The organism is Streptomyces sp. NBC_01546, assembly GCF_045208355.1.
Classification (GTDB): Bacteria; Actinomycetota; Actinomycetes; order Streptomycetales; family Streptomycetaceae; genus Streptomyces.
Window position 1 is genome coordinate 448,234 of sequence record NZ_CP109379.1, and the last position, 448,794, is coordinate 897,027.

The following is a 448,794-nucleotide window of genomic DNA, read 5'->3' on the forward strand; positions in this document are numbered from 1 at the left end:
GACCGCCCGCGGTAGGGCACTATCCGCAGCTGGAGGATCCACAGGTTGTCGCGAGCACGCTGAAATCCTTCCTGGCGCCCTGAGACCCGGCCCTTCGCTGTCGTACTCGGTGCAGCCCAAGCCCTGGTCACACGTGCTGTCAGGCGACCAGCTCGTAGATGCCCCGCGCTGTCAGCCACAGGCCGACGACCAGGGAGAGCGTGACAATCAGCTGGTTCTGGTGCTGCTCGAGCCAGGTCCGCAGGGCGTTCAACCTCGCCCCTGCGGCCGCCGGCGCCCAGACCGTGTACATCTCCATGACGATGAGGCCGAGCGTGGCCAGCAGGCAGTAGCCGGTCAGGGCGAGCCAGTCGGTGAGGGAGGAGAGGTCCGCGGCAACGACCGTCGCGGCGCCGGCACCGACCAGCGCCCAGGGCTGCAGCAGCCAGGCCAGCCCGGCGGCCGTGGCCAGTGAGGCGCCGTCCACCCGGGCCGTCCAGCGCGGCGGACCGTGCGGGCGGGGCGGCCGGCGGTGCCGGAGCAGGCCGTACAGCACCAGCCCCAGACCGATGGCGAGTTTCGCACACGCCGCGGCGGTCGACGGTGCGCTGTGGCGGGCCGGGGGCTCACCACCGGTCAGCAGCACCACACACGCGATCACCACAACCAGGTTGGCGAGCCAGGACAACAGGAACGCCAGGGCCTTGCGGACGCCACGCTGCGAGGAAAGCAGCAGGATGAATGCGCTGTTGTGCAGAGGCCCCAGGGTGATGGCCGTACCGATGACGACCAGGTCGAGGACCATCAGCGCAGTCACTCCCGGGAGCCAGGGTCGTCTACCGCCGTCGGACGGGCGAACCGGTGAACAGTGTCGGGCGGCGCTGTCACGGCGCCGCATCCCCGACTCTGCGGGCGGCTTCCCGACCGGTCAAGCACGCCACGCGCACGCCCCCGAACGCCGCACGCCGGGCGGCAGGAAGCTCACCGCCCGAGCGGCACCGCGCGCCCGCCGACAAGGGACACCGCCGTATCCGCCAGTGACTGATCTCGTCAGGTGAAGGAGACGACGAATGGGCACTCCGGGCCGTGACGATCTCCCCGGGCCTCGTAGCCCGCGATGTAGGCACCCGCACGGCCGACGTGGATGATGTTGCCGTCGACGGTGCAGCGATCGCCCGAGCGGAGCAGGGCCCACAGCGGATCGGTGTCCTCGACCGGATAGAGGGACTTGGCGCCGGAGTAGGTGATGGTGACCATGCCATCGTCGTGGTGAACGGCCTCCCCCTCGAACCCGTACATCCGAAGCTCGGAGACGCATAGCAGCGGCTTGGACATGGCCTCCTCGATCGCCGCAGCATAGAGCGGGAGTTCGGAGCGGATGACCTCGTGGAGGCGGCCGGCGAACTCGATGGTGGCGGGGCACGCATAGGAGCAGGGCATGTACGGGACCAGGCCGTACAGCGTGTGCCGGAGGTGGGGGTTGCACAGCGGGGACGGCCTGTCCCGGGTGTTGCGCAACGCCGCGTAGTAGGTGTTGTCGTCGTTCCAGTTGTTGCGCTTCCGGAAGAAGTCCTGGCAGCACGCGGGGTAGCCGAGGGCCTCCCCGAACGTGTCGTGGTCGGCCCGGTGTTTGTCGACGACCCTGCCGTTGACGATCAGCGGGTACCAGCCGGAGCCGACCACGTGGTCCAGAGCGGCCTGGTCACGGGCGAGGAAGACATGAGCCTCGGCGCCTTTGCGCAGGTCGGGCACGAAGGCTGCCCGGGTGGTCGTAAGACGGCCTGGAGGCATCTGGGCAATCTGCGGCGAGAGCCTGTCGAAGCAGGCGTCCACGTGGTGGACGAGGCCGAGCGTCTCGGTGAGGCCGCGCAGGGCGGGCCAGCCGTCCCGCGGGACCCACAGGTCCATGGCCGGTTTCAGTCCGCTCGCCACGGCGATCAGCGTGGGAAGTTGGGCGCCACCGCGCGTGGCCTCGGCCAGATCCCAGTACCGGCTGGCCCGCAGCTCGCGTTCGACCGCCTCCGTCGCCGACAGGTTCACCGGGCGTACCGGGACAGGAGCCGACTCCATTGCTTCCGGCAGGCGCAGGCCCCAGGCCAGGTCCTCCGGCGTCGTACGCACGTCCTGGTCTACAGAGAGCGGGGACCGCCGCGCCATGAGGGCTTCGGTGTGCGTGAGGATGTACAGCGCTTCATCACGGCGGCCCAGATGGCGAAGCGCGAAGGCGTAGCACTGCCAGAAGTACGGACTCCGCGGATCGTGGTTGACGCAGGCCGCGTAGCGCATGCCGGCGGTGCGGTAGTCCTCGGACACGTACGCGAGATGTGCCGCCGCGAGGTCCGGGATCAGGCCCTCGCCAGGGACGGTGTCCGGCAGCACGCCGGCGGTTTTGCCTCCGCGTAGCTGATGCAGGTCGCGCACGGCCTCGAGCAGGGCGTCCGCCGGATACCAGCGGCGGATGATCGCCCCCGGCGCCCAGTCCTCCGGGAGGCCCAGGGCGCGCAGGGTGGCGTGAGTGAGGGCGCGAGTGAGGGCGTCGTTCCGAGCGAGCCGTGCCACGGGCGCCGGCGTGGGTGCCGTCGTGGGTGCCGTCGTGGGTGCCGTCGTCACGTCCGGAGCCCGATGCCGTTCGTCCCAGCGGGCGCGGTGCACGGTGCGCTCGGCGTCAATGCGACGGCGGTCCTCCAGCGGAGGTGGAGGCAGACTCCCGCCGCATGCCTCGATCCGGTCGGTGACCGCGTCGACGAACGCGGCACCCAGAGGCGTCAGTGAGGCCGCTGCCCGCAGTTCGCCCAGCCCGTCACGGACCTGGCGGACCACCTGGTAGGCCCGGTTCACGACGCTCCGCGGGTCCAGGCCCCCGGCGTCCGGGGTGTCCAGAACCGCCCGGTAGAAGTCGGCGACGCTCACGAAGCTGTAGACGGCGTGCAGCAGTCCGCTCAGTGGCCTGGGGTCCTCTCGCCAAGGCGAGTAGTAGGCGGCCTCGCCGGTGTCGTCGACGATCAGCGGGTCGAGTGGCAGGACGGCGTTGAGCTTTTGGTGACCGTATTCGTGCACCAGGGCTTCCGCAGTCGCCATCGGCTCGCCCAGCGCCAGTGCGACCAGACCGGGCGCCTCATGGAAGCTTCCGCTCACGTGGACGCGCGACGGGTCCGGGGACAGCACCGGGACGATGACGCCCAGCCCGCCGGCAATCTCCTCGGCAAGGGGCGCGCATACCGCTCCGACGAGGTCGAGGTGGCTGTTCAGTTCGTGCTGCCAGCGCTGCGCCTGGCCGGGGTCCAGTTCCGCGTACGTGAATCGGGCCCGTCCGCCGAGCCTCAGGTCCCGGTCGAGCCAGTTGAGCTCCGTGCCGTCGACGAGCCGTGGTACCCGCAGTTGCCGTCCGCTCCAGGTCAGACGGCCGTCGTCTACGGTCAGGGAGGTACGGGCCCATGGCGCCGCACCCTCCAGGGCCAGGCCGGAGCCCGGCAGGCTGATCCGTCCTGCGGCGTCCGTACGGACTTCGGCTGTCAGCTGCCCCTTGCCCTGCAGGAGCAGCGCCGAGAGTGCGAAGCGTGCGAACTCCCGTAAATGCGGGAGGAGATGCATCTCGGGAAAGCGCTCGGGGGCCCGCCGTCCCACCAGGTTCCAGGCCACGTCCACCCAGAACGCCGCGCTCGGATGGTTGAGCACCCGCTTCTGCACGTCGGCCGGAGCGGCGCCGATCGCCTCCAGGCTCGCCGGAAAGCCCGACTCCGCCAGCGTGGCGGAGGCCCTCTCGGCGAGCAGCGCCGCGAGCCTGCGGATGCCCACCAGGGTGTGGAGGTACCGGGCCGCGAAGACGGCACGCGTGGTCCCCGTCCAGCCATGGGGGGCCGCCAGCGAGGTGATGGTGGTCCGGTCGAGCCGGGGGATGGTCGCGGTCATCCTGCTTTCCCCTCTTCGCGTTCGACGCGTCTGGGCAGGCTTCGCAGGTCCCTTCCGGCCGTGTCGGTGATCACACGGATGAGTTTCTTCAGATCGGCACAGTAGACGGATTCGTTCCGGAATCCGTTCGCCCGGGAGTACCTGTGCGGGAAGTATCCACCCCCGCATATGCGGACCAGTTCGCATTCCTGGCAGGTCGCCCCCAGGGTCCGCCACTTGTCCTGACGCGCGTGCACCAGCGGCGACTTCAGCGCGGCGTCGAAACTGTCGTCGAAGATGTTCAGACCCAGCTCACAGGCCCCCGGGTAGGTGACCTTCAGGGTGTCCACCGCCTGTATCTCCCCGTTGGTCTCGACCACGGTGAAGTCGACGGGCTGCAGCCCCCACTCCTCGGAACTGTTCGCGGCCCCCAGGTAGAGGGCGATGACGTCACGGAAGCGCCTGATCCTGACGGGCTGAGGGCGTTCCCGGTACCACATGTCGAAAATGCCGAGCAGCCAGTCTGCGTACGGGGTGGTGTCGAGCCGCTCCTTTCCCGGAGGGCGCAGGTCGTGATGGCCCAGCGGCAGGAGGAAGTCGATGGACGGCGGATCGAAGGAGCGGAAATAGGAGTACGTCTCGACCGGGTCCGACTCGAGGTCGATCACGGCGAGAATCCCACCCCACAGCCCGCGGGCCCGAGGACTGCTCAGCAGCTCGATCGAACGCTCCACCTGCGCGAAGGACGACCTGCCCGCGTGGTCCAGACGGTGGCGGTCGTTGACCCCGCGCGGCCCGTCCATGCTCAGTCCGAAGGAGACGTCCCACTCCCGGCAGAAGTCCAGGACCTCCTCGGTGTAGGCGGTGCCGTTGGTCTGTCCGTTCCAGCGGATCCTGACGTCCGGTGCCGCTTGCGTCACCGCTTCGCAGAGCGCACGCAAGTAGTCCACCCCGAGCAGCAACGGCTCACCCCCGTGGAGGGTCAGCTCCACCTCATGCAGGCCGTGTTCACACGCGTGCTCGTTGATCCGGCGACCGAGCTGGGCCGCGGTATCCATCGACATTCGTGTCGGCTGCGACCGCCACGACTGATCGGCGTGCCGATAGACGTAGCAGTAGTCGCAGTCGAGGTTGCAGCGGGAAGCGACCTTGCAGATAAAGGATCTGAACGGCTTGGTCCCGGATTCCAGGACCGTGTCAGACACGACCGGACCACGTGCTGGAACTGTGTGAGCTGAAGGAACTGAAGGAGCTGTGACTGCTGTGGTGGCTGTACTCCGGCCCTAACTCGGGGTCGCGGGTACCACTGAACATCTCGTCCAGGACTTGGCCGAGTACCGTGCCGTCGAGCGCATCGATCGACATGAGATCGAGGTCCGGCAGTTCGAGTTCGATGCCGTCCCTTTCCGCATCTGCAAGATCGGACTTTTTGAGCATCAATGGCCTCCAGCCGCTCATTCCGGTACTTGCCGCCTCGACCACGATCCCCTTCCGCCCATACACCGTCAACTCCTTCTAGAAAAAAATCCAGAACCGATGTTCTACGCTGTCCGTGACGAGGAGTGAGCGGACCAGCCGCCATGAGACCGAGGACCCCTGCACGATGAGCCCAAAACAACAACGCGGCGAAGCCACGGTCGAACAAGTGATGGATGCAGCGCTCAGCATCTACGCCTCGTCGGGCGAAGCCGGCCTCACCCTCGGCGCCATCACCAAGGCCAGCGGGGTCAGCTCCGGAAGCATCTACCACCACTTCGGCAGTCTCGACGGGGTGCTCTCCGCGCTCGCACTTCGCGCGCTGGGCCAGCTCCTGAGCGCACTGGGAACGGCACTGACCCAGGCGACCCACGCCCGCTCCGGCATCCAGGCCGTTGTCCTGGCGTACCTGGATTTCGTGCAGACCCATCCGGAAGAGGCCAGCCTCTTGCACTCCGTCGCCGCAGATCGCGAAGGCATGGCGCGCGCCGGACAGATCCGTGACTCCCAGGAGGCCCGGCTGGCACCGATCGCCCTCTGGATCCACGCGCACCAGGAATCCGGCGAACTCGTGAAGCTCTCCGCCCCCATGATCGAGTCCCTTGTCCTGGGCCCGGTCGTCGCCGTCGTCCGCCGCTGGCTCACCGTAGGCGATATCGATATGGAGGAAGCCGCCCGCGCACTGCCTGATCACATCTGGCGCTCAGTCAGTCACACCTAGCCTTGATCAACCGAGCGAACGCCGACTGCGGCAGGCCGGCGTCGGGTCCCACGTCGCGGGGAGATGTCCGGGCTGGGTCGTGCCGGGCCGTCGAGGGCGACGAGGGCTGAGACCTGGTGGGGGAAGGATGCGGGCACCGAGCACGGCCGCGGCCAGGGCCGTCAGGGCGATCGAGGCGATGATCCGTACCCGGTCAGGATCCAGTCCTGCGTGAAATCGTCTCTCTTTCGGACCGTCCGACCGAGGTATAGACGCAGCTGGGAGCGCACGGTTCATCCCGTGGCGCGCACGGCTCGGTCAGTTCTAATCTCGACACCATGCACCGTCAGCCCATATCCCCGCCGTTGACCGAGGTAGAGCTGGTCATGGCCGAGCACGAGCTCGGTGTGTCCTTCCCGGCCGCGTACCGCGCGTATCTCAAAGAGGCGAAGCCCGCCAAACCGGTGTTCCGGCCCCGTCGAAAAGAGTGGGGCTGGGACTGGGGCGCGGACCGTCAGACCCCGGCGGAGCTGCTGCCCCTGCCCTTTCCGCACCCCGACTCATACGTGAACGCGAACGCCGAACTGGACGCGCGCGAACCCCGCCTGGAGGACTTCACCAACGGGCAGGCCCACGCAGTTGCCTGGCAGGCCTGGGACGGGGAATGCGAGGTCTTCGAAGACCAGAAGACCGCCGGAGCCGTGATCCTGCAGGACCACGGCTGCGGCTTCTACACACTGCTGGCGGTCACCGGTCCACTCGCCGGCACGGTGTGGTGGGATGGTCGCGCCACCTGTGAACTGATCATCCCGCTGTCCCTCGATCACATGGGCAGCGCCCGCCCGGTCACGTTCGGCGAGTGGCTTCGCCACGATTCCTGGGACTTGCTGCCGCCGAACTGGGGTAGGTCCCCTCGCTCCACCTCATAGGCCGATTTTTTGGGATCACCTCGCTGACCAGATCAAGATGGCGGCGAGGCGGGGCCGTGGGATCGAAGGTCGGCGAGAGCCGACCTTCGCGGGCGCGAGCCGAGCCTTGGAGTATGCCCGGGCCTGTTGGCCCTGTTGACAAGACAAGGCCGGCTCGCGCTCGGCAGTGTGGGCATGAAGCGTGCAGAGCCCGGTGCCGTGTTGTCGGCATGGCCAGCCTCAAGGGGAGTTGGTCGGCGGCCCATCAGAGCGAAGCGCGGTCCGCAACTCATCGGGTGTTGCAGGCCCTGGGTCACGCACAGGCTGGCCGACGTCGGATGACCAGTTGGGACGGAAGCGTTCGACGAGGGCCGTGAAGTCATTCCGCAGGTACCGAGAATCGGACGGCATCAGCCGGATCTGTTGGCGGCTGTCAGCCCACCAGACCTCGAAATCGGCAACTGTGCCTTCCGCCGGCCAGTCCTCACTCTCGTCCGGCAGCCACAGGGCGTCGACGAAGCCTCCGACGCTCAGGCCGATGTCCACGAAGATCCCGATCGCACCGGGCCGGGGAACCTGCGCCACAGTGCCCTCGAAGACCTGGCCGAAGCGCAGGCCCCTCCGAATCCGAGCCCACTCGGCATCTGTCACCACGAACGAATGATCGCACTTTCGTCCGGATCGTGAACAGCTGGCGCTCAGGGTGGACTGCACGCAGCGTCCCGTCACCATACCGATCGACCTGTCCGCCTCGGCGACACGGCTCTGCCGTCACTTCTCGGGTTCTGGCACACCTTCCGTGAGCGATCTCGCTGCCTCTTCGACATCAGGATGTGCGCACCACGTGAGCTATGCGGATTGGATGTCACGGGAGGCCGGTGGAGCCTCAGCCGAGATCTTTTTCAGCATCGGGATGCTCCTGGTGAAAGGTGCTGGTCATGCCGCAGATGCGTCCAGCACGTGCAGCACGTCCTTTTCGTCCACAGGCAGCAAGGTCGAGCACGAAGCACTCGGGGGACTCTTCCGCGATGCGCTTCCTGTGAAAGCGCAGGGCGCCCACGAGTTGGCGGGATGATCGGCCCATTGGGGCCAACTACCGGATGATCACAGGAGGTTCACAGGTCTACCACGGTGATTGTGGTTCACTACCGGGGCGCGACAGGACATAAACGATCTGTCAACTGGAAGGTATAGAACCGGTGCATATACGACGCACCTGCAAAGCTGCCACCGCCTTACTGTTCGCGGTGGCGTTGATACCTGCCACCCTCACGACCGCCTCGGCGTCCGAGGCACCCACGCCCGCCGTGCCGGGCGTGACGTTCGGCAAGCAGACCACCGATCCGCAGAAAGTCCGGGACTTCTGGACCCCCGAGAGAATCGCCCGCGCGCTGGCGAACGAGAAGACGGACCAGGCCGGCATCGCCCGCGACGCCGCAGTCGCCAAGGCAGCGGGCGAGGCGACCGAGGACGCGGCAAGGAGCACCGCCCCGCGACTGACGGCCGAGGCTCCGCAGATCCTCCCCGCGAAGAAGGCGAGCGTGTCGACGATGGGGGCGGCGGCCGACGTCCCCGAGATGCCCGTCGCACAGAAGGTTCCGTTCCCGCAGAACGCGCCCGCCACCGTCGTCGGCAAGATCGTGTTCATCGACGACGCGGGCAAGGAGCACGGTTGCAGCGGCGCCTCGATCGCGGCTGACGGCAACAACACCGTCTGGACAGCGGGTCATTGCGTGCACCCGGGCGACGGACGCGGGACCGATGGCTTCTACGACCTGGTGCTCTTCATTCCGGGCTACAAGGAAAGCCTTGACACCCCTGGTGACTACGATGCCCCGTGGGGCGAGTGGGTCGCCCAGTCGTTCGTGGCCCCGCAGGCGTGGACCCGCGACAAGGACTACGACGAGGGCGACTTGGCCGCCTTCACCGTCAAGGCCCCGACCGGCTACACGAACCTCAGCGACACCGTGGGCGCGCTCGGCTACAAGTTCGGGTACGGCTCCGACTGGTCGGACATCATCGACTCCGGGTTCCCGGGCGAGGGCTACAACCGCACCGACATGGACGGCTACACGCAGTTCTACTGCACCGGCGACGTCGTGGACGCGGTGGACTGGTACCCGTGGGACAACCGGCTCGAGATGAACTGCGACATGGGAGCGGGCGCGAGCGGCGGACCCATGGCCACCACCGAGGGGCAGATCGTCGGAGCGAACTCCCACGTGGACACCGACGATCAGGATCAGCGGATCAACGATCACCTGTACTCGTCCAACCACGGCGACCAGGCAGTAGCGGTGATCAACGCGATCAACGACGCGAACTGATCCACCCGGCGCACAGCGGGCCCCGGCCCACCAGGCCGGGGCCCGTTCCCTCACCCGTCCGCGCGGCGGCCCATGTCCGGGTCGATGTCCTCGGCGGTCGGAGCGTTGAGTATCCGCTGGTGCAGGTAGCGGCCCCGGATCTCATCCGTGGTCAGCACTTCCCACCCGTCCGGCAGCTCCTTGCCCGCATGCTCGAGCTCGGCCGTCCACGCCTTGACGAGTCCAGCCCGAGTCTCCGGTACCTTCGACTCCGCCGGCTGCGGCATGCCGACCGTCACCGGAGGCAACTCGTCCTCCTGAACAGCCGCCACCGCGAACCCCAGCGCGCCGCCCGCCACGAACGTCGCCGCGGCTATGGCCCACACCTGCCTGCGTGTCATCTTGCTCCCCTCGCGATGCGCACCCACCTGTACCGTGCCACAGCCGGGCGAGGAGGGCGACAACCGGGGATCGACCGGCTCACGCCCAACGGCACCATCTTCGAGACCGGCACGGACTCCTACCGCCTCGTCCGGCACCGGGGCCCGAGCCGTTCAGACCGCAGCGGGCACACCCCGTCTGCGTCCAGACCTGGCGTGACCTCGTCGAAGCCACTGCGGCAGCCGTTACGCTCTGGCTCCGAACATGAGCGACGGGCTAGCTAGTCGGCGACGACCCCCGTGTTTTGGCAGGCGGTCAACAGCCAGCGGCCGTCGGATTGCTTCGAGATCACGTACAGCGGGGCGCCCTCGCTCTCCTCGCCCGGGGCCAGGTAACGCTGACGGACCTTGACTGCCGCGACTTCGGGGCGAATGAAGAGCACGTGGACCACTTCGTAGGTGACCTTGCCGTCCCAGGTCGCCGCTGGGAGGACTTTGCGCGTGAACTCCGAGATCGCGTCGAGGCCGATGAGGACCTTGCCGTGGGCCGTCGTCCAGATCGCGTCCGGGTGGAAGAGGCCGAGGAACTCCTCGGGGTCCTTGTTCTGCTGGGAGCGCTCGACGGTGGCGACGAGCCGGCTGATCGCTTCGATGTCTGCCGCGTGCGATGTGGATTCCGTGGTCATGCGGATCATCGTCACACCTCAAGCGAGATTGAGGTCAAGCGTGTGATCACATGGCGATGTGAGATCCCTTCTTCCACCGGGCCGGGCACGGTGAGCGGGTCATCTCGCCCACCGACCCCAAGTGGCTCTCCACCCTGGACGCCCTCACCACGGACCTGGTCTCCGACTCCCTGGTCTACCGCTACGACCCGACCGCCAGCCCCGACGGCCTGTACGGCCCCGAGGGCACCTTCTCGATCTGCTCCTTCTGGTACGTGGAGGCACTGGCCCGCGCGGGCCGGCTGGAGGAGGCCCGGCTCGCCTTCGAGAAGGTGCTCACCTACGCCAACCACCTCGGTCTGTTCGCCGAGGAGATCGGCCCGACCGGCGAACAACTCGGCAACTTCCCCCAGGCCTTCACCCACCTCTCGCTGATCAGCGCCGCCTTCAACCTCGACCGCGCACTCGGCTGACGCGCCACGGCCGCCCGGACGCAACGCCCGACGCGCTACGGCCGTTGCCGCAGCTGTGCCGCAGCCGGCGGAGTCGCAGGGCGGGGCTGGTCGGGTCGTGCTCGTATGCGGAGACCCTCACTCGGCCGTTCCAGACACCATTCAGAGCTCGTGTCCGACGGGTCGCGGCAGGCGTGGGCGTCAACGAACGGTGCGGTGATGATGTGCGGGTGTTCCACGAAGATCTCAGCGAGTACGACTACCAGGACGAGGATGCGTTCACGGACAGGGAGTCGCGCTTCTACGCGCTCTGGTACCGCCCGGCGTACACCCGTCTGAACATCGGGTGGCTGGAAGCCGGCAAGCCGTACTCGACAGGGACGGTCCCCACGGCGTTCGTGGAGAAACTGAAGGCTGTTCAGGAGATCCAGTGGATGAACGTCTGCCTCGGGGTGCACGAGTGCGACCTGTGTCCTGAGGAAGAGGCTCCGGAAGGGAACGGAGAGGTACGGATCCCGGGCGGGCCCGGCATCGCCTATGCCGCTCCGTTCCTGATCACGCACTACGTCACCGCCCACGGCTACCGACCTCCGCAGGCCTTCATGGATGCCGTTCTCGCCGTCGATCTCGACGCGTGGGCCTCCACACGATGGCCCGACGTCCCCTTTCCCTGGGTTCCAGATGACGCGGAACGCATGCTGGAGTAGGGGCGAGCGAACCTCACGTGCTCAGCCAGAGCCGGGTCGAGGCGATGGTGACCGTCCCGCTGGGCATCGTGATGCAGCGGACTCATTCCCCACGGCCTTCGTACTGATAGAGGCAAGCTCAATGGTGGCGGCGGTGGAGCTTCAGGGTGGTGACGACCGCCACGCCGAGGGTGATGTGCATGAGGGCCAGGGCCACGACGGTGCCGCCGTCGGCGCCGGACGACAGCGGGCCGGCAACCGACAACAGCGCCAGGCCACCGCCCACGTACTGCCCGATCCGCAGGAAGACGGGCTTCCACAGGGCCATCAAAAGGGCAGCGCCCGTCCCGACGACCAGCGGGACGACCGAGGCACCGATGACGCCCCCGACCGTGATCGGGTGCTCTGCGCCGCCGTCGACGACGACCAGCGAGGCACCGGCCAGCGTCGCGACGGCAAGAACGATCAGATTGACCACGGCCGCGCCGACCGCGCCGGTGACCAGCACCATCCACCAGCCGAGGCCGGAACGGCGGACCGAGGGCACGGCGGGCACGGCGGGTACAGCGGGTACAGCGGGGCCGGAGTTTGGAACGGCATTGCTCGACATGAGACTTCCTCCAACGTGTGAAGTGCTGCGCTGCGCCGCCCTAAGGCCAGCGGCATACGAAGAAGCCTCCAACCTGAACCTCACTTGAGGTCAAGCCCTCCCCCGGCTCTCCCGGCCCTGCAAGGTCAGACCATGAAGAACAGCTTGGAACCTGTCCGCCGAACAGGAACAACCCCAGAAGCTGCTGGCCCGATCGCGTGAACCCGGGACCCGCTTCCCGTCGGGACCCCACGGCGAAAAGTACGTTGGACGCGAACCCGCTCCGGCCGGACCGGGCGATCCCAGAGGAGCGAGCATGGCGACCGACGCGAGCCAGCCAACCGTCCCGCAGGTGACCATGACGCTCTCTGCGATCGCGGCGACCGCCGCCACCCCGCGCCCCTCGGGCGAGACCCTCGCGGAACAGAGCGCCCGGATCATCCTCGGCATCAACCAGCAACTGGCCGACACCTCGCTCGCGACCCAGGGCACCTGGGTCCTCTCCTGGCTCGGGGTGAGTCCGGGCAACGCCAACATGGCTTACCTCGCCAGGAACACCGACGGTTCCAACTCGTTCGCCGTGGTGATCCGCGGCACCGTCGGCAGTGTGACCGATCTGCTGGAGGACCTCGACGTCGGCACGGTAGTCCCGTTCAACCTCGTCGGGATGCCGTCCTCGGTCTCGGTCTCCAAGGGAGCGATGAAGGCGTTCACCCAGGTCGTCACCATGAGCACGGCGGGTGTCACGCTGGCGCAGGCGCTCAACACAGCCCTGAGCCAGGCGCAGCCGAACCCGACGGTCTACGTGACCGGCCACAGCCTGGGCGGCTGTATCGCGACCATGGTCGCCCCTTACCTCCAGACGCTCACCTGGCCCAGGGGGAAGCCGAACTTCGAGCTGCACACCTTCGCTGCCCCCACCGCCGGCGGAGCGGACTTCGCCGCCTACGTCGACTCCCTGGACTGGCAGGCGAACGAGCGCCACTTCAACATCAACGACATGGTGCCGCAGGCCTGGAACAACCTCGAGGTGACCAAGCAGTGGTACCTCACACCGGGCCCGGCAGCGGACGACGACGTCAAAGCAGTCATCTCGGCGCTCGTCGCCCTCCCCGGTCCCAACGTCTACGTCCAGCCAGGCAAGGACGACCCGCTGAACGACAGCTACGACCCCGTCGACCCGAACCTGGTGAAGGCGTCGCTCCAGGACTTCATGGGCCAGGTGGCCTTCCAGCACGCCAACTCCACCTATCTGGGCCTCCTCGGCGCGCCTGACGTGCAGTCAGGTCCGGTGGTGACCGTCGTGACCCCCGTCGGCACGGCCGGCGCCCCTGTCGAGATCGTCGGCAGCGGGTTCGGCGAGGGTGTCATGGTCGATTTCGGCACGGTGCCGATCTCCAAGGAGTACGTCCTCCGCGACGACGTGATCGTCGTCTGGGCACCCGAGGGCGTCGGCGTGGTCGACATCCGGGCCACCAACAATCTGGGCACCTCCCCGGCCGTCCCGCGCGGCCAGTTCTCCTACGGCGGCCCCGCCGCCGTGGTGGCCACTGGCATCAGCCCGGACACGGGCCGGGCCGGCGACCAAGTCCAGATCAACGGCGTCAACTTCGCCTCGGACTGCCAGGTCTACTTCGGCGACAACCTCGCCGAGCTCGTCGACTACGCCCCTGAGCAGCTGCTCGTCAATGCACCCAAGCCAACCATCGGCGTCGGCAAGTCCGCGACCGTCAACGTCACCGTCCTCTCGAACGGCTACTCGTCCCCCGCGACCCCGGCGGACGAGTTCACCTACCTGGAGTGGCACCGGCCCTGATCCGGTTCCTGACCCCTACGGCGATATCCGTGGGAGAACCTCACGGCCGGCCTTCGCCGCCACGGTCCCACGACCAGCCTGCCAGCACGCGCGCGACGTGGTGGAGACCGCCCGTACGGTCCAGCAACAGAGGCGGTGCCGCCCTCCGAGCACGGGCCAGGTCTACCCTCGGCAGGCCCCCAATCGGCGCGGCTGCCCCGACCTAGTACTCCAGCCGTGGATCGTGATCATGGTGATGAGGGTCGTCAGCTGGCCACAGCCACAGCCGGGATGCCCGGGTGGGTTACCGGAGATGCGCCCTGGCCGTTCCTCGTGTGGACTCCCAGCAGAGAGCGCGGACCTGCGATCCGTGCCTAACGGAGGAACACGCTATGGCGGCGTCGCAGCTCCGGGTTGATGGACGGGCGGCGATGACGCGACCAGCGTGCGCCGACCGTCGATGTGCCGCTGCCGACCGTGCCGCAGCGTTCTCGCGCCTGAAGCCTGAGGGGTTCCGGACCGAGCCCTGCGTTGCTGGGGTGGCCAAGCAACCACTCCCTGGCCTGGAGTAGGCCGCCTCGCTGGCGCAGCTGTCACGCATGAACGGTCGGGCCAGCCGCGGCGCCAGGAGGACACCGGACCGTTGTGACTCGCGGCAGCCGGCCATTCTGGCGAGCTGCCGCGCACAGTCACAGGTAGCGGTTCGGGTGGAGGGTCAGATGACCTCGACTTCCTCGGCCTGCATGCCCTTCTGCCCCCGGGTGGCGATGAACGAGACCGCCTGCCCCTCCTTGAGGGACTTGAACCCGTCCGCCTTGATGGCCTTGAAATGCACGAAGAGATCGTCGCCGGACTGCGGCGTGATGAAGCCGAAACCCTTCTCGTCGTTGAACCACTTCACGGTTCCGGTCTGCCGATTGCTCATGTCCACCCCAAGGGAGTCGTGGCGGCCTCGTGCCACCGATCCGATCTTGGCCCGTCGTGACCGGATCCACACAGGATGCCGCTTGGAGCGAACACCGCACATCCGTGGCAAGCCGCTTTCGGAGTGAGCGAAGCCGTGCGGGCCGCCACCCGGTGTGGGTGCGGCCGCCCCTCAGCGGGATGACCGCACTCGGCCCTGCTGCGGTACGGGGTGTCGCATCGGGTCAGCGGGCTCTTCGTACGTGACCTGGAGGGTGAAGGAACGTTTCTGCGCCAGATGTCATCAAACAGAGCAACTTCCCCTACCAGACCACTACTTCAGACGAAAGGCTCCGGTGGACAACCAAACTGTTCCCTCTGCCCCTACCCCCTCCTCCACGCACCCGGAGGGAAGACGCCGAACTCGCTACAGGACCGCGATCCACTCGGTCTCTCCCGCAGCCCACCGGAACACTTTCGAAGACCACGAGGCGTGCTTCCTCGGCGTCAGCCTGGACAACAGCAGTTTCACCCCGGCCAAGTTCGACAGCATGCTCAAGTGGGTCTCCCGCCACTTCAGCCGCTGCACCGTGCTGATCGGCGACAGCATCCACCGGCTCACCTTGGCCTCGACCCGCGGCATGAACCCCGACCAGGCTCTTGAGCACGCACTCGATCTGGGCCGGCAGTTCATCCACGCCCAACAACCGGTCCTGGATTCCTACCGTGCGGTGACCGACTTCACCGTCGTCACGTGCAGCCAGGTCCAGGAGACCGAGGAGTACGCGGAGTTCCACTACGAACTGCGCACACTGTTCGCCAAAGACGACGCCTTCCGCGCTTCGGTGGAAGCCTTCGGGCGCGCCTACCATGCCAAACACTCCCCCACGGTCAGTGCCGCGGAACGCCAGCAGCGCATCGATACGTCCAGCGCCTACTTCCTCGAAGAGTTCGCCGTCTTCTGCTACCTCACACGCCGCGACCTGCCCGTCATGGTCTACCCCGGACAGTTCGTCACCCTCGCCGAAATCGCCGCCGGCCTCCACCCCCAAGCACCGGACGAACTCCGCGATCTGACCCTCGTCTCCCTACGCGTCCAAGGCCGATAGCGTCCCCTCCCTCACCCCTGGCGAGCCAGGCAAAGCGCTGCGAATCCCGGCCCAGCGGAATGCGGTGGTGAGCGTGACGGTCGTGGGCGTCCCCACGGGGACGGCGGCCTCGGTGACCGTGGCCGTCGTCCCCCCGGCCGGCCCACCGGATAACCGTCGAGGTGCAGTTCGGCTACCGTCCCGACAGCGCACGCAACATCCTGGGGTGCCGGGAACGGTGTCACCGGGCGCAAACGGCATCCCCAGGAGGCGAAACGCCGCAAGCAGCGTCGTCCCAACCCGGTGGAACGCTGCAGGTGGTGGCCCTGAAAACGTCCCACTGTCCCGGATCCGGCGCTGGTCCTCGCCCGCTGCCCTCGGCCGATGGGACGTTCACCCCGACCCACTCGAAGTTCTGTGCCAGGGAGGCCGAAAATGAATTTGACCCGTGTCCGCCGCCGGATCGTCAATACGGTGGCGGCTTCCGCACTCGCCGCCGGAGCACTGCTCGGTGCGGCACCCACCGCGAGCGCCGGCGAGGCGTGCGACGGCGGCTGCTCCCAGACCTACAACGACACGGGGCTCAGCATGCTGGTCGCCCGCAACTGGTGCTGGGGGTACTGGGACGGGTGGCAGCGCTCGGGGGACGATGCGGTCCGCCAGTGCAACAGCGACGACAAGTACTCCTTGCTGTCCCCCTGGACGCGCACGCCCGGCACCGTGGACTGGGACACGTTCCGGGTCGACGGGGGCTGGTGCTACCGGATGTACTTCTACAACGACTGGACCGGGCGGAAGTCCTACTACACGCTCGACAGGACCGGAACAGACGGTCTCTGGGTCAAGGTGGCCAACAACGAGTCCGCGCACATCTATTCCCAAACGTACGGCCACTGCTGAACCGCCCCGCACCCAGAGCTGGCACCTCATTGGCCACCCTGCGCGGTTGACCGTTGCAGCCCTCTCCTCGCGCCGTTCCTCGATGCAATCATTGCGGGTGTGAGCTCCCCCGACGCGACACCCAACGCTGGCCTGGTGCATATCCGTTGGCGTGCCCGGGAGGCGCCCCACGGAGACTTCATCATGTTCTCCGACGGATCCCTGTCGGTAATGAGACTCGAGCGGCTCTCACCCGCAGGCCAGCGCCATGACACGCGGGCCGAGAACTGGCAGTGGTGGGAGGTCCTACGGGCCACCGCGTGGACCCCCAGCGACTGGATGAACGTCGATACGATGTTTGCCTCATGCACTTACGCCGGAAGCCGTGCCCTGGCAGGTGAATCCTCGGACCATGGCAGTATCGGCTGGGTCGCCCTGACTCGGGACGATGACCACAACACCTTGGAATGGATCGCAGTCTCCTGCTCGTCCAATCCGTTCACCGAAGTCACCTTGGACGCAACCACGGTGACCGCCACCAGCACCCTGGGCCGCATCTGGGCCTTCCCCAGAAACACCCCTCAGCAGGTGGAGATCACCGAGGACCCGGCCCATCCCTGGCCCTTGCCATCTCAGACAGGCGGTCCCGCCGGCTAACCGGGGTGCGGTTCGCGGCGGGTGAGAAGACCGTGGTGGGCGCGAAGGACTTGTGGGTGAGCCTGAGGTTGGTGGAACGCCGGCGCCGGGCCTGGCGCGAGGAGGGCATGGGAGGGCCTGCACACGGTCGGACCGGCCAACGCACCGACCGTCGCCGATGCCCAGTGCGCCCTGCTCGACTGCTCGACTGCTCGACTGCTCGACCCTATGTATAGGCCCGGCAGGCTGGCTTGCTCATGGGCGGTTACCCGCGGGGATCTGAGAACATCCGGACTAGGTACTGGGCGAATTCCTTCATGCCAACTGTGGCCCGACGGACCTCGAATTCCACGAACTCCTCCGCATCGGCATAGGCTTCGTCCCTCGTCGGCAGATATGCCATGCCGAAGTACCGGACCATGGCCTGCTGTTCATCCTCGGTGAGCGTCCCCCACTCGCCGCGGGCACCGCCGCACGCCGTTGAAACCGCGGCCAGGCATGCGACAAAGGAGCGCATCTCACTTCCGTTCCACTCCTCCCTCATCCACCGGTCGAAGTTCTTGTCGAAACGAGCGCGTTCCCGCCGCGTCACCGTACGCCTCACCATTTTTGCCACGATGGCGAGCTGCTCGTCCGCGTACCTGTTGGTCATGCCGATCCCTTCTACCGCCTGTTTCCGGTCGGGTGGTTTGAACGTGGGGCCCCCTTGAAGCCGGCCGAGCGGGTCAGCGGGCCGAGCCCGCGTGACAGCCTGTCCCGCAGACCGTCCAGCGCCGTCCTCGCGCCTTGGTGTCCGCCGCGGGCGGCCGTCTCGTACCACTTCATCGCCTCGGAGGTGTCCCCCAGCCGGTCCTCGTACAGGAGACCGAGCCAAAACGCTCCGAACACGCTGCCATGGTCGGCGGCTTTCCTGTACCAGTACATTGCCGCTTCGATGTCCCCGTCGGAGTTCTCGCCGAAGAGTTCTCCTTGGAGCCTTGCCCGTGTTCTGCCTTCAACAACGAGGCCGAGGCGGGCCATCGCATCGGGCTGTCCCAGATCGGCGGCCGTACGGTACAGCGACTCGATTTCTGCGAGTCTCTTCGCACCGCCCGAACCTTCTTCCAGGGCGAGGGCGGCGACGTACATTTCGTCGGCGTCCGGGCGGAGTGCGGAACTGTCAGCCGGTGCACCGGTGGGCACGGGGGGTTCGACCGTCGGCCCGGATGGTGTCCGTCGGGCCGGTCCGGGCAGGCTGGACCGCTGTGAGGATTCGAATTGCGGGTGGGCGCGGTTCCGGGCGAAGACGAATTCGGCTGCGTGGTCGCTGAAGCGGCTGCGGGGCGGGGGTTTGCCGTCGCGGACCAGCGCGTGGGCGGCATCCTGGAAGATCGGGCCGAGGGCGAGGCCGGCCGGTCCGCCCGGGACACCGTGTTCTATGAGGTCGGCCAGGTACTTGGTGAAGTAGGTCTGGGGCTGTGGGCTCTCCGTCGTGTTCTCGAACCAAGCGGTGCTGAACTCGCCAGTGGCCATCAGAAGGCAGAATCCCGGGGAGCGGGGCATGTCGTCCGTTCCGGCGAGCCTGCCGTCCTGACTGGCGGCCAGGCCGGCGAAGCAGCAGTCCAGTATCGCGATCTTCGTGGCCGCTTTGCTGGCGCGGAAGGCCTGGCGCACGGCGTCGAAGGTCAGGCTGGTGGTTGTCCGTAAGACCGGATCCGGGCTGGAGTCGCCCAACGCGAGGCAGAGCCTGTCGTCATTGTCGTACTGGCCGTGGCCGACGTAGTAGAACAAGGCGACGTCCACTGCGTCGCGCAATCCCAGCACGAGCTCGTGTGGCAGTTCACCGAGCCTGGCCCGGTTCCCGACGAAGGACACCCGCTCCTCGGGCCAGGTGCCGCACAGCGGCCCGGTCAGCAAGGCCCGCATCCGCTGGAGGCTGCGCTCCGCTGCGGGTACTGGTCGCAGATGGCGGTAGTCCCAGGTGCCCATCAGGACAGCCCGTGACCGCGAGAAGTCACGGTCCAAGGCGTCAGGCATCCAGCGCCTTCTCCACGATGGGCATCGCCTCGTCGATGTTCTGGGCGGTGACGGTCACCGTCTTCCCGGCCGTCTTCACCGTGACCGTGACGCTGGAACGGCGTGAGCGGATGAACTCCGGGAGGGTTCTGACGGCCACAGCGAGCGCCCCGCTGCCGACGGCCGTCACCTGCAGGACGTCCCAGACACCCAGTTCCCCCTCCCCGGGGATGCCTGGAGCCTGGTCGACGTCCACGCCGGGGATCAGCCGCAGATGTTCGCGCAGCGAACGCAGCTCGCCCGGGTCCGACACGGACACCTCGGCAAGAAGTGAAACTTCCCCCACCGGCCTGCCCCCTCACTTCTTCACCAGATGACGTACCGGACCGGACCGTTACCGCCTCAACCACGATCCGGGCCAGCTGGCATACCGTCAACTCTTTCTAGAAAAGAATCTAGAAACAGTGTCCTGCGCTGTCCGCGACGCAGAGCAACAGGATCACCCGCGGGCTGCCGTTCCCCGTTTGCCGCCCTCGCCCCGGTTGTCCCGGGCCAGGACGCGGTCCTGCTGGCGGGGGTGAGGCAGGACGGACCGCGGGAGTGGGGCGGGCTGCGGTGGTGACTGAGGTTTTCGGGTTGTCGTCGGATGGTGAGTCCGCGAGCTGGCCAACTTTGTCGCCGGGCTCTCGGCCAGGGCTGGGGAAACGATCCTGGCCACCGAGTGGTTCGCCTGCCACGAGCTCGGCCCCGCAAGCGGGGAGGCGCCCCCCTAAGCCGGGCAGTCCCGGACCAATTGGTCCGGGACTGCCCGCCCCCTGCGCTTGCGCCATCTACTGCGGGCCGCCCTCGGCGTTGCCACCCCGACGGTGCCTGCCGTAACCAGCCTCGTCCGGGTGGCTGGCCAGCCGGACAGCTTCCCAGGCCGCGTCTGCGCCCAGGCCCGGCCCGGACTCCGCCATGAGGCGTCTGGCCCGCCAGGACGTACGCGGAGTGAGAACCCACCGGGCAAAGGACAATCCGAGGCCGACCGTGGTGCGATCAGCCGGCCGTTTCGCATGCCGGCCGCGGGTATTCGGGGCGCGCTCATCCGGAGGTGGTGATGTCTCTGCCACGTCGCGAGTGTCACGCAAGAGCCTTCCGGAGTCGGCCGAAGCACGGGAAGACCACCGGATTGAGTGAGCGCACCGCGGAGCTCCCTGCCGATCGGCAGATGCGGAGCGACGTACCGCCATTCCTCGTCCGTCAACTGCACGCGCGTCCTGTGGCAGTTCGCGCGTCCGCCCCCGCCCGGGGAGGAGCGGGGGCGGACGCGCAGGGCGGACGACCCAGGAGGAGCGGTCAGAACGCGAAGACGGTGTTTCCGTTGAAGGTCGCGGACATGGTGCACGCGTTGGAGAAGGTGTGCTTCCAGGAGATGCGGCTGCCCTGCCAGACGCCGTCTGCGGTGACGGTGACGGGGGCGTAGTGCATCGGGCAGGCGCGGTTCGAGTCCGGGGCGGCCAGGAGCTCGTCGAGGGTGCCGGCGGTGGCGGCGAGGGCCGCACAGGCGGCCTTGGGGTCGGGATGCGTTCCCTGGGCGGTCGGCGCGCAGCTGAGGGTCGACGCCCGCACGACGGTGTCCGCGTACTCGCCCTGGGCGACGGTCAGGACCACGGCGGAGGGGGCGTACAGGCTGGCGGGCTGCGCCTCCGCGAGGCCGGTGGCGCCGGCCAGGGTCAGGAGGGTGGCAGTGGAGACAGCAGCGATGCGGTGACGCACGACGGAACTCACTTTCAATTCGAAGGGAAGAGGCAGCAGTTGGCTGCGATATACCGACTGGACACCGCCGAGTCTGTCGGGTGTGAAGGGTGCATGCACATCGAACGCCGATTTACAGACATCTCGTTCGATTATCGGCGACCGAATGGTCGTTCAGGCAGCTCGGACCGCGTGCGCGCCCTTCGTGATCACGCACAAACGGACGGTGACAGTCGGCGGAACAGCCGTACGTGGGGCGTTGACCTGCTGTTGGCTGCGCGCGGTTCATCGAACGTCTATCCAGGCTGACCGGATAGTGCCGGTGCCTCCCGGTGCCTCCCGGGGGACGCGGGTGGTCAAGGGTGGCCTTGCTCGTGTGGCGTTGGCAGGCCGAGAAGCAGGATGCGTCGTCGCCGCCGCTGCCGCACGCTCGCGGGCGGCGCCGGTACCGATCTGCCGCTGCTGTGTTGGGGCTTCAGGTACGGCATGGCCGGTGCGGGGAAGGCGAAGGCGTGAGCGACGACCGGCAGCACCGGGGAACTGCTCGATCGTCCGCCCGTGCTTCAGGGCGCCAATGCCCCTTCGCCTTCCCTGTCAAGTCCAGCCTGTTGATCCGACGTTGGAGTCAGGTCAGGGCTTGTGGATCTGCTGGACTTGGTAGTACTTGGCGGTGCACGGCGCGACCCAGTCCTTTCCGTCGTGACGGGAGAAGTAGGGCTCGGCGAGGGATCCGATGGGCATCGCCTCGTAGGTCACGCTGCCGGCTCCTTCGGTGACCTCGTCGCGGATACGGGCGTCTTGGGCGTCCCAGCGCAGTGCCCGGGTGACTGTCTGAGAGGTGAGTTGCTGGGCGGCGAGGATCAGGGCGGCCAGGGCAGCGAGAGTGAAGGTGCCCGCCAGGAGGGCTGCTGCCCGAGGGAGACGTGGCTTGTCGGGCGTGTGTGCGCGTTGTCCGGCCCAGTGGCCGAGGAGTGCCCCGTACAGGGTGAGGGTGGCCAGGTACGGGATGAGGAAACTGGTCCAGGTGCGGGCGTAGGTCCAGCCGTTGCCGCCGTATCCCAGACGCAGGCCGTGAGCGACGGCGAGGGACGACAGGATGAGGACGGGGATCGGGAGGATCAGCAGGAGCCGTGCCGCTGGCTGCGGGAGGCCACGCCGGCGGATGACGGGTGGCTGCGGTTGACTGGAGGTGAGGGTGAGCGCGAGGCCGAGGAGTACGCCCGCGGCAGCGGCGCCGAGGTAGGCCCACTGGCTGAGGACGGTGTCCCAGATGTGGACCCAGTCGCGTGCCAGGCGCCGTGCGCTGAATTCTCGTGGTGGGCGCTGTGCGCGGCGCCACGCGGCGCCGGGCGAGGTTGGTGATCCGCCCGTTCTGTGTCGGGTAGAAGTCGGACGTCACACCCAGGACGCCCATGTCCCGGGTCTCCCACGCCATGCACCACTCATCGGAGGTGGGCCGCAGGAAGGTCCCCAGGAAGCCGGCGATGCCCAGAAGCCCGCCGGCCGCTGCCGTCAGAACCCCACCGGTTCCGCGCAACAGCCCGGCGCCGGCGCTCTTGCCCGGCGGCCCGGCAGGGCCGGGTCCGGTGCCGGCGGCGCTGGTTTGGCCGGCCGGCCCCGCGATCGGCTTCCTTGCCTGCACGGGTAGTACCGCCCGCTCAGGCAGGTCCCGTGTCCGGCTCCGTTCGGCACGGTTCCGCGCGTCAGAGGTTGTCACGGGTTGTGAACGGGTTACGGCCGACCAGGGGAACGGTCCGGTGATGTGCCGTGGTCGTTCGCATGACTCTCGCTCGATCCGTTTCCACACACCGTACGGCTCACGCGCTCCGCAGGGCGGCGACGAGGGCCCGCAAGCGCTCGAGGCCCGCAAGCGGGACCAGGCCCAGGTGGTAGAGGTGTGCCTCGCCGAGGCCCGCGGCCACGTGGCGGGCGGCCAGCGCGGCGAGGCCCTCCTCGTCCGCGGGCAGGGTCTCGGGACGGAAGTAGCCGCCGACGGCGGTGGCGGGTGGCGCCAGATCGCGGAGGGCGGCAACCGGACCTCCGCCGGACGCGGGCCCGGACCCGGGCCCGGACCCTGACCCGGCCGCCCAGCAGTTGGCGACCACCGAGTCGATGCCCTCGGCCACCCTCGGCCCGAGGGGCGCGAAGGCCCCGGTGGCCCAGGGGGACGCGGAGCCGTGCACGGTGATGCGGATGCCGGGCGCGGCGGTACGCGCGGTGGCGATCCGGCGCGTGTGCAGAGCGGATGCGGACGCGTCGGCGCACTCGCGCAGCACGGCGGCCGTCTGTGCCCCGGCGGCGTCCTCGGGGCTCTTCGGCGGCTGCGCCGGCCCGAGGGCCGTACGGACTTGAGCCGCGACCGCGGCAAGCTGCGTACCACCCTCCACCACAATCTCTTCGAGAACGTCGTCGAGAGGGCGCCGCGGGTCCGCTTCGGCAAGGTCGACGCGTACAACAACCACTTGGTGGTGCCCGGTTCGGCATACTCCTACAGCTTGGGCATCGGAATCGAGTCCCAGCTCGTCGCGGAGAAGAACGCCTTCACGCTCGCCGATGGCGTCCAGGCCGGAGAGATCCTCAAGAAGTGGAAGGACGCCCCGGTCACCACTGCGTGCAACTTCGTCAACGGCAGGCAGGTCGACCTCCTCGCGGCCCACAACGCCCAGTTCCCCGGCGAGATCCTGCGCGCCGACGCGGGGTGGACGCCGACGCTGCGCACGCGGGTCGACGTGCCGCAGGCCGTGCCCGCCCTCGTCGACCACCGCGCGGGCGCGGGCCGACTGCGCTGACCTTCCGCCCGCCGCTCTCACCCCCCTTCCGCAGCGAAGACGCTCCCCCCTGCCCTCGCACCACCCACGAGCCTCAGCAGTGCAGAAAGAAGCATTCTGCTGCACACGCCTATCGCGAGGGCGTCGATGACTGCTAGAAGAGTGACGCTTCGACAACTCCTGATCCCCACAAAGCCGCAAGGAGTTCTTTGTCATGCACATGCATAAATTGAGATGGGTCGTGCCCTCGTTACTGACCCTGGTCGCCGCGACCCTCGGGCTCACCCAGCCCGCCTCCGCCGCCACGGCAGCAGGGGAGCGCTACGTCGCTCTCGGTGACTCCTACTCCTCAGGGGTGGGCGCCGGAAGCTACCTGTCCGACAGCGGCAGCTGCCAGCGCAGCAGCAAGGCCTACCCGTCCCTGTGGGCAGCAGCCAGCGCCCCGGCATCCTTCTCCTTCACCGCCTGCTCGGGAGCGACGACCAGCACCGTCAAGAGCAGCCAGCTGACCCCGCTCAACAGCTCCACCACGCTCGTCAGCGTCACCGCCGGCGGCAACGACGTCGGATTCGCGAACGTCATGCAGACCTGCGTCCTGCAGAGCGAGTCGACCTGCGTCAACGCGGTGAACAACGCCATCGCACAGGTCAACAACACCCTCCCAGGCAGCCTTTCGTCCCTCTACGGCACCATCCGCAGCAAGGCGCCGCAGGCTCATGTCGTCGTGCTCGGCTACCCGCGCTTCTACCAGCTGAACGGCAGTTGCATCGCCGGCCTGAGCGAAACCGAGCGGGCTGCGATCAACCGGGGCAGCGACGCCCTCAACGGCATGCTCGCGAAGCAGGCCGCCAACGCGGGATTCTCGTACTCCAGCGTCGTGGACGAGTTCACCAGCCACGAGATCTGCTCGGGCGACGCCTGGCTGCACAGCGTCTCGGTGCCCGTCTCCAACAGCTACCACCCCACGGCCACGGGCCACGCCAGCGGATACCTGCCGGCCTTCCGCTCCGCCGTCTGATCCCCCCAGGCTCCCCAGACTGCATCCCCGGGGTCTTCCGCGCCCGAGGGTCGACGCGGGTAGACCCAGCGGCTCTCCGTTCAGCACCTCCGCACCCATCCGCCGAATCCGCCGAATCCGCACCAGGAGGAAAGCTCATGACGTCATCCCAGGCCGGCGACACGGCCACAAGCAGCACACGACGAAACAGACTCCGCTCCGTCCTCACCGTCCTCACCCTCGTCCTCGGCGCGCTCTTCGCCCCCGGCGTCGGCGTCCTCGGCGGCGCCGGTGAGGCCCACGCGGCCACCAAGATCAGCCACTCCACCGCGACCTCGATGTTCCGCAACTCCGCCATCACCTGGTCCTCGTCCGGCGGCTGCTCGGACCGCAACAACCCGACCTGCACGTCCTTCGAGCAGCTCAACCTCGCCACCGCGCAAGGCGCCCAGACCCTCAAGAGCGCCAGCGGCTGCGCCCTGAACATCACCGGCGGCACCGAGACCGGCCACGCCGGCGGCACCTACTCGCACTGGAACGGCTACAAGCTCGACTTCAGCAAGTACACCTGTCTCGGGAACTACATCAAGAACACGTTCAGCTACATCGGCTTGCGCGGCGACGGCGCCCCGCAGTGGAAGTCCGGGGCCGGCAACGTCTACGCCGACGAGGGCAACCACTGGGACGTGACCTTCTACAACTGCGGCGGCTGCTGAGCCGGAGCCGGCTGCATAGAGGGTGTGTGCTCTGCCCGGACCTCCGGTTCGGGCAGAGCACACAGAGCAGCAAGGACCCTTCACCCGGCGGCAATCACCGGCTTCGGTGGTGCGCAATTATTGACCGAACGTTCTAGATATCTCTATGATCTTCAACGTGGCCAGGACCAAGGAATTCGATCCGGACGCCGCGCTGCAGTCAGCCCTCGAGCTGTTCTGGCGGCGCGGCTACGAGGCGACGTCGCTCACGGATCTCGTCGAGCACCTGGGCATCGGCCGCGCCAGTATCTACGCGACCTTCGGCAGCAAGCACGAGTTGTACCTGAAGGCCTTGGACCGGTACGCCGAGACGCACAATCCGCCGCTCCTCTCGGAGCTGTCCCAGCCGGGACCCGCACTGCCCGCGGTACGGGCGATGGTGCGGCGCTTCGCCGCGGAGGCCGCTTCCCCTGGGACCCGACTGAACGGCTGCTTCGTCACCAACACGGCGGCCGAGTTGGCCCCGCACGACGATGCGGCGGCTCGCCGGGTCGAGACCAGCTGGGAGCACGTCGAAACCCTGCTGCACTCTGCGCTCACACGGGCCCGGGCCCAGGGCGAGCTGCCCGAGCACCGCGATCCACGCGCGCTGGCCCGCATGCTGCTGGTCCTGCTACAGGGCGTACGGATCGTCGGCAAGGCGTCGACCGATCCCGCCCGGGTGCGGGACGCGGCCGAGCAGGCGCTGACCCTGCTGGACTGACCGAATCGCACACACGGGAGCCGCCCGGGCTCCCTTCTTCATGCCCAAATATTGGACCGATCAGTCAAGAATGGAGGGAAATGAAATCGGGGGAAAAGACCGCCACAGACGCCGCCCCGGTCGCCACCACGCGGCACCAGTACGCCTTCGCCCTGCTCGGCGGCGTCCAGACCGTGCTGATCTTCACGCTCGCCGCGATCAACGTGCCGCTGCCGCGCATCGGGCGTGAATTCGACGTGCCACGCGCCGACTTGATCCTGCTCAGCGCCGCCTACGGACTGACCTTCGCCGGGCTGCTGCTCTTCGGTGGACGCCTCGCCGACCGCTACGGTGGGCGGCGCGCCCTCACTGCAGGCCTCGCCCTCTTCGCCGGCGCCTCGGCCGCTGCCCCGCTCGCCCCCGGCATCGGGGCTCTACTGGCGGCGCGCTTCGTACAGGGTGCGGGGGCGGCTCTGGTCGCACCGGCCGCCATGGCGGTACTGCGCGCCGCCTTACCCTCTTCAGCCGCGTACGGCAGGGCGATGGCCACCTGGGGCGGGCTGTCAGTGCTCGGCGCGACTGCGGGCAATCTCCTGTCCGGCGTCATCTCGTCCCTGCTGTCCTGGCGTTGGACCTTCGCCGTACCACTCGCGATGGCCCTCGCGGCCCTCGCACTCACGCCCCGGCTACTGCCGGACACCGCCCCAAACCGGGGCAGAACCCTCGACCTGCCGGGTGCTCTGCTCGCCACCGCCGGAATCACCCTCGCCAGTTACGGGCTCGTCGTCACCGACGCCCAACCCTGGTCCTCGGCCGGCGTGGTCGTGCCGCTGGTCGGCGGGACCGCGCTGCTGGCCGCGTTCTGGTACACCGAGCGCCGGGCCCCCGACCCGCTGCTGCCACCCGGCTTCCTGCTCGACCGCCGGCGGGCCCTCGCCCTCACTGCCATCGCGATGAGCGCCTGCGGAACCGCTATGACCTTCGTGGTTCTCTCGCTCCACCTCCAGCAGGCGCGCAACTGGTCACAGTTGCAGACTTCGGCCGCCTTCGTGCCGTTCGCCGTCACACTGATCGCCTCGGGCCGCGCGGCAGGTCCGCTCATCGGCCGGTACGGTGCCCGAGCCGTCACGGCCGCCGGGCTCGCCACGGGCGCGGCCGGGCTCGCCGTCCTCGCGTTCACCGGGCTTGATGCGCACACCGGGTACGCGTATGGACTGCTGCCGGGCCTCGTGCTGCTGCCGGCCGGCACCGCGGCCTCCTTCGCGGGAGCCGCCGTGCTCGCCACCGAAGGTGTACCGCAACAGCAGGCCGGGCTCGCGGGTGGCGTGCTGAACACCGCGATGGAGTTCGGCCCGACCGTCCTCTTCACCGTCCTGCTCACGCTCGGCAGCGACGCCTCGTCCCTGGCCGCGACCGGGGCCGCCCTCGCCGTCGTCGCCCTCCTGAACCACCGCACCAAGTAGTCCATCACTCAAGGGAGTCACCGAAATGAACCGCTTCACCGGCAAGACCGTCCTCGTCACCGGCGCGGGCTCCGGCCTCGGCCGCGCGATCGCGCTCGCCTTCGCAGCCGAAGGAGCATCCGTGGTCGCCGCGGGACGCACCGCGGCCACCCTGGACGAGACGGTCGGCCTCATCGAGACCGCCGGCGGCACGGCCGCCGCCGTCACAGCCGATGTCACCGACTCCGGCCAGCTCCAGAACCTCGTACGCGAGAGCGTCACCCGCTTCGGCGCACTCGACATCGCGGTCAACAACGCCGGGATACTCCGCGGCACCGTACCCGTCGGCGAGGTGAGCGAGGAGGACTGGGACGCGGTGCTGCGGACCAATGTCACCGGCGTCTGGCTGGCGATGAAGCACGAGATCGCCCACATGAAGGCGAACGGCGGCGGCACCATCGTCAACATCTCCTCCAACCTGGGCGCACACATGCGGATCCCGAACGCCGCCGCATACATCACCTCAAAGGCAGCGGTCTCCGCCCTGACCCGCGCCGCCGCTCTCGACCACATCCACCAGGGCATCCGCATCAACGCGGTCAGCCCGGGCGCCTCCGCCGCTCCCATGTCGCTGCGGGCCGGCGAGACCGAGGCCGACCGTGCCGAGCGCGTGAAGACGGAGAACCCGCTCGGCCGGGTAGCGGAGGCCGGGGAAGTGGCGGCCGCAGTGCTCTACCTCGCCTCGCCCGAAGCCGGCGCAGTGGTCGGCACCGACCTGGTGGTCGACAGCGGGTCATCGGCCTGACGGTTCTCAGGCGGGGCCACGTGCGCGCTCATCAGCCATCCGACGGGCGCACGCTCTCGGCGTCCCGAGGTCTCCATCCCGGCGAGTCAAGCACCTCGGTCGGCGGCCATGGTCGGGAGCGGCCACCAACTGGCGGGGACGTTGCGCATGACCAGGGCGCAGTCCAGCGTTGCGCTCCCTGGCGGGAACCGGTCCAGGTCGTCGAAGAAGGACGACGCGGCGGAGCGAACCCGGCCGGCTTCCACGTGCCAGGCGTCGGTGTGCAGTTCCATGCCGTCCAGGTGGCGGCCGGACCTGGTGGCCGAGTACCCCTTCGCCCCGCCTTGAAAGAAGCGGGAAGCCTCGGCGAGATCGGCGAAGAGCTCGCTGCCCCGCAGCTCGTCGGACGGCTCGACGGTGACGTCCACCCGGGTGTCGCCGTCCCGCGTCGCGAAGGCAACACGCACCTGGTCGGGTGTCTCGTGCACCTCGAAATCGGCGCGGCCGTGTTCGCCGGGGAAGACGCGGCCTCCGGCCCAGACGTTGAGCCGCGAGGCGGTATCGCGACGCGGGATGTAGACGCCGGTCTCGACGCCGTCCGGTCCGTCCCATTCGACGGCGATCCGATGCGCCGCGTTCTCGCTCCGCAGCCCGAACGCCCTGGGGGCCCCGACCGGCCGGACACTTCCCAGCCGCAGCAGGCAGATGCCCGCGACCGCATGGCCGTGCACCAGTTGCGGGCGCAGCGGCTCGGGAAGCAGTCGTGCTGCGGCGTCCGGGGCGACTCGGTAGTTCACCAGCAACCGTCGTTCAACGACGCTGGACAGGCGCGGTTGCCTCATGATCCCTCACTCTGCGCCCCGGGGCGCCATTTGGTGTGGCGCAGGACGATCTGCTCGGGGCAGACGGCGCTGAGAAACCGACCGATGCAGGTCGCGAGGCGATCCTCGGCCAGTGTGTAGAGGATCCGGTTGCCGTCCCGGCGCTCGGTGACCAGTCCCGCTCCCTTGAGCACGCCGAGATGCCGTGAAATGGACGGCGCGCTGATCGCGAACCTGCTCGCGATCTCACCTGCCGCCAGCTCCACACCTCTGAGGTCCTCAAGGATCTGGCGCCTCGTCGGATCAGCGAGCGCACGAAAGGCCCCTGCCTCGTCCTGGGTTTCTGTCATGTTAGATGTTTAGCACATTAGCTAAACATCTAACATGGGTTCGGGGTCGTCACCGGTCGGTGACGACCCCGCTCCGGGCACTCCTGAGCCAGCCGACGTCTAGACGCTCGTGCGTACCGCTTCTGCCGTGCGATCGGACGCCGCGGATGCCGCGGATGCCTTGGGCAGGTCGTCGGCCGTCGGCCGGCCGAGCAGCCAGCTCAGCAGCGGGCCCGCCATCGCGGTCGTGACCACGGCCATGACGACCATGAGCGAGTAGAGGCTCTGGTCGAGGAAGCCCAGTTGCAGACCCACGTTGAGGACGATGAGCTCGGTCAGGCCGCGGGTGTTCATCAGCGCGGCGAGCGCAGCCGACTGCCGCACCGGCATCCGGTTCAGCCGGGCGGCGGCGAACGCGCCCGTGAACTTGCCGCCGACGGCCACCAGGAGGATCAGCGCCAGGACGCCCAGCCCGCCCATGTCCAGACCCGAGAGGTCGACCTTGAGGCCGGCGACGAGGAAGAACACCGGGAGCAGCAGCGTGCCGTTCATCTCCCCGAGGCGGTCGTGCACCTCGGAGCGGAGCCGCTCGGTACCGGTGCGCGGGAGGACCACGCCGAAGAGGAACGCGCCGAAGATGTAGTGCAGACCCACCCACTCGGTGACGGCAGCGGACAGCAGCAGCCCCGCGACGACGCACGCGAACACGGTCGGGGTGAGCCGGAGTGCGGGCCGGCGGGCCGCGTAGCGCTTCAGCAGGGGCCGCAGGACAAAGAGCATGCCCAGCAGGTACGGGATGGCGAGCAGGATGCGCCACTGGTCCGAGCCGGCCGAGCCGGTCATGGCGACCACGCCGGCGAGCACCGTCCACGCGAGCACGTCGTCGATGGAGGCGCAGGCCAGAGCCACCACGCCCAGCGGGGTACGCGTCATCTTCCGGTCGGTGAGGATGCGGGCCAGCACCGGGAACGCCGTGATCGACATGGCGATGCCCATGAACAGCATGAACGCGGTCTGGTCGCCAGTGCCGTACTCGTCCATCAGGTAGAGCGCCAGGACCATGCCGAGGCCGAAGGGCACCAGGATGGAGCTGAACGAGACGGTGGCGGCAAGGCTGCCGCTGCCGCGTATCAGCTTGGCGTCCCATTCCAGGCCGATGATGAACATGAAGACCGCGACGCCGACCGCGGCCAGAGCGCCCAGCAGGGGCCGGATGGATACGGGGAAGAGGGAGTCGGAGATCGCCCCGTGAAACAGGGTCGGTCCCAGAGCGATGCCGGCAAGGACCTCACCGATTACCGCCGGCTGGCCGAGTCGCCGGGCCAGCGCGCCGAGTACGCGTGCCAGGATCACGATGGCGGCGAGGCCGAGGAGGAGTGACGTGGTCTGATGCGTGGTCATATGGTCCGTTTCCGTAAGTCCGGGTCTGTCCTGTGACCCCGTGTGGGCAGCGCGGGCGGGTGGTCAGGTGCCCGGTGACCGCGTCGGGCGATCATCGGGTTCCGGTCGAGGTACCTGAAGGGGGCAGCAGTTTCACGGGGCTGCGCGACGACTGTGCCCCCTCACGAAAGAGTCGTGGTGCAGTACCGCCGGAGGTTCGGGCAGGACGGCAGCGTCGACTGCTACGGCAGGTGAGCCGGCTTTCAGGATGTCGTGCTCGGGATGGGTGGTGTCATGCGGCGGGGCAGGGTGGGTTGAAGTCGACCGCCGTGAAGTGCAGTGCCCATTGGGCTCTGGTGATCCGGGGGTACGCGCTGTCGCAGATGCGGGCGGCGACCCTGTCCAGGCCGGTGTCCCACAGCCGGATCGTGAAGTCGTTGCCTCCGGTGGCCAGAGTGTTGCCGTCCGGGCTGAATGCCACGGCCGGTACGGGGTTCGAGTGGCCTGTGAGGACAGCGGGAGCGGCCGCACCGCTCACGTCCCACAGCAGGGCCTTGCTGTCCCCGGCGCCGGCCGCCAGCCGGCGGCCGTCCGCGTCGAAGATCAGCGTGTAGAGCCAGGAGCCGGACGCCGGTAGGTACGTCACCTTCCCTCGCCGGCCGATGTCGTTGACGTCAATCAGCCAGACCGTCTTGTCCGTTCGGTGGAAGGCGGCCAGTCTCCGGTTGTCGGGGCTGAACACGCCGCCGGTCAGAGGGTCGGACCGGAACGGGGACGGCAGTTCCCGGGGGCTGCGCGGATCGCTGATGTCCCAGAACCGCAGCGAACCGGACTCGCCCGTGCTCGTCACCAGCGTGCGGCCGTCCGGCCGGAACGAGGCCATCGTGACGTGCGGCCCGTCCTCGGCGATCCGGCTCAGGGGCCGGGGATGGCCGGGATCGGTCAGGTCCCACAGCCCGGCCGTACCTTGTGCCCAGACGGCCAGCAGGTGGCCGCCCGGGCCGAAGCCGGCGCCGCCGACTTCGCCGGCATCGGGGGTGAAGACCGATGCCAGCCGCGGCATGCGTGGATCGGTCACGTCCCAGACGCGGACGGTGGCGTCCTCGCTCGCGGTGACGAGGGTGCGTCCGTCCGGACTGAACGCCACGGACCGGACGAACTTGGTGTGCCCGTGCAGGACCGACAGCGGCCACAGGGCCCGGCCGCCGGTGACCTGCCACAGCCGTGCGGTGCCGTCCCAGCTGGCGCTGGCGAGCAGGTGGCCGCCGGGGCCGAACGCCAGGGACGTGACCACGTCGTCGTGGGTCGCGAGCGACAGATCCCGCAGGTCCAGGAGCCGGTCGGAGTTGGCGAGCATGCGGCCGTCCGGGCTGAACGCGGCTTGGTAGAAACCACCCTGAACCATGCTGACCCGCTTCGGCTTCGCCGGGGCGGCGACATCCCAGAACAGGGTGGACCCGCCCACCGAGACGAGCGTGCTGCCGTCCGGACTGAATGCCACCGACCAGACGATCGCAGGATGGCCCAGCAGGACGGCCGGTGGCTGCGTTCGCGGGCTGCTGGAGATGTCCCAGACCCGTGCGGTGCGGTCCCAGCTCCCGGTCGCCACGGTCCGGCCGTCAGGGCTGAAGGCGGCCGAGACAACCGTGTCCGTGTGTCCGCGCAGAACCTCGAGGAGGAGCGGATTCGCGGGGTCGATGACATCCCACAGTCTGGCCGTGGTGTCGCCGGTCGTCGCCAGCGTGCGGCCGTCCGGGCTGAACGTCACCGAGGTGACCGTGCCGGTGTGGCCCGGCAAGCTGGCCAGCAGCCGCGGGTGGCGGGGATCGTTCACGTTCCACAGCCGCGCCGCGCCGTCGGTGTGGCCGGTGGCCATGACGCCGCCGGGCCGGTACGCCACCCACGTCGGCGCGGACCGCTGATCGGGCAGCGTGCTCAGCTCGGCGGGCGCACGCCGGTTCGCCACGTCCCACAGCCGCACCGATCGTTCGCTCGCCGTGGCCAGGACGCGGCCGCCCTCCCCGAACGCCACCGACATCAGCCGCTCCGGCTGGTTCAAGACGGCCAGCTGTACAGGGTGGTGGGCATCCCCGATGTCCCACAGCCGGACCGTGCGGTCCCAGCTCGCGGTGGCCAGGACCGTGCCCTTCGGGTCGAAGGAGATCGAGACCACGTCGGAGGTGTGGCCGGTGAGCCGGCTCGAGTACGGCGTCGCGAACGCGCTCATGAGCTGGTCGCGGACGTCGCCGGTGGCTGCCAGACGGTACGCGGCCAGGTTCAGCTGCGCGGAGAGCGCGGGGTCTTGCTGCCGCACCTCGGCCGCGTCCGCGGCGGCCTTCCGCGCAATGGCCACGTTGCGCTGCTGAATGGCCGAGTCGCGCGAGTCGACGGCCAGGCCGCCGGCGGTCGCCGCGATGACCACCAGCACGGTGAGCAGCGTGACCAGCTGCCGCAGGCGGACCGTCCGTCGCCTGACCGCCGCCATCTCGCCGGCCTGCGCTTCCTGGCTCGCGCCGAGGAAGCGCCGTTCCTTGGAGGTCAGCCGGCTGCCGTCCGCGGCGGCCAGGTCCAGCGCCGCGGCCAGGCGGGCACCCCGGTACAAGGCGTGCGGGTCGCGGTCCTGCACCTCCCAGTCGGCGGTCGCTTCGGTGAGCTGCCGGTGCAAGAGCAGCCGGTCCCGGTCCTCGGTCAGCCAGCCGCGCAGCCTCGGCCAGCACCGGATGATCGCCTCGTGGGTGATCTCGACGCACCCCTCGTCCAGCGTCACCAGCCGTTGCCGGGCAAGGGATTCGAGTACGTGGGTGGTGTCGGGGTTCGGGTCCAGCTCGTTCCTGGTGATCCGGCGCCTGGTGTCCTCGGTACCGTCGCCCAGCGCGGTCAGCCGTAGGAACAGCGACCTGGCGAGGTCTTGCTGCACCGGCGACAGCGCCCGGTAGGCGGCCTCAGCGGTGTGTGCGAGCGCGTGCTGGATGCCGCCGGCCGCCAGATACCCGTCCAGTGTCAGGCGGCTGCCGCTGCGGCGGCGCCAGGTCTCGGCCATCGCGTGCGAGACCAGTGGCAACGCACCTGGCTGCCCGGTCGCGTCCGCGACCACGGCCGCCAGCAGCGGGCCGGTCACCGTGCAGTCGGCGAGCACGGCCGGCCGGGTGATGGCCTCGCGCAGCTCCTGGCTGCTCATCGGACCTACCGCGATCTGCGCGTCGCGCATCGCCTCGACCAGCCGGGGATCCTGGACGCAGTGGCCGTAGAAGTCGGCGCGCACGCCGAGTACCACCCGGGTCCGGCTGGTCGTCGCCGTGGTGGCGGCGATCAGCATGGTGATGAACGCGTCTCGTTCGTCGCGGTCCCTGCAGAGGGTGAAGACCTCCTCGAACTGGTCGGCCACGATCAGCGCGTCAACGTCCGGTGAGCGGTCGATCACGGCTTGCCGGATCCGCAGGTGCAGCGCCACCGGATCGTCCCGCAGCTCGGTCATCAGCGCGCCGGGAGTCTCTCCCGTCACCGCGGCCAGGCGGATCGCGCACTCCTCCACAGGATGCGGGCCCGGCGTGAACAGCATCACCGGCCACCCAGTTGCCCGCGCGCGGGCGACGAGCCCCGCCCGCAGCAACGAGGACTTCCCTGATCCGGACGGCCCGAACACCGCCAGGAACCGGCGGTCACTCACCTTCGCGAGCACCTCGCCGGTCAGCCGCTCGCGCCCGAAGAAGCGGTCGGCGTCTTCCGGTTGGAACGCCGACAGCCCCGCGTACGGTGTGCTCTGCCGGCTGGTTTCCCCGGGCTCATCACCTTGTGCGCTCGCGGCGATCTCGGCGGCGACCGCATGCCATCGGGCTTCCCATTCGCGGCGGTCACCCTGGCACGCCTCGACATACGCGAGCGTGACACCAAGGCTCGGAAACCTGTGCCCGCCCGCGGCGTCCGACAGTGTCGTGGACGAATAGTGGGCCCTTTTGGCCAGTGCCCGATAAGCCGGCCGTCCCGCCGCCTCGCGGAGTTTGCGAAGGTCGGCCGCGAACCGGGTCAGTGGACCGGTGTCCAGGTCGAGCGGGCGTTCGGGGCGTGGCATGACCTTCCTTTCTGCGCCGTTCCGCAGCCGTGATGGGTGGTGGATGTCCAGCTGTTGATGTCCGGAATCCACGTTCCGGCGCCGGACATCAACCGGCGGCTAGACATGGGCCAGCGCAACCGCGCAACGGCGATACGAAGGAGAGTCATGAGGTCTGTGCGACGACTGATGCTGCTGGCGGCGGTCACTGGACTGCTGGCAGGCGGTACCTTGACGGGCGCGCCCGCGTTCGCCGCGGCACCGCTGCTCAAGTCCAACCTGAACGGAAGGTGCGCCGACATCTTCATGTTCCATCAGGAGAACGGCGCCTCCACCGTGACGTGGGACTGCCACGGCGGCACCAACCAGCAGTGGTACTGGGACGGTGAGCAGATCCGCTCGAGCATGAACGGAAAGTGTCTGGAGATCTACGGCCCCCATCTGGGTGACCAGGGCTCGGTGAGCATGTGGGACTGCAACGGCGGTCTCCACCAGAAGTGGTACCGGAACGGCAACGAGATCCGTAACCGGGTCAACGGAAAGTGCCTCGACATCCTGGCCGGCCGGCCTGACATCGGCCAGCTCCTGGTGAGCTGGAGCTGCAACGGCGCGCAGAGCCAGAGCTGGAACTTCTGAACGCCGGCCCGGCCCGGCACACCGCGTGCCGGGCCGGGTCTCATTCCTGCTCACGGCGAGGCTGCTGAGGATGTCGGCTCGCTCCATGCGAGGAAGGTAGCGGTGGGCGCGAGGACAGAAATCCGGGGTCAGGGGCGCAGTGTCATCCCAACAGGACAAGCCGCGATCATGTTCAGCAGGATGGACAGCACCGTAGGTTGACCCGTTGTTCGATGTCCGGTCGATCTTCGTGGATCAGCCCGTCTTGTGCGGTGCGTCGCGAGGCCGGGAAAGACCGCGTGCTCGGTCTGCACACTGCGCTCCGGCGATGAGAGGGATGCAGAAGGCGGGACCGGATTCAGCCTGCCCGGCACACCGAAGGCAGGGCCCTCAGCAACCCGGTCTCGTGCAGGGGGCTCAACCGAAGCCGCCCGGCCACCGTCCGTTCGACCGAGACGAGCCGGACCACGCAGCGGGCTCCGTCGCGCACCGGGTCGGTCGCGGACAGCTCCGCGAGGAGCCGGTGGTTGACACTGTCGATCAACGGCCGGATCTCGGCGAGCGTCGGTCGGTGCTCGGGCGGCCGCGCGGTGCCACGGTCCCAGGCCCGGAAGAGCTCCCGCTGGACCAGCTTGCTCGCCTCGATCTGGTCCTTGAAGACCGCCGTCGCCTCCGCCGGATCCAGGCCGAGTCCGCGCGCCTCCTCGGCCATGGCGTCCAGAACCTGCTTTTCCCGGGAGGGATCGTCGATCGGCGATTCGGTCCCGTACTTGGCCGCGGCAACCTGGTCCGCGAGCAGCACGCGCTCGGCGGCCAGCCCGACCAGCGGCGCCAGCACCGGCCCAGCCGGCGCCACCAACGCGTCGCGCGGCTGGGCCTGCGCCGGGCTGGCACCGGCGCCGAACACGGCGGCAACGGTGACGGTGACGACGGAACACACGGCGATACGGATGCGATGGGTCATCCGCTCAACCTAATGTGAGCGCTCGCGCTCTTCCCCAACTGCTCCTGGTTCGCGACCGGGTCGCTCACAGGCTGGAGATCTTGAGGATGTGTGTGGCGATCACCTTGAACTGCTGCAGCTGGCTTTGGATCTCGGAGCCGTAGTCCGGTGCCTCAACGGTGACGGGCCAGTCATTGCCCTTGGCCCGGTAATGGGCGGTGATCTCCTTGTTTCCGGCGAAACGCAGGGCGACTCCCTCCGGCCATTCCTGTGTCATCAGCAGCGGACCGTACGGTTCGAACCACGCGGGAAGTACCAGGGAGGTGAACCCGCCCTCGCCTGGAGGGATCTTGTCGGACGGCACGTCGGACTCGTACGACCCCACGCCGGGTGAGAGGGTCGCCACATCGGAACCCGGCCTGTCGATGATCGCCATCGCCGTGTTCTGCGTCCGCTCCTGGAGCAGCGCCACGTACTGGGCCACTGTTCCGCCGCGGGCGTCGGAGAGCCGCTCGCGCTTCATGGCCGATACGAGCATCCGGGCCAGGCCCTCGTCGCCTTGCGCCGCCTTGTGAATTCCGGCGAGGTCCTTCTCGGGGAGTTCCACACCATCGACGTCGCCGGCCATCTCGTCCAGGATCATGTCGTCTTCCTGGGGGCGTTCCATGGCGACACTGAAACTGCCGTTGTTGGGATCCGTCAGCGATTTCGTCACGACGTCCTGGATCTGGGCGAGATCCTGCGCCGCCCTCGCGTCGAGTACGTTCACGGCCAATGCGGTGCTGTCACCACGGTCGTTCGACCCGGTGTGGGCGATGCCCTGCTGGACGAGCGTCCCGCGGCCCAGGATTCCGCTGCTGTTGATGGAATGGACCAAGTCGATCATCGCGGCTATCCGGCCGACCTCAAGAACGAGTTCCTCACCGTCCTTTGCCTCCAGGGCGGCATTGGCACGCGGGTCCTTGAGGTAGTCCAGTACGCGCCGGCCGGTGGGTACGAGGAAGTGTTCCAGGTCGCTTTCCCCGATCAAACGGGCGGGGTCGCTGACCTTCGCGCCGCCTACCGTGACCGTTCGCTGGACTGCCGCCGACGGAGAGGCCGGAACCGAGTGTCCCTTGCCTGGAGCGTGGGCTGCGGTGCCGAGAGGACGCGCCCCGGCCGTCACCCGCGTCGCAGTGGCCTCCGCTTCGCGTTCGAAGCGGTCGGAGGGGTCCGAGACACGCAGCCCATCGCCGTTGTCGGTACCTGCCACCGGTCCGCGACGCTGCTGGATGACGTGCGTCAACTCGTGGGCGAGGGTGTGCTCGTCCGCCCCACCGTCGCCGATGACAACATGGCTGCCGGAGGTATAGGCGCGGGCGCCCACGGCGGCGGCAGATGCGCGCGCGGCAAGGTTGTCGTGGACGCGCACGTCTGAGAAATCGGTACCGAAGCGGGCTTCCATGTCCGTGCGGGTGGTGTCGTCCAGGGGGCGACCGCCACTGCGGAGGACGTCGTGGACCGCAGAGCGCTGCACCGTGGGCTGCTCTTCCTGCTGCTCTTCCTGCTGGTGACCGCAATCGACGCCGTGCCGGTGCTTCTCCTGGGCGCCGGGATGACCGGACCGACGGAGTAACTGCACGACTGCGGCGTTCCCCACCGTGCCTTGCAGGGCCAGCAGGCAGTACTGAGGCAGCCCGCCTCCGGAAGGTACACGTTTCGCCCTGCGGCCTGCCCCAACCTCGACGGTTTCAATCTTCTCGCGCTCGCGCATCCGGTTGCGTCTCCCTCGCGATCGTGCAGCCGTCCCTGACTACCCGATAACTACCAGGTAGCGGAAGGAACTTCCCGATCTCGACGGCTGATCGATACCGGGCCCGGCCGAAAACTGGCGCGATCGGTCGTCAGGCGTCGTTGCGCTTGAGCGCGAAGTAGCCGCCCGCCAGGGAGGCCGCGGCCCACAGCGCCATGATGCCGAGCCCTGCCCACGGGCCGTACGGCGGCCCGTCCGCCTGCTGCACCACCTGCATGACGCTCGTGCCCGCCTGGTCGGGAAAGAAGTAGCCGACCTTCCTGGTCGCGGGCACGAAGTTGAAGATCGGCGCGATCATGAAGAAGTAGGCCATCAGGACACTGAGGGAGAGCACCGCCTTGCGCAGCATCGTGGCGACGCCGACCGCGAACAGCAGCATGAGCGTCAGGTACACCCCGGCGCCGGTGACCGCCCGCAGCACACCGGGGTCGCCGAGGGAGGCACCGTGGTCACCGAGGAGCGCCTGGCCGACAAAGAACGTCGCGACGCTGGTGGCCATGCCCACGGCCAGGCCCGGTACGGCGGCGGCCGCGGCCTTGGCGCAGTACAGCAGGCCGCGCTGTGGCACGGCCGCGAGCGTGGTGCGGATCATCCCCGTGCCGTACTCGCTGCTGACCACCAGGACGCCGAAGGTGATCATCGCGAGCTGACCGAGGCCCATGCCGATGAAGCTGGTCATCACCGGGTCGAAGGCGGCCTGCTCCGCAGCGCCGAGGGTGTCGAACTCGCCGCCCAGGATGACGCTCAGGAGCGCACCGAGGCCGATGGTCGAGAAGAACGCGGCCGTCAGCGTCCACATCGACGAGCTGATGGTCCGGATCTTCGTCCACTCCGCCCAGAGGACGGCCGTGGTTGCGCCCATGGTCATGACTCCTTTCCGGTGCGGGAGCGGATCAGAGCCGGCGCCCGTTCCGGGGACGGGGTCCCGGAGGAGGCGGGGCCGGCATCCACGGTGCCGCCGGCCTGGTACTCGAGCGAACCCGCGGTGAGCCGCATGAACGCCTCCTCCAGCGAGGCACGCTGCGAGCCGATCTCGAGCAGCGCGATCCGGTGGGCGGCGGCGAGTTCGCCGAGCGTCTCGGCGTCGCCGTCCTGGATCTCGAAGGCCCCGTCCCCGGTGAGGACCGGCGCGATCCCCTCGCCGGCGAGGACGTCGAGCAGCCGCTCCGGCTGAGTGGTGCGCAGCCGTACGACGGAACGGGAGTTGTTCTCGATGAAGTCCGCCGTGGACGTGTCGGCCAGCAGCCGACCGCGACCGATGACGATCAGACGGTCGGCCGTCAACGCCATCTCGCTCATGAGGTGGCTGGAGACGAAGACCGTACGGCCCTGGGCCGCCAGTTGCTTCATCAGATTGCGGATCCAGAGAATGCCCTCGGGGTCGAGTCCGTTGACGGGCTCGTCGAGCACGAGCGTCTCGGGGTCACCGAGCAGCGCGGCGGCGATGCCGAGCCGCTGACCCATACCGAGCGAGAAGGCACCCGCGCGCTGGTGCGCCACGTCGGCGAGGCCGACTGCCTCCAGGATCTCTCCGACCCTGCGGTCCGGGATCCTGTTGGACCGCGCCAGCCACAGCAGGTGGTGGTAGGCGGTGCGGGCGGGGTGCAGGGCCTTCGCGTCCAGCAGCGCGCCGATCTGCTTCATCGGCTCGCGCAGATCGCTGTAGCGCTTCCCGCCGATGGTGACGCTGCCACCGGTCGGCCGGTCCAGGTCCAGCATCATGCGCATGGTCGTCGTCTTGCCCGCACCGTTCGGGCCCAGGAAGCCGGTCACCGTGCCGGGGCGCACGGTGAACGTCAGGTGGTCGACTGCGGTTTTGTCCCCGTACCGCTTGGTAAGCCCACGTAACTGGATCACACGACGCAATATAGGTCGCCCGCATGCCGTGAATGATCTGTAAATGCAGGTTTGTTCAGTCATGCTCCCCGGATGACAGGAGGCAGGTTGAGGGGGTTCCCTCACGGGCGTTTTCCTCAGTAGGGGGCCCACAAGGGTTCGTGACGGTTCGTCGGCCGCGGTGCCGAGTCGGCGGGTGTGCGCTTCACGCGCCCCTCCGCGGTACGCCCATCTCCGCCTTGCTGCGTTCCAGGAACAGCTCGTACGGCTGGGGAGCGGGATGGTGTTCTCCACGACCCTGCAGGAAGGCCGAGTGGAACGCCACCGTGGTCCGCGGCGACGTGGCCACCGAGATCCCCAAGATCAAGGACCAGTACACGGGCGACATTCTGATCTACGCCAGCGGCGACCTGCAGAACTCGCTGATCGAACTCGGGCTGATCGACGAGCTCAAGCTCTGGATCCACCCCGTCGTCGTCGGCAAGGGCAAGCGCCTGTTCCCCGAGGGCATCCCCACCACCTCGTGGAACCTCGCCGGCACCACCACCTTCAGCACCGGTGCCGTGGTCCTCGACCTCCGTCCCGCCGGGGCGGGGGCTCACGAGTAGCGGAACCGACAGAAATGGCGGCCCTGCGGCGTGAGAAGCCGCGTGGCGTGTCGTTCACGTCAAGACGACGCATCCCTGTCGCTCCAGTTCGGTCAGTAGCGGCAGGGAGGGGTCGATCTCGTTCCATCGCAGATCCAGCTTCTCCAGTGATGGCATCAGGGCGAGCCAGTCCGGCAGCCGGCTGAGGCGGTTGCTCCGCAGGTCGATCTGACGTAGTCGCGGGAGGCCGGCCAGCGACTGCGGCAGCTCGGCCACGGAGTTCTCGCGCAGGTCCAGGTGTCGCAGCTCGTGCAGTGCGGCGGTCGACGGCGGCAGGTGCTCGATCGCATTCCCCCGGAGCCAGAGCTCACGCAGGTTGCGGAGTTGGCCGATGGAGTCCGGCAGCGTGGTGAGGCGGTTGTGCTGTGCCCTGAACTCTATGAGGCCGGTCATCCTGCCGATGGCCTCCGGCAGGGAGGTGAGGGAGTTCTCACCGATGTTGAGGTAGCGCAGCCGCGTCAGGTTCCCCAGAGAATCCGGAAGCCGTGACAGCTGGTTGTCGTGCAAGTAGAGGCAGTCGCTGAGCCCGGTCAGCTCGCCCAGCTCGTCCGGCACCGAGGTGAGCGCGTTGTGGCCAAGGTCCAGGGTGTTCAGCAGGTGCAGCTTCCCGATCCCCGGTGGGAGGGCCGTGAGTCCGTTGTCCGCGAGGATCAGCACGCGGAGCTCGGTCTGCTGCCAGACCGACTCGGGCACCTCTCCGAGCTCTTGACGCCACAGGTTCAGTGCGTGCTTCACGGGCTTCTCCCCCTCGTCAGCGGTTTGGTCCTAGATTCTCATCCGGGACTTCGCGGCAGGCAGAAGGCTGATGGAGCTGCCGTCAGGAGCGCGGCGCGGCGGGTGCCAACCGGTCCGGACGCACGGACTGTCGTGACCGCGTCGTATGTGACTGAGTTCCAATTGGCCCTGTGCCCCTGGCTGCTGACGGATGCTGACGGCTAGGGCAGGCCCACCAGCCCCCAACCGCGGCTCGCAGCCTCTCTGGTCACCTCGCCCCATTCACGCAAAAGCGTCGTGAAGGCCTCGAAGGTGTCCGGGCGGCCTGCCCAGCCCTCGCACTCGGCGGCGAACGGTTCGCGCAGCTCCTCGAGTCGGGACTCCACCCGCGCCCAGGCGCGGGCCTTGCCGGGTACTGCCTCCGGCGGGCACACGAGAAGGGCAGCCGGGCGCCAGCGGTCGGTGGCCGGCGGGAAGAGCCCTCCGCCGCCAGTCAGTGCAGGGTCGTCGGCTGGATCCGCATCCCAGATCAGACCGACAAGAAAGGTGTCCATCGCCTGGCGCACGAAAGCATCGACGAGGAGCCGTACGTCGGCCCATGCCTCCCCCGCGCGGGCGTGCGGGCTATAGGCGCCGGTGGTGGTGAAGAAGCTGTACTCGGCGCACCATGCAGACCCACGATCCGGGGGCCACAGCCAGCCGTCGCCCCGCCCACCCCCCTGGTACTCGTCCTCGAGCTCCGGCAACCAGGCTGCGTCGTCCAGTGCTCGGACCCGGTTCTCGACGGGGACGGCACTCAAATACCTCCAGTCCGCCATGAACAGCGTGAGACACAGACCCATGGCGGCAGCATAGGCAGGCCCCGCGCAACAAGCCCACACGGACCACCACTGCGGGTCGGGCGTCTGACGAGAGATCGTCCGGCCTGCCGACGCGCCGCAGATATCCTCCCGGGACGTGATCGACAGAGAGACGGTGAGGATGGCCGAGGACGTTCCGACAACAGCCCGAGTGCACGACGTACTGAACCGAGCCACGCGCGTGGTGATCGTCGAGGCATCGCCCGACAAGGTCGACTCCACCGACCTGACGCGGCTCGTGGTGACCGGTGACGAGATCGCCGACCTGGCCCGGCACTTGGCCATCGTGGACGGTGGGACCGGTGATCGCTGCCGGTGCAACGGCTGGCCGACAATCATGGTTCACGGACCGGACGGTGAGCTGACGGCCTGTTGGACGCTGCACCACCAGACCGGGCTGCGAGGGATCGGTAACTGTGACGCCGACTTGCGCGATGGCCCGGCCCTTACCGAATGGCTGGCACAGCGAGGCCTGACCCGATCGCAAGATGTCCAGGAGATGCTGGCCGAGGAAGAGGCCGAGGCCGAGCAGCGTCGGATGCGCTGGATCCAGGCCGCACCGGCCGGGCTGGCCGACGTAGCCGCGGATGTGTCCCGGCCACCGGGCCGTGACGACGAAGCCTGGTCACGGCAGCTGGACGACGCCCGGGACCGGCTCGCCGCTCGCATCCGGCAGCACTACCCCGATGCGATCGAGCGGATCCGCGCTCTGCTGGCATGGGCGGGAATCTGCTCCAGGGAGTCCACCGGTGGCTGGAAGTGGTACGACATGGCCGTGATGCGCCAACTCCACGATGAATCTCCCGACCTCGTCCTCGGCGCGCTCGCTGCTCACCTCCCGAGCCCGGCTCAACTCGACGGGGCGTCCGAACTGTTCTGCACTGTCGAATGGACCAAGGCACACGACCGGCATCTGCCCGAGCCGCAGAGGTCGATGCTGATCGGACATATCCAGGCAGACGGCACCGACGCCATGCGACGCCGGCTGAGTTGGGGCTACTACGGCGCGGAGCGAACTGCCTGACAGCACCGGCGTGCCTCGGTAGGGACGGGGCGATTGATCATGTGACTGGCGGGGGCGGGGGTGGATGTCGTGCCGCGATGTGCAGGGCCGGATCTGACAGAACCTCGTCATTGCGGACATGGAAGCGCAGCGAAAGGATGAGGGCATGCTTCCACCGCACAGAGTCGTCATCGCGGCCTTCCCCGGCGTCGAGCTGCTGGACGTCACGGGGCCTGCCGAGGTCTTCTCGGTCGCCACGCGCGTCGGAGGCGGTAGCCGTCCCGGTTACACGGTCCGGATCGCGACGGCCGACGGCGGGCCGGTGACCACCTCCAGTGGTGTCCGGCTGATCGCCGACCTCACACTGGACGAGGCCCTCGACCAGATGGACACCCTCCTGGTGTCGGGTGCCGTCGCAGTCAGGGACGACGGTGTGGAGCCGATACTCGACGACGAGCTGACCACCTGGCTGCGTGACGCCGGGCCCCAGACCACACGGGTCGGCTCGATCTGTGCGGGCGCTCACCTGCTGGCCGCCGCGGGCCTGTTGGACGGGCTGACCGCCACGACCCACTGGCTCACGGCCCCGCAACTGGCCGCAGCCCACCCGCGCGTCACTGTCGACCCGGACCCGATCTTCATCCGGGCCGGCCGCGTGTGGACCTGCGCCGGCATCACCGCGGGGATGGACATGGCACTCGCGATGGTCACCGAGGACCACGGCCCCGATCTCGCCCTGGCCACGGCCCGGATGATGGTCATGTACGTCAAACGCCCCGGTGGCCAGAGCCAGTTCAGCGTCCCGCTCGCAGCACCCGCCGCGGCCGGTGACCGCATCGACGACCTGCGCCTGTGGATCGGCGAACACCTGGCGGGCGACCTCTCCGCGGAAGCCCTCGCCGCACGCCTCCACTTGAGCGTGCGCCACTTCAACCGGCTGTTCCGCCGACGTACGCAGACCACCCCTGCCGCATACGTCGAGGCCGCCCGGCTCGAGGCCGCTCGCCGACTGCTCCAGGAGAGCGACCGCCCTCTGGCGGAGGTCGCCGCGGCCAGCGGCCTCGGTTCGGTGGAAAGCCTGCACCGCTCCTTCCGCCGTCGACTGGGGACCACCCCCGCCGAATACCGCCGCCGCTTCCGCTGACCCCCTGCCGATCCCGGCCTTCCACCGCCCCGGCGCAGCGCCGCCGGGGCGGAGCGTCGGCGTGCCCGTACGACGGGCATGCCACGACCACGAACCGCGAGGAGAACACCGTGTCCCAAACCAAGGTCATCCCCATCCCGGTCATGGGCCGCCACAGCATCAACGCCTACCTCCTGCTGGGCCGACGTCCCGTCATCGTCGACGCGGGAACACCCGGCAGCGGGAGGAAGATCTACGAACAGGTCGCCGCGCACGGTGTGGATCCCACCGACATCTCGCTGATCGTCATCACCCACGGCCACATCGACCACTTCGGCTCCGCCGCCGAACTGCACCGCCTGACCGGGGCACCGGTGGCCGGCCACATAGCGGACCTCGGCCCGTTCCGTACCGGCCGGGTCCGCGAACCGTACCTGCCCACCGGCCCCATGGGCCGCCTCATGGCCAGGAACAAGAACCTCCACGTCCAGGCCGAACCGCTGGAACCCGAGGTACTTGTACGAGGTGAGACCCACCTGAAGGACTTCGGGATCGCGGCGCGCATCATGCCCACCCCCGGACACACCGCAGGGTCCATTTCCGTCCTCACCGACCAGGGAGATCTCGTCGCAGGCGATCTGGTGGCCAATTCCTTCATGGGCCTCATACCCGGCAGGCCGGCCAACCCTCCGTTCCACGACGACCCCCTGGCCAACCTCGCCAGCCTGCACAAGATGCTCGCCCTCAACCCCACCCGGCTCCACGTCGGTCACGGCTCGCCGCTGGAACCCGACCGGGTCCGCAGCTGGGCCGCCCGGGAGCATCGCCGACTGTCCCGCCGCGAAGCGGCCGGACGCCTCGCCGTCCGCACCGATGGCGTCGGAGCCTGACCGACTCACGACTGCGACGGCGCAACTTGAATGGAGCCGGGGCCGCCAGGCTCGGATTGAGGGTGTGTCAGGAGGCGTCGAGCCACGGGCGGCGGCCCGGGCCCGTCGGGTGGGTGCCCGTGACCGCCATGACCACCGAGTAGAGGCTGGTCTCGGCGGTGATGAAGAGGCGGTTGCGCTTGGCCCCGCCCCAGGAGATGTTGGACACCGTCTCCGGGACGTTCAGCCGGCCGATCAGCGTGCCGTCGGGGTCGTAGCAGTGCACACCGTCGGCCATCGCCGCGACCCACAGCCGGCCGCCGTCGTCGAAGCGGAGGTTGTCGAACCGGGCTACGCCCTCCGCATCGGCCTTGGCGAAGACCTCGCCGTCGGAGAGGCTGTCGCCGTCGGGGTGGACGTCGAAGACGCGGATGGCGCCGCCCCGGGTGTCGGAGACGAACAACTGCCTCTCGTCGGGGGAGAAGACGAGCCCGTTGGGGGCGGCGAAGCAGTCGGCGACCAGGCGGACCTCGCCCGTGGCCGGGTCGATCCGGTAGACGTTGTTGGAGCCGATCTCGCTCTCCGCGCGGTAGCCCTCGTAGTCGCTGGTGATGCCGAAGTCCGGGTCGGAGAACCAGATCGAGCCGTCCGACTTCACGGTCGCGTCGTTGGGGCTGTTGAGCCGCTTGCCCTGCCAGCGGTCGGCGAGCACGGTGAGGGTGCCGTCGTGCTCGGTGCGGGTCACCCGGCGGTTGCCCTGCTCGCAGGTGATCAACCGGCCCTGGCGGTCCAGGGTGTTGCCGTTGGTGTGCCCGGCGGGCGAGCGGAAGACGCTCACGGTGTCGGTGGTCTCGTCCCACCGCAGCATGCGGTCGTTGGGGATGTCGCTCCAGATGAGCTGGCGCCAGGCCGGGAGGTAGATGGGGCCCTCGGCCCAGCGGCAGCCGGTGTACAGGACCTCCAGCGCGTCGTCGCCGTTCATGCACCGGCCGGTACGGAAGCGGTCGTCGAGGCAGGTGTACAGCTCGGGGCGCTCGGTGGCCATGTGCGTGGTCCTTCCTTGGAGGGAGCCGAAGATTGTTCGGCATGAAGTGATTATCTCAGTACGGGATACGGCTCTCTCAAGAGTTTGCCGAATTGAGTGCCCTAGATCACGAAGGATGGACGGTGGGCCGAACGGCCCGCCTCCAGGAGCCGCCGCCGAAGACGGTGTCGAGGATGCCGGGGTGAGGCAATGCGGTCGTCCGGGGCCGGCGGATCACGGGCCTGTCGCCGGATGTGATGGTCGTACGCGAGGCGTTGCCGTGGGCGGGTGGTGGCGGTGCCGCCGCACGCGCTCCAGCCGCTCCTGATTGCGCGGGGCGGCATCGATGCCGAGTTCCGCCCGCCGCTCCAGCCGGTACGCGACCACCTCACCGAGAGGGGTGTCCGCAGACTTCCGCCACCGACCAGTCCCCCGGCGGGCGAACCGCACCTCCGAGTCGCCCACCGACCCGCCGAGCGCCCTGAGCCGCTCCAACGCCAGCTGTTCGGCTGGTGGCGAGGGCTCCGGCGCCGAAGCGTCTCGCCCTGCCACCGGCGGCTGCGCGATCTGGAACGCGAGGGCGCGATCCGCGGCTACCGCGCCGTGGTCGACCCGGCTGCCGTCGGCCTGAACGTCGAGGCGCTCGTCTTCGCCACCCTGCGCGACCGCCGACCTGGCCGCGTTCCAGGAGTTGTACGACCAGCGGCTCGCCCGACTGCCCGGGGTCCAGCGTCTGACTTCCACACTCGTCATGAGAACGTCATTGACGACCGGCCCCTGCCCGAGAGTTAGTCACCACGAGGTTGCCTGCATCCCGCTCTCCACCTACGGGCTCGCCCGGGCGGGTGCGGGAGCGTCCTCCGAGGCCGGTCTCGGAGGGACGTAGGCCCTCAGACCCCGGCCGTGCAGAACACGCAGGCCTCCCAGAACGGCAGCGCGTCCAGCACCCGGTGACGTACGCACGAGGCCATCGCGGCCTCCCGCGGCCCGGGCAGGACGCCCGAGCCGGCCCTCGCGGTCGCAGGGTCGAACTCCTCCACCATCGCCCGGTACGTGCGCAGGTACCCCTCGGCCCGGGGCGGCTCGTACATCAGTTCCTCCCACCGGTGGCGGGACAGCGCCAGATCGAGGACGCGCAGCAGGAAGTCCTTGGCCGCGGCCCGCTCTTGAGGGGTGTCCCCCCAGTCGAGCTCCGCCAGGCCGAAGCCGACCACCCCACGCCCCATCACGTTCTGGTCCTGGAGCGTCAGCAGGGCGGCGAAGCGGAAGTCCCACGGCTCGCGGGCCAGCGTGGAAACGGCGAGCATCAGCACGTCCACGAACACCGCCGTGCCGCCGTTGGTCATCTCCAGGTACCGGCCGTTACCGCCGTCAAACACGTTCATGTCTCGAGAGTCAGGTACGTCCTGGGCCGTGACAAGGACCCCGGTCACAGTGGCTCTGTCGAGGACTTCGACAACGTCTGTTGCTCAGCGGTGGGATCGTCTGGTTCCACGTGAGAGTCATGGCGCTGAGTATTGGCTCTGGCCCAACTTCTGCGGCCCTGGCCCAACATGGCAATTCAGTGCGCTGGACCAAGTCCAGGTCGGTTGCGGTGCCGGCGGGATTCGAACCCGCGGACAGATGGGGGCAGGCCCGCCCCGTCTCCGTCAGTCGACGTGAGAGGGACCTCGCCCACGTCGATCGCAATGGACCGCTCTGCCACGGCACCGCAACCTGCGGGACTGCGCGCAGTCCCACTTCGACTCAGGGTAGAGACATCCTTCTCTGCGGACGAGTCCTTATCCGGGACACCGGAAACCATCGCTGGGCATCACGGGCGGGAGGCGGCGGCCCTGTTCGCCGAATCGGTGTCGTTCCGGATCCCGCACCCGCCAGGCATTCCGTGGGTGCCGGAGGTCGACTCGGCGGAGGGCATGCGGACGTTCTTTGAACTGCTGCAGACCCATGTGCAAGCCAAGGAGTTCGACCTTCGCCAGGTCATCGCCGAGGGCGACGATGTGGTGCTCATCGGGCGCATGATCTCCGGGGTCAAGAAGACGGGCCGGGACATCGACACCGCGTTCGCCCTGCACACCACGGTCCGGGACGGGCGGATCACCCGCTACCACCTCTACGAGGACTACGCCGTTGCCGAGGCATACTTCGGCGACTGATCGTCAGCCGCCCCCAGTGGCACCCGTACCCGACCGGTCAGCGGCTCATGGGGTCTGCCTGTCTTCAGTGGACGCGGTGGCCAGGCCGTGCGCCGTGTTGTCGTCGGAGTCGATCCCGTGGACCTCGGCACCTTCAAAAGTGGCGGCTTCGGCGCTGCGGGGGAACATGGCCTGCTCGTACTCGCTGAGCGCGGCCTCCATGTCGTCGGGGTGCGCGGCGAGGGCCTGGGCGAGTTCGGCGCCATCGAGCATGGCCAGGTTGGCGCCTTCGCCGTTCGGGGGCGCGAGGTGGGCGGCGTCGCCGAGCAGGGTCACCCCCGGCACCCGGTCCCAGCGGTGCCCGGTCGGCAGAGCGTATTGGGGGCGCAGGACCGGCGCGGTGTCGCCATCGGTGATCAGGGCGGTGAGTTCCGGTGCCCAGCCGTCGAATTCCTGCGCGATCCGCGCGGTGGCTGCGGCGGCATCGGTGAAGTCTATGGCGGCGAACCAGTCCTGCGGCCTGGCCAGCGCCACGTAGGTGTGCAGAGTGTCGCCGCTCTCCCGGTGAGCGAAGATCTCCCTGCCCGGTGCGGGCACCATCAGCATCCCGCCGCCGACCGCTTTCGCGGCGGCGGGGTGCCGGGTGTCGGCGTCGAACAGGTAGGTCTCGACGAACGACGTGCCGGTGTACTCGGGTGTGGCGGTGGAGAGCAGCGGCCGGACCCGTGACCACGCCCCGTCCGCGCCGACCAGCAGGTTGGTGACGACGGTGCCGCCGTCGTCGAACGTCACCTCGTGGCGGCCCCCGCCCAGGGCGCGCGTGCTGCTGACCTTGTGCCCCCACCGGACGGTGCCCGCCGGGAGTGAGTCGAGCAGGATCTGGCGCAGCTCGCCCCGCTGCACCTCGGGGCGTCCGCCCGTGCCGTCGTCGGCCTTGTCGAGCAGGACGGTCCCGTCCCGGTCGAGGACCCGCATCGCCTGGCGGCCCTCCAGGACGATGGCGTGGAACTCGTCCATCAGGCCGGCCGCCTTGAGGGCGAGCTGCCCGTTGTGGTCGTGGATGTCGAGCATCCCGCCCTGCGTGCGCGCCGCCGGGGAGGACTCCGCCTCGTAGACCGTGACCGGGATTGCGTGGACGTGCAGGACGCGGGCCAGCGTGAGTCCGCCGAGTCCTGCGCCGATGATCGTGACGGGGGTGACGGGAGTGACGGGGGTGTGCATGGTGGCTCCTTCGGGATCGGGGCCGCCCGGTGGGCTCCGGCCGGCCGTCCCTCGAAAGGTGCCAAAGCCCGCCGATGAACCGCCGACATCGGACCAACAGCCCCGACAGACGACCGACACCGCATCTCCGCCGCCCGATCCGTCAGCCAGAAGGAGCGTCAGCGCACGATCTGACGCGGAGCCCAGACGCCCACGGACCTCCACCTTTTCGCGAACGCATCAGTCGCAGTCGCTGACGGAATGTGCGCCAGACCCGTCGTCATCCGGCGCCGCCTCGCCAAATGTTGTCGAAGGCCGCGTCCTCGATGGATCGGCGTTGCCGTACGGCCGCCAGTTCCACCAATGTGTCGTTGACGGCGGCCAGCACCGTCGCGACGGTGTCGTCGGCCACGTCCGGGGAGTCTCCGGTCCGCTTGTCGCGGACCCCTACGGCTTCCGCAAGGGTGACGAGGACGGGTTCATCCGATGCCCAGCGGTCCGCGGCCTGGCGGCGGGCGGGCGAATCGACCAGCACCAGCTGACCGGACCGGAAGGAGATCCCGCGGCGAGGTTGCCGGATGAGCTGCCCTTCCGCCTCAAGCGCGGCCTGGTAGGCCGCGGAGAGGCCGCGGCCTCTGCGCCACAGGCAGTCAGCGACCGACTCGTAGGGCGCCTCTCGAACGAGCGACGCGGCTGCTTCATCCAACAGGCGATCAGCCAGTGCCGGCTGATCACCTGGCACGATGTGATCCCCGTCCAGCCTGATGACCTGGGCGCCAAGGAGGTCGATCACTTCGGCCCCGGCGAGCGCAAGCGACAGGTCGCCCTGTTCGACAGGGTGACTGGACTCCATGTCCATGGCGACGATCAACAAGTCCCGCGGTGTGGTCATCAAGGGCTCCTCTGAATCGTGCAGGAAGATCGCTGGCCAATCATCCATCGACTTGGCCAACTATCTCCTGTGCCACCGAAGGTTGAGCGCGTGCCAACGAATCCCGGGCGGTTTACGGAGGCTCCCGGACACCACCCCAGCGGAGTTCGGCCGTTTCCTTCAGCTGCCGCACCAGGGAGCGTCGCCGCGATCACTCTTGAGAACGCGAGATCACTTTGATGGCACAGCCTGAGTGGTGTCCGCGCGGAGGAACGGACGGAGGGCACCGAGAAGGGCGCCGACACAGGTGTCGCGCAGCTCCGTCCGCGTACACGTCTCCACGGTGAGCCAGTCCAGGCAGAGCACCCGGACGAACACCAGCCAGCTCCTCAGGACCGCTGCCACGGCTGCCCGGACGGACTCGTCCGCGAGCGGGAGGACCTCGAGGAGCCGGGCCCGCAGGACGTCCAGCTCGCCGTCGATGATCGTCTGGACCACTGGGTCGCCCGCGAGCACACGGTTCGCCGCGAGGACGGTGTTGCGGTGGGCGATGAAGTAGTCGAGGTGCACGTCGAGTCCGTCGGCGAGCTGGCCGAGCAGGTCACCGGGCCGGTCGAGAGGGACCTGTTCGAGCAGCCGGTCGGATGCCTGGCGGTAGACGGCCGCGAAGAGCTCCTGCTTGCCGGCGAAGTGGCGGTACAGCAGGGCGCGGGAGACTCCGGCCTGCTCGGCGACGTCCTCCATCAGCACCTCGTCGTAGGGGTACCGGGCGAAGAGCCGCGCGCCGACGGCGAGTAGCTGGGCTCGGCGTTCGTCGGGGCTGAGTCGTCGGCGAGGAGGCACGCGTCCGATCCTACTTGACACACGTCTACTAGTGGGTGCTACTAGTAGACATACGTCTACTTACCAGGGGTGGGAGGTCGGAACATGGCCAGGACTCTCAAGTGGCTCGTACTGGCGATGGGCGCCGCATGTGTGGCGATCGGGCTCGCACACGTGGCGCTCGGAAACGCGGCGATACCGGGAGCGGGCTCGGCCGGCGCCACGGTCGACAGCCTCGGCCGGTTCCTGGGCGCGACGTTCGCGGGCTACGGACTCGCCTGGATCTGGGCGGCCCGCCAGTCTCCGATTCCGGCGAGCGCGGTCCGGTGGCTGGCCGCAGTGTTCCTGCTCGGCGCGGCCGGGCGGCTGCTCTCGCTCGCAGTGCACGGGTGGCCCAACGGCTTCCAGGTGGCGCTGACTCTTGTCGAACTGGTCATGCCGCCGTTGTACTTCTGGCTCGCGGACGCCGACGAGAAGGCACACCGGGCGGCCCGGACCCCGGTCCCGGCCTAAGGGGATAACGGCTCATGGGCGACATCAGCCCTTTTGTTCTGGCTTCACGCGGTACGGCCTCCGCATGATGGGGCGGGTCCGGGTTCCTCCGGCCTCGCCCCCTCCACTGGAAGGCACCGCCTTGAGACGTACCCATCGCCGCGCCGGGATCCTGCTCGCCGCGCTGTCGCTGTGCACCCTGCCGCTGGTCCACTCCGCCTCGCGCGCAGAGGCGGCCGGGCCCCCGCGCTGCTCTCCCGGCGCGCTCCCCGTCCACCCGGGCCGACCGGGCGAGGACCCACAGGGGCAACTCGTCGCGCTCCGGCCGGACGCCGGCCCCAGGAGCGGCGGCACCCAGGTCACCCTGAACGGCAGCGGCCTGACCCCCTACACCCGGGTGCTCTTCGGCTCCCTGGGACCCGACGGCTGCTTCACGGGACGGGAGGCCGCCGACGTGGCGGTCCTCAGCGACACCGCCCTGATCGCCATCACCCCCCAGTGGCCCGCGGCCGAGACCGTCTCGGTGTTCGCGGCGACACCCTGCGGGCAGCTCACGAACCCACTTGCCTTCACCTACTTGGACTGAGCCCCGAGGGCCCGGGCGCCCGCGGCAGCGGATCGCCGGCCTGCGCAAGCGGCGGACGGCAGGCTTACGGGTGGGGATCTTCAGCAGGCGCAGTGGGATCGGCGTAGGCCGGGGCCGCCGGCCGTCGGTGGCGACCCCGCCTTCTGGTCGGCTATCGGACCAGCGTGAAGGTGCCGGCAGCGACGGCCCCGCCCACAGCAGCGCCCGCAAGAACCTGGGCAAGGGTGTGGTCCTTCAGCTCGACCCGGGACCAGCCGACGACGGCGACCATGGGGTAGGCGAGCAGCAGCCAAGGCCCATGGGTCACCGCGAGCATGGCGACGCTTCCGGACGATACGGCTGCGTGCACGCTGATTTTCCAGGCAGGGGTCACCGCGAGGAGGGCCGCCAGGGTGACCAGCATGGCGGCGATCAGCGCAATCATCGTCCGAGGGGCGCCGAGGGCCCACAGCAGAAGGATGCCGGTGGCGACCGAGACGACGATGAAGCTCATCACGGTGATGCGCTGCTGCCTGTGGCCGACGTGCCGGTCAGCCCAGCGACCGCGGCGGATGCCGTACTTGATGAAGGCCAGGGGAATGACCGCAGCGAACAGACAGCCGAGGAGGCCCCATCCGACCCCCGCGAGGCGGGCGGTGTGCCAGCCGATGAGGATCGTGTCGGCGATGATCCAGGTCTTGGGATCGAGCCCATCGGTGATCAGGCGCGCGACCCGGGACTGGGTGGGCCGGGTGATCGTGGTCGTCACGCCGTGGCCTCCTGGCTGGTCGCGGTGAGGATATTTTCAGCCGCGGCAGCGTGGTGGATCCCGGCGAACTGGATGAGCTCAGGCCTCGGTGGTGAAGTCGAGGTCGTCGATTCCGACGGTACCCGGCCCCTGTGTGCTTCCGACCGGCAGGGCACCGCGGGCCGCGGGCGACATCCGATTCCGGATCTGCTCCCGCCTCGCCGGACCACCGCCCCAGCCCGCCCGCGTGAGGTTCAGCCGTTCTCCTGGCTGGTGTCCGCCGCGGTCCGTGCCCGCCTGGTGACTACGACTCCTGCCGCGACGGCGCTGGTGGCGAAGGCGAGCGCGAGCATCCAACGCTGATCGAAGGTGTGGCCGGTGGCGTGGTCGAGGGAGTAGCGGCCCGCGCCGGCGAGGCCGATGGCGGCTGCGGTGAACCCGAGGAAGGCCGGGTACTCGTACCCGCCGCCCTGGGCGAAGAACCCGGCCGGGGCGTGGACCGCCACGGCGCCCGCCATGGCCCCCGCGGCTGCGGCACCGGCGGCCGGGGTGGCCAGGCCCAGCACGAGCAGTGCCCCTCCCCCGGTCTCCCCGAGCCCCGCGGCCAGGGCGCTGTGCCGGCCGGGCGTGAAGCCCATGTGCTCCATGGCAGCCGCGGTCTTGTCGAGCCCGGCCCCACCGAACCACCCGAACAGCTTCTGCGTGCCGTGCGCCATGAGCACCGCTCCGGTTCCGGCTCGCAGCGCGAGCAGAGCAAGGTCACGTCGGTTGATGCAGCTCATCGAAGTCTCCCCGGAGGCGGCCTGGTCATGGTGCGGCGACAACATTCGTATCGCGTCAGGGCGACGGCGACCCGGCGCCCGGCCGCAAGTCCGCCGAACGAGCGTCCGTCCGGCGGCGCAGTAGCTGGGGAGCATCAGACGGTCTCCAGGTCGGGCTGCCACCACACCGTGGCGGCTCGCGCTGCCTTCGGGTCCTCGCAAGAGTGCCCCCGGAGTCGCACGCGCCGGGGGCACCCTTGCCTGCGCCGCTACGGCGCGGTCACTGGCATGGCGTAGCCGAGCAGGCCCTCCCTCGTGTACGGCCCCTCGCAGTCGGCTCGGTTGGAGACGAAGTGGTCGAATGCGGATGGTATGTAGCACCGGTAGAGGGGCACCGAGCCCGGCACCGCCTTGGTGTACACGTATCCGACCGCGCCGAGGGGTTGTTGACCCTCACACCCCGGGTCGGGGGTGAGCAGCGAGTGGTCGGCCACCTTGCACTCGTAGAGCCGGACCGTGCCGGGCGCGGGGTCCCGCAGCACCTTCCAGACCCCCTCGTGGGTGAACCCGGCGGGCAGGGGACGTGAGGAGGCCAGGTGCCCGGCGTGGGGGCGGTAGCCGCGGACCAGGGGTGTGTAGGGGGTGGTGTGGCCGCGGGTGCGCTCCCAGGTGCGCAGGTAGCCGTCGGCGCCCTGCATGAGCTCGTCCACCACGTCCTGACCGCCGGTGACCCGGATGTCCTCGATCCAGTCCGGTACGAGGCCGTAGTGGGTGCCGCCGCCGTCGGTGTTGACGTCCCACACGCGCGAGCCGGTGACCTGCCGGTCGAGGACCGAGCCGCCGTCGGGACTGCGGAAGGGGTAGCGGACGGGGTTCCCGGCGTCGGCCCGGGGGCCGGGGAGCCAGGCGAAGCCGTTCATGTCGGTGCCGATCCCGTACCCGGCGCCGTACTTGGCGCGCAGGGCGGCGTGTCTGCGCGCCTCGGCGGTGAACGCGGGCGCCTCGTACATGTGGCCGGTGATGAAGCCGCCCAGGCCGTAGACCCGCTCGGTCCAGTTGTCGTCCATCCAGCCGTGGGTGGAGAGCACGCCGGAGTAGCGCTCGGATTCGAGCAACTGCAGCGCCCGGTCGGCCGCCTTGACGCTCATGTGGTCGATCTCGAGCATCATGTTGCGCTTCATCATGCCCAGCACCGCGTACTCGCCCAGCGCGGTCAGGCCGCGGCGGTTGCACTGCGCCTGGAGTGAGGGGCCGTACTGGGGCAGTTCGGCCCCCTCCGGCAGGGCTGCGCGGATCCTGGCCTCGGCCTCCGCCGGCGAGGTGCCGGGGTCCTCGGCCGCGTCGTGCTCGTGCGCCCCCTCGGCCGACAGTCCTGCGGCAAGTCCGAAGCCGATGGGGTTGTCGTGCTGGGGTCCGAGGCACGGCTCCGTGCTCCAGAACGTCCCGGTCGAAAGGAACTGGCCGGTGTTGATGGCCATGCCCTGGGTGCCCGAGTCGAACCGGACGCCGCACAGGGCGTTGTCGAACTTGTGGCACAGGAACATGCTGCGCACACCGAGGCGGTGCAGCTCGTCCAGGCCGCGGTCGATGTCGGCCATCGTGCACTGCGCTCGGTCGAAGACCTGCTTGCAGCCGAACGGTTCGGAGGTCTCCATCCCGAGGACGACCGCGAGCTTGCCCTCCTCGATCACCCTGCGCGCCTGGGCGGCCTCGGTGACGACCCGGAACCAGCCCTTGCCGGCGCCGCCGTACATGGCGTCGACGTAGTCCTGGAGTTCGTACGTCTTCTGGATCTGGAGCCTGATCGCGGTCATCTCGTCGCAGCCGCGGTCCTTGAAGAAGTAGAGCGAGCAGATGACTCCGTTGGTGACCATGTCGTTCACCAGGATCCGCTGGCCGCCCCTCCAGGCCCGTTCCACCCAGGCGTAGTAGGTCTGCTGGTGGGTGGCGGAGTCGTGGGCCGGCCAGTCGCGGAACGTCGGCCAGCCGTTCGGGTCGTGTCTGCCGTCACCGCCCTTGGTGATCATGTCGAAGAGGGCGAGGACGCCGTTCGGGTAGTGCTCGGGGCAGTCCTTGAGGGCGTCCGCGACCCCCGCCGCGGAGAATACCTTTCCGCAGACCAGCCGTCCCCCGAAGCCCTCGTTGGACATCAGGTGGACGTGCGCGTCGACGTATCCGCGGACCCGGCCCTGGGCGTCGGTCCCGGTGAACGGCTCCCCCGTGACGTTGACCTGCGAGTCCGGGGCCGGGCGCGCCACGGGCTCCCACCACTGCGGGTCCGCCGCCGCGCCGGTGGCCGCGGGGCCGAGCAGCAGGGTGGCCAGCGCGAGGACCAGGCCGATTAACAGGTACCTGCCTCTGAACAGGTACCGGCCTCGTCCGAAGGCTCTTCGTCGATTCATCCCCATCCCTTTCACGATGCGTTCATGACAATTCGGAGATGGTTCTCGGTCGCCTGGCCTGCGCGATGCGAGCCGGACTCAACCCGACCGGGGCACTGCTCCCGCCGCATGGGCACGGACCAGGGTCAGGTAGTCCGCCGCCAGGCGGTGGCAGTCGCCGGGCCACCGCGCGGAGACGTAGTTGCCGTCCTTGACGGTGAACCCGCGTCCGGGCCGGGCGGCGGTGTCGCGGAGGGGCAGCGGCGGGCCGGCGAGGAAGTGACTCGGATCGGCGAGCGCCGCGGTGACCTCCTGCTGCACGGTGGTGCGGTACGTGCGGTAGTAGCGCCCCAGCCAGAACCGGGTGAGGTTCCATCCGGTCAACTCCAGCAGGGAGGTCAAAGCCGTCGTCCGCCGGCCGTGGAGGACCGAACGCCCGGTGACCGGATCCTTGGCCCGGGCGGCGAGCAGCACGCCGTGGCAGACGGCCCCGACCGGCAGCCCCTGGGTGAAGGCCCGGGCGAACAGCCCCTGGGCGGTGGCGTCCTCGAGCAGCGTCCGCATGCCCGTGGCGTGGCCGCCGGGTACGAACAGGCCCGTGATGTCGGCCGGATCGACATCCGCGTACGAGGAGGGGGCGAGGAACTGGGGGTCCTCGGTGAGGCGCCGGTAGGCGGCCAGCTCGGCGCGGCGGGTCATCAGCCAGGGCGACAGCCAGGAGAAGCCGAGGTCCGTGAGCCGGGGGTCGGCGAGCGCGACCTTCCCGCCGGGGGTTGCGAACCGCACCTCGAAGCCGGCGTCCCGCAGTGCGGCCCAGGGCACCGCCGCCTCGGTGGGGTCGTAGTCGCCTGCGGGGAGCAGGAAGAGAATCACGGCGTACTCCTCTGAGCGGTGGCGATCAGGGCAGCACCGTCCCCCGGCACTCCATGGGCCCCTGATCCCCTCGGTGTCCGAAGGCCGACCTTAGGAGCGGCTCGCGGCCCCGTCATTCACTCGGGCGGCCAATCCGTTGACTTCCGGAACCGGCCTTTCCGGGCGGCCGTCCCACGGACGGTGTTGACGGGCGTGGTGCGCGCGCATTGACTGACCGACGTGTCAGCCATCGATCCGCCCTCCGTCACCGCGTGCTACGCCCTCGCCGTCCTGAGCGCCACGGCTGAGGGCACCGGCGCGTCCGGCTCCTGGGCCTTGCCCACGGACCGGCTGGAGTTCGGCGAGATGCGCGCCCTGTGGGACGCGGTGCTCGGCGCCCAGGGCGCCGGCCCGCACACCGGGCTCCTCGTGGGCGACCGTATGCGGCCCGAAGGCCTGCACATCCTGGGTCACCTCATCCTCACGTGCGCCAGCCTCGCGGACGCCGCGCTGGCGGCCGAGCGCTACCACCCCCTGGTGAGCCAGGCGGGCACGGTGAACCTGGACCGCCGCACTGGCGTCAGCCGGATCTGCTACCGGCCGACCGTCGACCCGGCGGCCATGCACCCCCAGCAGGTGGAGGCGATCGTGAGCATCATGGTGCGGGCGGCCCGCTGGATCTCCGGCGACGACTGGGCGCCCCTGGCCGTGTCGTTCGCCCACCCCCGTACGGGCTCGGCAGAGCCCTACGCCCGCGTCCTCGGCTGCCCCGTCACCTTCGAGGCCCCGGAGAACGCGATCACGGTCGCCAACGAGGACCTCGACAGGCGCCGCCCCCTCTACGATCCGGCGCTCAACGCCCTGCACCGCGCCTACGCCGACCGGCTCCTGCGCCAGCTGTCCGCGGCCGGGACCGTCGCCGGGCGCGTACGGCAGTGGCTGGAACACGCCGTGCTCGAGGACGCGGGCCCCGAGGGTCCCGCCAAGGAGCTCAACCTCAGCGTCCGGACCCTGCGCAGGGCCCTGCACGCGGAGGGCACGTCGTGGCGCGCGCTCCTCGACACCGCCCGACACGGCCGGGCCAGGCGGCTGCTGGAGACCACGGCCCTGCCGCTGGACCGGATCGCCCCGCTCGTCGGCCTGAGCGGCGCGACGGCCCTGGTCCGTGCCTTCACCCGGTGGGAGGGCATGCCTCCCGGGGCGTTCCGCAGCCGGCACCGGCCCGCGTCCCCGGATCACGGCGGGGCCGGCAACGGGTGAGGCACTTCACCGCGGGCGCGGCCCCGGCCGGCCGCCTCCGTTGCTAGATTGTCCGGCGGCCGGATCCAAGGCCCCGGACGAGATGCGCCGTACCCGGTTACGCACGACGACGCGCGAGGTGCTGCACGAGCAGCGCCTTCCGCTGTCCGCACCCGGGCAGCGTGTCGTCGAGCAAGATGGGCCGAACGCCATGACCGTGCCACTCACCCGCAGCCTGTACGCGACGACCGCACATGCGGCCGGGGGCCGTACCGGATCCGTCCGCACGGACGACGGGCGCCTGGACGTCCGCCTCGCCCCGCCGCGCAAGAAGGTTCCCGGGACCACCAACCCCGAGCAGCTGTTCGCGGCCGGTTTCGCCGCCTGCTTCACCTCCGCGCTCGCGGAGGTCGCCGCCGAGTTCGGGGCGGATGCCTCGGCCGCGCGCGTGGCCTGCGAAGTGCAGCTCGGCACCACGGACACGCCCGCGGGCTACGGCCTCGCGGTGGCCCTCACCGTCAGCCTGCCGGGGTGGCGGGCGGCGGACCTCCAGCCCCTGCTGCACCGGGCGGACGCGGTCTGCCCTTACTCGCAGGCAGTACGCGGCAACGTACCGCTGACGCTCCTGGCCGTGGACCACCCCGCCGCCGATGACCGGGCCTGAGCCCGGGCCTGCGGGCCGCTTCCCGGGCGGCCCGGGCGGCCCCGGCGTCCCGGTGCCCGAGCACGGCGCCTGGCTGCGGCGCGGCATCAGCCGCAACGGCGGACCCCTTCTCGAGGACAGCGAAGTGGTGTGGCTGCAGGCCGGGCCGTACTACGCCGACAGCCGGGGTTTCGCCGGTACGACCTCCTTCGACGGCTCCGAGGTGCGCTTCCACCACCTCACGGGCGAGCCCGGCGAAGACGCCGGCACCTTCGGGTGGGAGGGTGCGAACCTCGTCGAGCGGGGCACCAACCCGGACGGCAGCACCTTCCTGGAGATCTGGACCCCACTGCCCGGCGCCGACGGCGCCACCGGCTCCTGGTCCGGTCCGGACCACCACGTGGTGCGCGTCGGCCGGCACGTGGTGCACGTCGATTCCCGTGCGGGTACGTACTGGCGGCTGTGACCTCCCTGCGGTGGGAGACGCGGTCAAGGGCGCGGCCGAGCGACGGGTCAGGCGTGAACCGGGAACTCCGATTGGAACGCCAGGCGATGGCCGGCGTCCTCCCCGAGTCGGGCGAACAGGTCGTCGAGCGCGAGGTACTCCTCCCAAGGCTCCCGCCCCGTCGCCCCGGCCAGCGCCGTGACGAGCCTGTCCTCGAGGTCGCGGACGCGCTTGTCCTTCCACACTTTGTCGGCTGTGCTGACCAGGAGGTCCTCGATCGTCACGGCGGGGTCGTCCCAGCTGGCGTGGGTGGCGGCGAACCGGGCCAGGGCAGGCGCGAAACCGCGGCTCAGCAGCAGGTCACGGCCGGCCTCCTCGTGGGCCGAGCCGGGCCCGACGAGCTCCTCGGGGTGCAGGGTCTTCCCCACGTCATGGGTCGCCGCACCGAAGAGGACGCAGTCACGGTCGACGGCCAGATCCGGGTAGCGGTCCCGCACCCAGTCGACCAGTTCGACCGCAACGTCGTGAACCGCCCGCAGGTGCGCCGCCAACCGGGGCGGGGCACTCAGGGAACGCAGAAGTTCCGCCACCACGGGCGGCAGCGGCCGCAAAGGGGGCTCGCCCTGGGCGTCCAGGGCACGGGCCAAGAAGTCCGTAGGCGTCGCGGTCATCCCGCAGACACTACTCGTGCGACCCGGCCGGGTTCGGCCTGTACGTCCAGCGCTCGCGGTCAACACACCTAGGCTCGGGTTCATGAGCACTGCATCCATCACCCGGACCTGGGAGATCCTCCCCGCCCGGGGCTACTCCACCGCCTGGGTCGACTTCGCACCCGACTCCCTCTCCGCCCGCGGACGCGCCGTCGGTCTGCTTCCCGAGCCGTACTGGGTCTCCTACGAGCTGGAGACGACCGGCGGCTACGTGACCACCCGTCTGGGGGTCACCGTCGAGACCGCCACGTCGACCGAGTCCCTGGAGCTGCGGCACGACGGGGAGGGCCGCTGGACCGTGAACGGTGCCGAACGCCCCGATCTCGACGGAGCGCTCGACTGCGACCTGGGCCTGTGCCCGCTCACCAACACCATGCCCGTGCTCCGGCACACCCTTCACCGGAAACCGGGACCCGGCCCTGAGCTCTTCACGATGGCGTGGGTCTCGGTCCCCGACCTGACGGTCAGCTTGAACCGGCAGACGTACACCCATCTGGCCCGCGCCGAGCACGGAGCCCGGATCCGCTACCAGTCCGGGGACTTCCAGAGCGACATCGAGGTCGACGACCGGGGCATGGTCCTCGACTACCCCTCCCTGGCGACCGCGCTCACCCGCTGACCCGCCAGCCGCCGTTTTCAGGGCGCGGCCCGGTCTGCCGCTTCTCGGGTGATGCCGGCGTAGAGACGCCAGAGGACCGGGCGGGCCTCGCCCTGTTCTCGGTCGTACAGGGCTGCCCAGCAACGGGCGACGAGCTCCCGGGCCTGGGTGCCGGGCCAGGGCTGGGGCAGGAGCTGCGGGGGCAGCAGCGGGTCGGGCTCCATGGCGCGTGTGAGTTCGGCGGCCAGTTCGACCCCGATGGTGAGCAGTGCGGACGGGGAGAGCGCGGCAGGGCCGGTGAGCCGGGCGAGGCGGGGCTGGGCGATGCGCCTGAGGCGGTGGTAGCGGTCGGCGATCTCCTGCAAGGGCCACAGGAGACCGGCGAGTTCGTCAGGCTCCTGGGTGCCGCCCCTGCGCAGGTCCGCCGTGGTGAGGAGGGTGAGCGTGCCATGGGCTCCGAGGCGATGGGCCGCTTCTTCGACGTACGGCTCCCAGGAGTTGGCGCAGACGTACAGTCCGCCCTGGAGCGGAGCACCGCCGAGGTGGACGAGCGTCTCGCGCAGGGAGTCCCGTACCGTGCGCGCCGATTCGGGCACCGCGAAGGCGGCCAGGTGCCAGACACCGTCCCAGGGCGCCAGCCCGGCATCCTGCTGGAATGCGTGCCGGAGGAAGTCCGCATTGGGGGCGAGGGCACGCGTGGTGTCCTCGGTCGCGTGCAGCTCCGCCTTGCGACCTCGGCCCTGGTGGGTGAACCGGCCTTCTGCCACGAGGCGTTTGATGCACAGCCGCACCTGCTGGTCGCTCATGCCCAGGGTGTTGGCGACGATGTACAGCTCGTCGGCGCCGACGGTGCCGTCCTCGCGGATCAGCGCGTGGACGAGCATGCGGGTGGGGATCTCGATGTGGTCGCTCATCGTGTGGTCGGTCATCGTGTCGTCGGTCATGGTGTGGACAGTCCTCTCGGCCCATTCGCCTCGACAGGGCGCCGCATGGTGGTCACCGCGCCGAACCCGAGCAGCCGGCGCAGGTAGGGCGTGGGCTGTGTCCGGACGGCCGTGAAGCCGCGCCGCTCGTACAGGGCCTTGGCGCGCGGGTTGGTGTCGATCACATCCAGTCTGATCTCCCGGCAGTCCTGCTCCGCCGCGACGGCGGCCACTTCCTCGATGAGCAGGCTTCCGACGCCGCGGCCGCGCATGCCCGGGTCGACGGCGATGCCGTCCATGACGAGCTGCCCGGGGACCGGGTGCCGCTCGAACAGGGCGAGGAGCAGGAGTCGGTGCAGTCCTCGCAGGTGTCCGTACGTGCGCAACACGGCGGAAGCCGATCCCCCGGTGAGGGCCCGGCCGCCGAGCTGGTAGCCGGCGAGGCCGACGAGCTGCCCGTCGAGGAACGCGCACACCGCGCGATCGGCGTTCAGGTGGGCGGCGAGGAAGGCCACCGCCTTGTCCGGCGGGTTCAGGGCGGGGCCGAGTTTGCGGCCGAAGGCGTCCCAGTACAACTCGGCCGCCCGCCGCTCGGCTCCGGCCGGAACACCCCACCGCACGGTCACCGGTCCAGTGCCGGCGTCGGCGCCCGTCGTGTCCCGTCCCATGCCGTACCCCCTCGCTCGCTGCAACCTCGACCCAAACCTATCATTCTCATGACGATCGTGGACTGAGTGATAGTTTGCTGCGTAATCCCGAAACAGAGGCGGTCAGATCTCATGTGCCCAAAGATCCAGCCCCGACGGCGCGGGCTCCGCATCGCCGCGTGGTCACTGGTCACGGTCCTGTTGGCAGCCGCCGGCCTCGTCGGTGTGGTGCTGTGGCAGAACTCCTACGCCATGGACGAGCAGCGGGTCTCCATCCGCAACGGCGGCCACACCCTCAACGGCGTACTGGCCACCCCCAAGGACGGCCGCAAGCACCACGGCCTGGTCGTGTACGTCCACGGCGACGGCCCCGTCGGCGCCACCCACGACGATGGTTACAAGCCCATGTGGGAAGCGAACGCCAAGGCGGGGTACGCCTCCCTGTCCTGGGACAAGCCCGGCGTCGCGGGCGCACCCGGCAACTGGCTCGACCAGTCCATGGACGACCGGGCCGACGAGGCAGTCGCCGCCATCGCCTGGGCGCGCGCCCGCCCGGACATCGACGGCGACCGGATCGGGCTCTGGGGCGCCAGCCAGGCGGGCTGGGTCCTGCCGAAGATCGCCGCCAAGACGCCCGTGAGCTTCGTCATCGCCGTCTCCCCCGCGATCAACTGGCTCCAGCAGGGCCGCTACAACCTCCTCTCCGAGCTGCGCGCCGACAACGCGTCGGCAGCCCGCACGGACGCCGCGATCGCCACGAGCAACGCCAGACTCCGACTGCTGGAACGCCGCGCGACCTTCGAGGAGTACGTCAGGGCGATGGGCGACGACGCGAAGGGCATGACCGCCGATCGCTGGGGCTTCATCTCCAAGAACTTCACCGCGGACGCCACACAAGACCTCCACGCCCTGCGCGGTATACCGGTGTTGCTGACCCTCGCAGGCCATGACATCAACGTGGACACCGCCGACACGGAGCGCGTCTACCGCGAGGTGCTGGACGCGGGCGGTGCATTGACGGTCAAGCGCTATCCGGACGCGAGCCATTCCTTGCTCAAGCAGTCCATCGAGCAGTCGGAGCGCAGGACCACGCTCACCGCGCTCTTCTCTCCCCGCTCGCTCTTCGCGGACGGATTCCTGGACGACCAACGACAGTTCCTCAAGGCCCCCGGCCGAGCGGGGCCAGCCGCGCTCTCTGTGGTGGAGGGGGTGCTGTAGGCGGTGGAGTCGGGGGCGGGGTCGGATGACTGACACTGGAGTCGGCGAGCGGCTTGTCCGAGGGCGGGGCGAGGATGGCGGTGCGTTCCGGGAAGCGACCGGGGCGAGGACGTGGACGGGTTTCGAGCGGTCGGAGGCGGCATGGAGCGAAGCGGCTGTACCGGCTCGAGCCCAACGACACGGACGAGGGGATCATCGTGATGACCGACCCGGAGGGAACCGAGTTCTGCCTGGATTGAGGGCAGGGGGCTGGCTTCAAGGGTGATGCCGCGTCGGAACAGGAGGCAGCGCAGGGCCTCAGCCGCGGGACACCAACCCGGTGAACCTACGCGGTCAGAGCGCTAGCGAACGTGCGCCTTGACCTCGCCGTAGACAGTCCGGTCGGTCCGCAGGGCACTGTGGTTGAGACAGGCGGTAGTGCTGTTGACGGCACCTGAGAGGGCAACGCTGCTCTTCGGGCTGATGATGCTGTCGCATGGTGAACCCCATGTGGCGTAGCGGGAGGAGCCTGGGGTTTCGTCACCGGAGCTGAGGGCGCTCAGGAAGTCGGATCCCGGTCGCATCTCGATACAGGGAGCGCCGCCGCACCACTGTGCGGTGTCGGTGCCGTGGTTCGGTCCTGCCAGGGAGACCCATGCATCGACCTTGGCAGCGCCGCCGAGGTTCTTGAGGTAGTAGCGGGAAGAGAGGGCGCCCATCGAATGGGTGATGACGTCGACCTTGGTGGCGCCAGTGAGGTCCAGGACGCGCTCGACCTCGTCGGCAAGCCGTGCGGCGGTCGTGGCGTTGGGCTGTGTGGCGTTGTAGGTCCACTGGTCGAGGTGACTGGTCGGCCAGCCGTCAGCCTCGAAGCGTCCGGCCATGGTCTCCCAGGGAGAGGTGTCGGGGTTCCAGCCGTGAACGAAGACGATGGGGTCGGGGCGGACGGCCCCTTGCCGGCCGTCGGCGGCGGACGCCGCAGTGGGAAGGAGAGACGTGGCCGCAAGAAGGGCCGCCAGGCAGCTCCGCAACAGGTTCCTGATCATCCGAGGTTTGTAGCGTCCCTGGCGGTAGAAGCCACAGGACTTGGGGCGCTCGCTCACCCGCGCGGGGGCAGTGTTTCACCGCAGAAACGTCACAGCTCACCAGGTGCCACGTACGGGCGGTGGGTCAGCGGTCGCGCTGAACACTCCAAGATCGATTGTCAGTGGTGGATGGGAGGATCAGAGCATCAAGTCGGAAAGCGGGGGAGCCGTAATGTCCGGAAACCAGAACTACATCAACCACGTTGCTCTCGTCTTGGACGCCAGTTCGTCCATGTCGCACCTGAGCCGTAAGGTCGTCGAAGTCGCCGACCAGCAGATTGCATACCTGGCCCGCCGGTCACAGGAACTGGACCAGGAAACCCGCGTCACGGTGTACGTCTTCGCGGACAAGGTGGAGTGCGTCATCTACGACAAGGACGTGCTGCGAATGCCGTCCCTGAAGCAGCTGTACCGGGCCGGTGGAATGACGGCTCTGCTGGCGGCCACGCTGAAGTCACAGCGAGAGCTGGCGCAGACTGCTCAACTGTACGGCGACCACAGCTTCCTGACGTTCGTACTGACCGACGGGCAGGAGAACGCAAGTCACCGCTGCCCGGATGCCCTTACCCGGGACCCTCGTGAACTGGTGCAGGCCGTGGCCACGATGACCGAGACGCAGGAGGACAACTGGACGCTGGCCGTCCTTGTCCCGGACCAGATGGGCAAGCGCGAGGCCATGCAGTGCGGCTTCCCGAAGGACAACATCGCCATCTGGGATGCCACGAGCACACAGGGTCTGGAGGAAGCCGGCCAGGTTATCCTGAAGGCCACCGAGAACTTCATGGTGGGCCGCAGCAAGGGCATCCGGGGATCGCGGGCGGTGTTCTCCACGGGTGGAGAGGCAGTCAACAAAGACACCATCGAGGCAGCCGGTCTCACCCCGGTCAATCCGTCCCAGTACCAGCTGATTCCCGTGGCTCGCGAAACGGCGATCCGGGACTGGGTCACCGAATGCGGGCACACTTACCGAACCGGTTGTGCGTTCTACCAGCTGAGCAAGTCAGAAAAGATTCAGGCGCAGAAGCAGATCGCGGTGCTGGAGAAGAAGACGGACCAGGTCTACACGGGACCGGAGGCCCGAGCCCTGCTCGGCCTGCCGAACACGGAAGTCCGTATCAAGCCGGACCACAACGACGACTTCACGATCTTCGTACAGAGCACCAGCGTGAACCGGAAACTGGTGCCGAGCACGCGGCTACTGCTTATGGTCTGACGACACCTTGGAGGCCCCATCAGTCCCACTGGCGGGGCTTCCGTCATATTCGTCTACGCCACGACAACGGAGCGCGGAAGGGCCCCGAGGCCGCAGTTCTGGGATCGGTCGGGGTGTCGGTGATCCCGCCGGTCACTTGGCTTCCAGGTCGCTCTTGATCATGGACACGGCGGCTGCCAGTCGGCTGATGCCCTTCTGTACCTCGCGGATGCCCGCGGAGGCCTGGGCCTCGTCCTTCTTGCCGGCCCCGGCGACGCACTCGTTGCCTCCGTGCTCGAAGGCGGTCAGGGCTTCCGTCCAGAAACCCCGGGCGTTTTCGCTCGGGAGGGTGTCGGACTTCTTGGCCTTCGCCACCTCTGCCAGTAGCTCCTGGCAGGCGGTGTCCCAGATGTCCATCGGGCGCATGCTCACCTCGTTGACCCGGCCCGAGGTGTCGGAGAGCGCCTTGATCCTGCCCTCGCCCCCCGAGGACCACCAGTCCTCCAGCTCCTCGGCCGGGGTCGAACTGCACCCCGTGAGCTGCAACCCGGTGGCGACGGCGGTGGTGGCGAGCGTGAGTAAGCGGACGCGCGACCGCATGGCCCCCCTGGTCGGTCGTGCTGATGCTGTCAGGAACCACCGGTCCCGGTAGGGCCAACGCTGGAACTTCGGGCCGGCCCCACCGGGCTGCGCACCGGCGACGACGTTCGCCGGGCGTGTCGGCCACCGACCCGCCGATGAGGGTGAAGGCTTTCACCTGTTCGGGCCAAGCGAAGGCGGCCGACTGCCGCGAATGGCCCAGTATCGCGACACCAGACAGGCCGCGCATCAGATGAGATGCCTAACGTCATTGCCAGACACATCCGGTTCGCGAAGCTCGTGGAGGCGTGATGTCCCATCGAGGCCGCTGGCTGGCGGGCGCCTGCGCAAGTACGGTCGCTGTCGGCCTGCTCGTCACCGGGGGCGCACTCGCCACGCCGCCGCAAGAGAGTTCCGGCAGTGACCCAGGGACCGAGGTCGCAGTGGGCGCCTATCTCCACTACGGCTCGCCCGGCGTCGAGAGGATGCAGGAACTCTCGAGCTGGCTCGGGGGTACCGAGGTGCGCGCCGGGCACACCTACCTGCCTGGCGACACCTGGTCGAACATCGAGGGAGCACCCGATTCCTTGCGCAGCTGGGCACGGTGGCGCAAGGCCAGAGCCGATCGGCTGTTCGTACTGAACGTGCCCATGCTGGAGCGCAACGAGGCCGGTTTCCCCGACGACCGGGTCGCCGAGCTGATCCGCTCCGGCGCGCGGGGTGAGTACGACCACCACTTCCAGCGGCTGGCCGAGCGTCTGGTCGCCCTCGGGGTGCCGGACACGGTTCTCGTGCTCGGCTGGGAGATGAACGGCTTCAACTACACCCACCGATGCCGGCCCGACCCCGAGAACTGGAAGAAGTACTGGCGGCGCATCGTGGCTGCGATGCGCTCTGTGGACGGGCAGCGGTTCCGCTTCGACTTCGCCCCCAACCGCGGCGGTGACGCGATCGCCTGGACCAGGTGCTACCCCGGCGACGACGTGGTCGACGTCGTCGGCATGGACACCTACGACCAGCCTCCCGGCCACACCTTCGACGAGCAGGTCACGCAGCCCTACGGACTCCAGCAGCAGGTCGACTTCGCGAAGGCGCACGGCAAGCGGATCTCGTACCCCGAATGGGGGCTGTTCCGCAACGGCGACAACCCCGAGTACATGCAGCGCATGCTGGCATGGATCGCCGAGCACAAGCCGCTCTACCACAGCATTACCGACTACTGTCCGCACGGCGTGTGGCAGTGCAGCCAGAACCCGAACTCCGCGCAAGTCTTCCGGGAGTTCCTGTCCAGCAATGAGGGCCACGGTTCGGCCTTCCGCCTTCGACCGTGATGGCTACAAGGCCGTCGAGGGCGAAGGTGAGGTCAGCGTGTCTCGTCGTCGAACGTGACCTGTACCCCCGACGCACCGCGCAGCTCGGCGACGTGATCGGCCTCTTCGCGTAGTTGTTTGCGGAGCTCAGTGCTCAGCGACCGGAATGTCTGCACCGTCAGCGCCAGTTGGCGACCGCTCTTGCGTGGCCGCCAGATTCCGGCGATCGTTCCGTCGGCCAGCACCGCGCCGGGCTCACCGACGGATTTCCATACGTGGCGATGGTGCTTCTTGTCGACGATGGTTTCCCGATCACGCATCTGCGTATAGGGGTCGCGTGGCGGCAGAAGCCGCACCCCGCGCGTTTCGGACGGCGATTGCAGGGCTTCCAGATCGTCGGCGAGGATCCACGCCCGGTGGCCGTCGAATTCGACGGGGATAAGCTCGTCGTCCAGGGTGGTCCACCACGGGTCTACGTCACCGGCGTGAACACCGACCCAGGTGGCGAAATCCCTTCGGGTGGACGGGCCGTAGCAGTGCAGGTAGCGACGCAGCAGGCCGGCGGGGGCACTGTCCGGGTCGACCTGCGGCAGGGGGCGGCCAGCCATTCGTCGAACAGGACGAACGGAGCCTTGTTCTCGCTGCGCGGCGCGATGCAGACGATGCCGCGCAGCGTCAGCATCCGGATGCAGAAGTGCACGACGGCCGTCGAAACGCGATGACGTCGCTGGTTCGCACCTCGGCGGCGGTGCCGCCGGTGCTCTTGCGAGCTGTCATTGATCGCCTCCTGTTGAGTGAGCCCGAAGAGCGGAGTCACACTTGACGGACGTCACCACGTCGGCGGAGGCGTCGGGTTCACCAGTGCGAGCGGCGGCGCCCGGGGCGGGGCGGAACCGACGCCGGGCTAGCGCGGCGGCGGGCCGCGGCGAGGCCGCCGCCGGGTGAATGCTCTCCACCCGCCCACGGAAACACGCCGCCCGTATGCCGCCCTTGCCATCGGCAAACCTGTTTTCCTGCCCGGCCGGTCGTTCACCCTTCGGAGTGGCAGATCGTCCGGACCGCTTCCATCAGCGGGCACGTTCGGTAGTTTCCCCTGCACTGGTGCCGTGGTGGGGAGTGGTGGGAGATGCAGGTGGCGTCGGCGGCCGGGCTGGCCATCGCCTTGACGGTGGTCCTGTCGGGTTGCGGAAGCGAAGGGGGAAGCGGCGCGGCGGGACCCGACCGGGACGTCCCGCTGAAGGAGCGGACGAGCATCGCGCAGTTCGACGTCCCGCCGCTGCCGGTGGAGAAGGCCAAGCCGTGTGATCTGATCCGGCCGAAGGGCGAGGAGGAACTCGGGCTGGTCCCGCCCGACTCGATGCGGGCATGGGCGCCGCGCGGGGGCATGGCCCAGACGCCGACCAGCTGTTTCTGGCACAACCGCGTGAGCGAGGCGGTGGACCTCCGGGTCCACCGGAAGCCGGAGAACGACAAGGACAGCGCCATCCGCTTCGCCCTGATGGACGAGCACGTCGACCTGATCATGGGGTATCCGGCGGGCATGCTGCCCATCAGCTCATACTCGTGCACCGTCACCGTGGGCGTCTCCGACACCCGCTACCTCACCTTCCAAGTCCAGTCGAGGAACCGGGCCGGGCCCTGCGCACTGGGCGTCCGGGCGGCCCAGGAGGCCGTTCGCAACATGCCCGCCCGCTGAGCCGCCCTAGGGCTGTCCCGCACCGGGTTGGCGGTCACACGTCCCAGGTGACCGGGAGGCTCTTCACCCCGTAGATGTCCGCGGTCTCCGGGCGCAGGCCGACTTCTTCGGCCGGTACGGCCAGGCGCAGCGTGGGGAAGCGGTTGAGCAGCGCGGAGAACGCGATCCGCATCTCGACGCGGGCCAGCTGCTGGCCCAGGCACAGGTGGGTGCCGTGGCCGAAGGCCAGGTGTCCGCCGTCCTGCCGGTGGAGGTCGAGCCGGTGGGGATCGGTGAAGCGCTCGGGATCGCGGTTGGCGGTGTTGTACGACAGGACGACCGTCGTGCCGGCCTTGATCGTCTGGCCGCCCAGCTCGACGTCCACCAGAGCCGTCCTCATGAACGTCTTGGCGACGCTCAGATACCGCAGCAGCTCTTCCACGGCCCCGTCGGCGAGCGCGGGGTCGGCGCGCAGCGCGGCCAGTTGCGCCGGGTTCTGCAGCAGCGCGAAGGTGCCGAGGCCCAGCATGTTCGCGGTGGTGTCGAACCCGGCCGCCAGCAGAATCAGGCTGATCCCCTTCAGCTCCTCATCCGTCAGATCGCTGTCGGTGAGCTCGCTGAGCACGTCGTCGGTGGGGTTCGCACGCTTGGCGGCCACCAGCTCCGCGAGGTACTGCTGGGTCGCGGTGTAGGCCGCGATCAGCTCCTCCTCGCTCGGCTCCCCGTTCATGAACGAGTCGATCTGCTCCTGGAACGAGTCCCGGTCCTCGTACGGCACCCCCAGCAGCTCACAGATGATGATGGTGGGGATGGGCTTGGCGAACGCGGTCACCAGGTCCGTCGGCGGGCCGGTCTTCTCCATGGCGTCCAGGCAGTTGGTGGTGATCTGCTCGATGCGCTCGGTGAGCAGTCGCATCCGCCGTGCGGTGAACTTGCCCACCAGCGGTTTCCGGTAGCGCCCGTGCTGTGGTTCGTCCATGAGGAGGAACTCGCCGGGCGGCGCCGGCGGGATCTCGAAGTCGACCACGTTCAGGAGCTCTTTGCGCGAGCTGAACCGCGGGTCGGCCAGGACCGACCTGACCAGGTCGTATCCGGTGATCATCCAGCCGGGTTTTCCGCCGGGATGGGTGTAGCGGCTGATGGGCCCGTGCAGGCGGGCGTCGATCAGCTCTGCCGGCGGGTCGAAGGGGCAGCCGGGCGGGCGCGCCGTCGGCAGCGTCGTGACGGTGTGGAGGGATTCACCCATGTCCATGTCCATTCCTCATCTCGCGACCTTGCATGTTTGACACTTCCTGAAAGCTACGTTGCGTTCAGAATTTCGTCAATCGACTGAAGGGCATAAGTGCAGTTACATGGCGGTAAATTGATGCAATGACGCTGAGAGTAAATGCAATGCCGCATTGCAATGAATGGCAGTGAAGGCAATACTGGCGGCATGCCCGGAGGACGATTGACCCAGCAGGACCGCCAGCGCATCGCGGCCGGACTCGGCAGCGGGCTCTCCTACGCCGAGATCGCCAGACAGCTCGACCGGCCGACCTCGACGATCAGCCGTGAGGTCGCACGCAACGGCGGCCCCGGCGGCTACCGACCCCAGCAGGCGCACCAGGCGACGGTCCAGCGGGCACAGCGCGGCACACCGGCTCCCCCGCGCGCGGCCGGAGCGCCGGGCGGCCCGATGGAAGAGGAGATCATCGAGCTGGCGGTCAGGTCGGGGCTTCCGAGGATGACCGCGCGCGTGCACGTCGACCTGTTGCTGTCCGAGAACGGCAGGCGGACCGCAGCCGAGCTGACCCGCAGACTGAGGGTCAGCCCGGCCTCCGTCTCCGTGGCCGTGAACTTCCTGGTACAGCAGGGGTACGTCCGGCGCGAGCGCGATCCGCAGCGCCGTCGCGACATCTACGTGGTCGACGACGACGCCTGGTACCACTCGATCGTGATCAGCTCACGGCAGACGCTCGCGTCGGCGCAGGCCGCGATGGCGGCGGCCGAAACGCTCGGGCCGGACACGCCCGTGGGGCAGCGGCTGGCCAAGGTGGGGACGTTCCTGGAGCGAGTCATCGAGGACATGATGGAGTCGGCCGACCGCTGGCGCACCCTCCTGAGGTGATGGTGGCCGCCACCCGGCCTCTCTCCGAACTCGAGGCTCAGCCGGTGTGAAGGATCCGAAAGCGGTCGGGGTCCGCCGGATCTCGGTCAACGACTTGGACCGGCGTCCAAGCCCATTGCCACACGCTGATGCCAGGCGTGCGGGAGAAATGAATCTTCCCGCGGGTGCCTTCGACTGCAACGCGCGCCCAGGATTCGGCGATGCGCGCCCGGTCCGCGCCGTGAGAACGCAGCACATCGGCGAGGACGGTGACCGTGTCGTAGCCCTCGAACGCGACGAAGGAGGGCGCTTCGGCCAGCCGCTCGCGCAGGGCCGTCTCGACTCGTGCACCGAGTGGGCTGAGGCGCTCGGGCAGGTAGCGCAAGAACGGGACCGCGGCACTGTCGTCGCCCAGGAGGGTCGCCCATTCGGCGAACTCCGGTTGCCCGGCCGGAGCACCGATCATGATCTCGGCGAGGCGCTGGTCGCGGCGGACGGACTTGACGATCGACACCGCCGGCTCCGGGTGGCCGACCAGGAGAAGGAGGGCTGTCGCGCGATGGGTGACGAGTTCGTCGCAGACGGCCGTGGGGGTGAGCTCGCGCATGTCGAGTTCGATGACGGTGCCGCCGCGTGGAGCGAGGTAGTCCCGCAGGATGCGGGCCCCCGATGCCCAGTAGACACTCGGCGCGGCTGCTACGGCGATTCGACTGTGGCCCGAGCTGAGGAGGAAGTCTGCGTAGATCTGCCAGCCGTGGGACTGCGCCGGGGCGAGGCGCGCGACCCATTGCGTCGGCTGATCGGTGAGCGCGTCGAGCACCGCTGACGAGCAGAGGAACGGCAGGCCGAGGGCGTCGGCCCTGGCGGCAGCGGCGCGAGCGACGACGCTGTGATACTCCCCCGCCAAGGCAGCCACGCCCAGGCCGGCCAATTCGTCTACGGCCGCCGCGGCCCTCTGTGGATCAGCCGCGGTGTCTCGGACCACCAGCTCGAGTGGTATCCCGAGGATCCCGCCGGCGTCATTGACCTCGCGAACGGCCAACTCGAGTCCAGCGAGCAAGTGTTGGCCTGCCCCGACCCAGCCAGGCCGAGTCAGCGGGACGAGAGCGCCAATCCGGACGGATGATCCGTCAGTCCGCTCCGCTTCAGGTGACGATGGTGGCGTATTCATGCGTTGGCGTCTCCCGTGTGACGGTTCGGTCGCGGTCTGCCCGGATCTCGACGGCCATTGCATCCACCACCATCCCCAACAGGCAACCGGATATTCGTTCGCCGGGCTGCCCGGCTTCAAGAAACCGTTGCGGCCTCAAGGGATCAACCGGCCAGAATCCGATCAGCCTTCGGCCGCGCCCACGCCACAGGCCACAGGCCACAGGCCACAGGCCACAGGCCACAGCCTTGACGTCGCAACGGCCTACGCGGACACGCGCCAGGACCGGAGTCGATCAGCGATGTCGTACGCGTCCAGGCGCAGCGCGCGGATGTCGTTGATGAGGTCGCGCCACAACTCGTACGTGGTGTCCACTCGTTCACCGGACGCTTCCAGGTAGGCGACGGCAACCCCGTAGCCGTACGCCTCGTTGCGGGCGGGGAGCGGGCGCAGCAGTACGCACTCTTCCAGGAACACGGCGGCGCGCCAGAAGGGGTCCGGGTCGGTCTGGTCCAGGCGGGGGGTGTTCACCCGGTGCCGGGCTGCCATGCCGACGAGCACGGACAGATCGTTGACGGTGAGGTCGGTGCGCAGGATGTCTTCCTGTCGTGCCAGGAGCCATCGGTAGTCGACGAGCAGTTCCACAGGGTCAGGCCGCCCGCGGGGGCTGGTGGGCGGCGGCCGGCGGGAGCCCGCCGAAGTCTGCATCGAACCGGTCCAGGATGCCCGGCTCGCCGATGAGGCGGCGGAACGCGGCCGTCGCGGTGTCGAGGAGCTTCTCGTGCTCCTTCTCGGCGGCCACCTGGGCGAGGTAGTCCTTCATGGACATGCCCGCGCTGTCGGCCAGGGCCTTGAGGCGGTCCCGCGTGACATCGTCGATCTTGACGCTGGTGTCTGCCATGCTTCGAGTATGCCGAGTGGTATGCCACCGCCGCTACCCGTTCCCTGATCGCTGTGTGTGTGGGGGGGGCGTAGCGCCGTGCAGGGTCGTTGGTCACCGGGTTCCTGGGAGGCCGCGACGGCTCCCGCGAGGCAGGCTGTTCCCATGGGGTCACATCCTCGCTCGCCTTTTCGGCCAGGATCGTCGTCTCGAACAGGAGTGGGCGGCCACAGTCAGATCCTGTTCACACTGGCGAAATGCGCACCCTTCGCGATCGCGCTGGGTGTACTGGGTGTCGAGCTCTCCCCCGCTCACGATCTGGTCACCGGTCCCGTCCTGACCACGACGCCGGCTCTGGCCGCGCTGACGATGGGCCCGGTCGGCACGCTGTCCGCGGCAGTACTCGCCGCGTGTGTGAACGCGACCTCCGCGACCTACAACCACTCGTGGGGAACCCAGACCCAGCTGATCTTCGGCAACTTCCTGGGGATCATCGTGGTGTCCGTGGCCAGTGTCATCCTGAGCAACGCCGTGCGCATGCGCAGGCAGAGCGAGCTCGACCAGGTCCGCAAGATCGCGGTGGCCGCTCAGGAAGTCGTCCTGCGGCCTGTCCCCGAGCTCCTGGGCCCGGTACGGGCCGCCAGTCTGTGCCTCGCGGCAGGGACAGGGGCGCAGATAGGCGGCGATCTGTACGAGGCCGTGCAGACGCGCTACGGCGTCCGCCTGATCGTGGGGGACGTCCGGGGGAAAGGGCTGTCCGCCATACGCGCGGTCGCCGTGACGTTGGGCGCGTTCCGCGAGGCCGTTCACTACGAGGCCGAACTGCAGGAGGTCATGAACCATTGCGCGGCCGCCCTGCGGCGAGAGTCCGCCGTACCGGGCACCTACTCTCAGGCAGAACTTCCCGAAGTCCTCCTGGAGGGATTCACCACCGCGCTCATCGCCCAGGTGCCGGGCGAACAGGTGGTGCAACTGGTCAACCGCGGCCATCCCCCTCCGCTGGTGCTCCACCAGGGCGCGATTCAGACCCTGATGCCCAGCTCACCACTGCCGCCGCTAGGCCTCGAAGACCTCGTCGCCGGCCCTCCCCCCAAGCCCGAGAGCCACCCGTTCCTGCCGGGCGACCGCCTGCTGCTCTACACGGACGGTGTCATCGAAGCCCGCAACCGTGACAACGACTTCTTCCCTCTGCCGGAGGCCATGGAGCACATTCCCGCCGGCACCTCCCCACAGGAGTTCCTGGACGAGCTCCACCGGGCATTGATCCGCCACGCCGAGGGGCGCCTGACAGATGACGTGGCGATGATCCTCATCGACCGGCTCGCGTGAACCCGGCCGCCGCTATTGCGACGGCACGGTCTGTCCGCGGTGGGCTCGCCATTCGGGGGCGAGGACGGCCCAGACCTGCTTGTCGTGGCGGACGCCGCCGAAGGGCCAGGCCTCACGTCGCACGCCTTCCAGGGTCATGCCGAGCCGCCGGGCCACCGCAGCGCTGCGCTCGTTGTCGGCCCGGCAGTGCCACTCGGCGCGGTGCAGGCCCCGCTCGGTCAGGGCCCAGTCCAGCAGCACCATGCATGCCTCGGTGACCAGCCCGTGGCCCTCTGCGGCCGGCTCCAGCCAGCAGCCGACCTCGCAGGCTCCCCCGGCCGCGTCGAAGGCAGTGAACATGACACCGCCGACGAGGGTGTCGTCCGCGCTCCAGATACCGAAGAGGCGGGCACCGTCCGCCGCCTGACGCTCGGCGTACCGCAGGAGCGTGCCGCGCGCCCCGTCGACGCCCTCGGTGACGAAGCCGGCGCCGACCCACGGCCGGATGTGCTCGCGCGCCCGGTCCAGGTGGGTGGCGAACTGCTCGGTATGCCGGAGCTCGAGCGGGCGGAGACGGGCGCCGTCCCGCAATGGGAGGGAGAACATCGTGACCTCATTCACACAACAACTGTTATGGCTATTACCGTAGCACCATGCCACGCACCAAGGGAGATCACGAAGCCCGACGCCGCGACGTCTCGGAAGCCGTCTGGCGCGTGCTGTCGGCGCACGGCTTCGGCGGGCTGACGATGCGCGCCGTCGCCACCGAACTCGGCGCCACGACCGGTCTGCTCACCCACTACTTCGCCACCAAGCGCGACCTGGTCGCGTACGCCCTCGACCTGCTCGCCCAGCGGACCGCCGCGCGGCCGCGACAGAGCGGCGGCCAGGGCCGTGCCGCCCTGCGGACCGCCCTGCTCGGCATCCTCCCGCTCACCGCCGAGGCCACCACGAGCAACCGGATCTGGGTGTCCTCCTGGGACACCGCCCTGGCCGACCCGGCCCTGAGCGCGGATCACGCCGCCCGGTACGCGCAGGGCCGCGACCGGCTGGCCAAACTGGTCGCAGCCGGGCAGGAGCGCGGCGAACTGCCTGCCGGCGACCCGGAGCGCATCGCGGCCGGCGCCCAGTCCTTCGCGCTCGGACTGACGGTGCAGGCGCTGCTCGACCCCGCGGGGTTCCCACCCGTGCGGCAGACCGAGCTCCTCGACGACTACCTGGACTCACTGAGCAGCACGTGACGATGAAACTGCGGGCGCACCAGCGTGAGGCCGTCGCCCGACATCACGGCACGATCGCGCAGAGCGCCTTGTCACACGCCTGTGACAGTCGGCGGACACTCTCGCGAAGCCGCCCGGCCAGGCTCTTAGGCAGGAGACAAAAGGGGCATTGAGCCCGCTGCTTCCGAGGGTGCGAGCAGTGATGACCGAGCCGATCTGGCGGAGGAAGTCGCATGAGCCTCACACTCACCATGCCGCACACCCAGGCCCCCGCAGCCGCGCTGGCCCCGCGTGAGAAGGAAGCCCTGCGACACATCGCCGCAGGCCGCACCTATCTGCAGACGGCCCGCCACATGGGACTGTCCAAGCACACCGTCGACGCCTACCTCCGCCGCATCCGCGCCAAGCTGAACGCCCACAGCACCGCCGAGCTGACCCGGCTGGCCATCGCCCTGGGACTGTGACCCTCGGCCATGCGCTCGACACACCACGTCACCGCACCGGGCCTGCCGCCAGGCTGAGCGGCGCAAGCCGGGCCGGACGCGCCCGCGGCACTGTCCGGGCGGACATTCTGATGATCTGAAAGAAGTGGCCCAGGGATTGTCCTGGTGCATTGGAGCGAACTCCACTCCGAAGCCCGAGCCGTGATATCCGACCCGACATCCCTTGTGCTGATCTTTCTCCGTCACATCCGGCGCACACTGAGGGGCCTCCACCATGGGGCCCTGTCCGCCTTGAACGGTGAAAGGTGCATGTACGTGATTCGAGGAACAAACAGGCCGAACCACGGAAAGCGGCGGCTGCGCGCGCTTTCCGCGCTGGGCGCGGTGGGTATCGTCGCCGGGCTCGCTTCCAGCCTGCCGGCGTCACCGGCCGGTGCCGTCCCCGCCCCTGCGGCGGCTGTCGCGCAGCAGCAGCCCGACGGGAATCCCGTTGCGTGCGACGGGCAGGTCTACGTCTCGTTCGGCGACCCGGACCAGCTCTACACCGCCGACAGAGGGCCCGGAACGGTCCAGTTCACGCCGCTGGGCAACCCAACACCGTTCCTCTACAACGCCATCGGCGTGAACCCGCACGATCGCTTCCTCTACGGGACCACCTTCGGCAACACGAACAACGACCTGGTCCGCTTCGACGGCAATGGAGACTTCACCAACCTTGGTGCCATTGCCGGCCTGCCGCCCGCCGTCTACATCTCGGGAACGTTCGACAAGGACGGCAACTACTACGTCCTGGCCGACAATACGGGTGAGATCTACCAGATCGACGTCACCTCCCGCTCGGTCACGAACGTCATCAACGTCCCGGCGCTGGCCGACCCGGAACTCGACGTCTTCGACATCGCATTCCGTGACGGATTCCTGTGGGGCTCGACCGACTCGGGCGCCATCACGCGGATCGACATCGCCGATGAAAGCGTGGACTTCTTCCCGGGTGTCCTTCCGGGGGGTGAGGACTTCGGCGGCGTCTTCACGTACGGCAACGGCGATCTCGGATTCTTCCGCAATTCCGGACAGCTCATCCGGGTACACGTGAAGAACGCGACCGGTTCCAACCCGTCGTTCTCCGTGCTGTCGACGCAGACCACGACCCCGGCGACGAACCTCGACGCCACCTCGTGCTTCCTCGACTCGTCCGCCGACCTGGCGGTGCGCAAGCACGGCACCAAGCGCGTCGAGGTGGGCGGCGAAGTCACCTACCGCATCACCGTGAAGAACGAAGGGAAGGGCGACGGCTCCTCCGGCTGGTCGCTGACCGACGACCTCCCGGCGAAGATCCTGTCGCCCACCACGCCGACCGAGGGGTGCGAGATCACCAACGGCCTCCTCTCCTGCACGGGTGGTCCGCTGGCGAAGGGCCACAGCGCGGAGATCGAGGTGACCGGCACCGCGGCCAACGTTCTGAAGCCCACCACCGTGAAGAACACCGCCAGGGTGTTCGGTGACGACGCAGACCCGCGCAAGGGCAACAACACGGACACCGCGTTCACCCACGTCGAGCCGGGGAACAGCGACTAGCCCGCTTCACCTGCCGACCGGGGTCCCTTTCAGGGGCCCCGGTCGGCAGGTGACCGGAACGACGCTGCCTAGCGGTCACGCGCCTGCGGGGCGCAGGGGTGGGGCTTCTTTTGGGCCGGCGAAGCGGTTGGCGTCGGTGAGGTGCTGGGGGGTGGGGGTGGGGAGGCCGGCTTGGGGGATGAGCCGGTCGGCAGTTGTCGGATGCCCCGGTGAGGGAGTCCCCCGTGAGGATCGTGGCCAGCGCCAGCCTGGCTACCGCGGTCGCCGCGGCCAGCGGACGTAACGCCGGGCGCAGCACGAGGCCTTGGCCTGCTGCCACAGCTGACCGCCAGAACGCGCCGCGCGCCGGGGTGTTCGGGCCTGCTCCTTCCCATGTGAGTGCTCCATGGGCTTGTTCGGCTGTCTGGCGGGCGCGGTGCAGGAGCTCGTCGGCATCGTGCCGGGCCTGAGCGCGTACGCGTACGGCTTCGGCTTCCAGAGCGGCATCGTCCAGAGTCTGCCGCACGGTGGCGCGGAAGCGAGCGCGGGGGCGGCCCGAAACCCCGCTGCCGGCGGATCCGGATCCCTGGGTGTGGTGACGACCCGGACGAATTCGAGCAGTGCCTCGAGGGAGGCGAACCGCTTGCCGGCCAGCATCTCGTTGAGTCCGGCCTTCTTCAGCTTCGGTCTCACCGAGGCACTGACCATGGTCGCGTAGGACGGCGCGCCGTTGGCGATGTGGAGCCGGTTCAGCTCCTGCGTGAACTCGCGCAGCGCGTCTTCGAACGCGGCGAACCGGCACGAACACCGCGACGGCATCGTGCTGATCGCCCTCCTCTGCACCTGGCGCATGCGCCGCTGACTGACCGGTGGACCCGACCGGCCCGGCGGAGCCCGTCGGGATTGGCCGAAATTCGTTTACCTCGGTGGAAATTGACGGAGCCGCAAATACGTTCGACGGTCTGTCAGAAGAATCAAGGAGTTCTGGTTCCACCCGAGGAGTAACACCGTGCGCATCCTGTTCACCGGCCCCGCTTCGGCGGGCCACCTGTTCCCGATGGTGCCGACCGCGCAGGCACTCCAGACCGCCGGGCATCAGGTGCTGTTCGCCGGTTCGGCCCCGCTCGAGCAGCTTCGGCAGTCCGGCCTGCCCACCGTCGAGATCGGCGACGGCTCGACGCTGATGGAGGCCTTCCGGCGCGCCTCGGACGGCATCGATCCGCAGTTCGTCACAGACGGCAACAGCCCGGAGAACGCCGAGCGGCTGGCCGCAGCCGGTTTCGCCGAACACAGCCGGGTCACCATCGATGACCTGCTCGCGGTCGCCACCGCCTGGCGGCCCGACCTCATCGTCCACGCCGCCTTCCAGGGCGCCGCACCACTGGTCTCGGCCGCACTCGGCATACCCGCCGTAGTGCACAACTTCGGCGTGATGTCCGGCTTCAGCATGGTCGGCAGGCTCGCTGGCCTCCTGGCGGACGAATACCAGGCCCGCGAGATCGAAGGCCCGGCCACCCGCACCGTCCTCGACGTCGTACCCGCCTCCCTCGGCGGAGACGGCACCGGCTGGCGGGTCCGCTACGTCCCGTACAACGGCGGCGGCACGGTGCCCGGCGATCTCATAGCCCGTGGCTCCCGGCCCCGGATCGCCGTCACCCTCGGGACAGTGGTGACCACGTACGCGGGCGTCGGCCCGGTCGCCCGGCTGATCGCCGAGGCCGCCTCCGTCGACGCCGAGTTCCTGCTCGCCGTCGGCGACACCGACCTGAGCGCGCTCGGAACCCTTCCCGCCAATGTCCGTCCCCTGCCCTGGGTGCCGCTGGCCCAACTGCTGGACACCGCCGACGCGGTCGTGCACCACGGCGGCGCCGGCACCATGCTCACCGCCGCCGCCCGGGGCGTCCCCCAGTTGATCCTCCCGCAGGGCGCCGACCACTTCATCAACGTCGATGCCGCGACGGGCCTGGGCTTCGCCCTCCGTGCGAGTGGTGACAGCGTGGACGCAGCCCTGCTCAGCCGCCTCATCACGGACGAAGACCTCCGCAAGGCCGCCGCTGCCACCCAGGCCGACATCACCGCACTCCCCTCCCCCACCGACCTCGTCGCTTCCTTCGAGGCCCTCAGGTAGGTAGCGGTGGCCCCAGGGGCGCGGGGAACTGCGCGACCAACCGCTTACGGCGGTGCACGGTTGGCAGCACGGCTCCCCGCGCCCCTGGGATGCCCGGTACGGTCATACGGGCTCTTCGGCGGTCTCGGTCTCGGTTCCGGGCGCTGTTTCGGGTCCCGGGGCGGTCAGCGGCAGCAGCACCTGGAAACGGGTGTCGCCCGGTTCGGACTCGACCTGGAGGCTGCCGTGGTGCTTGTTGACGACGATCCGCCAGGAGATGTCCAGGCCGAGACCAGTGCCCTCGCCGACGGGCTTGGTGGTGAAGAACGGATCGAAGATGCGGCTGCGGATGTCCGCCGGGATGCCGGGCCCGGTGTCGCGGAACTCCACCAGCAGCCGGTCCCCTTCCCGTGCCGTGCGGACCGTCAGCGTGCCGTCGCGGCCGGTGCTCCCGATGGCGAAGACGGCGTTGTCGATGAGGTTGGTCCACACCTGATTCAGCTCCGCCGGGTAGGCGGGCACATCCGGCACGGAGCGGTCGTAGTCCTTGACCACCCGGACCCGCGGGCCGATCTTGCCGGACAGCATCAGCAGGGTGCTGTCGAGGAGTTCGTGGACGTCGACGACCCGGTGCGGGGCGCGGTCGAGCTGGGAGTACTGCTTGGCGGCGTCCACGAGGTGGGAGATGCGGGTGGTGGAGTCGTCGATCTCGTCCATCAGCAGCTCGGTCTCGACGGTGTAGTTGAGCCAGCCGATCGCTCCCGGGAGGATGTCCTCGGCCACGGCCGCCGCGACCTGCTCCAGCCAGTCCGTGTCCAGCCCGGCCTGCACGAAGGTCGGTGCGATCCGCCAGCCCTCGGGGATGCCGTGGTCATCGAGCCAGTCCGCGAGCTCGTCCTCCCGGTCGGACGCCTCCAGAGGACTCAACGCCGGTGCCTTCGCGACGCGTTCGGCGGTGCGCTCCTGGATCTCGATGAGGTCGGCGAGTGCCTCGCGGGAGTAGGGGCCATGCGCGATGACGGCCAACTTGTGCCGCATCTTGCCCACTCGTTCCCGCAGCGCCGCAGTGGCCCGGACGGCCGCCGCGGCCGGGTTGTTGAGCTCATGGGTGAGCCCTGCGGACAACGATCCGAGCGCCAGCAGCCGTTCGCGCTGTCCGATGGCCCGCTGGGTGTTCTTCGCGCCGAAGAAGAGCCCCTCCAGCAGGTGCGCGGCCATCGGGAACCATTCCTGCATGAAGTCCGCGAACGACTGCGCGGGCAGTACGAAGAACCGCGTCGGCTCGGTCACCCGCATCGAGTTGGTGTACGTCTGCGGCACCCGGTCGCCCAGGTAGGCCTGCATGGCCCCCGCGTACACCCCGCGCTGCGAGGTCCGGCTCACCTCCACGTCGTCGCCGCCGACCCGGCGGTACAGCACGACGGTGCCCTCTATCATCACGTAGAAGCAGGTCGCCGGGTCGCCCTCGGTGTACACCGGACCGGCCTCGAACCGCTCCACCCGCCCCTCGGCGCACAGCCGTCCGAGCTGCTCCGGGGAGAGCTTTTCGAACAGGAACAGCGAGGCGATCTCCGGCGGGCTGCAGGGCATCGCCTGCCCGCTCATGACTGCTCCAGGTACCGGTGGACGAGCATGACGGCCATGGCTCCTTCTCCGACGGCGGACGCGACGCGCTTCGCGGACTCGGCGCGCGCGTCGCCCGCCACGAACACGCCGGGAATGTTGGTCTCCAGGTGGTAGGGCGGCCGGTCCAGCTCCCACTCGGCCGGCGGCCGGCCGTCCGGCGTGAGGTCCGGCCCGGCCAGGATGAAGCCGCGCTCGTCGCGCAGCACCGTGCCGTCCAGCCAGTCGGTCAGCGGAGCCGCGCCGATGAAGACGAACAGCCACTGGGCGTCGACGAGTTCGGTCCCGCCGCTCTCCACGTCCCGCAGCGTCAGCTGCTCCAGGTGCCCGTCGCCGTGCGCCGCCTCGACGACGGTCCGGGTCCGCACCGTGATGTTCGGCGTCTCCTCGATCTGCTGGATCAGGTAGTACGACATCGACGCCCTCAGGGACTCCCCGCGCACCAGCAGCGTGACCGACTTGGCGCCCCGCGCCAAGTACACCGCCGCCTGCCCGGCGGAGTTGGCGCCGCCCACGATGTACACGTCCTGCCCCTGGCAGGAGGACGCCTCGGTGAGCGCGGAGCCGTAGTACACCCCGCAGCCGGTCAGGTCGTCGCAGCCCGGTGCCTGGAGCTGCCGGTATGACACCCCGGTCGCCAGGATAACGCTGTGGGCGGTGACCGACGAGCCGTCGGAAAAGCGGACGACGCGCGCCGCGCCGTTGGCCTCCAGCCCCGTGACCTCGCGTGCGGTGAGGATCTCGGCGCCGAACCTGCCGGCCTGGCGGCGGGCGCGGTCGGTGAGCTGCGCGCCCGACACGCCGTCGGGGAAGCCCAGGTAGTTCTCGATGCGGGAGCTCTGCCCGGCCTGTCCGCCGGTCGCCGACCGCTCGACCAGCACCGTCCGCAGCCCCTCGGAGGCCCCGTACACGGCCGCGCCGAGCCCGGCCGGGCCGCCGCCGATCACGACGAGGTCGTAGAAGTCGGCGAGCGGCGTCGTCGCGAGCCCCACGTGGGCAGCCAGGTCGGGCGCCTCCGGCTCGATCAGCACGGTGCCGTCCGGAGTGATCACCAGGGGCAGTCGCTGTCCGTCGGTCCCGGCCGCCTCCAGCAGTCGCCGTCCCTCGGGCTCGTCGGAGGAGTACCAGCGGTACGGCACTTGGTTGCGGGCCAGGAACTCCCGCACGTTCGAGGAGCGCGCCGACCAGCGGTGCCCGACAACTTTGGTGGCGGGCACGGGCCGGTAGTCGCTGGAGCGCCAGGCCGTGAGCAGGTCGTCCACGACCGGGTAGAGCTTCTCCTCCGGCGGGTCCCACGGCTTGAGCAGGTAGTGGTCGAGGTCGACGACGTTGATCGCGTCAATCGCCGCGTTGGTGTCGGCGTACGCGGTCAGCAGCACGCGCCGCGCCCCCGGGTACACGTTGAGGGCCTGTTCGAGGAACTCGATGCCGTTCATCTGCGGCATGCGGTAGTCGGCCAGGATCACGGCCACCAGGTCGCCCCGCAGCTTCAACTCGCGCAGCGCCTCGAGTGCGGACTCGCCGGACTCGGCGCGCACGATCCGGTACCCGGCTCCGTAGCGGCGCCGCAGGTCACGGGCGACGGCACGGGAGACTCCCGGATCGTCGTCCACGGTCAGGATGACGGTCCGCGCTGTGTCGGCGACCTGTGCCATGCGTCTCCCACGACCGGCTTGGACCAGCGGCGGGGCGAGCCGCCCGCGCCGGTTCCCGCCCATCGTACGTTCGTTCGTCCGGGTTCGCTCCGGGACGCCACAGATGCGAATGTTCGCGGGCACCGGCCGGCCCGGGGACCGTTCACGGGGTCAAGCCCGTCGTGGGGCTCCGGAGGGGCCGATGCGATCACCAGCCGTGCATCCGCGTCGGTGATCCCCTGGCGGTTCGCCAAGATCACCTGCAGGTTCGCCGACAACCGATGGTTACCGGCCCGGTCCCGACCGGCTCGGCCCCCGCCCGGAAAGGGCCCCCGCAGAACGTCCGGTTATCGACCCCCCAGGGGGAACACAGCGCGCCTTCCCGTCAGTTCACCGGAGGGAACCGGGGCGAGCCCGCACGTCTCGTCCTCGACCGGCAGAACAACGGCAAGGAGAACCCGTGCGCATACTCTTCACCGGACCGGCCGCGGCCGGCCACCTCTTCCCGATGATCCCGACCGCGCAGGCCCTGCGCGCCGCCGGCCACGAGGTGCTGTTCGCGGGCTCGCAGCCGCTGAACCAGCTCCGCGAGGCCGGTTTCCCGATCGTCGAGATAGGCGACGGCCGCAGCATCCGGGACGTGTTCGAGCAGTCCACGGGCGAGGAGGTGCGCTACGTCGCCCCCGACATGACCCCGGACCAGATCCTCGACAGGGCGGCCCACGGCTTCGCGCTCGTTTCCCGCTCCACCGTGGACGGCCTGCTGGAGGCCGCCGACAGCTGGCGCGCCGACCTGCTCGTGTACGACTCCTTCCAGGCCTCCGCCCCGCTGGTCGCGGCCAAGCTCAAGATCCCGTCGGTGATCCAGAATTTCGGCGTCACCTCCGGCCTTGACATGGTCGGCCGGCTCGCAGCCAACTTCACCGAGGCGTACGAGACATACGGGGTGGCCGGCCCCGCCGAGCCCACCGCGCTGAACATCGTCCCCGCCTCGCTCGGCGGCGACCCGGGCGGCCTGCGGATGCGCTACCTCCCCTACAACGGCGGCGGCACCGTCCCCGCCGAGCTGCTCCGCCGCGGCACCCGCCCGCGCGTCGCCATCACACTGGGCACCGTGCTCACCGAGCTGGACGGCGTCCGCGCCATCGTCCGTCTGATCGAAGCCGCCGCCTCGGTGGACGCCGAGTTCCTGCTCGCCGTCGGCGACGCCGACCTCACCCCGCTCGGCACCCTCCCGGACAACGTCCGCCCACTGCCCTGGATCCCGCTCGCGGAGCTGCTGACCGCCTCCGACGCGCTGATCCACCACGGCGGCTCCGGCACCCTGCTCACCGCCCTGCAGGCCGGCCTGCCCCAGCTTCTGCTCCCCCAGGGCGCCGACCACTTCACCAACGCCGACGCCCTCACCAAAACCGGCGCCGCCCTGCGCTCCGCCTCCGACGACGTCGACGCCACACTCCTCACCCGTCTCACCGTCGACCCGGCCCTGCGCGAGGCCGCCGCCCGTCTCCGGGCAGAGAACGCCGCCCTGCCGACCCCGGCCGAAACGGTCCCCGCCCTGGAGGCCCTGGCCGCCTCCTAGGGGTTCGGGCACCACGGCGGCGCTCCACGGGACCCACAGGAGCTGCCGCCGTGGTGCCGTATGCCGATCGAACGTACGGCCGAGGCCAAATCGAGCCTGATGGGGCCGACCCGACAGCGCCGGCAGCCACGGGACCGCAGTTCCGGACACCACCCGCGCCCGGCTCCCTGCCGGCAGCCGCGACAGCGCGCCCGTGGATCTTGGCCCCAAAGATCAAGGAACGGCGCCCCCGGGGGACACCCGACAGATCCGGGAACGCCGCCGCCCTCATGTGATCAAACGCCTGGTCAGCGGTATCTGTCCGATTCTCACCAGGTGGCGAGTTCAGCCCGATGATCTTCCGCCGTCGGATGCGTAGCGTCACCGGTCTGCGACGCAGGGAGGGTCTGAAGAGCATGGGAAACAGCAGTGCAAGGAACGATGTGGGAACGGCCTACATCAACGACGTATTCATGCGCCATCCGCTGACCACGCGGAATCAAGAGGAACTCGAAATCGCCGCCAGGGCCGCCGGCATCCTGCAGCGGAACCAACTGCGGAACGTACTCAAGCGGCCCCCTCAGGGAGGGGGTGAGCCGGTCGACCCGATCGGGTTCTCCCTGAACAAGGTGCGCTACGGCGGCTTCCCGCCGGAAGAGAAGACGGCGCACGAACGCGGCTGGCGCGCCTTCATGAACGTCGGCGTACCGGTCGTCGAGGAACGCAGCGACATCCAGCAGCCCCCTCCCGACATGATCTCCAAGCAGACGTACGTCAATGGCACCGACCCGATCAAAATCACCGTGACGGACACGGTCGAATTCTCGATTTCGAACACGATCAGCTGGTCGCTCCAAGGGGAGGTGAAGCTCACCTTCGGGGCGAAGTCCATCGCATCGCTCCAGCAGCAGCTCCAGAAGAGCATGGAGATGAAGCAGTACCAGAAGACCACCCTGCTCAACAGCAAGGACAACCAGGGCGTCAACACGGAGTCCCAGACCGAGGCGACGAGCAACACCACGTCCACGAGTTCCGTCACCGGCACCGGGGAGTTATGGGGAGAGCTCCTGCTCGGGATCACCGGTTCCGTCAGTGGTTCGCTGACCACCGAATGGAAGCACCAGTCGTCGGTCAGTTTCGAAATCATGAGCCGGGCTGACGTCATGGCTACGACGCGGCGCCAGATCCGCCAGTTCGACTATGAATTCCCCGTCACCTTCGGCGGCTGGGTCGCCTTGTACTATCCCGAGCCGGTCGCGGTCAAGGAGACTCCGCCGCAGGCCGCCGACCCGAAGTTCTCCCGGGTCATCGCGTGGAAACTCGGCGAGGCCTCCTTCGATTCCAGCCATTTCGACCTGGCCGACGAAGGAAAGCGGTCCATGCAGAAGGGGACGGCCGAAATCGTCGCCGTCCGTACCGGAGAACACCGGGTTTTCCAGCCTGAAGTACTCGACTACCAGAACCAGAAGCAGCCCCTCTAGAAGGGGTCAGGAGGAAAGCCCATGTCCTTCAAGAACATCTTCGACAACGGCGGGGACGAAGCAGGTTCCGCCGAAAAGTCCGCTCAGGCGCTCAACAAGGACACTCCGGGAGCAGGTGACGAATCGGAGGCCGTGCGCAAGCTGGAGAGCGAGCGCGACCCGTGGCTCGTGCGCCAGACCGCGCACGGGGCGTTCGACGTCATGGGTTTCCTGGGCCCGCTCTTCCAGAACGCCCAGGGCGTGGCCGCCGCACAGCGCCAGGCCTCCGAAAACCCCGGTTCGGTGTCCGGCATGGCCTCTGCGACCAACAAGGCCTTCGGACCGCCGAAGGTGAGCATCGGCGCCGAAGACATGCCGAAGCTCGAAGACCTCTCCAAGCTCATCGGCAACAGGCGGAGCTACACCCTCATCGCGACGGGTCTGGGGACGTCCGAAGGCCTGGCGGTCGACCCGTCGCTGAACACGGCGTACGTCGCCGACCGGGGCGGCGTGAAGCTGTCCGCGGTGAAAGTCGACACCGGCGCCCAGCACACGGCAGCGAGCGCCTTGGGCGACATCGGCGAGGTGCAGTTGGGCGGCCAGGGCACGGCCTACTCCACCGACTACGGCGGTGCGCGCCTGCTCGAGGTGAACCTGGCCGACGGCTCGTCCCGCAAGATCGCCGACGTGTCGGGCGCGTACGGCGTCGCACTCGACGCAGCGGGCAAGGCCTACGTCGCCAGCTGGCTCGACGGGCAGCTGGTCGCCGTCGACCTGCCGGGCGGACAGAAGCACACGATCGTCACGGGCCTGGGGCAGGGCATCGGCGGAGTGGCGCTGGACGGGCGGGGCAAGGCGTACATCGGCCGGAAGGACGGCGGCGGCCACCTGTACGAGGTCGACCTGGCCGCCCGTACCCACCGCGTCGTGACCAACCTTTCCGGGGCGAGCACCATCCGAGTGGCCCTCGACGGCGCCGGCCGGGCGTACACCATCGACCACGTGAACGGGCGCCTGTACGAGATCACTCTCGCGGACGGCGCGCAGCGCGTGGTGGCCAGCGGCCTGGGGACGTGCGAGGGCCTCGCGCTGGACACCGTCAACGGCTGGATCTACGTCAGCAACCGTGACGGCCAGCTGTGGCAGATCAACCAGCGTGCCACCCAGGCGCTGGGCGGCGTCGGCAAGGTCGTGCCCTAGTGCTGGAATCCTCGAGGGGTGGCCTGGGCTGTGACTCCGCCCACCCTCCCTTGACCAGGGAAAGAAGGGTTACCTAAGTTCGGTGCCATGGCACCCCACGACCCCATCCCTTCCCCGGACGAGCCCGACGCCTCCGGCGCGTCCGCGCTCGTCGACTTCGAGGTGGACCTCACGTCTCAGGAGGTGCTCCGGCGCGCCCAGGTGATGGAAGCCCTCGGCCCGGACTGGGATCCGGTCGAGGTGCTGCTCGGCGAGGAGGCCGCGTACGACCTCCTGTACTCCGGACTCGACGCGGAGCAGCAGCGCCTCTACGACAACCTGGTCGCGGCCGGTGTGCTGCCCCCGAGGGGAGACGGCCGTGCTGCCGCTTGACCCGCAGGCCGACCTCGGGCGCCGCGCCTGGGTGGCCTGCCCGAAGTGCGACGACGCCCAGGGCTGCGAGCCCTGCGAGCAGCGCCGGACCTGCTCCACCCACTGGCGCTACCTGCTCACCAACACCGGCAGCCTGCTCCACCTGCAGTGCCCCGCGTGTACCCACGTCTGGGTCCATGAGAGCGGTTTCGGTGCCACCCGCTCCGTGTGGGACCGAATCGTCGGCGCTCTGCCCCGCTTCTGAACCTGAACGCGCGCAGGCCCCCGCTCCAGCCGGTGATCCGGCGGACGGGGGCCCTGCGCGCGTCTGCTGTGTGGGTCTGCTCTGCCGCTGGTGGCTTAGTACCAGTGGTTGGCGGACCAGAAGTTCCAGGCGTCGACGGGGCTGCCGTAGCGCTCGTTCATGTAGTCCAGGCCCCACTTGATCTGGGTGGCCGGGTTGGTCTTCCAGTCCGAGCCCGCCGAGGCCATCTTCGAGGCCGGCAGGGCCTGGACCAGGCCGTACGCACCGGAAGAGGAGTTCGTGGCGGTGTAGTCCCAGCCGCTCTCGTGCGAGATGATCTTGTCGAAGGCGGCGAACTGGGCCGGGTCCTTGATCATCTGCTGGGCGATCGCCTTGGCACTCGACGGGGCGGCCTGCGCGGGAACCGCGGCCAGCATGGAACCGGCGACGCCCAGGGCGAGGACGGTACCCGCGAGGGTCTTCTTGGAAGCGGCGATGCGGCGGATGACAGCGTTGGACACGGATTGACCTTCCGAAGGGAACAAGGACGGTCGCGGCACGCCGAAGCATGCGTGAGCCACTCACGCGGAGGAGAGGGATTCGTCGGCGGCGGGTGAACAACCCCTGCCGCCCTGCGACTCATCCAGTTCTACCGACCCCCCAACCCCCTGGCAACGACCCCTCCTACTAGGAGCCCTCGCAGTCAGGGACCGACGACCCCACGGCAGACCTGGGCGGATCCGTGCAGGTGGGAGCCGGTGTCAGGCAGCGGGATCGGCCGTTGGGAAGCTACTAGCCCGGTTCGTACGTGACGTGGGTCCTATGGGGCGAGTCACCTCCAGGGCCCCCGAATCTCACCGAGTGTCATCGCTCGTACCCGACTGCAGGAACGGGGTGGCAGACGGGGCGGCTCCCCCATCCGGGCACCATCCGAACCCGTCCGGCATGGCGCCCGGGCCCGCGGCGACGCGCGGCGGATGCTGATGCCGATGCCTCCAACCCTGCAGGAGGGGCCCGTGAACGACCCCAGCCCTCGAGGAACCCGAAGGCCTGCATCCACCGGGGAGCGCGATGGCGCCGCCGGGCAGGCCGGGGTCATCGGCATTGGACTCGCCGCTGTACTGACGTTCGCACTCGCCCAGGGTTCCTGGCAGTGGTTCGCCACGTTCATCGGGGTGACGCTTTTCGCGGTGATCTTCGCCTTTCAGGTACGGCCGGCATGGACGCCCGGCTTCCGATCGGCATACATGCGCGCTCTGGTCGCGTATTCGCTGGTCGTCGGCCTGTGCGTAGCGATCGCGCTGGCCCCCATGCTGCAGCGCTGGTCTTGGCTGTTTCCGATGCCGGGCACGCGCAGCGGGTGCGATGGGCAGGGCAGGTACGAGGTCATCCGGACGAGGGCAGCGGTGGCGGATCTGGCTGGTAGCGACAGCGCTGCACTCGCGTACGCGCAAGAGGCCCAGAGGCGTAAAGCCGTCGCCGACTGTCTGGCAGCCACGACGACTCTGTGGCTGCCCTTGTACGGGGCCGGGGCAGCCGTGCTGGTGGGTGCGGGTGCGTGGTCGCGCGACCGGAGTCGGGCGAGGAAGGGTTCGCAGCCGAGCTCCGCCTCGCCGGTGCCGGTAGCCGCCGGAGGGCGACAGGACTGCACGAAGTAGCTGCCGGGAGATCACCCGTCATTTCACGAAGCGGTACTTCAGGTGGGTGGCGAGGGGGGTGCCGACCACACTGACCGGCTCGAGATCCTGCCGCCCGGCGCCCGGTCCCTCGAAGAGCCGCAGCCCCGCTCCGAGGAGCGCGGGCACCACGTGCAGCTGCAGCTCGTCGATGAGCCCCTCCCTCAGGTACTGCTGCACCGTGCTCGCCCCGCCCGCGATGTCGACGTTCCTTCCGCCGGCCGCGGCCTTCGCCTGGTCGAGGGCGCTGTGGATGCCGTCGGTGACGAAGGTGAACGTGGTGCCGCCCTCCTTGACCAGGGACGGCCGGGGGCGGTGGGTGAGCACGTAGACCGGGCACCGGAACGGCGGGTTGTCGCCCCAGAACTCCTCGCCCGTGTCGTACATCATCCGGCCCATGACCACTGCTCCGGTGGCGTCGAACCACTCGCGCATCAGCTCGGAGTCGCGGTTCTCCTCCCCGCCGGTCATGCCCTGGCGCTCCCGCCAGCTCGCCAGGTTGTGGATCCACTCGAAGAGGGGCTCGGCGCCGTCGCCTCCCGGGTTGTCGATGGCCACGTCGGTGCCGGCGATGTAGCCGTCGAGGGAAATCGCCAAATCCGCGGTAACGGTCACGATGGGGTCCTCCTGGAGTGCTGGGATGTACTGCCTTCACTCCCACGTCGATCGGGGACCGGCGTATTCGACATGCCCAGCGACATGCGGCGGTCTCCGCCCGGGGTCCGGTCCAGATGGACCGCCGGTGGCCTACGTCACGGGGATGTCGGAGGTGTCCAGCCCGGTTCGCGCCCGCTCAGCCCGACCGCCCGGTCCAGCAGCGGGGCGTCGTCCGGTACGGGCACGACAGCGCCGAAGATGCCGCCGCGGTCTTTGTCCTCGGCGGCCGCCAGGAGAAATGCATGCGAGGCGCGCAGCGCGGCCTGATCGGGTGCGTAGTCCTGGCCGGTGGCCCGGGCCAGGTCCCAGCCGTGGATCACCAGTTCGTCGACAGCCACCGCACCCGCGATTTCGCCGGGCAGGTCCACGCCGCCCGCGCGGGTCATGCCGGTCCAGGCGGCCGGGTCCCTCCAGGCCTCGGCCAGTTCGCCGAGGACCCGGGGCAGTTCCTCGCGCCAGCCGGCGGGGAGGGAGGGCACGGCTGTGTCGGGGGCCGTGTCGGTCGTGGGGCCCAGGTTCTTGCGGGCGGCGTCACGGAATGCGACGGCGAGGCCTGCGAGGTGGCCCAGCAGGTTGCCGACCGCGTACTCGGGGCAGGGTGTCGGGTCGGCGAGCCGGCCGTCCGGTACGCCCGCCGCGAGACGGGCCACGATCTGGGCTTGTGGTCCGAGGTCGAGAGTCGTCGTATCGGTCATCTGCCGCTCCTTCCAGGCGATGTGTCCGAAGGGTAGACCGGCGGCGGAGCCCGTACTCATCGCAACACGGGCAGGAGATTCACCCAGGCGGACCGGCTCTGCCAGTGCCCGGACGAGATCACCTACTACGGCCGGCCGGCTACGGGGCCGGGGACGGTCCGGGGTGGGGTTTGAGCTGGCGGAGGGTGTAGCCGTTGGTTGTCGGGTCGAGGGGCTTGGTGGTCTCTTTGAAGAGGTACTCGGCCCGCTCGTAGGACAGTCGGCGGCGGCCCGTGTCCGGGCAGAGATCGGCAGGTCCGGGTGTCCGGGCGGGTCCGGGTCGCCGGTCGGAGAGGAACACCGGCCCCCGGGTCCGGCCGGCCAGCAGCTCGGGCAGGAGCCGGGCGGTCCCGGAGCGCCAGGTCACCCACGTGTGGCCCGTGCGGGCCCGGCGGTCGTCCAGGTCCAGGTCCTCGACGTTCAGCGACAGGACGGCCTTCACCCCGGCCTCCGACTCGTGCAGGAGCCGCCACAGCGTCTGTTCGCGCAGCGGCAGGTCCGGGCGGCTCCAGAGCGCGTCGAGCTGCACGGAGCCCAGCGCCGGCGTCCGGGGGCGAGTCTCGGCCCGACGGTCCAGCCCGGCCGCGAGGTCGCTCAGGGACGCCCACGCGCAGAAGGACCGGACGGCCGAGCGGTGCCGGTTCCAGGTCGTGGCGGCTGCCTCGCCCCAGGCGGTCGCAAACACCCGCGCCACCTGGTCGGCCGTCAGCGAGGCCGGCGGCAGCTGGTCGCCGAGGGCCAGGCACAGGCGCCGGAGGGTCTGTCCGTACGAGCGGACCGTGGCCGCGTCCAGATCGTCGCGGCTCAGGAAGTCGTGGGCGGCCTGACCGAGCGTGGGACCGGGCGGGCCGGTGACCGTGATCTCGTCCGCGCGTCGGTGCAGAAAGGCGCGCTCGGCGGCGTTCCTCGTGAGGGACGCCGCCCGATGGAACTCCACCCGCGCTTCTTCGTGCCGGTCCAGGCGCGCCAGCAGGTCGCCCCTGACGCTGGGGAGGAGGTGGTAGTCGCGCAGTGCGGGATCGGTGGTCAGGGAGTCGACCAGGTCGAGGCCCTCCTGCGGCCCGTACGCAAACCCGAGCGCCACCGCCCGGTTGAGCTGGACGATCGGTGTCGGCAGCAGCCGCGCCAATGCCCCGTACAGGGCCGCGATCTGGGCCCAGTCGGTGTCCTCGGCGGTACGCGCCTGCGCATGGCACACGGCGATGGCCGCTTGCAGCAGGTACGGGCCGGGCGTGCCGCCGGCTTCCCGTGCCCGCAGCATCGCGGTGAAGCCGCGGCTGATGAGCAACTGGTCCCAGCGTCCCCGGTTCTGCTCGTGCAGCTGGACGGGCTCGCCCGACGGGCCGGTGCGCGCGGCCGAGCGGGAGGCCTGGATCTCCATCAGTGCGACCATCGCGTGCACCTCGGCTTCCTGAGGTGCCAGCTCGGCCAGGAGCCGGCCCAGCCGCAGTGCTTCGAGGCAGAGCCCGGGCCGCATCAGATCGTCGCCGGAGGTCGCCGAGTAACCCTCGTTGAAGATCAGGTAGATGACCTCCAGCACCGACGAGAGGCGCTCGGCCAGTTCCGGTCCCTCCGGCAGGTCGAACGGCACGCGCTCCTCGGCCAACGTCCGCTTGGCTCCGGCGATGCGCTGGGTGATCACCGTCCCGGTGACGAGGAAGGCCCGCGCGATCTCCTCGGCCGTCAGACCGCCGAGCAGCCGGAGCGTCAGTGCTGCTCGGGCCCCGGTCGGCAGTACGGGGTGGCAGGAGATGAGCATCAGCCGCAGGACGTCGTCCTGTTCGGGGTCCTGCTGCTGTTCCAGCTCGTGGGCGAGCTGCTCCTGCTTGTGCGTCAGCCGCTGGGAGCGCCGGATGTGGTCGACGGCCCGCCGCTTGGCGGTGGTCGTCAGCCAGGCGCCGGGGTTGTCCGGGACGCCCGTGCCGGGCCACTGCTCGAGCGCGGCGAGGAGCGCGTCCTGGGCCAGCTCCTCGGCGAGGCCGACGTCGCGCACCATCCGGGTGAGCGCTGCGATGATTTTGGCCGACTCGAGCTTCCAGGCCGCGTCTATCGTGCGATGGGTATCCAGCACAGGGGCGATCACAGCACTTGCCCCGACTCGCTCGCAAGCCGGGGCAAGTGCTCTTCGCGGTTCAGGGTTCAGGGTTTGGGGTTCAGGGTTTGGAGTTCAGGGTTCGTACTGCTGACTCACGGACCAAAAACCTGCTGAACCACGCTCTCGCCGTCACCAACGATCCTGCGGAAGCGGCGGGCCAGCTCGATCGCCTCCTCCTTGGAGCGGACCTCGATCAGTGCGAAGCCGGCCACGGCCTCCTTGGCCTCGGCGAACGGCCCGTCCGTCACCGTGATTTCGTCGCCGGCAGAGGTCACCAGGACGCCGACCGGCTCCAGGCCACCCGTGGCCAGCAGAACACCGGCCGCCGTCAGCTCCTCGATGAACTTGCCCATTTCGACGTACAACTTCTCGTCGGGCGCGGTGTCGGAAGGCCTGGTCGTCATCAGGTAGCGCATGGGGTTCCCTCTTCTCGTCGTGCGGTGCTTCTGCCTTGCCTACACGTCGAACAAGGACATGTGACAGGGAACGCAGCCGTTCCCTGTCACATTGCCGGATCGACGTGCAGGCAAGAACCGAACACGACGAACGAACCCGAGAGGCACACACCATGACCACCCGGACCCCCACCAGCGCGGCTATCGCCGCTTCCCCCGCCGCGACCGGAACCCCGGCCCGGTCCGCCACCCGCTCCCTGCTCACCTGCGTGGTCGTAGCGTCACCGCTGTGGGCGGTCGTCTCCCTGACCCAGGCCGCCGGCCGCGACGGCTTCGACATCACCCGCCACCCCCTGAGCGCGCTGAGCAACGGCTCCCTCGGCTGGCTCCAGATCGCCAACTTCCTGGTCGCCGGAGCCCTGCTCGCCATCGGGGCGACCGGTCTGCGCAGGGCCCTGCACGGCACCCCGGGGAGCACCTGGGCACCCCGACTTGTACGAATCAGCGGCATCGGCATGATGGCCGCGGGACTGTTCGTCATGGACCCGGTCGACGGCTTCCCCGCAGGCACCCCCGCCGGGGAAGCCGCCGCACTCACCTGGCGCAGCTACGCCCACTTCGCCGCCGGATCGATCACCTTCACCTCGCTGATTGCCGCCTGCTACGTCCTGGGCCGTCACTTCAGCCGCATCGGTCACCGCGGTTACGCCATCGCCTCCCGCGTGGCCGGCACCACCCTCCTGATCGGCAACGGCTGGGCGATGGGCGGCGGTAAGGCCGGCACCCTGACCCTGGCCGTCGGTGCCATCACCGCGATGCTCTCGATCTCCGTGATCGCCAACCGGTACCGTCGCATCCGCTGAGCCCACCCATCAGGCTCCGGCGGTGTGGCATGACCGAATAGGACACCGACAAGATTCTGCGGTCGCTTCTGGCGAAGATCACCATCACCGGTTGGGCCACGCTCACCGAGGATGTGAGCAGGGCCCATCCGGCGCGACCGGGGCATGGACAGCCTCGCCTGGCCAGTTGGAAACCCCGACGACATCCGCCGCTGCGTGGAACCGCTCACTCCGCGGCGACCACGATCCCCGCACCCGAAGGACCCCACGAGTGAGCCTCCGCGAGATCAAGCCCGCCAACCGCGGCTACCTCTACGTCAACAGCCATCCGACCGGCTGCAAAGCGGTGGTCGACCGCATGTGGCAGCGGACACCGGACCCTGCCGGCGACCGGCCCGGCCCGGTCGCCCTCGTCATCGGCTCCAGCGCCGGCTACGGACTGGCCGCGACCCTGGTCGGCCTTCGCGCCCACCGGATGCGCGGACTCGGCATCGCCTTCGAGGCCGCCGCGACCGAGCGCCGCACCGCCAGCGCGGGCTGGTACCGCACCGCGCGGACCGCCGAACTCGCCGCCGAGGCCGGGGCTGACTTCACCTTCCTCAACGGCGACGCCTTCTCCGACGGCGTCAAGGACGAGGCCGCCGACCAACTCGCCGCCCGCTTCGGCAAGATCGACCTGCTCATCTACAGCATCGCGGCCCCGCGTCGCACGGACCCGCTGACCGGCGAGGTCCACCACTCCGTCATCAAGCCGCTGGGGACCGACTACCGGGCCAAGACCCTCGTGTTCGAGGACGGCGTCCCGCAGATCGGCGAGTTGCACCTGCAGGCCGCGGACGAGGCCGAGCGCGACGCGACCGTGCAGGTCATGGGCGGCGCCGACTGGCAGATGTGGATCGAGGCCCTGCAGTCCAAAGACCTGCTCGCCGACGGCTTCCAGACCGTCGCCCTCTCGTACGTCGGATCCGACATCACCGCCCCCATCTACCGGGCCGGAACCATCGGCGCCGCCAAGCAGCACCTGGAAGACACCGCCCGCGCCATCAACACCCAGCTCAAGGGCACAGGCCACGCCTATACCGTCGTCGCGGGCGCAGCCGTCACCCAGGCCTCCACCGCCATCCCGAGCATCGCGCTCTACACCAGCATCCTGCACCGCATTACCGGTGACAGCTGGCAGTCCACCGTCGACCAGGCAGCGGCCCTGTGGAACCGGCTCGGCGGTGACGCCGAACCCGGCCTGGACGACCAAGACCGCATCCGGCTGGACGACTGGGAGATGAATCCCGGGGTTCAGGCTGCCGTCCGCGCCACGTGGGACCAGGTCGACGCCGACACCATTGCCACCAGCGCGGACACTGACTGGTTCCGCGACCAGGTCGGCCAGCTCTACGGCTGGGACGTTCCCGGCGTCGACTACGAGGTCGCAGCCGAGACCACCGTCCCGTGGCCCGCTTCCCCGTCGTCCGACGCCTGATCTGTGGTGCTGAGGAGCTGCGGACGTCGGCATTTGGGCGGACCCCAGCTCGGCCGGAGGAGCACTTCCAGATGCAGCTCCGGGAGGCGTTCGCCAAACTGATCGTGAAGTACGGCGACGCGGACGCGGCCCGGGCTATCCGACGAGACGAGCGCGGAGCTGGAGATGATCGAATTCCCACGTCCGTGCGCTCCAGTAGTGACAGTGAGACCGGGTTGGCGAGCGCTGCTGGTGATCGGCATGGTGCCCGATGCCTGACTCCGCGCTGGTGGAACCGACCCCACCGGCGCGCCGCGAATGGCGCCATGGCCTGCTGCCGCCAGTCGTCGCATGGTTGATCACGAACCTCATCACCTGGCTGGTCGCGAAGGCATCTGTTGCCGGCGATGGATCCAAAGTGGCTTATTGGTCCACAGATGCCCGGCATCGCTGGGATTCTGGAAACTATCTATCCATCGCCAAGACCGGCTACGAAATGTTTTGGTGCCGGGATCGCTACCCGAACTTTCGCGATGTCATGTGTGGAAATACTGCCTGGTTTCCTGGGTACCCCATGTCGGTCCGGGCGATTTCCACCACCGGACTTTCCTATGAGATTTCAGCTGTTCTCGTCACGGAAGTGTCCCTGCTAGGGATGTTCGCAGTGTTGTGGTGGCTGCTCGGCGCCCGGCTCACCTGGGCCACGGTCCTCACCCTCGCCATTGGTACGGTATTCCCAGGCGGCATCTATCTCCATGCCATGTTCCCTATCGCCACCGGAACGCTGGCACTGCTCGTCTGTATTGTCGGAGTGAAGCGCGGATCCTGGGAAATTGCTGCTCTTGGTGGTTTCGTGGCGGCCGCGTGCCATCCCGTAGGCGCTGTCGCTGTCGGCATGCTGCTATCGAGCGCGTTCTTCGCATGGCAAAGGGATGCGTGGCCGATACGGTTCGCGAAGGCAGGGTTGTCAGCGGCTCTCGCCGGCTGCGGGGTGCTCTGGGCGAAATGGCTGATGTGGCAGGCGACGGGCCGCTGGGACGCGTACGAGATCCTCCAGGAATCCAGTTACAAGCAAGGTGATCTACGTCGGCCCTTCGACGAGATGAGGAAGGCCTACGATTTTCCGTTCAGCAGCTGGTACACGCCCGAGGGAAACCTGCCATGGCTGGTGGAGCACAGCCTCGCCGCACACAGGACCCAGCTCTGGCTGAACATCGTCTTCATGTTGCTCATACTGGCGACGGCCGCAATTCAACTCGTCAGAAACCATCGGCTCGAGGTCGAGGAGTGGGCTGCCTTGATCTTGACGGTAGCAATTTTCCTGGTGCCGTTCTTCGCCGGCGCGGAAATGTCGTGGTATCGCAATCATGCGCAAATTTTCGTCGGGCTCATCCTGGTCAGACGCATGCCCAGATGGGTTCAGGCATCACTGTTGGTATTTTGCTCCGCCCAGTACGCCTTTCTGGGGGCGATGTTTTTCGCCGGGGTGTTGGTGTGACTGGCCCTTCAGGCAGGGAGGCCATAGGAGGGCATACCGAGGGGCGGGAAACGATATCTACTGCCGTTCTTCGTCTGTGTCGCGAGCGACGCAATAGGTGGGCCGAGCCTGGACGACAGTGTAGATACGGGCCACGTACTCGCCGAGCATTCCCAGGCAGAAGAGCTGAACAGCGCCGAAGAACAGGACCGTGGTGATCAAGGAAGTCCAACCGGGCAGGGTGCTTCCCGTGGCGTAGACGGTAAGGGTCCAGGTGAGAAAGGCAAGGCAGACGACGAGGCTGAGGGCGCCGATCGCAGTGGCCAGGCGCAGCGGGACTGCCGAGAAGCTCGTGATGCTATCCAATGCCAATAGGATCATTTTATGCAAGGGATATTTAGTGGTGCCGGCCACTCGCTCGCCGCGCTGGTAAGCGATCTGGCCGGCGGGGAAGCCGAGCGAAGGGATGAGCAGACGATAGATCTGCTGCTGGTCGGGGAGGGTTCTGAGGGTTTCCACGACGAGGCGGGACAGTAGGCGGCAGTCGCCGGCGTGAGCGGGGACGAAGGAGCCGGCCAAGCGGCGCATGAGCCAGTAGTAGGCGGCCGCCGTTCGGCGTTTGAATGCGGTGTCGGTGGAGCGGTCGATCCGTACGCCATAGACGATGTCCAGATCATCTGCCCGGGCCAGGGCGAGCATCTCGGGAATGATTTCCGGCGGGTCTTGGAGGTCCGCGTCGATGCTGATCACATAGGCGCCGAGGGCACGGTGCAATCCGGCGGTAAGCGCGGCTTGGTGGCCGCTGTTTCGCCGGAGGGTCACGATGCGCAGCTCGGGCCAGACCGTACGCAGATCTTCCAGCAGATGGGGAGTCTTGTCGGTCGAGCCGTCATCGACGGCGAGGACCTCGTACGGCTCGCCGCACTCGTCCAGGATCGGCCGGAGCCGCGCCGCCAGAACAGGCAGGGCCTCGTCCTCGTTGAAGATGGGAACCACGATCGACAGACCGATCGATCCCCTGCGTGTGTCATACACAGCACTCATGATGCGGGACACGCCTGGAGCTGGCACTTTTGAGACACCGGAGTGCCCCGGCGCCTGGCGCTACCTGACTGAGCCCTTCGCCCCCGGCCCCATCCAGGGCCGGCGAATCGAATGGAAGAACGATGCAGCAGGTCACCCTCAACAGCGGCGTCCAGATGCCCATCCTCGGATTCGGCGTCTACCAGATCCCGCCGGAGCAGACCGAACAGGCCGTCACCGACGCCCTCGCCGCCGGCTACCGCCTCCTCGACACGGCCGCCGCTTACGGCAACGAGCAAGCCGTCGGCCGCGCGATCAAGAACAGCGGCATCCCGCGCGAGGATCTGTTCGTCACCACCAAGCTCTGGGTACAGGACGCCCCCGCCCAGGACAACACCAAGCGCGCCTTCGAGGCCTCGCTGGCCAAGCTCGGCCTGGACTACCTCGACCTGTACCTGATCCACCAGCCGTTCGGCGACGTGTACGGCCAGTGGCGCGCCATGGAGGAGGTGTACCGCGAGGGCCGGGCCAAGGCGATCGGCGTCGCCAACTTCTACCCGGACCGGCTCGTGGACCTCATCATCAACAACGAGGTCACTCCCGCGGTCAATCAGATCGAGACCCACCCGTTCTTCCAGCGCACGGCCGACCAGGTGCTCATGCGCGGGCACGGAGTGCAGATCCAGTCCTGGGGCGGGTTCGCCGAGGGCAAGAACGGCCTGTTCACCAACCAGCTGCTGAGCCAGATCGGCGAGAAGCACGGCAAGTCCGTCGCCCAGGTCGTACTGCGCTGGCTTACCCAGCGCGGCGTCGTCGCGATCCCCAAGTCGGTCCGCGCCGAGCGCATGGCGGAGAACATCGACATCTTCGACTTCGAACTCACCGACGGGCAGATGGCTGCCATCTCCACCCTCGACACCGGGTCGTCACTCTTCTTCGACCACCGCGACCCGCAGATGGTCGACCGGCTCGCCAAGCACCGCGTGGACGCCTGACCCCTGGGGGTGCACCGTCATGACAGAGCCCGGCCGGGTGACTACGGGCCCGGCCGGGCTCTGCGTACGTGGACGAGCGGTGCCCTGGTCAGAGCCCCTCGTCGTGCAGGTCCTCTTCGCGCAGCAGGTCGTCCTCGCGGCGGCGCGAGGTCTCCTTCTGCCCCTGCTTCTCTCCCTGCTCCCGGCCCTTGCCCGGCTGGGGGCGCGCGGGGTCTCCAGGGCGGTGGTGTTCCTGCTGCTCACGACCCTTGCCCTGCTCTTGGCGCTTGTCCTGCCTACCGCCCATGACGGCGACTCCTTTGACGCGGGGTACAGATTTCCTCGCCCTCACGCTCACACGAACAGTCACAAGCTGCACCATTTCGGCTATGAACCGTGGCGCAAGAGTGAAGTCCGCTCTCGGGGTGGCTGCGTCGCATGCCCGTTCCGCGGCTCATGCGAAGGATGGGCGCCATCCACCCGACTTCCGCCGTCAGGAGCCCACTCTCATGCTGGAGCGCAAGCCGCGCAAGAACCGCACCGAGGTCACCTTCGTCCTGCCCGCCGACGCCCCGCCCGGACCGGTCAGCGTGGTGGGCGATTTCAACGACTGGCAGCCCGGCGCCCACCTCCTGGTGCCCCGCCCTGATGGCACCCGTGCGGTCACGGTCACGCTGCCCGGCAAGACCGAGCACTCCTTCCGCTACCTGGCGACCGGCGACCACTGGTTCGATGACGAACACGCCGACAGCCACGACGGCACCAATGGCCGCCTCCACACCTGACCACCCGGCGACATCCGCCCGCCCCACCCTGGCCGGCCTGTCGGCCAGGGTGGGCGGTCGGCCCCATGGGCGGGCGCGCGCCCCCGGGGGTCGGTAGATGCTAAATTTGGATCAGTTGTCCCGTTTTCTTTACGACCTCCTCGGCCCTGCCGCACCACCCCCGACCGTGCGGTACCGGACCGCCGAGCACGAGGGCTGTGACGCCGACATGTGGAATTCCCGAGCCGCCTCCCGTCGCACGCTTCTGCTGACACCGTGCGCGGCCCTGCTGGTCGCGGGGTTCGCACTGCCCCCAGGAAGCGCGCCGCCGGTCCAGCCCGGCGCACAGACCGCACCCACGGCTACCGTCAGCGCACCCGACCCCACCCCGTCGGCGCTCAAGCGCATCGATCCGGCCGCACTCCAGTCCGCCGTGGAGCGTGCGGCGAAGGATCTCATGGTCCCCGGCGCCGTGGTCCTGCTCCGCACCCCGCAGGGAACATTCCGGGCGACGGTCGGCACGACGGAGCTGGGCACCGCCGAACCGCCCACCGCGCGCGACCACTTCCGGATCGCCTCCAACACCAAGACCATGACGTCGGCCCTGATCCTCCTCCTCGCGCAGGAGGGCAAGCTCCGGCTGGACGACCCCGTGTCCGACTACGTCCCCGGGGTGCCGAACGGCGAGAACATCACCATCGCCCAGCTGCTGAAGATGCGCAGCGGGCTCTACAACTTCACCAACGCACCCGAACTCGCAGAGTCCATGGACGCCGAGCCGGGCAAGGCCCGGACACCGCAGGAGATGCTGGCCATCGCCTTCAAGCGCCCGCCGAACTTCAAGCCCGACGCGTCCTACGAGTACAACAACACCAACTACGTGCTGCTGGGCCTCGTCGCCGAGAAGGCCGGCGGCCGGCCGCTGGCCCGGCAGTTCCAGGACAGGCTGTACGGCCCGCTCGGCCTGAGCGGTTCGTCCCTGCCCGGCATCCGCGACACCTCCCTCCCCACGCCGTACTCACACGGCTACATGTACGGCGGATCGGCCTATGCGCTGGTGGACGAGCCCTACCCGGCCGACATGCAGGCGCAGATGCGGTCCGGGAAGCTCAAGCCGGTGGACTACACCCACCAGAACTCGTCCTACGCGGCCGGCGCCGGCGCCGCCATCTCCACCGCGGACGACATGGCCACCTGGATCCGCTCGCTGACGACGGGCAAGGTGCTGGACCCCGCGTTCCAGAAGCAGTGGCTGGACAGCCCGCAGGCCGAGGACCCGGACGCGCCCGAGGGACAGAAGTACGGGTACGGCATCGCCTACCAGCGCTTCGGCCCGAAGGCCGCGATGTACTACCACGGTGGCGAGTTGCCGGGCTTCAACTCCTTCATCGGCCACGACCCCGACAGCGACGTCACGCTCATCATCTGGACGAACCTGACGCTGTCGCCGGACGGCCGGACCACGGCCCAGGCCATGCTGCCCACCGTCCTCAACCAGATCTACGCCGGCCTCTCCCTCCCCGGCGCCTACTGAGCCGCAGAACAGGGCTGCTGCCCGCGTCAGGGCCGCTGCCGGCCCGCCTCCTGCCCGGCGTCACCGCGTGCCCGCATCGACAGGGGCGGGATCCTGCCGAGCACCACGAGCCGGTGGCGTACGGCCATGACGACCACCGCCGTGGCGAGGATGACCACCCCGCCCAGTCGCAGGATCGCGTCGTAGGCCTCCTCGGGCGGCCGCTGCGGCGTCATCGCCGAGATCCCCGCCGCCGTCCCGGCCAGGGCGATCGCACCCAGCGTGACCAGGAACGTCAGCAGTACGCCCGATGCCTCCCCCGCCCTGGCCGGCGGGACGACCTGCTGGGTCGCCACGCTGGAGAAGGTCCAGCCCAGCCCCAGGCCGAGGCCGCACCACGCGAACACCGGCACGTACAGCCACCAGGCCGTGACCAGCGTCAACGCGTACATCCCCGTGCCCGCGACGGCCCCGGCCAGCGCCATCACCGCGGTCGGCCGCATGTGCTGGGCGAGCCGCGCCCCGAGCGGCCCGCTGAGCGCCACCAGCAGGGCCGGGGCCAGGAAGACCGTGCCCGCCAGGAGCGGTGAGAGCCCGCGTACGCCCTGGAGGTAGAGCGTGGCGAGGAAGACGGTGACGGCGTAGCCCATGTTCGAGAGCGAGCCCATCCCGGTCACCAGGACGTACGGGACGTTGCGGAACAGCCGCAGATCGATCAGCGGGTGGCGGGCCAGCCGCTCCCGCACCAGGAACAGCCCGCCGGTCACCACGGCCACCGAGAAGAAGACGAGGGTACGAGCGCTGTCCCAGCCCCAGGCGTCTCCGCGCTCCACGGCCATGGTGAGGGTGGCCAGCGAGCAGACGATCAGGACGCAGCCGAGGAGATCGAGCTCGCGCGGCGCCGACGTATCGCGCGAGTCCGGCACGTAGACGAGAGCGATGAGCAGCGATATCAGGCTCAGCGGCGCCATCAGCCAGAAGATCCAGCGCCAGCCGGGCCCCTCGGTGAACCCTCCGCCCACGAAGGGCCCGAGCGCGGTCCCGATGTTGGCGACGCCGAATACCCCGCCCAGGGCTCTTGCCCGGGTCCGATCGGGAAAGGTGTTGGTGATCACGGACACGGATACCGGGAAGACGAACGCCGCGCCCACGCCCTGCGCGATCCGGGCCGCCACCAGCAGACCGAGACCAGGAGCCAGCGCGCAGCCCACGGAAGCCGCCGTGAACAGGGCGATCCCGGCCAGCAGGGTGCCCCGCCGCCCGAAGACGTCCCCCACCCGGCCACCGACGATGAAGAAGCAGCCGATGGCGAGCATGTACGCGGACAGGGTCCACTGCGCGGCCGAAACCGTGACGCCCAGCTCCGCCGACATGCCGGGAATGGCGAGGTTGAGGGCGAAGAAGTCGAGCTGGATGCAGAACAGGGCGACGGCGACCGCAACGAAAGCCCCCGTCCGCGCCGCCGCCGAAGACTCAGCGCGCATGAGGGCGTTCCTCTCAGCCGACGCGTTCGGGACACCGCCGAGGGCCGCACGGTAGGGCGGCTGTCACCGCCTGGCCCGGCGGCGGGCGATGAACAGGCCGAGCACCATGCCCACCAACAGCGTCACCGTGAGAACGCACCACAGGGGGATCACGACCGTGGGGATCCACAGCCTGATGGTGACGGACCCGGTATTGGCGGCGATGAACCAGATGACGACGGCGGCCACGACGACCAAGCCAAGGGTGCGCAACCGCATGTCCCGGCCCTTGACGGTCAGCGTCGAGGGGCGATGTGGCGTACCACCCTTCTGCGTCATACAGCCCATTATCAACCCGCATGCGCGATTGATCGACCGATGCCGGACAGGCAGGCGGTCAGCGCCGCGAGCTCCGCGTTGGCGCGCTCGGCGACCAGGGCGAGGACGCGGCCGACGGCGGCAAGGTCCTCGGCGGGTATCCCGCCCCGGCTTGAACCCCGACCATTCCTCCTGGTCAGCGGCGCGCATTGGTCTTTCTGCTGATCAAATTCAGCGTCCATGGTCTGGACAGCACATTGCGCGTAGGGGTGTTGGCGGATTGGGTTGCCAAGGTCACGCATTGCGACGTTGGAGAACGGAAGCGAATGGCATCCATGCTCAAGGGCTGCACACCCTGGCCCGAGGAGTTCGTCGACCGCTACTGGGCGGCCGGGCACTGGCGTGGCAATACGCTGGACAACCTGCTGCGCGACTGGGCCCTGCAGTACGGACCGCGGACCGCGCTGGTGCACGGCGGCACCCGCATCACGTACGCGCACCTGAACCGGCGCGTGGACCGCATGGCCGCCGGATTCCGGCTGCGCGGCCTCCGGGCCGGGCAGCGGGTCGTCGTCCAGCTGCCGAACGTTCCCGAGTTCGTCATCAGCGTGTTCGCGCTGATGCGCGCCGGCGTGCTCCCCGTGTTCTGCCCCATCTCGCACCGCGCGTCCGAGGTGTCCCACCTCGTGCAGGTCACCCAGGCCGTCGGCTACGTCGGCCCCTCGGCGTACCAGGGCTTCGACCACACGGCGATGACCGCGGACATCGCGGCCCGAGGGCCCTTCCTGCGGCGGGTGTTCACCCTTGAGGCGCCCGGCTCCTCGTCCCCGTACGGCGGCCTCACGACCGACCCGGCGGGCTGCCAGTACAGCCCGCTGGGCTCCATCGACGCCCCGCCCGAGCCGGCGCTTGCGCAGAGCGCGGACCAGGTGGCGTTCTTCCTGCTCTCCGGCGGTACCGCCGAGGCGCTCCAGCTCATTCCGCGCACTCACAACGACTACGCCTACCAGGCGCGGGCCGCCGCCGAGCTGGTGTCGCTCACCGAGAACGACGTGTATCTCGCCGCGCTGCCCGCCGAGTTCAACTTCACCTTCGGCTGTCCCGGCATCGTCGGCACCCTCTCCGTCGGTGGCACCGTCGTCCTGGTCGAGGACCTGCGGCCCGCCGAATGCCTTGCGGTCATCGGACGAGAGCGGGTCACCATCACGTCGGTGGTGCCTGCCGTCGCCCGGCTCTGGCTCGACGCGCTTCCCACGGTCCAGGCCGACTTGAGCAGTCTGCGTCTCGTGCAGATCGGCGGTGCGCCCTTGGACCGGGCGACCGCCGAACGGGTGGGCCCCGAACTGGGCTGTCGCCTGCAGCAGGTCTTCGGCACGGCCGAGGGGCTGCTCACCCTCACCCGGACCGCCGATCCGGACGAGACCGTGCTCACCACGCAGGGCCGCCCGCTCTCGCCCGACGATGAGATCCGCATCGTCGGCGTCGACGGCGAGGACGTGCCCGACGGGGAGCCCGGCGAACTCCTCGCCCGCGGTCCGTACACCCTGCGGGGCTACTACCGGGCCTCCGACCACAACGCGCGTTCGTTCACCGCCGACGGCTACTTCCGCACCGGCGCCCTCGCGCGGCGCACCCGGGACGGCAACCTGGTGGTGACCGGCCGCCTCAATGACCCTCGCTCTCGGTCGACTTCCACGACCTGACGCGGACGTAGACGCGGAGCCGGAAGCTGTGCCTGCGTTTTCGTGCGTCGGTCACAGGCTCGTGAGGAGGTCGTCGAGCGGGGCCGGTACCTGTCCGGGGACGAGGGCCTCCACCAGGAGCTGGCCGTAGCGGATCTTGCGCCCCTTCTTCGTGCCGAGGAAGCGCCGCAACTGCCGCTGTCGGGGCCGACCGTGGTGTGCGGGCTGGTGCAGGAAGGTCTGCCAGGCCCGCAGGTCACCCTCGGCCCGGATGATCTCCTCGACCCGCGCCGTGCCCAGCGCGCGGATGAGCTCGTCCTCCAGGTCCGCCACGCACACGAAGAAGCCCTGGTGCGGCGCCCGTGCCCGCTTCAGGCCTTGGTCGTAGAAGCGCTGCTCGCGCTCGTCGCACAGTCCCCTCAGACGAAGGCCAAGACCGGGCGGCCCGAGAAGACCGGCGTAGCGGCCGATGCTCATCGCCCCGCCCATCGGCACGACGCACACCCCTTCGGCCGCCAGGTCCCGGCCGCGCCGCGCGGCCAGCGCCTCGACGGCCGCGAGGTCGCTCGCTCCTTCCACCAGCACCGCCGTCCGCAGCCCCAGTTGCACAGCCAGATCCTTCGCCGGTTCGCCAGGACCACCGGCTGCCCAGTGGCTGACCGCGTCCCGGAATGCGCACATGTTCGCCATGGTGCGAGTCTGCACTTCCACCGACCGGCACGGCACGGAATATTCGATGGCGGCACACCATCGGACCGGCGACCTCCGTCAGCACCCACCTGACCAACAGCTACGTCCGGTTCGGTGTCTCGCCGACGGGGATCTCGGGCTCCGGGTAGAACCGAATGGTGGGATCCTGCCAGAAGGGGAACTAAAGCCGCCTGCCGGTGAGTAGCATCCGGCAGCAACACCGTGAGGTACGAGGAAAGCGAGCCGCAATGGCCAACGAGCCCGACACCACGCCCATCCATAACCTGTACGCGCAGCGGTTCGCCGCCGATCTCGAGACCAACCGCAAGGAGCAGGAAGTCGTCTCCTCGCAGATCGCGGAACTCGACGTACGCCTGAAGCAGTTGAAGGAAGACGAGAGTTGGCTGTGCGGCATCCAGGGCGCGCTGCCTGCGGCCGCCGCGGAGGCCACCACAGCCCAGTCCCCCGCCGAAGACACCGGCGCCGTGCCAGCCGCATCGGCGGAGGCCGCCGTCGCCGGGACCGTTCCCAAGCCGCGCCGGGCGAGGCAGGCGAGCGGCGGGACGGCGCGCGGCAAGAAGGCGACGCAGTCGAAGAATCCTTCCGGCTCCGCCGCCCCGGCTGATGCGAAGGCGAAGGCCAAGACCACCACGCGCAAGCCCGCGACAGCGGCGGCGCAGAAGGCCACCGAGCCGGCAGCCTCGCCCAAGGCCGCGGAACCGCCGCTGCGTGAGCTCGTTCTGGCCCTTCTGGTCAGCGTGGGCGAGCCCCGCCTGGTCAGCGAGGTCGCCACCGAACTGGCCCAGGCCCACCCCGCCCGGCCCGCCTCCACTCAGGTGGTGCGCAACACCCTCGAAGCCCTGGTCAAGAAGGGGGCCGTCGAGAAGGAGCACAAGCAGGGCTCGGTGATGTACACCGTGCCCCAGCCCGCGGCGGCCGAGCCGACGGGCGAGGCCGTCCCGGCCTCCGACGCGACGGAGGAGAAGGTGTCGGCGGACGTCTGATCCGTCACCGGCGCGCCACAGGCCGCGCGACGCTTGCCGACCGTTTCGTGGCCGAGCAGAACCGCCGCCCCCCTTCGTGGGGGCGGCGCGCGTCATGCAACGAGACCCGGTGGGTGATGGTCGGCGTACGAGCGCATCAACATGTCACCACCGCCGTTCAGGACATACGCTCACCAGCAACGACGACGACAAACTCACACGCGGCGTCGCAAAGGCGGGATTGAGCATGGTACGGATGGAGCTTCGGCCGCATCAGCGTGAGGCCGTGGACGCGGTACTCAAGGCACTGGAGATGCCGGCTTCGGGCCGGCTCCCGGGCCAGGGGCTGCGCACCCAGGTGGTCATGGCCACCGGCTCGGGCAAGTCCCTGGTGGCGGCCAGGAGCGCGGCGGAACTGCGCGCACGCCGGGTGCTGGTGCTGGTGCCGTCGCTGGATCTGCTGACCCAGACAGAGGCAGCCTGGCGGGCGGGTGGTCGTACCGGCCCGGTGCTGGGGGTGTCGTCGCTTCGCGAGTCCGAGGCCGGATTCGCGAACACCACCGCCCCGGGCGAGCTCGTACGCTGGACTGCGCACCTGGAGCAGATCACGGTCTTCTCCACCTACGCCTCACTCGGACTCGGGACGCTGGAGCGCGCACACCACGCAGGTCTGCCGGCCTGGGATCTGATCGTGGTGGACGAGGCGCACCGTACGTCCGGGCGGATCGGCAAACCCTGGGCAGTGGTGCACGACAACGCCCGGATCCCGGCCGCCCGTCGGCTGTACATGACCGCGACTCCGCGGTTGTGGCAGGACGGGGAGGCCGAGCAGGAGCAGGGCACGCCCGGTGAGCTCGTCGCGTCGATGGAGGACGACGAGAACGGCACCTTCGGTGCCCGCTGCCACACCCTGACCCTGTCGGAGGCCATCGACCGGAAGGTCGTCGCCCCCTACCAGGTCATCGCCGTCGACGTAAGCGACCCGGGCCTGCAGACCACACAGCTCCTCGGCGTCGAGCAGCGCTCCGACCAGGTCCGCGGTGCCCGGCTCGCCGCCCTGCAGACCGCCCTGGTCAAGGCCGCCGCCGGCGGGAGGTTCTGCCGTACGCTCGTCTTCCACCATCAGGTCAAGGAAGCCGAAGCCTTCGCCGCCGGCCTGCCCGATGTCGCCGCGCAGCTCCACGCCCTCGACCCCGGACTGTATCCGGCGTCTGTGTGGGCGGACTGGGTGTGCGGAGAACACCCGCCCCTCTACCGGCGCCGGGTCCTCGAGGACTTCGCCGACGGCACCGCGGCCGACGGGACGGAGGTCGACAAGACGTTCCTCAGCTCCGTTCGGGTACTCGGTGAGGGTGTCGACACCGCCACCTGCGACAGCGTGTTCTTCGCCGACCTGCGCGGTTCCATGCCCGACCTCGTCCAGGCGGTGGGCCGGGCGCTACGCATGCAGCCCGGCGAAGGGAAGACCGCCTCCCTCGTCGTCCCCGTCCTGCTGGGGCCCGGCGAGACGCCGGACGACATGCTCACCTCCCGCTCGTACGCCGACCTCGTAAAACTCCTCGAAGCACTGCGCGCCCACGACACCCGCATCGTCGAACGACTCGCGGAACCCCAGGCACCCAGCCGCTACACGCCTCTCTCCGAGGCCGAAAAGCCGGTGGAGTGGCACCCGGACGCCGAAGGCATCAGCGGCCCCGCCCATGCACTCCTGCGCTTCTCCACGCCCCGCAACCCCGCCAAACTCGCGGCTTTCATCAAGCTGCGCGTGCTCGAGCCGGAGAAGACGCACTGGCTGCGCGGGCTCGAAGCCGCGATGCTCTATCGCCAGGAACACGGCGATCTCCGCGTCCCCTTCACGTGCAAGGCCCCCACGTCCGAAGAGCAGGAGCAGGACCAGAAGCAAAGGACCGAAGCGGCCCTCGACGCACTGGAACACGCAGTCGTCGCGGACGAGCAGGAAGCGATCGACGAGACCCTGCTCGAGGCGGCGGCGGACGCCGAGGAACACCCGGTACGGTGGCCCGCCTCACTCGCCGGGTTCCCCCTCGGGCAGTGGATCGCCGACGCCCGCCGCAACCGCGCGGCCGGCCGTCTCGAACCCGGCAGGGTCAAGGCACTCGACGAGCTCGGCATGGTGTGGTCCGAACGCGACACCGCCTGGGAGGAAGGCATCACCGCGGCACGGGGGTGGGCTCAGGAACACGGGCACCTCCTCGCACCCGTCGATGCCGTCTGGCACGGGCAGCCCGTCGGAATCTGGCTCAAGAACGCGAGGGCGGCGGCACGGCGGATCATCCAGAACCAGCAGCGTGAAGCCGAGGGGCTGGAGCCCCTGCCGTTGGCGTGGTCGATGTCCCCGGAACGGCGCGAGCAACTGGACGAGATCGATCCGGCCTGGTGCGCCGCCTGGCCGGTCGCCTGGCAACGCTGCTTCACCCTCACACGCCGTCACCTGGAAGCCGGCGGACAGCTGCCTACGGCACCCGGCGAGGCCACCGTCCAGGGCGAGGACCTCGGCCAATGGGTGACGGCGCAGCGCTACGGATGGGACAACCTCGCGGTCGGGCAGCAGTGGATGCTGGAGAACATCCTCGGCGTCCAGCCCGCCACCCCGCAGGAGAAGGCGAAAGCCGTGGGGCGGATCAGCCAAGCCGACAAATGGACCGTGAACGTGACGGCGGCCGCCCAGTTCTATGAACGGGAGGGCCACCTCACGGTCCCCCGCAAGCACGTCGAACCCGTGGCAGTCGACGACCGGGGACTGCCCACGGGAGAGCCCGGACGTGGTCAGGAAGTACGCGACATCAAACTCGGCGCCTTCATCGCCAACTGCCGGGTGAGAAGGGCTTCGCTGAGCGAGGAACGCATCGGACAGCTCGACGCCATCGGGATGAGATGGGCCGCCTGAACCCTTGGGTACGCCAGGACTTCGACGACAGAGACCCGGCGGGGCCCTGCTACCCGGGGAGGCGGAAGCCGTTGAAGAGGTCGTCCATGCCGCGCAAGGCCAGGCGGGCGGGGGTGACACGGACCGCGAGGTCACGGGCCGCCACCGCGAGCGGGTTGCGGAGGGCGCCCAGGCGGCCGACCCGGCGGGCGCGGACGCGTACGGCGTCGGTGCGGTCGCGGCGGGCGGCGGTGTACGCGGCGAGGGCGGCCGGGACGGAGTCCGTGCTGTCCGTGCTGTCTCCGCCCTCTCCCCTCTCCCCGGCGGGAAGCAGGTGGGCGAGGACCGCCGCGTCCTCGATGGCCTGGCAGCCGCCCTGGCCGAGGTTGGGTGCCATGGCGTGGGCGGCGTCGCCCAGCCAGGCGATCCGGCCGTGGTGCAGGCGTGGGAGCGGGGCGGCCAGGTCGTAGAGGTCGTTTTGGAGGACGTCGGCGGGGTCGAGGCGGCCGACGCGGTCCAGCAGGGCCGGAATGGGGTCGTGCCACGAGCCGAAGCGGTGGCGGAGTTCGGCGCGGGGGTCGGCTGACCGGGTGCCTGCCGGGACGACCGCAGTGGCGTACAGGTAATACCGGCCGTCGGAGAGCGGGGTCACGCCGAACCGCTCGCCCCGCCCCCAGGTCTCGCTCATGGCCGGTATCCGGAGGTCCGGGGCGTCCACGACGGTCCGCCAGGCGGTCTCACCGACGTAGTGCAGGCCGGGGTGGGCGGGGAAGTACGCCCGGCGCAGCGGGCTGTGGATGCCGTCGGCGGCGACGACCAGATCGGCGGGAAGGGCCGGGCCGGCTGCCGTACGGACGGTCGGGCGGCCCGCTGCGTCGTCGACGGCGGTCACGGCGGTGCCGTAGCGAAGGGCCTCCGACGGCAGTGCGGCGGCCAGGGCGGCGGTGAGGGCCGGCCGCGGAACGGCGATCGGAGGCATGCCGTAGCGAGCCGCCATGTCGGCGGTGGTGCTCCGGGTGAGCCACTGGCCGTCGGAGCGGCGCACGCCCATCGTCGTGGGTACGGCGCTGCCGACGGCGCGGGCGGCGTCGACGCCGATGGTGTCGAGTGCGCGCAGGGCGTTGGGGGCGAGGCCGATCCCGGCGCCCGTGGTGGGGGGTTCGGGGGCGCGTTCGCAAACGGTGACGTGCCAGCCTCGGCGGTGCAGTGCGATGGCGGCCGTGAGGCCGCCGATTCCGGCCCCGACCACCACCGCGTGACGTTTCGGCATGGAACACCTCTCCGTTCGGTTTGGGCATCCTCTACAGCTGCAGAGTCCTCACTCTACAGCTGTAGAGCGAGGGTGCTGCGCCGACGCCGGCTCACGGAGTGGTGACGGCCTGCTCCAGCAGGCCGTGCAGCGCGCGCTGCTCCTGCGAAGTGAGGCCGGACAGCGGGGAGTCCACGGCGAGGAGTGCGAGGAGACGTGTCCGCAGCGCGGCGCCCTCGGCAGTGAGGACGAGGTGTTTGGCGCGGCGGTCCGTGGGGTGCGGGTGGCGCTCGACCAGGCTCTGCTTCTCCAGCTTGTCGACGACGAAGGTGGTGTTGGAGGGCTCGCAGCTCATGCGTTCGGCGAGCTCCCGCATGGTCATCGGCCCGCTCATCTCCCGCAGCGCGGTTGCCTGGGGCGCGGTGAGGCCCAGGGTGGCGGCCCGCTCCCGTACATGCTCGGCGATCCGCTGGGCCAGTCCGTTCACCAGACCGCACAGCTGTCGCTCGGCGATGGCCTGCTGCTCGGGGGGCGTCGTCATGCCACCACTCTAGCAAGTCCATCAAGAGAGAATATTTACAGCTTGAATGATTCAAACTTGATGCTTATGGTTGGCCTCGTCGCAGCGGTGAACACGGCGACGACCTGACGACGACTCACAGGAGAGAACCCATGGCTGACTTGACGGTGGCTCAGGACGGACGACTGCGGCGGCCGGCGGGAATCCGCTCGATACGGCTGGGCGACACGAAGGTGTCGTACGTGCCGGACGGCGATGTGCGCCTCCGGCCGCTGCACCTGCTCCAGGACACCACCGACGAGGTGTGGGCCGCACACCCGGAGTATCTGGACGCCACGGGCCACCTCGTGGGGAGCGTCGGCGGTCTGCTGGTGGAGCACGGCGACCGCGCGCTGCTGATCGACGCGGGCTTCGGCCCGCAGGCGCTCGAGGCTCCGGACGGGCCCCTCGGCGCGATCCAGGGAGGTGCGCTCCCGCACAGCCTGGCCGAACTCGGCCGCCGCCCCGAGGACATCGAAGCGGTGGCGTTCACCCACCTCCACTCCGACCACCTCGGCTGGGCCTGCCACCCCGCCCCCGGCGGCGAGCGGCCCGTGTTCGCCCACGCCGACTACCTGGTCTCCGAGCCGGAGTGGGACCGGCGCGACCTCCTGGAGGCGCAGGGCATGACCGAGCAGGTCGCGGCCCTCGCACCGCGCGTACGTACGGTCACCGACGGGCAGGAGGTCTTCCCCGGCGTGCGCGTGCGGATCACCCCCGGCCACACCGTCGGGCACGCCGAGTACGTCATCACCGGGGGCGGGCGGCGCCTGATCGCCTTCGGTGACGCCATGCACTCGCCGATCCAGGCCGACCACCCCGACTGGTCCTCGGCCTTCGACCACGACCTCGCCCGAACCGCCGTCCACCGCCGCCGGCTCGTCGCCGAGTTGGCGGAGCCCGGCACGATCGGCTTCGGCGTCCACTTCGCCGACGTGGTGTTCGGGCACGTACAGCAGGATGGAGACGGCCCGGCCTGGCGGCCCCTGGACGCCTGACGCGCCGGGGCCGTGTGCCGGATGCCGGATGCCGCGGCGGCGCCGGTACTCGCGGCACGGCGGGGTCAGTCGAGCCGCTTCTTGAGCTGGGCGTACAGCTCGGTGACCGCGGCGTCGGCGGCCGGGGAGACGGGGAAGAGGTTGAGGAAGGTGTGGATCAGCCCGTCGTAGGTGCGGGCGAAGACGTCCACGCCGGCGTTCTCCAGCTCTTCGGCGTAAGCGTTGCCCTCGGCGCGCAGTGGGGAGACCTGGAAGGAGTCCCGGACAGCGGGGTCGTCGCCTGCGTAGAGGTGCTGGAGGTCCAGTACGTCCTGGGTGCCGAGGACGTAGCCGGTGGCGTTCTCGGCGCGTGAGGGGTAGTCGGTCGCGGGGTAGACCAGGAGTTGGGCCGCGAGCGGGCGGTCTTCGTCGCGGAAGGTGAGGGCGACTGCGGCGGCCAGGTTGCCTCCGGCGCTGTCGCCGGCCACGACGAGGCGGTCACGGCGGCCGCCGTACTCGTCGATGTGGTCGGCCACGTGGCGGGCGGCGGCGAGGCAGTCGTCGTAGGCGGCGGGAAAGGGGTGCTCGGGGGCCAGGCGGTAGTCGACGGCCACGACCACGGTGTGCACGTCGCGGCACATCCGCCGGGTGACGTCGTCGTGGGTGTCGAGGTCGCCGGTGAGCCAGCCACCGCCGTGGAAGAAGACCACCGTGGGAACGGGTCCGCCGCCTTCGGGCCGGTAGACGCGCACGGGGATCTGCCCGGCAGGGCTGGGGACGGCAGTGTCCTCCACCGAGCCGACCTCGATCGGCTCCCGCGGTGCGACGCCGGCGCCCATCCGGCGGTTCACCTCGCGCAGCACCTCGGGGTCGGTGTCGATGACCCGGGGGACGGGGTGGGCGTTGACTTGGTCGAGTACGGCCGCGATGGACGGGTCGACGGGCATGGGAGGCACCTTTCCTTCGTGGGGTGCGCCGAGGGGCACGGGGAACGTGGCAGTCCGGGTCTTTGTTTCGCATCGTGCGCACACGGCGCGGATGCCGCCGTGTCAGGGGCGCAGGATCAGCCGGATCGGGTCGCCTTCCTTGGTGTGCAGGCGCTGGACGGCCTTGGCGGCTTCCTCGAGCGGCAGCACGTCGGTGATGGATCGGGAGAAGTCCAGCCGGCCGCCTTCGGCCAGGGCTATCAGCTGCGGGACGGCGTTCCCCTCGGAGCCGTAGTGGCCGAGGATCTGGTGCTGCAGATAGCTGAAGAGCGTGCCGTTGGCGACCGTGAGCGGCTTGTCGGTCAGTCCGACCAGGACGCGAGGACGCTCAGGGCCTGCTCACGGACGGCGGCGACGCCGGCGAAGTCGAAGGCGACCTCCAGCGCCCGGTCGCCGGTGGCGGCCAGGACCTGCTCGCGCAGCCGGGGGTCGGCCGGGTCCAGGGCCAGGTCGGCACCGAAGTCCAGGGCACCCCGGCGGGCGGCCGGTGCCGGGTCGACGGCGATGATCGGATAGGCCCCGACAGCGCGCAGCAGCTGGACGGCGTGGGCACCCAGTCGAGAACGACCTGGAGGAGGGGCGGCGCTCCTACTGGAACGCCCGCCTGGAGCGCGGCGAAGCCCTCGTCCGGCGCGGCATCGAACGGGGCGAACTGCCCGCCGGAACCGACCCCCACCTGCTGGTCGAGGCCATCACGGGTCCCCTCCTCGCCCGCGTACTGCTCACCGGCGAACCGCTGGACGACACCCTGGTCCCCCGCCTGGTCGACCTGATCCTCGACGGCGCACGTGCCTGACCCGTCGCCGACGATGGCGGGGGCCGGGCCGCAAGGCTGCGGTCCGGCTCAACTCCCAGCGGGTGCGTGGTCCACGCGAATGGGGGATGCTGGGTGTGGCCGCGTCGTCGGCGGCGGGCCGAGTGGTGAGGATGGTCTTTCGTGAACGTTTCAGCAACAGGCCGCCCCGCACGCGCATCCCGGTACAGGATGCGGATGACCACCCTGCTGTGCACGGCGGCGGCCCTGACGGCCGCGATGATCCCGGCCTCCGCGCACACCGGTGGAACTGCATCGGCCCGGACTCTGGGCCCAGGGGATCCGGTCGTGGTCGTCGACTGTTTCTCCCAGGCCCAGATGCGCCCCGAGGAATACCTCCTGGCCTGCGGGGACGGGAACAACCGCCTCGTCGGACTCCGCTGGGACTCCTGGGGGCCGAGGACCGCGACGGCCACCGGCACGGACATGGTGAACGACTGCCGCCCCTACTGCGCGGCCGGCCGCTTCCGCGCCTACCCGGTGACCGTGACCCTGAGCAATCCGGAAGCCTGGCCCGAGCACCCCGACGTCCAGCGCTTCACGACCATCCGGCTCATCTACACCGACACCGCACCGGCCCCGGTCCCCAAGGACGTGACCTACAAGCTGGTGTACTGACGGAACAGCCGGCGTGGCAGGCCGGGGGGCGGGGAGCGGCGCTACCCGAGATCCGAGAGCCCTGTCGCGGCGCTGTCCAGGTGGCCGGTACGGCGCAGGGTGGCGGGTGTGGTGCCGTACCAGCGCTGGACCGCCCGGCGCAGGGCGCGGGCATCGGCGTAACCGCTTCGAGCGGCTATGGCGTCGATGCTGAGGTCGGTGGTGTGGAGCAGCCGCGTGATGTGGGCTCGACGTACGGTTTCGACCTCGTCGCTCCATGTGGTGCCGTGTTCGTCGAGTCGGCGCTGGAGTGTCCGCGTACTGACGGCCGTGCGCCGCGCCACTGCGGACAGCGTCGGCGTGGTCTCGTAGTCAGCGGAGGCCAGAGCCGCGCGGAAGAGGTCCAGCCAGTTGCGCAGCGGGATCGCGGTGGCCAGGGTCTGCTCGGCGTGTCTTCGAAGCACGGTCGACAGGCCGGGCTGGGCATGTGGGTTCGGGGTCTTCAGGTCGCCGGCAAGGAACGTGATCGAGCTGTCCGGAGCTTCGAAGTCGATGCTGCGGGTGCCGTAGAGCTCGGTCAGGGCGTCGTGCCGGCGGGGTGCTTCGGCGGCCAGTGCAACGTGAACGGGGACGAGGCGCCGTTGTGCGGCTTCGCCGAGACGCCGCTGGTAGAGGCCGAGTGCGTAGGCGCGGATGGCGCAGGCCGCCTCGTAGGTCAGATCGGCCTGATTGACGTGGCTGATGGTGATGTGTTCGCCGTCCTCGGTGACTTGGAGGGTGTCCGTGCCGATGTCGGCGACGGTGGCGAAGTAGGCCGAGGCGTCCCGGATCCCTTCGAGCGGGGTGGGCGCGGAGGTGATCAGGTAGTCCCAGACCCCGAGGGTGCCGATGCTCGACTGCTGTGCCAGCAGCACGGACAGCTCGCTCCAGGGGGTGTGGACGGTGGTCAGTTCGGCGATGCGGATGCCCGTGGCCGCGGGGGTCCGGCACAGGTCGTCGTTGAGGTGCTCAGGGGCCAGGCCCAGCAGGTGCGCGTATCCGTGCGGGGGTATGCCGAGCAGGCGTGCGGCATTGACGCTCAGCCGGGTGAGGGCGGAGGAGGTCGTCCCCTGATGTGCATGCGAAACCACAGGGGTTGAGCATAGACCAGCACGAATTGCCAGATCATCGCCGGAGCTCGGGGCCGGCGTCCCCACATTGGCGTGGAGAGTCCCCCTGTGGCGCGCACGGTCCCCTTGCTGACGTGTGCTGCCCTGGGCCAAGTGATCTCCTCGGCCTTAGCGTGGCGATCGTTCTCGCACGGTGCGTGACCCCGTGAATCGGGGTCATCTCCGGGGCGGAGTACGGGAGGTCCCGGCCGGAGCCCCCCCACGGGGGTGGGGGGCCCGGGTTCCCGTGCGACGGGATCGCCTCCCGCACTCCGCGTGGGAGGTTCCGGCTCGGGCCCTGGTGGCGAGTGCGGTGTGTCATGTGCGGCTCCGGGGCAGTTCCCGCTCGTACTGGGGCGTTTGGTCGCGTCGGGGTAGCAGCAGCGGGGTCAGCATGATGAGGAGACCGGCGATCGCGATGGCGGTGCGGGGGCTGGTGATGCCGGCGAGCAGGCCCCACAGAGCGGTCAGCGCCGCGATGGTGGCCTTGCTGGTGACCGACCACGCGGACAGGGTGCGGGCGACTCGGTCTGCCGGGGTCCGCTCGAGCCGGTAGGTGGCGAACACCGGGTTGAACACTCCCATGCAGGTGATCAGCCCGAGCTCGACGGTCATGACGAGTACGAGCCCGGCAGTGCCGGGGCCGATGAAGGCCAGGCCGAGCAGCCAGCATGCCCTCAGCGCCCCTGCGGTGAGCATGACCCTGTGCTGCCCGGACCGGGCGACGAGCCGGGAGGCCAGGCGTGCGCCGATCAGGCCGCCGACGCAGGGCGCGGCGAATGCGAGGCCGTACTGCCAAGGTGCGAACCCGAGGGGGCCGAGCATGAGGACGGCGAGCAGCGGGGAGGTCGCCATGATCAGGCCGTTGACCAGGATCGTGTTGACGAACAGCGGCCGCAGCGCGGAGTCGGCCAGGATGAACCGCCAGCCGTCGAGCAGGTCGCCGGCTCGCAGCCGCGGCGGTGCTTCGGTGCTGGTGACGCGCGGCTCCCGCCCGCCGATCGCGCGGATCCCCACCGCCGAGAGCAGGTAACTCACCGCGTTGGCCACCACGGTCATCACCGGGCCGAACAGCCCGATCGCGGCCCCGCCGAGCGGGGGGCCGAGGACGGTGGCGGTCCAGGTCGTGGACTCGAACCGGCTGTTCGCGACGAGCAGGTCCTCCGGCCTCACAAGCGCCTTCAGACATGCGCCGCCGGCCGCCGTGAAGGCGATGTCGGCTGCCCCGACGACGACCGACACCAGCAGGAGCTGGGCGAAGCCGAGCCCGCCGAGCGCGAACGCCGCAGGGACGCTCATCAACGCCGCGAACCGGACCAGGTCCATCGCGACCATCACCGGCCGCTTGCGGCGGAACTCCACCCACGGGCCGATCGGCACCGCTACCGCCGCGCCGACCGCCAGCCCCGCGGCCGCCAGCACCGACACCTCGGCCGTCCCGGCGTGCAGAACGAGTATCGCGATCAAGGGGAATGCGTCGAACGCGAGCCACGTGCCGAGCGTGCTGACCGCGTACGCCGCCCAGAGCCACCTGAACTGCCGCCCCAACGACCGCCTGGCCACCATGATCAGCGCATCCCTCACTCTCTCGCCCGCCCGGACAACCAAACGTTGACCAGCGAGATCAAAGCGAGCAGCACATCGGCAGGTCAAACAACAGATCGGCCAGCAGCCACAACGGCGCGTTGTGGCTGCTGGCGAGAGTGGGTCGGCGTGAATCTCGAGAACGGTGCCAGCTTCTGCGCATCGGGATCACGTACTGACTTTGCTGCTGAGATGCCCAGATCACGTGGTGGGTGGGAGGCTGCGGAGCCACTGGATGGCGCTGCGCAGGCGGAGTCCGGCAGGGTGGTCCTGGGGTGTCTTGTTCAGTTCACTGGGCGGCATCCGACGGTTCGTACCAGAGGCTCGTCATCGGGGAGCGCATGGTCCAGCCCAGCGAGGAGTAGAGCGCCCGGCCCTCGGGCGTGCCGACCAGGAGGCCAGTCCTTGCACCGGCCTCGTAAGCGGTGCTCTGCAGCGTGCGCATCACCAGGCCGCCGAGGCCCTTGCGCCGGTGCTCCGCGGCGGTCTCGACCTGGTCGACCACGACATGGGCGCCTGCCTGGGCGATCTGTCCACCGGCGGCGAAGTGCCCGGCGCGGGTGCGGACCAGCACTCGGCTGACGCCGCCCCGGCTCCAACTGGTGAGCGTGTAACCGGCCGGCACCTCAGGGCGCTCCGGCGCAAGTTGACGGGTCATCAGGAAGCCGGGACTGTCGCACCGCCAGCCCGGCCCGACCCAGGGCAGGATCGCTTGGTCCTCGGCGAACAGCTTCAGCCAGGTCCCGGGCGCGCTCGTCGCGGCGACGATCTTGCGCACATCGGCCTCGGCGGGCTCCGGCAGCACGTGCCGAGCCACATGCTTGGGCTGCCCGACGTCGATCGTCCACCCCCACGGCTCGTCGATCGGGTCCGAGCTGCCGCGGGAGACGACCCAGCCGTTGATCCACATCCGCACGAGCTCACTGATCCCGGTGTCCGGCATCGCCGCCCGCCCCCCTTGAATGGTAATAGGTGCTAGTGCCAAATGAACCTTACGCGACAGGGGTGGGATTTGACCATAGGAGCAGGTTTCTCGGCCAAGGACGCGACTCGTGAGCAACGCCACCGCGTAGGCGACCCCCGCAGGGCCCGGCTTCGCGCGGCCGAGCGCGATCGTCGGCGACGAGGCGTACTCCTCACGCGCCGACCCGCAGGAAGAAGGCTCGCGCGGCGGCCGTCCCGTCACGTGATCTGAACTCAGAACAGGCCCTAGACTCGGGCCATGGACCGGACCGACCGCGCCAGCCGCGTGATCGCGGCACCACCGGCGGCCGTCTACGGCGCCCTCCTCGACCGGGAGTCCCTCGAGGCCTGGTTGCCGCCGGGCGGCATGTGCGGACGGGTCGAACGGTGGGATCCCCGGCCCGGTGGCGGGTTCCGGATGGTCCTCACCTACCTCGACCCCACCGACAGCCCCGGCAAGACTTCTGACGCGACGGATGTCGTCGATGTCGGGTTCGCCGAGCTGGTGCCACCGGAGCGCGTGGTGCAGCGGGCGGTGTTCGAGGCCGACGACCCGTCGTACGCGGGCACCATGACGATGACCTGGCACCTCGCGGCCGCCGGTGACGGGACCGAGGTGACCGTCATCGCCACGGACGTGCCACCCGGCATCGACCAAGCGGTACACGAGGCCGGGATCGCCTCCTCGCTGGCCAACCTGGCGTCGTACGTCGAAGGGGCCGGCTGACGCAGGTCGGCTGCGACCCGCACGGGCACGTCGTCGAGGAAGCGTCGAACACCCACACCCGTCATCACGCTGCCCGGCTCACCTCCGAAAGCCGGTCACCCAGAACACCTCACTGGCCCACCCTTCCGTCGACGCACTCGCGCAACAGGTCGGCGTGCCCGCAGTGACGGGCGTACTCCTCGATCCTGTGCACCATCAGCTCCCGCACGGCGATCTTGTCCTTCCCCACGCGCTCGCCCAGATCCTGGTGCTCGGCCAGCGCGGCGTCGGTCGCCGCCTGCTCACGCTCCAGATCGGAGTACGCGGCGTCGACCGCGGCCTGCTCGCCGACGGCTTCCTCGAAGTCCGCATCACGCCGGCCGTACAGCTTCGGCAGCGGTTCACCGTCGCTGATCCAGTTGTGCCAGTCCCGTTCCACCTCGGCGAGGTGCCGGAGCAGGCCGAGCAGCGACATCGTCGACGGCGGAACCGACCGACGGGCCAGTTGCTCCGCATCCAGGCCCTCGCACTTCATCCGCAGGGTCATGCGGTAGCCCGTCAGGAAGTCCTGCAGCGTCGCCGGCTCGCCCTCCGGACTGTGCCCGTCTTTGTGGCGGGGATCGTCGTCCGGGTCAGCCCACATGTCGGGGTAGACGCTCGCGGGGCTCCATCGTGCGGGTAGATCACTCATGCGTTCCATACTCGTCTGTGAGGGATCAAGCCAGCCAGCGGGTTTCTCAACGGCGTTCACTTCGGGATCCGTTGAGGACGAGGGCGGCGGGGCCGATGTCACCGATGCGGCCGGGGCTGGGGCTGGGCGTGACGTGTTACCGGGTGCGCCACCGTCGCCGGCCACGACGCCGGCCTGTCCGGGATGCCCTCGACGACGTCCGGTTCGGCCCGGCCGCGGATCAGCAGGATCTTCGGCGGGTGCACCCCGGTTTCGATCGTCAGGGCGACCGCCGGGGCATCGGCTGCCCGGCCTACAGCCGGATCGCCACATCCCGCGGGCCACCTTAGATTCGCCGAGGGCGCGGGATCTCGCCCGCTTTTCGACGAAAGGTCCGCCTGCATGATTCGCCGTTGGCTCACAGCCGCCCTGGGCGCGCTCCTGCTGCTCACACCCGGGTCTCTCTCCGCGGCCTCGGCCGCCGCCCAGCCCACAGACCAGCTGCGGGTCATCACCCGCAACCTCTACCTGGGTGCCGACCTCGCGCCCGTCCTCGCCGCCACAAGCCCGCAGACGCTCGTCGCCGCAGTGACCACGGTGTACGCGAACGTCCAGGCGACGAACTTCCCCGAGCGCGCCGAGGCACTGGCCGACGAGATCGCCGACGGCAACCCCCACCTCGTGGGCCTCCAGGAAGCCGTGCTGTGGCGCAGCCAGACCCCAGCCGGACCGGGCAGCGCCACCCACGTCGAGTACGACTTCCTGCAGATCCTGCTCGACAAGCTTGCCTCCCGAGGCAAGCACTACGCGGCCGTGGCCACCGTCACCGTCGGCAGCGACTTCGAGGCCCCTCGCTCCCTGCCCGGCGGCGGCGGTCTGCAGGACATCCGGCTCACAGACCGCGACGTACTCCTGGCCCGCACCGACCTGCCCGCGCACGTCTTCTCCGTGGCCAACCCTCAGGCGGCCCGGTACCAGGCCCACGTGCCTCTCTGCCGCCCGCTGTTCGGCTGCGTTCCGCCCGACAACGTCCCCATCCGCATCGAGCGCGGCTGGGTCGCTGCCGACGCCACCGTGCGCGGCCGCACCACCCGGGTGGTCACCACCCATCTGGAGCCCGCCGCTCCCACGGTCCAGGAAGCACAGGCCGACGAACTGCTCGCCGGCCCGCTGAACACCAAACTCCCCACCGTGCTTCTCGGCGACCTGAACTCGGCCGCCGGCGGAGTCGGCGCAACACCGGGAACAGCCACCCAGAGCCACAACAAACTTCTGGCCGCCGGCTTCACCGACGCCTGGACCGCCACCCGCCCCCGCAACCCCGGCTTCACCTGCTGCCAGGCCCCCGACCTGCGCAACGTCACCTCCAACCTCAGCCAGCGCATCGACTACGTGCTCTTCCGCGGCAAAATCACCGCGCTGGCGACCAAACGAGTGGGCCACACACAGGCCGACCGCACCCCGTCAGGCCTGTGGCCCTCCGACCACGCCGGCGTGAGGGGCGTGCTCCGACTGCGTTGAGCGGCCGCCGCCCAGACACGCGTACGGGCGGAGCGATCCCCGAAGTCCCAGCAGGCACCCACCGACCTCGAGATCCCGCACAGAGGGCATCTGCCGCAGCGTCAGGTCCGTGCGCCAGCAGGCGGCGACCGGGCGAGCCCGGGGCCCGATCACACGGATGGGTGACTGCGCTCGGTGCGCATCCCGGGCCAAGATCGAATACATGAAAACCTCCTTGATCCGCCACGTTTGTACCGCGGCCCTGGTGCTGACTGCGACGATGGCCCCCGCCGTGGCAGCCCAGTCGGACGACACCGCCGCACGGTCCCACATCGGGGCGCAGGCCCGGTTGCTGGGCGAGAAGATCGTTCCGCACAAACTCCCCTTCCAGAACACGACTGTTGGCGGACTGTCCGGCATCGACCGGGATCCGTGCACGGGCGAGTACGTCATGATCAGCGACGACCGCTCGTACCTGCAGCCCGCCCGCTTCTACACCGCCAGGATCGCGGTGGACGGCGCCGGGGTGCACTCCGTCGACTTCACCGGCACCCACCCGTTCCTGCAGCCGGACGGCTCCGTCTACCCACCCGCGAGCGCCGGCGACGGCAAGGCCGTGGACCCTGAAGAGCTGCGGGTGGACCCGTGGAGCTGCCGGTACTGGTGGGCACAGGAGGGCGACCGGCCGAAGGCGTCGAGCGATCCGGTGATCCAGCCGTCGATCCAGTTCGCCACTCGCTCCGGTGCCCACCGTGGTCAACTGCCCCTGCCGCCCAACTACGAGGTCAGCATGGGCGATCGGGGCCCACGGCGGAACAAGGCGGTGGAAGCGATCACGTTCGGAGCCAGGAACGGCGTGCTCACCAGCGCTGTCGAGGGTCCGCTGCTCCAGGACGGCCCGGAGCCCGACCTGGTACACGGCGCACTGATTCGCGTCACCCAGCAGAGCCGGGCGGGCGACGTGCTCGGGCAGTTCGCCTATCCCCTGGAGAAGATCTTCACCGAGTCCGACCCGTCCAGCCCGTGGCCCCCGGACACCGGTGTGCCCGCGATCCTCGCCTTCCCCGAGGACCCCAGCCGCTACCTCGTACTCGAACGCACGTGGGTGGCAGGCGCAGGCTTCAAGATCCGCATCTACGACGCCACCACCCGTGGCGCGACTGAGGTGCAGAACGTGGACTCCCTGGCCGGGCAGAGCGTCGTACCGATGCGCAAGGAACTGGTCGCGGACTTCCACGACTTGGGCCTGTCCACGGTCGACAACACCGAGGGCATGACCTGGGGCCCGACCCTGCCGGGCGGCGAACGGACCCTGCTCCTGGTCAGCGACGACAACTTCGCCCAGGACGAGGTCACCCAGATCGTCGCACTCGGCATCCGCTGAGACTGACGACCGGCGCCGATGTGCCGGTGGGGCCGAGGCGGTGTGGTTGGCGCACGCAACGGCAGTGACCTCGCCGTCCGGTTGGCCGGCGCCCCGATGGGCGCCGGCCTGTGAAGCGCCCCGAGCTCCTAACCCGAACTCCTAATTGGGGGCCACCTTGCAGGCGCTCACCGCGGTCCCATTGGTCACACCGCCCGCGGTCAGACCGGACACACACTGCGCGTTGTCTCCGTTCGGCTCGACGCTGCCGTTGACCTGGTTGATACAGGCCGTGACGTCCGCGTGGGCGGCCGGGGCCGTGAAGGCCGCGCCACCGAGTGCGAGGGTCAGGCCGGTGAGGACGCTTGCGATACGGGTAGACGTGCGCATGGGATGCATACCTGCTCTCCGGGATCGCCGCGCGGCCCGGGACCTGGGTATGCCGGAACCCGCGTGGGAACGGCGCCGAGCGCACGCGGCCCATGTACGGCCGCGTGGCCCGGGCCCCCGCACCGGACCTGCTCGGCAGGGTTTCCCCTCCCTCCTTCGACGCTAGAGCAGCCCCCTGCCGCACGCACCCGCTGGGGCCCGCTTCCGGCTCGGGAACCGCACTCGTGCACATCGCGGCGTTCGCGCCCGACAAGGGCGAATCCGTGAACACGCTCATCGCCGACCCGCCGACCCGGCGAGGTCGCCGCGCTCATCAAGAAGGCCGCAGCCGCGGCTGATTCCGGCCCGCAGCGCGCGTAATGGCAGCCGGTCAACGGCCGTTCAGTGCAACGACCGTCGGCTGACGGGCCGATTGTGAACCGGACCGACAGTCCGTATGCTTCATTTCATGCGGACTGTCGGTCCGTTTTCATTCGGGCGGTCCGTCCTGCGGGCCTGGAACGCCGTGCCTTCGAGCAGAACGGAAACCTTGATCATGACAATCCCCATGGCACCCGCGGAGCTGTACCGCCACGGTCTTCGGCTCCTGCTCGAGAAGGACATCCCCGCCTGGGTGGAACTGTGGGACGACAACGGCGTCCTCGAGTTCCCCTTCGCGCCCGAAGGCTGGCCCCTGCGCCTCGAAGGCAAGGCCGCGGTCGGCGCCTACATGCGCCACTACCCCGACCACGTCGACCTGCACGACTTCCCCCACGTGGAGATCCACCAGACCACCGTCCCCGAGAGGATCGTGGTGGAGATGCGCGGGGTCGGCCGCCTGGTGGAGACCGACAGCCCCTTCGACATGACCTACATCGCCGTGGTCACGGTGAAGGAGGGGCGCATCACCTCCTACCGGGACTACTGGAACCCCCTCGCCGTGTCGCAGCCCGGCGCCGACTTCGTAGGAGCGAACCGTTGAACTCCCCCAGCACCATCCTGGTCATCGGGGCCACTGGCACCACCGGCCGCCGTGTCGCCGCCGGCCTGATCACCGAGGGCCACCGCGTCAGGGCCGCCGGCCGGAACGCCACCCCGGTGGAGGGCGCACAGGCTGTCCGCTTCGACTGGAACGAGCCGGCGACCTGGAGCGAGGCCCTCGACGGCGTCGACCGCGTCTACCTCGTCCCGCCCATCGGCTCTTCGGACCCTGCCGCGGTCATGCTGCCCTTCCTCCGCCAGGCCCGCGCGGCAGGCGTGCATCGTGCCGTGCTGCTCAGCTCATCGGCGATCCCCGCGGGCGGACCCGCGGTGGGCCAGGTCCACGAGGCCCTGCCCGGCCTGTTCGAGCAGTGGGCGGTGCTGCGGCCGTCCTGGTTCATGCAGAACTTCGCCGCCTCCACCCCCCACGCGCGCAGCATCCGTGACGAGGGCGCCATCATGTCGGCCTCGGGAGAGGGCCGCGTCGGGTTCATCGACGCCGAGGACATCGCCGCCGTCGCCGTACGCGCCCTGACCGACGACCAGGCCCCCAACACCGACCTGATCCTGACCGGGCCGCAGACACTGAGCTACGCCGACGTCGCCGCGACCATCGCCGAGGTCACCGGCCGGCCCGTGGTGCACCGGCAGCTGACCTTCGAGCAGCTGCGCGACCGCTGGGCGGCCGAAATCCCGCTGGAGTTCGCCACCATGCTGGCCGGCATGGACCGCGCCATCGCCGAGGGCGCGGAGGACCGCACCTCGGACACCGTCCAGCACCTCACCGGCCGCCCGCCGGGCACGTTCCGCGCCTTCGTGGAACGGGAGGTCCAATGGAGCGGTTGATGTTCCATGACCGGCGCGAGAAGTGGAACAGTTCACGGCTTCGGGCACCGCGGACCCCTGCCTGGTTGGCAGGGGCCCGCGGTGCCGAGAGCTGAGGAGAGCCGGGACCCGTCCTCGACGAGCGGCGTCCCGGCCGACACCGCCTACCCTGCTGTCGGCCTGACGGCCCGGCCTCACTTCAGGTGCCGGCCAAAGAACCGGGTCCCGTCCTCCACCTCGAACCACGGGGTGCCGGTGTGCCCGCCCAGATTGGCGTGCAGCGTCTTCTCCTTGGTGCCGAAGGCGTCGAACAGGTCCAGGGCCCGCTGCCGGGGGTTCCCTTCGTCGTCCCACTGCAGCAGGAACAGCAGCGGAATGGTGACTTGCCGGGCCTCCTCGCGCTGGGCGAGGGGCACGTAACCCCCGGCGAAGAAACCGGCCGCCGCGATGCGCGGCTCGACCGCCGCCAGCCGAATGCCGACGGCGGTCCACCCCGAGTACCCGACCGGGCCGCTGATCTCGGGCAGCGAAAGGAGGGCGTCCAGGGTGGTCCGCCATTCCGGGACCGCCTTTTCGACCAGCGGGCCGATGAAGGACTCGAAGATCTCATCGACCGGCTCGCCGGCCTGCATCGCCCGGCGGAGGTCGGCGCGGACCTGCTCGTCGGCGGCGGAACGGGGCCGGTCACCGCACCCGGGGGCGTCGATGCTGGCCACCGCGTAGCCGGACGCCGCGCAGTGCCGGGCCCGGGCAACCAGCCGGGCTGCCCCCTTGGGCAGGCCGTTGTTGTGGGCCATCAGGATCAGCGGGGTCAGTGCGGCGGATTCAGGGGTCCACAGGGTTCCGGGGATCTCGCCGAGGGTGAATTCGCGTTCGAGGACGCCGTCGTCGAGGCGCTGTTCAGAAGTGAATTGCATGGTCGTGCCTTTCGGGAGGGCTCAGAGACGGCGCTCCCGGACGACCTATCGCCCGGCCGTGACCCCGGAGGGGAGCACCCATGTCGATACTGCGTTCACGGGTACCACCTCCTCGTTCTCTGGCACGGCTTCAGGGAAAGTAGCAGTGGTCGCCTGGTCCGCCAAACGGTTTCTTGCGCGGACTCCGCGGCGTTCCTGGCCGGGCGCGCGGGCCGCCACTGACGCGAACCCACCGCATACCATGAACCGTTCCGGGGGTCCGGGACAGGACTCGGACCAAGGAGGAGGAACCGTGGCCCAGCGCACCGAGCGCGCGGACGCCCTGCGCAACCGAGAAGCCGTGCTGGCCGCCGCCGACGCCCTCTTCGCCGAGAGCAGCAGCCCCCACAGCGTGTCGATGGACGACATCGCCGCAGCCGCGGGCGTGGGCAAGGGCACGCTCTTCCGCCGCTTCGGCGACCGTGCCGGCCTGATCGGCGCCGTGATCGCCTCCCGCCTCGAACCCCTGCGGCAAGCCGTGCGGGAAGCGCAGGACGCGGCCGGGTCCTCACCGCGGCAGCGGGTGCTCGACCTCCTCGACGCCTCGCTGCGCTTCAAGATCGAGAACCGGCACCTGATGTCGGCCGCGGAGGACGCCGGGCTCAGCAGCCCCTACCAGGCCGGGCACTACGGCTGGTGGCACGAAATCCTTCGTGCGGCGCTGGACCAGGTGCCTGGCGTCCACGACGCGGATTTCACCGCCCACGCCCTGCTGGCGGCCATCCGCGCCGACCTCGTGGCGCACCTGATCGACGACCAGAAGATGACACCCGACAGCCTGCGGGCCTCGCTCGCGGCCCACATCGACAACGTCCTCGGCAACAGATCCGATCCGCCCCGCACACCCGACGCGGCCTGAGGGCCCGGCGGGCGGCCTGCTCAGAGACCGAACATTCAGGGAGCCAGCAGGGGGCCGAAGGTCTGCGTCGCGATCCCGTACCCGCCCTCCAGCTGGACCCGGTGCCGGGTGCCACGGCGGAAACGGGTACGGCCCCGGACTATCGGACGCTTCCGCCCGCCACGGCCCGCCTCAGGGCCTCCACGCTCGGCGCCCCGTCGGTGCGGCCGTCCGCGTCGCGGTACAGGCGGCAGGAGACGCTCGGGGCCGCACCGGCGAGCGCGAACGGGTCGGCGCCGTCGAGCAGCACGGTGGGCGAGCCGGTCATGCCCCAGCGCGCGGCCTCCGCCTCAGTCCGCACCTCGACCAGCTCCACCTTCGCCGCCCGGCCGTCCAGAGCGGCGGCGATCCGCTCACGTGCGACCGGCGCGTTGGGGCAGTCTGGAACGGTCAGTACGGTGATCCGCATGAGTGCTGTCCTCCCACATCATGGTGTGGACATCCGACGCTAGACCTCTGCGCCATCCTGTCGCCGCACCGACGGTGCCCGACACCCTCAGCCGGCGGGTTCCGCGACCCAGGTGATGCGCGGGGGTACGACCCGCGCGCACACCGGTTCGCCGCATGCGTCGGTCAGACCCAGACGCCCGACCAGCAGGCCGCCATCCGCGGCGGCCCTGAGCACCTGACCGGGCACGGCATCGAGCATCAGCTTGGCGCGGCGGAACATCGTGAAGGCGCCCTCCTCGTCGACCGTGCCCCACGACAGGTAGACGAACCGGCCGCCCGGACGGCCCTGCACGTACGGGCCCTTCACATCGGGGCCCGCCGGGGAAGCGACGACGGTGCACTCCAGGGTCCAGGTCGCGGTCCTCGCATCACCGGGCTGCGGATCGAGGAGCTCGGCCGGGCGATCGCGTCGCTGTACGGCGACGTGGACGTTCCCGTAGAACGGCGCCCCTCCGTCAGCGGTGGCTCCGGGCGGGCAGGTGAGGCCGGGTAGCTCGACGGCTTCGATGCGGATGCGCATACCGGCCATCATCCACGCCGTCCTCCCCACCGCGGCCTCCCCCCCCAACTCGCCTGGCCGGGAGTGCCGCCGGCCAGCCGCTCACCGCTAAACGGATAGGCCATCCGGATCTGCTACGGTGGCAGCACTAAACGGATGACGTATCCGTATCGCGAGAACAGGATGTGCGATGAAGCAGACAGCCGTAGTCACGGCAGGGACGGCGGGGATAGGGCTGGAGACCGCCTTGGGGCTGGCCGCGGCAGGGCTCGCGGTCACCGCGGTCGGGCGCAGCGCCGAGCGCGGCGCTCGCGCGGTCGAGCGGATCAACGCCACGGCGCCGGAGCATCCCGCCCGGTTCCTGGCGGCCGACCTCGCCTCGCTCGATGCGGTCCGCGCACTCGCGGACCGCATCGCCTCCGAGGGCCCCTTGACCGTCCTGGTCAACAACGTCGGGGCGATGTTCGCCGAGCGGCAGGACTCGGTCGACGGCATCGAGGCGTCGTTCGCCGTCAACCACCTCTCGCCGTACCTGCTGACCGAGCTGCTGATCCCCACCCTTCAGGCCGGTGCGCCGAGTCGGATCGTGAACGTGACCTCGGGCTCGATCGGAGTCGCCAAGCGCACGTTCGATGCCGTCGAGCCGCCTGGCGGCTACTACGGCTTTCACTGGTACGGCCGCGCCAAGCTCGCCAACCTTGCCTACGCGCTGGACTTGTCCGGACGGCTCGACGGGACGGGCATCTCGGTCTTCGCCGCGGACCCCGGCGGCGCCGCGACCGACATGACCAACGGCACCATGCGCGATCCCAGAATCGTCTCCCCTGGACTGCGCCTGCTCTGGCCCCTTGTCCAGCGGAAGTTCGAGCGGTCAACCTCGGGTCCGGCCTCCGTTGCGGCCAAACCCTCGATCTTCGCCGCAACCGACGCCACGCTGGCCGGCCGGACCGGTCTCGTGATCGGACCCCAGGCGCATCCGGTCGCCCCCTTCCGCGCCGCGACCGACCCTCGCATCGCCGCGGCCGTCCGCCGCCTCAGTGAGCGCCTCACGGGATCCGTGAACCGATCAGCATGACCGCAGCGCTCAGGGAGGCGAGAGGGCAAGGCAACCTCTGGGGGTGGAGGCCCGGCGATCCGGATGAGCAATCCGGTTAGACTGCCCCCATGACGACCCCGCTACGCAAGGACGCCGCTCGCAACTGGGAACGGATCGTCGCCGTGGCCCGTGGCCTCATCGACGAGGGCACACCGCTGCAGCTCAATGACGTAGCCCGCCGCGCCGGGGTGGGCGTCGGCACCGTCTACCGTCACTTCCCCACCTCCGAGGCGCTCCTGGAGACCGTCGCCACCCCATGCCTGGAAGACCTCGCCGCCCAAGGTGAGCAGGCGCTGGCCGACGGCGACCCGTGGCAGGCACTCGTCGGCTTCCTGGCCCACACCATCGAAGCGCAGGTCACCGACGCGTCTCTGTCCCCGGTCACCGCCGCGCCCACGGACGCACTGCCGCGCACCACCGAACTGAAACGCACTCTCCGGTCGGTCGGAGAGCGGCTACTCGGCCGGGCCCAAGGCGCCGGGGTCGTGCGCGCAGACCTGACCCCCGGCGACTTGGTCCCGCTCATGTGCGGAATCGCCTACGCCGCGAACATGCACGGCAGCACCCCCGCCGCCCGTACCGCAACCGCCCACCGCTACCTGACCATGCTCCTGGAAGGCCTGCACGCCTAGGGGGTCTTGGTGCGTCAGCCCACCCGCGACGGGGTCCTCTTGATGCCGTCGACGATGGCCCGGTTCGTGATCGCGCTGGTGAAGGTGATCGTGCCGGGCTTGATCAGGGCCTGCTGTCCACGGTTCTCGTTCACCTGAACGGTGCGCTTGCCCAGGAAGACATGGGTGTTCCGCTCAAAGATCCACTCCTCGCGCTGACCGCTGTTCTCGTCCAGCCGGGCAACCGCCACCCCGGGCCGGCCCACCGCGTCCACCGCGTCCTGCACGACGACGACACCGGGGATCTTCGCGGCGGCCCTGAACAAGGCCGGGTACAGCGCCGCAGGCGGGTAGCTCTCGCCGAGCAGGTCGCCGATGGTGGTGAACGCCTGCTGTTCGGGTGAGTTGCCCATGCCTTCGGTCTCCTTGTAGATCTTGGCGAGCAGCTCGTCGGGGTCGGCGGTCAGCTTGGCCAGGTAGTCGTACGAGGGTGCGTTCAGGCCGGCCACCCGGGTGTTGCCCAACTCGTCGGGGAGGCTCAGGGTCTCTCCCTCGGGGCTGTCGTTGACGGCGGGGTCGATCAGCCAGCCCTTGGTGCCGTCGGGAGAGGCCCAGATCTGGCGGCGGTGCAGCTCGTAGCTGGCCAGGGTGGTCTTGTCGCCGACGGTCTTCAGGAAGGTGTCGGCCGTCTGGGACTCGATGTAGATGTACTGGCCGGGCTTGATGCCCTGTTGGGGCACCTCAGCCGCCGCCAGCGAGATCCGGTCGAGCAGTTCCGGCACGCCGTTGGTGGTCGCGGCGCCGACGGGCGTCGTCATGGCCGGTCCGGTGGCGAGGCCCCCGGCTTCGGTGCCGCCGGGCATCATCAACACGGCGACGACCGCCCCGGCGAGGGCGGTGGCCACGACGGGCAGTGTGATCGCCGGACGCGGCAGCCGGAATCGCCGCGCCCTGACCGGGGCTGCCGTCTCCGTACGCTGTTCCTGCTGGATCTGGGCCATCAAGAGCTCCTTGTGGAACTGGTGGCGGCCCGCCGGAAGGTCACGCGCCGTCTGGGAGAGCAGCCGTACGCCCTCGTCCCACTCGGCCGGACTCGGTCCGGACGTGTTCGCGTTCATCGGTTTCCTCCCTGCGCGGGCCGGACCACGTGTGCGTGGTCACCTCTTGTCTGTCGCGGCGAACCGCCGCCTTCCCGTTTTCCGCGCGCATTCTGCGGCGTCTTTTCGGCAGCCGGGCCGGCCGGTTCGTCCTCGGCGAGCACGCGCAGCTTCTTGCGCGCCCGGGAAAGCCGGGAGCCGACGGTACCGACCGGAATCCCGAGGGCTTGCGCCGCGGCTTCGTAGTCCAGGCCCTCCCCCAGGCACAGCGCCACCACCTCGCGCTCCGTTCTGCGCAGCGAGGCGAGGGCGGTCAAAGCCTTCGCGAGGCGGCGCCGGTCGTCGACTCGTTCGGCCACCTCTTCGGCGTGGTCGGGAACGGACAGCTCGGCCGCCGCTGCCGCGTTCGCCGCTGCCCGGTAGCGCCGGTTGCTCCGGTACTGGTTGCGGGCGGTGTTGGTGGCGACGCCCAGCAGCCACGGCCGCAGGGAGCCGCCCTCTGGATCGACCTTGTCACGCAGCCGCCACGCCTCCATGAACGTCGCGGCCATCACGTCCTCGGCCGTCGACCAGTCGGCGGTCAGTCGGAAAGCATGGTTGTAGACCGCGCGGGCATAGCTGTCGAAAAGCTCTGCGAACGCGCTTGAATCCCCGGCTCGTATCCGGGCTCGCATGTGAGTGCTCACCTCATTGAGCTGTCCGGCAGCGCACACCGGCTTCCCGTGACCTGCATCACACCTCGCGCCGATCGGAGCTCGCCGGCGCGTCATGCCTTACGGGCTCCCGTCCTCGTCGGGGTCGAGGCGTTGCAGCAGGTCGAGCAGGGTGGCGCGGTCGGCCGTGGACAAGGTGGAGAAGCATGAGGCCAGCACCGTATCGGCGATCTGGTGTCCGGCCTTCAGGACGCGCTCGCCTGCGGGGGTGAGGTGGTGTTCGATGCGGCGACCGTGCCCGGGGCGGCGTTCGACCAGACCCTGGGCGACCAGGCGTGCGGCGAGCGTGCCGAAGGCCTGCTCGCTCTGGAACGTGGCCGCGGCCAGCGCGCGGGCCGGCGTCCCGGGTGCGCCGCTGATCGCCCGCAGGGCGTCCCACTGGGCCAGTGTGGTGCCGACCGTGGCCAACTCTCGCTCCAGGGCGCGGTGCTGGCGGTACTGGGCCTGCTTGACCGCCCTGCCGAGGGTTTGCAGTTCATTGCGCATGGATCCAGCCTAATCCACAACCAAGCTAGCTTATATAAACTAGTTTAGTTACTGTGTGGAGCATGACTTCCACTCACACGGCCACCGTGTACCCGGACCTGCCCCTCACCCTGACCGAGGCCGGAACCGGCCGGCCCGTCCTGATCCTGCACGGCGGGGGCGGACCGGCCACGGTCGCGGGACTCTCCACCCACCTGGCGCGGACCACCCACACCATCACTCCGACACACCCCGGCTGGAACGGCACCGACCGCCCGGAGTGGCTGACCGGCATCGACGACCTCGCCCTTGCCTACCTCCACCACCTGCACGCCCGCGGACTGCGCGACGTCCTCGTCGTGGGCTCCTCGCTCGGCGGCTGGATCGGCGCCGAGATGGCGGTACGCGACACGGCGGGCCTCATCACCGGCCTCGTCCTGATCGACGCCGTCGGCATCCACGTCGCATCCGAGCCGATCCGGGACTTCTTCACCCTCGACGCCCGCGGCGTCGCCGAATTCGCCTGGCACGACTCAGCCCGCCACTACCGCGACCCCGCGCTCATACCGCCCGAGCAACTCACCGCCCAGCAGGCCAACATGGCCACCATGCGCGTCCTCGCGGGCGACCCGTACATGCACGACCCGAAGCTGCTGCGCCGCCTGCGGCAGGTCGAGATCCCCGCCCTGCTGCTCTGGGGCGAGAGCGACCGCATCGTCACGCCCGCCTACGGCGCGGCCTACGCCGACGGCTTCGGCAACGGCGCGTTCCAGCTCATCTCCCGGGCAGGCCACCTGCCGCAGATGGAGCAGCCGGACGACACCTTCGCCGCGATCGACTCGTACCTGCATCGCGCCGCCGGTTCCAGGGAGCGCCCCGACGGGTTCAAGACCGGCCAGGTTGCCTGATCCCCTGCCTTCAGTCCCGCAACAGCAGCACCACGACCGCCAGTACGACCCCCAGGGCCAGGGCGAGGAAACCGTACGCCAGCTTGTGGTCACGGAGCACCGGTACGAAACGGTCGAGGGCGAAGCGGCCCGGGCCGGTGAGGGCGAGGGTGACGGCCGCGGCGATGATCAGGGACTCGAGCTCGATGCCCTCCAGGCCGAGCACGGCGCCGGTCCACTTGACGGAAATGGCGTTGATCATGACGCCGACGATGGCGGCGGCCGCCAGCGGGGTGAGCAGGCCGAGGATCAGGCCCAGGCCGCCCAGCGTCTCGGTCAGGCCCGCGATCGTCGCCATGGTCTCGCCCGCCGGATAGCCGGCCTTGCTGAAGAACATGCCTGTGGTCTTGATGCCGGGGCCGTCGAACCACCGGAACAGCTTCTGGGTTCCGTGGACCGCCATGATCACGCCGAGCACGAGACGCAGCACGGGCAGACCGACGTCATAGGGGGTGGTGCTGATGGTTGCGGTGCGGGAAGCAGTGGGGAACCGGAGTGCGGTCATCATGTGCGCTTCCTGTCGGGGTGGGGAGAGGAGGGGAAAGCATCAGCCGCACCCAGAGTGACGAACAACAGGGCGAAATGCCCGCATGCGCATGTGCGAGTCGGCAACGAAGGACGCGCGTTCGAATCGAGCTGGTACAGCTCGTGGCGCCGCCGGCCGGGCCCACGGACGAGGACGAGGAGTAGTGGAGAGCTCACGAGCCTGCTCTCGCCGGGTGGGGGCGATCGCTGAGCCGCGTGCCTTCGTCCTTCTCGGCGGCAACGGCGGAGGCGGAGAGGAGTGTCGCACCGGCGAGGCTGCCCCAGAGGGCAGCCGAGCCGTGGGGTGCGAGAGCGGTGATGACGGCCGGAGAGACGGCGAGGCCGAAGCCCGTGGAGAGCTCGAAGCGGGCGAGGGTGCGTCCCAGGACATGGGCCGGGGCGAGGGCGGTCACGAGCGCGGTGGCGCTGCCGGCATAGATGATCTCGCCGAGGGTGCAGAGCACGGACACCGCGGCGACGGCCGGGGCACCCCAGCCGTGTCCCAGTGAGGTGGCCGCGAGGAAGCCGAGGTAGGACACGGCGAGTACCACGCCGGCGAGAGCCAGCACGGTGCGCCGGGAGAAGCGGGATAGCAGGACGGTGACCGGGACCTGCAGGGTGACCACCAGCACCGTGTTGGCCACGAAGATGGCTGCCGACCACACCGGGGATGCGTGCAGCTGTGTCAGCAGGACCAGAGGGAGCGCGATTTCGGGGACGTTGAGGCAGAAGACGTAGACCACGTTGGCGGCCAGCAGCGCGCGCGTCCGGGGTGCGGGCCCGTCGTCCCTGTCCTTGGCCGGGGTAGCGGCCGGCTGCGCGTACAGGTGGACCGACCACGCCAAGGCCGCCGCAGCCAGATACGCGAGCCCGGTGACGGCTGCCAGCGCCTGCAGTGCGCTGGTGCCGCCCGCCAGGCATGCTGTGGCGAGGAGCGCGCCCACGCCCAGGCCGGCGTTGCGCAGGGCGCGGCCTCCCGCGAGCGCGACGTCGCGTTCCCTGCCGTTGGCGACCGTGGCCACGAGAGCCGCGTGGGCGGCCGGCCATGCCTGGTTGCCGATGCCGAGGAAGAGCGCCGCCGTCGCGAACAGCCAGACGTGCCCCGCCGGGGCGGCCAGCAGCAGCGCCACACCGAGGACCCGCACCAGCATCGACGCTGCCACGACCGTGCTGCGTGCGCCCCGGTCCAGCCATCGGCCCACCGCCGGCATGCACACCAGACCCACGACGACGCCGACCGTCATGGCGATGCCGGTGACCGGCGCGGAGAGCCTCAGCACCGTCACCCCGTAGAGCAGCAGAAACGGCCGCAGCAGGCCGGTGCCGAGCGCGTCCACGGCCAGGGCGACGGCATAGCGGGGGCCTCCGGAGGCCCGGACGAGGGCGCGGAGCTTGATCTTGGTGGTGGTTGCCATGGCGTCAACGGTGCGTTCGGCCGCCGGGCCGGCCGCGTCGGTTGACGGACACCGTCAACCGACGACGTCGCCGGCCATCAGGTCAGCGATGATGAGGGGGTGACGTTGAGGATCGACATCAGCGGGCTGCCGTCCGAGCGACTGCGGTTCGCCGCCTCCCCACTGGCCGAGCTGACCGCGATGCTGCACGTACTGGCCGAACCCGGACATCATCCGCAGCTCGCCGGCTGGGCCGGGGACGTCTGGGCGGGGCTGCCGCCGGAGCTGGCCGAACGGTTGCGGGAGGCCGAGTTCCTCTGGCGTTCCTCACAAGCCGACTTCCTGCTCCCCGCCCGACCTCGAGCCACCCTCGCCGAGGAGTTGGACGACGTGGACCGGATCGACGACGAAAGGTATGTGACCGCCGCGCTCGTCACCACGTGCGGCAGCAACCGGGTCCACTTCGCCGCGCCGTCGCCGCTCACCGACGCGACGGCTCGCGAGCGGGCCCTGGACCTGGCCCAGGCCCGCGGCGCACGGCAAGAGGCCTTCGCGGAACGGCTGCTCGCGGACCCGGCCGCCGTGCGGGCGAGGGTGCGCCACACCCTCGAACAGTGCGCCGAGGCCTTCTTCGACGAGGCTTGGACGGGCGTCGCCGTGCAGCTCGCCACCGACCTGCGGCTGAAGAACGACCTGCTGAGGCGCCAGGGCATCGGGGCGGCACTCGCATCGGTCTCCGGCGCGGTCACCCTGGCACCGGACGGCGGCTGCATCATCGTGGACAAGCTGCAGGACAAGGCGACCGCCGCCCACGGAACCGGGGTCACCTTCATCCCCAGTGTCTTCGGCCGCCCGCACCTGGTGGCGGTCCACGCGCCCGGGTGGCAGCCGGTGGTGCAGTACCCCGTGTCCGAACCGGGTCCATCAGAGCCGGTATCGCTGGAGATGGTCACTCTACGGCTGGAGGCGCTCGCACATCCGGTACGGCTGCGGCTGCTGCGCACCCTGGCCCGCGGCCCGCACACCACCAGTGAGCTGGCCCACGCCTGGGAACTCACGCTCCCGGAGGTTTCCCGCCACCTCGCCGTCCTGCGCCGCGCGGGCCTGCTCACAGCCCGGCGGCACGGTCGTTACGTCCGTCACACCCTCAGCCTGCCCGATCTGACGGCGCTGGGCGCCGACCTGCTGGCGGCCGTACTGCGCTGAGTGCCTTCGGTGCCACGCAACGCCTGATCCCCTCAGGTTGCGGCGGCGGTCCCCACGTGCGCGGGTACGCGGCGCAGGTGGCGCCGCCCGGTGCCGACGCGACGGGTCGAAGCGACGGCTGCAGCGGCGATGGCGGCAGCAGCGATGGCGGCAGCGGCGTCCGCCAGGAACTCCGGCTGGGACACGCAGTATCCGGTGAAACCCGCGTCCGCCGTCTGGGCCGCTTCGCCCGCCACCGCCACCCGGTCCTGCGGACCGGGGCAGATCCCGCCGACCGGTCCCGGAAGGTCCGCGGCCGCCGAGGCCGCGGCGACGATCCGGTAGACCCAGGCGGCCGTGCTCTGCACCGAGAGCATGCCGTCCGTGAAGTCCGGGCAGGCGTGACGGCTGGTGAAGCCGAGTCGCACGACGGCCGGGTGCCGGGCCAGCGACGGGGCCCTGCGCAACGCCTCGGCGCTGTCTATGACCGGGATCAACGGGGTGCCCGGGCCGAGCGCGGCGACCCGGTCGAGGTCGTCCGTCCCGCCCACGCACGTGACCATCAGCCCGTCGACCGCCCCGGACAGCCTGCGCAACTCGGCTTCGCCCTCGGCACTGCGCGGCGGTGCGATCAACGCCCAGCACTGCCGCCCGGGCAGCACCGCCACATCCGGCATCCGGGCCGGGGCGCCCTCGACCTCGCGCAGGTCCAGGACGACCGCATCGGCGGCCAGTGCTGCTTCGGGAGCGGCTTCCGGAGTGCCGCTCGCGTCGGAACCGGCGGGGGACACGATGAGGAAGGTGACGGGGGTGGACGGGAGCAATCGCATGGGGATCTCCGTGGGGGCGGATGACGCCGGCGGCAGCCGGCAGGACTCCTTGCTCTCGCGGACGCTGACCCTCCGTACCGACACGGCAACGGAGGCGGGCGTCGATGCGTTCCACGGCCCTGCGGCGAAACGGGTTCACCAACCCTCGGCATCGGGAGGCGGATGGCTTGAACTCCGTCGCCCACCTCGGGTTCCTGGCCGGTATCCGGAACCCGGAACCTCTGCGAACCCCGGCCCGCCGCTTCGGTTAGGGTCGGCGGGACAGCACACCGTGAACCACGAACGACCACGAGGAGCAGCCGTGAGCCAGCCGGCGTCCACCGCCCTGCAGCAGGAGATCGCCCGGGAGCTCCTGGTGGCCGAGAGCTTCGACGCGCACCGGGAGATCGAGCGCCGGGTGGCCTTCCTCGCCGAGCGGCTCACCTCCACCGGCCTGCGCTCCCTGGTGCTCGGGATCAGCGGCGGCGTCGACTCCACCACCGCCGGCCGGCTGTGCCAGCTGGCCGTGGAGCGGGTCCGCGCGGCCGGTCACGACGCGACGTTCTACGCGATGCGGCTGCCGTACGGGGTCCAGGCCGATGAGAAGGACGCCCAGCTCGCCCTCGGCTTCATCAACGCCGACCGGGTACTGACCGTGGACGTCAAGTCCGCGAGCGACGCCGCGCTGGAGGCCGCCGTGGCCGGCGGCACCGTCTTCCGCGACGCCCACCACCAGGACTTCGTGCAGGGCAACATCAAGGCCCGCCAGCGCATGATCGCCCAGTACGCGGTGGCCGGCGCGCACGACGGCCTGGTCGTGGGCACCGACCACGCGGCCGAGGCGGTCTCCGGCTTCTTCACCAAGTTCGGCGACGGCGCGGCCGACCTGGTCCCGCTGACCGGTCTGACCAAGCGCCGGGTACGGGCCTGCGCCGACGCCCTGGGCGCCCCCGCCGAGCTGGTCTGGAAGACCCCCACTGCGGACCTTGAGACCCTGGACCCGGGCAAGGCCGACGAGGACGCGCTCGGAGTCACGTACGACGAGATCGACGACTTCCTGGAAGGCAAGCCGGTCGGCGAGCGGGCCTTCGACACGATCGTCCGCCGCTACCGCCTCACCGAGCACAAGCGACAGCTGCCGATCGCGCCGTAGCGGGTGGACTCAGATCGGCTCGGTGGCGAAGAGCTCCAAGTGGCCGCAGCGCGGGCAGCGGTAGGCGTCGATCTGCCGGCGGGGCCGGCCCAGCCTCTTCGCCCCGCCGAGCAGCCCGCGCTCCAACGGTCCGGCGATCCAGCGGGCATAGCCGCGAGCGCCCTCGCCGGTGTCCTCCACGAACCCCTGCTCAAGGCCGACGGCACCGCAGTACGTACACCTCATGTCGCTCGCCACCTCAGTGCACGGGGGTGGCGGCTACCAGCAGTGCGGCGAGCGCGACGGGGGCCGCCACCTGGTACCCGATCCACACCTCACCCCCGGCACTGCCGCCCCGCCATGCCATCAGCAGGCCGGCGAGCGCCGCCAGCACCCAGCCGATGTCGTAGGCAACCATGAGCCGCATGTACGTGGTCATCGGGCGGCTGCGCACGTACCCGATCTCGATCCCGCCACCGATCAGCAGGGCCACGCCGGACACGGCCATCAGCCAGGCGGGCACACCGAGCAGGTCACCGAGCCGGACAGCGCCGATGATGAAGGCGGCACCGAGCATCACCTTGAAGACGCCGTCGGCGACGGCCCCCGCCAGCATGCGTTTCGCTGACGAAGTCGCGGTCTGGGGCTGGTTCTTGGCCTGGGTCTGGTTCTGCGTCATGAGCGTTCCTCCCTGATGCCTGGTCAACTTCCCGTTCCGTAACATGATTACTACCATAATAAAATTATGAGAATGACGAGAGCCGAGACCAAGGAACGTAACCGCCGCGCCTTGCTGGATGCCGCGTTCCAGGTCGTCTCGCGAGACGGGTACCGCGCCAAGCTCGACGAGATCGCCGAGCGGGCGGGCCTGACCACCGGCGCCATCTACTCGCTGTTCGGCAGCAAGAGCGGCCTGGTGGTCGCCCTGGTCACCGACTACCTGCGGCCGCACTACGAAGAGATCGAACAGGCGATCCGAGCTGACATGGATCTCCTTGAAGCGGTCGACGCCTTCGCCCGGTTCTACCGGCGCAGTTGTGACGCCCCCAACGCGCTGTCCGGCCTGTCGCTGCAGATCACCCTGCTCGACATGGCCCTGCACGATCCGGAGTTGGGCTCCCGGCTCGCCGCATCCGTCCGGACGCATGAGAGCCACCTGATCGCATTGTTCACCGGCCGATCGCACAACGGGAACGTCGTGACGCCGCATCAGGCGCAGCGCCTGGCCACCGCGCTCCGGGCGCTGTTCGTCGGCCTCAGCCAGGGCGTCATGCTCGGCCTCGCCCACGGTGCCGACGAGCAGTACTTCGCCGACGCCGCCTGCGCCCTGGCATCCCGTACGGCCCTCATCGATCCGGCTCGGATCCATCCGCACGGGTCAGCGTGAAGTCCACGCCCTTGGGGTACTTGTCGGGCACGGTGAGTACCACCGTGCCCGGCTCATCGCGGCACTCCGCCGCCAGCGTGACCGCCCTGCGGCCCGTTCCTCTGAGACGGCGGCCGACACCCGTTCCCGTCCCCGCCCCCGTCGTCCCACCCGGAGGTGTCCCCATGTCCGCCCTCTCCACGATCGCCGTGGCACTCGGCGCCTGGTGCGCCGCCAGCGTCATCACCGCTGCGCTGTACACCGCCTTGCGCAGCCGCCAGATCCGACGGCAGCGGGCGGCGGCGTCCGCCTCACCGGCCGCCCGATGCGGGGCTGGGTGACGGACTTCTCCGCCCCGAGGACCCACACAGCGCCACCTGTACGCCACTTCCCCGTACCCGATCCGGACGGCGGACGGGTCTTCGTGCCGGCCTCCCTCAGCCTCTAGCCTGGGATCCGGCCTGGAACCGGAAATCGGAGGGACCTGCGGTGGACGATCGCGCGGTGGAGTCGGCGGCGGAAGTGTTCGACGGGATGGGGGCCGAATACGAGCGTGCCTTTCGCGACCTGCCCGGCCAGCTCGCCGCGCTCGACTGGCTCACGGCCCGACTGCCCGCCGGCGCCCGCGTCCTGGACGTCGGCAGCGGCACCGGGCGGCCGGTCGCCGAGACGCTCGTGCGGGCCGGGTACGAGGTCACCGGCATCGACGTGTCGGTGGCGATGGTCGAACTCGCCCGTGCCCAGGTGCCCGCCGCCCGCTTCGAGAGGCGGGACGTGCGCGACTACCGGGCTCCGGACGGCGGTTTCGACGCCGTCTGCGCCTTCTTCCCGCTGCTGGTGATGGGCCGCGACGAGGTCGGCGAGGCACTCCGCAGGATCACCGAATGCCTGGTACCGGGCGGCTACTTCGTGATGGCCACCGTGCCGGCCGACATCGCGGACGTGGAGATCGAATGGATGGGCCACCGCGTCCGGGTCTCCAGCTACTCCACCGCGGAGTACCTGCGCCGGCTCCGCGAGGACTGCGGCCTGGAGGTCCTGTACCACGCCACCTCCACCTTCCGGCCGGACAGTGATCTCGCCGAACCGGAGGACCACCTGTTCTGCTACGCCCGCCGCAGCGGCGCGCAGTCCGCCTGACGGGGCGTGTCCGTCTCGCCGCAGCTGCGGGCGGCGGTGACCAGCCAGGAGCCGCTGCGCAGCCACACCGCGCCGCCCTCCTCGTACGGGCGCAACGCGTCGGTCAGCGTCCGGCGGGCATGCTCCTGAACCTCGTGCCCGACCTGGCTCAGCAGGTGGCGGCCGGGCCCGGAGCCGAGGAGGAAGGCGGCCGCGTCCTCGGCGCTCCTCCCCCAGTTCCCGGCTGCTTCCACGCGCTGCGCCCGGGCGTCCTCGAAGCCGGCCTCGGCCAGCAGGGCGAGCGTGTGATCGGGGTCGGTGAGCGAGAACATGCCCGGGGCTCCGGGTGCGCCGAAGCCGTCGAGGGGCAGGATGCCGTCCAGTGAGGCCAGGGCCTTGAGCCATTCGTTGGTCTCGGCTTCGGCAGCGCAGATGAACGCGAGTCGGCCGCCGGGGCGCAGTGCACCACCGATGTTGGCGAAAGCGGCGACGGGGTCGACGAAGAAGGTCATGCCGTACCGGCTGACGGCCGCGTCGAAGTACCCGGGCTCGAACGGGTGGACCTGGGCGTCGCCTTGCACGAACGACGCGTTGTGCACGCCTTCGCGATCCGCGCTCGCGCGGGCCCTCTCCAGCATGGGGCCCGACAGGTCCACGCCGACGGCCCCGCCCCGATCTGCTCGCCGGGCGGCCAGGCGGGTGGTGCGGCCGGCCCCGCAGCCGATGTCGAGTACGCGGTCGAGCTCCCCGATGGCAGCGGCGGCGAGCAACGGCTCGTTGAAGCCGTCGTTGATGGCGTCCCACCGTTCCTGGCTGCCGGCCCACTGGGCGCCTTCGTAGCCGTTCCATGCCTGCGCCTGAGCGGTGTTGGCGACCTGATCCATGCGGCACATCCGTCCCCGCCGGAGACGCCGAGCGCCCCCGACCCTAGTATGGGCAAGTGCCCAAACAGTATGGGCGAACGCCCATACTCGCAATGGGCTTGGCGGAAGGGGCCGTTGTGTCACCTCGTGGAGTGGCGATTCCGGATCTGCGCGAGCGGCTGTTCGCGGCGGCGGAACGAGTGGTGACCCGCGACGGGGCGTCGGCCTTGACCAGCCGGGCGGTCACCACGGAGGCCGACTGCGGCAAAGGGGTCCTGCACACGCACTTCGCCGGCCTGGACGAATTCGTCGCGGAACTGGTCCTGGACCGGTTCGCGCGCAGCGCCCGCCAGGCCGAGGAGCTGGAGGCGCGGGTGGGGCAGGGCAGCGTCGCCGCCAACGTTCAGGAGGTTGCTCTCGCGCTGCTGGAATCCCTGCCCCCGGCGGTCGTGGGCCTGGCCATGACCCGCCCCGCGGCCACGTTGCACACCCGGGAGGGCCTTCGGTCCGGTGCGCCGGCCTTCGACGCGATCCAAGGCTCGTTCACCGGCTATCTCCAGGCCGAGCAACGCGGCGGCCGGATCGCGGAGGGCGCCGACACGGCCACGATCGCGCTCGCACTCGTCGGCACCCTCCACCACCTGCTGATGACGCGCGTTCCCGGCGAGAGCGAGGACGCGAAGCGGACCACCGAATGCCTGGTCGCCGTGCTGCTCGACGCCGCTCAGCAGCCTCCTGCTGCCTGACTCCGGGACCTGCCTGACTCCTGAAGGCTCAGGTGCACGTGGCGTTCTCGGGCGGGAGGGTCTTCGTGGTCAGGAACCGCTCGACGTGCTCGTGGACGCAAGCACTCGAGGTGAGGTACGCGCCGTGGCCTTCGCCCTCGTACGTCAGGACGCGGCTGTGGTTACCGAGGGCCGCGGCCATGTGGGCGGCGCCTTCGTAGGGCGTGGCGGGGTCGCCGCGGGTGGCCACCAAAAGGGCGGGAGGTGCGCTCGCGGCGTCCACCGGGAGGGTGCGCGTGTCGCCGGTGACGGGCCATCCCGTGCATTGGAGCATGCCGGCGGCCAGGCTCTTGCCGAAGACAGGGGAAGCCTTGACGGCCTGGGAGACGGTGTCGACGTAGTCCTGGGCGGTCGGCCGGTCATTGGTGTCGCGGCAGGTGACCGCCCGCTGCGCGTCGCTCGCCTGCACGGGATCGTCCGCCGTGACAACCGTCCGGCCGATCCCGTTGCCGCTGCCGATCCCGTTGCCGGTCCGGCCGCCTGCGAGTTCGACCAGCGCGGAGCCGTCGTGCTCGACGGCCAGGCCCGTCAATGCGGTGCGCAGGTGAGGCCAGCCACCGGCCTGGTTGTAGAGGGACTCCTCCACTCCCCGAATGAACGCGCTCTGGTCGAGAAGACCCGCATCCGTCGTCAAAGACTGTCGGTCAAGGGCGTTGAAGAGGGTCTCGACCTTCTTCTCTGCTGCGGCTCGTGTGGCGCCCAGGGGGCATTCGCGTGCGCCGCGGTGCACGCAGTCGGTGAGGAAGTTCTCCAGGGCTTTCTGGAAAGCCCTGCTGTTGGCCAGCGCGATGCCCCGGGCATCGAGGGTGGGGTCGTCGACGCCGTCCAGGACGAGCCGGCCCGCCTTGCCGGGGAACTGGTGGAGGTAGGCGGCACCGAGTTTCGTACCGTAGGAGAAGCCGAGGTAGCTGAGCGAATCGTCGCCGAGCGCGGCTCGGATGACGTCCAGGTCGCGTGCGGAATCCGCGGTTCCCACCCATGGCAGCACAGCGAGCGCGTCCTTGTTCTTACAGCGGGCGTTGTGCGCACGCTGGGCGTCGGCGACCTGTACCGCTTCAGCCCTCGTGTCGGGTGTCTGATCTACGGGCGCACCGGCGTCGAGCGGAGGCTCGCACAAGACCGGGTCGCTGCCTCGGACGCCTCGCGGGTCGTGGGCGACCAGGTCGTAGCGGGTGTTCAGCCGGGAGAACGATTCGGCGAGGCTGTTCAGCGCCGTGACGCCCGACTGCCCGGGACCCCCGAAGTTCAGCACCAGGGAGCCGAGTCGGTGTTTCGGGTCGGTGGCCTTGAGCCGCAGCATGGCGATCGTCGCGGTCCCGGCGCTGCCGTTGGGGTGTGCGTAGTCGCGGGGCACTTCCACCCGGCCGCATTCGGAGCGCGCCGCATGCCCGGGGACGAAGACGTCGCCCCGCTCCACGACCAGGAGCTGGGCCATCTCATCGGCGCAGTCCTCCCACTCGATCCGCTGCGCGTAGAACCGCGCCAGATCGGGTCGGCCCGGTGGCGCGGCTGCCTGTGCGGCGGGCATCGCCACGAGGACACCACTGAGCAGCGCCCCGACCGCGCAGAGGCGGACGACTCGCCGCTTCCAGGTGCCTGCGCGTGTGCCGGTGCCTGTGCCACGTAGAGCGCACACCCCCTCACCGTACGACCGGCGCACCCGCACCGCATGCGCGGCCGGGCCGCGACGCCACCTCAGCCGGCAGCGCCACCGAGCCCGGCCGGCAGCGGAACGTCGATGTCGCCGGCGCTTTCAGAACGCGTTGCGGCGCCGCAGTCCCAGCGGACGTCCGTCCGGGTCGACCAGGACGTGGTGCAGCGGAGTCGCGAGCACCCTCTTCGCCCTGGGCAGCTCCGGCGGAACGTACCGGCGCAGACGGCCTGGCGGCCGTGGACCGCGGCAGCCGCCCTCGTGCCAGGCGTCCAGGGCGTCGGCGGCCTCGCCGAAGGCGTCGAACGCGGTCATCGGGTCGCACAGCGCGTCCTGCGCCCCCGGCCCTGCCCCGTCCTGTGCGTCCAGGTGCTCGCGCATGAGCTCCAGGCGCAGTTCGCGGGCGAAGACGCGCGCGCCGTCGCCGAGACCTCCCGGGTCGGCCGGACGCCGCGGGTCCGGGCTCTGGTCGAGCACGACACAGCTGAGTTCCGAATCATGCGTCCACGAACGGAGGTTGATGTTGTCGGAGCCGACGGAGGCCCACACGTCGTCGATCACGCACACCTTGGCGTGCACGTAGACCGGGGTACCGGCAGGGTTCTCCAAGCCGTACACCGCCACGCGGTCGCCGCCGGCGCGGCGCAGTTCGTCCAGGGCCGTGATCCGCCCGATCAGATTCATCGGAAGCGTGAGCCGGCCGTCCTGCTCCGGGACCGAGGGGATGACGCCGATCAGTCGCAGCTGTCGATGCGTGCTCAGCGCCCGGGCGAAGCAGTCCACGACCCGGGGCGACCACAGGTACTGGTCCTCGAGGTAGATCAGCGCCCGGGCCCTCCGCAGCGCTTTGAGGTAACCCCGTGCGATGCTGCGCTCGCCGTCGGGTGCGAAGGGGTAGCCGTACAGCAGACGGTTCGGATAGGTCCGCAGCACCTGCACGGTGTGCGTACCGGCGGGCGCCGGGTCGGCTTCCTGCGGCGGCAGGCTGTCCGCGCTGGTGTCCTCCCGGTGCACCAGCTCCCGCAGGCGGGTGAGGGGGCTGCGGCTGAGCGGCGCCGGGTCCTGCCAGCGTTCGCGGAAGACGGCCTCGACGTCACCGACGGCCGGGCCGCGGACGGCGAGCTGAACGTCGTGCCACGGCGGGTGCGGCCCGTACGCGGAGGCCATGGGCAGCGACTGGCGGTCGCCACGGTGGGTCGCGTCGTCGTTGCGGTTGTGGCAGAGGTCGATGCCGCCGACGTACGCGACGTCCAGGTCCGGGCGGCCGGGGTGGCGCAGCACCACCAGCTTCTGGTGGTGTGAACCGCCGGGCCGCACCCGCAGGTCGAGCAGGCACTCGCCGCCGGCCTCCTCGATCTCCTCGCCGAGGCGGCGGTTCTCCGCTTCGCTGAACTGGAGGCTGTCCAGGTGCGAGCGCCACAGCAGCCCCTTGACGATGACACCGCGCTCCGCCGCCCGGCACAGGACGCCACCGATTTCGGTGCCGGGTCCGTCGAGCCGCTCGTCGGGGTCGCCGCGCCAGTCGGTGAACAGGAGCAGGTCGCCCGCGCGCATCGCGCGGATCCCCGCCAGAAGCTCCGCGAAGTACGTGGCGCCGTGGACCAGGGCACGTGTCCGGTTTCCCTCGGACCAAGCCGTCCCGTCCGGGTGGCGCTCGTCCAGGCGCGTCGCGGTGTTGCCCCGTTCACCTGCTGTCAGGAGCCAGTCTGCGCGCGTCACGGCATCGGTCCTCCGGCTGGCGCCTACCCACCGCATGCCTCCTCACTCGCCTCGGCGTACGGCGGCCGCCGGGGAGGAGGTCGCGCGGTTGTCAGCCGTGCCGATCCTTGTTTGAGCGGACGGGATCAGGGCAGGCGCCGTTGCGTCGAACACCGGAACAATGGAGACGGCCCTGCGGAGGATTCGATGTCCACCAGCACACTTCTTGCCGTCCTGATCCCGGTCGCCGTCGTACTGATCCTCGCCGCCCTCGCTGCGTGGATGTTCCGGCGGCGGCGCCGGCTGCAGGAGCGGTTCGGTCCGGAATACGACCGGACCGTGGAAGGCACGGGCAGCAAGCACGCCGCCGATGCCGAACTGCGGGACCGCGAGGTCCGGCACGACAACCTCGACATCAGGGAACTCCCCGCGGAGGAGCGGCACCGCTACTCCGACGCGTGGACCACCGTCCAGCAGCGCTTCGTCGACCGGCCGGAAGGCGCGGTCGCGCAGGCGGACGAGCTGGTCACCCGCCTGATGCGGGACCGCGGCTACCCCACCGAGGGGTACGAGCAGCAGCTGCGCGAACTGTCCGTCGAACACGGGCGGACCCTGGAGCACTACCGCGCGGCGCACGAGGTCAACATGCGCAGCAGCGGCGGGCAGGCAACCACGGAGGAGCTGCGCGGGGCCATGGTGCACTACCGCGCGCTCTTCGACGAACTGGTCGGGACGACGAGGTGACCCGAGATGCAGCGGGAAGAAGAACAGCGGGAAACGGAACAGAGCTTGACCACCGAGCAGCTGGCCCACCCCGGAGGCGGTGAGCCGCCGCCGCTGTACCCGGGTGAGGCCACCGCCGACGACAGCCGGGAGGAGGACCGCGACCAGATGCGGCAGGAGGCGGACACCACCGACGCGAAGGAGTCCGCCTACGAGGAGAGCCCGGCCGCCGAGGGGACGGCGGACGATTCGGCATCCGTCCCCGAAGGGTCCGCCCCCCGGGAGGAACCCGAGGCGCTGCTCCCCGAGCGGGAGTCCGAGGAATACCAGAAGACCTGGGGTGAGATCCAGGCCCGCTTCGTGGACGACCCGCGGGGTGCGGTGCGCGACGCCGACGGCCTGGTCGCCGAGGTCATGCAGACCCTCGCCGGAACCTTCGCCGACCACAAGAGGAATCTCGAGAGCCAGTGGCAGCAGGGCGAACAGGTGGCCACCGAGGACCTGCGGCTGGCCCTGCAGCGGTACCGGTCCTTCTTCGGCCGGCTGCTGCGGACCTGAGGGCGCGGGCTCTGCCCGGCCCACTGCGCCGGGCAGAGCTTCGCCACCCGGCTCGTCCCCCGTCAGTGGCTCACGGCCTGGGCTACCAGGAACCACAGCAACATCAGGCACGCCCAGCCCAGCAGCCCCAGCGAGCCCAGCGTGATCCCCGTGACGGACGCAGCACGCCCGGACGGCCCGACCACACCTCCCCGCAGCGCGCGGACGCCGGACACGACGGCGGCGACGCCGAGAGGCAGAGCGAGGAGGACGAGGTACGGCAGGATCGGCAGGCTCCCGAGCACCAGGACGGCGCCGGCGCCCAGCGCGAGTGACGTCATCCCGGTCCGGTGCCCCTCCGGCGCGATGTCGAGACGGTCGGTAGCGGTCAGCTGATCAAGGCTCATGCCGCTCACCCTAGGCCGGGCGCCGGGCGCCGGGCATGGGCTCGGCTACTCAGCCGGCCCTGAGTACCCCGCCGCGCGAGCGTCAGCCCTGGTCCGCGCCCAGGTTGCGCCGCTCGCCGATCCGGTTCCCGAAGAAGTCGCGTGTGACGCCGTCGCCGGTCACCGTGCCGGCGCCGCGGGCGTCCCGTGACCGCCGGTGACCTCGTTGTACTGGTAGAGCACCTCGTCCGAATTCCAGGCCCAGATACCGGCGTTGTAGCCGACGGAACGCATGTTGAAGCCGTCGACGCGGTTGTGCTCGACGAGGGCGCCCTTCGCGGCCTGCACGACGATGCCGTCTCCGCCCGCGTCCTGGACCGTGTTGCGCCGGACGACGAGGCCGGTCTGCGGCTGCCAGCTCGCGCCGGGGCCGTTCGGGTGTTCGGCGCGGCGGCCCCGGGTGGACGAGGTGGCGATGCCGGTGCGGTCCACGTGCCGCACCGTGGAGTCCTCGACCCGCGGGGAGTCGAAGCGGGCGGGCACGGCCGAGCCGCGGACGGCGAACAGGATGCCGCCGCTGGGGTCGGGGTCCTTGAAGTCCGCGCCGTTGACGTCGTGGACGTCGACCCCGCTGACCTCCACGCGTCGCCGCGCGCGGTGCCGGAGGCGTTGTCGTCGCCGCCCTGGCAGTCGACGAAGTACGTGGTTCCCGAGGTGGCGCCGTGGGCCGATGCCACCGAAGCCGCCCGGCCGCCGTAGCGGGGAGTAGTGAGACGGTCACGGCAATGGCGCCGGCAAGGACGGCTGAGCGGCTCGGGGAGAGGGACACGTGCGACTCCGATCGGTCCGCGCCGCCCCTGGGTGCTTCCGCACAGACGGCGTAATCTGGTCAGACCGTCGCATGTATCCCATACGGTGCGTGCCGTATGCGCCGATCCAGGGAGGCGGCGCGTGACCGATCCCTTCGGCTTCCTCAAGATCCCCCGCAAGCCCGTCCCGGCCCGTCCCGTGGAGGAGCGGCTCGGCGACTGGCGCGAGGTCCACGCGGGGCAGGCGCTGCTCCCGCTCGTCTCCGAGCAGGCCGACCGCTGCATGGACTGCGGCATCCCGTTCTGCCACACAGGCTGCCCCCTGGGGAACCTCATACCCGAGTGGAACGCGTACGCGGCCCACGGCGACTGGCGCGCCGCGTACGACCGGCTGCACGCGACCAACAACTTCCCCGAGGTCACCGGCCGGCTCTGCCCGGCCCCCTGCGAGGACGCCTGCGTCCTGACGATCAACGCAGATCCGGTGACCATCAAGAACGTCGAGCAGGCGATCGCGGACGAGGGCCTGCGACGCGGCTACATGGTGCCGCGGCCGCCGGAGCGGCACAGCGGCAGGACCGTGGCCGTCATCGGCTCCGGACCGGCCGGACTGGCCGCGGCGCAGCAGCTGACCCGGGCCGGCCACGGCGTCACCGTCCACGAACGGGCCGACCGGGTCGGCGGCCTGCTGCGCTACGGCATCCCCGAGTTCAAGATGGAGAAGGCGCACCTGGACCGCCGGATCGAGCAGATGCGGGCCGAGGGCACCACGTTCGTGACGGGAGCGGACGTGGGCGGCGCGGTGGGCGCGGCCGAGCTCCGGAGCCGGTACGACGCGGTCGTCGTCGCGGTCGGGGCCGCGGAGCGCAAGGAGCTTCCGGTGCCGGGCCGCGAACTGCGCGGCATCCACCAGGCCATGGACTACCTGACCTTCGCCAACCGGGTCCGGGAGGGCGACTACGCCGTACCCCCTGTCACCGCCGATGCCAGGCACGTGGTGATCGTCGGCGGCGGCGACACGGGCTCGGACTGCCTCGGTACCGCCCTGCGGCAGGGCGCGCTCTCCGTGGTCCAGCTCGACATCAATCCGGAACCCGGCCCCGACCGGACGGACGGCGAGCCCTGGCCCGTGTACCCGAAGGTGTACCGGATCTCCCACGCCCACGAGGAGGCCCGCGGGCGCGCGGGCACCGACCCCCGGCTGTTCGCCTGCGCCACCCTGCGCTTCGAGGGGGACGCCTCGGGCCGGGTACGGGCGCTGCACCTGACCGCCGTCGAACCCCCGGCCCGTACGCCCCTCACCGGCACCGAGCGCGTGATCCCGGCCGGACTGGTGCTGCTGGCCCTGGGCTTCTCCGGCCCCGAGCGGGCGGGCGGCCTGCGCGAGCAGCTGGGGCTGGAGCTCGACGGCCGCGGCAACTTCGCCCGCGCCGCGGACTTCACGGCGACCGGCGGGCGGGCGCCCGGAGTGTTCGTCGCGGGGGACGCCGGCCGGGGCCAGTCGCTGGTGGTGTGGGCCATCGCCGAGGGCCGGGCGGCGGCCGCCGCGGTGGACCGCTACCTGACCGGATCCACCTCCCTCCCCGCCCCCGTCGCCGCCCACGACCGGCCCATGACGGCGCTGGGACGTTTCCGCTACGGGGGCGACTAGGACGTGTCCGGGACGACTAGGACGTGTCCGGACACGTCCCAGCCGCTCGTCCTGGCCGTGGCCGTCGTCAGGAGGGTTTGGTCGGCGAGAAGGCGGTGACGGTCGCCTTGTTGTCGCATTCGGCGAAGACGCCGTCGTCCATGGCGATCTGGTGCGAGCCCGCACCGGGCACGCCGAGGACGAGCGTGGGGAAGCTGGCGGGCGTGGCGCCGGATACGCAGTAGCCGTCGGCCTCGCCTTGGACGTTCACGAAGGTGAGCTTCGTCCAGGCTCGGGCGCCCGGGGCCAGGGACACCGTGGAGGCCGAACCGCTGTGGGTGATGGCGAGCGGGACGTTCTTGTCGGGCGAGCCGTTGCCGGCTCCGGCGACCGTCGGGAATCCGCTGAGCGTGCAGGGCTGCTTCGAGGTGTTGGTGACCGAGACGATGACGGCTCCCGTTCCCGTACCCGGCGGTCGGACATCGGCCTGGTGGGCGTCGGAGGCCTTGATCTGGTCGATCACGCAGGCCTTCGTACCGCCGCCCGTGGCGCCCCCGGCGGCGGAAGAGCCGGCGGGGGGCGTGGGCTTCGGCTTGGCCGACTCCGAGCCCGCGGGCGTCGTCGGCTTCGTCGGCGTCGTCGGCGTGGCGATCGCGCCGTCGCCGCCGGCCGGCGTGCAGCCGGCCATCAGGGTGGTGACCGCCACGGCCATCACCAGTGCTGCCGCGGTACGGCCGACGCCTGCTGTGTAGTGCATGAGCGCTCCCCGAGGTTCACGACCGGTACCACACCGGCACTCGCCGCTGAACACAGCATCGCGCCCCACTCGGGTTCCCCGGGGCACGACGCTGTGGCGGTTCCGTGACGCGACCAAGACGTACGTACGCGGGCGCACCCGCCCCCGAACCGCGCACACCCCGCGTGCGTCCTGAACGGCATGCCCGTCCCGAGAAGCGCCACCGTCCACCGGGTGGGCCACGCCCTCCGCCAACTGATCCACTTCGGCCTGCGCCAGGCTGCCAGCTGCGCGTTCGCCGTGGCCCTGCTCGCCGGGGTGGGCCTGTCCGGACTGCTCCCCGAACTGCCCGTGGCACGCTACGACCTGCTGTTCGGCTACGGGGTTCTGCTCAGCGTGGTCTTCCACGTGATCGGCTGGGAGCGCGGACGGGACCTCGTGGTGATCGCCGGTTGCCACCTGCTGGGCCTGGTCTTCGAGTACGTGAAGGTGTCCCTGGGCTCCTGGTCGTATCCGGAGCAGGCGGCGCTGAAGTTCGGCGGCGTCCCCCTCTACGGGGGCTTCCTCTACGCGGCGGTCGGCAGCTACATCTGCGCCGTGTGGCGGCTGCTCAGGCTGGAGCTGAGCGGGTACCGCCCGGCCGCGACCGCGGTGGCGGCCGGCGCACTGTACGTGAACTTCATCAGCCACCACTGGCTGCCGGATCTGCGCTGGCCGCTCGCCGCCCTGCTGGTCGCGGTCACCGCGTCCGCCCGGGTGCACTACACCGTGGGGAAGCACACCTACTGGATGCCGATGCCGGTGAGCTTCGTCCTGGTCGGCTTCTTCCTGTGGCTGGCGGAGAACATCGCCACCTACGCCGGCGCCTGGCGGTACCCGTACCAGCTGGACGGCTGGGAGCCGGTGTCTCTGCAGAAGTTCGGCGCGTGGGCGCTGCTGGTCAGCGTCCTGTGCGTCCTCGGAGCCGCGGCGCTGCAACGGTCCGGGTCCCTCGTCGGCACGGCACGGCGCAGCCTCGCCTCGTGGCCCGGCCGGGGCAGCCAGTAGGGTGCGTGGGTGAACACTTCCTCCGCGCTCCCGCGTTCCTTCCGGCTGCTCGTGACGGGCGGAGGGACCGGCGGTCACACGTACCCCGCTCTGACGGCCGTCCGCACTCTGCAGGGCCGCCTCGCGGCCGCGGGTGGCACGCTCGACGTCCTGTGGATCGGGACCGCCGACGGTCTGGAGGCGCGCGTGGCGCCAGCGGAGGGCATCGCGTTCAAGACGGTCGCCACGGGGAAGATCCGCCGCTCGGCGAACCCCCTGAAGATGCTGTCCGCGGCGAACGTGAAGGACATGGCGCGCGTGCCGCTCGGTGTGGCCCAGGCCCGGACCATCGTGTCCGAGTTCCAGCCGGACGTCGTCCTCGCGACGGGCGGGTACGTGGCGGTCCCGGCCGGGCTGGCGGCGCGACTGTGCCGGCGTCCGCTGGTGCTGCACGAGCAGACCGTTCGGCTGGGTCTGGCCAACCGGAAGCTGGCGAGTTCGGCCACCCGGATCGCGGTGTCCTCGGAGTCCTCGCTGGATCTGCTGCCGGCCGAGCTGCGTGAGCGCGCGGTCGTCACCGGCAACCCGGTCCGGCCGGAGGTCCTGGCCGGCCACGGCGACAAGGCGGTGTACGCGCTGAACCTGACGGGCTTCGACCGGCGCCTGCCGACGGTCTACGTCACCGGCGGCGCGCAGGGTGCCCAGCAGATCAACGGTGTCGTCCGGGACGTGCTGCCATGGCTGCTGGGTCACGCGAACGTGATCCACCAGTGCGGTCCGGCGAACGTGGACGAGCTGCGGGCGGCCGCCGCGGGTCTCGACCCGGTGCTGGCCGGCCGGTACCACCTGACCGGGTTCGTCGGGGCGGAGCTGCCCGACGTGCTGGCGCTGGCCGATGTCGTGGTGTCCCGGAGCGGGGCCGGCACGCTGGCCGAGCTGACCGCGCTGGGCAAGCCCGCCGTTTTCGTGCCGCTCGCCACCTCGGCCGGGAACGAGCAGGCGCACAATGCCAAGCATCTGGCCGATGCCGGGGCCGCCCTCGCGCTGCTCGGCGAGGTCACCCCCGAGACCCTGTGGAACGCCGTGGGTCCGCTGCTGACCGACCCCGCCCGGCGGGCGGCGATGGCGGAGCGGGCCCGGGCATACGGCCGGCCGGACGCCGCGGACAGGCTGGTGGACGTGCTCCTGTCCGCGGCGGCCGCACAGGCGTCCTGACGAGCCGTTCCGGTCAGGAACGGGGTGCGCCGGATGCGCCCCCCTTCGATCCCGAACTGAGTGCGGCGCTGGCGGCTCAGGGGGACGCGGCGAGGGAGCCGTTCACCCCGGAGAACCTTGCGGCCCGGCAGGCTCGGGATGCCGCGGCCCGGCCCAGGCCGACGGTCCGGGAGCTCCGGGCCGACGGCCGCTTCGAGGTGGATGAGCTGCGTGTGCCGGGCGCGTCGGGCGGGCAGGACGTCACGCGCCGCTCCGGCCCGTGCCACGGATCTGTCCAGGCTGCCCCCGGCCTATATCGAGGTCGGGTCGGCCGAGACCTTCAGGGACGAGGACGTGGCCTACGCCAACGCGACGCCCGTTCCCGCTGGCTGCGGCGCAGCCTCACACAGCCCGATCCGAGCAGCGGACCTGCCCGCTGAACACGTCACGGCGAAGCCGAATTCGCGATCACGGAGCGTCACGCAGTGGCCGTCGGCCCTGGACCGCCCAGGCGCGTGCGGTGAGTGCGATCGAGCCGTCCGGCCGCGTCGGCCCTGGACCGCCCAGGCGCGTGCGGTGAGTGCGATCGAGCCGTCCGGCCGCGTCGGCACGGCCTGGCGGAGCGTGTCGCGCAATCGGTCCCGGGCGGGTGGGACAAGCGCGGCGATGTAGCCGGGGGCGGGGCCCTGGCCGGCCAGGAACGGCTCCCACAGATCCGCGAAGCTCGCGAAGCTCGCGAAGACGGTGGGCACCACCAGCGGGGCGACAGTCACGTCGACGAGCCCCGCCCGCGTCCACAGCGATCGGAGCGGATCCGGACGGCACTGCGCGAACCGGCGGCCCTCGTCCAGCGCGGCAGCCGCGGGGTCCAGCGCGGTCGCGGCGTCCCAGAAGTGGCGCAGGAGCTCCATGCCCTCGGCGTAGTCCCACACGTACGCGGCGACTCGCCCGCCCGGCCTCACCGCCCGGCTCGCCTCGGCCACCGCCGCGTCCGGCTGCGGAAGGAAGTTGAGCGCCAGTCCGCTGACGGCGATGTCGACCCCTTCGTCGCGGACCGGCAGCGACAGCGCGTCGGCCACCACGAAGCACGCCGGCGCGGGACCAGCGGCACGAGCCGAGGCAACGAATCCGGCGGACCGGTCCAGCGCCACCACCGTCCTGGGCCGGCAGCGGGTGGTCACCGTCGCGGTCAACGCGCCGGTACCACACCCCACATCCAGCCAACGCAAGCCGTCGCCGCAGCTGAGCCAGGCCACGAACCGGTCCGCGACCGGTCGGCTCCACCGGCCCATGTACCGCTCATAGGCGTCCCCGGCCGCCCACACGTCGAACCGCTGCTCGTTCATGCCACCACGATCCCCGACCGGAACCGCACCTGCCGCAGACACGCGTGTGCCCCGGCGAGGCGCTGCGAAGTGTCCGCCGTACGCGGCCCGTGCTGCCGGTTTCGGCCTATCGCGCACCGGGGGGCTTGCGGCAGGACCGGGGTCATGCCGCAAGATCATCGAGCGAGGCCGGAACCCAGGGGAATGAGAGTCGCGAAATGCGCGTGTTGTTGTCGACGTACGGGTCGCGCGGGGACGTCGAACCGGTGGTGGGACTCGCCGTTCGGTTGCGGGCACTCGGCGCGGAGGTGCGGGTGTGCGCGCCGCCGGACGAGGAGTTCGCGGAGCTGCTGGCCGGTGTCGGCATACCACTGGTGCCGGCGGACCGGCCGGTGCGCGCGGTGGTGACCGGGGCGACGCCGCCGCCGGCGGGGGGCGTGCCCCAGCGCGCGGCCGAGATGATCGCCGCATACTTCGACGCGGTCGCCGCGGCGGCCGAGGGATGTGATGCGCTGGTGGCGACCGGCCTGTTCCCGGCCGTGGCCGGCACCCGGTCGGTGGCCGAGAAGCTGGGCATCCACTACGTGTACGCGGGGCTCCAGCCGACGATCCTGCCGTCACCGCACCACCCTCCGCATCCTTACCCGGGCCGGCCCTTGCCGGCGGACGTGACCGACAACCGGGTGCTGTGGGACCTGAACATCGAGTCCATGAACGCGCTGTTCGGCGCGGCGTTCAACACCCACCGGGCGTCGATCGGCCTGCCGCCGGTGGACAACGTCCGCGACCACGTCTTCACCGACCGGCCGTGGCTGGCGACGGACCCGACCCTGGGCCCGTGGCAGGAACCGGCCGACCTCGACGTCATACAGACCGGCGCGTGGCTCCTGCCGGACGAACGCCCGCTGCCGGCCGAGTTGATGGCGTTCCTGGACGCCGGCACACCACCGGTGTACGTGGGCTTCGGCAGCATGCCCATGCGCGCATCGAAGGACGTCGCACGGGTGGCCATCGAGGCGATCCGCGCACAGGGCCGCCGCGCGCTCGTCGCCCACGGCTGGGCCGACCTGGCCCTGATCGACGACCAGGAGGACTGCTTCGCCGTCGGCGAGGTCAACCAGCAGGCCCTGTTCGGCCGGGTGGCCGCCGTCGTACACCACGGCGGCGCGGGTACGACGACGACGGCCGCCCGGGCCGGTGCCCCTCAGGTGGTGGTACCCCAGATCGTGGACCAGCCGTACTGGGCCGGCCGGGTGGCCGACCTGGGCATCGGCACGGCACACGACGGTCCGGCTCCGACCACCGAGTCCCTGTCAGCCGCGCTCGGAACGGCCCTGGCCCCCGAGACCCGCGCACGCGCGACCGCCGTGGCCGACATGATCCGCACCGACGGGACGACGGTGGCCGCGAAGCTGCTGCTCGACGCGATCAGCCGAGAGAAGCAGCTTCACGTTCCGAGGGCGGCGGCCGCACCCGGCCGTCGCACCATGTAGATGTCGATCGGGTCCTGAACTTCCGTGGTGAACCCGTGGCGCTCGTACAGCCGCCGGGCGGCGCTGCCCTGCAGGACGTTCAGGCGGACGAACACCCCGTCGGCATCGGCCCGGTCCAGGAGCGTGCGCAGTACGGCCGAACCGAGCCCCCGGCCCTGGGCTTCCGGAGCGAGATAGAAATGCTCCAGCCACTGTCCGCCCTCGGCCGGGCGCACCGTGACGCAGCCCGCGAAGGCGCCATCGGCCACGATGACCGAGGTGTGCTGCGGGGAGAAGGAGTCCCGCAGCCGCCGGCGGACCCGATGCTCGTCGAACCGGCCCAACCGCTCCAGGTCCGGGCGCATCACCGTTGCCCGCAACTCCGCGATCGCCTCGACGTCCGCCGGCTCCGCGGAACGCAGCTCCCATTCCATGGGGCGGCCCGACTCGATGCCGGGCGCCGCCCGGTCGGGTCGTATGCCGTCCGCCCTCGCAGTCGTATCCATGGCCGGAGTATCTCAATGGCCTGCCGTGACGGGTGGCGGGGGCGGGGCGGGGCCAGGGCCGAGGTCAGGCGGCCGGGTGGCCGGGCGGGCGAGTTCGCGGCGGGCGCGCAGGAAGGGCTTGGGACGGTCGACGGCCAGCACCGCCGTCGTACGGCCCTGATGCTCGTACAGGCACAGGAAGCTCCCCTCGTCCGTGGAGCCTTCGACGACACGGACGGTGTCGCCTTCGTGCCGTTGCCCCGCGAACTGGATGCGTGAGCCGTACTGGTCCGACCAGAAGTAGGGCAACGGGCGGGCGCTGTCCACCGTCCGGCCTGCCAGCAGGTTGCGCACGGCGACGGCGGGCTGCTCGGTCGCGCTGGTCCAGTGCTCGGCGCGCAGCCCGCCGACCCGGGCGACGTCCCCGACCGCGACGACCTGCGGCAGCGCGGTGACGCAGCCGTCGTCGCAGAGCACGCCGTCGCCGAGCAGGAGGGCGGAGCCGGCGAGCCAGCCCGTGTTGGGTACGGCTCCGATGCCCACGACGACCAGGTCGGCGGGGAGCACCCGTCCGTCGGTCAGCTCCACGGCGGTGACGGCCCCCCGCCCGAGCAGCCGGGAGACGCCGGTGCCGGTGATGAGCTCCGCTCCGCCGCGCCGGTGCAGGGCGGCGCACACACCGGCCATCTCCGGTCCGAGCTGCGGGACCAGCGGCAGCGGCGCCGCCTCCACGACGGTGACGTCATGGCCGAGCGAGACGCAGGAGGACGCGGTCTCGGCGCCGATGAATCCGCCGCCGATCACGACGACCCGGCGGGCACCGCCGCTCAAGGCGTCTCGCAAGGCGCATGCGTCGTCGAGCGTACGGAGCGTGTGGACCCCCGCGAGTCCGGAGGTACCCGGCAGGCGGCGGGCGGAGGCGCCGGTGGCGATGACGAGTCCGTCGGTGCCGAGGGTCCTGCCGTTGTCCAGCAGCAGGGTTCGGCCACCCGCGTCGAACCCATGGGCGCGGGTCGCGAGCAGCCAATGCGCGGCGAGGTCGGTCTCCTCCTCCGCGTCGCAGAGGGCGAGTTGGTCCTCGTCCGCCCGGCCGGAGAGGAAGTCCTTGGACAGGGGCGGGCGGTCGTAGGGGCGGTGACGTTCCTCGCCCACGATCACCAGCCGGCCGTCGAAACCCTGGGCGCGCAGCTCGCGAGCGGCGTACAGGCCGGCGAGCGAGGCGCCGACGACGGTGACGGTTCTCATGCGGCGGTGTCCTCCTGGGCGGCCGGGCGGACGTGGATGACGCCGTCGGCGACGACCACTTCGTGGGTGCGGACGGGCCGACGGGCGGGCAGGCAGGTCGGCTGCCCGGTCCGGAGATCGAATGAGGCGGCGTGGAGCGGGCATTCGACCAGACAGCCTTCGAGCCATCCCTCGGACAGCGAGGCGTCCTGATGGCTGCAGGTGTCGTCGATGGCGTACAGCTCGCCGTCGGCGTTGAACACCGCGATGGGCGGTGTGGTGTCGATACGGACGGATTCGCCCGCAGGGAGGTCTTCAAGGCGGCAGACGGAAATCACGGGCCCCCCTCGTCCAGCGCTCATCGCCGGACTCTTCGATAGCATGAGGTTGCGTATGGCACATGATGGATCGCGATGCGCAACAGAATCCGGTCGGGCTGCCCACCGCGTCAAGGGCTTCCCGAGGATGTGTCCCAACCGTGTGCCCAACGGACCGGAAGATGGTGGGAGTTGAGCTATGACCGGCGACCAGGCAGTGGCTGAACAGAGCGGTGAGACACCGGCCCGAGCGCCCAAGGGGGCGGCAGGCGCGATCCAGTCGGTGGACCGCGCCGTGAGCGTGCTGGAGATCCTCGCCCGGCACGGCGAGGCCGGTGTCACCGACATCGCCGACGAGCTGGACGTGCACAAGTCCACGGCGTTCCGGCTGCTCGGCGTACTGGAGAACCGGGGCCTGGTCTCGCAGGCCCAGGACCGCGGCAAGTACTTCCTCGGCGCGGGCATCCTGCGCCTGGCGGGGGCAGCGGCCACCCGCCTGGACATCTCCCAGGAGGGCGCCCCGGTGTGCCGGGAACTCGCCGACGAGCTGGGCGAGACGGTGAACATCGCGGTCCTGGACGACGATGCCGCCGTCAACATCATGCAGGCGCGCGGCCCCGCCTCGGTCACCGCGCAGAACTGGCTGGGCCGGCGCACGCCCCTGCACGCCACCTCCAGCGGCAAGGTGCTCCTGGCTCATCTGCCGGTGACGCTGCGCGAAGGACTCCTGGCCCGGGCGCTGCCGCGGTTCACCGAGTACACGGTGACCAGCGCCGGCATGCTGCGGGCCGAGCTGGACGCGGCGCACGCGCAGGGCTTCGCGATCGTCGCGGAGGAGCTGGAGCTGGGCCTGAACGCGGTCGCCGCGCCGGTGCGCGCCCACGACGGCCGGGTGATCGGCGCGCTCAGCGTCTCGGGCCCGGCCTACCGCCTCGAGCGGGACCGGCTGCCGGAGCTCGCCGCCCGGACGGTCGTCGCGGCCGATCAGCTGTCGCGGCGGATGGGGCATGGCTTCTGAGCCATTTCGCGGAGCTGCGCCCCACGCGACGCGGGGCCGGGGTGACCCGGCCCCGCGTCGTCGTATGCGCGGGTGTGCGGGGTGGACGCGCGTGGAGCTCGTATCGCCGGCGTTTCCGTGCGCCCTCGGCGTCCTCCCGGATTTGCCAGTCCTCAACACCGGCCTCTTGACGGCAGGTTGTCGGCGTTCCCACTATGTTCCCCATCACGCAACCCTTCGTGCACTGCGCAACAGCCGAGGAGCCCATCGTGCCCCATGAGGTCCGTGCCGTCGTTGCCGTGAAGAAGGGGGCACCCGTCGAGGTGCAGACGATCGTCGTCCCCGATCCCGGCCCCGGCGAGGTTCTCGTCTCCGTCCAGGCCTGCGGTGTCTGCCATACGGATCTGCACTACCGGGAAGGCGCCGTCAACGACGACTTCCCCTTCCTGCTCGGCCACGAGGCCGCCGGCACGATCGAGTCCGTCGGGGACGGCGTCACCGACCTGGCACCGGGCGACTACGTGGTCCTCGCCTGGCGCGCCCCCTGCGGAAACTGCCGTTCCTGTCGCCGCGGCCGCCCCTGGTACTGCTTCGCCTCCCGCAACGCCGCACAGCCGATGACGCTCCTGGACGGCACGCCCCTCTCCCCCGCCCTCGGCATCGGCGCCTTCGCCGAGAAGACCCTGGTCGCCGCGGGCCAGGCCGTGAAGGTCGACCCGGCCGCCCCGCCCGAGGCCGCTGGGCTCATCGGCTGCGGAGTGATGGCCGGTTACGGCGCTGCGGTGAACACCGGAAAGGTCGGCCGGGGCGACACCGTCGCGGTCATCGGGTGCGGCGGCGTCGGGAACGCCGCGATCGCGGGCGCCTCGCTGGCCGGGGCGCGGCGGGTCATCGCCGTCGACATCGACGACCGCAAGCTCGACGCCGCGACCCGCTTCGGCGCGACCCACACGGTCAACTCCCTCGGTACGGAAGCCATCGAGGCCGTGCGCGGACTCACCGGCGGGTTCGGTGTGGACGTCGCCATCGACGCGGTGGGCCTGCCTGAGACCTACCGCCAGGCCTTCTACATGCGCGACCATGCGGGCGTGCTCGTGCAGGTCGGGGTGCCCGACCCGGACATGCGGATCGACCTGCCGCTCATCGACCTGTTCTCGCGCGGAGGCGCACTGCGGTCCTCCTGGTACGGGGACTGCCTGCCCAGCCGCGACTTCCCCGTCCTCATCGACCAGTACCTGTCGGGCGGACTCGACCTGAACGCCTTCGTCTCCGAGAAGATCGCGCTCGGCGAGGTCGAGCAGGCGTTCGCCAAGATGCAGCGGGGCGAGGTCCTGCGCTCGGTGGTGATGCTGTGACGGACCGGCAGACCGGCCGCGTGCGCGCCGAACGGGTCGTCACCTCGGGCACGTTCAGCCTCGACGGCGAGACCTTCGACGTCGACAACAACGTCTGGCTCATCGGCGACGACGAGGAGGTCCTCGTCGTCGACGCGGCCCACGACGCCCGTTCGATCCTGGCCGCCGTCGCCGGACGCCGGGTCACCGCCGTCGTGTGCACCCACGGCCACGACGACCACATCGGCGCGGCCGCGGCCCTGGCCGAGGCCACCGGAGCTCCCGTCCTGCTGCACCCCGCCGACCGCGAACCATGGGACCACGTCCACCCGTTGCGCGCTCCGGACGGCGAACTCTGCGACGGGCAGCGGCTGCTCGTCGCCGGTACAGAGGTGCGGGTCCTGCACACCCCCGGCCACACCTGGGGCAGCTGCAGTCTCCACGCGCCGTTCCTGGACGCCGTGTTCACCGGCGACACCCTCTTCCACGGCGGTCCGGGCGCGACCGGCCGCTCGTACTCCGACCGCCCGACGATCCTGGCTTCCGTACGGAGCCGCCTGCTCACGCTCCCCGGCGCGACCGTCGTCCACACCGGGCACGGCGAGGACACCACCATCGCCGCCGAGCGCGTCACCCTGTCGACCGTCCGCTAGGTCCCGCCATCCCCACCCGATGCAAGGAGGGGCATGTCCCACGCACCCGTACCCAGTCCCCGTGTCGTGGTCATCGGCGCCGGCATCGTCGGCTGCTCGCTCGCCGACGAGCTGACCGCCCGCGGCTGGACCGATGTCACGGTCCTCGAACAGGGCCCGCTCCCCGCCCCCGGCGGATCCACCTCCCACGCCCCGGGGCTCGTCTTCCAGACCAACCCCTCCAAGACGCTCACCGCGTTCGCCGCCTACACCGTCGAGAAGTTCAGCGCACTCGAAGTCGACGGCCTGCCCTGCTTCAACCCGGTGGGCGGCCTGGAACTGGCCACCACCGAGGAGCGGCTGGCCGACCTCCACCGCAGGGCCGGCTACGCCGCCTCCTGGGGCGTCCGCGGCGAGCTGATCTCCGCCGAGCGGTGCAAGGAGCTGTGGCCGCTGCTCGACGCGAGCAAGGTCCTCGGCGGCTTCTTCACCCCGGACGACGGCCTCGCCCGCGCCGTCCTCGCCTGCCGGGCCCAGCGGGAGCGCGCCGAGGGCCGCGGCGCCCGCTTCCTGGAGCGGCACACCGTCACCGGCATCGAGCGGGAGGACGGCCGGGTGACGGGTGTCGTCACCGACCGGGGTGTCTTCCCCGCCGACCACGTCGTGTCGGCGGCCGGCTTCTGGGGTCCGGTCGTCGGCCGGATGGCGGGGATCGACGTGCCGCTGCTGCCGCTCGCCCACCAGTACGCGAAGACCCGGCCGCTGCCGGAGCTCGCGGGTGTCAACGACCCGCGCACCGAGGCGTCCCGGCCGATCCTCCGCTTCCAGGACCGCGACCTCTACTTCCGGGAGCACACCGACAGGATCGGCATCGGCAGCTACGCCCACCGGCCGCTGCCCGTCGACCCGTTCACCGTCCCGGCCTACGACGAGGCGCCGGTCATGCCGTCCTCCTTCCCCTTCACCCCGGAGGACTTCGCGCCGAGCTGGGAGGACTGCCGGGAACTGCTGCCCGCACTCGCCGCGAGCGAGGTCGAGGAGGGGTTCAACGGAGTCTTCTCCTTCACGCCGGACGGGATGCCCCTGCTCGGCGAGACCCGCACGCTGCGCGGATTCTGGCTCGCCGAGGCCGTCTGGGTCACGCACTCGGCGGGGGTGGCCCGGGCCGTCGCGGAGTGGATGGTGGAGGGCCGGCCCCGGATCGACGTCCACGAGTGCGACCTGACCCGCTTCGAGGACGCCCAGCGCTCCCCCGCGTACGTCGCCGATCGCGGCGCCCGGCAGTTCATCGAGGTCTACGACGTCCTGCACCCGCTGCAGCCCATGGAGCAGCCGCGCCCCCTGCGGGTGAGCCCCTTCCACGCCCGCCAGCAGGAGCTCGGGGCGTACTTCCTGGAGGGCGGCGGCTGGGAGCGTCCGCACGGGTACGAGGCCAACGCCCCGCTCGCCGAGGGCCTCGACCTGCCCGAGCGGGACGCCTGGTCGGCCCGTCACTGGTCGCCGATCGCCGCCGCCGAGGCACGGGCGACCCGCGAGAAGGTCGCCCTGTACGACATGACCCCGCTGCGCAGGCTGGAGGTCACCGGGCCCGGCTCCCTGGCCTTCCTCCAGCGCATGACGACCAACAACCTCGCCAAGAAGCCCGGCGCGGTGACGTACACGCTGCTGCTCGACGAGACCGGCGGCATCCGTTCGGACCTCACCGTGGCCCGCCTCGCCCCCGACCGCTTCCAGATCGGCGCGAACAGCCGCGCCGACGAGGACTGGCTGCTGCGCCACGCCCCCGACGACGTGCGGATACGTGACATCACCTCCGGCACCTGCTGCATCGGGGTCTGGGGCCCGCTCGCCCGCGCGCTGGTGCAGCCGCTGACCCGGGACGACTTCTGCCACCGGGGCTTCGGCTACTTCCGCGCCCTGGAGACGTACCTCGGCCACGTACCGGTGACGGCGATGCGGCTGAGTTACGTCGGCGAGCTCGGCTGGGAGCTGTACACCACCGCCGACCTGGGGCTCCGGCTCTGGGACACGCTCTGGGAGGCCGGGCGGGAGCACGGCGTGATCGCCGCCGGCCGCTCCGCCTTCAACAGCCTGCGCCTGGAGAAGGGCTACCGCTCGTGGGGCCTGGACATGACCGACGAGCACACCCCGTACGAGGCCGGGCTCGGTTTCGCCGTACGGATGGACAAGGGCGACTTCCTCGGACGGGCCGCTCTGGAGAAGGCGGGCGAGCCGCGGCGCAAGCTCACCGCACTGCTGCTGGACGACCCGGCGGCCGTCGTCCTGGGCAAGGAACCGGTGTACGTGGGCGGTCTGCCGGCGGGGTACGTGACCAGCGCCTCCTACGGCTACACGCTGGGCCGCTGTGTCGCGTACGCCTGGCTGCCCCCGCTCACCGCCGGCACCCCGGTGCACATCGAGTACTTCGGCGAGAAGGTACCGGCGACCGTCGCCGACGAGCCGCTGTTCGACCCCGACATGAGCCGCATCCGCCGCTAGGGCCTGGAATCGTCCGAGGAGGACCCCGCTGTGTCACCCACCTATGACGTGATCGTCGTCGGCCTGGGCGGAATGGGCAGTGCCGCCGTCCACCACCTGTCCGCGCGCGGCGCGCGCGTGCTCGGCCTGGAGAAGTTCGGTCCGGTCCACAACCGCGGTTCGAGCCACGGCGGTTCGCGCATCACGCGGCAGTCGTACTTCGAGGACCCCGCGTACGTGCCGCTGCTGCTGCGCTCCTACGAGCTGTACGAGGCCCTGGAGCGCGACACCGGCCGGGACATCGCGACCCTGTGCGGCGGCGTGATGGTCGGCCGCCCCGATTCCCGTACGGTGTCCGGTTCGCTGCTCTCGGCCCGGCAGTGGGACCTGCCGCACGAGATGCTCGACGCGAAGGAGATCCGCCGCCGCTTCCCCACCCTCACCCCTGCCGAGGACGAGGTGGCGCTGTACGAGGCGCGGGCCGGGCTCCTGCGCCCGGAGAACACGGTCGCGGCCCACCTCCAACTGGCCACGCGGTCGGGCGCGGATCTGCACTTCGAGGAGCCGATGCTGCGCTGGGAGCCGTACCGCGACGGGGTTCGGGTCCACACCGCCGAGGACTCCTACACCGCGGGCCAGTTGGTGATCTGCCCGGGTGCGTGGGCACCGCAGCTGCTCACCGACCTGGGTGTGCCGTTCACCATCGAGCGGCAGGTCATGTACTGGTTCCAGCCCGACGGCGGCACCGGTCCCTTCCTCCCCGAGACCCATCCGATCTACATCTGGGAGGACGCGAACGACGTCCAGTGCTACGGCTTCCCCGCGATCGACGGTCCCGGCCTCGGCGCGAAGGTGGCGTTCTTCCGCAAGGGCACCGTCTGCACCCCGGACACCATCGACCGGACCGTGCACGAGGACGAGGTCGCGGCGATGGCGGAGCAGGTCTCCCGGCACATCCCGTCCCTGCCCGGACGGTTCCTGAAGGCCGCCACCTGCATGTACTCCAACACCCCCGACGAGCACTTCGTGATCGCGCGCCATCCAGCGCACCCCGGCTCGGTGACCGTGGCCTGCGGGTTCTCCGGCCACGGCTTCAAGTTCGTGCCCGTCGTCGGCGAGATCGTCGCCGACCTCGCGCTGAACGGCGCCACCGAGCACCCCATCGAGCTCTTCGACCCCCGCCGGCTGTCCGCGCCGGCCGCGACCGTGCCTGCGACCGCACCCGTGCCCGCACCCGCGCCCGCGCCCGCGCCTTCCGCCTGAGGAGTCCGCCGTGACGGCAACCGACCTCCCGCCCAGCCTGATCGCCACGCTCCCCGGCCGCTTCTACACCGACCCGGAGATCTTCCGGCTGGAGCAGGAGCGGGTCTTCGAATCGATGTGGTTCTGCGCCGTGCGCGGCTCCGACCTCGACCGGCCCGGTGCGTTCCGTACCGTGCAGGTCGGCCGCGAGAGCGTGATCGTGACCCGTAACCGGGCCGGCGAGCTGCGCGCCTTCCTCAACATCTGCCGGCACCGCGGCGCCCGGCTGTGCACCGAGGAGTCCGGCGAGGTGCGGCGCACGCTCCAATGCCCGTACCACGCCTGGACGTACGACCTCGACGGCAAGCTGATCGCCGCCCCCAACCTGGTGAAGATGCCCGACGTCGACCGCACCGCCTACGGCCTGGTGACGGTCCACTTGCGCGAATGGCTGGGCTACGCGTGGGTGTGCCTGGCCGACGAGCCGCCGTCCTTCGAGGAGACCGTGATGAGCGCGGCCGTGGAGCGGCTCGGCGACGCGGCGTCCATCGAGCGGTACGGCACCGAGCGTCTGGCGCTCGGCCGGCGGATCACGTATGACGTGAAGGCGAACTGGAAGCTGATCGTCGAGAACTTCATGGAGTGCTACCACTGCGCGACGATCCATCCCGAACTCACCGAAGTGCTGCCGGAGTTCGCGCAGGGCTACGCGGCGCAGTACTACGTGGGGCACGGAGCGGAGTTCGCCGAGGAGGTCAAGGGCTTCACCGTCGACGGCAGCGAGGGTTTCGCCAGACTGCCCAAGGTGGCCGAGGAGCAGGACCGCCGCTACTACGCCATCACGGTCAAGCCGACCGTGTTCATCAACCTCGTGCCCGACCACGTGATCCTGCACCGGATGTTCCCGCTCGCCGAGGACCGCACGGTCGTCGAGTGCGACTGGCTGTACGCGCCGGAGGTCGTCGCATCGGGCGCGGACGTGTCGAAGTCCGTGGAACTGTTCCACCGGGTCAACGTCCAGGACTTCGACGCCTGCGAGCGCACCCAGCCGGCGATGGCCTCCCGCGCCTATCGCGCCGGCGGCGTACTGGTGCCGTCCGAGCACCATCTCGGGATCTTCCACAGCTGGCTGAACGAGAAACTCGGAGGCACCCGTGCCTGATCTGTTCATCGGCGGGGCGTGGCGGGCCGCCCGCGACGAGCGCACGCGGGAGATCCGATGTCCCGCCGACGGCACCCTCGTCGCGGAGGTCGACGAGGCGGGCGGCAAGGACACGTCCGACGCCATCGCCGCGGCCCGCCGGGCGTTCGACGAGGGCCCGTGGCCGCACACCTCCGCCGCCGAACGCGGCGACCTTCTGCTGCGCGTCGCCGATCTGCTCGCCCGCGACAAGGACGCGCTGGCCCGCGCCGAGTCCCTCGACACCGGCAAGCGCCTGGTGGAGAGCGCGTACGACATCGACGACATCGTGAACTGCTTCCGGTACTTCGGTCGGCTCGCCGCCACCGAGACGGGCCGGGTGATCGACACGGGCACGGCGAGCGCCGACAGCCGGGTGGTGCACGAGCCGGTCGGGGTCTGCGCACTGATCACTCCGTGGAACTATCCGCTGCTCCAGACGGCGTGGAAGGTCGCGCCGGCCCTCGCCGCGGGCAACACCTTCGTCCTGAAGCCGAGCGAGCTGACCCCGCACACCGCGATCCACCTGATGCGCCTGCTCGCCGAGGCGGGACTGCCCGGCGGGGCCGCCAACCTCGTGCTCGGCGCGGGCCCCGAGGCGGGTGCGCCGCTCGCCGACCACCCCGACGTCGACCTGCTCTCCTTCACCGGTGGCCTGCAGACCGGCCGCCGGCTGATGGTCGCGGCCGCCGGTACGGTGAAGAAGGTCGCGCTCGAACTGGGCGGCAAGAACCCCAACATCGTGTTCGCGGACGCCGATTTCGAGACGGCGGTGGACATGGCGCTGACGGCCGTGTTCCTGCATTCGGGGCAGGTCTGCTCTGCGGGGGCGCGGCTGCTCGTGGAGGACTCGCTGCACGACCGGTTCGTCGACGAGATCGTGCGCAGGGCCCGGACGATCCGCCTGGGCGGTCCCTTCGACGAGCGGGCGCAGACCGGGCCGCTGATCTCGGCCGCCCACCGCGCCAAGGTCGAGGCGTACGTCACGCGCGGGGTCACCGAGGGCGCGGTGCTGCGCTGCGGTGGCACCCGGCCCGAAGGGCCCGCGTACGACCGGGGCTTCTACTACCTGCCGACCGTCCTCGACGAGTGTGACGCGGGGATGTCGGTGGTACGGGAGGAGTCCTTCGGCCCGGTCCTGACGGTGGAACGGTTCCGCGACGGCGACGAGGACGAGGCCGTGCGGCTCGCGAACGACACGGTCTACGGCCTCGCGGGCGCGGTGTGGACGGGCGACGAGGGCAGGGCGCGGCGCATCGCGGGACGGCTGCGCCTGGGCACCGTATGGATCAACGACTACCACCCCTATCTGCCGCAGGCGGAGTGGGGCGGGTTCAAACAGTCCGGCACGGGGCGGGAGCTCGGTCCGGCCGGTCTCGCGGAGTACCGCGAGACGAAGCACATCTGGCGCAACACCGCACCGCAGCCGCAGGGCTGGTTCGCGTGACGCGTCACCCGACGCATCGCCTGAGACACAACCTCTACCGTCTGTCCAGGAGTTGACCCATGGCCACTGATCCACCCTCCCCGCCGAGTGACGACGCCGAGCTCGCCGAGTTCGGCTACCGTCCCGAACTCAAGCGGACGCTCGGCAACTTCCACACCTTCGCGGCCGGCATCTCGTACATCTCGATCCTCACGGGCACCTTCCAGCTCTTCTACTTCGGATTCGCCAGCGGCGGTCCCGCCTACTGGTGGTCCTGGCCGATGGTCTTCGCCGGCCAGTTCATGGTCGCGCTCTGCTTCGCCGAGCTGGCCGCCCGCTATCCGGTGGCGGGCTCCATCTACAACTGGGCGAAGAAGGTGGGGAACGGACACGTCGGCTGGCTCGCCGGCTGGATGATGCTCATCGCCTCGATCGTCTCCATCGCCGCCGTGGCCCTCGCCTATCAGTTGACGCTCCCTCAGATCTCGTCCGTCTTCCAGTTCGTCGGAGACGGGACGGGAACGTACGACGTGGCGACCAACGCGGTGCTCCTCGCCGCCGCCCTGATCCTCTTCACCACGGTCGTGGGCGCCTTCGGCGTGAAGCTGATGGCGCGGATCAACACCGCGGGCGTCTTCCTCGAACTCATCGCCACCGTCGTACTGATCGTGCTGCTCGCGGTGAACGTCGTACGCGGCCCGCAGGTCGTCACCGAGACGGCCGGCACCGGCTCGGGCCAGCCCTTCGGCTATCTCGGGGCGTTCCTGATCGCCTCGCTCGCCTCGGCCTATGTGATGTACGGCTTCGACACCGCGGCGTCGCTCGGCGAGGAGTCCCTCGACCCCTCGCGCAACGCACCGCGCGCCATCATCCGTGCGATCGTCGCCTCGTTCGTCTTGGGCGGCCTCGTCCTGATCCTCGCGCTGATGAGCGTGTCGAGTTTGCGTGGCGAAAAGCTGTCCACCGACGGGCTGCAGTACGTGGTCCTCGACGTCCTCGGCCCGACGGCCGGCAAGGCGATGCTGTGGTGCGTGCTGATCGCGGTCACCGTCTGCGCGCTCGCGGTGCACACGGCGGCCGTCCGGCTCGCCTTCGCCATGGCCAGGGACAACAACCTGCCCGCGTCCTCGCGGCTCGCGAAGGTCAGCCCGCGGTTCGGCACCCCGATCCTGCCGACCGTGATCATCGGGGTGCTCGCCCTCGCGATCCTGCTGGTCAACATCCGCCAGCCGCAGATCTTCACCGTGGTCACCAGCATCGGCATCGTGATGGTCTACGTCGCCTATCTGCTGGTCACCGGGCCGATGCTGGTGGCGCGGCTGCGCGGCCGCTGGCAGCCCGCGGAAGGCAAGTTCTCGCTCGGCCGCTGGGGGCTGCCCGTCAACATCATTGCCGTGCTGTGGGGGGCGGCGATGACGCTCAACCTGATCTGGCCGCGGTCGGCCGTCTACAACGCGGCCGCCCCGTACCACTGGTACCTGCGCTGGGGCGCGGTGCTGTTCGTCGGCGCGATCGCGCTGGGCGGCTTCGCCTACTACTGGTTCGTCCAACGGCACCGTACGGGCGTCCTCGCCGAACACGCCGCCGCGGGACGCCCCGAGCCCGTCGCGCTGAAGGAGGTCACCTCCACATGAGCGAACACACCGGAGAGTCCGCGGAGTTCGACTACGTCGTGGTCGGGGGCGGCACCGCGGGCAATGTCGTCGCGGCGCGGCTCAGCGAGGACCCGTCGGTCACCGTGTGCGTCCTGGAGGCGGGCCCGAGCGACGTCGGGGACGACGACGTCCTGAAGCTGGAACGGTGGATGGGCCTGCTGGAGTCCGGCTACGACTGGGACTACCCGGTCGAGCCGCAGGCCAGCGGCAACAGCTTCATGCGGCACGCGCGCGCCAAGGTGCTCGGCGGCTGTTCCTCGCACAACTCCTGCATCGCCTTCTGGGCGCCCGCCGAGGACCTGGACGGCTGGGCGGCGGCCGGCTGTCCGGGCTGGAGCTCGGCGGACCTGTTCCCCCTGTACAGGAGGCTGGAGAACAACGACGCCCCCGGCGCCCACCACGGCCGGTCGGGACCGGTGAGGCTGCGCACCCTCAAGGGCGAGGACCCGTGTGGCGCCGCCCTCCTGGAGGCGTGTGCGCAGGCGGGCATCCCGACGACGCCGTTCAACACCGGCTCGACGGTGCTGCGCGGTGCCAACTGGTTTCAGATCAACGCGGACGAGAACAACATCCGGCAGTCCTCCTCGGTGGCCTACCTCCACCCGGTGCTGGGCAAGCGCCCCAACCTGGAGGTACGCACCGGAGTTCGGGCGAAGAAGCTGGTGTTCGACGGGCTGCGCTGTGTCGGCGCCGCGTACCTGGACCCGGATCTCGTGCACACCCGTACGGTCCGTGCCCGCCGCGAGGTCGTCGTGTCCTGCGGCTCGATCGACACGCCGAAGCTGCTGATGCTGTCGGGGATCGGCCCGGCGGAGCATCTGCGGGAGGTGGGCGTGGAGGTGCTCGTGGACTCCGCGGGGGTCGGCGAGAACCTCCAGGACCACCCGGAGGGCGTGATCATGTGGGAGGCGCGGCAGCCGATGACCACCACGTCGAGCCAGTGGTGGGAGGCGGGCATCTTCTACGACACCGAGCCGGGTCTGGACCGGCCGGACCTGATGTTCCACTACGGCTCGGTGCCCTTCGACATGAACACCGCCCGGCACGGCTATCCGACGTCCGAGAACGCCTTCTGTCTGACGCCGAACGTGACGCGTGCGAAGTCGCGCGGCACGGTGCGGCTGCGGACGCGCGACTACCGCGACAAGCCGAGGGTCGACCCCCGGTACTTCACGCACGAGCACGACATGCGGGTGATGAGGTACGGCATCGAGCTGGCCCGCCGGATCGCCGCGCAGCCGGCGCTCGCCGGGTGGGCGGGGGCCGAGCTCGCCCCGGGCCCCGATGTGCGCACCGCCGACGAGGTGCGCGACTACGTCCACACGACGCACAACACCGTCTACCACCCGGCCTGCACGGTGAAGATGGGGGCCGACGGCGACCCCATGGCGCCGCTCGACGCCCGTCTGCGGGTCAAGGGGGTCGTCGGACTGCGGGTCGCGGACGGGTCGGTGATGCCTGACCTCATCACGGTCAATCCGTGCATCACGACGATGGTGATCGGCGAGAAGTGCGCCGATCTCCTGCGCGCGGACGCCTGACGGGGGAGGGCGGAGGCGGTGTGCCGGGTCGGCGGTGACGGCGTGGTGGCGATGTGAAGATCGAGCGGACGCGAAGCACCTCTTAGCGGAAATACCGGTCCAGACGGAATCGTCCGCTGCCGGTCGTGACTTCGGGTTACTTCTGAGTCACCGACAGGGTCATGTAGCGTCCGGATCCGCTTGATCCGCTTCATCGCTCCCGCCCCACCGTGAGGACTCATGCCCGCCACCTTCGACGCCCCCGTCACCGCTCTCCTGAGACGACGGAGCGACGCCGCCCCGCGGTCCGCCGGCGGGAAGCCATCCCGAATAGCGGATGGAGGAGCGCTGGCCCCTTGAGGTTCCGGATCGATCGTTCAGGCCACAACACCTCCGCGCACCCGTCTCCGCAGGGCCCGGCGCCCGCTCCGGACGTCCACGCCGTTGAGCCAGAGGCCGTCGAGGCACCCCTGTCGGCCCACGAGATCGACCTCATACGCGCCTCCGTCTCGGTGGTCGAGCCGCTCGCCGCGGAAATGACGGTGTACTTCTACGCGATCCTGTTCGCCCGGTATCCCGAGGTCCGGCCGATGTTCCCGCCGGGGATGGACGCCCAGCGCGGCCGCCTGCTGCGCGCGCTGCTGCGCATCGTGGACCTCGTCGACGACCCGGAGAGCCTGGTCCGCTTCTGCGGACACCTCGGACGCGACCACCGCAAGTTCGGCACCCTCGGCGCGCACTTCCCGGCCGTGGGCGAGTGCCTCCTCGCTTCCCTCGCCCGCTACGCCGGCCCCGCGTGGACCGCGGACCTCGCCGCCGCCTGGACCAAGGCGTACGGCGTGGTCGCCCAAGTGATGATCAGCGCGGCCGAAGAGGACGAGGCGGTACGGCCCGCCGTGTGGCCCGCCACGGTCGTGCACCGCGTCTCGCGCGGAAACGGGATCGCCGAAATCACCGTACGTCCCCACCTGCCCTACGCCTACGCCGCGGGACAGTACGTGAGCATCGAGACTCCGTGGTGGCCGAAGCACTGGCGCTACTACTCCCCCGCCAACGCGCCCCGCGAGGACGGCACCCTCACCTTCCACGTGCGCGCGGTGGCCGGCGGCACGGTCAGCAAGGCCCTTGTGAACCGAGCGGTGGTGGGCAACGAGCTCCAGCTGGGGCCCCCGATGGGCGACATGGTCCTGGACGCCGCCGTCCACAGCGATCTGCTGTTCGTGGCCGGCGGCACCGGCCTCGCCCCGATCCGCGCGCTCGTCGAGGAGGTGGCCCGTCGCGGCGGGCGCCACCAGGTCGACCTGTTCCTCGGCGCCCGTACCGGCGCCGAGCTGTACGGGGTCGACGACATGCTCCGGCTGGCCCAGCGCCACCACTGGCTGACCATCAGGGGCGCGGTCTCCCACGAGCACATCCCCGGAATCCGGGGCTCCCTGCCGCAGGTGCTGGCCGAGTACGGGCCGTGGTACCAGCACGACGTCTATCTCAGCGGCCCGGCCCAGATGGTCGTCTCCGCCAACGAGACGCTCACCCAGGGCGGCACCTTGCCCGAACGCATCCACCACGACCCGTTCGAAACGCCCGTTCTGACCATGTCCTGAGCCACCCGCTTGCCCGTCCTGCCAGGAGAACGCCCCGTGACCGTGCCCCCGCCGCCCTTCGGATCAGCAGGTGAACACCTGCTGCAGCAGCAGCTGGGCACCGCCGAGCGCGCCGCCCGGTTCTACGACCAGCAGGTGCGCCCCTGCCTCACATCCGAGATGCGGGAGTTCATCGGCCGCCAGGCCATGGTCTTCCTGGCCACCGCCGACTCCCACGGAGAATGTGACTCCAGTTTCCGGGCGGGGCCGCCGGGGTTCGTCCACGTGATCGACGACCACACGCTCGCCTACCCCGAATTCCGCGGGAACGGTGTGCTCGCCAGCGCCGGCAACATGGCGGAGAACCCCCACCTCGGCATGCTGTTCGTGGACTTCACCCACCACCACGTGGGCCTGCACGTCAACGGTGTGGCCCGGCTCTACACGGACTCCGGCCTGCGTTCTCTGCATCCCGGGCTGCCCGTCGACGTGGCACCTGGCCGCAGTCCCGAGATGTGGGTCCAGCTGAGCATCGAGGAGGCCTACATCCACTGCTCCAAGTACATACCCCACTTGGAGCCGGCCCCCCGTCCCACCAGCCATGACGCCGCGCGCCCCAAGGACGCGAACTATTTCACCGGACGGCACGCCGCCCGGGGCACGCCGGCCTAGCCGCCGATGCGGGCGACCAGGAGCGCGATGTCGTCGTCAGCCGCTGCCGGGACGAGGTGGGTGATCAGCGAGTCGCACACGTGATCCAGCTGCCGCTGGGGATCCGCGAGGAGCTGCGTCAGTTCGGCCAGCCGCTCGTCGAGGTCGCTGCCGCGGGCTTCGATCAGTCCGTCGGTGTAGAGCACGAGGAGGCTGCCGGGAGGCACGTCGATCTCGGTGGGGGTGAAGGCGACTCCCCCGACACCCAGGGGGACGCCGGGCGGGGTGTTCAGGAGCCGTACCGTGCCGTCGGGGAGCGCGAGTGCGGGCGGCGGGTGTCCGGCCCGGGTGACGGTGCAGTGTCCGGTGGCCGGGTCGCAGACTATGTAGAGGAACGTGGCCAGCATCGGCTCGGCCAGATCGGCGAGGGCGGCCTCCAGCTGGTGCAGCAGCCCGACGGGCGAGAGGTCCAGGCGCGAGAGGGCCCGTACGGAGGCGGACAGCCGGCCCATGACCGCGGCCGCGGCGATTCCGTGTCCCATGACGTCGCCGATGATCAGGCCCGCCTTCCCGCCGGCCAGGGTCAGGACGTCGTACCAGTCCCCGCCGACCTCGTTGACGTCGCTCGCGGGAAGGTAGCGGTGGGCCACGGCGATGCCCGGGGGCGGGGTGATGTGCTGGGGGAGCATGCTGCGCTGGAGGATGACCGCGGTCTCGTGCTCGCGGTGGTAGAGCCGGGCATTGTCGATGCTGAGGGCGGCGCGGGCCGTGAGCTCACCGGCGAGGGTGACGTCCTCGGATCCGAAGGGTCCTATCGGGCGGGTGCGGTAGAAGGTGGCGACGCCGAGCACCGACTCCCGTGCCACGAGCGGCGCCATGACGAACGAGTGCACTCCCACCGCGACCAGTTCCGCGGGCTTGACCGAGTGCCGACCGGCTGGCGCGATGGCCTGCTCGTCGAAGCGGGCGATCAGGAAGGGCTGCCGGGCCGCGAGGGACTGGGTGTAGGGGGCGGACGCGGGGAAGGCGAGCGTCCTGCCGAGGGGGGCGAGGATCTCCGTCACCCTGGATCCGGACAGGGGAGCCTTGCCCAGCCGCCGCAGGGCGACCCCGCCGGTCAGCCCCATGCCGGGGTCCTCCCCGCGCGCCAGCACGTCCAGGACGTCCACGGTGACGGCATCGGCCAGGCGCGGCACGGCGAGATCGGCGAGTTCCTGCGCGGTGCGCTCCAGGTCCAGGCTGGAGCCGACGCGCATGCTGGCCTCACTGAGCATGGCCAGCCTGCGGCGTCCCGCTTCGGCTTCCACGTGGTCGCGCTGCTGCTCGGTGATGTCGACGAGGGAAGCGATGACACCGATCGGCAGCCGGGCGGGATCCTCGACCCGGACGTAGGAACACGACCACACCCGGTCGTGGTCCGGCTCGGCCGGCGTCCGTCCGACACGGCGGCGATCCAGGACGGGACGCCCGGTCTCCAGGACCTGCCGCATGGCCTCCTCCATCTCCAGGGCGTTCACCTCCGGGAGGATCTCGGCCAGGCGGCGACCCACGTGCGCCGACTCCGGCAGGCCGTTCATGACTTCGAGCGCGGCGTTGACCTGCAGGAACCTCAGCTGTGTATCAAGAATGGCGATGCCGACCGGGGAGCGGGCGAACAGGCCGTCCCACACCGCCGACGACCCCCGGATGCGCCGTGCCGCGTGGGCATCCGCCGCGAAGACCAGCACCGTGGCCGCACCGTGCTGGCGATCGGACACCGGAGCGGCCCAGATCTCCACCTCCAGCGGGTGCCCGTCGCGGTGCCAGGCGGTCACGGTGCCCATCACACCCCGCCCCGAGGCCGCGGCTTCCCAGAGGGAGCGCCCCAGACTTCGATCGGCTCCCGGATGGAGCAGGTCCGCGATGTTGCGGCCCAGCATCTGTGGCGGGGCGTAGCCCAGCAGCTCCTGCGCGACCTGGTTCCAGCGCACGATGGTCCCGTCGGCGCTGGTGGCCACCAGCGCCACCGGCAGCGCGCCCAGCCATCCGCCGGCGGCCTGCGCGGCGCCGCTGATCAGCTCGTCGACCGGGATCTGCTCGTTCATCTGGCACCTGCCACGGATCCATCGTCTGCCGGTCGGCGTGCCGCCGCCTCCCCGGTCGCCCTCCCTGACGCACTGCCCACACCCGGTCACCGACGGTCACCATGTCTGCGGGTGCTGGTCCGAACCGGGGATCCAGGGCCTTTCCCGGTGTCGCGCCGAGGGCATCAGGGGATCCGTGAAGGGCTGTTTCAGCCCAGGGAACGAGGGATGGCTGTGCCGAAGGCTTATCTGGTGGGCAGCGGGATCGCGTCGCTCGCGGCGGCGGCGTTCCTGATCCGCGACGGCGGATTCGCCGGACGCGACATCGTGATCATGGAAGAGCAGGACCGCGAGGGCGGGAGTCTGGACGCGGCGGGTTCGCCCGAGACCGGCTACACCATGCGCGGCGGACGGATGTTCGAGATCCACTTCGACTGCACCTACGACCTCCTGTCTTCCATCCCCTCGCTGGACGACCCGGCCACGTCGGTCACCGAGGACACGTTCGCGTTCCACGAGGACTTCGCCTGGGAGGACCAGGCCCGCCTGGTGGACGGACACGGGAACGTCATCGACGCGCACTCGATGACGTTCACCGAGCGCGACCGTCTCGAGCTCCTGAAGTGCGTGGCCACCCCCGAGGCACTGCTGGACGGCAAGCGCATCTCGGACCTGTTCGACGAGGAGTTCTTCACCACCAACTTCTGGGCGATGTGGTGCACCACCTTCGCGTTCGAGCCCTGGCACAGCGCGATCGAGTTCCGCCGCTACCTCAACCGCTTCGTCCACCTGTTCAAGACCTTCGACACCATGTCGGGGATCTACCGCACCACGTTCAACCAGTTCGACTCGATCGTGCGCCCCCTCCTGGCCTGGCTCACCGCCCAGGGCGTCACCGTCCAGCTGGGCACCCGCGTCACCGACCTGCGCCTGGCCGACGGCGATGAGCTGACGGTGGAGGCCCTCACCTGGGAGCGGGGCGGCAAGACCGGGGAGACCGGGGAGACGGTCATCGGCCCGGAGGACCTGGTGCTGGTGACCAACGGCTCGATGACCGCGAACTCCACCCTGGGCTCCACCGACACCGTCCCGGCCCTGGACACCGCCTCCCCCAGCGGCGCCTGGCAGCTGTGGGAGACCTTGGCCGCCAAGCGTCCCGGAGCCGGACTGGGCGACCCGAAGGTGTTCAACTCCTCGACGAAGGACTCCACCTGGGAGTCGTTCACGGTCACGACCAAGGACCCGCTCTTCTTCAAACTGATGGCGGAGTTCAGCGGCAGCGAGGCGGGCAAGGGCGGCCTGATCACCTTCAAGGAATCCAGCTGGCTGCTGACCATCGTGCTGAACCATCAGCCGCACTTCCGCGAGCAGCCCGAGGACACGTTCGTGTGGTGGGGCTACGCCCTCTTCCCGGACAAGCAGGGCGACTTCGTTGACAAGCCCATGTCCGCGTGCACGGGCCGCGAGATCCTCGACGAGGTGCTCCAGCACCTGCCCTTCGAGGAGCGCCGGCGGATCCTGGACAGCTCCATCGTGATCCCCGCCATGATGCCGTACATCACCAGCCAGTTCCTGGTCCGCAAGGCCGGCGACCGCCCCCAGGTCGTCCCCGCGCGCTCCACCAACCTGGCGTTCATCGGCCAGTACGCCGAGGTACCCGACGACGTGGTCTTCACCGTCGAGTACTCCGTGCGCACCGCCTGGACCGCGGTCGCCCAGTTGCTGGGCCTCGGCAAGAAGCCCCCGGCCGTCTACAAGGGCGGGCACGACCCGAGGATCCTCGTCGAGGCCCTCGAGACCCTGCACCGGCGCTGATACCCGGGGTCGTCCGCATCAGGCAGACCCGCTGTCGAGGCCGTGGCGTCCGGCTCCGGAAGCGAATCGGGCGGCGCCGGTCACGGCTTCGGCGGCGAGCGAGACGGTACCGTGCCCGAACTCGACGGCAAGGGCGGTGTTCTCGTCGAGGCCTTCCTGTTCGAGTACCGACATGCGGTCGTTGCGCATGCAGGTCTGCGGGAACTGCGCCAGGTGCGCCGCGAGTTCCTGGGCCTTCGCCAGTGCCTCTCCGACGGGGACCACGCGGTTGGCGAGGCCGATGTGGTGGGCCTCGGCGGCATCGACCGCTCTGCCGGTGAGGATCATGTCCATCGCCCTGCTCGTGCCGATCAGGCGGGGCAGCCGTACCGTTCCGCCGTCGATCAGCGGTACACCCCAGCGGCGGCAGAACACTCCGAACACCGCGCTCTCGTCGGCCACGCGAAGGTCCGCCCAGAGCGCCAGTTCCAGACCGCCGGCTACCGCGTGTCCGCTGATGGCGGCAATGACCGGCTTGGAGAGCCGCATCCGTGAGATGCCCATGGGGCCGTCGCCGTCCGCGGCGACCCGGTTGCCCTTGCCGTCGCCGATGGCCTTCAGGTCGGCGCCCGCGCAGAAGGTTCCGCCCTCACCGTAGAGCACGGCAACGGCCCCTTGCGGGTCGGCGTCGAAGGCACGGAACGCATCGGCCAGCGCCTGCGCGGTGGCCAGGTCCACCGCGTTGCGGACGTGCGGTCGGTTCAAGCTGATCGTCGTCACCGCGTCCTTACGGTGGACCAGTACGGGCTCAGAGGAGGTCATGTCGTGCTCGGATGCCATGTGGTGCGTGTCTCCTGACTGGCAGGTCCGCCCGTGGACGCAGCGGAGTGGCGGACTGCCAGGGCCAGGGCGGGCCTGGGCCAGGACCGGCGCCCGATCGGAAGGTACTCAGATGACAGATCAGACGCGCGAACATGTCAATGCGCGGCCGGCCCCGTGCCGGCCGGAACGAGCCACCCGGTCGCCACCGGCCATCTGGAGCAACGCCACCCCGGGCGACCTGCTGCGCACCGCCTCCCTGACGCAGATCCACCGGCAGACCACGGCCGCCGGCCCCGCCCGCCGCATGGCACGTCTGCCCAGCCTCTGACGCCGGGGCTCCATCGCCGGCACGGCCTCGTCATCGACGCCTACTTGGGACGGGTGGTGCCGGGACGGCAGATCACCCTCGGGTTGTACGTCTCGAACACGCCCATGGGGTTCTGCTTCCACAGCCACAGGTGCAGCGCGTAGTGGACCGGCTGGCCGGGGAAGTTACCGCGCTGCGGGCCCTTGAAGGGGGTGTCGAACAAGGTGGGCCGGTCGTCGTCGGTCGCCAGGTCCTGGTCACGGTCGTAGACCATCCACTGGACCCCGACCAGGCGCTTGCCGCCATGCCCGTCGTCCTCGTAGAACAGCGCGGTGGGCTTCGCCGGGTCGAGGGAATTGTCGAGCGAGTGGTTGAAGTGCGGGTAGCCGAGCGCCCCCGGTCCCGCCCGGTTGACGACGCAGTACTTGTCCGGCACATAGCCCGCCTTCACCGCGTTGGCGTGCTGGTGGAACCTCGCGGTCGCCTGGTACGTGATCGCGCGGGCGGCCGCGGCTCTGCCGGTGTCAGCTCCGGCGGCGGGAGCGGCGACGAGCGTCAGGACCAGCGAGGCGGCGGTCGTGAGGACCGGGGTGAGGGTTCGGGTCATGCTCGGACTCCTAGGGGCGGGCTGACATCACGAGCAGCCTGTCCCGCGATCCCCCGGCCCGCCACACGGCGCGACAGGTCGGCTGACCGCCGGTCGGGTGACGGCTCGTCGGGCCGCACGGAGCGTGTCCGTGCGGCCGGCCGCCGGGGCGCTCACCCCATCGAGCCAACGGTGGTTTCACGCTCCGCTCCCACAGGGAACCCGTGTGTCCGCAGAACTCGAGTGTCACGGGGTGTGGAATGGGTGCGGAAAGGGTGCGGAAGATGACGCAGGAGAACGCGACACCGAACGACCACGGTGCCCTGCACGACCTCGTGTCGGCCGTGTCCAGGGGTGCGCCGGAATACCGGGCGTGCCCCCATCCCGTCTACGCCGCACTGCGCGAGCAGGCACCGGTGTGCCGGCTGACGCCTCCGCACGGGGTCGACACCTATCTCATCACCCGCTACGAAGACGCCCGGGACGCCCTGTCGGATCCGCGCTTCAGCAAGGACATGCGCGGGGCGATCGACACCTACCACGCCGTGTACGGCAGCTTCTTCGACGCTCTCGACGACAACGTCCTGAACTCGGACCCGCCCCGGCACACGCGGCTGCGCCGAGTTCTCCGGAGCGGCTTCACCCCCCGGCGGGTGGAGGAAATGAGGCCGAAGGTCACCGCCATCGCCGAGAGTCTGCTCGGCGCGTGCGGGAAGAGCGACGCGGTCGACCTGATGTCGTCGTTCGCGTTCCCGCTTCCCATCGCGGTCCTGTGCGACCTGATGGGCATCCCCGAAGGGGACCGTCCCGAGATCCTGGCCCACTTCGGGGTGGTGTCGCGCGCCAGGTTCGATCCCCGGATGGGGGCGGAGCTGCAGGCGGCCGAGGAGTGGCTGCGCGACCGGTTGGCGCAGCTCATCGCGTACACGCGCGCCCATCCGTCGGATTCGTTCCTCACCGACCTCATCCGGGCGGAGGAGGGGCTGGATGACGCGGAACTGATCTCGTCGTTGTGGGTCCTCTTCTTCGCCGGCCACAAGACGACCGCATTCCAGATCGGCAACTCCGTGCTGAACCTGCTGCTCCATCCGGATCAGCTGGAGAAGCTCCGGAAGGACCCGCTGCTGATTCCGCGGGCGGTCGAGGAAATCGTCCGGTTCGAGGGATCCGTGGAGATGTCGACCTTCCGGTACGCGACGCAGGACGCGGAGGTCGGAGGAACGGTGATTCCCAAGGGCTCCCTCGTCCAGATCTCCATCACCTCGGCGAACCGCGACCCCGGGAAGTTCGACTCCCCCGACGTCCTGGACGTGACCCGCGAGGGACTCCAGGGCACGCACCTGGGCTTCGGCCACGGCACGCACTACTGCCTGGGCGCACCCCTGGCGCGGCTCGAACTCGAGATCGCCCTCGCCTGCCTCCTGCGGGAGTTCCCCGAGATGGAACTGGCGGACGCGGAGGCGAGCAAGGGGGCGTGGCTCAAGGGGCCGATGGCGGCGTTCCGTGGGCTCCAGGAACTCCGGCTCGTCCTGGAGCCGGCCCGGCCGGCCCTTCACCCCGCCCCGGTGTCCGTGGCCTCCGTGGCGTCCGGAAACTGACCAACTGACCCAGCCCCGACGGACGGTGGTTTTGGCATGACAGATTCCGCGAGCACCTCCAGGCTAGGCCTCCTCGGAACGTCGGCGGACGAGCCGCTGACTTCCGCTGCGGGCACCGAAGAGATCGTCGGTCTTGCGCGGGATTCCTCCGCCCCTGGCCTGACGGACGTACACGCGACACAGTCGAAGATCGACATGCATCATCACTTCTGTGCGCCGGAGTGGCGCGAATGGGCCGCGCGGCACGGGCTCGTCAAACCCGAGAAGCTGCCTCCGTGGTCACGGCTCGACACCGAGGCCGCGGTCGGCTTCATGGACCGGGCAGGCATCTCGACGGCCGTCCTCAAGCCCATGCTCCCGGCGCGCTACCGCTCATCGGCCCAGCTGCGTGAAGCCATCAACATCACGCTCCAGTCGATGCTCGAGGTGGCGAGTTCACATCCGGGCCGGTTCTCGTTCTACGTACCGCTCTTCCTCGATGACCCCGACGCGTCGTCCTGGGCCGTACGCCGCGGGCTCGGGCAGCTCGGCGCCGTCGGCGTGAACGTGACGGCCAACTACGGTGGCGTCTACCTGGGCGATCCCACCTATGACCGGGTGTTCCACGAGTTGAACGACCTTTCCGCCGTGGTCGACACCCATCCGCACAATCTCCCGGACGGCACGCCCGGAGCGGTGACGGTTCCCGGCATTCCGAACTTCATGTGCGACTTCCTGCTGGACACGACGCGGGCCGCCGTGAACATGATCGTCCATCGGACGCTCGACCGTTTCCCGAACATCTCCGTCATCCTGCCGCACGCCGGCGGCTTCGTGCCGTACATCGCCGGGCGCCTGGAGGCACTCGGACGGTTCTGCGACCCGCCCCTGGAACCCGCCGCGGTCCGCGACCACCTGCGGCGCTTCTACTACGACACGGCCGGCCCCATGGCCGGCGCGGCGACGCTCCTCGACCATGTGCCCGCCGACCACATCCTCTTCGGCACCGACTGGCCCGCCGCCCCCGCGGACACCGTGACGAAGCTGGCGCTCCCTGCTCTGGATGAGGACCCCGCCTTCAGCTCGGAGCAACTGAGGGGGATCTACCACGACAACGCACTGCGCCTGATCCCGCAGTTGGCAAGCGTCTGACGGCCGGCGGTCGTGGAACCGGCTTGATCTTCCCTGGCGTCTCCGTGGTCACATGGCCGTACAGGGCCGTACAGCGAGAGGAGAGGCCGACGTGAAGACCGTGGGCGCCTTACCGTCCCGTCGGGCAGTACTGACTCTGAGCGTGGGGACGGCACTGGCTGCCGCGCTGCCGGGGAGCGAGGCCCATGCGGCGTCCTCGCCCGGCGGGGAGGGCCTCGTCAGACAACTGCGCGAGCTGGAGCGGGAGCACGGAGCGCGCCTCGGGGTGTTCGCGCGCGACACCGGCTCCGGCCGGACCGTTCTGTACCGCGCCGACGAGACCTTCCCCATGTGCTCGCTGTTCAAGACGCTCACGGCCGCGGCCGTGATGCGGGACCTCGACCACGACGGCGAGTACCTGGCCCGGCGCATCCACTACACGCAGAAGGACGTGACGGACGCCGGCGGCGGCTCCGTCACGCAAAAGCCCGAGAACGTGGCCGGCGGTATGACGGTGGCCGAACTGTGTTCCGCAGCCATCTCGCAGAGTGACAACGCGGCCGCCAACCTCCTGCTCCGCGAGCTCGGCGGCCCCACCTCGACAACCCGCTTCTGCCGATCGCTGGGGGACCGTACGACCCGGCTCGACCGGTGGGAGCCCGAGCTGAACTCGGCCGAGCCCTGGCGCGTGACCGACACCAGCAGCCCCCGCGCCATCGGGCGGACGTACGCGCGGCTCACTCTCGGCGACGCGCTGACCCCGCGGCACCGGAAGCTCCTCACGGGATGGCTGCTGGCCACGACCACGAGCGGCGACCGGTTCCGGGCCGGCCTTCCTTCGGACTGGGCCATCGCGGACAAGACCGGCACCGGGTCGTACGGGACCACCAACGACGCGGGCATCGCCTGGCCGCCCGGACGGCCGCCCGTCGTGCTGGCCGTCCTCAGCACCAAGCCCGACGCGGCCGCGCCGCGTGACGACGCCCTGGTTGCGAGGACCGCCGCCCTGCTCGCGGCCGCGCTCGACTGAACCATGCGCGGCACTGTACGAAGTCCTATGTGAACGAACAGATTCAGGCCGAGACCGTTCGGATATTCGTCGCTCTCGCTCCGCCCGACGATGCGAAGGAGGAGCTGGCGCGGGAGCTGGGCTCCGCCTACGACGCGTACCCGCGCATGCGGTGGAACCGCATCGAGGACTGGCACATCACCTTGGCGTTCCTCGGAGAGCTCCCCGTCGCGACCGTTCCGCTCCTGCGGCCGCCGCTCTCGGCCCTCGCGGCGGCGCGTCGGCCCGTACAACTGGCGCTGCGCGGCGGCGGCCACTTCGACGAGCGGGTGCTGTGGAGCGGGATCGACGGGGACCTCGAAGGGTTGCACCGGCTCGCCACCGAGGTGCGCGCCGTGGTCAAGGAGTGCGGTATCGCTTTTGAGGAACGGCCGTTGCGCCCCCATCTGACGCTGGCCCGATCCCGCCGGGGCGACCCCTCCAGCGTGATCGAGGCCGCCGCCGGACTCACCGCGTTCAACGGCCGCCGGTGGCAGGCCGAACGCCTGCACCTGGTCGGCAGCAACTTCAGCCGTGGCCCGGGACCGATCCGCTACCGCGACATCGAGGCCTGGAGCTTCGGCGGCGGGTGCTGAAAGCCCCCGCGCGGGAACGGGACGGGAACGGGACGGGAAAGGCCTCGCCGGTGTCACACCGACGAGGCCTCGATCCCGCTGAACGCGTCGACTGGGGCCGGGCCTCAGTCGACGCGGTGTGTCAGACGGAGCTCTTCGCCGCGGTGGAGACGACGCATTCCTTGTACTCGCTGCCGTCGCCCTTGCCGGTGTACGGCGTCGTGGCCTCGGTCTGCCGGGAGGCACCCGCCTTGACGGTGAGTCCGGTCACCTTGGCCTGGGCGAGGTTCGCGCTGGAGGTGGTGTCCCCCTGGAACTTCATGGTGATGTTGTAGGTGTAGTCCAGCGAACCGCTGTTGGTGACGGTGATCCTGGCGACCAGGTTCTTGCGGGCGTCGTCCAGCTTGCAGCTGTCGATCTTGATGTCGCGCTCGGCCTTGTTGTTGCTGCTGGAACCGCCGGGCACCGACCCACCGCTCGAACTGCCGCTGGTGCTGCTGCTCGAGCTGTCGCTGTCGTGGTTACCGCCGGTGGTACCCCCGCTGGAGCTGCTGGAGCTCGAGCCGGAATGGCTGCTGCCGCCGCAGCTGGCGCCGTGGGAGCCACGGGCTCCGGTGAGTGCGACGACCGCGATACCGAAGATGGCAACCGCGCGGACATGGCGAAGCTTCACGTTCAACCCCGTTGAAATATCAGTAACTGTGACCACCCGCCTTGACGGGCACACGTCACCCTAACAGCGTGCGCAGACAGTCGGTGATCGGCTGGATCCCGGCTCAGCTCGTGCCGTCGGTCCGTGCCGACAGCCCTCGGCGCAGGCATGCGGTGAGGCGCGCCCCGATGGTCCCGCCGGGGTCGAGGCGGGGGTTGAAAATCGTGACGTCGAGGCCGACGGCCCGTCGGTCGGCCAGTGCCGTGCACAGCACGCTCTCCAGCTCCGACCAGGTCAGCCCTCCGGGAAGGCGGTAGTCGACGGCGGGCATGACCGCGTCGTCCAGGACGTCGACGTCGAGATGGACCCAGTGGCCGGCGCTTTCGCCCTGCGTGAGCCGGCCGATCGCCCCACCCGCGGCGGTGGCGGCGCCGACCGCGCGCACAGCGTCCAAGTCGATCGCGTGGAGGCGTGGCGGCAGCGGTTGCATCCCGGCCTCGTGGGACTCGGCGGAGTCGCGGAAGCCGAAGGCGACGACGTCCTCGTCGCGGAGCAGGGGCCCGCGGCCTTCGAGGTCGGTGAGCAGCCGGGGTCCGCGGCCCGTGGCCAGGGCGAGTTCCATCGAGGCCGCCTCGCCGGCCGGCTCTGCCGAGGGCTGGTAGAAGTCGGTGTGGCCGTCGAGGAACAGCAGGCCGTAGCGGCCGCGGCGGCGCAGGGCGAGGAGGTTGCCGAGCAGGATGGTGCAGTCTCCGCCGAGGACCACGGGAAAGCGGCCGTCGTCGAGAACGGCGCCGACCGCGTCGGCCAGCCGGACGGAGTACCGCGCGATGCCGGCGGGGTTGAGGATCCCGGTGTCAGGGTCCCGCCGGGGGTCGTACGCCGGTGCCTCGACCTTGCCCGCGTGCAGCGCCCCGGGATGGTCCAGCAGACCGGCGTCGAGCAGAGCCGCCGGCAGGTCCTGGACGCCGGACGGGCGCAGTCCGAGTACGGACGGTGCTTCGATGATCGCCATCTCGTGCACGTCTCAGCCCCTTCGCCGCCCGGTCGAGGACCGCACCCACAGACTCATGATCCCGCACCACCGACACCTCTGCCGAGCCGGAGGCCGCGGGTCGGGGCGGTCGCGGGCGGGGGGTCAGCCGGTGCCGAGCACCAGGTCGGCGCGGTGGCGGCCCGGGGCGATGAGGCGGGCGTTCGGCTCGTCCGAGCGGGCCACCCACTCGCGTGCGTACGCCGGGTCCTTTCCGTGGCGTACGTGCCGGTCGACCAGGCGCCGGACCCGCAGGTCCTCGTCCGGGGCGAGGTACCAGACCTCGTCCAGCAACGGCCGTACCGACGCCCACTCCCCCGCGTCGTGCAGCAGGTAGTTCCCCTCGGTGATCACCAGCGGTATGCACGGGGTGACGGGGATGCTGCCCGCGATCGGCTCCTCGAGCGAGCGGTCGAAGGCGGGCGCGTACACCGTGGCCCCGTCGGCTCCGCGCAGGCGGCGCAGCAGGGAGACGTACCCGGCCACGTCGAAGGTGTCCGGGGCTCCCTTGCGGTCGGCCAGCCCCGTCCGGGCCAGCTCGGCCTGGGCGAGGTGGAACCCGTCCATCGGGACCACCACGGCCGTCTCCGGCCCGAGCGCTTCGGCGAGCCGGGCGGCCAGCGTCGACTTCCCGGCCCCGGGCGGTCCGGCGATGCCGAGGATCCGCCGGCTGCCCCGGGTGGCCAGCGTGGCCGCCCGCCCTGCCAATTCCGTCGTCTGCACCTGCGTATCCTGCCCGAGCAACACGCCCCGCGTCTTCCCACTCCGACGCCCCGGCCCACACCCCACGAACGACGCCGATTCACCCTCGACGCACGTGGCTTGACCCTTACGTCAGCCCATTACACGTTCGAGTTAGTTCGTGCCGGTTTGGCCCACAGGTCTGGGACGCTGCCATGCGAGCGGACCACCGCGCGCAATCCGGACCAGATGGACGTCTTCGCCATCGACTCCGACGGCCGGGCCCAGAGCGCCTGGTGGCACGGGGAATGGCACGACTGGTTCCCCATCGGCACCCGCACCTTCCCGCCGGGTGCGCCGATCGCCGTGCAGAGCCGTAACGACGACCAGATGGACCTGTTCATCGTCGGTGGGGACGGCAAGGTCTACAGCAGCTGGTGGAACGGCGAATGGCACGAGTGGTTCCAGGTCGGCAGCCGCGTCATCGGGTAGCCGGGCGGTGACCGGGCGAGGGCGCCGCGCGGGGCGGCGCCCTCGTCAGGTGTGGGGCAGGGCGGTCTTCAGCTTCGCGTGCAGGGCATTGGCCAGTTCCCCGTCCGATGGTGGTTTGTCGGCGTAGAGGCGGCGCAGTTCGGTGGTGAAGGTCTGGGTGAAGGCGCCGTACAGGGGGGTGCGCGGGCGCTGGACGGCGTTCTGCAGTGTGGGCAGCAGGGTGTCGCGCGCGTACTTCGGGCGGCCGTGTTCGTCCCGCGGCATGCGGTCGGTGCTCTCGGCGGAGGGGGTGGACGGGGTGGCCGGGCCGGGGGGCTTCGCCGCGCGGCACGTCAGGCCGTTGTCGTTGTACGCGGACAGCCTGGTCGCCGCGAACCCCGCGTCGAGCAGGCAGCGTTCGCTCTCGTGGTTGGTGAGGAACCTGATCAGTTCCTGGGCCGCCGGGCCGCGCTTCGATGCCGTGGTCACGGCCAGGTTCTGGCCTCCCAGGACCGCTCTGCCGGGCAGCGGGGCCACCCCCAGCTGCTGGTCGGTCAGGGACTGGTGCAGGGTGCGGTAGGCGTACGGCCAGTGGCGCAGGAAGGCGGTTCGGCCGTCGGCGAAGTCGCCGAGGGATTCGGCCTCGTCGGAGCGGCCGGCATCACCCAGGGTGTACGGGGCCTGGGTGCGGTCGCGCAGCTCCTTCAGCCCCGCTTCCAGGTCCTGCACGGAGCCGGTGTACCGGCCGGCGTCGTCGGTGAGGCGGAGTCCGTCGACGGCGGAGGCGAGTGCCTCGATGCCGTTGACCGTGAGGCCCTCGTACGGCGCGAGCTGGGTGGTCCACCCCTTCTCGTAGCCGTCCACCGCGCTGCGGCCGGTGTCCCCCACGGTGCCGATGAGCTTCTGGACCGTGGACCACTCGGTGCCGTTGCCGAGTTCGGTGTCCGTGACGCCCGCCTTCTTCAGGTAGTCGCGGCGGTAGAAGAGCAGCCCGACATCGCTGTTGAAGGGGACGGCGTACAGCTTCCCGTCCCAGCCGGCCGTGGCGGCGACGGAGGGGATGACGTCGGCGTCCACCAGATCGTCGGGGAGCCGCCGGACCAGGCCCGCGTCCGCGAACTCGGGCACCCACGTCACGTCGAGGTTGACCACGTCGTACTCCGCGCTGCCGGACTGGAGCGCGCCCAGCAGCTGGCTGCGCTGCTGGTCCGCCGAGCCGGGCAGCTCGACCAGGCGGGCCCGGGAGCTGGAGCCCTTGTCCTCCTGCTGCCGGTTCCACTGCTCGATCAGCTTCTGCCGGATGCCGCCCTTGCCCGTGACGTCACGTCCGCTGGCCACCACGATGTCGCCCTCCACGGCACCGGCACCGGCACCGGCACCGGCCTGCTGGCCGGTGGCCTCGGACCCGCTGTCGCCGCTCCCGCTGCACGCTCCCAGTGTGAGGACCGCGACGAGGGCCGCGATGAGGGCTCGTGGGCGCCGGCCGGACGCAGGGCGCCGTCTGCTGCCGGGCCTCATCCTTCGCCTCCTGTTCCCGCTCGGGCGACCTCGTTGCGCAGGCCGGCCACCAGATCGGTCCTGGTGTCCAGGCAGCGCCCGCCGCTCGCCTCGGAGATGACGGCGTCCGGCTTGCCCTTGTCGCATCCGCCGCTGTCCAGGGATGCCATGACCACCGGAACCTTCCTGTCCCGCGCGAACGCGTGCAAGGCTTCCAGCCGTCCGCCCTCGGTCAGCCGGTTGTTGTCCTCGTCGTCGGTGATGTAGACGATCAACTGCGGACGGTCGTCGTCGGCGCCGCGCCGGCTCATGTCGTCCAGGGCCGCGACCAGGGCCCGGTACGGATCCGCCTCCACGTCTTTGACCTGGGCCCGCTGGTCGATGGCGCGCTCGGCTTCCTCGCGCCGGTACCGGCCGAAGGGCAGCAGCTCCTGGTGCGCGAGCGGGGCGCCGGGCGCGGCCGCGACGGCCCAGACGCCGTACTCGTCCTGCTCCCCCAGGCCGCCGAGCGACTGCTTGAGGATGCCGGGCGCACCGCCGGGCCCCTCCCACAGGTCGCCCATCGAGCCGGAACTGTCGAGCAGGAACAGCACCCGTCCGGGCCCGTTGGCCTCCCGGTACTCCTTCAGCGCCGCGGCCATCGCGGCCTGGCGGGCGGGGCCGGCGAGGGTACCGAGGCTGCCGAGGGCGCCGAACTCGCTGAAGGTGAGGTCGGGGGCGAGGGGCCGGTGTTCCCCTGCGGCGCTGCGGAAGCCGTCCTTGCCGAACTCGACGAGCCCGCCCCGGATCTCCTCCCCCGCCTTCCCCTTGCCGCCCGCCGCCGTGCCCTGACCCTTACCGGTCAGCCAGGCGCGGAACCGCTCGACCGCGTCCTGCCGCGCGGCCTTGTCGCGGCCGGCCTCCTGCCAGCGCACCTGTACGAACGTCGGGTCCAGGCCCGGCGCGTCGTCGGGGTAGGCGGCCATCCGCCGGTCCCTCGTCGTGCTGTCGCAGTCCACGCCGGACTTCATCAGGAACTCCGGCACCAGGGCGGCGGTGCGGTCGTCCACGGAGTCGTCGTCGGGCAGGACGCACAGCAGGTTCCCGGCGGTCGGCGAGGGCGGTCCGGGCTGCGCGACGCGGCCCTCGGCGGTGGCCGCGTTCACTCCTCCGGCACCTCCGGCACCGTACAAGCCGATGGTTGCGACCAGGCCCGAGTCCGTGTGCTCCGGGTCCGGCCGCCGTACTTCCGCCTTCGGGTTGCGCGTGCGCAGTGCGTCGATCAGCGTCGCGAGCCCGCCGGTCCGGTCGGCGACCCCCTCGGCCGCGTGCTGCTGAGGCACGGCGAGTACGAGGGGCGAGTAGGCGAACGGAGCCGGGTCGACGATCAGTTCCGCGTAGCTGCGCTGCTCCTGGGGCGGGCGGGCCCGGGCGGCGCTCGCCGAGGTCGCGGGAATCCAGATGTCCGGCTGCGGGCCGATGTCCCGCTGCGGGTTGACCGCCTCGGCCGTGGGCCGCTGCCAGGGGTCGGACTGGTCGTGGAACGCGGCGACGACATCCGCGGCGCCGGCGCTGTACACGGTGATGCCACTGCGCCGACAGCCGTCACCGGTCCGGTTCGCGTCCGACACCAGGTACACCTCCGTCGCCTTGCGTACGGTGGACTCGATGTCGGGGTCGGTGAGCAGCCGGAGTTCGAGCGGAGGTTTGCAGGGGAGCCCGTCGCCGAGGAGGTCCCCGGCGAGGAGGAACCCTGCGGGGACGAGACCCGCGAGCACGGTGAGCACCCCGGCGGTGACCGCGACCGCGCGGGCCCTGCCGGTCAGGCGTCGACGGCCGGTCCGGCGCGGACGGCGCCTGCCGGGAAACGGCCACAGCGACCGGCGGTTCCGCGAGGGCATGTCTGTCACGGCGGTCACGGGTGTCACGGGGTCCTCGCCGTGGAGCTCGTGGCCGCCGGTCCGGGGATCCGCCGCGCTCGCGCCGTCGGCGGGGCCCGCCGCGAGCAGCACGTCCGTGCCCGAGGCGGCGGGGCGGCTCTGCGGCTCCCACGGCTCGGGGGGCTCGCGCAGCGTCTCGTGATGCACGGACATGTACGCCTGTAACCGCTCCGCCAGCTCCCTGAAGCCCACGGGAGCCGCGGGAGCCACGGCAGTGCCGTGCCCGTCGGCCCGCAGGAGGCGTATCAGCTCCCCGGTGAACGGTGTCGGGGTGGCGTCGTCCCCTGCGTCGATCCGATTGTTGGCCTGCACGCTCATCAAGAGCGAGATGCGATGGCGCTGGGAGGTGTCGAGCGCGTCCCAGGCCGCCGAAGCGTTGCCCGCGTAGCAGCAGTCGAGCACGACCACCACGTGCTCCGCCCTGGTGCGGGTCAGCACGGTCAGGACGCTCTTCCAGGGAACGGCACCCCGGAACACCGACTCCGTACCCGCCACGATCGTTGCCGCGCGCATCAGCAGCCACAGTTCGTCACCGGTGCTGGGGACGGCGCCGTGCCCGGAGAAGTAGAGCAGGAGCAGGCCCTCGGCCTCGTCGACGGCGTCGTCCAGGCGACGGTCGAACGCGTCCACGTTGCGCGGCCGGAAGACCCCGATCTCGTCCTCGCCGAACACCCCGCCCGCGCGCAGCGCAGCCTCGAGGCCGACGAGGTTGTGCTCGACCGCCGCAAGGTCGCCGGGCACGCCGAAGGGATGGCCGGGCTGCGTGAACTCGTACGCGGGCACGCCGACGAGCAGCGCCCGGTTCACCCTCCCGCGCGGGTCGAATCGCGCCACCGGGCTACCTCGCGTCGCCGTCCGGTACGACCTCGACCTCCGGGGGTTCGCCCCGCTCCACGGAGCGGCGGTTCTCCCGCCACGCCCGTACCCCGCTCTTCGCCTGCTCGTACACCTCGTCGAAGATCTTGGGACCCGCGATGCCGACCAGGACCAGCAAGATCTCCAGCCCGGCCCCCATCGGACTTTCGGCGTGCTCTTCGGCCCCGGCACGTTCCCTGATCTCCAGGTCGCCGCTGCTCCTGAGCGCCTCCAGCTTGTGCTCTCGTTCGAGCCACGCCTTCAGGGCTCCGACATCGCTCGCGCTCGCACCCTGTCCCAGGCGTATGCGGACAGCCCTGTTCGCCAAACCCTCCCCCTCGTTCATAACTCAGCATCATGGCATGTGACTTGGGGGCGTGGGGAGACATCGGTCCGGCCCAGGTCCACGCCCGCGCGCGCCTGGGCCCCGACGACTCCCGTTCAGTCGATGACGGCGACGGCTTCGATCTCGACCATGTGGTCGGGTACGTCCAGTGCCGCGATGCCCAGCAGCGAGGCAGGCGGTGTCGCGGTGACCCCCAGCTTGGCGGCGGCCCGGCCGAGCCCCTCCATGAGCACGGGCATCCGGTCGGGGGTCCAGTCGACGACGTAGACGGTCAGTTTCGCGACGTCGTCGAAGGAAGCGCCGGCCTCGGCCAGGGCGGTGCCGACGTTGACGTAGCACTGCTCGACCTGAGCGGCGAGGTCGCCTTCGCCGACCGTGACACCGTCGGCGTCCCAGGACACCTGCCCGGCGATGAAGACCAGCTTCGACCCGGTCGCGATCGACACGTGCCGGTAGGCGTCGACTTCCGGCAATCCGGTGGGGTTCACGAGGGTGATGGCCATGCTGCGTGCCTCCGTTGCCATGAGATAGCCGCTCTCTTGCGGTTACTCAGGAACCGTAGGAGAGTGGCCGCTGACATGGAAGAACGCACTTTTCGGTGACTGGGGAACCTGATGGGAACCAAGCAGCTCAGCGGCTCGCCCGAGGACGCGGACCTGAGGCGTGCGGACTCTCTGGCGCGGGAGATCTTCTCGGACGTCGCCAACAAATGGGCGCTCCTGATCATCGAGGCTCTCGGGGAGCGCACCCTGCGCTTCAGCGAGCTGCGGAACGAGATCGAGGGCATCAGCCACAAGATGCTCACCCAGAACCTGCGCATGCTGGAGCGCAACGGCCTGGTCGAACGGAAGGTCCACCCGGTCGTACCGCCACGGGTCGAATACACCCTCACCGAGCCGGGCCAGGCCCTGCGGGCGACGATCGACGGACTGTGCGACTGGACCCACCTGTACCTCGGTCACATCGAGGCCTCCCGCCACCGCTTCGACGCCTGACGCCCGGGGTCAGCTCACCGGCTGGGGCGCCCCCGTGAGCCGCGGGTCGGAGAAGAACTCGCCGGGTGTGGTGAGGCCCGCGTGCGCTCACACGTGTGCTTCACCGCCGCCGGGGTGTCGAATACCGCCCGCACCGCGTCACCCGGCTCCGCCAGGGGAATGCGCGCAGGTATGCCGGAAATGATCAGCGGCCTCGCCGCCCGAATCGCTCACCGCCGCCGCGAGCCGGTCGCCGTCCAAGCCCTGCGGTCCACCGCGGCGGCCGTCATCAGTTATGTCGTCGCGCTCCGCCTCAGCAGTGAGCCGAGCCCGCTGACCGCACCGCTGACCGCCCTGCTCGTCGTCCAGGTCACCCTCTACTCCACGCTGACCACCGCCATCCGGAGGGTGAACTCCGTCGTCGTAGGCGTCCTGATCGCGATCGGCTTCAGCGTGCTGGTGGGCCTGACCTGGTGGAGCCTCGGGCTGCTCATCCTGGCCTCCCTGGTGGTGGGCCACCTGGTCCGGGTCGACGAGTTCGTCCCCGAGGTCGCGATCAGCGCAATGCTCGTCCTCGGTGTCACCCAGGTCGCGGACACCGCCTGGGACCGGGTGCTGGAGACGCTGATCGGCGCGGCGGTCGGGATGCTGGTCAACCTGCTCGTCGCGCCGCCCCTCTGGGTCGGCCCGGCAGGTGCCGCGATCACCGACCTCGCCGCGCGCATGAGCCGGCTGCTGAACCACCTCGGCGAGGAATCCCTCGGGACCGTCAAGGTGGAGCAGGCCGCGGCCCGGCTGCACGAGGCACGCCGGCTCGACAACGACGTCGCGCAGGTCGACGCGGCCCTCCGGCAGGCCGAGGACAGCCTCCGCCTCAATCCGCGGGTCAAGGAGGGCCTGCTCTTCCGGCTGGTGCTCCGGACGGGCCTGGACACCCTGGAGATCTGTGCGGTGGTGCTCCGCGTGGCCTGCCGGACGCTGACCGACCTGGCCAAGGCCCGCCCCGACCGTCCGCTCCTCACGACCGAGACCACGATCGCGCTGCGGCAGGTCCTCAGGCACACGGCCGTCGCCGTGGAGAGCTTCGCCCAGCTGATCACCGCGCAGGTCAGCGCCAACGCGGAAGAGGCCGAGGCCCGCCTGACGGGAGAGCTGGCCGTGGCCCGGGCGAACCGCGACCGGCTCGCCGACCTGCTGCTCGCCGACATCGGCGAGGACCCGGCCCAGTGGCAGTTGCACGGCGCACTGCTCGCGGAGATCGACCGGGTCCTCGACGAACTGGGCGTGGACAAACGCTCCCAGCGCCTGCTGGAGGAGCTCGACCACCACACCCGGAGCCGGCGCAGCGGCGGCCTGCGTGGGCGCCTGCGCCGACGCCGCGACCGGGGTGTGCCGTCGGAGTGAGACGGGGTCAGGGGGCCCGGCGGCTACCCGCACAAATCCGTTCAGCCGCCGGTCGCCGAGAAGTGCTGGTAGTCGGGGTTGGACCAGTCGCCGCCCCAGTGCCAGCCCACCTCGTCGAAGGCCCGGGTGATGACGTCTCCGGGGCGGATCATGCCCCGGACGGGGCGGTCACGACGCAGGTGCGGGCGGCCGTCGGCCGGACGGGGGGTGCCGCGCCGGTCCACGTACGGGTTCTCCACCGGGTTGACGTCCACGGCGTCCCCGTGGGCGTGCCGTGAGAGGCGGCCGGGATCGCCGGTGACCTGCCGGCAGTTGAAGGCGGACGTGTTGTCGTCTGCCATCGACCGGACGTCGTCACCGCCGTAGGCCGCGGTCGACCGCATGCGCCGGATGGGGAACCCCGCGTCGAACGCCTTGCCGAAGACGCGCAGGAGGGGGTTGACCGCCCGCTCGTGGACGACCAGTTCACCGCGGTGGACCGTGCCGTCGAAGCCCCAGTGGTTCATCCGGATCAGCCGCAGCCGGTCGGGGCCGACCGGGCAGCCCGGCCGGTACGTGACGCCCAGCGCCGCGGCCGACACCCTCACCACCTCGGCGGCGAGCTCGGGGTGGTTCCGGACACGGGCCTTTGGCGGGGTCGAGGGGGCGGCCGTGCAGGCGAGGGTGGCGGTGCACAGCACGAGGACCGCCGCGGCGGCAGTGGAGGCAAGGCGCACCACATCACGGTATGGCCCGCCGCGCCACGCCGCACCACGCGCGGACCGGGCTCAGCCCGCGTCCCGGGGACCGGGCCGTACCTCGAAGCCGCGCAGCTCCTCCGGCGCGGCCGTCTCCTCGCGGACCTCGACGGCGCGCACCTCGGCCGCCGGCGGCCCCGTACGCGCCCACCGCACCATCGCCGCGACGGCGCCCTCGCCCCCTTCGAACAGCGCCTCGACATCACCGTCGGGCAGGTTCCGCACCCAGCCCGAAACCCCCTGTGCGAGCGCCTCACGGCGGCAGGTGTCCCGGAAGAACACGCCTTGCACGGTCCCCGACACGATCACGCGCTTGCGTACCATGCTCCGACGATAAGGCCGTGTCGGCTCCGGCGGGACGCCGCGTACGCCAAGGTGGTGTCATGGTGCACGTATTGGGCAGCAGGATGCTGCTGAGTCCCACTGACCCCGAGCGCTCACGCGTCTTCTACGGCGACACCCTGGGGCTCGCCGTCTACCGCGAGTTCGGCACCGGCCCCGAGCGCGGGACGGTCTACTTCCTCGGCGGCGGGTTCCTCGAGGTGTCGGGCCGCGCCGAGGCGCCGCCCGCACCCGGGCTCCGGCTGTGGCTCCAGGTCGCGGACGTGCAGGCGGCGTACGAGGATCTGCGCAGCAGGGGCGCCGAGGTGCTGCGGCCTCCCCGGCGCGAGCCCTGGGGCCTGATCGAGATGTGGATCACCGACCCCGACGGCGTGCACATCGCGATCGTGGAGGTCCCGGCGGACCACCCCCTGCGCTCTCGCCCCTGAACGGACCCGGTCCGCCGCCCGGGCGTCGGGGACCGGCCTGTCCGCAGCTGGGCAACCGGGATCAGGATCCGCAGAACGACATGGAGCGCACGTATCCGCCGAAGTTCTCGTCGTCGGTGCCCAGGAGGGCCTCGGCGGACCCGGGCAGGCACTCCACGGCCTCGGCCTTGTACTGCGGGAACGTCCCGAGCACGGTCGCAGGCGCCGCGAGGGTGACCCGTACCCGGCCCGCCTCCGACACGGTCACCCGGCCCGCATCGCTCACCGCGGAGTCGAACGGGCCGTCGTCACCCGCGTCCGCCGCCGAACTCACGATGATCCGGCCGGAGCCGGTCACCGAGATGTCGGAGATGTGCCGCGTGCCGCCGTCGGTCGGGTACACCGCCCGGAAGGCCCGGCGCGTCACGGCGCCGAACAGCGGCTGCCCCCACGAGGCGAAGGTCAGGGGCGCCGCGTACAAGGTCGCGGGACGATCCGCGCCGGCTCCGCGGTCCGCCCACAGGGCGGCGAGTTTCCCGTTCTGGGCGACGAGCGCGAGGCTCTCGAAGTCGTCGCCCTCGCCGATCGCCGGCAGTGGCGCGTACTCGACGACCGTCGCCGTGGAGCCGGTGACCTTCAGGCGGTAGACGATGCCGCGCCCGACGAGCGCCAGGTACTCCCCCGGCATCCCGGGAATGGCTTCGATGGCCTCCAGATCGACGGGTTCCGCCCCGTCCCAGGTGAGCGGCGAGAGGCCGTCGGAGCCCTCCCGGTGGGTGATCCGGGACAGGCGCGGCTGCCCGGACCGCTTGTTGTCGTGCACGGCCAGCACGTGCACTCCCGTTCCGTCTTCGGTACGGCCCTCGTACGCCAGGCCGCTGACACCGCTGCGGGCGTCGCCGCCGACCTTCTGCCAGTCCCCGTCCGCGCCTGCCGGGGCGGCTGCGAGCATCGTCAGCAGCGCGGTCGCCGCGGTGAACCAGGCCGTGCGCTGCAACATCGGGAGTTTCACCGGGCGCTCGCCTTCTCCGTCCGACAGGCGCGAGGTCACGCGCCGGGCGTCAGGTTATTGATCATGGTGAGCGCGGGCCCAGCGGCCGTTACGCCATGCGCCGGAGCGCGAAGTCGGACTCGGCGGGCACGCGCCGCACAACCGCGCGCCCCCGGAGTGGCCTATCCCCGTTCCCAGAAAGTGCAGTTGCGGCGGGTGTCCGGGGCGCCCGGGCCGAGGCTCGGGCACGGGACCGGGTCCGCCGCGGGTGCGGCAGGGCGCTCCCATCGCTGCGGCTGCGCCGGAGCGCTTCCCGGGTCCTCCAGGTACAGGGTGGCCGCAGCGCCCGCCAGGACGAGCACCGCCCAACCAGCCACCGACCACCGCCGGATCGACCTCGACACCGTCCGCCCCCCCCCTGCCACGCTCGCCGCCCCCGGGACTCCCCCGGCGCCCGGCCCCGGACCCATTCTTCCGCAGCCCGTCAGTCCTCGATCGTGATCTCGCGCTTGAGGATCTTGCCCGTGGGGCCCTTCGGCAGGCCCTGCACCAGCTGGACGACCCTGGGGTACTTGTACGGGGCCACCCGTGCCTTCACGAACGCGCGGAGTTCGTCCGCGGTGACCTCGGCGCCCGGCTTCAGCGTGACGACGGCGGCGACCTCCTCCCCGTGCACCTCGTGCGGGACCCCCACGACGGCGGCCTCGGCGACGGCCGGGTGCTCGTAGAAGACCTCCTCGATCTCGCGCGGGTAGACGTTGTATCCGCCGCGGATGACGAGGTCCTTCTTGCGGTCGACGATGAAGTAGAAGCCGTCCTCGTCGCGCCGCGCCAGGTCGCCGGTGCGGAACCAGCCGTCGGCGAACGCGGCCTCGTCGGCCTCCGGGCGGTTCCAGTAGCCGGGCATCACGTTCGGGCCCTGCACAGCGATCTCGCCGACCTCGCCCTCGGCGGCGTCCTTGCCCTCGTCGTCGATCAGGCGTACGCGCACGCCGTCGATCGGGGTGCCGATCGAGCCGGGCTTGCGGGGGCCGTCGAGGGAGCCGAACGTGACCACCGGGGCCGTCTCGGACAGGCCGTACCCCTCGACGACCGGGCATCCGAACGCCGACTCGAAGCGGTGCAGCACTTCCACGGGCATCGCCGAGCCGCCCGTCACGCTCAGCCGCAGGCCGCCGTCACCCGTCAGGCCGGTGGAGCCGGCCGCTTCGGCGGCGGCGAGCAGGCCCAGGAACATGGTGGGCACGCCCTCCATCACCGTGACCTGGTCACGGGAGAGGATCTCGAGCGCCTTCGCCGCGTCGAAGCGCGGCAGCAGGGTGACGCGGGCGCCGGTGAGGACCGCCGCGTTCAGACCACAGGTCTGGCCGAAGACGTGGAAGAAGGGCAGGCCTCCGAAGACCGTGTCCGCCGCCGACATGTCCAGCACGCGTGCCACGGCGGCCGTGTTGCTGCCCAGGTTGCCGTGGGTGAGCCGGGCGCCCTTGGGCCGCCCGGTGGTGCCGGAGGTGTAGAGCAGCACGGCGAGGTCATCGGTGTCCCGGTCGACGACCTCGGTACGCGGCTCGGTGGCGGCCAGGGCCGCGCCGAACTCTTCGGCGGTCACGTCGACGCAGTCGATGCCCAGTTCCGCCGCCGCGCCACCGGCCTCGGCCAGCGCCGGCCCCCAGGCCAGGATCAGCCGGGCGCCGCAGTCGCCCGCGCTGTAGCGGATCTCGGCGGACTTCAGCAGCGGGTTCATCGGGACGGCGACCGCGCCGGCCCGCAGGACGCCGTAGTAGAGGACCGCGAAGTGCGGGATGTTCGGCAGCAGGATCGCCACCCGGTCGCCGGGCCCGACGCCCAGCGCGGCCAGCCGGCCGGCGACGCGGGCGCTGCGCTCGTCCAGCGACCGGTAGTCGAGCGCCAGGCCGTCCAACTGGATCGCGGTGCGGTCGGGGTTGGCCGCCGCGGTGCGGACCAGGTTGAGGGCGAGGTTGGTCATCGTTGACCTCTTTCTGACGGTTCGGTCTTCAGGTGGGCGCCGGTCGCCACCGTGCCGGTCCGCTGCCAGCGGGCCGACACGGTGAAGTGGTACATGTCCGGCGGGAACTCGGCCACTTCGGCCCGCCCTGCTCAGCGGCCAGGTTATCGGTCAGGTGTCGGATGCCGATCGCGACGAGGGCCAGGGGCTTGCGTGCCGGTGGCCTGTGTGACCATGGCTCGTCGATACATCCGCGCTTCCTGGGGGGACCATGCGCACCCGCACCACCACCGCCACGACCGGCCTCGTTGCCGCGCTCGCAGCGCTGCTCGTCCTGGCCGGCTGCACCGCACCGGGCGGGCGCCCGGGCGGGGCGGTGACGTCCGGAGCCTCCGCGCCCGCGCCGAGCGGGGGGTCCGGGTACGAGGGGCCCCGGCCGCAGGATCAGAACCTGCTGGCGTGGACCGGCGACCCCAATGACGCGGGGCACGTCACCGCCCAGACGGCCGCGGGGGTCGGGGGGCGGGTCACCCTGGTGCGGATCGTCCTGCGCGAGGAGATCACCTGGTCGAACATCTGGCTGGGCCTGGCTGGCATCGACCCGAACGCCCAGCTCGCCAACTGCCAACTCGGCGTGTACGACGCCCGCGGCACCCTGCTCGCGGCCACTGCGGACATCTCGCCCCAGCTGATGACCGAAGCGATCGCCAAGCCACTGCCCCTCGCCAAGCCGTTCACCGCCGCGCCCGGAACCTACTTCATCGCTCTCCTGCTCAACGGCAATTGGGCCACCAATGCCCTCACCCTGAAGTCGACCGGGGCCGGCATCTCCGTCAACGCCGGTCTGGCGCCGCCACTGCTCCGGTACAGCACCATCCTGACGGGTCAGACCTCGCTGCCGGCCACCGTCAACCTCGCCGAGCAGTCCACCAGCACCATCAACACCGGCTGGGCCAGCCAGTGGTACGCAATCTCCTGAGGCCACCGGTGTAACTTGCGGGTGTACCAGGCGAGTTGAGGGAGGATACAAGCCCGTGGCAGACCACGAACTGACCGGCTTCAGACAGAGCACGTTCACCCACGACGGCGCCTCCCGCCAGGTGCTGCGCCGGGGGACGGGCCCTGCGGTGATCATCATGGCGGAGATCCCGGGCATCACCCCCAAGGTCATCGAGTTCGCCGAGCACGTGGCGGCGTCCGGCTGTACGGCCGTGCTGCCGGTGCTCTTCGGCACACCGGGCCGTGACGCGAACCCCGCCGCCCGCGGCTGGCCGAGCACCGGACGCTACATGGCCTCGTCGCTCTGGCGGGTGTGCGTGAGCCGGGAGTTCACCCTGCTGGCCACGGGGCGGAGTTCGCGGGTCGTGCAGTGGCTGCGCGCGCTGGCCGCCGAGGAACACGAGCGCTGCGGCGGCCCCGGAGTCGGCGCCGTCGGCATGTGCCTGACCGGCGGATTCGCCCTGGCCATGGCGACGGACAAACGTCTCCTCGCCCCGGTGCTGTCCCAGCCTTCGCTACCGCTGCCCTGCACCGCGAGCCGTGCCGGCGCCGTGGACATCAGCCCCGGGGACCTCGCGGTCGTCCGCGCGCGCTGCGAGCGCGAGGGACTCCAGGTCCTGGGGCTGCGGTTCCGGGGCGACCGGCTGGTACCCGGGGAACGGTTCGCGCACCTGCGGCGCGAGCTCGGCGACGCGTTCGTCGCGATCGAGCTGGATGACAGCACGGCGAACCCCGAGGGCGTTTTCGCACCGCATTCCGTGCTGACCGAGCATCTCGTCGACGAGCCCGGGCATCCCACACGGCAGGCGCTGGACACGGTCCTCGACCTGTTCCGCACACGGCTGCTCGGCGAACAGCCCGGCGCCACCGACTGACACGTCCGGTTCCCCGTGCGCCGCACCGTCTGGCACGGCGCACGGGGACGGGGTGGAGGCCGGGGCTACTTCGGGGTGACCCAGACCTGGCGCTTGTTCGTGTTCGCCGTGTAGAGCTGGACCACGGTGCCGTTGGCGGTCGCGCCGCCGGTCACGTCGAGGACCTTGCCCGACGCCACGTGGACGATCTGACCCTTGGCGTTGACGGACCAGCGCTGCGCGGCGGAGCCGTTGCAGTCGTAGAGGCTGATCTTGTTGCCGTTGGTGCTCGCGTTGCGCGCGTTGTCCAGGCACTTGCCGAACGCGCGGAACGTGCCGTCCTTGCCCAGGATCCACGACTGCGCCGCGGAACCGTTGCACGTGTAGAGCTGGATCTGCGTGCCGTTGACCGCCTTTCCGCCCTTGACGTCAAGGCACTTGGCGCCGATTCCGGTCACCTTGCCCTGCGGGGACGGCACGGCGCCGGCGCCGGCCGCGAGGAGACGCAGGCCCTGCACGTCGAACTGCTGGACGTACGTGCCCGCCCGCTTGTCCTGGTAGGCGTACGTGGGTGAGCACATGACCGGGAACTGGCCGGAGTCGGTCCCCTTGACGCAGTCGCTCTTGTTCAGGCTGCGGTTGGCGTGCGCCAGGCCCAGGGTGTGTCCGAGCTCGTGGCTGACGTGGTTGCGCATGTACGTCTCGCCCATGGCGGCGGTCGGCTTGCCGGCCGTGGTGAAGAACTCGTCGTCGATGTAGGCGTGTCCGCTGGTGACGGTCGCGGCCACGGAGGAACTGGTGAAGCCGCAGCTGAGGTTCGCGCTGCCCGAACCGTCGTGGACCACCTTCCAGCCCGTGTTGCCCATGCTGCCGCCTTCGGCGGGCGGGACGCACGGGCGGTGCAGGACCCCGATGACCACTTCACCCTTGGGCCTGGCGTAGTTCCAGCCGACCGGCTTCGTGTCGACGGTGACCGGCAGGTTCGTGATGCGCCGCAGGTCCGCGGCGGATGCCTGCACGTACGGAGCCAGCCAGTCCGCGGACTTCTGGTCGTAGAACTTGATCGTGTAGCCGGTCTGCAGCCACTTGGTGGCACCGCTCAGCTTCCACCCGTCGCCCTGGGGCGCCGCGAGTGCGGCGGCCGCGGCCGACCTCGTCGCGGGTTGTGACGCCTGTGCGCCGAGCGACATGACGCCGTCCTTGAAGACCGTGCTGTCGCTGCTGTAGGCGGCGGAGTCCTCCGCGTGGGAGTCGGGTGCCTCATCGGCCGACGGTGTCGGCTGCGAACTCGCGGCCTCCGGCGGGTTGTCGCCTGTGTCCTCGGTGCCGAAAGCGCTCGAGGGGAGTTGCAGACCTCCCACGATCGCCGCCACCGCTGCCGCGGCAACGATGGATTTCCGGTGCTTGCCTGTCAATCGCAAGTGTTCGTTGCCCTCTCATCAAGAATCGTTTCCCGCCGGCCCTGTGGCGACAGGGCCGGCGGAAATCGAACTGATGATAGGACAGCGCAGCAAAGAGCCAGGCAGGCACCGGAATTGGCAGATCCGACTACCCGAACTGGCCGGGCTGGTAGTCGCCGGCGGGCTGCTGGACGATGACGTTCACCCGGTTGAAGGCGTTGATGAGGGCGATCAGCGACACCAGTGCGGTGAGCTGCTCCTCGTCGTAGTGCTTGGCCGCCTTCTCCCAGACCTCGTCCGGGACCCCACCGGCCGCGTCCGCTATGCGGGTGCCCTGCTCGGTCAGCTCGAGCGCGGCGCGCTCGGCCTCGGTGAAGACCGTGGCCTCCCGCCACACCGCGACCAGGTGAAGACGCGCCGACGTCTCACCGGCGACGACGGCCTCCTTGACATGCATGTCCGTGCAGAACCCGCAGCCGTTGATCTGACTCGCGCGGATCTTCACCAGCTCCTGCGTCGCGGCGGGCAGCGGCGAAGCCGCGACCACTTGGCCCGCCGCGATGATGTGCTTCAGGAACTTGCCGGCCGTCTGGCTGCCGAGGACGTTCAAACGAGCACCCATGGTGGCTGCCTCCTCTGTCGTTGTCGGTGGTGACACACCTCTGACAGGACAGCCCGCCACTATGTGACAGCCGCAGATGTGACCTGCGTCTCCCCCGGACACGGAGCTGCGACTAGCACTCGGGCACGCGCTCGGGGGAGACCTCTCCGCCGTCGCTCATGATCGATGTGCTGTCGTCGATGTATCCCGACCCGCCGTCGTAGGAGACCTTGTAGCTCCCGCCGTAGCCCATTCCCTGGGCATCCACCTTGCCGGGCTCGTGGCACTCGACCGTCACCGGTGTCAGGATGGTGAGGCTGGCGATCGGCTGCCGTCCCTTCGGGTCCGCGTTCTCCCAGACCGGCACGCGGTCGTAGTTGCCGATCTTGCCTTCGATGCCGCCGCATCCCGTCAGACCCACTGTCGCGAGTGCGACAGCGGCCAGCGCCAGCGGCGTACGCCCCTTGTTCTTCATGAAGTTTTCCTTCCGGTTGTCCCTGCGGAGCACCAGGACCAGGAAGCCCCGGGCGTGGTGTGGTTCAGCGCTGGCAGGACGCCGCGAGGATCAGCAGAACGACCAGGATTCCCAGCATCGGCAGACATCCGAGGCCGCCGCTCGGGTCGCTCTTGTTGACCTCCACGCTGCCGCCCGGGGGAACTCCGGGGTGCTGCTTGGCGTAGTGCTGGATCTGCTGTTCCTCGCTCTGTGACTCGCTGAGCCACGCCGTCTTGTAACTGCACTCGCCGCACCAGTGGCGGTACGCCATGTCGACTCCTCATGCGGATCGGGTTCGCGGCGTGCGTCGCCGCGGCCACCGCCCGGGTGATGACCGGGCACCACCGATGCTGCGGTTCCTGCTGCTCAGACGAACAGGCCAGGACACCGGCCACATATGACCGGTCGTCACGATAGGCTCGCCGTCGGCCCTACCCGCAGGCAGAGAGGGCGCCGAAGTGGCGGATCAGCTCGGCACGCTGTTACGCACGCTCCGCAAGCAGGCGGGGCTGACACAGGAACAGGTGGCGGAGCGGTCGAAGTTGGGCGTGCGCACCATCCGCAGGCTGGAGACCGGCACGTCCACCGATCACCGGCTGGGAACGGTGAACCAGATCGCCGACGCTCTGGGGGCAGGGCCGGAGGAGCGCCTGCGGCTGGCGGCCGCACTCGCGAAAACCTCGCCCGAGCCGGTTTCCGAACCCGAGCCCGAACCCGTCTCCGCATCGGCTTCCGGGGCTGCCTCCCCATCCCGGCGGATTCCGGGCGCCCTCGCCCGCGCGGCGGAGGAGTTGGCGAACGAGATCACTCGTCGCTGGCAGATCGAAGAGGAACAGCGCCGGGTCCACGATCCGTTTCCCTTGCCGGTGCGGTGGCAGGATGCACCCGAAGTACTGACGGATCGTCCGGAGAACGTTCGGCGGCTTCCACCGGGGGCCACTGCGGGCCCCATCGACCTGAACGGTGATCTGCACAGCGTGGCCGACGTCTACCGGCGGATCCCGTCCGGCCGGCTGGTGGTCCTCGGGCGGGCCGGCTCGGGCAAGTCGATCCTGACCATCCGGTTCGTCCTGGACCTCCTGGCCACCCCGGCTCCGGCCGCTGCCGAGGCGGGGCACCCGATTCCGGTGATCTTCAGCCTCGGATCCTGGGACCCGACGACGACCGCCTTGCACGACTGGTTGATCGGCCTGCTGCTCCGCGACCACCCCCATCTCGTCGAGCGGGTCCCCGGCGGCTCGACGCTGGCCGCCGCGCTGGTCGACGCGAACCTGGTGCTGCCGGTGCTGGACGGTTTCGACGAGATCGCGGAAGGCCTGCGGCCCGACGCGCTCGAGGCGCTCAACAGCACCTCGATACCGCTCGTACTGACCAGCCGCCGGGAGGAGTTCGACAAGGTGGTCCGCAAGGCGGGCACCCCGCTGGTCTGGGCCGCCGGTGTCGAACTCGTCGACCTCACCCCCGGAGACCTCACGGACTACCTGCCCCGTACCTCCAGGCCCGTCAACTCCCGGGGAAGCAGCCGGAGAAGCGGCCGGGAGGAGCGGTACGCCAATGTGTGGGATGTCGTCCTGGAGGCGCTGCGCACCCAGGACACTCCGGCGGGCAGGAACCTCGCGAGGGTCCTCAGTACCCCCCTGATGGTCATCCTGGCCCGGACGATCTACAGCGAAGCCTCGGACATCGATCCGGCGGACCTGCTGGACACCACCCGCTTCCCCACCGAACACTCCCTCGAAGAGCACCTGCTGGCCAGCTTCGTGCCGACGGTCTACCGGCGCCGCGCCCCCGTGCGGTCCACCGGCGGCCACCCCCGCCGGCAGCCCGACCGCGATCCCGAACAGGTCCACCGCTGGCTCGGCTACCTCGCCCACCACCTGGCCCGGCTCAACGACCTCGATCGGCAGGATCTCGCCTGGTGGCGGATCGGCGACTCGCTGCGTCCCTCGACGCGCGTCATCGCCGTCGCGCTGACCTGCACGCTGTCCATCACCGTGGCCGAGTGGTGCGTCGGCCTGTTCGTCCACTACCTCGGGGGCGGCATCGCCGCGGCATTCGGCAAGGTCCTCGTCGACGGAGCCCTGATGGGGCCCATCGCGGGCCTGGCCTTCGGGTGTGTGTACGGACTCATGCAGAGGTTCGGCACAACGGCCTTCAAACCGGCCCGTGTGCAGCTGCGACTGCGCCTGCGACTGCCCGCAACCGATATCCGCACCCACGTCGGCCGCGGGCCGATGCGCACCTTCACCTCCCGGTTCGTGGCCGGGCTGCTGGGCGGATTCGTGATGGGCGCCGGATGCGCGTGCGCCACCACTCTGGAACGCGTGCTGTACAACCAGATCCCGCTGACCAGCGGCACGCTGATCGAGGGCACGCTCATCAACGTGCTGGGCTACGGGCTGATCTTCGGCTCTGCTGCCGGACTGGCCTACGGGCTCCTGGCCGTGCTCGAGGCGCCCCTGGACATCGCCTCCGCGGCCACCCCGGCCGGCCTGCTGTCCGCCAACCGTGCGACGGTGAGCCGGCAGGTCCTCGTGCTCGTGCCGGCTGTCACCCTCGCGATCGCGCTCGGCGGCCTCCTCTTCGTCGCCCTGATGCAAAACATCGTCGGACCCCTGAGCTGGAAGCTGCTGGACGGGTTCTTCATCGGAGCGGTGGGCGGCCTGGGCGGCGCGTTCTCCTACGCCCTGGCCTTCACCGCGTGGGGCCAGTGGGTGATCCTCACCCGCGTCTGGCTGCCCTTGACCGGCAAGCTGCCCTGGGACACGGTCGCCTTCCTCGACGACGCCTACCGACGGGGAGTACTGCGCCGGACCGGTGCGGTCTACCAGTTCCGCCACAGCCGGCTCCAGCACCATCTCGGCGACTCCTTCCGCCGATTGCACACCGACCACGAGCCCGCCACGTTCCGTTCCAGAGCACGGACGGGAGCACGGACCGGTTCCTCGTGAGCACCCGGGTGGAGCGCCGCCCGGGGTCAGAGGGAGAGGATCGCCGACGCGGTCGTCCGCCACCCGTCGTCCGTCCTGGCGGCGAGGTACAGCACGCGTACCCTCTGGAACTCGCGCCCGCTGCCGTCGCTGCGCGCCCAGGTCACCTCGATGAGCGCGGACCGCTCGTTCAGGGCACGGACTTCGAGGTCGAGTGCCTCGCTGCCTCCGTAGTCGGCCTCCCGCAGCGTTTGCAGCTCGTGGGTGAGTCCGGCGACGAGCGCGGCGCCGGAGGTGAGCACCGTGTGGGCGCCATCGGTGGTCATGGTGATGGGTACGGCGAAGTAGTCGAGCAGCGGCGCCGGGTCGGTGCGGCCGGCGGCCGCGAGGCCGATGAAGGTGGTCACGTACCCGTCGAACCAGGCTCGGGCGTCCGCTTCGACAACGGAAAGATCCGTGTGCGGGATGTGCGGCATGGGATTCCTTCTCTCTCGTGCAGGGCCGGGCGGGCCGCCGCGTGCCGGGCGGCCGGTGCCGGGGGATGCTGGTTGCATGGCTGGCGTTCCCAGGGTGCGGCTGCCCGCCGCCTACCGGGCGGCGGCGCGTCGGTCGGTCCGGGTCACGCTGGCCGGCAGTGCCGGCTTCTACCTGTTCCTGTACGGCTTCGGGTCGGCCGTCGCGGCGACCTACGCGGTGTTCGCCGCCGTGGCCATGGCGGGCCTGTCGCGCATCCCCGGTACCGGCCGACAGCGCGCCGCGATGCTGCTGCGGCTGGTGCCCGCCTGCTGGGTACTGATCACGATCGGCACCTATCTGGCCGTACGGACCTGGAGCGCGGCCCTCGGGATGCTGGTGGTCGGCTTCGCGCTGGCCTTCACCGCCGTGGGCGGGCCGCGCCCGGCGGGAGCCGCTCCGGGGCTGCAGCTGATGTACATCCTGCCGTCCTTCCCGCCGTACGATCCCGGTTCGCTCGGCGAGCGGCTGGCGGGCGCGACGACGGGCCTCGCGCTCCTCGTCGTCGCGGAGGCACTCCTGCTGCCCGATCCGCCGACCGTGCCTTACCGGGAGCTGGCCGCGCGCGCCGCCGACAGCGCGCAGCGGTGCGCCGACGAGCTGACCAGTGCGTCCTGCACGCTGTCCGACGGAACCTTGCGGGAGGCGCGGGAGGCGAGTACAGGGCTGCGGTCCTCGCTGGTTCCGGAGGCCGAACGGCCGGCCGGGGCGAGCGTACGGGACCGGGCACTGACCCACACCGGCCTGTCCCTCCGCACCCTGCTGAGCAGGCTGCCACTGCTGCCGCCGGTCCCCGCGGGCCCCGATCCGAGCCGGGCGGGGCTGGACGCGCTGCGCGCGGTACGGGACGCGGCGGAGGAGACGGCAGTCCTGCTGCGCGGCCGGGCCCCCGCCGGGGACGCGCACGCGGAGCTGCTGCGGGCCCGCTCGGCCCTGGCGGCAGGCCCGGCCGCCGACGCCTCCCCGGCGGTGCTGCGCCGACACGTGGCGGTGCTGGAGGCGGCCGACGCCGCGCTGGCGATGTCGACGGCCGCATGGATCGCGGTACGGGGCCGGGCGGGCGCGCCGCGGGCGGCGCCGGGGCGGTTCTGGTACGCGAGCACGCCCGCACCACAGCTGTGGTGGCGGCGGCTGGAGGGGCACGCCGGCGGTCGTTCGGTGTTCTTCCAGAACGCGGTGCGGATCAGTCTGGCGCTGGCGGCGGCCCGGGTGATCGCGGGGGCGGACTCGCTGCCGCACGGGTTCTGGGTGCTGCTGGCGACCCTGACCCTGACCCGGACGACCGTACGGGAGACCCGGTCGACCGTGCGGGTGGCGCTGACTGGGACCCTGATCGGCGCCCTGATCGTGGCCGGGCTGCTGGCGCTGGTGGGGACCGACACCACGGTGTACGCGGCGGCGCTGCCGCCGCTGATGCTGGTCGCCTTCACGCTGGGTCCGGTCAAAGGGGTGGGCTGGGCCCAGGCGATGTTCACACTGGTGGTCGCCCTGGTGTTCGCTCAGCTGGCGCCCGCGACCTGGCAGCTGGCCGAGGTCCGGTTGCTGGACGTGCTGACCGGCAGTGCGATCGGCGCCGTGTTCGGGCTTCTCGCCTGGCCCCGCGGCGCGCAGGACGAGCTGCGGCGCTCGGTGGCGGTGATGCTGCGCAGCGCGGCGGAGGCCGTGGTGGCCACGACCGCCCAGCTCGCGGCGGGCGGGGTGCGCAACCCCGTGCTCGCCGCGCCGGGACACCGCTCGCTGCAGCACGCCGTGATCCTGGCGGAGTCGGCGTACGCGCAGTTCCAGTCCGAGCCGAAGGAACCGGCCGTGACCTCCGCCGGGCAGGACTGGCAGGCGACACTGATGGCCGGCCACCACACGCTGTGGGGGGCGGTCCGGCTGCTGGCACCGCCCGAGCGGGTCGACGTACCGCCCCTGGGACGGGAGCCTGCGGCAACGGTGACCCGGCTCGGGGACCGGGTGGCCGGACGGATGCTGCTGGTGTCGGCGCGCCTGGACCCGAGCGGCGACACCCCGGAGGGGCCGGTGCCGCTGCGGGATCCGGAATCCGACGGATTCGCGGCGGAGCCGCCGGGCGCGACGACCCTGTACTACGGGGCCGCGGCGTGGCTGGACTCGCTCATGACGGACCTGGAGCGCATCACCGGGCAGTCCGGGGACGGGCGGGCAGGGCCGGGCTGACCGGTGGGGCCCCGCCCTGGACGCCCTCGGCCAGACCCGCTGCGACGCGGGTCAGCGGTTGTCGTCGAGTTCCTGGTGCATCTGGGGCTGGTCGTCCGCGTCGTGGGTCAGTGCGTACCGCTCGACCTCGTTGAACGCCTTCGACCCGATCCCGAGGATCTCCTTGTACGGGTTCACGCCGACGGCCTCCTTCGCGGCGCCGCCCAGGAGTCCGCCGGCGGTGCCGCTGACCAGGCCGTGGCCGCCTGCCAGGACCTTTCCGGCCGCGTCCAGCACGCTCTTCTTCAGGCCGGCCATGTCGGCGTACTTGTCGGTGAGCGCGGTGCGGACCATCGCGACGTACGCGTCATGAGCGCCGGGCGGCAGGAACTTGCGGTAGAAGTCGATGGCTTGTTCGGTCATGAAGACGCCGTCGTCGGTCTTCTTCCACTCCTTGTCGCGCTCCTGGTTCCACAGCGCCTCCACGTCGTCGGCGTTCTTGGGGAGCAGCCACTTCTCGGGGGTGCCGAGGTAGTGGCTGACGTAGTGCCACGCACACATGAAGCCGTGCGCGTCGTTCTTCGACACGTCGAGGCCGAGGTTCTTCATCCCCTGGAGGATCTGCGTGCTGAACACGCAGGCGGCGCCGGTGGTGTACTTCTGGGAGACCGGCTCGCCCCACTTCGCGTAGTCCCACACTCCGCTCTTCTTGTGGAGCTGGCGCACCGACGCGTGCACCATGCGGACCTTGGTGACGGTCGAGGCGAGGGATCCGTCGCGCATCGCGTTCTTGTTGCCCATGTCGATGAAGAGCCGGGAGGACTGCGACAGGCGCCGGCCCGGCCCCTCGACCCCGCCGAGGCGCCCGGTGGAACGGAGCGTGAACGCGCCCGTCGGCGACAGGTAGGTGCCGATCAGGCCCACGGTGCCCTGGAGCATCGAGACCTCGCCGTGGTGGTGGGCGAAGAAGCTCTCGGCGGCCTTGACGTCCGCCTCGCTCCAGTCCGTCGGCGGAGCCACCGCCTTCTTCAGGAACTCGGCTAGACGGGGCGGAAGTTGGGACAGGTCCTGGTTCGGTCCCAGCGTGCCGATCGTGCGGAACAGGGCGTTGACCCCGTCGATTTCGCCGTTGTCGATGAGACCGGACACCAACTCGTCGGCTTCGGGGTCGCCGACCTTGTTGGCCGCTTCCAGTTCGGCGGCGAACGTTGCGGTCGTCATTGCCACAGGGACTCCATTTTTCGTGGACGGTGGGTGATCCGGCGGCAGGGCCGGACAGGGGGATGCTGTCGACATGCGCGGCACGCTGGGAACAACCCCGGCGAAAGGGATCGTTTCGCCCTCACCTGGATGGCCGAGGGCCCCCCTCGCCGCCGTTCATCGGATGAAACGTGGTTCCGGTCGATGGCCGGAGAGTTCAGGCCGCCTGACGGTGGGAGCGCTTGGGGCGGTTCTCGTCAGGGCAGGGCTGTTCGCCGTGAAGTGGTCAGTGGTCGTCGTGGCCGGCAGCGCGTCCGCGAAGGGATGTCAGTGAACGCAGGCGAGAACCCGAGGCGGGATGCGGGGCGCGAGGGCTGCGAGGTCGAGGGGTTCCTCAGGCTCTCCAGCCAGTTGACCGGGTTCGGCTCTGACGAGTTGCGCGAGGGCGGTCTGGCTCCCGCCTTCCTGGCCGTCGTACTGGACCAGCTCGGTGCCGACACCTACCGGCGGCTGGCCGCGGCGCCCGACGCGCGCGAGGAGGAACTCGAGGCGGCGGCGGAGGCTCTGATCCGCCTCTGGTACACGGGCAGCTGGACGGGGCCGACCGGCACCGGCGGGCCGTTCGTCGTATCGCCCGAGGCCTACGCCGGCGCCCTGGTGTGGCGGGCCATCGGCGGCCGCGCACCGGGTACTTCCGCGCCGGGCTTCGGAAGCTGGGCCGAGCTGGCGGGCGTTCGCACCCAAGGAGCGGGGTGGCGTCGATGACCGGGCCGGGCCGGTACGACGTGATCGTCGTCGGTGGTGGCATCGCCGGCTCCCTCGTCGCCCGCCAACTGGGCGAGCGCGGCCGCCGTGTTCTCGTACTGGAGGCAGGTGCCCGCGCGGACGACCCGGAGCAGGGGCATCGCGAGGCCATGGAACGGTTCCTGACGGCGTCGGCGAAGGTGCCCGGGTCGCCCTACCCCATGCCGGACGCGACCCCGTGGCCCGAGGTCACCGACCTGACCGGCCTGGACGCTGGCGGATACCGCTCCGACGGCTACCTCGTCCAGCGCGGCGAGCTCCCGTACGCCAGCGGGTACGTACGGGTCAACGGCGGCACCGGCAACATCTGGACCGGACTCACCCCGCGCATGCTGCCCGAGGACTTCGACACCGAGGCCTTCGGCTACGGCCGCAGCTGGCCCCTGACCTACGCGGACCTCGAGCCGTACTACCGCGCGGCGGAGTTCGCGATCGGGGTATCGGCCGACGTGGACGAGCAGCGCGCGAAGGTGGGCCTGCCGTTCCCCGAGGGCTACGTCTTTCCCATGCGGGCCCTGCCTCCCAGCCGTGTCGACGCCGTCCTCGCCGGACGTCTTGACGGCCGGCGGGTCGCGGAGCCCGGCGTCGGGGAGCCGGTGGAACTGCGCGTGGTGGGCACGCCTCAGGGGCGCAACGGCATCGCGAATCCCCGGTACGCGGGCGGGGCGGGTTACGAACCCGTCGGTGCGCACGGGCGCCCCGATCCGGACAGCCGGTGCGTCGGCAGCGCGACGTGCATCCCCCACTGCCCCTCGCACGCCAAGTACACCCCCCTCAAGACGCAGGCGGGCTGGGGCCCTTCGGTCACGCTCGTGGACCGGGCCGTGGTCAGCCGGATCCTCGTCGATCCGGGGGGCCGGGCCACCGGAGTCACATACCTGGCTCCGCCGCGGACCGGCGAACGCGCGCAGGATGGTGCGCCGCCGGGTCCGCAGCCGGGTCCGCAGGCCGTGACCGGGCACACCGTGCACGCGGATGTGGTGGTGCTGGCCGCGCACGCGATCGAGAACGCCAAGCTGCTGCTCTTGTCCGGCCTGGGCAACCGCAGCGGACAGGTGGGCCGCAACCTGATGGACCATCCGGTGCTGCTGACCTGGGGGCTGCTGCCCGAGCGGGTGGGCCCGTACCGCGGGCCGGGTTCCACCTCGGGTTTTGAAGGGTTCCGGGCGGGGCCTGCCCGCCGCCGGCGCGCGCCGTTCCGGATCGAGATCGGCAACTGGGGCTGGGTGTGGGCCAAGGGGCCCGTCGACACGGACATCGCCGAGCTGACCCGTGCGCAGGGACCGGACCGGCGGCGCGGGCTGCGGGGAAGCGAGCTGCGCCGGGCGGTGGCCGACCGCATCGGACGGCAGTTCACGCTGCAGTTCGAGATGGAGCAGAGCGCCGACCCCGCCAACCGCGTCACCCTCGATCCCCGGCACCGAGACCGGCTCGGTCTGCCGCGCCCGGTGGTCACCTACGGCCTGTCCACGCATGTGAAGGACGGCATCGCGGCGGCCAAAGCGCTGTCCGACCAGCTCTTCGCACTGCTGGGCGCCGAGGACCACACCGCCTTCGAGCCCACCGCCTGGCCCGGCCGCTTCGAACACCGGGGCCGGACCTACGGCTACCGGGGCGCCGGCCACGCCGCCGGCACCCACATCATGGGCGGCAGCCCCCACACGTCGGTGGTCGACCAGTGGCAGCGCTGCTGGGACCACCCCGGCCTGTACGCGGTGGGCTGCGGCAGCATGCCGTCCGTGGCGACGTCCAACCCGACCCTGACCATGGCCGCCCTCGCACTGCGCAGCGCGGAGCGGATCGAAGCCGAGCTGGCCGACCGCGAGCGGCCCGTCACCCTGACCGCCACCCGAGCCTTCGGAGCCACCTCGTGACCCCACTGCCCCTGCCGCCCGTCGCCGCTCCCTACCAACTGCCCTTCCACTACGGGGCGCTCCACAACATCGGCCTGGACTACCTCGTCGACCCCGAACCGGTGCGGGAGGTGCTGGCGAAGCACCATCCGGCCCTGACCGCAGCGGAGTTCGACGGACAGTGTCTGGTCTCGCTGAACTACCAGCTGTACTTCGCCCAGTACCAGTTCGGCGGGGGCATCACCCAGGAGATCGAGGTCAACATCGTCGCCTACCCCACGGCGGCCGCTGATCGGCTCCCGCAGGTGGGCTATCAGCAGTACGCCCAGGGGTACGACCAGACCAAACTGCTCGGCATCGCCCGTATCCACGTGCTGTGCGACAACGCGCTGGCCATCGACGCCGGGCGCAAGCTGTACGCGGAACCCAAGTATCCCGGCTGGTTCGAGGTGGAGATGCCCTCGCTCAACGGCCCGGACGGCGACACCTGGGACGTCCACTGCCACGCGGCGGAGGCCACCCCGGACGGCGGGATCGCCCGCCGTGACGGCGAGTTGTTCTCCTTCAGCGCCCACCTGGGCCGGCTCACGTCCGTCCCCGCGAACAACACCCCGATCACCGGGTACGGCACCGATTCCGAGGGTGTGGCACTCGCCGGTCCGATGAACGTCTACCAGCCCTACCGCTGGTACGACCTCAGCGGCCCGGCGTCCGGATGCTCGCAGCTCACGGTGCACGATCCGGCCGGTGACGTCGGCCAGGACCTCCTCCGGCTCGTCCGCGACACGCCCGCGGCCGGGGCCTGGACCTACCAGTCCGCCCCGGTCGCCGCCCACAACCGTCCGTACTACCTCGCCTGACGGGTCATAGGGACAGCACGCGCCCTCGCCGGCCAGGTCGGGGGTGTGCCGGTCCGCCGCCGTGCGACGCGGCGGACCGGCCCCGGGCGCATCAGGTCACCAGCGCACGGGCAGTTCCCGTACGCCCCTGATCAGCATTCCCGGCACCCAGGACAGCTTCGACTCGTCGGCGTCACCCGCGAGTTCCGGGAAGCGCTCCAGCAGCGAGCGGAGCGCGATGCGGCCCTCCATCCGGGCCAGGGGCGCACCGAGGCAGTAGTGCAGACCGTGCCCGAAGGCGATGTGGCCGCGGGCGTCCCGGCGGATGTCGAAGCGGTTCGGATCCTCGAAGCGCGCCGGGTCGCGGTCCGCGTCGGCCATGGCGATCAGGACGGCCGAGCCCGCCGGTATCACCACCCCGCCCATCTCCACGTCCTCCAGGGCGAGTCGCTCGGTACAGGTCTCGACCGGACCGTCGTAGCGGAGCATCTCCTCGATCGCGCCGTCGAGAAGACCGAGGTCGCCGCGCAGGTCGGCGAGCTGGTCGGGGTGGGCGAACAGGGCCCGCATCCCGTTGCCGATCATGTTGACCGTGGTCTCGTGTCCGGCGATGAGCAACAGGACGCTCATGCCGATCAGTTCGCTCGGCGAGAGCCGGTCGCCGCCGTCGTCGACGGCGTGGATCAGCGCGCTGAGCAGGTCGTCGCCCGGGTTGGCGCGCTTGGCCTCGATGAGCCCGGTCAGGTACTGCGGCATCTGTGCGTACGCGGCGGCCTCGGCTTCCGGGCTGGTGCGAGCCACCATTTCGCTGGACCACTTGCGGAACGCCTCGCGGTCCAGCTCGGGCACGCCGAGCAGCTCACATATGACGGTCATCGGAAGCGGGAAGGCGAAGGCGTTCACCAGGTCTGTCCGGCGCGCTTCGTTCGCTTCCATGGCGTCCAGCAGTTCATCGGTCACCTGCTGGATGCGCGGTGCCAGTGCGTCGATGCGGCGCGGGGTGAACTCCCGGGCCACCAGGCGGCGCAGCCGGGTGTGGTCCGGCGGGTCGGACATCAGCATGTGCGCGAGCGCCGGGTGGTCCTGGTCGGCGTTGATGATCTGACCCATGTCGCCGGATCCGCGCCAGTCCCTGCTCAGGCGCGGATCGGTGAAGGCCGTACGGCAGGCGTCGTGACCGACGACCAGCCATATCTCCTCGCCGTCCGCGGTGCGCACATGGTGCACGGGGCCCTTCTCCCGGAGGGCCGAGTAGACCGGATACGGGTCGCGCGTGAAGTCCGGGCTGAGCTCCAGCAGATCGACAATGGCGGGTCGAGGCACCATTCCATTCCCCCTGAATCGAATGCGTTGCGAAAATCGTACGCCGATGCGTGTAACCACCACAGTAGTCGTGAGGTAGCTGGGCGCCTACCTCGTCAGGCTTGCCCAGCGGCGCAGGGCGGCGGTGGCCTCCTGGGCCTCGTCCGCAGGCAAGCCGCCTATGGAGACATGGTGATTGGCGCCGGGCACGGTGAACAGGAAAGAGTCGTGCGTACCGTTGCCCAGTCGGAAGGGCTCCGCGGTCGCCACGTCGTTCTCACCGTTGACGAACATCAGCGAGCTCCCGCGCTGGCGGACCCAGCGGTCGACGTCCTTCATCGCCGCGGGCCAGAACCGCAGGTCTATGTCTCGAGGCACATACGAGCGGATCTCCTGGATCCCTGGATAGCGCAGCAGACCGTCCAGGTGCGGGGTGGCAAACTGCGCGTACCCGAGTTGGGTGCCCAGTTGGTAGAAGTACGGAGTGAAGGCAGCGAGGGTCTGGTCGGTGTAGACGGGAAGCTGGGTCACCTTGGCGATCCATGCGTAGAGGGTGTCGTCCGTGACCTCGGTCGTGGGTACGGACACGCAACTGCCTGGGGGCTGGTGCATCCAGAACATCATCGGCAGGCGCAGGACGGCCAGTTCGAACGCGCGGTCCACGCCCCCGATGGTCTGGAAGGTCTTTCCGTCGGCCTCGGCCCACCGGCCGTACCGCTCCGTCATCGCCTGGCGCCGGATCAGTCCCTCACGCTGGACGGACTTGATCGCCGCTCGGCACTCGGCGGTTCCTATCTGCTCGAGGCGCGCATCGTGGGCACGGTCGTCCCGGTCGTCCGTGTTGTTGGGGGCGGCGTACGCGACCGTGCCGGCCACGTCGTGCGGGTAGAAGCGGCGGTGATAGACGGCGGCCATGCCGCCCTTGCTTCCCCCGGTGGAGATCCATGGGCCGCCGTAGACCGCCTTGAGGGCCGTGATGAGCCGATGGTGGTCACTTGCCGCCTGCCATATGGTCAGCGTGGACCAGTCCGCGCCTTCGGGCCGGGACTCCCCGAAGAAGCGGTGCTCGGTGGTGATCTGGTTGGCGTCCAGCAGGGTGGTCGGCTCGGACAGGCGCTGCGGCGACCCTCCGAGGTCGTAGCCGTTGGAGTAGAGCACCACGGGACGCCGTGTCGACTTGTGCACCAGCGTCACTCGCTGGTCGAAGAAGCCCTTGCCGGGATGATGGTGGTCGGTCGGCTGGCGGTAGGCGAGGTCGAGGATGGTCTGCCCGGGATCGGCTGGCCGTTCGCCGACCACGCGCATTCCGGGGATGGCCGCAATCCTGGCGCGCAGGTCGCCGTCCGGCGCCTGAGCCGCGGCCGGGGTGGCCAGTCCCGTGACCGTCAGCAATGTCATCAGCAGGGCCGACAGGGGCAGTCGGAGTCTCGTCGTATGTGTCATACGTCCAGACAACCGGCTGCTCAGGGCCCGCGTATCCCCCATGCGGGGATGGCTTCTCCCCCTGACGGGGGAGAACGGGTCCGTACGTCGCCGCCGCCTCCACGGGAAACGGTCCCCGATCTGGCTAACTGCCGACGGCGCGCCGTTCGGGTACCGGGCGGGACCGTGCGGGGCTGCCAGGGTTGGCGGGCGACGCAGTACCCGTCTCGCACGCACCCCTGGAGTCCTCATGGTCTCGGTCGACAGCACGCCGGAACGGGCGGTACGCGATCCGGGTACCGAGCGCCGTGTGTCAACGGGGAACACCGTGCTGAGGCTGCTGTCGACCACCGATCACAAGGTGATCGGCAACATGTACCTGGTCACCGCGTTCGCGTTCTTCCTGTTCGCCGGAGTGCTGGCCCTGGTCATGCGGGCCGAGCTCGCCCGGCCCGGTCTGCAGATCGTCTCGGCCGAGCAGTACAACCAGCTGTTCACCGTCCACGGCACGATCATGATGCTGCTCTTCGCGACACCGACCTTCACCGGCTTCGCCAACGCGGTGATGCCGTTGCAGATCGGCGCACCGGACGTGGCCTTCCCCCGGCTCAACGCCCTCACCTACTGGGTGTACCTGTTCGGCGGGCTGATCGTGGTCAGCGGGTTCCTGACGGCGAACGGCTCGGCCTCGTTCGGCTGGTTCGCCTACGCCCCGCTCAACAGCGCCGTCTACTCCCCCGGAGTGGGGGCGGACCTGTGGGTGATGGGCCTGGCCGTCTCGGGGCTGAGCACCATCCTGGGTTCGGTCAACTTCATCACCACCATCGTCTGCCTCCGCGCGCCCGGCATGACCCTCTTCAGGATGCCGATCTTCACCTGGAACGTGCTGTTCACCTCGATCCTGGCGCTGCTGGCCTTCCCCGTCCTCACCGCGGCGCTGCTCGCGCTGGAGGCCGACCGGAAGTTCGGGGCCCATGTCTTCGACGCGGCCAACGGCGGGGCGCTGCTGTGGCAGCACCTGTTCTGGTTCTTCGGCCATCCCGAGGTGTACATCGTGGCGCTTCCGTTCTTCGGGATCGTCAGCGAGATCGTGCCGGTGTTCAGCCGGAAACCCATCTTCGGATACGCCGCCCTGGTCGGCGCGACGATCGCCATCACCGGGCTGTCCGCCACCGTCTGGGCCCACCACATGTTCGCCACCGGCGCGGTCCTGCTGCCCTTCTTCTCCCTGCTGTCCTTCCTCATCGCCGTCCCGACCGGAGTGAAGTTCTTCAACTGGATCGGCACGATGTGGAACGGCTCGCTGTCCTTCGAGACACCGATGCTGTGGTGTATCGGGTTCCTCGTCACCTTCCTCCTCGGCGGTCTCACGGGCGTGATGATCGCCTCTCCTCCGCTGGACTTCCACCTGACCGACAGCTACTTCATCGTGGCGCACCTGCACTACGTGCTCTTCGGCACGATCGTCTTCGCCACCTTCGCCGGTTTCTACTTCTGGTGGCCCAAGCTCACCGGAAAACTGCTCGACGAACGCCTGGGGAAGATCCACTTCTGGCTGCTGTTCGTGGGCTTCCAGCTCACCTTCCTGGTGCAGCACTGGCTCGGTGAGCAGGGCATGCCGCGCCGGTACGCCGACTACCTGGCGGCGGACGGATTCACCCTCCTCAACTCGCTGTCCACGATCGGCTCCTTCCTGCTCGGCCTGTCCACACTGCCCTTCCTGTACAACGTGGCCCGGACGGCCCGGCACGGACGGCGGGTGGACGTCGACGATCCGTGGGGCTGGGGCCGTTCGCTCGAGTGGGCCACGAGCTGCCCGCCGCCCCGGCACAACTTCGATGCCCTGCCGCGCATCCGGTCGGACTCGCCGGCCTTCGACCTGCACCACCCGGAGGTGAAGCCGCTATGAAGGCGGAGGCATGGCTCTTCAGCGGGGTCGCGGTCTTCTTCGCGGTGACCGGTGGCGTCTACGTGTGGTTCTCGGACGATCCGGCCGGGGCCGCCGCCCTCGCCGTGTCGTTCCTGATGTCCGCGCTCATCGCCGCCTTCCTGTGGTGGCAGTTCCGCCGCGACGGCTACCGGCCCGAGGACCGTGCGGACGCTGTCGTACGGGAGGCCGCGGACCGGCGGTTCTCCTTTCCCGCGCGGAGCTACGCGCCGGCGGTCTCGGCCGTGGGGACGGCGCTGGTGGGCCTGGGCGTCGTACAGGGGCTGTGGCTGGTCCTCATCGGATTCGGCGTCCTCGTCCCGGGCGTCTTCGGGTTCGTGTTCCGGCCGGGTGAGGGTCGCGAGGGATGAGGGCCGCGAGGGGGTGAGCTCCCGCACGGTCAGTCCCCGGCGGTGGTCTGCCGCGCGTCGGGGCCCGCGAGGATCGTGTCGACCGTGCGCCGGTCCTCGGCCGACAGGGGCGGCGTCAGCACGTCCTTGTAGTACCAACGGCTCATGGCCGTGCGCAGCCGCTGCGTGAGCCCGCGGATCCGGCCGCCCCGGACCGGGGCGGCCGGGCGGACGGGGCCGAAGACGGGGTACACCAGCAGCGGATACCGCCGTGCGGCGCTCAGGGGCCGGTGCGACGGGTGGTATCCGCCCTCGACGGCTTGGCGCACCTCGTCGGTCTCCTCTCCGTGCTTCAGGGCGTCGATGTCCTCGCGCTGCAGGGCCAGGCAGATCCGCCGGGTGAGCCAGAAGGCCACCGGCGGGACGAGGAACAGCGCGCCGCGCAGGGCCCACGTCAGCCCCGGCAGGGGGAGGTCGAAGACGAAGGCGATCAGGTCCTGCGCACCGGCGAGCAGCAGCACCGTGTAGGCGGAGAGCACCGACACCGCCAGGGCGGTCCGGGCCGGCCGGTGGCGGGGGCGGTCGCACAGGTGCTGTTCGCCCTGGTCGGGGCTGATCCAGCGCTCGAAGTAGGGATACGCGTACAGGCCCGTGAACAGGACGCCGGGGAGCACGATGCCGGCCACGAGCGGGTTCCACATCAGGGTGTGGCCCCACAGCCTGGTCTCGACTCCGGGCATCAGCCTCAGCGCGCCCTCCAGGAAGCCCACGTACCAGTCGGGCTGGGCGCCGGTGGAGACCTGGTCCGGCAGGTACGGCCCGTAGGCCCAGACCGGATTGATCTGTGCCACCGCCGAGAGCGCCGCGAGGACGCCCGCGACCAGGAAGAAGAAGCCCGCCGACTTCGCCGCGTACTGGGGGAAGAAGGCCTTGCCGACGGCGTTGCGGCCGGTCTTTCCGGGCCCGGGCCACTGGGTGTGCTTCAGGTGCACGACCAGGAGGAGGTGGAGCGTCACCAGTGCGAGGAGGAGCCCCGGGACCAGCAGGATGTGCACGGGGTAGAGCCTGGACACGATGTCCTCGCCCGGGTATTCGCCGCCGAAGACGAGGAAGCTCATGTACGTGCCGACGACGGGCAGGGACAGCATGATGCCCTGGGCCGTGCGCAGGCCGGTTCCGGAGAGCAGGTCGTCGGGGAGCGAATAGCCGGCGAAGCCTTCGACGAGGGCGAGCACGAACATCGTGACCCCGACCATCCAGTTGAGTTCCCGCGGTCTGCGGAAGGCTCCGGTGAAGAAGACGCGCAGCAGGTGTACGGCGATGGCGGCGACGAACACGAGCGCCGCCCAGTGGTGCATCTGGCGGATCAACAGGCCGCCGCGCACGTCGAAACTGATGCGCAGGGTTGATGCGTAGGCCTCCGAGACCTGCAGGCCGCGCAGCGGGCCGTAGGAGCCGGTGTAGACGACCTCGTCCATCGACGGCTGGAAGAAGAACGCCAGGTACGTGCCGGTCAGCAGCAGTACGACGAGGCTGTAGAGCGCGATCTCTCCGAGGAGGAAGGACCAGTGGTCCGGAAAGGCCTTCCTCAGCGTCCCCTTGACCACTTCGGCCAGGGGCAGCCGGGCGTCGAGCGCGACGGCGGCCCGCGTGGCCGAGCGCCCGGCCCGGCCGGCCCAACGCGCCCTCCTCTTTTCCGCCAGCACCGAACCACGCCTTCCCGCCGGAGGTCGCCGAAGTACCGGCTCGTGCCGTCGAGCATGGCGCTCCGGCGGCCCGCCGGCAGGAAGGCACGCAGCCCGGGGGCGGAATGCGCCTCCCATGGCGGACCCGCTGCCGCTGGCAGGAGAGCCGCCGCTCCGGCGTGGGCCTGTTGCCGTCGGGTGTGACCCCCGCCGTGGCAGACTCGGGTCCGTTCCGTCCGGATCTGCCCCTATACCGGGCCTGGATCCCGACCCCCGTCCCCGCGGGAGGCCCCGTGTTCCGCTGGCTCGCTCTCGTACGAGGCGCAGTCGCCGCCCTCGTCGCCGCCGGCCTGATCCTCGGCCTCACCGCCGGCACCACGCGGGCGGCTCCCGGGGCTCCCGGGCCCCGGGCCACCGCGGTCGCCGCGGCTCCGGGCAGTGCGACGGTCCTGTCCGGCTACGCGATCCAGTCGACGGCGAAGGTCGCGGACCCGGCGGCCACTGTGTCCAGCCCCGGCTATCCGGCGGCGGGCTGGTACCCGGCCGGGCCTCGCTCCACCGTCCTCGCGGCGCTGCTCGCCGCCGGTGTGTACCCGGATCCCTTCTACTCCACCCAGCAGAAGCAGATCCCGGCCGCGGACTTCACCGTGCCCTGGTGGTACCGGTCCGACTTCACCGTCGCCGACCCGAGCGCCCGTACGTACCTGGACTTCAGCGGGGTGATCTCCGCCGCCGACGTCTTCGTCAACGGCCGCCAGATCGCCACCGCGAGCACCGTCGCCGGTACGTACACCCGGCACGAGCTCGACGTCACCGACCTGATCAGGGCGGGCGCCAATACGGTCGCCTTCCGGATCCAGCCCAACAACCCGCGCAAGCGGCTCACCATGGGCTGGCTCGACTGGCTGCAGCCGCCGCCCGACGAGAACATGGGCATCGTCCGCGATGTCACGGTGCACCGCGGCGGGCCGGTCGCCCTGCGCGACGCGCACGTGGTGAGCGCCCTGGCCATGCCGTCGATGTCCTCGGCCGACCTGACCGTCAAGGCCCGGGTGCGCAACGACACGTCGGACACCGTCACCACGACGGTGTCCGGCACGGCGGGTCCGGCCGCCGTCAGCCGCACGCTCACACTGGCGCCCCACGAGACCAGTACCGTCGTCTTCTCCCCCGCCGACCATCCCGCGCTGAGACTGAGCGCGCCCCGTGTGTGGTGGCCCGCCTCGATGGGCGAGCAGCCGATGTACGGTCTCGAGCTGACCGCGACGGTGAACGGCACGACCTCGGACACCGCTCAGGCGTCTTTCGCCCTCCGTGATGTGCAGGCACCCCTGAACGCCGACGGCGCCCGGCAGTACCGGATCAACGGCCGCCCGCTGCTGATCAAGGGCGCCGGCTGGTCCCCCGACGAGTTCCTGCGCTGGGACCGCACCTACGTCGAGGACCGGCTGCGGTACGCCCTTGACCTGGGCCTGAACGCCCTGCGCCTGGAAGGGCACATCGAGCCCGACGAGTTCTTCGACCTCGCCGACCGGTACGGGATCCTCACGCTTCCCGGCTGGGAGTGCTGCGACAAGTGGGAAGGGGAGGTCAACGGCACCGAGGCCGGGGAGAGATGGGACACGCCCGACTATCCCGTCGCCAAGGCCTCGATGGCCGCCGAAGCGGCCCGGCTCCGCCACCACCCCAGCGTGATCTCCTTCCTCATCGGCAGCGACTTCGCACCGAACGAGGAGATCGAGGAGATGTACGTCGACGCGCTGAAGGCCGCCGACTGGACGACCCCGGTGGTCCCCGCGGCCTCCGACGCCTCCGCGCCGATCACCGGAAGCTCCGGCATGAAGATGACGGGTCCCTACGACTGGGTGCCGCCCGGCTACTGGTACGCCAAGCGCGAGGGCGGTGCGACCGGCTTCAACTCCGAGACCAGCGCGGGCCCCGACATCCCCACCCTCGACACGCTGCGCCGCATGATGTCCCCGGCCGAGCTGGAGACCCTCTGGAAGAACCCGTCCGCCGCCCAGTACCACCGCTCCCCCTCCCCCACCTACGCGACGCTCAAGCTGTACAACGCCGCACTGGCCGGCCGGTACGGCCCCCCGGCCGGCCTCGAGGACTACGTGCGCAAGGCGCAGCTCGCCCAGTACGAGAACGTGCGCGCGCAGTTCGAGGCGTACGCCCGCAACGCCAAGGACGCCTCCCGGCCGTCGACCGGCGTCATTTACTGGATGTTCAACAGCGGCTGGACCTCGCTGCAGTGGCAGCTGGTGGACCGGTACCTCGACCAGGGCGGCGCCTACTTCGGCGCGAAGAAGGCGAACGAGCCCCTGCACATCCAGTACGGGTACGACAACCGGGCGGTGACCGTGGTCAACAACCGGACCTCGGCGGCCTCGGGGCTGACCGCGCGGGTGACGCTCTTCGGCACCGACGGCACGCAGAGGTACGACCGGACCGTGACCGGTGTCGGCGTCGCGGGCGGCGGCGCGAGCGGAACCGTGCTGACCGTCCCCGCATCGGTGCCCGGCCTGACCGGCACCCATCTGGCCCGGCTGCTCCTCACCGACGCCGACGGGCGGGAGGTGAGCCGCAACGTCTACTGGCTCTCCACCACGGCGGACGTGCTCGACTACACGAACAGCAGCTGGTACCACACGCCCACCACTGCCTACGCCGACCTCACCGGGCTGAACTCGATGCGGCAGGCGACCGTCACCGCGACGGCCGCGACGACGGCGGACGGTTCGGGGACGTCCACGACGACGGTGACCGTGCGCAACACGGGCACCGGAAACACCCCCGCCCTGCTCACCGATGTCCACCTCGTGTCGGCGCAGGGCGCGCCCGTGCTGCCCGTGCGGTGGAGCGACAACCAGATCAGCCTCTGGCCGGGCGAGTCGGCCACGCTGACCGCGGCCTACCGGACCGGCGATCTGCACGGCTCCGCGCCGCACCTGCGGATCTCCGGCTGGAACACGCCGGCCGTCACGATCCCCGCCGCCTCATGACGGGGCCGGCAGCCGGGCCGCCACCAGCGCCAGGCCTCGCCGCAGCCTGCGGAAGTAGGTAGCGCGGCTCAAGTGGAGCCGCCTCGCGACCTGGTGGTGCGTCCGGTCACGCCCGAGGTAGTACGCCTGGAGGATCGCGCCCGCCTCGGCATCGGCGGGGTTCTCCGCGTCCGCCAGCTCCAGTACGGCGCTCCGCAGCCAGCGGCGCAGCGCGTCCGGTGACTCGAACTGCGGGCACGACAGCAGCGGGCTCGCGGACAGCGCCGCCGGATCTCCGAGTCTGCCGAGCGCCCACGCGACGAGGGCCGCCACGTCCTGGCCGCCGTACGCCGAGCCCGGCGCCGTCGGTGCGAGCGCGCGCATCCACCCCGGCAGCCCCGCCGGATCGAAGTCGTGGCTGTAGACCTCGGGGCGGCGTCCGCACCGGTACACGTCGTCGCGGATGCCGCCGTGCGGCCGGAAGGTCAGCGTGCGCAACAACGCCTGATAGTCCGGGCTGGCGGTGGAGACCACCAGGTGACCGGCGTGCACGGCGTTGACCAGGATGTACCGCAGGATCTGCGCGTGCGTCACGGGATCCGCGCCGTACGCCGCCCCGAGGAACAGCCCCGGCCGGTCGCCACCCCTCAGGGCCGCCGTGTACTGCTGGAGCAGGGGCTCGATCCCGCCCTCCGTGCCCGCGCCGATCGGGACCAGCGCGGCCAGTCCCACTGGCCGGCCGTCCGGATCCCGCGCCAGCTTGAACGACGCCGGCTCGTCAGCCAGCCAGCGTTCGGTGATCCGCTGGGAACGCCGTACGTCGAACCCGCCGCGCACGGCCCAACGGTGCATCAGCCGGACGATGTCCTCGGCCTCCTCCCGCCGGGCCGGGCCGATCCGCGAACCGTCCTCGGCGGGCGGGAACAGGGTGCTGCGCAGCAGCGGGTCACCGCTCAGGAAGAGCCCCTGCTCCACGAGTCCGGCCCGTTCCTCGGGCCCGAGCGTGCGCTCACGGAGCAGTGCCCCGCGATAGTCGGCGGCCCGGGTGCGCACCTGCGCGTGTGCCTTCGGCCGGCGCCACTGGTACGCCAGCTCGAACAGGCTGCGATACGGCTCCCGCACCGCCAGGCCCAGCCGGTCGTGCCGTACGACGCTCAGACCGGCCAGCGTCGAGAACAGCCCGGGCCCGCCCGCGACCAGGTGCTCGTCCCCGGACCGTACGGTCGCCAGCAGGCGCAGCGCGTGGCGCCAGCGCCGGCCGGGCCGCTCCCGGCCCAGCCACTCCAGTACCTCGCCCGCCATCCGGTCGGCGGCCGCGCCGATCCCCGCGTGCAGGGCCCGGCAGGCCAGCTCGGCCAGCAGCGGCACCCCGCCGGCCAGCCGCACGACCATCGCCAGGCCCTGCGGATCCGTGATGCCCGAGGCCCGTGCCTGCGCCTCGACCGCCTCGGGCGGCCGGGGTCCGACGGTGACCGTGACCGGACCGAGCTCCGACCATCCGCCGGCCGCGCGCAGCGGACGCCTGCTGACCACCAGCACCGGGCGCGCCGGCCGAGGCGCGCACACGGCGTGCAGGGACGCGGCCAGCGCCTCGGCCTGCCCGGGGCCGTCCACGCCGTCGATCAGCAGCGGGCCGCCGGGCTCGACGACGAGCCCTCGCAGCACGGCGGGATCGCAGGCCTCCTCGGGTCCGACCACGGCCGCGGCCGGCAGGCACCCGGCCAGCCTGCTCTTCCCCGTCCCCAGTGCGCCCGTCAGGTTGACCAGGCCGTGCTGCGTCAGGGCGGCCCTCAGGCGGGCGAGATCATCGGTGGTCTCCACGGTCCCGGGGACGATACCCAGCATGATCACTCCAGTCCACGGCCGGAACAGGCCTTTCGATGACCGGAGTTGATACTCCGGTGAGACTTCACGACGGCATGGCGCGGCTAACGTCGTCACCACCGCGGGCCCGGCGGTTCCGATCCTCCCGACCTCTCGTGAAAGGACCCCTCGTGAAGTTGGCTCGATGGCTGCCGACCGCGGTCGCGGGCTTCCTCGCCGGCGCGACGCTCTTCGCCGGCCCGGCGGCTGCCGCACCCGCCACGACAACGACCCCTGCCGCTACGGCCATTACCGCCGCGGCGAACGCCCCCACGGCGCCGAAGTACTTCCTCGGCACCGGATACGGCCCGCTCAACATCGCCACCGAGGCAGCCTGGGGCAGCGCGTACGCCCAGGCGGAAGCGGAGGGCTACCCGGCCGCCAACTGCGCCCGCTCGGCGGGTCCCGCCGCCAATCCGGTCGGCAGCGGCGGCTACTACCAGGTGCTGCTGGAGCTCTACTGCGTACCGCCGCCGCCCCCGGGCTCCGGCCAGATCGTCGGCGTCCACTCCGGCAAGTGCCTGGACGTGAAGGGCGCCAAGACCGCTGACGGCACGCCCATCCAGATCTACAGCTGCAACGGCACCAGCGCGCAGGCCTGGAAGCTGGAGGCCGACGGCACCCTCCGCGCCCTGGGCAAGTGCATGGACGTCCAGTACGCCAAGACCGAGAACGGCTCGCTCATCGGTCTCAACTCCTGTCACCAGGGCTTGAACCAGAAGTGGGAGCAGCTCCCGAACGGCCTGCTGCGCAGCGTCCACTCGGGCAAGTGCCTCGACGCGCTCGGCTGGGCCACCGGGAACGGCGCCCGCGTCGGCATCTGGGACTGCACCCCGCAGCACACCAACCAGCAGTGGCACGGCTCCGCCCTGGGCACCTGACGGTTCCACGGACCGGCGGCGCGGCTCGCGCCGGACCTGCGGTCAGGCCCTGTGAACAGCAGGGCGGGCCCGCCGCGCGTGAGGTGCGGCGGGCCCGTCCGGGGCGCGGGCGGTCCGGTTCAGGCGATCGGGGACAGGAGGCTGCTGCCCAGCCCTGCGGGGCCGGTCCCTCCCTCCTGTGCCGCGTTCTGACGCGCGGCGGGCTGCGTGCTCCCGGCGACGATCAGGGCGATGAGGACGGCCGCGGCTTCGCTCTGCAGGATCCGGGCGGCCTGTTGCAGGCGGCGCGGGTCGGTGGCCGGGATGGACAGGGCCACGCACTCCGCGTTCGGACCCGCCGTGATCGGCACCGCCGCGCAGACCGTGCCCAGGGCGTACTCCTGGCGGTCGAGGAGGGGGGCGCTGGGCCGACGGCTGTCGAGTTGGTGGAAGAGGGCTTCTGGAGTGCTGAGGGTGTAGGCGGTGAAGCGGGTGAGCCGGTGACGGGAGAGGTGGTCCTTTCGCTGGTCGTCGTCGAGCTGGGTGAGCAGGGCCTTGCCGACGGCGGAGGCATGGGCGGCGGCCCGGAAGTCCACCCATTCCTCGACGAGCGGGGTGGCCGGCCCGTCGGCGTACTGGGTGATGGAGACCTCGCCGTCGGTGTAGCGGGCGACGTAGACGGCGGCTCCCACCGCGTCCCTCACCCAGGCGAGGGTCTCCTGCAGGTGTGCGCGACCGTCCTCGCCATCGGTGAGCCGCAGGGCGCTGCCGGCGATGTACGCGTCGGGGCCGATCGGCGTGGCCAGGGCCGCGCGGATCAGTTGCTCCATGGCCCGGGCGAGGGCCAGTTGGGGCAGCCCCGTTTCGCGGGCGATCTGGGTCAGGCTCACTCCGCCCGAGTAGCGGTTGATGACCTCCAGGACCCGCAGGGCGCAGTGGACGGATTCCATCGCGGCCGACGCGGGCCGTCGTTCGGGTGAACTGCGGGCGGCCCGGATCGGGTGGGGCTCCTTGAGCACTTCGAGGGCCCACGCGTGGGCCGCTTCGGTCAGGTGCAGGGGGTTGAGGCGTGCGTGCTGTGCGACGGCGGCGGCGACCTGTGGCCCGGGGAGGGGAACGTCCCCCAGGTCCGGGTCCTCGGACCAGACACGTGCCGTGACGGCCCGCCGCAGCCGGGGGGGCAGCCGGTACAGGGGGCGTCCGAAGCAGCCTCCGGCGGTGAGGGCGGTGAGGTTCTGGGTGGTGATGGGCGGGGAGGTCCAGATGATCGAGGCCCGCAGGGCTTCCTCGAGGCTCTCCGGGATCTCCGGCAGGGACGGAAGGTGCTCGTCCGGCGGCAGTGCCTGGGCCTGGCGCTTCCAGTGGCGGGCCGTCTTGACCTCGGCGCGGGCCAGGTGGTGGAGGTAGAGGCACCGGGCGGCGGTCTGCGAACCCGCGCCGGCCGCGTACTGGAACCAGAACTGCGCGCCCTCCTCGTCGTTCAGGTAGAGGAGGCAGCCGAACAGCAGTGCGGAGTCCGCTCCGTGCGGCCACGAGTCGGCGCCCAGGGCGAGCTCCGCGAAGGGCCGGCTCTCGGCCAGGACCCAGGCGATCTCGTCCAGGGCCCTGGCGGCCCGCACGTGACAGGTGGCGTCCAGGACGAGGTCGTCGGCCGACCGCGGCGCGGGCGGGACACCCGCCTCCGTGCCGATCGCCGCCCGGGCACGGTCGGCCACGATCCGGCGGGCGATCCGGCGCCGCGCCGCGCCCTCGTCGTAACCGGCGTACTCCTCTACCAGAACCTCCGCTTCCTGCAGTGCCGCGTCCAACCCATCCCACGTCACAGGGTCGCGGTCGCGAGTCACATCGCTCACTGGTCCTTCTCCTCTCCAGGGACCCAGTCCACTCCGAGTTTCCGGGACAGGTTTCGGCGCGCGCCCCGGATGTGCGAACGCACGGTCGCGGAGGAAATGCCCATCATCCGGGCGACGGAGTCGTTGTCGTTGCCCAGCAGGAAGGCCAGCAGCACCACGTCGTACTGCCGCTCGGACAGGTCCGCGATCGCCGCGTACAGGCCGAGTTTCGACTCCAGCAGCTCCATCCGCTCCCGGGAGGCGCGGCGCAGCGCGGCGAACCACGCGGTCTCCACCATCGCCACCGACCGGGCCGAGACGGCGAGTCTGCGCTCGACGTGCTCGCGGAGCACCGCCCACGCGAACCCGTGCAGGCTCGCCTCCTTCAGGGCGTGCGGCCACACCTTCAGCAGGAAGGTGAACACGTCGTCGACCACATACTCCGCGTCCTGCCTGGAGCCCAGCTGCAGATGGGCATAGCGCAGGTAGGCGCGATGCTGCTGGGAGTGGAAGGCGGTGTAGTCCACGGGCAGGACACCAGCCAGCTCGCTGGAGACCGCCTGGTCTCCGGATGGGTCGAACTCGCCCTCACTCATGCACTCTCCCACGGCTGCTCGTCGCCGCCCACGGGGGCGGCAACACCCTGACCACGTCAAAAGCGAAAACACGGACCGCGGTAGCGGCTATCAGCACGAGGGCAACGACCTCGACGTTCACGTCTGCGCGAAACCTTCCCAATGGCGTGCGTAGCGGGTCTGCCTACCCCCCGGATCCGGCAGCCTCAGAGCACCAAGCGCTCCTCATCACCACCCCATCGGAAAACACGTCCGATCGTGCAAGCCGGTCCCCGGGAATCTTCCGGAAGTAGCGCATCCACTCCCTCGCGCGCCCCGAGGCGCCCGCGCACGCCCCCGGTTTTCTTAGCGGGACGTTAGATCTGGGTGGCGGAGCTTGTCCGGGGGTGACGGCAGCCGCATGCTCTGGACACTTCCCCACCACTGGGGCATCTCCCCCGTCCCCATCAGGGACTTCCGCCTGGAGCCGCCATGTCCTCGTCCACCGTCATGCCCACGTCGCCGTCACCCGGGGACGAGCGCAAGAAGCGCCGTCTCGCCCTGGTCGGCGGGTCGCTCGGCAATCTCGTCGAGTGGTACGACTGGTTCGTCTACGCCAGCTTCGCGATCTACTTCGCCGACTCCTTCTTCCCCGGCGACAATCCGACCACCCAACTGATGAACACCGCGGGCATCTTCGCGGTCGGCTTCCTGATGCGGCCCGTCGGCGGGTGGATCCTCGGCCGTGCCGCCGACCGGCGCGGGCGCAAGAGCGCGCTCACCCTGACCGTGACCATGATGTCGGTGGCCGCCCTGCTGATCGCCGTCGCCCCGACCTACGGCCAGGCCGGATACTTTGGCGCTCTGGTGCTGCTGCTCGCGCGGCTGCTCCAGGGGATGAGCATCGGCGGCGAGTACGCGGCCAGCGCCACCTACCTCACCGAGGCGTCGGCCCGCAATCGGCGCGGCCTGGGCTCGTCCTTCCAGTACGTGTCGATGACGTGCGGGCAGCTCCTCGGCCTGGGCATCCTGATCACGTTGCAGCACACGCTCACCACGGCCCAGTTGGAGAGCTGGGGCTGGCGGATCCCGTTCCTCGTCGGGGCGTTGTTCGCGGTGGTCGTCTTCTGGCTGCGGCGGCGGCTCCAGGAGACCGACGCGTTCAAGGAGGAGACGGCGGGTGAGGACGCCCACGACGACAGCACGCGCGGCACGCTGAAGACCCTGTGGCTCTACCGTCGGCAGGCCGGCCTGGTCATGGCGCTCACCCTGGGCGGCACCGTGGCGTACTACACGTACACCACGTACCTCACCAAGTACCTGGTCGGCAGCGCGGGCATGGAGAAGACGACCGCCACGCTGGTCAGTTTCACCGCCCTGACCCTGTTCGCCGTGCTGCAGCCCTTCGCCGGGATGCTGTCCGACCGCATCGGCCGCCGTCCCCTGCTGATCACCTTCGCCGTGGGCTGCACCGTGGGTACGTACCCGATCATGACCGCCCTCGGGTCGGCCTCCTCGTACTGGTCCGCGCTGGGGCTCTCGCTGCTGGCCCTGGTGATCATCACCGGCTACACCTCGATCAACGCGGCCGTCAAGGCGGAGTTGTTCCCGACCCGGGTGCGCGCCCTGGGCGTGGCACTGCCGTACGCGATCGCCAACGCGCTGTTCGGCGGCACGGCGGAGTACGTGGCGCTGTGGTTCAAGAGCAGTGGCCACGAGACCATGTTCTTCTGGTACGTCTCCGGGTGCGCGCTGATCTCCCTCGTGACGTACGTGCTCATGCCGGACACCCGCGATGCCGCGCTCAGCCGCGCCGAAGCGCAGGCCGACGCGGATGCCGATGCCGACCCGGACCGGCCGGCGGTGGCTCCCGTAAAGTACTGACCCCGGTCACAGGTCGCGAGGGAACTGTCTATGCACGCGCTTCTCGTCGAGGACGACGACCGCATGGCCCAGGCCCTCGGCACCGCCCTCGCCCAGCGCGGGCACACGGTCCGCAGGGTGGGCCGCGCGATGGACGCCCTGCGGCACGTCCGCGAGGCCGATTTCGTCCTGCTCGATCTGGGCCTGCCCGATCTGGACGGGCTCGAGCTGCTGCGGCGGCTGCGTACCGTCTGCGACGCGCCGCTGATCGTGGTGACCGCGCGCTGCGAGGAGCGCGACATCGTGCAGGGGCTGCGGGCGGGCGCCGACGACTATGTCGTCAAGCCGTTCCGGATGGCCGAGTTGATGGCCCGCATCGACACCGTACGCCGCCGGACGGGCCCGCCGTCCGGCCGCTCGGAGGCCGCAGGCGGACCGGTGCGCGCCGGTGACGTCGAGGTCGACCCGGCGGGCCGTACGGTGACGGTGGCGGGCGCCGAAGTGCGGCTGACCCGACGCGAGTTCGATGTGCTGGCCTTCCTGGCCGCCCGCCCGGACGAGGTGCATTCCCGGGAGGAGATCCTGGACCGGATCTGGGGTGACGCCTTCCTCGCCGCGTCCCGCTCCCTGGACGTCCACGTGGCGGGCATCCGCGCCAAGACCGGCCGCTCCGGCCTGGTGCGCACCGTCCGGGGGTTCGGCTACCAGCTCGGCTCCCCGGCCGCGTCGCGGGAAGAGCAGAGCGAACAGAACGAGCGGGACCGGCGGTGAGACGCAGGCTCCTCGCCGTGCTGATGGTGCTCATGGGGGCGGCGGCGCTGCTGCTCTGTGTTCCGCTGGCCGACGCCTACGCCCGGGGCCGGACCGAGCACCTGCTCCTGCAACGGCGCTCGGAAGCGGTGCGGTTCGCCGATCTCGCCGACCGGATGCGCACGGGCCCCGACCGGGTGGAGCTGTCCGCCGAGATCGGCCGGTACGCCCAGCTGTACGGAGCCGGGGTGGTCGTGGTCGACACGGCGGGAGGCACGGTGGCGCGGGCCGGAGCGGGGCCCTCCTGGGAGGCCGCCCACGATGCGGCGGACGCCCGGCGCCGCGCCCTCACCGGCCGTTCCACTGACCGGCTGCCCACCGTTCGCCCCTGGGGCCCGAAGACCGTGGTGCTCGCCGAGCCGGTGGGCCGGGACGAGCGGGTGAGCGGGGCGGTTCTGATGGCCGTACCCACCGACGCGGCCCGCCTGGACGTGACCGTCCGCTGGTCGCTCATCGCCTCCGGGGCGGTCGCCGCCTTCGCGGCGGCGGCCCTGGTGGCGGCCGGCATCGCGCGCTGGCTGATGCGCCCGGTCCGCGATCTGGACCGGGCGGTCGAGGGTCTGACCGCCGGCAGCCTCCAGGCACGCGCCGTCTCCGACACCGGACCGCCGGAACTGCGCCATCTGCGGCAGCACTTCAACATCATGGCGGAGGCCATGGCCGACTCCATCGGCCGCCAGCGCGACTTCGTCGCCGACGCCTCCCACCAGCTGCGCAATCCCCTGGCCACCCTGGTGCTGCAACTGGAGAACATCGAACCGCACATCGTCCCCGGGCCCGGGCAGGCCGAGCACACCCGCGCCCTGGACGAGGCGGAGCGCCTGGAAGAACTGCTCGACGGACTGCTGGCCATGGCGCGGGTGGAGTCCGGCAGCGCGGACCTGGCCGACCAGGACGTGTCGCGGGCCGTACGGGAACGGGTGCGGGCCTGGACTCCGGTATTCCGAGACGCCGAGCTGGAGTTGACGGTCACCACCCTGCCGGAGGACCTGCGGGCGCGCACCCTGCCCGACGCGGCGGGCCGGATCCTGGACGCGCTGCTCGACAACGCCGTCAAGTTCGTCCCACGCGGCGGCCGCATCGAGGTGAGCGTCACGCACGGCGCGGACGGGGCGGCCGTCGTACGGGTATCCGACGACGGCCCGGGCGTACCGGAGGACCAACTGGCCTTGCTGCTACGGCGTTTCGCGCGCTCCCCCGAGCACCAGAACGTACGCGGCAGCGGACTGGGACTGGCCATCGCCGACGAGATCGCCCGCATCAGCGGCGGCCGGCTCGGCGTCAGCGGCAACGCGCCCCACGGACTGGTCGTCGAGTTCCGGCTCCCCTCCTCCCTCGGGACGGCTCAGCCGTACACCGACCGGTAGTACGCGACGGCGCCCGGGTGGAGCGGCACCGCCCCGGTCGAGATCGCGAACCGGGGCTCCAGACGCGCGCCCGCCGTGACCTCCCGCAGCAGGTCGCTCCACCGTTCGAACACCACCTGGAGCAGTTCGCGCGCGGCGCTCTCCGGTACGTCTTCACGCGCCAGGAGGTAGTTGCCGACCCCGATGGTGCCCACCGGCTCCGTGAGCCCGTACACCCCGGCGGGCAGCGTGACCGCGGTGTAGACGGGGCCGTGGCCCTGTCGCAGCGCGCCCACGTAGCCGTCCAGCGGGAGGAACCGCAACGGCAGTTCGCGCGCCAGCCCGGACAGGGCGGGCGTGGGCACGCCTCCGGACCAGAACAAGGCGTCGACCGCGCCCTCCCGCAGCGCCGCCGCCGACGCGGCGAGCCCCAGTTGCCGCTCGGCGGCCGGCGAGGAGCCGGCGCTCAGCCCAGCCGCCCGCAGCACCCGCCCGGCGACCACCTGCACCCCTGACCCCGTCGCACCTGTGGCGACAGGACGCCCGGCGAGATCCTGCACCGATCGCACCGGCCCGTCCGCCGGGACGAGCAGGTGCGTGTAGTTCACGTAGACCCGGGCCAGCGCCGTCACCGAGGCCGGGAGGGAGAACGACTCGCGCCCCAGCACGGCGTCCTCGGCAGCGTCCGCCATGGCCAGCGCCAGCTCGACGGAGCCGTCGTCCAGCTTCCGCAGGTTGTTCACGCTCGCCGAGGTGCTCACCGGGACGATCTCCAGCCGGCGTCCGCTCGCGGCGACGGCCTGCGCCAGCGCCTCGCCGAACGCGTTGTACGGACCGCCCTCCGGCCCCGTCGCAAGGCGAAGCCGCCGCACCGGACCGGAGTCCCCCGAGCATCCGGCCAGCGCCGCCGCGACCGCGCCGAGCCCGGCACCCATCACCCGTCGGCGGCTCACCTCTGCACTGGTCACGCCCGAAGCGTAGCCAGGGATCACACGGCCAGGGGCTCCAGGTCGCGGTGGATCCGCCGCTCGTCGCGGGCGTAGCGGGCCAGGCCGTGGTCCTCGCCGAGCAGTCGGCCCAGCTCGGCCACCACCTCCGCCCGCAGTCGGGCCGCCTCCTCCTTGCGGCCCATGGAGTCCAGGCTGATCGCCATGTTGGAGCTGCTCGCCAGGGTCTCGGGATGGAGCGCCCCGAGCACCTCGCGCAGCCGCGTCACGGCCGGCCGCTCCAGCTCCAGGGCGCCTTCCGGATCGCCCTGGTCGGCCCGTGCGTTGGCCAGGTTGATGTGGGCGAAGACGGTGTGCGGATGGTGATCTCCCAGCACCTCGCGCATGGAGCGGATGGTCTGGCCGAGCAAGGCCTCCGCCGTCTCCGCCGCACCCGCACCCCAGTGGAAGACCGCGAGGTTGTTGACCGCGGCCAGGGTGTACGGGTGCCGCTCGCCCGGCACCCTCATGTACGCCTCCACCACCTCCTGCGCCAGGTCCAGCGCCCCGCCCGGGTCCCCGGTCGCGAACAGGTCAGCGGCCAGGTTCAGTTCGCAGGAGAGCAGGTCCGGGTTGGCGGAGGTGTACTCCCGGTAGCGGGCCCGGGTGGCCGTGGTCAGCCGGAAGGCGTCCTCCAGCCGGCCCGCCCGGCGCAGCGACACCGCCAGGTTCTTCGCGGCCGACAGGGTTCCGGGGAAGGCCTGCCCCAGCGTCCGCTTGTAGGTCTCGTACGTCCGGCTGAGCAGCTGCACCGAGTCCTCGTACCGGCCCACCTCGCGCAGGTCGCGGGCCAGGTTCTGCGCGGAGGACAGGGTGTACGGGTGCTCCGGCCCGAGCACCTCCGCGCGCAGGTCGTACACCGCCCAGTCGATCTCGCGGGCTCTGGCGTACTGGCCGACCAGCCGCAGGTTCAGCGCCAGGTTGTTCGCGGCGGCCAGCGTGCTCGGGTGCGCCTCGTGGAAGATCTGGCTGAACCCCTCGTGCGCGTCGGTCGCCAGCTCCATCGCCTGGGCGTACTGGCCCAGCGCGCCCAGGGTGTTGGCGAGACCGCTCGTGGTCATGTACGCGTGCGGGTGCGAGGGACCGAGCACGGCCCGCTGGCGCTCCAGCGTGACCTCGTCCAGCTCCCTGGCCTCCACGAACCGCCCCTGGGAGCGCAGGATGTTCGACAGGTGGAAGCGCAGGTACAGGTACTGCGGGTCATCGTTGCCCAGCAGCTCCTTCCAGGCGTCCCGCAGCTCCTCGCCCAGCTCGTACGCGGCCTTGAAGTCGCCGCGCTTCCACAGGTAGCGGACGCGGTCGATCAGCAGCCGGCGCGTCTCCGGCTCCTTGCAGTACCGGGCCTCGGACGGGGTCAGGTGCGGCCAGATGGTGTTGAACTGCGGCCAGGTCTCCGGGTTGTCGATCGGCTCGTCGTCGTACGGCCGGGCGCCCGCCAGGATCCGGTGGACCGCGTGCCGGGCCTCCCGCTGCTCCTCCTGGCTCAGCTGGGCCCGGATCATGGCCTGGACCAGGCGGTGTACCTGGATGCTGTTGCCGGCCTGGTCGACCTTGGCCAGCGCGAACCGGCCGATCTCCCGGATCACCCGGCCCAGCACCACCTTCTCCTGGAGCGAGGAGTCATACGGCTTCAGCGCGTCGATCATCTCCTTGCTGTAGAGGAGGTTCGCCGAGATCGGTTCGGGTCCGAAGAAGGCACACAGCTCCAGCAGTCGTGCGGCGGCGGGCGAGCTGGAGCGGAGCCGTTCCATGGACACGTTCCAGGTGGCGGGCAGCGGTTCCGGGTATCCGGCCTGCCGGGCCAGCTGCTCCAGGTACGCGGACACCGGCGTCGCGGTCTCCGCGATCCAGGCGCCCGCCTGCTCCACCGCGAACGGCAGATCGTCCAGCGCCGCGGCCACCTGATCGGCGTCCTCCGCGCTGAGCCCGGGGACCCGGCGCTGGAGGTGCTGGATGGACTCCTCCCGGAGGAACACGTCCACCGGCAGCGAGTCGCAGTACTGGGACCAGGACTGGTTGCGGGAGGTCACGAGTACGTGCCCCGGTCCGCCCGGCGGGATGAACCGCTTGAGGGCCTCCGGATCGTCGGCGTTGTCGAAGACCAGCAGCCACCGCGAGGACGGAACCCCCCGCCGCAGCAGGTCGATCGCCTCCTGTGCGCCGGCCGTCATGTCCTCCCCGGTCTGCGCGCCCAGCCGTAGGGCAAGCTCCGCGAGCGCGGCAACCATGTGTTCGGTCTGCTCCGCGGGGATCCACCACACCAGGTCGTAGTCGGCCATGAACCGGTGGACGTACTCCAGCGCCACCTGGGTCTTGCCCACGCCGCCGAGTCCGTACAGGGTCTGCGGCTGCGGCAGCACCACGGTCATCCCGCCGCCGAGCTGGTCGCGCATCCGCTCCAGCACGGTGTGGCGCCCGGTGAAACGGGGGTTTCGGGGTGGCGCGTTCCAGACCTCCGGGACGGTTCCGGGGAGGCGGGGCAGGTCGGTGGGCGGGACCGGGGGGCGGCGGGTGAAGGCGTCCCGGATCCGCAGGCGCGTCTGCTCCTCCATGGCGGGCATGGACGTGACCTCGCCCTCGGTGATCACGGCGGTGAGCCGTTCGAACGCGGAGAGCAGGGAGTCGGTGAGCCCGGCCTCGTCGCCGAAGGTGGCCAGGGTCTCCTCGTAGGCGTAGGAGGAGCGGTACGGGATCTCCACCGCGCGCCAGTAGGAGGTGAGTTCGTCCCCGGCGAGGCCGTGGGGGAAGCGGTCGAACGTGATCCGGGCCAGTGCGCGGCCCGCTTCGGCCCTGTCCGGATCGCTCTCGTCGACGCGCATCGGGACGGGGTAGATCGTGATGCCCCGATCGTTGAAGCGCTCGTCGATCTGCCTGGCGACGGCGGCGGCGCCGTCGATGGACTGGCCGGAGAGGGTGAAGCAGTCCACCAGGACGTCCGGGAGGTGGACGGTGCAGATGTCCGCGGTGTCGGACAGGCCGGTGCGGCTGTCGATCAGGACGTAGTCGTAGTCCCGCTTCATGTCGGCGCGTAAGGCGTCGAAGAAGAGGCCGCCGCCGAGTCGGTCGTAGAAGTTGTCCCAGTCGAAGGTGGAGACGGTCGCGGAGTACTCGCGGTTCTGCCGGCCTGCCGAGACGAAGTCCAGGGTGCCCCCGTCCGGGAACTCCCAGCCCAGGGCCTCGGGAGCGAGCGAGACGGCGTGCGGTTGTATCCGCGCGTAGTCCTCGTGCCATTCGCCGGCGCGCTGCACCGGGCTGACCGCGGCCCATGCGTACTCGCTGACCAGGTCGATGACCCCGGTGGTGGCTCCGAGCGTGCCGGGATCCAGGAAGGGGTGGAAGAAGCGGTGCAGGCCGGGCGCCTCCAGGTCCCAGTCCACGGCTAGGACCCGTTTGCCGTTGGCCGCCAGGATCCATGCGGTGTTGGCCAGCGCCATGGTGCGGCCGGTGCCGCCCTTGTACGAGTAGAAGGTGACGATGCGTCCGTCACGGCTGTCACTGTCACGACTCACTGTCATCCGCGTCCCCCGGCCGGTGTGCACATCCTCCATTGAACGGGCCGGGGCCTGCTGATGCCAGGGGGTCTCCGGTTGTGCCCCGGCCTGATGGAGTCAGCGTTCGCTGCCGTCGTCCGGCGGGGGCGGGTGTGCGGTGCGGTCGGCATCGTCGAGCTCTCGCATGCGGCGCTCGACTGCTTCCTTCAGGCTCTCGCCTTCCCGGGGTTCTCCGGGTGCGGAGTCCGGCTCCGGCGAGCCGAGCCTGGCCCGGGCGATCTGTCGGCGGATCTCCTCCGCCCGGGCCTTGCGCTGCTCAGCGTCGTCACTCATCACTTCTTCCAGGCGGACGCCGCGGGGTTCGCGGTCCTCAGCTGGTCGATCTCGGCGCGCAACGACTCGGCCCGTGCGCTGGTGGACTCCTTGGCCTGGGCCGTGAGGGCCTTGGCGGCGCTGAAGAGCCTGGAGTCCGGGCCGCTGGCGGCCAGGCGGCTGACCGTCTTGGTCTTGGCGTCGATCGCCTCGCGGATGCTCCGGCTGCCGGTCAGGTGCCCGAGGTTGACGAACTTCGGCGCGTTGCCCTTGAACCAGGTCTGCTGCCACCACTCGCCCGTGACCGGCTCGCGCCAGCTGATGTAGCCGCCGCGCAGCACCTGCCTGGGTGCCTTGATGTGGCCGCCGAAGCTGTACCGGACTCCCTCGACGGCGACCGGATCATAGAATCTCTGGGTGAAGAAGTCCGACACGAGCATGCCGTTGACGGTGTAGCCGAACTCCGCGGACTCCGAGGGATCGGCGACCTCCACGAGGAACTCGACCCTGCCCTGGTCCGGGTGAGGCGACGGGCCGGCCACCAGACGGCTCCCGTACGGGTCGCTGATCATCTCCAGCATCTCGTGGCTCGCCGTAAGTGACCAGCTGTTGCCGAACTCGATCAGGGAGTACGGCTGTCCGTTCCGGTCCGTGTGATATCCCCCCGCCGGGCCGGGAACGTCGTCGACCACGATCAGCGGCCAGTACCCGAGGGGAACGTCGTCCAGGCTGTCGAAGGCGTCCACGGTCGCCTCGACCTGCCAGAGCGGGCCGAAGTCCCGGGTTGCCTGCTTTTGCAGCGCGGCGGCCACCCGGGTGAGCTGTGAGGCACTGATCTGGGTGTTCTGGGTCTCGGACACGAGGGCGAGCTGAGTGAGCAGCATGCGCGTGGCTGACCTTTCGCTTCGGAACGAGCGGTTGCCGAACCCCTCGAGGTTCACCCCGGGACAGCCTGCTCATGCGCCTGTGCATCCAGATGCGTGTAGATACCAGCCGAACGGTCGATGCGCCCCGCTGCCCAAAGAGGCGTAGCCGGCGCCGGTCGCGCCGCGTAGCCAGCCGACGCTCCCCTCGACGAGGCGGGCGACGGGGGCCTTCGCGGGCGGATCGGCGAGGAGTTCCAGGACGGCGATGTCGCCGGAGCCGTCCGGCCGCACTGGCGTCCAGGCGCCGACCCGCGCGGGCACCCTGGTGCCGCGCTCGGCGAGCGGGAAGTCGATCCATAATCGGCCGCCGGGTGATTCCCGGGTGTCCGGTGGCAGACCGAGCGCCGTGGCGACCACGTGGGCGCAGGTGATGACCTCGCGCTGCCCGGCGCGGAACCCGGCGCCTTCGGGTCTTCCGTCGGCGCCCAGGATCCGAGCCACCGATACATCGCTCGGCGCTGCACTTCCCGGTTCCATGGTGTCCACCCCCGGGCACCAGATCAGGGCGCAGGCCTATCCGCCCCCCGTCTCCACGCCGTCCTCGTCCCGCGGCGGCCATCCGGACGTCGCCTTCCCCGGCGCCAGCCGCTCCACCACCTCGGCCAGGTCCTGGCACGCCTGCTCGATCCTCGCGCGGATGATGTTCTGCTCGGTGACGATCGCCGACAGCAGCAGCGAGGTCAACGCCGCGGAGCCGTTGAGCGCCTGGAGGTTGACCATGGCTTCGACGAGTGTGTGGTGGTCGAAGGGGCCTTCCTGGGCGATCGCCGCCGAGTTCGCCATGGCGGACACGAGCAGCATGCACGGCGCGCTGCCCTCCAGCTGGAAGCGCAGGGCCGCCCAGATGAGGAGCGGGAAGACGAGGAACAGGAGCGCCATGTCGCTCCTGGTCGCCAGCAGGGTGACGGCGAAGGCCGTGACCAGCAGGGCCGCCGCCTCCGCCCACCGGTAGGCGCCCGAGGGAAGGCGGGCCATGCGCAGGACCAGGAGCAGCGGCGCGATCACGAGCACGCCCATCGCGTCGCCCGCCCACCACGTCCACCACACGATCCAGAATCCGCTGTCGGGCAGGCTGTCGGTGACCACCAGCAGCCAGGCGCCGATGGTGGCACTGATCAGCATCGGAAGCAGGCCGCCCAGGAAGACCAGCGCCACACCGTCCCGGAGCCGGTCCAGTGTCACGCGGAAGCCGACCCGTCGCAGCATCAGGTAGGCACACACGGGAGCGAGGGTGTTGCCCGCGACGATCCCGAAGCCGACGGGGTCGATCGAGCCGCTGATCGACTGGATGACGAGACAGGCACCGAGTGCGATACCCGGCCAGACGCGGAGCCCCATCCAGAGCAGGCAGACGAGGGCGATGCCCGTGGGCGGCCACAGGGGTGTGACGACCGCGCCCTGGATCACCACCTGCTGGAGCAGGCCGATGCGTCCGCCGGCGAAGTAGGCGGCGGCGACGATCAGGTTCAGGAGCACCGTCATGCACAGACGCCGGAAGCCCTCGGTGCGCATCACTTCATCAGACAACAGCCCGCGCCCGCCGACGGAGCATGACACGCGCTACGGTGCCCTGCGCATCATCCGGTTCCACCCCGGACGGCCTCATGGCGCAGCACGAGCACGGCGGCGTCGTCCTCGTGACCGGTGGAGTCGGCGACCCTCATCACCTCGGCGGCCAGCTCACCGGGGTCCGCGCCCGCCTTCGCCCGGACCACCTCGGCGACGCGCGCCAGACCCCGGTCGATGGGGAAGGACGGGCCTTCGACGACCCCGTCGGTGACCAGGACGAACGAGCCCCCGGTGGCCAGCCGGCGGCGGGTCACGGGGTACTGCGAGCCCGGCAGCATGCCCAGGGGCAGACCGCCTTCGTCCTCCACGATGCCGTGCTCGCCGTCCGTCGTGGCCCAGACCCCGGGAACGTGGCCGGCGCGAGCGGTCTGAATCTCCCACGTGATGGGGTCGAAGCGGAGAAAGGTGCAGGTCGCGAAGAGATCACAGTCCACCGAGAGCAGCAGATCGTTGGCCCGGCTGAGCACCTCGCCCGGGTCGGCGGCGGACGCGGCGACGGCACGCACGGCGATGCGGACCTGCCCCATGAACGCGGCCGCCTCGACGTCGTGGCCCTCCACGTCCCCGATGGAGAAGCCCAGAGCGCCCTCGGGGAGCAGGAAGCCGTCGTACCAGTCCCCGCCTATGCTCAGGCCGTGACGGGCGGGTGCGTACCGGGCCGCGGTGCGCAGGCCCGGCACGCCGGGAAGGGACGCCGGCAGGATTTCCCGCTGCAGTGCCTCGGCCAGCTCGACCCGGGCCTGCTGGAGCTCCGCCCCTTCCCGGGCCTGGGCCGTGAGCCGCCCGAGCCTGGTCAGCAGGTCGTCCGCGGTCGCCGCCCGCGTGGACCGATGGTGGCTCATGGACCGCTCCGACATACGTCCGCTTCAGTTTCCGACACAGATGGCCAGAATCATCATATTTCGGATATTCGCTGATCACATCACGGGCGCAGGCTCCTCAGGGGTAGCTCACCAGGTTGGCCACGTTGGTGGACGCGTTCGAAGGGCCTCCCCTGTCGTTGATGACGTGCCGGATGGTGCCGGTGCCGCCGAGCGAGACGGTCACCATGCTCTGGAAGCGCACGTTCGGGTTGCTGGGGGCCTCGAAGGCACGTTCGGCGGTCACGCTGCTGTTGACGTTGAAGAAGCAGTAGCTGCCGAGCCCGAAGGCCTGGTGGCTGGTCACGTGGTCGGCCACCTTGTACGCCGCGTAGCCCTGGGTGGAGCCGTTCATCCAGGCGGCCTGGTTCGGCGGGTCGTACGGCATCTCGTTCTGGTAGAAGTACGTCCGCCCTCCGTTGCCGTTCCACACGGTCTGGTGCTTCTGGTAGTGCTCGACGAACAGTCCGTACATGGTCACGCCGTCGCCGTTGACCACGAGTCCCGTGTCCGCCGTGTTGCTGTTCCAGCCGATGCCGCTGCCGTGGTCACCGCGCCAGATCCACATGTGGTCGCCGATGACGTGGTCACTGTTGACGACGAGGCTGGTCGTCGCCTTGCCCACGGCGGCTCCGCCGACCCGGAAGAAGACGTCGTGCAGGGAGGTGGGGTTCGCCGAGTGGTTGGCTGCGGCGCCGGCCGGGCCGACCTCCATCAGGGTCCGCGAGGTGGTGGTGCCCGCGTCGAAGAGCACGCCCGCGATCTTCACACCGTCGACGTCGGCGACCGTCATGGCCGTGACCCCGTTGTCGGGGATGAACGTGGCGAGGCCGAGTCCGAGGACGACGGTGTCGGGCCGGGTCACCCGCAGGGTCCGGTCGAGGTGGTAGACACCGGGCGTGACCAGCAGGTTCTTGCCTTCGGCCAGGGCCGCGTCCATCTGTGCGGCACTGGCTCCGGGCTTGACGACATAGAACTGGTCCATGCCGAGCGAACTGCCCGCAGCGTTCCCGTTCGCCCAGCTGGTGGCCGAGGAATCGGTCCGCAGGGACGGCACGAACACCTTGTAGGCGCCCGTCCCGTCCACGTACAGGAAGGGCTTCTCGCGGATGGTCGGCGTCTGGTTCACCGTGGTGTACGGCGGGTTCGGGAAGCTGGTGGCGGGGACGCCCTGGCTGCCGACGAAGACCATGTTCCAGTTGGACCCGGTCCAGCCGCCGAGCTGCGAGTTGCGGGTCAGCCACTGCTGCTGCGTCCCCGACCGCACCTGGCCGTCGATCTTGCTGTCCGCCATGAATCCGCCGCTGGCCCAGCCGCCGTCGTCCAGGGCGAGGTTGCCGCGCACGTGCATGCGGCGGTACGGCGCGGCCTGGGACACCGCCCAGCGGTCGGTGCCGCCCGTCGGGTTCACCGACAGGTTCTCGGCGCCGCGCCAGAAGTTCTGGGTGGCGTTGTGCGGCGGGAACCAGTCCGCCTCCACGTGCACGGCGCCGTTGATCGTGACCGAGTCCGGTGACTGGCCGAGACCGAGGACCTGGGTGTAGAAGCCGACGTTGACGTCGTTGGCGTACGTACCCGGCTTGAACATCACCGCGTAGCGCTGGGCGCCGAACTGGTTGGTCTCCTGCTGCCGGAAGATCGAGTCGAGCCGGCTCTGGATCGTGGACGAGGGCATGGAGGAGTCGAAGACGACCACGTTCGGGCCGAGGTCGACGTCCCCGGGGGCGGTGTTCACGGGAGCCACCTGGAAGCGTTGGGCCGCCGTGCCGTTGCAGGTGTACTGCACCAGCTGGACGCTGTCGGCGGTCGAGGCGGACGGCACGTCGAGGCACTTGCCGCTGTGGCGGCTGACGAAGTGGTAGGCGCCACCGCCCTCGTCGACGGCCCTCCACTGCTGGTTGGCTCCGCCGCCGTACGTCCACAGGTGCACGGCCGCGTTGTCCGCCGAGGACGTGTCGCTGACGTCCACGACCTGAGCGGCGTCGTTGCGGTTGCCGATCCGGACGAAGCCGTCCGTGGTCGGGGTGAAACTCCACTGCTGCGCCGAGGAGTTGTTGCAGGTGTACTGCTGCACCGCGGTGCCGTTCGCGGTCGCGGCGGACCGCGCGTCCAGGCATTTGCCGCTGCCGGCGTTGACCACCGTGGACCAGCCCGTGGGCAGGGCGGCGGCCGCCTGCGCCGAGGCCTGCGGGGTGGCTGCCTGAGTGGGCTGGACGACGGTGAGCACCGAGACGGCCGAGGCCGCGGCCACGAAGGCCGTGAGCCGGCGCCCGGTGGTGCGGGTCATCGGGTCACCGTCCACTTCTGGTTGGCGGCTCCCGTGCAGGTCCAGATCTGCAGCCGGGTGCCGTTGGCCGAGCTGTTGCCCGCGACGTCGAGGCACTTGTTCGCCTGCGGGTTGACGACATCTCGGGCCGCGGGGACGGCCCACTGCTGTGCGGGGGTCCCGTTGCAGTCGTAGAGCTGGACCGGCGTACCGTCCGCGGTGCCTCCCGAGGCCACGTCCAGGCACTTGCCGAGCGCGCGGATCGTGCCGTCGGATCCGACGGTCCACTGCTGCGCGGCGGTGCCGTTGCAGTCGTAGAGCTGTACGGGTGTGCCGTTCGCGCTGTTGGCGCCGGCCACGTCGACGCACTTGCCGCCGAGGCCGGTGATCGGACCTCCGCCGCCCGGCTGGCCGCCGCCGGAGGTGACCCGGACGTAGTCGACCAGGAGCTGCCCGGGGAAGACCGTGCTGCCGTCGGGGTCTCCCGGCCAGTAGCCGCCGACCGCGAGGTTGAGGATCAGGAAGAAGGGCTTGTCGAAGACCCACTGGCGGCCGCCGAGGTCTGCGGGGGTGCGCCGCTGGTAGACGGCGCCGTCTACTGACCAGGTGATCGCGTTCGGGCTCCAGTCGACGGTGAAGGTGTGGAAGGCGTCGGCGAACGCCTGGCCGCCGGGCAGGGTGTACCCGGCGCCGATGCCGCCGGAGCCGGAGTAGCCGGGGCCGTGGAGGGTGCCGTGGACCGTGGACGGCTCGAAGCCCACGTTCTCCATGACGTCGATCTCACCAGAGGCGGGCCAGCCGACCTGGCCGATGTCGTTGCCCAGCATCCAGAAGGCCGGCCACATGCCCTGCCCGCGCGGAACCTTCATCCGGGCCTCGACGCGACCGTACGTGGTGGTGAACCTGCCGGCCGTGTTGAGCCGGGCGGAGGTGTACTCGCACCTTCCGTACCAGCACTGGTAGTTGGCCGGGTTCTCCCGGCGGGCGGTGATGACCAGGTTGCCCTGGCCGTCGAGGGCCGCGTTGCGGTTGCCCGAAGTGTAGAACTGCCGCTCGTGGTTGTTGACGTTGTCGCCCGTCTCGATCTGCCACTTCGCGCCGTCGACGGCCGAGCCCGCGGGCCCGTTGAACTCGTCGGAGAACGTGACGGCCTCGGCCGACGCGGCGCCTTCGGCGGCAACGGCGGCCGGTGCGGGGGCGTGCAGCGGGGGCACGCCCTGTGCCAGGCCGGTGGACAGCGACGCGAGGGCGAGGAGCGAGACGGCGGACAGCAGCAAACGCCGCGATAGGTGCGGGAAGTTCATGGCTCTCCCTTCCGGGAGTGTGGGGGAAGGCCGGACAGGATCGTCATGACCATGCCATGCCCTTAGTTCACTACGTGATTTAAGAAGTGAACAAATCCCGTGTCAAGAGCTTGGCCTGGACCATATAACTGCCTTGTCCAGCATGTGAGTTACCGCATGCAAGACATGGAACGGACCGTCACGCTCAGGTACCTTCCATCACGTCGTCGCCACACCCGGGGCACAGGGCCCCACGGGACTCGCGGCGACCAAAGGAACCGACGTCTGTTGACGACAGCCACAGAAGTCTTCACGGTCCAGCCTTTCACCCCGCACTGCCAGGTGATCCACACCGAAGGCGACCATGCGGTGATAGGCATCTCACCGGGCAACAGTTATTTCTCCGCGCAGCGCGTCACCGACCTCGCGCACTGGGGTCTGCGCAACTTCCGGCAGGTCGACCTCATCTACACGGACATGCACGTGGCCGAGATGTACGAGGCCCTCGGCTATCCCGCGGACGAGGCGCGGCGCAAGGCGGTCAAGAACCTGCGCGGGGTCCGCGCGAAGGTCAACAACGCCGCCGCCGAGGCCGATCCCACGGGCACCCGCCTACGCGCCCGCCCCATGTCGTCCCTCACCGACATCCCGGCCTACCGCAGGCTCCACACCCACCTGAACACCCTCCTCGGCACCGACCCGGAGTTCCGCGAGACCTGCAACGCCCTGGTCGACGCGTTCCTCTCCTCCAAGGTCCTCGGCGGGAAGACCGCCACGGTCCGGCAGCGCGAGGTCTGTCTCGAGTACGTCTGCGCCGAGGCCCCGCTCTTCCTCGACACCCCGGCCATTCTCGACGTGCCCTCGTCCCTCAACTGCTACCACCAACTCCTGCCGATGGCAGAGCTGTTGTATTCGCGCGGTTCGGGCCTGCGTGCCTCGCGCAACCAGGGACACGCCGTCATCACCCCCGCCGAAGGAGAATCCGATGCCCACTGACACACTTCTCGACTTTCCGTTCTCCGCGCGCGGCGACCAGCTCCCCCACGAGGTCGAGCAGCTCCGGACCGAACCGGTCAAGCGGGTCCGTACGATCGCCGGGGACGAAGCCTGGCTCGTCTCCTCCTACGACCTGTGCAAGCAGGTCCTCGAGGATCCCAGGTTCAGCCTCAAGGACACCTCGGCTCCCGGCGTACCACGCCAGTACGCCCTGACGATCCCGCCCGAGGTCGTCAACAACATGGGCAACATCACCGGCGCCGGACTCCGCAAGGCCGTCCTCAAGGCCATCAACCCCAAGACCGACGGCCTGACCGACTGGATGCGCGCGCAGGCCACCACCCTCGTGGACAGCCTGCTCACCGAGGGCGCGCCGGTCGACCTGCGCACCCAGTTCACCAGTCCGTACGCCGAGCAGCTCCACTGCCGCATCCTGGGCATACCCGGGGAAGACGCCCCGCGCCTGGCGGCGAGCCTCGACATCGCCTTCATGAACTCGGCGTGCCCCATCACCGGAGCCAAGCTCAACTGGGACCGGGACATGGCCTACATGGTCGAGCGCCTCGACGACCCCACCGTCACCGGCCTCATGGCCGAGCTGGCGGCCCTGCGCAAGGACCCCGACTACGCCCACCTGACGGACGAGATGCTCGCCACCGTCGGAGTCACCCTCTTCGGCGCCGGCGTCATCTCCACCATGGGCTTCCTCACCATGGCCCTGGTCTCGCTCATCCAGCACCCCGAGGTGTGGCAGCAGATCCGCCAGGACCCCTCCAAGATCCCCGCGGCGGTCGACGAGCTCCTGCGCATCAACCTCTCCATCGGAGACGGCCTGCCGCGCCTCGCCCTCGAGGACGTCACCCTCGGAGACGTCGAGGTGAAGAAGGGCGAACTCCTCCTCGTTCTGGTCGAAGCCGCCAACACCGACCCGGACGTGTACCCCGACCCGCACACCGTGGACATCGACCGGCCCAACGCGGGCACCCACCTCTCCTTCGGCGGCGGCCAGCATTACTGCCCCGCCACCGCCCTCGGCAAGAGGCACACGGAGATCGCCCTCGAGGTGCTCGTCGAGAAGATGCCCGGTCTCCAGCTGGCCGTGCCGGTCGAGCAACTCGTCTGGCGCACGCGCTTCATGAAGCGCCTGCCGGAGCGGCTGCCCGTCCTCTGGTAGCAGTCCGACGGCCGGCGGCGCGGGCATCCGAGGTCACCTTCGACCTCGGATGCCCGCGCCGCCTGTGGCGCGTCACCCAGGCCGTCCCGGCCGCCGCAGCAGGTAGACGGCGGCGGTCGAGACGAGGACGGCCATACAGGCGATGAACACCAGGCCCGCGCCCTCCAGGCCCATCGGGCCGGCCAGGAGACCCACGCCGATCACCGGGACCGAGATGCCCGCGTACGCGACCACGAACAGGCTCGAGATCACGGCCGCGCGCTGGTGCACGGGAGACGCCTCGGTCACCGCCGACATCGCCCCGCGGAACGCCAGCCCCTGTCCGGCTCCGCCGACGAGCGCGCTCAGGACCACCAGCGACAGCAGGTCCCAGTACAGCGCCCCCGCCAGCAGCACCAGCCCGGCGAGGAGCCCGGCGCAGCCCAGGGGCAGCGAGCGCGTCACCCCGACCCGGCCGACCAGCAGCTGCCCGGCGGTCGAGGCGAAGAAGGCCAGCGCGACGACCAGCCCGCTCACGGCGTGGTTCTGCACGTCCAGGGACTCGGCGAGGAACGCCGGGCTGACCGAGGTGAACACCCCGAACAGGGCGAACCCCACGAACGAGGCGATCGCCGCGGGCACGAACACCGCCCGGACTTCCGCGGGCAGGCCGGGCCGCTGTGGCCGTACGGCGCTCAGGGGCCGCCGCTCCCGTACCGTCTCCGCGAGCCGCAGCAGGACGGCGACCGAGACGGCCACCAGGGCGAGGTCCACGGCGAACGGCAGGTACAGCGGCGCGACGGCGTACTGCGCGAGCACTCCGGCGAGAAGCGGACCGCAGCCCAGCCCGCCCATGTTGGCGGCCGTCGCCACCAGCGTCGCCTTGGCGGCCCGGCCGGACGGGGCCAGCTCCATCACGTAGGCGGTGGCGGCGCCGGTGAACAGGCCGGCGGACAGTCCCGAGAACAGCCGCCCCGCGTAGAGCCAGCCCATCCCGGTGGCGCACAGGAAGCAAACGGCGCTCGCCGCCGCGCATCCCAGGCCCGCGAGCAGCACCGGCCGCCGGCCCACGGCGTCCGAGGCGTTGCCCACCAGCAGCAGCACGCCGATGACCCCGAAGGCGTACACGGCGTACACGACGGTCACCATCAGCTCGGAGAACCCGAACTTCTCCTGGTAAAGGCCGTAGAGCGGGGTCGGCAGCGTGGTGCCCGCCATGCACACGGCGAACACCGCCGCGCCGAGCAAGCACTGGCGCCACCCTTGGCGATCACCGTCCATGCCGCCGACGGTAACCCCGCACCCCGTCCCCGCCCGGCGCGGCGTGCCCGGCGCGCCGCCGGGGTACGGGACCGCGGGTCAGGCCGACAGCAAGATCGGGTTGGTCAGCGCCGCCGGAGCACCGGGGAGCGGCGGGGCCGAGGCGGGATGGCGGACCTCGGCGCGGACGTAGGAGGTACGGGACGGGGTGGTGCGCCATTCGAGGCTCGTGGCCGCGGGGGCGGTGAACGCCACGCCCTGGTCGGTGACCAGCCGCAGGTCGTAGCTGCCGCTGCCGGTCACGGTCAGCCGGATCAGGACCTCCTCGGTGTCCGCCGTGGCCCGGATCCGGTCGCCGATGCCGGCGTGGGCGCCCCGGGCGGTCACCGCGTCGAAGGTCACCGACACGGCCGAGGACTCGGCCGCGTAGCTGTGGCCGGCGCGCAGACCGGCGAGTATCGCCTCGCGGGACAGGTCCTCGGCCAGCACCACCGTCTGCGGGCTGCCGACCCGGTCGGGGTCGCGGTGGTAGTCGCTGCTCGCGAGGACCGGGAGCCACTGCCCGCGACCGGCGGTGAGGGTGGCGTCCCAGGATGCGAGGGCCACTTCGTCATCGGGGGTCCAGGGGCCGTTCCACACCTCCACCGCGTCCGCCTCGCCGAAGCCGAACTTCCAGGCGCAGCCTATGCAGGTGGCGTGCGGGTGGGCGGGGACGACCAGTCCGCCGGCCTTGCGTATGTGGTGTGCGAAACGGTCGAAGCGCTGGTCGCGGGCCCGGTAGCGCCAGTCCGTGAAGGTGCCGGGTGCGGTGCCGACGGCGACGACGTGGCCGGTACGGGTGGTGATCTCCTCCCCGGTGAGGACGAGCAGGCCGGGATCCGCGGCGGCGACCGGGCCCCAGGCCGCGTGCGCCGCGTGGGTGTTGTGCTCGGAGGAGTTGATGAAGTCCAGACCCGCCGCGCGGGCCAGCGCGGCGAGTTCGGCCGGGGTGCGGCGGCCGTCGGAGTGCACCGAGTGCAGGTGGCAGTCGCCCCGGTACCAGGCCCGGCCCCGGCCACGGGCCCGCTGCGGCGGGTAGCCGGGGACGGCGGGCGTGCCCGGGTCGCCGTAGGTGAAGGTGGCGGTGATCACGTAGGTGAGGCCCTCGGGTGCCACCGTGTACGGCCCGAGCGCCACGTGCCAGCGGCCGGGCTCGAGGGGTCCGGGCAGATAGCCGGGGGTGGCGGCGTCGGCCCGCAGGAAGAACTCGCTGCGGGCGCCGCCCGACCAGCCGCGGAAGCCGTGGCCGCCGAGCCCCGTGCCTCGCTGGTCGAAGATGCCGATGTCGAGCGCGTTGCCCGGGGTGCCGGGTGGCACCGGGGGTTTCGCGTAGGTGTAGGAGACGCGCAGCTCCGCGGTCCCCGGCGGGACGTCCAGGGGGAGGTACACCCAGTCCGGGGCGCCGGGCGCGATCGTGCCGCGCAGGGTACGCGTGGCCGTGTCCCGGCCGGTGGGGGTGAGCGGCCCGACGGCCGCCGTCACCCCGGATGCCAGTAGTTCTCGTCTACTGAGAGCCATACGGCAACGGTGGCAGCCCCGGGTGAACCCGGAGTGCACGGCGCACGACGCGGAGGGACAGCGCTTCCGCGGCGAGCCCGTCGGGTGCGGGTCAGGAGTCGCCCCGGAGGCGGTCGCGCTGGATCCGGTGGGCGAGGGCCCGGCGCACCGATGCGGTGCCGGTGGCGGCGGTGGCGGCGGCCTTGGCGGGGACGTCGAGAGCGCGGCCGATCTGGTCGTAGGCGGCCTGGTGGCGTGCGGGCAGCTGCCCCCGGTGCAGGCGCAGGTCCTCTTCGAGGAGACGTCGCAGTTCGTCGACGTCCCGGGGCGTGAACCGCTTCCGGCCCCGGGCGAGGGCGTCGACGGTGCGGGTACAGCGCGCGGCGCCGTCCAGCGTCTCGGAGATTTCCTCGGCGAGGCCCCAGAGACGTCCCTCGAGCCACGGGGCATCGTACTGGTCGAGGGAGAGCTCCAACGCGGGCAGCGGATCGCCCGTCTTGTACTTCGTGACCTGCTTGGACACGGCGGGCTGGCTCATGTCGGTGAGCCGGGCGATCTTGTCCTGGGTCCAGCCGAAGCCGACGAACACCTTGATCATTTCGGTGCGCAGCTTCCGCATCTCCTCGCCCGCGCGGATGACCTCGTTCATCCCGGCGAGCATCCGCTCGGCCTGTTCCTCGGTCAACGTCTCCGGGTTTCGGGGTACACCCTTTTCGCCTGCCACAACTCGGTTATACACCCGAGAGCCGGATCGTCATAACCTAGTTGTACAACCTGGTTATGAATGGCAGGATCCGCGGCATGCACACCTTCTCCGCAGCTGACGGAACCCGCCTCGCCTACCGCACCCACGGAGACGGCGACCCCGTGGTCTGCCTCCCCGGCGGACCCGCGGACTCCGCCTACCTCGGCGACCTCGGCGGCCTGTCCGCGCACCGCCGGCTGATCGTCCCGGACCTGCGCGGCACCGGCCGGTCCGCGGTTCCCGAGGACACCTCCTCGTACCGCTGCGACCGCCTCGTCGACGACGTCGAGGCGTTGCGCGCGCACCTGGGACTCCCCGCGATGGACCTGCTCGCCCACTCCGCCGGGGCGAACCTCGCGGCGCAGTACGCGGCCCGGTTCCCGCACCGCGTGAGCAGACTCGCGCTGATCACCCCCGGTGCCCGGGCCGTCGGCATCGAGATCACCGGGGAGACCCGGCGCGAGCTCGCCCAACTCCGGGGGAACGAGCCGTGGTTCCCGGCGGCCTTCGCCGCGCTGGAGGCGATCACCGAGGGCACGGGCAGCGACTGGGATGCCACCGCCCCCTTCTTCTGCGGCCGTTGGGACGATCGCGCGCGGCAGCACCAGGCGGCCGGCCGGCCCCGGAACATGGAGGCCGTCACCGTCTTCGCGGCCGAGGGAGCCTTCGACCCGGAGACCACGCGCGCCGCACTCGCCGCCTTCGCGGCCCCCGTCCTGCTGCTCGCCGGGGAGTTCGACCTGAACAGCCCGCCTCGGTCGACGGCCGAGTTCGCCGGGCTCTTCCCCGACGCCTCATTCGTCGTACAGCCGGGGGCCGGCCACTACCCCTGGGTGGACGACGCCGACCGCTTCGTGGCGACCACGGCCGCGTTCCTGGGGTAGTTCCCCCGCCCGAGGCCGGAGCGGGGCGATCGCGGGAAATCTGCCAGACTCCCCGCATGCCGCCTTTCACGACCGTCGCCGCCTACACCCCGCCCGGTGTCGGCATGCTCGCCGTCGGTGTCGTCACCGAGGTGTTCGGCGCGCGTGCGGGGCTGCCCCGCTTCGACTTCGCGCTGTGCGCCGACCGGCCCGGGCCCGTTCCCACCGACCTCGGCGTACCGCTCGCCGTCGAGTACGGGCTGGAGCGGATGGCCGTCGCCGATCTGGTGGTCGCCCTGCCCTGGGCCGGCTTCCGGACACCGCTCGCACCGGCCGTGCTGGAGGCCCTGTCCGCCGCCCACGAACGCGGCGCCCTGGTCGCGGCCCACTGCGTCGGTACGTACGCCCTCGCCGCCGCCGGGCTGCTCGACGGGCGGCGGGCCACGACGCACTGGCGGTTCGCGGAGCTGCTGGCCCGCCGCCATCCGGAGGTCACGGTCGATCCTCATGCCCTCTACGTCGACGAAGGCCGCGTCGTCACGGGGGCGGGAGCGGCGGCGGGTTTCGATCTCTGCCTGCACCTGGTCAGGCGGGAGCACGGTGCCGCGGCCGCCAACGCCATCGCGCGCGACCTCGTGCTGCCCTCCCACCGCGAGGGCGGACAGGCCCAGTACCTCGCCGCCCCCGTCCCCGAGGACGCTCAGGACACCCGCCTCGCCGAAGTCCTCGCCTGGGCGCGCGAGCACCTCCACGAGCAGCTTCCCGTCGCGGAACTGGCCCGGCGTGCCGTGATGAGCAAGCGCTCCTTCGCCCGCCGCTTCACCGCGGCGACGGGGACCACCCCGCACGCCTGGCTGGTCAGCCTCCGGCTGAGCCGCGCCGAGGAGCTGCTGGAGACCACCGACCTGTCCGTCGAGGAGATCGCCCGCGCGGTGGGGTTCGCGAGCGCGGCCGTGCTCCGCGAGCAGTTCGTACGCCGGCGCGGTGTGCCGCCCCGCTCCTACCGGCGCTCCTTCACCCGCACCCCGTAGCGCCCGTTCATGGAAATCCGGGAACGGAGCACCACGTACGGGCAGGTCACCCGGGCGGTCGCATCGGAGCCGAGCCTCGCGAGCGGGGACGCCCGACGGCGCTAGGGTGAGCCGAACCCGGCCGTAGTGATCGCGAGCAAGGTGGGCAGCTGTGTCGACGTCGAGTCAAGAGATGTTCGGCGCGCCGTGCTGGGTCAGCCTGATGACCGGGGACCTCGACTCGGCGCAGCAGTTCTACGGGGCCGTCCTGGGCTGGCACTTCCGCCGCACCAGGCTCGGTGACGGCTTCTCCATCGCCTTCCGCGACGGCGCTCCCGTGGCCGGGGTCGGCGCTCTGGCCCAGCGGCTGGCCCTTCCGGCCGCGTGGACCCCGTACTTCGCCGTCGACGACGCCGATGTCACGGCGGCGCGGATCGTCGAGCGCGGCGCGACCATGGCGGTGGGCCCCCTCGCCTTCGGCACCGGACGCGCCGCGCTGGCCTCCGACCCCGACGGAGCGGTCTTCGGGTTCTGGCAGGGCCAGGTCATCCCCGACTGGACGGTCGGCCAGGGCAGCGCGCCCGCCTGGCTGGAACTGCGCACCCGTGACGCCTTCGCCGCGGCCGTGTTCTACGGTGAGGTCCTCGAGTGGGCCGGCGAACGGCCCGGCGGCTGCACGGTCTCCTACGAACACGACCACGTCGTGCTGCGCCACGGGAACGACACCCTGGCGCGCATCGTGGGCGGGGCCCTCGAGGAAGCCCCCGATCCGCAGGTCCGACCGCGCTGGCACGTCCATTTCCGCGTCCCCGACCTCGAGGCGACGGTGGAAATGGCCACCGGTCTCGGCGGTCGCGTCGTCTCGCCCGTGGACACCACGAGCACCAGCCGCTCGGTCGCCCTGGCCGATCCCGACGGCGCGTTGTTCACCGTGGTGGCCCCGCAGAACCAGTGACGGGACTTCGGCCACGGCAGCTCTGGAGGGCTGACATGAGGAAGATCATCGCAGGGCTGTTCATTTCGCTCGACGGCGTCGTCGAGGCACCCGACCAGTGGCATTTCCCCTACTTCAACGACGAGATGGGGGCGGCCGTCGACGCCACCCTCGGCTCGGTCGACACCATGCTGTTCGGCCGCAAGACGTACGACAGCTTCGCGGGGGCCTGGCCCGAGCGGGAGGCCGCGGGCGGGGAAGACGCCGCCTTCGCCAAGATCCTCGGCGACGCCCGCAAGATCGTCGCGTCGAACCGGCCCCTCGACTTCTCCTGGCGGAACTCCGAGCGGCTCGAGGGCGATCTCGTCGAGGCGGTGACCGCGCTCAAGGCCGAACCGGGCCCGGGGCCCATCGGAATGAGCGGCTCGGTCTCCGTCGTGCGTCAGCTGCTGGCGGCGGGACTGCTGGACGAGCTGCACCTGCTGCTGCACCCGATCGCCGTCCGCAAGGGCATGCGGCTGTTCGACGAGGGCGAGGCTCCGGTCCCGCTGACGCTGATCTCCTCGGAGACCTTCCGGACGGGCGTGCTGAACCTCCACTACGCCCCCGCGGAGCGGGTCGGCCAGGGAACGTACGAGGACGCCAAGACCCACCTGCGGCAGCAGCCCGAGGGCTGAGCGGTGTCGGGTTGAGGCTTCGTGGCACCGGCGTAGCGTGGAATGTGCTCGAGAGTCGGCGGCACGACGCACGCGAGGAGCAATCGCCATGGGCAAGCCCTCGATCGATCAGTTGCGGGAACGGGCACGCGGGGCGGTCGTCACCCCGCAGGACGACGGTTACGACGAGGCGCGCGCGGTCAACAACGCCATGATCGACAGGAGGCCGGCCGCCGTCGTGCGCTGCGCCAACGCGGGCGATGTGATGGCCACGGTCGACTTCGCCCGCGAGAACGGGCTCGACCTGGCGGTCCGCGGCGGCGGCCACAGCGTGCCGGGCTTCGGTACCTGCGACGACGGCGTCGTGGCCGATCTCTCCGCGATGCGTTCCGTCCGTGTCGATCCCGTCCGCCGGACGGCCCGTGCGGAGGGCGGAGCGACCTGGGGCGACTTCAACGCGGCGACGCACGCCTTCGGTCTGGCCGCGACCGGCGGGATCATCTCCACCACCGGTGTCGGCGGTCTCACCCTCGGCGGCGGCATCGGCTACCTCGCCCGCGGACTCGGCCTGAGCTGCGACAATCTGCTGTCGGCCGATGTGGTGACCGCGGACGGGCAGCTGCTCGTCGCGAGCGAGGAGGAGAACCCGGACCTGTTCTGGGCCCTTCGCGGCGGGGGCGGCAACTTCGGCGCGGTGACCTCCTTCGAGTTCCGGCTCAGCCCCGTGAAGGACATCTACGGCGGGCCGATCCTGTACGAACTGGAGGACGCGCGCACCGTCCTGCGCGCCTTCCGCGAACTGATCGCCGACGCGCCGGAGCAGCTCGGCGGCTTCCCGGCCTTCCAGATCGCACCGCCGCTCCCCTTCATCCCCGAGGACCGGCACGGCGAGCCCTTCGTCCTGATCGTGTCGTGCTGGGCCGGACCGCTCGACGAGGGAGAGCGCGCCCTCCAGCCCTTCCACGACATCGCACCGGTGGTCGCCGAACACGTCGGCCCGATGCCGTACCCCGCGCTCAACAGCGCCTTCGACGCGCTCGTACCGCCCGGCCTCCAGCACTACTGGAAGGCCAACTTCGTGACCGAGCTCAGCGACGACGCGATCGAAGCGCATCTGGTGCACGCGCCGCGGCTGCCCGCCGTGAACTCGACCGTGCACATCTATCCCATCAACGGCGCCTGCCACCGCGTCGCACAGGACGCGACGGCCTTCGCCTACCGCGATGCCACGTTCGCCACCGTCATCGCCGGGATGTGGCCCGACCCCGCCGACAACGAAGCCAACATCGCGTGGGTCCGGAACTACTACGAGGCGACCGCCCCGCACTCCGAGGAGGGCGGCTACATCAACTTCATGGCCGACGACGACCAGGGCCGGATCAGGTCCAACTACAAGGGCAACTACGACCGGTTGGCGGCAGTCAAGCGGGCGTACGACCCGGGCAACCTGTTCCACCTCAACCAGAACATCAAGCCCTGATCCGCCTCAGCGCTCCGACAGTTCCGACGGGGCCTCCTGGACCACCCAGCCGTTGCCGTCCGGGTCCTCGAACGTCATGAACGAGTTCCAGGTCCCGCCCTTGCCGTCCTCCCAGCCCGTGGCGCCGACATGGCGGATCGGGGAGACGTCCACACCCCGGTCCACCAGCTCCCCGCGGGCTGCCTCGATGTCCGTGACGCAGATCTGGAGCCCCTGGAGCGTCCCGGGTGCCGTCACCTTCGTACCGGGCGCCGCGGGCATCCCCTGAAGCATCGCGATCGAACACCGGGAGCCGGGCGGGGTCATCTGGATGATGCGCACACCGGGGGCCACCTCGTCGTCCAGGTCGACGTTGAAGCCGACCTTGTCGGCGTAGAACTCCTTCGACCGGTCCATGTCGGTGACAGGGACCGGGACGACTTCGAGTGTCCAGTTCACGGAGCGTCTCCTCACGAACGCCGGCGCGGCGGGGCGCGCCGGACCGAACGGATCAGGTCGGGTCCACCCTCGCCCACGAAGGAGCGGCCGCGCACCCCGAAACGCCGAACCGGCCCGGCGCCCCGAACCGTGAAGGTGTCTCAGTACCGGTTGGTCGCCCGGGCGCCGAGTGCCATGCCGACGGTCAGTGCGGCCAGGGCTCCGCAGAAGACCAGGGGCGACCACACCAGGACGGCCGGGCCGATCATGAGGATGAGGACGCTCAGCATGAACCAGGCGACGCCCAGGGGCAGTAGGGCGATCGGCCGGGCGCTCGCGAGTGCCCAGGCCGCCACCGCGAGACCGGACCAGGCCAGGGCCATCCAGGGCCACATGTCCGTCTGCGAGGCCGGCGGGTAGGTGCGGATGTGGGTGCCCACCTCCAGGCGGACCACACTGCCCTCCCAGAGCCGCAGCCGGACGCGGTCACCCGGCCGGGCCTCCGCGTACGCCTCGTGTCCGACCTCGAGCCACTCCGACCTGTCGGACCAGGAGACCCGCAGGCTGTAGGTCGTGGTGCAGCTGCTGCCGCCGCCGGTGGTGGCGGTACCGCCCGCCGCCGCCGTACCGCCGCTCGTGCCCGTCGACGTACAGCGTTCGCCGCTCTGCCGGTCGCGCACCTCGGCCGTCTCGGGCCGTACGCACCCTTCGCGGTCGCAGACGGGCGCCTGCCGGTACACGACGGTCGCCCGGTAGCCGTCCACGATCGCCTGCGCGGAGAGGAGTACGCCGAGTCCCGCGGCGAGGACGAGGAGTCCCCGCACCCAGGCGGGGAGCCTCCTGTCGTACCAACGCCCCCGGAAACCGGTCGAGTTCACACGCTGCTGGTGCCCCGCGCCCGGCTCGCGCACACCCGCCTTGCGTACGTGGGTCTAGATGCCGATCGCACCGTCGATGCGCTCGCGCAGCAGGTCCGCGTGTCCGTTGTGCCGGGCGTACTCCTCGACCATGTGGATGAGGACCCAGCGCAGCGACACCGTCCCGCGCCACACGTCGTGGCCTTCGACGTCGAGGTCGGGGGCCTCGGCGACGAACCGGTCCGCGAACTCCACTTCGGCACGCCAGGCCGCCCAGCCCTCCCGGACGGCCTCGGGGCCGGAATCCGCACCGTCGAAGTCCCCGTCGGGATCGGTCGGCGAGGAGAACCGGAGGGCGACGTCCTGCTGTGCCAGCACCTGACGGAACCAGCGGCGCTCGACGTCGGCGAGGTGCCGGACCAGGCCCAGCAGCGACAGCGTCGACGGCTCCACGGACCTCCGGGACAGGTCCGCTTCCAGGCCCGTGCACTTCAGCTCCAGGGTCGCGCGCTGGTCCGCGAGGAAGCCGGCCAGCATGCCCCGCTCCTCACCGGTCGCGGGGCCGCGGAACCTGCCGTCCTCCTCGGGCCCTACGAATATCTCGGCTCTGCTGCGCGGTGTCGTCGTCATGATCGCGATTATGCACCGCCGCCGATTTGCGGTGCAGCCGGATGTGGGGTTGTTTCGAAGTAGGTGCGTACGTGGTTTCCGTCTCCCCTGGGTTTGGGGGTGAACCACCGTGTTCTTCGCCCACCGCGAGGACGCCGGACGGCGCCTCGCCGCGGTCCTCGGGCACCTGAAGCAGGAGGATCCCGTCGTCCTCGGCCTGCCGCGCGGCGGGGTCCCCGTCGCCTTCGAGGTGGCGCGGGCACTCGGCGCCCCCCTCGACGTGATCGTGGTCCGCAAGCTCGGGGTTCCCTACCACCGCGAGCTGGGTTTCGGTGCCATCGGCGAGGGCGGGGTACGGGTGATCAGCGAGGAGATCGTACGCAGCAGCGGGGTCGCGGCGAAGGATCTCGCGGCGGTCGAGCACGCCGAGGAGGCGGAGCTCGTGCGGCAGGCGGATAAGTTCCGTGCCGGCCGCCCACGGCTGCGGCTCGACGGCCGGACGGTGATCGTGGTCGACGACGGGATCGCGACCGGAGCCACGGCAGCCGCCGCCTGCCAGGTGGTACGGGCGATGGGGGCGGCGCACGTGGTGCTGGCGGCGCCGGTGGCGCCACCGGACGCGGTCGGCTGGCTGCGCACCGCAGCCGACGAGGTGGTCTGTCTGTCCACGCCCCGTGGTTTCTCGGCCGTCGGCCAGTGGTACCAGGACTTCTCCCAGACCCCCGACGAGGAGGTCGTCTCGCTGCTGGAACAGGCCGCCCGGGCCGAGAGGACGGCGCAGGCCCAGGCGGAAGTGCAGGCGGAAGTGCAGGCGGAAGTTGAGGTGGACGCGGGCGGCGTCACGCTGGCCGGTGACCTCGCCCTGCCCTCGGGCGCCGGGGCGGTGGTGGTGTTCGCGCACGGCTCCGGCAGCAGCCGCCACAGCCCGCGCAACCGGTCGGTGGCCGCCGCCCTCCGGCAGGCGGGTCTGGGCACCCTCCTCTTCGACCTGCTCACACCGGCCGAGGAGGCCCACCGGGCGAACGTATTCGACATCGAGACGCTCGCCCGACGGCTGACGGACGCCACGCACTGGCTGCGGCGCCGGGAGTCCCTTCCCGTCGGCTATTTCGGAGCGAGCACCGGAGCGGCGGCGGCGCTGTGGGCCGCCGCGTCCGCCGACACCGGCGTGGGCGCCGTGGTCTCCCGCGGCGGCCGCCCCGACCTCGCCGGGGCTCGGCTCGCCGGCGTACGGGCGCCGACCCTGCTCATCGTGGGCGGCCGCGACACGACGGTCCTCGGCCTCAACCGGGAGGCCCAGGCACAGCTGCGCTGCGAGAACCGCCTCGACGTCGTCCCCGGCGCCACGCACCTCTTCGAGGAGCCGGGAGCCCTGGAGGAGGTCGCCGGCCTCGCCCGCGACTGGTTCACGCGCTACCTGACGGAACCAGACCGGTAGGCAGGTGCTCCACGGCGAGGGGCCCGAAGGTGATCCGGGTCAGTGATCCGTCCTCCGCCCACCGGACCTCGATGCCGTCGGCGTCCGCGCGCACGTCGGTGACCGCCGCCGCCAGAGGGGCCGGATCCGGCTCCGCCGTGAGGGTGGCCAGGGCCGCGTACAGGCCCGTTCCCGCCGCCTCGGCCGTCAGCCGCGGTACGAGGGCCCACGGGGTGAAGGCCGTACCCGCGGGCGCCCGGACCTCGTCCCGGGCGTCCCATCCGTGCAGCGGGTGGAGCGCGGACCGGACCGCGTCCGCGGGGCCAGCGGCCCAGCCGGTCTGCTCCGCGCGAGAACCCTCCGGAGCCCCCTGGACCCGGTGGACCCGCAGTTCGTACCGGCCCCTGACCACGGTGACGCTGTCCACGCGCAGGCCCGGCACCATGGGCATGCCGCCCGTGAAGACCGGCCGGTGCCAGGAGGCCGCCCAGCCCCAGCCGTCCCCCTGCCCGGCCCCGAGCGGGTGGATGCGGCGCCGGGCGCTGCGCACCCCGGCCACGACCACCGCGAGATGGTTGTCCGGGGTGTTGCCGTACGCCGTGGGACCGGTGCGGGTGGAATAGGCCTGGCGGGCGTAGAGCGGGTCCTCACGCGCCGCCGACTCGGCCTCGTCCGGGCCGACATGATCGCTTCCGTGGTTGTGCAGGCGTACGAGGCCGTCGGCGCGGGTGGACTGGACGAGCAGGCCCGGCGCCGGCAGGGCGAGCACCCGGTCCTCTCGCTCGCAGGGCGCGGCCTCCTCCGTCGCGGTCCACAGCGGATGTGCCGCGGGGGCCAGCAGGCAGACGAAGGCCTTGGACGCCCAGTACGGCGAGGCCGGTCCGGAGTAGGGCTGCAGGGTCGCCGCGTGCGCGCCGTGCCAGCCGAGGCCGAGCAGCCCGGCGTCGTCGACCGCGCCCCGGTCCAGGAAGTAGCGCAGCGATCCGCTCAGCAGGCGGCGCGAGGTGCCCGGGGTGAGCGGGGTGTGCCCGGTCACGGCGCCGAGGCCGACGGCGGCCGCGGCGGCGAAGCGGTAGGTCAGGGAGCGGCCGAAGTAGAGCGGCGCACCGTCGGCTCCGAAGAGCAGGGAGTGGCTGTCCAGGTGCGCGCGCAGCCGGGCCCCGTGCGGCTGCGCGCGCACGGCCGGGGTGTCGGCCGCGCCCGCGAGGTGGGCGTCGAGCACGGGATACAGGTGCAGGGCCCAGCCGTTGTAGTGGTCGAAGGCGCGGCCGTCCCCGTCGGCGTACCAGCCCTGGCCGCGGTACCACTGCTCCAGGAGGCCGAGGCCGCGGCGCCGGGCCCGGGCCGTCTCGGCGTCCCCCCGCCCCACCGACTCCAGGAATCCGGCCACGGTGAAGGGGAAGAGGTACCAGTTGTTCGGGGAGGGCACATGGCGCAGGGCGCCGCGCAGCCAGTCCTCGGCGCGGTCCTGTACGGCGCTGTCCAGCCGGTCCCACAGCCAGGGCCGGGTCAGCCGCAACCCGAGGGCCACGGAGGCGGATTCGACCATCGGCTGGCCCTGGACGTGCAGATCGCGGATGACCGGCCAGGATTCCGCGTCGTCACGGCCGGGGGTGCGGGTGCCGGCGGCGAGCCCTTCCGCGTAGCGGTCGAGCCAGCCGTACGGGTCCTTCCCGCCGTCGCCCGCGACGCGGAAGGCGGCGGCGAGGAAGGTACGGGCGTAGCCTTCGAGCCCGTCGGAGCGGACCCCGGAGGCGGAGGGCGGTCCCGGCAGGTCGAGCAGGGCCCCGCCGGGAGTGGCCCACCGCCAGGCGGCGCGCAGCAGTCCGTCCGCGGCCGCCTCCCAGTGGTCCCGCGTGTAGCCGGTGTAGGGGCTGAACTCACGGTTTTCGGCGGGGAGTCCGGAGATGACCATGCGGACATGCTGTTCGCATCGCCATCTCCGGGTCAACCGTCCGGTCTGTTGCCGAGGTTCAGGCGCAGGAGGTGAAGGTCGGGCTGGTGTTCGCGATGTAGAGGGTGGCGCCGCCGCTCGGGTCGTCCTTGACCGGGACGGTGATGGTGTCGTCGGCCTTCCAGGGGAACCCCTGTGCGTCGAAGGTCCAGTTGCCCGTCACCTTCCGCGCGAGCACGGAGAGGGTCACCCATCCGTAGTGTGCGGCGGGAACGGACACCTGGATGGCGTCACCGACGCTCGTCGAGCCGCTCCACACGTTCTGGAACGACAGGGCGACGCCGACCTCCGTCTGCAGGGCTCCGGCGGTACCGCCGCTGAGGCTCGAGGACAGCTCCGTCCCGATGCTGCTCTGCCAGCCTGTGGTCTTGTTCACGGAGAAGGACTGGCTGACCGGGGAAGCGGAGTTGTTGTACCAGACGGCAGACGCGCAGACCTTTGGCAGGGGAGCCGCGGGGGCCTCGCTCTTCACGGCCCAGGAGCAGCTGGCGGGGTCCCGCTGGCAGACCTTGGCGCCGTGGTCCACGGCCAGGTTCCAGGCGGCCGTCGAGTTCGTGGTCCAGCGCTGGTTCGCACCGGCGTGGCAGCGGGACTGACCCGTCCACGCGTCGTCGTACTGGGCGCTGGCGATGAGGTCGAGGCAGGAGTTGTCGCTCGCGTTGCGGATCATGAACGCGGTGGTGGAGCCCGCCACCGGCTGGAAGTACCACTTCTGGCTCTTCTGCCCGCGGCAGGTCTGCTGCCGCAGCGCGGGCCAGCTGAGGTCGATGCACTTGCCGGTGGTGCCGTTGACGATGGCGAAGCTGAAGTCGGCCGGGTCGACGGCCAGGTTCCAGGACTGGTGGAAGCCGGGCGCGGAGTTGGTGACGACGTACGCGTTGTCGTCACGCGAGCCGTTCTGCACGTCGAGGCGGCGGCCGTTGCTTACGGAGGTGAAGTTCACGCCCTCGAGGGCGGAGCCGCTGCTCTGGTCCGCCGTCGCCTGGGCAGCCGCGTTCGCCGGGGCAGCCGCGAGCGGCGAGGCCATGATGCCGAGGGCGACGCAGCAGGTCGCCAGGGCGGCGGCGAGTAAGCGCAGGCAGGACGTGGTGCGTTCCGGCACGGTGGCCGGGGATGAGCTCATGGGTCGGGCCTTTCTTGCGTTGGGTCGGGTGGGAGGGGTGGCGCCGGTGCGGCGGAGGTCAGGCCGCGGGGGCGGCGGCGAACGCCGCCTCCAGACGCGGGACCCAGTCCACGAGGTCCTGGCTCCAGCAGCCGCTGTTGTGGCCGCCGTTGCAGTTCGCGCCCCAGCCGGCGCCGTTGCCGTAGTTCACGTAGTGGTGCGGGAATCCGAGGGCGTCCAGCCGCTCCTTGGTGTGCTGCGCCGCCGACTGGACCCAGAACTCGCCGTCGGAGGGGTTGCCGTTCCCGTTTCCGGTGTAGACGGCGATGCCCATGCCCTTCAGCGCGGCCATGTGCGCGATGGGATCCGCGGCGTTCCAGCGCCAGTCGGCGTCGAAGAACGGATAGGGCGTGCCGAAGAGCGCGTCGCTGGAGACCGAGGGCCCGAAGTCGAGGGCGCAGGAGGGGCCGGAGCTGGAACCGCACAGCGGGGCACCGATGTTGGTCAGGGTGGCGACGACGGCCGCGCGGGTGACCGCGTGGTTCCTGGACAGTTCGTTGGCACCGGAGAAGGTGGCGACCTGGCTGAACAGGCCGGGGTGGCGCTGGGCGTAGTGCAGTGCGCCGAATCCGCCCATGGAGATGCCCGCGACGGCCCGTCCCTGCTTGCCGGTGAGGGTGCGCAGGTTGGCCTCGATGAAGGGGATCACCTGGTTGATGTGGAAGTTCTCCCAGTTCTGCGCCCCCGCGGCGGTCTTCTGGTCGAGCCAGTTGGCGTACCAGCCCCGGCGGCCCCCGTCCGGGATGACCGTGATCATCGACTGGGAGGCGGTGAGCGCGGGGTAGGCGAGGGCGGGGTTCGCGGGGTCGTCGGACGCGCCGTGCAGGAAGTAGAGGACCGGGTAGCGCTTGGCCGGGTTGGCGGCGTAGTCGCCGGGCAGCAGGATCCGGATGCGGTGCTCGCCGGCGACCTGGGGCGTGGTGACGGTGAGTACGAAGTTGGTGCCGGTGCCGGTCACGGAGGCGGTCTGGGTGAGTCCGAACCCGTCGGTCATGGCGGGCGGCGCCGGGTCGTCCGCGTGAGCGGGCGGTGTGCCCAGCAGGAGCATGGTGGCGGCCAGGGCGCCGACCACCGCCTTCGCGCGCAGGAGGCGGGCGGACAGGGACGTTCTCGTCGAGCGGGTGCGAACGAGGTTGTTGGCCATGGGCCGAGTGTGGACCAGCCACCCCGTCAATTTGGAGTCTAGTTCTAGAAATTTCTCGGCTTCTCTGGCCGGAACCGGGTCGGTCGCGCGGCCGGGAGCCACGAGCCACCGCTCGCGCCCCCGGCCTCCGGCGCGTTCGCGCCCGTAACTACTTGTTCTTGGCCAGGTCTTCCTGGAAGAGCTTCTCGCACGTGGGGCCGGTGTCCGTGGCGATGAAGGTGACCATCTGCAGCGCACCCGCCTTGCCGTGGTGGCTCGCCTTCAGGGTCCAGCCGCTCTTGTCCAGCGTCTTGATGACCGACAGCTGCTGATCGAGGGTCCGGCCCTCCTTCCATCCCCCCTTGACCAGGGCGGCGACGGTGGTCTCGTAGGACTTCTTCGAGTCGGTGGCCTTCTTCTCGTCCGCCTGCCAGCTGACCATGCAGGACTTGAGGGCCGCAGGGACCTCGTCCCCGGGCTTCTCGGCGAACCCGGCCGTCGTGGCCGCGCCCTCGATCTCCTTCTTCACCGCGGCGGCGTCAAGGGTGCCGCCCGAACCCGCCTTCGCCGGGGCGGAGGAACCGGAAGCCGGCGTTTCACCGCCCTTGCCCTTGTCCGAACCGCCTTCACTGCCGCAACCCGCGACCAACAGCACCGCACCGGCGGCCGCGGCCGCCCACCTCGCCTTGCGCACTACAACCCATTCCCGTGTGCACGCGGACCCGTGCCCGCGTGATCAAGGCAGAAGTCTGCCACGGGGGTTCACGTCCGGCGGCGAGGCCGCTCGGCCCCACCGGGACGGCCGGGCTCGGCACCCTGCGCGCACGGCCGGAAGGCGCCCGTTCACGACAGAAGCCGCCCGAGGGGGCTCCGGATGCATTCCTTCGCCGGGACGGGGCAGAAGCGGGCTACGAGATTGGAGGGAAAGTCATGATCGTCCTTGGAGTCATCCTGCTGGTCATCGGCTACTTCGCCGGCATCTCCATCCTGTGGACGCTCGGGATCATCCTCGTCGTCATCGGCCTGATCCTGTGGATCCTGGGCGCCGTCGGACACGCGGTCGGCGGACGCAAGCACTACTACTGAGTGCGACCCGCCGAGCACTACGCGGGGTGGCCGGGCTTCAGCCCGCGCACGTCGCCGTACCTGAGCAGGGCGGGCGGCGGGCCCTCGGCGGGCGGGCTTTCCCGGGCGGGCGCCAGCAGGAAGCCCACGTGGTCTCCGCCCTCGATCTGCCCCTCGACACGGCCGGTGAACCAGGTGTCCACCTCCGTGAGGACGGGGCTGCCCTCCTCGCCCGGCCGCCAGCCCGCCCGCGCGAACTTGTCCACGCGGTCGCCGGTCCGGCCCCCGAAGAGCTCGGCCAGCGGCAGCTGGTCCCGGCGCAGCGCGTGGACCGTGAGGTACGAAGCCTCGCGCGCGACCCGGTACGTGTGGTTGGCCGTGGACAGCCAGACGACGAAGCGCGGCGGGTGGATGGAGCATTGCGAGGCGAAGCCCACCAGGCAGCCCGCCCGCTGTCCCCCGGCCGCGGCAGTGACCACGTACATCGGGCCGTCCAGTACGTGGGTGAAGGCGTCCAGCTCCGGCACGGCGGCTCTCCTCGTGGTGCGGTCGAGTGTCTGGCGGGTGCCCCGGGATCGCCCCGGTCATGCGCGGCCGCGGCCGGTCAGGGGTGTGGGGCGGCCGCCCCGGTACGGCCGAGGAGCTCGGCGAGCCCGCGGCGGGTGGCGGCCAGGACGACGCGGTCCTCGGGCTTGAGCACGTAGCCCGGGTGCGGCTGCCAGACCAGTCCCGGGCCGGGGGCCGTTCCCTCGCGCGGTGCGGAGGCCAGGTCGGGGCGGCGGTCCGCGGGCGAGGCGGTGTCGAGGGCGACGACCCGCCAGGCACCGGGGCGGAAGGACTCTGTGACGGTCCGGCCCTCGAGCCGCGGGTGGCCCGCCACGTCGACGACGGCGAAGAGCAGCACCCGGCGTTCCACCGCTATGGCCCCGAGGATCTGCCGGCCCATCATCGCCCCGGCGAAGGCGGGGGCGGCGAGGTGGGTGACGCTCCGGCTGCGGGTGAGCGCGCCCGGGTGGGCGGCGCGCAGGGTGCGGTAGACGGCGGTCGCGAAGTCGTCCTCGTACAGCCGCATCACGACCCGGAGGTCGGGCTTCACCCCGCGCGCGTACAGGGCGGCTTCCAGGTTGGTGGTGTCGGAGCTGGTCAGGGCCAGCAGGGCGTGTGCCCGGTGGACGCGGGCGGCTTCCAGTACGCCCTCGTCGGTGACGTCCCCGACGACCACCGGCACCCGAAGGCGGCGGGCCAGGGCCAGTCCGCGGGCCCGGGGGTCGGACTCCACGCAGACCACCGGGATCTCCAGCTCCCGCAGCCGCGCCAGCACGCGGGTACCGATCTTGCCGAGGCCCAGCAGCACCACGTGCCCGGAGAGCCCGCGGGGCGGGCGGCGCAGCACCGTGGCCGTACGGAAGGCCCCCAGCGCCTCGAGCGCCGCCGCCACCAGGACCGGCAGCAGGAGAAGGCCGACGAACCCGGCCAGGATCTGCAGCACCTGACGCTGTGTCGGGGCTCCGACCGCCGGGTCGTTGATCGCGAAGATGTCGAGCAGCGTGACGTACGCGGCGTGCAGCGGATGATCGCCCGTGGTCAGCCAGGAGGCCACGGCGAGTGCGGTGACGGCGGCCACGATGCCGGCCAGCGACCAGCGCAGTCTTCGGGAGAAGAGCGAGGCCACCGGCAGTGAGGCGGCGCTGAGCCGCGGGGTCGCCACCTGCGCGGGACCGGCGTGGGTCACCGTTTCGAGGGCCACGATGCCCCGTCCCGTCGCGGCCGCCACCGCTCGGTCGTCGGGCAGGAGTTGGAGCCCGCGTTCGCCGCCGAGTACGGAACTGTCGCTGCCGGCCGGGTCGGTGGACGTCGCGGACAGCAGCGCGAGGGTGCACAGCCCGGGATCGGCCGTCTCGCCCCGTCCCCGAGGCGTACGTTCCACCGCGCGCAGCAGCAGACCGTCCGCCTGGACCACCTTGCTCGTGCCGGCGACCGCGCTCGCGGCCAGCGCGGGCGCGGCCGTGTCGGCGTCGGACAGCACGGTCGTGGCGGAGTCCCGCTCCCGCGGGTCGATTCCCGGTTCGGCGACGATCGCCGCCTGGTCCAGGAGGTCCTCCAGATGCTGGCCGAGCTTGCGGTTGTAGAGCCGGATCACCAGCCGCAGCCTGGGGTTGAGCCGCCGGGCCACCAGGGCGGCCCGTACGTTGCGGTCGTCGTCCTCGTACACGAGCGCGAGCGCGGCGGCTCCGGCCACCACGGAGGCCAGTACCTCCTCGTCCGGCTCCGCCGCGTCCACGATCCGCGGCTCGTCCGCCGGCCGCTCCCCCGCCGGGACGCGGGGCGCTCTGGCCGACGGGATGCGCCCCCAGCGCCCCCGCCGAGGCGGGGAGCCCACCGCGAGCGGTGGCTCGCTCGTCGGCGGCACGACCAGCGTGACGCGTTCCCCGTACACCTCCCCGAGTTCGGCGGCCAGCCTGCGGGCCAGCCCGTCGTCACCGCACACCACCATCCGGCCCGCGCCGCCCGGGACTTGAAGAACCTGCTGCGGAATCTGCACGGGCTCAGCATGCCTTGCGCCCCCGGCACCGGGCCCGGCAGGCCCGGCCCGGCCCGCACCGTCTCGCGGAGCCCCGGCACCGGGTCCAAGCTGGAGGAGAAAGTGCGCGTTCAGGAGATCACCCGAAAGAGAAGGGCCCCATGACAGCAACCACACGCGAGGACACTCCTGTCGCCATCGAGGGCGGGGGCGTGGAGCTCCGGACCCGGGAGATCGGCGGCGACATGTCGGTCGCCTTCGTCCGCTTCCCCCGGGGCACGGACATGGGTCCGGCCCTCAAGGGCCGGGCGGACGACGGCCTCTGCCCGTGTCCGCACTGGGGCTACCTCGTCAAGGGCCGACTCAAGATGGTCACGCGGGACGGTGAGGAGGTCTACGAGGCGGGACAGGCCTCCTACTGGGCCCCGGGCCACTCGCCGGTCGCCCTCGAGGACTGCGAGTACGTCGACTTCTCCCCGACCCGGGCCTTCACCGAGGTCCTCGACCACGTCAAGAACCAGGGCTGACCGCGGAGCGGCCGTCACGTCAAGGCGGTGCGCAGCTCGTCGCGGTGGGCGGCGAGCCAGGTCCCGAAGTCCTGGAGGGCGGGATTGAGGTCGCGGATGGCGGCGAGGTCCCGGGCGGCGGTGAAACGGTCCGCGCAGTCGGCGTAGTACTGGAACATGTTCCCGGTCTCGTCGGCGCCCGGGAAGCCCAGACCGCGGAAGGCGTCCGCGGTCACGGGGCGGTAGCGCACGGGTTCGCCGACGGTCTCGGTGAGGGCCGCGGCCATGTCGGCGACCGTGAGGTGCTCGCCGGCGATGCTGACGGTCGCCGCGATGAGGTCGGTGTCGCGCTTGAAGACGCCCAGGGCGGTCTTGCCGATGTCCGCCACGGCGATGCCCGAGAGCCTCCTGTCGCCCATCGGGAGGACCAGCTCGAGGACGCCGTCCTCGCCGCGCCGCGGGGCGGCGATGGTGAGCAGGTTCTCCCAGTAGAACGTGGTCCGCAGGAAGGTGGTGGGCACGCCCTCCTCGGTGAAGTAGTGGTCGGCCTCCGCCTTGCCGTCGAAGTGCGGGACCTTGTAGTGCTCCTGGAGCGTGGGCATCCGCGTGTCCTCGAGCGGGACGCAGTCGCGCGTGTCCTCCAGCGTGGACCAGATCGCGTGCTGGATTCCGGCGTGGGAGGCGGCGCGGGCGAGGGCCAGTGCCTGGGCCTTCTCGCGCTCGGCGGACATGTGCTCCCAGAAGTTGGTGACCAGGTAGGCCCCGTACGCGTGCTCGAAGGCGGCCGCCAGGCTCGCCTCGTCGTCCATGTCGGCCTGGACCACCTCCGCCCCGAGCCGGGTCAGCTCCCGGGCCTGCGGGGAGTCGGAGTGGCGGGTCACGGCGCGGACCGCGAAGCCGCTCTCCGGGTCCGCGAGGATCGCCCGCACCAGGCCGCCGCCCTGCGAGCCGGTGGCACCGAACACTGTGATGGTCTGCTTCTCGCCCATGACCCCCTTCTTCGCACACTCTCCGCGTCCGGGACGTCACGCCACGCCATGAGGAAGGTGCTTCAGTGGCCCGGGCGCAGCGGTACGTCCGGCATGAGGTACCTCGTGCCGGACTCCATCAGGGCGCACATCGGGCTGTCGTCGGCGCTGTCCGGGTAGGCGAGGTCGATGGCGAAGGGCTGCGGCGGATCGCCCGGCAGCTCGGCCGTCAGCACCGTACGGGCGGCCCTGGGGGCCCGGCCCACGGCGACGGTCTTGCCGTCGACGAGCACCTCCACGGGCCGGCGCGGGCCCTCGTACAGGACGCTGATCGAGTGACCGTTCTGATCCAGATGGAATCGGTGCCGGATGGTCATCGCGCACTCCCGGAACGACGCGTGCCCCTCCCTCGATTGCATCGTACGGCGCAACATCATGCGGTGCGTGCGTAACCCATTGCGCGGCGGATCGTTTCTCCAGACGTCGCACATACACACTCGCGTCCCCCGCGGTGTACGCGGCCCAGGGTCCGGGGAGAACCATCACTCCCCGGGCCCTCGGTCATACCGCCCTCACGGTGCCGTTGCGCCCTACGTTTTCACCCTCCGGCGCACCCGCCGGGGCGGGCGCCGGGGAACCGGCGCGCTCCATCGCCTCCCGTACGGTCGCGGCCACGCGATCGCAGTGCGGTCCGCTGACGACGATCCGGGCGAAGCGCGACGGGGGCCGCAGGTCGGCGTGCACGACACCGTGGTGCCGGTGCCGGATCGCGACGAAGTCCACGCCCGTGGCGTGCTCCCACAGCCCCAGGCACAGCGCGCCGGGAATCAGCGTGCCCCGCGCCCGTACGCCGCGCAGCGGTCGCCACCAGTCCGCCGTGGCGCCCACGTCGGCCACGGACGCCAGGGGAACGCGCACATCGCCGTGCCGGGCCAGCGGCCGCTCCCACCACGCCGTTCGGACCACCAGATCGTCTCCGTCGACATACAACCGTGCCATGTCACACCTCATGCGGCCTGAGGATCGGCGAGCCGTCCGCCCGCCCTTGTGTTCCCTGCACCCCTCCGATGCCTCTCTCCAATATGCGCGCATGCGCCCCGTCCGCGAGGCCGCGGAAAATACGGTGCCCCGGCGCGGCCCCGTTCCCTACACTCGCCACACGCGCTGCCGACAGAGCGGCGCGTGTCTCATGCCGAGTGAAGAGAAGGGGAGCCGGGCCATGTGCGTTCACCGCACCGCAGACGCCTTCGCTGCCCCGTCCCGGTACGACGTGATCCCGGTGTCTCACGCCTGACGGTGCCGGCTGCGCGGCCGCCACTGTTCACCCGTGACGCATCCTCAGTTCCCGCTCCCTCCCCTCCCCTGCCCTTGCCGCGCCCGTACGGGCCTTGTTCCGGGCGGGGCGGGCGAGGCGGGCACGGCACCGCCGTCCGGGAATCGCGCCGCCCTTCTCCTCATCACTCGAAAGGCCTCGGGCCATGCGCACCAACCGGCGATCTCACGCCACCGTTTCCCCCGCCACCACCGTCCGGAACCTGGGCATCCTCGCCCACGTCGACGCCGGCAAGACCACGATCACCGAGCGCATCCTGTTCGCGACCGGTGCCATCCACAAGCGGGGCGAGGTCCACGACGGGACGACCGTCACCGACTTCGACGCCCAGGAACGCGACCGCGGCATCACCATCTTCGCCGCGGCCGTCAGCTGCACCTGGGACGGACATCGCGTCAATCTGATCGACACCCCCGGCCATGTCGACTTCTCCGACGAGGTCGAACGCTCCCTGCGGGTGCTGGACGGGGCCGTCGCGGTGTTCGACGCCGTGGCCGGAGTCGAACCGCAGAGCGAGTCGGTGTGGCGGCAAGCCGACCGGCACGGTGTGCCGCGGATCGCGTTCGTCAACAAGCTGGACCGGGCGGGCGCCGATCTCGACACGGCGGTCACCTCGATCCGCGAGCGGCTGGGCGCCGTACCGCTGGTGGTCCAACTGCCCATCGGAACGGAGGACGCGTTCACCGGCGTCGTCGACCTGCTCGGGATGCGCTCGCTGATCTGGCGCGCCGGCTCCGACACGTACGAGACGGGGCCGGTCCCCGAGTCGCTGCGCGAGGAAGCCGGCCGGCGCCGCCGCCTGCTCGAGGAGACGGTGGCCGAACTCCACGCGGACGCATTGGAGGAGTTCTGCACGACCTCGGCGCTGACCGGACAGACCCTCGCCCACGCCCTGCGGGAGCTGACCCTGCGCGGGGACGGGGTCGTGGTGCTGTGCGGCTCGGCGTACAAGAACCGGGGTGTCGAGCCGCTGCTCGACGCGGTCCTCGCGTACCTGCCGTCGCCCGCCGACATGCCGCCGGTGCGCGGGACGGCGGACGGCGCGGAGGTGGAACGCGCACCCGACCCGGCCGAGCCGTTCGCGGCCCTCGCCTTCAAGGTGACGGCGACACCGACCGGGCGGCTCACCCACCTGCGGGTCTACGCGGGCACGCTCCGCAAGGGCGAGTCCGTACTGGACGCAGGTACGGGCCGTACGGAACGGGTGGGCAGGATCCTGCGGGTGCAGGCCGACCGGCACGAGGAACGGGAGGAGGCGGTGGCCGGTGACATCGTCGCCGTGATCGGGGTGAAGGCCGCCCGGGCCGGTACGACGCTGTGCGCGCCGGGGGCGCCGCTGCTCCTCGAACCGCCGTCGGTGGCCGAACCGGTGGTGTCGGTGGCCGTCGAGGCCCGTCGCAGCAGCGACACGGGACGGCTCTCGTCGGCCCTGGCCCGGCTCGCCGAGGAGGACCCTTCCCTGGTGGTGCGGTCCGACGCGGAGACCGGCCAGACCGTGCTGTCGGGGCTGGGCGAACTCCATCTGGAGGTCGCCGTGGAGAAGATCCGCAGCGGCCACGGGGTGGAGGTCGTCGTCGGGCGTCCGCAGGTCTCCTACCGGGAGACCGTCGTACGCGGGGTGACCGGCCTGGTCTACCGGCACGTCAAACAGGACGGCGGTGCGGGGCAGTTCGCGCACGTCGTCATCGATGTCGAGCCGTTGGCACAGGAGGCGACGGGCTTCGAGTTCCGGTCGGCGGTCGTCGGCGGCCGCGTGCCGCAGGAGTACGCGCGGGCCGTGGAGGCCGGCTGCCGGGACGCCCTCGCCGAGGGTCCCCTCGGCGGGTTCCCGGTGACGGGGCTGCGGGTCACGCTCACCGACGGGGCGACCCACTCCAAGGACTCCTCGGAGCTGGCGTTCCGGGCGGCGGGCCGGTTCGCGCTGCGCGAGGCGCTGCGCCTGAGCACGGTGGAGCTCCTGGAGCCGGTCGTGGAGGTCACGGTGACCGTCCCGGAGGACGGTGTGGGCGCGGTCCTGGGCGATCTCGCGGCCCGCCGCGGCCGGGTCTCGGGATCCACGTCCCAGTCCGGGACCGCGGTGATCACGGCGGCCGTTCCGCTGGGCGAGCTCTTCGGCTACGCGTCCCGGCTGCGCGGCCGTACGCAGGGCCGGGGTACGTTCACGACCCGCCAGGCCGGCCTCGCGCCGGTCCCGCCCTCGGTCGCGGGGACCCTCCTGACCCGGTGAACCGCCGGACCGGGAACCCCGGATCCGGACCGCCCCGCCCCCCGCAACGGGGGCGGGGCTCTCACCGGAACGGTGCGGACACCCCCTAGGCTTCGTGTCCCGGGGTATCCGTCGACAGGCAAGGTGCGCACATGTTTGAGTCGCCGCAGGAGAATCCGTACCCGGACAGCCATGTCCTCGGCGAGGGACCCGAACCGCACCCGCTGCTGCGGCCGGTGCTGCCGCTGCTGGGGCGCTGGCACGGCCGGGGCCGGGGCGAGTACCCGACCCTGGAGCAGGACTTCCGGTACGAGCAGGAGATCACCTTCAGCCACGACGGGCGCCCCTTCCTGCGCTACGAGGCACGCGCGTGGCTGATCGACGCCTCGGGGGCCCCGGTGCGCCCGGCGAGTCGGGAGGCCGGGTGGTGGCGGGTGACGCCCGACGCGTCCCTGGAAGTCGTACTCGCCCATCCGACCGGCATCGTCGAGACGTACGTCGGGCGGGTGTCCGAAACGGAGATCGAGATCGAGACCAAGGACGTGGCGCTGACCCCCTTGGCCAAGGAGGTCACCGGCACCCGGCGCCACTACGCCCTTCAGGGTGCGGAGATGACGGTCACCCAGGACATGGCGGCGGTGGGGCAGCCGCTGCAACACCACCTCACGGCCCACCTGCGCCGGCGCCCCTCCTGACCTCACCCGGGGCACCACCCGGGTGAGGTCACCCGGGTGCCCGGCACGGTGTGCCCGGCGGCCGGGTCCTCCCTCTCGCATAGTCGAGGTACGCCGTGGCCGCCACGGCGCCGTGCCGGAGGGATGGACCGTGGTGGATTCTGGACGACGCGCTGCGATGACCGCGCTGCTGGCCGCGGGCCTGGCCCCGGGCGCGGGTACGGGCGTCGCGGAGGCAGCGACCGCACCGGCACTGGCGCCGGCCGGGCCGGCGTCCGCGCGGGGCCCGCGCCCGCCCGTGGAGCTGCTCGGCGCCGAGATCCGCCGGTTGCCCACGTCCCGCAAGGTCGTGGCGCTCACCTTCAACGCCGCGTGGGACGTGAGCGGGGTGGACACGGTGCTGGGCGAACTGCGCCGCCGGAAGCTGCCCGCCACCTTCTTTCCGACGGGCGAGTTCGCCGACGCCCATCCCGCGGCCGTGCGTGCCATGGGCGCGGCGCACGGCCTGGGCAACCACTCGTACAGCCACCCCCACTTCCGCGACCTGAGCACCGCGGAGCGGGCGGAGGAAGTGCGCCGGGCCGATACGGCGATCCGCGCGGCGTCCGGGACCGAGCCGCTGCCGTTCTTCCGTTTCCCCTACAGCGCCACGAGCGAGGACTCGGTCGCCGACGTCAACGACCTCGGCTACGCGGCGATCGAGTTCACCGCCGACACCAACGGCTACCTGGGCCCGGCGGGCGGCATGACGGTGGACAAGGCGGTCAAGCGCGCCGCCGACGCCCTCGCTCCCGGCGCGATCGTCCAGATGCACGTGGGCAGCACCGGGGACGGCATCGTCCTCGACGCCCAGGCCCTCCCCCGGATCATCGACGCGGCCGAGGACGCCGGCTACGAGGTCATCGACCTCCGCCGGTTCCTCGTCGAGGGCCGGGCCGTCGAGCCAGGACATTGAGCCGGGATATTGGGATGCGGGCAGGTCAGCGGGTGCGTAGGGTCGATGCACGTGGAACCACTCACTGAAAAGCAAATCCGCTCATCCTTCGTGAACTGCACCAAGGGCGAGGCGGCGCGGCTGCGGCTGCCGCTCGACTTCGCCGAACTGCCCTGGGAAGGCCTGGACTTCCTGGGGTGGGTGGATCCGGGGGCGCCGCTGCGGGCCCATCTCGTACTGCCCCGGGCGCAGGGTCCGATGGGGATTTCGCTGCGCGTGCCCTCGGTGGGCCGCACCAGCGCGGTGAAGTCCAGCCTGTGCCAGATCTGCCTGACCGGTCACGCGTCTTCCGGGGTCACCCTGCTCGCCGCGCCCTTGGCGGGCGCCCGCGGCCGGGACGGCAACACGGTCGGCATCTACGTCTGCGCGGACCTCGCCTGCCCCCTGTACGTGCGGGGCAAGCGCCAGCCGAAGCTGCGTGCCGGGCGGTACGAGGAGTCCCTGACCCTGGACGAGCGCCTCGCGCGCATGTCGGGCAACGTGGACGCGTTCGCGGCCAGGGTCGCCGCGGCGTGACCTTCGAGCAGGTCTTCACGTACGCGTGGAAGCACCACACGGGCAAGGGCTCCAGCGTCCTGTCCGTGGCCTACGAACCGGACGAGGCGGGCCGGCCGCGGCGCTGGCTGCTGTTGGCGGGGCTGCCCGATTTCAGTGAGCTGCTGGGCTTCGACGATGCCGCGCACGTGCGGGAGTTCGCGCTGGCGGTCCTCGAACTGCCGCTGACGGCGCGGGTCCACGAGCGGGACATCGAGCTGTACCAGGCCGGCGCGCGGGGGGACCGCCAAGCCACCCTGACGGTGGCCCGTGACCCCGCCGACGAGCTCCGCGCCTACTTCGCGTACCAGTCGTACTACGTCTTCCCCGACCGCGACGGACGGCCGGGCCCCGCCGGCCTGGGCCTGCAGGTCGTGTGCGACGACGTCGACGTGGCCCGGGCGCACGCCGAGGCGCGGGCCCTGCTCGCGGCACTGGACGAGGCCGGCCTCCCGGGGCAGCCCGCCTGACATGTGCACGTGATGCGCAGCAGCGGGACGAGCGGCTGGCAGTCGCCGTATCCGTCCTGATGGCTATCGTGATGTGGTGCTGTCCGTACTGCGCCACCGCACCTACCGGCGTCTGTTCACCGCTCAGGTCGTCGCCCTGGTCGGCACGGGGCTCGCGACCGTCGCGCTGAGCCTGCTGGCCTACGACATCGCCGGGGACGACGCCTCGGCCGTGCTGGGCACGGCCCTGGCGGTCAAGATGATCGCCTACGTCGGCATCGCCCCGCTGGCCGGCGCGCTCGCCGACCGGATCCCGCGGCGCACCCTGATGGCGGCGATGGACCTCACCCGCGCCGCGGTCGCCCTGGCCCTGCCGTTCGTCACCGAGATCTGGCAGATCCATCTCCTGATCTTCCTGCTCCAAGCGGCGTCGGCCGCCTTCACCCCCGTCTTCCAGGCGACGATCCCCGAGGTGCTGCCCGCCGAACGCGACTACACCCGGGCCCTGTCGATGTCCCGGCTCGCCTACGACCTGGAGAGCCTGTTCAGCCCGGCGCTGGCCGCCGCGCTGCTGACGCTGGTCTCCTACGACTGGCTCTTCACCGGCACCTCCCTCGGCTTCCTGGCCTCCGCCGCCCTCGTCGTCGCCACCGTGCTGCCCCGGCCCGCGCCCGTCGAGCGCACCGGCGGCGCCTACGCCAAGGCCGCCTTCGGCACCCGGCTGTTCTGGGCGACGCCCCGCCTGCGGGCCCTGCTCGCCCTCGACCTCGCGGTCGCCGCCGCCGGAGCCATCGTCTTCGTCGACACCGTCGTCCTGGTCCGGGGCCACTTCGGCCGCTCCGCGGGCGCCGTCTCCCTGGCCCTCGGCGCGTACGGCGCGGGGTCCATGCTGACCGCGCTGCTGTTGCCGCGTCTGCTGCGCCGGCGTCCGGACCGCGCCGTCATGCTCCCGGCCGCCTGCGCCCTTCCCGTGGTCCTGGCCGCCGTCGCCGCCCTCACCGCGACGGCGCCGGGCACCTGGTCCTGGTCCGCTGTCCTGGCGGGGTGGGCCGCGATCGGCGCGGCCTCCTCCGCCGTCCTCACGCCCGGCGGCCGTGTCATCCGCCGCTCCACCGCCGACCCGGACCTGCCCGCCGCGTTCGCCGCGCAGTTCTCGCTGTCCCACGGCTGCTGGCTGCTCACGTACCCCCTGGCGGGCTGGCTCGCCGCCTGGGCCGGGCTTCCTGTGACCGCGCTGGTCCTCGGCGCCGTGTCCCTGGCCGCCACCGGGGCGGCCGCCGCCGCCTGGCCCGCCCGCGACCCGTCCCGGATCGAGCACGTCCACCCCGACCTGCCCCCGGGCCACCCCCACCTCGCCGACGCGAGCCCGGCGGCGGGCGGCTGGCGGCACGGGCACCACTACGTCATCGACCGGCACCACCACCGCTGGCCGTCCGGCGGCCTCACAGGGGCTTCGCGCGGGCGATGACCAGTGCGACGTCGTCGTGGTCGTCCCGCCGGCGCAGGGTGTCCAGGAGCCTGTCGCAGGTCTCCTCCAGCGGGCGGCTGGTGTCGGCGAGCAGTCGCAGCAGGAGGTCCAGGCGCTCGTCGATGGGCTGGTCCCGGGTCTCGACCAGCCCGTCCGTGTACAGGACCAGCTGGTCTCCGGGCTCCATGCGCACGGAGGTGACCTCGAAGGGAACGCCTCCCACGCCCAGGGGCGTGCCGGTGGGCAGGTCGAGGAGCCTGGGAGCCCGGCCGGACCGGATCAGGACCGGGGGCAGGTGTCCGGCGACGGCGATGCGGCACTCCGCGCGGTGGGGGTCGTAGACGGCGTAGACGCAGGTGGCGATGGTTTCCTCGAGGGCGCTGGTGGTGCGGTCCAGCTGCTCGAGGACGCGGGTCGGGTCGAGGGACAGTTCGGCGAGGGTGCGGGTGGCGGTGCGCAGTTGTCCCATGCCTGCGGCGGCGTTGATGCCGCTGCCCATGACGTCTCCGACGACGAGGACGGTGGTGTCGTCCGGCTGGGCGATGGCGTCGAACCAGTCCCCGCCGATCTCGCTGGTGGCCGCGGCGGGCCGGTAGCGGTAGGCGACCTCGAGACCGGGCGTGGGCGGCGGGTGGTGCGGGAGGAGGTGGTGCTGGAGGGCGAGGGCGGTGTGGTGCGCGTTGCGGTACCAGCGGGCGTTGTCGATGCACACGGCGGCGCGGGCGGCCAGTTCTCCGGCCAGGATGATGTCGTCGTCGTCGAAGGGCCGCGGGTTGCGGGTGCGCTTGAGGTCGAGGGCGCCGAGGACTTCGCCGCGGGCGATGAGCGGCACGGCCAGGTACGAGCGCAGTCCGGCCCGGGCCAGGAGGGCGGCCGCGTCGTCGTCGCGGGCGATGCGCGAGATGTCCCGTGCGTGCACGTGGGCCACCAGTACGGGGTGGCCGGTCGTCACGGACTGGGTGACCAGCCGGTCCGCCTCGTAGCGGGCGATGTCGCCGGGCGGGTCGGCGGCGCGGACCGCCTCGCTGGGGTAGGCGGCCGCCACGGCCAGGGCCCGGAACACCGCCGGCTCGTGGGCGGACGACTTCAGGCTGGGCCGGCCCTCGAGGACGGAGTCGAGGATGTCGACCGCGGCGATGTCGGCGAGCTCGGGAACGACCACATCGGCGAGTTCGCGGGCGGTCTGTTCCAGATCGAGGGTGGTGCCGATGCGGACGGTGGCGTCCGCGATCAGGGCGAGGCGGCGGCGGCTGTGGGCGATCTCCTTGGCCGCCTGGTGACTCTGGGTGATGTCCACCACGGAGGTCGCGAGGCCGAGCACCCGCCCGGTGGCGTCCTCCAGCCGGTAGTAGGAGACCGACCAGGCGTGCTCGTGGTGCTGATCGCCCTGGGTGTGGCCTGCGGTGAACTGCTCGACCAGCGGCGTCCCCGTGGCGAGCACCTGGCGCATCGCCGACTCGACGGCCCCCGCGTCGTCGAGGAAGGACAGGGCATCGCGGACGCCCCGTCCGATGTGCTCGGCGGCCGGCAGCCCGTTGATGCGCTCCAGCGAGGGGTTGACCAGGACGTAGCGCAGCTCCGTGTCCAGGACCGCCAGCCCGATCGGGGACTGGGCGACCAGCCGGGCGGAGAGCGCCAGGTCCCGCTCCAGCCGGCGCAGGCGGGTACGGTCCGTGGCGATCCCGAGGGCGTAAAGGTCTCCGTGCTCGTCGAGCAGCCGCATGTTGCGGAATTCGACCAGGAGCGTGCTGCCGTCCTTGTGCCGTACGGGGAACGCCCCGGCCCAGTCCCCGGCGCCGCCCATGACCCTCGCGAACAGCTCCACGACCAGGTCCACGTGCTCGTCGGACGCCAGCAGGCGGGCGGCGGGCCGGCCGAGGGCCTCCTTCGCCGTCCATCCGAACAGTTGCTCGGCCTGCGGGCTCCACAGGGCGATCCGCCCCTGCGCGTCCAGAACGACCGCGGCGACGTTCAGGACGTCGAGCAGCCCGCTCGGCGGGGACACCCCGGGCACGGCGCGCCCGGCCGCCTCCGCCCGGCCTGCCCCGAAGGCTCCGGTCGCATCCATCCAAGGCGCTCCCTTCCGGCGCGGCTCCCTTCATGGTCCCTCCAAATCCGCCCTCCAGCCCTCCAGCGGTCAGGACGGAGTGGGTCACGGCGGGCGCACGGGACACGGCCCGCCCGGTAGGGAGCCCCTTCTCAGTGCAGCGCCGTGAGGACCCGCTCCGGGGTGAGGGGGAGGTCGCGCAGACGCCGGCCGGTGGCGTGGCACACGGCGTTGCCGATCGCGGCCGCCGTGCCGACGATGCCGATCTCTCCGATCCCCTTGCTGCCCATCGGGTTGAGGTGCTCGTCGTGCTCGTCGATCCATCCCACCTCGATGGCGGGCACGTCGGCGTTGACCGGCACGTGATAGGCCGCCAGGTCGTCCTCGGCGAAGCCGCCGTGGACGGGGTCGACCGTACTGCGTTCCGTCAGCGCCATGCCGATGCCCATCACCATCGCCCCGGTGAACTGGGAGCGGGCCAGCGCCGGGTTCAGGATGCGCCCGGCCGCGAAGACCCCGAGCAGGCGGCTCACGCGCACCTCGCCGGTGACGGTGTCGACCCGGACCTCGGCGAAGTGGGCACCGAACGCGTGGCGGGCGTACGGGGACTCCTGCCGGACCGCCTCCGTGGTGTCGGCCGATGCGGACAGGCCCTCTGCGGGCAGCCCGCCCCGGTGGCCCGCCAGCCGGGCGGCCAGGGCGGTGCAGGCCTCGTGCACGGCCCAGCCCCAGGAGGCGGTGCCGCAGGATCCGCCGGCGAGGGAGGCCCGGGGCAGGTCGGTGCGGCCGATGGCCACCGTCACGGAGTCCAGCGGGACCGCCAGGGCGTCGGCCGCCACCTGGGCGAGGACGGTACGGGCGCCGGTCCCGATGTCGGTGGCGTTGATCTCGACGAGGTGGCTGCCGTCGGGCCGCACGTGCACCCGGGCGGTCGAGGGCGCGATGTACACGGGATAGGTGGCCGAGGCGACTCCCACGCCGCGCAGGAACGGTCCGTCCTCTCGCGGAGTACGGGACGCGGCCCAGCCGAAGCGGGCCGCGCCCTCCTGGAGGCACTCCACGAGGTGCCGGCTGCTGAAGGGGCGGTCGGTGTCGGGTTCGAGGGCGGGCTCGTTGCGGATGCGCAGCTCGACCGGGTCCACTCCCAGTGCGTCGGCCAGCTCGTCCATGGCCGACTCCAGGGCGTACATGCCCGGCGCCTCGCCCGGGGCCCGCATCCAGGAGGGCGTGGGCACGTCCAGGGCGACGGCCCGGTGGAGGGTGCGGCTGTCCGGTACGGCGTACATGACGCGTGCGGGGACGGCCGCCTGCTCGACGAACTCCCTGACTCGGGACGTGTGCGTGGTGGCCTCGTGGGTGAGCGCGGTGAGCGTGCCGTCGGGGCGGGCACCCAGGCTGATCCGGTGGAGGGTCGGCGCGCGGTGTCCGACGACGGTGGGCAGGTGACGCCGGGGCAGGGCGAGTTGGACCGGTCGTCCGACGTGGCGGGCGGCCATGGCGGCCAGTACGACGTGCGGGCGCGGGGTGCCCTTGCAGCCGAATCCGCCGCCGACGTGCTCGCTGACGACCGTGACCCGCTCCTCCGGCAGGCCGAACAGCGAGGCCAGCGCCGTGCGGACGGCGCCCGCGCCCTGACTGGAGTCCCACACGGTCAGGTGCTCGCCGCCGGCGTCCCACTCGGCGGTGGCGGCGTGCGGTTCCATGGGGTGGTTGTGCAGGGGCGGGACCGTGTAGGCGCAGTCGACGCGTACCGGTGCGGCGGCGAGGGCCGCGTCCGGATCGCCGCGCTCCCGGAGGGCGGGATATCCGCCGTTGACCTCCTCGGGCGTGTAGGCGCCGGGATGGTCGGCGCGCAGGCCGCCGTCGTGTTCCTCGGTCGCGTAGCTGATCCGCACGGCTTCGGCGGCCGCCCGGGCCCCTTCGAGGGTCTCGGCGATCACCAGGGCCACGTACCAGCCGCGGTGCGGCACCTCGTGGTTCTGGAGCACCTGGAGGGTGGGGTCGTCCGAGGGGCCCAGGCGGGGCGCGTTGTCGGGGGTGAGGACGTCCAGTACGCCGGGGAGCTCCAGGCAGGGCCCGGTGTCCACGGCCGTGACGCGGCCGCGGGGTACTGCGGCGGGCACCGGCCAGGCGTGGACGCGGCCGCGCGGGCTGTGGTCGGTGGCGTAGCGGGCGGCGCCGGTCACCTTCTGGGAGCCTTCCGCGCGGACTGCGGAGGTGCCGAGGACGGTGTCCGGGCGTCCGGGTCGACGGTGGCGGTCGGGGCACATGGCTGCTCCTACGGGGTGCGGGGCTGTCCGTCCTGCGCGCGTCGGGCAAGTGTGGCGAGTGCGTCGCACGCGAGGTTGCTGGCGAGCGCGATCTTGTACGCGTTGTCGCGCAGGGGCCGGGCCTGGGCCAGTTCCGCCTCGACGGCCTCCCGCACCGCCTCGGCGGTCGGCTCGGCGCCGGTCAGCCGTGCCTCGGCCGTGGTGGCCCGCCAGGGCCGGTGGGCGAGGCCGCCGAAGGCGAGGGCGACCCGCCGTACGAGACGGCCGTCGGGGCCGAGGTCGAGTACGGCGGCCACCGAGGCCAGCGCGAAGGCGTAGGAGGCCCGCTCGCGGGCCTTGCGGTAGAGGGAGACGGCGCCCGGGGCGGCGGCGGGCAGCAGGACCGCGGTGACGATCTCGCCGTGCCGGATGACGGTGTCCTGCTCGGGCCGCTCACCGGGCAGCCGGTGGAAGGCGGCCGCGGGCACGGTCCGGGTGCCCTGCTCGCCGTGCAGCTCGACGTCGGCGTCGAGGGCGGCGAGGGCGACGGCCATGTCCGACGGGTGGGTGGCGATGCAGTGCTCGGAGTGTCCCAGTACGGCGTGGTCGCGGTGGACCGCGTCGCGGGCGGCGCAGCCGGAGCCCGGATCGCGCTTGTTGCAGGCGGTGGAGACGTCCTGGAAGTAGGGGCACCGGGTGCGCTGGAGCAGGTTGCCGCCGGTGGTGGCCACGTTGCGCAGCTGCCCCGACGCTCCCGCGAGCAGTGCCTGGGTGAGGGCCGGGTGGCGGGTGCGGACGAGGGGGTGGGCCGCCACATCGCTGTTGCGGGCCGTGCCGCCGATGCGGAGCGTGCCGCCGGGCAGCTCCTCGATGCCGTTCAGGGGCAGCCGTGCGAGGTCGACGAGGGTGCCCGGGCGCTCGACGCCCCGTTTCATGAGGTCCACGAGGTTGGTGCCGCCGGCGAGGTAGCGCGAGCCGGGCAGGCCGGCGTGGGCGGCCGTCGCCTCCTGGAGGGTGGTCGCACGCACGTAGGCGAAGGGTTTCACGCGATCACGTCCAGCACGGCGTCGACGATGCGGGGGTAGGCGCCGCAGCGGCAGAGGTTGCCGCTGAGCCGTTCCCGGATCTCCTCGGCGGTCAGCGGGACGGGGGCGGGATCGGCGAGGGTTTCGGCGGGTGTGGCGTGCGACGGGTGGCCGGCGGCGGCCTCCTCGATCGCCGCGACGGCGGAGCAGAGCTGGCCGGGTGTACAGAACCCGCACTGGAAGGCGTCCCGGTCGATGAAGGCCCGCTGGAGCGGGTGCAGGGCGCCGGAGGGGGCGGCGAGCCCCTCCACCGTGGTGACGTGCGCGCCGTCCTGCGCGACGGCGAGCAGCAGGCAGGCGTTCACCCGGCGCCCGTCGAGGAGCACGGTGCAGGCGCCGCACTGCCCGTGGTCGCACCCCTTCTTCGCGCCGGTCAGGCCGAGGTGCTCGCGCAGGGCGTCGAGCAGGGTGACGCGGTGGTCGAGCCGCAGGATGTGGTCCGTGCCGTTGACACGGAGCGTGACGGAGGAGGCAGGGGGCTCGGTTCCACTCGCCACCGCCGGCTCCCTTCGACTGGGTGGACGTCGCTGTAACACGTCGACTATCGCGCCCCGGGGCCGGTGGGCGCCGTGCCACGCGGAGGGCGGCCGCCCCGGAGGCCGATCTTCCATCGGTCGGCCCCGCCGGCGGCCGCCCGGGAGGCATGCACGCCGGGCGGCCGGGGTAGGCGCGCTGTACGGGGCGCGACCTGGCCACCAGGCTGCGACGGGGTCGCGCTCCGGCCTAGCCGAGCGCCGCCAGGAGTTCCCGCTCGCGCGCGGCGCTGAGGCCGGCTCGGCGGGGCCGGTCCAGGCCCGCCTCCGCTCCCAGGCCAGGGTGTCCGCCAGCAGCTCCGTCCGGGGCCGGTGGCGCAGGCCGGCCGCGCTCGCGGCGGCGCCGCTGCGCGCGCAGAAGCCGGCCCACTGCGGGTCGGCCATCCACATCGCGAGGGACTCCGGGCCCATGAACTCCCCCACCTGCTGTCCGCGCAGCCAGTCGCGGCCCGCCGGCACCACCGGTCCGGTGTGCCCGCCGATCTCCCTCGAGAGGGCGACCCATTCCCCGAAGGGCACCACCGGGCCGACCGCGTCGTAGGTGCCGGTCGTCCTCTTCTCCGCGCAGTCCAGCAGCCACGCCGCGAGGTCCCGTACGTCGACCGCCTGCGTCGGGACGTCCGGGGAGTCGGGCACCAACAGGGGCGCGAGCGGCTCCCGGGCCGCGCGGCCGACCCAGTACCCGGTGCGGCCGCTGTTGTCGCCGGGCCCGCCGATCAGTCCGGCCCGCGCGATGAGGAGCCGGTCGCCGAGCGCGGCCGTCGCGGCCCGCTCGCAGGCCACCTTGGCCTGCCCGTACTCCTCGCGGCCGAGCTCGTCACCCGCGGCCGCCGGCAGCAGTTCGGCCGTCTCGTCCTCGCCCGGCCGCGCCTGCGAGGCGTACGCGCTGACCGAGGAGACGTACGTCCAGTGGCCCGCCCGCGGGCCGAGCGCCGCCAGTGCGCCGCGTACGAAGCCGGGCTGCCAGGACACCTCCACCACGGCATCCCAGTCCCGGTCCGTGAGGCTCTCGTACGCCGTGGCCGCGCGCCGGTCGGCGGCCACCAGCGTGGCGCCCTCGGCGACTTCGCCGCTCTCGCCGCGGGCCAGGCACGTCACCCGGTGTCCGCGTGCCATGGCCTGCCGCGAGATCTCTCGACCCACCCATGCCGTTCCGCCCAGTACCAGGATCTCCATCTGCCCACCCAAACACGGGTGATGGGCATTCGCCCAGGGGGCTTCGCCGAGAGCGGACCGCGTCGCCGCTGGCTTCGGTTCGGTCAGGCAGCCAGCGCCGTGGTGATCACCAGCGGTGGCCTCGCGCGCTCCGCCGACCAGGTGTGGGCGCGCGCAAGCTGCGGATCCGCGAGGGCGAGCGCTTCCTCCACGGACGGGCGGTGCTGGACGGCGTCCCGGAACCCGGCGCGTTCCAGCAGCCCCGGGATGAGGGCGACGGGCCACGCGTGGTTGCGCACCTCCTGCCAGGAGCCGTCGGTGCGCCGGAGCCGCACGGTGAGTTGCTCGCCCGGCCCGTAGGCCTCGCCCGGGGCGCCGATGCGCAGCGAGGCGTAGTCCATGCCGGTGCAGTCCGGATCGGTGACCAGCAGGACGAACGGGGCTCCGGGCCGCAGCAGTCGGCGGATCTCCGTGAACACCGCGAGGACCGCTTCCTCGGTGGGCAGCGAGGCGAGTACGTGATTGCACATCACGGCGTCCGCGCAGCCGTCCGCCAGGCCGGCCACGCGTCCGTTCCGGACGAGGTGGTACTCGGCCACGGCCGTGCCCGAACCGCGTGCCAGGGCCAGCATTTCGGGCGAGGTGTCCACGCCCAGCACCCGCGCCCCCAGCAGCCGGGCCGCCTGGTCGGCGACCTTCCCCGGCCCGCATCCGTAGTCCACCAGGACCTCGCCGCTGCCGAGCCGGCGGGCGAGGTCCCGGAAGACGAACGGGTAGCCGAGGAGCCAGTCCGTGGCCGCTTCCACGGCCGCGAAGGCCTGCGCGCCCTCGCGGCCCGACCATGCGGCGCTGTCTCCGACACCGGGCTGCCCGGATCCCTGCGACCTGTCGCTCACAGCCTCACTATCGGCCCACCGCAGCGGTGCGGGGGTGGTACGACACGGGTCGCCCTCCGGATCAGGTGGTCGGGTGCAGGCGGGACGGCGCGAGCGGCGCACCGTGCCGGTGCGCGTCGGCCGCGGCCAGGGCGCTGCCCGCCAGCCAGCTCCCCCAGTCGAGGTTCCAGTCGCCGAAGCCGTTGGCGAAGGGGGCCATCTTCTCGCCGCCGCTGTTGACCACTTCGACGATGTCCCCTTCGCGCACCGTCTCGAAGAACCAGGCGGCGTTCTCGGTGCTCATGCCCGTACAGCCGTGGCTGACGTTCTCCTCGCCCTGCGCCTCGACCGACCAGGGCGCCGCGTGGATGTACTCGCCGCTCCAGGTCACCCTGGTCGCGTACAGAACGGGCAGGTCGTAGAACTCCTTGGTGCCGCGCTTGATCCCGACGGTGTCCCCCCGCATCCGGACCTTGGGCTCCTTGCGCAGCACGACCTTGATGCCGGCGCGCGTCCTGAACCCGGCCTTTCCGGTGGTGACCGGGATCGTCCTGATGATCCGTCCGTTGCGGCGTACGGTCATCTCGTGGGCGGCGGAGTCGGTGACGGCCTCGATGCGGTCTCCGACGGTGAACTCCAGCTGCTCCGAGGGGCCGCCGTAACCGAGGTCCCCGACCTCGACCCCGTCGAGACCGCTGCGTACGCGGACCACGGTGTGGGCGGGCCAGTAGGTGCGCGGGCGGTAGTGCAGGGTCGACGCGTCGACCCAGTGCCAGGCGCCTTCGACCTGGGGCTCCGAGGTCACCTGCAGTGCCTGCTCCACCCGTGCGCGGGCCACCGGGTCGTCGGCGGGCACCGGGCGGCTGAGGTCCGCGGTGACGATCTCCCCCGCGCCGTACGTCCCCGGGCGGGGCCCGAACTCGGCCGTCAGCCGGCCCCCGTCGGCGGGCGGGGCGGTCCGGAACGCCATGGTCACCCCGACCGGGGTGCCGGCCGCGTCCTGGGCGCCGACCTGCACGGTGTACATCTCGCCCGCGCGCAGCGGTTCGGTGTTGAGCCAGTGCCCGCTGTCGGGGCCGAGCTCTCCGGCCAGGTGGCGGCCGTGCCCGTCGGTCACGGTCACGTCGGTGAGGCGTCCCGGTTCCGCGAGGGCGATCTCCAGCGGCGCGTCGGCGTCCGTGGGCAGCGCATCCGAGCGGGCTGCGCTCGAGGTGTCGCCGAGGACCGGCATCCGCAGGACGGTTCCGCTGCCGTGGGCGGTGGCCCGGACGCGCTGCTCCCGCCAGCCGCCGCACAGCCCGGGCCGGAAGGTGTGGACGGCGCACCGGCCGGCCGCCGCCGGGCCGCCCTCGTCCACCGCCCGGCCGACCAGCAGGGTGACCGCCGCCTCCTTCGCCCCGCTCCCGGCCGTGTGCTCGGCGGCGTCCGCGTCGGACGCCCGGCCCGGCGCAGCCGCTGCCACCAGCATGGCTCCCGTCACAGCGGCCACCACGCCCCACGCCTTGGTCAGTTGCATTCGTTGCCCTCCCAGATCTCACACGGCCGGATGGCAGCATCAAAACGATCGGGAGCCAAAATGATGATCATGAACTCGGCTCTGGGGCCGAACGGGCACCCCAAGAGAACTCGTACGGAGCACACACCGGCCGGTGGGCTTGGCCGCGGAGTACGGCCTGGCCTCGCTGCGGGCCGTCACCACACCGGACAACGCCGGCTCGCGCGCCGTCCTGGCCCGTAAGGGCTTCACCCCGGCCGGCGAGATCGAGCTGGACGGCCGCCCGGGGCTGCGTTTCGTACGCGCCCTGTAGCGGTGGCGGGCCACCCGGGACCGCCGGCTCCGCCGGCCGCATTCCTTGGCGTCACAGGGTCCGGCGCATGCAGATCCGGGGCCAGCGGTCCAGCCCGTGCTGCGCTTCGCGGGCGCGGATCTCGCGCAGTCCGGGCGTGAGGCCGGCGTCGTCCAGCGGCAGGAAGCCGCAGCGCGCGTAGTACGGGGCGTTCCACGGGACCTCGGTGAAGGTGGTGAGGGTCAGCGCGGGCACCCCCTCGTCGGCGGCGTACTGCGCGAGGTGGTCCAGCAGGGACCGGCCGATGCGGCGGCGCGCGCTGTCCGGGTGGACCGACACCTGCTCCACGTGGAGACTGCCGTCGACGCGGTCGGCGATCAGGTAGGCGACCGGGGAGTCGGCCGGGTCAGCGGCGATCCAGGCCAGCCCGGCCCGCTGGTAGTCGGCGAGTTCCTCGAGCGGGAGCGGTTCGTCGTCGGCGATCTCCGGCATGCCGATGTCCCGGAAGCACCGCCCGGCCGCCCTCTCGATGTCCTGGAGGAGGGGCAGTTCGTCCAGGCGTGCTGCTCGTATGCGCATGGACGCATTGTCGGGGCCGGGCCGCGCGGTGCCACCCGATTTACCCGTGGTCGGCGGCGCCGCCGCAGTGCCGTAGGGTGGGGTTCACCGACGCGGGGTGGAGCAGCTCGGTAGCTCGCTGGGCTCATAACCCAGAGGTCGCAGGTTCAAATCCTGTCCCCGCTACTGATGGAAGGAAGGGCCCGGATCTTCAACGATCCGGGCCCTTCCTTCCTTTTGGCTTGCCTTTTGGCGTGCCTCTTGGCTTGGTCAGAGGCGCTCCAGTACGGCGCTCAGGGAGTCCATGACGTGGCTGCGCCAGCCGCCGCCCATGATCGTGCGGGCCCTCATCTGCGCCGGGTCGTCCGGGTCGAAGCCCTCGTGGACGAGGAAGAGCCTGGTTCCGCGGCCTTCCGGTTCAAGCGTCCACGTGATGGTCCAGTCGGCCCGGCCGGCATCGGGGCCGCCGGAGGCGTCCGTCCAGCGGACCGAGAGCATCCGCCCGGTCTCGTAGGCGAGCACCTCGGCCGCCGTCGTGCCGGAGTAGCCCGTGTTCGGGCGGGGCAGCGAGGTCATCGTGTAGCGGTGGCCGACTTCGAGGCGGAAGTCCGAGGGCATGAGCCACTGGGCGATCAGGTCGGGCTCGGTGAGGGCGCGCCAGACCTTGGCGGGCGGATGCGGCAGGAACTGGTCGACCCGGACCGTGCTGAGGTCCTCGTCGAACCCCTGGTCGGACGCTTCGGAGGCTGAGGTCATGTCTCATCGTCCGGCATGCGGTCCAGGAGGTCGCCCAGGCCCTTGAACCTGTCGCGCCAGAACCGCTCGTACGGATGGAGCCAGTCCTGTACGTCGGCCAGCGGCGCGGCCTCGAGGCGGTAGATGCGCTGGCGGCCGGCGCGCTCCTCCGCGACGAGCCCGGCCTCCCGCAGCACCTTCAGGTGTTCCGAGAGGCTGGGGCGGCGCATGTCGAAGTGGTCGGCCAGGGACTGGACGGACTGCGGGCCGCGCTCGCGCAGCAGGCGCAGGACTTCGCGGCGGGTGCCGTTGGCGAGAGCGGCGAACACGCGGTCCTCGGCGGTACCCGTCGTGACCATGGCGCTAGAAGCCTTCCTTCTCCGTGAGCAGCATCAGGGCGTTGCCGTCGAGGTCGCGGAAACCGGCCATTCGCCCCCAGGGGGCCTCGTCCGGACCGTTCACCTCGAGACCGGCCGCCGCTAGCCTCGCGCAGTCGGCGTCGACATCGGCCGTGACCAACATGATCCCCCGGGCGGAGCCGGGCGTGAAATCGCCCATCCCCGGGCCGGAGAGCGTGAAGACGGTCTGCGCGCCCTCGGGGGCGACCTGCAGCCAGCGCGCCGGGCCGACCTGGCGGTCGGCACGGACCTCGAAGCCCAGGACGCCGGTGTAGAAGGCGAGGGCCCGGTCCTGGTCGGCGACGGGGAGGGTGACGAAGGAAGCGTGCGTGATGTTCATGCCCCCACGATAGGTAGGGATTTTCCTACGTGTCAAACGTAGGGGATTTCCTACCTATGTCCGGCGGCAGCCCGTCGTTATGATCACCGGCGGCAGGGCCGTAGCGCAGAGGTCGTCGCACCTGGCTTGCGCAGCCGGAGGACGTCGGTTCGAATCCGACCGGCCCTGCCGCCTCCCGCCCCGCTTCCGCCCCCCACTCCTGCCTCGAAGGGTGCTGACCATGAGCAGAAAACCGCTGGTGGGCGGGCTCCCCGTCGAGGAGGTCGCCCTGTGGCACCGGGTGCGGCGCTTCGCCGTGCCGCGCTGGATGATCGAGGGCGCGACCGAGGCCCGGCTGGCCGGTGACTGGCGCGCGGCCTGCGCGGTCGCGGCCGTGGACGTCGCACTCGACCTGGCGCGGATCGGGGACCGGCACGGCGCCGCCGTACGGGACGCGGTCGCGGACGACCTCGCCCACCTGGCACCCGACCTGCTGCGCTGGCACCTGCCCCGGGCGCCCGCGTCCGGGGGCACGACGCTGGCCGCGCGCCGGGTGGTCCTCCTCGCCCCCCACGGCGGCGTCAGGCGCAGGTTCCGGACGCACGCGCAGCCGTCGTACCTGGTCGTCCGCACCCCTGGGGCATGGGACGGTCCGCAGCGGCTGGTCCTGGACCTCCTCAACGCCGACGACCCCGGCCTGCTGCCCGAATACCTCGTGAAGGACTGGACCGCGGCCCGCCACTTCTGGGACGCCCGGCACGCCCCGGAACTCCGCGCATGGTGCGGGGGCGGCGGCGGGCAACGGCTCCCGTTCTTCCACGCGGACGGCACTCCGCTCGGACCACGGGAGCTGCCCGACACCGACCCCGGCTCCGGAGGCGATCCGGCCGCGCGGGAGGAGTGGATCGCCGTCCTCCAGGCCCGCGGGGACCTCGTGGGCGCCTTCGCGGCCGCCGGTGTGGACGTCGATCCGACCGCCGTGCCGCTCAACTCCGGCTGGGGCCCCGGGGAGCCGGAAGCCGTCATCGCGGCGCTTCCCATGGACCTGCCGCGGACCGTCCGGGAAGTGCGGCGTCTGCTCGCGGCCGGGGTCGCCGACCGGTTCCGGATACCGGGCGGGTACCGCGGTGACGTCCTGGTCGAGCCGGCCGGCCCCGGGCCGGACGCCGCTCTGCGCGCCCGCGCCGAGGGTCCGCACCGGGACGCCGGACTGGCCACGGTCCCGGGGATCGCATGGCGGCGCATGCCCGACCTCCAGCTGGTCCGTACCGGGCGCCTCGCGCCGGAGGAGCTCCACCCGCTGGTGGCGGCCGCCCTCTTCCCGGCATCGGGCCCCGCCTGCGGGCCGCCCGGCCCGCCCGCCGTCCTGGAACCGGTGCGGGTCAGATGCGGCGGCGAGTGGCACCTGGTCGGCTTCCGCGACGGGGAGCTGCGCGTCCCGCACAGTGCCCGGGAGCAGCTGCGCGAGCAGGCCATGCTGGCGTTCGGGGGCGACGTCTCCGGGTGCTTCGCCGTACAGCGCGCCTGGGCCTCGGGGCGGGGGCGGCTGCCGCGCGCCCTGCGGCCGCTGCGGCGGGAAGTGTTCGAGCGTGCGCGGCACGGCGACACCCCCGGGCTCGCCGCCCTGCTGGCCGCCGGACTGGACCCCGCCGTCCGGGACAACGAGACCGGCCACTCCCTTCGGGACGTGCTGCGCCGCCTCGACCCCGAGGCGGGCTGACGCCGCCGGGAGGAGGATGGGAGAGGGACCGACGCGTCGACGGGAGTGATCATGTTCCAGGACACCAAGGCGTTCAGCGGGTTCTCGGTGGACGACATCACGAAGGCCAAGGAGTTCTACGGCGGGACGCTCGGCCTGCGGGTCTCGGAGGAGAACGGCATGCTCTTCCTGAACCTCGGGGGCGGCGGCACCGTACTGCTGTACCCCAAGGACAACCACCGGCCGGCGGAGTTCACCGTCCTCAACTTCCCGGTGGACGACATCGACAAGACCGTCGACGCGCTCACGGCCCTCGGGGTGACCTTCGAGCGCTATCCGGACTTCGACGCCGACGCCAAGGGCATCGTCAGGGAGCAGGGCGAGGGCATGCCGTCGATCGCCTGGTTCAAGGACCCGGCGGGCAACGTGCTGTCCGTACTCACCGAACCGTCCTGACCGAAGGCCGCTCCCTGCGCCGCGCCCGCGCATCACGGCACCGCGGCGCCCCTGTGACGGCACTCACACTTCTTCCCGGTGTTCCGTGTCGACCGGATGCGGTCCGGCGGGCGTATGCCTGGTGAGAGGGTCACATGGATTCGGGAGCGATTTTTGACCGTCGAGGAGTTCGAACAGTTCTACGCACACGCGGCGGGACGGCTGACAGGTCAGTTGTACGTCATGCTCGGCGATCATCATGAGGCTCAGGACGTGGTGCAGGAGGCCTTCGTCAGAGGCTGGGGCAGACGGCATCAGCTGGACCGGGACGGCCGGCCCGAGGCGTGGATCCGCACCGTCGCGTGGCGGCTCGCGGTGAGCCGGTGGCGCGTGCGCCGTCGTACCGCCGACGCCTGGCAGCGCACTGCCCCCGCCGGTCATGTGGAGGGTCCGGGGCCGGAGGCCGTCGCCCTCGTCGACGCGTTGCGCCACCTGCCCCTCAAGCAGCGCCGGACGATGGCTCTGCACTATCTGTGCGATCTGACGGTCGAGCAGATCGCCGCCGAGACCTCCCTGTCCGCGAGCACGGTCAAGACCCATCTCACCCGGGGCCGGGCCACCCTCTCCCGCCATCTGCAGGACCCCCGCATTGAGGAGGCGCCCGATGCATGACTCCCACGATCCGCTGCGGTCCCTGTTCCGGGAAGCGGCCTCCGCGGGGCAGTCCGGGGCCGGTCTCCCGCCCGTCTCCGTCATCGCCCGGCGCGGGGAGCGGGCCCGACGGCGCAGGATCGTCTCCGTGGCGGCCGCCTGCCTCCTGGTCCTCGGCGGGACCGGCGCCGCCCTGTCGACGCTGCTGCCGCACGACTCGAGCCCGACCCTCCCGGCGACCACCCCCTCTCCCGTGCCGCCGTCCCCCGTGCCGACCGCGCCGGGCGCTTCGGCCACGCCCGGCGCTTCGACCTCACCGGGCGTGACGACGTCACCGCCCGCCCCGCCGCCCACGACTTCGGGTCCGGGCAGATCCACCGCCACGTCGTACCCGCCTCAGTAACCCCTCCCTCCCCATCAGCGGACACCGGCCCCGGAACCACGGCCGGCGGTTCCGCACGCCTTCAGCCGAGCAGGAGATCCACCCATGTCCGTTTCCGCCCCGCCCCGGCCTGTCGAGGTTCCCCGCAGGCCCGCGGTGCGCCGCCCGGTGTTCGCGTGGCGCCCCGGCCGTGCGGACCGCGAGGTGCTGTGGCTCTACGTGCTGACCCGCGTCGGCCTGTGGACCACCGCGGGAGCCGCCCGCTGGCTGTTCCCCTCCGACGACCAGGCGCGGAACCCCGCTTCGTTCCTGTCGCCCTGGCAGCAGTGGGACTGGTGGCACTACCTCCACATAGCCCAGGACGGCTACTTCCCCGACCAGGCCGGTCCGTGGACGGTCGGCTGGGACAACAGGGAGGCCTTCCTCCCCGGCTTCCCCCTCACCCTGCGCGCCGTCCACGCGGTCGTCCCGCACTGGGCCGCGGCCGGAGCGCTCATCTCGTTCGTCGCGGGCGGCGTCGCCGTCCTGGCGCTGGCCCGCATCGCCCGCCGCCACCTGCCCGACCCGGACGCGGGCCGGCGTACGGTGCTGTTCTTCCTGCTCTCGCCGTGCGCCGTGTTCCTCGCCGCCGGCTACACCGAGGCGCTGTTCCTGGCCCTGGCACTGCCTGCCTGGCTGGCAGCCCAGCGCCGGAACTGGCCTGCGGCCGGGGCCTTGGCCTGCCTGGCCTGCTCCGTACGCGTCACCGGGCTCTTCCTCGTGGCCGCGCTCGTCCTGCACTTCGCGCTCACCACCCGGGGCAGCCGGGCCTGGCGCGCGGCTCCCTGGCTGTGCCTGCCCGCCCTCTCCCCCGTGCTGTACAGCTGGTACCTGGAGGCGGGGACCGGCGACTGGATGGCGTGGAAGCACGCCCAGGAGCGCGGCTGGTACCGGGACTTCCACGCGCCGTGGGATGCCTGGGCCAACACCTGGAACGCCGCCTTCCATCACCTCCACCCCACCGGCTACGCGCTGATGTGGCAGGCCGAGCTCCTGGCCATGCTGGCCGGGGTGATCCTCCTGGTCCTGCTCGTACGAGGCCGCCGCTGGCCCGAGGCCCTCTACATCGGCCTCACCCTGTGGGCGCTGGGCACCTCCTACTGGTACACGTCGATTCCCCGTTCCACCCTGCTGTGGTGGCCGCTCTGGATCGGCCTGGCCGCCTGGAGCCACCGCCGCCCCCGGGTTCTGACGGTGTACCTGTGCGTCGCGGCCCCGCTGGCCACCACGGTCGCCCTCACCTTCCTCACCGGGCGGTGGGCGGGCTGAGAAGGGCGGCCGGTCGCGGCATAGAGTGCCGCCTGTGGACAGACACATAACCTTTGAGCGGCTGCACAACTTCCGTGACCTGGGCGGCTATACGGCCGCGGACGGCCTGACGGTGCGCTGGGGCCGGCTGTTCCGGTCCGACTCCCTGGGCAAGCTGCGGGGCGAGGACTGGGAACGCTTCCTGGAGCTCGGCGTCGAGGCGGTCATCGACCTGCGGTACTCCTGGGAGATCGACGCGAAGGGACGGGTGCCCGGGCATCCGTCACTCGCCTACCACCACCTCAGCATCGAACACCGCCCCTACGACCAGGCGGCCCTCGGCCCGGAGGTCGAGACCGGGCCCTACCTCGCCGAGCGGTACATGGAAGTCGCCCACGACGGCGTCGGCGAACTGCGCCGGGCGCTTGAGGTGATCGCCGCCCAGGAGGGCCCGGTGGCCTTCCACTGCGCGTCGGGCAAGGACCGCACCGGTCTGCTGGCGGCGCTGGTCCTGGCGCTGCTGGGGGTTCCCGAGGAGGTCATCGTCGAGGACTTCGCCCTCACGGAACTCGCGACCGGCCGGCTGCTCGCGGACTGGCGGGCGGACCACCCCGGCCAGGAACCCGCCTGGCCGGGGTACGGGCGGGCGCCCGCCGAGGTGATGCGCCTGTTCCTCGCGGCCCTCACGCGCGAGCACGGGTCCGTACGGGACTACGCGGCAGACCTGCTGGGCGCGGACGACACCCTCGTCGCCGCCCTGCGCGAGAACCTGCTCGAACCCGCCCGGCAGAACGCGTAGGGCTCAGCCCCGCCGGGTGCGCGCCTTGCGCTCCCGGCCGGGCACGGGCTCGGCCCGCCAGGAGCGGTGGGCTTCCAGCAGCCCGGCACGCTCGTCGGGGTCGCTGTCGCGCAGGACCATCCGCAGGGTCACCAGGTCCCGCAGTCCGCGTACCAGGGCGGCCGGTGCACGGCGGGGCCCGAGGGCGAGGCGCACGAGCAGGCCGAGCACGAAGGGCGCGGCGATCAAGGCAAGTTGGAGGTTCACGGGTACTCCTCGTACGTCGAAGGTTTCGGTTCGGGCAAGGGCCGGCCGGCCTCGAAGTACCAGGGATAGCCTCGACAGGCGTTCACAGGGGTGATGTGAACCGGAACGTACGGCCTGGTCAAGGGGTGTTGGGTGGAGGGTCTGAGCACCGAGGTCCCGGGCGGCGCCCACCGGGAGCTGATCGCCCGGATCCGTACCGCGCTGGCCGGGCGGAAGCAGAGCGAGGTGGCCCGGGACGCCGGCATCCAGCCGTCGACCCTGAGCAACATCCTCAACGCGAAGGCGGTGCCCACCCTCACGACGCTCGACGTGCTCGCCCGCGCCCTGGGGATCACCGGACCGGCCCTGGTGGAGCTGCGCCGGCTGCGCGAGCGGGCGGACGTGCGGACGCGCCGCATCGACGGCTACCTCGCCGCGGCCCGCGACGCCGCGCGGGAGCACCCGTACGCCGGTGTGCTGCCGGGCACCACGCCTCCGCTCGCCGCGGTCTACTTGCGGCAACGGGTGCGCCGCGCGGCCGAGGCTGCCGGGGCGGCCACCGTGCCGGCCGACGAGGTCCCGGCCGGCGGGCGGGTGTGCGTGATCCTGGCGGGGCCCGGCGGCGGCAAGTCGAGCCTGCTGCGGACCTGGCTTGCCCGGGGCACGGGCCGGTGGCTGAAGGGGCGGGGCGAGGAGAGCGTGCCCGTGCTGGTACCCGCCGCCGACCTCGTCGACGCCCCGCTGGCGGACGCCCTCGCCGCCTCCGTGAACCGGGAGCTGGAGGGACTGGTGGAGAAGCTGCCGGCGGCCTTCTTCGGCTCCGAGCCGCAGCCGGGGGCGGGCTGGCTGGTCCTGGTGGACGGGCTGGACGAGGTCACCGACGCGGCCGCCCGGCGCAAGGTGTTGCGCCGCCTCGCGGACGCCTCCGGCGGGGAGCATGCCGGTCTGTACCGGTTCATCGTCGCCACCCGCCCGCTGCCAGGGCGGGAACTCGACCTCCTGGGCACCGACGTGCCCCACTACGCCCTCCAGCCCTTCGGCCGGGACGACCTGCCGCTGATCGCCGGGAACTGGTTCCGGTGCCTGGAGGTGGCGGACCCCGAGGGTACGACGCGGCGGTTCCTGCGGGCGTTGGAACAGACCCGGCTCGCGGCGCTCGCACAGGTGCCGCTGATGACCGCGATGCTGTGCCAGCTCCACGCGGCCGCCCCGGACCAGCCGTTGCCCGCCGGGCGCGGGCAGCTCTACCGCAAGTTCGTCGACCTGCTCCACCGCCAGCAGCACCGGGCCGGTTCGCACGGCCTGCCCGTGCTGACCGCGGGCCTCGGCCGCTACGGACCCGGGGCGCTCGCCGCCGCCGAGGAGACGCTCGACCACCTCCCCGAACTGATCGCCCGCCTCGCGGCCGAACGCCACGCCGGGAACATCCGGCCCGCGCTCGACGTCCTGTGCGAGCAGCCGCGGGCGCGGCGGCCCGCGCGGGTGCCGGAGGGCGACTGGCGGGCGTTCCTGGACACCGCCGCCCGGCGCGGCGGCCTGCTGATCCCGCGCGGCGGCGACCTCGTCTTCCTCCACCAGACGCTGCTGGAACACCTGGCCGCCCGCCATGTCCTGCGCGACCCGAAGGAGGGTGCGCGGGCCATCCGGCGGGCCTTCCACCAGCCCCGCAGATGCCGGCCTGCGGTTCCGATGTCCGTCTACGCCAGGGGGACACCACCCGGGGTCCGGCCGCGCGCGTGGGGCCTGCGGTACTGGGCGCCGCCGACCGATTCCTCCTCGACCGGGTTCCTCCTCGACGCCGCGCACGACGCCGGTCTCGGCCTGCGCAGGTCACCGCTCCGGCGCCTGGCGTCGCGGGGCGGGCTGCCCGGCTGGGAGTTCGTGGCCGCCCAGGCCCACATGGGGACCCGCGTTCCCGACGACGTGGTCGCCACGGCAGCGGGGCGCCTCCACGCTTACACGGGCCCCGAGTTCAGTGCCCGCATCCGCACCCAGGCCGCCGAGGCGCTGACCCGTCTCGGAGACCCCCGGGGACCGGATCTCCTGTACGGCTTCGCCGTCGATGCGTCCTGCCCGGAGTTCGATCGGTTTCGGGTGGCCGGGGCCCTGGTCGAGTACGGGGATCCCCGGGGCCCCGCCTCGCTCGTCGTCGTTTCCGGGGACCCGGTCGTCTCCAGCAAGGTCCGCCGCGACGCCGCCGCGGCGCTGGCCACGATCGGCGACCCCCGCGCCGCGGGCCTGTTCCTCGCGATCGCCCTCGCCGGGTCCTCCTCCGGCCGCGACCGTGTCCCGGCCGCCGAATCCGCGGCCGAACTGGGCGACCCCCGTGCCCTGGACGCGCTGTACGCACTGTGCCTGGCACCGGACATGCCCGCCGCGTACCGTGTGGCGGCCGCCGAGGCACTGGCCACCCGCGGCGACCCACGGGGCCCCGCCTCGCTCCTGTCCGTCTCGCTGGACGTGAACGTGCAACAGGCGGTGCGCGTCAGAGCGGCCGGGGCGCTGGTCTCCGCGGGTGATCCCCGTGGGGCCGACCGCCTGCACGCCCTCGGCCTCTCCTCCGGCGGGCCGGGGCAGGCCCGTTTGGAGGCCGGTGTGGCGCTGGCAGGCATCGGCGACCCGCGCGCCGCCGAGGTGTTCCACTCACTCGCCGCCAACCGGGGCGAGGGTCAACACGATCGCGTCCGCGCGGCGAAGCAGCTGGCGGCGCTCGGGGATCCCCGCAGCCACGGCCTGCTCCTCGCCCTCTCCCGGGACCCGGGCATCAGCGGCTCCCCACGTGTGGAGGCGGCGACGGCACTGGCCGCGCTGGACGAACCGGCCGCCGCCGAACAGCTGCACGCGCTCATCTGGGCCCGGGCCCTCTCCACCCGGGACCAGTTGGCGGCCGCCGTGGCGCTGGCCGGCCTGGGCGACCGCCGCGCCGCCCACGCCCTCCACCTCCTGGCACTGTGTCCCGAGGTCCCGGACCCGAGCCGGGTGAATGCCGCCAGGGCACTGGTCGGGCTCGGCGACCCGCACGCCGCCGACCTCCTGCGCGCCCTGCCCGCGCTCTTCGACCCGAACACCTTCGGCGACTATCTGCTCGACGTTCCACGGCTGCTGGCCGGCCTCGGAGACGCGCGGGCCGCAGAGCTGCTGGCCGCCCTGCCGGCGCCGCTGTGGCCGGGAGAGCAGACGTCGAACCTGGTCAGGGGGATCCTGGAGGAGGTCGGCAGGCCGCCCCGGGGACCCCGGCCTAGACGCGGTTCCCGCCGAACGGGCCGCCGAACGGGCCCGCGAAGCCCCAGTACGTGACCAGCACGTCGCGGTAGCCGGGGTCGCCGAGGTGCTGCTCCCGGTGGAACTCAGGGGCGGCCTTGATCTGTTCCTTGGTTCCGTCCACGTACACGGTCCGGATCTCCGGGTCGATGCGGGTCACCGCGCCCGCCGGAACGAGGACCTCCCTGCCGAAGATCCACACGCCGGTGTCGACCACCAGATAGGCGTCGCCGGCCTCGTCGTTGTGCTGGTCGACCTTTCCGATGTGGCCGTCCGTCGCCTCGACCGTGTAGCCCGTGAGGTCGGTGCCTGCCAGATGGCCCGAGGTCGACCGGTAACTCCATACATGCTGCGTCACTCGAAAGCTCCTCGGTTCGGCGGGCGGCGGGTCCTTCCCGCCGCACCTCCTCGCCTGCCCGGTGAGCGAAGCCGTAACCACCCCCGTCGGGGCCCCGGACGGCGCATACTCGGACCATGGCTGACACCACCACAGTCGAGGTCGACACCGATGTCCACGACCGGCTCGCCGCGCTCGCCGCGGCCCGCGGACTGAGCCTGCGCGCGTATCTGGCCGAACTCGCCGCCGCCCAGGAGAACCAGGCCGCCCTCGCCCGCGCCGCGCGCGCCTTCGACGAGGCGGTCGTGCGGCCCGGGTTCCGCGAGGGCTTCGCGCGCGACTTCGCCTAGGCCTGAGGTCGGTCCAGCGGCGCGAAGCCGAGCCGCAGCGTCGTCCGCCGTGCGCGCAGTTCGTGCTCCGGCAGGGGGCCCGGACCGCAGGAGGCCGTGCCGATCCCGTGGTGTGCGGCGTCGAGGTGCAGGTGGACGCGGTCGCCCGGCACGAGGTCGGTGGTGTGCCGGGCGGCGGCGAGTTCGGCCGCCGTCCAGCGGCGGGCGGTGAGGTCGTACCAGGGGTCGCCGGTCACCAGCAGTCCGCCGCCCGCCCCGGTCAGCCGGGCCCAGCGGACCTGATGCCGGTTGCCGTTCTCCTGCGGGCGCACGTACGGGGTCTGCAACGCGTCGACCGTGTGACGGTGGCGTCCCAGCCGCGCCGCGGCCGCCGTGTCGCGGTACGCCTCGCCCGGGCCGCGTCCGTACCAGTCCACGGTGTCGATCCAGCCGGGCAGGGCCGTGCGCAGCCCGATGCGCGGCAGCGCGCCCGGCCAGTCCCCCTCCGGTACGACGGTGAGGTCGAGCCACAGCGTGGAGCCGTCGGTGCGCCAGCGGTACGTGGTGTGCATCGCGGCGTCGGTGCCCGCGGCCGCCACCCGGGTGGTGACGGTCAGCGCGTCGCCGGAGGCGTCCAGCCCGGTCAACCGGGTGGTGAGCCGGTGCAGTCCGAGGGCCTGCCAGCCGTCGGCCTCCCGGCCTCCGAGCCGGTCGTTGTCGGTGGGAGCGCGCCACAGGTCGAGTACCGGACGGTCGAGCGGCAGCCCGCCGACGGCTCGCAGGCCGCCCGTGGCCGCGTCGAACCGGCCGGGACCGACGAGGACGTCGGCGCCCTGCCGTGACAGGGGTGCGCGCCGTCGCACCGGCGGCGGCGCCAGCGGCGACACCGCCTGGCCCCAGGCGATGTCGTGGCCCGCCCCGGCCCAGGGCTCGTCCCGGGCGAGGCGGGCGGTGACGGTGAAGGCCCGTTCGCCGTCCTTCGCGGGCGGCAGCGCGGGCCACGGCAGGAGGGTGTGCTCGCCGGGCCGCAGTACGGGGACCGCCAGCGGGCCCTGCGCGAGGGGTTCGCCCTCGTCCTCGGCCCGCCAGTCGAAGCCGAGGTGCCCGGTGTCGCGGAAGTCGTGCCCGTTGCGGATCAGGATGCTCTCCCCCGCCGGGTCCAGGTCGATGGTGACGGGCTCGATCACCTTCTTGTACTCGATCAGGCCGGGCGAGGGGGTGCGGTCGGGGAAGAGGAGCCCGTCGGCGACGAAGTTCCCGTCGTGGACGGGCTCGCCGAAGTCGCCCCCGTACGCGTGACGGGTGCGGCCGTCTGCGGTCCGCCGGGCGATGCCGTGGTCGATCCACTCCCAGACGAAGCCGCCCTGCAGGCGCGGGTACCGCTCGAACAACCGCTGGTACTCGGCCAGTCCGCCGGGTCCGTTGCCCATGGCGTGCGCGTACTCGCACAGGATGAAGGGCAGGGCGCGCCGGTGTGCGTCGAGCGCCGGGTCCGTGGTGGCGGGTTCCTCGCCGCGGCCGATCAGTTCGGTCTCGGCGTGGTCGGCGTACATCCGGCTGTAGACGTCGGCGTAACCGCTGTCCTGGTCGCCCTCGTAGTGCAGGAGCCGGGAGGGGTCCCGGCGCCGGGTCCACGCGGCCATGGCGGCGAGGTTCCGGCCGGTGCCGCTCTCGTTGCCGAGGGACCACATGATGACGCTGGGGTGGTTCTTGTCCCGTTCGACCGTGCGGCTCATCCGGTCGAGGTACGCATCCTGCCAGCGCGGGTCGTCGCTCGGGTTGGCGTGCCAGCCGACGGGTTCGAACCCGTGCGTCTCCAGGTCGCATTCGTCGACGACCCAGAGGCCGAGTTCGTCGCACAGGTCCAGGAAGGCGCTGTCGGGCGGGTAGTGGCTGGTGCGGACGGCGTTGATGTTGTGCCGCTTCATCAGCAGGACGTCGTGGCGCATGGTCGCGTACGAGAGGGTGCGGCCGCTCTCCGGGTCCCATTCGTGGCGGTTGACCCCGCGCAGCAGCAGCGGACGGCCGTTGACCTGGAGCCGCCCGTCCTCGACGGTCACGGTGCGGAAGCCGACGCGGATCCGCACGCGTTCGCCGGCGGTGACGAGTTCGCCGTCGTAGAGGTGCGGCTGCTCGGCGGTCCAGGGGACGACGGCGGGGAAGGCGTGCGGCCCGGCCGGGTCGGCGTCGTGCAGGCCGAGCGCCGGCACGTGCAGGCGGGCGGCGGCTCCCGTGGTCTCCACGCGGAGGGTGCCCCGGCCGGTGGTGTGGTCGTAGTCCGCGTGCACGAAGACGTCGTCGAGGCGCTGCGCCGGCCGGGCGAGGAGGCGTACCGGGCGGAAGATGCCGGACAGCCACCACATGTCCTGGTCCTCCAGGTAGCTGCCCGCGGACCACTGGTGCACGCGGACGGCCAGGAGGTTGCGGCCCGGGCGCAGGGCGCCGGTGGCGTCGAACTCGGTGGGGAGCCGGCTGCCCTTGCCGTCGCCGAGCCGCTGCCCGTTGAGCCAGACCGCGAAGCAGGAGTCGACGCCCTCGAAGCGCAGGACGGCGCGGTCGGCGGGCCAGGGCTCGGGGAGGGTGAACGCGCGCCGGTACTCGCCCGTCGGGTTCTCGTCGGGGACGTGGGGCGGGTCCACCGGGAAGGGGTAGGTGACGTTGGTGTACGCGGGTGCGCCGAAGCCGTTCAGCTGCCAGCAGGACGGTACGGGCAGCTCGTCCCAGGTGTGATCGTCGAAGCCCGGGGCTTCGAACCCGGCGCTGAGGTCGTGGAGTCCGGCGGCGAGGCGGAAGCGCCAGGGCCCGTCGAGTGCGAGGCTCGGGGCGTCCGAGTGGAGGGCCGCCCGGGGGGCGAGCCGGCCGCGGCCGGGGGCCCGGTCTTCGACGTACGCGGTGTCGCGGGTGGTGCTGGTCATGGCTGGCTGTTCTCCTACGGGGGGTCGTGCCGGTCACGCCGAACGCAGCAGCTCGTCCGGGCCGACGCCGTGGGCGAAGGGCCGGCCGTGTGCGTAGCGTTCCACCTCGTCGATGGCCCAGTGGGCCATACGGGACAGCTCGTTGCCGAGGGAGCCCGCGATGTGCGGGGTGAGGAGCACGTTGGGCAGGGTGAAGAGGGGCGAGCCGGCCGGGGGCTCTTCGGGGTCGGTGACGTCGATGACGGCGTGGATACGGCCGGTCCGCAGTTCGGCGACGAGGGCGTCGGTGTCGACGAGAGAGCCGCGCGCGGTGTTGACGAGGGTGGCCCCGTCGGCGAGCCGCCCGAGCAGCTGCGCATCGAACATGTGGCGGGTCTCGGGGAGTTGGGGCGCGTGGATGGAGACCACGTCGCTGCGCGAGACGAGTTCGTCCAGCGGGAGCGGGCACACGCCGAGGGCGGCGGCCTCCTGCGCGTCCACGTACGGGTCGTAGAGCAGCACGTCGAGGTCGAAGGGGCGCAGCAGCTCGATGACCCGGCGGCCGATGCGGGAGGCGCCGACGATGCCCACGGTGCGCCGGTAGTTGCCGTATCCGGCGAAGTAGGGCAGGAGTTCGTACGCCGTGCGCTCGCGGCGGTAGCGCCGGGCGCTGTCCAGGACCCGCTTGTTCGCGAACAGGATCGCTGCGAGGGTGAACTCGGCGACGGGCCGGGCGTTGGCCTCCGCGGCGGAGGAGACGGTGATGCCCCGCTCCCAGACGGCCGGGGTGATGTGGTGCTTGACGGACCCGGCGGCGTGGACGACAGCCTTGAGGGCCGGCAGCCGGCGCAGTGCCTCCTCGTCGAGGAGCGGGGAGCCCCAGTGGGTGAAGAGGACCTCGGTGCGGGCGAGCAGCTGCGGGTCGGCGGCCCGGTAGTCGGTGACGAGCAGCGCGGTGTCGGTGTCCGCGACGCGGGGCAGCCGCTCGAGCGCGGCGGCCTCGAGGAGGGTGCGGTGGACGGTGGCGCCCATGGCAAGGAGGGTGCGCGGGGCTCCGGCCGCGGGGGGCCCCGGTTCGCGTAGGGGCGTGGTGGTGGTCACGGTCACTTCACCGCGCCCGCGGTCAGACCCGAGCGCCAGAAGCGCTGGAGGCAGAGGAAGGCCACGGCGAGCGGCAGGACGGAGACCAGGGAGCCGGTGATGAGCAGGGCGTACTGCTCGGGGTACTGGGTGAGCGTGGCGTTCCAGTTGAACAGGCCGAGTCCCACCGGGTAGAGCTCGTGGTCGTTGAGCATGACCAGCGGGAGGAAGAAGCTGTTCCAGCTGCCGGTGAAGGAGAAGAGGAAGACGGTGACGAAGGCGGGCGCGAGCATCGGCAGGGCGACGGATCCGAAGGTGCGCAGTTCGCCGGCGCCGTCCATGCGGGCGGCCTCCAGGGTCTCGCCGGGGACGTAGCCCTCGGAGAAGATCCGGGAGAGGTAGACGCCGAAGGGGCTGACCAGGCCGGGGATCAGGATCGCCCAGTAGCTGTTGACGATGCCGGCCTTGGAGGCCAGCAGGTACATGGGCAGGGAGATGACGGTGGCGGGGACCAGCAGGCCGAGGAGGATGAAGCCGTACAGCTTCTCCTTGCCCCTGAAGTCGTACTTGTCGAAGGCGTAGCCCGCGCCGAGGCTCAGCAGGGTCGAGGCGAGGGACCCGAGGACCGAGTAGACGAAGCTGTTGAGCAGCCAGCGTCCGAAGATGCCGTCGTTGTACGTGAACAGGTCGCCGAGGTTGGCGAACAGGTTGAAGTCGCCGAGGGTGAAGCCGGGCTTGCCGAAGAGGTCCGCGTTGTTCTTGGTCGCGGCGAACAGCAGCCAGGTGAGCGGCATCAGGGTGTAGAGGGCGATCAGGGCGAGGAGGCCGTTGACCGCGGCTTTCGAGGCGAGGATCCGGCCGCCGGTGCGCGGGCGGCGGGGCGGGTGCGGGTGGCGGCGGCGCGGGGTGCCGCCGGGCGCGGGGTGCGCGGTCTTGTCCGCGGTGAGGGTGCTCATGCTTCCTTCCACCGGTTTCCGAGCCTGGTGACGACAAAGGACAGCAGGGCGCCGAGCAGGGCCAGGATGAGCGAGGCCGCGGCGGCTATCCCGTAGTCGTGCTTGGAGAAGGCGGCCTGGTAGATGAACATCGTCGGCGACCACTCGGGCGACAGGCCGGTGGCGTCGTAGCGGAAGGTCTCCGGCTCGGTGAACAGCTGGATGGCGCCGATGCAGGTGAAGAGGGTGGTGAGGACCACCGAGGAGCGGATCATGGGGAGTTTGACGGACAGGGCGGTGCGGACGGCGCCGGAGCCGTCGACGGTCGCGGCCTCCAGCGTCTCGCGGGGGATGGCCTGCAGGGCCGCGTAGAAGATCACCATGTTGTAGCCGATCCACTGCCAGGCTGTGGCGTTGGCCATCGAGAAGAGAATGGCGTCGTCGCCGAAGAAGTCGGCCTTGGCGCCGGCCCAGTCGAGGAACTGGTGGATCGGGCTGAGGCCCGGGGTGTAGAGGAACACCCAGATGATGGCGGCGATCAGACCGGGCACCGCGTGCGGCAGGAACGCGGCGAGCTGGAAGAACCGCTTGGCGCGGGCCAGGGTCGAGTCGATGAGCAGGGCGAGGACGAGGGCCCCGCCGATCATGACGGGAATGTAGACCGCGCAGTACGCCGCGATGTGCAGGAAGCCGGTTTGCAGGGCGGGGGCGGTCAGTGCCCGGACGTAGTTGTCGATACCGCTGAAGAGGGTCTGCGTTCCGCCGAAGCCGAGGCCGGAGGACTGCTCGCGGAAGAGGCTCAGGTAGGCCGCGTACCCGATGGGCACGACCATGACGGCGAGGAAGAGCAGGACGAACGGTCCGATGAGCAGGGCGGCGGCGGTGCGTTGACCGCGCCGGCCGCGGCCTGAGCGCCGCGTGCTGCTGGGGGCGAGGGGTGCCGGCTTCACGGCGAGTGGTGCCGGCTTCACTTCGCGAGCTTCAGACCGCGGTCGTTGATCAGCTTCTCGGCCGTGGCCTGCGCCGTGTCGAACGCGGCGGCGAAGTTGCCGTCCTGGGCCTTGGCCAGGGCCGCGACGAGGTCGACCGAGGTCGCGTTGTGGACCGGGCTCCAGACCCAGCCGGTGGCGATGTTCGGTACCTGCTCGGAGGCGGTGGCGTAGATGTCCTGGCCGCCGTAGAACTTGGTGTCGAATGAGGCCTTCGCCGTCTCCCGGAGCGCCTCGTCGGCGGGCATGGCGCTGGAGGTCCCCGGGCTCAGCCGGGCCTTGACGGCCTCCGGGCTGGTGGTGGCCCACTTGATGAACTCGGCGGCGGCCTCCGCCTTCTTGCTGTCCTTGATGACGGCGAAGGAGGAGCCGCCCACCATGCCGATCTTGCCGTCACCCCAGCCGGGGAGCGCGGCGGAGGCCCACTTGCCCTCCTGCTTCGCCTGCTCGGTCTTCAGGCTGCCCGCGCTCCAGGAGGCGCCGAGGCGGGTGTACACCTTGTTCTCGGAGGCCGCCTTGGTCGATTCGGGGCTCCACGCCTTGTGGTTGAAGACCAGGTCGTTCTTGACCAGGTCGCCCCAGTACGCGGCGACCTTCTTGGTGGCGGCGTCGTTGATGTTCACCTTCCAGGCGTCGCCCTCCGTGCCGTACCACTTGGCACCGGCCTGCTGGGCGAGGCCCGCCCAGGTCGCCGACTCGTCGCCCCAGAAGGAGGTGATGCGGGCCTCGGGGTCGGCCTGCTTTATCTGCTCCGCGGCCGTCCGGAACTCGTCCCAGGTCTTCGGGACGGCGATCTTGTGCTGCTCGAAGAGGTCCTTGCGGTAGTAGAGCATCTGCGGCGCCACGTCGAAGGGCGCCGCCCACAGCTTGCCGCCGAGGGTGACCAGGGCCTGGACCTGCTCGGGCTGCTTCTTGACGGTGGGTCCGAGCAGCTTGGAGGAGTCGGCGAGCAGTCCCTGGGTGACGAGGTCGGGGACGGCCTGGTACTCGATGTTCATGACGTCCGGGCCGTTGCCCGCCTTCACGGCCGCGGCGAGCTTGTCGTAGCCGCCGGCCAGGCCCGCGGGCACCTCGGCGAACTTGACCTTGATGGTGTCGTGGCTCGCGTTGAAGGCCTCGGCCGTCTGCTTCGTGCCCGGCATCCAGGACCAGTAGGTGATCTCCACCGGCTGGGCGGCGGTGCCGCCGCCCGCGGCCTTGCCGGAGCCGTCGCCGTCGCCGCAGGCGGTGGCCAGAAGCCCCAGGGCGGCGAGGGAGGCGGTGGCGGCGACTGTGCGGAACAAACGTGAAGTGCGCGACATGGCACGGCTCCTACGGGGCCTCGTACGGAAGGAGTGGGGTGAACGGGCACCATCGTTTGTCCGAAACCGATCGCAGTCAAGGGTGAACGCACATAACAATCGAATAGACAGGCACTTTCCGTTAGGTTTCGATCGAGACGCTCAATACGTTCACTCCAGGGCGGGTTCAAGCCAGTCGTTGAGCTGCACCTGACAATTCAAGGTCCCTGTGACACCCTCCGTGACGCACTCCCGCGAGGCCTCCGGGCCCTCGCATCACCCCCACAAGGACGTGGCAAGGAGGAGCGACATGAGGCACATCCCCACGCTCACCGGACTCGCCGCACTGGCGATCGCGGCAACCGTCGTCGGCACGTCGGCGGCGATCGCCGCGGGACCCACGGTCGATCAGAAGGCCGACGGGGTCATCGTGGTCGCCGGCAGCACCTGTACCTGGACCAACGCGAGCACCAGCGCCGTCCCGCCGAACGCCCTCACCGTCGACCGCAACACGATCAACAAGCCCGGCGGCAATCTCACGTGCAACGGCGGCATTACCGCCACCCTCAACAACAACCCCGCCTTCACCTTCGACGACGCCGGCGCCGTGGCGAAGACGGACGCGATCGACATCACCGGCAAGCAGAGCTTCATCTCCTGCCGGTACAAGGCGACGAACCTCGAGTGGAACCGCGACGGGACCACCCGGAAGTACACCAACAAGCCCTTCACGGCCACCAAGACCTCGGGCAGCTTCCTCTGTCCGGGGTCGGTCACCACCGCGGCCGGGGACGCATCCATGCTGTTCCACTGAGCACCGGCCCGCCACGGGCCCGGCCTCGTCCGCGCTTGCGCCGGATGAGGCCGGGCCTCCCCGGACGGCCCGGTTCCCCCTCGGTGAAGTATCGTCAGCCCTGCTCCCGTGACCGGTGGGTGGAGGTTTGCACGGGCGCGATCCGAAGATCTACATTCTCACCGCATGACCATGTCACGCAGAACGATCATCAAGGGAATGGCCGCCGCGCCGTTCGTCACCGCGGCCGGCGCCGCGCTCGCCCCCGCCACCGCCGAGGCGGCCACCATCACCCCCGGCCAGTTCACGCTCGCCGAGCGGACGTCCAACGCCTCCGGTACGTTCGCCGACCACATCGCGGGCCTGGCGCGGGCCCTGCCCCGCGCGCAGATATCCGATGTGCTGGCCGTCGCCAACCGCGACGCCACCCGCCTCTCCTCGGCCCCCGCGGGCGTGGGCGGTTTCTCGCACGGGTTCACCTGGAACACCGGCGACCAGGACGCGGTCGAGTGGATTCCGCAAGGCATCACCACCAGCGCGGACGCGCTCGGCGCCGGTCTGTGGCCCGCGGGTGGCAAGCGGGTGGTCCTGGTCTCCTGGTACTTCGAGACCGACCCCGACGACAACGGCGTCGACGACTTCCTCATCGACAAGGGCATCCGGGTCAGCTTCGTCGACTACACCTCGGCCGCCGCCCCCGTCTACCGGCACGTGCTGCTGGTGGAGCCCGTCCGCGGGGCCGGCGGCACCTTCACCTACGAGCCGGTCCGCAAGCACGCCGGCGGCATCATGTGGTACGGCAACCGGCTGTACGTCGTGGACACGTACAAGGGCCTGCGGGTCTTCGACCTGGACAGCATCCTCGAGGTCAGCACCGGCCTCCCGGACGCCTGCGGGCTGCAGTCCGACGGCAGTTACCACGCCTACGACTACCGCTTCGTCCTTCCGCAGTGCGGCGCCTACGACAACACCGGCACGCTGCTGCGCTTCTCGGCGATCGGCCTCGACCGCGCCTCCAGCCCGGACAGCCTCACCGTGAGCGAGTACGCGACCAGCCTCACCAGTCCCGTGGTGGACTACTCGGGGACCGGGTGGAACGGCAACGGCACGAAGGTGGACCTGCCCAAGATCGTCCGCTGGCCGCTCGACTACACGACCCGCAAGCTCGCCGCCACCACGGCCACCGAGGCCGTCACGGTGAAGCAGGGCAAGATCCAGGGCGTGGTCTCACGCCAGAGCAAGCACTACCTGTCGCAGAGCAACGGCCCGTCCTCCAACGGCTATCTGAAGACGGTCACTTCGGGCACCGATGTGCCCTCCACCGTCGTCCGCCTGGGTGTCGGCTCCGAGGACCTGAGCTTCCACAGCGGCACCACCACCGACTGGGCCTACCGCGAGTCGGTGATCTGGAACCTCAGCGAGTACGCGGGCCGGCGCGACGTCTACGCCGTGTTCGCCGACGGCTCCTGACCGACAGTTCCCCCACGGGCCGCACCCGTCACTCCAGTGCCGGGTGCAGCTCCGGGTGTGCGTCCCACCAGTCCTTGTGGAAGGCGTGGTTGTCCACGTTGGCCAGATAGGCGCGGGCCGCGGCGCGGTAGAGCAGTTCCGCCTGACCGGCCGAGACCGCGGAGCGGTTCCAGGCCAGGCGGATCCGGCCGGTGACGGGCGCCCCGGCCAGGGGGCGCATGACGGTCCCCGGCACCTGCGGGGCCGTCGGCTGGCTGAGGGAGATCGCGCGCCCCGCCGCGATCAGGTCGTAGTGCATCTTGCGGTCGGTGATCCGGTAGCGCAGCGACGGGACGAACCCGGCCTTCGCGCAGGCGGCGACCAGCGCCTCGGGACCGCCGTCGTCGTCCTCCACCAGCGTCATCCACGACTCGCCGGCGAGGTCGGCGAGGTCGATGCGGTCCAGGCCAGCGAGGGGGTGTCCCGCCGACAGCCGGATGCAGAAGGGCTCCTTGGGGATCAGCGTCCGCGCCAGGGTCCCCGCCGGGAGCGGTACCTCGTGGTCGTTGACCTCCCCGTACACGATGGCGTCGTACCGCCCCGCGCCCAGCATCCGGGCCAGCGCGGTCACCGAGTCCTCCAGGTCCACGGTGATCTCCTGGCCGGACATGGACAGATCGGTCTCGGCCAGCAGACCGTCGAGCAGGACGAGCAGGATGCAGCCCAGGCGCAGCGGGGTGCCGGTGGCGAGTGCGCGGGCCTCCGCGCCGAGGGCGTCCATCTCGCTGAGCACGCGGCGCGCCTTCGCGAGGACGAACTGGCCGAGCGCCGTGGGCTCCACCCCGCTGCGGCCCCTCACGAACAGCTCGCCGCCAGTGACCCGCTCGATGCGGCGCAGCTGGGCGGAGAGTGCGGGCTGGGACACTCCGAGCCGCCGCGCGGCTCCCCCCAGACTGCCCGCCTCGGCGATCCGGCAGACGGCTTGCAGATGCCTCAACTCCAGCTGCATCCGGGCAGCGTACGCAGCCCGCCGCCACCGCACCATAACCCCGGCCTTATGCCTGCCGGGATGTCCCATTCCCGTCATGTCCACGCTCATACTCGGCCGCGAACGAGCACGCACTCCCCCCACCCACCCCCCACGATCGGAGTGGACGTTGCAGCCCACCAGATGGACGGCGGCCGTGGCAGCGATGGCGCTGGCCGCGAGCCTGGCCGGCACCGTGGCCGGGACGGCATCGGCAGCGCAGCAGGCGCAGCCCGCACCGTCCCCGCAGGACACCCCGGCCGCCCGCGCGGTCGCCGGCGCGGACCGGGCCGTCGACAGCGGTCTCGACTCCCTGGTCAACTCCTCGCAGGAGCAGTACGAACGACGCCTGGTCACCCCCTGGCTGAAGGACCTCTACTCCGTTGCGTACGAGCGCAGCTACCGGGGCCTGCCGGTCGTCGGCGGCGACGCGGTCGTGCTCGCCGACGGCGAGGGCAGGGTGCGGGCCCTGCAGTCCGCCTCCTCCGTACGGATCGAGGTGGCGACCGCGCCGACGGTCAGCGCCAAGGACGCCGAGTCCGCGTCGCGGGCGAAGCTGGCCTCGGTCGACAAGGTCGACAGCAGCCGCCTGGTCGTGCGGCTCAAGGACGACAAGCCCGTCCTGGCCTGGGAGACCGTCCTCTCCGGCCGTACCAGGACGGCGCCGAGCAAGCTGCACGTCTTCGTGGACGCGCGCACCGGCGCCTTCGTGGACAGCTACGACGACGTGGTCGCGGGCAGCGGAAACAGCAAGTGGAACGGGCCCGGCCCGATCACGATCGACACCACCAACTCCGGCTCCACCTACACCCTGCGCGACCCGAACCGTACCGGCCTGAGCTGCGCGGACTACAGCACCGGCACGGTCTTCACGAAGTCCTCCGACTCCTGGGGCACAGGCAACCCCACGAGCAAGGAGACCGGCTGCGTCGACCTGATGTTCGCCGCGCAGAAGCAGTGGGACATGCTCGGCCAGTGGCTGGGCCGCAACGGCGTCAGCGGCAACGGGCGCTCCTTCCCCGCCAAGGTCGGGCTGAACGACCTCAACGCCTACTGGGACGGCAGCTCGGTCACCATCGGGCACAACAGCGCGAACGAGTGGATCGCCGGCGTGGACGTGGTGGCCCACGAGTACGGGCACGCCATCGACTCCAACACCCCGGGCGGGACCGGCGGTCAGGAGTCCGGACTCGGTGAGGCCACCGGCGACATCTTCGGCGCGCTGACCGAGGCGTACATCAACCAGCCGGCCCCGTACGACACCCCGGACTACACGGTCGGCGAGGTCATCAACCTCCAGGGCCGGGGACCGATCCGGAACATGTACAACCCGCCGGCCGTCAACAACGACCCGGCCTGTTACAGCTCCGCGATACCCGGCACCGAGGTGCACGCGGCCGCGGGTCCCCTGAACCACTGGTTCTACCTGCTGGCCGAGGGCACCAACCCGGGCGGCGGCAAGCCCGGCAGCAGCACCTGCAACCAGTCCACGCTGACCGGTGTGGGCGTCCAGAACGCCGGCAAGATCTTCTACGGCGGCATGCTGCTCAAGACCAGCAGCATGTCCTACAAGAAGTACCGCACGGCGACCCTGAGTTCGGCGAAGTCCCTCGACACCACCTGCAACCTCTTCGACAAGACCAAGGCGGCCTGGGACGCCATCAGCGTGCCCGCCCAGGCCGGTGACCCGACCTGTACCCCGAGCGGTCAGAACAACGACTTCTCGCTGGCGCTGAACCCGTCCTCGGGCACCGTCCAGCAGGGCGCCTCGGTCACGACCACGGTGGCCACCAGCGTCACCACCGGCGTCGCCCAGTCGGTGACCCTCACCGCGAGCGGACTGCCCGCCGGGGTGAGCGCCGCCTTCAGCCCGGCCACGGTCCAGTCCGGCCAGTCCTCGGTGCTGACCCTGACCGCCACCGCCAACGCGGCGCCCGGCTCGTCCACGGTCGTCGTCAAGGGGCAGGGCACCGCCCTCTCCCACACCGTCGACTACACGCTCAACGTCGGCGGGACCCAGCCCGGCAACGACCCGCCCAACATCAGCGTCGCCAACGTCCAGGCGCACCTGACGCAGTTGAACACCATCGCCTCTCAGAACGGCGGCAACCGCCGTGCGGGCAGTGCTGGTTACACCCAGTCGCTGGCGTACCTGAAGGGCAAGCTGACGGCCGCCGGGTACACCGTCACCGAGCAGAACTGCTCCTCCTGCACCTACCCGTCGAACAACCTGATCGCCGACTGGCCGGGCGGCCCCGCCGACCAGACCGTCATGTTCGGCGCCCACCTCGACAGCGTCTCGGCAGGCCCCGGCATCAACGACAACGGCTCGGGCTCCGCGACCCTGCTGGAGAACGCCCTCGTCCTCGCCCAGCAGAACCCCACCATGACCAAGCACGTCCGGTTCGCCTGGTGGACCGACGAGGAGCAGGGCCTCAACGGCTCCGAGTTCTACGTCAACCAGCTGACCAGCGCCCCGCGTTCGGCCATCAAGGGCTACTACAACTTCGACATGGTCGGCTCCACCAACGGCGGCTACTTCATCAACAACCTCAACTCCACCACCGCGACCCCGCTCAAGGCGTACTGGACCTCGCTGAACCTCGCGCCCGAGGAGAACACCGAGGGCCAGGGCCGCAGCGACGACTACTCCTTCCAGCAGGCGGGCATCCCCACCTCCGGTTACGCTGCCGGCGCCAGCGCCCGCAAGACCTCGGCGCAGGCCGCCAAGTGGGGCGGAACCGCGAACGCCGCCTACGACCCCTGCTACCACAGCTCCTGCGACACCACGAACAACATCAACGCCACGGTGCTGGACCGCAGCGCCGACGGCGTCGCCTACGCCGTCTGGAAGCAGGCCGTCGGCGGTGGGACGCCCGCACAGGACTTCTCCCTCGCCACCAGCCCGTCCGCGGGCACCGCGGCTCCCGGCGGCTCCACCTCCGCCACCGTCAACACCCAGACCGTCAGCGGCGCCGCCCAGACGGTGGCCCTGTCCGTCTCCGGCGCACCGGCCGGGGTCAGCGCCACCCTCAGCCCCACCTCCGTCCAGTCCGGCAGCTCCTCGGCCCTCTCCGTGCAGGTCGGCGCGAGCACCACGCCGGGCACCTACACCCTGACGGTCACGGGCTCCGGCACCGTCAGCCACAGCACCACCTACACGCTGACCGTCAGCGGTGGCGGCGGCACCTGCACCCCGCGCCAGCTCGTGGCCAACGGCGGCTTCGAGAACGGCACCAGCCCCTGGTCCGCGACCGCGGGCGTCATCACCAACCAGTCCGGCCAGGCCGCGCACTCCGGCAGCTACATGGCCTGGCTCAACGGATGGGGTTCGTCCCACACGGACAGCGCCTCGCAGCCCCTGACCATCCCCTCGGGCTGCACCTCGTACCGGCTCTCCTTCTTCCTCCACATCGACACGGAGGAGAACGAGAACGTGGTCTACGACCGGTTCACCGTCTCGGTGGGCGGCCAGACCCTGGAGACCCTGTCCAACCTGGACGCCAACTCCGGCTACACGCAGAGGACGTACGACCTGTCGCGGTTCGCCGGGCAGACCGTCACCCTGAGGTTCGACGGCACGGAGGACCAGTCCCTCCAGACCTCCTACGTCGTGGACGACGTCACCGTCCAGGTGAGCTGAGACTCCCCTGACTCCTGAGGTCCGGGCTCCTCCCCCCGCTCGGGGGAGGAGCCCGCCGCCGTGCTACGGCATGAGCTGGTACTCGGGGAAGTTGCCCGGCAGCCGTTCGCCGGGCGGGCCGTCGGTGACCGCGTGGACGAGCAGTTCCCCGCCGACGAACGCGCCGCGCCAGGAGCCGCCGAAGCCCCCGAAGAGCTCCTCGCGGTCGCCGCGCGAACGGGGTGTGCCGTGCCCGAGCTTGAAGGCCCGGATCTGCGGGGCGAGCCGGGCGAAGGTGGCCGGGTCGTCGGTGGACAGCGTGGCGACGAGCGCCCCGCCCGAGGCGTTCATGGCGGCGAGCAGTTCCGCCTCGGTGTCGACCAGGACGATCGTGTCGACGGGGCCGAAGGGCTCCGCGTGGTAGAGCGGGGAGGACGCCGGCGGGCTGAGCAGCGTCAGCGGGGCCACGTACGCGGAGGTGTCCTGCCCGGCCAGGAAGCGGGCCGGGTCGAGCGTGCCGCGGAAGAGCGGTACGGCGCCGCGCTCGACGGCCTCGGCGGCGTGGTCGGTGAGCTCCTTGGCCTTGGCCGCGTTGATGAGCGGTCCGAAGTCCAGTTCGGGCAGCGGGTCTTCGGGGCGGGCGACGGCCAGGGGGTGGCCCGTACGGATGGACGCGACGGCCGGGAGGTAGGCGGCGAGGAAGGCGTCGAAGGCGGTGCGCTGGACGACGAAGCGGGGGTAGGCGGTACAGCGCTGCTTGCCGTAGTCGAAGAGCTTGGGGATGACGGCGGTCAGGGCGGCCCAGTCGGTGTGCTCCCAGACGCCCCAGGTGTTGAGGCCCTCCTGTTCGAGGATGTGGCGCTTGCCGAGGTCGGTGACGGCGGTGGCGATCCGCGCGCCGGTGTCGCGGCCGCCGACGAAGGAGACGCAGCCGATCTCCGGGGAGCGGACGAGGGCCTCGGACAGTTCGGCCCCGCTCCCGCTGACGAGGGTGACCGGGATGCCCTCGCGCCGGATGAGCGCGCAGGCGAGGGTGAGGCAGGCGAGTCCGCCGTCGGTGGGGGTCTTGGCGATCACCGCGTTTCCCGCGAGGGCCTGTACGAGCATGGCGTGCACCAGCACGGACATGGGGTAGTTCCAGCTGGCGATGTTCGAGACGGGCCCGGCGAGCGGGGTCCGGCCCTCGGCCATGGTCTCGATGTGCTCCACGTACCAGCGGACGCCGTCCACCGCGCGGTCCACATCGGCCTGGGCGAGCCGCCAGGGCTTGCCGATCTCCCAGACGAGCAGGAGCGAGAGCAGTTCGCGGTGCTCGGTGAGGGCGTCGAGGGCGGCGCCGACCCGGGCACGGCGTTCCGGCAGCGGGACGTGGCGCCAGGCGCGGTGCTGGTCGAGGCTCGCCCGTACGGCCTGCCCGGCGGCCCGGGAGTCCAGGCGCGGCGGCCCCGCGACGGGGCTGCCGTCGACGGGGCTGGTCGCGGGCAGGCTGCGGCCGTCGGCCTGCCAGGAGCCGCCCCAGAGGTTGAGGACGTGGTCGTCGCGGAAGGCCTCGGGGGCGGCGGCCAGAGCCCGCCGCCAGGCGTCGGACCAGGCCGTGCCGGGCTTGAGGGTGAGGGTGGGTACCATCTGTGGTTTCTCCGCTCAGGGTGTGTGGGCGGGGCAGGGAGGTGGCTCGCGTACGGTCGCCTTCGCACGGGGCGGCCGTACGCCGAGGCTACGGCGACGGGTGGTCCGACCGTAGGTACGGCGTTTGCCGAATGGCCGGTTTCACGTCCGCGCGGCGAGTCGTGCCAGGACGAGGCGGGCGGTCTCGGAGGGGGTGGAGCCGACGGCGACCCCGCGGCTTCCAGGGCGGCCTGCTTGGCCTCGGCCGTACCGGTGGAACCGGAGACGATCGCGCCGGCGTGGCCCATCGTCCTGCCCTCGGGGGCGGTGAAGCCGGCGATGTATCCGACGACGGGTTTGGTGACGTGCGCCGAGATGTGGGCGGCGGCGCGCTCTTCGGCGTCTCCGCCGATCTCCCCTATGAGGACGATGAGTTCGGTGTCGGGATCCGCCTCGATGGCGATGAGGTCGATCAGGGGATGATCGCAGCGGAAGAGGATCTCGCGGCCCTCCGCCGCATTGTTGCCGTCCAGGCGGACGACCAGGGGCTTCGTCAGGCGGACGGAGTCCAGGGCATGGACGATGCCCTCGGCGACCGCGTCGCACGCGGTGATTCCGCCGAACACGTTGACGTGGACGGAGCGGACCGACGGGTCGGCGAGGATGACGGAGAGGCCGCCGGCCATCACCCGGGCAGAGGCGCCGCCGCCGATGTCGAGGAAGTTGGCGGGGCGGGCTCCGCAGCCTGCGACCACGTCGAGGGTGGACATGACCAGGCCGGCCCCGTTGCCGATGATGCCGACTTCCCCGTCCAGCTTGACGTAGTTCAGGCCCTTGGCGCGGGCCACCGTCTCGATCGGGTCGCGGTGCGGGAAGGCGAGCCTGGACGCGGTCCGTACGGCCTCCCGGTTCGCGCTCACGGACAGCCCGCCGGTGCGGATCACGCCCGCTGTGCTGGCCGGCCTCCCCGACCGGCTGCGGTCGGCGCAGCGGGTCTTCGACCGCACCGGCGGGCTCCATGCCGCCGCGCTGTTCTCCCCCGCCGGGGAGTTGGTCGACGTGCGGGAGGACGTGGGCCGGCACAACGCCGTGGACAAGATCGTCGGCCGGGCGCTGCGGGACGCCCGTCTGCCTGCGCGGCGATTCCCTGAACGTGTACGCGGGTGGGCAGCGCCTCGCCCCGGCGGCCTCGGCCGTCGCGGGGTGAGGCGGCCCGCCGCCCGCGGCACGGCGGCAGGGCCCGGACCGGCGGGGAGCGCCCCCTGCGCTGGCGGGCCCTACTGCCGCCGGCCCTTCGTTCCCTTCCCGCCCTCGGGGGCGATCAGGGCCGTCATGCCGGGGTCCAGCTCCGAGCCGTCCACGAGCACGGCCTCGACCGTGCGGCTGACCGGGTCGATGTCGGCCTCCATTCCCTCCCCGACGTAGCGGGGGTAGCCGGAGGCGCCCGTCCTGCCGGTCGCCTCGACCACGGCCGATCGCAGGGGGTGGTCTGCTTGGGGGGCGCCGCTCCGGTTCTTGACGTGCTCGGCTACCAACAGGATCTCGAAGCGCTGCGGCTCGGTGGTCATGTCCCGACGCTAGACACCGGCCCTCCGGGCATGCAAGAACCGTGGCCTCTGCGAGGAGCACGCCGGGCAAATGTCACGAGGTCGGCTCTGTGACCGGCACGAGAAGGACAGTCGGCTGACGCTACGCCGGAGGGTAGCCGCGGGCGTGCACCAGGCGCCGGGTGAGTCCGGCGAAGGCGCGGGCCGCCGCGCTCTCGTAGGCGCTCTCCCGGCGCAGCAGGGTGACCGTGCGCGGAGGCAGGACGGGCTCGAGCGGGACGGGGCGCAGGTACGGATGGTCGTGGGTGACGGCCTCGGGCAGGACGGTGGCCAGCGAAGTGCGCCGGACGATCTCGGTGAGGGCCTGGACGGAGTTCGCCTCCACGGCGACGTGCGGCCGCACCCCGTGGGCGGCGAGGTAGGCGTCGACGTGACCGCGCGTGGCGAAGTCCCCGCTGAGCAGGGCCAGTCGGCGCTCCGCCAGGTCTCGTACGGGGAGTGCCGCACCGGCGGGCGGGCTGCCCGCGCCGGTGCCGGCGGCCGTGACCAGGCCGAGGGTCTCCGTGAACAGCGGGGTCGCGGCGATGCCCGGCGGGTGCGGCCCGTGGAAGGCGAGGCCGAGGTCGTGTTCGTCGGCGAGCAGACCGGCTTCGATGCGGTCCTGGGGCATCTCGCGGACCTCGAGGGTGATGCCGGGGTGTGTGGCGTGGAGTTCCGCGGTGAGCGGGCCCACGAGGTACGCGCTGAAGGTGGGGGTCAGCGCGAGGCGCAGATGGCCCCGGGAGAGGTCGGCCAGGTCCGTGACGGCCCGCTCGGCGGCCGCCAGGTCCCGTAGCGCGCCGCGCGCGTAGTGCACGTACGTGGCGCCCGCGTCGGTGAGCCGTACGGCGCGGCCGGTACGGTCCAACAGCTGGACTCCCACGGTGCGTTCGAGTTGCCTGACCTGCTGGGACAGGGTGGGCTGGGAGATCCGCAGCTCCTCGGCGGCGCGGGTGAAGCTGCCGTGTTCGGCGACGGCGATCAGGTAGCGCAGATGACGCAGTTCCAAGGCCATGCGCCAACTATAGATGGCATCGATAGAGGACATGGATATTGCGTCTTGGACACAATAGATGCAGCTCATGCATGGTGGAACACGTCAAGCCCCACGGGGCGCATCCCACCCGAGGGAGTGACCATGCACGATCTTTCCGATGGCGTCGCACACTTCCAGCACGAGGTGTTTCCGGCGAAGGCACGCCTCTTCGCGGACCTGGCCGAGGCACACCGCCCGGCGACCTTGTTCATCGGCTGCTCCGACGCCCGCGTGGTGCCCGAGCTCATCACCCAGAGCGAGCCGGGCGAGCTGTTCGTCATCCGCACCGCCGGGAATCTGGTCCCGGCGTACGCGCCCGGCCCGGACGGGGTGACGGCGAGCATCGAGTACGCCGTGGCGGTCCTCGGTGTCAGCGGCGTCGTCGTGTGCGGGCACTCCGCCTGCGGCGCGATGACCGCCCTGGCCGATGGCACGGACCTGAGTGCCGCGTCCTCGGTCGCGGGCTGGCTGCGGCACGCGGACGCCTCGCTCGCCCGGACGGCGGGCACCGGACCCGGCCGGGTGGCCGCACTGGTCCGCGAGAACGTGCGCGCCCAGCTGGCGAACCTCGCCACCCATCCCTCGGTCGCCCGCGCCACGGCCGCCGGGAGGCTCAGCCTTCGGGGCTGGGTCTACGACATCCCCACCGGCGGGGTCGCCGACGTCACCGGCCCCACGGCCGCCGTGGCCGTCTGAGCCCCCTCGCCCCACCCTTCAACCCGTTCCGGAAGGACGCCCCCATGCCGCACGCCCAGTTCGACCCCACCGCCCGCCAGACCCTCGCCGTCGCCGCCGTCGAGGCGAAGACCCGCAAGGACCTGTCCTGGCAGCAGCTCGCCGACTCCACCGGCCTGTCGGTCGCCTTCGTCACCGCCGCGCTGCTCGGCCAGCACCCGCTGCCCGAGGACGCGGCGAGGTCCGTCGCCGAGCTGCTCGGCCTGGACGAGGAGGCGGTCCTGCTCCTGCAGACCATCCCGACCCGCGGCTCGGTCCCCGGCACCGTCCCGACGGACCCGACGATCTACCGCTTCCACGAGATGCTCCAGGTGTACGGGACCACTCTGAAGGCCCTGGTCCACGAGCAGTTCGGGGACGGCATCATCAGCGCGATCAACTTCAGGCTGGACGTCCGCAAGGTCGCCGACCCCGAGGGCGGGGAGCGCGCCGTCATCACCCTGGACGGCAAGTACCTGCCGACGAAGCCCTTCTGATTGGGCGGGCCGGGTAGGAGCCCCTCACGTCAGAGAGCCTCTCGCCCGGCTGGCGAGAGGCTCTGTGACGTGAGGACCGGTGCCCGTACCGGCGGCCTCGGGGCCGCCGCACGCCTGCGGAACAGTCGGATCCGCAGATCCGGTGGAGCAAGCCGGGGCCCCGTGGGCACTCGCGCGGGCGTCCGAGGCCCCGGCTCGAAAAGGGAACTGCGTCAGCTGCCGGCCGAGAGGTTGCCGGACAGGACCGGGATGTTGCTGAGGATGTGCGAAAGCGGCTCGTCACCCTTGGCCTGGGTGGAGTTCTCGGTGCACTGCTGGTTCTGCGGGTTCGACAGGACGTTGATGTCCTGGACACCGATGTTCAGCGCGGCAAGGATCGACTGGGCGTTGACCTTGGCCGGAAGACCGATGCAGGGCTTGTTCAGCGTGCCCTGGACCAGGCCGAGCTGCGGGCTCTGGTCACCGTGGGTCTTCTGGTTGCCGTAGATCTGCTGGGCACCGTTGCCGTTGACGGTGTTGATCCCATTGTCGTTGCCGATGGCCATGGCCGGGGCGGCCAGAGCGGCGCCCGCACCGACGATGGACGCGGTGGCAGCGGCGGTGGCCATAATCTTCTTGATCATTATTGGTCCTTCTGTTGCACGAGTGCACGGTGGTGAGCGCCTTGATCAACGGCCGACCTCACCACGAGTTGCGCGAGTTCACCCGATCAGCCCCCGGAACGGGCCCGTACAGGCAGTTTGCGCAGGGTGTCCGTGCGGTATGTCACGGAATCGGCAAGGGCGTTGGATCGCCGTGCCTAACGCGTGGCGGCGTAGGTCCAGAACTCGCGCATCAGCTCGGGCGAGGTGGGGCTGACCATCTCCCGCTGGGTGAGGAGGACGGTGACCGTCCCGGTGGCCGGGACCACGTGGGCGGCGGTGCCGGTGCCGCCGATCCAGCCGTAGCGGCCCGGCACGTTCCACGGGTCGAGGCGGGCCACGTCCACGGAGCCGCCGAACCCCCAGCCCTGACCCTCCAGGAAGAGGGCGCCGCCCTCGCGCTGCTCCGCCGTGAGGTGGTCGGTGGTCATCTGCCGTACGGAATCGGCCGAGAGCAAACGCCCGCCCTCGTACGCGCCCTCCGCGAGCAGCATCCGGCCGAAGGCGAGCCAGTCGTCGGCGGTGGAGACCAGCCCGCCCGTCCCGGAGGGGAACGCGGGCAGGGTGCTCCACTGGCCGTCGGGGGCGTCGGCCAGCTCCAGCGCTCCTCTTTCGCCGGCGCCGGCGCCGCCCGGTGCGGGCCGGTAGTAGGAGGTGAACCGGTCGAGCTGTCCGTCCGGTACGGCGAAGCCCGTGTCCCGCATGCCGAGCGGCTCGAAGACGCGCTCGGCGAGGAGGTCCGGGAGGGACAAGCCGCTCGCGCGGGCCAGGAGGACCCCGAGGATGTCGGAGCAGGTGTTGTAGAGCCACGCCCGGCCCGGCTGGTGGAGGAGCGGGATGCGGGCGAGGGCCGCCATCCACTCGTCCGGGGCCGCGATCTCCTGGGGCTTCGGCGGACCCTGCCCCAGTTCGCTGAAGAGCAGCCCGACCGCGGGCAGCGAGAAGTCCGAGGGGAAGCCGTAGCCCGCCCGGAAGGTGAGGAGGTCCTCGACGGTGATCGGGCGCTCGGCGGGGACCACGTCGTCGACGGGTGAGGACGGCGTACGGACGACCACGGGCGCCGCGAGTTCCGGCAGCCAGCGTGCCACCGGGGACTCGAGGGCGAGCAGGCCGTCCTCGATCAGCGTCATCGTGGCCGCGGCGGTCACCGGCTTGGTGAGCGAGGCGATGCGGAAGAGGGAGTCGCGTGCCATCGGGGCGGTGGCGGCGGTGTCGAGCGAGCCCACGGCCGCCACCTCGACGTCCTCGCCGCGGGCGACCAGCCCCACCGCGCCGGGCAGCGAGCCCTCACCGACACGGGCCTCCAGGAGACTGCGCAGGCTGCTCATGGTCCACCTTCTCGTCCGTGGCTACGCGGCGGGGACGACCGAGGCTCGTATCGCCGCGGCCCACTCCGCGAGCAGCATGGCGTGCCGCACGCGCTCGGCGTCGGACAGGCGGCCTTCGGCGCGGGCGAAGAGGCCGCGGATGTCGGAGTTGATCTCGGCGAGGGGACGCTCGGGGGCCAGGTCGTCAGGGGTCGGGCTCACATGATCAAGAGTAGGCGGTGCCACTGACAACGGTGACCGCCGTCCGGCATGCGGACGTCAGGCGTCCGCGTTCAGCTCCCGGTCTCCGGGGCGCCTCCGACGGGGTGCACCACGACGGGATAGTTCGGGGCGCCCTCGGGGAGCGGGCAGGCGTAGGCGCGCGCGGCGATCTCGGCGGCCCGGGCGAAATCGGCGACGTCGACGATCCAGTATCCGGCGATGACCGCGCTGGTCTCGCCGTACGGCACGTCGGACACGTTCGGCGTGCCGTCGGCTCCGGCGGTCACCAGACGGGCCTGGCGGGGTTCGGCGAGCCCCTGGGCGTCGACCCACTCGCCCGCCGCGGCCAGCTCGCTGTTCAGCGCTCCCATGTGGTCGAACATCGCCTTGAGGTCGGCCGCCGACCAGGCCGGGCTGTCGCCGCTCGCCTTGCCCGCCATGGCTTCGTAGTCGGCCTGCTTGCCCAGGACCATCAGCATGTACTTCATGGGATGCCACTCCTTCCGCCCGCCGGCAGCGGTCACTCCCATTCCGACACACCGGCGGTGACGGCGCGAGACGGCGCTCCCGAAGGAGGCCCGGTTCCCGGTCCGGCTTAGGCTGGCCCCATGAAGATCATCGACCTTGAGCCCGGCGACTCGCGACTGACCGGGGACCTGCTCCCCGTGCTCCTCGAACTCCGCCCCCATCTGACCGAGGACGTGTTCCGCTCGATCCTCGCGGAGGGGCACGGCCAGGGGCTGCGCTTCACCGCCGCCTACGACGAGGACGGCGTGTGTGTCGGCGCGGCCGGCTGGCGGATCGTCGCGAACACCTACCAGGTCCGCAAGCTCTACGTCGACGACCTGGTCACCACGGCCGCCGCCCGCTCGACCGGCGTGGGCCACGCACTCCTCGCGCACCTCGAGCAGCACGCCAGGGCAGCCGCGTGCACCGCGCTCACCCTGGACTCCGGCACCCAGCGGGCCGACGCGCACCGTTTCTACTTCCGCGAGCGGATGGCCGTGACGGCCTTCAACTTCGAGAAGCCCCTCGTCTGAACGTTCCGGACGGGCGCGCCGGGCGACCTGCGCCGTGACCGAACCGTCGCCGCCCCGATGCCTGCCCGGCCTCGTCGCGGCGGGCGCGTGCTTGTTAGGTTCCTCCCTCAGCTGACCCGGAGGAGAACCGATCCCATGCCCGCATCCGCCGAACGCCGCCGGGCCCTCACCGCCGCGGCCGCGGCCGCCGTGCTGCTGGCGAGCCTGACCAGCCTGACCGGATGCGGGGACAAGGACGGCAAGACCCCGGCGTCCGCGTCCCTCTCCGGGTCCGCTGCGGCTTCGGCGTCCGCGTCGGCCACGGCCGCCGGGTCCGCCTCGCCTTCCGTCTCCGCCTCACCGCCGGTCTTGGCGTCCCCGTCCGCGTCCGCACCGCCGGCCCCGGCCACGACGCGCGCCACGCCTCCGCCGGTGGCCCCGACCCGGCTGCGGGCGGCGGTCGACACCCGGGGCGGCGGGCTCGCCCTCGTACGCGGCGGCCCCGCCCAGGAGTTCACCGTCACCCTGCGGAACGGGAACTCCGCGGAGTACCGGCATCTGCTGGTCGCCTTCCAGATGGAGATCCTCGTCGGCGAACCGGGTGACCAGCCCGGCAGCGGACCGGGCTTCCTGCTGGAGCGGTTCGACGCGACCTCGGGCACCTGGCGTGCGGCTGCTCTGCGCGTCGCCAACGACCACATGCCGGAGTCGATGTTCACCGGCGGCGGTCCGCTCGTCCGCGAGGGTGTGCGCGTGGAGCGCTACCGGCTGCGGGCCACGGCGGGCGGGCCTACGGGCAGCAGCCCCCTGATGGTGTCCTTCATCGACACGGACGCCGACGGGGAGGCCGCGGCCCACGTGGTCCTGGCGCACACCACTCGCTGACGGGCTCGCCGAGGGAGAGCGCCGCGGTGCGCCAGGCGGCGGTGACCGCCCGGCGGGCCTGCTCCGTCGCCTCGGGGACCCGGTCGGTCAGCTGCAGCGACGAGCCGATGTGCACGTGGAGGCCGGGCCTGCGCAGCGGGGCGGTCAGGGCTCCGGCGAGCTGCTTGGCACGGCCGCCGGAACTCAGCCGGCGTGCGCCGGCCTGGCCCACGGGCACGACCGGGGCTCCCGTCGCGGCGGCCAGCCGGGCCAGGCCGCTGCGGAAGGGGCCCGGCGCGGACTCCCCCGCGTCGCGGCGGCCGGGCAGCCCGCCTTCCCCGTAGAGGAGCACGCTGCGACCCGCGGCGAGCGCGGCGGCCGCGGCGTCGAGGGAGTCGGCGGCGCGGTGCGTGCCGCGGTGGACGGCAATGTGCCCTTCACGCCTCAGCGCGGTCCCGAGCAGCGGCACTCGCCACAGGCCGCCGGTGGCCAGGATGACCGGCTCGATCCCGTATCGGCGCAGGGCGGCGACCACGACCGCCGGGTCGGCGAGGGAGGTGTGATTGGCGACGAGGATGCTGCCCTCGGCGGGCCGCGTCCCGGGGTCGGCGGTGACCGTCAGCGTCCCGAAGGCGGGAACGACGGCGGCGGCGATTCGGCTGAGCATGGACAACCCCGTTCGGGCGGCGCGGTGGTGGTGGTGTCGTTCATGGTCGACCGCTCGCGCGGCACGGTCATGAGTAGCCGTACTCAGCACGCCTAGGCGACGCGACACCCGCACGCCTGCTCAAGCCCACACAGGTTTATTGCGATGCGAAGTCGATTTCTTGCATCAGTTCATAGACTTCCTTCTGGCGGAGTCGTAGCCTCCTGCGTTGAGTCGACTCCTTCCCCCCACCGATCGAGCCGCAAGGACGTGCCTGCTCATGTCCCAACTGCCGCACAGCCATGCCCCGAGACCCGGACAGGTCCGCAGGATCAGACGGCGGGGCGCCGCCGTCTTCCTGACCCTGTCCCTGACCGCGACCGCCGCGCTGACCGCCCTGACCCTCGGCGGCGCCCCCGCCGCGTACGCCGCGGGCGTGCCCGCCCCCTCACCGATCGGCATACCGGGTCGCGGCGCCGACGTGCCCTTCACCGAGCTGGAGGCCGAGTACGCGCAGTCCAACGGCACGCTGACCGGCCCCGACCGGTACTACGGCCACCTCCCTTCGGAGGCTTCGGGGCGGCAGGCGGTGACGCTGAACGCAGCCGGTCAGTACGTGGAGTTCACCCTCACCGCACCCGCCAACGCGATGTCCCTGCGCTACAGCCTTCCCGACACGGCCGACGGGAAGGGGCGCGACGCCACGCTGGACGTGCAGGTGAACGGCCAGTCGGTGCGCACCTTGCCCGTGACCTCCAAGTACAGCTGGTACTACGGTGGTTATCCCTTCAACAACAACCCCGGCGACACCAACCCGCACCACTTCTACGACGAGTCCCGGACCCTGCTCGGCGCCACGCACCCGATCGGTACGAAGATCCGGGTGCAGGTGACCTCGACCGCCCAGTCGCCGGCCTTCACCATCGACCTCGCCGACTTCGAGCAGGTCGCCGCGGCCGCCGCCAAGCCGGCCGGGGCGCTCGACGCCGTCGCGGACTTCGGCGCCGACCCCACCGGGGCCGCCGACTCCACGGCCAGGATGCAGGCGGCGGTCGACGCCGGACGCGCGCAGGGCAGGACGGTGTTCGTTCCTCCCGGCACCTACACGCTCTACGACCACGTGGTCGTGGACGGTGTCACCGTCCAGGGCGCGGGCCCCTGGTACACGGTCTTCGGCGGGCGCGACCCCGTGAACCGCAACCGGGCCGCCGGGTTCTACGGCAAGTACGTCCCCGGCGGCGGCTACACCGGTCCGGTGCGGCCGCACGAGGCGAACGGGCCGAGCAGAAACGTCACGCTGAAGGACTTCGCGATCATCGGCGACATCCGCGAGCGGACCGACGACGACCAGGTGAACGCCATCGGCGGCGCGATGTCGGACTCGACCGTGGACAACGTCTGGGTGCAGCACGTCAAGGTCGCCGCGTGGATGGACGGTCCGATGGACCGCTTCACCATCAAGAACAGCCGCTTCCTCGACATGACGGCCGATGGCGTGAATTTCCACACGGGTGTCACGAATTCCCGCGTCACCAACACCTTTGTGCGCAATGCCGGTGACGACGGGCTGGCGTCCTGGCCGCAGGACAAGCCGAACGTCAACATCAGCTTCGACCACAACACGGTCGTCCTGCCGATCCTGGCCAACAACATCGTCACGTACGGCGGCAAGGACTTCACCATCTCGGACAACGTCATGGCCGACACCGTCAGCAACGGCGGCGGGCTGCACATCGCCAACCGCTATCCGGGGGTCAACTCCGGCAAGGGCACGGCGGTCGCGGGCACCATCACGGCCGCCCGCAACACCCTGATCCGGGCCGGGAACAGCGACTTCAACTGGAACTTCGGCGTCGGCGCGATCTGGTTCTCCGGGCTCAACGAGCCGGTACAGGGCGCGGCGATCAACATCTCGGACAGCGACGTCCTCGACTCCTCCTACGCCGCGATCCACTCCATCGAGGGCGCCATCAGCGGGGTCAGCTTCACCGACATCAACATCGACGGCGCAGGCACCTACGCCATCCAGGCGCAGGCCAACATCGCGATGAAGCTCACCAACGTCACGGCGAAGCACATCGCGCAGGCCGCGACCCCGATCCACAACTGCATCGGCACCGGCCTCCAGATCACCGACGGCGGCGGCAACTCCGGCTGGAACACCGGCCAGACCTGCTCCGGCACCTGGCCGGCCCCGGTGTGGACCAACGGCGGCGTACCCGGTGGCGGCGGCACCACACCACCCACCACGCCTCCCACCACACCCCCGACGACGCCTCCGACGACCCAGCCGCCCACGACCCCGCCGAACGGCAACCTGGCGCAGGGCCGGGCCGCCACCGCCTCCTCCTCGGTCCAGTCGTACGGCGCCGCGAACGCGGTGGACGGCAATGCGTCCACCTACTGGGAAAGCAGCGGCAACTCCTTCCCGCAGTCCCTCACCGTCGACCTCGGCGAGGCGAAGACGATCGGCAAGGTCACGCTGAAGCTGCCGCCATCGGCGGACTGGGCCACACGGACCGAGACCCTGTCGGTACTCGGCTCCACCGACAACACCACCTGGTCCACGCTGAAGGGTTCCTCGGGCGTCACCTTCAACCCCGCCTCCGGCAACAGCGCGACGCTGACCTTCGACGCGGCCTCCGCCCGCCACGTCCGGGTGCACATCACCGGGAACACCGGCTGGGCGGCCGGGCAGGTCTCGGAGTTCGAGGTCTACGCCGCCGAGGGCGGTCCGACGACCCCGCCCACACCTCCTTTGGGCGGCAACCTCGCCCAGGGGCGGACCGCCTCCGACACCGGCCACAGCCAGGGATACGTGGCCGCCAACGCCACCGACGGACAGCCGGGCACGTACTGGGAGAGCACCAACCACGCCTTCCCGCAGTCCCTCACCGTGGACCTCGGCGCCGAACGCACGGTGGGACGCCTGGTACTCAAGCTCCCCGCCGCGTGGGGCACGCGTACCCAGACCCTCTCGGTGCTCGGCTCGACCGACGGCACCACCTGGTCCACGGTGAAGGCTTCGGCGGGCTACACCTTCGCCGAAGGCGTCAACACCGTCACCATCCCCCTGCCCGCGACCGGCGCCCGCCATCTGCGCCTGACCTTCACCGCCAACACCGGCTGGCCCGCGGGCCAGCTGTCCGAACTGGAGGCGTACGCCTCGTAACCCAGCACGGAATATGACCGAACGGTCACAACCTCCGGCCGGGGGAACGCCCGGTGAACCCCGGACATCTAGGAGACCGGCGCGGCTCCGCGGAGGGCCGCGCCGGACGTGTTGGCAAGACCGGCGGCAGCCGGGTACGAGGGCAAGGCGGGGCTGGGATGAAGGCGACAACGGTGGCGGGCGGTTCCTCGGACAATCCGGAGGCCGAGGAGACGAAGGCCCCGGCATCGGGACCCGACCCGGTCCTGCCGGACCCGGACCCGACGGAGGCCCCCGAGGCGACACCCGCCGATCCGGCCGAGGCCGCGGCGGCGGAGTCCGATGCACCCGCCGCCTCGACCGAGCCTGAGGCCGAGGTCGAGTCCGACTCCGAGGCTGACGCCGAGGTCGAAGCTGAGGCCGAGTCCGAGGCTGACACCGAGGCCGAATCCGATTCCGAGGCCGAAGCCGAGCCTGAGGCCGAAGCCGAGCCTGACACCGAAGCCGAGCCTGACACCGAAGTCGAGCCTGAGGTCGAGGTCGAGCCTGAGGTCGAGCCTGAGGTCGAGGCCGCAGCCGAATACGTGGCTGACACCGAGTCCGAGGCCGACACCGAGGCCGAGCCTGAGGCCGAGGCCGGCACCGAAGTCGAGGCTGACACCGAGGCTGAGGCCGACACCGTGGCCGAGCCTGAGTCCGAAGCCGGCACCGAAGTCGAGGCTGACACCGAGGCTGAGGCCGACACCGAGGCCGAGGACCCGGTCGAGGTCGAGGCTGAGGCTGAGCCTGAGGTCGAGGACGCAGTCGAGCCCGCGGAGCCGGAGGGCGACGACACGCCCGAAGCCGAGCCCGAGCCCAAGCCCGAGGCCCCCGGCGGAGCCGACACGCCCCGACGGGTGCCCTCGTGGGCGCGGGGGGCCGAGGGCGACGCCGAGCGGACGAGCCAGTTCGTCGCGCTCAAGCCGCTGGACACCCCCGCACCGGCACCGGCACCGGCACCGGCACCGGCACCCGCCCCCGCGCCCCCCGTGGCGATCACCCCGCCCCCGGCTGCCGCCCCGCTCGAGCTGTTGGCCGAGCTGACCAACACCGCTCCCCCGCCGGAGACCCCGCGCCGCACCGCCCTGCGCCGTGTCAAGATCTGGACCCCGATCCTGCTGCTCCTCGCCGGCGGGTTCACCGGCGCCCAGCTGCTGCGCCCCCTGCCCGCCCCGACACTCGTCGCGGCCGGGACCGGCCACACCGTCGACGGGCAGTTCTCCATCCCCTGGCCCGCCAAGGGCCAGGGCGCCGTCCGCGTCCCGGGCCTGGGCGACATCGGCGCCTTCGGCGAGCAGAAGCCCGTCCCGACCGCCAGCGTCGCCAAGGTGATGACCGCCTACGTCATCCTCAAGAACCACCCGCTGAAGAAGACCGAGGCCGGTCCCTCGATCGAGGTCGACGCGAAGACCGTGGCGGACGGTACGGCCGAGCACGAATCCCGGATCGAAGGGCTCACCGCCGGGACGAAGTACAGCCAGCAGGACATGCTCAAGATGCTGATGATCCCCTCGGGCAACAACGTCGCCCGCCTGCTGGCCCGCTGGGACACCGGCACCGACTCCGAGACGGCCTTCGTCGAGAAGATGAACGCCGCCGCCAGGGAACTCGGCATGACGGCCACCACCTACACCGACCCCAGCGGCCTGGACGCGGGCACCGTCAGCACCGCCACCGACCAACTGAAGCTCGCCGAGGCCGTCATGAAGGACGAGACGTTCCGCGCGATCGTGGCCCTGCCCAGCGCCACGATCAAGGGGCTGCCCCAGCAGATCACCAACAACAACGACCTGCTCACCACCGCCCAGGGCCTGAGCATCCGGGGCATCAAGACCGGCTCCAGCACCCCCGCCGGCGGGGCCCTCATGTGGGCGGCGTACAAGTCGGTCGGCGACGAGACCCCGCTGATCCTGGGTACGTTGATGGACCAGCGCGTGGACGGCCCGGACCCGGACGCCATAAACAGCCTGGCCCTGGTGAAGACGAACAGCAAGAAGATCATCGAGGCGGTACGTGCGGCACTCGCGTCGTCCCCGGTCGTCCGCAAGGGCGACACCGTCGGCTATGTCGACGACGGGCTCGGCGGCCGTACGCCGCTCGTGGCCGCCAAGGACCTCAACGTGATCGGCGTACCGGGCCAGCAGCTGAAGCTCACCCTCGCGGTCGGCGCCTCGCCGGTGCCGCACACCGCCAAGGCCGGCTCCGAGGTCGCCGTACTGACGGTGGGCGAGGGCGAAGGGGCCAAGAGCGTGCCGGTGGTGCTCCAGGGCGAGCTGGCCGAGCCCTCGTTCGGTACCAGGCTCACCCGCCTCGGCTGAGGCCTCCGGCCCGAACTGCGGCTGTCCCCCGGGGCCCTCTGACCCGTCCCCCGGGGGCGCTGCCGGCGCTACTGGCGCTCCTCCATCCGGATCGCGTTCTCCAACTCCTCGCGGGTCCCGTCCGCCTCATCCGACTTCTGGTCCAGGAGGGCGCCGGCGATGGCGTCGAGCTTGCGCTGGATGGCGTGCTCGGCCCGGCGCTCGGAGTTCTTCAGCAAGGCCAGCAGGAGGAGCGAGACCGCGGCCATCGCGTCACCCGCGAGGTGTTGCCATTCCATCGGCAGATGGGCCAGGTGGACGGCCACGAATCCCGCCACGAGGAGCACGCACAGCATGGAGAAGAGAGCCGAGCTCGTGAAGTTGGAGGCCAGCTCGGCCAGCTTCTCGAAGCGGCCGGTCCCCCCGCCGGTCCTCTTCTTCGCGGGATGTTGGAGGCTCATGCTCCGCCCCTGCCCGGGCGACGGCTGGGCATACGCACAAACCGGGGTGAAATCGTTCGGTCGCCGGAATACGGGGACGGAATACGGGGACGGCCGCGGCCCCGGGGTGTCCCCGGGGCCGCGGCCGCCTGCGTGATGACGCCGTACCACCGCCGTGGTCAGGCGCGGGGCGGCACCTGGGACGGGCGGCCCGGGCCGCGCGTCAGGGAGTAGCCGAGGATGCCCGCGAGGGCGGCCAGTACCCCGCCGGCCGCGGTCCAGATCCAGCGGTCCGACCACCATCCGCCGGACCAGCCGTCCTCGGGCTCGCGCAGCGACCCGGTCACGGTGGCGGGAACCAGCGGCGTGGAGAGGGCGCCGTCCACGGCGTAGGAGCCGCCCGCCTCCTTCACCGAGGCCTCTACGGCCGCACGGACCGGCAGACCGAGGTCCTCCTCCGGCACGTCGACGACGGTCAGGCGCACGTAGTAGCTGCCCGGCAGCGGGTCGTTGGCCCACTGCTCGGCTCCGGCGCGGACCGTGCGCAGGGTGCATGACAGCTCCACCGAGGCCGCCTCCCGGGCCGCGGCCCGGGTCTGCGTGCCGTAGGTGCACGCCTGGTGGCGGCGCAGTCCGTCGTACACGTCGAGCTGCCAGGTCGAGGCGCCGTGCCGGCCCTTGGCCTCGGGCAGCGTGACCGTGGCCTTCACGCTCAGGCGCTGCTGCGCGTCGACGGGGAGGGCCCAGTAGAGGTAGTCGCCGGTGGACGCGCCGGCCGTGGCCTGCTGCCCCGGGCGGAACGCCGCGGCGGTACGGAAGCTGGTGCCCGCCTCGGTCGGGGCGGCCTCGTCCTTGGCGGAGTTCGGGCTGGAGCTGGGGCTGGGGCTCGCCGCGGAGGTGTCGGCAGAGGCCGTCCCCGCCACCGTGAGGGCGGCGGCTCCGGCCAGCAGGGCGGCGGTCAGGGTGCGTACGGTACGCATCAGTTGGTCCTCCAGACGGAGATGCGCCAGCGCGAGATCCATCCCCACACCACACCGGCGGCCAGCCCGATGAGGGCCAGGGCGGCCAGCAGCCACCAGCCCCGGCCGAGGCCGAAGGCGGCGGCGTCGGACGCGTCGTCGGGTCCGTCCACCAGCTCGATGGTCAGCTCGACGGGCATGCCGGGGGTGGTCTTGACGGAGGCCGGGGCGGAGAAGGAGTTGCTCACCTGGACGCAGACGGTCTCCGCCGCCTCGTTCGCGGCCTCGTCCTCGCCGTCGATCTCGGCCTTCGGGTAGCGCAGGCCGGTCGAGAGGACGTCCGTACGGCCGTCACCCGCCTCCGAGCCCCGTACGATCTCGCGGCCGTGCACGGTGGTGGCGCGCAGCAGGAGGCCGTAGTCGTTGTTGACGGCGCGGTCGGCGGCGATGCTCACCGAGGCGCGCAGCTCCTGGCCGGGGCGTACGTCGACCCGGTACCAGCGGTGCTCGCCGAAGGTCTCGCGGTCGCTGTAGAGGCCGGGCTTCAGCTGGGGGGCGCCTTCGCACTGCTTCGCGCCCTCGGTGGCCACCGGGTTGACCACGGGGTCGGCGGCCCGGTCGACCAGCTGTTTGACCCTGCCGGAGAGTTCGGCGGTGTGCTGCACCGAGGTGTACGTGCCGCCGGTGGCCTCGGCGATGCAGGTGAGCTGGGCGCGGGTCTTGGCGTCCGGGACCAGGCCGAGGGTGTCGATGACGAGGTGGATGCCCTTGGCTGCGATGTCGCGGGCCACTTCGCACGGGTCGAGCGGGGCGCAGGTGTCCTCGCCGTCGGTGATGAGCACGATCCGCTTGGTGGCGTTGCCGCCGTCCAGGTCCTGGGCCGCGCCGAGGAGGGCGGGGCCGATCGGGGTCCAGCCGGTGGGGGCGAGGGTCGCGACGGCGGTCTTCGCCTCGGTCCGGTTCAGCGGCCCGACCGGGTACAGCTGCTTGGTGTCCTTGCAGCCGAGCGCCTTGTCCTCACCGGGGTAGGTGGCCCCCAGGGTGCGTATGCCGAGCCGCACTTCGTCGGGGACCGCGTCGATGACCTCGTTGAAGGCCTGCTTCGCGGCGGCCATCCGGGACTGGCCGTCGATGTCGTTCGCCCGCATCGAGCCGCTGACGTCCAGGACGAGATCGACCTTCGGGGGTTCCTTCGCCGTCGGGCCGTCGGCGGCGGTGGCGCTCGCCGGGAAGAGCCCGACGGCCAGGGCGGCGAGCAGGCCGCACGCCCGGGCCGCAAGCCGTTTTCTTGTGATCATCGCCGGATCGTATTGAGGATCGTCCGGCAATCCAAAACGGGCCGCCGGCCCGGGTCTTCGGCCTGTCGGGAAACCGCCGTGCGGCCGCTTGTTCGAGCTGGGCAAGCGCCGGCGCCAGGCGGCCGCGCGCGGACTACTCCTGAGGGCCCGGGGCGAAGGTGGCCTTGAGGTGGGCGGCCAGTTGACCGGGGTCCGGTGGGGTGAGGCGGGCGGCGAGGTAGCCGTCCGGGCGGATCACGAGGGCCGTCGGCCGGTCCACCGCGTAGAGACGGGCGAACTCGCCGCCGGTGTCGCGGTAGGCCGGGAGCTCGGCCGTATCGGTGGTGTCGGCCGGGGCGTCGGGGGCGACGATCACGCAGGCCTCCATCCGGCCGGCGGAGGACTCCCGGGCCGTCCGCGCGAGTTCGTCGGTCCACGGCCCGCTTCCGTAGACGAGCAGGACGTGTCCGCGGTCGCGCAGCAGGTCGTAGAGGCGGAGCGGGTAGGCGGCGATCTGCCCGGTGAGGCCGCCGCAGTCCGGTGCCCGGTCGCCCGGCCGGGGTCCCGGGCCCTCGCCGGGCGCGTCCACGATCGGGCTGCCCCGGTAGGCGACGAGCAGTTGGGCCTCGCGCAGCATCACGGTCTCGGGGTCGTCCGGGTCGGCCTGGACGCCCGCGGCGGCGTGCCGCACGGTGCGGCCGACGACCTCCTCGCCGACGGGACGGCGTTCGGTGTCGTAGCTCTCGAGCAGGCCGGGGTGGGCGCGGCCCTCGACCGCGAGGGCGAGTTTCCAGGCCAGGTTCCAGGCGTCCTGGATACCGGTGTTCATGCCCTGGGCGCCGGTCGGCGGGTGGATGTGTGCCGCGTCTCCGGCGACGAAGACCCGGCCGTCGGCGTACCGGTCGACGATCCGGTGGCTGATGCGGAACACCGAGGCCCAGCGGATGCCGGAGGCGGTGGCCGGTCGCGGCGCCAGCCGGTCCAGGACGGTCTGGACGTCGGGGAGTCCAGGGGCCCGGCCGCTCTGCAGGCCGTGGGCGACGCCGTCGGAGACGGCGTCGGCCTGCTGTGCGGCGGAGAGTTCGGGCGGAACCCTCATCGACACCCGGTACCGGCCCCGGCCGGGCAGCGGGATGCACACCAGCAGGTCGTCGACCGTGCCGTCGGCGCCCAGGTGCATCGAGCGGACGGCGTACTCGTGCGGCAGGTCCCAGTCGACCTGCACGTCGGCGAGCATGTACTCCTCGGGGAAGGCGCCGCCCTCGTAGCTGAGCCCGAGCCCCTTGCGGACGATGCTGTGCGCGCCGTCGCAGCCCACCAGGAACCGGGTCCGTACCTCTTCCTGCGCGCCGGAAGGGGTGAGCAGCCGGCTGGTCACCCCGTTGGCGTCCTGCGCGAACGACACCAGCTCGGTGCCGCGTTCGACCGCGGTCCCGAAGCGGGCGAGGAACTCGTCGAGGATGCGCTCGGTCTCGTACTGCGGCAGGCCGGCGAAACCGTACGGGACCTCGGGCGGCAGCCTGAAGTCGATGCGGAGCTGCTCGACGCCGTTGACGTACGCCAGCTGTCCGCGCATCGGGACGGCCGCTTCCATGACGGCGCGGACCAGCCCCATGCGGTCCCAGAGCTCCAGCGTGCGCGGCTGGATGCCCACCGCCTTGGCGAACGGGAGCCGGGCGGGCAGCCGGTCGACGATCCGGCAGGAGATTCCGCGTCTGCGGAGCTCCACGGCGGCGGTCAGCCCGACGGGCCCGGCGCCCGCGACCAGGACGTCCGTTGCGTAGGTGTGCGCCACTGGCGCCTCCCGGCGTGCGGCCCCCGTGCGGGGCGGTGCCCCTCCATGGTCGCCGCCCGCCGGGCGTCCGGCATCTTCGCTCGATGCTCGATCGATTACTCGATCACGAGGTCCACGTCGATGTTGCCGCGCGTGGCACGGGAGTACGGGCAGACCTCGTGCGCCTGCTTGACCAGCAGGGTGCCCGTCTCGCCCGCCAGGGACTCGGGGAGCTCGACGCGCAGGACCGCGGCCAGGCCGAAGCCGGCGCCGTCCTTGCCGATGGAGACCTCGGCCGTGACCGACACCTCGCTGGTGTCGACCTTGGCCTGGCGGCCGACCAGGCCGAGGGCGCTGGCGAAGCACGCCGCGTATCCGGCCGCGAAGAGCTGCTCGGGGTTGGTGCCCTGTCCGTTGCCGCCGAGCGCCGGGGGCATGGCCAGGGCGAGGTCGAGCTGGCCGTCGGAGCTGACAGTGCGGCCTTCGCGGCCGTTGGCGGTGGCGACAGCGGTGTACAGCGCGTCCATCGGAGTTCCTCTCGCAGGGGTGACCCGTTGGGTGGTGGGTGGCGGCCGGTGGTCGACCGCGCTCCACCATTAGAGCACGCAATTGAGTTGTGCACAATTCAATGCCTCTCAAGCCTCCCCGGGTACACTGGCACCCATGACCGAGAAGCCGACCGCACTCCACCCCGATCAGGACTTCCTGCGCCTGGACGGCCAGATCTGCTTCGCGCTGAACGCGGCGAGCCGTGCCTTCGGCGGTCTCTACCGCGTCGTCCTCAAGGACCTGGGTCTGACCTACCCGCAGTACCTGGTGATGCTGGTGCTCTGGGAGCACGGCGAGCTGCCGGTCAAGGAGATCGGGCAGCACCTGCGCCTGGACTCCGGGACGCTGTCCCCGCTGCTCAAGCGGCTGGAGGCGGCGGGCCTGGTCCGCCGGGAGCGCAGCACCGAGGACGAACGGTCCGTGCACGCACACCTCACCGAGGAGGGGGCCGCGCTGCGCGCCCGCGCGGCGGAGGTCCCGCGGCGGATCGCGGCCGCGACCGGCTTCGAGCTGGCCGAGATCCTCGAGCTCCAGACCCGTCTGAACCGCCTCACCGCCGCGCTCGACGCCGCCGTCCCGCAGGAGGCGTAAGCGCGCACCTCGCCGGACACTGGGTCCGGGAGGCAGGAGGTACGCCGATGGACCCGGTGGCGGCGCTGGACCGGATCGCCTTCCTGCTGGAGCGGGCCCAGGAACCCACGTACCGGGTACGGGCCTTCCGTACGGCCTCGGCCGCCGTCCGGCACATGGGTGAGCGCGAGACGGCCGAACGCGCGGCGGCCGGTTCCCTGGAAGCCGTCAAGGGCATCGGGCCCAAGACCGCCCAGGTGGTACGGGAGGCGCTCGGCGGGACGGTGCCGGCCTACCTGCAGAAGCTGGAGGACGAGGTCGCCGCGCTCCCCGGGGGCCCGCCGGCCACGCCGGCCGCCACCGCCCTGCGGGCGGCGCTGCGCGGGGACTGCCACGTGCACTCGGACTGGTCCGACGGAGGCAGCCCGATCGAGGCGATGGCCCGGGCCGCGGCCTCGCTGGGGCACGAGTACGCCGTGCTCACCGACCACTCGCCGCGGCTCACGGTCGCCCGCGGACTCTCCCCCGAGCGGCTGCGGGAACAGCTGCGGGCGGTGGCGGAGCTCAACGAGACCTGGGCGCCGTTCAGGCTGCTGACCGGCATCGAGTGCGACATCCTCGACGACGGTTCGCTGGACCAGGAACCGGAACTCCTCGAACAGCTCGACGTCGTCGTCGGTTCCGTCCATTCGAAGCTGCGGATGGACGCTCCCGCCATGACCCGGCGCATGGTGGCGGCCGTCCGCAACCCTTTGATGGACGTACTGGGCCACTGCACGGGGCGGCTGGTGACCGGCCGGACCCGGCCGGCGTCGCAGTTCGACGCCGAGGCCGTCTTCGCGGCCTGCGCGCAGTCCGGCACCGCCGTGGAGATCAACAGCCGGCCCGAGCGGCTGGACCCGCCCCGGCAGCTGCTGCGCCTGGCCGTGGCGGCCGGGACCTTCTTCGCGATCGACACCGACGCGCACGCCCCGGGCCAGCTGGACTGGCAGATCCTCGGCTGCGAACGGGCCGTGGAGTGCGCGGTCCCGGCCGAACGCGTGATCAACACCTGGCCGGCGGAGCGGCTCCTGGAATGGACCCGTACTAGGCAGGCCTGAGCTGGACCACCAGCAGCAGGACATCGGCTCCGGCGACGGCCAGTACGGCCAGGAAGGGGAGCCGTCCGGCGGGGCGGCGGGTCGCGAGCAGCAGCGTGACCGCCGTCCCCGCCAGCAGGCCCCAGCCGTACGCCGTCACCGGCCCCGGCGGCCCCACCACCAGGGCGGCCGCCGAGCCGAGCACCAGGACCGCGGCCAGCGCGGCCGAGTACCGGGCGCCGAGCCGCTGGGGCAGGCCCACGACCCCGGTGGCCAGGTCGCCGGCGATGTCCGGCAGCACGTTGGCGAAGTGCGCGCCGGCGCCCAGCAGGGCCGCGGCCGCCGTGAGCCACGGCGGCGGCCACGGCGCGCCGGGCAGGCCGAGGGTGACGAAGGCGGGCAGCAGGCCGAAGGCCAGGGCGTACGGCAGCCAGGAGGCGGCCGTGCCCTTCAGCCACAGGTTGTACCCCCAGGCGGCCACCACACCGACGAGGTGCACGGTCCCGGCGAGCAGCCCGCCGGCCAGCGAGAGCGGGACGCAGACCAGCAGCGCCAGGGCCGCCGCGAGGGTCACTGCGGCCGGCCGCACCGCACCCGCCACCAGGGGTTTGTCCCGCCGCCCCACGGCCAGGTCGCGCCGCAGGTCGGCCCGGTCGTTGCACCAGCCGACCGAGAGCTGTCCGGCGGCGACCGCGCCCACCGCGGTGGCACCTCCAGCGAGACCGCGCCCCGCGGCGGTCGCGAGCGCCGCGGCGAAGAGGGTGACGGCCGCCGCCGGCAGCGGGTGGCAGGCCGCCAGCAGCCCTGCGGCCGCAGCTCCGCGGCCCCGGCGTACGGCCGTGGTGGTGGACACGGCAGCGGCAGCGGGCTGGGGCGGCCATCCGGATTCTGCGGTTCGCGCGGGCACGGCGACACGCTATGCCGCGCCGCGCCCGGTTCGCCTGATTCATAACGATGTGTCAGTTGTTTCCTATGGTGAACGAATGACGCGTGTCCTGGCAGTCAGCAGCGTGCTCCCGCCCCATCGCCATCCGCAGGCCGAGATCACGGCCGCACTCGCCCGCTTCCTTCCGTCGGGCGCCGACACCGCCCTGCTGCGACGGGTCCACGCCTCGGTGCGCGTGGACAGCCGTCATCTCGCGCTCCCGCTGGATCGGTACGGGCCGTGGAACGACTTCGGCACGACGAACGCCCTGTTCCTGGAGGCGGCCCTCGAGCTCGGCGGCCGGGCCCTCGAACTCGCCCTCGCCGACGCCGGTCTGGCTGCGGCGCAGATCGACCTCGTCATGTCGACCACGGTGACCGGGCTCGCGACGCCCTCGCTGGAGGCCCGGCTCGCCACCGGCGCCGGGCTGCGTCCCGATGTGCGGCGGATGCCGCTCTTCGGCCTCGGCTGCGCGGCGGGCGCCGCCGGTGTCGGCCATCTCCACGACCACCTCACGGGCCGGCCCGGCCACGCGGCCCTGCTGCTGTCCACCGAGCTCTGTTCGCTCACCCTGCAGTCCACCGACACCTCGATGGCGAACCTGGTGGCCGGGGCCCTCTTCGGCGACGGAGCGGGCGCGCTCGTCGCGGTGGGCCGCGACCACCCCCTGTACGCCACCGGCGGCGGGCCCTCGGTGGTGGCCGCGCGCAGCCGCCTCTACCCGGGCACCGAGCACCTGCTCGGCTGGGACATCGGCCACTGGGGCCTGCGCATGGTCCTCGGCCGCGAACTCCCGGACCTGGTCAGGCTGCACGTGGCCGAGGAGGTGGAGACCTTCCTCGCCGCGCACGACCTCAAGCCCTCGGAGGTCGACGCCTGGATCTGTCATCCGGGCGGCCCGAAGATCCTCGACGCGCTGGGCGAGGCGCTGGCGCTGCCCGAGTCGGCCTTCGCGGCGAGCCACCGGTCGCTGGCGGCCGTCGGCAACCTCTCCTCGGCCTCCGTCCTGCACATCCTGGGCGGCATCCAGAGCGCGGGGCCGCCGCCGCCCGGATCGGTCGGGCTGATGCTGGCCTTCGGGCCGGGCTTCGCCTCCGAACTCGTCCTGCTCCGCTGGTGACCACCGGCTCGCGGCTCCTCCGACTCCTCCGACTCCGCTGAACCCCCCCGACACCCTGGCTGGTGACTCCATGGCCCTCACTCCGTCCATGACCTGGTACCTGCTGCTCATCGGCCTGGTGGCGGCCGAGCGGCTCGCCGAACTGGCCACGGCCCGCCGCCACAGGGCGTGGAGCCTGGCCCGGGGCGGCCGCGAGTACGGCCGCGGCCACTACCCCGCCATGGTCGCCCTGCACACCGCCCTGCTCGTGGGCTGCGTGGTGGAACCCTGGGCCGCCGGCCGTCCGTTCCTGCCCGCGCTCGGCTGGACGGCCCTCGCCCTGGCCCTCGCGGCGCAAGTCCTGCGCTGGTGGTGCATCGCGACCCTCGGACCGCGCTGGAACACCCGGGTCCTGGTGGTACCGGGACTGCCGCTGGTCGCGGCCGGGCCTTACCGGTGGATGCGCCACCCCAACTACGTGGCGGTGGTCCTGGAAGGGTTCGCACTGCCGATGGTGCACACCGCCTGGCTGACCGCTCTGTGCTTCACCGCGCTCAACCTGCTGCTCCTGCGCGTACGGATCGGCTGCGAGGACGCCGCGCTGACGGACGGCGGACGGCTGCGCGCCCCCGCCTCCGTACCGACGGCCGGTTCCTCCTCGTGATCGACCTGCTGATCGCGGGCGGCGGCCCGGCGGGCCTGGCGACGGCCATCCACGGCGCGCTGGCGGGTCTCGAGGTCGTGGTCGTGGAGCCGCGCCCCACCCCCATCGACAAGGCCTGCGGCGAGGGCCTGATGCCGGGGGCGGTACGCCGCCTGCGGGAACTGGGCGTTCCCGTGGCCGGGCAGCCGTTCCACGGCATCCGCTACGTCGACGGCGTGAGCGGGCGGCACGCGGAGGGACTGTTCCGCGCCGGTCCCGGCCTCGGCACCCGGCGCACCGAACTCCAGGCCGCGCTGGCCGAGCGGGCCGCGCGGCTGGGCGTACGGGTGGTCCGGCAGCGCGTCGAAGGGGTCAGCCAGGACGGCGACGCCGTCAACGCGGCGGGACTCACGGCCCGTTACCTGGTCGCCGCGGACGGCCTGCACTCCCCCGTCCGGCGCGCGCTCGGCCTGTCCGCGCCGCCCACGCCCGGCCGCCCGGCACGCTACGGCCTGCGCCGCCATTACGCCGTCGAACCGTGGAGCGACCTCGTCGAGGTCCACTGGTCGGCGCACTGCGAGGCGTACGTCACCCCGCTCGGGCCCGACCGGATCGGCGTGGCCGTACTGACCTCGGAGCAGGCCCCGTTCGACGTACAGCTCGCGCGCTTCCCGCTGCTGGCGGCGCGGCTGCCCGCGTCCCCCGCAGCGCCGGTGCGCGGCGCCGGTCCGCTGCGCCAAGGGTCCCGCGTACGGGTGGCGGGGCGCGTGCTGTTCGTCGGGGACGCGGCGGGGTACGTGGACGCGCTGACCGGCGAGGGCCTCACCCTGGCCGTGACGGCGGCGGGCGAACTGGTGCGCTGCGTACGGGCGGGGCGGCCGCAGGCCTACGAGCAGGCCTGGCGGGAACTGTCGCGCAGCTACCGCACGCTCACCGAGTCCCTGCTCTGGGCGCGCCACCGGCCGCCGCTCGCCCGGCGGATCGTCCCGCTGGCGGCCCGGCTCCCGCGCGTGTTCACCCGGGCCGTGAACCTCCTGGCGTGAACCTCCTGGCGTGGACCTCCTGGCGTGGACCTCCTGGCGTGAAGCGGCACCCCGTGCAGGATGCGCACGGGGTGCCGCTCGTCTCACCGCAGGATCAGGCCGAGCTCTCCCGGCGGTTCCTCAGCGCCAGGCCCGCGAGGACGGCGCCGGCCGCCGCGCTGAGCACCGCGACGGCGCCCGCCCAGGCGAGGGACCCGCCGACCGCCCCGGCCAGGGGGTCGAAGGCCACGGCGCCGCCGAACACGTGCAGGGCGACGACGCCGACGGCCGTGGCCGCTCCGGCCCGCCACACCATCGTGGTGTCCCGGAGGGCGAGCAGCGCCCCGAAGCCGACGCACAGCACGGTGACGAGGAGCGGCAGGAAGCCGACGGGGGCCGCCGACGGCAGGGCCGCCATGTCCTCGGGCAGGTGCAGTGCGCCGCTGACCAGCAGGGCGAACGCCACCGGCCAGCGCAGGACGTGCCGCAGGACCGGCGGGCCGGAGCGGGCCGGTTCGGGGGCGGGCTGGGGGCCGGGGTGGGGGTGGGGGTGGCGTTCGGTGTGCCCGCGCGGCTTCGCGTACGGGGCGTCGTACAGCTCCTGGTACGGGGGCTCGTACGGCTCTTCCTCGTACGGCTCCTCCGCGGGCTCGGGCTGCCCCGGCGGTTGGGCCCGCACGCCGGCCTCCCTGGCCTCCTCGGACTCGGTGCCGAGGATGGTCACCAGCAGGGCCACGTCCTCGATGGACCGTCCGACGGCGGCGGCGCGCAGCGTGATGTCCGCCGCGTCCACCTCGTGCGGGGGCTCGCCCAGGAGGGCGACCATCTCCCGCACTTCGTGCACGGGACGGGTCACGGCGGCCGTGCGCAGCGCCTCGTGTCCGGGGTTGGGCAGCTGGCCGGTGTCCTTGAGGAGGCTCACCAGGGCGGTGACCTCCTCCAGCGGGCGGCAGGTGGCCGCCGTGTCCAGCAGGGTGCGTACGGGCTGGGTGCCCGGAGCGCCCGGAGGTGTGGTGTCGGGGATCCCGTGGCGGTCTTCTCGGTCCGTCGCCGCGAGGGTTATGGGGTCATTCATGGAAAGCTCCGTTCGCCGACACGCGGGTCTACACATCGCGAGCCGGTCATCGTGCGTCATGGGAAGCGCACGCTTTGTTACATTTACTGCCAGATCCGCCCACTGCGCCATTCGGGGCGGGCAAACGGGGACGGGGCGCCGGGCGCGCCGCCACGGCCATGGGGAAGGCGTGACACATGCCCGATCTGCGGAGGTTCTGGCGCCGGTGCGTACTGCCGCTGACGCTGCCGGTCGTCCTGCTGCTGGCGGCCGCGGCGCCCGGCGGCCCGGAGCGGCCCGTCGTGGACACCGACCGGGGGCCGGTCCGCGGCGTGAGCCACGGGGCCTACCGCACCTTCGACGGCATCCCGTACGCAGCTCCCCCGACCGGCGCACTGCGCTGGCGGCTTCCGGAGCCGGCGCCCCGGTGGGCCGGGGTGCGCGACGCCCGCGCCCCGGGCTCCCGCTGTGTGCAGCTGCCGCCGATCGGGCCCGGCGGGCCGAGTGGTTCCGAGGACTGCCTGTACGTGAACGTCACCGCGCCCTCGGGCGGCGGCCGGGGCTCGCGGCGGCCCGTCATGGTCTGGTTCCACGGCGGGGGCTTCGTCAACGGCGCGGGTGACCTGTACCGGCCCGAACGGCTCGCCGTCCGGGGCGACGCCGTGGTCGTGACCGTCAACTACCGGCTGGGCGTCTTCGGCCTCTTCGGCCATCCGGAGCTCGGCGGGGCCCCCGACTTCACCCTCGCCGACCAGCAGGCGGCGCTGCGCTGGGTGCGGGCGAACGCCGCCGGGTTCGGCGGCGACCCGCGCAACGTCACGGTGTTCGGCGAGTCGGCGGGCGCCCTCAGCGTCTGCGCGCACCTCACCTCCCCGGCCTCGGCGGGCCTCTTCCACCGGGCGATCGTGCAGAGCGGATCGTGCTCGACGAAGGTGCCGCCGTGGTCGCTGCTGCCCACGCTCGGTACGTACGAGCCCTTCGTGCCCGAGCGGGGCACGGTGGCGGACGGAGTCCTGGCGGCGGCCCGGCTCGGCTGCGAGGGATCCACCGGCGTGCTGGACTGCCTGCGCCGGCTGGACGCCCGCGAGCTGGCCACCCCGGAGCTCATGCAGATCTTCTCCAGGGTCTCGTACGGTGGCGCCCTCCTGCCCGTGGAGCCCCGACTGGCGCTGGAGACTGGACGGTTCCACCGGGTGCCGGTGATGCAGGGCACCACGCAGGACGAGATGCGGATCTTCCTCGCGCAGACCCTGGCGGAGTACCCGATCGCCGACGGGGCCGCCTACCGGGCCCGGCTGGAACGGTCGTTCGGGGCTTCGACGGCCCGCGCCGTCGAGGCGCGCTATCCGGTCTCGGACTACCCGACGCCGGCGATGGCCTGGGCGACCCTGCTGTCCGACGCCTCCTTCACCTGCCCGACGCTGCGGGACGGCGGTGCGCTGGCCCGGCACGTGCCGACGTACGGCTACCGGTTCTCCGACCGCGCGGCGCCCAACTTCACCGGGCTGCCGGAGGTACCGGGGCTGCCGTACGGCGCTTCGCACGGCTTCGAACTGCCCTACCTGTTCGAGATGGCGCCACTGCCGGCCGCTCAGCAGGAGCTGGCGGACCGGATGACCGGCTACTGGGCGCGCTTCGCCCGCACCGGCGTCCCGGGGACGGCGGGCGCTCCGGAGTGGCCGCGCCACCGCCCGCCGGCCGCCCCGGTGCTCTCGCTGGCTCCGGGGCCGGACGGGATCCGTACGGTCGATGCGCGGGCCGAACACCACTGCGCGCTGTGGGACACGCAGTGGCCCCGGGTCACCAGTTCTCGGTGACGACCACGCTGTCGCCGTCGGTGCGGACCTGCACCGTGCCGTTGTCCCCGTAGAGCTCGTGTCGCCACGCGGCGAACACCGCGGCCAGGCGGCGGGCATCGTCCCCGCGGCCCTTGCCCGGGCTGTCGGTCACGAAGCTGATCTTCGCCTCGCCGACCTCGCGCACCTTGCGGACGCGCACTTCCTTGATCGCGTCGGCGGCCATGAAGTGGTCCGCGCGAGTGCGGTGCTTGGCGAAGTAGGCGTTGAAGTCCCGTGTCATGTCGAACCAGTCGGCCGGCCCGCAGGGACCGCCGCCGTTGCCCATCTCCCCATCGGTCGGCGGCCCGGCGTACCCACCGGTCTCCTGATCGGTGGGCGGCCCGGCGTACCCACCGGTCTCCTGATCGGTCGGCGGGCCCGCGTATGACCCGGTCTCCTGATCGGTCGGCGGCCCGGCATAGCCGCCCGTCTCCTCATCGGTCGGCGGACCCGCGTAGCCACCCGTCTCCTGGTCTGTCGGCGGGCCGGCGTAGCCGCCGGTCTGCTCCTCCGTCGGCACGTCGAGCGCGCACTTCGGCGTGAGGCTGGGTACGGGGGCCGGCCCCGCGGCCTGGCCCGCCCCCTTGGTCCCACACGCCGCGAGCACGGCACACAGCAGCCCCGCCACCAGCACCCGGCCGGTCGTCTTCGTTGTCATGGTCATCCCCCTCGGACCTCAAGAGGGCCAGACCCCGGCCGTGGTTCCACCGGTCGGGGACTACCGTGCCGTCATGACCGAATCCACGGCGCTCCCGCTGCTCTTCCTGGATGTCGACGGACCCCTTATCCCGTTTGGGGCGGGCCCGTATCCGGAGGGAGACGCGGCCAATCCCCTCCTCGCCCGGATCGACCCCTCTCTCGGGCCCGGGCTGGCGGCCCTGCCGTGCGAGCTGGTGTGGGCCACGACCTGGATGGCAGAGGCGAACGAGTGCGTCGCGCCCCGGCTCGGGCTGCCGGAGCTGCCCGTGGTGGACTGGCCCGAGCCCTCGGCCGAGGACGGGCGAGGCGGGATCCACTGGAAGACCCCGACGCTCCTCGGCCACGCCGCCGGGCGCCCCTTCGTCTGGGTGGACGACGAGATCACGGACGCCGATCGGGCCTGGGTGGCCGCCCACCACCCCGGCCGGGCCCTGCTTCACCGCGTGGATCCGGGCCGGGGCCTCACCTCGGCGGACCTCGTCGTGCTGCACGACTGGCTGCGCGCCGATCAGGCGTCCGGAGTGGTGGTCCAGGAGGCGGAGATCAGGGAGCGTTCCGCTGCTGCCAGGTGGGTGGCCGCGGACAGCCAGGCGTGGGCGTAGGCCTCGGGGGAAGGGTCGGCCAGGCGGCCGAAGGTGTCGCGCGGGCGGCGGTCGGCCTCGGCGGTGAGGGCGGCGGCCAGGTCCGCCGCTCCCGTGAGCCCGGCCCGGCGCAGGGGACCGTAGGCGGCGAGGGGTTCGGCTCCCCGCCCCGCCTCGGCCACGGCGCGGCGGCCCCCGCGACCCCGGTCTCCAGGAGGCGGCGTACGCGCCACAGCGGGGAGTCCGCCAGCGGGTCCGGGCCGGTGGGGGCCGGCTCGGGAGCGGGGTCGGCGGCCTGCGGCGGGAAGTGGATGCCCTGCAGGCGGTCGTAGCCGAGGTCCGCGCGGCCCAGCCACTCCTCGGGCAGCCGCAGCGTGTACTCCGCGCCGGGCACCGGGCCGACGGCGAGGGGCGCAGGGTGGCGGCCCGGTCCAGGTCGGGGCGGCCCAGGACGCGCAGCAGCAGACCGGGGTACGAGCCGAGGCGGCGCAGGTTCGCGGTGTGCGCGAGCTCCGGGTGGGGGTGCGCGGGCCGCAGCCGCAGCAGGGGCGCGCCCGGCCGCAGCTCGCGGACCAGGAGGTGTTCCCCGCCGCGCCGGCGACGGCGACTTCGCAGCCGAGCAGCGCGGGTTCGGCGCCCTCCTGGTCCGCGGGCCGGTCGGCGACCGCCTCGGCCGCGGGCCGGGCGAAGAGCGCCGCCGCGGGCTCCTCGGTCCAGGCGATGCCGCGCAGCGGGGTCGCCCGGTCGCCGCTTCCGGCGCCGAGCCGGCCTTCCGGGGACACGGTCGCGCCGACGATGCGCAGGCCGCCGCGGGCCAGCCCGGCGTGGTCGAGGACGGCGCCGCCCAGGGCGACGGAGGCCGACCCCGCGCCACGGGCCCGGGCGAGGCCGCCGGGGCGCACGTCGGACAGCGAGTACGCGGCACCATCGGGGGCCAGCAGGTGGGTGACCACTCCCCGTAGCCGGTGGCGGAGAGCACGGGCTCCCGGCACAGGCCGTACACCTGGAGGCTGCCGCCCGGCGCGTAGGCGCGGCGGGCGGTGCCGGTCAGGGCGGGGTCGGCGCGTCCGGCGGCCAGCAGCGCGGCGGTGCGCAGGAGTTCGCGGAAGGCTGCGGTGAGTGCGCCGAGCCGCTGCCCGGCCTGCTGCCCGCGGGCGGCGCGCAGGCCGCGTACGACGCGCAGCGCGGCCGCCTCGGCGTGCGGCATCCCGGCGAGGCGGGCGGTGTGCGCGGCGCGCAGCAACTCAGCCTGGACCACGGCTCCTCCGGCGGTGACCCCGGCGGCGAGGGCCTCGGCCGCGGCTCGCCAGAGCGCGGCCGCGGCCCGCAGCTGGGCGTCCGTGAGCGTCACTTCGGGCTCGGCCGGCCCGGCCGGCCCGGCGGGCCCGGGCGTCGCCGGTTGCGCCGCTACGGGCGCAGAAGCGTCCGCGTCCGCGAGCGGGGCAGCTCCCAGGGCGGCGGCGCGGTGGAGACAGCGGGGCGCCAACAGGCACGTGCACACCGCCTGTCCGGCCTCGGTGACGGCCCCTCCCGGGCCGGGGCGCAGGGTGACGACGGCGTCCTCCCCGAAGCCGATGACGACGGCACCGTCCGCCCCGCTCGAGGCGAGGGCGCCGCAGCTCGCGGTGGCGGCGTCCAGCTTCTTGCGCAGCCGGGCGCTGAGCTGCTCGACGGCTTCGGCGAGCACCTCGGGGGCGACGGGCGGCAGTGAGGATGTCAACGGGGTTCTCCACGGAGTCGGTCGCCCACCCAGCGGGCGAGGGCGAGCGGACTGAGGGCGGCCACCGGCATGCCGGCCGCGACGAGTTGCCGGGCGACCGGGACCGAGTACCGGGGGGTGCCCGCGTCGTCGAGCGCGGCGCAGCCCAGCAGATGGGCGCCGGAGGCGGCCAGCGCGCGGACCTCGCCGAGCAGCCCGCCGATCGGGGCGCCCTCCTCGAAGTCGCTGACCACGACGACGAGGGTGCGGCTCGGGACGGTCACCAGCGAGCGGGCGTGCGCGAGTCCGGCGGCGATGTGCGTACCGCCGCCGACCCGGACCTCCAGCAGGAGCGAGAGCGGGTCCTCGACCCGGTCGGTGAGGTCCACGACCTGGGTGGAGAAGGCGAGGAAGTGGGTGGACAGGGTCGGTACGCCGCCCAGCACGGCCGCGGTCAGCGCCGACCAGATGACGGAGGCCTCCATCGAACCGGACACGTCGACGACCAGGATCAGCCGCCAGTCGGTCTCGCGGTTGGCCCGGGTGCTGAACACGGGCCGTTCCGGGACCACGACCACGCTGCCGTCGGGCCGCCGCCGGGTGTGCGCGAGGTTGGCGCGCAGGGTGCGGGCCAGGTCGAGCTTGCCGCCGGGGCGGCGGGTGGGGCGCGGGGTGGCGAGGCCGGAGAGGGCCGGGCGCAGCCGGGTGGCCAGCTCCTTGGCGAGTTCGTCGACCAGCCGCCTGACCAGGGGCCGCAGCCGGGCGAGTTGGGCTTCGGGCATGCCGCCGGCGAGGGACAGGACGGAGCTCAGCAGTTCCACGGAGGGCCGTACGGACGCCGGGTCGAGCTGGGCCAGCACGTCGGTGCGGCCCGCTTCGGCCGCTCCGCCGAGCACCTCTTCCCGTACGTCGGCGCCGAACAGCGCCTCCAGTTCCTCCGACCACTCCCGGGCGGTGGGGAAGGAGGCTTCCTGGCCGCCGCCCCGTCCGCCCTGTCCGCCCCGGCCGCCGTCGAGGTCGGTGGAGCCTTCGCCGCGGCCGGCGCCGTACAGCTCGTCGAGGGCGTGGGCGTAGCGGCGCGCGCCCGCGGGGAGCCGGTCCCGCTCGCGGCCGAGCAGCAGCCGCCAGCGGTCGACGGGGGCGAGCCGCAGGCCGGTCGGTACGGGCGGACGCGGGGCCTCGGCGGTCTCCGGCGTCACGGACGCCACCACGACCGGGGCCGGAGCCGAAGCCGGGGACGGTACGGCCACCTCGGGCAGCGGGAGTTCCTTGAGCGCGGCGAGTCCGGCGGCGTCGGCCGCGGCCCAGAGGGCGAGCAGCCCGGGCGGTGCGTCGAGCGCGAGGTCGATCCGGTCGCCGAGCCGCTCGCCCACGGTGTCCAGCAGCCGGTCGCGGGCGGCGGGGGAAAGGGTGTCGAAGCCGCCGCGCAGGGCGGGGAGGCGGTCGAGGAAGTCCTGGTCGGTGAGGTGCTCGACGCGGTCGAGGAGCGGGGTGAGGGCGGCCGGGGAGGACTGCAGGAGCGGTCCCGCGGCGGTGAGGAGCCCGCCGAGCCGGCGGGTCAGGGCGCGGCGGCCGTCGGGAGTGGTGGCGCCGTCGATCCAGCCGGCGGCGCGGTCGCCGAGCCGGGCGGCCGGATCGAGGTCGAGGAGGACCCGTACGGCCAGGGCCGCGCCCTGGATCAGCGGGGAGCCGGAGTCGGCCAGGGCGGCGAGGGCCTCGTCGGTGCGCAGCCCGAGGTGGTGGGCGGCGGCGCGGTCGGCGAGGGCCACCAGCGCGCTCGCGTCGGCGGGTTCGTCACTGCCGGCGAGGCCGGGCAGGGAGCGGACGGCCGCTTCGAGCAGGTCGCCGGTGAGCGCGGCGGCGGTGGCGCGGGACTCGGCTACGGTGCCGGGGAGATGGCCGCGGTGGAGGGCCTCCAGGAGGTCGAGGGCGTCGAGGAGTTCGGGCAGGGCCGCGGTCTGCGGCAGGACGGTGGCCGCCTCGTGGAGGCGTACGTCGACCAGCTCGGGCAGATCGCACCGCGCGGCGGCGGCCAGCCCGGCGAGGATCTGCGCCGGGGTCGGACCGCCGTCGGCGGCCGCGCGGCGGGCGGTGTCGCGGAGGGTGCCGGCAGCGGCCTGGGCGGCGGTGACGCCGCGGACCCCGGCGAGATCGAGGCGGGCCGGGACCGAAGGCGTCCAGGACAGCCGCCACTTGGTGCCGAGGGCGGTGCCGTCGCCGGTGGTGGCGACGCTCAGGGGCTCGCCGTAGGAGGCTCCGCAGACGAGGAGCCGCTGGAGGAGGACCTCGCGGCGGCCGTCGAGGGCGGAGCGCAGCGGGTCGAGGCGGACCTCGCGGGAGGCGGGGTCGTCGGGGCCGGGCAGCCGCAGCTCCGTCACCTCGGCCTCGACGGAGGGGCCGAGGCCGGAGCGGGGGGCGTGCGGGGTGATCCGTCCGCGCGCGGTGCCGACGAGTACCGCCTCGAGGGCGCGGGCGAGGGCCCGGCCGCGGCCGAGCGGTTCGCCCTGCCCGAGGACGGTGGTGACGGCCTCCAGGAGTTCTCCCCGGCCGGGCGCGGGGAGCCCGCGCAGGACGGCCAGGTCGCAGGCGAGCCGCAGGGTCTCGGCGGCCTCGCCGGTCCCTGCGGTGTGCCCGGCGCGGCGCAGCTCCCGGCACAGGCCGGTGAGGGCGACGGAGGCCGCGTCCCGCAGCCGCGCGGGGTCGCCGGCGGCGTTGAGGACGGCCTGCTGCCAGAGGGGGTCCCGGATTCCGGCCGGGTACCCGGAGCGGGAGTCGAGGAGGTCGAAGGAGTACGGCACGAGGGAGGTGACGGGCCCGTCCGCCTGCGCGGCCTCCGGGTCGCCGCTGTGCGCTCCGCTGTGCACGCCGCTGTGTCCGCGATCGGGCCCGGCGCCCGAGCCCAGCAGGGCCGGGGCGTGGAAGGCGCCGATCACGGCGGCCACCCGGTGGCCCGCGGCCGCCGCGTCGGCGATCACGCCGCGCATGTGGGACTCGCGCGCCAGGTCCGTCGCCGGGACGGTGGTGGTGTCCGCACGCAGCGCCCACCCGACGCCGAGTGCGGCGCGGCGCACGGCCTCCGGGGAACAGCCGGGTGCGAGGACCTCGACGACGCGGTCCCACGGATCGTCACCGTCCCGGCCCGTCCCGGCGGCGGTCAGCGCGTCGCCGAAGGTGCGGCCGGGTCCCGCGCCCGCGTCGGGTGCGGGCGGGGTCGGGTCCGGCGGGGTCCAGCCGCGGTCGGACAAGGGGAGGTCGCAGCAGACGACGGCCGCACCGGACCGGCGGGCCCAGCGGATCGCGGCCAGTTCCGGGGAGAAGTCCGCGAAGGGATAGAAGGCCAGGCGGCCGTCCTGGCCCGTGCCCGCCAGCGCGACGGGGGCGACGGTCTCCGGGTCGGCGAGGTGCTTCAGCCACGGCTGGAACTCCGCCGGGAGCTCGACGCAGACCACGTCCGCGCCCGAGGCCTCCAGCAGGGCGGGGACCAGCGCGGCCAGCGCGGGGCTGTGGTGGCGTACGCCCAGCAGGTACGGCTCGCGGGACGCGGCGAGCGCCTCGACGGCCGTACGCGGGTCAGCCGTACGCGGGTCCGCGGGCGCCTCGGCCGGGGTCAACGCAGGCTCCCGCGCAGGTCCCAGAGGCGGCGCCACATCGCCGAGCCGTCCTCGGCCCGGCGGCGGACCGGGCCGTCCCAGTACCCCAGCAGCCGTCCGTGGTCGGCCGGGTCGTCCTTGCGTACGACGCCCAGCAGGTGCCCCGGCAGCAGGTCCAGCACGTCCCCGCCCGGCAGGTAAGCGGCCGAGACCCCCAGCGAGGCCGCCACCTGCACGGCTTCGGCGGTGGACATGACCGTACCGGGGCGCTCCACGTCCCAGCCCTCGGCGGAACGTCCCGAGCGCAGGTCCCGGAAGACGGTGACGAGCGCGTCGAGCACGGCGTCGTCGACCCCGAAGGCGGCGCCGGCCCGCTGGACGGCGGCGACCGCCTGGCGGCGGATCAGGGTGGCCTCGGCGTCGGCGTCGGCGATCGGGGCGACGGTCTCGAAGTTGAAGCGTCGCTTGAGGGCGGCGGACATCTCGGAGACGCCGCGGTCGCGCAGGTTGGCGGTGGCGATGACGGTGAAGCCGGGGGCCGCGCAGACCACCGCGTCCTCGGTGGCGGTCAGTTCGGGCACGGTGACCCGCCGGTCGGACAGGATCGACACCAGCGCGTCCTGGACCTCGGGCAGGCAGCGGGTGATCTCCTCGACGCGGACCACCCGCCCGGTGCGCATGGCGGAGAGCACCGGCGAGTCGACCAGGGCCTGCGGGGTGGGGCCCTGGGCGAGCAGGAGTGCGTAGTTCCAGCCGTAGCGGAAGGCGTCCTCGGTCGTACCGGCCGTGCCCTGGACGGTGAGGGAGCTGGTGCCGCTGACGGCGGCGGCCAGCAGTTCACTGAGCATCGACTTGGCCGTGCCGGGCTCGCCGGTGAGCAGCAGGCCGCGCTCACCGGCGAGGGTGACCACGCAGCGCTCCACGAGGGCGCGTTCGCCGACGAACTTGGGGGCGATGACGAGCTTGGCGCCGCCCTGGGGCAGGGCCAGTTCGGTTCCGTCGCTGCCGCAGACGAAGGTGACGACGGCGCGCGGGGTCAGTGCCCAGCCGGGCGGGCGGGGGCCGGGGTCCTGGGCGGCGAGGAAGGCGAGTTCGGCGGCGTAGCGCTCCTCGGCGGGCAGTACCTGCCGTGCGGATGCGGATGCGGACGGTTCGGTGAGGGTCATACGGGTTCCTCGAAGGTCAGGGGGAGGGTGCGGAAGGGGTGGCCGGGGGCGCGGCGCACCGCGGGCGGTGCGCCGCGCCGGGGTCAGCGTCGTCGCGTGCGCTTCACCTTGAGCTCCTCGAAGCGCGGGCCGTCGCCCTCGCGGACGCGCTGCCAGGCCCGGCGGTAGAGATCCGCGGCCGGTTCGGCGGGAACCAGCAGGCCCGGCAGGCGGTGGCCGTACATGGGCAGCTTCCACTGCTCCACCGGCAGCAGGGGGGCTGCCATCTCGGACCATCCACCCGGCAGGAACAGCGAGCGCCCGGCCCGGGTCCGGCCGGCCGACACCACCAGGTCGGTGGCGGCCAGTTCGGCGCGGGCGGCCTTGAGGCGGGCGGGCTTCCAGCCGGTCCAGCGCGCGGTGTTGCGGTCAGTGGGGTCGGGCATCGCGAGCAGCATGAGGTACAGGGCGGCCGCGTCGGCGCCGAGCCCGTACTCCTCGCCCGCCTGCGCCACCACCTCGGGGACGGAGCGGCTGGGATCCTGCGGCCACCAGGTGCCGTCCTTGTCGACGGCGCCCGCCGCCGGGGCGCCCGGATCGGCGAGCAGGGCGGCGAAGCGCGGGTCGCGGGCGGCCAGCAGCGCCGCCTCGACGCCCGACGGCCGCTGGTCGTCGCCGCGCAGCAGGGCGAGGTACGGGTCGGATCCGGTGGAGTCGAGCAGCGCCGGGCGCAGCGCGGGCTTGGGCCGGTCGTCATGGGTGGCCATGTAGACCGCTCCGTACCGCTCGAAGCCCTCGCCGGTCTCGGTCGGCGTGCCCGCCGCCTTCCGGAAGTCGGCGAGGCTGGTGTAGTGGCCGGTGCCGAGCAGCAGTTCGGGACCGGCGAGCCGCTGCCGTACGGCGGTCAGCGCGGGCGGCAGGGCGGCGCGTACGGGATCACCGGCGGGCAGCCGGTGGGCCAGCCAGGCCGCCATGGCGAGCGTTCCGGTCAGGACGGCGGAGGTGAAGGGCTCGGTGGCCGGTTCGCGGGGTTCCACGTGGTCGCCCCTGACGGTCCACGCCACGTCGACGGAGAGTTCCCGCGAGGCGGCCGGGTCGAGCAGGGCGCCCAGGGCCCGGTGCGCGGTCCAGCCGGCTCGGACGGCGCTCGCGGCCTCGGTGGCGAGCCAGTCGGGTACGGGCGTACGGCGGCCCACCCGCGCGTTCCACACCTCCGCGGCGGCGGCTACGTCGGGTCCCTCGCTCCACAGCCGCGCCGGATCGGCGGGCAGGAGGGCGCCGACCACGGCCCGTCGGACCCCGGCGTCGAGGTTCTTGAGCTCGTCGCGGGCGTACGCGGCGTCGGCGGCCTTGAGACCGAGGGCGGTGCGCAGCTCCGTGGGCAGGAAGTTGCGCTCGTAGCTGTCGACGTACGGGAGCCCCGCGACCACCAGCTTGGCGAGCGCGCCGGAGACTCCGGTGAGGCGGGAGAACTCCTCGGCGGCTGCCGGGAGGAACGGCGCCGGGCCGTGCTCGGCGGCGGCGCCGAGGAAGGCGGTCAGCCAGCCGGATCCTCGTTCCTGATCGCCGAGCGGGGCGTCGCCGCGCACGGTGTACGGGCCCGGGACGGTGAAGCGGCCGGTGGGGTCGTGGAACAGGGCGCCGAACTCGTGGCCGTCGGGGACGGACTGGCTGTGTTCGGTCAGGGCGAGGACGGCTCCGCCGCCGAGCGGCAGTACGGAGCGGTGGTACAGGCTGCGCTCCAGGCCGTCGGGGGTGCGCAGATGACGCTGGTCCAGGTGGAGCAGGACCCGGCGCCAGCGGTCGGCGGAGCCCTCGGCCGAGCCGAGCCCCAGGGCGTCGACCGCGTCCAGCAGGCCGACGAGGGCCTCGCGCTGCTCGTCGGTGGCACCGGCGGTGACGGCCCGGTAGGCGACGGCGGCGGGCTGGTCGAGCAGTTGGGTCCACGGGAGCACGGAGTGCGGCAGCGCGGGCACGTCGAAGTGCAGGCGGCCCGGCGCCAGGGCGGTGTCGGTCCGCGCGATGGCGGCTGCGAGCTCCCGCAGCGTGCGGTGCGCGGCGTCGGCGTCGCCGCCGTAGCGGTAGTAGCGGGAGTCGGTCAGGCCGGACAGGGCCTCGCCGAGCAGCCGGTCGGTGGGGCCCTGGACCTTCTCTTCGGCGGTGTTCGCCCCGGGGTGCAGCCGGGCGGCGACCGCGTCCAGGGACTTCTGCTGGGTGAGGGTGAAGCGCAGCACCTCCACGATGCCGCCGACCAGCTTGGGGGCGGTGACCTGCGGCAGCGCGGCGTTCACCAGGCCGGGCAGGTCGGTGATCTTGTCGGCCGCGGCCGCCGCCTTGAGCAGGATGGCGACTGTCTCCCGGTCGGCGGCGCGCAGGGCGAGCGATCCCTCGGGGTCGCGCGGGCGCAGGGCGTACCAGTGGGAGAGCGGCGGGAGGTCGACGCTGCCGGTGGCGAAGGCGGCGTTGCGGTGGTCGTCGCGGGACTGGGCGGTGACCACGCCCTCCGGGTCGGTGATGCTCAGCTCGCGCCAGTGCTGCGACAGGGCGCGCGGCCGGTCGTCGCCGGGGAAGGTGAGCGCGGCGAGGGGCATGTCGTGTCCCTCGGGCACGGTGACGGCGCGGCCCGCTGTGTCGGACCCGTGCCAGCCGTGGCCGGGGACGCGGACGGCGCGCCAGCCGAGCAGACCGTCGGCGGGGGTGCCCAACACGGAGCCCTCGACGGCCGGGGCCGGGTGCAGCCGGCAGGTGTGCGCGGGGAGCTGGGCGCCGTCCGGGTGGCCGCGTAGCGCGTCGGCGAGGAAGGCGGGCTGGGACAGCCGGCCGTGGGCCGCGCCGGCCGGGTCGTATTCGCGCCAGCCGCTCTCCTCGCCCGCGGTGTGCCCGTCGCGGCGCTGCCACACCCAGTACGAGGTGCCGTCGGACAGCATGGCCCGCTCGTCCGGCAGCTTGGTGTCTGCGCGGTGCAGGACGCCGCCGCCGGTGGTGCGGCCGCCGCCGGGCAGGGCCAGGGAGAGGTGCTCGCTGCGCAGCGACCAGTGGCTGCGCGCGGTGTCCAGGGTGATGACGGTGCCGGGCGAGGAGAGCCAGTAGCCCTCGGTCCGGTTGTTGCTCCAGTCGGACCAGAAGACCAGCAGGTCACCGTCGACGTAGTGGAATCCGTACCGGTGGTGGGAGCCGGTGGGGACGCGCAGGTCGTGGGTGAGGACGGTGGAGTCGGCGTCGATGACGCGGACCTGGGTGCGGTTGGCGACGATCAGGCAGGGCCAGGACTCGACGACGGTCAGGCCGTGCCGGTCCTGGCCGGGGGCCAGCTCGGCGACCGCGCTCTCCCAGGCGGGCCAGGCCAGTTCCTCGAAGAGGCCGCCGCGCAGGGTGCGGGCGAGGATCCCGGCGAGGTCGGTGGCGGCCGCGGCGGCCACCTCCTCGGGGGCGAGTTCGAGGGCTTCGGCGGGCAGCCAGGCCAGCCGCCGGATGGCGTCCGGGAATCCGGGGAGCCCGGCCGCGGTGGAGGCGCGGGCGACGCCGCGCATCCACTCGGCGAGCAGCGGGCGGCCGCCGGGCGAGGCGGCGACGCGCTGGATGATGTCGGTGCCGCTGGAGGCGTCGCCGAGGGCGTTGAGCGCGCGGTCGAAGGCGGGGTGGAAGCGGCGGTCGGCGGCGAGGGCGAGCAGGTCGCGGCGCTGGTCGGCGCGGGCCCAGTCGCGCAGGTTCAGCTGGTGGTGCCGGTGCTTCTTGTTCTCGGGGTCGGGGTCGGCGACCGGGAGCTCCAGGGTGAGCAGCAGGTCGAGGAGGTCGGCGTCCTCGACGCCGATCCGCAGGCCCGCTTCGCGGCCGGGCCGGGCGAGTTCGGCGCGCAGCTGCCCCGCGCAGCGGGTGACGAGGTCGAGCAGGGCGGGGGGTGTGGGGTGCATGCCCCAGCCCGAGTGGCGGGCGGCGTGGAAGCGCTCCAGCCAGCCGGCGGCGCCGTCGGCGCACCGCTGGCCTGCGGGCAGGTCCTCGGATTCCAGTCCGGCGGTGGCGCCGGACTCCTCCAGGATGTCCAGCCACAGGCCGGTGAGTTCGGCGCTGTCGCCGCCGCCGGGCGGGGTCAGCCCGAGGAGCGTGCCGCGTACGGAGGGGACGCGCCGGGCGAGCGCGACGAGTGCCCCGCGGTGGGCCTTCCACCAGCCGGTCGCGGCGCGCAGGGTGGCGGGCAGCGGCAGCAGTTCGGCGAGGTAGTCCTGCTCGGGTTCGGTTCCGTTCAGGCCCGCGGCGCGGGCGAGGCGGCGCAGTTCGGTGGCGGCCTGTGCGGAGGGCGGCAGCCCGCCGGCGGTGCGGCGGACGCACAGGCGGCGGAAGCGCTCGTGGGCCTCGGCGGGGCTGACGCGGACGGCGAGGTCCTTGCCGTAGCCGGTGAGGACCTTCACCGGCAGGGCGCCGGCCAGGGCGAATTCGAGGAAGACGGCGTCGAGGCGGTCCTCGTCGACGCTCAGGCCGTGCTGGGCCTCGGCGGTGCGGGCGCGGCCGAACAGCTGGGCGGCGTAGGTGGTGTTCTCCACGGCGAGGAAGGTGCGGGCCGCCTGTTCGTGGAAGACCGGCAGGAAGTGCGGGACGGAGGCGGCGAGCCGGCCGGCCAGTTCGTGGCAGGCGTCGAGGGCGGCCTTGGGCTTCGTCTTGGCCTGGCGGGTGATGCGGTCGAGTTCGGGCACGACGGCGAGGGCGTGGTGGCCGTCCTCGGGGTGGTGGACGAGGACCCATTCGGGGAAGCCGAGCGCCTGGCGGTGGCCGAGGCCGACGACGGGCGGCTCGGTCTCCTCGGGTACGAGGCCCAGGAACCCGGCGGCGAGGTCCTCGGCCGCGCCGAGCTCGGCTGCGGCGAGCCGGACGATGACGCGGTCGTCGCCGAGGGCGGGGTGGCGGTAGGAGCGTGCGGTCAGATCGACGGCGGTGGGGCCCGCGTCCGGGGTGCCGTGCGGCAGGACCGCGCCGGCCCTGAGCAGCAGTTCGGCCTCGCTCACGGCCGCGCCGTCCTTCCCGATGGTGTTGGTGGTGCTGTTGCTGCCGGTGCCGTTGTTGTCGGTGGTGCTCACGCGTCCCCGCCCTCCTCGATCTTGCGCCCGGCGTACAGTGCCGCGGCCATCCGCATCCCCTCGGACCAGGCCACCGGTCCGACCTCGGCCGGACGCACCGCCCGGCCCTCCTCGTCGTGCCAGGTCAGTGCGCCAGTGCTGGTTTCCTCGTCGTAGTAGGGCTCGCCGATCCACACCGCCGCCTCCGAGGCCCGGCCGGTGTCGCGGACCTTGCAGGTGGCGTAGCCGCCGGAGACCCGGTAGCCGAGGCCGGTCGCCCGCGCGGCGAGGCTGAACCGGGTGGGGAAGACCCCGCCCGCGTAGTCGCGCACCTCGGTGGCGGTGGCGGCGAGCCCGGCCGGCTTCTGCCAGGTGGCACGGTGGATCTGCTCGACCCGCTGGACGATGCCCAGCTCGGCCGCGAAGTCCCGTACGTCGTCCAGGTCGGGCAGCAGCACGGGGTGCGGGAGGGTCACCGTGCGCGGGGACAGCCGTACGGTCTCGCCGTCGAGGTTGACCACCTTCAGCTCACCGGAGGCGGTGGCGTCCCGCAGGAAGCCCACCTCGTCCGGGTCGTCGCCGACGACGGCCAGGTCGCGCAGGGCGCTCTGCCAGGCCTCGTCCGGCCAGACCCGGGCGAGCAGCGCGGTCGGCACGGGCAGCGAGGACACCATCCAGGTGTCGACCTGCGCGACGCACGCCGCCGCGTGCCGGTCGAGCCATTCGCCGAGCCGGCGCAGCCGGTCCACCTCGGGATGGTCCTTCAGTGCCCTGGGCAGGGTCTTCAACTGCCGCCCCGCGGAGCGGCCGGTGGCGGACCGCGCCGCCACCCGCCCTTCCACCAGGGCGATCTCGTACCCCTCGCCCGCTGCCACCCATGCCATCAGCCCGTGTCCCTCCGCCTGTCCCGGCCCTGTCCGCGCAGCCCGGACAGGGGGTGGGAACCCCCCTGAGCTGCGGTATGCGGGGAGACTAGCGAGCGCCACTGACAACGCACGCCGGAGGGTGGGTGGTCGGTTTTTTGTCCGGTTCTGGGTAGTGTCCAGGGGACATTGACGCGGAGTCGGTTTGGGGTGGGGTCCATGGTTCGTCAGATACGTGTGCCGGGTGCGGTGCTGGCGGCTTCGCTGCTGCTCACCCTGGCCGGTTGCTCCGATCCGGCCTCGCCCGGCACGGGCTCGGGCCCGGGCCCGGGCCCGGACCCCAAGGCCTCGGCCTCGCGCGCCGCGCCACCGGCCGGGGGCGGCAAGCCGGCCGGCGGGGACGTACTGCCCGGCATGGTCACCACGGCCGTGGCCCGCACGCAGCTGGCCGCGCTGAAGGTGGCGCCGGCCGGCACGATGGCCGGGTACAGCCGGGACAAGTTCACGCACTGGGCGCAGCAGGCCAACAAGTGCGACACCCGCGAGGTCGTCCTCGAACGGGACGGCACTGACGTGAAGCGGGACGCCGAATGCCGGGCCGTGTCCGGCAACTGGAAGAGCTTCTACGACGGGGTGGCCGTCACCGACGCGGCGAAGATGGACATCGACCACATGGTGCCCCTCGCCGAGGGCTGGCGCTCCGGCGCGGCCGGCTGGGACGCCGCCAGGCGCAAGGCCTTCGCAAACGATCTGGCCAACCCCCAGCTGCTCGCCGTGACCGCCGCCTCGAACCGGTCGAAGGGCGACCAGAGCCCCGACCTGTGGCAGCCGCCGGACAAGTCCAGCTGGTGCCAGTACGGGCGGGCCTGGACCACCGTCAAATCCGCCTACGGCCTGACCGTCACCGAACCGGAGAAGAAGATGCTCACGACCATGCTGGACACCTGCACGTCATGACCGACGGACAGCAGTGGCAGGACGAGGTGCTCGCCGGGCCGGGCGGCGCGATGACCGACGAGGTCGGCGTCATCACCGGCCCGGTCACCCTGCGCACCACGGCGGTGGCCGGGGGGCTGGCCAGCTTCGGCATCCAGTACAAGGACGCCGACGAGTGGTACACGCTCACCGGCAGCCCCCTGCCCCACCACGGCGACCCGGCCGCCCTGCACGCGGCGGCCCTCGCCGCGGTCCGCGCGGGCCACGCGGCCCAGGCCCCGGGAACCGCACCGGGCTAGGGCGGCTCAGGCCTCGTACTCGGTGAGGTCGATGGCGTGGATCCGCAGGAGGTGGCCGTACTCGGGGTGCGTGGCGTCGCGCTCCGCGACCATGCCCAGCTTGCGGATCACGTTCTCGGACTCTTCGTTGCCGACCCGGTTCACGGCGACGACCCGGTCCAGGCCCCGGTCCTGGAGGGCGAACTCCAAGGTGGCGTGGGCGGCCTCGGAGGCGTAGCCCTGGCCCCAGTACTGGCGGCCGAGCCGCCAGCTGATCTCGACCGCCGGGAGCACCTCGGGCAGGTACTCGGGCACCGACAGGCCGACGACGCCGATGAGCTCGCCGGATCCGAGGAGCTCGACGGCGAAGAGGCCGAAGCCCTCCTCGTCCCACTCCTCCTCCCAGCGCTCGAGGTCCTCGGCGGTCTCCTCCAGGTCGCGGACCGAGCCGTCGCCGATCCAGCGCATCACCTCCGGGTCCCCGTTGATCTCGGAGAGGGGGACGAGGTCGTCGTCGGTCCAGCGGCGCAGGATGAGGCGGGGGGTCATGATCTCGGTCATGCGGCCCATCCTGCCGAACACTGCTGGCCAGCGGTAATCGGGTCCCGGCCATTGCCACCGTGTTGCGGGTTCGTGGCCATCGGGGCGGGTAGCTTCCGGCAGCTCGCCGCGGGCCTCTACGGTCCGTCGGGAACCGCGACCCGCAAGGAGTGTCCCCGCATGCCGCACGACCTGTCGGACGAGAGCCGGTACGACCGGGCCCGCCTGCGCCAGTGGGCGCGCGGCCGGGCCCGCTCCGCCGGAGTGGACCGCCGCGACCTGCTCAGGCTGTTCGCGGCGGGGGCCGCCGCCGGGGCGGTGGGCCTGGGCTCCGCCGGCCCGGCCGCTGCCGCCGGCGCTCCGGCCGCGGTGCCCGGTACCGTCAAACCGCTGCCGCCGGAGCTGTTCACCATCCGGGGCACGAACGCGGAGACGAACTTCGCGGCCCTGCGCGGCACCGGGCCGCTCACCCCCGTCGACCGGTTCTTCGTGCGGAACCACACCACCACCCCGCGGATCGAGGCGGACGGATGGAAGCTCTCGGTGTGGGGCGACGGCCTGGCGGGCGGCCCGGTGGAGTTCTCGTACGACCGGCTGCGCGAGCTGCCGGCGGTCCAGCGGACGCTGTTCATCGAGTGCGCGGGCAACGGCAGGAACTTCTACGCCACACAGCAGGGCCAGCCGGTCACCGGCACCCCCTGGACCCTGGGCGCGATCGGCGTCGCGCGCTGGCGCGGCGCGCGGCTGTCGGACGTGCTGCGGCTGGCGGGCGTGACGCGCGGCGCCGTCGACGTCCTGCCGCGGGGACTGGACGACGAGGTGGTCACGGGCGGGGTGAACCTGGGGCGGGTGCGGCGCCCGCTGCCGGTCTCCAAGGCGCTGGACGACGTACTGCTCGCGTACGAGATGAACGGGGAGCCGCTGCCGCCCGACCACGGCGGCCCGGTCCGCCTCGTCGTACCGGACTGGATCGGGATCTCCTCGATCAAGTGGGTCGGGGACATCGAGGTCAGCGGCGCGCCGCTGTACTCGCCGTGGAACACCGACACCTACCGGCTGTTCGGGCCCGGCTATGGGGCGGAGGGGGCCCCGATGGGCCGGCAGACCCTCAAGAGCGCCTTCGAGCTCGAGCTGGGGGCGACCGTGCCGGTGCACCGGACGCGGCTGCTGACCGGGCGTTCCTGGTCGGCCGCAGCCCCCGTGGAGCGGGTGGAGGTCAGCACCGACGGCGGTGTCCGCTGGCAGTGGGCCCGGCTGCACGACGCGCCGCGCCGGGGCAGCTGGGTGCGCTGGTCGCTGCCGTGGACCCCGCGGGCCACGGGCGCCACCGCGCTGCTGGCCCGGGCGACCGACGCCACCGGGCGTACGCAGCCCGCGACGAGCCCCCACAACACGCAGGGCTACCTGTTCGACGCGGTCGTGCGCCACCCGGTGACGGTGGTCTGAGCGGCGGTCAGGGGGTGTGGAACCTGACCTCCGGCGCGTCGGGGGCCGGACCGTCCAGGAGGGGCTGCGGCTTGCCCTTGAGGTGCTGGTCGAAGAAGGCGCCGACGTAGCGCCGGGTCAGCTCGACCGAGCGGGTGCCGGGCAGCGGGGCCTCGGGATCGGGGAGGCCCAGCTGCTCGGCGATCGCCGGGAAGTCGCTGAACGTGAAGTGGCCGGAGTCCGCGAAGGTGATCCACCGCTTCCAGCCGTCGAGCAGGGGCCAGTCGTGGTCCCAGGACGGCATGCCGCCGGGGCCGCTCTTCTGCTCCCCGAGCAGCATGAAGGGGCGCCCGCCGAGCCCGGCCTCGGGGACCGGTGTGTGCAGGCCGCCGTCCATGTTCACCCCGGCACGGATCCTGGGGTCGGTCGCCATCGCGGCGACCGCGGAGGCTCCGCCGATGGAGTGGCCCGCCATGGCGATGCGGCTCTGGTCGATGAGGCCGGCGTGCCGCCAGGCGGGGTGGCGCCCGGTGAGGCGGTCCAGCAGGAAGGACACGTCGCGGCCGCGGTTGTCGCTGACCGCCTTCATGGGGGTGCCCCCCTCTTCGGTCTTGTCGCAGGCCAGGCACTCCAGCACCCGCCCGCCGGGGAACGCGGTGCCCACGCTCTCGTACGCGTGGTCGACCGCGGCGACCACGTACCCGCGGGAGGCCAGGTCCTCGGCGAGCGCGGTGAGGGTGGCGCGGTGGACGGTGTAGCCCGGGGAGAGGACGATCAGCGGGTACCGTCCGGCTACGGGCCGGGCGTTGGACCGGGAGTGCGCGGCCGTGCCGGCCAGCGTCTCGACCGGGATCGCCTTGTCCAGCCCCCGGTCGACCAGCAGCAGCCGGGCTTCCTCGCTCGTGAGGTAGTGCACGGGACCGCCGGTGCCGCGCTGCGCCGGATAGCGCATGGTCACCATCAGCTCGCGCGGCCCGGACTGCGCCCACGGGTCCGTGCGGCTGCGGTCCACGAGGTGGAGCGTCTCCTGCCCGACGGAGAAACGGCCGGTGGGGCGCGGGAGTTCCACCGCGGCGCGGCGGCTCTCGGCCGCGGACGGGGCATCGGCGGCAACCGACGTGCCGGCGGCGGCGAGGGGAAGCGGCAGGAGGAGGGCGAGTAAGACTGCGGCGGAGGCGGATCGGCGTCGGTTCATGCGTCCGAAGCTACTGAGATCGACCTGCCGGATCGTCAGCTCACAGGAGGAGGTGCCGTCCCACCGGGGTCGGGTTCCGGGATCACCCTGAAGTAGTACTCCCGTCGGTGAAGCTGATGGCGCGGAGCTTCTCCCGCAGGTAGGCGTGGGAGTCGACCGGGTCGTGCACCACACGCCCGACGGGCGCGGGCAGGGATTCCACCCGGGTGTGCGCGTCGCATTCGTAGAAGTAGACCAGTGAGATCAGCTCCTCGTCCGGTGCGTCGGCCGGCGGCGGCAGTACGCGGTGGCGGCCCGCGCGCCAGCGGTCACCGGTCCAACGGGCCATCAGGTCGCCGATGTTCACGGTGAGCGCGGCCGGGTCGTACGGGGCGTCCTGCCAGCCGTCGGCGTCGGTGTGGATCTGGAGCCCGCCCGCGCCGTGCTGCCGGTCGAGGACCGTGACCGTACCGAAGTCGGTGTGGGCCCCGATGCGGAACTGGCCGGGCAGCGGGGCTCCGACGACCTCGGTCCCCGGGTACCAGTTGAGGTTGAACCCCCAGGTGGGATGGGAGGTGTGGCGGGTGAAGTGGTCCTCGGCGAGGCCGAGGGCGGTGGCCAGCAATCGCAGCAGCTCATCGGAGAGGGCCCGCATCAGGCTCAGGTACTCGGTCACCAGCGGCCGCAGCGAGGGCACCTCCGCGGGCCACGCGTTGGGGCGGAACCACTCGGCGTCCACGGCGGGCACCCCGGTGGGGTCCTCCGCCGCCCAGGACCACGACTCCTTCAGGTCGGGCGGCGAAGCCGTGCCTTCCGCGTAGCTGTTGGCCTCGGCGCCGGGGCCGAGCCAGCCGCGGCCGCCGACCGTGACCGCGTACGGCGCCTTCGCGGGGGCCGGCAGCAGGAAGAACTCGCGCGCGGCCGCCCTGATCCGGGCGGGCAGCGCGGGATCCACGCCGTGCCCGGTCACCAGCAGGAATCCGGCGGCCCGCAGGGCCTCGTCGACGCGGGCCGCCGTACGTGCCCGGGCGTCGGGTCCGCCCGACCGCCACGGCTCGAGATCGATCACGGGGACCTGGGAACGCGCCATGGGAGACCTGCCTTCCGAGCCTGCGGGTGGCGTCCGCATCAGAGGCTATCGCCGCCCGCCGCTCACTGGTAGTGACGGCATGCTGACGGCATCCGTCCCGTCGGCCGGGAAGATCCTCCCGAAAGGGACGAGAATGGGACCGTGTGGCCAGGTCCAGGGCCGGGGCCCACGAGGGACGGAGCGAGCGGTGGAGATTTCGACCAAGGAGGTCTTCGGCGCCCCGTGCTGGGTGAGCCTGATGGCCCGCGACCTCGGCATGGCGCAGCGCTTCTACGGTGCGGTCGCGGGCTGGACCTTCCGGCGGGCCCGTCTCGGCGACGCGTTCTCGGTCGCCGAACTGGACGGCGTGCCGGTGGCGGGCATCGGAGCGCTCGCCTCCGACCTGGGGGTCGCGGTGGCCTGGACCCCGTACTTCGCCGTGGACGACGCCGATGTGGCGGTGGACCGCATCCGGGAGCGCACCGGCACCATCGCGGTCGGGCCGGTCTCCTTCGCCACCGGTGGCCGCGCGGCGCTCGTCGCCGACCCCGACGGCGCCGTCTTCGGTATCTGGCAGGGCGCCGTCTCCGCCCACTGGCGCGTGGGCAAGGGCCCGGCTCCGGCCTGGCTGGAGCTGCGTACCAGGAACGCCTTCGACGCGGCGATCTTCTACGGGGCGGTGCTGGAGTGGGCCACCGGCCGCGCCGGCTGCTGCGAGGTCTCGTACGAGGAGGACCAGGTCGTCCTGAGGCAGGGCGGCGAGCCCGTGGCCCGCCTCAACAGCGGCCCGGTCGAGCTGGCCTCCTACTCCCCGCACACCCGCCCGCGCTGGCACGTCCACTTCCGCGTCCCGAAACTCCGGCCCGCCATCGAGGCCGCCGTGGCGCTGGGCGGGCGTACCGTCTCGGACATCACGTCGAACGCGCTCGAGCGGTGGGTGGCGCTCCGCGATCCGGACGGGGCCCTCTTCACCCTGACGACCACCCTGGCGGCGGACACGGCATAGCGGCGGACGGTCCCTAGAGTTCGGGCACGAAGGGCAGATAGTCCAGCCCGGGGGTGGCGGGGATCATCGCGTAGCTGCCCTCGGGCAGTTCGTTCCACACGCCGGGAAGGTCACCGAGGGGCTCGGAGACCACCAGCCGCGTCGAGTCGGACACCTTCCCGAGGAAGGGCAGCTCGGGGTGGAGGTGCCGGACGGTCTCGGCCGCGCTGCTGTAGAACAGCGACCTGGACTGCCCCTGGCTCGAGTAGCGGAACGCCCAGACGCGCTCCCCGTCGCTGACCGCGACCGTCATCTGGAGCGGGTCGACCACTCCGTGCTCCTTGCCGAGCCGCTCCACCAGGCCGACCATCCGCGCCACGGCGCCCGGCACGTCCTGGTCGAGGCCGTAGGTCACCGCCAGGTAGAACATCACCTCGGAGTCGGTCGAGCCTTCGATGCACGGGAAGAGGGCCGGGTCCACGGCCATGCAGAGATCCCGCTGCAGCCGCTGGAAGTCCGTGATCGCCCCGTTGTGCATCCACAGCCACCGCCCGTGCCGGAAGGGGTGGCAGTTGGTCTGCTGGATCGCCGATCCGGTGGAGGCGCGGACGTGCGCGAAGAACAGCGGAGAGCGGACGTGCCCGGCCAGCTCCCGCAGGTTGCGGTTGTTCCAGGCCGGTGCGATGTCCCGGAAGACGGCGGGCGTGCCGTCACCGCTGCCGTCCGCGCTGTACCAGCCGATGCCGAACCCGTCACCGTTGGTCGACTCGACGCCCATCCGCGCGTTGAGGCTCTGGTTGATGAGCGAGTGCTCAGGACGGTAGAGCACCGCGTCGAGCAGCAGGGGAGAACCCGAGTAGGCGAGCCAGCGACACATGAACACCATCCCCTTCTCGGATCCGAGCCTAAGCCCGTCGGCGGGGCGCGGCGCGCCCGGACGTCCGGACGGGTCACGCTCGGTGACGGTTCGAGATGCGGGCGCGCGGCGCTGCTGGTTCGCTGAATCCGCCCGCTCTCCCCCACCGATACAAGGAGCGATCATGAGCGTTTCAGGCGAGTCCCGCGGCCGGTCCCAGCAGATGCGCGCCAAGGCCCAGGAACTGAACGAGGCGGCCGACCGTTCGCAGGACCCCGAGGAGCGGCAGCGGCTGCGTGACAAGGCCCGCCGCCTCCAGGAGCAGAGCCAGCAGGAGAACCGGATTGACGACCGGGGCATGGACCCCATGTAGTCCCGCTCCTCCGTCCTGCGCACCCCCGGCCGGTGGCCGCCGCGATCCCCGTCGCCGCGGCCACCGGCCGGTGCGCGGTCAGGAGGAGCCGGCCGGGACGTGCTGGGTGACGCAGTGGACTCCGCCGCCGCCCCAGGCGAGGACGCGCGCCGGGGCGGCGACCACCTCGCGGCCGGGGAAGAGGGCGGCGAACTGTGCGAGGGCGAGGGCGTCGGCCGGTTCGCCCGCGGTGGGTACGACGACGCTGCCGCTGGTCAGGTAGTAGTTCGTGTAGCTGAAGGTCTCCACGCTGCGCCCGCCGTGGCGGAACTGGGGCTGGTGGTGCATCTCCACCACCTGGAAGGGGCGCCCGCAGGCGTCGGTCGCGGCGTCGAGTACCGCCTTGTTGGCGGCCATCCGGGCGTGGTTGGGGTGGCTGGGGTCGGGCTGGGTGTGGAGCAGGAGCCGGGCCGGGCCCAGGTAGGCGGCGACGAGGTCCACGTGTCCGTTGGTGACGTCGTCGTGGTGGAGTCCGTACGGGAGCCAGATGACCTTGCTCGCCCCGTACGAGGCGAGCAGCGTGGCCTCGATCTGCGCCCGGGTCATGCCCGGGTTCCGGTTGGGGTGAAGCAGGCATTCCTCGGTGGTGACGAGGGTGCCCTGTCCGTCGGTGAGCACGGAGCCGCCTTCGAGGATCATGCCGACCGGGGTGCGGGGCAGGCCCAAGTGTGCGCACACGCCGACGGGAAGCAGATCGTCCTTGTCGTAGGGGAACTTCTCGCCCCATCCGTTGAAGGCGAAGTCGAGGCCCGCCCGTTGGGTCCGCTGTGCGTTCACCGCGAAGACCGGTCCGGTGTCCCGGGTCCAGCAGTCGTTGACCGGGTACTCGATCACCGTCACCGAGCTCCCGCACAGATCGCGTGCCCGCTGCGCCGTTCCCGGCTCGGCGACCATGAGGACCGGCTCGAACCGGGCGACGGCCCTGGCGATGCCGGCGATCTCGGCCTGGACGTCGGGGAGCTGCCCGCCCCATCCGACGGTCCTGTCCCACGGCCAGGCCATCACGCAGCCGGCGTGCGGCTCCCATTCGGCCGGTGCGTGGAGCGGGTCCCCGCCGGTCGCGCGTTCGGCGGAGGGAAGGGTCCGGGCGGCGAAGGCCGGGCTGCCGAGCAGGGGGAGGGCGGCGGCCGCGAGGGCGGCGGCGCCGAAGCCGCGCCGCGTCATGCGTGGCACGTGCATGTCATTGCTCCTTCTGCGGGAATCGGTTTCCGAAGGGCCCGGGTGAGCCGGGGTGGGCCGGGGTGAGCCAGGAGGGGCCGGGACGAGCCCTGGGATCAGCGGCGTTCGGCGGCGAGCACGTCCACGCGCCCTGCCCCGCCTTCGCCTTCCTTGTCCGCCTCGCGCGCCTGCGCGGCGCGCAGCGTGTTCTGCGGCTTCTTGACCGTCAGGTAGACCAGACCCGCCGTGATCACCGCGCCGGTGCCCAGGAGGCCCGCCCAGATCTGGTACCAGGGAGCCCCCGGCGGGGCCATGACGGCGCGCGGCCAGCACACGTTGACGACCTCGAAGGCGGTCCACAGCACGGCCAGCACGTTCAGGAAGGTGCCCTTGCGCCCCTGCCGGATGTGCCCGGAGGGGACCCAGCTCCCGCGCAGCCGGGCGATGAGTGCGGCCAGGGCGACCAGGAAGAACGGCAGGAAGGTGGCCGCCGTACCGAAGGCGATCAGGCTGCCGATGGCCGTGGCGTTCAGCCCCAGCAGCAGACCGGTGCAGCTGACGAGGGTCGAGGCGACCAGTCCCCCGATCGGGGCCTGGCGGCGGTTGACCCGGCGCACCTGGCGGGAGAAGGGGAACACCCCGTCGCGGGCCAGCGAGTACACCCCGCGCGCGGCACCGCCCTGGGAGGCCATGGCGCATGCGAGGAACCCGACCAGGACCACGGCCACGAAGGGCTTGTCGGACCAGGAACCGAACGCGCTGGTCACGGCGGTGGTCACCGGGTCGAGGTCCTCCCCCGCGACGACGGACCGCGGCGCGGGGTGGGCGAGGGCGACCGCCATCGCGTTGAGGATGACCACGAGGCCGACGCTGAGCAGGGCCCACCACATGGCGCGCGGGACCTGCCGGCCGGCATCCTTGGTCTCCTCCGCGGTGGAGACGCAGGCGTCGAAGCCGATGAAGCCCCAGCCCGCGACGGCCAGGACGGCGAGGAAGGCCATCGCGGTCGACCCGCCGGAGAGCTCTTCGGCGCCCAGGGTCTCGGTGAACAGCGCGAACCCGTGTTCACGGAAGAACAGCAGCAGCGCGAAACCGACCAGGACCGAGGCGATGGCCTCGGCGGCGATGCCCAGGGAGACGAACCAGCTCAGGATCCGGATCCCGTACGCGTTGACCAGCATGCAGCCGAGCAGGATCCCGGCAGCCACCGCGACCATGGACCCGGGTGTGGGCGTGGCGCCGACGAGGGCGAAGACCCAGGGGGCGGCCAGGTACGCGACGGTGGTGTTGCCGAACATCACGGCGAACTGCCACACCCAGCCGCTCATCCAGCCGAAGGAGGGGCCGAGCAGCCGCCTGCCCCACTGGTACGGGCCGCCGGCCAGCGGCCACTGCGAGGCCAGCTCGGAGTAGACGTTCACCACCAGGCACTGGCCCAGGAGCACGATCGGCAGCGCCCAGACCCAGGCGGGCCCGGCGATCATCGTGCCGACCATCGAGACGGCGTACAGGGCGACGACGGGCGAGACGACGGCGAAGCCCATCGCGATGTTCCCGAGGATGCCGAGGCTGCGGCTCAGTTCCTGGTTGTAGCCGAGGTCGGTCAGGCGGGCGGCATCGGCGTCGCCCGTTTCAGGGCGTGCGGAGGGAAGGTCTGGCATGCGCACCTCTCACGGAGGGATGACGCACCGGGGCGCCCGGCGCGTCCCGAAGGTTAAATCTAACGTTGTTAGGTATCGGGAATGCGGGGACCTTAACCCCGGCCCGGACCCCTTGGGAAGACCCTGCGTACGGGTAACCTGGCGGCCGGGAACGAGGGGGATCGCACCGTGGGCCGACCGAACCAACCGCTGCTCAGCCGCGAGATCATCGCGCGCGCGGCCCTCGAGCTCCTCGACGAGGAGGGGCCCCAGGCCCTGAAGATGCGGGCGCTCGCCGACCGGCTCGGCGTCCGCGGAGCGTCCCTGTACCACCACGTCGCCTCCAAGGACGACGTGCTCGACGCGGTCTCGGAACTGATCAACGACGAGATCGACCTGAGTCCGCTCGACGAACCCGACTGGCGGGCCGGAATCGCGGCGTACGCGCGCGGCTACCGCCGGGTGTACCTGCGCCACCCGAACGCCATCGCACCGGCCGCCCGGCGCAGGGTCGAGGCGGACCGCGCCCTGCGCGGCTACGACGCCCTGCTCGGCGCCCTGATCCGGGCGGGCTGCACCCCTGCGCGCGCCGCCGAGGCCGCCGCCGCCATCGACTACCTGGTCCTCGGCTCCGCGCTCGAGACCTTCACCGCCGGGTTCACCCGCGCCGCGGCCGACTACCGCCCCGCCTACCCGGCCCTCGCCGACTCCCTCACCGGCGCGGCGGCCACCGGCGCGGGCCTGGCCGAGCTCGACGACCGCGGGTTCGAACTCGGTCTCGGGCTGGTCCTGGACGGCCTCGCCGCGTAGCCGCCCGCCGGGCGGGTAGCCGCGTGGCAGGACGTCACGGCGGAAGGGCGGATACCCATGGGCGGCGAGGCGGCGCGCGAGGGCGGCACGGCTCGGGAGGTGGCGGCCCGGTGCGGACTGGTGGCACGCGGCGTGCTGTACGTGCTCGTCGGCGTACTCGCACTGCGCGTGGCGTTCGGCGACCAAGGACCGGAGGCGGACCGCAAGGGCGCACTGCAGGAGCTCGTGGACAAGCCCCTCGGTGGTGTCCTCGTCTGGGCCATCGGCATCGGCCTCGTCTGCATGATGCTGTGGCGGCTGTCCGAGGCGGTGTTCGGCGTGGCCGGGCCCGACGGCGACAAGGCCTCCAAACGGCTCGCGTCGGCGGCCCGGGCCGTGTTCTACGCGGTCGTCGCGTTCTCGGTGCTGTCCTTCGCGGCCGGTTCCGGCGGCGGGCGGTCCGGCGACGAGCAGTCGCGCGACGTGACGGCCAAGGCGATGGAGCTGCCGGGCGGCCCGTGGTGGGTGGGCGCGGTCGGGGCGGCGATCGCCGTCGGGGGCGTCGTCATCGCCGTACGGGCGGCCCTGCGCACGTTCCGCAAGCACCTGGCGCTGGACCGGATGCCCGAAGGGGTCCGCAAGGCGGTCGAGTTCCTCGGCGTCACCGGCGGCGTGGCCCGCGGCACCGTCTTCGCGGCGGCCGGCGCCTTCGTCGTGTATGCCGCGGTGCGCTACGACCCGGCGCAGGCCAAGGGCGTCGACGACACCTTGCGGTCCTTCACCCAGACCCCGGCGGGACCCTGGCTCCTCGTCCTGATCGCCGCCGGGCTCATCCTGTTCGGGCTGTTCTCCTGGGCGATGGCCGGCTGGCGCCGGGTCTGAGCAGTCCCTCAGCCGCGCTCGCGGAGGTACGCCTCCAGCTCGGCGGCCCCGGTCAGCATCGCCCGCCCGCGCGCGGACAGCCGGCCGCGCCAGTCGCCCAGTGCGGCCTCCAGCGGCTCCAGACCGCCGGCTCCCCGCACCTGGGCGATCAGCGGGGCGATCTGCTCCAGCAGGTAGCCGCCCCGCCTGAGTTGGTGGGCCAGCCGGACGTCCCGTACGTCGGCCTCGTCATAGACGCGGTACCCGGTCAGCCGGTCGCGGCGCGGGCGCACCAGCCCGGCGCGCTCCCATGTGCGCAGCGTCGCGGGCCGGATGCCGAGCCGCGCTGCCAGCGGCCCGATGAACGTGCCGCCGGGAGGCCCGGACTCCGCCGCGCCGGGTTCGGACGGCGTGGTGGGCGCCAGGTCGCGCAGCGCGCTCTCCACCGCCTGGAGTGTGCGCCGGTCGTCGAGGAGCTGGGCATGACTCTCGTCGATGAGGCGGAAGGCCTCGTCGACGGCGCCCTGGTTCACGGCCCGCATGACCGACGCCGCCGTCCGGTGGCCGTGGCCGGGCACCAGGGCGAGGAACGCGCCCAGGGCCCGCGCGTGCAGCGGGGCATAGGTGCGGTAGCCGTGGGGTGTGCGATCGGCGGCCGGGAGGATTCCGGCCTCCTCGTAGTTCCTGATCGCCTGCGTGGACAGACCGTGCCCGCGCGCCAGGTCGATCGGCCTGAGCTTCCTATCGCTTTGAAGGTTTCGTCCCACGAGCCCGAGGATATCGCGGAAAAGTCTCAACCGAATCTTCAGCGATAGCGTTGAGGGCATGGCAACTGACATCAAGGACACCGCCCGCGCCGTCGAGGCCGCCGCCGTCATGAAGCTGCTTCCGGCCCGGCCGCGGCTGCTCGCCCTGGGCGAGCCCACCCACGGCGAGGACACCCTGCTCGACGTGCGCAACGAACTCTTCCGGCAGCTCGTCGAGCAGGAGGGCTACCGGACGGTCGCGATCGAGAGCGACTGCGTGCGAGGCCTGCTCGTGGACGCCTACGTCACCTCGGGCACGGGCACCCTCGACGAGGTGATGGAGCACGGATTCAGCCACGGGTTCGGCGCGTCCGCGGCCAACCGCGAACTCGTGCGCTGGATGCGGGCGTACAACGAAGGCCGGCCCGCGCCCGAGCGGCTCCGCTTCGCCGGCATCGACGGCCCGCTGGAAATCACCGGCGCCGCGAGCCCCCGGCAGGCCCTCACCGCGCTCCACGGCTGCCTGTCCGCCCGGGTGGACGCGGATCTGCTCCCCTGCACCGCGGAAACGCTCGACCGCCTGCTCGGCGCCGACGACCGGTGGACGGAACCCGCCGCGATGTTGGACCCCTCCCGGTCCGTGGGGCGGTCGGCCGACGCCAGGGAGCTGCGGCTGCTCGCCGACGACCTGGCGGCGCTGCTCGACGAGCAGACCCCGCACCTGATCACGGCGACCTCGCGGGACGACTGGGAGCGGGCGCGCCTGTACGGGCGCACCGCCACCGGCCTGCTGCGCTACCACTTCTGGATGGCCGACACCTCACCGGGCCGTATGACGCGGCTGCTGGGCCTGCGGGCCCAGATGATGGCCGAAAACCTCCTCGCGATCGCCGCTCGGGGGCCGGCACTCATCCACGCCCACAACGCCCATCTCCAGCGGGAGAAGAGCACGATGCGGATGGGCGGGATGCCGCTGGAGTGGTGGAGCGCCGGCGCACTCGTGAGCGCCCGCCTGGGCGAGGGGTACGCCTTCCTGGCCACGGCGCTGGGCACGATCCGGCACCAGGGAGTGGACACTCCGCCATCGGACACCCTCGAAGGACTCCTGTACGCGCTCCCGGAGGACCGCTGCGTCATCGACGCCCCCCGGCTGGCCACCGCCCTCGGCGACCCGCTGCCCGCCCCCCGCGTATCCCCCTGGTTCGGATACGCCCCGCTCGACCCGGCCCACCTGGCGGACAGCAACGGCATCGTGTTCGTCAAGGACTGCCCGCAGGACTAGCGGGCAAGACACGCCCTAGAGCCGGACCGTCCACTCGGCCGTGGAGCGCAGGGTGCGGGCGATCTTGGGGTCTCGTACCGAGGGGGTGCGGTCCTCCGCCGTGACCGAGAGCCGGTGGGTGCGGAGGTCGAAGAGCCACAGGTCCGCCACCGCCACCTCGGTCCGGCCCTCGAACCTCTTCAGCTCCCTGCCGTCCAGGTACCACCGGACCACGAGCTGGCGCCCGTCCGCTCCGGCCAGCCTCGGCACGGCGGCCTTCGCCGTGTGGCGCATCCGCAGGGTGCGGTCGGTCGGGGTGAGCGGCGTGACGGTCCTCGCGTGCTGGTGGAACCCGCCGATCATCGCCTCGACGCCGGGCAGGTTGAAGGGCTTGCCCAGCACCCGCATGATCGAGTTGTCCGTGGGCCGGTACAGGCCGGTGGCGAAGTAGCCGCCGCCCTCGTACGCGCCCACCGTGCCGCCGTCCGGAGACGGTTCGCCGAGCCAGCGGTACCACTTGGCCCGCTGGGCGGCCATCCGGTCCGCGGGCAGGGCGGAGCTGTTGGATTCGGCGGGCTCGGGGCCGGTGTACTTCTCGTACTCCGGGACGCCGGAGTAGAAGTACTCGTCCGCGAGCTTGCCGAGCGAGTGGCCGGTCTCGTGGATGGCCACCTGACCGGACTTCGCGTGGCCCGCCGAGGCGGTCGATATCCCCTCGTAGCCGAGGGTGGTGCTGCGCTCGTTGTAGCCCGCGCCGCCGTACTTGGCGCTGTTGGCCAGCACGATGACCAGATCGGCCTCCGGCGCCTTCGCCACGTACGCGTCGACCTTGGGCTGGTCGATGCAGAGCAGCCGCTCGATCTCCTCGCACCAGAAGTACGAGCCGAGGGCGGTGTCGCGGACGGTGGCCGGGGTGGGGTCGCCGGAGACTCCGGACTCGCGGGAGACGGCGTCGACCGTCCACACGTTGAAGAGGTTCCGGTAGGTGGTGTACGGCTCGACCGCCGTCACCTCGTCCCACTTCTGCCGGGCATCGGAGCGGAACCGCTCCAACTCGGCGGAGGTGTAGCCGTCGCCGATGACGACGACGTCGAGGCGGTCGGCGGTGGGGCCGTTGTCGATCATCTTGACGACCTCGCCGTCGGCCGCCCGCTCGGCCGCGGAGAGCCCGCCCGCGGTCTTCGCCCGGGCCCCGGCGGCCGGTACCCGGGTGTGGCCGGATCCGGCGTCGCCGCCTTGTTCCGGCCCCGGTATCTCGACCTCCACCCCTGCTGCCGGCGGCGCGTCGGCCGCCCCTGCCGGTGCGGCTGCCACCAGCACGGCGGCCGCGCAGGCCGCCGCGAGGGCGGCCCGCAGTACGGGACCCTTGGCCCGGACTCTGACTGGACGCATGAAGTCCTCCCCCTGGAAAGGAAGTTAAACAAGGAGATAAGTCTGCTGAATCGATTGCTTAAACTAGGTGGCGCACGGGGCGTGCGCAATGGCCTGATCCCCCTGAATACTGGGGAGTTCGAGCAACCAGGGGGATTCCATGGACGAACCGGCCCGTATCGGCAGCAGGGTTCAGCGGATGCGCAACGAACTCGGCATGACTCAGAGACAGTTGGCGGAGCCCAGCTATACCCCCGCCTACATCTCGACGCTGGAGTCGGGCCGGGTCCGCCCGTCCGAGACCGCGCTGCGCTTCCTCGCCGGGCGCCTGGGCACCTCGTACGAGGAGCTGGCCACCGGCCGCCCCGCCCACCTGGCCACCGAGGTGCGCCTCGCCCTGGCCGACGCCCAGCAGACGCTCGCCACCGGCGCCGCCGACGAGGCCGCCGTACGCTACCGGCAGCTGCTCGACGAGGCGGAAGAGCTCGCGCTGGTCCCCGAGCAGGCGGAGGCCCTCCTCGGACTGGGTGACTGCGCCCTGGAGTCGGGGGAGCTCCCGGATGCGATCGGCCACTTCGAGGCGGCCGAGCGTCTCCTGGCCGGTGAGCCGCTGCCCCGCCGGGCCCGCCCCATCCGCGGCCGCGCCGTCGCACACCTGCTCGCCGGAGAGCTGCGCTACGCCTGCTACCTGCTGGAATCCACCATCGACGAACTGGGCGCGAGCGGGCTGGCCGACCCGGAGGCGCTGGTCCTGCTCTACGCCGCGGTGATCGGGCCGTACATCGACATGGGCGCCCACGCCCGCGCCGCCCACGCGGCCGAGCTCGCCCTCGCGCTGGCCCCGCAGGTCAGCGATCCGGCGCTGGTGGCGGGGATGCACCGGCAGGTGGCGCGGACGTTCCTGGCCGAGGGCCGGGTGGCCGACGCCGACGCCTCGCTCGCCAAGGCGCAGGCGATCTACGGGCAGCTGCGGCTGCGGACCGACCTGGCGCACTGCCACTGGATGCGCGGGTACGTACAGGCTCAGAACGGCGAACTCGACTCGGCGGAGCGGGAGTTGCGTACGGCCCGGGAGATGCTGTCCGCCCGCCGCGCCGCCCTGTACACGGCGCAGGTGGAGGTGGAGCTGGCCGACGTGCTGCGCAGGCTCGGCCGGTACGAGGAAGCCGCGGAGCTGCTCTCGGCGCTGCTGGAACTGGGGGACAGCCACGGCGCCGTGCACGCGGGAGGCGCGCACCGGCTCCTCGGCCTGATGGCCGAGGAGCGCGGTGAGACCGAGTCCGCCGAGGAGCACTACGTTCAGGCGCTGGCGCTGCTGGAGCGCAGCGGGGCCACCGGCGACCTCGCGGACCTGTGCCGGATGCTGGGCGACCTGCTGCGCCGGACGGGCCGGACCGAGGCGGCGCTGGACGCGTACCGCACGGGCCTGGGACACCGGGCCGCGCCGGGCACCACCACCCTGGGCCCGGCGCCCGCCGCGCCCGCGTTCGGTTCGGCCAGGATCAGTGGTTCTCGGTGGGCTGGAGATCGCGCGGAATGAGCGCCCAGGTCGTGGCCGCCGCGGCGATCGCGAGCCCGCCGGCCATGAGGAACGCCGGGGTGATCGCGAGGGTGTAGGCCTGCGAGGCGGCGTCGAGCAGGGCCTGGCCGACGGTGCCGCCGAGCCGCTCGGCGGTGTGGGCGGCCTCGCCCACGGAGTCCCGTACCGCGGCGGCGCTCGGTCCGTCCAGGTCCAGGGCGGGCAGGTTGCCCCGGTAGAGCGCGGCCGCGGTGGAGCCGAGGATGGCCACGCCCATGGCCGAGCCCAGTTCGTAGCAGGTCTCCTCGATGGCGGCGGCGCTGGAGACCTCGTCCGCGGGCGCCGCGGAGATCAGCGTGACCGAGGCGACCGTGGTCGCGATCCCGGCGCCCAGGCCCATGACGGTCAGGGCGGCCGCGAAAGCGGGGTATCCGAGGTCGGTGAACTGCTGGAAGGTCCACGGCAGGGCCATGCCGACCGCCAGGACGACCAGGCCGGCACCCAGCACGTGCCGGATCGCGAAGCGCTGCATCAGGGTGGGGGCCACCATCGAGGCGCAGATCAGCGCGAGCGGGGCCGGCAGCAGCCGCAGTCCGGCCTCGAGCGGGGTGTAGCCCTGGCCGTACTGGAACCACTGCGTGACCAGGAAGAGGATCGCGCCCATGCCCACCATGGGCAGGAAGATCGCGGTCGCCGCGACGCTGAAGGCCGGCTTGGCGAACAGCCGTACCTGGAGCAGCGGGTTGTCCCGGTGCAGCTGGCGGCGTACGAAGACGGTCAGCGCGACGGCGGCCAGGACCAGCAGGGCAAACGGGAGCGGGTCCGCGACGCCGCTCTTGCCGAGCTGCTTGATGCCGCCCGCGAGGGCGAGCATGCCGACGATCGACTGGCCGACGCCCCACCAGTCCCACGCGCCGGTGCTGTGCGCGGAGCGGGACTCGGGGAGGTAGCGCAGCCCCGCCGCCACGATGAGGGCGGCGACGGGCAGGTTGAGGAGGAAGGCGGAGTGCCAGCCGTGGTCCTGGACGAGCAGCCCGCCGACGACCGGACCGAAGGCCATGCCGCCGCCGAACACGGCCGCCCAGACGGCCAGGGCGAAGGCGCGCTCCTTGGCGTCGGTGAAGACGCTGCGCAGGATCGACAGGGTGGAGGGCATGATGGCGGCGCCGCCGACGCCGAGGAGGGCGCGGGCCGCTATGACGTGCCAGCCCTCGGTGGCGAAGACGGCCATGAGCGAGGCCACCGAGAAGAGACCGAAGCCCGCCATGAGCAGCCGCTTGCGCCCCCAGCGGTCACCGAGCGCGCCCGCGGTGACCAGCAGGCCGGACAGCGCGAGCGCGTAGACGTCGATGATCCACAGCTGCTGTACGGCGCTCGGCTGGAGGTCGCCGACGAGGGAGGGGAAGGCCACGTTGAGGATCGTGGTGTCCATGGAGATCAGCAGGAGGCTGCCGGAGAGGATCGCCAGGACGATCCACCGGCGGGGGTCGAGCGCGGCGGGGTGCATGAAGTTCCGTTCGGGGTTGTGCACGGGGCGGAGCGGAGCGGGGCGGGATCTACGGTGCGGACGGTGGTCCGGGGGTCCGGGTCCCGCTGAGGAAGGACGTCAGGATCAGGTGGCCGATCTGGCGGGGGGCGAAGTGCCCGTCGCGGACGCCCTCGGCGGCGGCGTCGAGCAGGCCCCACAGCGAGTACCAGATCCAGTACGGCGGCAGGTCGGCGCGCAGCCGCCCCAGCCGCTGGCCGAGGGAGAGGAAGGCCAGCGCTTGCTGGTCCTGCCGGTCGACCCCGGCCCGGAACTCCGGGTCGGCGAGCACGGTGGCGTCGCGCGAGGTGAAGCCGTACAGGTGCGCCGCGGGCAGCAGGGCGACGACCAGCTCCTCCAGTGCGGCGTCGAAGGCCGGACCGTCGGCGGTCTCGGGCAGGTCGGCCGGGGTGAGGCACTCGTCGACCACCTGGATGGCCCGGACCGCGACGGCTTTGAGCAGCGCCTCGCGGGTCGCGTAGCGACGGCTGAGCGTGGCGCGGCTGGTCCCGATCCCGGCGGCGATCTGCACCATCGAGGCGCTGTGATCGCCGGCGAGGACACGCGCGGCACTGTCCAGCAGTTCTTCTTCGTGCACCATGATGAGCCTCCTTCGCCTCGAACGATACAAAATTGTCTCATTCGAGGCAAGCTTGACCCGCCGCTGGTGCCTTCCGCGCGCGCCGTTCGCTACCGTGGGGGGACCATGGACGAGAAGAAGAACGACAGCGCCGGCGCCACCGAGATCGCCGCTGCGGCGAAGTACGAGAAGTGGAAGCAGGACGGCGTGGCCCTGCGCGCCTTCTTCTACATCCTCGGCACCCACGTGTTCGCCGGCTTCGTGTGGCTGCTCTTCCACCTGGGCCAACAGGCCCAGAAGTAACCGCCGGGAGAACTGGGAGACGGCATGCCCGACGACGGCAGGAACGAGAGCGAGGAAGAACGCGCGGACCGGCAGTGGCAGGAGCTGGTGCAGGAGATCCGCGTCGCGCAGACCGGCGTGCAGATCCTCTTCGGCTTCCTGCTGACGGTCGTCTTCACCCCCCACTTCCAGGCCCTGCCCCAGACCGACAAGACGCTCTACATCGTGACCGTCGTCCTGGGATCCCTGTCGACCGGCGCGCTCATCGGCCCGGTCGCGTTCCACCGCATCGTCTCCGGCCGCCGGATCAAGCCCCAGGCCGTCACCTGGGCCTCACGGCTCACCTTCGTGGGCGTCCTCCTGCTGCTGGCCACCCTCACCGCCGCGCTCCTGCTGGTCCTGCGCGTGGCCACGGACAACGCCTTCGTGCCCTGGCTCGTGGCCGGCGTGCTCGCGTGGTACCTGCTGTGCTGGTTCGCCCTGCCGCTGTGGGCGCGCACGCGCTACACGCGCAAGGACTGACGCCGGCCCCTGCCCCGGGTGTGCTACTCCGAGTCCTGATCGGTGCGCGCCCGGGCGCCCGAGCGGGTGCGTCCGGGCGTCTGGGCCCGCTGCGGGTGGCGCCGTACGTACTCGTGCTCCAGCTCGTTCATCCGCTGCGTGTGGGTGACCAGGGCGTCGTCCGACCCGTGCAGCAGGGTCTCGTGGCGCGTGCGGTGGATGGCCTCCAGCTCCTTGAGCAGCCGGCCTTCCTCCAGTTTCCGCGCCGACGGACCGCCGTCGTGCTCCGTCATGGCACGCACACCTCCTCCACGCTCGGTTCGGCCCTCGCCGAAGCGGCCCTCCGCTTCCATCATCTCCTGCCCGGCCCGCGTCAGCAGATGCGCGGCAGTTGCTCTCCGATGGGCAGGTCGACCACCCGGGTGCCGCCGAGACCCGTGCGGGCCACGACCAGACCGGGGTGGGCGGCGACCGCCTCGCCGATCACCGCCGCGTGGCGGCCCAGCGGGTGGGCGCGCATGGCGTCGAGGACGGCGTCCGCGTGCTCCCTCGGGACGAAGGCGACCAGCTTGCCCTCGTTGGCCACGTACAGCGGGTCGAGGCCGAGGATCGCGCACGCGTTCTGGACGGCGGCGGGGACCGGCACGCGGCCCTCCTGGATGACGACGCCGGTCCCGGAAGCGGCCGCGATCTCGTTGAGGGCGGCCGCCAGCCCGCCGCGGGTGGGATCGCGCAGGACGTGGAGGTCCGGGGTGACGGCGAGCATGGTCCGGACGAGACCGCCCAGGGCCGCGCAGTCGCTCTCGATGTCCACGCCGAACTCCAGTCCCTCCCGGACGCTCAGGATGGCCACCCCGTGCAGGCCGATCTCGCCGCTGACGATCACGACGTCGCCGGGAACGACCCGCTGCGGGCGCAGGTCCACTCCGTCGGGGATCAGCCCGATGCCCGCGGTGTTGACGTAGACGCCGTCGCCGTGGCCCGCCTCGACGACCTTGGTGTCGCCGGTCGCCACCTCCACCCCGGCGGCGCGCGCGGCGGCGCCGAGCGCCTCGGCCACCCGCGCCACGACGGACATCTCGACCCCCTCCTCGAGGATGAACCCGCAGGAGAGGTAGGCGGCTTGGGCCCCGGCCATGGCCAGGTCGTTGACGGTGCCGTTGACCGCCAGGTCGCCGATGCTGCCGCCCGGGAAGAACAGCGGCCGCACCACGTACGAGTCGGTGGAGAACGCCAGCCGGACACCGCCCAGGGAGACGGCGGCGGAGTCCCCGAGCTGGGCCAGTACCTCGCCGCCGAAGGCGGGGGCGAAGAGGTGCTGGACCAGTTCGGCCGACAGCGCGCCGCCTCCGCCGTGCCCCATCACCACGCGGGGGCGGTCGCGCAGGGGGGCCGGGCAGGTCCAGCCGGTGATGTCGAGTGCGGTGTCAGGGTGTGCGGTGTCAGGGTGTGCGGTCTCAGGCAACGGGGCTCGCCTCCGGCGAAACGGCGGTCCGGGCGGGAGTGAGTTCCAGCCGGCGGTACAGGTAGTACGCGGCGCACGCGCCCTCGCTGGACACCATCGTGGCGCCGAGCGGGCTGCGCGGGGTGCACAGGGTGCCGAAGGCCTCGCACTCGTGGGGCTTGAGCAGCCCCTGGAGCACTTCGCCGCTGCGGCACTCGGCGGGCTCCCGGGTGTTGATGCCGGTCACCGAGAAGCGGTGCTCGGCGTCGTACTCCCGGTAGCGTGCCGACAGCCGCCAGCCGCTGTCCGGGATGACGCCGATGCCCCGCCAGGCCCGGTCGGTGACCTCGAAGACGTCCTCCAGCATGGCGAGGGCGGCCGGGTTCCCCTCCGGTCGCACGGCGCGCGCGTAGGCGTTGTCGACGGTGTGCTCGCCGCGCTCCAGCTGCCGTACGGCCCGTCGTACGCCTTCCAGGATGTCCAGCGGCTCGAAGCCGGTCACGACGATCGGGACGCGGTGGCGGGCCGCCAGTTCCGGGTACTCCCCCATGCCCATCACACTGCACACGTGGCCGGCCGCGAGGAAGCCCTGGACCCGGCAGCTCGGCGACTGCATGATCGCCTCGATGGCCGGCGGGACGCGGACGTGGGAGACCAGCAGGCTGAAGTTGGGAATGCCCAGCTTCTTCGCCTGGTACACCGTCATGGCGTTGGGCGGCGCCGTGGTCTCGAAGCCGATGCCGAAGAACACCACCTCGCGCCCCGGGTTCTCCTGCGCGATCCTGAGCGCGTCGAGCGGGGAGTAGACGACCCGTACGTCGCCCCCCTCGCTCCGCACCTGGAAGAGGTCGCGGCCGGTGCCGGGCACGCGCAGCATGTCGCCGAACGAGCAGAAGATCACATCCGGCCGGGAGGCGATCTCCAGGGCCTTGTCGATGACCTCCAGCGGGGTGACGCACACCGGGCAGCCCGGGCCGTGGATCAACTCCACCTGATCGGGGAGGAGTTGGTCGATGCCGTGCCGGATGATGGTGTGCGTCTGGCCGCCGCAGACCTCCATCAGGGCCCAGGGGCGGGTCACGGTGGCGTGGATGTCGTCGAGCAGCCGACGGGCGAGCTCGGGGTCCTGGAACTCGTCGATGTACTTCACGGGCGGGCTTCCTCCTGCGCTACGGCTTCGTCCGGGTCGTCGGTGAAGGGCCACGGGGAGCCGCCCGCTGCCGCGGCCTGTTCCCAGGGATCGCCGAACTCCTCCTGCAGCATGCCGAGTTGTGCGAAGAGTTCGAGGGTCTGGCGGGCCGACTCCTCGTCCAGTCGCTGGAGGGCGAATCCCACGTGGACGATGGCGTACTCGCCGACCTGGAGGTCCGGCAGGTACTCCAGGCACACCTCTTTCTGCACGCCGCCGAAGTCGACGGTCGCCATGCGGGTGCCGTCCTTCTCCCCGATGTCAAGCACTCGGCCGGGTACCGCCAGGCACATGGGTTCTCCTTCGCTAGGGGTGGTGATCCGTGGCGTGTACTGCTGCTGCCACCATGAGCTGGCCCAGCGACAGCCCGCCGTCGTTCGGCGGGACGCGGGTGTGACGCAGGACGGTGAACCCCTGCTCGCGCAGGATGCGGGCGCAGGCCGTGGAGAGCAGGGTGTTGGCGAAGACCCCGCCGGTCAGGGCGACGGTGTCCAGGGCGTGCCGCTCGCGGGCCAGAGCGCAGAGCGCGCCCACGAGGCCGGCCACCGAGGCGTGGAAGCGGGCGGCGATCCTGGCCGGATCCGTGCCCGCGCGTACGTCGGCCACCACGGCGGCCAGCACGGGCGCCGGATCGGCGGTCACGGGCCCCTCGGCGCCGTCCGGCGGCAGCCGCAGGGCGAAGGCGTACCCGGGTCCGGCTCCGGCTCCGGCTCCGGGTCCACCGGCGGCGAGCGCCGCGGACTCCAGCTCGATCGCGGCCTGCGCCTCGTACCCGGAGCGGTGGCAGACGCCCGCGAGGGAGGACACGGCGTCGAAGAGCCGGCCCATGCTGGAGGTCGGGGCGCAGTTCAGGTTCCGCTCCAACTGGCCGCGCAGTACCCGTAGTTCGTCGGGCGGACAGGCGGCGACACAGGGCAGGTCCGCGGTCCATTCGATGCCCGCGGCCCGCAGCTGGGACAGGGCCATGCGGTACGGGCGGTGCACGGCCGCGTCGCCGCCCGGCAGCGGGACGTAGGCGAGGTGGGCGAAGCGCGTGTACCCGGCGTAGTCCGCCAGGAGGAACTCGCCGCCCCACACGGCGCCGTCGTCTCCGTAGCCGGTGCCGTCGAAGGCGACGCCGATCACCTTGTGGCCGCCGTCCAGGCCGTGTTCGGCCATCGCGGAGGCGATGTGGGCGTGGTGGTGCTGTACGCGGACCAGCGGTCGCCCGGCGGCGACGCGCCGGGCCCGTTGGCCGGACCGGTAGCCGGGGTGGAGATCGGCGGCGAGCAGGGCGGGGGTGACGCCGGTGACGGACTCCAGCTGCCGCTCGGCGCGTTCGTAGGCGTACTGGGTGGCGAGGTCGTCCATGTCGCCGATGTGTGCGGACAGCCAGGCCCGGCGTCCTTCGCCGAGGCAGAACGTGTTCTTCAGGTCTCCCCCGGCGGCGAGGATCGGGGGGACCGGCAGCGGGAGGGTGACGGGCAGCGGGGCGTAGCCGCGGGAGCGTCGTACGGTCAGCGGCTCGCCGTCGCAGACGCGCACCACCGAGTCGTCGCAGGGCACGTGGATCGGGCGGTCGTGGGTGAGCCAGGCGTCGGCCAGGCCGGCGAGCCGGTCCAGGGCCTCGGCGTCGTCGGTGACGATGGGCTCTCCGGAGAGGTTTCCGCTGGTCATGACGAGCAGCCGGGGACCGGGCGGGTCGCCGGGCAGGCCGAGCAGCAGGTGGTGCACGGGCGTGTACGGGAGCATCGCGCCGAGGTCGGGAGAGCGCGGGGCCACCCCCTCCGCGACTCCCCCGCCGACGCCGGCAACGGGCGCGGCGGCGCGGCGGCGCAGCAGCACGATCGGCCGGACCGCCCCGGTGAGCAGGGCGTGCTCCTCGGGGCCGATGTGGACGAGGTGCTCGAGGTCGGCGGGGTCGCGGGCCATCAGGGCGAACGGTTTGTCCCCGCGGGCCTTGCGGCGGCGCAGTTCGGCCACGGCTCCGGGGTGGGCGGCGTCGCAGGCGAGGTGGTAGCCGCCGATCCCCTTGACGGCGAGGATCGCCCCGGCGGCGAGCAGCCGACGGGCCTCGGCGACCGGGTCCACGCCGGTGACCTCGTGGGGAGGGTGTCCGGCGAGGAGTCGCAGCCGGGGTCCGCAGGCGGGGCAGGCGACGGGCTGTGCGTGGAAGCGGCGGTCGGCGGGGTCGGCGTACTCGCGGGCGCAGTCGGGGCACATCGAGAAGCCGGCCATGGTGGTGTGGGCGCGGTCGTACGGCAGCCCGGTGACGATGGTGAAGCGCGGTCCGCAGTGCGTGCAGGTGATGAAGGGGTGGCGGTGGCGGCGGTCGGCCGGGTCCGCCAGCTCGGCGAGACAGTCCGCGCAGGTGGCCACGTCCGGTGGGACCAGCGTGCGGGCGGGGCCGCCGGCCCGGGAGGCGACGATGGTGAACCCGGCGCCGCCCGCGACGGGCACCACGCAGTGGTCGACCGCGTCCACCACCGCCAGCGGGGGCGCGTCCGCCGCGAGCCGGTCGCAGAACTCGGTGACGGCGGCCGGTGCGCCCTCGACCTCCGCGACCACGCCCTCGGGGGTGTTGGTGACGTGCCCGGCGAGGCCGAGGCCGGTGGCACGGGTGTACACGTAGGGCCGGAAGCCAACGCCCTGCACCACGCCCCGGACGATGATCCGTCGGCGCTCGACGGCCTCCATCAGTGCGTCTGCACCACGGCGTGCGGCGTCCCGTGGTCGTGCGCGTGAGCGTGGGGCTGCCGCGCCATGACCGGCGTGTGCGCCCCGGCGCCCGCGCCGACCGCCAGCGCCCGGTCGAGCAGCAGGCCCGCGCCCTCTCCCGCGCGGGCGGACGTCAGTGCCACCTCCACGCCGGGGTTGACCCGCTGGACGTTCGCGCGGAACGCGGCCTCGTCGAACTCGACGGCCTCCGCGATGTCCGTCTTGGTCACCACGACCAGCTGAGCCAGTCCGAAGGCGGTCGGGTACTTCAGCGGCTTGTCCTCGCCCTCGGTGACCGAGGCGAGAACCACCCGCAGGGTTTCCCCGAGGTCGTAGGAGGCCGGGCAGACCAGGTTGCCCACGTTCTCCACGAAGAGGAGCCGGGTGTCCTCGGGCAGCCATCCGTCCAGGTGCCGGCTCAGCATCCCGGCCTCCAGGTGGCAGAGCCCGTCGGTGAGCACCTGCTTGACGGGGACTCCGGAACGGGCCAGCCGCCGCGCGTCGTTCTCGGTGGCGAGGTCGGCGGTCAGGGCGGCCACCGGCACGCCCCGCTCCCGGGCGAGGAGCAGTTCGCGCTCCAGCAGTGCCGTCTTCCCGCTGCCCGGGCTGGAGAGCAGGTTGACGACCACGGTTCCCCGTGCGGTGAGTTCGGCGCGCAGGGTGTGCGCCGCCTCGTCGTTCTTGGCGAGTACCGCCTGCCGTAGATCGACCACTCGGCACATGGTTCAGGCCTCCTCGGAGATCGGTTCGCGGGTACGGGCGGCGGCGCAGGGGGCGGGTCCGTCCTCCCAGTCCACGCTGAGGATCCGGAGCTCGCGGCCCGCGATCAGCTCGACGTCGGTGGCCCGCGAGCAGCCGGGGCAGCACAGGTCGGGGGGCATGCCGGTCGGCCATGCGTGGTCGCAGGCACCGCACCGGGCGCGGGCCGCCACCGTCTCGGTGACGAGGCCGGCGCCTTCCAGTACGGTTCCGGCGCAGGCCAGTTCGAAACAGAAGGCCAGGGCGTCGGGGACCACTCCCGCCAGCTCTCCGACCTGCAGCCGGACGGCCGTCACGGCGCTCGCGCCGGCGGCTTCGGCCGCTTCCTCCACCTGGCCGACGACGGCCATGGCGATTGACATCTCGTGCATCGGACTCCGTCCTGCCGGGGCTCATTACACCGGCAGGACGGAGGCGGGGCGGGCGGGCACGCCGACGCGCGGCACGCCCCGTACGCCATTCGGGCGCCGGGGCGGGCGCTGTCCTACATCTTGGTCATCCGCAGGTAGCGCCTGATGTCAGGGAGGACCTGCTTCAGTACGACGACCAGTGCGACGGTGGCGGCCCCGCAGATGACGGCCTTCTTCATGGGGTTCTCCTCAGTGCTCGGGGAGGCGTGGCGGTCTCGTCCCGGAGCAGGTCCAGCACCATGCGGACGGCCCCCGGCACGGCCGCGGCCACGAGTGGGCTCAGGCCGATGCCCTCCTCGACGGAGGCCGGTTCGCAGCCGACGACCAGCGTCCGCCGGGGTGGGGTGGTTCCGGTGCCGGCGCACAGGGTCTCCAGGAGGGCGAGGACCGCGTCGGGGGACATGTGGTGGCCGTCGAGTACGGCGCCGCCCTGCGGGGCCGCGCCGGGGCCGTCGGCCTCGATGAGGTACAGCGTGCCGGGGGCGCCGCCGCGTGCGGTGGCGTCGACCAGGACGAGGGTGTCGTAACCGTCGAGGAGCTGGTAGGCGAGGTGGACTCCGCGCACGCCGAAGTCGAGGACCTCGACGCCGTCCGGGAGCGGGTGTGCGGACAGGGCGCGCACGGCCTCGACGCCGAAGCCGTCGTCGCCGAGGAAGACGTTGCCGATGCCGGCGACCAGTGTTCCGCCGCTCACGCGTCCTCCAGGGGGGTGACCTCGTCGGGCTGGAAGTAGAGGAAGCGGCCCTGCTCCCGTCGGATGTCGGCGCCCGGGTCGTCCTCGACGGTCACCGCGAGGTGGACTCCCCCGTCGACGTCGTGCAGGACCGCCTCGACCCGGGCGGCCATGCCCTGGAGGAACAGGTCCTGGGCGTCGGTGCGGCGCAGGCCCGGCCGGAGCAGGACCCGGCTGCCCACGCCCACCGGGGCGCCGTCGATCAGGATCCGGTCGCGCGCCGGGTCGGCGGTGTCCTCCCGGGCCGGGTCCCACCAAGGGGTGTCGGACCTGAACACCGCTTCCTCATCGGCGAGTTCGGCAGGTTCCGGAGGTGCTCCGCCGGGGTCGGTGATCTCGCGCAGGGCGCGCACCGCCCCGTGCAGCCGCTCCAGTACCTCGGGCGGCATGGAGTCGGCGAGGTCGATCACGGCGGCGGCGCGGGCGTCCGTACCGCGCGCCTCGCGCTTCTCCTGGTCGGTCAGGGCGGCGGTGCGCAGGGCGAGGATCTCGTCGATCTCGGTGGCGTCGTACATCGCGCCGGCGCTTTCGGGGGCGATGGCCGGGTGGTCCTCCAGGATGATCGGGGAGGACAGGACCACGTCGGCGCGGCCTGGTTCGCCGGCGAGTACGGGCCAGGTGTGGCGGTTGACGCAGGAGGCGACGGCTCCCTTGGCCCACTCGGGCGGGTCGGTCATGGAGAGGAAGGAGCCGGCGTCGAGGCCCAGCAGGAGGTGGGCGGCGACCAGCGACCGGGGCAGGGCCGCGTCGCGGTCGGCGGCCCGGTCCGGCGGGGTCCACGGGCTGGTGTTCTCCACCACCGCGGTGAGCTTGAACACCCGGTAGGCGCCTTCGAGTTCGGTCGCGCGCAGGCGTACGACGCCCTCGATCTCCTCGGTACGCCGCACCAGGCGGCCGACACGCCTGCCGTCGGCGTCGAGGACGGGCTCGGTGTCCTCGCGGGCGGGGCGGCGGAAGGGAAGGGCGACGCCCTCCCCCGCCAGTTCGGCCACGTCGACGGACAGCTCGACCCGCTCCTCGGCCCCCTCGTCCCAGGGGACGAGGACCCGGTCCGTCAGGTGCAGTTCGGCCACGCCCGCGAAGGTGCCGTCCGCCAGGGCCTGTTGGACCGTGCGGCGCTGTGCGTGCAGGAAGCGCAGCTCGACGTCGAGGCGCGCCGTGCCCTTGGGTTCCATCAGGATCTCGGTCTGCTGGTGCGCGTGCTCTTCGTGCGCCGGGCCCCACGCGGGCGGGACCAGTACGCCGAACTGCCAGCGCAGCCGGTTCTTGGCCGCCGAAGCCCGGTACGGGTAGAGCACGTAGCCCTCGAAGAGGACGGCGTCGGCCACCTGCCGGGCGGTGGCGAAGCGGGAGTCCGTCGCGGCCGTGGTGGTCATGGCGCCGTCCTCTCGGTGGCACGGGGCAGTACGGAGCCGAAGCGGACGGGTGCGGGTGGCGGCTGCGCGGCGGCGGCCGCGTCGAGGAGGGTGCGTACGGTGGCCTCCCAGGAGGCGAGGGAGTGCCGCGAGCGGAAGGCGAGCAGCTCCGCCATGGTGTCGCGGGGCAGCCGCAGCCAGCCGCAGCCCGGGAAGTGCTGCTCGATCATCTCCCGCCACACGGGTACGGGCATGCGGTACGAGGCTTCGCGGTCCCAGGGCACGGGCTCGACGCGGAAACCGCCTGCGCCGGTGAAGGCGGTGCCGGAGAACAGCATCAGCAACGGCGCCTCGCCCTCCTCCAGGGCGTGGAAGTACCGGGTCGCCGCGATGTCCATGTCGTAGGTACAGGGGACGACCAGGTCGATCTCGGTCTCGCCGGTGAAGCTGGGCACCATGAGCGCGACCTGGGCGAACTGCACGGGCTGGAGGGTGGTTCCCCAGCGGCTGCGCTCACCGAACAGGTCGGCCAGGCCGTCGGCCTCGGCGGGGCCGTAGCCGCGCCGGGCCGGTTCGATGCGGATCTGGCAGCGCAGGGCGAGGGCGTGCACCCGGGCGTCGCCGGCGGCGGTGATCCGCAGCCGGAAGACGAGGGTGGGGCCGGCGGCGTAGGCGTCGGCGCGCACTCCGGTGCAGGTGAAGCCGAAGTCGGTCATCGCGGCCGCGCCTCCGCCGCGTCGGCCGGGACCTTGGCCCGGCGTTCCACCTGGTCGAAGAAGGCGTCGAGGGCGGCGCGGGCCTCGGCGCCGCCGTCGAAGCCCTGCCACAGCAGCCTCATCCGGCCCACCAGTTCGTAGCAGATGTCGATGGGCACGAGGTGGCAGGTGGTTCTGCCCTCCGTCCGGCGCAGCAGCAGCGCCTCCACGTCGGGTTCGAGCAGGGCGGCCAGCCGGTGGCCGCCGAGTACGGTCTGCCAGGTCTGCGGGTCGAGTTCGCTCTCGGTGGCTCCGGCCGGGCTCGGGTAGAGCGCGACCAGGCGGTCGAGGGCGGCGTTGCGGAAGAAGAAGGCGACGCCGACCGGGATCTGGAGCAGTTCCCAGGCTCCCTCGTCGAGCGGGTGGCCGGGGTCGGTGAGGTAGCGGTCGGGTACGGCGCGGTACCGCCCGGTGGTGGTGCCCGGCCGGTCGAACAGCAGGGCGCAGGCGGTGCAGGCGCAGACCAGGGCCCGCTTCTCGGGCTCGACGAGGTGGCGGTGGCGGTCTTCGGGCACCACCACCCCGCACAGTTCGCAGGTTTCGGGGCGGGGCGGGCGCGGGCCCGCGAACCGCCGCAGGCCGCGCGGGGCGCCCGTACGCTCCGGGTGTCGGTTCACGGCACCTGCGCCGGGGTGTGCGGGCGGGTGGAGATCTGGAGCAGGGCGGGCTGCGGGGCCGCGGCCGGCTCGCTGTCCACCCGGGTCACCTCGGGGGCGAAGGCGGCCAGGGCGTCCTCGACGGCCTGCCCCGCTGACTCGCCGCCGGCGTGGCAGCCGCAGCCGCTGCCGGCGGCCTCTGGGCGCAGGCGCAGCACTCCGGTGGTCTCGTCGAAGCCGAGCACCTCCACGGGGTCGCCCGCGGCGTCGAGGGCACGGGCGATGCGGGTGTGCACGTCCTCGGGGTTCAGGTCGTGCAGGGCCAGCAGGCTCGCGACGAGTTCGTCGTCGAGCAGCGGGCGCAGCGGCGCCTCGCCGAGCCGCCCGACGATCCGGGCGAGGCCCGCCCCGTAGAAGTCCATGAGGACGCGCACCAGTTCCTCGGCGGCCGCGCACGCCTCGCGGTCGCCGGTGGCGGCGAGCCGGTCGAGCACCTCCTCGACGCGGCGGCCCGTCTGCCGGGCGTCGACGGCCGGGCTCATCCGCCCAGTCCGCTCAGGCCGGTGGGCACGTGCATGGTCTTCACCGTCTTGCCGCCGCCCACGTACATGTGGACTCCGCAGGGCAGACAGGGGTCGAAGCTGCGTACGGCGCGCATGATGTCGATCCCCTTGAAGTTCTCCGGGGTGTTCTCCTCGAAGATCGGCGTGTTCTGGACGGCGTCCTCGTAGGGGCCGGGCGTGCCGAAGGTGTCGCGGGTGCTGGCGTTCCACGGGGTCGGCGGGTAGGGGTGGTAGTTGGCGATCTTTCCGTCGCGGATCACCATGTGGTGCGAGAGCACGCCCCGTACGGCCTCGGTGAAGCCGACGCCGATGGACTCGTCCGGCACCTCGAACTTCTCCCAGGTCTGGGTGCGTCCGGCGCGGACCTCGGCCAGGCCCTTCTCGGCGCAGTGCAGGGCGATGGCGGCGGCGTAGGCCTGGAAGTACGTGCGGGCGCGGTTGCGCTCCAGCGCGTTGCTCCACTTCGGGATCTTCCACTCGAAGCGCGTCTCGGGCTTGGTCATCGTGCGCGGCAGGTTGATGACCACGCTGTGTCCGGTGGCCTGGACGTAGCCGACGTCGACGAGTCCGGACAGGGCGGTGGACCAGAGGCGGGCGATGGGGCCGCCGCCGGTGTCGAGCGCGAGGTGGTCCTTGCCGTCGAACCAGCGGGGCGACATCACCCAGCTGTACTTGTCGTCGAAGTTCCGCTTCTGCGGGGCGGGGATGGTGTGCTGGTTCCACGGGTGGCGGGGGTCCACCGGGTTGCCGAGCGGGTCGTGGGTGACGAACTGCTCCTGGCCTGCCCAGTCGTCGTAGTACGAGCTGCCGAGCAGGATGCGGATGCCGAGGTTGATCTCGGTGAGGTCGTTGGTGACCAGTTTGCCGTCGACGACGACGCCCGGGGTGACGAACATCTTGCGACCCCAGTCGCTCATGTTGGCGTACGTGAAGTCGCAGTACTCGGGGTCGTTGAGCGCGCCCCAGCAGCCGAGCAGCACGCGGCGCCGGCCGACCTCCTCGTAGCCGGGCAGGGCCTCGTAGAAGAAGTCGAAGAGGTCGTCGTGGAGCGGGACGACGCGCTTCATGAACTCCACGTACCGCATGAGGCGGCTCATGTAGTCGGTGAAGAGCTGCACGGAGGCGATGGTGCCGACGCCGCCCGGGTAGAGGGTGGAGGGGTGCACGTGGCGGCCCTCCATCAGGCAGAACATCTCGCGGGTGTAGCGGCTGACCTGGAGAGCCTCGCGGTAGAACTCGCCCTCGATGGGATTGAGGGAGCGCATGATGTCGGCGATGGTCTTGAAGCCGTGGTCACCGGCGTGCGGGGCCTCGGTGCGCTCCGCGAGCTCGAGGACCCCGGGGTTGGTCTCGCGGACCATCTTCTCGCAGTAGTCGACCCCGACCAGGTTCTCCTGGAAGATGTTGTGGTCGAACATGTACTCCGCCGACTCGCCCAGGTTGATGATCCACTCGGCGAGGTGGGGCGGCTTCACCCCGTAGGCCATGTTCTGCGTGTAGACGGAGCAGGTGGCGTGGTTGTCACCGCAGATCCCGCAGATGCGGCTGGTGATGAAGTGCGCGTCGCGTGGGTCCTTGCCGCGCATGAAGACGCTGTATCCGCGGAAGACCGACGAGGTGCTGTAGCACTCCGCGACCCGCTTCTGCTTGAAGTCGATCTTCGTGTGGATGCCGAGGCTGCCCACGATCCGGGTGATCGGATCCCAGGCCATCTCCACCAGGCCGCTGCCGTCGCCGGACGCCTTCGTCTTCGGTGCCATCGTGTCTGCCGTGACCCTTCTTGCTGCTCTGCTGCGAGGAGTTCGTGAGCGGGGTGAGGACGTCGGGGCTCACCAGGGCGGGCGGTAGCCCGTGGTCAGCTTCTGGCCGGTGCGGCGCCACTTCGGCTCCTGGTCCACGGTGTGCGCCGTGATCGAGCGAAGCCTGCGGACCACCGCCCCGTACGCGCCGCTGGCCTTGCTGGACAGCTTGGCGCCGGGGGGTTCGTCCATGAACGGCATGAACTTGTCGGGGAAGCCGGGCATCGTGCAGGCGATGCAGATGCCGCCGACGTTGGGGCAGCCGCCGATGCCGTTCATCCAGCCGCGCTTGGGGACGTTGCACTTGACGACGGGACCCCAGCAGCCCAGCTTGACCAGGCACTGGGGCGAGTCGTAGGTCGTGGCGAACTGGCCCTGCTCGTAGTAGCCGGCGCGGTCACAGCCCTCGTGGACGGTGGCGCCGAACAGCCAGGTGGGGCGCAGCTTGTCGTCGAGCGGGATCATCGGTGCCGAGCCCGCCGCCTGGTAGAGCAGGTAGGTCAGCGTCTCCGAGAAGTTGTCCGGCTGGATCGGGCAGCCCGGTACGCACACGATCGGGATGCCGGCCTTCGACGTCCAGTTCCAGCCCAGGTAGTCGGGCAGGCCCATGGCTCCGGTGGGGTTGCCCTCCATGGCGTGGATGCCGCCGTAGGTGGCGCAGGTGCCGATGGCGACGACGGCGAGGGCCTTGGGGGCCAGCCGGTCGATCCACTCGCTGGTGGTGATGGGCTGGCCGGTCTCGGGGTCGTCGCCGAAGCCGCACCAGTAGCCCTCGGGCTTGATCTTCTCGTTGGGGATGGAGCCCTCGACGACGAGCACGAACGGGTCGATCTCGCCCCGCTCCCCCTTGAAGAACCACTCGATGAACGTGTCCGCGCCACCGACCGGACCGCATTCGAAGTCGATCAGCGGCCAGTGCACCGCGATCTTGGGCAGCCCGGGGAGTACGCCCGTCACGATCTCCTCGATGCTGGGCTGCATGGCGGCGGTCAGGGACACGGAGTCGCCGTCGCAGCTCAGCCCGGCGTTGATCCAGAGGATGTGGATCGGGGGGTCTTCCACCGGGGCCGGCGTCGCTGGATCCATGGGGATGCCTCCTCGGGGAGGTGCTCGGGTCGGAGTGCGGACGAGGCGGCGTTCGCGGCCTCACCCTCTCTTGCTAACAGCCGGGCGCCCGGCGTGCTGCGTCATGTGCGGCCAGTCCAGTGACCGGGCGCTGCCGGGAGGGCAGCGGAGCCGTGTGCCGGCCGGCCGCCGGGCGCGCGAGGTGGGGTGGCGTGGCCGCCGCGGGCTCCTTGCGTACGAAGGCGCGGCGCAGGGCGTGGTACGGGGCGTCCGGGTCGGAGAAGGTCTGCCTCATCAGGGCCAGCTCGGCCTCCCGGTAGGCGGCCAGGGGCTTCTCGGCCTCGTCGCGGTCGCGCCGGGCCTTCTTGGCGGCGATCCGGGAAGCGGTTGCGGGCAGCGCGGCGAGCCGCGCCGCGAGCCGCGCCGTCTCGCCGGCGAAGGCCTGGGGTGCGCAGGGCACCGTACGGTCGGTCAGCCCCAGCCGGAGCGCGGCCTCCGCGCTCAGCGGCAGGGCCTCGGTGGTGAGGCGCTCGGCGACGCCGGTGCCGACGCGGCGCGGCAGGGTGTAGGTCCAGAACTCGGAGCCGTGCAGTCCCATCAGGCGGTAGTGCGGGTTGAGCACCACGCCCGAGCGGCACCAGACCTCGTCGGCGGCGAGGGCGAGCATGGCCCCGCCTGCGGCGGCGTTGCCGCCGAGGGCGGCGACGACCAGGCGGTCGGTGGTGGTGAGCACGGCCTCGACGAGGTCGTCCATGGCGTTGATGTTGGCCCAGGACTCCTCGGCCGGGTCGGCGGCCGCCTCGATGACTCCCAGGTGGATGCCGTTGGAGAAGAAGTCTCGGCCGCCGCCGAGGACCAGGACGGTGGTGGGGCGGGCGCAGGCGATCCGGTAGGCGTCTCGCAGGCGCCGGCAGTGGGCGGTGCTCATCGCGCCGCCGGGGAAGGAGAAGGTCAGGAAGCCGGTCTGCCCCTCCTCGCGGTAGCCGATGTCGGACCAGGTGCGGCGGCGCGCGTCCGTGTGCAGCGGGGCGGGATGTTCCCGCAGCGCGGGCAGCCGGTCGGCGAGGGCCACGGTGGCGGGCAGTTTCGGGGCGGCGGGCCCGCCGGGGGTGCGGCGGGCGCGGAGTTCGGGGATCCAGACGGCGCCGTCGGCGGTGGCCCGGCAGATGGCGCCCGCCCGGGTGGCGAGCAGTTCCCCGGGGTGGCCGCGCAGGCGGTCCTCGGCGTGGCCTCCGTGCAGGAACCACTCGGCGCCGAGCAGTTCGTCCCGTACGCCGGGCTGTGAGTCGGCGGCGCGCAGGACGCGCAGGACGCGTGCGGTGGAGTCCGCCTGCCAGTCGATCCGGCGGTGCTCCTGGCGCATCGCGGGGCGCGGGTGTCCGGCGCTCTGCCGCTGCGGGGTGTACGTGCCCGAGGCGAAGCGGCCGACGGCGAGGTGTACGGCCTCGAGGGCTGCGTCGGCGACCTCGCCGCGGTAGAGGTCGCTCTTGCCCACCGGTGGTACGGGGCACGTGACGTGGGCCCAGACGGGTCCGGCGTCCATCTCGGCCTCGGCCTGCAGGACGGTGACGCCCCATCGGGTGGCCTGCTCGTGGAGGGCCCAGTCGAGCGAGGAGGGGCCGCGGTCGCCGACCGGTCCCGGGTGGACGATCAGGCAGGTGTACGCGGCCCAGACCTCCTCGGGGAGGGCCGTCCGCAGCATCGGCGCGAGGACGAGGTCGGGCTGGTGCCGGCGGACGGCGGGCGCCAGGGGGACGTCGGGCAGGGCGAGTTCGACCGCCACGCTGTGGCCGTGGTCGCGCAGTTTGGCGTGGATCCGCTGGGTGAGGCTGTTGAACGCGCTCGCGACGAGCAGGACGTGCACGTGATCTCCCAGCGGCGGCTCGGAGCCGCGACGCCGGAACGCCTCGGCTGATCATGGCCGGCGACAGCTCGAACAGCATGACCGGCCGCCTGAGATCGTCTGGTACCCCGGTGGGACGCGCCCGGCGCCGAGCGGTGGTGTCACCCGAAAGCGCCGCCATCGGGGGCCACTCGGCCCTGGTGGGCGTCCTGCGCGGGCAGGAGCCGGTCCAGGTGGTGGCGCAGGACGGCGGCGGACGCCTGGGTGACGATGTGGAAGGTCCGGCTGGCCTCGTCGGTGGGCAGCGACTCCGTCAGTAGCGCCTCGGTCATCGCCCGCGGGCCGGGATCGGGGCCCGCAGCCGCGCCATGACCCGGGCGCCGAGGCCCTCGGCCAGGTGCTGGAGCGGGACTCGGTCGACGCCGCGTAGGTCACCGGGCGGCCCGGGCCGTACAACTGCGGGCGACCTCGGCGGCGAAGGCCCGGGCCGGCGGGGCGAGGGCGGCCCAGCGACGGACCGCCCAGCCGACGGCGAGCGGCGGCAGGGCCGGGATCGGGACCAGGCGCAGCGGGCCGTCGGTGCCGGGGACCCGCCAGCCGGGCAGCGCGGGTACGACGGCGTGGCCCAGGCCCAGTTCGGCGAGGAGCAGGGCGGTGTCCCAGTCCGCCACGCTGGTGTCGGAGCGGACCCGGATGCCGGCTTCGGCGAACGCGGCGTCGAGGCGGGCGCGGGAGGCGGAGTTCTCCGGCAGCCGGACATGGCGGATTCCCGAGAGGTCGGCGAGCTCGATCCGGGGGCGGGCGGCGAGGGGATCGTCGGCGCCGACCGCGAGCACCCAGGGGAGTTCCATCACGGGGCGCTGCTCGATGCCGCGGACCGGGGCGCCGATGGTGATCCAGGCCAGGTCGAGGTCGTCGGCGGCGAGGGCGTCGAAGCAGCTGCGGCTGGAGTTCTCGGTCTGGAACTCCAGGCTCACCCCGGGGTGCCGGCGGCGGAAGGTGACGACGGCCTCGGACATGAAGTGCCGGACGGTGGTCGCGCCGGTGGTGACGCGCACCGAGCCACCGCCTCCCCGTACGAGGTCGTCCAGGCGGCGCAGGGCGCCGTCGAGGCCGGCGATGCCGTCGGCGGCGGCCGCTTGCAGGATGCGGCCGGCCTCGGTGGGCACCACCCCGCGGGCGTGGCGCTCCAGCAGGGTCGCGCCGGTCTGCTTCTCCAGGCGGCGTACGTGCTGGCTGACGGCGGACTGGGTGCGGCCGAGGTCGCGGGCCACGGCACTGAGGCTGCCGGCGCGGCAGACGGCCACGAACACGCGGAGGTCGTCGAGGGTCATGGGATCCAAGCTATCGCTTGGATGTGGGGAGCAAATCGGTGGATTGACTTGGGTGTCGGGCGGGATCAAGATCGATGCAGGGCCCGGGCGGCAACCCGTCCCGCGTCTTCGCCACGGGGTCCGGACCCCAGGCGCGGACGGGGGACGGGTGCCGACCCACCACATCGTGAAAGGACGCGCCCGTGTCGGATCGAGCCGTCACATGGCTGCGGGAACTCGGCGCCGAACACATCGCGCATCCCGGCGGAACCCTCCTCGCCCACCTGGGGCGCGTCCGGGAGCTGCTCGCCTCCTGGGGAGCGCGACCCGCGCTCCAACAGGCCGGTCTGTGCCACGCGTTCTACGGGACGGACGGTTTTGCGACCGCCCTGCTGCCGCTCTCGCGGCGGGCCGAGCTGGCCGCGGTGATCGGCGCGGAGGCCGAGGGGATCGTGTACTTCTACGCCGCCTGCGACCGGGCGGCGTCCTATCCGACGCTCGGCGACGGGGAGGCGGCCTTCCGCGACCGGTTCACCGGTCGCGTCCACTCCCCCGCCCTGGAGCTGCGCCGGGACTTCGCCGAGCTGTCGGCGGCCAATGAGCTCGACCTCGCACGGATCGACCCGGCCTTCCGGGAGGGGTGGGGCGCCGAACTGCTGGCGCTCTTCGGCCGGTTCCGCGGTCTGCTGAGCGAGCCGGCCTGGCGGGAGTGCCAGGCCGGGCTCGTCGGGTGAACGGGTCAGGGGGTGAAGGTCCAGCGCTGGGCCGGGGTGTTGTCGCAGGCGGCGCGGGTGAGGAGGGTGCCGTTGGCGGTGCCGGATCCGGCCGGGGTGAGGCATTGGCCGGCGGTGCGCAGGGTGCTCTGGGGGCCCGCCTGCCAGGTCTGGCCGGCGCTTCCGTCGCAGGTCCGGATCGTCACGCGTGCGGCGTCGGCGCCGTCCAGGCAGACGCCGGCGAGACCGGTGAGGCGGCCGTCGCTCTGGAGGGTCCAGCGTTGGTTCGGGCCGCCGTGGCAGGTGTAGAGGGTGGGTTCGGTGCCGGGGGTGGTGGCGCTGTGCGGCAGGTCCACGCAGCTCGCGGAGGCCGCGTTGACGAGGGTGGCGTCGGCCGGGAGCGGGGCCGGGCGTCCGGTGAGGGTGATCTCGGCGGCGCTGGTCCACGGGCCGCGCCCACCGGCCTCGGTCAGGGCTTTCAGCCTCAGGTAGCGGCCGCTCTTCACGGACAGGGCGGCGCTCTTGGCGGCCGCCGTGTCGGCGAAGGTGCCGCTCGCCACGGGTGAGCCCCAGTCTGCGGTGGTGTCGGAGACGTAGACCTCGTAGTCGCCGATGCGGCCGTTGACCCCGCCGTCCTGCCGGGGCAGGTAGCCGAGGCCGTCCACCGCGTAGCGGGCGCCGAGGTCGAGCTGGATCTCGTGCGGGAGCGCGGCCGGCTTCCCGGAGGACCAGGCGGTGTGCCACAGCGTGGCCGGGTTGCCGTCGAAGGCGTTGGCCGCGGCGCCGTTCTCGGCGGCGGTCTCCTGGCTGTCGGCCGAGACCAGGGACCAGCCCGACTGCGCGATGGGGCTGGAGGAGGGCAGGGCGCCGGCCGCCGGGATGGTGGTGCCGGTGGCCGAGACGCTGAACGCGCCCGGCTTCGCACCCGTCTTGACCCACAGGACGCCGGAGCGGTCCGACGGGTCGAAGAACCAGCCCGAGGCGGCCGCGTCGTAGGCGGCCTTGGACGTCAGGCCGGCCAGGGCGGCCCCGTCCGCGGTGAGGGCGGTGGGTGCGGAGGCCACGTGGAGGGTGAACTCGTAACCCCGGGAGGCCGGTTTGCCGGTGTAGCTGCCGGTGGGGGCTCCGACCGAGACGGTGACCGTGCCGGTGCCCGACGCCGGGGCGGTGACGTCGACCTGCTGGCGGGCGAAGGCGCCGGACTGGTGGGCGCGGGTGCGGCCGTCGTCCTCGTAGAGGCTGAAGGAGGAACTGCCGCGCGGGTGGATGTCGTAGGTGAGGGTGGAGACGGGCTTCTCCCCCGTGTAGTTCATCTGCGGCCACATCGGCACGATGGCGCCGCCCTTGACGAAGAGCGGCAGGGTGTCGAGCGGGGCCTGGTAGCCGTTGAGCCAGCCCGGTCCCGCGTAGGTGCGGCCCGTCCAGTAGTCCGTCCAGGTGCCGGCGGGGAGGTAGATCCCGTCCCGTACGGAGGTGTCGGAGACGACGGGCGCGACGAGGAGGGAGTCTCCGGCCATGAACTGGCCGCTGGTGAGGTTCCCGCGGGCCACCGGGTCGTCGGGGTATTCGAGGACCATCGCGCGGGTGCTGGGCACGCCGGTCTCGTTCGCGGTCTTGCTCATCGTGTAGAGGTACGGCATCAGCCGCATCTTGAGCTGGAGGTACTTGCGGTTGATGGAGAGGTACGGCTCGGCGAAGCGCCAGGGCTGCTTGTCCTGGTAACCGGCCGAGGGACCGGTCGCGCCCCAGCCGGACATGGTCATGAAGGCGGGGGTGAAGGCCTTCCACTGGAGGTCGCGGGTGTAGGTCTTGGGGCTGCCGCCGAAGATGCCGTCGACGTCGCCGGAGGCGTAGTTCAGGGCCGAGAGGCCCGCGCCGGTGATGGCGGGGACGTGCCAGCGCATGTCGTCCCAGGTGCCGTTGGTGTCGCCGGTCCAGACGACGGCGTTGCGCTGGGTGCCGGCCCAGCCGTCGACGGTCCAGACGTAGCGCCGGGCGTCGGAGTTCTTCTCGATCCCGTCGACGGCCTGCTGCACCCCGTTGAAGGCGTACTTGTAGCCGCTGCCGATCCAGGCCACGTCCGTCTTCACGCCGCGGCTGCCGGCCGTTCCCACCTCGTCGCCGATGGAGCCGAGTCCGGTGGAGGTCCACAGGCCGGTCTGGAATCCCTTGGCCTTCAGCGCGTCCACCGTCGACTTGAGGGGCGCGGTGTAGCCGCAGCCGTAGCCGTCGTTGGGCAGGAACCAGCCCGAGGGCATGTCGGCGGCGCGGGCGTCGGCCGCGTACCCGACGACGTCCGGGGTGGTCTGGTGGCGGAGCCGGTTGTGGTCACCCTGGTAGTCGGGATTGGAGGCGTTGAAGCAGTCGGCGTTGCCCAGCTCGAAGCCCCACATCGGCGCCATGAACGGCTTGCCGCTGACGTCGGTGTACGCGTCGAGCACGGACTTGAGGGAGTCGCCGGTGAAGTACCAGGCGTCGAACCGGCTCTCGTTGTGGGTGAGGGAGGTGGGCGCGTTGAAGGCGTAGGAGCCCGGGGCCCAGGTGTTGCGCATGGCGCCGTAGCCGTTGGTCGACATGTAGAAGGGGGCGGGGCTGGCGTTGTTGTTCTCGCGCCACTTGTTGTCGACCGCGACGGGGACGGTCTTGCCGCGCAGCGCCCATTCGCCCAGGCGCAGGCCGGTGCCGTAGAACTGCTCGTCCGCGCCCCGGGCCAGGTACTGGGTGGTCTGGCTGCCGGTCCAGCTGGTGGGCTGGGTCTCCTGCCAGACGAGGGTGGTGTTGTCGGCCCGGTAGACGGAGAACCGGAGGGGGGACTTGTTGACCCGGATGGACAGGGCTCCGGTGCTGATCCGGTAGTACGCGCCCGCGTCGGTCGAGCTCGTCGTGACGGGACCGAAGTCGGTGGTGGGCGCGAGGTCGGTGCCGGCCGGGTCGTTGGTGAAGGCCCCGTCGGGCGAGAGCCAGAGCCGGAAGATGTCGGCCCGGGCGACGACCACACGGGCCTTGGCGCCGCTGGAGGCCGTGACGGTGAAGGTGTTCCCGGCCTGGCTGAAGCCGGTGACGTTGCCGGCCGTGGCCGTGGCTCCGGCGGGGGCAGCGGCGGCGGGCGAGGCGACCGGTCCGGCGGCGGCCAGGCCCGCGACGGCGAGAGCGGCGGCGAGCAGGGCGGCCCGGGTGCGCCGCAGCCGGGGTGGGGTGGCGGTCCTGCTCATGGCCCTGGCCCGGGTCCTGGTCCTGGTCCTGCGGATGCCTGGCAGTCTCATGGGGCAGCTCCTCGTGCGGTCCGGATCACGGACACACCGCTTTGGCATGCACCTGGCAAGATAGCGCCCGAGCGAGCCCCACTGAAGGATGATGCTCGAAATCTCTCTCTATCACGCAACTTTGAGCATGAAGGTGTCTCTCAGAGGGTGACCGCCAGCACCGGCGGGGCCGGGGAGGACCACCGGTGGCCGCAGGGCTCGAAGACCAGCACCACCGGGTGTCCCGGCCGCTGGCGCCAGGAGATGCGTTCCGCCGCGCCGTCGCATACCGGACAGCAGGGCAGCGGGCCGGGCTCCGGAGGGCACTCGGGCGCGGCCGCGAGCGGGGTGGAGTGCGGATCGCGCATGGAGGCTCCCTGGTCGTGCGGTTGGGCTGATCGCACTGTGCCATGGCGGAGCCCTGGTCCGCACGGGCGAATCGTCCAGGGTTTTGGCTGGTCAGAGGTGTGGTCCGCAGGAGGATTCCGGTCCTCTTGGGGGCACTTGGTGATCAACCGCACGCACCACCGGCCGCCACCAGGCCCGATGCCGCTCCGGCGCTCCGGGGTCCACGCCGCGTGGACCCCGGAGCGCGCACGGTCAGGCCAGCTTGTCGACCTCGGGGTGCTCGGCGAGCCAGGCGCGGACCGCCTGCTGCTCCTTGCCCTTGCCGGTCTCCTGGATCTTCGCCTCCAGGCCGGTCAGCTGCTGCTCGGTGAGCTTGAAGGAGCTCAGCCACCGCGCCACGTCGGGCTCGTCGGCGGCGAAGCCCTTGCGGGCCAGGGTGTGGATGCCGTCGCCCTTGCCCCAGACCCCCTTCGGGTCCTCGAGCTTGGTCAGCTCGTACGAGGAGTACGCCCAGTGCGGGGACCACAGCACGGCCACGACGGGCTCCTTCTTGTCGTAGGCGCGCTTGAGCTCGGCGAGCATGCCGGGGGTGGAGCCGTCGACGACCTCGTACTCGCCCTCCAGGCCGTACTCCTTGAGGACCTTGTCCTTCAGGATCGACATGACGCCCGCACTCGGCTCGATGCCGATGATGCGGCCCTTGAACTGCGCGGACTTGCCCTTGAGGTCGGCGAGCGAGCGCACGTCCTTCACGTACGAGGGCACGGACAGCTCCAGCGAGGTGGGGCCGTACCAGGAGCCGAGGTCCTCCAGCTTGTTGCCGTACTTCTCCATGTACTGGGCGTGGGTGACGGGCAGCCAGGCGTCGGTCTGGAAGTCCAGCTGGCCGCCGGACAGGCCGGTGTAGAGCGCGCCGGCCTCCAGCTGGCGGGCGTCGACCTTGAAGCCGCGCCGCTCCAGGAGCTCCTTCCACAGGAAGGTGGAGGCGATGCCCTCGTCCCAGGGGATGTAGCCGACGGAGACCGTGCGGCCCTTGCCTATGTTCGCGGCGCCGGCCGGTCCTTCCTCGGCGGCCGAGCCGCCGAAGGTGCTGAGGCCCCCGGCGACCAGGGCCAGGACGACGGCCCCGGCGATGGCGTAGGCGGGCTGGGGGCGGTGGTTCCACACCTTGGCGGCGCCGGTGGCTGCGGACCGCGCCTTGGCGAGGGCGCGCCGGCCGAGCGGGGAGACCTGGCGGCCGAGCGCTCCCGTCATCCGGTCGAGGTACATGGCCAGGATGACGATCGAGATGCCTGCCTCGAACCCGAGGCCGATGTCGACGTTGCCGATGGCCCGGTAGACGGCGCCGCCGAGGCCGCCGCCGCCCACCATGCCCGCGATGACGACCATGGACAGGCCGAGCATGATGACCTGGTTGACCCCGGCCATGATGGTCGGCAGGGCCAGCGGCAGCTGGACGCGGACGAGGGTGTCGCGCGGCGTGGTGCCGAAGGCGTCGGCGGCCTCGACCAGTTCCGGGTCGACCTGGCGGATGCCGAGCTCGGTCATCCGTACGCCCGGCGGCAGCGAGAAGATGATGGTCGCGATGATGCCGGGCACCACGCCCACGCCGAAGAAGATGATGCCGGGGATCAGGTAGACCATGGCCGGCATGGTCTGCATGAAGTCCAGGACGGGCCGCAGGACGGCGCTGACCCGGTCCGAGCGCGACGCCCAGATGCCGAGGGGGACGGCGAAGACCAGCGTGACGAGGGTGGCCACCAGGACCAGGGACAGCGTGGACATGGCCTCGGACCACAGGCCGACGGAGTCGACGAGTGCGAAGCCCGCGAAGGCCAGCAGGCCCGCGAGGAGCCCGCGCAGCCACCAGGCGCCGACGGCCAGGATGCCCGCGAACAGCAGCGGTGCGGGGGCGGACAGGACGGCGTCGATGCCGTCGTAGAGGCCGGTGACGAGCGCGCTGATGGCGTCGAACAGCCAGGACAGATGGCGCTGGAGGAAGTCGACACCGCTGTCGACCCAGGCGCCGAGGTGCAGGCGGGGCATCAGGCTGCCACCTCCACGCAGGCCATCGGGGGCCGCGGTTCGTCGCCGATGAAGGCGACGAGGCGGTCCCGCGCGACGGAGCCGATGACCGCGCCGTCCGCGTCGGTCACGGCGACCGGGTGCGGGACCCGGGCGCTGACGGCGCACAGGTCGGCGAGCGGGGTGTCGGCGTGGACGGTGGGGCAGGCGCAGGCGTTCGCGTCGGAGAGGGCCTCGTCCATGACGGCGTCGGCCGTGAGCACGCGCGACCGGTCGACGTCCTGGATGAAGGAGGCGACGTAGTCGTCGGCGGGCCGGATGAGGATGTCCTCGGCGGTGCCCTGCTGGACGATGCGTCCGTCGCGCATGACCGCGATGGCGTCGCCCAGGCGCATGGCCTCGTTGAGGTCGTGGGTGATGAAGACGATGGTCTTCTTCAGCCGCTGCTGCAGTTCGAGGAGCTGGTCCTGCATGTCGCGGCGGATCAGCGGGTCGAGGGCGCTGAAGGACTCGTCCATCAGCAGCAGGTCGGCGTCGGTGGCCAGGGCGCGGGCCAGGCCCACGCGCTGCTGCATGCCGCCGGAGAGTTCGTCGGGCCAGGACTTCTCCCAGCCGCCGAGCCCGCACAGTGCCAGGGCCTCGGTGGCCCGGCGTTCGCGCTCGGCCCGGGGGACGCCCTGGACCTCCAGTCCGTATGCGGCGTTCTCCAGGACATCGCGGTGCGGGAACAGCGCGAAGTGCTGGAAGACCATGCTGATCTTGGTGGAGCGGACCCGGCGCAGCTCGCGCGCGCCGAGCGCGGTGAGGTCCTCACCGTCGAAGAGGATGCGTCCCGCGGTGGGCTCCAGCAGTCCGTTGAGCATGCGCAGCAGCGTGGACTTGCCGGATCCCGACAGACCCATGACGACGAAGATCTGGCCGGGCTCGACGCGGAAGGAGGCGTCGATGACCGCGGCCGTCGTTCCGTCGGCGCGCAGCTCGTCACGGCCGGCGCCGTCCCGGAGCGCGCGGACCGCGTGGTCGGGTCGTCTTCCGAACACCTTGTAGACGTGTTCGGCCTGGAGTGTGGACACATACACCTCGCGGGTCGTACCGGGTACGGCGCGCGCCGGTCCGGCCGGCGGGCCGTGGAGCGGGACGGGATCTGCCCGCGTGCGCCACGGCTCCGGCGGCCTGCGCCGGAGTGCGTGGTTCCACTCCAGCCCCGCTGCTTCCCGGAATTCACCTGAGCAAACGCAAAGGTGATCTACCTCACGGCGGCCCGGTGCGGGGCCTCCGGTTGGTCCTCGAGCATGGAGTCGCGCAGGTGTCCGAGGATCCGGTTCAGCAGCCGCGAGACCTGCATCTGCGAGATGCCGAGCGCGGCGCCGATCTGGGCCTGCGTCAGCTCCTGGCCGAAGCGCATCTGCAGCATCCGGCGCTCGCGCTCGCTGAGCCGTTCCAGCAGCGGCGCCAGGGTCTGGATGTCCTCGACCAGTTCCATGGCCGGCTCGTCCTCGCCGATGACCTCGGCGAGCGTGTGACCCTCGGCCTGACCGCCGCCGTACTCGGACGGGGCCATCTGCGGGGCGTCCAGGGAACCGCTGGTGTGGCCGTTGGCGGCGAAGAGCCCCTCGATGACCTCCTCCTCCGAGAGGCAGAGGCGGTCGGCGAGATCCGCGACGGTGGGCGAGCGGTCGAGCTCGCTCGTGAGCGACTCCTTCGCCTTCGCGATGTCGATGCGCAGCTCCTGGAGCCGGCGCGGGACGCGGACGGCCCAGGAGGTGTCGCGGAAGTGCCGCTTGATCTCACCTGTGATGTACGGCATGGCGAGCGTGGAGAACTCGTTCTCGCGGGCGGGGTCGAACCGGTCGATGGCCTTGATCAGGCCGATGGTGCCGACCTGGACGATGTCCTCGATGTCACCGCCCTCGCCGCGACTGCGGAAACGGCGCACGGCGTACTGGACGAGTGAGGCGTTCATCTCAATCAGGGTGTTGCGGACGTACTGGTACTCCGGAGTGCCCTCGGACAGCGCGCGCAGCCGCCGGAAGAAGGCCTTCGACAGCTCCCTCGCGTCAGCCGGGGCCATCTCCCGGGGCTCGTCGATCCGCGGCACGCCGGCACTGCGAGCAGCAGCGTCGGCGTTCCGGCGCGGGCTCGGGACGGCGGCGGCGCCGTCGCGGACGGCGTCGGTATGGGAGGACAGGGCAGGGACCGGCATGGGGTTCGCTCCTTGGGCTGGTCGGCTTGCGGCGCGGGACCTTGACTGCCGTAGATGGTGGACCTCTTCTCGTCGCCCGTCAAGAATTGCCGGAAATCCATTTCACGTCTTGCGTCACGTGAATCGCGCATCGCATCATGACGTGCATGGGGAGCATGTCTCAGCGACAAAACTGGACATTTCTGACTAATCACGCCCGAGTTCTGGTGACCATCGCCCGGGACCCGGCCGTGCGGCTCAGAGATGTCGCCGCCGTGTGCGGACTGACCGAACGCACCGTGCAGACGATCGTCACCGACCTGGAGACGGACGGCTATCTGCGGCGCGCCCGCGACGGGCGGCGCAACCGGTACGAGATCTCCCCCGGCGCGGTCTTCCGCCACCCGGCCGAGGCGGGCGTCCAGGTGGCCGGTCTGCTCGCCCTGCTGACCGGCGCCGCGGCCGACCCGGACGCCCCGCCCCCGACCCCGGACATGACCGGCGCGGAGGCCACCGAACTCCTCGGCATCACCCCGGCCCTCGATCCTTCCACCTGACGCCCCGGCTACGTGACCCGGAAGCCGGTGACCGGGTGGTCACGGCGGTCCGGGCTGTTCGGGCGGTCCCGGTGGAAGGTCAGCCTGTCCCAGGTGGGGAAGGCCAGGTCCGTGACGGCCAGCAGCCGGCCCGAGGTGTCGTGCAGGGTACGGCGCGCCGTCAGGCCGCAGGTCTGGACGGCGGCCGGGGGATGAGTGGTACGCGTCATGGTGAGGGTCTCGGCGACCCGGCCGTCCGCCTCGGCCCGGTCGAGCCAGCGGTGCAAGGGGGCCAGGTCCTCGTCGCGGGCCGCCGCCGGCCGGTCGCGGTAGCGGGCCAGCTCGGGGCTCCCCGTGACGGCGTCCCGGCTGAGGTAGGTGACGGCGTGCCGCAGGGTCTCGCCCGCCGGGCCGCGTTCGCGGTGGTGGTGGACCAGGGTGCGCTCGCCGCCGCTCATGCCGAGCAGCGCGGCGAGCGAGGGCGGGACGGTGACCAGCGTGAGCCAGCTCTGCGCACGGACGGGCTCGGGTGCGAGTACGAGTACCGGCGCGGGCACAAACCCTGGCGCCGGTGCGGTCCCGGCGGCCGCGGCCGCGGCGCGCGTGCCGCGGCGGCCGGTGACCACGAGGCCGTCCTCGCGCAGGTGCTGGAGCGCGGCCCTGATGGTCTGCCGGTTCACCTGGTAGCGGGCGGCCAGGCTGCGCTCCGAGGGCAGTCTGCCGCCGGGGGTGTGCGCGGCGCGGTCGAGTTCGTCCCGCAACGCTGCGGCGATCCGCTGGTACTTGGGCATGACGGCCGGGCCGCCGCCCCGTGAAGGGGAGGGCATGGCTTCTCCTCTGACGGGTGGTCAAGAAGTGCGCGGTCTGCCCGACCAACCTAGCATTGGTCTATACCTCTGGGTGAGAGGGCTTCGCGGAACGCGCACCGCCTTGGCCGATTCCCTACCCCCGCAGCGGGTTCGGGAGCGGCAGGTAGCGGGCGTCCGCGCCGTCCGCGCGGGTCCAGCGCAGCAGCAGGTTGGTCTTGGCCGGCAGGGCGGGGGCGGTGAGCAGCTCCTCGATCTCGGGGAGCCCGCGCGCGGCGTCGTAGCGCTGGAACTCCTCCCGTACGGCCGGCCACACGAGCGCGGAGATGTCCGGATGCCGCTCGCTCAGCGCCCCGGCGATCTCCGCCAGGTTGTTGACGACCAGGCAGTAGACCAGCCGCTGCCAGGCCGCCCCGCGCTCGAGGTCGGTCAGGAGCTTGACCCCCTCCGCGTCGCGGAACAGCGCCTGGACCGGCATGCCCGCGCCGTCTACGGCGACCAGGGTGTTCTGGAGGTGCGCCTCCAGCACGATGCCGTGGCGGGCGAACAACTCCAGTACCGGGGGCACCACGTGGCGCAGGTACGCCCGCCACCAGGCGGCCGGGTCGGTGGTGAGCGCGAGGGGGCTTCCTGCGTAGCCCTCGGCGAGGGCGGCGGCCAGCAGCGGAGTGGCCCCGGGTGCGGCGTGTGCGTGCCCGTCGTGGGCACCGAAGCCGTCGCGGACCAGGACGGCTAGCTCCTCGAAGGCGAATCCCGCGGTGCGGTAGCCGCGGTCGGCGAGCCATGCCGCGCCCGAACCGGCCCGGCGCAGCGCGGCGAAGCCGGCTTCGACCGCCGCGTCGGTGCGGCGCAGCTTCAGCAGGTCGTGGCGCCACAGCCGGCGCACGTCGTTGGTGATCCGGACGTCGAGGCTGAACTTCACGAAGAGGTCGGCCGCGGGCCCCGGCCCCGGTACGTACAGGGTCCTGATCGAGGCGGTGGGCCAGGCCGGCAGGCGGCTCTCGCCGAGCCGCAGCAGCCGCCCGTCGGCGAAGGCCTCGCGCACCGGCGGCCGGGAGCCGACCAGGTCCAGCTGCCAGGGGTGCGCGGGCAACAGCCGGTATCCGGCGGGCGGTCGCGGCCCGCCGAGGGCCTCGGCGAGGGAGTCGATCGCCGCGGCGGCGGCCGGCCCGCCCTCCTCGACGGTCTGGTCCTCGCGCAGCCCCAGGAAGGCCAGCGGGAAGCGGGCGTGGGCCTCCGGCGCGTACGGCAGCCAGCTCCCGGCCGGGGCCCCGCCCCGGGCCTTGGGTGCGGGGTGGTGCGGGTGGCCCATGACCAGGGACTGTTCGGAGAGGAGGTACGGGTCGGCCGGGGGCTCGGCTGCGGAGCGGGCGGCCAGCAGCGCGGCGATGGCGTCCCGGCTGTCGTTGATCTCGACCGGGAGTTCGTCGTTCGGGACGCCGGTGTAGCGGCCCAGTTCGTCGGAGGTGAGCTTGACCAGCTCGGTGTGGCTGAGCGGATGCCAGCCGTCCGCCGTGCGCAGCTCGGGGTGCTCGGGCCTGCGGACGCCCCGTACCCGCAGCAGCCGGCCGCTGCCGCGGAGCCGGTGCTCCCCCACGGGCCCGGCCGCCTCGGCGGCTTCCCTGAGCAGGCAGTTCAGGAGGGGGGTCGCGGCGTACACGTCGGCGGCGGCGTTGAAGTCCACTGGTTCCATTCGGTCCATCCGGTGCGCCGGAGGTTCGCGGGACGCGCCCACCGGCCGTGATCATCAGTATCCGCGATGATGACGCGATCATCCTGAAAAGCGATATCCCGATGTGCGGAGCGCCCAGCATGTACTTTCCCCCTTCACCCGCCGAAGAGGCCGTCGCCGCAGAGCTGGCCTCGGTGCGCCCCGCGCTGGAGACGGCGTACGCCGGCGCGCTCGACGGGGCACGGGCGGCCGTTCTGACCCGGCTGTGGCGGGCCCTGGCCTTCGAACCACTGCCGTGGGTGGTGGGCCGGGAGCGGGGTTCCGACGGGCTGACGCTGCGGCTGGCAGGGGGCGGCCGCCTGGACGGCCCGCCGCCGGACGCCCACGCCACCGGTGCGTACGTGGAGGAGCTGCTGCTCGACGGCAAGCCCCACCGGCAGGCCGCGCGGCTGATGGCGGCCCTGGGCGTGCCGCACGGGGAGGAGTTCGCCGCCGAGCTGGACGGCAGCACCGCCTCCCTCGCGCTCTCCCGGGCCGGACAGCCGGCCTCGGGCACGGACTTCGCCCCACGGACCACCCGGGAATGGGAGCAGCGGGTGGTCGACGGGCATCCGTACCACCCGAACTGCCGCTCCCGGCCCGGCTTCTCGGTGGCCGAGCAGCTGGCGTACGCGCCCGAACACCGGCCGGTGGTGGAGCTCGGGCTGGTCGCCGTACGAGCGGAGGAATGCCTGGTCACGGGCGGCTGGCCGGCGGAGCTGCGGGACGGGCGGCGAATCCTGGTCCCCGTGCACCCGTGGCAGGCGGAGCACGTACTGGCGCACGAGCGCCCGCGGTCCGGATTCGCGGCGCATCCGCTGATGGCGCTGCGCACGCTGGCCCCGGTGGCGGGCGGGGCGCACGTCAAGACGGCGCTCAGCACCCGGCTGACCTCCTCCGTACGGGACATCTCCGGCTACTCGATCGAGACGGCGGCGGCCGTGTCCGCCTTCGCGCAGGCGCTGTCGGAGCGGCTCGACGGCCGGCTGCACGTCACCCGCACCCTGGGCGCGGCCACCGCGCACAGCCCGGACCTGGCGGCCGTGCTGCGCGAGCCGCCGGAGGTGTACGCGGACGCCGCCGCCGGTGAGCGGGTGCTCCCGGTGGCCGCGCTGGCCTGGTTCCCGCCCGCGCGCTCGGCGGCCTGGCGGGCCCGGTTCGCCCGTCTCGCGCTCTCGGTGTGCCTGCGCGCGCTGGAACTCGGCGTGGCCCTGGAAGCCCACGGTCAGAACCTGCTGGTCGTCCTGTCCGCCACCGGCGTCCCGCTGCGGCTGGTCTACCGCGATCTCGCCGACATCCGGATCAGCCCGGCCCGGCTGGTGCGGCACGGGCTGCCGGTACCGCCCCTGTCCGGGCGGCTGATCACCGACGACGAGACCGTGCTGCGGCGGAAGCTGTTCGGATCCCTGCTGACGGGTGCGCTGGGCGCCACGGCGGGCTCGGCCGGGGCCTTGGCGGAGGCCCTGGCCTCCGCTGCGGCGGCCGGACTGCCGGCCACCGCCGACACCGAGGCGCTGCTGACCCGTGGGCTGCCCACCAAGGCGCTCACCCTGATGCGGCTGAGCCCCGGCGTTCCGGGCGACCAGTGGGCGGAGCTGCCCAATCCGCTGGCCGAGCGGTGAGTCGCGGCGCGAACGTTGCATGATCATGCATGATGTCGCATACTCTTCCTATGTCTAAGGTTCTCACCTCCCTGCCCACCGGCGAGCGCGTCGGCATCGCCTTCTCCGGCGGCCTCGACACCTCCGTCGCGGTCGCGTGGATGCGCGACAAGGGTGCCGTCCCCTGCACCTACACCGCCGACATCGGCCAGTACGACGAGCCCGACATCGCGTCGGTGCCCAGCCGTGCGACGGCGTACGGCGCCGAGATCGCGCGCCTGGTCGACTGCCGCGCGGCGCTGGTCGAGGAGGGCCTGGCCGCGCTCACCTGCGGCGCGTTCCACATCCGCTCCGGCGGACGCTCCTACTTCAACACGACGCCGCTCGGCCGCGCCGTCACCGGCACCCTGCTGGTCCGGGCGATGCTCGAGGACGACGTGCAGATCTGGGGCGACGGCTCGACGTTCAAGGGCAACGACATCGAGCGGTTCTACCGCTACGGCCTGCTCGCCAACCCGCACCTGCGCATCTACAAGCCGTGGCTCGACGCGGACTTCGTGACCGAGCTCGGCGGCCGCAAGGAGATGTCGGAGTGGCTGCTCGCCCACGACCTCCCCTACCGCGACAGCACCGAGAAGGCGTACTCCACGGACGCCAACATCTGGGGCGCCACCCACGAGGCCAAGACCCTGGAGCACCTCGACACCGGCGTCGAGACCGTCGACCCGATCATGGGCGTGCGGTTCTGGGACCCCTCGGTCGAGATCGCCGCCGAGGACGTGACCGTCGGCTTCGACCAGGGCCGCCCGGTGACGATCAACGGCAAGGAGTTCGCCTCCCCGGTCGAGCTGGTCATGGAGGCCAACGCCATCGGCGGCCGGCACGGCCTGGGCATGTCGGACCAGATCGAGAACCGGATCATCGAGGCCAAGAGCCGCGGCATCTACGAGGCCCCGGGCATGGCGCTGCTGCACGCCGCGTACGAGCGCCTCGTCAACGCGATCCACAACGAGGACACCCTCGCGCAGTACCACAACGAGGGCCGGCGCCTCGGCCGCCTCATGTACGAGGGCCGCTGGCTCGACCCGCAGGCGCTGATGATCCGCGAGTCTCTGCAGCGCTGGGTCGGCGCGGCCGTCACCGGCGAGGTGACCCTGCGGCTGCGCCGCGGTGAGGACTACTCGATCCTCGACACCACCGGCCCGGCGTTCAGCTACCACCCGGACAAGCTGTCCATGGAGCGCACCGAGGACTCGGCGTTCGGCCCGGTGGACCGGATCGGCCAGCTCACCATGCGCAACCTCGACATCGCCGACTCCCGCGCCAAGCTGGAGCAGTACGCCGCTCTCGGCATCGTCGGCAACACGCACGAGACGCTCATCGGCGCTGCCCAGGCCGCGTCGACGGGGCTGATCGGCGCGATGCCGGAAGGCGGCGCCGAGGTCATCGCCTCCCGCGGCCAGGCCGAGGGCGACGACGAGCAGATGCTCGACCGCGCCGCGATGGAGTTCGGCACCGACTGACCGTGGGCCGTTCGGGGGGCCGCCCGGTGTGTGTGGGCCCGCCTTCGCGCCGATCGGCGCGGACGGTGGCAGGAAGGGGGCATGAGCCTCCGTCGGCGCCAGGTCCTGGGCAGTGCGGCCGCGGCCGTCCTGGCTTCCGTCGGGGCGGCCGGCCAGGGCCCTGACTACGGCGCGCTCGCACGCGGGATCGACGGGCGGGTGGTGCTCCCGGGCGACCGGGAGTACCCCGAGGCCCGGCAGTTGTTCCAGCCCCGGTACGACTCGGTGGCCCCCGGCGCGGTGGCCTATCCCGCGCACGCCGATGATGTGGCCGTCTGCCTGGACTTCGCCCGCCGCGCGGCCGTGCCGCTGGTCGCCCGGGGCGGCGGGCACGGCTACGCCGGGTGGTCGACCCGCGCCGACGGGCTGGTCGTCGACGTCGGCGCCATGGCCGAGGTGGCGGTCGAGGGGGACGGCGTAAGGATCGGCGCGGGGGCCAGGCTCGGGGACGTGAACGCGGCCCTCGCCGGGCAGGGGCTCGCCGTCCCGACCGGGCTGTGCCCCTCCGTCGGCATCGCCGGACTCACCCTCGGCGGCGGCCTGGGACTGGCCTCGCGGGCGTACGGCACCACCTCCGACCGGCTCACCGGCGCCCGGGTGGTCACCCCCGACGGGGCCGTCCGCGAGGTGTCCGCCGACCGGGACTCGGAGCTGTTCTGGGCCCTGCGGGGCGGCGGGGGCGGCAACTTCGGGGTGGTCACCGAGTTCCGGTTCCGCACCCACCCGGCGGGCGACTGCGCCTTCGCCGAACTCCACTGGCCCGACGGCGACTCGGAGGCCGTCCTGCGCGGCTGGCAGCGCTGGCTGGCCACGCTGCCCGACCCGTTCTGGAGCCAGGTGGAGTTCACGGTCGGGGCGGGATCCGCCGCGCAGCCCCCGGCGGTACGGGTGGTGTGCCTCGACGGGCGCCCCGAGCTGGACCGGCAGCTGACCCGGCTGTCGGATCTGGTCGGCCGGCCGGTGCGGGACAGCTGGAGCGTCGTACGGGGCTACGGGGACACCGTTCTGGCCCTGTCGGGCTGTCTGGAGCGCAGCGCGGAGCAGTGCCGGCTGCCGGGCACGCTGCCCGGCCGGGACCCCCGCGGCCTGCTGGGCCGGGACTCGTACGCCGCGCGCTCCGACTTCTGGGCGGGCGCCGGGCTGCCGGACGGGGCGATCGGCGCGGTGCTGGCCGCCGTCCGGCGGTACGGGTCCGCGGTTCCTCCCGGCGGACGGGGGGTGGTGCAGTTCGACGGGGTCTGCGGGGGCGCTGTGAACCGGGTCGCGGCAGCCGATACCGCCTTCGTCCACCGCGACAGCGCCTTCCTCGCCCAGTACCTCGTCTACTGGCCGCAGTCCGCGACGGCCGCCGACGTGGCCCGGCACCAGGCCTGGCTCGACGGGCTCTGGCAGGACCTGCGCCCCTGGGCGAGCGGCCGGGCGTACCAGAACTACACCGATCCACGGCTCGTCGGCTGGCGCGAGGCCTACTACGGCCCGAACCTCTCCCGGCTGGAAGACGTCCGCCGCGTCTACGACCCCGACCGGATGTTCCGCTTTCCCCAGGCCCTCTAGGAGAGTGCATGCGACGTACGTTGACGATGGCCGTTGCGGCCGCCGCCCTGCTGCTGCCGGCCGGGCCGCTGCCCGTCGCCGAGGCGGGCGGCGCCGCGCAGACGGCGGCGGGCCGATGGTCCGCCCGGGAGGCGCAGGCCTTCTGGACCGCCGAGCGGATGGCGTCGGCCGCCCCGCTGCCGCCGGCGGAGCCCGAGCCGCCGGCCGCGGTGCCTGCCGGAACCCCGTCGACCCCGGCCGCCGATGCCACGCCCACGTCAATCCCGACGCCGTCACCGTCACCGTCACCGACGCCGACACCGGCGCTCACCCCGACACCAACCCCGACACCGACACCGACACCGATCCTCACGCCCGCCCCGGTCGTGCGGCCCGCCGCCGCGGGGCCCGGTGTCGGCCAGGACTTCGACGGCGTCCCGGTCGTCGGCCGGATGTTCGTGGTCAAGGGCGCCGGCGCGTACTTCTGCACCGCGAGCGTGGTCGCCTCCCCGGGGCGCAACCTGGTGCTCAGCGCGGCGCACTGCCTGCTCGGCGCGGACACCCAGCAGGTGGCCTTCGTACCGCGGTACACGCGCGCGAACCCGCGGCCGTACGGGATGTTCCCGGTCCTGCGGGACGCGGCCGGGCACTCCAGGATCTGGATCGACCCGCGCTACCGGTCCCAGGGCGCCGACCGCGCGGCCGCGCTCGACGTGGCCTTCGCACAGGTCGGCCCGGACGCCGACGGGTCCCGCGTGCAGGACGTGGTCGGCGCGAACCGCCTGGTCACCGGCTCCGGTTACGCACATCCGCAGGTCACGCTGATCGGCTACCCGGCCTCCGCGGCCCGCCCGCGCCTGTGCGTCAACCGGACGACGAAGTTCACCAGCAAGGACGCGCGGATCCCGGGCTCGTTCCTGCGGATCGACTGCACGGGCTATCCCGGCGGGACCAGCGGCGGCCCGTTCCTGGTCCGCTTCGACGGGCGGACCGGGACCGGTGACGTGGTCGGGGTGATCGGCGGCTGGAAGACCGGCGGGGACACCGCCGACACCTCGTACAGCTCCTACTTCGGCACGGCCATCAGGAAGTTGTACGAGAAGGCGGCTGCCGCGGCGAAGGCGGGGTGAGCACCCGGACCCGACGGGTCCGGCGCGGGTTGCCGACCGTGCGCGGGGTCGCCGGGAGACCGGCGGCGTTGAGCGGGTCGGCGGGCGCGAGGCCGAGCCTGCGGCGCAGGTCGGCGAGGGCGGCGTGGACCGGCGCGAGGACCACCTCGGCCCCCGGGTCGATGTGGGCGAGGGCGTGCGCGGTGGTCTCGATGGCCTCGGCGGCGTCCTCGGCGGCGGTCCGGCTCCACCCTCCGGGCGCGCCGGTCCGCCAGGGCGCGACGGTGTCGTAGAGGTGGCAGGCGGCATCGGCCACGGCGTCGGCCCGTTCCCCGACGCCCGGCGCCGCGATGGTCGGCAGTTCCATGCCGGGTCAACGAGCCGGTTCCCTCCGGGGGTACGAGCCGATGCCCTGGAACGGCGCACCTCGACCGGGTGCCGCGTGGCCCCGCGCGCTACCGCGCCGACGCTTGCCGGAGGATCCGCCGGGAGACCGCGTGGGCCGCGGCGGTGGCAGCGCCCGCGAGCGCCAGTCCGGCCACCGCGTCACGCGCCCGCGCGGGCCGCAGGACGCCGGCGTGCCGGAGCCGGCCCCGCGCCCAGAGGGTGAAGGGGACGACGACGAGCGGCGAGGTGACCACGCCCGGGGTGTAGCCGCGGGTGGCGGCGGCCTGTGCGAGGTGTACGAGGCCGTGCAGGCCGAAGCCGTTCAGGGAGGCCTGGTAGAAGGCCGAGCGCCCGCCGGTGCGGTAGCCGTCGGCGGCGGCCGCCGCGACGACGATCCCCATGACACCGACGGCCGTGGCGAACTCGCGGCCGTCCACGGCTTCGAGGCGCCGCCATACGCGGTCGGGTACCCGGGGGTGGCGCTCCCGCAGGGCGGGGACCCGGGTACGGGACCAGCGCGCCATGGTGGCCACTTCTTCGAGGTCGTGCACGGCCCAGGCGGCCAGCAGACCGACCGTGACGGCGCCCCGTGATATCTGCGATGCGTTCATGAGGCAACAGTCTGCAGCCAGAGGGGCAGCAACAGGAGGGAAACGAGGGAGGACTTGATCACCAGGGACGCGGAGAGTTCGACGCCCACGTCGTAACGCTGGGCGAAGATGAACAGGTTCTGCGGGGTCGGCATCGCGGCGAGCAGGACCAGGTAGGCGAGCCACTCGCCCCGCACGCCGACCAGCGCCCCGCACACCACCCAGGTCAGCAGCGGGAAGGCGACGCACTTGAAGGCGATGAGCGCCAGTTCCTCGCGTGTGGTGCCCCGCAGGTCCAGGCCCAGGCCGCCGAGGTGGAGGCCGAGGGCGAACAGGGCCACCGGGGAGGCGCTGTCCCCGACGAAGGCGGCTCCGTCCAGGACCACGGCCGGGACGTGCACGGACAGCAGGTTGAGCACGATGCCCGCGTTGCAGGCGAGGACCAGCGGCGTGGCGAGCGAGGCGCCGACCGCCCGGGCCAGGCGCCTGCCCGGGCCGCCCGCCCCGGGACCCGCCCGGCCCAGCTCCATCAGGGAGATGACGACCAGGGACAGGACGCACACCTGGAACAGCAGGATCGGGAAGATCGGGGCCGCCGTCCCGAACACGGTGATGAAGACGGGGACGGCGAAGTAGGCGGTGTTCACCTGGACGCCCGCCATGACCCGCAACGCCACGGCCCGGGGTTCGCGTATCCCGTGGGCCACGGCGGCCACCGTGACCGCGGCCACCGCGAGGGCGGCCGCCCCGGCGTAGCCGCCGATCGCCTGCCAGTCGAACAGGGCCGCCAGGTCGCCGGCGTAGATGTTGCCGAAGAGGTAGCAGGGCACGGCGAAGAGGAAGGCGTAGTCGGAAAAGGCCTTGGAGGCCTCGGCCGGGACGGCCTTGCGGCGGGCGAGCAGCACCCCGCCGCCGAAGGCCAGCAGCACCGGCACCAGCTTCTCCAGCGCGGCTGCCCCACCCATGCGTACCGGCTCCCCCGTGATCGTCCGGCGAGCAGCCTATCCCCCGGACCCGTTGCGCATAGGCTGGCCCGATCATGAGCGACAAAGCCCGCTTCCGGCTGCTCGGCCGGACCCGCGAACGCGCCCGTACCGTCGCGTCCTCCCCCGGCTCCCGGGTGCCCGGGGCGCTGGCTCAGCTGGCCGTGGTGCTGCGCCCGCCCGCCCGGGCGGCGCAGCCCCTGTTCGCACAGGCGCCCAAGACCTGGCAGCGGATGCTGCCGTTCGCCGTCGTCGGCGTCTTCGTGGTGACGCTGCTGCCGGTGACCATCACCGTGCTGGCCAACGACTACGGACTCGGCGGCGGCTGGTCGGGCGCGCTGGGAGTGGCGCAGACCGTGCCGCTGCTGCTCGCCGTGACCCGGCCGCTGCAGGCCTGGGCCGTGGTCCTGCTCGCCGACACGATCGGCGCGATGCTGCTGATCCACGCCGACCGGGTGGCCGCGCACCCGTGGCCCTGGACGCCGATGGTCATCGTCGGCTACCTGCTGCTGATGGCGTGTCTGGGGCTGCGCGAGTCCATCCGGACCCTGGTCGGGGTGTGGCTGGTGACCGGCGCGGTCGGGGCGGTGCTGGGCTTCTTCCAGCCGTCGGGCTCCATGAACACCGCCGCGCTGCTGTTCGTGCTCGCCGGGGTCATGCTGGCGCTGACGGGCGCGCTGCGCGGGCTGGGTGACGCGCAGCAGCGGATCGCCGAGCAGGAGAGCATCAGCGAGGCGGAGCGGGCCCGGCGGACGCTGCTCGAGGAACGGGCCCGGATCGCCCGCGAGTTGCACGACGTGGTGGCCCACCACATGTCGGTGATCACCGTGCAGGCCGATTCCGCGCCGTACCGGCTGCCGGGCATGCCGGAGCCGGTGCGGGAGGAGTTCGCGGCGATCGCGGCCAGCGCACGGGAGTCGCTGGGCGAGATGCGGCGGCTGCTGACCGTGCTGCGCGGGGACGGTACGGAGCGCGCCGAGGGCGAGAAGGCCCCGCAGCCCGGGATCGACCGGCTTCAGCAGCTGGTGGAGGCGACCGTACGGGCCGGGCAGCCAGTGGAGTTGTCCCTGGCGACCGGGGCGGCCGAGGCGGTCCCGCCCGCCGTGGACCTGTCGGCGTACCGGATCGTGCAGGAGGCGCTCGCCAACGTGGTCCGGCACGCGCCCGGGGCGTCGACCCGGGTCTCGGTGACCGTCGACGAGGACGAGGTCCTGGTGCTCGTGGTCAACGGCCCGGCCCGGGACGCCGTGGTGGCGCTGGAGAGTTCGGGCACGGGGCACGGTCTGGTGGGGATGCGGGAGCGCGTACGGTTGACCGGCGGGACGCTGGACACCGGACCGCTGCCCGACGGCGGCTTCCGGGTCGCCGCCCGCCTGCCCATGAACACCCTTACCGAGACGACCCATATGAACGAGGAGGGGAGTTGACCATCCGCGTGATCATCGTCGACGACCAGGCCATGGTGCGGGCGGGGTTCGCCGCGCTGCTGTCGGCGCAGGCCGACATCGATGTGGTGGGCGAGGCGCCCGACGGGCGGCAGGGCGTGCAGGTCTCCCGCTCCACGCACCCCGACGTGGTACTGATGGACGTGCGGATGCCGGAGATGGACGGGCTCACGGCGGCCCGGGAGCTCCTCGATCCCCCGCCGGGGGTGGTGCACCGGCCGAAGGTTCTGATGCTCACCACCTTCGACATCGACGACTACGTGTACGAGGCGCTGCGCGCGGGCGCGTCCGGGTTCCTGCTGAAGGACGCGCCGCCGGCCGACCTGATCGCGGCGGTACGGGTCGTCGCGTCGGGCGAGGCGCTGTTGGCGCCCTCGGTGACCCGGCGGCTGATCGCGGACTTCGTGCAGCAGCGGCCGGCGCCGCGCAAGGATCCGGCGCTGCGGCTGAACGGCCTCACCCCGCGTGAGACCGAGGTACTGGAGCTCATCGCGCGCGGGCTGTCGAACCAGGAGATCGCGGGCCATCTGGTGCTGGCGGAGCAGACGGTCAAGACGCACATCGGGCGGGTGCTGGCCAAGCTCGACCTGCGGGACCGGGCCCAGGCCGTGATCTTCGCGTACGAGGCGGGAGTGGTGCGGCCGGGCGACTCCGCCTGAGTCCCCGGCCGGTTCAACGAGGGGGCGGGGCAGGGCCCGTCTCCTCCACCCCCTACCCGGGTATGACATCCGAGTTGGCTCCACGGTGGGACGCAGCCGCCGGTACCTCCTTCCTACCTTCCTCCTCGTCACGAGGAGAGGAGAAGGGGCATGCGCCGCTTCGGAAGGACGATGGTCACGGCCGCGCTGGCGGTGGCCGTCGTCGGGGGGACCGCCGGCTGGGCCTCCGGCGACAGCCAGCGGGCGGTCACCGGGCCGCCGCCCGGCGCCGCCGCCTGGCGGGCCGACACGGCGGCCGGCCGGGCGCTGCCCGATCCGGCGAGCGCGACGCCGCACGAGGTGGCCCGGTTCTTCGACCGGCTGGACGAGGCCGCGCGCCGGGAGCTCGTACGGTCCCACCCGCTGGTGGTGGGGAACCTGGACGGGGCTCCGCCGTCCCTGCGGTACGAGGCCAACCGGATCGCGATCGCCGCGACGGGTGAGGCCCGCTACGCCTCGCTCGGTGCGCCGGACCGGCAGATCCTGGCCTTCGACCCGCGCGGCCGGGGCCAGGTCGCCGAGGTGTTCGGGGATCTGGAGCACGCGGCGCACGTCTCGGTGATCGTGCCGGGCTCGGACAACGACGCCACCCACCACGACGCCCGGCGCAAGCCCGCCAGCGGTCCGGCCGGGATGGCCCGGGCGCTGCGCGCCGAGACCGGCGAATCCACCGCCGTCATCGCGTGGATCGGTTACACCACCCCGGTCGGGGTCGGCCTGGACGCGGCCGACGGCCGGCTGGCCGAGGCGGGGGCGGTCCGCCTGGCCCGCTTCACGGCGGGGCTGGACGCGGTCGGCGCACCCGACCCGGTGCTGTTCTGCCACAGCTACGGATCGGTGGTGTGCGGGCTGGCGGCCCGGCACACGGACGCCACCGACATCGTGGCCTTCGGCTCCCCCGGCATGCGCGCCGGCACCGCGGCCGGGCTGCGCACCGCCGCCCGGGTGTGGGCGGCGCGGGGCCCCTCCGACTGGATCGCCGACGTCCCGAACGTCGGGTTCGCCGGGATCGGCCACGGCGCCGACCCCACCTCCGCGGGCTTCGGCGCCCGCCGGGTGCCCGCCGCCGATGTCCAGGGCCACACCGGCTACTTCGCGCCCGGCACCCAGTCCTTGGCGGCCTTCGCCGCGATCGCAGAGGGAGAGATCCGATGACGACGCCGCGCACGCTGACGTTGCTGAAGAGGACCGCCGACGGGATCGAGCGGCAGACCCCGGCCCATCGCGACCGGGCGATCGACGGGCTGCGCGCCCTGGCCCTGCTTGCCGTGCCGACGGGCCACTGGCTGCTCGGCGGGTTCACCCTCGACTCCGACGGCGGCCTGCACAACGCCAGTCCGCTGTCGTCCTTCGGCGGGCTGGCCCCGGCGAGCTGGGTGCTCCAGATGCTCGGCATCTTCTTCCTGGTCGGCGGGTACGCCTCGGCGCTCTCCTTCCGGCGTCACCAGGGTTCGGCGGGCGCGTGGCTGAAGGGGCGGATCGTCCGGCTGGGGCGGCCGGTGCTCGGGGTCACGGCGGTGTGGGCGCTGGCCGCGCCGGTGCTGTACGCGGCGGGGGTGCCGGAGGCCACGCTGCGGACCGGGGCGACGCTGGTGATCCAGCCGCTGTGGTTCGTCGGGGTGTATGTGGTGATCACCGCGCTGACCCCGTACTGCGTGCGGGCGGCGGGCCGGCTCGGCGGCTGGGCGGCGGCGCCGCTTCTCGTCTCGGTCGCCGTGGTGGACTTCCTGCGCTACGGGCCGCTCGCCGGCTCGGTGCCGGGCTGGGTGTCGCTGCTCAACATCCTGCCGGGCTGGCTGTTCGCGTACCAGCTGGGCGTCAGCTGGGGTGAGGGGCGGATCGGCCGGCGCGGGGGCTGGCTGCTGCTGGCGGGCGGGACGCTGCTGTTCGCGGCGCTGCTCGCGGTCTTCCACTACCCGGCGTCGATGGTGGGCGTACCGGGTGCCGCGCGGACCAACTCCCACCCGCCGTCGCTGCTCGTACTGGCCCTGGCGGCGGGCCAGTCGGGTGCCGCGATCCTGCTGCGCGACCGGCTGGCGAGGCTGCTGGCCCGGCCGGCCCTGTGGGCGCCGGTGGTCGTGATCAATCTGTGTGCGATGACGATCCTGTGCTGGCATCAGACGGCCATGCTGGCCGCGGCCGTGCCCGGTTCGTTCCTGGGTGAGCTGGCGGGGCTGACGACGGCGCCGGACAGTCTGGGCTGGATCGCGGCGCGGCTGGCGTGGATGCCGGTGTTCGCGGTGCTGCTGGTGGGCATCGCCCGGTACGCGCAGCGGTTCGAGGGTCCGGCGCGGGAGGCGCGCACGGCCCCGGCGGTTCGCCGGACCGTGGCGGGGCTGCTCGCGGCGGGGTTCGCGGTGTTCGCGCTGGGGCTGGCGTAGACGCGGGGTCGCCGGGATACGACGAGAGCGCCGCTCCCGATGGGGAGCGGCGCTCTTCGTCGTACCGGCGTCAGGCGATCGAGGCCGCCACGATCGCGGCCACGGCGAGGTTGCAGGAGGCGGTGACCCAGACCGCGGGGTGGGGCTCCGGGTCGACGACGATGGCTCCGAGCTTGCCCGGAGTCACCAGGTCGAGCACCAGGAACGCCACCGCCATCAGGACCAGGCCGAGCACGCCGAAGGCCGCGGTCGACAGCAGGCCCTTGCCGAAGTTGTCGTACGTGGTCCAGATCGAGGTGAAGACGATGCCGCCGATGCCGAGGAGCGCGGAGCTCAGCAGGAGGGCGGCATTGCGGTTGCGCTCCTCCCAGATCTGCTTCGGGAGCTTCCCGGGCGTCAGCACGTCCACGAGGACGATGCCGAGGATCAGCAGCACCAGGCCAAGAGCGCCGAAGGCGCTGGTGCGGCCAAGTCCGTTGATGATGTCGCTCATTGAGAAGCCTGTCTCCGCGTGGGTGGGAAATGATGTGCCGTGGGGAGGCCGAATCTATCGCACGGCCTTGGCGCGGACCATGGGGAGGTCAGGAAATGGCAAAGGTCAGGGCCGCGCGGGCGGCCGAGGCGGAGGCCCTGACCGGGCTGGTGATGCGGTCCAAGGCGCACTGGGGGTACGAGCCGGAGGTCCTGGCCGCCTGGGCGGAGGAACTGCGGATCCGGCCCGGCGACGTGACCGCCCGCCGCATCGTGGTCGCCGAGGACGGCGAGGGGGCCGTGCTCGGGCTCGCCTCCCTGGACGGGACGGCCCCGCTCGCCTCCCTGGGGCTGCTGTTCGTGGAGCCGTCGGCCATCGGCCGGGGCGTGGGGCGGCTGCTGTACCGGGACGCGCTGCACCGGGCGGCGGAGCTGGGGGTGCGCCGCCTGGTGATCGACGCCGATCCGCACGCGGTCGGTTTCTACCGGGCGATGGGGGCGGTGGCCGCGCCGGGCGGCCCCGGCGCCCTGGTGCGGTTCGAGGTGTCCCCCGCGCCGCTCGCCGCCTGGGCGCGGGCGTGGACCGGTGGCGGGCGGGCCGTTCACCTGGGCAATGTGGCCGAGTTCAACGCCCAGTTCGCCGACGTCTCCCTGGACGGCGAGCAGCGGGCCGCACACCACTACGCGTGCCTGGCCGCCTTCTACAGCCCCGACCCGGCGGCGCTGGTGCTGCCCCGTACGGTGCCGCGGGGCTGGACCGAGCGGGTCTGCCGCCGGCTGGGCTGGTCCGGGGTGGAGGTGTACGACGGCCTGGCGGAGGAGGGCGGTCCCGGCCTGTCGGATGCCGTACGGGCCCGGCCGGCGCTGGCCGCGCTGCTGACCGGGGCGGGGCTGCCCCTCGTACCGTGGGGGCGGACGCGGCCGTTCGCGGAGCTGACGGGCCGGCCGTGGCGGGCCGGGGAGCTGCGGTACGAGTCGAAGTCGGCGGCGCACGGTCTGTTCGCCCGGATCCTGTCGGGCGGCGGGCATCCCGGGATCGTGCTGCCCGAGCAGTGGCGGGCCGGCTCCCGGCGGGCGGCGGTCCGCCTCGTCGCGGCCCGGGCCAAGGCGGGCGAGAGCACTGTTCTGAAATCGGAGCACGGTGTGGGGGGTTCGGGCACCACGGTGCTCACCCCCGCCCGGGTCCGGGCCGAGGGCGGGGCCCGCGCCGTGCTGAGGCGGCTGCCGCGCGGGCCGCTGCTGGTGGAGGAGTTCGTGCACGGCTCTGGGGAGGAAGAAGGGCCGCGCGACCTCACGTACGACGGGTTCGTGGCTGCCGACGGCCGGGTGCACGAGGTCGGCGGGGCGGTGATGGACGTGCGGGACGGCTGCTACGCGGGGGCCACGGTGGGGCCCGGGGTGGTGCCCGGCTGGGCGGAGAAACCGCTCGGCGCCTTCGGGGCGGCAGTGGGCCGGGAGCTGGCGGCCGGCGGCTACCGGGGCTGGTTCGACGTGGACTTCGTGACCGCCGGCGAGGGACGGCTCGCGCCGACCGAGACCAATCTGCGCCTGACCGGGCCGGCCGTGGCCTTCATGGTGGCGGCCCGGCTCGACGCGCTGCGGGGCGCGGGGCACCTCGTACGGATCGTGGACCGGGTGGAGCTGGGCGCCCGGCTGCCCGAGGCCCAGCTGGACGAGCTGTGCGCGGGGCTGGACCGGGAGTGCGCCGAGCTGGGCGCGGTGTTCGTCCCGGCGATCCCGACGGCCGCCTTCGAACCCTCGCCGTGGCTGGGCTTCCTGGTGGCCGCACACAGCGCGCGGACGCTGGACGCGGCGGAAGCACTGGTCCGGGCCAGGACCCTGGCGGGCGGGGGGCTGTTCGGCCCGCGCGAACCGATGCCGTGAGCACGGGCCGCCCGGGCCGGGTCAGTCGTCGACGTCGAAGGGCTTCGGCGGTTTGGCGATGACGTACGCGGCGACGACGACGCCCGCGATCATCAGGGGGATGTTGAAGGTGTAGACGAGCGCGGCCTGCCGCGGCCAGTCCTGTTTGGCCGCGAGCCGGTAGAGGTTGTCCTGCGGCCACCACGCCATCAGCAGGTATGCCACGGCCAGATGCGCGGCGGTGGTGAGCCTGCGGCCGCGACCCCGGAGCGGCATCCGGGCGCGGCCGCGGAACAGGAAGACCAGGCCGATGCCGAAGGACACGCACTCGATGAGGTAGAGCAGGAAGAAGAGGAACGCCCAGGGCTGCGGTACGCCGGTGAGGTCCGTCGATCCGGGCCAGAAGACCTTCGTGAGGATCAGGCCGACGAAGCCCGCCGCGACGCCCCCGCAGGCGGCGGCCCAGAGGCTCGGGAACGGACCGATCGGACGGGTCGCCGGCCGGGCGGACTTGCTCCCGGCGGGCTGCGCCGCGGAGGCGCTCGTGATCGGCAGGGGCAGGGCGGCCCGGTCCTCCTGGCCGGCCCTGTCGCGGGGCAGGACGCGCAGCCACACCACGGCGCGGGGCCGGTCCTCGGGGGGCACCCGGCCCGCCAGGTACTCGCGGAGCTCGTCGACGTCCGGCAGGCCGGAGCCCGGGGGCCATGACGGGTCGGCGGGCGGCGGGGCGACGTAGGCGACCAGGCGGGGAACCCCCTGGAAGCCGGGCACCGCCGCCACCAGCGCCGAACCGATGCCCTCGTGGCCGCGGATCACCGATTCGAGCGGGTGCGGGTCGAGGGTGCGCCCGTCCACGGTGATCCGGTCGCGGATCCGGCCGCCGAACTCCAGCAGCCCGTCGTCGCGCAGCCGCGCGAGGTCGCCGGTGGGGATCGCGTCGCCGCCGTCGGGCGGGGCGAGGCGGACCTCCCCGTCGCGCAGGTCGACGCGGCAGCCGGGGAAGGGGGTGCCGATGAGGGAGAACCGTTCCGGGTCGTCGACCGGGCCGGGCAGCTGCGGCAGTTCGAACCAGGCACCGGTGCCCGCGGTCTCGGTGAGCCCGTAGACGTTGAGCAGCCGCACGCCGGTCCGGAGCCGGTCCTGCAGGGCGGCCTGTTCGTCGAGGTGGAACCGGGCGCCGGTGACGGTGAGCAGCCGCAGCGAACGCAGCTCCGGGTCGGCTTCGCGGCGGGCTCGGGGGACGGACGGCTGTGTGGTGGCTGCCGGCCCGGGGTCGCGCAGGAGCAGCCGGGCCGCCCCCACCGGGTCGGTGTGCACGACGCTGACCTGGTCGGAATCGATCGCCTGACGGATCTTGTCGGGCTTCCACGGTGCGCGCTCGGGTACGACGAGGGCCCCGCCCGAGCACAGGGCCCGGGTCCAGCCCGCCGCGAAGGCGGTGAGGGCCGGTCCGGCGGTGATCAGGTGGCGGTCCTCCGGGGTCGGCCGGATCACCTCCGCCCAGCTGTCGTGGGCGGCGAGCAGCCGGGCATGGCTGACGGGCACGGCGCGCGGGACCGCTCCCCCGGTGAAGAGGACGGCCGCGGTCCGGCCGCTTCCGGAGGGCGCCGGGGGCGGCCCGGTGGGCCGGTCGGCTATCGCGTCCGCCTCCGCGCCGAGCCGGATGACCCGCAGGCCGCTTCCGTCATCGAGGCGGGCCTGGTGCGCGGCGTGCGTGAGCAGCGCGAAGGGCGGGGCGGCGGCGAGCTGCTGCTGCCCGGTGCGCGGCACGTCGACGTCGAGGACGGTGTAGGTCCCACCGGACTTGAGGACGGCGAGGACGGCGACGAGGAGTTCGGCCTGGCGGTCCGTCCCGATCGCCACGAGGCCGTCGGCGGGCAGTCCGGCGTCGAGCAGGTGGTGCGCCAACTGGTTGGCCCGGGCGTCGAGTTGCCCGTAGGTGAGGCTCTCCGAGCCGGATATGACGGCGCGGGCGCTCGGGGCGTCCCGCACCCACTGGCCGAAGCGGTGCAGGACGGTGTCGGTGGCGGCCTTGCCGAAGCGTACGGACTCGGATCCCTGCGTCATGGACCGATGATGCCACCGGGCACCGACAGCGGTCCGGGGTCGTGAAAATCCTTCGTCCGAGCGAGAGTTGGCACAGTCCGGACCGGAGATGACTCGAATCCTTGACCTCGACTTTGGTTGAGGTCCTAACGTTTCGGCCATGGACATGGAAGTCACCGCTTGGACATCGCTGCACAGTGCGATCAACGCGCAGCAGGACCGCCGCCCGGTCTCCCGGGCGAGCCTGCGCCGGGTCGCCGCCTTCGCCCGCCCGCACCGCCGCGGGCTCACCCTCTTCCTGCTGCTCAGCGTCGTCACGGCGCTGCTCGCCGTGGCCACCCCGGTGCTCGCCAGCCGGATCGTCGACGCCATCGTCGGCGGACGCGACAGCGGCACCGTCACCCGGCTCGCCCTCCTCATCGCGCTGATCGCGGTCGCCGAGGCGGGCCTGGGGCTGCTGACCCGCCGGCTCTCCGCGACCCTCGGCGAGGGGCTGATCCTCGATCTGCGGACGGCGGTCTTCGACCACGTGCAGCGGATGCCGGTCGCCTTCTTCACCCGGACCCGGACCGGCGCCCTGGTCAGCCGGCTCAACAACGATGTGATCGGTGCCCAGCGGGCGTTCAGCAACACCCTGTCCGGGGTGGTCGCCAACACCGTGACGCTGCTCCTGACCCTCGCCGTGATGCTGAGCATCTCCTGGCAGATCACCCTGCTGGCGCTGGTGCTGCTGCCGGTGTTCGTGCTGCCGGCGCGCCGGATGGGGGCGCGGATGGCGGGGATGCAGCGGGAGGCCTCGACGCTGAACGCCGCGATGGGCACCCAGATGACCGAGCGGTTCTCCGCGCCCGGTGCGACGCTGGTCAAGCTGTTCGGGCGGCCGGCCGACGAGTCCGCGGAGTTCGCGGCCCGGGCGGCGCGGGTGCGGGACATCGGGATCCGCACGGCGATGGCCCAGTCCGCCTTCATCACCGCCCTCACCCTGGTCTCGGCCCTGGCCCTCGCCCTCGTCTACGGGCTGGGCGGGTACTACGCCCTGCGCGGGACCCTGGACGCCGGTTCCGTGGTGGCCCTCGCCCTGCTCCTGACCCGGCTGTACGCCCCGCTGACCGCGCTCGCCGGTGCCCGCGTCGAGGTGATGAGCGCACTGGTCAGCTTCGAGCGGGTCTTCGAGATCCTCGACCTGAAGCCGCTCATCACGCAGAAGCCCGACGCCCGCACGGTGCCGGACGGGCCGGTGTCCGTGGAGTTCGACCGGGTCTCCTTCGGCTACCCGTCCCCCGACAAGGTCTCGCTCGCCTCCCTGGAGGAGGTCGCCACCCTCGACGCCAAGGGCGGTACACAGGTCCTGCACGAGGTCTCGTTCCGAGCCGAACCCGGCCGCATGATCGCCCTGGTCGGCTCGTCCGGCGCCGGCAAGTCGACCATCGCCCAGCTGCTGCCCCGGCTGTACGACGCCGACGCGGGCGCGGTCCGCCTCGGCGGGGTCGACGTACGGGACCTCACGGCCGACTCGATCCGCGAGACGCTCGGCATGGTCACCCAGGACGGGCACCTCTTCCACGAGTCGGTACGGGCCAACCTGCTGCTGGCCCGGCCGGAAGCCTCCGAGGAGGAGATCTGGGAGGCCCTGCGCCGCTCCCGCCTGGACGGCCTCGTCGCCTCGCTGCCGGACGGACTGGACACGGTCGTCGGGGAGCGCGGCTACCGGCTGTCGGGCGGGGAACGGCAACGGCTGACCATCGCGCGGCTGCTGCTGGCCCGCCAGCGGGTGGTGATCCTCGACGAGGCCACCGCGCACCTGGACTCCACCTCGGAGGCGGCGGTGCAGGAGGCGCTGGGCGAGGCCCTGGCGGGCCGGACCGCGGTGGTGATCGCGCACCGGCTGTCGACCGTACAGGCGGCCGATCTGATCCTGGTGGTCGAGGACGGCCGGATCGTGGAACGGGGCACCCACACCGAGCTGCTGGCGGCGGGCGGCCGGTACGAGGAGCTGTACCGCACCCAGTTCGCGGCGGCGGACACGCCTGCCGACGTGACATCGGGCGGCGCGGCGGCGGTGCCGGGAGCATGATGCTGTGATGGACATCAAACTGGAACTGGTCGCCGTCCCCGTCACCGATGTCGACCGGGCCAAGGCCTTCTACGAGAAGATCGGCTTCAACGCCGACCACGACGTGACCGTCAGCGAGGACGTCCGCTTCGTCCAGCTGACTCCGCCGGGGTCGGCCTGTTCGATCGCGATCGGCAAGGGACTGACCCGGATGACCCCGGGATCCCTGGACAACATGCAGGTCGTCGTCACCGACATCGAGGAGGCGTACGAGGACCTGCGCGGCCGGGGCGTGGAGGTGACGGAGATCCAGGACCTCCCCTGGGGCTCCTTCGTCTACTTCTCCGACCCGGACGGCAACGGCTGGGCGGTCCAGCAGACCACGCCCCGCAAGCGCGGTACGCAATAGGGGGCAGGGGGTGACGGAAGCGCACGGGAAGGCCGGCCGGCCTGGGGTCCGATCCGGCCTTGGCGGATTCCGTTCAGGCTTCCTTGTCAGCGAACCTGGTCGCTCTTCGGCCCGATGCCTTTGACCCTGGTCGGAGTTCCCTCCGGGGCGAACGAGTGGTGGAAGGTGAAGGCGTGCGGCGCGGAGCCGTGGTCGTGGAGATGTTCCAGCCTGGAAACCCCGTCCTGCCAGGTGGGTATCACGCCGTCGGAGACCCACCAGAACACGTAATTCGGGTGTCCTGTCCTCTCGAACCAGTCGTAACGCCTGTTCAGCGCCTCACGGTGCAGACCGGTGTAGATGGCGTCGAAGGCGGGGCGCAGGTCGGTCCAGAGTGAGAGGGTCGTGGCCAGGGCGGTGGTTTCCACCGTATGGCCCTTGCCGTACCAGGTCGGTACGGCGAACTCTCCCCATGCACCCCAGTCCGCATCGAAGAGCTCGCCCCGGTCACCGTCTGCCGCTTCAGCACGCGCGAGGTACCCGGGGTGCTGACTGATCTTCCCGTAGACGGCCTCACCAATGTCGTAGAACTCGCGCGTGAGAGGTCCGGTATCGGCGAGAGGTGACTTCAGGACGCCGAATGTGTACAGCGCAAGATGGGGCATGCGTCTCTCCTTGGTTGGGGGTGCCTGGTGCGGACCCGGTTCGCTGGCTTACGCATGGGGCGAGGATTCGTGGGGCGTGACCAACTCGTCCCGTCGCGGGTGGCTCAGCCTGAAGGAACTCCTGTGCGACCGTGGGCGATCGCCGATGACCAGGTGAAGGTAGCTGCCTCTGCGAGCCATGTCGAAGTTGCGTTTTCCCTGCCCAAGTGGCCTCTTGCACCGGCCATTGCGTGGGCAGGCTGCGGGGTACCAGTGATCCGCTTCGGCCGATCGGTTCGCCCGCCATGCCCGTCCGCCCCCCTGCCGACCGGCATCCTCGCCGGGACCGTAGGCTCTTCGCATGGTGGGTACACAGTCGCGTGGGGCGGAGCGGGGGCCGGGGCGGCCGCGGGAGGAGCGGGTCACGGGGGCGGTCCTGAACGCGGTCGTCGACCTGATCACCGAGCAGGGGATCGGGGCCGTCACGATGGATGCCGTCGCCGCACGGGCCGGGGTGAGCAAGCCCGCCATCTACCGGCGTTGGCCCACCAAGCAGGACCTCATCATCGCCGCCGCCGAGACGCGTATCGGCGTCCTGTCAGTGCCTGATCTGGGCGACTTCCGCGCGGAGCTCCGGTCCTTGCTCACCACTCGTCTGGAGGCCTACCGGCTGCCGGGATCGGACCGGCTGATCGCGGGCCTGATCGGTGCGGCGGCCGAGACGGGCGCGGAGCGGGGCCAGTACGCGGGGTACACCGAGCGGATCACGAGCGAGACCAGGCGCATCCTGGAACGCGGGATCGCGCGCGGTGAGGTGCGGCCCGAGACCGATGTCCGGGCCGCGGCGACCCTGGTGGCCGCGCCGCTGCTCTTCCGGCTGATCGTCGAGCAGGAGCTGCCCGACGCCGCGCTGGTGGACACGCTGGTGGACCTCGTCAGCCGCGCCGTCCGCTCGGCTGCCTGAGCAGTCTCCCACCCGGATTTCCCGGCTCGATTTTCGATGCCCACGGACCCTTGCCTCCGCACACCCCAATAACGATACTTCCGGTAACGATTTTCCGCCCTCGTTACGGAGGCCTCATGGACAGCGCCGTCACCACTCCCGCCCCCGCGCTCGACAAGCCCCTGATGCACTACGGGAAGCGCACGCTGGACCGCATCGCGCCGGGCGCGGAGCAGCCCGACTACCTGCTCCTGGACGTCTGCCCGCTCACTCCGCACATCGGCGCCGAGATAGAAGGCGTCGACCTCTCGCTCCCGATCGGCGAGGACCTCGCGGCAGAGATCAGGCAGGCCCTGCTGGAGTGGAAGGTGCTGTTCTTCCGGGACCAGCACGCCTTCGACCCGCAGGCCCAGCTCGCCTTCTCCGGGCTGTGGGGCGAGCCGGAGCCGAACCCCTTCTTCCCCAAGGGCAACACCGTCGGCGTCTCCCGCCTGGCCAAGGACGCCATGGCCATCGGCACGGAGAACATCTGGCACAGCGATCACTCGTTCATGGCCGCGCCGGCACTCGGCTCCGTCCTGCGCGCCGTCGAGGTCCCGTCCGCCGGTGGCGACACCATGTGGGCCGACATGGCGGCCGCCTACGACAACCTCACCGAGTCCATGAAGGCCCGGATCGAGGGACTCACGGCCGTGCACGACTGGGTGCCGAGCTGGGGCGCGCTGATGACCGAGAGCCAGATCGCGGCGCACCGTGAGAACCTGCCGGCCGTCGAGCACCCGGTGGTCGTCCGCCACCCGCGCACCGGCCGGAGGCTCCTCTACGTCAACGAGCCCTTCACCACCCGGATCGTCGGACTGTCGGACCTTGAGAGCCGTGAACTCCTCGACGAGCTCGTGCTCCAGGCCCGGATCCCCGAGTACCAGGTGCGCTTCCGCTGGCAGCCGGGCTCCGTCGCGATCTGGGACAACATCGCCACCCAGCACTACGCGATCAGCGACTACTTCCCGCAGCGCCGTGTCATGGAGCGCATCGCGATCGCCGGCGTCCCGCTCTCCTGAACGGACAACGGACCTCCCCTCCCCATCCAGTCTCCGCGGAGCCCTTGTGACCGACACCGATGTCGCACCCGCCGTGCCCGCCGGCCCCCCGAAGGCGCCGAGCAGAATCAGACGCCGCGCGTGGACCGTCACCGCGCTGCTCGTCGTCTTCATGATGATCAATTTCGCCGACAAGTCCGTGCTCGGTCTGGCCGCGGACGAGATCCGACAGGACCTCGGCCTGTCGGCATCGGCCTTCGGACTCGCCAGCAGCGCCTTCTTCCTGCTGTTCTCGGTCTCCGGCGCCGCGGTGGGGCTGCTCGCGGACCGCATACGGCCCAAGTGGCTGCTGCTGGCGATGGCCGTCCTGTGGTCCGTCTCCCAGGCGCCGCTGGCGGTGGGCGGAGGGCTCGCGGTGCTCCTCACCTCACGTGTTCTCCTCGGTGCCGCCGAGGGGCCCGCCTTCCCCGTCGCCCAGCAGGCCACCCTGTCCTGGTTCCCCAACCACCGACGCAACCTGCCCGGGGCGTTGATCGTCCTCGGAATCACCCTGGGGGTCCTGGTCGCCGCTCCCGTACTGACGTGGGTGATCCATCACCACGGCTGGCGCTCGGCCGTCGCCGCGGTGGCGCTCGCCGGTGTGGTGTGGGCCTTGCTCTGGATCCCCTTCGGCGGGGAGGGGCCGTACGCGGCCGCGTCGGACACCACGGCGCCGACCGGCTCCGCCGACAAGAGGGGTGAGGGGGCGGCGGGAGCCGGGCCGGTTGCGGCCCGGCACAGGACGCCGTACCGGCGGATCCTTTCGACCCGCACCTGGATCGGTGCCACGGCTGCCTACTTCGGCACCTACTGGGTCATCGCCTTCGCCCTGGTCTGGCTCCCCTCCTACCTCCGCGACGCGCTGGGCTACGACTCGGCCGGGGCCACCCAAGTGCTGATGCTGGTCTGGGGTCTGGGCGGCGTCGTGGTGCTCGGGCAGGCGGGCCTGACCGGATGGCTGCTGCGCCGCGGGACCGCGAGCCGGTGGTCCCGCGGCGGGGTCGGCGGCGTTCTGCTCCTCATCGGTGCCGCGGCATGCCTCGCACTGCCGCTGGCCCCGGCCGGCGCCGTGACCGCCGTGCTGCTGGTCGCGGGATTCGGGCTCGCCGGAGCGATGAGCAGCGTCGCCGTCACCACGGTCACGGAGCTGGCTCCGGCCGATCGTCGCGGCGGTGCCCTGGGCATCATGAACGCCGTGGTGACCACCGCCGGTCTGATCGCCCCGACGCTGATCGGGCACTTCGTGGACACCCACGGTGCGGAGGGCTACCAGTACGCGGTCCTGGTCACCGGCGCCGTACTCCTGCTGAGCGGGGCCGCCGCCCTCACGTTGATCGACCCGGACCGCGACGCCCGACGACTGTCCAGGTGACCACGCGCGTGCCTGCTCCTCGCGCAGTGCACGGAGCGGGTATCGCCCTGCCCACTCCCGACCTTCCCAAGGACCGACGTTGAACACCAGCGCCCTCGACACCTCCTTCCTCGACCTCACCGTGGGCCACGTACGCGGCAGCGCCAAGTCCTGGTCCGCCACCCCGCTCACCGAACGCATCGCCCTCCTGGAGCGGTTGCTGCCGCGCGTGGTCTCCCGAGCCTCCGAGATGGCCGCTGCCGGTGCCCGCGCGAAGGGGTACGCGTCCGATTCGCCGTGGGCCGCCGAGGACTGGATCGCCGGGCCGTGGGCCCTGGCGCAGAACGCCTCGGCGTATCTGCACGTGCTGCGGCGGATCGCCGCGGGCAAGGATCCCGTCGACGCGAAGGCCGTCCACGAGGAGGACGGTCGCACGCGGGTCGACGTCTTCCCCGCCACCGGCTGGGACAGCCTCCTGCTGGGCGGCTTCACGGCCCAGGTGTGGATGCGCCCCGGCACCACCGCGGAGCAGGCACGCAGCCGAGCGGCGGGCGAGTACCGGGACAGGCCCGGCCGCCCGGGCGTGTCTCTGGTGCTCGGAGCGGGCAACGTCGCCGCCATCACCGCGCTGGACATCCTGCACAAGCTCTTCGCCGAGGGCCAGGTCGTCATCGCCAAGATGAACCCGGTCAACGACTACCTCCGCCCCCACTTCGATCACGTCTTCGCCGAGTTCGTCGAACACGGCTGGGTGCGCTTCGTCGACGGCGGTGCGGCCGAAGGCGGTTACCTCGCCGCCCACGAGGACGTGGACGCCATTCACGTCACCGGCAGCGACCGCACCCACGACGCCATCGTCTGGGGCACCGACGAGGACGCCGAGCAGCGCCGCCACGACGACCGGCCGCTTCTGGACAAGCCCTTCAGCAGTGAACTGGGCGGCGTCAGCCCCTGCATCGTGGTGCCGGGGCCGTGGAGCGACGCCGACTTCCGCTTCCAGGCCGAACACGTCGTCACCACCAAGATGAACAACTCCGGACACAACTGCATCGCCAGCCAGATCCTGGTTCTGCCACGCGACTGGGACGGCACCGAGCGGCTCCTGGCAGAGATCCGGCGGCTACTGCGCGAACTGCCTCCACGCACCGACTACTACCCGGGCGCCGCCGGACGTCTCGCCTCCGTCCTCGCCGCCCATCCGGAGGCGGAAGCCCACGACGACGGCTGTCGGCTGCTCGTCCCCGACATCACCGACCACGACGACGTCCTGATCACCGAGGAGGTCTTCGGCAGCGCCCTGGGGGTCCTGCGCCTGCCCGGACACACTCCGGCCGAATTCCTGCGCCACGCCGTCGACTTCGCCAACAACACCCTCCCGGGCACGCTCGGCGCCACCCTGATCGTCCACCCAAGGACCGAGAAGGCCCACCGGGAGGCGGTGCGCAGCGCGATCGCCGACCTGCGCTACGGCACCCTGGGCGTCAACTGCTGGTCGGCGGTCGGCTTCCTGCTCGGCTTCACACCGTGGGGCGCCCACCCCGGGCACACCCGCCAGGACATCGGAAGCGGCATCGGCTTCGTGCACAACGCCTTCATGCTCGAGGACATCGAGAAGACCGTGCTGCGCGCCCCGTTCACGCCCGCTCCGCGAGGGCTGGTCACGGGCGACCCGTCACTGTCCCCTCGCCCGCCGTACTTCGTCACCCACCGCACCGCACTGACCACCGTGGAGCGCCTCACCCGCTTCACGGCCGCGCCGAGCGTGATGAAACTGCCGGCCCTCTTCGCTTCGGCGTTGCGCGGCTGATGCCTTCGCACATGCCCCTGCCGCGAATCTGCCGTTCCACGGGACGGTCCGGTGGCAGATCCCCTTTCCGCCGCTTCCACCGACACACCCCACGGAGACCTCACATGCTCAATCTCGCCGCCGTGCTGGAGAACAGCGCCCGCGCCGTGCCCGACCGCACGGCAGTCGTGCTGGGCGTCCAGCGACTGACCTATGCGGAGCTGGACGCGGCGGCCCGTCGCGTGGCCAACCTGCTCCGCTCACGCGGCATCGCGCCGGGCGACAAGGTCGCGCTGTCCTGCCCGAACGTGCCGTGGTTCCCGATCGTCTACTACGGCATCCTCAAGGCCGGCGCGGTCGTCGTCCCGCTCAACGTACTGCTCAAGGGCCGTGAGATCGCGTACCACTTGGCCGACTCCGAGGCCAAGGCCTACTTCTGCTTCGAGGGCGGCGCCGAGCTCCCGCTGGGGCAGGAGGGCTGGGCGGGCTTCGGCGAGACCCCGGGCTGCGAGCACTTCTTCCTGGTGCCCGCCGCCCCCACCCAGGACTCCCCGATCACAGGCGCCGAGACCCTGACGGCGGCGCTGGCCGGGCAGAGCGCGGACTTCGAAACGGTGGCCACCGAGTCCGGTGACACCGCGGTCATCCTGTACACCTCCGGAACCACCGGCCGGCCCAAGGGCGCCGAACTCACCCACTCCAACGTGATGCTCAACGTGCTGACCTGCCACAAGCTGTTCGGCGAGATCGAGCACGACGTGCATCTGGTCACCCTGCCGCTGTTCCACTCCTTCGGCCAGGTCGTCCAGATGAACGCCGGACTTGCCTCAGGAGCGACGCTGGTGCTGCTGCCGCGCTTCGACGCCCGGTCGGCCCTCGCCCTGATGCAGCGCCATGCCGTCACCTTCTTCGCGGGTGTCCCCACGATGTACTGGGCGCTGCTCGAAGAGGAGGCGCCCGACGTGGACCTGCCGCAGATCGCCCGGAACCTGCGGATGGCCGGCTCGGGGGGCTCGGCGCTCCCGGTCGAGATCCACCGCCGGTTCGCCGAGCGGTTCGGCGTCACCATTCTGGAGGGGTACGGGCTCTCCGAGACCAGCCCGGTGGCCACGTTCTCCCCGCGTGGCGAGAAGGTGCGGCCCGGCTCCATCGGACGTCCGGTCTGGGGCGTGGAGGTGGACCTGGTCGGCAAGGACTGGGCCCCCGTCCAGGGTGCCGACGCCATCGGCGAGATCGTCGTCCGCGGACACAACGTGATGAAGGGCTACTTCAACCGGCCCGAGGCGACCGCCGACGCGATGCGCGACGGCTGGTTCCGCACCGGGGACCTGGCCCGTCGGGACGCCGACGGGTGGCTCTACATCGTCGACCGCGCCAAGGACATGATCATCCGCGGTGGCTTCAACGTCTACCCACGGGAGATCGAGGAGGTGCTCCTCACCCATCCCGCCGTGAGCATGGCGGCCGTCATCGGAATTCCGCACGAGCGCCACGGTGAGGAGATCAAGGCCTGCGTGGTCCTCGCTCCGGGCGCGACGCTCTCCGAGGAGGAGCTGATCGCCTGGTGCAAGGAGGAGATGGCGGGCTACAAATACCCCCGCCTGGTGGAGTTCTTCGCCGCCCTGCCCACCAATGCCACCGGCAAGATCCTCAAGCGCGAGCTCCGGGACGCGGGTACCTCGGATGCCGGCACGATCGCATAGGAATCGATCCCCCTTTCCGTTGTCGATGGCGAGGGCTCCGAATGTCCTTGCCGGACCACCGGACACCTTGGGGCTTCCGCTCACCGCGCGGCCAGGGACCGAGCTTCGGACGCTGCATGGGGTCGGGCGCACCGGAGGGTCCGGCGCGCTGCGCACGCTGCGGCCCGGCACCGCCACCGGGCCGGCCCGGTGGCCGTCGACCGGGCCGCGCCGACCCAGCGGGGCTCAGGCCTCCGCGGCGGCGTGGTGGTGGTCGAGCTCCCACGCGTGGTGCTTGAACTCGTGGCGGAAGTCGGCGTGGTCCTCCCACTGGCGGGCGATGCCGCGCAGCACGTCCCAGTTGTGCTCCACCGACTGGTCGATGACGCGGCGCATGGCCGGGTCGGCCGACTCCCGCTGCGCGATGAGGCCCTTGATGGCGGAAGCCTCCAGGACGGCGTTGCGCAGCGCGCGCAGGGCGCGGGAGGTGTCGTCCATCCCGAAGCCGTACTCGCTGCCCGTCTCCGCGTCGAACAGCGGGGTGAGCCGCGCCTCGATGAAAGCGGTGATCCGCTCGAAGTGCTGCACGTCCATCGGGGGCTCCCTCTCCTGCCGGACCACCACGTGTCCCCGGCGTCTCCACTGCTTCTGCTGATCACCGCCATTATCCAGCAGCGCCCTTCCACGCCCGGACCGGCCGGGGCGGTCCGGGTCCCGCCCGGTCCCGCGCCTCCAACTCCCCGCCCACGGCCGCGACTTTCCGATGATCTACGTTGATGGTCCGCTGCGAGGAAGGAATCCGGCCCGTGGACGACAGCTTCCGACTGACGGAGCGTTTCGAAGAGCACCGATCTCATCTGAGAGCGGTGTCCTACCGGATGCTCGGCTCGCTCAGCGAGGCCGATGACGCCGTTCAGGAGGCCTGGCTGCGCCTGAACCGCTCCGACACCACCGACGTCGAGAACCTCGGCGGGTGGCTGACCACCGTCGTGGCGCGCGTGTGCCTGAACATGCTGCGGGCGCGCGAGTCCCGCCGCGAGGACTCCCTGGAGGCGTATCCCAGCGACCCGGCAGTCAGCCGCGAGGACGCGGTCGACCCCGAGCAGGAGGCCATGCTGGCCGATTCGGTCGGGCTGGCACTGCTGGTGGTGCTCGACAAGCTGACACCGGCCGAGCGGCTCGCGTTCGTGCTGCACGACCTGTTCGCCGTGCCCTTCGAGGACATCGCCCCGTTGCTCGACCGGTCCCCGGCCGCGACCCGGCAGCTCGCGAGCCGCGCCCGCCGCCGGGTCAAGGGAGCCCCGCTGGTACCCGAAGCCGATCTGTCCCGCCAGCGCCGCGTCGTGGACGCCTTCCTCGCCGCCACCCGCGGCGGGAACTTCGACGCCCTGGTCGCGCTGCTCCATCCCGACGTGGTGCTCCGGGCCGACAAGGCCGTCGGACCCACCCCCGCTCCGCTCCTCATCAGCGGCGCGGTCACCGTCGCCCGGGGCGCGATGGCCGCGATGCAGCGGGCGCGGTCCACGCAGCCTGCCCTGCTCAACGGCGTGGCCGGTCTGGCGATGGCCCCGCTGGGACGGCTGTTCCTGGTCCTCGGCTTCACGATCGAGGACGGCCTGATCACCGAGATCGACGTGATCGCCGAACCGGAGCGCCTGCGCGAGCTCGATCTCGCCGTTCTCGACGCCTGACCCGCCCGGGGGCCCTACGGGGCGAGTACGTCCAGCTCTTCCAGGGCCCCCACGGCGATCTGCCGGGTCAGTGCCTCGGCACGCGCCGCGTCACCCTCCCGTACCGCCTCGGCCACCCGCACGTGCAGGGTGACGGCCGCCGGGTCGGGGTCGTGGAACATCACCGTGTGCTCGGTGCGGCCGGTCAGCACCTCGGCGACGACGTCTCCGAGGCGGGCGAACATCTCGTTGCCGGAGGCGTTCAGCACGACGCGGTGGAAGGCGATGTCGTGGCGCAGGTAGCCGTCGAGCTGGTGGCCGCGTGAGGTGCGGACCATGCCGAGGGCCGCTTCGGTCAGTTCGGCGCACTGCTCGGGAGTGGCCCGGGCCGCGGCGAGCCCGGCCGCGACCGGCTCGATCGCGGAACGCAGCACGGTGAGGGAGCGCAGCTGCCGGGGCCGGTCGGTGCCGGCCAGCCGCCAGCGGATGACGCGCGGGTCGTAGACGTTCCACTCCTCGGTGGGGCGCACCGTGACCCCGACCCGCCGGCGGGATTCGACCAGGCTCATCGACTCCAGTACCCGGACGACCTCGCGCACCACGGTGCGGGAGGCGTCGAAGCGCTCGGCGATCTCGTCCGTCCGCAGCACGCTGCCGGGCGGGAACTCCCCCGCCGTGATGGCGAGTCCGAGGGTGTCCAGTACGTGGGAATGGAGCCCCTGTGCCGGTCCAGGACTGCCTTCGGTGGTCATGGCGTAAGCGTACGGTGACGCCCCGGCGAACAAAAAATGTGATGTTTCTCGGCTGCCCCTTGAATAAGTACTACTTAATGCGCTTCAGTGATGCCCGCACGGACCGATGTCGACGAGGACAGCGAGGTACGACGTGAGCTCCCAGCGCGTCATTGTGGTGATGGGCGTAGCCGGTACGGGCAAGACGACCGTGGGTCGGCTGCTCGCGGAGGCCCTGGCCCTTCCGTACGCGGAGGGGGACGCGTTCCACCCCGCCGCCAATGTCGCCAAGATGTCGGCCGGCACCCCGCTGGACGACGCCGACCGGTGGCCCTGGCTCGACGCCATCGGCGACTGGATCCGCAGCCGGGCCGGACTCGGCGGGGCCGGGGGCGTGGTCGCGGCCTCGGCGCTCAAGCGTTCCTACCGCGACCGGCTGCGCACCGCGGCTCCCGAGGCGGTCTTCGTCCACCTGACCGGCGCGCGTGCACTGGTCGGGCAGCGGATGGCGGCCCGCACCGGTCACTTCATGCCCGCCGTCCTGCTGGATTCGCAGTTCGCCACCCTGGAGCCGCTCCAGGAGGACGAACTCGGCGTCGTCGTCGACGTGTCCGGATCCCCGGAAGACATCACCGAACGGGCGCTGGCCGCCCTGCGTCGGCTCCCCACACCCCAGAACTAACGAAGGAACGTCACCGTGACCGGTCTCAGTGTCGAGACACTGGCAGCGGCAGGCACCGGACCGATCACCTCGGCCGGGAACACCCAGCTGGGCATCGCCGTGCTCGCGGGCATCGCCGTCATCGTCCTGCTCATCACCCGCCTCAAGCTGCACGCCTTCCTGGCGCTGACGGTCGGTTCGCTCGCCCTCGGGGTGTTCGCGGGCGCGCCGATGGCCAAGACGATCACCAGCTTCACCGCCGGACTCGGCGCGACGGTCGCGGGCGTGGGCGTGCTCATCGCCCTCGGTGCGATCCTCGGCAAACTGCTCGCCGACTCGGGCGGCGCCGACGAGATCGTCGACACGATCCTGGCCAGGGCCAAGGGCCGGGCCATGCCGTGGGCCATGGTGCTGATCGCCTCGGTGATCGGGCTGCCGCTCTTCTTCGAGGTCGGCATCGTGCTGCTGATCCCGGTGGTGCTGCTGGTGGCCAAGCGGGGCAACTACTCGCTCATGCGGATCGGCATACCGGCGCTGGCCGGTCTGTCCGTGATGCACGGGCTCATACCCCCGCACCCCGGGCCCCTCGTCGCCATCGACGCGCTCCACGCGAACCTGGGCGTCACCCTCGCCCTCGGTGTGCTCGTGGCGATCCCGACCGTGATCATCTCCGGGCCGCTGTTCGCCCGGTACGCGGCGCGGTGGGTGGACATCCCGGCGCCGGAGCACATGATTCCGCAGCGCCCCTCGGCCGATGTGGAGCACCGCCCCCGGTTCGGGGCGACCGTCTTCACCGTGCTGCTGCCGGTGGCGCTGATGCTGGTCAAGGCCCTGGTCGACATCGTGGTCAACGACCCGGCCAACCCGGTGCAGCGCGTCACGGACGTCGCGGGCTCCCCGCTGATCGCCCTGCTCGCGGCGGTGCTGGTGGGCATGTTCACCCTCGGCCGGGCAGCCGGCTTCACCAAGGCGCGGCTGTCCACGACGGTCGAGAAGTCGCTGGCTCCGATCGCCGGCATCCTGCTGATCGTCGGAGCGGGCGGCGGCTTCAAGCAGACGCTGATCGACGTGGGCGTCGGCCAGATGATCCTGGACCTGTCGGAGAACTGGGCCATCCCCACCCTCCTGCTGGCCTGGCTGATCGCCGTGGCCATCCGCCTCGCCACGGGTTCCGCGACGGTGGCGACGATCTCCGCGGCCGGCCTGGTGGCCCCGCTCGCCGCAGGCATGTCCACCACCGAGACCGCACTGCTGGTCCTGGCCATCGGGGCGGGCTCGCTGTTCTTCAGCCACGTCAACGACGCCGGATTCTGGCTGGTCAAGGAGTACTTCGGGATGACCGTCGGCCAGACCCTGAAGACCTGGTCGGTGATGGAGACCGTCATCTCGGTGGTCGGCCTGGGCTTCATCCTGCTGCTCTCGCTGGTCCTGTAGCGCCCGACGGCCCCGGCGGCTCAGCCCGGCAGGCGCTCCTCGCCGAGCTGGGCCGCCGCCATGGTGAAGCCGTTCGCCGCGGTGGCGCAGCGGCCGGCGAGGGTCGCGACCTCGGCGCGCAGGGCGTCGTCCTGCGGGACCCGCCAGGCGGGTGCGGCCAACGTCGCACGCAGCCGCACCGTGTGGGAGCGGAGTGCGGCGGCGTGGCCGCGCAGACTGCCGGGCCGGTGCGGGTGCCGGTACGGGTCCGGTCCCATCGGCGGGACCGCCCGCAGCCGTCGGGGCGCGGGGCGCGACGGCTCCGTCACGTTCCCGGCGTCCTCTGTGTTGCCGGCCTTGCCGGCCTTGCCGGCGGGCAGACCGGGGCCGCGGTCGCAGAACGCCCGGAAGGCGGCGCCCAGTCCGAGGAGCGGCGCGGCGGGCACGGCCCTGCCGGTGGCCACCTGCCAGCCCGCGTGGTCGTTGAACGGGTTGGCGTCGGTCAGCGCGTGCCAGGCCAGGATGTCGGCGAAGGCCGGGGTCAGCAGCGAGAAGGCGTGCTCGGCGCCCCGTTCGCGCATGATGCGCCGGAACAGGCGGACGGCCTCGGCCTGTCGGCCTTCCGCGACGGCTCCGAGGACCGCCGCCGCGCCGGGATCCCTCAGGAGCTCGGGGCGACGGGCGTTCGCGACCCTGATCCGGGCTCTGAGCCCGCAGACGGCGACACTGATCGCCAGGCTCTCGCGGCCCGTCAGCGTCCCCGCCAGCCGCCCGGCCCGCGCGATGCCCCGGCCGCGCGGCGCCCAGCCGAGGCCCGCCGGGTCGGTGAGGGTCCGCAGCAGGGTGCGCCAGCCGTGCCGGCGCAGCCCTCCCCGGGTGAGAGCGGTGGCGGGGAGGCGGGCGCCGAGGGCAAGCCGGGAGGCGTAGCCGGCGGCCTCACCGACCGCGTCGGCGGCCTCGGCGAGTTCGCGGCACAGGTCGTCGAGCAGGTCGACGTCCGTGGCGTCGAGCGCGGAGGTCACGGCGTCGGGCATGGGGTCCTCGCGTGGTCAGCGGCGGTGACATCGGCTTCACCGTACGTCGCTCCCGCGGACCCCGCGCTCCGAGCGCTACGGCAGGGCGAAGGCGGCGTCCCGGAAAGCCGTACGGAGGGTGGTGTGGCGGCCGGGCGGGAGGGTCGGGAGGAGCACCGCCCAGCGGCGGCGGCCCGGCGAGACCCACAGGGCCGGTCCGGTGGCTGCCGCCGGGGCGGGGCAGGCCCAGACGCCGTGCGGGGCCGGGTGCCAGAGCAGGCCGCGGGCGGGGGTCAGTTCACCGGTGCGGATGCGCAGGGACTCGGCCGTCCAGGCGGGGGTGATGCCCGTCGGGCCGTCCGTGTCCGCCGGGGCGAGCAGGTGGCTCAGGAAGCGGACGAGGTCGGCGAGGGGCGCGTGGAGGACGCCGTCGGCGTACCGGGTGCGGGTCATGCCCAGGGGGTGCCAGACACGGGTCGCGGCGAGTTCGGCGAGGGAGCTGTCCGAGAGGTGCTCGGCGAGACGGGTGAGGGCCGCGGTCCCGTCGGCGTGGGTGAGCAAGTGGTGGGCGGTGGTGCCGACGGGGGTTCCGGCGGCAGCTTCCTCCCCGTAGGCGGCGAGCGGCGTGTGCAGCCGGAGCGCGCCCTCCTCGACGAGGCTGCCGAGGGCGGGCCAGAGGGCGAGGACGGCGGTGAGCCCGCCGACGTCGAAGACCGCGTCATCGGTGGCGTGCGAGGCGGCGTGGACGCCGTCGGGGCCGCCGACGGCCCAGACCGCCCCGGGGTCGGCGGAGCCCACGAGGGCCCGGATGTCGTCGGCCTGGTCGCTCAGGAGCGTCATGGTCGATCAGGCTAACGAGCCCGGCGCGGCTCCCCCGGCGCGTCGGCGCGGAGTCGGGACTCCCCACCCGAATGCGCCGCGGAGGGCGGGGCGCCCTGGAGCGCCCCGCCCCCGCCGGTCGTGCGGTCAGCTCTGGTCGGGACGGTCCGTCACCCGAAGGCTGTTGAGCAGGGGCTTGCCGAATCCGGTGTGCGTGACGAAGCGGACGTTGAGCACCCCGTCCGTCACCTTGACCGTGTACGTACGGGTCAGGGCCTTGTACGTACCCGCCTCCAGGGAGATGTCCAGGGAGGGCAGGACCTGCTGGCCCTCGGCCAGGACGTCGAAGACGCGCTTGTTCGGCCGGGTGGAGGAGAGCTCGGCGAAGCCCAGCTCCACGGTGTAGGTCCCGTTCGGCACGTTGTCGAAGCGGTACTCGTACATGCCCTCACGGGCGTTGCGGAACAGCCGCTGGTCGTCCGTGCCGGCGATCGTGCGGCTGGTGGACTGGACCGAGCTGCTGCCCTGGTAGCCGTAGGAGCCCGCCGTGTACTTGCGGTCCGGGGACCAGCCGTCCCCGAGGGCGTCCTTGCCGGCCTGGTCGGAGCCCGCGTCCAGGGCGACCTGGTAGCGCGGGACGACGACCTTGACCGGGACGGTCAGGACCGGGGTCCGGCCGCTGGCTGACGTGATCTTCAGGTCCGCGGTCAGGACTGACCCCGGGGTCAGTCCCGTCGTGTCCACCGCGAGGGTGAGCGGGGTCTTGGCCCCCGTGGGAAGGTTCCCGGTCCCCGGGGTGGCCGTCAGCCAGGCCGCGTCCTCGGTCACCGTGAAGGCCGTACCGAGGCCCGGGTTGGTCAGGTCCAGGGTCCGGGTCCGCTGCTGGTTCGCCGGGAGGACCACCTCCACCGCGGGCTTGGACGCCGTCACCCGGCCGGTGCGCAGGGACTGCGTCACCGTCGTGACGTCGGCCGCCTTGACGTCGACGGTCGCCTGCCCGGACTCGTACTGGGGCGCGGAGAGGGAGACGGCCCGCGAGCCGGACGGGCTCTGGACCACGTAGCCGCCGTCCGCCGCCGTGGTGGCCGACACCGCCGAGTCGCCCGTGCCGACGGTCACCGTTGCGCCCGCGACGCCGTTGCCGTCGTTGGCGTCGAGCACCCGGCCCGCCACCACACCGCTCTTGGTGGTGCGGAAGGCGATGGACAGGCCGTCCGTGATGACCGGCGTGTTGAAGGAGTACTTGAAGGCATCGGTGCCGGTGGCGTTCTCCACGCCCACCGTGGCCGTGGAGCCGCCCTTGATGCCGGTGCCGCCGGTCCCCTTGTAGGCGTAGGAGACGCTGCCGTCCTCGCCGATGGACGCCGAGAAGGAGAACTTGTCGGCCTGCGCCGACCAGTGGGACACCTCGCGCCACTCGATCACGTAGCTGCGGTGCGGGGCGGTGCCTGTGACGGCGGTGAAGACGCCGGATCCGGTGCCCGCCGCGCCGACGACCAGGTCGTCCCAGAACGGGTAGAGGGCGGCGTTCGGGGTGGCCGTGCTCGGCAGGTCGCCGTTGATGTCGCCGGTGTTGTTGCCGCCGAAGCTGACGGTGCCGTTGGTCCCGATCCAGGCCTGGCCGTACGTCTTGCCGTACAGCGGCAGCGGGAAGGGGAGGTCGACGCGCTCGGTGGTGTTGTCGCCGGTCAGCGCGAGCTGCCGGCTGCCCGCGGCGTACGGGCGGTCGTTCGCGGTGGCGCAGGCGTGGCCGTAGCCGTCGGTGCGCTCGGGCAGGTTCACCGTGACGGTGGCGTCGCCCGCGACGGTGGCCTTGGCGGTGCCGCCGGTGACGCAGCGGGAGGGGTGGGTGGCCTGCACGTCGTAGGTGCCGTGCGGCAGGGTGACCTCGAAGCGGCCCTGCGCGTCGGTGGTCGCGGTCACCGGGGTGTCCGCGATGGTGACGGAGGCGCCCGCCGCGGGTCCGGAGGCGGCGGTGACCGTGCCGCTGAGCTTGCCGGAGGCGGCCTGGACGAGGGTGAAGTCGCCGGTGGCCGTGGCGTTCTCGGTGACCGCGGCCGTCGCCGACTGCGGTCCGTAGCCGAACTTGGCGGCGGTCAGGCCGTAGTCGCCCACCGACAGCGCGGCGAACCTGTACGTGCCGTCGGCCGCGGTGGTCGTCGTACGGTCGATCGGGCCGTCGGCGGTGACCTTGACGCCCGCGACCGGCGCGCCGTCGGAGCGGACGGTGCCGGCGAGCGCGCCGATCGCGCCGCGCGGGGCGCCGTTCACGGCGGCGAGGGCGTCGAGCCTGCCCTCGCCGAAGACGTTGTTGTCGGCGGCGTTGCCGCCGCACTGGGCGCTGTCGGTGTCCTGGGCGGTGCCGTCGAGCAGCGCTTCGGTCTGCGCGATGTCGCCTTCGAGGGCGGGCGCGGCGGACCAGAGCAGTGCCACGGTGGCCGCGGTGTGCGGCGAGGCCATGGAGGTACCGGAGAAGGCCTCGTACCCGCCGCCGGGGACGGAGGAGCGCACGTTCACGCCCGGGGCAGCGATGTTCGGCTTGATGACGCCGCCGGGGCCCGCGCCGCGCGAGGAGAACGAGGCGATCGCGTTGTTGATGTCGAAGGCCCCGGAGCTGTAGGAGCTCGCGTAGTCGCCGGGCGATCCGCTGGTGGCGCAGCTGGGCCCGGAGTTGCCGTTGGAGAAGGCCGGGAAGATGCCCGCGGCGCGCCAGGTGTCGACGATCTGCTGGTACCAGTCGTCGTGCGCGGCGCTGCCCCAGGAGTTGTTCACGATGTGCGGGGCGAGGTCCGGGCGGGGGTTCTGGCCGCTCGGGTCGGTCGGGGCGACGATCCACTGGCCGGAGGCGAGCAGGGAGGCCTCGGAGCAGGAGTTCGTCTCGCAGCCCTTGGCGGCGATCCACTTGGCGCCCGGCGCGACACCGATCTTGTTGGCGCCGCCGTCGTCGCCGACCATCGTGCCCATCGTGTGGGTGCCGTGGTCGTTGTTGTCGCAGGGCGCCGCGGCGGCGCAGACCCCCGCCGGGTCGAACCAGTTGTAGGCGTGGGTGTAGGTGCCGTCCGCGTTCTTGCCGCGGTACTGGTTGTTGACGGCCGGGTGGGTGTAGTCCACCCCGCTGTCTATGTTGGCGACGACGATGCCCTCGCCGCGCACTCCGGCCTGTTCCCAGACCTGGGGGGCCTTGATGCGGTCGATGTTCCACTCGACGGCGTCGGCCGCGGCCTGCTCCCGCTTGCCCTCGGCGGGTTTGGGCAGGTCGACCTTGTCGTCGGCGTCGATCCGGGACACCTCGGGGCGCTGCGCGAGGGTGCCGGCGAGCTTCTCGCTGCCGACGACGCGGACGGCATTCACGATCCAGTACGAGGTGTACTCGGCCTTGGCGCCCTCGAGGGCCTTGATTACCTCGGCCTGGCTGCGCGCGGCGTGCTCCTTCTTGGTACGGAGCACGGTCTCGGCCTTGGCGGCGCGGGTCTGCTGCTTCGCCGCGGCGCCGAGGTCGGCGGCGCTGTCGAGGTAGACCCAGAAGACGGCCTTGTCGGAGCCGTCGAGCTGGGCGCGGAGCTTGGGCTCGATCTTGCGTTCGGCCGCGCCGGGCGCGGGGCCCGGGTCCGGGGCGGCCGCGGCGACGCCCGCGCCGAGGGGTAGGAGCAGGACCGAGGTGAGAGCGGCGAGCGCCGCGCGTAAGGATCGCCTGTTGCGTTGGACCACGTGTTGTCTCCTCGTACGCCGTGTGCAGGTTGTGCTGGAAGAGGGTGCGTGATGTGCGTGATGTGCGCGGGTCATGGTGATTGAACGACATGTCCATTACAAGAGGGCCTATTGAGCCGGGCTCCGCACCCGGCGCCCGCCCGACGCCCGCCCGACGCCCGCCCGGTGGCCCCCGGCGAGCGAGCGGGCCAGCCTTGAGTCATGACCGCTCCCGACCGGCCGGCCCGGCCCGCTGTCCCGATCGCGTCCGCACGGGGTCGCTGGATCCTGCTCACCACCGTGCTCGGGTCGAGCATGGCCCTGCTGGACTCGACGGTGGTCAATGTCGCCCTCCCGCGCATCGGAGAGGATCTCGACGCCGATCTCGCCGTCCTGCAGTGGACGGTCAACTCCTATCTGCTGACCCTGGCCGGGCTGATCCTGGTCGGCGGGGCGCTCGGCGACCGCTTCGGGCGCCGGCGGGTCTTCGTACTCGGCGTGGTGTGGTTCGCGCTGGGCTCGCTGCTGTGCGGCCTCGCGCCGAACGCCGGGGTACTGGTGGCCGCCCGGGCCCTCCAGGGCATCGGCGGGGCGCTGCTCACACCCGGTTCGCTCGCCCTGATCCAGGGCTCGATCCGGTCGGAGGACCGGGGCCGGGCGGTGGGCCTGTGGTCGGGGCTGGGCGGAGTGGGGGCGGCCGTGGGGCCGTTCCTCGGCGGCTGGCTGGTGGACGGGCCCGGCTGGCGCTGGGTGTTCCTGCTGAACGTGCCGCTGGCCGCGCTGTGCGTCCCGGTGGCGCTGCGGCACGTACCGGAATCGCGCGATCCGCAGGCGCACGGGCGGTTCGACGTGGCCGGTGCGGTGCTGGGCGCGGCGGCCCTCGCGCTGATCACCTACGCGCTGATCGAAGCGCGTTCCGGATCTCCGCTGGTCATCGCCGCGGCGGTGGGCGGCGTCGTGCTGGCCGCCGTGTTCGTGTGGGTGGAGCACCGGCGCGCCGACCCGATGGTGCCGCCGGAGATCTTCGCCTCGCGGCAGTTCACCGCCGTCAATCTGGTCACCCTGTGCGTGTACGCGGCCTTCAGCGGGTTCTTCTTCCTCGTCGTGCTCCAGCTCCAGGTGGTGTCCGGGTACTCCGCACTGGCCGCCGGGGCCGCGTTGCTGCCCACGACCCTGCTGATGCTGCTGCTGTCGGCCCGCTCCGGGGAGTTCGCGGAACGGATCGGGCCGCGCATCCCGCTCACCGTGGGGCCGCTGCTGTGCGCGGCCGGGACGCTGCTGATGCTGCGGGTGGGGCCGGACGCCTCGTACCCGGCGGACGTGCTGCCCGCGATGGTGGTGATGGGCATGGGGATGGTGACCCTGGTGGCCCCGCTGACGGCGACCGTGCTGGCCTCCGTGGACCCGGGCCGGGCGGGGCTGGCGAGCGGCATCAACAACGCCGCGGCCCGGGTGGCCGGGCTGCTCGCGGTGGCGGCGCTGCCGCTGCTGGCCGGGATGGGACCGGAGGCGTACCGCTCGGCGGAGCAGTTCGACGCGGCCTTCGGGCGGGCCATGCCCTGGTGCGCGGGGGCGCTGGTGCTCGGGGCGGCGGTGGCCTGGATGACCGTACGGACCCCCGCTCCGGGCGCGCCGCACCCGCAGTGCCGGACCCAGTGCGCGATGAGCGCCCCGCTGCCGGAACCTCCGCGAGAGGACAGCGCGTCTTGACTGAAAATTCAGTCAATGCCACAGTGCCGTCACCTCTCATCCACGCCCCTTCGGAGGTTCGTATGAACCCAAGCCGTAGAACCGTGCTGCGATCGGCGGGCGCCGGCGCCGCCGGACTGGCCCTCGGGACCCTCGCACCACCACCCGCGCAGGCCGCCACCGGCCGGATGACCGTGCCGCTCGACGACGTGCGGCACGTACGCACCTGGATGGCCTGGCCCTCCAGCCGCGCGATCTGGGGCCGCGACCTCGCCGGCGTGCAGCAGGACATCGCCCTGATCGCGCGCACCGTCGCCCGCTACGAGCCGGTGCTGATGTGCGCGGCCGACGAGAGCTCGGCGGCCACCGCCCGGGCCCGCTGCGGCTCCACCGTCACCGTCATCTCCTCGATCCCGGTCGACGACCTCTGGATGCGGGACACCGGCGCCGTCTTCCGTCGCGACGGCGCCGGGGCGGTGGACGCCATCGGCCTGAACTTCAACGGCTGGGGCGGCAAGCAGACCCACCGCAAGGACGCAAAGGTGGCCCAGCTGCTCGCCGCACACGAGTCCCTGCCCTTCACCGTCGCCGCATTCGTGGGCGAGGGCGGCGCGGTGGAGACCGACGGCGACGGGACGCTGATGGCCACCGAGAGCAGTCTGGTCAACAAGAACCGCAATCCCGGGCTGACCCGGGCCCAGGTCGAGGCCAAGGTGCTCGCCGCCTACGGCGCGGACAAGATGATCTGGGCGCCCGGGATCAAGGGGCAGGACATCACGGACGACCACATCGACGTCACCTCCCGGTTCGTGCGTCCCGGCGTGGTGATGGTCCAGGTGCCGCCCGCGGACCGCACCGACATCTGGGCGCGGGACGCCCGCGAACAACTCGCGATCCTCTCCGCGGCCACCGACGCCAAGGGCCGCCGGCTCCAGGTCATCCGGGTGGACGGCCCGCGGATCCTGCGCTCCGACAACCCCGACTTCGTGGACTCGTACCTGAACTTCCACCTCGCCAACGGCGCGGTGATCACCTCCCAGTTCGGGGACGAGGCCAGGGACGCGGGGGCCCGGCAGGCCCTGGCCGCGGCCTTCCCCGGCCGCACCGTCGTCCAGCTCGACGTGGACCGCCTGATGGCCGGCGGCGGGGGCGTCCACTGCTCGACCATGCAGCAGCCGGCCGCCCCGTGACACGACTGGCTTGAAGTTACGAAGTTACCTCGAGGTATCTAGTGACTTCACACGCACGTAGCAGTAGAACTCGTTCTCATTCAGCCGAGAGTGAGGAACGTCACATGAGTGACAATGGCGTGCCCAGAAACGGTTCCAGCGGATTCTCCCGTCGCGGATTCCTTGCGAGAACAGGTTCTATTTTGGGGGCCGTGGCCCTCTCCGCACAAGTCACCTCCGCTCATGCGGCGCAGGCCGCCACCACCGCCGCCGCCATCGACGACGGGGCCCGCGTCCCGGTCCTGGTGATCGGTACCGGATACGGCGGATCCGTCGCCGCCCTGCGCCTGGCCCAGGCCGGCATCGACGTCCACATGGTCGAGATGGGCATGGCCTGGGACACCCCCGGCAGCGACGGCAAGATCTTCGCCCACACCACCAATCCCGACTACCGTTCCTACTGGCTGCGCACCAAGACCAAGGCGCCGCTCAGCAACTTCCTCGGATTCCCGATCGACAAGGCCGTGCCCAAGTACACGGGCATCCTCGACGCCGAGGAAATGGGCGGCATCATCGTCTACCAGGGCCGCGGAGTCGGCGGCGGCTCGCTCGTCAACGGCGGCATGGCCGTCACCCCCAAGCGGGCGAACTTCAGCGCCGTCCTGCCCTCCGTGAACGCCGACGAGATGTACGACACCTACTACCCGCGCGCCAACGCCGGGCTCGGGGTGGGCCTCATCGACCCGGCCTGGTTCGACACCGTCGCCTGCTACCAGTACGCCCGCGTCGGCCGCAAGCACGCCCAGCGCTCCGGTTTCCCCTTCATCTTCGTCCCCGACGTATACGACTGGGACTACATGAAGCAGGAGGCGGCCGGCACCGTCCCCAAGTCCGCGGTGGACGGCGAGATCCTCTACGGCAACAACCACGGCAAGAAGTCGCTCCAGCAGACCTACATCGCGGCCGCCAAGGCCACCGGCAAGGTCTCCATCTCCCCCCTGCACCAGGTCACCTCGGTCGCCCCGGCCTCGGGCGGCGGCTACACCGTCACCATCAACCAGCTGACCACCGACGGCACCGTCTCGGCCACCAAGACCGTGACCTCCGACCGGGTGTTCTTCGCCGCCGGCAGCGTCGGCACCAGCAAGCTGCTCGTCAAGCTGAAGGCCACCGGCGCGCTGCCCGCCCTGAACGACGAGATCGGCAAGGGCTGGGGCGACAACGGCAACGTCATGTGCGGCCGCGCCAACCACATGTGGGACGCGACCGGCAAGGTGCAGGCCGCCATCCCCTGCGGCGGCATCGACAACTGGGACGCGGGCGGCGCGTTCGCCGAGGTGGCGCCGCTCCCGACGGGGATCGAGACGTACGCGTCCTTCTACCTCTCCATCACCAAGAACCCCCACCGCGCCCAGTTCTCCTGGAACGCGGCTGCGGGCAAGGTCGAACTCAACTGGCAGACGGCCTGGAAGCAGCCGTCCATCGACATGGCCAAGACCATCTTCGACAAGATCAACTCGAAGGAGGGGACGATCTACCGGACCGATCTCTTCGGCACCAACAAGATCTGGGGCGACCACCTCACCTACCACCCGCTCGGCGGCGCGGTACTGAACAAGGCCACCGACAACTACGGTCGCCTGCACGGCTACACCGGCCTGTACGTGATCGACGGCGCGCTGATCCCCGGCAACACCAGCGTCAACCCGTTCGTCACCATCACGGCACTCGCCGAACGGAACATCGAGAAGATCATCGCCACCGACCTGTAGCCAGGTCCGCACGCACGACAGCCGGGGCCGATCGGATGCACCGAGCGGCCCCGGACCCATGTCAGTGACCCGGCAGCATGCAGACGCTGTCGAGGCCGAGCACGTGGTTGAGCCGGCCGAACGCCAGCCAGGACCCGATGCTCATCGTCAGCTCCACGACCTCGAGCTGGCTGTAGTGCGCGGTCATCCGGTCCCAGAACTCGTCGTCGAGTCCGTGGTGGTCGAGGGTGTACCGCTCTGCGTACTCCGCCGCCAGCCGGGTGCGCTCGTCGAAGCGGTCCGTGGTGCGCCACTCGGTGACGGCGTCGGAGAACTCCTCCTCGACCTTCTCGCCCTCCCGCTCGGTACGCCAGTCCAGGCAGAAGACGCAGCCGTTGATCTGCGCGACCCGCAGCCGGGCGGCCTCGAACTCGCGCAGCCCCAGGGTGGTGTGGGCGTACACGGACAGGGAGAAGTTGGCGGCGGCCATGCCGATGCCGGGGACCAGGTCGCCCCACACGTACTCGATCGGGTGCTGGCCTTCGGGAACGTCGATCCTCATGACTGTTTCCTTCCGAGTTTGCCGATGGCGGGGCGCAGCGGGACGTCGAGGGCGTCGTAGAGCCCGGGTTCCGCCTCGGTGAGCCAGTCGATGGCGCTCACCAGGCGCCCGACGGCGGTGGCGTTGCCGCCCGCCGAGCGGTTCTCGCCCTCGTCGGTGGCCTCGATGGTGACCTCGATGCGCGGGCGGCCCTCGATGACGACCCGGTGGGCGCCGTCGCCGCCGTCGGGCGGGGTGGGCCAGTCCGGGGCGCACGAGGCGTGGATGCGGGTGACGTGCTCGATGACGATGCGGGGTTCCCCCTCGACGATGCCCTGCACCTCGAAGCGGATCGCTCCCTGGGTGCCGCCCTCGAACGCGCCCATCGTCCTGGTGGTCACGGTGGTGTCGAGGGCGCGCCGGTCCACCGTCTCGCGGATCTCGTCCAGTTCCGCCCCGAGGGCCCGGGCCATCATGCGTATCTGCCCTCCCCACACCATGGTCGGGATCGAGGGCATGAGCATCATCGGCTCGTAGTCCATGGGCTGGCCCATGCCGACGAGGTAGCGGACGGAGTCCGGCTGGTCGTAGGTGGAGTAGTCGAAGATCTCCTGACAGCGGATCACGTCGATGCGGGTGCCGAGTCCGCTGAGCAGGAGAGGCAGGACGTCGTTGCCCCAGCCGGGGTCGACGCCGGAGGCGAAGAACGAGCCGCCGCCCTCCTCTATGGCGGCCAGCACCGGATCGCGGAACTCCGGCGGTGCGCTGCGGTGGTCGTAGAGCGGGTAGAGCGCGGGGCTGACGACCACCGCGCCGGAGCGGATCGCCCGGGTGATGTCGGCGAGTGCGTCGTCGGGCCGGACGTCCCCGGACGCGGCGTACACCACGGCCTGGGGGCGGGCGGCCAGTACGGCTTCGACGTCGTCGGTGGCCTCGACCCCCAACAGGTGGTCGAGTTCGCCGAGTTCACCCGCGTCGCGGCCGACCTTGGCTGGATTGTGGACGATGACTGCGGAGAGTTTCAGCGCTGGATGGGCATCGACGGCTCGGATGGCCAAACGGCCGACGTTGCCGGTACCCCAGACAACCGTGGAAATCATGCGCGGAGGGTAGCCACAGGACCTGGACGTTTCCATAGTCGTGCGGCCGCGGTCCTGCGGCCCGGGGCCTCGCGCCCGTCGGCGTCACTGGTTCTCGGCGCCCAGGACGAAGAGGAGGTAGACGAAGAAGGCGAAGAGGTGGCCCACGAACAAGTAGGCGATCAGCCGGATCACCAGACCGCGGGGGAACTTGCTCTCGAGGCGCGTCCGCACGGAGACGGGCTTCTCTGCCTGTGACATGGGTACGGCTCCTCGGCTATCGGTGGTGTGTGGTGGTGGCGCCGCCCAGGCACAGCCCGGCGACGCTGCTCTGCAGCAGGGTGTGGACGAACAGCAGGTCCGCTCCCCCGGGGTCGGCCCCCGTGATCCGGTGCGGGGTCAGCGAGTCGAAGTGCGCGCTGTCCCCGGGATCCAGGAGGTACTCGGCCTCCCCCAGGTGCAGCCGCAGCCGGCCGCCCAGCACGTACAGCCACTCCTCCCCGGGATGTACGCGGACCAGCTCGCCCGGGCCGCGGCCCTGGGGTACGTGCACGCGCAGGGCCTGCATCCCGCGCCCGGAACCGCCCGCCTGCCAGTACGTCCATCCGTCGGCCTCGCGGGCACCCGGACCGCCTGCCCGTACGATGGGATCGGCGACGGCCGGGGTCTCGCCGAGCAGCTCGGAGACGGTCGTACCGTAGGTCCGGGCGAGTGCGAGCAGCAGCGGCAGCGAGGGCTGGCGCCGGCCGGTCTCCAGGCGGGACAGGTGGGCGGGCGAGAGTCTGGCCCGCGCGGCGGCGGCTTCCAGGGTGAGTCCGGCGCGGCCGCGCAGGTCGCGCAGTTGCGGGGCCACGGCCGGCAGCTCGTCGCCCCCTTCCTCGGGGGCAGGACCGGGGTTCATGCCTCGATTGAGCCAGAGACTTGCCTCCCTGGCAATCCGTCTTGCCTCTGAGGCAAAACCACCACGGCCCGCTGAAGAAGAATCACCCGCCGCTGCCGCCTTCGAGCACCGTCTCCACCGTGTCCGCCTGGTCCGCGCTCTTGTCCGGACGGTGCCTGAGCACCCGCGCGAAGCGCAGCGCGACCCCGGCCGGGTAGCGGGAGGAGCGCTGCAAGCCGTCGTAGGCGATCTCCACCACCAGTTCGGGCCGCACCCGCACGGTGAAGCCGTCGTCCGAGGTGGCGAGCGCGCCCAGCGCCCGCGTCTGCCAGCGCAGCATCTCGTCGGTGAGCCCCTTGAAGGTCTTGCCGAGCATGGCGTACGTCCCGTCGGCGGCGCGCGCCCCGAGGTGCAGGTTGGACAGCAGCCCGGTGCGCCGCCCGTGGCCCCATTCGGCGGCGAGAACGACCAGGTCCAGGGTGTGCACCGGCTTCACCTTGAGCCAGTTCTTGCCGCGCCGGCCCGCCGCGTAGGCGGAGTCGAGGCTCTTGGCCATCACTCCCTCGTGGCCGCGGCGCAGGGTCTCGGCCCAGAACTCCTCCGCCTCCGCCGCCTGTGCCTGCGGGTCCTCGACCACGAGACGGCGGACCCGGGCCCTTTCCGGAACGAGCGCGGCGAGGGTCTCGTACCGCTCGCGGACCGGGAGGTCGAGCAGGACGTCCTGTCCGGCGGCCAGCACGTCGAAGAAGTACGGGACCACGGGGAGCGTCCGCCGGGCGGCCTCGACGTCGACTCGGGAGCCGACCCGGCTCGCGATCTCCTGGAAGGGGACCGGGCGGCCGTCGGCGGCCCGGCCGATGACCTCTCCGTCGAGGATGAACCGCTCCCCCGGCAGCGACCGGGCCAGCTCGGCCACCTCCGGCAGCCGGTCCGTGATCTCGTCCAGGGAGCGCGTGTACACCCGTACCTCGTCGCCCTCCCGGTGGACCTGGACCCGGATCCCGTCGAGCTTCTCCTCCACCGCGCAGGGCCCCAGCGCGGCCAGGGCCTCGGCGACCGACTTCGCGGTGCTCGCCAGCATGGGCTGTACGGGCTGCCCGACACGCAGGGTGAAGCCGCCGAGCGCAGGTGCGCCCCCGGCCAGGACGGCCGCCGCGACCCGGGGCAGCGAGCCGTCCAGCATCACCGCCCGGCGCAGGTCGGCGGCCGGTACTCCGGCGGCCGCGGCCACGCCCTCCAGGGCCACCGCGTCGAGTGCGCCCTGGCGCACCTCCCCGGACAACAGGCTGCGCAGGAACCGCTGCTCGGTCCAGGTGGCCGCGCCCAGCAGGCCGTCCAGAATCCGGCGGCGCCCGGCCTGCGATCCCGCGCCCGCGACGGCCGCCAGCTCGGTCACCGCGGCGTCCACGGCCCGGACGGTCAGGGTCGGCTCCGGCGCGGGTTCCACTTCCTGTCCGAGGGCGCGCCAGCCGATGCCCGGCCGGCCCTGCGGGAGGCGTCCGGCGAGGTAAGAGATCACCAGCGCGGCCTCCTCCGGGGGCGCGGCGGCGAACAGTTCCGCGAGCAGGGCGGTCTTCCGGGACCGGGCGGAGGTGTCGGCGACCTCCCGGGACACGCGCGCGACCTCGGCCAGCAGCATGCGGCCATCCTCCCGCCGGGCGGCGCGCCCCGCAGGTCGGGATCCGGCCGCCCCGCATACCGCAGGCGCGGTACACGGGGCCGCCGGTGTACTCCTGCGGAAGGGCGGGACATCCCCCTGGGGACGCTCGGGCGCGGGGCACCTGGCGCTTAGGGTTCCCGTATGAAGCTCCGACTGCCCAGGCGCCGCCGGGTCCGCCTCTTCGCCGGCGCCGCCGCGCTCGCCGTCGTCGCGGGAGCCGGGCCGTGGCTCGTGTCGGCCTCGGCCGGCGACACTCCCGCCGTGCACCGCGAGGACCGCGTGGTGGACATGCCCGGCGCCCCGATCGACACCTCGTACTTCACCGCGGGCGACGGCTCGGGCAAGAGCTCGGGCGAGGGGAAGAAACGTCCCGCTGTGCTCCTCGGCCACGGTTTCGGCGGCAGCAAGGAGGATGTGCGCGCCCACGCCGAGCAGTTGGCGCGTGACGGGTACGCCGTCCTGACCTGGTCGGCGCGCGGCTTCGGCCGCTCCGGCGGCCGGATCGGGCTGAACGACCCCGAGTACGAGGTCAAGGACGTCTCCCGGCTCATCGACTGGCTCGCCACCCGGCCCGAGGTGCGGCTCGACGCGGACGGCGACCCGCGCGTCGGCGTGGCCGGCGCCTCCTACGGCGGGGCGGTCTCGCTGCTCGCCGCCGGATACGACCGGCGCGTGGACGCGATCGCCCCGCAGATCACCTACTGGAACCTGGCCGACTCCCTCTTCCCGAACGGGGTCTTCAAGAAGCTCTGGGCCGGCATCTTCTTCACCACCGGCTCCTCGGGCGGCATGCAGCCCTCGCAGCAGGGCCCGCAGGCACCCGATCCGCTCGCCGCCCCCGGCTGCGGGCGCTTCCAGCCCGAGCTCTGCGCGATGTACGAGCGGGTCGCGGTGGCCGGGAAGCCCGACCCCGAGGCCCGGGCGCTGCTGGAGCAGCGCAGCCCGTCGGCCGTCGGCGCCCGGATCAAGGTGCCGACCCTCATCGTGCAGGGCCAGGACGACTCCCTCTTCCCGCTGGACCAGGCCGATGCCATGGCCAAGGCCATCGCGGCGAACGGCGCGCCCGTCTCCGTGGACTGGGCGGCCGGCGGACACGACGGCGGCGTGCGCGAGGCCGACCGGACCGGGGCGCGGGTCGCGGCCTGGTTCGACCACTACCTCAAGGGCGGCGGGGCCGACGGAAACACGGACACCGGCCCGGCATTCCGCGTCTCGCGCTCCGGCGGCATCGACTCGACGGACGGCCAGGTGCAGCTGCGCGGCGCGAGCGGCGAGCGGTACCCCGGGCTCGCTTCGGACCCGAAGGAGTTCGCCCTGACCGGGCGCGAGCAGAGCTTCGCCAATCCGGCGGGCGGCGCCCCTCCCGCGCTGTCCTCCCTGCCGGGCATCGGCGGGCAGCTCGCGGCCTTCGGAGCCGGGCTCTCCTTGGACTTCCCGGGGCAGAACGCCCGCTTCGAATCGCAGCCGCTGACCGAGGAGGTACGGATCACCGGGGCGCCGGCCATCACCCTGAAGGTGAGGTCGACGGCTGCGGACGGCTCGGCCGTGCTGTTCGGCAAGGTGTACGACGTCAGCCCGGACGGCCGCCAGCAGGTGCTGCCGAGTCAGCTGGTCGCCCCAGTGCGGGTGGAGAACGCGCAGCAGGAGACGGCCGTCGAGCTGCGGCTGCCCGCGATCGACCACGCCGTCGAGGCCGGGCACCGGCTGCGGCTGGTGGTCGCCGCGACCGACCTGGGCTATGCGACCCCGGCCGCGCCGGCCACCTACACGGTCTCGGCTCAGGGCCCCCTGGCCGTCCCCGTGGCCGCAGGGGTACGGACCGCCTCGGCCGGGCTGCCAGCCTGGACGTGGGGGCTGCCGCTGGGCGCGGCGGCGCTGGCCGCGGCGTTGCTGGGAATCCGGAGGACCGGCCGGGGGCCCGCGGGCGCGCGGGGCGGCGTACCGCAGCCGGAGGCCGCGCTGGCCGGCGTACCGCTGGAGATCACCGGACTGACGAAGCGGTACGCGAAGGCAGAGGACCGGTACGCGGTGCGGGACCTGTCGTTCCGGGTGGAGAAGGGGCAGGTGCTGGGACTGCTCGGGCCCAATGGGGCCGGGAAGACCACCACCCTGCGGATGCTCATGGGGCTGATCTCGCCGGACGCCGGGGAGATCCGGGTGTTCGGGCACGCGGTGCGGGCCGGGGCGCCGGTGCTGTCGCGGGTCGGGGCCTTCGTGGAGGGCGCGGGGTTCCTGCCGCATCTGACGGGCCGCGCGAACCTGGAGCTGTACTGGCAGGCCACCGGCCGCCCGGCCGAGGACGCCCACATGGCGGAGGCCCTGGAGATCGCCGGGCTCGGCGACGCGCTGGAGCGCGCGGTGCGCACGTACTCGCAGGGCATGCGGCAGCGGCTCGCGATCGCCCAGGCCATGCTCGGGATGCCGGACCTGCTGATCCTCGACGAGCCGACGAACGGTCTGGACCCACCGCAGATCCGGGAGATGCGGGACGTGATGATCCGCTACGCGGCGGGCGGACGGACGGTCATCGTCTCCAGCCACCTGCTGTCGGAGGTGGAGCAGTCCTGTACGCACCTGGTGGTCATGGACCGCGGCAGGCTGGTGCGGGCGGGAGAGGTCGCTGAGATCACCGGCGGCGGGGACACCCTGCTGGTGACACTGGCCGGGCCGGTGGACGAGATGGTCGTCGAGAAGGTCGCGACGCTGGAGGGAGTGGGTTCCGTGGTGGCCGCCGATGACGGGCTCCTCGTACGGCTCGACGGCGCGACGGCCGCCGGGCTGATCGCCGAACTCGTACGGCTGGAGGTGCCGGTGAGCGCAGTCGGACCGCACCGGCGACTGGAGGACGCGTTCCTCACCCTGATCGGAGGTTCGGCATGAGCGCCGTACAGGAGGTGGCCCCGGGCTACCAGGCCGGCCGTACGCTGCCGCTGCGCGTGGAGGCCCTGCGGCAGTGGCGCAGGCGGCGGACGCTGGTGATGTTCGGGGTGCTGGCCGCGCTGCCGTTCATCATGCTCATCGCGTTCGCGGTGGGCGGCGGACCGGACGGCCCCGGTGGCGGCAACGGCCGGATCACGCTGATCGACACGGCGACGGCCTCGGGCGCGAACTTCGCGGCGACCTGCCTGTTCGTCTCGGCGGGCTTCCTGCTGGTGGTGCCGGTGGCGCTGTTCTGCGGGGACACGGTGGCCTCGGAGGCGAGCTGGTCCTCGCTGCGCTATCTGCTGGCCTCGCCGGTGCCGCGGGCGCGGCTGCTGTGGAGCAAGCTGGTGGTGGCGCTCGGCTTCAGCCTGGCGGCGATGGTGCTGCTGCCGGTGGTGGCGCTGGCGGCGGGCACGGCCGCGTACGGCTGGGGGCCGCTGAAGCTCCCGACGGGCGGTGCGCTGGCCGCCGGGGACACCGTGCCGCGGCTCGCGCTGGCGGTCGCCTTCGTCTTCGTGTCGCAGCTGGTGACGGCGGGTCTGGCGTTCTGGCTGTCGACACGGACGGACGCGCCGTTGGGCGCGGTGGGCGGTGCGGTCGGGCTGACGATCGTCGGGAACGTGCTGGACGCGGTCACCGCGCTCGGGTCGTGGCGCGAGTTCCTGCCGGCGCACTGGCAGTTCGCGTGGGCGGACGCCTTGCAGCCGCAGCTGGAGTGGGGCGGGATGATCAAGGGGGCGGCGGTGTCGGTGTCGTACGCGCTGGTGCTGTTCGCCCTCGCCTTCCGGGGGTTCTCCCGCAAGGACATCACGTCCTGAGCGGAAGAACCCCGGTCACAGCACTAGGGCAGGACGCGTACGGGTGAGCCGTCGAGGAAGGCAGCGATGTCCTCGACGGCTTCGCCGTAGTACGTGGCGTAGTTGGCCCGTGTGACATAGCCGAGGTGCGGGGTCGCCAGGAGCCTCGGGGCGGTGCGCAGGGGATGGTCACCGGGCAGCGGCTCGGTGTCGAAGACGTCGAGGGCCGCGCCCGCGATGCGGCCTTCCCGCAGGGCCTCGATGAGCGCGTCCTGGTCGACGATGGCCGCCCGGGAGGTGTTGACCAGGTAGGCGCTCTGCTTCATCAGCGCCAGCTCGGCAGCGCCGATCAGGCCTCGGGTGCGGTCGCCGAGGGCGAGGTGGACGGAGACGAAGTCGCTGCCGGCCAGCAGTTCCTCCTTGGACGCGGCGAGGGCCACGCCCACCTCCGCGGCCCGCTCCTTGGTGAGGTTCTGGCTCCAGGCCACCACGTCCATGCCGAAGGCGAGCCCGACCCGGGCGACTCGGCTGCCGATCTTGCCGAGCCCGAGGAGGCCCAGTCGGCGGCCGTGGAGGTCCGCGCCGATCGTGCTCTGCCACGGGCCGTACGCGCGCAGGGCGTTGTTCTCCCGGACGAGGCCGCGGGCCAGGCCCAGCAGCAGGGCCCAGGTCAGCTCGACGGGCGGGGTCGAGGAACTGCCGGTACCGCAGACGGTGACCCCGTTGCGCGCGGCGGCGGCGTAGTCGATCACGGAATTGCGCATTCCGCTGGCGACGAGCAGCTTGAGGCGGGGCAGCCGGTCGAGCAGGGAGGCCGGGAAGGCCAGGCGCTCGCGCAGGGTGACGACGATGTCGAAGCCGGCCAGACGCGCCGCGAGCCGGTCCTCCTGGGAGAGGTGGTCGGCGTAGGTGACCACCTCCACCCGGTCCGCGACCGGGGACCAGTCGGCGAGCGAGGTCGCGGCCTCCTGGTAGTCGTCGAGGACCGCGCAGCGCAGCATGCCCTTCACGCCGGGGCGCCCGGCGCCACGGCGTCGATCTCGGCGAGCAGCTCCGCGTCCAGCGGGCGGTCGGCGACGGCCGCGTTGGCGCGCACCTGTTCGGCGGAGGTGGCTCCGGCGATGACGGACGCGCAGCCGGGCTGGGCGCCGAGCCAGCCGATGGCGAGTTCGAGGACGCTGCGGTCGTGCTTCTCGGCGAGGGCGGCCAGTGCTTCGACCACGTCGAGCCGTTCCTCGGTGAGGTAGGAGTCGCGGCCTTCGAGGCGGGAGCCGGCCGGGACGGGTGCGCCCCGGCGGATCTTGCCGGTCAGCAGGCCGTTGGCGAGCGGGAAGTACGGGAGCACGCCGACGCCGTAGTGCAGGGCCGCCGGGACGAGCTCGCGCTCGGCCGACCGCTCCAGCAGCGACCACTGGTTCTGTGCGGAGACGAAGGACGCCGCGCCCGTCTCGCGGGCGACGTGGGCGGCTTCGGCGAGCTGCCAGCCGGTGAGGTTGGAGTGGCCGATGTAGCGGACCTTGCCCTCGGCGACGAGCTCGGTGAGCGCGGCCAGGGTCTCCGCGATCGGGGTGGCCGGGTCGGGGCTGTGCAGCTGGTAGAGGTCGATGTGGTCGGTGCGCAGGCGGCGCAGGGACTCCTCGACCGCCCGCCGGATGTACGCGCGGCCGCCGCGGGACCCGGCGGCGGGCCCGTACTTCATGT

General features: G+C 71.6%; 418 protein-coding genes, 3 tRNA genes, 11 pseudogenes and 1 riboswitch (2 of these 433 cut by a window edge). Of the genes and pseudogenes, 197 read left to right on the plus strand and 235 right to left on the minus strand.

Translation table 11 applies throughout. The features are described from left to right. Positions 1-83 carry the 3' end of an alpha/beta fold hydrolase gene (locus OHA89_RS02350; RefSeq protein ID WP_406365057.1) on the plus strand. 793 nt of this gene lie to the left of the window's left edge, so only the last 83 of its 876 coding nucleotides appear in the window; its start codon lies off the left edge, out of view; its stop codon occupies positions 81-83. A 56-nt stretch (positions 84-139) separates the two neighbouring features. Here OHA89_RS02350 and OHA89_RS02355 read toward each other — a convergent pair whose 3' ends face one another. The 4 genes from OHA89_RS02355 to OHA89_RS02370 form a co-directional block, all read right to left on the minus strand. Further along, a complete protein-coding gene (locus tag OHA89_RS02355) occupies positions 140-784 on the minus strand; it encodes a GAP family protein (protein WP_266615919.1) in 645 nt (214 codons plus the stop codon). A 245-nt stretch (positions 785-1,029) separates the two neighbouring features. Beyond that, a complete protein-coding gene (locus OHA89_RS02360; protein ID WP_406365059.1) occupies positions 1,030-3,888 on the minus strand; it encodes an aKG-HExxH-type peptide beta-hydroxylase in 2,859 nt (952 codons plus the stop codon). After that, positions 3,885-5,072, minus strand: coding sequence for an FxsB family cyclophane-forming radical SAM/SPASM peptide maturase (locus tag OHA89_RS02365; protein WP_266615790.1), 1,188 nt, complete (start codon positions 5,070-5,072; stop codon positions 3,885-3,887). The genes OHA89_RS02360 and OHA89_RS02365 overlap by 4 nt, the downstream gene beginning before the upstream one ends. Continuing rightward, complete coding sequence (locus tag OHA89_RS02370) at positions 5,065-5,370, minus strand: hypothetical protein (RefSeq protein ID WP_266941631.1); 306 nt, start codon at positions 5,368-5,370, stop codon at positions 5,065-5,067. Before OHA89_RS02370 ends, OHA89_RS02365 begins: the two co-directional genes overlap by 8 nt. A 100-nt stretch (positions 5,371-5,470) precedes the next feature. Here OHA89_RS02370 and OHA89_RS02375 point away from each other — a divergent pair, with 100 nt between their 5' ends. Next, positions 5,471-6,064, plus strand: a complete 594-nt coding sequence (locus OHA89_RS02375) for a TetR/AcrR family transcriptional regulator (RefSeq protein ID WP_215148597.1) — start codon at positions 5,471-5,473, stop codon at positions 6,062-6,064. Between the two features lie 317 nt (positions 6,065-6,381). After that, the gene (locus OHA89_RS02380) at positions 6,382-6,972 is read left to right on the plus strand and encodes an SMI1/KNR4 family protein (RefSeq protein WP_406365061.1); all 591 of its coding nucleotides are present in this window, start codon (positions 6,382-6,384) and stop codon (positions 6,970-6,972) included. Positions 6,973-7,191: 219 nt separating this feature from the next. On the opposite strand, the gene OHA89_RS02385 is transcribed toward OHA89_RS02380, so the two are convergent. Both OHA89_RS02385 and OHA89_RS02390 read right to left on the minus strand, forming a co-directional pair. Next, positions 7,192-7,605 (minus strand): hypothetical protein, encoded by a 414-nt coding sequence (locus OHA89_RS02385; RefSeq protein WP_266615796.1) that lies wholly within the window; start codon positions 7,603-7,605, stop codon positions 7,192-7,194. A 232-nt stretch (positions 7,606-7,837) separates the two neighbouring features. Next, positions 7,838-8,011, minus strand: coding sequence for a hypothetical protein (locus OHA89_RS02390; RefSeq protein ID WP_406365063.1), 174 nt, complete (start codon positions 8,009-8,011; stop codon positions 7,838-7,840). A gap of 187 nt (positions 8,012-8,198) precedes the next feature. Here OHA89_RS02390 and OHA89_RS02395 point away from each other — a divergent pair, with 187 nt between their 5' ends. Then, entirely contained in the window at positions 8,199-9,278 is a 1,080-nt protein-coding gene (locus OHA89_RS02395; protein WP_266615798.1) for a serine protease, read from the plus strand. A gap of 50 nt (positions 9,279-9,328) precedes the next feature. Here OHA89_RS02395 and OHA89_RS02400 read toward each other — a convergent pair whose 3' ends face one another. Both OHA89_RS02400 and OHA89_RS02405 read right to left on the minus strand, forming a co-directional pair. Then, a complete protein-coding gene (locus OHA89_RS02400) occupies positions 9,329-9,658 on the minus strand; it encodes a hypothetical protein (RefSeq protein WP_266615800.1) in 330 nt (109 codons plus the stop codon). A gap of 260 nt (positions 9,659-9,918) precedes the next feature. Further along, entirely contained in the window at positions 9,919-10,332 is a 414-nt protein-coding gene (locus OHA89_RS02405) for an SgcJ/EcaC family oxidoreductase (protein WP_406365064.1), read from the minus strand. Positions 10,333-10,418: 86 nt separating this feature from the next. Here OHA89_RS02405 and OHA89_RS02410 point away from each other — a divergent pair. Both OHA89_RS02410 and OHA89_RS02415 read left to right on the plus strand, forming a co-directional pair. Further along, positions 10,419-10,775, plus strand: a pseudogene (locus OHA89_RS02410) (glycoside hydrolase family 15 protein); the annotation flags it as partial. Positions 10,776-10,948: 173 nt separating this feature from the next. Then, on the plus strand, positions 10,949-11,461 hold the full coding sequence (locus OHA89_RS02415; protein ID WP_266615802.1) for a hypothetical protein: 513 nt from the start codon (positions 10,949-10,951) through the stop codon (positions 11,459-11,461). A gap of 118 nt (positions 11,462-11,579) precedes the next feature. On the opposite strand, the gene OHA89_RS02420 is transcribed toward OHA89_RS02415, so the two are convergent. Beyond that, on the minus strand, positions 11,580-12,050 hold the full coding sequence (locus OHA89_RS02420; protein WP_266615701.1) for a DUF6069 family protein: 471 nt from the start codon (positions 12,048-12,050) through the stop codon (positions 11,580-11,582). A 295-nt stretch (positions 12,051-12,345) separates the two neighbouring features. Here OHA89_RS02420 and OHA89_RS02425 point away from each other — a divergent pair, with 295 nt between their 5' ends. Continuing rightward, a complete protein-coding gene (locus OHA89_RS02425; RefSeq protein ID WP_266615803.1) occupies positions 12,346-13,845 on the plus strand; it encodes a lipase family protein in 1,500 nt (499 codons plus the stop codon). A 694-nt stretch (positions 13,846-14,539) separates the two neighbouring features. On the opposite strand, the gene OHA89_RS02430 is transcribed toward OHA89_RS02425, so the two are convergent. Further along, positions 14,540-14,749 carry a cold-shock protein gene (locus OHA89_RS02430; protein WP_010221054.1) on the minus strand — a complete coding sequence of 70 codons (210 nt, stop codon included), beginning with the start codon at positions 14,747-14,749 and terminating at the stop codon, positions 14,540-14,542. Positions 14,750-15,083: 334 nt separating this feature from the next. On the opposite strand from OHA89_RS02430, the gene OHA89_RS02435 reads away from it, so the two are divergent. The 3 genes from OHA89_RS02435 to OHA89_RS02445 all read left to right on the plus strand — a co-directional run bounded on the left by OHA89_RS02435 (position 15,084) and on the right by OHA89_RS02445 (position 17,351). Further along, positions 15,084-15,836, plus strand: a complete 753-nt coding sequence (locus OHA89_RS02435) for a tRNA-dependent cyclodipeptide synthase (protein WP_406365065.1) — start codon at positions 15,084-15,086, stop codon at positions 15,834-15,836. Positions 15,837-16,250: 414 nt separating this feature from the next. Continuing rightward, positions 16,251-16,715: a hypothetical protein gene (locus OHA89_RS02440; RefSeq protein ID WP_215149458.1), complete on the plus strand. Its 465-nt coding sequence runs from the start codon at positions 16,251-16,253 to the stop codon at positions 16,713-16,715. 183 nt (positions 16,716-16,898) lie between these two features. Continuing rightward, complete coding sequence (locus OHA89_RS02445) at positions 16,899-17,351, plus strand: hypothetical protein (RefSeq protein WP_266615805.1); 453 nt, start codon at positions 16,899-16,901, stop codon at positions 17,349-17,351. 244 nt (positions 17,352-17,595) lie between these two features. On the opposite strand, the gene OHA89_RS02450 is transcribed toward OHA89_RS02445, so the two are convergent. The 6 genes from OHA89_RS02450 to OHA89_RS02475 form a co-directional block, all read right to left on the minus strand. After that, positions 17,596-17,982, minus strand: coding sequence for a hypothetical protein (locus OHA89_RS02450; protein WP_266615806.1), 387 nt, complete (start codon positions 17,980-17,982; stop codon positions 17,596-17,598). A gap of 11 nt (positions 17,983-17,993) precedes the next feature. After that, entirely contained in the window at positions 17,994-19,346 is a 1,353-nt protein-coding gene (locus OHA89_RS02455) for a caspase family protein (protein ID WP_406365066.1), read from the minus strand. Continuing rightward, positions 19,339-19,671: an effector-associated constant component EACC1 gene (locus OHA89_RS02460; protein WP_266615807.1), complete on the minus strand. Its 333-nt coding sequence runs from the start codon at positions 19,669-19,671 to the stop codon at positions 19,339-19,341. The genes OHA89_RS02455 and OHA89_RS02460 overlap by 8 nt, the downstream gene beginning before the upstream one ends. A gap of 992 nt (positions 19,672-20,663) precedes the next feature. Continuing rightward, positions 20,664-21,083: an SSI family serine proteinase inhibitor gene (locus OHA89_RS02465; RefSeq protein WP_215149463.1), complete on the minus strand. Its 420-nt coding sequence runs from the start codon at positions 21,081-21,083 to the stop codon at positions 20,664-20,666. A 609-nt stretch (positions 21,084-21,692) separates the two neighbouring features. Next, positions 21,693-21,818: a hypothetical protein gene (locus OHA89_RS02470; RefSeq protein ID WP_406365067.1), complete on the minus strand. Its 126-nt coding sequence runs from the start codon at positions 21,816-21,818 to the stop codon at positions 21,693-21,695. 1,061 nt (positions 21,819-22,879) lie between these two features. Beyond that, positions 22,880-23,449, minus strand: a complete 570-nt coding sequence (locus tag OHA89_RS02475) for a hypothetical protein (protein ID WP_406365068.1) — start codon at positions 23,447-23,449, stop codon at positions 22,880-22,882. Between OHA89_RS02475 and OHA89_RS02480 the strand changes: the two are divergent. The 6 genes and pseudogenes from OHA89_RS02480 to OHA89_RS02505 all read left to right on the plus strand — a co-directional run. Next, positions 23,420-23,851 (plus strand): annotated as a pseudogene (locus OHA89_RS02480) (pectate lyase); the annotation flags it as partial. The gene OHA89_RS02475 and the pseudogene OHA89_RS02480 sit on opposite strands and share 30 nt — an antisense overlap. A 199-nt stretch (positions 23,852-24,050) precedes the next feature. Then, a complete protein-coding gene (locus tag OHA89_RS02485) occupies positions 24,051-24,848 on the plus strand; it encodes an SGNH/GDSL hydrolase family protein (RefSeq protein ID WP_406368357.1) in 798 nt (265 codons plus the stop codon). 137 nt (positions 24,849-24,985) lie between these two features. Then, on the plus strand, positions 24,986-25,543 hold the full coding sequence (locus OHA89_RS02490; RefSeq protein ID WP_266615811.1) for a hypothetical protein: 558 nt from the start codon (positions 24,986-24,988) through the stop codon (positions 25,541-25,543). 157 nt (positions 25,544-25,700) lie between these two features. Continuing rightward, positions 25,701-26,285, plus strand: a complete 585-nt coding sequence (locus OHA89_RS02495) for a TetR/AcrR family transcriptional regulator (protein WP_266615812.1) — start codon at positions 25,701-25,703, stop codon at positions 26,283-26,285. Positions 26,286-26,365: 80 nt separating this feature from the next. Further along, complete coding sequence (locus OHA89_RS02500) at positions 26,366-27,727, plus strand: MFS transporter (protein WP_406365070.1); 1,362 nt, start codon at positions 26,366-26,368, stop codon at positions 27,725-27,727. Between the two features lie 25 nt (positions 27,728-27,752). Continuing rightward, positions 27,753-28,511, plus strand: a complete 759-nt coding sequence (locus tag OHA89_RS02505) for an SDR family NAD(P)-dependent oxidoreductase (RefSeq protein WP_406365071.1) — start codon at positions 27,753-27,755, stop codon at positions 28,509-28,511. Between the two features lie 86 nt (positions 28,512-28,597). On the opposite strand, the gene OHA89_RS02510 is transcribed toward OHA89_RS02505, so the two are convergent. From OHA89_RS02510 to OHA89_RS02525, 4 genes are all read right to left on the minus strand, one after another. After that, a complete protein-coding gene (locus OHA89_RS02510) occupies positions 28,598-29,332 on the minus strand; it encodes a DUF2071 domain-containing protein (protein ID WP_215149470.1) in 735 nt (244 codons plus the stop codon). Continuing rightward, positions 29,329-29,661, minus strand: a complete 333-nt coding sequence (locus OHA89_RS02515; RefSeq protein ID WP_257552572.1) for a metalloregulator ArsR/SmtB family transcription factor — start codon at positions 29,659-29,661, stop codon at positions 29,329-29,331. The genes OHA89_RS02510 and OHA89_RS02515 overlap by 4 nt, the downstream gene beginning before the upstream one ends. Positions 29,662-29,760: 99 nt before the next feature. Next, positions 29,761-31,041, minus strand: a complete 1,281-nt coding sequence (locus OHA89_RS02520; RefSeq protein ID WP_266615815.1) for a cation:proton antiporter — start codon at positions 31,039-31,041, stop codon at positions 29,761-29,763. Between the two features lie 271 nt (positions 31,042-31,312). After that, on the minus strand, positions 31,313-35,089 hold the full coding sequence (locus tag OHA89_RS02525; RefSeq protein WP_406365073.1) for a hypothetical protein: 3,777 nt from the start codon (positions 35,087-35,089) through the stop codon (positions 31,313-31,315). A 147-nt stretch (positions 35,090-35,236) separates the two neighbouring features. On the opposite strand from OHA89_RS02525, the gene OHA89_RS02530 reads away from it, so the two are divergent. Next, positions 35,237-35,704, plus strand: a complete 468-nt coding sequence (locus tag OHA89_RS02530) for an RICIN domain-containing protein (protein ID WP_257552575.1) — start codon at positions 35,237-35,239, stop codon at positions 35,702-35,704. Between the two features lie 337 nt (positions 35,705-36,041). Here OHA89_RS02530 and aroQ read toward each other — a convergent pair whose 3' ends face one another. The 4 genes from aroQ to OHA89_RS02550 all read right to left on the minus strand — a co-directional run bounded on the left by aroQ (position 36,042) and on the right by OHA89_RS02550 (position 40,275). Further along, positions 36,042-36,647, minus strand: a complete 606-nt coding sequence (gene aroQ, locus OHA89_RS02535; protein ID WP_406365074.1) for a gamma subclass chorismate mutase AroQ — start codon at positions 36,645-36,647, stop codon at positions 36,042-36,044. Between the two features lie 64 nt (positions 36,648-36,711). After that, positions 36,712-38,379, minus strand: coding sequence for a DUF4157 domain-containing protein (locus OHA89_RS02540; RefSeq protein ID WP_406365076.1), 1,668 nt, complete (start codon positions 38,377-38,379; stop codon positions 36,712-36,714). Between the two features lie 130 nt (positions 38,380-38,509). Beyond that, on the minus strand, positions 38,510-39,286 hold the full coding sequence (locus OHA89_RS02545) for an ABC transporter permease subunit (protein WP_266615819.1): 777 nt from the start codon (positions 39,284-39,286) through the stop codon (positions 38,510-38,512). Further along, positions 39,283-40,275 (minus strand): ABC transporter ATP-binding protein, encoded by a 993-nt coding sequence (locus OHA89_RS02550; protein WP_406365077.1) that lies wholly within the window; start codon positions 40,273-40,275, stop codon positions 39,283-39,285. Before OHA89_RS02550 ends, OHA89_RS02545 begins: the two co-directional genes overlap by 4 nt. Positions 40,276-40,580: 305 nt before the next feature. Between OHA89_RS02550 and OHA89_RS02555 the strand changes: the two genes are divergently transcribed. Then, a complete protein-coding gene (locus OHA89_RS02555; protein ID WP_266615821.1) occupies positions 40,581-40,862 on the plus strand; it encodes a dihydrofolate reductase family protein in 282 nt (93 codons plus the stop codon). A 54-nt stretch (positions 40,863-40,916) separates the two neighbouring features. Here OHA89_RS02555 and OHA89_RS02560 read toward each other — a convergent pair whose 3' ends face one another. Both OHA89_RS02560 and OHA89_RS02565 read right to left on the minus strand, forming a co-directional pair. Continuing rightward, on the minus strand, positions 40,917-41,636 hold the full coding sequence (locus tag OHA89_RS02560; protein WP_266615822.1) for a leucine-rich repeat domain-containing protein: 720 nt from the start codon (positions 41,634-41,636) through the stop codon (positions 40,917-40,919). A 200-nt stretch (positions 41,637-41,836) separates the two neighbouring features. Beyond that, the gene (locus OHA89_RS02565; protein ID WP_266615823.1) at positions 41,837-42,457 is read right to left on the minus strand and encodes a hypothetical protein; all 621 of its coding nucleotides are present in this window, start codon (positions 42,455-42,457) and stop codon (positions 41,837-41,839) included. A 115-nt stretch (positions 42,458-42,572) separates the two neighbouring features. Between OHA89_RS02565 and OHA89_RS02570 the strand changes: the two genes are divergently transcribed. The 3 genes from OHA89_RS02570 to OHA89_RS02580 all read left to right on the plus strand — a co-directional run bounded on the left by OHA89_RS02570 (position 42,573) and on the right by OHA89_RS02580 (position 45,491). Further along, positions 42,573-43,499, plus strand: coding sequence for a hypothetical protein (locus OHA89_RS02570; protein ID WP_406365078.1), 927 nt, complete (start codon positions 42,573-42,575; stop codon positions 43,497-43,499). Positions 43,500-43,644: 145 nt separating this feature from the next. Further along, a complete protein-coding gene (locus OHA89_RS02575; RefSeq protein ID WP_266615825.1) occupies positions 43,645-44,622 on the plus strand; it encodes a GlxA family transcriptional regulator in 978 nt (325 codons plus the stop codon). A gap of 110 nt (positions 44,623-44,732) precedes the next feature. Further along, a complete protein-coding gene (locus tag OHA89_RS02580; protein ID WP_406365079.1) occupies positions 44,733-45,491 on the plus strand; it encodes an MBL fold metallo-hydrolase in 759 nt (252 codons plus the stop codon). Positions 45,492-45,558: 67 nt separating this feature from the next. Here the strand turns inward: OHA89_RS02580 and OHA89_RS02585 are convergent, their stop codons facing one another. After that, a complete protein-coding gene (locus OHA89_RS02585; protein WP_266615827.1) occupies positions 45,559-46,515 on the minus strand; it encodes an SMP-30/gluconolactonase/LRE family protein in 957 nt (318 codons plus the stop codon). A gap of 507 nt (positions 46,516-47,022) precedes the next feature. Here OHA89_RS02585 and OHA89_RS02590 point away from each other — a divergent pair. Further along, positions 47,023-47,286 (plus strand): annotated as a pseudogene (locus OHA89_RS02590) (Lrp/AsnC family transcriptional regulator); the annotation flags it as partial. 98 nt (positions 47,287-47,384) lie between these two features. Here the strand turns inward: OHA89_RS02590 and OHA89_RS02595 are convergent. Further along, positions 47,385-47,879, minus strand: a complete 495-nt coding sequence (locus OHA89_RS02595; RefSeq protein WP_406365080.1) for a hypothetical protein — start codon at positions 47,877-47,879, stop codon at positions 47,385-47,387. Between the two features lie 207 nt (positions 47,880-48,086). Continuing rightward, a tRNA-OTHER gene (locus OHA89_RS02600) sits at positions 48,087-48,205 on the minus strand. Between OHA89_RS02600 and OHA89_RS02605 the strand changes: the two genes are divergently transcribed. Next, complete coding sequence (locus OHA89_RS02605) at positions 48,183-48,650, plus strand: nuclear transport factor 2 family protein (RefSeq protein ID WP_406365081.1); 468 nt, start codon at positions 48,183-48,185, stop codon at positions 48,648-48,650. The genes OHA89_RS02600 and OHA89_RS02605 overlap by 23 nt on opposite strands. 45 nt (positions 48,651-48,695) lie before the next feature. Here OHA89_RS02605 and OHA89_RS02610 read toward each other — a convergent pair whose 3' ends face one another. From OHA89_RS02610 to OHA89_RS02620, 3 genes are all read right to left on the minus strand, one after another. Further along, positions 48,696-49,850, minus strand: a complete 1,155-nt coding sequence (locus OHA89_RS02610) for an FAD-dependent oxidoreductase (RefSeq protein ID WP_406365082.1) — start codon at positions 49,848-49,850, stop codon at positions 48,696-48,698. 259 nt (positions 49,851-50,109) lie between these two features. Then, positions 50,110-50,721 carry a GPP34 family phosphoprotein gene (locus OHA89_RS02615; protein WP_406368359.1) on the minus strand — a complete coding sequence of 204 codons (612 nt, stop codon included), beginning with the start codon at positions 50,719-50,721 and terminating at the stop codon, positions 50,110-50,112. A gap of 210 nt (positions 50,722-50,931) precedes the next feature. Continuing rightward, positions 50,932-51,543 (minus strand): TetR/AcrR family transcriptional regulator, encoded by a 612-nt coding sequence (locus OHA89_RS02620; protein ID WP_266615835.1) that lies wholly within the window; start codon positions 51,541-51,543, stop codon positions 50,932-50,934. A gap of 84 nt (positions 51,544-51,627) precedes the next feature. Between OHA89_RS02620 and OHA89_RS02625 the strand changes: the two genes are divergently transcribed. Together OHA89_RS02625 and OHA89_RS02630 are read left to right on the plus strand one after the other, a co-directional pair. After that, entirely contained in the window at positions 51,628-52,035 is a 408-nt protein-coding gene (locus OHA89_RS02625) for a DUF4345 domain-containing protein (protein ID WP_257552593.1), read from the plus strand. Positions 52,036-52,156: 121 nt separating this feature from the next. Further along, complete coding sequence (locus OHA89_RS02630; RefSeq protein WP_266615836.1) at positions 52,157-52,600, plus strand: IPT/TIG domain-containing protein; 444 nt, start codon at positions 52,157-52,159, stop codon at positions 52,598-52,600. Positions 52,601-52,751: 151 nt separating this feature from the next. Here OHA89_RS02630 and OHA89_RS02635 read toward each other — a convergent pair whose 3' ends face one another. The 4 genes from OHA89_RS02635 to OHA89_RS02650 all read right to left on the minus strand — a co-directional run bounded on the left by OHA89_RS02635 (position 52,752) and on the right by OHA89_RS02650 (position 57,342). Then, positions 52,752-53,348, minus strand: coding sequence for a hypothetical protein (locus OHA89_RS02635; protein WP_266615837.1), 597 nt, complete (start codon positions 53,346-53,348; stop codon positions 52,752-52,754). A gap of 233 nt (positions 53,349-53,581) precedes the next feature. Beyond that, positions 53,582-54,109, minus strand: a complete 528-nt coding sequence (locus OHA89_RS02640; RefSeq protein ID WP_215149496.1) for a DoxX family protein — start codon at positions 54,107-54,109, stop codon at positions 53,582-53,584. 248 nt (positions 54,110-54,357) lie between these two features. After that, positions 54,358-56,490: a membrane dipeptidase gene (locus tag OHA89_RS02645; protein ID WP_266615841.1), complete on the minus strand. Its 2,133-nt coding sequence runs from the start codon at positions 56,488-56,490 to the stop codon at positions 54,358-54,360. Between the two features lie 78 nt (positions 56,491-56,568). Next, positions 56,569-57,342, minus strand: coding sequence for a type 1 glutamine amidotransferase domain-containing protein (locus OHA89_RS02650; protein ID WP_266615843.1), 774 nt, complete (start codon positions 57,340-57,342; stop codon positions 56,569-56,571). Between the two features lie 219 nt (positions 57,343-57,561). Here OHA89_RS02650 and OHA89_RS02655 point away from each other — a divergent pair, with 219 nt between their 5' ends. The 3 genes from OHA89_RS02655 to OHA89_RS02665 all read left to right on the plus strand — a co-directional run bounded on the left by OHA89_RS02655 (position 57,562) and on the right by OHA89_RS02665 (position 59,669). Next, positions 57,562-58,581, plus strand: a complete 1,020-nt coding sequence (locus OHA89_RS02655) for an AraC family transcriptional regulator (RefSeq protein WP_266615845.1) — start codon at positions 57,562-57,564, stop codon at positions 58,579-58,581. Positions 58,582-58,635: 54 nt separating this feature from the next. After that, a riboswitch (guanidine-III (ykkC-III) riboswitch) is annotated at positions 58,636-58,697 on the plus strand. 74 nt (positions 58,698-58,771) lie between these two features. Continuing rightward, the gene (locus tag OHA89_RS02660) at positions 58,772-59,224 is read left to right on the plus strand and encodes an Ohr family peroxiredoxin (RefSeq protein WP_215149499.1); all 453 of its coding nucleotides are present in this window, start codon (positions 58,772-58,774) and stop codon (positions 59,222-59,224) included. Beyond that, positions 59,211-59,669 (plus strand): hypothetical protein, encoded by a 459-nt coding sequence (locus tag OHA89_RS02665; RefSeq protein ID WP_257552601.1) that lies wholly within the window; start codon positions 59,211-59,213, stop codon positions 59,667-59,669. Before OHA89_RS02660 ends, OHA89_RS02665 begins: the two co-directional genes overlap by 14 nt. A 47-nt stretch (positions 59,670-59,716) precedes the next feature. Here the strand turns inward: OHA89_RS02665 and OHA89_RS02670 are convergent, their stop codons facing one another. Further along, positions 59,717-60,319 (minus strand): HD domain-containing protein, encoded by a 603-nt coding sequence (locus tag OHA89_RS02670; RefSeq protein WP_266615848.1) that lies wholly within the window; start codon positions 60,317-60,319, stop codon positions 59,717-59,719. 82 nt (positions 60,320-60,401) lie between these two features. Here OHA89_RS02670 and OHA89_RS02675 point away from each other — a divergent pair, with 82 nt between their 5' ends. Beyond that, positions 60,402-60,977: a putative glycolipid-binding domain-containing protein gene (locus tag OHA89_RS02675; RefSeq protein ID WP_406365085.1), complete on the plus strand. Its 576-nt coding sequence runs from the start codon at positions 60,402-60,404 to the stop codon at positions 60,975-60,977. Between the two features lie 17 nt (positions 60,978-60,994). On the opposite strand, the gene OHA89_RS02680 is transcribed toward OHA89_RS02675, so the two are convergent. Continuing rightward, positions 60,995-61,870, minus strand: coding sequence for a PaaX family transcriptional regulator C-terminal domain-containing protein (locus OHA89_RS02680; protein WP_266615925.1), 876 nt, complete (start codon positions 61,868-61,870; stop codon positions 60,995-60,997). A gap of 26 nt (positions 61,871-61,896) precedes the next feature. After that, positions 61,897-62,547 (minus strand): GNAT family N-acetyltransferase, encoded by a 651-nt coding sequence (locus OHA89_RS02685; protein ID WP_406365086.1) that lies wholly within the window; start codon positions 62,545-62,547, stop codon positions 61,897-61,899. Between the two features lie 111 nt (positions 62,548-62,658). On the opposite strand from OHA89_RS02685, the gene OHA89_RS02690 reads away from it, so the two are divergent. Next, on the plus strand, positions 62,659-63,744 hold the full coding sequence (locus tag OHA89_RS02690; protein ID WP_266615852.1) for a S9 family peptidase: 1,086 nt from the start codon (positions 62,659-62,661) through the stop codon (positions 63,742-63,744). A gap of 341 nt (positions 63,745-64,085) precedes the next feature. Here the strand turns inward: OHA89_RS02690 and OHA89_RS02695 are convergent, their stop codons facing one another. Beyond that, positions 64,086-64,769, minus strand: a complete 684-nt coding sequence (locus OHA89_RS02695) for an esterase/lipase family protein (protein ID WP_406365088.1) — start codon at positions 64,767-64,769, stop codon at positions 64,086-64,088. 211 nt (positions 64,770-64,980) lie between these two features. On the opposite strand from OHA89_RS02695, the gene OHA89_RS02700 reads away from it, so the two are divergent. After that, positions 64,981-66,021 (plus strand): vWA domain-containing protein, encoded by a 1,041-nt coding sequence (locus OHA89_RS02700; RefSeq protein WP_257552608.1) that lies wholly within the window; start codon positions 64,981-64,983, stop codon positions 66,019-66,021. 132 nt (positions 66,022-66,153) lie between these two features. Here OHA89_RS02700 and OHA89_RS02705 read toward each other — a convergent pair whose 3' ends face one another. Beyond that, positions 66,154-66,600, minus strand: coding sequence for a hypothetical protein (locus OHA89_RS02705; protein ID WP_406365090.1), 447 nt, complete (start codon positions 66,598-66,600; stop codon positions 66,154-66,156). Between the two features lie 290 nt (positions 66,601-66,890). Here OHA89_RS02705 and OHA89_RS02710 point away from each other — a divergent pair, with 290 nt between their 5' ends. Beyond that, on the plus strand, positions 66,891-67,910 hold the full coding sequence (locus OHA89_RS02710) for a glycoside hydrolase family 26 protein (RefSeq protein WP_266615856.1): 1,020 nt from the start codon (positions 66,891-66,893) through the stop codon (positions 67,908-67,910). Between the two features lie 32 nt (positions 67,911-67,942). On the opposite strand, the gene OHA89_RS02715 is transcribed toward OHA89_RS02710, so the two are convergent. Continuing rightward, positions 67,943-68,581 carry a DNA glycosylase AlkZ-like family protein gene (locus tag OHA89_RS02715; protein ID WP_266615926.1) on the minus strand — a complete coding sequence of 213 codons (639 nt, stop codon included), beginning with the start codon at positions 68,579-68,581 and terminating at the stop codon, positions 67,943-67,945. A gap of 434 nt (positions 68,582-69,015) precedes the next feature. Here OHA89_RS02715 and OHA89_RS02720 point away from each other — a divergent pair, with 434 nt between their 5' ends. Further along, on the plus strand, positions 69,016-69,585 hold the full coding sequence (locus OHA89_RS02720; protein WP_406365092.1) for a DUF3558 family protein: 570 nt from the start codon (positions 69,016-69,018) through the stop codon (positions 69,583-69,585). A 34-nt stretch (positions 69,586-69,619) separates the two neighbouring features. Here OHA89_RS02720 and OHA89_RS02725 read toward each other — a convergent pair whose 3' ends face one another. After that, positions 69,620-70,810, minus strand: a complete 1,191-nt coding sequence (locus tag OHA89_RS02725; RefSeq protein WP_266615929.1) for a cytochrome P450 — start codon at positions 70,808-70,810, stop codon at positions 69,620-69,622. A gap of 189 nt (positions 70,811-70,999) precedes the next feature. Between OHA89_RS02725 and OHA89_RS02730 the strand changes: the two genes are divergently transcribed. Beyond that, positions 71,000-71,674 carry a helix-turn-helix domain-containing protein gene (locus OHA89_RS02730; protein ID WP_406365094.1) on the plus strand — a complete coding sequence of 225 codons (675 nt, stop codon included), beginning with the start codon at positions 71,000-71,002 and terminating at the stop codon, positions 71,672-71,674. Between the two features lie 37 nt (positions 71,675-71,711). Here OHA89_RS02730 and OHA89_RS02735 read toward each other — a convergent pair whose 3' ends face one another. From OHA89_RS02735 to OHA89_RS02745, 3 genes are all read right to left on the minus strand, one after another. Then, on the minus strand, positions 71,712-72,824 hold the full coding sequence (locus tag OHA89_RS02735; RefSeq protein WP_266615861.1) for an ABC transporter substrate-binding protein: 1,113 nt from the start codon (positions 72,822-72,824) through the stop codon (positions 71,712-71,714). 243 nt (positions 72,825-73,067) lie between these two features. Further along, a complete protein-coding gene (locus OHA89_RS02740; protein WP_266615865.1) occupies positions 73,068-73,448 on the minus strand; it encodes a toxin Doc in 381 nt (126 codons plus the stop codon). Positions 73,449-73,452: 4 nt separating this feature from the next. Then, the gene (locus OHA89_RS02745; RefSeq protein ID WP_257552615.1) at positions 73,453-73,704 is read right to left on the minus strand and encodes an antitoxin MazE7; all 252 of its coding nucleotides are present in this window, start codon (positions 73,702-73,704) and stop codon (positions 73,453-73,455) included. Positions 73,705-73,902: 198 nt separating this feature from the next. On the opposite strand from OHA89_RS02745, the gene OHA89_RS02750 reads away from it, so the two are divergent. Further along, positions 73,903-75,012, plus strand: a complete 1,110-nt coding sequence (locus tag OHA89_RS02750; protein ID WP_266615868.1) for a PP2C family protein-serine/threonine phosphatase — start codon at positions 73,903-73,905, stop codon at positions 75,010-75,012. Between the two features lie 12 nt (positions 75,013-75,024). On the opposite strand, the gene OHA89_RS02755 is transcribed toward OHA89_RS02750, so the two are convergent. Continuing rightward, entirely contained in the window at positions 75,025-75,597 is a 573-nt protein-coding gene (locus OHA89_RS02755; protein WP_406365095.1) for a GNAT family N-acetyltransferase, read from the minus strand. 47 nt (positions 75,598-75,644) lie between these two features. Between OHA89_RS02755 and OHA89_RS02760 the strand changes: the two genes are divergently transcribed. The 5 genes from OHA89_RS02760 (at position 75,645) to OHA89_RS02780 (ending at position 80,336) form a co-directional block, all read left to right on the plus strand. Beyond that, the gene (locus tag OHA89_RS02760) at positions 75,645-76,232 is read left to right on the plus strand and encodes a TetR/AcrR family transcriptional regulator (protein WP_266615869.1); all 588 of its coding nucleotides are present in this window, start codon (positions 75,645-75,647) and stop codon (positions 76,230-76,232) included. Between the two features lie 212 nt (positions 76,233-76,444). Continuing rightward, a complete protein-coding gene (locus tag OHA89_RS02765) occupies positions 76,445-76,675 on the plus strand; it encodes a response regulator transcription factor (protein ID WP_215149740.1) in 231 nt (76 codons plus the stop codon). A gap of 294 nt (positions 76,676-76,969) precedes the next feature. After that, positions 76,970-78,229 carry a DUF6923 family protein gene (locus OHA89_RS02770; RefSeq protein ID WP_266615871.1) on the plus strand — a complete coding sequence of 420 codons (1,260 nt, stop codon included), beginning with the start codon at positions 76,970-76,972 and terminating at the stop codon, positions 78,227-78,229. Between the two features lie 385 nt (positions 78,230-78,614). Continuing rightward, a complete protein-coding gene (locus OHA89_RS02775) occupies positions 78,615-78,926 on the plus strand; it encodes a hypothetical protein (RefSeq protein ID WP_266615872.1) in 312 nt (103 codons plus the stop codon). A 291-nt stretch (positions 78,927-79,217) separates the two neighbouring features. Continuing rightward, positions 79,218-80,336: a glycosyltransferase gene (locus tag OHA89_RS02780; protein ID WP_266615874.1), complete on the plus strand. Its 1,119-nt coding sequence runs from the start codon at positions 79,218-79,220 to the stop codon at positions 80,334-80,336. Between the two features lie 102 nt (positions 80,337-80,438). Here OHA89_RS02780 and OHA89_RS02785 read toward each other — a convergent pair whose 3' ends face one another. Together OHA89_RS02785 and OHA89_RS02790 are read right to left on the minus strand one after the other, a co-directional pair. Then, complete coding sequence (locus OHA89_RS02785) at positions 80,439-81,920, minus strand: ATP-binding protein (RefSeq protein ID WP_266615876.1); 1,482 nt, start codon at positions 81,918-81,920, stop codon at positions 80,439-80,441. Continuing rightward, positions 81,917-83,593 (minus strand): FAD-dependent oxidoreductase, encoded by a 1,677-nt coding sequence (locus OHA89_RS02790; RefSeq protein WP_266615877.1) that lies wholly within the window; start codon positions 83,591-83,593, stop codon positions 81,917-81,919. Before OHA89_RS02790 ends, OHA89_RS02785 begins: the two co-directional genes overlap by 4 nt. A 439-nt stretch (positions 83,594-84,032) precedes the next feature. Here OHA89_RS02790 and OHA89_RS02795 point away from each other — a divergent pair, with 439 nt between their 5' ends. From OHA89_RS02795 to OHA89_RS02815, 5 genes are all read left to right on the plus strand, one after another. Beyond that, positions 84,033-85,154: a nucleotide disphospho-sugar-binding domain-containing protein gene (locus OHA89_RS02795; RefSeq protein WP_266615878.1), complete on the plus strand. Its 1,122-nt coding sequence runs from the start codon at positions 84,033-84,035 to the stop codon at positions 85,152-85,154. Positions 85,155-85,549: 395 nt separating this feature from the next. Next, positions 85,550-86,614 carry a gluconolaconase gene (locus tag OHA89_RS02800; RefSeq protein WP_266615879.1) on the plus strand — a complete coding sequence of 355 codons (1,065 nt, stop codon included), beginning with the start codon at positions 85,550-85,552 and terminating at the stop codon, positions 86,612-86,614. 21 nt (positions 86,615-86,635) lie between these two features. Beyond that, entirely contained in the window at positions 86,636-87,793 is a 1,158-nt protein-coding gene (locus tag OHA89_RS02805) for a hypothetical protein (RefSeq protein WP_406365097.1), read from the plus strand. Positions 87,794-87,880: 87 nt separating this feature from the next. After that, the gene (locus tag OHA89_RS02810) at positions 87,881-88,165 is read left to right on the plus strand and encodes a DUF6400 family protein (protein ID WP_266615881.1); all 285 of its coding nucleotides are present in this window, start codon (positions 87,881-87,883) and stop codon (positions 88,163-88,165) included. Then, on the plus strand, positions 88,152-88,409 hold the full coding sequence (locus OHA89_RS02815; RefSeq protein ID WP_266615882.1) for a hypothetical protein: 258 nt from the start codon (positions 88,152-88,154) through the stop codon (positions 88,407-88,409). Before OHA89_RS02810 ends, OHA89_RS02815 begins: the two co-directional genes overlap by 14 nt. A 95-nt stretch (positions 88,410-88,504) precedes the next feature. On the opposite strand, the gene OHA89_RS02820 is transcribed toward OHA89_RS02815, so the two are convergent. Beyond that, positions 88,505-88,909, minus strand: a complete 405-nt coding sequence (locus OHA89_RS02820) for a transglycosylase SLT domain-containing protein (RefSeq protein ID WP_257552628.1) — start codon at positions 88,907-88,909, stop codon at positions 88,505-88,507. A 495-nt stretch (positions 88,910-89,404) separates the two neighbouring features. On the opposite strand from OHA89_RS02820, the gene OHA89_RS02825 reads away from it, so the two are divergent. Then, positions 89,405-90,046 carry a hypothetical protein gene (locus OHA89_RS02825; protein ID WP_266615884.1) on the plus strand — a complete coding sequence of 214 codons (642 nt, stop codon included), beginning with the start codon at positions 89,405-89,407 and terminating at the stop codon, positions 90,044-90,046. A gap of 18 nt (positions 90,047-90,064) precedes the next feature. Here OHA89_RS02825 and OHA89_RS02830 read toward each other — a convergent pair whose 3' ends face one another. From OHA89_RS02830 to OHA89_RS02845, 4 genes are all read right to left on the minus strand, one after another. Beyond that, the gene (locus OHA89_RS02830; protein WP_215140957.1) at positions 90,065-90,679 is read right to left on the minus strand and encodes a dihydrofolate reductase family protein; all 615 of its coding nucleotides are present in this window, start codon (positions 90,677-90,679) and stop codon (positions 90,065-90,067) included. Between the two features lie 137 nt (positions 90,680-90,816). After that, the gene (locus tag OHA89_RS02835; protein ID WP_266615887.1) at positions 90,817-91,416 is read right to left on the minus strand and encodes a TIGR03086 family metal-binding protein; all 600 of its coding nucleotides are present in this window, start codon (positions 91,414-91,416) and stop codon (positions 90,817-90,819) included. Between the two features lie 139 nt (positions 91,417-91,555). After that, positions 91,556-93,526, minus strand: coding sequence for a sigma-70 family RNA polymerase sigma factor (locus tag OHA89_RS02840; protein ID WP_323186114.1), 1,971 nt, complete (start codon positions 93,524-93,526; stop codon positions 91,556-91,558). A gap of 116 nt (positions 93,527-93,642) precedes the next feature. Further along, the gene (locus OHA89_RS02845; RefSeq protein WP_257552633.1) at positions 93,643-93,966 is read right to left on the minus strand and encodes a YciI family protein; all 324 of its coding nucleotides are present in this window, start codon (positions 93,964-93,966) and stop codon (positions 93,643-93,645) included. Between the two features lie 152 nt (positions 93,967-94,118). Between OHA89_RS02845 and OHA89_RS02850 the strand changes: the two genes are divergently transcribed. The 3 genes from OHA89_RS02850 (at position 94,119) to OHA89_RS02860 (ending at position 97,741) form a co-directional block, all read left to right on the plus strand. After that, positions 94,119-94,808, plus strand: a complete 690-nt coding sequence (locus tag OHA89_RS02850; protein ID WP_266615889.1) for a DUF998 domain-containing protein — start codon at positions 94,119-94,121, stop codon at positions 94,806-94,808. Between the two features lie 250 nt (positions 94,809-95,058). Continuing rightward, positions 95,059-96,264, plus strand: coding sequence for an enoyl-[acyl-carrier-protein] reductase FabV (gene fabV, locus OHA89_RS02855; protein ID WP_266615891.1), 1,206 nt, complete (start codon positions 95,059-95,061; stop codon positions 96,262-96,264). 250 nt (positions 96,265-96,514) lie between these two features. After that, positions 96,515-97,741, plus strand: a complete 1,227-nt coding sequence (locus OHA89_RS02860) for a hypothetical protein (protein ID WP_406365100.1) — start codon at positions 96,515-96,517, stop codon at positions 97,739-97,741. Positions 97,742-97,798: 57 nt separating this feature from the next. On the opposite strand, the gene OHA89_RS02865 is transcribed toward OHA89_RS02860, so the two are convergent. Next, positions 97,799-98,764, minus strand: a complete 966-nt coding sequence (locus OHA89_RS02865) for a glycosyltransferase family 2 protein (RefSeq protein WP_266615894.1) — start codon at positions 98,762-98,764, stop codon at positions 97,799-97,801. A 122-nt stretch (positions 98,765-98,886) separates the two neighbouring features. Here OHA89_RS02865 and OHA89_RS02870 point away from each other — a divergent pair, with 122 nt between their 5' ends. Continuing rightward, a complete protein-coding gene (locus OHA89_RS02870; protein WP_266615895.1) occupies positions 98,887-99,738 on the plus strand; it encodes an aldo/keto reductase in 852 nt (283 codons plus the stop codon). A gap of 88 nt (positions 99,739-99,826) precedes the next feature. Here OHA89_RS02870 and OHA89_RS02875 read toward each other — a convergent pair whose 3' ends face one another. Further along, a complete protein-coding gene (locus OHA89_RS02875) occupies positions 99,827-100,024 on the minus strand; it encodes a hypothetical protein (RefSeq protein ID WP_251064192.1) in 198 nt (65 codons plus the stop codon). Between the two features lie 202 nt (positions 100,025-100,226). On the opposite strand from OHA89_RS02875, the gene OHA89_RS02880 reads away from it, so the two are divergent. Continuing rightward, positions 100,227-100,502, plus strand: a complete 276-nt coding sequence (locus OHA89_RS02880) for an isoamylase early set domain-containing protein (protein ID WP_266615896.1) — start codon at positions 100,227-100,229, stop codon at positions 100,500-100,502. A 115-nt stretch (positions 100,503-100,617) separates the two neighbouring features. Then, a complete protein-coding gene (locus OHA89_RS02885; RefSeq protein WP_266615897.1) occupies positions 100,618-102,015 on the plus strand; it encodes a serine hydrolase in 1,398 nt (465 codons plus the stop codon). A 26-nt stretch (positions 102,016-102,041) separates the two neighbouring features. On the opposite strand, the gene OHA89_RS02890 is transcribed toward OHA89_RS02885, so the two are convergent. The 3 genes from OHA89_RS02890 to OHA89_RS02900 all read right to left on the minus strand — a co-directional run bounded on the left by OHA89_RS02890 (position 102,042) and on the right by OHA89_RS02900 (position 104,017). Next, positions 102,042-103,478 carry an MFS transporter gene (locus OHA89_RS02890; protein ID WP_406365103.1) on the minus strand — a complete coding sequence of 479 codons (1,437 nt, stop codon included), beginning with the start codon at positions 103,476-103,478 and terminating at the stop codon, positions 102,042-102,044. Positions 103,479-103,541: 63 nt separating this feature from the next. After that, positions 103,542-103,796: a LapA family protein gene (locus OHA89_RS02895; RefSeq protein ID WP_257552640.1), complete on the minus strand. Its 255-nt coding sequence runs from the start codon at positions 103,794-103,796 to the stop codon at positions 103,542-103,544. An 11-nt stretch (positions 103,797-103,807) separates the two neighbouring features. After that, complete coding sequence (locus OHA89_RS02900) at positions 103,808-104,017, minus strand: hypothetical protein (protein ID WP_406368774.1); 210 nt, start codon at positions 104,015-104,017, stop codon at positions 103,808-103,810. Between the two features lie 84 nt (positions 104,018-104,101). On the opposite strand from OHA89_RS02900, the gene OHA89_RS02905 reads away from it, so the two are divergent. Next, entirely contained in the window at positions 104,102-105,478 is a 1,377-nt protein-coding gene (locus OHA89_RS02905; protein ID WP_406365104.1) for a (2,3-dihydroxybenzoyl)adenylate synthase, read from the plus strand. 51 nt (positions 105,479-105,529) lie between these two features. Here the strand turns inward: OHA89_RS02905 and OHA89_RS02910 are convergent, their stop codons facing one another. After that, the gene (locus OHA89_RS02910) at positions 105,530-106,147 is read right to left on the minus strand and encodes a TOPRIM nucleotidyl transferase/hydrolase domain-containing protein (RefSeq protein WP_266615903.1); all 618 of its coding nucleotides are present in this window, start codon (positions 106,145-106,147) and stop codon (positions 105,530-105,532) included. A gap of 248 nt (positions 106,148-106,395) precedes the next feature. On the opposite strand from OHA89_RS02910, the gene OHA89_RS02915 reads away from it, so the two are divergent. Together OHA89_RS02915 and OHA89_RS02920 are read left to right on the plus strand one after the other, a co-directional pair. After that, positions 106,396-107,151, plus strand: a complete 756-nt coding sequence (locus OHA89_RS02915; RefSeq protein ID WP_406365105.1) for a hypothetical protein — start codon at positions 106,396-106,398, stop codon at positions 107,149-107,151. 226 nt (positions 107,152-107,377) lie between these two features. Continuing rightward, positions 107,378-110,038 (plus strand): Helicase associated domain protein, encoded by a 2,661-nt coding sequence (locus OHA89_RS02920; protein ID WP_406365106.1) that lies wholly within the window; start codon positions 107,378-107,380, stop codon positions 110,036-110,038. A gap of 49 nt (positions 110,039-110,087) precedes the next feature. Here OHA89_RS02920 and OHA89_RS02925 read toward each other — a convergent pair whose 3' ends face one another. Both OHA89_RS02925 and OHA89_RS02930 read right to left on the minus strand, forming a co-directional pair. Beyond that, the gene (locus OHA89_RS02925) at positions 110,088-111,287 is read right to left on the minus strand and encodes an FAD-dependent oxidoreductase (protein ID WP_406365107.1); all 1,200 of its coding nucleotides are present in this window, start codon (positions 111,285-111,287) and stop codon (positions 110,088-110,090) included. Positions 111,288-111,378: 91 nt separating this feature from the next. Then, positions 111,379-111,807, minus strand: a complete 429-nt coding sequence (locus OHA89_RS02930) for a MarR family winged helix-turn-helix transcriptional regulator (RefSeq protein ID WP_266617048.1) — start codon at positions 111,805-111,807, stop codon at positions 111,379-111,381. A 131-nt stretch (positions 111,808-111,938) separates the two neighbouring features. Here OHA89_RS02930 and OHA89_RS02935 point away from each other — a divergent pair, with 131 nt between their 5' ends. Then, positions 111,939-112,823, plus strand: coding sequence for an MBL fold metallo-hydrolase (locus tag OHA89_RS02935; RefSeq protein WP_406365108.1), 885 nt, complete (start codon positions 111,939-111,941; stop codon positions 112,821-112,823). A 65-nt stretch (positions 112,824-112,888) separates the two neighbouring features. Here the strand turns inward: OHA89_RS02935 and OHA89_RS02940 are convergent, their stop codons facing one another. After that, a complete protein-coding gene (locus tag OHA89_RS02940; RefSeq protein ID WP_406365109.1) occupies positions 112,889-113,749 on the minus strand; it encodes an alpha/beta hydrolase in 861 nt (286 codons plus the stop codon). A 102-nt stretch (positions 113,750-113,851) separates the two neighbouring features. Further along, positions 113,852-114,357 (minus strand): annotated as a pseudogene (locus OHA89_RS02945) (zinc-binding dehydrogenase); the annotation flags it as partial. A gap of 35 nt (positions 114,358-114,392) precedes the next feature. Here OHA89_RS02945 and OHA89_RS02950 point away from each other — a divergent pair. Continuing rightward, a complete protein-coding gene (locus tag OHA89_RS02950) occupies positions 114,393-114,584 on the plus strand; it encodes a TetR-like C-terminal domain-containing protein (RefSeq protein ID WP_406368362.1) in 192 nt (63 codons plus the stop codon). Between the two features lie 195 nt (positions 114,585-114,779). After that, positions 114,780-115,220, plus strand: coding sequence for a hypothetical protein (locus tag OHA89_RS02955; RefSeq protein ID WP_406365110.1), 441 nt, complete (start codon positions 114,780-114,782; stop codon positions 115,218-115,220). 41 nt (positions 115,221-115,261) lie between these two features. Here OHA89_RS02955 and OHA89_RS02960 read toward each other — a convergent pair whose 3' ends face one another. The 3 genes from OHA89_RS02960 to OHA89_RS02970 all read right to left on the minus strand — a co-directional run bounded on the left by OHA89_RS02960 (position 115,262) and on the right by OHA89_RS02970 (position 118,874). Next, on the minus strand, positions 115,262-116,329 hold the full coding sequence (locus tag OHA89_RS02960) for a helix-turn-helix domain-containing protein (RefSeq protein ID WP_406365112.1): 1,068 nt from the start codon (positions 116,327-116,329) through the stop codon (positions 115,262-115,264). A gap of 336 nt (positions 116,330-116,665) precedes the next feature. After that, positions 116,666-117,913: an MFS transporter gene (locus tag OHA89_RS02965; protein ID WP_266617052.1), complete on the minus strand. Its 1,248-nt coding sequence runs from the start codon at positions 117,911-117,913 to the stop codon at positions 116,666-116,668. 307 nt (positions 117,914-118,220) lie between these two features. Beyond that, positions 118,221-118,874 (minus strand): GNAT family N-acetyltransferase, encoded by a 654-nt coding sequence (locus OHA89_RS02970; protein ID WP_266617053.1) that lies wholly within the window; start codon positions 118,872-118,874, stop codon positions 118,221-118,223. A 279-nt stretch (positions 118,875-119,153) separates the two neighbouring features. Between OHA89_RS02970 and OHA89_RS02975 the strand changes: the two genes are divergently transcribed. Beyond that, positions 119,154-119,621 (plus strand): SRPBCC family protein, encoded by a 468-nt coding sequence (locus OHA89_RS02975; RefSeq protein WP_266617055.1) that lies wholly within the window; start codon positions 119,154-119,156, stop codon positions 119,619-119,621. Between the two features lie 109 nt (positions 119,622-119,730). Here OHA89_RS02975 and OHA89_RS02980 read toward each other — a convergent pair whose 3' ends face one another. Then, positions 119,731-120,300: a DinB family protein gene (locus OHA89_RS02980; RefSeq protein WP_266617081.1), complete on the minus strand. Its 570-nt coding sequence runs from the start codon at positions 120,298-120,300 to the stop codon at positions 119,731-119,733. A 372-nt stretch (positions 120,301-120,672) separates the two neighbouring features. On the opposite strand from OHA89_RS02980, the gene OHA89_RS02985 reads away from it, so the two are divergent. Together OHA89_RS02985 and OHA89_RS02990 are read left to right on the plus strand one after the other, a co-directional pair. Next, on the plus strand, positions 120,673-121,791 hold the full coding sequence (locus OHA89_RS02985) for an endonuclease/exonuclease/phosphatase family protein (RefSeq protein WP_266617057.1): 1,119 nt from the start codon (positions 120,673-120,675) through the stop codon (positions 121,789-121,791). Positions 121,792-121,993: 202 nt separating this feature from the next. Continuing rightward, positions 121,994-123,154, plus strand: coding sequence for an esterase-like activity of phytase family protein (locus tag OHA89_RS02990; RefSeq protein ID WP_266617059.1), 1,161 nt, complete (start codon positions 121,994-121,996; stop codon positions 123,152-123,154). Positions 123,155-123,295: 141 nt separating this feature from the next. Here OHA89_RS02990 and OHA89_RS02995 read toward each other — a convergent pair whose 3' ends face one another. Then, positions 123,296-123,523 carry a hypothetical protein gene (locus OHA89_RS02995; RefSeq protein WP_406365114.1) on the minus strand — a complete coding sequence of 76 codons (228 nt, stop codon included), beginning with the start codon at positions 123,521-123,523 and terminating at the stop codon, positions 123,296-123,298. A gap of 535 nt (positions 123,524-124,058) precedes the next feature. Between OHA89_RS02995 and OHA89_RS03000 the strand changes: the two genes are divergently transcribed. Both OHA89_RS03000 and OHA89_RS03005 read left to right on the plus strand, forming a co-directional pair. Then, the gene (locus tag OHA89_RS03000; protein ID WP_406365115.1) at positions 124,059-124,484 is read left to right on the plus strand and encodes a nuclear transport factor 2 family protein; all 426 of its coding nucleotides are present in this window, start codon (positions 124,059-124,061) and stop codon (positions 124,482-124,484) included. Further along, positions 124,481-125,329: an NmrA family NAD(P)-binding protein gene (locus tag OHA89_RS03005; protein ID WP_406365117.1), complete on the plus strand. Its 849-nt coding sequence runs from the start codon at positions 124,481-124,483 to the stop codon at positions 125,327-125,329. Before OHA89_RS03000 ends, OHA89_RS03005 begins: the two co-directional genes overlap by 4 nt. A gap of 173 nt (positions 125,330-125,502) precedes the next feature. Here OHA89_RS03005 and OHA89_RS03010 read toward each other — a convergent pair whose 3' ends face one another. Further along, positions 125,503-126,225: a dienelactone hydrolase family protein gene (locus tag OHA89_RS03010; protein ID WP_406365119.1), complete on the minus strand. Its 723-nt coding sequence runs from the start codon at positions 126,223-126,225 to the stop codon at positions 125,503-125,505. Positions 126,226-126,517: 292 nt separating this feature from the next. On the opposite strand from OHA89_RS03010, the gene OHA89_RS03015 reads away from it, so the two are divergent. Further along, entirely contained in the window at positions 126,518-127,123 is a 606-nt protein-coding gene (locus tag OHA89_RS03015) for a TetR/AcrR family transcriptional regulator (RefSeq protein ID WP_266617066.1), read from the plus strand. Positions 127,124-127,262: 139 nt separating this feature from the next. On the opposite strand, the gene OHA89_RS03020 is transcribed toward OHA89_RS03015, so the two are convergent. Together OHA89_RS03020 and OHA89_RS03025 are read right to left on the minus strand one after the other, a co-directional pair. After that, a complete protein-coding gene (locus tag OHA89_RS03020) occupies positions 127,263-127,571 on the minus strand; it encodes a hypothetical protein (protein ID WP_266617068.1) in 309 nt (102 codons plus the stop codon). Between the two features lie 87 nt (positions 127,572-127,658). Beyond that, positions 127,659-128,132 (minus strand): DUF5990 family protein, encoded by a 474-nt coding sequence (locus OHA89_RS03025; RefSeq protein ID WP_266617070.1) that lies wholly within the window; start codon positions 128,130-128,132, stop codon positions 127,659-127,661. 169 nt (positions 128,133-128,301) lie between these two features. Here OHA89_RS03025 and OHA89_RS03030 point away from each other — a divergent pair, with 169 nt between their 5' ends. Together OHA89_RS03030 and OHA89_RS03035 are read left to right on the plus strand one after the other, a co-directional pair. Beyond that, a complete protein-coding gene (locus OHA89_RS03030; protein WP_266617072.1) occupies positions 128,302-129,186 on the plus strand; it encodes an SDR family NAD(P)-dependent oxidoreductase in 885 nt (294 codons plus the stop codon). A gap of 89 nt (positions 129,187-129,275) precedes the next feature. Further along, a complete protein-coding gene (locus OHA89_RS03035) occupies positions 129,276-129,839 on the plus strand; it encodes a TetR/AcrR family transcriptional regulator (protein ID WP_266617074.1) in 564 nt (187 codons plus the stop codon). Between the two features lie 14 nt (positions 129,840-129,853). Here the strand turns inward: OHA89_RS03035 and OHA89_RS03040 are convergent, their stop codons facing one another. From OHA89_RS03040 to OHA89_RS03050, 3 genes are all read right to left on the minus strand, one after another. Next, complete coding sequence (locus OHA89_RS03040; RefSeq protein WP_406365122.1) at positions 129,854-130,936, minus strand: CU044_5270 family protein; 1,083 nt, start codon at positions 130,934-130,936, stop codon at positions 129,854-129,856. Beyond that, the gene (locus OHA89_RS03045; protein ID WP_257552664.1) at positions 130,933-131,589 is read right to left on the minus strand and encodes an RNA polymerase sigma factor; all 657 of its coding nucleotides are present in this window, start codon (positions 131,587-131,589) and stop codon (positions 130,933-130,935) included. Before OHA89_RS03045 ends, OHA89_RS03040 begins: the two co-directional genes overlap by 4 nt. Positions 131,590-131,688: 99 nt before the next feature. Then, complete coding sequence (locus tag OHA89_RS03050) at positions 131,689-132,114, minus strand: MarR family winged helix-turn-helix transcriptional regulator (RefSeq protein WP_266617078.1); 426 nt, start codon at positions 132,112-132,114, stop codon at positions 131,689-131,691. A gap of 62 nt (positions 132,115-132,176) precedes the next feature. On the opposite strand from OHA89_RS03050, the gene OHA89_RS03055 reads away from it, so the two are divergent. Then, complete coding sequence (locus OHA89_RS03055; RefSeq protein ID WP_266617079.1) at positions 132,177-133,001, plus strand: alpha/beta fold hydrolase; 825 nt, start codon at positions 132,177-132,179, stop codon at positions 132,999-133,001. A 10-nt stretch (positions 133,002-133,011) separates the two neighbouring features. Here the strand turns inward: OHA89_RS03055 and OHA89_RS03060 are convergent, their stop codons facing one another. Then, the gene (locus OHA89_RS03060) at positions 133,012-133,545 is read right to left on the minus strand and encodes a DoxX family protein (protein WP_266617083.1); all 534 of its coding nucleotides are present in this window, start codon (positions 133,543-133,545) and stop codon (positions 133,012-133,014) included. A 193-nt stretch (positions 133,546-133,738) separates the two neighbouring features. Continuing rightward, complete coding sequence (locus OHA89_RS03065; RefSeq protein WP_266617080.1) at positions 133,739-134,980, minus strand: MFS transporter; 1,242 nt, start codon at positions 134,978-134,980, stop codon at positions 133,739-133,741. A gap of 99 nt (positions 134,981-135,079) precedes the next feature. Between OHA89_RS03065 and OHA89_RS03070 the strand changes: the two genes are divergently transcribed. Beyond that, on the plus strand, positions 135,080-136,165 hold the full coding sequence (locus OHA89_RS03070; protein WP_406365125.1) for a DUF5937 family protein: 1,086 nt from the start codon (positions 135,080-135,082) through the stop codon (positions 136,163-136,165). 32 nt (positions 136,166-136,197) lie between these two features. Here OHA89_RS03070 and OHA89_RS03075 read toward each other — a convergent pair whose 3' ends face one another. Continuing rightward, positions 136,198-136,974, minus strand: coding sequence for a hypothetical protein (locus OHA89_RS03075; protein ID WP_406365127.1), 777 nt, complete (start codon positions 136,972-136,974; stop codon positions 136,198-136,200). 301 nt (positions 136,975-137,275) lie between these two features. On the opposite strand from OHA89_RS03075, the gene nadE reads away from it, so the two are divergent. Continuing rightward, complete coding sequence (gene nadE, locus OHA89_RS03080; protein WP_266612670.1) at positions 137,276-138,106, plus strand: ammonia-dependent NAD(+) synthetase; 831 nt, start codon at positions 137,276-137,278, stop codon at positions 138,104-138,106. 9 nt (positions 138,107-138,115) lie between these two features. Here the strand turns inward: nadE and OHA89_RS03085 are convergent, their stop codons facing one another. Continuing rightward, positions 138,116-138,331 carry a hypothetical protein gene (locus OHA89_RS03085; protein ID WP_266612672.1) on the minus strand — a complete coding sequence of 72 codons (216 nt, stop codon included), beginning with the start codon at positions 138,329-138,331 and terminating at the stop codon, positions 138,116-138,118. A gap of 13 nt (positions 138,332-138,344) precedes the next feature. Continuing rightward, complete coding sequence (locus OHA89_RS03090; protein ID WP_406365129.1) at positions 138,345-138,764, minus strand: hypothetical protein; 420 nt, start codon at positions 138,762-138,764, stop codon at positions 138,345-138,347. Between the two features lie 72 nt (positions 138,765-138,836). Between OHA89_RS03090 and OHA89_RS03095 the strand changes: the two genes are divergently transcribed. The 3 genes from OHA89_RS03095 (at position 138,837) to OHA89_RS03105 (ending at position 140,591) form a co-directional block, all read left to right on the plus strand. Next, positions 138,837-139,472 (plus strand): TetR/AcrR family transcriptional regulator, encoded by a 636-nt coding sequence (locus tag OHA89_RS03095; protein WP_266615246.1) that lies wholly within the window; start codon positions 138,837-138,839, stop codon positions 139,470-139,472. 164 nt (positions 139,473-139,636) lie between these two features. Then, positions 139,637-139,792 carry a hypothetical protein gene (locus OHA89_RS03100; protein WP_266612674.1) on the plus strand — a complete coding sequence of 52 codons (156 nt, stop codon included), beginning with the start codon at positions 139,637-139,639 and terminating at the stop codon, positions 139,790-139,792. Between the two features lie 148 nt (positions 139,793-139,940). Continuing rightward, positions 139,941-140,591: a class I SAM-dependent methyltransferase gene (locus OHA89_RS03105; RefSeq protein WP_406365131.1), complete on the plus strand. Its 651-nt coding sequence runs from the start codon at positions 139,941-139,943 to the stop codon at positions 140,589-140,591. On the opposite strand, the gene OHA89_RS03110 is transcribed toward OHA89_RS03105, so the two are convergent. Beyond that, positions 140,558-141,454, minus strand: a complete 897-nt coding sequence (locus tag OHA89_RS03110) for a class I SAM-dependent methyltransferase (RefSeq protein WP_406365132.1) — start codon at positions 141,452-141,454, stop codon at positions 140,558-140,560. The genes OHA89_RS03105 and OHA89_RS03110 overlap by 34 nt on opposite strands. Before the next feature lie 116 nt (positions 141,455-141,570). Between OHA89_RS03110 and OHA89_RS03115 the strand changes: the two genes are divergently transcribed. After that, entirely contained in the window at positions 141,571-142,179 is a 609-nt protein-coding gene (locus OHA89_RS03115) for a TetR/AcrR family transcriptional regulator (RefSeq protein ID WP_406365134.1), read from the plus strand. Between the two features lie 28 nt (positions 142,180-142,207). Here the strand turns inward: OHA89_RS03115 and OHA89_RS03120 are convergent, their stop codons facing one another. Next, the gene (locus OHA89_RS03120) at positions 142,208-143,746 is read right to left on the minus strand and encodes an alpha/beta hydrolase (RefSeq protein ID WP_406365136.1); all 1,539 of its coding nucleotides are present in this window, start codon (positions 143,744-143,746) and stop codon (positions 142,208-142,210) included. A gap of 225 nt (positions 143,747-143,971) precedes the next feature. After that, positions 143,972-145,588 (minus strand): phospholipase D family protein, encoded by a 1,617-nt coding sequence (locus OHA89_RS03125; protein WP_266612684.1) that lies wholly within the window; start codon positions 145,586-145,588, stop codon positions 143,972-143,974. 186 nt (positions 145,589-145,774) lie between these two features. On the opposite strand from OHA89_RS03125, the gene OHA89_RS03130 reads away from it, so the two are divergent. Continuing rightward, positions 145,775-146,311 carry a hypothetical protein gene (locus OHA89_RS03130; protein WP_257552678.1) on the plus strand — a complete coding sequence of 179 codons (537 nt, stop codon included), beginning with the start codon at positions 145,775-145,777 and terminating at the stop codon, positions 146,309-146,311. Between the two features lie 45 nt (positions 146,312-146,356). Beyond that, positions 146,357-146,848, plus strand: a complete 492-nt coding sequence (locus OHA89_RS03135) for a hypothetical protein (protein WP_266612685.1) — start codon at positions 146,357-146,359, stop codon at positions 146,846-146,848. Between the two features lie 62 nt (positions 146,849-146,910). Here OHA89_RS03135 and OHA89_RS03140 read toward each other — a convergent pair whose 3' ends face one another. Then, entirely contained in the window at positions 146,911-147,234 is a 324-nt protein-coding gene (locus OHA89_RS03140) for a hypothetical protein (protein ID WP_266612686.1), read from the minus strand. A 159-nt stretch (positions 147,235-147,393) separates the two neighbouring features. Continuing rightward, positions 147,394-147,855, minus strand: a complete 462-nt coding sequence (locus OHA89_RS03145; protein WP_406365139.1) for a right-handed parallel beta-helix repeat-containing protein — start codon at positions 147,853-147,855, stop codon at positions 147,394-147,396. A 309-nt stretch (positions 147,856-148,164) separates the two neighbouring features. Between OHA89_RS03145 and OHA89_RS03150 the strand changes: the two genes are divergently transcribed. Further along, on the plus strand, positions 148,165-149,673 hold the full coding sequence (locus OHA89_RS03150; RefSeq protein WP_406365141.1) for a glutamate synthase subunit beta: 1,509 nt from the start codon (positions 148,165-148,167) through the stop codon (positions 149,671-149,673). A 67-nt stretch (positions 149,674-149,740) separates the two neighbouring features. On the opposite strand, the gene OHA89_RS03155 is transcribed toward OHA89_RS03150, so the two are convergent. Beyond that, positions 149,741-150,409 carry a DUF4232 domain-containing protein gene (locus OHA89_RS03155; protein WP_406365142.1) on the minus strand — a complete coding sequence of 223 codons (669 nt, stop codon included), beginning with the start codon at positions 150,407-150,409 and terminating at the stop codon, positions 149,741-149,743. 180 nt (positions 150,410-150,589) lie between these two features. Between OHA89_RS03155 and OHA89_RS03160 the strand changes: the two genes are divergently transcribed. The 3 genes and pseudogenes from OHA89_RS03160 to OHA89_RS03170 all read left to right on the plus strand — a co-directional run. Next, entirely contained in the window at positions 150,590-151,435 is an 846-nt protein-coding gene (locus OHA89_RS03160; RefSeq protein WP_266612691.1) for a DUF817 domain-containing protein, read from the plus strand. Positions 151,436-151,444: 9 nt separating this feature from the next. Continuing rightward, positions 151,445-152,629 carry a glycosyltransferase gene (locus OHA89_RS03165; protein WP_215141010.1) on the plus strand — a complete coding sequence of 395 codons (1,185 nt, stop codon included), beginning with the start codon at positions 151,445-151,447 and terminating at the stop codon, positions 152,627-152,629. A gap of 243 nt (positions 152,630-152,872) precedes the next feature. Then, positions 152,873-152,977: pseudogene (locus OHA89_RS03170) on the plus strand (alpha/beta hydrolase); the annotation flags it as partial. Here the strand turns inward: OHA89_RS03170 and OHA89_RS03175 are convergent. After that, on the minus strand, positions 152,968-153,954 hold the full coding sequence (locus OHA89_RS03175; protein WP_406365143.1) for a class I SAM-dependent methyltransferase: 987 nt from the start codon (positions 153,952-153,954) through the stop codon (positions 152,968-152,970). The pseudogene OHA89_RS03170 and the gene OHA89_RS03175 overlap by 10 nt on opposite strands. Before the next feature lie 197 nt (positions 153,955-154,151). On the opposite strand from OHA89_RS03175, the gene OHA89_RS03180 reads away from it, so the two are divergent. After that, positions 154,152-155,426 (plus strand): glycosyltransferase, encoded by a 1,275-nt coding sequence (locus tag OHA89_RS03180; protein ID WP_406365145.1) that lies wholly within the window; start codon positions 154,152-154,154, stop codon positions 155,424-155,426. Here the strand turns inward: OHA89_RS03180 and OHA89_RS03185 are convergent. The 3 genes from OHA89_RS03185 to OHA89_RS03195 form a co-directional block, all read right to left on the minus strand. Next, on the minus strand, positions 155,381-155,839 hold the full coding sequence (locus OHA89_RS03185; RefSeq protein ID WP_266615248.1) for a GNAT family N-acetyltransferase: 459 nt from the start codon (positions 155,837-155,839) through the stop codon (positions 155,381-155,383). The genes OHA89_RS03180 and OHA89_RS03185 overlap by 46 nt on opposite strands. A gap of 84 nt (positions 155,840-155,923) precedes the next feature. Next, entirely contained in the window at positions 155,924-157,135 is a 1,212-nt protein-coding gene (locus OHA89_RS03190; protein WP_406365146.1) for an NAD(P)/FAD-dependent oxidoreductase, read from the minus strand. Further along, entirely contained in the window at positions 157,132-157,452 is a 321-nt protein-coding gene (locus tag OHA89_RS03195) for a bifunctional 3-phenylpropionate/cinnamic acid dioxygenase ferredoxin subunit (protein ID WP_406365147.1), read from the minus strand. The genes OHA89_RS03190 and OHA89_RS03195 overlap by 4 nt, the downstream gene beginning before the upstream one ends. 178 nt (positions 157,453-157,630) lie before the next feature. On the opposite strand from OHA89_RS03195, the gene OHA89_RS03200 reads away from it, so the two are divergent. From OHA89_RS03200 to OHA89_RS03250, 11 genes are all read left to right on the plus strand, one after another. Continuing rightward, the gene (locus OHA89_RS03200; protein WP_215141015.1) at positions 157,631-158,449 is read left to right on the plus strand and encodes an IclR family transcriptional regulator; all 819 of its coding nucleotides are present in this window, start codon (positions 157,631-157,633) and stop codon (positions 158,447-158,449) included. Positions 158,450-158,697: 248 nt separating this feature from the next. Then, complete coding sequence (locus OHA89_RS03205; protein WP_257552689.1) at positions 158,698-159,783, plus strand: S-(hydroxymethyl)mycothiol dehydrogenase; 1,086 nt, start codon at positions 158,698-158,700, stop codon at positions 159,781-159,783. Beyond that, positions 159,780-160,415, plus strand: a complete 636-nt coding sequence (locus OHA89_RS03210; RefSeq protein ID WP_266612697.1) for an MBL fold metallo-hydrolase — start codon at positions 159,780-159,782, stop codon at positions 160,413-160,415. The genes OHA89_RS03205 and OHA89_RS03210 overlap by 4 nt, the downstream gene beginning before the upstream one ends. 33 nt (positions 160,416-160,448) lie before the next feature. Further along, the gene (locus OHA89_RS03215) at positions 160,449-162,893 is read left to right on the plus strand and encodes an FAD-dependent oxidoreductase (RefSeq protein WP_406365149.1); all 2,445 of its coding nucleotides are present in this window, start codon (positions 160,449-160,451) and stop codon (positions 162,891-162,893) included. 30 nt (positions 162,894-162,923) lie between these two features. Then, a complete protein-coding gene (solA, locus tag OHA89_RS03220) occupies positions 162,924-164,135 on the plus strand; it encodes an N-methyl-L-tryptophan oxidase (protein WP_406365151.1) in 1,212 nt (403 codons plus the stop codon). A gap of 10 nt (positions 164,136-164,145) precedes the next feature. Further along, positions 164,146-165,276: an aromatic ring-hydroxylating dioxygenase subunit alpha gene (locus tag OHA89_RS03225; RefSeq protein WP_406365153.1), complete on the plus strand. Its 1,131-nt coding sequence runs from the start codon at positions 164,146-164,148 to the stop codon at positions 165,274-165,276. Continuing rightward, entirely contained in the window at positions 165,269-166,741 is a 1,473-nt protein-coding gene (locus OHA89_RS03230) for an aldehyde dehydrogenase family protein (RefSeq protein ID WP_266612701.1), read from the plus strand. The genes OHA89_RS03225 and OHA89_RS03230 overlap by 8 nt, the downstream gene beginning before the upstream one ends. Positions 166,742-166,800: 59 nt before the next feature. Beyond that, positions 166,801-168,354, plus strand: coding sequence for an APC family permease (locus tag OHA89_RS03235; protein ID WP_406365155.1), 1,554 nt, complete (start codon positions 166,801-166,803; stop codon positions 168,352-168,354). Then, positions 168,351-169,916 (plus strand): GMC family oxidoreductase, encoded by a 1,566-nt coding sequence (locus OHA89_RS03240; protein WP_266612705.1) that lies wholly within the window; start codon positions 168,351-168,353, stop codon positions 169,914-169,916. The genes OHA89_RS03235 and OHA89_RS03240 overlap by 4 nt, the downstream gene beginning before the upstream one ends. Before the next feature lie 335 nt (positions 169,917-170,251). Continuing rightward, complete coding sequence (locus OHA89_RS03245) at positions 170,252-171,496, plus strand: globin domain-containing protein (RefSeq protein ID WP_266612707.1); 1,245 nt, start codon at positions 170,252-170,254, stop codon at positions 171,494-171,496. 36 nt (positions 171,497-171,532) lie between these two features. Continuing rightward, entirely contained in the window at positions 171,533-172,147 is a 615-nt protein-coding gene (locus OHA89_RS03250; protein WP_266612708.1) for a pyridoxamine 5'-phosphate oxidase family protein, read from the plus strand. Here the strand turns inward: OHA89_RS03250 and OHA89_RS03255 are convergent. Next, entirely contained in the window at positions 172,144-174,210 is a 2,067-nt protein-coding gene (locus tag OHA89_RS03255) for a SpoIIE family protein phosphatase (RefSeq protein WP_406365157.1), read from the minus strand. The two genes, OHA89_RS03250 and OHA89_RS03255, sit on opposite strands and share 4 nt — an antisense overlap. A 213-nt stretch (positions 174,211-174,423) precedes the next feature. Between OHA89_RS03255 and OHA89_RS03260 the strand changes: the two genes are divergently transcribed. After that, complete coding sequence (locus tag OHA89_RS03260) at positions 174,424-176,004, plus strand: oleate hydratase (RefSeq protein WP_266615251.1); 1,581 nt, start codon at positions 174,424-174,426, stop codon at positions 176,002-176,004. A gap of 18 nt (positions 176,005-176,022) precedes the next feature. Here the strand turns inward: OHA89_RS03260 and OHA89_RS03265 are convergent, their stop codons facing one another. Further along, entirely contained in the window at positions 176,023-176,823 is an 801-nt protein-coding gene (locus OHA89_RS03265; RefSeq protein ID WP_266612711.1) for a crotonase/enoyl-CoA hydratase family protein, read from the minus strand. Between the two features lie 112 nt (positions 176,824-176,935). Between OHA89_RS03265 and OHA89_RS03270 the strand changes: the two genes are divergently transcribed. Beyond that, complete coding sequence (locus tag OHA89_RS03270) at positions 176,936-177,133, plus strand: hypothetical protein (protein ID WP_257552701.1); 198 nt, start codon at positions 176,936-176,938, stop codon at positions 177,131-177,133. Positions 177,134-177,173: 40 nt separating this feature from the next. On the opposite strand, the gene OHA89_RS03275 is transcribed toward OHA89_RS03270, so the two are convergent. After that, positions 177,174-177,719, minus strand: coding sequence for a hypothetical protein (locus OHA89_RS03275; RefSeq protein WP_257552702.1), 546 nt, complete (start codon positions 177,717-177,719; stop codon positions 177,174-177,176). 263 nt (positions 177,720-177,982) lie between these two features. Between OHA89_RS03275 and OHA89_RS03280 the strand changes: the two genes are divergently transcribed. The 4 genes from OHA89_RS03280 (at position 177,983) to thpR (ending at position 182,050) form a co-directional block, all read left to right on the plus strand. Continuing rightward, entirely contained in the window at positions 177,983-179,296 is a 1,314-nt protein-coding gene (locus OHA89_RS03280; protein ID WP_266612713.1) for a cytochrome P450, read from the plus strand. 195 nt (positions 179,297-179,491) lie between these two features. After that, entirely contained in the window at positions 179,492-180,427 is a 936-nt protein-coding gene (locus OHA89_RS03285; protein ID WP_406365159.1) for an amidohydrolase family protein, read from the plus strand. Between the two features lie 52 nt (positions 180,428-180,479). Continuing rightward, positions 180,480-181,436: a class A beta-lactamase gene (gene bla / locus OHA89_RS03290; protein ID WP_266612716.1), complete on the plus strand. Its 957-nt coding sequence runs from the start codon at positions 180,480-180,482 to the stop codon at positions 181,434-181,436. A 29-nt stretch (positions 181,437-181,465) separates the two neighbouring features. Beyond that, positions 181,466-182,050 carry an RNA 2',3'-cyclic phosphodiesterase gene (gene thpR / locus OHA89_RS03295; protein WP_257552706.1) on the plus strand — a complete coding sequence of 195 codons (585 nt, stop codon included), beginning with the start codon at positions 181,466-181,468 and terminating at the stop codon, positions 182,048-182,050. 121 nt (positions 182,051-182,171) lie between these two features. On the opposite strand, the gene OHA89_RS03300 is transcribed toward thpR, so the two are convergent. The 3 genes from OHA89_RS03300 to OHA89_RS03310 form a co-directional block, all read right to left on the minus strand. Further along, positions 182,172-182,702 carry a hypothetical protein gene (locus OHA89_RS03300; protein ID WP_266612719.1) on the minus strand — a complete coding sequence of 177 codons (531 nt, stop codon included), beginning with the start codon at positions 182,700-182,702 and terminating at the stop codon, positions 182,172-182,174. A 103-nt stretch (positions 182,703-182,805) separates the two neighbouring features. After that, complete coding sequence (locus OHA89_RS03305) at positions 182,806-183,693, minus strand: arginase family protein (RefSeq protein WP_406368366.1); 888 nt, start codon at positions 183,691-183,693, stop codon at positions 182,806-182,808. Positions 183,694-183,816: 123 nt separating this feature from the next. Continuing rightward, positions 183,817-184,434: a nucleoside/nucleotide kinase family protein gene (locus OHA89_RS03310; protein ID WP_266612721.1), complete on the minus strand. Its 618-nt coding sequence runs from the start codon at positions 184,432-184,434 to the stop codon at positions 183,817-183,819. Positions 184,435-184,641: 207 nt separating this feature from the next. On the opposite strand from OHA89_RS03310, the gene OHA89_RS03315 reads away from it, so the two are divergent. Beyond that, positions 184,642-184,884 carry a hypothetical protein gene (locus OHA89_RS03315; RefSeq protein WP_406365161.1) on the plus strand — a complete coding sequence of 81 codons (243 nt, stop codon included), beginning with the start codon at positions 184,642-184,644 and terminating at the stop codon, positions 184,882-184,884. Positions 184,885-184,929: 45 nt separating this feature from the next. On the opposite strand, the gene OHA89_RS03320 is transcribed toward OHA89_RS03315, so the two are convergent. From OHA89_RS03320 to OHA89_RS03335, 4 genes are all read right to left on the minus strand, one after another. Next, positions 184,930-186,381 carry an extracellular solute-binding protein gene (locus OHA89_RS03320; protein ID WP_406365163.1) on the minus strand — a complete coding sequence of 484 codons (1,452 nt, stop codon included), beginning with the start codon at positions 186,379-186,381 and terminating at the stop codon, positions 184,930-184,932. Then, the gene (locus OHA89_RS03325) at positions 186,378-189,113 is read right to left on the minus strand and encodes a VWA domain-containing protein (protein ID WP_406365165.1); all 2,736 of its coding nucleotides are present in this window, start codon (positions 189,111-189,113) and stop codon (positions 186,378-186,380) included. The genes OHA89_RS03320 and OHA89_RS03325 overlap by 4 nt, the downstream gene beginning before the upstream one ends. 4 nt (positions 189,114-189,117) lie before the next feature. After that, positions 189,118-189,462 (minus strand): hypothetical protein, encoded by a 345-nt coding sequence (locus OHA89_RS03330; protein WP_215141041.1) that lies wholly within the window; start codon positions 189,460-189,462, stop codon positions 189,118-189,120. A gap of 113 nt (positions 189,463-189,575) precedes the next feature. Further along, positions 189,576-189,983 (minus strand): RidA family protein, encoded by a 408-nt coding sequence (locus OHA89_RS03335; RefSeq protein ID WP_266612727.1) that lies wholly within the window; start codon positions 189,981-189,983, stop codon positions 189,576-189,578. Positions 189,984-190,094: 111 nt separating this feature from the next. Between OHA89_RS03335 and OHA89_RS03340 the strand changes: the two genes are divergently transcribed. Then, positions 190,095-190,475 carry a helix-turn-helix domain-containing protein gene (locus tag OHA89_RS03340; RefSeq protein ID WP_215141043.1) on the plus strand — a complete coding sequence of 127 codons (381 nt, stop codon included), beginning with the start codon at positions 190,095-190,097 and terminating at the stop codon, positions 190,473-190,475. Positions 190,476-190,646: 171 nt separating this feature from the next. Continuing rightward, positions 190,647-191,858 carry an aromatic acid exporter family protein gene (locus OHA89_RS03345; protein WP_215141044.1) on the plus strand — a complete coding sequence of 404 codons (1,212 nt, stop codon included), beginning with the start codon at positions 190,647-190,649 and terminating at the stop codon, positions 191,856-191,858. A 41-nt stretch (positions 191,859-191,899) separates the two neighbouring features. On the opposite strand, the gene OHA89_RS03350 is transcribed toward OHA89_RS03345, so the two are convergent. Together OHA89_RS03350 and OHA89_RS03355 are read right to left on the minus strand one after the other, a co-directional pair. Beyond that, a complete protein-coding gene (locus OHA89_RS03350) occupies positions 191,900-192,574 on the minus strand; it encodes a M15 family metallopeptidase (RefSeq protein WP_406365167.1) in 675 nt (224 codons plus the stop codon). A 51-nt stretch (positions 192,575-192,625) separates the two neighbouring features. Next, a complete protein-coding gene (locus OHA89_RS03355) occupies positions 192,626-192,919 on the minus strand; it encodes an acylphosphatase (protein WP_406365169.1) in 294 nt (97 codons plus the stop codon). Positions 192,920-192,978: 59 nt separating this feature from the next. On the opposite strand from OHA89_RS03355, the gene OHA89_RS03360 reads away from it, so the two are divergent. Further along, on the plus strand, positions 192,979-193,365 hold the full coding sequence (locus OHA89_RS03360) for a VOC family protein (protein ID WP_266612734.1): 387 nt from the start codon (positions 192,979-192,981) through the stop codon (positions 193,363-193,365). A 61-nt stretch (positions 193,366-193,426) separates the two neighbouring features. Here the strand turns inward: OHA89_RS03360 and OHA89_RS03365 are convergent, their stop codons facing one another. Together OHA89_RS03365 and OHA89_RS03370 are read right to left on the minus strand one after the other, a co-directional pair. Next, entirely contained in the window at positions 193,427-194,395 is a 969-nt protein-coding gene (locus OHA89_RS03365) for a hypothetical protein (protein ID WP_406365170.1), read from the minus strand. A gap of 424 nt (positions 194,396-194,819) precedes the next feature. Continuing rightward, complete coding sequence (locus OHA89_RS03370) at positions 194,820-196,319, minus strand: long-chain fatty acid--CoA ligase (RefSeq protein ID WP_266612738.1); 1,500 nt, start codon at positions 196,317-196,319, stop codon at positions 194,820-194,822. 250 nt (positions 196,320-196,569) lie between these two features. On the opposite strand from OHA89_RS03370, the gene OHA89_RS03375 reads away from it, so the two are divergent. Next, a complete protein-coding gene (locus tag OHA89_RS03375) occupies positions 196,570-197,277 on the plus strand; it encodes a hypothetical protein (protein ID WP_266612739.1) in 708 nt (235 codons plus the stop codon). A 55-nt stretch (positions 197,278-197,332) separates the two neighbouring features. Further along, positions 197,333-198,172: a dienelactone hydrolase family protein gene (locus OHA89_RS03380; RefSeq protein ID WP_406365171.1), complete on the plus strand. Its 840-nt coding sequence runs from the start codon at positions 197,333-197,335 to the stop codon at positions 198,170-198,172. Between the two features lie 65 nt (positions 198,173-198,237). On the opposite strand, the gene OHA89_RS03385 is transcribed toward OHA89_RS03380, so the two are convergent. From OHA89_RS03385 to OHA89_RS03400, 4 genes are all read right to left on the minus strand, one after another. Continuing rightward, positions 198,238-199,512 (minus strand): ricin-type beta-trefoil lectin domain protein, encoded by a 1,275-nt coding sequence (locus OHA89_RS03385; RefSeq protein ID WP_406365172.1) that lies wholly within the window; start codon positions 199,510-199,512, stop codon positions 198,238-198,240. Between the two features lie 187 nt (positions 199,513-199,699). Beyond that, entirely contained in the window at positions 199,700-200,173 is a 474-nt protein-coding gene (locus OHA89_RS03390; protein WP_215141051.1) for a carboxymuconolactone decarboxylase family protein, read from the minus strand. Positions 200,174-200,285: 112 nt separating this feature from the next. Beyond that, the gene (locus OHA89_RS03395; RefSeq protein WP_266612745.1) at positions 200,286-200,627 is read right to left on the minus strand and encodes a hypothetical protein; all 342 of its coding nucleotides are present in this window, start codon (positions 200,625-200,627) and stop codon (positions 200,286-200,288) included. Positions 200,628-200,691: 64 nt separating this feature from the next. Then, complete coding sequence (locus OHA89_RS03400; RefSeq protein WP_215141053.1) at positions 200,692-200,919, minus strand: hypothetical protein; 228 nt, start codon at positions 200,917-200,919, stop codon at positions 200,692-200,694. A gap of 187 nt (positions 200,920-201,106) precedes the next feature. On the opposite strand from OHA89_RS03400, the gene OHA89_RS03405 reads away from it, so the two are divergent. Next, positions 201,107-203,599 (plus strand): helix-turn-helix domain-containing protein, encoded by a 2,493-nt coding sequence (locus OHA89_RS03405; protein ID WP_406365174.1) that lies wholly within the window; start codon positions 201,107-201,109, stop codon positions 203,597-203,599. 26 nt (positions 203,600-203,625) lie between these two features. Here the strand turns inward: OHA89_RS03405 and OHA89_RS03410 are convergent, their stop codons facing one another. Then, entirely contained in the window at positions 203,626-204,054 is a 429-nt protein-coding gene (locus OHA89_RS03410; protein WP_266612750.1) for a hypothetical protein, read from the minus strand. A 76-nt stretch (positions 204,055-204,130) separates the two neighbouring features. Between OHA89_RS03410 and OHA89_RS03415 the strand changes: the two genes are divergently transcribed. Next, positions 204,131-206,272 (plus strand): FUSC family protein, encoded by a 2,142-nt coding sequence (locus tag OHA89_RS03415; protein ID WP_266612752.1) that lies wholly within the window; start codon positions 204,131-204,133, stop codon positions 206,270-206,272. A 51-nt stretch (positions 206,273-206,323) separates the two neighbouring features. On the opposite strand, the gene OHA89_RS03420 is transcribed toward OHA89_RS03415, so the two are convergent. Beyond that, positions 206,324-207,472: an oxygenase MpaB family protein gene (locus OHA89_RS03420; protein ID WP_406365175.1), complete on the minus strand. Its 1,149-nt coding sequence runs from the start codon at positions 207,470-207,472 to the stop codon at positions 206,324-206,326. Between the two features lie 309 nt (positions 207,473-207,781). Between OHA89_RS03420 and OHA89_RS03425 the strand changes: the two genes are divergently transcribed. From OHA89_RS03425 to OHA89_RS03435, 3 genes are read left to right on the plus strand one after another with little or no spacing between them, the layout of a single operon-like run. Further along, entirely contained in the window at positions 207,782-208,216 is a 435-nt protein-coding gene (locus tag OHA89_RS03425; protein ID WP_406365176.1) for a hypothetical protein, read from the plus strand. Further along, complete coding sequence (locus tag OHA89_RS03430; protein ID WP_406368368.1) at positions 208,213-210,129, plus strand: GMC family oxidoreductase; 1,917 nt, start codon at positions 208,213-208,215, stop codon at positions 210,127-210,129. The genes OHA89_RS03425 and OHA89_RS03430 overlap by 4 nt, the downstream gene beginning before the upstream one ends. Beyond that, complete coding sequence (locus tag OHA89_RS03435) at positions 210,126-210,968, plus strand: hypothetical protein (protein ID WP_266612757.1); 843 nt, start codon at positions 210,126-210,128, stop codon at positions 210,966-210,968. Before OHA89_RS03430 ends, OHA89_RS03435 begins: the two co-directional genes overlap by 4 nt. A 96-nt stretch (positions 210,969-211,064) precedes the next feature. Here OHA89_RS03435 and OHA89_RS03440 read toward each other — a convergent pair whose 3' ends face one another. Both OHA89_RS03440 and OHA89_RS03445 read right to left on the minus strand, forming a co-directional pair. After that, on the minus strand, positions 211,065-212,273 hold the full coding sequence (locus OHA89_RS03440) for a cytochrome P450 (protein WP_406365177.1): 1,209 nt from the start codon (positions 212,271-212,273) through the stop codon (positions 211,065-211,067). A gap of 84 nt (positions 212,274-212,357) precedes the next feature. Beyond that, complete coding sequence (locus tag OHA89_RS03445; protein ID WP_406365178.1) at positions 212,358-213,692, minus strand: S28 family serine protease; 1,335 nt, start codon at positions 213,690-213,692, stop codon at positions 212,358-212,360. 229 nt (positions 213,693-213,921) lie between these two features. Between OHA89_RS03445 and ctaD the strand changes: the two genes are divergently transcribed. Together ctaD and OHA89_RS03455 are read left to right on the plus strand one after the other, a co-directional pair. After that, on the plus strand, positions 213,922-215,580 hold the full coding sequence (gene ctaD / locus OHA89_RS03450; RefSeq protein ID WP_266612760.1) for a cytochrome c oxidase subunit I: 1,659 nt from the start codon (positions 213,922-213,924) through the stop codon (positions 215,578-215,580). Beyond that, complete coding sequence (locus OHA89_RS03455; RefSeq protein WP_215141060.1) at positions 215,577-215,969, plus strand: cytochrome c oxidase subunit 4; 393 nt, start codon at positions 215,577-215,579, stop codon at positions 215,967-215,969. Before ctaD ends, OHA89_RS03455 begins: the two co-directional genes overlap by 4 nt. Positions 215,970-215,998: 29 nt before the next feature. Here OHA89_RS03455 and OHA89_RS03460 read toward each other — a convergent pair whose 3' ends face one another. Beyond that, a complete protein-coding gene (locus OHA89_RS03460) occupies positions 215,999-217,654 on the minus strand; it encodes a cytochrome bc complex cytochrome b subunit (RefSeq protein ID WP_406365179.1) in 1,656 nt (551 codons plus the stop codon). 272 nt (positions 217,655-217,926) lie between these two features. On the opposite strand from OHA89_RS03460, the gene OHA89_RS03465 reads away from it, so the two are divergent. Further along, the gene (locus tag OHA89_RS03465; RefSeq protein ID WP_406365180.1) at positions 217,927-220,641 is read left to right on the plus strand and encodes a glycosyl hydrolase 2 galactose-binding domain-containing protein; all 2,715 of its coding nucleotides are present in this window, start codon (positions 217,927-217,929) and stop codon (positions 220,639-220,641) included. Here the strand turns inward: OHA89_RS03465 and OHA89_RS03470 are convergent. Beyond that, positions 220,636-222,465 (minus strand): hypothetical protein, encoded by a 1,830-nt coding sequence (locus OHA89_RS03470; protein WP_406365181.1) that lies wholly within the window; start codon positions 222,463-222,465, stop codon positions 220,636-220,638. The two genes, OHA89_RS03465 and OHA89_RS03470, sit on opposite strands and share 6 nt — an antisense overlap. A 149-nt stretch (positions 222,466-222,614) precedes the next feature. On the opposite strand from OHA89_RS03470, the gene OHA89_RS03475 reads away from it, so the two are divergent. Further along, entirely contained in the window at positions 222,615-223,364 is a 750-nt protein-coding gene (locus OHA89_RS03475) for a ricin-type beta-trefoil lectin domain protein (RefSeq protein WP_406365182.1), read from the plus strand. A gap of 218 nt (positions 223,365-223,582) precedes the next feature. Here OHA89_RS03475 and OHA89_RS03480 read toward each other — a convergent pair. Beyond that, a pseudogene (locus OHA89_RS03480) lies at positions 223,583-224,293 on the minus strand (IclR family transcriptional regulator C-terminal domain-containing protein); the annotation flags it as partial. 899 nt (positions 224,294-225,192) lie between these two features. Beyond that, positions 225,193-225,771, minus strand: coding sequence for an RNA polymerase sigma factor (locus tag OHA89_RS03485; protein ID WP_251064206.1), 579 nt, complete (start codon positions 225,769-225,771; stop codon positions 225,193-225,195). Between the two features lie 468 nt (positions 225,772-226,239). On the opposite strand from OHA89_RS03485, the gene OHA89_RS03490 reads away from it, so the two are divergent. Genes OHA89_RS03490 through OHA89_RS03500 form a run of 3 tightly spaced genes read left to right on the plus strand, consistent with a single transcriptional unit; the run spans position 226,240 to position 229,769 of the window. Next, positions 226,240-227,613: an MFS transporter gene (locus OHA89_RS03490; protein ID WP_406368370.1), complete on the plus strand. Its 1,374-nt coding sequence runs from the start codon at positions 226,240-226,242 to the stop codon at positions 227,611-227,613. Between the two features lie 30 nt (positions 227,614-227,643). Next, entirely contained in the window at positions 227,644-228,363 is a 720-nt protein-coding gene (locus tag OHA89_RS03495; protein WP_215141065.1) for a response regulator transcription factor, read from the plus strand. Then, positions 228,360-229,769, plus strand: a complete 1,410-nt coding sequence (locus tag OHA89_RS03500) for a HAMP domain-containing sensor histidine kinase (RefSeq protein WP_266612769.1) — start codon at positions 228,360-228,362, stop codon at positions 229,767-229,769. The genes OHA89_RS03495 and OHA89_RS03500 overlap by 4 nt, the downstream gene beginning before the upstream one ends. On the opposite strand, the gene OHA89_RS03505 is transcribed toward OHA89_RS03500, so the two are convergent. The 9 genes from OHA89_RS03505 to OHA89_RS03545 all read right to left on the minus strand — a co-directional run bounded on the left by OHA89_RS03505 (position 229,748) and on the right by OHA89_RS03545 (position 241,462). Beyond that, the gene (locus OHA89_RS03505) at positions 229,748-230,716 is read right to left on the minus strand and encodes a TAXI family TRAP transporter solute-binding subunit (protein ID WP_266612771.1); all 969 of its coding nucleotides are present in this window, start codon (positions 230,714-230,716) and stop codon (positions 229,748-229,750) included. The two genes, OHA89_RS03500 and OHA89_RS03505, sit on opposite strands and share 22 nt — an antisense overlap. Positions 230,717-230,736: 20 nt before the next feature. Continuing rightward, on the minus strand, positions 230,737-234,249 hold the full coding sequence (fxsT, locus tag OHA89_RS03510) for an FxSxx-COOH system tetratricopeptide repeat protein (protein WP_406365183.1): 3,513 nt from the start codon (positions 234,247-234,249) through the stop codon (positions 230,737-230,739). A gap of 93 nt (positions 234,250-234,342) precedes the next feature. Beyond that, positions 234,343-234,558: a hypothetical protein gene (locus OHA89_RS03515; RefSeq protein ID WP_266612774.1), complete on the minus strand. Its 216-nt coding sequence runs from the start codon at positions 234,556-234,558 to the stop codon at positions 234,343-234,345. Further along, positions 234,558-235,421, minus strand: a complete 864-nt coding sequence (locus OHA89_RS03520; RefSeq protein WP_266612776.1) for a hypothetical protein — start codon at positions 235,419-235,421, stop codon at positions 234,558-234,560. The genes OHA89_RS03515 and OHA89_RS03520 overlap by 1 nt, the downstream gene beginning before the upstream one ends. Positions 235,422-235,493: 72 nt before the next feature. Next, a complete protein-coding gene (locus tag OHA89_RS03525; protein ID WP_266612778.1) occupies positions 235,494-235,940 on the minus strand; it encodes a trypsin-like peptidase domain-containing protein in 447 nt (148 codons plus the stop codon). 36 nt (positions 235,941-235,976) lie between these two features. Then, complete coding sequence (locus tag OHA89_RS03530) at positions 235,977-236,978, minus strand: MASE1 domain-containing protein (protein WP_406368372.1); 1,002 nt, start codon at positions 236,976-236,978, stop codon at positions 235,977-235,979. A 62-nt stretch (positions 236,979-237,040) separates the two neighbouring features. Further along, positions 237,041-237,874 carry a PP2C family protein-serine/threonine phosphatase gene (locus OHA89_RS03535; protein WP_266612782.1) on the minus strand — a complete coding sequence of 278 codons (834 nt, stop codon included), beginning with the start codon at positions 237,872-237,874 and terminating at the stop codon, positions 237,041-237,043. A gap of 97 nt (positions 237,875-237,971) precedes the next feature. Further along, positions 237,972-240,179, minus strand: a complete 2,208-nt coding sequence (locus tag OHA89_RS03540; RefSeq protein ID WP_406365184.1) for an RICIN domain-containing protein — start codon at positions 240,177-240,179, stop codon at positions 237,972-237,974. Further along, positions 240,176-241,462 carry a ricin-type beta-trefoil lectin domain protein gene (locus OHA89_RS03545; protein ID WP_266612784.1) on the minus strand — a complete coding sequence of 429 codons (1,287 nt, stop codon included), beginning with the start codon at positions 241,460-241,462 and terminating at the stop codon, positions 240,176-240,178. Before OHA89_RS03545 ends, OHA89_RS03540 begins: the two co-directional genes overlap by 4 nt. A gap of 267 nt (positions 241,463-241,729) precedes the next feature. Between OHA89_RS03545 and OHA89_RS03550 the strand changes: the two genes are divergently transcribed. Next, complete coding sequence (locus OHA89_RS03550; RefSeq protein WP_257552742.1) at positions 241,730-242,437, plus strand: tRNA-dependent cyclodipeptide synthase; 708 nt, start codon at positions 241,730-241,732, stop codon at positions 242,435-242,437. Then, positions 242,427-243,611, plus strand: a complete 1,185-nt coding sequence (locus OHA89_RS03555) for a cytochrome P450 (protein ID WP_257552743.1) — start codon at positions 242,427-242,429, stop codon at positions 243,609-243,611. The genes OHA89_RS03550 and OHA89_RS03555 overlap by 11 nt, the downstream gene beginning before the upstream one ends. 72 nt (positions 243,612-243,683) lie before the next feature. On the opposite strand, the gene OHA89_RS03560 is transcribed toward OHA89_RS03555, so the two are convergent. The 3 genes from OHA89_RS03560 to OHA89_RS03570 all read right to left on the minus strand — a co-directional run bounded on the left by OHA89_RS03560 (position 243,684) and on the right by OHA89_RS03570 (position 247,071). Beyond that, entirely contained in the window at positions 243,684-244,871 is a 1,188-nt protein-coding gene (locus OHA89_RS03560) for an MFS transporter (protein ID WP_406365185.1), read from the minus strand. A gap of 78 nt (positions 244,872-244,949) precedes the next feature. After that, the gene (locus tag OHA89_RS03565; protein ID WP_406365186.1) at positions 244,950-246,407 is read right to left on the minus strand and encodes a CehA/McbA family metallohydrolase; all 1,458 of its coding nucleotides are present in this window, start codon (positions 246,405-246,407) and stop codon (positions 244,950-244,952) included. Between the two features lie 91 nt (positions 246,408-246,498). After that, on the minus strand, positions 246,499-247,071 hold the full coding sequence (locus tag OHA89_RS03570; protein WP_406365187.1) for a sigma-70 family RNA polymerase sigma factor: 573 nt from the start codon (positions 247,069-247,071) through the stop codon (positions 246,499-246,501). Between the two features lie 116 nt (positions 247,072-247,187). Between OHA89_RS03570 and OHA89_RS03575 the strand changes: the two genes are divergently transcribed. From OHA89_RS03575 to OHA89_RS03595, 5 genes are all read left to right on the plus strand, one after another. Then, complete coding sequence (locus tag OHA89_RS03575) at positions 247,188-248,015, plus strand: alpha/beta fold hydrolase (protein WP_406368374.1); 828 nt, start codon at positions 247,188-247,190, stop codon at positions 248,013-248,015. 56 nt (positions 248,016-248,071) lie between these two features. Then, complete coding sequence (locus tag OHA89_RS03580) at positions 248,072-249,025, plus strand: GlxA family transcriptional regulator (RefSeq protein WP_406365188.1); 954 nt, start codon at positions 248,072-248,074, stop codon at positions 249,023-249,025. 202 nt (positions 249,026-249,227) lie between these two features. Beyond that, positions 249,228-249,959: a VOC family protein gene (locus OHA89_RS03585; protein WP_406368376.1), complete on the plus strand. Its 732-nt coding sequence runs from the start codon at positions 249,228-249,230 to the stop codon at positions 249,957-249,959. Positions 249,960-249,994: 35 nt separating this feature from the next. Further along, positions 249,995-250,615 (plus strand): dihydrofolate reductase family protein, encoded by a 621-nt coding sequence (locus OHA89_RS03590; RefSeq protein ID WP_406365190.1) that lies wholly within the window; start codon positions 249,995-249,997, stop codon positions 250,613-250,615. 88 nt (positions 250,616-250,703) lie between these two features. After that, positions 250,704-252,074, plus strand: a complete 1,371-nt coding sequence (locus OHA89_RS03595) for an FAD-binding oxidoreductase (protein ID WP_266612797.1) — start codon at positions 250,704-250,706, stop codon at positions 252,072-252,074. A 6-nt stretch (positions 252,075-252,080) separates the two neighbouring features. Here the strand turns inward: OHA89_RS03595 and OHA89_RS03600 are convergent, their stop codons facing one another. The 3 genes from OHA89_RS03600 to OHA89_RS03610 form a co-directional block, all read right to left on the minus strand. Further along, positions 252,081-252,512, minus strand: a complete 432-nt coding sequence (locus OHA89_RS03600; protein WP_266612798.1) for a VOC family protein — start codon at positions 252,510-252,512, stop codon at positions 252,081-252,083. A gap of 140 nt (positions 252,513-252,652) precedes the next feature. Beyond that, positions 252,653-253,369: a hypothetical protein gene (locus OHA89_RS03605; RefSeq protein ID WP_406365191.1), complete on the minus strand. Its 717-nt coding sequence runs from the start codon at positions 253,367-253,369 to the stop codon at positions 252,653-252,655. 54 nt (positions 253,370-253,423) lie between these two features. After that, positions 253,424-253,978: a DinB family protein gene (locus tag OHA89_RS03610; RefSeq protein ID WP_266612802.1), complete on the minus strand. Its 555-nt coding sequence runs from the start codon at positions 253,976-253,978 to the stop codon at positions 253,424-253,426. A gap of 109 nt (positions 253,979-254,087) precedes the next feature. Between OHA89_RS03610 and OHA89_RS03615 the strand changes: the two genes are divergently transcribed. Further along, positions 254,088-255,395: an alpha/beta family hydrolase gene (locus tag OHA89_RS03615; protein WP_266612804.1), complete on the plus strand. Its 1,308-nt coding sequence runs from the start codon at positions 254,088-254,090 to the stop codon at positions 255,393-255,395. Here the strand turns inward: OHA89_RS03615 and OHA89_RS03620 are convergent. The 4 genes from OHA89_RS03620 to OHA89_RS03635 all read right to left on the minus strand — a co-directional run bounded on the left by OHA89_RS03620 (position 255,364) and on the right by OHA89_RS03635 (position 260,307). Further along, positions 255,364-257,289: a DUF2264 domain-containing protein gene (locus tag OHA89_RS03620; protein WP_406365193.1), complete on the minus strand. Its 1,926-nt coding sequence runs from the start codon at positions 257,287-257,289 to the stop codon at positions 255,364-255,366. The two genes, OHA89_RS03615 and OHA89_RS03620, sit on opposite strands and share 32 nt — an antisense overlap. 58 nt (positions 257,290-257,347) lie before the next feature. Next, positions 257,348-258,451 (minus strand): RICIN domain-containing protein, encoded by a 1,104-nt coding sequence (locus OHA89_RS03625; protein ID WP_266941839.1) that lies wholly within the window; start codon positions 258,449-258,451, stop codon positions 257,348-257,350. A gap of 58 nt (positions 258,452-258,509) precedes the next feature. After that, on the minus strand, positions 258,510-259,634 hold the full coding sequence (locus OHA89_RS03630) for an alpha/beta hydrolase-fold protein (protein WP_323186066.1): 1,125 nt from the start codon (positions 259,632-259,634) through the stop codon (positions 258,510-258,512). 148 nt (positions 259,635-259,782) lie between these two features. After that, positions 259,783-260,307, minus strand: a complete 525-nt coding sequence (locus tag OHA89_RS03635) for a hypothetical protein (RefSeq protein ID WP_266612809.1) — start codon at positions 260,305-260,307, stop codon at positions 259,783-259,785. Positions 260,308-260,543: 236 nt separating this feature from the next. Between OHA89_RS03635 and OHA89_RS03640 the strand changes: the two genes are divergently transcribed. Next, positions 260,544-260,699, plus strand: a complete 156-nt coding sequence (locus tag OHA89_RS03640) for a DUF6131 family protein (RefSeq protein ID WP_215141091.1) — start codon at positions 260,544-260,546, stop codon at positions 260,697-260,699. Between the two features lie 17 nt (positions 260,700-260,716). On the opposite strand, the gene OHA89_RS03645 is transcribed toward OHA89_RS03640, so the two are convergent. Both OHA89_RS03645 and OHA89_RS03650 read right to left on the minus strand, forming a co-directional pair. Beyond that, entirely contained in the window at positions 260,717-261,205 is a 489-nt protein-coding gene (locus tag OHA89_RS03645) for a flavin reductase family protein (RefSeq protein ID WP_215141092.1), read from the minus strand. 77 nt (positions 261,206-261,282) lie between these two features. Beyond that, positions 261,283-263,172, minus strand: a complete 1,890-nt coding sequence (locus tag OHA89_RS03650; RefSeq protein ID WP_266615260.1) for a TrkA family potassium uptake protein — start codon at positions 263,170-263,172, stop codon at positions 261,283-261,285. 188 nt (positions 263,173-263,360) lie between these two features. Between OHA89_RS03650 and OHA89_RS03655 the strand changes: the two genes are divergently transcribed. Beyond that, positions 263,361-263,726, plus strand: a complete 366-nt coding sequence (locus tag OHA89_RS03655) for a hypothetical protein (RefSeq protein WP_266612811.1) — start codon at positions 263,361-263,363, stop codon at positions 263,724-263,726. Between the two features lie 14 nt (positions 263,727-263,740). Here OHA89_RS03655 and OHA89_RS03660 read toward each other — a convergent pair whose 3' ends face one another. The 3 genes from OHA89_RS03660 to OHA89_RS03670 form a co-directional block, all read right to left on the minus strand. Continuing rightward, positions 263,741-264,694, minus strand: coding sequence for an NmrA/HSCARG family protein (locus OHA89_RS03660; RefSeq protein WP_266612813.1), 954 nt, complete (start codon positions 264,692-264,694; stop codon positions 263,741-263,743). Between the two features lie 62 nt (positions 264,695-264,756). Continuing rightward, the gene (locus OHA89_RS03665) at positions 264,757-265,050 is read right to left on the minus strand and encodes a hypothetical protein (RefSeq protein ID WP_266612815.1); all 294 of its coding nucleotides are present in this window, start codon (positions 265,048-265,050) and stop codon (positions 264,757-264,759) included. A gap of 184 nt (positions 265,051-265,234) precedes the next feature. Continuing rightward, a complete protein-coding gene (locus tag OHA89_RS03670) occupies positions 265,235-265,672 on the minus strand; it encodes a hypothetical protein (protein WP_266612817.1) in 438 nt (145 codons plus the stop codon). Between the two features lie 479 nt (positions 265,673-266,151). Between OHA89_RS03670 and fusA the strand changes: the two genes are divergently transcribed. The 6 genes from fusA to OHA89_RS03700 all read left to right on the plus strand — a co-directional run bounded on the left by fusA (position 266,152) and on the right by OHA89_RS03700 (position 272,331). Next, complete coding sequence (fusA, locus tag OHA89_RS03675) at positions 266,152-268,233, plus strand: elongation factor G (protein ID WP_266612818.1); 2,082 nt, start codon at positions 266,152-266,154, stop codon at positions 268,231-268,233. A 131-nt stretch (positions 268,234-268,364) separates the two neighbouring features. Beyond that, positions 268,365-268,907: an FABP family protein gene (locus tag OHA89_RS03680; RefSeq protein WP_215140470.1), complete on the plus strand. Its 543-nt coding sequence runs from the start codon at positions 268,365-268,367 to the stop codon at positions 268,905-268,907. 133 nt (positions 268,908-269,040) lie between these two features. Beyond that, on the plus strand, positions 269,041-269,841 hold the full coding sequence (locus tag OHA89_RS03685; protein ID WP_406365199.1) for a polysaccharide deacetylase family protein: 801 nt from the start codon (positions 269,041-269,043) through the stop codon (positions 269,839-269,841). 51 nt (positions 269,842-269,892) lie between these two features. Continuing rightward, on the plus strand, positions 269,893-270,396 hold the full coding sequence (locus OHA89_RS03690; protein ID WP_266612821.1) for an FBP domain-containing protein: 504 nt from the start codon (positions 269,893-269,895) through the stop codon (positions 270,394-270,396). Beyond that, positions 270,393-270,884, plus strand: a complete 492-nt coding sequence (locus tag OHA89_RS03695) for a hypothetical protein (protein WP_266612823.1) — start codon at positions 270,393-270,395, stop codon at positions 270,882-270,884. The genes OHA89_RS03690 and OHA89_RS03695 overlap by 4 nt, the downstream gene beginning before the upstream one ends. 76 nt (positions 270,885-270,960) lie before the next feature. Further along, a complete protein-coding gene (locus tag OHA89_RS03700) occupies positions 270,961-272,331 on the plus strand; it encodes an MFS transporter (RefSeq protein WP_406365201.1) in 1,371 nt (456 codons plus the stop codon). Here the strand turns inward: OHA89_RS03700 and OHA89_RS03705 are convergent. The 7 genes and pseudogenes from OHA89_RS03705 to OHA89_RS03735 all read right to left on the minus strand — a co-directional run bounded on the left by OHA89_RS03705 (position 272,306) and on the right by OHA89_RS03735 (position 281,791). After that, complete coding sequence (locus OHA89_RS03705) at positions 272,306-274,399, minus strand: SpoIIE family protein phosphatase (protein ID WP_257552766.1); 2,094 nt, start codon at positions 274,397-274,399, stop codon at positions 272,306-272,308. The two genes, OHA89_RS03700 and OHA89_RS03705, sit on opposite strands and share 26 nt — an antisense overlap. Positions 274,400-274,530: 131 nt before the next feature. Then, positions 274,531-276,648, minus strand: coding sequence for a xanthine dehydrogenase family protein molybdopterin-binding subunit (locus OHA89_RS03710; protein WP_406365203.1), 2,118 nt, complete (start codon positions 276,646-276,648; stop codon positions 274,531-274,533). Positions 276,649-276,656: 8 nt separating this feature from the next. Then, positions 276,657-277,673 carry a xanthine dehydrogenase family protein subunit M gene (locus tag OHA89_RS03715; RefSeq protein WP_266612831.1) on the minus strand — a complete coding sequence of 339 codons (1,017 nt, stop codon included), beginning with the start codon at positions 277,671-277,673 and terminating at the stop codon, positions 276,657-276,659. After that, positions 277,670-278,323, minus strand: a complete 654-nt coding sequence (locus OHA89_RS03720) for a (2Fe-2S)-binding protein (protein WP_406365205.1) — start codon at positions 278,321-278,323, stop codon at positions 277,670-277,672. Before OHA89_RS03720 ends, OHA89_RS03715 begins: the two co-directional genes overlap by 4 nt. 112 nt (positions 278,324-278,435) lie before the next feature. Beyond that, positions 278,436-279,421, minus strand: a pseudogene (locus OHA89_RS03725) (NAD-dependent epimerase/dehydratase family protein). Positions 279,422-279,504: 83 nt separating this feature from the next. Then, entirely contained in the window at positions 279,505-280,296 is a 792-nt protein-coding gene (locus tag OHA89_RS03730) for a bifunctional 2-polyprenyl-6-hydroxyphenol methylase/3-demethylubiquinol 3-O-methyltransferase UbiG (RefSeq protein ID WP_266612836.1), read from the minus strand. A 61-nt stretch (positions 280,297-280,357) separates the two neighbouring features. Beyond that, positions 280,358-281,791: an Ig-like domain-containing protein gene (locus OHA89_RS03735; RefSeq protein WP_406365208.1), complete on the minus strand. Its 1,434-nt coding sequence runs from the start codon at positions 281,789-281,791 to the stop codon at positions 280,358-280,360. A 133-nt stretch (positions 281,792-281,924) separates the two neighbouring features. Between OHA89_RS03735 and OHA89_RS03740 the strand changes: the two genes are divergently transcribed. After that, on the plus strand, positions 281,925-282,083 hold the full coding sequence (locus OHA89_RS03740; protein ID WP_406365210.1) for a hypothetical protein: 159 nt from the start codon (positions 281,925-281,927) through the stop codon (positions 282,081-282,083). Positions 282,084-282,134: 51 nt separating this feature from the next. On the opposite strand, the gene OHA89_RS03745 is transcribed toward OHA89_RS03740, so the two are convergent. Continuing rightward, on the minus strand, positions 282,135-282,641 hold the full coding sequence (locus OHA89_RS03745; protein ID WP_266612839.1) for a GNAT family N-acetyltransferase: 507 nt from the start codon (positions 282,639-282,641) through the stop codon (positions 282,135-282,137). A 91-nt stretch (positions 282,642-282,732) separates the two neighbouring features. Here OHA89_RS03745 and OHA89_RS03750 point away from each other — a divergent pair. Beyond that, a tRNA-Met gene (locus OHA89_RS03750) sits at positions 282,733-282,806 on the plus strand. Positions 282,807-282,890: 84 nt separating this feature from the next. Here OHA89_RS03750 and OHA89_RS03755 read toward each other — a convergent pair. Genes OHA89_RS03755 through OHA89_RS03765 form a run of 3 tightly spaced genes read right to left on the minus strand, consistent with a single transcriptional unit; the run spans position 282,891 to position 284,093 of the window. Then, positions 282,891-283,376, minus strand: coding sequence for an SRPBCC domain-containing protein (locus OHA89_RS03755; protein WP_266612841.1), 486 nt, complete (start codon positions 283,374-283,376; stop codon positions 282,891-282,893). Further along, positions 283,373-283,714, minus strand: coding sequence for an ArsR/SmtB family transcription factor (locus OHA89_RS03760; RefSeq protein WP_406365212.1), 342 nt, complete (start codon positions 283,712-283,714; stop codon positions 283,373-283,375). Before OHA89_RS03760 ends, OHA89_RS03755 begins: the two co-directional genes overlap by 4 nt. 4 nt (positions 283,715-283,718) lie before the next feature. Next, complete coding sequence (locus OHA89_RS03765; protein WP_406365214.1) at positions 283,719-284,093, minus strand: VOC family protein; 375 nt, start codon at positions 284,091-284,093, stop codon at positions 283,719-283,721. A 94-nt stretch (positions 284,094-284,187) separates the two neighbouring features. Here OHA89_RS03765 and OHA89_RS03770 point away from each other — a divergent pair. The 7 genes from OHA89_RS03770 to OHA89_RS03800 all read left to right on the plus strand — a co-directional run bounded on the left by OHA89_RS03770 (position 284,188) and on the right by OHA89_RS03800 (position 289,325). Further along, positions 284,188-284,261: transfer RNA gene (locus OHA89_RS03770), tRNA-Arg, on the plus strand. 52 nt (positions 284,262-284,313) lie between these two features. Beyond that, positions 284,314-285,792 carry an ankyrin repeat domain-containing protein gene (locus tag OHA89_RS03775; protein WP_406365216.1) on the plus strand — a complete coding sequence of 493 codons (1,479 nt, stop codon included), beginning with the start codon at positions 284,314-284,316 and terminating at the stop codon, positions 285,790-285,792. A 51-nt stretch (positions 285,793-285,843) separates the two neighbouring features. Continuing rightward, positions 285,844-286,227, plus strand: a complete 384-nt coding sequence (locus OHA89_RS03780; protein WP_266612848.1) for a VOC family protein — start codon at positions 285,844-285,846, stop codon at positions 286,225-286,227. Positions 286,228-286,341: 114 nt separating this feature from the next. Next, positions 286,342-286,878 carry a SigE family RNA polymerase sigma factor gene (locus tag OHA89_RS03785; RefSeq protein ID WP_215140552.1) on the plus strand — a complete coding sequence of 179 codons (537 nt, stop codon included), beginning with the start codon at positions 286,342-286,344 and terminating at the stop codon, positions 286,876-286,878. Beyond that, entirely contained in the window at positions 286,871-287,260 is a 390-nt protein-coding gene (locus OHA89_RS03790; RefSeq protein WP_266612850.1) for a hypothetical protein, read from the plus strand. Before OHA89_RS03785 ends, OHA89_RS03790 begins: the two co-directional genes overlap by 8 nt. An 84-nt stretch (positions 287,261-287,344) precedes the next feature. Then, the gene (locus OHA89_RS03795; protein ID WP_406365219.1) at positions 287,345-288,547 is read left to right on the plus strand and encodes a mannosyltransferase family protein; all 1,203 of its coding nucleotides are present in this window, start codon (positions 287,345-287,347) and stop codon (positions 288,545-288,547) included. A 34-nt stretch (positions 288,548-288,581) separates the two neighbouring features. Then, on the plus strand, positions 288,582-289,325 hold the full coding sequence (locus tag OHA89_RS03800; RefSeq protein WP_266612852.1) for a tyrosine-protein phosphatase: 744 nt from the start codon (positions 288,582-288,584) through the stop codon (positions 289,323-289,325). Positions 289,326-289,328: 3 nt separating this feature from the next. Here the strand turns inward: OHA89_RS03800 and OHA89_RS03805 are convergent, their stop codons facing one another. After that, positions 289,329-289,571 (minus strand): hypothetical protein, encoded by a 243-nt coding sequence (locus tag OHA89_RS03805; protein WP_406365221.1) that lies wholly within the window; start codon positions 289,569-289,571, stop codon positions 289,329-289,331. 132 nt (positions 289,572-289,703) lie between these two features. On the opposite strand from OHA89_RS03805, the gene OHA89_RS03810 reads away from it, so the two are divergent. Then, on the plus strand, positions 289,704-292,847 hold the full coding sequence (locus OHA89_RS03810; protein ID WP_406365223.1) for an NACHT domain-containing protein: 3,144 nt from the start codon (positions 289,704-289,706) through the stop codon (positions 292,845-292,847). Here OHA89_RS03810 and OHA89_RS03815 read toward each other — a convergent pair. Further along, positions 292,789-293,169: a PRC-barrel domain-containing protein gene (locus OHA89_RS03815; RefSeq protein WP_215140490.1), complete on the minus strand. Its 381-nt coding sequence runs from the start codon at positions 293,167-293,169 to the stop codon at positions 292,789-292,791. The two genes, OHA89_RS03810 and OHA89_RS03815, sit on opposite strands and share 59 nt — an antisense overlap. 116 nt (positions 293,170-293,285) lie before the next feature. On the opposite strand from OHA89_RS03815, the gene OHA89_RS03820 reads away from it, so the two are divergent. Then, positions 293,286-293,498 (plus strand): antitoxin MazE7, encoded by a 213-nt coding sequence (locus OHA89_RS03820; protein ID WP_215140491.1) that lies wholly within the window; start codon positions 293,286-293,288, stop codon positions 293,496-293,498. Here the strand turns inward: OHA89_RS03820 and OHA89_RS03825 are convergent. The 5 genes from OHA89_RS03825 to OHA89_RS03845 form a co-directional block, all read right to left on the minus strand. After that, positions 293,495-296,392 (minus strand): glycoside hydrolase family 2 TIM barrel-domain containing protein, encoded by a 2,898-nt coding sequence (locus tag OHA89_RS03825; protein WP_406365226.1) that lies wholly within the window; start codon positions 296,390-296,392, stop codon positions 293,495-293,497. The genes OHA89_RS03820 and OHA89_RS03825 overlap by 4 nt on opposite strands. Positions 296,393-296,425: 33 nt before the next feature. Next, on the minus strand, positions 296,426-297,403 hold the full coding sequence (locus OHA89_RS03830) for a hydroxyacid dehydrogenase (protein WP_266615262.1): 978 nt from the start codon (positions 297,401-297,403) through the stop codon (positions 296,426-296,428). A 71-nt stretch (positions 297,404-297,474) separates the two neighbouring features. Next, entirely contained in the window at positions 297,475-298,407 is a 933-nt protein-coding gene (locus tag OHA89_RS03835; RefSeq protein WP_406365228.1) for a carbohydrate ABC transporter permease, read from the minus strand. After that, entirely contained in the window at positions 298,404-299,357 is a 954-nt protein-coding gene (locus OHA89_RS03840; protein WP_266612857.1) for a carbohydrate ABC transporter permease, read from the minus strand. The genes OHA89_RS03835 and OHA89_RS03840 overlap by 4 nt, the downstream gene beginning before the upstream one ends. After that, positions 299,354-300,676, minus strand: a complete 1,323-nt coding sequence (locus OHA89_RS03845) for an ABC transporter substrate-binding protein (RefSeq protein WP_406365230.1) — start codon at positions 300,674-300,676, stop codon at positions 299,354-299,356. The genes OHA89_RS03840 and OHA89_RS03845 overlap by 4 nt, the downstream gene beginning before the upstream one ends. 289 nt (positions 300,677-300,965) lie before the next feature. On the opposite strand from OHA89_RS03845, the gene OHA89_RS03850 reads away from it, so the two are divergent. After that, the gene (locus OHA89_RS03850; RefSeq protein ID WP_257552789.1) at positions 300,966-301,469 is read left to right on the plus strand and encodes a hypothetical protein; all 504 of its coding nucleotides are present in this window, start codon (positions 300,966-300,968) and stop codon (positions 301,467-301,469) included. Positions 301,470-301,634: 165 nt separating this feature from the next. Beyond that, complete coding sequence (locus tag OHA89_RS03855) at positions 301,635-302,918, plus strand: hypothetical protein (RefSeq protein WP_406365232.1); 1,284 nt, start codon at positions 301,635-301,637, stop codon at positions 302,916-302,918. Between the two features lie 28 nt (positions 302,919-302,946). Here OHA89_RS03855 and OHA89_RS03860 read toward each other — a convergent pair whose 3' ends face one another. Beyond that, positions 302,947-303,906 carry a LysR family transcriptional regulator gene (locus OHA89_RS03860; protein WP_266612863.1) on the minus strand — a complete coding sequence of 320 codons (960 nt, stop codon included), beginning with the start codon at positions 303,904-303,906 and terminating at the stop codon, positions 302,947-302,949. 175 nt (positions 303,907-304,081) lie between these two features. Here OHA89_RS03860 and OHA89_RS03865 point away from each other — a divergent pair, with 175 nt between their 5' ends. Then, entirely contained in the window at positions 304,082-307,567 is a 3,486-nt protein-coding gene (locus OHA89_RS03865) for a M28 family peptidase (protein ID WP_406368379.1), read from the plus strand. A gap of 63 nt (positions 307,568-307,630) precedes the next feature. Here OHA89_RS03865 and OHA89_RS03870 read toward each other — a convergent pair whose 3' ends face one another. The 3 genes and pseudogenes from OHA89_RS03870 to OHA89_RS03880 all read right to left on the minus strand — a co-directional run. Beyond that, positions 307,631-309,172, minus strand: a complete 1,542-nt coding sequence (locus OHA89_RS03870; protein ID WP_406365234.1) for an aldehyde dehydrogenase family protein — start codon at positions 309,170-309,172, stop codon at positions 307,631-307,633. 141 nt (positions 309,173-309,313) lie between these two features. Beyond that, positions 309,314-309,618, minus strand: a pseudogene (locus OHA89_RS03875) (succinate--CoA ligase subunit alpha); the annotation flags it as partial. Next, positions 309,613-310,020: pseudogene (locus OHA89_RS03880) on the minus strand (succinate--CoA ligase subunit beta); the annotation flags it as partial. The pseudogenes OHA89_RS03875 and OHA89_RS03880, both read right to left, overlap by 6 nt. Here OHA89_RS03880 and OHA89_RS03885 point away from each other — a divergent pair. After that, positions 309,998-310,324: pseudogene (locus tag OHA89_RS03885) on the plus strand (formate dehydrogenase accessory sulfurtransferase FdhD); the annotation flags it as partial. The pseudogenes OHA89_RS03880 and OHA89_RS03885 overlap by 23 nt on opposite strands. Before the next feature lie 104 nt (positions 310,325-310,428). On the opposite strand, the gene OHA89_RS03890 reads toward OHA89_RS03885, so the two are convergent. Next, a complete protein-coding gene (locus tag OHA89_RS03890; RefSeq protein WP_215140500.1) occupies positions 310,429-310,719 on the minus strand; it encodes a hypothetical protein in 291 nt (96 codons plus the stop codon). Positions 310,720-310,840: 121 nt separating this feature from the next. Further along, complete coding sequence (gene cynR, locus OHA89_RS03895; RefSeq protein ID WP_406365237.1) at positions 310,841-311,752, minus strand: transcriptional regulator CynR; 912 nt, start codon at positions 311,750-311,752, stop codon at positions 310,841-310,843. A 123-nt stretch (positions 311,753-311,875) separates the two neighbouring features. Between cynR and OHA89_RS03900 the strand changes: the two genes are divergently transcribed. Together OHA89_RS03900 and cynS are read left to right on the plus strand one after the other, a co-directional pair. Next, the gene (locus OHA89_RS03900; protein WP_406365239.1) at positions 311,876-312,469 is read left to right on the plus strand and encodes a carbonic anhydrase; all 594 of its coding nucleotides are present in this window, start codon (positions 311,876-311,878) and stop codon (positions 312,467-312,469) included. Positions 312,470-312,513: 44 nt separating this feature from the next. Further along, a complete protein-coding gene (gene cynS, locus OHA89_RS03905; protein ID WP_266612869.1) occupies positions 312,514-312,984 on the plus strand; it encodes a cyanase in 471 nt (156 codons plus the stop codon). A 212-nt stretch (positions 312,985-313,196) separates the two neighbouring features. Here the strand turns inward: cynS and OHA89_RS03910 are convergent, their stop codons facing one another. The 4 genes from OHA89_RS03910 to OHA89_RS03925 all read right to left on the minus strand — a co-directional run bounded on the left by OHA89_RS03910 (position 313,197) and on the right by OHA89_RS03925 (position 315,642). Continuing rightward, the gene (locus tag OHA89_RS03910; RefSeq protein ID WP_266612871.1) at positions 313,197-313,607 is read right to left on the minus strand and encodes a rodlin; all 411 of its coding nucleotides are present in this window, start codon (positions 313,605-313,607) and stop codon (positions 313,197-313,199) included. Positions 313,608-313,783: 176 nt separating this feature from the next. Then, positions 313,784-314,953: a serine hydrolase gene (locus OHA89_RS03915; RefSeq protein ID WP_266612873.1), complete on the minus strand. Its 1,170-nt coding sequence runs from the start codon at positions 314,951-314,953 to the stop codon at positions 313,784-313,786. 21 nt (positions 314,954-314,974) lie between these two features. Beyond that, positions 314,975-315,154: a hypothetical protein gene (locus tag OHA89_RS03920; protein WP_215140506.1), complete on the minus strand. Its 180-nt coding sequence runs from the start codon at positions 315,152-315,154 to the stop codon at positions 314,975-314,977. A gap of 71 nt (positions 315,155-315,225) precedes the next feature. Beyond that, the gene (locus OHA89_RS03925; protein ID WP_266612875.1) at positions 315,226-315,642 is read right to left on the minus strand and encodes a YciI family protein; all 417 of its coding nucleotides are present in this window, start codon (positions 315,640-315,642) and stop codon (positions 315,226-315,228) included. A 120-nt stretch (positions 315,643-315,762) separates the two neighbouring features. Between OHA89_RS03925 and OHA89_RS03930 the strand changes: the two genes are divergently transcribed. Then, positions 315,763-316,194: a GNAT family N-acetyltransferase gene (locus OHA89_RS03930; RefSeq protein ID WP_266612876.1), complete on the plus strand. Its 432-nt coding sequence runs from the start codon at positions 315,763-315,765 to the stop codon at positions 316,192-316,194. A 135-nt stretch (positions 316,195-316,329) separates the two neighbouring features. Then, entirely contained in the window at positions 316,330-317,058 is a 729-nt protein-coding gene (locus OHA89_RS03935) for a hypothetical protein (protein WP_406365243.1), read from the plus strand. Here OHA89_RS03935 and OHA89_RS03940 read toward each other — a convergent pair. After that, positions 316,994-317,704, minus strand: coding sequence for a 1-acyl-sn-glycerol-3-phosphate acyltransferase (locus tag OHA89_RS03940; RefSeq protein ID WP_215140510.1), 711 nt, complete (start codon positions 317,702-317,704; stop codon positions 316,994-316,996). The two genes, OHA89_RS03935 and OHA89_RS03940, sit on opposite strands and share 65 nt — an antisense overlap. A gap of 259 nt (positions 317,705-317,963) precedes the next feature. Here OHA89_RS03940 and OHA89_RS03945 point away from each other — a divergent pair, with 259 nt between their 5' ends. Further along, positions 317,964-320,855: a discoidin domain-containing protein gene (locus OHA89_RS03945; RefSeq protein ID WP_406365245.1), complete on the plus strand. Its 2,892-nt coding sequence runs from the start codon at positions 317,964-317,966 to the stop codon at positions 320,853-320,855. A gap of 158 nt (positions 320,856-321,013) precedes the next feature. Next, positions 321,014-323,191, plus strand: a complete 2,178-nt coding sequence (locus OHA89_RS03950; protein WP_406365247.1) for a serine hydrolase — start codon at positions 321,014-321,016, stop codon at positions 323,189-323,191. A gap of 68 nt (positions 323,192-323,259) precedes the next feature. Here OHA89_RS03950 and OHA89_RS03955 read toward each other — a convergent pair whose 3' ends face one another. The 5 genes from OHA89_RS03955 to OHA89_RS03975 all read right to left on the minus strand — a co-directional run bounded on the left by OHA89_RS03955 (position 323,260) and on the right by OHA89_RS03975 (position 328,147). After that, entirely contained in the window at positions 323,260-323,631 is a 372-nt protein-coding gene (locus tag OHA89_RS03955) for a hypothetical protein (protein WP_266612881.1), read from the minus strand. 158 nt (positions 323,632-323,789) lie between these two features. Further along, complete coding sequence (locus OHA89_RS03960; RefSeq protein ID WP_257552802.1) at positions 323,790-324,590, minus strand: hypothetical protein; 801 nt, start codon at positions 324,588-324,590, stop codon at positions 323,790-323,792. Next, complete coding sequence (locus OHA89_RS03965; protein ID WP_215140514.1) at positions 324,590-325,867, minus strand: VWA domain-containing protein; 1,278 nt, start codon at positions 325,865-325,867, stop codon at positions 324,590-324,592. Before OHA89_RS03965 ends, OHA89_RS03960 begins: the two co-directional genes overlap by 1 nt. A gap of 133 nt (positions 325,868-326,000) precedes the next feature. After that, positions 326,001-327,641 carry an FAD-dependent monooxygenase gene (locus OHA89_RS03970; RefSeq protein WP_266612886.1) on the minus strand — a complete coding sequence of 547 codons (1,641 nt, stop codon included), beginning with the start codon at positions 327,639-327,641 and terminating at the stop codon, positions 326,001-326,003. Positions 327,642-327,736: 95 nt separating this feature from the next. Next, on the minus strand, positions 327,737-328,147 hold the full coding sequence (locus OHA89_RS03975; RefSeq protein ID WP_215140516.1) for an organic hydroperoxide resistance protein: 411 nt from the start codon (positions 328,145-328,147) through the stop codon (positions 327,737-327,739). A gap of 136 nt (positions 328,148-328,283) precedes the next feature. Between OHA89_RS03975 and OHA89_RS03980 the strand changes: the two genes are divergently transcribed. Both OHA89_RS03980 and OHA89_RS03985 read left to right on the plus strand, forming a co-directional pair. Further along, positions 328,284-328,760, plus strand: a complete 477-nt coding sequence (locus tag OHA89_RS03980) for a MarR family winged helix-turn-helix transcriptional regulator (RefSeq protein ID WP_257552805.1) — start codon at positions 328,284-328,286, stop codon at positions 328,758-328,760. 47 nt (positions 328,761-328,807) lie between these two features. Continuing rightward, positions 328,808-329,839, plus strand: coding sequence for a PHP domain-containing protein (locus OHA89_RS03985; protein ID WP_406365251.1), 1,032 nt, complete (start codon positions 328,808-328,810; stop codon positions 329,837-329,839). Here OHA89_RS03985 and OHA89_RS03990 read toward each other — a convergent pair. Then, the gene (locus OHA89_RS03990) at positions 329,826-330,725 is read right to left on the minus strand and encodes a UbiA family prenyltransferase (RefSeq protein WP_406365253.1); all 900 of its coding nucleotides are present in this window, start codon (positions 330,723-330,725) and stop codon (positions 329,826-329,828) included. The two genes, OHA89_RS03985 and OHA89_RS03990, sit on opposite strands and share 14 nt — an antisense overlap. A gap of 76 nt (positions 330,726-330,801) precedes the next feature. On the opposite strand from OHA89_RS03990, the gene OHA89_RS03995 reads away from it, so the two are divergent. From OHA89_RS03995 to OHA89_RS04005, 3 genes are all read left to right on the plus strand, one after another. Further along, a complete protein-coding gene (locus OHA89_RS03995; protein WP_266612892.1) occupies positions 330,802-331,863 on the plus strand; it encodes a type III polyketide synthase in 1,062 nt (353 codons plus the stop codon). 88 nt (positions 331,864-331,951) lie between these two features. Further along, the gene (locus tag OHA89_RS04000) at positions 331,952-332,506 is read left to right on the plus strand and encodes an isoprenylcysteine carboxyl methyltransferase family protein (RefSeq protein WP_266615265.1); all 555 of its coding nucleotides are present in this window, start codon (positions 331,952-331,954) and stop codon (positions 332,504-332,506) included. Continuing rightward, complete coding sequence (locus OHA89_RS04005) at positions 332,503-333,528, plus strand: NAD(P)/FAD-dependent oxidoreductase (protein ID WP_266612894.1); 1,026 nt, start codon at positions 332,503-332,505, stop codon at positions 333,526-333,528. Before OHA89_RS04000 ends, OHA89_RS04005 begins: the two co-directional genes overlap by 4 nt. Positions 333,529-333,622: 94 nt before the next feature. On the opposite strand, the gene OHA89_RS04010 is transcribed toward OHA89_RS04005, so the two are convergent. After that, the gene (locus tag OHA89_RS04010; protein ID WP_266612895.1) at positions 333,623-334,582 is read right to left on the minus strand and encodes a hypothetical protein; all 960 of its coding nucleotides are present in this window, start codon (positions 334,580-334,582) and stop codon (positions 333,623-333,625) included. A 176-nt stretch (positions 334,583-334,758) separates the two neighbouring features. On the opposite strand from OHA89_RS04010, the gene OHA89_RS04015 reads away from it, so the two are divergent. After that, on the plus strand, positions 334,759-336,378 hold the full coding sequence (locus tag OHA89_RS04015) for a carboxylesterase/lipase family protein (protein WP_266612897.1): 1,620 nt from the start codon (positions 334,759-334,761) through the stop codon (positions 336,376-336,378). Here the strand turns inward: OHA89_RS04015 and OHA89_RS04020 are convergent. Then, positions 336,362-337,057: a hypothetical protein gene (locus OHA89_RS04020; protein ID WP_406365256.1), complete on the minus strand. Its 696-nt coding sequence runs from the start codon at positions 337,055-337,057 to the stop codon at positions 336,362-336,364. The genes OHA89_RS04015 and OHA89_RS04020 overlap by 17 nt on opposite strands. 73 nt (positions 337,058-337,130) lie before the next feature. Here OHA89_RS04020 and OHA89_RS04025 point away from each other — a divergent pair. Continuing rightward, positions 337,131-337,601: pseudogene (locus OHA89_RS04025) on the plus strand (HAD domain-containing protein); the annotation flags it as partial. Between the two features lie 5 nt (positions 337,602-337,606). On the opposite strand, the gene OHA89_RS04030 reads toward OHA89_RS04025, so the two are convergent. Then, a complete protein-coding gene (locus OHA89_RS04030) occupies positions 337,607-338,671 on the minus strand; it encodes a hypothetical protein (RefSeq protein WP_406365258.1) in 1,065 nt (354 codons plus the stop codon). 233 nt (positions 338,672-338,904) lie between these two features. On the opposite strand from OHA89_RS04030, the gene OHA89_RS04035 reads away from it, so the two are divergent. Beyond that, positions 338,905-339,390 carry a hypothetical protein gene (locus tag OHA89_RS04035; RefSeq protein ID WP_406365260.1) on the plus strand — a complete coding sequence of 162 codons (486 nt, stop codon included), beginning with the start codon at positions 338,905-338,907 and terminating at the stop codon, positions 339,388-339,390. A gap of 5 nt (positions 339,391-339,395) precedes the next feature. Here OHA89_RS04035 and OHA89_RS04040 read toward each other — a convergent pair whose 3' ends face one another. From OHA89_RS04040 to OHA89_RS04055, 4 genes are all read right to left on the minus strand, one after another. Beyond that, entirely contained in the window at positions 339,396-342,989 is a 3,594-nt protein-coding gene (locus tag OHA89_RS04040) for a vWA domain-containing protein (RefSeq protein WP_406365262.1), read from the minus strand. Beyond that, a complete protein-coding gene (locus OHA89_RS04045) occupies positions 342,986-344,134 on the minus strand; it encodes an AAA family ATPase (RefSeq protein WP_406365264.1) in 1,149 nt (382 codons plus the stop codon). Before OHA89_RS04045 ends, OHA89_RS04040 begins: the two co-directional genes overlap by 4 nt. Before the next feature lie 83 nt (positions 344,135-344,217). Next, complete coding sequence (locus OHA89_RS04050; RefSeq protein ID WP_406368382.1) at positions 344,218-349,131, minus strand: DNA-binding protein; 4,914 nt, start codon at positions 349,129-349,131, stop codon at positions 344,218-344,220. A 47-nt stretch (positions 349,132-349,178) separates the two neighbouring features. Continuing rightward, positions 349,179-350,045: a DUF4132 domain-containing protein gene (locus OHA89_RS04055; protein WP_257552816.1), complete on the minus strand. Its 867-nt coding sequence runs from the start codon at positions 350,043-350,045 to the stop codon at positions 349,179-349,181. Positions 350,046-350,243: 198 nt separating this feature from the next. On the opposite strand from OHA89_RS04055, the gene OHA89_RS04060 reads away from it, so the two are divergent. Both OHA89_RS04060 and OHA89_RS04065 read left to right on the plus strand, forming a co-directional pair. Further along, entirely contained in the window at positions 350,244-350,981 is a 738-nt protein-coding gene (locus OHA89_RS04060; RefSeq protein ID WP_406365266.1) for an HNH endonuclease family protein, read from the plus strand. Beyond that, a complete protein-coding gene (locus OHA89_RS04065; RefSeq protein ID WP_266612909.1) occupies positions 350,978-351,259 on the plus strand; it encodes a hypothetical protein in 282 nt (93 codons plus the stop codon). Before OHA89_RS04060 ends, OHA89_RS04065 begins: the two co-directional genes overlap by 4 nt. A 6-nt stretch (positions 351,260-351,265) precedes the next feature. Here the strand turns inward: OHA89_RS04065 and OHA89_RS04070 are convergent, their stop codons facing one another. Then, complete coding sequence (locus OHA89_RS04070) at positions 351,266-351,799, minus strand: GNAT family N-acetyltransferase (protein WP_266612910.1); 534 nt, start codon at positions 351,797-351,799, stop codon at positions 351,266-351,268. A 159-nt stretch (positions 351,800-351,958) separates the two neighbouring features. Here OHA89_RS04070 and OHA89_RS04075 point away from each other — a divergent pair, with 159 nt between their 5' ends. Then, positions 351,959-353,224 (plus strand): sulfite oxidase, encoded by a 1,266-nt coding sequence (locus tag OHA89_RS04075; RefSeq protein ID WP_266612911.1) that lies wholly within the window; start codon positions 351,959-351,961, stop codon positions 353,222-353,224. A gap of 7 nt (positions 353,225-353,231) precedes the next feature. On the opposite strand, the gene OHA89_RS04080 is transcribed toward OHA89_RS04075, so the two are convergent. Continuing rightward, positions 353,232-354,398: an alpha/beta hydrolase gene (locus OHA89_RS04080; protein ID WP_266612913.1), complete on the minus strand. Its 1,167-nt coding sequence runs from the start codon at positions 354,396-354,398 to the stop codon at positions 353,232-353,234. Between the two features lie 82 nt (positions 354,399-354,480). Then, complete coding sequence (locus tag OHA89_RS04085; RefSeq protein WP_266612915.1) at positions 354,481-355,467, minus strand: isopenicillin N synthase family oxygenase; 987 nt, start codon at positions 355,465-355,467, stop codon at positions 354,481-354,483. 238 nt (positions 355,468-355,705) lie between these two features. Here OHA89_RS04085 and OHA89_RS04090 point away from each other — a divergent pair, with 238 nt between their 5' ends. After that, positions 355,706-356,452 carry a VOC family protein gene (locus tag OHA89_RS04090; RefSeq protein WP_266615269.1) on the plus strand — a complete coding sequence of 249 codons (747 nt, stop codon included), beginning with the start codon at positions 355,706-355,708 and terminating at the stop codon, positions 356,450-356,452. Positions 356,453-356,465: 13 nt separating this feature from the next. On the opposite strand, the gene OHA89_RS04095 is transcribed toward OHA89_RS04090, so the two are convergent. Beyond that, the gene (locus OHA89_RS04095; RefSeq protein ID WP_266612917.1) at positions 356,466-357,308 is read right to left on the minus strand and encodes a class II glutamine amidotransferase; all 843 of its coding nucleotides are present in this window, start codon (positions 357,306-357,308) and stop codon (positions 356,466-356,468) included. Between the two features lie 163 nt (positions 357,309-357,471). On the opposite strand from OHA89_RS04095, the gene OHA89_RS04100 reads away from it, so the two are divergent. After that, complete coding sequence (locus OHA89_RS04100; protein WP_266612919.1) at positions 357,472-357,660, plus strand: DUF6381 family protein; 189 nt, start codon at positions 357,472-357,474, stop codon at positions 357,658-357,660. 78 nt (positions 357,661-357,738) lie between these two features. On the opposite strand, the gene OHA89_RS04105 is transcribed toward OHA89_RS04100, so the two are convergent. Further along, complete coding sequence (locus OHA89_RS04105) at positions 357,739-358,878, minus strand: agmatine deiminase family protein (RefSeq protein WP_406365270.1); 1,140 nt, start codon at positions 358,876-358,878, stop codon at positions 357,739-357,741. Positions 358,879-358,973: 95 nt separating this feature from the next. After that, positions 358,974-360,518 (minus strand): APC family permease, encoded by a 1,545-nt coding sequence (locus OHA89_RS04110; protein ID WP_406365272.1) that lies wholly within the window; start codon positions 360,516-360,518, stop codon positions 358,974-358,976. Positions 360,519-360,686: 168 nt separating this feature from the next. Between OHA89_RS04110 and OHA89_RS04115 the strand changes: the two genes are divergently transcribed. Further along, entirely contained in the window at positions 360,687-361,307 is a 621-nt protein-coding gene (locus OHA89_RS04115) for a TetR/AcrR family transcriptional regulator (protein WP_257552825.1), read from the plus strand. Between the two features lie 57 nt (positions 361,308-361,364). Then, the gene (locus OHA89_RS04120) at positions 361,365-362,168 is read left to right on the plus strand and encodes a DUF1206 domain-containing protein (RefSeq protein WP_406365274.1); all 804 of its coding nucleotides are present in this window, start codon (positions 361,365-361,367) and stop codon (positions 362,166-362,168) included. Between the two features lie 8 nt (positions 362,169-362,176). On the opposite strand, the gene OHA89_RS04125 is transcribed toward OHA89_RS04120, so the two are convergent. Then, positions 362,177-362,914: a TioE family transcriptional regulator gene (locus OHA89_RS04125; RefSeq protein ID WP_406365276.1), complete on the minus strand. Its 738-nt coding sequence runs from the start codon at positions 362,912-362,914 to the stop codon at positions 362,177-362,179. Between the two features lie 58 nt (positions 362,915-362,972). On the opposite strand from OHA89_RS04125, the gene OHA89_RS04130 reads away from it, so the two are divergent. Beyond that, positions 362,973-364,175 (plus strand): erythromycin esterase family protein, encoded by a 1,203-nt coding sequence (locus OHA89_RS04130; protein WP_406365278.1) that lies wholly within the window; start codon positions 362,973-362,975, stop codon positions 364,173-364,175. Positions 364,176-364,190: 15 nt separating this feature from the next. Here the strand turns inward: OHA89_RS04130 and OHA89_RS04135 are convergent, their stop codons facing one another. Further along, on the minus strand, positions 364,191-365,546 hold the full coding sequence (locus tag OHA89_RS04135) for a M64 family metallopeptidase (protein ID WP_215144261.1): 1,356 nt from the start codon (positions 365,544-365,546) through the stop codon (positions 364,191-364,193). 139 nt (positions 365,547-365,685) lie between these two features. On the opposite strand from OHA89_RS04135, the gene OHA89_RS04140 reads away from it, so the two are divergent. Then, complete coding sequence (locus OHA89_RS04140; RefSeq protein WP_266612930.1) at positions 365,686-367,065, plus strand: transcriptional regulator; 1,380 nt, start codon at positions 365,686-365,688, stop codon at positions 367,063-367,065. On the opposite strand, the gene OHA89_RS04145 is transcribed toward OHA89_RS04140, so the two are convergent. After that, entirely contained in the window at positions 367,028-368,575 is a 1,548-nt protein-coding gene (locus OHA89_RS04145; protein WP_406365281.1) for an MFS transporter, read from the minus strand. The genes OHA89_RS04140 and OHA89_RS04145 overlap by 38 nt on opposite strands. 25 nt (positions 368,576-368,600) lie before the next feature. Further along, on the minus strand, positions 368,601-369,170 hold the full coding sequence (locus OHA89_RS04150) for a TetR/AcrR family transcriptional regulator (protein WP_257552830.1): 570 nt from the start codon (positions 369,168-369,170) through the stop codon (positions 368,601-368,603). 105 nt (positions 369,171-369,275) lie between these two features. On the opposite strand from OHA89_RS04150, the gene OHA89_RS04155 reads away from it, so the two are divergent. Both OHA89_RS04155 and OHA89_RS04160 read left to right on the plus strand, forming a co-directional pair. Then, entirely contained in the window at positions 369,276-369,452 is a 177-nt protein-coding gene (locus OHA89_RS04155; protein ID WP_266612933.1) for a DUF6126 family protein, read from the plus strand. 24 nt (positions 369,453-369,476) lie between these two features. Beyond that, positions 369,477-369,953, plus strand: coding sequence for a DUF6328 family protein (locus tag OHA89_RS04160; RefSeq protein ID WP_266612934.1), 477 nt, complete (start codon positions 369,477-369,479; stop codon positions 369,951-369,953). A 23-nt stretch (positions 369,954-369,976) separates the two neighbouring features. Here the strand turns inward: OHA89_RS04160 and OHA89_RS04165 are convergent, their stop codons facing one another. The 18 genes from OHA89_RS04165 to OHA89_RS04250 form a co-directional block, all read right to left on the minus strand. Continuing rightward, positions 369,977-370,225 (minus strand): DUF6158 family protein, encoded by a 249-nt coding sequence (locus OHA89_RS04165; RefSeq protein WP_257552832.1) that lies wholly within the window; start codon positions 370,223-370,225, stop codon positions 369,977-369,979. Between the two features lie 80 nt (positions 370,226-370,305). Continuing rightward, positions 370,306-371,397: a hydrogenase expression/formation protein HypE gene (gene hypE, locus OHA89_RS04170; RefSeq protein ID WP_406365285.1), complete on the minus strand. Its 1,092-nt coding sequence runs from the start codon at positions 371,395-371,397 to the stop codon at positions 370,306-370,308. After that, complete coding sequence (gene hypD, locus OHA89_RS04175) at positions 371,390-372,526, minus strand: hydrogenase formation protein HypD (RefSeq protein ID WP_266612936.1); 1,137 nt, start codon at positions 372,524-372,526, stop codon at positions 371,390-371,392. The genes hypE and hypD overlap by 8 nt, the downstream gene beginning before the upstream one ends. After that, a complete protein-coding gene (locus OHA89_RS04180) occupies positions 372,523-372,858 on the minus strand; it encodes a HypC/HybG/HupF family hydrogenase formation chaperone (protein ID WP_215144253.1) in 336 nt (111 codons plus the stop codon). Before OHA89_RS04180 ends, hypD begins: the two co-directional genes overlap by 4 nt. Before the next feature lie 13 nt (positions 372,859-372,871). Further along, a complete protein-coding gene (hypF, locus tag OHA89_RS04185; RefSeq protein WP_406365287.1) occupies positions 372,872-375,241 on the minus strand; it encodes a carbamoyltransferase HypF in 2,370 nt (789 codons plus the stop codon). Continuing rightward, complete coding sequence (hypB, locus tag OHA89_RS04190) at positions 375,241-375,984, minus strand: hydrogenase nickel incorporation protein HypB (protein WP_215144249.1); 744 nt, start codon at positions 375,982-375,984, stop codon at positions 375,241-375,243. The genes hypF and hypB overlap by 1 nt, the downstream gene beginning before the upstream one ends. Positions 375,985-375,987: 3 nt before the next feature. Further along, a complete protein-coding gene (locus OHA89_RS04195; RefSeq protein WP_215144247.1) occupies positions 375,988-376,392 on the minus strand; it encodes a hydrogenase maturation nickel metallochaperone HypA in 405 nt (134 codons plus the stop codon). Between the two features lie 113 nt (positions 376,393-376,505). Then, positions 376,506-376,610 (minus strand): DUF6893 family small protein, encoded by a 105-nt coding sequence (locus OHA89_RS04200; RefSeq protein WP_374199267.1) that lies wholly within the window; start codon positions 376,608-376,610, stop codon positions 376,506-376,508. Next, complete coding sequence (locus tag OHA89_RS04205) at positions 376,607-377,125, minus strand: hydrogenase maturation protease (RefSeq protein WP_406365290.1); 519 nt, start codon at positions 377,123-377,125, stop codon at positions 376,607-376,609. Before OHA89_RS04205 ends, OHA89_RS04200 begins: the two co-directional genes overlap by 4 nt. Next, positions 377,122-378,540, minus strand: a complete 1,419-nt coding sequence (locus OHA89_RS04210) for a hypothetical protein (protein ID WP_406365292.1) — start codon at positions 378,538-378,540, stop codon at positions 377,122-377,124. The genes OHA89_RS04205 and OHA89_RS04210 overlap by 4 nt, the downstream gene beginning before the upstream one ends. Then, positions 378,537-379,235, minus strand: a complete 699-nt coding sequence (locus tag OHA89_RS04215; protein ID WP_215144241.1) for a DUF6084 family protein — start codon at positions 379,233-379,235, stop codon at positions 378,537-378,539. Before OHA89_RS04215 ends, OHA89_RS04210 begins: the two co-directional genes overlap by 4 nt. Beyond that, complete coding sequence (locus OHA89_RS04220) at positions 379,232-379,891, minus strand: DUF5947 family protein (RefSeq protein WP_266612941.1); 660 nt, start codon at positions 379,889-379,891, stop codon at positions 379,232-379,234. The genes OHA89_RS04215 and OHA89_RS04220 overlap by 4 nt, the downstream gene beginning before the upstream one ends. Next, a complete protein-coding gene (locus OHA89_RS04225) occupies positions 379,888-380,412 on the minus strand; it encodes a hypothetical protein (RefSeq protein WP_215144239.1) in 525 nt (174 codons plus the stop codon). Before OHA89_RS04225 ends, OHA89_RS04220 begins: the two co-directional genes overlap by 4 nt. Then, positions 380,409-382,193: a nickel-dependent hydrogenase large subunit gene (locus OHA89_RS04230; RefSeq protein ID WP_266612942.1), complete on the minus strand. Its 1,785-nt coding sequence runs from the start codon at positions 382,191-382,193 to the stop codon at positions 380,409-380,411. The genes OHA89_RS04225 and OHA89_RS04230 overlap by 4 nt, the downstream gene beginning before the upstream one ends. A 69-nt stretch (positions 382,194-382,262) precedes the next feature. Next, complete coding sequence (locus tag OHA89_RS04235) at positions 382,263-383,318, minus strand: hydrogenase expression protein HypE (protein WP_215144235.1); 1,056 nt, start codon at positions 383,316-383,318, stop codon at positions 382,263-382,265. A gap of 73 nt (positions 383,319-383,391) precedes the next feature. After that, on the minus strand, positions 383,392-385,161 hold the full coding sequence (locus OHA89_RS04240) for an enoyl-CoA hydratase-related protein (RefSeq protein ID WP_406365296.1): 1,770 nt from the start codon (positions 385,159-385,161) through the stop codon (positions 383,392-383,394). A gap of 140 nt (positions 385,162-385,301) precedes the next feature. Beyond that, a complete protein-coding gene (locus tag OHA89_RS04245; protein ID WP_266612944.1) occupies positions 385,302-385,472 on the minus strand; it encodes a hypothetical protein in 171 nt (56 codons plus the stop codon). 99 nt (positions 385,473-385,571) lie between these two features. After that, positions 385,572-386,474 (minus strand): LysR family transcriptional regulator, encoded by a 903-nt coding sequence (locus tag OHA89_RS04250; RefSeq protein ID WP_266612945.1) that lies wholly within the window; start codon positions 386,472-386,474, stop codon positions 385,572-385,574. Between the two features lie 182 nt (positions 386,475-386,656). Here OHA89_RS04250 and OHA89_RS04255 point away from each other — a divergent pair, with 182 nt between their 5' ends. Next, positions 386,657-387,187: a DUF6817 domain-containing protein gene (locus OHA89_RS04255; protein ID WP_266612946.1), complete on the plus strand. Its 531-nt coding sequence runs from the start codon at positions 386,657-386,659 to the stop codon at positions 387,185-387,187. Between the two features lie 5 nt (positions 387,188-387,192). On the opposite strand, the gene OHA89_RS04260 is transcribed toward OHA89_RS04255, so the two are convergent. The 5 genes from OHA89_RS04260 to OHA89_RS04280 form a co-directional block, all read right to left on the minus strand. Continuing rightward, complete coding sequence (locus OHA89_RS04260) at positions 387,193-390,429, minus strand: TIM-barrel domain-containing protein (RefSeq protein WP_406365299.1); 3,237 nt, start codon at positions 390,427-390,429, stop codon at positions 387,193-387,195. Between the two features lie 140 nt (positions 390,430-390,569). Beyond that, positions 390,570-390,776, minus strand: coding sequence for a hypothetical protein (locus OHA89_RS04265; RefSeq protein WP_215144223.1), 207 nt, complete (start codon positions 390,774-390,776; stop codon positions 390,570-390,572). Positions 390,777-391,008: 232 nt separating this feature from the next. Beyond that, positions 391,009-392,802 carry an ABC transporter permease/substrate binding protein gene (locus tag OHA89_RS04270; protein ID WP_406365302.1) on the minus strand — a complete coding sequence of 598 codons (1,794 nt, stop codon included), beginning with the start codon at positions 392,800-392,802 and terminating at the stop codon, positions 391,009-391,011. Beyond that, the gene (locus tag OHA89_RS04275) at positions 392,802-393,854 is read right to left on the minus strand and encodes a glycine betaine/L-proline ABC transporter ATP-binding protein (protein ID WP_406368384.1); all 1,053 of its coding nucleotides are present in this window, start codon (positions 393,852-393,854) and stop codon (positions 392,802-392,804) included. Before OHA89_RS04275 ends, OHA89_RS04270 begins: the two co-directional genes overlap by 1 nt. 173 nt (positions 393,855-394,027) lie before the next feature. After that, entirely contained in the window at positions 394,028-394,984 is a 957-nt protein-coding gene (locus OHA89_RS04280) for a SigB/SigF/SigG family RNA polymerase sigma factor (protein ID WP_266612949.1), read from the minus strand. Between the two features lie 206 nt (positions 394,985-395,190). Between OHA89_RS04280 and OHA89_RS04285 the strand changes: the two genes are divergently transcribed. Then, positions 395,191-395,520: an AsnC family transcriptional regulator gene (locus OHA89_RS04285; RefSeq protein WP_406365304.1), complete on the plus strand. Its 330-nt coding sequence runs from the start codon at positions 395,191-395,193 to the stop codon at positions 395,518-395,520. Between the two features lie 8 nt (positions 395,521-395,528). Here OHA89_RS04285 and OHA89_RS04290 read toward each other — a convergent pair whose 3' ends face one another. Then, positions 395,529-396,326 carry a winged helix-turn-helix domain-containing protein gene (locus OHA89_RS04290; protein ID WP_266612950.1) on the minus strand — a complete coding sequence of 266 codons (798 nt, stop codon included), beginning with the start codon at positions 396,324-396,326 and terminating at the stop codon, positions 395,529-395,531. A gap of 115 nt (positions 396,327-396,441) precedes the next feature. Beyond that, positions 396,442-398,007 carry an IucA/IucC family protein gene (locus tag OHA89_RS04295; RefSeq protein WP_406365307.1) on the minus strand — a complete coding sequence of 522 codons (1,566 nt, stop codon included), beginning with the start codon at positions 398,005-398,007 and terminating at the stop codon, positions 396,442-396,444. Positions 398,008-398,117: 110 nt separating this feature from the next. Between OHA89_RS04295 and OHA89_RS04300 the strand changes: the two genes are divergently transcribed. The 4 genes from OHA89_RS04300 (at position 398,118) to OHA89_RS04315 (ending at position 403,842) form a co-directional block, all read left to right on the plus strand. Then, positions 398,118-399,638, plus strand: a complete 1,521-nt coding sequence (locus OHA89_RS04300; protein ID WP_406365309.1) for an IucA/IucC family protein — start codon at positions 398,118-398,120, stop codon at positions 399,636-399,638. Positions 399,639-399,688: 50 nt separating this feature from the next. Next, positions 399,689-401,140 (plus strand): argininosuccinate synthase, encoded by a 1,452-nt coding sequence (argG, locus tag OHA89_RS04305; RefSeq protein WP_257552846.1) that lies wholly within the window; start codon positions 399,689-399,691, stop codon positions 401,138-401,140. 81 nt (positions 401,141-401,221) lie between these two features. Beyond that, complete coding sequence (locus OHA89_RS04310) at positions 401,222-402,733, plus strand: FAD-binding oxidoreductase (RefSeq protein ID WP_266612953.1); 1,512 nt, start codon at positions 401,222-401,224, stop codon at positions 402,731-402,733. 8 nt (positions 402,734-402,741) lie between these two features. Further along, positions 402,742-403,842: a trypsin-like peptidase domain-containing protein gene (locus OHA89_RS04315; RefSeq protein WP_406365312.1), complete on the plus strand. Its 1,101-nt coding sequence runs from the start codon at positions 402,742-402,744 to the stop codon at positions 403,840-403,842. On the opposite strand, the gene OHA89_RS04320 is transcribed toward OHA89_RS04315, so the two are convergent. The 3 genes from OHA89_RS04320 to OHA89_RS04330 form a co-directional block, all read right to left on the minus strand. Further along, positions 403,796-404,188, minus strand: coding sequence for a hypothetical protein (locus tag OHA89_RS04320; RefSeq protein WP_266612956.1), 393 nt, complete (start codon positions 404,186-404,188; stop codon positions 403,796-403,798). The genes OHA89_RS04315 and OHA89_RS04320 overlap by 47 nt on opposite strands. An 88-nt stretch (positions 404,189-404,276) precedes the next feature. Continuing rightward, positions 404,277-404,819 carry an HXXEE domain-containing protein gene (locus OHA89_RS04325; RefSeq protein ID WP_406365314.1) on the minus strand — a complete coding sequence of 181 codons (543 nt, stop codon included), beginning with the start codon at positions 404,817-404,819 and terminating at the stop codon, positions 404,277-404,279. Next, positions 404,816-405,763: an AEC family transporter gene (locus tag OHA89_RS04330; protein ID WP_266612958.1), complete on the minus strand. Its 948-nt coding sequence runs from the start codon at positions 405,761-405,763 to the stop codon at positions 404,816-404,818. The genes OHA89_RS04325 and OHA89_RS04330 overlap by 4 nt, the downstream gene beginning before the upstream one ends. Before the next feature lie 74 nt (positions 405,764-405,837). Here OHA89_RS04330 and OHA89_RS04335 point away from each other — a divergent pair, with 74 nt between their 5' ends. From OHA89_RS04335 to OHA89_RS04350, 4 genes are all read left to right on the plus strand, one after another. Further along, entirely contained in the window at positions 405,838-407,208 is a 1,371-nt protein-coding gene (locus tag OHA89_RS04335) for a sensor histidine kinase (protein ID WP_406365317.1), read from the plus strand. Next, complete coding sequence (locus OHA89_RS04340; protein WP_215144191.1) at positions 407,205-407,885, plus strand: response regulator transcription factor; 681 nt, start codon at positions 407,205-407,207, stop codon at positions 407,883-407,885. The genes OHA89_RS04335 and OHA89_RS04340 overlap by 4 nt, the downstream gene beginning before the upstream one ends. Positions 407,886-408,035: 150 nt before the next feature. Beyond that, positions 408,036-409,079, plus strand: a complete 1,044-nt coding sequence (locus OHA89_RS04345) for an alpha/beta hydrolase (RefSeq protein WP_406365319.1) — start codon at positions 408,036-408,038, stop codon at positions 409,077-409,079. Then, complete coding sequence (locus tag OHA89_RS04350) at positions 409,076-410,305, plus strand: acyltransferase (RefSeq protein ID WP_266612962.1); 1,230 nt, start codon at positions 409,076-409,078, stop codon at positions 410,303-410,305. The genes OHA89_RS04345 and OHA89_RS04350 overlap by 4 nt, the downstream gene beginning before the upstream one ends. 70 nt (positions 410,306-410,375) lie before the next feature. Here the strand turns inward: OHA89_RS04350 and OHA89_RS04355 are convergent, their stop codons facing one another. Further along, positions 410,376-410,798 carry a DUF350 domain-containing protein gene (locus OHA89_RS04355; protein WP_215144187.1) on the minus strand — a complete coding sequence of 141 codons (423 nt, stop codon included), beginning with the start codon at positions 410,796-410,798 and terminating at the stop codon, positions 410,376-410,378. A 95-nt stretch (positions 410,799-410,893) separates the two neighbouring features. Here OHA89_RS04355 and OHA89_RS04360 point away from each other — a divergent pair, with 95 nt between their 5' ends. Beyond that, complete coding sequence (locus OHA89_RS04360) at positions 410,894-412,660, plus strand: GNAT family N-acetyltransferase (protein WP_406365322.1); 1,767 nt, start codon at positions 410,894-410,896, stop codon at positions 412,658-412,660. Positions 412,661-412,681: 21 nt separating this feature from the next. Here OHA89_RS04360 and OHA89_RS04365 read toward each other — a convergent pair whose 3' ends face one another. Next, positions 412,682-414,706, minus strand: coding sequence for an AMP-binding protein (locus OHA89_RS04365; protein ID WP_406365324.1), 2,025 nt, complete (start codon positions 414,704-414,706; stop codon positions 412,682-412,684). A 139-nt stretch (positions 414,707-414,845) separates the two neighbouring features. On the opposite strand from OHA89_RS04365, the gene OHA89_RS04370 reads away from it, so the two are divergent. Both OHA89_RS04370 and OHA89_RS04375 read left to right on the plus strand, forming a co-directional pair. After that, complete coding sequence (locus OHA89_RS04370; protein ID WP_266612967.1) at positions 414,846-416,759, plus strand: ABC transporter ATP-binding protein; 1,914 nt, start codon at positions 414,846-414,848, stop codon at positions 416,757-416,759. A gap of 7 nt (positions 416,760-416,766) precedes the next feature. After that, complete coding sequence (locus OHA89_RS04375) at positions 416,767-417,147, plus strand: VOC family protein (RefSeq protein ID WP_257552868.1); 381 nt, start codon at positions 416,767-416,769, stop codon at positions 417,145-417,147. 86 nt (positions 417,148-417,233) lie between these two features. Here the strand turns inward: OHA89_RS04375 and OHA89_RS04380 are convergent, their stop codons facing one another. Then, the gene (locus OHA89_RS04380) at positions 417,234-417,791 is read right to left on the minus strand and encodes a DUF3291 domain-containing protein (RefSeq protein ID WP_266612969.1); all 558 of its coding nucleotides are present in this window, start codon (positions 417,789-417,791) and stop codon (positions 417,234-417,236) included. 340 nt (positions 417,792-418,131) lie between these two features. On the opposite strand from OHA89_RS04380, the gene OHA89_RS04385 reads away from it, so the two are divergent. The 5 genes from OHA89_RS04385 (at position 418,132) to OHA89_RS04405 (ending at position 424,632) form a co-directional block, all read left to right on the plus strand. Then, the gene (locus OHA89_RS04385) at positions 418,132-418,734 is read left to right on the plus strand and encodes a TetR/AcrR family transcriptional regulator (RefSeq protein ID WP_215144178.1); all 603 of its coding nucleotides are present in this window, start codon (positions 418,132-418,134) and stop codon (positions 418,732-418,734) included. A 116-nt stretch (positions 418,735-418,850) separates the two neighbouring features. Continuing rightward, positions 418,851-419,774, plus strand: a complete 924-nt coding sequence (locus OHA89_RS04390; protein WP_266612970.1) for a TauD/TfdA family dioxygenase — start codon at positions 418,851-418,853, stop codon at positions 419,772-419,774. Between the two features lie 46 nt (positions 419,775-419,820). Further along, positions 419,821-421,164 carry an MFS transporter gene (locus OHA89_RS04395; protein ID WP_266612972.1) on the plus strand — a complete coding sequence of 448 codons (1,344 nt, stop codon included), beginning with the start codon at positions 419,821-419,823 and terminating at the stop codon, positions 421,162-421,164. Between the two features lie 79 nt (positions 421,165-421,243). Further along, the gene (locus OHA89_RS04400) at positions 421,244-422,950 is read left to right on the plus strand and encodes an aldehyde dehydrogenase family protein (protein ID WP_266612973.1); all 1,707 of its coding nucleotides are present in this window, start codon (positions 421,244-421,246) and stop codon (positions 422,948-422,950) included. Positions 422,951-423,054: 104 nt separating this feature from the next. Next, on the plus strand, positions 423,055-424,632 hold the full coding sequence (locus tag OHA89_RS04405) for a long-chain-fatty-acid--CoA ligase (protein ID WP_406365328.1): 1,578 nt from the start codon (positions 423,055-423,057) through the stop codon (positions 424,630-424,632). A gap of 225 nt (positions 424,633-424,857) precedes the next feature. Here the strand turns inward: OHA89_RS04405 and OHA89_RS04410 are convergent, their stop codons facing one another. After that, complete coding sequence (locus OHA89_RS04410) at positions 424,858-425,205, minus strand: hypothetical protein (RefSeq protein ID WP_215144168.1); 348 nt, start codon at positions 425,203-425,205, stop codon at positions 424,858-424,860. Between the two features lie 182 nt (positions 425,206-425,387). Here OHA89_RS04410 and OHA89_RS04415 point away from each other — a divergent pair, with 182 nt between their 5' ends. Then, complete coding sequence (locus tag OHA89_RS04415) at positions 425,388-426,302, plus strand: sigma-70 family RNA polymerase sigma factor (RefSeq protein ID WP_406365330.1); 915 nt, start codon at positions 425,388-425,390, stop codon at positions 426,300-426,302. Positions 426,303-426,316: 14 nt separating this feature from the next. On the opposite strand, the gene OHA89_RS04420 is transcribed toward OHA89_RS04415, so the two are convergent. Then, the gene (locus OHA89_RS04420; protein ID WP_406365332.1) at positions 426,317-427,033 is read right to left on the minus strand and encodes a FadR/GntR family transcriptional regulator; all 717 of its coding nucleotides are present in this window, start codon (positions 427,031-427,033) and stop codon (positions 426,317-426,319) included. Between the two features lie 106 nt (positions 427,034-427,139). On the opposite strand from OHA89_RS04420, the gene OHA89_RS04425 reads away from it, so the two are divergent. Next, positions 427,140-427,694, plus strand: a complete 555-nt coding sequence (locus tag OHA89_RS04425; protein WP_406365333.1) for a gluconokinase — start codon at positions 427,140-427,142, stop codon at positions 427,692-427,694. Between the two features lie 15 nt (positions 427,695-427,709). After that, positions 427,710-429,107 carry a gluconate:H+ symporter gene (locus tag OHA89_RS04430; protein ID WP_266612981.1) on the plus strand — a complete coding sequence of 466 codons (1,398 nt, stop codon included), beginning with the start codon at positions 427,710-427,712 and terminating at the stop codon, positions 429,105-429,107. A gap of 20 nt (positions 429,108-429,127) precedes the next feature. Here OHA89_RS04430 and OHA89_RS04435 read toward each other — a convergent pair whose 3' ends face one another. The 3 genes from OHA89_RS04435 to OHA89_RS04445 all read right to left on the minus strand — a co-directional run bounded on the left by OHA89_RS04435 (position 429,128) and on the right by OHA89_RS04445 (position 434,626). Further along, positions 429,128-430,120 (minus strand): hypothetical protein, encoded by a 993-nt coding sequence (locus OHA89_RS04435; protein ID WP_266612982.1) that lies wholly within the window; start codon positions 430,118-430,120, stop codon positions 429,128-429,130. Positions 430,121-430,195: 75 nt separating this feature from the next. Further along, positions 430,196-430,939, minus strand: coding sequence for a beta-lactamase family protein (locus OHA89_RS04440; protein WP_257552878.1), 744 nt, complete (start codon positions 430,937-430,939; stop codon positions 430,196-430,198). 126 nt (positions 430,940-431,065) lie between these two features. Beyond that, positions 431,066-434,626, minus strand: a complete 3,561-nt coding sequence (locus tag OHA89_RS04445; protein WP_406365335.1) for a S8 family serine peptidase — start codon at positions 434,624-434,626, stop codon at positions 431,066-431,068. Between the two features lie 201 nt (positions 434,627-434,827). Between OHA89_RS04445 and OHA89_RS04450 the strand changes: the two genes are divergently transcribed. The 3 genes from OHA89_RS04450 to OHA89_RS04460 all read left to right on the plus strand — a co-directional run bounded on the left by OHA89_RS04450 (position 434,828) and on the right by OHA89_RS04460 (position 439,235). Beyond that, positions 434,828-436,315 carry an MFS transporter gene (locus OHA89_RS04450; RefSeq protein WP_406365336.1) on the plus strand — a complete coding sequence of 496 codons (1,488 nt, stop codon included), beginning with the start codon at positions 434,828-434,830 and terminating at the stop codon, positions 436,313-436,315. A gap of 62 nt (positions 436,316-436,377) precedes the next feature. Further along, on the plus strand, positions 436,378-437,484 hold the full coding sequence (locus tag OHA89_RS04455) for an agmatine/peptidylarginine deiminase (protein ID WP_266612989.1): 1,107 nt from the start codon (positions 436,378-436,380) through the stop codon (positions 437,482-437,484). Positions 437,485-437,588: 104 nt separating this feature from the next. After that, entirely contained in the window at positions 437,589-439,235 is a 1,647-nt protein-coding gene (locus tag OHA89_RS04460; RefSeq protein WP_406365338.1) for a GMC oxidoreductase, read from the plus strand. Positions 439,236-439,296: 61 nt separating this feature from the next. Here OHA89_RS04460 and OHA89_RS04465 read toward each other — a convergent pair whose 3' ends face one another. From OHA89_RS04465 to OHA89_RS04485, 5 genes are all read right to left on the minus strand, one after another. After that, a complete protein-coding gene (locus OHA89_RS04465) occupies positions 439,297-439,776 on the minus strand; it encodes a carboxymuconolactone decarboxylase family protein (protein WP_406365339.1) in 480 nt (159 codons plus the stop codon). Beyond that, positions 439,773-440,855, minus strand: coding sequence for a dihydrodipicolinate reductase (locus OHA89_RS04470; RefSeq protein WP_406365340.1), 1,083 nt, complete (start codon positions 440,853-440,855; stop codon positions 439,773-439,775). The genes OHA89_RS04465 and OHA89_RS04470 overlap by 4 nt, the downstream gene beginning before the upstream one ends. A gap of 84 nt (positions 440,856-440,939) precedes the next feature. Beyond that, positions 440,940-441,095, minus strand: coding sequence for a DUF6126 family protein (locus tag OHA89_RS04475; RefSeq protein WP_257552883.1), 156 nt, complete (start codon positions 441,093-441,095; stop codon positions 440,940-440,942). A 16-nt stretch (positions 441,096-441,111) separates the two neighbouring features. Beyond that, complete coding sequence (locus tag OHA89_RS04480; protein WP_406365341.1) at positions 441,112-441,735, minus strand: helix-turn-helix domain-containing protein; 624 nt, start codon at positions 441,733-441,735, stop codon at positions 441,112-441,114. Positions 441,736-441,817: 82 nt separating this feature from the next. Further along, positions 441,818-443,353, minus strand: a complete 1,536-nt coding sequence (locus OHA89_RS04485) for an ATP-dependent DNA ligase (RefSeq protein WP_406365343.1) — start codon at positions 443,351-443,353, stop codon at positions 441,818-441,820. A 162-nt stretch (positions 443,354-443,515) separates the two neighbouring features. Between OHA89_RS04485 and OHA89_RS04490 the strand changes: the two genes are divergently transcribed. Both OHA89_RS04490 and OHA89_RS04495 read left to right on the plus strand, forming a co-directional pair. Beyond that, entirely contained in the window at positions 443,516-446,254 is a 2,739-nt protein-coding gene (locus tag OHA89_RS04490; RefSeq protein WP_406365345.1) for an alpha/beta fold hydrolase, read from the plus strand. Continuing rightward, on the plus strand, positions 446,251-447,114 hold the full coding sequence (locus tag OHA89_RS04495) for an ABC transporter permease (RefSeq protein ID WP_257552886.1): 864 nt from the start codon (positions 446,251-446,253) through the stop codon (positions 447,112-447,114). Before OHA89_RS04490 ends, OHA89_RS04495 begins: the two co-directional genes overlap by 4 nt. A gap of 23 nt (positions 447,115-447,137) precedes the next feature. On the opposite strand, the gene OHA89_RS04500 is transcribed toward OHA89_RS04495, so the two are convergent. Together OHA89_RS04500 and OHA89_RS04505 are read right to left on the minus strand one after the other, a co-directional pair. Next, positions 447,138-448,094 (minus strand): D-2-hydroxyacid dehydrogenase family protein, encoded by a 957-nt coding sequence (locus OHA89_RS04500; protein WP_406368386.1) that lies wholly within the window; start codon positions 448,092-448,094, stop codon positions 447,138-447,140. Positions 448,095-448,099: 5 nt separating this feature from the next. Continuing rightward, a protein-coding gene (locus tag OHA89_RS04505; protein ID WP_215144267.1) for an aldo/keto reductase crosses the window boundary here: on the minus strand, positions 448,100-448,794 show its 3' portion. It continues 256 nt past the right edge of the window; the window shows 695 of its 951 coding nt (coding positions 257-951); its start codon lies off the right edge, out of view; its stop codon occupies positions 448,100-448,102.

Excerpts from the sequence above, each read along its gene's own strand:
- OHA89_RS04410 (WP_215144168.1), bottom strand. The coding sequence starts at position 425,205 with ATGGACGTGCAGCACTTCGAGCGGATCACCGCTTTCATCGAGGCGCGG.
- OHA89_RS03075 (WP_406365127.1), bottom strand. The coding sequence starts at position 136,974 with ATGCGATTGCTCCCGTCCACCCCCGTCACCTTCCTCATCGTGTCCCCC.
- OHA89_RS04010 (WP_266612895.1), bottom strand. The coding sequence starts at position 334,582 with ATGAATGACCCCATAACCCTCGCGGCGACGGACCGAGAAGACCGCCAC.
- OHA89_RS02800 (WP_266615879.1), top strand. The coding sequence starts at position 85,550 with ATGGGAAACAGCAGTGCAAGGAACGATGTGGGAACGGCCTACATCAAC.
- OHA89_RS02735 (WP_266615861.1), bottom strand. The coding sequence starts at position 72,824 with ATGAATACGCCACCATCGTCACCTGAAGCGGAGCGGACTGACGGATCA.
- OHA89_RS03055 (WP_266617079.1), top strand. The coding sequence starts at position 132,177 with ATGACTTCCACTCACACGGCCACCGTGTACCCGGACCTGCCCCTCACC.
- OHA89_RS04130 (WP_406365278.1), top strand. The coding sequence starts at position 362,973 with ATGGCAACTGACATCAAGGACACCGCCCGCGCCGTCGAGGCCGCCGCC.
- OHA89_RS03820 (WP_215140491.1), top strand. The coding sequence starts at position 293,286 with ATGGCTGACACCACCACAGTCGAGGTCGACACCGATGTCCACGACCGG.
- OHA89_RS03305 (WP_406368366.1), bottom strand. The coding sequence starts at position 183,693 with ATGGCGATCATCGAAGCACCGTCCGTACTCGGACTGCGCCCGTCCGGC.
- OHA89_RS02380 (WP_406365061.1), top strand. The coding sequence starts at position 6,382 with ATGCACCGTCAGCCCATATCCCCGCCGTTGACCGAGGTAGAGCTGGTC.
- OHA89_RS02695 (WP_406365088.1), bottom strand. The coding sequence starts at position 64,769 with ATGATCAGGAACCTGTTGCGGAGCTGCCTGGCGGCCCTTCTTGCGGCC.
- OHA89_RS03680 (WP_215140470.1), top strand. The coding sequence starts at position 268,365 with ATGTTTGAGTCGCCGCAGGAGAATCCGTACCCGGACAGCCATGTCCTC.
- OHA89_RS03790 (WP_266612850.1), top strand. The coding sequence starts at position 286,871 with ATGCATGACTCCCACGATCCGCTGCGGTCCCTGTTCCGGGAAGCGGCC.
- OHA89_RS02765 (WP_215149740.1), top strand. The coding sequence starts at position 76,445 with ATGAGCCTCACACTCACCATGCCGCACACCCAGGCCCCCGCAGCCGCG.
- OHA89_RS03985 (WP_406365251.1), top strand. The coding sequence starts at position 328,808 with ATGGACCCGGTGGCGGCGCTGGACCGGATCGCCTTCCTGCTGGAGCGG.
- OHA89_RS03995 (WP_266612892.1), top strand. The coding sequence starts at position 330,802 with ATGACGCGTGTCCTGGCAGTCAGCAGCGTGCTCCCGCCCCATCGCCAT.
- OHA89_RS02565 (WP_266615823.1), bottom strand. The coding sequence starts at position 42,457 with ATGGGTCTGTGTCTCACGCTGTTCATGGCGGACTGGAGGTATTTGAGT.
- OHA89_RS03585 (WP_406368376.1), top strand. The coding sequence starts at position 249,228 with ATGACCGGGGACCTCGACTCGGCGCAGCAGTTCTACGGGGCCGTCCTG.
- OHA89_RS03110 (WP_406365132.1), bottom strand. The coding sequence starts at position 141,454 with ATGGATCAGGTCGCCAACACCGCTCAGGCGCAGGCATGGAACGGCTAC.
- OHA89_RS04165 (WP_257552832.1), bottom strand. The coding sequence starts at position 370,225 with ATGACGGAGCACGACGGCGGTCCGTCGGCGCGGAAACTGGAGGAAGGC.
- OHA89_RS02910 (WP_266615903.1), bottom strand. The coding sequence starts at position 106,147 with ATGGCGAACATGTGCGCATTCCGGGACGCGGTCAGCCACTGGGCAGCC.
- cynS (WP_266612869.1), top strand. The coding sequence starts at position 312,514 with ATGCCGCACGCCCAGTTCGACCCCACCGCCCGCCAGACCCTCGCCGTC.
- OHA89_RS03085 (WP_266612672.1), bottom strand. The coding sequence starts at position 138,331 with ATGAGGTGTACGTACTGCGGTGCCGTCGGCCTTGAGCAGGGGTTCGTG.
- OHA89_RS03655 (WP_266612811.1), top strand. The coding sequence starts at position 263,361 with ATGACAGCAACCACACGCGAGGACACTCCTGTCGCCATCGAGGGCGGG.
- OHA89_RS04070 (WP_266612910.1), bottom strand. The coding sequence starts at position 351,799 with ATGACCGAGATCATGACCCCCCGCCTCATCCTGCGCCGCTGGACCGAC.
- fusA (WP_266612818.1), top strand. The coding sequence starts at position 266,152 with ATGCGCACCAACCGGCGATCTCACGCCACCGTTTCCCCCGCCACCACC.
- OHA89_RS03140 (WP_266612686.1), bottom strand. The coding sequence starts at position 147,234 with ATGAGCCTTGATCAGCTGACCGCTACCGACCGTCTCGACATCGCGCCG.
- OHA89_RS02575 (WP_266615825.1), top strand. The coding sequence starts at position 43,645 with ATGCTTCCACCGCACAGAGTCGTCATCGCGGCCTTCCCCGGCGTCGAG.
- bla (WP_266612716.1), top strand. The coding sequence starts at position 180,480 with ATGGCCGTACAGGGCCGTACAGCGAGAGGAGAGGCCGACGTGAAGACC.
- OHA89_RS03410 (WP_266612750.1), bottom strand. The coding sequence starts at position 204,054 with ATGCCGCACATCCCGCACACGGATCTTTCCGTTGTCGAAGCGGACGCC.
- OHA89_RS04150 (WP_257552830.1), bottom strand. The coding sequence starts at position 369,170 with ATGGTGCACGAAGAAGAACTGCTGGACAGTGCCGCGCGTGTCCTCGCC.
- OHA89_RS04335 (WP_406365317.1), top strand. The coding sequence starts at position 405,838 with ATGAGCGACAAAGCCCGCTTCCGGCTGCTCGGCCGGACCCGCGAACGC.
- OHA89_RS03955 (WP_266612881.1), bottom strand. The coding sequence starts at position 323,631 with ATGAGCCTCCAACATCCCGCGAAGAAGAGGACCGGCGGGGGGACCGGC.
- OHA89_RS03930 (WP_266612876.1), top strand. The coding sequence starts at position 315,763 with ATGAAGATCATCGACCTTGAGCCCGGCGACTCGCGACTGACCGGGGAC.
- OHA89_RS04325 (WP_406365314.1), bottom strand. The coding sequence starts at position 404,819 with ATGAACGCATCGCAGATATCACGGGGCGCCGTCACGGTCGGTCTGCTG.
- OHA89_RS02530 (WP_257552575.1), top strand. The coding sequence starts at position 35,237 with ATGAGGTCTGTGCGACGACTGATGCTGCTGGCGGCGGTCACTGGACTG.
- OHA89_RS02925 (WP_406365107.1), bottom strand. The coding sequence starts at position 111,287 with ATGCCGAAACGTCACGCGGTGGTGGTCGGGGCCGGAATCGGCGGCCTC.
- argG (WP_257552846.1), top strand. The coding sequence starts at position 399,689 with ATGTCTAAGGTTCTCACCTCCCTGCCCACCGGCGAGCGCGTCGGCATC.
- OHA89_RS02850 (WP_266615889.1), top strand. The coding sequence starts at position 94,119 with ATGACCACCCGGACCCCCACCAGCGCGGCTATCGCCGCTTCCCCCGCC.
- OHA89_RS04280 (WP_266612949.1), bottom strand. The coding sequence starts at position 394,984 with ATGCCGGTCCCTGCCCTGTCCTCCCATACCGACGCCGTCCGCGACGGC.
- OHA89_RS04320 (WP_266612956.1), bottom strand. The coding sequence starts at position 404,188 with ATGGAACTGCCGACCATCGCGGCGCCGGGCGTCGGGGAACGGGCCGAC.
- OHA89_RS04425 (WP_406365333.1), top strand. The coding sequence starts at position 427,140 with ATGTCGACGAGGACAGCGAGGTACGACGTGAGCTCCCAGCGCGTCATT.
- OHA89_RS04080 (WP_266612913.1), bottom strand. The coding sequence starts at position 354,398 with ATGAACCGACGCCGATCCGCCTCCGCCGCAGTCTTACTCGCCCTCCTC.
- OHA89_RS03825 (WP_406365226.1), bottom strand. The coding sequence starts at position 296,392 with ATGACCAGCACCACCCGCGACACCGCGTACGTCGAAGACCGGGCCCCC.
- OHA89_RS02940 (WP_406365109.1), bottom strand. The coding sequence starts at position 113,749 with ATGCCCGTCGACCCGTCCATCGCGGCCGTACTCGACCAAGTCAACGCC.
- OHA89_RS02710 (WP_266615856.1), top strand. The coding sequence starts at position 66,891 with ATGTCCCATCGAGGCCGCTGGCTGGCGGGCGCCTGCGCAAGTACGGTC.
- OHA89_RS02835 (WP_266615887.1), bottom strand. The coding sequence starts at position 91,416 with ATGACCGATACGACGACTCTCGACCTCGGACCACAAGCCCAGATCGTG.
- OHA89_RS03280 (WP_266612713.1), top strand. The coding sequence starts at position 177,983 with ATGACGCAGGAGAACGCGACACCGAACGACCACGGTGCCCTGCACGAC.
- OHA89_RS04075 (WP_266612911.1), top strand. The coding sequence starts at position 351,959 with ATGCCGCACGACCTGTCGGACGAGAGCCGGTACGACCGGGCCCGCCTG.
- OHA89_RS03775 (WP_406365216.1), top strand. The coding sequence starts at position 284,314 with ATGAGCAGAAAACCGCTGGTGGGCGGGCTCCCCGTCGAGGAGGTCGCC.
- OHA89_RS03525 (WP_266612778.1), bottom strand. The coding sequence starts at position 235,940 with ATGGAACCGGGAAGTGCAGCGCCGAGCGATGTATCGGTGGCTCGGATC.
- OHA89_RS03515 (WP_266612774.1), bottom strand. The coding sequence starts at position 234,558 with ATGAGTGACGACGCTGAGCAGCGCAAGGCCCGGGCGGAGGAGATCCGC.
- OHA89_RS03395 (WP_266612745.1), bottom strand. The coding sequence starts at position 200,627 with ATGAAGAACAAGGGGCGTACGCCGCTGGCGCTGGCCGCTGTCGCACTC.
- OHA89_RS03400 (WP_215141053.1), bottom strand. The coding sequence starts at position 200,919 with ATGGCGTACCGCCACTGGTGCGGCGAGTGCAGTTACAAGACGGCGTGG.
- OHA89_RS03240 (WP_266612705.1), top strand. The coding sequence starts at position 168,351 with ATGAGCGAACACACCGGAGAGTCCGCGGAGTTCGACTACGTCGTGGTC.
- OHA89_RS04110 (WP_406365272.1), bottom strand. The coding sequence starts at position 360,518 with ATGCCAGACCTTCCCTCCGCACGCCCTGAAACGGGCGACGCCGATGCC.
- OHA89_RS03650 (WP_266615260.1), bottom strand. The coding sequence starts at position 263,172 with ATGGTGGTGTGCGGTGACGACGGGCTGGCCCGCAGGCTGGCCGCCGAA.
- OHA89_RS03560 (WP_406365185.1), bottom strand. The coding sequence starts at position 244,871 with ATGGACGGTGATCGCCAAGGGTGGCGCCAGTGCTTGCTCGGCGCGGCG.
- OHA89_RS03130 (WP_257552678.1), top strand. The coding sequence starts at position 145,775 with ATGTCCACCAGCACACTTCTTGCCGTCCTGATCCCGGTCGCCGTCGTA.
- OHA89_RS02930 (WP_266617048.1), bottom strand. The coding sequence starts at position 111,807 with ATGACGACGCCCCCCGAGCAGCAGGCCATCGCCGAGCGACAGCTGTGC.
- OHA89_RS03590 (WP_406365190.1), top strand. The coding sequence starts at position 249,995 with ATGAGGAAGATCATCGCAGGGCTGTTCATTTCGCTCGACGGCGTCGTC.
- OHA89_RS04495 (WP_257552886.1), top strand. The coding sequence starts at position 446,251 with ATGAGCGCCGTACAGGAGGTGGCCCCGGGCTACCAGGCCGGCCGTACG.
- OHA89_RS03610 (WP_266612802.1), bottom strand. The coding sequence starts at position 253,978 with ATGACGACGACACCGCGCAGCAGAGCCGAGATATTCGTAGGGCCCGAG.
- OHA89_RS04475 (WP_257552883.1), bottom strand. The coding sequence starts at position 441,095 with ATGTCACAGGCAGAGAAGCCCGTCTCCGTGCGGACGCGCCTCGAGAGC.
- OHA89_RS02400 (WP_266615800.1), bottom strand. The coding sequence starts at position 9,658 with ATGACACGCAGGCAGGTGTGGGCCATAGCCGCGGCGACGTTCGTGGCG.
- OHA89_RS02975 (WP_266617055.1), top strand. The coding sequence starts at position 119,154 with ATGGACCGGACCGACCGCGCCAGCCGCGTGATCGCGGCACCACCGGCG.
- OHA89_RS04295 (WP_406365307.1), bottom strand. The coding sequence starts at position 398,007 with ATGGACCGAATGGAACCAGTGGACTTCAACGCCGCCGCCGACGTGTAC.
- OHA89_RS04455 (WP_266612989.1), top strand. The coding sequence starts at position 436,378 with ATGAACCCAAGCCGTAGAACCGTGCTGCGATCGGCGGGCGCCGGCGCC.
- OHA89_RS04160 (WP_266612934.1), top strand. The coding sequence starts at position 369,477 with ATGCCCGACGACGGCAGGAACGAGAGCGAGGAAGAACGCGCGGACCGG.
- OHA89_RS04015 (WP_266612897.1), top strand. The coding sequence starts at position 334,759 with ATGCCCGATCTGCGGAGGTTCTGGCGCCGGTGCGTACTGCCGCTGACG.
- OHA89_RS03975 (WP_215140516.1), bottom strand. The coding sequence starts at position 328,147 with ATGGACGCGCTGTACACCGCTGTCGCCACCGCCAACGGCCGCGAAGGC.
- OHA89_RS03050 (WP_266617078.1), bottom strand. The coding sequence starts at position 132,114 with ATGCGCAATGAACTGCAAACCCTCGGCAGGGCGGTCAAGCAGGCCCAG.
- OHA89_RS02670 (WP_266615848.1), bottom strand. The coding sequence starts at position 60,319 with ATGACCGCGACGCCTACGGACTTCTTGGCCCGTGCCCTGGACGCCCAG.
- OHA89_RS03735 (WP_406365208.1), bottom strand. The coding sequence starts at position 281,791 with ATGCAACTGACCAAGGCGTGGGGCGTGGTGGCCGCTGTGACGGGAGCC.
- OHA89_RS03255 (WP_406365157.1), bottom strand. The coding sequence starts at position 174,210 with ATGAACGAGCAGATCCCGGTCGACGAGCTGATCAGCGGCGCCGCGCAG.
- OHA89_RS03440 (WP_406365177.1), bottom strand. The coding sequence starts at position 212,273 with ATGGTGCCTCGACCCGCCATTGTCGATCTGCTGGAGCTCAGCCCGGAC.
- OHA89_RS04415 (WP_406365330.1), top strand. The coding sequence starts at position 425,388 with ATGGTCCGCTGCGAGGAAGGAATCCGGCCCGTGGACGACAGCTTCCGA.
- OHA89_RS04155 (WP_266612933.1), top strand. The coding sequence starts at position 369,276 with ATGGACGAGAAGAAGAACGACAGCGCCGGCGCCACCGAGATCGCCGCT.
- OHA89_RS03030 (WP_266617072.1), top strand. The coding sequence starts at position 128,302 with ATGAAGCAGACAGCCGTAGTCACGGCAGGGACGGCGGGGATAGGGCTG.
- OHA89_RS03625 (WP_266941839.1), bottom strand. The coding sequence starts at position 258,451 with ATGAGCTCATCCCCGGCCACCGTGCCGGAACGCACCACGTCCTGCCTG.
- OHA89_RS03185 (WP_266615248.1), bottom strand. The coding sequence starts at position 155,839 with ATGGAATGGGAGCTGCGTTCCGCGGAGCCGGCGGACGTCGAGGCGATC.
- OHA89_RS04345 (WP_406365319.1), top strand. The coding sequence starts at position 408,036 with ATGCGCCGCTTCGGAAGGACGATGGTCACGGCCGCGCTGGCGGTGGCC.
- OHA89_RS02420 (WP_266615701.1), bottom strand. The coding sequence starts at position 12,050 with ATGTCGAGCAATGCCGTTCCAAACTCCGGCCCCGCTGTACCCGCTGTA.
- OHA89_RS02515 (WP_257552572.1), bottom strand. The coding sequence starts at position 29,661 with ATGACAGAAACCCAGGACGAGGCAGGGGCCTTTCGTGCGCTCGCTGAT.
- OHA89_RS03335 (WP_266612727.1), bottom strand. The coding sequence starts at position 189,983 with ATGGCCATCACCCTCGTGAACCCCACCGGATTGCCGGAAGTCGACGCC.
- OHA89_RS04380 (WP_266612969.1), bottom strand. The coding sequence starts at position 417,791 with ATGCCCCATCTTGCGCTGTACACATTCGGCGTCCTGAAGTCACCTCTC.
- OHA89_RS02625 (WP_257552593.1), top strand. The coding sequence starts at position 51,628 with ATGGCCAGGACTCTCAAGTGGCTCGTACTGGCGATGGGCGCCGCATGT.
- OHA89_RS04200 (WP_374199267.1), bottom strand. The coding sequence starts at position 376,610 with ATGAAGAAGGCCGTCATCTGCGGGGCCGCCACCGTCGCACTGGTCGTC.
- OHA89_RS02990 (WP_266617059.1), top strand. The coding sequence starts at position 121,994 with ATGAAAACCTCCTTGATCCGCCACGTTTGTACCGCGGCCCTGGTGCTG.
- OHA89_RS02970 (WP_266617053.1), bottom strand. The coding sequence starts at position 118,874 with ATGCCGGACACCGGGATCAGTGAGCTCGTGCGGATGTGGATCAACGGC.
- OHA89_RS04365 (WP_406365324.1), bottom strand. The coding sequence starts at position 414,706 with ATGACGCAGGGATCCGAGTCCGTACGCTTCGGCAAGGCCGCCACCGAC.
- OHA89_RS03090 (WP_406365129.1), bottom strand. The coding sequence starts at position 138,764 with ATGACGCAGAACCAGACCCAGGCCAAGAACCAGCCCCAGACCGCGACT.
- OHA89_RS03720 (WP_406365205.1), bottom strand. The coding sequence starts at position 278,323 with ATGGAAGATCGGCCTCCGGGGCGGCCGCCCTCCGCGTGGCACGGCGCC.
- OHA89_RS03420 (WP_406365175.1), bottom strand. The coding sequence starts at position 207,472 with ATGACGACCGCAACGTTCGCCGCCGAACTGGAAGCGGCCAACAAGGTC.
- OHA89_RS04215 (WP_215144241.1), bottom strand. The coding sequence starts at position 379,235 with ATGACCGACTTCGGCTTCACCTGCACCGGAGTGCGCGCCGACGCCTAC.
- OHA89_RS02645 (WP_266615841.1), bottom strand. The coding sequence starts at position 56,490 with ATGAATCGACGAAGAGCCTTCGGACGAGGCCGGTACCTGTTCAGAGGC.
- OHA89_RS04370 (WP_266612967.1), top strand. The coding sequence starts at position 414,846 with ATGGACATGGAAGTCACCGCTTGGACATCGCTGCACAGTGCGATCAAC.
- OHA89_RS04450 (WP_406365336.1), top strand. The coding sequence starts at position 434,828 with ATGACCGCTCCCGACCGGCCGGCCCGGCCCGCTGTCCCGATCGCGTCC.
- OHA89_RS02545 (WP_266615819.1), bottom strand. The coding sequence starts at position 39,286 with ATGACCATGGGCGCAACCACGGCCGTCCTCTGGGCGGAGTGGACGAAG.
- OHA89_RS03765 (WP_406365214.1), bottom strand. The coding sequence starts at position 284,093 with ATGAACATCACGCACGCTTCCTTCGTCACCCTCCCCGTCGCCGACCAG.
- OHA89_RS04490 (WP_406365345.1), top strand. The coding sequence starts at position 443,516 with ATGAAGCTCCGACTGCCCAGGCGCCGCCGGGTCCGCCTCTTCGCCGGC.
- OHA89_RS04045 (WP_406365264.1), bottom strand. The coding sequence starts at position 344,134 with ATGACCCTCACCGAACCGTCCGCATCCGCATCCGCACGGCAGGTACTG.
- OHA89_RS03180 (WP_406365145.1), top strand. The coding sequence starts at position 154,152 with ATGCGCGTGTTGTTGTCGACGTACGGGTCGCGCGGGGACGTCGAACCG.
- OHA89_RS03755 (WP_266612841.1), bottom strand. The coding sequence starts at position 283,376 with ATGACCTCAGCCTCCGAAGCGTCCGACCAGGGGTTCGACGAGGACCTC.
- OHA89_RS04250 (WP_266612945.1), bottom strand. The coding sequence starts at position 386,474 with ATGACCCTCGACGACCTCCGCGTGTTCGTGGCCGTCTGCCGCGCCGGC.
- OHA89_RS02810 (WP_266615881.1), top strand. The coding sequence starts at position 87,881 with ATGGCACCCCACGACCCCATCCCTTCCCCGGACGAGCCCGACGCCTCC.
- OHA89_RS03665 (WP_266612815.1), bottom strand. The coding sequence starts at position 265,050 with ATGACCATCCGGCACCGATTCCATCTGGATCAGAACGGTCACTCGATC.
- OHA89_RS04100 (WP_266612919.1), top strand. The coding sequence starts at position 357,472 with ATGAGCGTTTCAGGCGAGTCCCGCGGCCGGTCCCAGCAGATGCGCGCC.
- OHA89_RS04225 (WP_215144239.1), bottom strand. The coding sequence starts at position 380,412 with ATGAGCCCGGCCGTCGACGCCCGGCAGACGGGCCGCCGCGTCGAGGAG.
- OHA89_RS02875 (WP_251064192.1), bottom strand. The coding sequence starts at position 100,024 with ATGGGCGGTAGGCAGGACAAGCGCCAAGAGCAGGGCAAGGGTCGTGAG.
- OHA89_RS04500 (WP_406368386.1), bottom strand. The coding sequence starts at position 448,094 with ATGCTGCGCTGCGCGGTCCTCGACGACTACCAGGAGGCCGCGACCTCG.
- OHA89_RS03370 (WP_266612738.1), bottom strand. The coding sequence starts at position 196,319 with ATGACCAACCTCGCCCTCAACCTGGTCCGCACCGCGGCGGCCAACCCC.
- OHA89_RS03960 (WP_257552802.1), bottom strand. The coding sequence starts at position 324,590 with ATGCGTACCGTACGCACCCTGACCGCCGCCCTGCTGGCCGGAGCCGCC.
- OHA89_RS02445 (WP_266615805.1), top strand. The coding sequence starts at position 16,899 with ATGTTCTCCGACGGATCCCTGTCGGTAATGAGACTCGAGCGGCTCTCA.
- OHA89_RS02775 (WP_266615872.1), top strand. The coding sequence starts at position 78,615 with ATGGGCTTGTTCGGCTGTCTGGCGGGCGCGGTGCAGGAGCTCGTCGGC.
- OHA89_RS02995 (WP_406365114.1), bottom strand. The coding sequence starts at position 123,523 with ATGCGCACGTCTACCCGTATCGCAAGCGTCCTCACCGGCCTGACCCTC.
- OHA89_RS03850 (WP_257552789.1), top strand. The coding sequence starts at position 300,966 with ATGAGGCACATCCCCACGCTCACCGGACTCGCCGCACTGGCGATCGCG.
- OHA89_RS03890 (WP_215140500.1), bottom strand. The coding sequence starts at position 310,719 with ATGACCACCGAGCCGCAGCGCTTCGAGATCCTGTTGGTAGCCGAGCAC.
- OHA89_RS02890 (WP_406365103.1), bottom strand. The coding sequence starts at position 103,478 with ATGCGCGCTGAGTCTTCGGCGGCGGCGCGGACGGGGGCTTTCGTTGCG.
- OHA89_RS04270 (WP_406365302.1), bottom strand. The coding sequence starts at position 392,802 with ATGCCCCGCCTGCACCTCGGCGCCTGGGTCGACAGCGGTGTCGACTTC.
- OHA89_RS02520 (WP_266615815.1), bottom strand. The coding sequence starts at position 31,041 with ATGACCACGCATCAGACCACGTCACTCCTCCTCGGCCTCGCCGCCATC.
- OHA89_RS03040 (WP_406365122.1), bottom strand. The coding sequence starts at position 130,936 with ATGAACGCGAACACGTCCGGACCGAGTCCGGCCGAGTGGGACGAGGGC.
- OHA89_RS03845 (WP_406365230.1), bottom strand. The coding sequence starts at position 300,676 with ATGTCGCGCACTTCACGTTTGTTCCGCACAGTCGCCGCCACCGCCTCC.
- OHA89_RS04065 (WP_266612909.1), top strand. The coding sequence starts at position 350,978 with ATGACCGACGGACAGCAGTGGCAGGACGAGGTGCTCGCCGGGCCGGGC.
- OHA89_RS02920 (WP_406365106.1), top strand. The coding sequence starts at position 107,378 with ATGGTACGGATGGAGCTTCGGCCGCATCAGCGTGAGGCCGTGGACGCG.
- OHA89_RS03415 (WP_266612752.1), top strand. The coding sequence starts at position 204,131 with ATGGCTGGCGTTCCCAGGGTGCGGCTGCCCGCCGCCTACCGGGCGGCG.
- OHA89_RS03025 (WP_266617070.1), bottom strand. The coding sequence starts at position 128,132 with ATGCGCATCCGCATCGAAGCCGTCGAGCTACCCGGCCTCACCTGCCCG.
- OHA89_RS02525 (WP_406365073.1), bottom strand. The coding sequence starts at position 35,089 with ATGCCACGCCCCGAACGCCCGCTCGACCTGGACACCGGTCCACTGACC.
- OHA89_RS02895 (WP_257552640.1), bottom strand. The coding sequence starts at position 103,796 with ATGACGCAGAAGGGTGGTACGCCACATCGCCCCTCGACGCTGACCGTC.
- OHA89_RS03455 (WP_215141060.1), top strand. The coding sequence starts at position 215,577 with ATGAAGGCGGAGGCATGGCTCTTCAGCGGGGTCGCGGTCTTCTTCGCG.
- OHA89_RS03935 (WP_406365243.1), top strand. The coding sequence starts at position 316,330 with ATGCCCGCATCCGCCGAACGCCGCCGGGCCCTCACCGCCGCGGCCGCG.
- OHA89_RS03595 (WP_266612797.1), top strand. The coding sequence starts at position 250,704 with ATGGGCAAGCCCTCGATCGATCAGTTGCGGGAACGGGCACGCGGGGCG.
- OHA89_RS03390 (WP_215141051.1), bottom strand. The coding sequence starts at position 200,173 with ATGGGTGCTCGTTTGAACGTCCTCGGCAGCCAGACGGCCGGCAAGTTC.
- OHA89_RS02440 (WP_215149458.1), top strand. The coding sequence starts at position 16,251 with ATGAATTTGACCCGTGTCCGCCGCCGGATCGTCAATACGGTGGCGGCT.
- OHA89_RS02725 (WP_266615929.1), bottom strand. The coding sequence starts at position 70,810 with ATGGGTGAATCCCTCCACACCGTCACGACGCTGCCGACGGCGCGCCCG.
- OHA89_RS03670 (WP_266612817.1), bottom strand. The coding sequence starts at position 265,672 with ATGGCACGGTTGTATGTCGACGGAGACGATCTGGTGGTCCGAACGGCG.
- aroQ (WP_406365074.1), bottom strand. The coding sequence starts at position 36,647 with ATGACCCATCGCATCCGTATCGCCGTGTGTTCCGTCGTCACCGTCACC.
- OHA89_RS02865 (WP_266615894.1), bottom strand. The coding sequence starts at position 98,764 with ATGAGTGCTGTGTATGACACACGCAGGGGATCGATCGGTCTGTCGATC.
- OHA89_RS02720 (WP_406365092.1), top strand. The coding sequence starts at position 69,016 with ATGCAGGTGGCGTCGGCGGCCGGGCTGGCCATCGCCTTGACGGTGGTC.
- OHA89_RS02455 (WP_406365066.1), bottom strand. The coding sequence starts at position 19,346 with ATGCCTGACGCCTTGGACCGTGACTTCTCGCGGTCACGGGCTGTCCTG.
- OHA89_RS04230 (WP_266612942.1), bottom strand. The coding sequence starts at position 382,193 with ATGGCACCGAAGACGAAGGCGTCCGGCGACGGCAGCGGCCTGGTGGAG.
- OHA89_RS04210 (WP_406365292.1), bottom strand. The coding sequence starts at position 378,540 with ATGACCACCACGGCCGCGACGGACTCCCGCTTCGCCACCGCCCGGCAG.
- OHA89_RS02605 (WP_406365081.1), top strand. The coding sequence starts at position 48,183 with ATGGACCGCTCTGCCACGGCACCGCAACCTGCGGGACTGCGCGCAGTC.
- OHA89_RS02955 (WP_406365110.1), top strand. The coding sequence starts at position 114,780 with ATGACCACCCTGCTGTGCACGGCGGCGGCCCTGACGGCCGCGATGATC.
- OHA89_RS02610 (WP_406365082.1), bottom strand. The coding sequence starts at position 49,850 with ATGCACACCCCCGTCACTCCCGTCACCCCCGTCACGATCATCGGCGCA.
- OHA89_RS03495 (WP_215141065.1), top strand. The coding sequence starts at position 227,644 with ATGCACGCGCTTCTCGTCGAGGACGACGACCGCATGGCCCAGGCCCTC.
- OHA89_RS04470 (WP_406365340.1), bottom strand. The coding sequence starts at position 440,855 with ATGATTTCCACGGTTGTCTGGGGTACCGGCAACGTCGGCCGTTTGGCC.
- OHA89_RS02700 (WP_257552608.1), top strand. The coding sequence starts at position 64,981 with ATGTCCGGAAACCAGAACTACATCAACCACGTTGCTCTCGTCTTGGAC.
- OHA89_RS02935 (WP_406365108.1), top strand. The coding sequence starts at position 111,939 with ATGGCTGACTTGACGGTGGCTCAGGACGGACGACTGCGGCGGCCGGCG.
- OHA89_RS02680 (WP_266615925.1), bottom strand. The coding sequence starts at position 61,870 with ATGAGCGACCACATCGAGATCCCCACCCGCATGCTCGTCCACGCGCTG.
- OHA89_RS03155 (WP_406365142.1), bottom strand. The coding sequence starts at position 150,409 with ATGCACTACACAGCAGGCGTCGGCCGTACCGCGGCAGCACTGGTGATG.
- hypF (WP_406365287.1), bottom strand. The coding sequence starts at position 375,241 with ATGGAGGCCGTCGAGCGCCGACGGATCATCGTCCGGGGCGTGGTGCAG.
- OHA89_RS02805 (WP_406365097.1), top strand. The coding sequence starts at position 86,636 with ATGTCCTTCAAGAACATCTTCGACAACGGCGGGGACGAAGCAGGTTCC.
- OHA89_RS04300 (WP_406365309.1), top strand. The coding sequence starts at position 398,118 with ATGTACTTTCCCCCTTCACCCGCCGAAGAGGCCGTCGCCGCAGAGCTG.
- OHA89_RS02900 (WP_406368774.1), bottom strand. The coding sequence starts at position 104,017 with ATGGACGCTGAATTTGATCAGCAGAAAGACCAATGCGCGCCGCTGACC.
- OHA89_RS02790 (WP_266615877.1), bottom strand. The coding sequence starts at position 83,593 with ATGGCACAGGTCGCCGACACAGCGCGGACCGTCATCCTGACCGTGGAC.
- OHA89_RS03215 (WP_406365149.1), top strand. The coding sequence starts at position 160,449 with ATGTCCCACGCACCCGTACCCAGTCCCCGTGTCGTGGTCATCGGCGCC.
- hypB (WP_215144249.1), bottom strand. The coding sequence starts at position 375,984 with ATGTGCCGAGTGGTCGATCTACGGCAGGCGGTACTCGCCAAGAACGAC.
- OHA89_RS04350 (WP_266612962.1), top strand. The coding sequence starts at position 409,076 with ATGACGACGCCGCGCACGCTGACGTTGCTGAAGAGGACCGCCGACGGG.
- OHA89_RS02665 (WP_257552601.1), top strand. The coding sequence starts at position 59,211 with ATGACCGGGCCTGAGCCCGGGCCTGCGGGCCGCTTCCCGGGCGGCCCG.
- OHA89_RS03360 (WP_266612734.1), top strand. The coding sequence starts at position 192,979 with ATGGTGCACGTATTGGGCAGCAGGATGCTGCTGAGTCCCACTGACCCC.
- OHA89_RS03980 (WP_257552805.1), top strand. The coding sequence starts at position 328,284 with ATGACCGAGAAGCCGACCGCACTCCACCCCGATCAGGACTTCCTGCGC.
- OHA89_RS03900 (WP_406365239.1), top strand. The coding sequence starts at position 311,876 with ATGCACGATCTTTCCGATGGCGTCGCACACTTCCAGCACGAGGTGTTT.
- OHA89_RS03020 (WP_266617068.1), bottom strand. The coding sequence starts at position 127,571 with ATGCGGATCACCGTACTGACCGTTCCAGACTGCCCCAACGCGCCGGTC.
- OHA89_RS04315 (WP_406365312.1), top strand. The coding sequence starts at position 402,742 with ATGCGACGTACGTTGACGATGGCCGTTGCGGCCGCCGCCCTGCTGCTG.
- OHA89_RS02745 (WP_257552615.1), bottom strand. The coding sequence starts at position 73,704 with ATGGCAGACACCAGCGTCAAGATCGACGATGTCACGCGGGACCGCCTC.
- OHA89_RS03190 (WP_406365146.1), bottom strand. The coding sequence starts at position 157,135 with ATGAGAACCGTCACCGTCGTCGGCGCCTCGCTCGCCGGCCTGTACGCC.
- OHA89_RS02510 (WP_215149470.1), bottom strand. The coding sequence starts at position 29,332 with ATGAGGCAACCGCGCCTGTCCAGCGTCGTTGAACGACGGTTGCTGGTG.
- OHA89_RS04060 (WP_406365266.1), top strand. The coding sequence starts at position 350,244 with ATGGTTCGTCAGATACGTGTGCCGGGTGCGGTGCTGGCGGCTTCGCTG.
- cynR (WP_406365237.1), bottom strand. The coding sequence starts at position 311,752 with ATGGCCTTGGAACTGCGTCATCTGCGCTACCTGATCGCCGTCGCCGAA.
- OHA89_RS04195 (WP_215144247.1), bottom strand. The coding sequence starts at position 376,392 with ATGCACGAGATGTCAATCGCCATGGCCGTCGTCGGCCAGGTGGAGGAA.
- OHA89_RS03630 (WP_323186066.1), bottom strand. The coding sequence starts at position 259,634 with ATGGCCAACAACCTCGTTCGCACCCGCTCGACGAGAACGTCCCTGTCC.
- OHA89_RS02760 (WP_266615869.1), top strand. The coding sequence starts at position 75,645 with ATGCCACGCACCAAGGGAGATCACGAAGCCCGACGCCGCGACGTCTCG.
- OHA89_RS03060 (WP_266617083.1), bottom strand. The coding sequence starts at position 133,545 with ATGACCGCACTCCGGTTCCCCACTGCTTCCCGCACCGCAACCATCAGC.
- OHA89_RS04390 (WP_266612970.1), top strand. The coding sequence starts at position 418,851 with ATGGACAGCGCCGTCACCACTCCCGCCCCCGCGCTCGACAAGCCCCTG.
- OHA89_RS03200 (WP_215141015.1), top strand. The coding sequence starts at position 157,631 with ATGACCGGCGACCAGGCAGTGGCTGAACAGAGCGGTGAGACACCGGCC.
- OHA89_RS02615 (WP_406368359.1), bottom strand. The coding sequence starts at position 50,721 with ATGACCACACCGCGGGACTTGTTGATCGTCGCCATGGACATGGAGTCC.
- OHA89_RS04105 (WP_406365270.1), bottom strand. The coding sequence starts at position 358,878 with ATGCACGTGCCACGCATGACGCGGCGCGGCTTCGGCGCCGCCGCCCTC.
- OHA89_RS04020 (WP_406365256.1), bottom strand. The coding sequence starts at position 337,057 with ATGACAACGAAGACGACCGGCCGGGTGCTGGTGGCGGGGCTGCTGTGT.
- OHA89_RS03345 (WP_215141044.1), top strand. The coding sequence starts at position 190,647 with ATGCCGGAAATGATCAGCGGCCTCGCCGCCCGAATCGCTCACCGCCGC.
- OHA89_RS03555 (WP_257552743.1), top strand. The coding sequence starts at position 242,427 with ATGCCCACTGACACACTTCTCGACTTTCCGTTCTCCGCGCGCGGCGAC.
- OHA89_RS03490 (WP_406368370.1), top strand. The coding sequence starts at position 226,240 with ATGCCCACGTCGCCGTCACCCGGGGACGAGCGCAAGAAGCGCCGTCTC.
- OHA89_RS03375 (WP_266612739.1), top strand. The coding sequence starts at position 196,570 with ATGCGCACCCGCACCACCACCGCCACGACCGGCCTCGTTGCCGCGCTC.
- fxsT (WP_406365183.1), bottom strand. The coding sequence starts at position 234,249 with ATGACAGTGAGTCGTGACAGTGACAGCCGTGACGGACGCATCGTCACC.
- OHA89_RS03275 (WP_257552702.1), bottom strand. The coding sequence starts at position 177,719 with ATGACCCGAACCCTCACCCCGGTCCTCACGACCGCCGCCTCGCTGGTC.
- OHA89_RS04235 (WP_215144235.1), bottom strand. The coding sequence starts at position 383,318 with ATGGATCCAGCGACGCCGGCCCCGGTGGAAGACCCCCCGATCCACATC.
- OHA89_RS02905 (WP_406365104.1), top strand. The coding sequence starts at position 104,102 with ATGGCATCCATGCTCAAGGGCTGCACACCCTGGCCCGAGGAGTTCGTC.
- OHA89_RS03100 (WP_266612674.1), top strand. The coding sequence starts at position 139,637 with ATGTCCGCCCTCTCCACGATCGCCGTGGCACTCGGCGCCTGGTGCGCC.
- OHA89_RS04260 (WP_406365299.1), bottom strand. The coding sequence starts at position 390,429 with ATGAGACTGCCAGGCATCCGCAGGACCAGGACCAGGACCCGGGCCAGG.
- OHA89_RS04420 (WP_406365332.1), bottom strand. The coding sequence starts at position 427,033 with ATGACCACCGAAGGCAGTCCTGGACCGGCACAGGGGCTCCATTCCCAC.
- OHA89_RS03340 (WP_215141043.1), top strand. The coding sequence starts at position 190,095 with ATGGGAACCAAGCAGCTCAGCGGCTCGCCCGAGGACGCGGACCTGAGG.
- OHA89_RS03520 (WP_266612776.1), bottom strand. The coding sequence starts at position 235,421 with ATGCTGCTCACTCAGCTCGCCCTCGTGTCCGAGACCCAGAACACCCAG.
- OHA89_RS03965 (WP_215140514.1), bottom strand. The coding sequence starts at position 325,867 with ATGATCACAAGAAAACGGCTTGCGGCCCGGGCGTGCGGCCTGCTCGCC.
- OHA89_RS03575 (WP_406368374.1), top strand. The coding sequence starts at position 247,188 with ATGCACACCTTCTCCGCAGCTGACGGAACCCGCCTCGCCTACCGCACC.
- OHA89_RS02430 (WP_010221054.1), bottom strand. The coding sequence starts at position 14,749 with ATGAGCAATCGGCAGACCGGAACCGTGAAGTGGTTCAACGACGAGAAG.
- OHA89_RS03915 (WP_266612873.1), bottom strand. The coding sequence starts at position 314,953 with ATGAGCAGCCTGCGCAGTCTCCTGGAGGCCCGTGTCGGTGAGGGCTCG.
- OHA89_RS03620 (WP_406365193.1), bottom strand. The coding sequence starts at position 257,289 with ATGGTCATCTCCGGACTCCCCGCCGAAAACCGTGAGTTCAGCCCCTAC.
- OHA89_RS04375 (WP_257552868.1), top strand. The coding sequence starts at position 416,767 with ATGGACATCAAACTGGAACTGGTCGCCGTCCCCGTCACCGATGTCGAC.
- OHA89_RS04085 (WP_266612915.1), bottom strand. The coding sequence starts at position 355,467 with ATGGCGCGTTCCCAGGTCCCCGTGATCGATCTCGAGCCGTGGCGGTCG.
- OHA89_RS02705 (WP_406365090.1), bottom strand. The coding sequence starts at position 66,600 with ATGCGGTCGCGCGTCCGCTTACTCACGCTCGCCACCACCGCCGTCGCC.
- OHA89_RS04120 (WP_406365274.1), top strand. The coding sequence starts at position 361,365 with ATGGGCGGCGAGGCGGCGCGCGAGGGCGGCACGGCTCGGGAGGTGGCG.
- OHA89_RS03710 (WP_406365203.1), bottom strand. The coding sequence starts at position 276,648 with ATGTGCCCCGACCGCCACCGTCGACCCGGACGCCCGGACACCGTCCTC.
- OHA89_RS03265 (WP_266612711.1), bottom strand. The coding sequence starts at position 176,823 with ATGGCATCCGAGCACGACATGACCTCCTCTGAGCCCGTACTGGTCCAC.
- OHA89_RS03175 (WP_406365143.1), bottom strand. The coding sequence starts at position 153,954 with ATGAACGAGCAGCGGTTCGACGTGTGGGCGGCCGGGGACGCCTATGAG.
- OHA89_RS04135 (WP_215144261.1), bottom strand. The coding sequence starts at position 365,546 with ATGCGTCCAGTCAGAGTCCGGGCCAAGGGTCCCGTACTGCGGGCCGCC.
- OHA89_RS03860 (WP_266612863.1), bottom strand. The coding sequence starts at position 303,906 with ATGCAGCTGGAGTTGAGGCATCTGCAAGCCGTCTGCCGGATCGCCGAG.
- OHA89_RS03545 (WP_266612784.1), bottom strand. The coding sequence starts at position 241,462 with ATGAACTTCCCGCACCTATCGCGGCGTTTGCTGCTGTCCGCCGTCTCG.
- OHA89_RS04000 (WP_266615265.1), top strand. The coding sequence starts at position 331,952 with ATGACCTGGTACCTGCTGCTCATCGGCCTGGTGGCGGCCGAGCGGCTC.
- OHA89_RS03315 (WP_406365161.1), top strand. The coding sequence starts at position 184,642 with ATGGACGTCTTCGCCATCGACTCCGACGGCCGGGCCCAGAGCGCCTGG.
- OHA89_RS04405 (WP_406365328.1), top strand. The coding sequence starts at position 423,055 with ATGCTCAATCTCGCCGCCGTGCTGGAGAACAGCGCCCGCGCCGTGCCC.
- OHA89_RS03925 (WP_266612875.1), bottom strand. The coding sequence starts at position 315,642 with ATGAAGTACATGCTGATGGTCCTGGGCAAGCAGGCCGACTACGAAGCC.
- OHA89_RS04465 (WP_406365339.1), bottom strand. The coding sequence starts at position 439,776 with ATGAGGATCGACGTTCCCGAAGGCCAGCACCCGATCGAGTACGTGTGG.
- OHA89_RS03095 (WP_266615246.1), top strand. The coding sequence starts at position 138,837 with ATGACGAGAGCCGAGACCAAGGAACGTAACCGCCGCGCCTTGCTGGAT.
- OHA89_RS02755 (WP_406365095.1), bottom strand. The coding sequence starts at position 75,597 with ATGTTCTCCCTCCCATTGCGGGACGGCGCCCGTCTCCGCCCGCTCGAG.
- OHA89_RS03780 (WP_266612848.1), top strand. The coding sequence starts at position 285,844 with ATGTTCCAGGACACCAAGGCGTTCAGCGGGTTCTCGGTGGACGACATC.
- OHA89_RS02985 (WP_266617057.1), top strand. The coding sequence starts at position 120,673 with ATGATTCGCCGTTGGCTCACAGCCGCCCTGGGCGCGCTCCTGCTGCTC.
- OHA89_RS02490 (WP_266615811.1), top strand. The coding sequence starts at position 24,986 with ATGACGTCATCCCAGGCCGGCGACACGGCCACAAGCAGCACACGACGA.
- OHA89_RS04265 (WP_215144223.1), bottom strand. The coding sequence starts at position 390,776 with ATGCGCGATCCGCACTCCACCCCGCTCGCGGCCGCGCCCGAGTGCCCT.
- OHA89_RS04090 (WP_266615269.1), top strand. The coding sequence starts at position 355,706 with ATGGCCCGCGACCTCGGCATGGCGCAGCGCTTCTACGGTGCGGTCGCG.
- OHA89_RS02360 (WP_406365059.1), bottom strand. The coding sequence starts at position 3,888 with ATGACCGCGACCATCCCCCGGCTCGACCGGACCACCATCACCTCGCTG.
- OHA89_RS03580 (WP_406365188.1), top strand. The coding sequence starts at position 248,072 with ATGCCGCCTTTCACGACCGTCGCCGCCTACACCCCGCCCGGTGTCGGC.
- OHA89_RS03835 (WP_406365228.1), bottom strand. The coding sequence starts at position 298,407 with ATGAGCACCCTCACCGCGGACAAGACCGCGCACCCCGCGCCCGGCGGC.
- ctaD (WP_266612760.1), top strand. The coding sequence starts at position 213,922 with ATGGTCTCGGTCGACAGCACGCCGGAACGGGCGGTACGCGATCCGGGT.
- OHA89_RS02980 (WP_266617081.1), bottom strand. The coding sequence starts at position 120,300 with ATGGAACGCATGAGTGATCTACCCGCACGATGGAGCCCCGCGAGCGTC.
- OHA89_RS03065 (WP_266617080.1), bottom strand. The coding sequence starts at position 134,980 with ATGGCAACCACCACCAAGATCAAGCTCCGCGCCCTCGTCCGGGCCTCC.
- OHA89_RS03660 (WP_266612813.1), bottom strand. The coding sequence starts at position 264,694 with ATGGGCGAGAAGCAGACCATCACAGTGTTCGGTGCCACCGGCTCGCAG.
- OHA89_RS04385 (WP_215144178.1), top strand. The coding sequence starts at position 418,132 with ATGGTGGGTACACAGTCGCGTGGGGCGGAGCGGGGGCCGGGGCGGCCG.
- OHA89_RS03010 (WP_406365119.1), bottom strand. The coding sequence starts at position 126,225 with ATGCAATTCACTTCTGAACAGCGCCTCGACGACGGCGTCCTCGAACGC.
- OHA89_RS04460 (WP_406365338.1), top strand. The coding sequence starts at position 437,589 with ATGAGTGACAATGGCGTGCCCAGAAACGGTTCCAGCGGATTCTCCCGT.
- OHA89_RS02500 (WP_406365070.1), top strand. The coding sequence starts at position 26,366 with ATGAAATCGGGGGAAAAGACCGCCACAGACGCCGCCCCGGTCGCCACC.
- OHA89_RS03760 (WP_406365212.1), bottom strand. The coding sequence starts at position 283,714 with ATGGTCACGACGGGTACCGCCGAGGACCGCGTGTTCGCCGCTCTCGCC.
- OHA89_RS03855 (WP_406365232.1), top strand. The coding sequence starts at position 301,635 with ATGACCATGTCACGCAGAACGATCATCAAGGGAATGGCCGCCGCGCCG.
- OHA89_RS03565 (WP_406365186.1), bottom strand. The coding sequence starts at position 246,407 with ATGGCTCTCAGTAGACGAGAACTACTGGCATCCGGGGTGACGGCGGCC.
- OHA89_RS02690 (WP_266615852.1), top strand. The coding sequence starts at position 62,659 with ATGTGCCCAAAGATCCAGCCCCGACGGCGCGGGCTCCGCATCGCCGCG.
- OHA89_RS03870 (WP_406365234.1), bottom strand. The coding sequence starts at position 309,172 with ATGGTACCCACCCTCACCCTCAAGCCCGGCACGGCCTGGTCCGACGCC.
- OHA89_RS03640 (WP_215141091.1), top strand. The coding sequence starts at position 260,544 with ATGATCGTCCTTGGAGTCATCCTGCTGGTCATCGGCTACTTCGCCGGC.
- OHA89_RS02785 (WP_266615876.1), bottom strand. The coding sequence starts at position 81,920 with ATGAGCGGGCAGGCGATGCCCTGCAGCCCGCCGGAGATCGCCTCGCTG.
- OHA89_RS02730 (WP_406365094.1), top strand. The coding sequence starts at position 71,000 with ATGCCCGGAGGACGATTGACCCAGCAGGACCGCCAGCGCATCGCGGCC.
- OHA89_RS03285 (WP_406365159.1), top strand. The coding sequence starts at position 179,492 with ATGCATCATCACTTCTGTGCGCCGGAGTGGCGCGAATGGGCCGCGCGG.
- OHA89_RS03830 (WP_266615262.1), bottom strand. The coding sequence starts at position 297,403 with ATGGGCGCCACCGTCCACCGCACCCTCCTCGAGGCCGCCGCGCTCGAG.
- OHA89_RS03535 (WP_266612782.1), bottom strand. The coding sequence starts at position 237,874 with ATGAGCCACCATCGGTCCACGCGGGCGGCGACCGCGGACGACCTGCTG.
- OHA89_RS02880 (WP_266615896.1), top strand. The coding sequence starts at position 100,227 with ATGCTGGAGCGCAAGCCGCGCAAGAACCGCACCGAGGTCACCTTCGTC.
- OHA89_RS02660 (WP_215149499.1), top strand. The coding sequence starts at position 58,772 with ATGACCGTGCCACTCACCCGCAGCCTGTACGCGACGACCGCACATGCG.
- OHA89_RS03120 (WP_406365136.1), bottom strand. The coding sequence starts at position 143,746 with ATGCCCGCCGCACAGGCAGCCGCGCCACCGGGCCGACCCGATCTGGCG.
- OHA89_RS02685 (WP_406365086.1), bottom strand. The coding sequence starts at position 62,547 with ATGGGACGGGACACGACGGGCGCCGACGCCGGCACTGGACCGGTGACC.
- OHA89_RS02845 (WP_257552633.1), bottom strand. The coding sequence starts at position 93,966 with ATGCGCTACCTGATGACGACCAGGCCTTCCGACACCGCGCCCGACGAG.
- OHA89_RS02965 (WP_266617052.1), bottom strand. The coding sequence starts at position 117,913 with ATGGTGGCCAGGCGGTCGTTGGGGCGGCAGTTCAGGTGGCTCTGGGCG.
- OHA89_RS02375 (WP_215148597.1), top strand. The coding sequence starts at position 5,471 with ATGAGCCCAAAACAACAACGCGGCGAAGCCACGGTCGAACAAGTGATG.
- OHA89_RS03705 (WP_257552766.1), bottom strand. The coding sequence starts at position 274,399 with ATGGATGCGACCGGAGCCTTCGGGGCAGGCCGGGCGGAGGCGGCCGGG.
- OHA89_RS03540 (WP_406365184.1), bottom strand. The coding sequence starts at position 240,179 with ATGACCCGCACCACCGGGCGCCGGCTCACGGCCTTCGTGGCCGCGGCC.
- OHA89_RS04485 (WP_406365343.1), bottom strand. The coding sequence starts at position 443,353 with ATGCTGCTGGCCGAGGTCGCGCGCGTGTCCCGGGAGGTCGCCGACACC.
- OHA89_RS03950 (WP_406365247.1), top strand. The coding sequence starts at position 321,014 with ATGAAGGCGACAACGGTGGCGGGCGGTTCCTCGGACAATCCGGAGGCC.
- OHA89_RS03160 (WP_266612691.1), top strand. The coding sequence starts at position 150,590 with ATGCCCGTCCCGAGAAGCGCCACCGTCCACCGGGTGGGCCACGCCCTC.
- OHA89_RS02505 (WP_406365071.1), top strand. The coding sequence starts at position 27,753 with ATGAACCGCTTCACCGGCAAGACCGTCCTCGTCACCGGCGCGGGCTCC.
- OHA89_RS03355 (WP_406365169.1), bottom strand. The coding sequence starts at position 192,919 with ATGGTACGCAAGCGCGTGATCGTGTCGGGGACCGTGCAAGGCGTGTTC.
- OHA89_RS04310 (WP_266612953.1), top strand. The coding sequence starts at position 401,222 with ATGAGCCTCCGTCGGCGCCAGGTCCTGGGCAGTGCGGCCGCGGCCGTC.
- OHA89_RS02860 (WP_406365100.1), top strand. The coding sequence starts at position 96,515 with ATGCCTGACTCCGCGCTGGTGGAACCGACCCCACCGGCGCGCCGCGAA.
- OHA89_RS04095 (WP_266612917.1), bottom strand. The coding sequence starts at position 357,308 with ATGTGTCGCTGGCTCGCCTACTCGGGTTCTCCCCTGCTGCTCGACGCG.
- OHA89_RS04330 (WP_266612958.1), bottom strand. The coding sequence starts at position 405,763 with ATGGGTGGGGCAGCCGCGCTGGAGAAGCTGGTGCCGGTGCTGCTGGCC.
- OHA89_RS03785 (WP_215140552.1), top strand. The coding sequence starts at position 286,342 with ATGCCTGGTGAGAGGGTCACATGGATTCGGGAGCGATTTTTGACCGTC.
- OHA89_RS03910 (WP_266612871.1), bottom strand. The coding sequence starts at position 313,607 with ATGATCAAGAAGATTATGGCCACCGCCGCTGCCACCGCGTCCATCGTC.
- OHA89_RS04290 (WP_266612950.1), bottom strand. The coding sequence starts at position 396,326 with ATGCCCTCCCCTTCACGGGGCGGCGGCCCGGCCGTCATGCCCAAGTAC.
- OHA89_RS04480 (WP_406365341.1), bottom strand. The coding sequence starts at position 441,735 with ATGAACCCCGGTCCTGCCCCCGAGGAAGGGGGCGACGAGCTGCCGGCC.
- OHA89_RS04180 (WP_215144253.1), bottom strand. The coding sequence starts at position 372,858 with ATGTGCCTGGCGGTACCCGGCCGAGTGCTTGACATCGGGGAGAAGGAC.
- OHA89_RS03445 (WP_406365178.1), bottom strand. The coding sequence starts at position 213,692 with ATGACACATACGACGAGACTCCGACTGCCCCTGTCGGCCCTGCTGATG.
- OHA89_RS02540 (WP_406365076.1), bottom strand. The coding sequence starts at position 38,379 with ATGCGCGAGCGCGAGAAGATTGAAACCGTCGAGGTTGGGGCAGGCCGC.
- OHA89_RS03045 (WP_257552664.1), bottom strand. The coding sequence starts at position 131,589 with ATGCGAGCCCGGATACGAGCCGGGGATTCAAGCGCGTTCGCAGAGCTT.
- OHA89_RS03035 (WP_266617074.1), top strand. The coding sequence starts at position 129,276 with ATGACGACCCCGCTACGCAAGGACGCCGCTCGCAACTGGGAACGGATC.
- OHA89_RS03940 (WP_215140510.1), bottom strand. The coding sequence starts at position 317,704 with ATGCTCAGCCGAATCGCCGCCGCCGTCGTTCCCGCCTTCGGGACGCTG.
- OHA89_RS02915 (WP_406365105.1), top strand. The coding sequence starts at position 106,396 with ATGGCCAACGAGCCCGACACCACGCCCATCCATAACCTGTACGCGCAG.
- OHA89_RS03430 (WP_406368368.1), top strand. The coding sequence starts at position 208,213 with ATGACCGGGCCGGGCCGGTACGACGTGATCGTCGTCGGTGGTGGCATC.
- OHA89_RS03745 (WP_266612839.1), bottom strand. The coding sequence starts at position 282,641 with ATGCGCATACGAGCAGCACGCCTGGACGAACTGCCCCTCCTCCAGGAC.
- OHA89_RS02585 (WP_266615827.1), bottom strand. The coding sequence starts at position 46,515 with ATGGCCACCGAGCGCCCCGAGCTGTACACCTGCCTCGACGACCGCTTC.
- OHA89_RS02450 (WP_266615806.1), bottom strand. The coding sequence starts at position 17,982 with ATGACCAACAGGTACGCGGACGAGCAGCTCGCCATCGTGGCAAAAATG.
- OHA89_RS03485 (WP_251064206.1), bottom strand. The coding sequence starts at position 225,771 with ATGAGTGAGGGCGAGTTCGACCCATCCGGAGACCAGGCGGTCTCCAGC.
- OHA89_RS03945 (WP_406365245.1), top strand. The coding sequence starts at position 317,964 with ATGTCCCAACTGCCGCACAGCCATGCCCCGAGACCCGGACAGGTCCGC.
- OHA89_RS02675 (WP_406365085.1), top strand. The coding sequence starts at position 60,402 with ATGAGCACTGCATCCATCACCCGGACCTGGGAGATCCTCCCCGCCCGG.
- OHA89_RS03795 (WP_406365219.1), top strand. The coding sequence starts at position 287,345 with ATGTCCGTTTCCGCCCCGCCCCGGCCTGTCGAGGTTCCCCGCAGGCCC.
- OHA89_RS02640 (WP_215149496.1), bottom strand. The coding sequence starts at position 54,109 with ATGAGCTGCATCAACCGACGTGACCTTGCTCTGCTCGCGCTGCGAGCC.
- OHA89_RS02405 (WP_406365064.1), bottom strand. The coding sequence starts at position 10,332 with ATGATCCGCATGACCACGGAATCCACATCGCACGCGGCAGACATCGAA.
- OHA89_RS02425 (WP_266615803.1), top strand. The coding sequence starts at position 12,346 with ATGGCGACCGACGCGAGCCAGCCAACCGTCCCGCAGGTGACCATGACG.
- OHA89_RS02355 (WP_266615919.1), bottom strand. The coding sequence starts at position 784 with ATGGTCCTCGACCTGGTCGTCATCGGTACGGCCATCACCCTGGGGCCT.
- OHA89_RS04245 (WP_266612944.1), bottom strand. The coding sequence starts at position 385,472 with ATGACCGAGGCGCTACTGACGGAGTCGCTGCCCACCGACGAGGCCAGC.
- OHA89_RS02870 (WP_266615895.1), top strand. The coding sequence starts at position 98,887 with ATGCAGCAGGTCACCCTCAACAGCGGCGTCCAGATGCCCATCCTCGGA.
- OHA89_RS04055 (WP_257552816.1), bottom strand. The coding sequence starts at position 350,045 with ATGGCATGGGTGGCAGCGGGCGAGGGGTACGAGATCGCCCTGGTGGAA.
- OHA89_RS02485 (WP_406368357.1), top strand. The coding sequence starts at position 24,051 with ATGCATAAATTGAGATGGGTCGTGCCCTCGTTACTGACCCTGGTCGCC.
- OHA89_RS03235 (WP_406365155.1), top strand. The coding sequence starts at position 166,801 with ATGGCCACTGATCCACCCTCCCCGCCGAGTGACGACGCCGAGCTCGCC.
- OHA89_RS03470 (WP_406365181.1), bottom strand. The coding sequence starts at position 222,465 with ATGCTGGGTATCGTCCCCGGGACCGTGGAGACCACCGATGATCTCGCC.
- OHA89_RS04440 (WP_257552878.1), bottom strand. The coding sequence starts at position 430,939 with ATGACGCTCCTGAGCGACCAGGCCGACGACATCCGGGCCCTCGTGGGC.
- OHA89_RS03000 (WP_406365115.1), top strand. The coding sequence starts at position 124,059 with ATGACAATCCCCATGGCACCCGCGGAGCTGTACCGCCACGGTCTTCGG.
- OHA89_RS04140 (WP_266612930.1), top strand. The coding sequence starts at position 365,686 with ATGGACGAACCGGCCCGTATCGGCAGCAGGGTTCAGCGGATGCGCAAC.
- OHA89_RS03320 (WP_406365163.1), bottom strand. The coding sequence starts at position 186,381 with ATGAGGCCCGGCAGCAGACGGCGCCCTGCGTCCGGCCGGCGCCCACGA.
- OHA89_RS02595 (WP_406365080.1), bottom strand. The coding sequence starts at position 47,879 with ATGAACGTGTTTGACGGCGGTAACGGCCGGTACCTGGAGATGACCAAC.
- OHA89_RS03270 (WP_257552701.1), top strand. The coding sequence starts at position 176,936 with ATGACAGATCAGACGCGCGAACATGTCAATGCGCGGCCGGCCCCGTGC.
- OHA89_RS04355 (WP_215144187.1), bottom strand. The coding sequence starts at position 410,798 with ATGAGCGACATCATCAACGGACTTGGCCGCACCAGCGCCTTCGGCGCT.
- OHA89_RS04435 (WP_266612982.1), bottom strand. The coding sequence starts at position 430,120 with ATGCCCGACGCCGTGACCTCCGCGCTCGACGCCACGGACGTCGACCTG.
- OHA89_RS04360 (WP_406365322.1), top strand. The coding sequence starts at position 410,894 with ATGGCAAAGGTCAGGGCCGCGCGGGCGGCCGAGGCGGAGGCCCTGACC.